Source organism: Paraburkholderia sp. BL6669N2 (assembly GCF_003387275.1).
In the GTDB taxonomy this organism is placed as follows: domain Bacteria; phylum Pseudomonadota; class Gammaproteobacteria; order Burkholderiales; family Burkholderiaceae; genus Paraburkholderia.
The window spans coordinates 513,828-975,200 of the sequence record NZ_QUNA01000001.1 but is presented as its reverse complement, the minus strand read 5'-3'; the positions used below and the strand labels follow the sequence as shown (position 1 = coordinate 975,200).

Here is a 461,373-nt window from a genome sequence, read left to right as displayed (position 1 = left end):
TGTTCGCCGCGACATTCTCGTTCTGGCAGTTGCTGCGTCCCGCGCCGGGGCGCTTCGTCAAGCCGGCGCCGGCAGATCTGCACGACGCGGCGCGCATCGTGCGCGCGCAGGAACGCAGCGACGCCGGTCTCGCGCTGATGGGCGACAAGAGCTTCCTGTTCTCCGAGTCGCGCGAGGCTTTCCTGATGTACGCGAAATACGGCCGCACGTGGGCCGCTTTGCACGATCCGGTGGGTCCGCGCGAAGAGTGGGCCGGCCTGATCAGCAAGTTCGTCGCGCTCGCTCACGCGCACGGCGGGCGCGCGGCGTTCTATCAGGTGCGCGCCAATGCCTTGCCGCTTTACCTCGACGCCGGTCTCACGCTGATGAAGCTCGGCGAGGAAGCGCACGTCGTGCTCGACGATTTCGACCTGAAGGGCTCGCATCGCGCGCACCTTCGCTATGCGTTGAAGCGTGGCGAGCGCGATGGCTTCACCGTCGAAGTGATCGATCAGGCGAACGTGCCCGCATCGCTCGAGACGCTGCGCGAGATTTCCGACGGCTGGCTCGACAGTCGCGACGCGCGCGAAAAGAGCTTTTCAGTGGCGGCCTTTACGGACGAATATCTCGCCGCGCAATCGGTGATGCTGGTGCGCCAGAATGGCGAGCCGGCCGCGTTCGTCACCTTCATGACGACCGACCTGAACACTGAAGCGACTGTCGGCGTGATGCGTCATGTGGAAAGCGCGTCGCCGTATGCCATGGAATATCTGTTCACGCAATTGGCGCTGCATCTGAAACAGGCGGGTTTTCGCTCGCTCAGTCTCGGCATCGCGCCGCTCTCCGGTATGCAACCCACGCCGCTCGCGTCGCGCTGGCATCGGTTCGCCGGCATCGTATGGCGCTTCGGCGGCCGTTTCTATAACTTCCGCGGACTGCGTGCTTTCAAGAGCAAGTTCCAGCCGCATTGGGAGCCGCGCTATCTCGCGGCGTCGGGTTCGGTCGGCGTGTTCTTCACGCTCGCGGACCTGTCATTGCTGGCAGGAGGCCGGCGTTCATGACATTGCATTCGTTGTTCAAGCTGGCTCTCGCAACGAGCCTCGTGACCGGTGGCGCACTCGCGCACGCGGCAACCATCACGACCACCACGACCACCACGGTGCCCGGCGGCCGTTATGGCGACGTGACGGTCACTCAGCCAACTGGTCCGTTGCGCGGCTTCGTGGTGCTGTACTCGCAGGCGAGCGGCTGGAGCGCGGCGGACCAGCAGAGCGCCGACGCGCTCGCCAAGGCCGGTGCGTTGACTGTCGGTGTCGACACGGCTCGCTACGCCGCCAATCTGGTCGCGAAGAAAGAGGCCTGCCATCAACTGGTGGGCGATGCGGAAGCGTTGAGCCATCAGCTCGAACGTCAATCGCGATCGAGCCATTATTTCGCGCCAATCGTCGCGGGCACGGGCCAGGGCGCGACGCTCGCCATGCACGTGCTCGAACAGGCGCCATCGAACACGATTGCCGGCGCGGTCGCGGTGGACGCCGAACACACGCTCGATGCACGCTTTCAGCCATGCCCGCCGGACCCGACGATTATCCGCGACAAGGTGCCGGGTTTCGTCGAAAAGGCGGCCACGGGTAACCCCGATCGCGCGCGCCTCGTCGCGTTGCTCACGCCGCATTTGCAGGCCGTGTCGACGAGCGACGACGACGTCTCCGATCTGCCGCTCATCGAACTGCCCGCGGCGCATCCTAACGGCCTGATGGCCATCGTGATTTCCGGCGACGGCGGCTGGCGCGATCTCGACAAGACGATCGCGCAGGCGTTGCAGAAAGACGGCGTCTCCGTGATCGGTTGGGACAGCCTTCGCTATTTCTGGAGCGAGAAGCCACCGGCGCAAACCAGCCGCGACCTCGCGCGCGTGATGCAAACCTACGGCGCGCGCTGGAACGCGCAGCATATCGCGCTCGTCGGCTATTCGTTCGGCGCGGATGTAATGCCGTTCGCCTATAACCGTCTGCCGGAAGCGTTGCGCGCGAAGGTAGCGCTGATCGCGCTGCTCGGCTTCGCGCCCGATGCGGATTTTCAGATTCGCGTGGGCGGCTGGCTCGGCATGCCGGCCAGCGACAAGGCGTTGAAGGTCCAGCCGGAATTGACGCGCGTGCCGCCCGCCATCGTGCAGTGCTTTTACGGCGAGAACGAGAAGGACACCTTGTGTCCGACGCTGACCAAAAGCGGCATCGAAGTGATCCGCACTTCGGGCGATCACCACTTTGGCGGCGATTACAACTCGCTTGAAAAGCGCATTCTCGGCGCCTTCAGGAAGCAAAGCGGCGTGCATTGATCGTCGCATCGCGCATGGCAATCAGCAGGATTGACAAAGCGCCTCAAGTCAACGAAGATGCAACGCATGAACTGCCTCGACATCCGTATTGCGCTGATTATTAGCATCATTCATCGAATGGTGGGTTAGCGCGCGTCTGATAGCAGTGACACATAACCCGCCCCACGAGGCGGGTTTTTTTATGTCCGCTTGCAGCCTGCCTCCTGGTGAACTCTCCGATGATTCGTCCTTGCCGCACAGGAGCTTGCCTTGTCGTTACACCAATTCAAACAGGTGGCCGTTACCGCCGATAGCGTCGCGCTTCGTCACGACTACCTGAAAAAAACCCTGACCGCGCGTGTCTACGACGTGGCCCGCGAGACCGAACTTGAACGCGCGCCGAATCTGTCGGCGCGTCTGCGCAATCCGGTCTATCTGAAGCGCGAGGACAACCAGCCGGTGTTCTCGTTCAAGGTGCGCGGCGCGTACAACAAGATGGCGCATATTCCTTCTGAAGCGCTGGAGCGCGGGGTGATTACGGCGTCGGCGGGCAATCATGCACAGGGCGTGGCGTTGTCGGCGGCGCGCATGGGCGTGAAGGCGATCATCGTGGTGCCGGTCACCACGCCGCAAGTGAAGGTCGATGCAGTGCGCGCGCACGGCGGCCCGACCGTCGAAGTGGTGCAGTTCGGCGAGTCGTATAGCGACGCGTATGAGCACGCAGTCAAGCTGCAGGAAGAACGCGGCCTGACCTTCGTGCATCCGTTCGACGATCCATATGTGATCGCCGGGCAAGGCACCGTCGCGATGGAGATTCTCAGCCAGCACCAGGGGCCGATTCACGCGATCTTCGTGCCGATCGGCGGCGGCGGACTCGCGGCGGGCGTCGCCGCGTACGTCAAATCGGTGCGCCCCGAGATCAAGGTGATCGGTGTGCAGACCGATGATTCGTGCGCGATGGCCGCGTCTCTGAAGGCCGGTGAGCGTGTCACGCTGAACGAAGTCGGTCTGTTCTCGGACGGCACGGCGGTGAAACTGGTCGGCGAAGAAACCTTCCGCCTGTGCAGCGAATATCTCGACGACGTGCTGCTCGTGAATACCGACGCGCTATGCGCCGCGATCAAGGACGTCTTCCAGGACACCCGCAGCGTGCTGGAACCCGCCGGCTCGTTGGCCGTGGCCGGCGCGAAGCAGTATGCGGAGCGCGAAGGCATCGAGAACCAGACGCTGATCGCGATCACGTCGGGGGCGAACATGAACTTCGACCGCATGCGCTTCGTGGCCGAACGCGCCGAAGTCGGCGAGGCGCGCGAAGCAGTGTTCGCCGTGACAATTCCCGAAGAGCGCGGCAGTTTCCGCCGCTTCTGCGAACTGGTCGGCACACGCAGCGTCACCGAATTCAACTACCGGATTGCGGATGCGAACTCCGCCCATATCTTTGTGGGCGTGCAGATCAGGAATCGCAGCGAGTCGGCGCAGATCGCGGGCGCGTTTGAGGCGCACGGCTTCGCCACCGTCGATCTGACGTTCGATGAACTGTCCAAGCAGCACATCCGCTACATGGTCGGCGGCCGATCGCCTCTCGCACATGACGAACGTCTGTTCCGTTTCGAGTTCCCCGAGCGGCCGGGCGCGCTGATGAAATTCCTTTCGTCGATGGCGCCGAACTGGAATATCAGCCTGTTTCACTACCGCAACCAGGGCGCGGACTACAGTTCGATTCTGGTCGGCATCCAGGTGCCCGAAAGCGAGAACGCGGTGTTCAACCAGTTCCTCGCCACGCTCGGCTATCCGAACTGGGAAGAGACGCGCAATCCGGTCTACCGACTGTTTCTGGCGTCGTAATTTAGCTCGGGGTTTACCTTGATCTGGCGAAACGCTGCGCGAAAGGTGAGCCGTCGAGCGAATGGGCCACAAGCCTCGTCTGGACGGCGTTAAGGCTCAATTCCGCCTACCGGCGGCATGCGGCTGATCAAAGCTTCTATCTCTAAATTAAATACAGTCTATCCGCCATATCGCGTTGCGCGATACCGTGCGTGATCGTCAAACTGGATGCAAATCTAATGTCGCATTCAGGAGACGACTCATGCGTACCCAAGTTGGCATCATCGGTGCCGGGCCTGCGGGCCTGCTGCTTTCCCATCTTCTCCATCTGCGCGGCATCGACTCCGTCGTGCTCGAGTCGCGCAGTCGCGATCAGATCGAATCCACCATCCGCGCCGGCGTGCTCGAACAAGGCACGATGGATCTGCTGACCGAAGCCGGCGTCGGCGCACGGATGAAAGCGGAAGGCGCACTGCATCACGGCTTCGAACTCGCTTTCGAAGGCAAGCGGCGCCGCATCGATCTGACCGGACTCACGGGGCATTCGATTACGGTCTACGCACAGCACGAAGTGATCAAGGATCTCGTCGCGGCGCGTGTGTCCGACGACGGCAAGCTGCGCTTCGGCGTCTCGGAGACGTCGATTCACGGCATCGATACCGATAAGCCGTCGATTCATTATCATCAGGATGGCGAAGCTTACGAATTGCAGTGCGACTTCGTGATCGGCTGCGACGGTTCGCAAGGCGTGTCGCGCGCAGCGATTCCGCAGGCGTTGCGCAAGGATTTCGAACGTGTGTATCCGTTCGGTTGGTTCGGTATCCTGTGCGAAGGGCCGCCGTCGTCGCACGAATTGATCTACGCGCGTCACGAGCGCGGTTTCGCGCTGATCAGCACGCGCTCGCCGAACGTGCAGCGCATGTATTTCCAGTGCGATCCGAAGGATTCCGTCGAGAACTGGTCCGACGACCGCATCTGGGCGGAACTCCATGCACGAGTCGACTCGCACGACGGCCAGAAGATTGTCGACGGCAAGATCTTTCAGAAGAACATTGTCGGCATGCGCAGTTTCGTATCGAACACGATGCAACATGGCCGGCTGTTTCTCGCGGGCGACGCGGCGCATATCGTGCCGCCCACCGGCGCGAAGGGAATGAATCTGGCGGTGGCCGACGTGCGCGTGCTGACCGAGGCGCTGAATGCGTTTTACGTGGAGAATCGCACGGATCTGCTCGACGGTTACAGCGCGACTGCGCTCAAACGCATCTGGCGCGCCGAGCATTTCTCGTACTGGATGACCAGCATGATGCACCGTATCGAAGGGGCGTCGCCTTTCGAACAGCAGCTTCAGGTGGCCGAGCTCGAATACGTGACGACGTCGCGCGCGGCGGCCACGGCAATGGCTGAAAACTACGTCGGCATCGCGGGCGCGCAGGCGTGAGCGGGCAGGGCGCGCATTGAGTCATGTGCGGGGTGGCGTGCCCGTCATTTGCGCGGGCTGAACGTCGCAGCGGCCTCTCGCTGAAAGACCAGCCGGCCGACGGACACGCTAATCTGGCGATACGTCACGCTTGGGGGAATTGACCTGGCCGGACTGGACGCAGGTGAAGATCTTCGAAAACTATTCATAGGGACGCACCTCGCGCTGTCATTTTGCCAGGGTAAGCTGTGCCTTCGGTGCGTTCTCATAATAGGGGCAGAGGTCGATGCGGCGTGTGATATTCAACCAGAAGGGCGGTGTGGGCAAATCGACCATCGTATGCAACCTAGCGGCTATCAACGCCAGCGAGAACTTGCGCACGCTGGTCATCGATCTGGACCCGCAAGGCAACTCGAGCCAGTATCTTCTTGGCAAGCAGGCCACCGATCTCAAACCCAACGTCGCGGACTTCTTCGAAACGGCCTTGAGTTTCAGTTTCAGGCCGACGCCTGTCTCGACGTTCATTCACCCCACGCCCTTTGAGAACCTCGATGTGATGCCCTCGCATCCTGATCTCGATACGCTGCACGGCAAGCTCGAGTCGCGCTACAAGATCTACAAGCTGCGTGACGCGCTGAACGAACTGGACGAGTACGACGCGATCTACATCGACACGCCGCCGGCGCTGAATTTCTATACGCGCTCCGCACTGATCGCGGTGGAACGCTGCCTGATTCCGTTCGATTGCGACGACTTCTCCCGTCGCGCGCTGTACACGCTGCTCGACAACGTCAAGGAGATTCAGCAGGATCACAACGCCGGGCTGGAAGTCGAGGGAATCGTGATCAACCAGTTTCAGCCGCGCGCGACTCTGCCGCTTCAACTGGTCGAGGAACTGATCAGCGAAGGCTTGCCTGTGCTGGAGTCGCGGCTATCGACGTCCGTGAAGATTCGCGAGTCGCACCAGTACGCGAAGCCGATGATTCACTTCGATCCCCGTCACAAGCTCGCTCAGGAATTCGTGGCGTTGCATCGGGAATTGATTGGCTAGACGAAACGCCGCCGGACTCGTGAAGGTGATAATCCGCCATGTTCTCTAGCTAACGAGGTATGGCAATGCAGGTCTACGGCAGACGCAATTCGATCAACGTGCAGAAAGTGCTGTGGTGTCTCGCCGAACTGGGTTTCGAAGAAGGCCGGGAGTTTTCGCGGATCGACGCGGGACTGGAATACGGTGTGATCGACACGCCGCAATATCGTGCGCTCAATCCGAATGGCCTGGTGCCGACGCTCGTCGACGGAGAGAGCGTGTTGTGGGAGTCGAATACGATTGTCCGCTATCTGGCCGCGAAATATGACGCGCAGACGCTCTTGCCGTCCGAACCGGCTGCCCGTGCCGACGTCGAGCGCTGGATGGACTGGCAGCTCGGCACGCTGTGGGCGACGTTGCGCGTCACGTTCCTGGGACTGACGCGCGTGCCGGAGGCGCAACGCGACTACGACGCCATCAAGCGTTCGTATCGTGAAGCAACGCGGCTTCTGGGCATCGTCGACGCGATCCTCGAAAAACACGACTATCTCGCGCAGGATCGCTTTACCGTGGCCGATATCGGCGTCGGCCTCGCGGCGCATCGCTGGGTGCAACTGACTGAACGGTTTCCGGATACGCTGGGGGCGCAGCAGCCGTTGCCTTCGCTGGATCGATGGCTTCGGGCGATCAAGGCGAGGCCGGCGTTTTCCGCAGCGGTCGCTTCTTAAGCGGCTATCTGGGCGGCTAATGGTGACGCGTGGTTCGCCGCCGGTCACCGGCATCAACTCCCTTCAAGACGGGCGCAGGTGCAGGCTTATGTGGCCGCATGCAATCCATCTCCGCCTTGATCGCCAAATAATCTGATCATTGCCGCCGGAATCCGAACCCGGCCGCCTCCCTGATTCATCTCCTTCCATTCCCCGCTCACTCCGGGTCAACCCGCATTGCCAGGCCATGCTCTTGCGCCTATCTTTCTACATCATACGTATGACTTAGAGAGTATATTGTGGCAACCTTGCACAGGCAGGTCCTGAACCAGATGGGCGAGCAGATCTGTTCAGGCAAGTTCATGCCCGGCGACATTCTTCCCGCCGAGCCCGTGCTTGCCGAGCAGATGCAGGTGAGCCGCATCACCATCCGCGAGACGATGAAGTCGCTGTCCGCCAAGGGCATGCTTCAGGTGCGCCGCCGCTACGGGACGGTCGTGTTGCCGCGTTCGCAATGGCAGTTGTTCGACCCGGACGTGATCACGTGGCGGGCTCGGGCGGGCGCCGTCGAGCCGGGCCTCGTCGAAGATCTGATGGAGTTGCGCCTGATCATCGAGCCGAACGCGGCGCGGCTCGCCGCGAAACGCGCGACCGCGGAAGACCGCGTCGCGGTCCGGCGCGCGTTCAAGTTGATGGAGCGCGCGGTCGCCGGGCATGGCGAATACGTTCCCGCCGACCTGGCGTTTCACGGCGCCATTCTCACGGCCTGCCACAACCAGTTTGTCCAGCAGATGCAGAACGCGCTGTCGGCGATCCTGCGCACCAGCTTCGAACTCAGCTCGGAGATCGAGGGTGGGCCCGCCCGTTCGCTGCCCATGCACGAGGCGCTGTGCGTCGCGATCGAGCAGGGCGACCCCGTGGCGGCGGAGCAAGCCGTGCTGACGCTGATCCAGCGCGCCGAGCAGGACTTCGAGGACCGCGCCGCGCTCGATCGCAGCGCCAACGAGAAGCCCGTTTGACGAGTCGCCTTAGCCACGCAACACGGCCACGCGAGGCGGCCTCGTAGGCGGACCGTTGAGCAGCGGCGCCGCTGCATTCCCAACCCATTTATCGCGACTGTCATGACCGGCACGCGAGGGGCGCACTCGCGCCTTGTTATCGAACATCGAGAGGACACGTGCATGACACAGCTATTCGATTTGAGCGGGCGCACGGCGCTCATCACCGGCTCGGCGCGCGGCATCGGCTTCGCGTTGGCAGAAGGCCTCGCGGACGCCGGCGCCGGCGTGGTCCTGAACGGCACGCGCGCCGATACCGTGGCTGAAGCCGTCGAGCGGCTCCGCGCGAAAGGCTTGAACGCTCAAGGCCGCGCGTTCGACGTGACCGACGAAGCCGCCGTCGCCGAAGCCTTCGCGCAATGGGACAAGGACGGCGTACAGGTCGACATCTTGATCAACAACGCCGGCATCCAGTTTCGCAAACCGCTCGTCGATCTGGAACTGCGCGACTGGCAGCGTGTGATCGACACCAACCTCACGAGCGCATTCATTGTCGCGAAGCAGGCCGCGCGCCGCATGATCGCGCGCGGCACGGGCGGCAAAATCATCAACATGGGTTCGCTGACGAGCGAGGCCGGGCGCGCGACGGTCGGCGCCTATACGGCGGCGAAAGGCGGCATCAAGATGCTGACCCGCGCCATGAGCGCCGAGTGGGGGGGCGCGAACATTCAGGCCAATGCGATCGGTCCGGGCTACATCCTGACCGACATGAACAAGCCGCTGATCGAAAATGCCGCGTTCGATGCGTGGGTCAAGAACAGCAATCCTTCGCAACGCTGGGGCAAGCCCGAAGAACTGGTCGGCACGGCGGTGTACCTGGCGTCGCCGGCGTCAAGCTATGTGAACGGCCAGATCATATACGTGGACGGCGGCTGGCTGGCCGTGCTGTAAAGATAGATTCGCGCGGGCAGAGCACAACAAAAACACCGCCCGCGCCAGATAGTCAGTATGCCGTACCGATCCGGAGACATCATGGAAAGCGTCAAAGCCGTAGCACCCCAAAGATGGTGGTATCTGATGCCCATCATCTTCATCACCTATAGCCTTGCCTATCTCGATCGCGCGAACTACGGCTTCGCCGCCGCGGCGGGCATCGATCGCGATCTCGGTATCACGCACGGCACGTCGTCGCTGATCGGTTCGCTGTTCTTTCTCGGTTACTGCCTGTTTCAGGTGCCCGGCGCGATCTACGCGCAGCGCAATAGCGTGAAGAAGCTGATCTTTTTCAGCCTGATTCTCTGGGGGCTGTGCGCGGCGGCCACCGGCATGGTCAGCAACATTCCGATGCTGATGGTGCTGCGCTTCGTGCTCGGCGTGGTGGAGGCGGCCGTCATGCCGTCGATGCTGATGTACATCAGCCGCTGGTTCACCAGGAGTGAACGCTCGCGTGCGAATACGTTCCTGATTCTCGGCAATCCGGTGACTGTCTTGTGGATGTCGGTGGTGTCGGGCTATCTGGTGCGCAGCTTCGGCTGGCGTGAAATGTTTGTTATCGAAGGTGCGCCGGCGCTCATCTGGGCGGTCGTGTGGTGGTTCACGGTGAAGGATCGCCCGGCCGACGCGCCGTGGATGAGCGCCGCCGAAAAGACCGAACTCGACGCGCGCCTGAGAGCCGAGCAGGCGCATATCGCACCAGTGCGCGACTACAAGGCGGCCTTCCGCTCGTCGATCGTATTGAAGTTTTGCGCGATTCACGCGTTGTGGAGCATCGGCGTGTACGGCTTCATCATGTGGCTGCCGTCGATCCTCAAGGCGGCCTCGACGATCGACATCGTCTCGGTCGGCTGGCTCGCCGCGGTCCCGTATCTCGCGGCGATCATCCTGATGCTGCTCGCGTCGTGGCTCTCGGACAAGACGCGCAACCGCAAGCTGTTCGTCTGGCCGCTGCTGCTGGTGGGCACGATCGCGTTCGTGGCGTCTTACCTGATCGGCGGCTCGCATTTCTGGATCTCGTTCGCGCTGCTGGTCGTGGCGGGCGCCACGATGTATGCACCCTACGGGCCGTTCTTCGCGCTGGTGCCGGAGTTGATCCCGGGCAACGTGCTGGGCGGCGCGATCGGTCTGATCAACGCGTGCGGCGCGCTCGGTGCGTTCGCCGGTTCGTGGGTGGTGGGGTATCTGAACGGCGCGACCGGCAGCCCGGCGGCTTCTTATATTTTCATGGCGGGCGGCCTGCTGTCGTCTGTGATCCTGATGATGACCGTGCCGGCGAATTCCCAAGAACATGCGAAGCGCGAAGCATCGCTGCCGCTGCAGCGCACGCAACACTAGTCGATCGAACTGATTGGCTGAAACCTGGCAGATAGAGCATGGCAACCCTGATTACCGATGTAAAAGTCATCCTGACCGCGCCGGAAGGCATCAACCTCATCATCGTCAAGGTGGAGACGAACCAGCCCGGTCTGTATGGCCTCGGATGCGCGACTTTCGCTTACCGGCATGTGGCGGTGCAGTGTCTGATCGAGGAATATCTGCGGCCGCTGCTGATCGGGCGCGATGCGGACGCGATCGAGGAACTCTGGCAACTGATGCATCAGAACGCGTACTGGCGCAACGGACCGATCGAGAACAATGCGATCTCCGGTGTCGACATGGCGCTGTGGGACATCAAGGGCAAACTGGCGAACATGCCGCTCTACCAGCTGTTCGGCGGCAAGTGCCGCGAAGGGGTGCCGATCTATCGCCACGCGGACGGCCGCGATCTGAACGAATTGTGCGAGAACATTCAGAAGTATCGCGAGCAGGGCATCACGCACATTCGCTGCCAGAGCGGCGGCTATGGCGGAGGCGGTTTCGGCAAGGCGCCGGCGAGCGCGCCGCAAGGCGCGGCGGACGGCGTCTATCTCGACAGCCGTAAATACATGCGCGACACGCTCAAATTGTTTGACGGCATTCGCGGCAAGATCGGTTTCGACGTCGCGCTGTGTCACGACGTGCATGAACGTTTGAAGCCGGTCGAAGCGATCCGCTTTGCGTGCGAACTGGAGCGGTACGAACTGTTCTTTCTCGAAGACGCGATCGCGCTGGAGGAGGGGGAATGGATGCGTCAGTTGCGCGCCAAAACGACCACGCCGCTGGCGCAGGGCGAGCTATTCAACAACCCGTACGAATGGCGCTTCCTGATTACCGAGCGTCTGATCGACTTTATCCGCGTGCATCTCAGCCAGATCGGCGGGATTACCGCGGGACGCAAGCTGCAGATATTTGCCGAGCAATTCGGCGTTCGAACGGCATGGCACGGCCCCGGTGACATGTCGCCGTTGGCGCATGCGGCGAATATTCATATCGATCTGGCCGCGCGCAATTTCGGCGTCCAGGAATGGTCGGGCATCGAGCCGCCGAATTTCGTGATCCAGGATCTGAAGGGTCCGCGAGCAGCGCTGCTCGATGTGTTCCCCGGCCTGCCCGAGTTCAGGCAGGGTCACGTCTACGCCAACGACAAGCCGGGTCTCGGTGTCGATATCGACGAAGCGGAGGCCGCGAAATATCCCTGCGAAAATAGCGTAACGACGTGGACCCAAGCGCGCCTGAAAGACGGCACGCTGCAAACGCCGTGAAATCCCCACTCTGACGTAATGGTGTGCGTGGACACTGGTTTGGCAACAGGATCCGTGCATGGACGCTCCAACGTCGCGCCGCAAAACGCAACTATGCGGGCGATGCAGAACAGTCTCTCCGCTGCTGCACGACAAACGGCGAATTCCGAGCAAATGAATTTGAAAACCACTCGCTGAACAGCCGTTTTTCATTGTAGTGGCAGCAGCAACAGTGAATTCAGGATTGGCGGATTTATCCCGCCGCGCTGGCCGCCTACACTCGATCTACCGCTGCAACGACAGCCCTTGCCGCAGCGCGTAGAAAGACAATCTCTGGAGGTGGTTTCATGAAGTCGCTCATTCAAGCCGTTGCGATCGCCGTTGTTCTTGCCGCGCCGGTAGCTTCGTTCGCTCAGTCGTCCAATGAACCTGTATCGCAAGGCGCGCAGACGCAAGCCTCGGGTCATCAAGACCCGGCTCAGGCCGGCAACAGCGGATATGGTTCAGCCAGCGCAGGCACGTGGCAGGCAGGTCAAGGCAGCGATACGACGGTTAGCTCCTACTCGCCGCCGATTCACAACGCGCGTTAAGCATTTCACGAAGCGCGCGGCGAGCCCATCACCGCGCGCGAAACTGAATCTCTTCTTTTATGGCGCGCGCAACAGAGTCATCTCGTTGTGCAGCAGCGCCAGCAAATCATCATCGCTAGGCCGCGTGCCCCAATGCCGCGCGCCCGCCACTGACGCAATTGCGATCCACGAGTGAGGTGGAAACCATTCGCGCAAGAGTGTGCCGTTCTGACGCAAACACAATTGGCCGGTCTGTTCGCTGTATTCGGCGCAGATCAGCGTGTCGTCGATGCGCGCGGTGACTCGTCGTGGATCGCTGCGTAGCAAGTCGTCGCTCCTGCAGAACGTGTGGCGCGAATGCGTGCGCGGCACGGCCGCGTCATCGACGCGGCCGCGGCTTTTGCATCAATGATCGCCGTGGCCATGGCCGTGATCGTCGCCGCGGCCGTGATCGTGGTCGTCGCCATGACCATGCCAGCCGTTGTCGTGACCGCGCCAGTCGCCGTGCGGACCGCGCGCTTCATACCAATCGCGTCCGCCGTGATGACGCTCTTCCCATTCGCGCCGTTCCCAGTAGCGGTGACCGTCGTAATACCGTTCGCCGTACCAGCCCGGACTCACCACGACCACCGGCGGAGCCGGAGCGTAGACCGGCGGTGGCGGGGCATACACGGGTTCGGGCGCATAAACGACGCCGGGAACGCCGATATTCACGCCCACATCGACGTGGGCCAGCGCGACCGATGAAGCGCCGATTCCGAGACCCGCGACGATCGCCATGGACAGCCAGCGGTTTTGTGATTGCTTCATATTTTAGTTCCGGCCTCTACGATGATGAGTGGAAAGTCTTGCGCGTGTCGTGCTCAATAACGATCGTGATAGTGGTTGTGGTAGCCGCCTTCCGGAACCACGATGCAACCGCCCAATGCACTGCCGAGTGTGACGGCCAGAATGACCAGCGCGAAAATTCTTTTCATGACATTGCTCCCGTTTCCTTGTGACCCGAACTCTACTGAGCCGCGGCATTACCGGTGTGTTTGTGTGTAACAGGACGTGTCGATTGCGATATATGCGGGCAACCCGTGCGTCGCGTGAATAGCGTGCGTCGAGACGCAGTGAGCAGAGGGGGCTCGGCGCGCAGTTTGACGTGCAAGCCATTGAACGCATTGTGGAAAGGTCGGCGTGGCCGGGCGTCTCGCGTTTGCGGCGTGTCGAACCGCGCGTGTATCGACGGCCATTGGGTATGCCGCGGCGCATGTCGTAGCGGCTATGCCGTGCGGATACATTCGGTTGCAGACTCACTCTGCAGACCCGTGTTCCCGGCGGATTTATCGGACCGGCAGTGCGCGCCTGTGCGTTGGCGCGATACGCGAGCCTCGATAGCAAACATGAGCGACAGCATCGTGACGATACCGGCGCCATCGCGTCTACGCGCGATCCTCATTCCGTCGAGTGTGATAAGGACATGAAAAACAAGTGTTTTACGTGCGTCGCCGGGACTGGTTAGATCGCCGGATCGGCTGACCGTTAGCCACTTCAGTTCGATCGCATTCTTGCGGTCAGCGCTGAGCTTTCTCGTCCTCAATCGTCCTCAATCCGTCCTCACACCAGGAGTGGCATAGCATGTCGAATCTGAGTCTCGCGACGTCCAACGCGCTGGACATTCATCCCGTCACTGGCCGAATCGGCGCGGAAATTCGCGGCGTGCGGCTGTCGAGCCAACTCGAGGCGGCCACCGTCGAAGCGATTCGCGCGGCGCTGGTACGTCACAAGGTGATATTTTTCCGCGGCCAGACGCATTTGCAGGACGCCGATCAGGAAGCCTTCGCCAGGCTGCTCGGCGAGCCGGTTTCGCATCCCACGGTGCCGGTGGTGGACGGCACGGACTATCTGCTCGAACTCGACTCGCATCGCGGCGGCCGCGCCAATTCATGGCACACGGACGTGACGTTCGTCGATGCTTATCCGCAGGCGTCGATCCTGCGCGGCGTGACGATTCCGGAGGTGGGTGGCGACACGGTGTGGGCCAACACGGCCACGGCTTACGACGATCTGCCGCCGCCGCTCAAAGCGCTCGCCGATCAGCTCTGGGCCGTGCACAGCAACGATTACGACTACGCGAATCACACCAGCGTCGGCGAGCGTGGCCGCGACGCCGAGGCGATCAGGCGTCACCGCGAGGCGTTCGTCTCGACGCGTTACGAGACCGAGCATCCGGTCGTGCGCGTGCATCCGGAATCCGGCGAAAAGACGCTGATTCTAGGGCACTTCGTGAAGAGTTTCGTGGGTCTCGCGCCGAGCGCGTCGGCGCATCTGCTGGAACTGCTGCAAGGTTACGTGACGCGTCTCGAGAACATCGTGCGCTGGCGCTGGCAGGCCGGCGACGTCGCGATCTGGGACAACCGCGCGACCCAGCACTACGCGGTCAACGACTACGGCGACGCGCACCGCGTGGTGCGCCGAGTGACGCTGAAGGGCGACGTGCCGGTGAGTGTGGACGGCCGCCGCAGTTTCACGCGCAGCGTGCAGCCCAACCCGCCGGCGAAGGCGGCCTGACGGCCCGTCGATCTAACGTTCAGCCCGGCTCGGCGGCGATCTGTTGCGGCGCCGTCGCTTGCCGATAGCCGAGCCGCGCCGAGATCGCGAGGCCCGCCTTCCTGAGCAGCGCGACATAGTGCGACTTCGTGTCGGCGCCGCAGCGCATGGTCGGAAACGAAATCGACAGGCCGGCGATCACGCGGCCGAAGCGGTCGAACACCGGCACCGCGAGGCACCGCAGACCTTCTTCCTGTTCCTCGTTGTCCTCGCCGTAACCTTGCTCGCGCACGTGCGGCAGAATGTTCAGCACGGCCTCGGCGGAGGAGAGCGTCTTCTGCGTCGACTTGCGGAATTCGACGTGCGAGAGCACTTCGCGCGCGTCGGCCGGGTCCATCCATGCGAGCAGCACCTTGCCGATCGCCGTGCTGTGCAACGGATTGCGCCGGCCGATGCGCGACTGCATGCGCAGCCCGTAGTCGGCGTCGATCTTGTGAATGTAGATGATGGCGTCTTCGTCGAACGCGCCGAGGTGCACCGCCTCGCGCGTCGCTTCACCGATGCGGCGCATTTCCACGTCCGCCTCGCGCACCAGATCGACACTTTCCAACGCCTTCGCCCCGAGTTCGAACAGGCGGATGGTCAGCCGGTAGCGCTCCGTTTCCACTTCCTGCGTGACGTAGCCGAGCGCTTTTAGCGTCTGGATCACGCGATGCACGGTGGTCTTCGACATGCCGAGCCGCTGCGACAGTTCGCTGATGCCGATCTGTCCGCTGTCGCCGATCGCGCCGAGAATCGCGAAGACGCGGCCGATGGACGAGGCCGATTCGCCCTTGTCGCCGCAGTCGGCGTTCTCCGCGTCCTGCGCTTGTGGGGCGCCGTCGTCCTTGCGCTGTTTGCCTGCTGATGCCATTTCCGTCTTCCCTGTCTATCCGTTCCAGTGCCGTTCCCGCGAGTCGCTGGTATTTCCCGGCGCGTGCGGCCGCGAGGCTTCGGGAGCATACCGCGTCCTGCGCCCGCGGCCGGGTCAGCGAGCGAGCCAGCCGCCGTCCACTGCCAGTGTATGCCCATGCACGTAGTTCGAAGCCGCCGACGCGAGGAATACCACCGGCCCCGCGAGATCGTCGGGCGTGCCCCAGCGGGCGGCCGGGATGCGGCTCAGAATCTCGTCGTTGCGCTGTGAGTCGTCGCGCAGCGCGGCCGTGTTCGCGGTCGCCATGTAGCCCGGCGCGATCGCATTGACGTTGATGCCTTGCGCCGCCCATTCGTTCGCGAGCAGCCGCGTGAGACCGAGCACGCCGCTTTTCGACGCCGTGTATGACGCAACGCGGATGCCGCCCTGAAACGACAGCATCGACGCGACGTTGATGATCTTGCCGCCGCTTTGCTGCTTCACGAATTGCCGCGCGGCAGCTTGCGAGAGAAAGAACAGGCTCTTCAGATTGACGTCCACCACGGCGTCCCAGTCGGCTTCGGTGAAATCGAGCGCGTCCTCGCGGCGGATGATGCCCGCGTTGTTCACCAGCACGTCGATGCGGCCGAACGCTTCCACAGCGGCGCGCACGATGTCCTCGACCGGCGCGATCGAGCCGAGATCGGCGCGCACGTCCGCAAAGCGTCGTCCGCAGGCTTGCACACGCGCGGCGGTGTCGCCGGCGTCGGCGCGGCTCACGCCGACGATGTCGCAACCGGCCGCTGCAAGCGCGACCGCCATGCCGGCGCCGAGCCCCGTATGGCTGCCGGTGACGATGGCGACGCGGCCGGTGAGATCAAAGGGATTCACGATGTTCGAGCCCATGTCGCGCGGTCGTGGTTGCTGTTGTGAAAAGGGCGGTCCATCAACGCAAATCCCGCACCGCGATGTGATCCATATCGCTGAACACCTGGTTTTCGCCGACCATGCCCCAGATGAACGTGTACGCCCGCGTGCCGACGCCGGAGTGAATCGACCAGCTCGGCGAGATCACCGCCTGTTCGTTGTGCACGAGAATATGCCGCGTCTCGTTCGGCTCGCCCATCATGTGAAAAACGGCGGCGTCGTCGGCGACGTTGAAGTAGAAATACACCTCCATGCGGCGTTCGTGTGTATGGCACGGCATGGTGTTCCACAGGCTGCCCGGTTCGAGTTTCGTCATGCCCATGGAAAGCTGGCAGGTGGGCAGCACTTCGGGAACGATGAACTTGTAGATGGTGCGGTGGTTGCTCGTGGCGGGGTCGCCGAGCGTTTGCGGCGAGGCTTGCGCAAGCGAGATGGTCCGGATCGGATACGACGTGTGAGCGGGCGCGCAGTTCAGATAAAACTTCGCGGGGCGCGCGGCGTCGTCGCTACCGAAGGCGATGGACTGCGTGCCTTGGCCGATGTAGATCGCCTCTTCATTGCACACCGCGTGGCGCGTGCCGTCCACGTCGACCCAGCCGTCGCCGCCGATATTGATCGCGCCGAGTTCGCGTCGCTCCAGCAGATAGCTCACGCCGATCGCCTGGCCGACGGAGCCGGGCACCTCGACCGCGCGCGCCACCGGCATCGCGCCGCCCACGATGATCCGGTCGATATGGCTATAGGTCAGCTTCAGCGCATCGCGCTCGAACACCTGATCGACCAGAAACGCCTTGCGCAGCCCGTCGGTGTCCAGCGTCTTCGCGTATTCGCTGTTGATGGCCTGTCTCACTTCCATTGTTCCGTCTCCGCTGGGGTTGTGGGCTCGACTGTAGCGCAGAAATGCAGTTTCGGAACATCGGTCCGAAAATATTGCGATGCCGCATCATGACTGACAAGGCTTCGGGAGAACGCACGGGTAAACGATGAGCGAGATTTATCACAGAAACGGAACAGCGTTCCTTTTACGGTGCTATATTGCGCCAAAAGGGAGCATCCCGGCGCGAGAGCGGGACATTACCCAGGGTGAATTACCCGATAACTGGACGCGAAGTCCATGGAGGAGGCATGAAGCTCAAGAAGGCCATCGACCGCATTCCTGGCGGCCTGATGTTGGTGCCGTTGCTGCTCGGCGCCTGCGTCCACACATTTGCGCCGGGCGCGGGCAAGTACTTCGGCTCGTTCACCAATGGCTTGATCTCCGGCACCGTGCCGATTCTGGCGGTGTGGTTCTTCTGCATGGGCGCGACCATCGATCTGCGGGCGACCGGCACCGTGCTGCGCAAGTCGGGCACGCTGCTGGTGACGAAAATGCTCGTGGCGTGGATCGCGACCATCATCGCCTCGCACTTCATTCCAATCGACGGCGTCAAGGCCGGACTCTTCGCCGGCTTCTCGGTGCTGGCGATCACGACGTCGATGGACATGACTAACGGCGGTCTCTACGCGGCCGTGATGCAGCAATACGGCACCAAGGAAGAGGCGGGCGCGTTCGTGCTGATGTCGATCGAATCCGGCCCGCTCGTCAGCATGATCATTCTCGGCGCGACCGGTGTGGCGTTCTTCGAGCCGCGCCTGTTCGTCGGCGCGGTATTGCCGTTTCTGGTCGGCTTCACGCTGGGTAACCTGGATGGCGAACTGCGCGAGTTCTTCGGCCGGTGCGTGCATCCGCTGATTCCGTTCTTCGGCTTTGCGCTCGGTAACGGCATCGACCTCAGCGTGATCGTGAAGAGCGGCTTGCCGGGCATCGTGCTGGGTCTCGGCGTGATCGTCGTGACGGGCATACCGCTGATTCTCGCGGACCGCTGGATCGCGGGCGGCAATGGCGCGGCGGGACTGGCGGCTTCGTCGACGGCAGGGGCCGCGGTGGCGAATCCGGCGATCATCGGCGAGATGATACCGAGCTTCAAGCCGCTGGTGCCGGCCGCGACGGCGATGGTCGCGACGGCCTGTCTGGTGACTGCGATTCTGGTGCCGATCCTCACGGCGATGTGGGTACGCCGGCATCATGCGCGCGACGCGTTACACGAGGAGTTCGCAAGGGCAGCGGCTGGCAACGCGCCGCCCCTGAATGAACGGGACGTCCATGTGTAGCGCAGCAAAAGCGGCTCGCTTTCGCTCTAATCGAAAAGCGTAAGCGGGCCGCGCGCCGGTGGTTTTGTTATCGCGCCAGCTTTGCTTCGAGCATCGCCTTCACTTCATCCCATTCCTCGTCGATGATGCTAAAGCGCACCGAGTTGCGCTTACGCCCGTCCGGCATGATGCGTTCGTGCCGGACCACGCCTTCCTGTTTGGCGCCGATGCGCAGGATCGCCGCGCGCGATTTTTCGTTGAGTTCGTCGGTGGTGAATTGCACGCGCACGCATTGCATCGTTTCAAACGCGTGAGTGAGCAGCAGATACTTCGCCTCGGTGTTGACCGCCGAGCGCTGCGCCGATGCACTCAACCACGTGTGGCCGATTTCGAGCTTGCGGTTCACCCGGTCGATCTTCCAGAACCGCGTGCTGCCGACCAGCGCGCCAGTGTCGCGGCGCACGATCACGAACGGCATCACGGTGCCGGCAGCGCGGCCTTCGAGCGCGGCGGCCAGATAGCTGTCGATGGTGCCGGGACCGGGCACGACGGTCAGCTTCATATTCCACAGTTGGCCGTCCGCGGCGGCGTCGAGCAAACCTTGCGCGTGTTCCCGCTGAAGCGGCCGCAGTTCCACGGTCTTGCCGGTCAACGTGGGTTGCATGAGTCCTGAAGTCGTATCGTTCATGACAATAAAAAAAGTCCGCGAGAAATGACTCGCGGACCCGGTACGGTGGTCTAAAAACAGGCGGCGATAACGCCGCCCGGTTCCGCCTTAAACCGACATCACCGATACCGCCTTGGTGACCAGATAGCCTTCCATTGCTTCCGGACCGCCTTCCGAACCGTAGCCCGAATCCTTCACGCCGCCGAACGGCATTTCCGGCGACGGCGTGGCCGGCTGGTTGATCCACAGCATGCCGACTTCCAGTTGCTGCGACAGCAGATGCACGTTGGTGAACGACTTCGTGAACGCGTAGCCGGCCAGACCGTACGGCAGACGGTTGGCTTCGGCGATTGCTTCCTCGAGCTTGTCGAAGCCGCGGATCGCGGCGATCGGGCCGAACGGCTCGTTATTGAACACGTCCGATTCGAGCGACACGTTGGTCAGCACGGTCGGCGCAAAGAAGTTGCCTTCCGAGCCCACGCGCTCGCCGCCCGTCTCGACCTTGGCGCCGGTCTTGCGCGCATCGTCGAGCACCTTGCTCATCGCCGTCAGACGACGTGCGTTGGCGAGCGGGCCGAGTGTGGTGCCTTCGGCGAGGCCGTCGCCCAGCTTGAGGCCTTCAGCATGCTTCACCAGCGCCGCGGCGAACTCTTCGCGAATGCTGTTGTGCACCAGGAAGCGCGTCGGCGAGATGCAGACCTGGCCGGCATTGCGGAACTTCGCGCCGCCCGCGGCCTTCACGGCGAGCGCCACGTCGGCGTCTTCGGCCACGATCACCGGCGCGTGACCGCCCAGTTCCATCGTCGCGCGCTTCATGTGCGCGCCGGCCAGCGCCGCCAGTTGCTTGCCGACCGGCGTCGAGCCAGTGAACGTCACCTTGCGGATCACCGGATGCGGGATCAGGTAGCCCGAAATTTCAGCGGGATCGCCGAACACCAGACCGACCGTGCCCGCCGGCACGCCGGCTTCGACGAAAGCCTGCAGCAGTGCCGCCGGCGACGCCGGGGTTTCTTCCGGCGCCTTGACGAGGAACGAGCAGCCGCATGCGAGCGCCGCGCTCAGCTTGCGCACGACCTGGTTGACCGGGAAGTTCCACGGCGTGAAGGCGGCGACCGGGCCGATCGGTTCCTTCAGCACCAGTTGCTGCGCCGCGAGGTTGCGCGACGGCACGATGCGGCCGTAGACACGGCGGCCTTCATCGGCGAACCACTCGATGATGTCCGCGGCCGCCAGCACTTCGACGCGTGCTTCGGCAAACGGCTTGCCTTGCTCCAGCGTCATCAGGCGGCCGATGTCCGAGGCGCGCTCGCGGACCAGCGCGGCGGCTTTGCGCATGGTCGTGGCGCGCTCGTTGGCCGGCACCTTGCGCCAGGCTTCGAAGCCGCGTTGCGCGGCGGCCAGCGCGCGGTCCAGGTCGGCGATGCCGGCATGCGCCACTTTGCCGATGGCCTTGCCGGTAGCAGGATTGATGACGTCGAGGGTTTTGCCGCTGGCGGCATCGCACCACTCGCCGTTGATCAGAAGTCGGGTATCGGTGTAGTTCGAGGTTGCCATGCTGAAGTTCCTATGTAGGGGAAAACGACAAGGCCGCGCGGTCGTGAATATCGAGCTGGACCTGCGCGGGCCCTGGATGGACTGCCGATAACCAAACAGTTTATCTGATTGCATCGAATCGCACCGGCGGGCCGCCGGCTATGGTGCGCGGCACGCGTCTTGCGACGGCGTTGTCGCGGCGTCGAGAAAACGGGCAAAGCAACGCCGCGCAAAGAAGCGTAGAGTCGAGCGGCGGAGGCAGAATCCGGCGCACCCGCGGCGGCGGGCGAAGCTCGGCGAAAGCAGCCCAATCAACCCAGATGCACAGAGGAATCGACATGCCAACCGGTACAGTGAAATGGTTTAACGACGCGAAAGGTTTTGGCTTCATCACCCCCGACGACGGCGGCGAAGATCTGTTCGCGCACTTCTCGGAGATTCGTTCCGAAGGTTTCAAGTCCTTGCAGGAAAACCAGAAGGTCAGCTTTGAAATCAAGCAGGGGCCGAAAGGCAAGCAGGCGGCGGATATCAAGCCGGTCTGAGGTCATGGCCGGCGCGCACGCGCAATGCGTGCGCACCGGCCATCATTGCGCGTCACCCACACAAAAAAACGCGTCTCGTTCACACGCATGACATGAAGCGCGGCGAGCGGAGTCGCCCGCACGATCCTCTCTAGTACATCTAATCCGACGCCTGTTTCGAAGCACATGAAACAGCGCGGCCGGCATCGTCAGCGCCCATATTTTCCTTAAGGTTTCCTTCAGCTTTGCTCCGTAGTATTTGCGCGACTCCCGCTTCCCGGCGGGACAATAGTTCCGATAGTCTGTCGACAGAGAACTGAAAGCGCCAACTCAAGGCTTGCTGGAGCATCCATGAAAACCCTGTTCTTGCAGGCGCCGTCGTATGACGGCTTCGATGGTGGCGCGGGTTCGCGCTATCAAGCCAAGCGTGAAGTCCGCTCGTTCTGGTATCCGACGTGGCTCGCGCAGCCCGCGGCACTCGTGCCCGATAGCCGCGTGCTCGACGCGCCCGCCGACGGCGTCTCGGTCGAGGCCACGCTCGACATCGCCCAGCATTACGATCTGGTGGTGATCCACACCAGCACGCCGTCCTTTCCCACCGACGCGCTATTCGCCGAAGACCTGAAAAAGCGCAAGCCGTCGCTGCTGGTCGGCATGGTCGGCGCCAAGGTGGCGGTCGATCCGCACAATTCGCTGACCGCGAGCGAAGCGATCGATTTCGTATGCCGCGAGGAATTCGACTTCACCTGCCAGGAAGTCGCCGAGGGCAAACCGTTAGCGCAGATCAAAGGCCTGAGCTACCGCAACCGTGACGGCTCGATCGAGCACAACGAAGCGCGCCCGATTCTCGAAGACATGGACGAGCTGCCGTTCGTGGCGCCCGTGTACAAGCGCGATCTGAAGATCGAAAACTATTTCATCGGCTATCTGAAGCATCCGTACGTATCAATCTACACGGGCCGCGGCTGCCGCTCGAAATGCACCTTCTGTCTGTGGCCGCAAACCGTGGGCGGGCATCGCTACCGCACGCGTTCGGTCGAGAACGTGCTGGAAGAAGTGAAGTGGATTCGCGACAACATGCCTGAAGTCAAGGAGATCATGTTCGACGACGACACCTTCACCGACTTCAAGCCGCGCGTCGAGGAAATCGCTCGCGGCCTCGGCAAGCTCGGCGTGACGTGGTCGTGCAATGCCAAGGCGAACGTGCCGTACGCGACGCTCAAGATCATGAAGGAAAATGGCCTGCGCCTGCTGCTGGTCGGCTACGAATCCGGCGACGACCAGATCCTGCTGAACATCAAGAAGGGCTTGCGCACCGACATCGCGCGCCGCTTCAGCGACGATTGCCGCAAGCTCGGCATCAAGATTCACGGCACCTTCATTCTCGGGTTGCCGGGCGAAACGCAGGACACCATCCAGAAGACGATCAAGTACGCCAAGGAAATCAATCCGCACACGATCCAGGTGTCGCTCGCCGCGCCGTATCCGGGCACGACGCTCTACAACCAGGCGGTCGAAAACGGCTGGCTCGAAGAGAACAAGGTGATCAATCTCGTGAGCAAGGAGGGCGTGCAACTCGCGGCGATCGGCTATCCGCATCTGTCGCGCGAGGAGATCTACCATCAGCTCGAAAACTTCTATAAGCGTTTCTATTTCCGCCCGTCGAAGATCTGGGAAATCCTGCGTGAGATGCTGACGAGCTGGGACATGATGAAACGGCGCTTGCGCGAGGGCGTCGAATTCTTCCGTTTCCTGCGCGCCCACGAGGCGTGAGCGCCGCGCACCTGCTCGCCGTCACGCTGGCCTATGCGTGCGCGGCGTGCGCGGTTTTCGGCGTCGGCTACACCGTGCTCGCCGGCGCGTTGATCGGACGGTTCTTCGCGCGAGCGGTATCCGAGCCGACTGCCTTTCCGCCGGTCACGATCGTCAAGCCGCTGCACGGCAACGAGTGGGCGTTGCTCGCCAATCTGTCGAGCTTCTGCCGCCAGGATTATCCCGGACCCGTGCAATTCCTGTTCGGCGTTCACGACTCGGCCGACCCCGCGCTGCACACCGTCGACGACCTGCGTCGCCTCTATCCCGACGCGGACATCACCGTCGTGGCCGACGCGCGCCTGTACGGCCCGAATCGCAAGATCAGCAATATCCTCAACATGCTGCCGCAAGCGCGGCATGACGTACTCCTGTTCGCTGACAGCGACGTCAGCGTCGGTCCGGACTATCTGCGCAATGTGATCGGCGAGCTGGAGATGCCGGGCGTAGGTCTCGTCACCTGCGCGTATCGCGGACAGCCCGATCCGGGCTTCTGGCCGCGCCTGTCGGCCAAGGCAACCAATTATCAGTTCCTGCCGGGTGTCGTGACCGGTCTCGCGCTCGGGCTTGCGCGCCCGTGCTTCGGGCAGACCATCGTGATGCGCCGCGATACGCTCGAAAAAATCGGCGGCTTTACGCCGTTCGTGCGGCATCTGGCCGAGGATCATGCGATCGGCGAGGCGGTGCGCCTGCTCGGCGAGAAGGTGGTGATTCCGCCGTTCACGATCTCGCATGCGTGCGTCGAATCGAGCGCGGCGCAACTGATCGCGCATGAACTGCGCTGGAGCCGCACCATTCGCCGCATCGATCCGCTCGGCCATCTAGGCTCCGCTCTGGTTCATCCGTTCGCGTTCGCGTTGCTCGCGGTGCTGTGCTCGGCCGGCGCGTGGTGGGCGTGGTCGCTCGCGCTCGCCGCCATGGGCGCGCGGCTGGCCTTGAAACTGCTGTCGGATCGCGCGTTGAAGCAGGCGTATCGCGACCTGTGGCTGCTGCCGTTCTGGGATATCGTATCGTTTGCGATTTTCGTCGCGAGCTTCTGGTCTTCGCGCGTGATCTGGCGAGGCATCAGCTTCAAGGTGGACGGCGACGGCCTGTTGTCGGCGGCCCAGGACGAATGAACGGCGGTACGGATCGGCAATGATGCAGAAGGTTTTTAAAGCAGTGGCTAAAAGCAGGGCAACGCGCCTGAAGCGCGCGCACGAGGTGCGCGCGTGATGAAACATCTCGGCCGTATCGCCGCGTTAGCCGGCTTGCTGGCGTCACTCTGGCTCGTCTGGCACGACAACCCCGGCGCCGTGCTTGGCGCGCTGCGCGCGGCCGGCGCGGGACTGCTGCTGGCCGCGCTCGCGCACGTGCTGCCCATGCTGGCCAATGCCTGCGACTGGCGTTCGCTGATTCGCGGCGCGAATCGTCCCGGTCTCATCAATATGCTGCACCTCGTGTGGGTGCGCGAATCGGTGAATAGCATGCTGCCGGTGGCGCGCATCGGCGGCGAGGTCGTGTCGTTTCGCATGCTCAGACGTTGGGGCGTGCGGCCGTCCACGGCGGTGGGCAGCATCGTCGTCGATATGCAGCTGACGGTGATCAGCCAGCTGCTGTTCACGATGGTCGGCATCGGCTTTCTGTTCGCCCATGCGCATTCCGACACGCTGCGGCTCGCCGGACAGCTGGCGTGGGGCGTGGTGGTGCTTACGCCGCTACTGGTGCTGTTCGCGCTGGTGCAGCACGCGAGCCCGTTCGAGCGCATCACGCGCGCGCTCAATCATCTGACGAGCGGCAAGCTCGCCGCGCTGGTCGGGCAGTCGGCGCAGATCGATCAGGCCATCAGGCTGATCTGGCACCGGCGTGGCGCGGTGCTGCGCTATCTGTTCTTCTGGCAACCGCTGCAGTGCTTCCTCACGTCGCTGGAAATCTGGCTGGCGCTGCACTTTCTCGGCGTGCAGGTCACGCTCGTGGAAGCCGTGGTGATCGAATCGCTGATCCAGGCGATCAGCAGCGCGGCGTTCTTCGTGCCGGGCGGGCTCGGCGTGCAGGAGGGCGGCTTCATCCTGATCGGCGGCGCGCTGGGCCTCGATCCTTCCACCTGTCTTGCGCTGGCCGGCGCGCGCCGGATTCGCGATCTGGTGATGTTCGTACCCGGCCTGATTGCGTGGCAGTTCGCGGAGTCGTCGAACCGGGCGCCGGAGCGCGCGTTCGAGCGCGCGCCTTAAAGGCGCACGTCGCGTGGCGTAGCAGCACCGGCACGAGGGCGCCACGGTTCGCGGCGCGCGGGGCGCATGGCCACAAGCCAGCGCGCCCTCACAAGCCGGGCGCGTCGATGCGAGACCGCGTCTGCATTCTCCTCAACTCGCCTGCGCATAAGCCGGAAACGACACCTCGACGGCGAGCCCGCGCTCGCCGATGCCTTTGCCCAGACGCAGGCTCGCGCCAAAATGCTCCGCGATGCGCGCGACGATCGAAAGACCCAGTCCGCTGCCAGTGGCCTGATTGCCCGTCGCGCGAAAAAAGCGATTCGTCAGACGGTCGAGGTCGCCCGCCTCGACTCCGGGGCCGTCGTCGCGCACGGTCACCTGCACGCGGTCTTGCGCGTGCTGCACCGCCACTTCGATGCTGCCGCCGGCGTGCCCGTACTTGATCGCGTTATCGAGCAGATTGTCGAGCAGGATGCCGATCAGCACAGGCTCGGCGTCGATCTCGGCGCGCAGGTCGCCGAGCAGCGTCACGTGAATGTCTTTCTGTTGCGCGTTGCGCTCGTTGGCGAGCAGCGCGTCTTTCGCCACCGTTGCCGGTTTCAGCGGCGCGGTCGAAATTTTTTCATGCACGTCCAGACGCGCGAGCAGCAGCAACTGCTCGGCGAGCCGCGCGCTGCGATCGACGCCTTGCACCACGCGTTCCATGGCCAGCCGCTGCCGCGCCGTGTCCGTTTCCGCCAGCGCGACTTGCGCCTGCACCTTGATCGCGGCCAGCGGCGTTTTCAGTTCGTGCGCGGCGTCGGCGGTAAACGCGCGTTCGCGCTCCAGCGAATGCAGCAGACGCGACAACAGCAGATTGATTGCATCGACGAGCGGGCGCACCTCGGTCGGCGCGCGGCCGATGTCGACCGGCTCCAGCCGGTTGACGTCGCGCGAACGGATGGCGCGCGAGAGCAGCCTGAGCGGCGCCAGACTCCAGCCGATGCTGAGCCACACCATAACCGCCAGCACCGGCAGCGCGACCAGCGTAGGGCGGGCAATGCGGCTCGCCACGCCGCTCACCAGATCGCTGCGCGTATTGGCCGGTTCGAACACTCGCACCGTATGGCCGAGCGCGGTGTCGCGCAAGGTGAACGAGTGATACATCTGGCCGCCGAGCGTGATGTCCCGCGTGCCGCTCACCGCCGGCACCGGCAGATCCCAGGCATTGAGTTCGCGCAATTGCGGGCTGCCCGCCAGCACCTCGCCGTTCGCGCCGCGCACCTGGAAGAGCGCGTCGCGCGGCAGCGCGTCGTCGTCGTCGCGGTCGTTGGCGCCTGGCTCGCCGCCTTTTTCTTCCTCACGCACGTCGATGCGCGCATTGGCGAGCGTGGTGAGATTGCGCTGATCGAGCAGGGCGAGAATCTGCGCGAGTTCCGCGAGACGCGCCTCTTCCCATTCGGCGACCTCGCGGGTGGCCTGACGATAACTCGACACCAGCGCCACGCCCCAGACCAGCGCGATGCTGGTGAGAACCAGCAGCACGAGACGCCGGCGGATCGACGCGCCCATCATTCTTTCTCCACGACGTAGCCGATATTGCGCACCGTCTTGATCAGCTTGGCGCCGAGTTTTTTGCGCAGATTGGACACGTGCACCTCGATCGCGTTGCTCTCGATTTCTTCCTGCCAGCCGTACAGGCTTTCTTCGAGACGCGAGCGCGACTGGGGAATCCCCTGGTTGGTCAGCAACTGCATCAGGATCGCCCATTCGCGCGAGGTGAGCGGCACGCGCGTCGTGCCCACTTCGACAGTTTGCGCGGCCGGGTTGACGGTCAAATGCTGATAGCGGATCTGCTCGACGCTGCGACCCTGCGCGCGGCGCAACAAGGCCCGGCAGCGGGCGACCAGTTCGGTCAGATCGAAGGGCTTGCCCAGATAGTCGTCGGCGCCCGCTTCGAGGCCGCCGACACGGTCGACCACCGTGCCCCGCGCGGTCAGCACCAGCACCGGCACGTCCTTGCCCGAATCGCGCAGCCGTTTCAGCAGTTCCATACCCGACACGCGGGGCAGGCCGAGATCGAGCAGCACGAGGGCGTAGGCGGTGGTGTCGAGCGCGAGACCGGCCTTGTGGCCGTCGCGCGCCCAGTCGACCGTGAAGCCGGCCTGACGTAGTCCCGCTTCGATGCCGCAGCCGATCAGATCGTCGTCTTCTACGAGGAGTACGCGCATGAGTCCGTTTTTTCCATTCGATGTTTCATTGCAAGGCAACCGCAATATTTAAGCAAGCCTGCAATGTAATCCGAAGTTTAACCATGTTGTCATCACTCGCTTTATACGCTTACTTGCTTAAGGTTTCCTTCAGCTTGGATCGCTACTATCGCCCCTCAACAGGTCACGAGACCCAGCCATGAAGCCAGCCACCGTCGACATGCTGCGCGCCCACCTGATGGTGGCCTCGCTCACCGCCATGGGCGCCGAAGTGCTCGCCTGCGTCGCGCTGCTGGTACTGCCGGTTTCGCAGAGCGCCTTCAGCTCCATGTCGTTCCGTCTGCTCGCCATTGCCGTGATTTTCAGCGGCGTGATCGTGACACGCCAGTTCGCGCATGCCGCCTTCGAACTCGCGTTGCAGGGCCGTTTCGCCACGGGCGTGAGCCGACCTTCGCGGCCGGTCGCGATCGCCGCGAATTGTCCGCGGCGCTGGCTCGTGATTCTTCATCTGCGCCTGACCGGCAGGGCGTTCGTGCTGGCCGAGCACTGACGGAAGCGGACGATGGCGCCGCACGCAGTGACGGCATGTCAATGGGTTCTGCTGGCCGTCTGCTTGAGCGCGTCCCTGTACGCGCTGCTGGCGGCGGTCGCGATGCCGTTCTTCAGTTCGCGCCGCGGTGCGGCGGGTCGCACCGCTCATTCTTCCTCGCACGTTTCGCAACCGCAGCGGCGCTTCGCGCAGGTCGGCGTCAGCGTGCTCAAGCCACTGTGCGGCGCGGAGCCGCGTCTGTACGACAATCTGCGGACCTTTTGCGAGCAGCGTCATGCGCATTTTCAGCTCGTGCTCGGCGTGTCCTCGCCGGACGATTCCGCGATTGCCGTGGTGTGCCGTTTGCAGGCCGCCTATCCGTCGCACGATATCGAACTCGCCATCGACGCGCGCGTGCACGGCAGCAACCTCAAGGTCAGCAATCTGATCAACATGGCCGCGCGGGCACGCCATGAGGTCATCGTGATCGCCGACAGCGACATCGCCGTCGAAGCCGATTATCTCGACAGCGTGGCCGCGCCGCTCGCGGATCCGCGCGTGGGCGTGGTCACGTGCCTCTACGTGGCGCGCGGCATCGGCGGCTTCTGGCCGCGCGTGGGCGCGCTCTTCATCAACGAATGGTTCGCGCCGTCGGTGCGGGTCGCGCACGCGGCCGGCTCGCGCCGCTTCGGCTTCGGTGCGACGCTTGCGTTGCGGCGCGCGACGCTCGAACGCATCGGCGGTTTCGAGGCGCTGAAAAACTGTCTCGCGGACGACTACTGGCTGGCTGAACACGTGCGCGCGCTTGGCCTGCAAACCGTGCTCTCGCGCGCGATGGTGGCGACCGACGTGATCGAGCCGACGTTTTCCGCCTTGTGGCAGCGCGAAACGCGCTGGCTGCGCACGATTCGCTCGGTGAATGCGCCGGGTTTCGCGTTCCTCTTCATCACCTTTCCCACGCCCTGGCTATTGGCCGGCGCGTGGCTGAGTGCCGGCCTTGCGGCCGCTTCGCCGGATGCGGTGCACGCGTGGGCCGCGTTCACGAGCGGGGCCGGGGCCGCTGCGGGTCTCGCCGCGCGTCTGTTGATGCATCTGCGCTCGGCGCGTCGTGAGCGCACCTTCTGGCGCGATTTGCCGCTCGTGCCGCTGCGTGATACGTTGCTGGCGTTGCAGTGGTGCGCCGCCGTGTTCGGCTCGCATGTGATGTGGCGCGGTGCGCGCGTGCCCATCGAGGCTGCGGCGTCGAAGGCCGCGCGCAACGGCGCGTTGAATGTGATGGACGTGATGGAGGCGTCGGATGGCGGCTAAGCCACGCGCATTGATCGTGACCGCCGACGATTTCGGTCTGCACGCGCGAGTGAATCTGGCAGTGGAGCGAGCGCATCGCGAGGGCGTGCTGAGCGCCGCCAGCCTGATGATCGGCGCACCGGCCGCGAGCGACGCGGTGGCGCGCGCCCGCGCGTTGCCGCGCTTGCGTGTCGGCCTGCATCTGGTGCTGGCCGACGGCGACCCGCTCGCGCCGCGCGCGGCGATTGCGGCCTTGCTCGACGAGCATGGCCGCTTCGGCGACAACATGGTGCGCGACGGCCTGCGATTCTTCTTTTTGCCGCACGTGCGCAAGCAGCTTGCGCGGGAAATTCGCGCGCAGTTCGATGCCTTCGCGCAGACCGGCCTGACGCTCGATCATGTCAACACGCACAAGCATTTTCATTTGCATCCGACGGTGCTCGGACTGATTTTGAAGATCGGCCGGGAGTATGGGATGAAGGCGATGCGCTTGCCGTTCGAAGCGAACGCGCCGCTATGGTTGCGGCCGTGGATCGTGCGGGTCAAGACGCGTCTGGATCGCGCCGGCATTGCGCATAACGATTACGTGGTGGGGATCGCGGATAGCGGCCGGATGGATGAGGCAGCGTGGCTGGCGGCGCTCGCCGATCTGCCGCATGGGGTGGGGGAAATTTACTGCCATCCCGCGGTGGCGGGGGAGCGGGCATTGAGCGACGGAATGAAGATGTACCGGCACGAGGATGAACTGCGCGCGTTGTTGTCGCCGAAAGTGGCGATGGCGATCCGGGCGGCGGGGGTGCGGGTTGGCGGGTTCGGGGATGTGCTGAAGGTGTAGGTTCGGTTCACTTCGTCGACTGATCTGACTGTGCGCCCGCCGCGAGCCGCGGGCGCACAGAAGCGAAGCGCGGCGTAGGCCGCCGATCGCCGGCTTAAATCGCCTCCTTCTTCATCAACAACTTCAACAGCACCGGCAGCAACAGCAACACCAGCGGCAACTGCACAATCAACCCGGAAATAATCGCGATCGCCAGCGGCTGCTGCATCGCCGAACCTTGCCCAAGTGCAAAAGCCAGCGGCAGCAGCGCCAGAATCGCGGCGATCGTCGTCATCGCGATGGGACGCAGACGATTGCGCCCGGCGCTCAGCAACGCGTCCTCGAATGGCATCTCGTCGTCCCGCACGAGTCCCTGCAACTCCGACACATAAAAAATCGCCACCTCGGTCACGATGCCGATGATCATCGTCATCCCCATCATCGCGGAGATGTTCAATTCGATGCCGGTGACCCATAAGCCGATAAACACCGCGCCCGCCGCCAGCAACGGCATCGCCATGACCGCCAGCGCGACGCGAAAGCGCTCGTAGAGAAACAGCAGCAAGCCGAACACGAGCGCGATCGCCGCGCCGAATACGCTCAACAGTCCTTTGAACGCAATCTGCTGCTGCTGATACAGGCCGCCCAACTCGTAATACACGCCGGTGGGCAACAGGCTCTTGTCGCTGAGCGTCTTCTGCACGTCGGCGATCGTCGAGCCCAGATCGCGGCCGTCGATGCGCGCGGTCACCGCCACCATCCGTTTCAGATTGTCGCGGCTGATCTCGGGCTGGCCGGTCACCGTCACCTGATCGGCGACGCGATCGAGCGCGAACAGATGGCCGTCGGGCGCGCGGATCTGCAACTGTCCCAGTTGCGTATCCGTGAGCTTCATCGCGCCGGCCACACGTACACGCACGCCGACCGTTTTCGGGCCGCTCTGGAATTGCGTGGCCACATTGCCTTCCACCATATCGGACACGGCCTGCGCGATCGATTGCGGGTCCATGCCCTCGGCCGCCGCCGCTTCAGGACGGATGTGCAGTTCGAGCGCGTCGCCGGCCGGATTGATGCCGTCGTTCACGTCCACCACGCCCTGAATCTTGCCGATCTGCGCCGCCACCTTGCGCGCGGTCGTCTCGAGCGTGTTCGGGTCGTCGGAATAGATCTTGATCTGGACCGGTTGCGGCACCGCCGTCAGGTCGCCGATCAGATCCTCCATCAACTGCGCGAGTTCGACACTCACGCCGGGCACCTGAGTCTCGACCTTCGAGCGGATTTCTTCCATGACGGTGGCGATCGGCTCGCGATTGCCGGACTTCAGCCGCACGAAGAAGTCACCCTTGTTCGGCTCGTTCAGATCGCCGCCGAGACCGGCGCCGGTACGGCGCGAATAGGTCGCGACATTCGGGTTCGCGCGAATAATGCCTTCGATCTGTTTCATCAACCGATCAGTCTCGCTCACCGACGTGCCCGGTTCGGTGTGGTAATCGAGCACGAAACCGCCTTCGTCCATGCTCGGCATGAAACCGCTGCCCACGCGCGTGAACGCGAACACGGCCACCACGATCAGCGGCAGCAGGCCGAGCAGCACGAGCACTGGCCGCGCGGTGACGCGCTCCACCAGAAACGCGTAGCGCCGGTTCATCCACGAGGCGAAGCGGGTTTCTTGGTGTTCCTCGGCGTCTTTTGGTTTCAGCCAGCGGTCGCACAGAATCGGCACCGCGAGCCACGTGACGAGAAAGGAAATGAACAGCGCGCTCGCCATGGTGACGGAGAGCGCCTTGAAGAACGCACCCGTCACGCCGGATAAAAACGCCAACGGCACGAAAATGATCAGCGTCGCCGCCGAAGAGCCCGCCAGCGGCCGCGTGAATTCGAGCGCCGCCGCCATCACGCGGCCATGAAAAGCGCGTGCGCCACCTTCACGCATGCGCCGCACGATGTGCTCGATCATCACGATCGCGTCGTCGATGACGAGACCGACGGCGGCGGCCATGCCGCCGAGCGTCATGATGTTGAAGCCCATGCCGAACACGTCGAGCAACAGGATGGTCGCGGCCATCACCACCGGCACCAGCGCGACGGCGATCGCGGTGATCTTCCAGTTGCGCAGGAACGCGAACAACGTCAGCGCCGCCAGCACCACGCCGATCATGATCGCGTCGCGCACGCTGGTGGCCGAGGCAATCACCAGTTCGCTCTGGTCGTACCAGTTCGACAGATGCACGCCGGCCGGCATCTGATGCTGGAAGTCGGCGAGCTTCGCGCGGATCGCCCTGGCCATCGCCACGCTGTTCGCGCCCGGCTGCTGGTACACGTTGATGAGCACCGCGTCCTGGCCGTCGGCGGTGACGCGCATCCATTGCGGCACCACGCCCTGGCGTACGATCGCGACGTCGCCGAGGCGGATCTGCGTCGCGCCGCTGGCCGACACCACGACGTTGCGCAGCTCGTCGAGCTGCGTAATGGTGGTGTTGGCGATCACCAGGTAGAGCTTGTAGTGATCCTCGATGCGGCCGTTCGCCATCAGCACGTTGCTCGCGCCGATCGCCTTCGACACATCGGAGAGCGAGAGCTTGTACGCGGCGAGCCGCGCGGGATCGATCGCAACTTCGAACTCGTCCTGCGCGCCGCCTGTCACGTCGACCCGCGCCACGCCTTCCACCGAAGACAGCAACGGCCGCATCTGGAACTGCGCGAGATCGTGCAGTGCGGAGAGCGACTGCTGCTGCGAAGTGAGGCTATACGCCAGCACCGGAAACACGGTCGGGTCCATGCGCCGCACCTGCATCGAGGTGCCTTGCGGCAGTGTCGCGAGAATCTCGCTGATGGCCGACTGTGCCTGCAAGGTGGCTTGCGCCATGTCGGTGCCCCAGTCGAAATTGATCGAGATTTCGGCTGCGCCGCGGCTTGTTTTCGATTCCACGTCGCGCACGTTCGGCACGCGCCGCAGCGCTTCTTCGACCGGCATCGTGACGAGCGTGGCCATCTGTTCGGCGGGGCGGTCGCCCGCGTCGAGCGAAACGACCGCGCGCGGAAACGCGACGTTCGGGAACAGCGAGATCGGCAGGCGGAACGCGGTCAGTGCGCCCGCTATCGCCAGCAACGCGATCACGAACAGCAGCGAGCGGCGGTGCTTCTGCATCCATTGACCGAAATTCATCGCGGCGCGCCTCCGCTGATTCGCACCGCCATGCCGTCCTTCAACTCATAGTTGCCGCTGACCACGAGGCCTTGCGCGGCGTCGAGCGGGCCATCCACGCCGTAACGGTCGCCGTTCTCGACCTGGGTGGTCACCGCCACGCGGCGCGCCTTGTTCTGCGGCGTGATCTGGAACACGTACGCGCCTTGGCCGTCTTTCAGCACAGCGGCACGCGGCACGATCCAGTGCGTGCCGCTGCGGGTCTCGATGTCCGCGCTCACGCGCGTGCCGGGAATGAAGGCCGTCTGACCGAGCGGCACGTTCGCGCCGACATCGACGAGCTGGCTCTGCTGATCGATCGAGGCGCCGACCAGTGCCACGTGGCCGTTCGCCGAAGTCTTCGCGAGCGACGTGGACAGACCGTGCAACGCGACGAGGTCGCCGGTGTGGATCGCGGCGGCATCGGCGGGCTCGACGCCGAGCATCACGTTGGCGCGCGCGTCCTTGCCGCTGCCGCCCGCGAGTTGCAGGATCGCCGTGCCGGCTTGCACCTGATCGCCTTGAGCGGCCGAAACCTGCAGCACGACGCCGTCGTTCGGCGCGGTGATGATTTTGTTGCCGCTTGCCACGCCGGTCTGGTTCTGTGCGGCGAGCGCCTGCTGCGCGTCGTCGGCGGCCTTGCGGGCGCTGGCGAGTTGCGACTGCGTGGCGAGTCCTTTGTCGTACAGCGATTGCGTGCGCGCCAGCTCGCCTTGCGCGAGCGTCACGGCGCTTTTCGCCTGGGTTGAGGCAAGCACGGCGGCCGGGTCGGCCTGCACGAGGAAGAGCGGCGCGCCGCGCGTCACCGTTTGCCCGGACTGCACGCGCATCTGCACGATGCGCGCGGTGTACGGCAGATTGACGGTGGTGAGGTTCGACGCGGACGCCGCGACGACGCCATACGCGTGCACCGGCTGCGCGATCTCGGCGCGCTGCACGCGCACGGTTTGCACGGCGACCACGGGTTGCTCGGCGGTGTCGCCGGCGCTTGCCGCGCGGGCCGTATGAACGCCCGCGCACAGCAGCGTGGCGCAAGCGATCGAAATCGCACCGGCGGCAATGCGCGGCCGCAGCGCTGAAGTCAGGCTATTTCGCATGAGTGTCGGTCAAGGTGAGAGCGGTGGAGTAGGCGTCGGGAATCGCGCTGCCGAGCAGCGCCTGCAAGCCGACGCGTTGTTCGGCGAGCGACTCGCGCAAGGTCGCGACGTCGATCTGTTTGGTGAGCGCGGCGCTTTGCGCGTCGGTGTAGGCGCCGAGCGCGAGGTTGTGATCCGCGTAGGCCGCGGCCGCGTGCCGGGCGGCGAGGTCGACCTCGGGCAGCGCGGCTTCGGTTTGCTGCAATTGCCGCGTGAGGACCGCGTTGTCCGCACGCAGATGCGCGACGTCGCCGTAAGCGCTGTTCAGCCGTGTTTGATATTCGTCGCGCAAACGCTGGCGGCTGGCCTGCTCGATTGCGACGTTGCCTTGATTGCGGTTGAAGATCGGCAGGCTGAGGTTGATCTGGAAGCCGCTCGTGTAGATGTTCGACGTATCGCGCGCCCGCACGAAGCCCACCGACAGACTCGGGAACTGGCTGAGGATCGCGGCGCGATATTTCTGTTCCTGCGCCTCGTAGCCTGCTTGCAGCGCGATCAGATCCGGGCGGCGCCGAGGCAGCCCGGCGAGCGCCGCATCGAGCGTCGTGTCGGCGAGCGGCTCGATGTTTTCGCCGCCTGTGAGTTGCAGTTGCACCTCGGGCGAGATGCCGAGCAGCGCGTTCAGATCATGGTGCGTTTGCTCGGCTGCGCGTTCGGCATCGGTGTATTGCTTGCGAGCGTCGCTATAGGCGAGGAGCGCTGCTGTCAACGTGTCGTCGGTGAGGTTGCCGTCGCGGCGCGCTTCGGCCATGCGTTCATAGCGCGTGCGCGTGAGCTCACGCTGGCGCTGCAAGAGGGGCAGCGTGTCCTGCTGAAAACGCGTCTTGATGAACAACTGCCGCGCTTGCGCGACGATCTGCCATTCCTGCCATAGCAGACCGAGGTCGGTTTTCGCCACCGTGGCGTCGGCGGATTGTTTGTTGGCGCTGCGCAGCACGATCGCCATCACGTCCATGCTCAAGCCGTAGTTGAACGCGCGCACGGTGCCGATCTGGCCGGGATAATCGCTCGCTATGCTCAGTTGCGGGTCCGGCAGCAGGCCCGCTGAATAGGCCTGAGCGCGGGCAATGCCGAGGTCGTCGCGGGCCAGCCTCAGGTCTGGGTTGTTGGCGACCGCGAGCATCGCGACCTCGTCGATATCGAGTCCGTCGGACGGATCGAAACGATGCGCGGCCAGCTCCGGCAACGGCATGCTCGCCGGATCGATGCGGATGCGTTCGAGCGAATGGGCGGAGGTGGACGTATCCTGCGGCGCGAGCGGCTCGCGGTGATACCACGTGCAGCCGCCCATCAGCAGCGCGCAGAGCGGCACCAGCGCGCGCAACCGTTCGTAGGGTCGCGGTGTGTGGCCGGCCGCGGGCTCGGCCGCGGCGAACACAGACACGGCCGCCGATATCGCCGCGGACGCGGCATTGAGAACGGGCAAAATGCGGCTCCTGAACAAAAAAATGGGGCATCCGCGCGGGAAAGCCACGGAAAAGAAGCGATTTTGCTGATGGACTGCTTAAGACATGCTTAACGCCGATTTAAGCGGCCCTTCAGCCTCCCTTCAGTGTCCCTTCAGCAAAACCTAAGCAAGCCATAAGGAAGCGTTAAGCTACCGGGCGGGACAATGCCGGAGCCAATAAGGGAGAGGAGAGGCCATGCGTCTGCTACTGGTCGAAGACGACGACATGATCGCGGAAACGGTTCTGGGCGCGATGCGCCGCTCCGGCTACGCGATCGACTGGGCCGAAGACGGCCGCGCGGCGGAACTGTCGCTCGGCAACGGCGTGTATGACCTCGTGCTGCTCGATCTCGGCCTGCCGAAGAAGGACGGCATCGACGTCCTCAACGCCTATCGCAAGAACGGCGGCGCCGCGCCGGTCATCATCCTGACGGCACGCGACGCCGTCGACGAACGGATTCGTGGCCTCGACGCCGGCGCCGACGACTATCTGATCAAGCCATTCGATCTCGACGAATTGGCCGCGCGCGTGCGCGCACTGCTCAGGCGCCGCACCGGCCAGAAGCAGCCGGTCTACGCGCACGGCGAGATAACCCTCGACCCCGCGGCGCACGAGGTCAGCAAGTCCGGCGAGCCAGTGCCGCTCGTACCGCGCGAATTCGCATTGCTGCAAGCGCTGATCGAAGAGCCGACGCGCGTGTTCACCAAGACCGAGCTCGAAGAAAAACTGTACGGCTGGGGCGAGGAAGTGGGCAGCAATACCATCGAAGTGCACGTGCACAGCTTGCGGCGCAAGATCGGCGCGGACCAGGTGGTGACCGTGCGCGGCGTGGGCTACCGTCTGAAGAGGTGCTGATGACGTCGATTCGCCGCTGGCTGCTGGGCTGGCTGATCTTCGGTCTGGCGGCCGCCTCGGGCATGGCCGGCTACGGCATCTTTCATACGGCGCGCGAGGAAGCGAGCGAACTCTTCGACTACGAGTTGCGCACGATCGCGCTGTCGCTGCCGTTGAATCTCGCCGGCGCGGGCGACCGCGAACATCGCGACCCCGACCTCGGTGGTCTGGCCGACGACCGGGTCGTCATCGAAATCTGGGACGGCGCGGGCAAGCTGATCTATCACTCGCTGCAGGCGCCGGTGTTCGCGCGCCAGCCCCCGGGCTACGACACGGTGGAGCGCGGCGAGTATCACTGGCGCACCTTCGCCGTGCAGCAGGGGGAACGCTATATTCAGGTGGCGCAGCCCATCTCCGTGCGCGAGGACCTCGCGATGCGCCTTGCGCTGCATACGCTCTGGCCGCTCGGCGTGCTGGTGCCGGTGACGATCGTGCTGGTCCTGTTGGTGGTGGCGCGCGGGCTGGCGCCGATTGGCGGGTTGTCGCGCGCATTGTCCACCCGTACGATCGATTCGCTGGAACCGCTGCGCCTGGACGGCAGCGTGCCGGTCGAGATCAGGCCGCTGGTCGAAGCGCTCAACGATCTGCTGCAGCGGCTGCACACGGCGTCGCAAGCGCAACGCACGTTCATCGCCGATGCCGCGCACGAGTTGCGCTCACCGCTCGCTGCATTGAAGCTGCAATTGCAGGCCGCTTCGCGCGATGGTTCGTTAAAGGGCGAAGGCCAAACCCTCGAACGGGTCGAGGGGCGCGTCAACCGCATCATTCACCTGGTGCAGCAACTGCTGGCGCTCGCGCGTGAAGACGCGCATCCGGTCACGGCGATGGTGCCGGTCAGCCTGCGGCGCATCGGCGAGCAGGCAGTGGGCGATTTTTCGCTGCTGGCGGAAACCAGGGAGATCGACATCGGCCTGGAGTGCGAAGGCGCGCGCACGGAGGGGGATGCTTATACCGTGCTGGCCGAGCCGCACGGCATGAGCGTGCTGCTGGGCAATCTGATCAACAACGCGATCCGGCATACGCCGCGCGGCGGACGCGTCGACGTGATCCTCAAGCGTGAAGGCACGCGCGTTGGCTTCGAAGTTGCCGATACCGGCTCGGGGATTCCGGAGGCCGAACGCGAACGGGTCTTCGACCGTTTCTATCGCGGCGAAGGGGCGCAAGGCGAAGGCAGCGGCCTTGGGCTTGCGATCGTGTCGCGCATTGCCGCGCGGCATCAGTTGGATCTGTCTCTGCGCAACAACGAAGGCCGGCCCGGCTTGCGGGTGTCCGTGTCCGGTCTGAAGGCGCATGAGATCGGCGCGCCAGTGGCGCTTAAAATCTGACGGTGTTCGATTCACGCCGCCACGTTCAAGCGCTGCGTTCGTTGCTGGAGGAAAGCGCCGGAGGTGAATCATTCGACGCATCGCCGGACTCGGTGCTCAGCGTCGCGTCCAGTTCCGACGCGCTCGACACCTGGCGCAACTCGTCAGCGATGATCGACACCAGCGCATCCGCCGCGGCGCTCAACGGGCGTCGCGGATGGCTCACGCACACGATATGCCGCACGATGCGCGGCGCGAGAATCGGATAGGCGCGCAGGCTGCCCTGGCGCACCGCTCTCTGCACGGCGATCCGCGGCAGAATGGTCGCGAAGTGGGTGCTCTCCACCAGCTTCACGATCGTGCTCAATACGTCGATTTCGAAGCGCGGCGCGAGCAGCACGTCTTCATGCTGTGCCGCCGTATCGAGCACGCCACGCAAGCCGTGACGCTTGGTCGGCAGCACCAGTTCCAGTTCCGGCAGTTGCGCGAGTTCAATGGCGTGCGGCAACTCGGGGCCGTGCTCGGCGCTCGTCACCAGCACCATTTCCTCGTCGAGCAAGGGCTGCGCGTCGAGTGAAAAGCGCGCGCGCGGTTTGTTGATCAAGGCCGCGTCGAGCTGGCCGCCCGTTACCCAGTCTATGAAGGTCGCGCTGTAGCCGTCGGCCACGGTGACTTCGACATGCGGATAACGCGCGTGAAAACGCGACAATGCATCGGCCAGCACGCTTTCCGTGACCGACGCGATCAGCCCGATCGACACGTGGCCGGTCACCACCTCGTCGCGCTGCACGAGTTGCTGACGCGCGTGCGCGAGATCGCGCATGATCGGCAGAAACAGCCGGTACATGAGCCGGCCGGCGGCAGTCGGCGCCATGCCGTGCGCGTTGCGCTCGAAGAGTTGCTGATGCAGTTCGTCCTCGAGTTTGGCGATCTGCATGCTGAGCGCGGGCTGCACGATGTTCAGGCGTTTCGCCGCCCGCGTGACCGAACCGTCCTCGAAGAGCGCGATGAAATACTGGATTTGCCTGAGGTCCATGTTGGTATGAATAAAACATCAGCAAACGTAATGAGAAAGACGCGCGGTATCAGATAAAGACAGGAACCGCGTTCCACGGATGCTCCTAAACCCTGGCTCCAGCTCCGCAGAATGCGCCGTGAGCCGCGCGGTGTCTATTGATATCCTGCCTACAATTGGCTGTCATTGGTGCTAACGCGCATATCATCGGGAATGATTCAACGCATCAATAATCAATATTAGAAGTTATACGCCGATCTCGTTACGCTTCCATCATCAACTGGCAGTCCGGTTCGGACATGAAGCCGGGGCACGGATGGAGACGTAGATGAATACTCGCGATACCGCATCGCACGGTACTTTCCAACTGACGTGGGGCCGCCCGTCCGGCGTGCTTACGCTGCGCGACTGGCTGGCGCATCTGGCGCGTACGGGCCGGCTGGCCACGATCGACAGGCCGGTGGCGCTCGAACACGAACTTGCCGCGATTGCCAAGCGCCTCGACGCCACGCAAGCCGCGTTCTTCACGAAACCGGGCGGCCACGACGTGCCGGTGGTCAGCGGGTTCATGTCGCGCCGCGCCTGGATCGCCGAAGCGATGGGTGTGGCCGAGTCCGATCTGCTGACGCGCTTTCGCGACGCGGCCGATCAGCCGATTCCCTCGAAGGAAATTCCACGCGCCGAAGCGGCTTGCCAGCAGGTCGTGCATACCGGCGCCATCGACCTTCACAAGCTGCTGCCGATTCCCACGCACAGCGAACACGACAACGGGCCGTATATCACCGCGGGTCTCGTGATCGCGCGCAATCCGCGCACCGGCGTGCAGAACGTGTCGATCAACCGCATTCAGGTGCATGGGCCCGATCGCATGGCGATCCTGCTGCTGCCGCGCCACTTGTACGCATTCCAGAAAGCCGCGGAAGAGGCCGGCGATGCGCTCGACGTCGCTATCGCAATCGGCGTCGATCCGCTGACGATGCTCGCCTCGCAAGCCATTTCCCCAATCGATTCCGACGAACTGGAAATCGCCGGCGCGCTGCATGGCGCGCCGCTGCCGGTCGTCAAATGCGTGAGCAACGGCGTCAATGTACCGGCCTTCGCCGAGATCGTGATCGAAGGGCGCATTCTGCCCAACGTGCGCGAACTGGAAGGTCCTTTCGGCGAATTCCCGAAGTACTACAGCGCACAGGAAGCGCGTGAAGTGATCGAAGTCACCGCGCTCACGCATCGCGAGAAGCCGATCTTTCATACGATCGTGCCGGCGGAAATGGAGCATCTGCTGCTCGGCGCGATTCCGCGCGAAGCGACGCTGCTCGCCCATCTGCAACGTAGTCATCCTAACGTGAAGGACGTGCATCTCTCCGTGGGCGGCGTGTGCCGCTATCACCTGTGGGTGCAGTTCGAGAAGAAGCGCGAAGGCGAAGCGAAGAACGTGATTCTGTGCGCGTTCGGCGCGCACTACGACATCAAGCAGGTGGTCGTGGTCGACACCGATGTGGACGTGCACGATCCGGCGGAAATCGAATGGGCCGTCGCCACGCGCTTCCAGGCCGATCGCGATCTGGTCGTGATCGAAGGCGCGCAGGGTTCGCCGCTCGATCCGTCCACCACCGTCGGTCAGCCGGAAGACGCGCCGCCGCATCTGCAAGGCGTGAGCGCGAAGATGGGACTCGACGCCACGCGGCCGGTGGTGTATGCGTCGCACGTGTTCACGCGGGTGCGCATTCCGGGCCAGGACACGGTAAATCTGGACGAACTCGTCGCCGCCGACAACGCCGCGTTCGACAGCTATCTGGGTGGCGCGCATGGCTGAGCTCGCACATAAGCCGCAGCGCATCGTCGTCGGCATTTCGGGCGCAAGCGGCGCGTCGATCGGCGTGCGCCTGCTTGCGGCCTTGCGCCGCCTCGGCACGCACGAAACGCATCTGATCGTATCGGCCTCCGGCGCGGTCACGGCGGCGCAGGAACTCGGCATGACGCGCGGCGATCTGGACAGTCTCGCCGACGTGGTCTACAACGTGCGCGACATCGGCGCGGCGGTGGCGAGCGGTTCGTTCATCACGGCAGGCATGGTGATTGCGCCGTGCTCGATGAAGACGCTCGCGGGCGTGGCCAACGGTTTCGCCGACAACCTGCTCACGCGCGCCGCCGATGTGATGCTCAAGGAGCGTCGCCGGCTCGTGCTGGTCGCGCGCGAAACGCCGCTCAATCTGGCGCATCTGCGCAACATGACTTCCGTGACGGAGATGGGCGGGATCGTGATGCCGCCGGTGCCCGCCTTCTACGCGCATCCCAAGACTATCGAGGACGTGGTCGATCACACGGTGGGGCGCATTCTCGATCTGTTCGGTATCGAGCATCGCGAGATTGCGCAGCGCTGGAGCGGGCTCGCCGACGAATTCACGGAGCGCCGCTCGGGAGTGGACGAATGAATCAGCGCGACTTGCTTCACCCGGGCGACACCGCGACGCGTGAACGCGAACCGGAACTGGATAAACGCCCGCAACGTCATCTCGGCCGCTCGATGGAGCGTCTGGAAGATCCCGCGATTCTCACCGGTCGCGGCCGTTACGGCGACGACATCGGCATTCGTCCGGGCACGCTGCACGCCGCGATCCTGCGCTCGCCGCACGCGCATGCGGAACTGGTGTCGATCGACACCGATGCCGCGTCGAAGCTGCCTGGTGTGCACGCGATCCTGACACGCGACGACCTGCGCGCCTGGTCGCGGCCTTTCGTGGTCGGCGTGAAATCGCCGATGGAACAGTGGGCGCTGGCGATGGACCGCGTGCGCTATGTCGGCGAACCGGTGGCGGTGGTGCTCGCGCAATCGCGCGCCATCGCCGAAGACGGGCTCGATCTGCTCAAGGTCGAATACGCCACGCTCGACCCGGTCACCTCGATCGAGCAGGCGGCGAGCGATGCATCGCCGGTGTTGCACGAGAAAGTGGGCAGCAACGTGATTAGCGACCGGCATTTCCGCTACGGCGAGCCGGAAGCCGCGTTCGACAAGGCGCCGCATCGCGTGAAACTGGTGGCGCATTATCCGCGCAATACCTGCGCGCCGATCGAATGCGGTGTCGTGATCGCCGAATACCTGGCCGGCGACGAAGGCTACGACGTCACGTCCAATTTCATGGGGCCGTTCTCGCTGCACGCGGTGATGGCGATGGCGCTGAACGTGCCCGCCAACCGTTTGCGTCACAAGGCGCCGCGCGATTCGGGCGGCAGCTTCGGCGTGAAGCAGGCGGTGTTTCCGTACGTGGTGCTGATGTGCCTCGCTTCGCGCAAGGCGGGCGCGCCGGTGAAATGGGTCGAGGACCGGCTCGAACATCTGAGCGCGGCGACCTCCGCGACCGCGCGTGTCTCGACGCTCGAAGCCGCCGTGGAAAGCGACGGCCGCATCACGGCGCTCTCCTACGATCAACTCGAAGATTGCGGCGGCTATCTGCGCGCGCCGGAACCGGCCACGTTCTATCGCATGCACGGCTGCCTGACCGGCGCGTACGCCATCGACAATCTGCTGGTGCGCAACCGCGTCGTGCTGACCAACAAGACGCCGACGGGTCTGGTGCGTGGCTTTGGCGGTCCGCAGGTGTACTTCGCGCTCGAACGGCTGATGCAGCGCATCGCGCTCGAACTGAACCTCGATGTGCTCGACGTATACCGCCGCAATTTCGTCGCCGCCGATGCGTTCCCGTATCGCGCCGCGGCGGGTGCGCTGCTCGACTCGGGCAACTATCAGGAAGCGCTGCGCCGCGCGCTGAGCGAAGGCGGGTATGACGAGCTGCTTGCACGTCGCACGGCGGCACGCAAGGAAGGGCGGCTGTACGGGATCGGCTTCGCGGCGATCGTCGAGCCGTCGGTGTCGAACATGGGCTACATCACGACCGTGATGCCCGCCGAGGCGCGCAAGAAAGCCGGGCCGAAGAGCGGCGCGATCGCGAGCGCGACCGTGAGCGTCGATCTGCTCGGCGGCGTCGTGGTGACGATTGCGTCGACGCCCGCGGGCCAGGGGCATATGACGGTGTGCGCGCAAGTGGTCGCGGACGTGCTCGGCGTGTCGCCGGATGACGTCATTGTCAATGTCGAATTCGATACGCACAAGGACGCGTGGTCGGTGGCGGCGGGTAATTATTCCAGCCGCTTCGCCGGCGCGGTGGCGGGCACGGTGCATCTCGCGGCCGTGCGCGTGCGCGACAAGATCGCGCGCATCGTGTCGAAGCAGATGGGCTGCGCGCCCGACGATATCCGTTTCGAAGAAGGCAGGATTTTTGCAAAGGGCGCCGAGGATCGCGCGCAGCCGTTCGGCCGCGTCGCCGCCAATGCGCCGCATTGGGCGCCCGCGCTGTTGCCCGAAGGCGAAGAGCCCGGCTTGCGCGAGACGGTGTTCTGGAATCCGCCGAACACGGCCGCGCCGGATGAGAACGATCGCGTCAACACATCGGCCGCTTACGGTTTTGCTTTTGACATGTGCGGTGTCGAAGTGGATCACGCCACCGGCCGCGTGCGGATCGACCGCTACGTCACCGCGCACGACGCCGGCACGCTGCTGAACCCGGCGCTCGCCGACGGCCAGATTCGCGGCGCGTTCGCGCAAGGACTCGGCGCGGCGTTGATGGAGGAATTCCGCTACGGCGCGGACGGCAGCTTCCAGTCCGGCACGCTCGCCGACTATCTGATGCCGACCACCTGCGAAGTGCCCGATCCGGTGATCGTGCATCTGGAAACACCGTCGCCGTTCACGCCGCTCGGCGCGAAAGGACTCGGCGAGGGCAACAACATGAGTACGCCGCCGTGCATCGCGAATGCGGTGGCGGACGCGCTCGGCGTCGACGATATCCGTTTGCCGCTGACGCCTTCGAAGGTCATGGCGCTGATCGGCATCGACGATCCGGAGCCGTCGCGACCCGAGTTGCGTGAAGCGCCCGCCGCCAAGCCGGCGACGCCGGGTGGCGGCAAGGCGCTCACTGCGCAGGGCGGCGTCGATTTGCCGGCGTCGCCAGAAGCGATTTTTGCCGTGCTGCTCGATCCGAACGCGCTCGCCAAAGTGATACCCGGCTGCCATGCGCTCGAAGCCGAAGGCACGAACCAGTATCGCGCCGACGTGACGGTCGGCGTCGGCATGATCAAGGCGCGCTTCGAAGCGAAGATCGGCCTGTCCGAAATCGACGCGCCGCGTCGGCTGCGTCTGGCGGGCGCGGGCATGTCGTCGCTCGGCAGCGCACGCGGCAGCGGCCTCGTCGAACTGACGCCGATCGAAACCGGCACGCGTCTTTCCTACGACTACGAAGCGCAAGTATCGGGCAAGGTCGCGGCAGTGGGCGGACGCATGCTCGAAGGCGCGGCCAAAGTCGTGTTGCGCCAACTGTTCGAATCGCTCGGCCGTCAGGCGGCGGGCAAACCAGTTCACACCGGCGGCTCATGGCTTTCGCGCCTGCTGGGCCGTTTCAGGAGACAGCCATGAAGCCCGCGCCGTTCGATTATCTGCGCGCCATGACGACGCAGCATGCGCTCGACGCCCTCGCGCAACACGGCGAGGACGCCCGAGTGCTGGCCGGCGGCCAGTCGCTGATGGCGGTTCTGAACATGCGGCTCGCGCAGCCGCGCATGTTGATCGATATCTCGCGCACCGACGAGCTGAACTCGGTGCGTGTCGATCAGAAGGCCGGCTTGCTGGCGGTGGGCGCGGCGGCGACGCAAGGCAGCGTCGAGTGGCGCGAATCGCTGCGCGACGAAGTGCCGTTGCTGGCGATGGCGTTCCCGCATATCTCGCACTTTCAGATCCGCAATCGCGGCACGGTGTGCGGCTCGATAGCGCATGCCGACCCGAGCGCGGAACTGCCGCTGGTGCTCGCCGCGCTCGGCGGCGACGTGATGCTGCGCTCGAAAAAGAAACACCGCGTGGTGCCTGCCGGCGAGTTTTTCCAGGGCATGTTGATGACCGCGCGCGAGCCGGACGAACTGGTCGAAGCCGTGCGCTTTCCGCTGAAGCGGCCGGGCGAGCGCTATGGCTTCACGGAGTTCTCCGCGCGCCACGGCGACTTCGCGATGGCCGCGTGCGCGGCCGTGGTGACGAGCGATTCGATTCGCCTTGCGGTGGGTGGCGTCGCGGACCGGCCGGTGGTCGAGCAATGGCCGCGTCTGCGTGACGAGGATCTGCGCAGCGCACTGAACGATTTGAGCTGGAAGCTGGGCGCACAGGACGACGCGCATATCAGCGCGGCGTATCGCCGGCATCTGGTCCGGCAACTGGGATGGCGCGTGATCGAGGAGGCGAAGTGAGCAACACATCGAACGGCAACGTCGTGCACGTGGTGCGGCAGGGCGAACGGCAATGCGTCACGCTGACGCTCAACGGCCGTGAACGCAGCGGCTATTGCGAGCCGCGCGAGCTGCTGTCGGATTTCATCCGTCACGAACTGGGCGCGACCGGCACGCACGTCGGCTGCGAGCACGGCGTGTGCGGCGCGTGCACGGTGCACGTGGACGGCGTGGCGGGACGCTCGTGCCTGATGCTGGCGGTGCAGGCCGATGGCCGCCGCATCGACACGGTGGAGGGACTCGCGCCCGACCTGAAGCTCGGCGATCTGCAGCAGGCGTTCCAGCGTCATCACGCATTGCAGTGCGGGTTCTGTACGGCCGGGATATTGATGTCGTGCGCGGACTATCTGCAGCGCGTGCCCGATCCGAGTGAAGCCCAGGTGCGCGACATGCTCTCGGGCCATCTGTGCCGCTGTACGGGCTATACGCCGATCGTCGCCGCGGTGCTCGACGTGGCGGCGCGGCGCCGGCAAGGCAAGGCGGCTAGTGAAACCGTGGAGGCCGCTCATGCTTGACCTCGGCCGAACTTTTTTGCAGAGCGTGGAACGCAGTCCCAACGCGCTCGCTCTCGTCGACGGTGAACTGGCGCTGACGTACGCGCAGTGGCATCGCCTCATCGTGAAGGTGGCCGAAGGTCTGCGCGGTCTGGGTCTCGCGCATGGCGACCGCCTGCTGGTGGTACTGCAAAACCGCTGGGAGATGGCGACCCTGCATTGGGCCTGCCAATTCGCGGGCGTGGTGATCGTGCCGCTGAACTGGCGCGCGAAACCCGATGAACTCGAGTACTGCGTAACCGATGCCGGTGTGAAGGCCATCGTGTACGAACCGGTCTGCGCCGATGCCGTGGCGCAAAGTCCCGCCGCGCAGCGCTTGCCGCGCATTGGTCTGGACGACGTGCAAGGCTGCACCGCGAGCTTCGACACACTGCTGGCGCAGGCCGCGCCGGACGCGTCGAACGACGCGCAAACGCGCGCGGATGCCAACGACTACTCGCTGATCCTCTACACCTCGGGCACCACCGGCAAGGCCAAAGGCGTGCCGCGCCGTCATCGCCATGAACGCGCCGCGGCGCTCGCGCATGTCGCGCAGAATCAGTACGGCCACGGCGAACGCACGCTCGGCGTGATGCCGCTTTATCACACCATGGGCGTGCGCTCGCTGCTCTCGATGGCGCTGGTGGATGGCCTGTTCGTCTGCGTGCGCCGCTGGAATGCGCGCTTCGCACTCGCTGCGATCGAGCAACACAAGCTCACCTGCCTCTATCTGGTGCCGACGCTGTACCACGATCTGCTGGCCGATCCGGCTTTCGCGTCGACGGATACATCGACGGTGAGCAAGCTCGGTTTCGCCGGCGCGCCGATGAACGACGGTCTGCTCAAGCGCCTCTCAGCGGCGTTCGAACCGGACCTGTTCGTCAATCACTACGGCTCGTCCGAGGTCTACACCTTCAGCATCGATCAGGACGCCACACGCAAGCCGGGCAGTGCGGGGCGCGCGGGCATCAACACGCGCTTGCGCGTCGTCAGGCTCGACGCTCTCACGCCCGAAGACCTGGCGCAAGCGGGCGAGGAAGGCCAGATCATCGCCGACCTGCTCGGCGACGAAGCCTTCGAAGGCTACTGGAATCGTCCCGATGCGAACGCCAAATCGTTGCGTGAGGGCTGGTACTTCACGGGCGACACGGGTTTCTTCGACGCCGACGGCGACCTGTACGTCTCCGGCCGCGTCGACGACATGATCATCAGCGGCGGCGAGAACATCTCGCCGGTCGATATCGAGTCGGTGCTGTCGCTGCATCCCGCGGTCGACGAGGTCGCGGTGGCCGGCGTGAAGGACGAGCGCTGGGGACAGCGTGTGGTCGCCTTCGTGAAACGCCGCGAGTACGTCGACGCCGACGCGCTCGACGCGCACTGCCGCACCTCCGACCTCGTCAACTTCAAGCGTCCGCGCGAATACGTATTCGTGGACGACATACCGAAGTCGCCGGTCGGCAAGATTCTGCGCCGCAAGCTGTCCGCGGGCGAGTACGAGCCCGACACCCGCGGCGAAGCTATTGCATCTCACACGCAAACTACCAAGGAGTGAACCCATGACCGAATTGACTCACCGCGGCCAGAGCCTGTTGCAGGATCTCGACGGCTTTTCCATCGAGATCGACGCAGAGCGCGAGCGTGCCGACATCGTCCTGCACCGGCCGCCGTTCAACGTGATTTCGATGCATGCGCGCGATCAGTTGCGCGCCGCCTTCGAGGCACTCGACGACGACCCGCGTGTGCGCGTGATCGTGGTGCGCGCCAAAGGAGAACACTTTTCGAGTGGCGGCGACATCAAGGGCTTTCTGGAAGCATCGCCGGAAACCGTGTCGAAGCTCGCCTGGAATATCGCGGCGCCTGCGCGTTGTTCGAAGCCGGTGATCGCGGCCAATCGCGGCTTCTGTTTCGGCGTGGGTTTCGAACTATCGCTCGCGTGCGATTTCCGCATTGCTACCGACACCAGTTTCTACGCGCTGCCGGAACAGAAACTCGGGCAGATTCCGGGCTCGGGCGGCTCGGCGCGGTTGCAGCAGATGGTGGGCATCGGCCGGACCAAGGACATTGTGATGCGCTCGCGCCGCATTCCGGGCAAGCAGGCTTACGAGTGGGGCATCGCAGTCGAATGCGTGGCCGACTCGGAACTCGAGGCGACGACCGACGCGCTGGTGGATGAACTGCGCGCGTTCTCACCGCTCGCGCAACGCACCGCGAAGAAGCTGCTCAACGATACCGAGGACGCACCGCTGTCGATCGCGATCGAACTCGAAGGTCACTGCTATAGCCGGTTGCGCGCCTCGGACGATTTCCGCGAAGGCGTGGAGGCGTTTCACGGTAAGCGCAAGCCGGTGTTTCGCGGCAGTTGAGGCGAACGCTGGGCAGCGGTGAAGGGGAAGACGGCTTGCATGGGATTGGAGTTAGCGCTAAAGCGCTAACCCCGGTCGACAGCTTTGCATGGGACCGGAGTAAGCGCTAAAGCGCTAACTCCGGTCGACACAGGAGACAGGTGGATGGAACGCTTCGATTACGTGATCGTCGGCGGCGGATCGGCAGGGTGCGTGCTCGCGCATCGTCTGTCGGCAGTCGCGTCGCTGCGCGTCGCGCTGATCGAAGCAGGCGCGGATACGCCGCCCGGCAAGGTGCCCGCGGCGATTCTCGACAGCTATCCGATGCCGGTTTTCTGCGGCGACAAATACATCTGGCCGGAACTGAAGGCAAGCGCCACACGCACCGCCGCACCTCGCGTCTACGAGCAGGGTCGGGTGATGGGCGGCGGGTCGAGCATCAACGTGCAGTCAGCCAATCGCGGCCTGCCGCGCGACTACGACGACTGGGCCGCCAACGGTGCGAGCGGCTGGGCATGGCAGGACGTGCTGCCGTATTTCCGCAAGCTCGAGCGCGATGTAGATTTTCCAGCCGGTGAGTTGCATGGCGGCGACGGTCCGGTGCCGATCCGCCGCATTCTGCCGGCGTACTGGCCGGCGTTCTGCGATGCCTTCGCCGACGGCATGCGGAAAAATGGTTTCGCGGCCTTGCAGGATCAGAACGCCGAGTTCGGCGACGGTTATTTTCCCGGCGCGTTTTCGAATCTCGACGACCGGCGCGTATCGACCGCAACGGCCTATCTGGACGAAGCGACGCGTCAACGCCGCAATCTGCGCATCTATGCGGACTTGCGCGTCGAGTCGATCCTCATGGAAGGGCGTGTCGCGCGCGGCGTGGTCGCGGTAGAGCGCAGCGGCGCGCGCATCCGTTTCGACGCCAACGAAGTCATAGTGAGCGCGGGCGCGTTGCAATCTCCCGCGTTGCTGCTGCGCGCCGGCATCGGCGCGAAGGCGGAACTGGACGCGCTCGGGATCGAGTGCAGAGTCGATCTGCCGGGCGTGGGACGCAATCTCCAGGATCATCCGTCGCTCACGTTCTGTCATTTTCTCGAGCGGCGTTTTCGCATGCCGCTCTCGCGCCGTCGCGCGAGCATGACGGCCGCGCGTTTTACCTCGGGCATAGCGGGCTGCGACGAGTCCGATCTGTATCTGTCGAGTGCGACGCGCGCCGCCTGGCATGCGCTCGGCAACCGGCTCGGCTTGTTTTTCCTCTGGTGCAACCGGCCTTATTCGCGCGGCCGTGTGCAGCTCGTGTCCGCCGATCCAGCGGCGGCGCCGCGCGTCGATCTGAATCTGCTCGACGATCCGCGCGATCTCGCGCGCCTCGTCCACGGCGTGCGGATACTCACGAAGATTGTCGAGGCGTCGGGTCTCGGCGACAACCCGCGCGACTTTTTTCCGGCCGCGTTTTCACCGCGTGTGAAAGCGCTGAGCCGCGTCGGCAAGGGCAATGCCGCGCTGACTTCGCTGCTCGGCATGGTGCTCGATACGCCCGCGCCCTTGCGGCGTCTGCTGATCGAGCGTTTCTTCACGCGAGGCCAGCGCATGTCCGCGCTGCTGGCCGAGCCGGGCGCGCTCGAAGACTTTATCCGCGCGAATGTGTTCGGCGTCTGGCACGCGAGCGGTACTTGCCGGATGGGCGACGCGCACGACGCCACGGCGGTAACCGACACTTCGGGCCGCGTGCACGGCGCGCACGGCCTGCGGGTCGTCGACGCCTCGCTGATGCCGCGCCTGCCCTCGGCGAATACGAATATCCCGACCATCATGATGGCCGAAAAGATTGCCGACGCGATGCTCGCGCGGCGCGAGGCCAATGCTGGATCGAAGACGGCGCCGCTCACCGCGGCCTCGCCATAAGGTTTCTTAACACCACCAAGAGCACGCGCAAGAGAACGTGCCTACAAACGGGGACGATCGAGAGACGGCCCGCTGATAGTCAAGGAGATGACGATGTCTGTAGCAGCGCAAAATGGCGCCGCCTTGCCCGCGGTTGACCAGCGGCAAGTGATGGGTGCGGTAATGGCCTCGTGCCTCGGCTGGGCACTGGATCTGTTCGATCTGTTCGTATTGCTGTTCGTCGCACCGGTGGTCGGGCGGCTGTTCTTTCCGTCCGAGCACGCGATGCTCTCGCTCGCGGCCGTGTATGCGTCGTTTGCCGTGACATTGCTGATGCGCCCGCTCGGCTCGGCATGGTTCGGCTCCTACGCGGACCGCCACGGACGCAAGGGCGCGATGATCATCGCCGTGGTCGGCGTGGGGCTTTCCACGGCCGCGTTCGGCATGCTGCCGACCGTCGCGCAGGTGGGTCTCGTCGCGCCGATCCTGTTCCTCGTGCTGCGGCTCGTGCAGGGCGTGTTCGTGGGCGGCGTGGTGGCGTCGACGCATACCATCGGCACCGAATCGGTCGCGCCGAAATACCGCGGCGCGGTGTCGGGGCTGATCGGCGGCGGCGGAGCGGGGCTCGGCGCGTTGCTCGCCTCGCTCACGTATCTGGCGATGTCGGCGCTTTTCCCCGGCGCGGCGTTCGAGGTGTGGGGCTGGCGCTGCATGTTTTTCACCGGCATCATCAGTTCGGTGCTCGGACTGTTCGTTTTCAGCAGTCTCGAAGAGTCGCCGCTGTGGAAAAAGCTCGCCGCCGAAAAGGCCGCCAAGGCCGCGGCACAGAAGCACGACGCGCCGGTCGAAATCGTGCGCTCGCCCGTGCGCACGCTATTTTCCCGCGACTATCGGTCGATTCTGTTCGTGAACCTGTTGCTGACTATCGGCGGCGGCAGCGGCTATTACCTGACCTCGGGCTATCTGCCCACCTTCCTTAAGGTAGTCAGCCACGCGCCGAACGGCGCCGCGGCGGCGATCCTGCTGATCTGCAGCGTGGCGGTGGTGATCGCGTCGGTGGCGGCGGGGCATCTGAGCACCTTCATCGGCCGCAAGTCCACTTTCATCTGGCTCGGCCTGATCCGGCTCTTCGCGTTGCCCGCACTATTCCTGCTGCTGCCCACGGCGCAAAGCGTCACCATGATCGGCGTGTATGCGGTGATTCTCAGCGCGCTCGGCAGCGCGGGCTATGCGCCGATCCTGATCTTCCTGAACGAACGGTTCCCGACCGCGATTCGCGCGACCGGCACCGGGCTTTCATGGAACATCGGCTTTGCCATTGGCGGGATGATGCCGACCGCCGTCTCGCTGGTGGCGAAAGACGCGAGCGAGTTGCCGATGACGCTGGCGATCTTCGTCGGGGCGATCAGCGTGATTTTCCTGATCGGCGCGTTCGTCGTGCCGGAAACGCGCGGGCGGCTCGAACAGGCCGCGGCGCGCGAGCCGGTTTAGCTCGCGGAGGGGTCGACGGGCGCGCCCGTCGTCACGCGCCGGATCTCTTCGCCGATGATCTCGATCAGCGCGTGCGCCGCGGGCCCGATCGGCCGTTTCGGATGGCTCACGCGGATGATGTGCCGCACGATTGGCGGTGACGTGATGGTGCGCGCGCACAGCACCCCCTCGTCGACTTTGCGCTGAACCACTACGCGCGGCAGGATTGTCGCGACGCTGCTCTGTTCGACGAACTGCACGATGGTGTTCAGCAGGTCGATCTCGAACTTCGGCTTGATGACCACGTCTTCGGCCAGCAGCGCCGCGTCCAGTACGCCGCGCAGGCCGTTGCGGCGGGTCGGCAGCACCAGCTCGATGCCGGCCAGCTGCGCGAGATCGACGGCCGGCGGCAGGTCGGGGCCGAGCGCGGCGCTCGTCACCAGCACCATTTCCTCGTCGACCAGCGGCACCACGTCGAGCGTGAGGCGCCCGCGCGGCTTGTTGATGATGGCTGCATCCAGCCGGCCCGCTTCGACCGCGTCGATCAACTGCGCGCTGAACCCGTCGGCGACCGACACTTCGACTTGCGGGAACATCGCGTTGAACCTGGCGAGCGACTCCGGCAGCACGCTTTCCGCCTCGGACGACACCATGCCGAGCGACACCCGCCCAGTCACGATCGCGTCCTGGCGGCTCAACTGGTCGCGCGCCCGCTCGATATCGCGCATGATCGGCGTGTACAGGCGGTACATCTGGCGCGCCGCGTCGGTCGGCGTCATGCCGTGCGGGCCGCGTTCGAACAGTTTCTGGCGCAATTCGGTTTCGAGCTTCGAAATCTGCATGCTGAGCGCGGGCTGGACGATATTGAGCCGCTTCGCCGCGCGCGTGACGGAGCCGTCTTCGAACAACGTGATGAAATACTGGATTTGCTTGAGGTCCATGAAACGCGGGAGCGGGTCGGAAATCGATGTAAAAAACGCGGGGAAACAGGGCGGGAAGGACCGGAAGCTCCGAGTTTAACCGTGCCGCGCCGCGCCTGCTTGCAAGCCCGCGGGGAAGCCCGCGCGGCGCGGCGTGCGCGTCGTCACGAACCTGTTTCCTTACACTGCTACAATCTCGTCTTTCTCGATCGACTGTGCGCTATGGGTTTCGAACAACTCGCTGAACTGAAGAAGCAATTGGCCGCGGCTCGCCGCGAGGCTGCGCCTGCCGCGAAGTCCGGCGCCAGGCCTGCTTCGAAGGACGCATCCAAGCCGGCCAAGGACGCTTCTAAGCCCGCTTCCAAGCCCGCTGCAAAGGACGCCGCCAAGCCGGGCGCGAGGCCTGCCCGCAAGCCCGCGCCGCCGCGCCGTGCCGCGCCCGCAGCCGCATCCGACGCCAAACCGGCGGTGGAGGCGAAGCCGGTGGACCCGGTGGTGAAATCGATCGGGCGGCTGCAGAAACGCTTCCCCATTGCTTTCCCCAAGAATCCGGCGCCCAAGCTGCCGCTCAAGGTCGGTATTTTCGAAGACCTCGTGGTGCACGCCAAGGAACTGTCGCTGAGCCAAGCCGAATTGCGCGACGCCATCAAGACCTGGTGCCGTGGCAGCCGCTATTGGAAATGTCTCGTGGAAGGCGCGGCGCGCGTCGATCTGACGGGCGCCGAGGCGGGCAAGGTCACGGCGCAGGAAGCCGCCGGTGCGCAGCGTCTGCAGGCGCATCGCGCGGGCAGGAGCGCGGCGAAGGCGGCAGCCGGCTCGGCGAATGCAAATGCGGCCGGCGAGGCAGGCACGGAAGCGGGCGCTCAAGCCGCTGCCGAAACGCCGAATGCGCCAGCCGACACAGCCATTGCGCCGGCCGAAGCCGCTGCGGACTCGCAAGCCGCCGAAGCAGGCAAGCCGCAGGCCGATTCGACGGCTACGCCGGTCGCCCACGAAGCGGCCGCCGAGCCGTCCGACTCGCCGGCCGCCCGCGAAGCGTAAAACCCGCCACCCCGCCTAGGGGTGGCTGCCTTGCCGCGACGCAGCCGCCAGCCGGCTGCGCACGAAGCCGACGTGTTCGCGCAGTACATAGAACGCGTCGGCGTAAGCAAGCGGCATGCGCAGCCGATTCAACGAATCCTCGATCTGATCCAGTTCCGCGAAGAGCCGCTTGCGCTCCTCGTCGGTCGAACCGATGAGCGCGCCGCGTTCGATCGCAATCAGCGAACCATAGTAGCGATAGATGCGCGAGCGCACCCGCCAGCGATACAGCGCCGGAATCAGGCGCATGGCCGGGAACAGCAGCACGGCCATCGGCAGCAGCAGAACCAGCGTACGGTCGCCAACGCTCGCCAGCCAGAACGGCAGCGTGCGGTATAGAAAGCTCTTGCCGGTCTTGTAGTAGCGCTGCGCGCCCTCGCTGATCTGATATTCACGCGCGACCGGACTCGGAAATTCTCCCGCCCGCTGCAACAGTCCCGGCATGCCGTGCACTTCCTGCGCCGCTTCGATCAGCAGATCGGAAATGGCCGGATGCAGCGTGGTGCGAGCCACCAATTCGCCGGTCGGGCTGATTAGATGCACCGTTTCCGGCGGAATCCGGCGCTTCAGATCCAGCACGCCGGCCGGCAGGTCGATCTGGTCCAGATAGGGAAAAAGACGAGTATAGGCGCCCGCTTCGTCGAAGTTCATCACCGACACGCCGGGCACCTTGAGCAGGCGCAGCATCAGGCCGCGCGTGGCCGAATCGCCGTTCAGGATCGCCGCGTCCACATTGCCGGCCACCAGTTGGGTGGCGGCCTGCAGGCCGTCGCTCGGCACCAGCGTGGTGTCGCCGCCCGGCTCGATGCCGTTCGCTTCCAGCAGTTTCAGCGCGAGCAGGCGCGTGCCGCTGCCTTCGCGACCCACCGCGATGCGCTTGCCTTCCAGTTCAGAAAGCTGGCTCAAGCCCGTGCCGCGATAGAACACCACCACCGGAATATAAAAAACGCTGCCGAGCGACATCAGCGACGAGGTGTCGAGCCCGTCGGCCACGCCGCCTTGCACGAGCGCGACGTCGACGTGCTGCTTCGGGTCCAGCAGCCGTTGCAGATTCTGCACGGAGCCGTCGGACTCCAGCACGTTCAGCTTGATGCCGTTGCGGGCGAGAATTTTCCGGTACTGCTCGGCGGCGATGAAAAACGAGCTGTCGCGCGGGCCGGCGCTCAAGGTGATCGTCTTGGGCGGCGCCGGATCGATCAGCCAGACAACCAGCGTCACTGTCAAAATGATGGCCGCCGCCACGACGGCATAGAGCAGGGTATGGTCGCGCCACTCGGCATGCGGTTCTTCGCCGGAAAAGTGCGGGGGACGCGGGCGCTGCGCTTTCATGGACACTCCATGCCGGGAGCCGGGATGATCGCATTGTCCACTGTCCGTGGCGGCTTTGCCGTCGGCAGTTTGCTCTATTGACCGTGGCATAATCCGCGACAGCTTCCCCATTGTGTCGCCGGGCGCATCGTGAGTCGTTTCTATCGGAAGATCGGCAGTTGGCTGGGATTGTTCGCGATCCTGATGGCCACGCTCGCGCCGACGATCTCGCACACGCTCGCCGCTCGCGCCGATGAAGGCGCCATGTCGGACGAGCATTGCGATATGCCGTCGATGGCGTCCATGGGGTCGATGGACTCCATGCGAAAGGACATGCCGGACGCGTCGTCGGTCGTTTCGAGAACGTCCGATCAGGCCACCGGCAAACACACCGGCCACACCGCCATGTCCGACGGCGACGCCTGCGGTTATTGCAGCCTGCTCGCCCACATGCCGGCCGTGCCGAGCGTCGAGGCACTGTTCGTCGTTGCCGTCCGCGCTCTGCAGCACACCGTCGCGACCCGCTTCGAAAGCGTGCGCCGCGTCGAGCCGCTCACGTTCGCTCAACCCCGCGCCCCTCCGTTCGCATCCTGATTCGAGTCACCACGGCGCGATGCATCGACTGCATCGCGGCTGCCGCCGCACGTCCCTGTCGACTGTGCGCGCTGGCATTGTCACGACCCATGAAACAGGATGAATCATGCTTATCCCCTCGACGCCCCGCGCGCAGCCGCTGCGCTCGGCGGCGCTGCTCGCCACCATTGCCGCCATTGCGGGCGCCTTGCTGTGTGCGCCAACGCTCGCCGGCGCCCACGCCATTGCGGGCAACCGGGTTTTCCCAGCGACGCTGGCCGTGGACGACCCCGGCGTCGGCGACGAAGCCAACCTCCAGTTCGGCCATCAACGCGTGCCTGGCGAGAACGGCGACCAGAGCATCAACACCTTCGACTTCGAGTACGACAAGCTGATTACGTCGCGGCTCGCGGTGTCCGTCGACGGCACGTATGCGATGCAGAACAACCCGCGGGCGAGCGGCTTCGACAACTTCGGCGTCGGCTTGAAGTACCTGCTGTACGTCAACGACGCGCGCGAGTTCATGACCTCGATCGGCGTGAATGCCGAACTCGGCGGCACGGGCAGCCGCGCGATCGCGGATAACTTCTCGACCATCTCGCCCACCGTCTACGTCGGCAAGGGCATGGGCGATCTGCCCGATTCGCTCGCGTATCTGCGGCCGATCGCGATCACGGGCGAAGCGGGGCCGGCGCTGACCACCGGCGCGGGACAGCCGAACGCGTTCAACTACGGGTTCACCGTGCAGTACAGCTTGCCGTATTTGCAGCAGCACGTGCGCGATGTCGGCCTGCCGCAACCGTTCGCCAATCTGATTCCGCTGGTGGAAATTCCGTTGTCGCGCAGCCAGGGGCAGACGACCGGCACGGTCAATCCGGGCTTCATCTGGATCAACCGTTATGGGCAGTTCGGTGTGGAGGCGCAAATCCCGATCAATCGCGCAAGCGGCTCGCATGTGGGCATTCTGGTGCAGGCGCATATCTTCTTCGACGATGTCGCGCCGACCACGATCGGCAAACCGCTGTTTCAGTAACGCAGGAGAGTGATGATGAATGACACGATGAAACATCCACGTTTGCGTGGCACACGTACCGTGGCGAAACTGGCGTCGTTGTTCGCCGGACTTGCATTGGCAAGCGCGGCTTTCGCGCATGTCTTCCCGCAGAAGCAGGAGCCGGGCGCGGGCGCAACGGTGGCCTCACCCGCGCAGGTGCGCGTGATGTTCGACGGCCCGCTCGAAGCCGCATTCAGTTCGCTAACCGTGACCGACGCGAGCGGCAAGCAGGTCAACACGGAGAAGGCCACGGTCGATGAGCATCAGCGGGCCTTGATCACCGTGCCGTTGCCGACGCTCGCGGCTGGTCACTACACGGTGCACTGGGTGGCCGTGGCGTCGGACGGGCATCGCACCCATGGCGACTATGCGTTCAATGTGAAGTAGCTGAAGCGGTGATGCGCTGCGTCATCCATCGGGCGATGGCGCAGCGTCTGAAAAGGTCTATTATCGAAAAGACGCTTTGAGCGCCAGGCTGTGCAAAGCAGCCGTCTTCGCCTTCGCTCTGAGGAGAAGAACACATGACGGAGTCCGTGAAGGCGTTTCCGACAGCGGCGCCGGGCCACCAGCGCCGGCGGATCGCCTGGCTCTACGCGTCGCTATTGACCTTCAATCTCGCCGCATGGCTTGCGGCCCTCGCGGCGTTTCGCGGCTATCCGATGCTGATGGGTTCCTGCCTGCTGGCTTATTCGCTCGGCTTGCGGCACGCCGTGGACGCGGACCACATCGCCGCCATCGACAACGTCACGCGCAAGCTCATGCAGTCCGGCCAGCGTCCGCTGAGCGCAGGGCTGATGTTCTCGCTCGGCCATTCCACCATCGTCGTACTGGCGACGCTCGGCATTGCCGTCACCGCGATGGCCCTGCAAACCCGGCTGGGCGGATTCAGGGAAACGGGCGCGATGATCGGCACGCTCGTGTCGACGTTTTTCCTGTTTGCCATCGCGCTGCTGAACCTCATCGTGCTGCGTTCCGTGCTGCGCGCGTTTCGGCGCGTGCGCCGCGGCGAGCCGTATGTCGACGAAGATCTCGACATGCTGCTCGCCAATCGCGGCTTTCTCGCGCGCTTCTTCCGTCCGCTGTTTCGTCTGATCACACGAAGCTGGCATATGTACCCGCTCGGCTTTCTGTTCGGCCTTGGTTTCGATACCGCGACCGAAGTCGGCTTGCTCGGCATTTCCGCGGCGGGCGCCGCGCAAGGCATGTCGATCTGGTCGATCCTCGTGTTCCCGATGCTGTTTACGGCGGGCATGACGTTGATCGACACCACCGACAGCATCCTCATGCTGGGCGCCTACGGCTGGGCCTTCGTGAAGCCGGTCCGCAAGCTCTACTACAACCTCACCATCACGACGATTTCGGTGCTGGTGGCACTGCTGGTCGGCAGCATCGAAGGACTTGGGCTCGCGGCCGACAAGCTGCATTTAAATGGCGGATTCTGGCAGATGGTGGCGCTTCTTAACGATCACGTCGGCATGCTCGGCTATGCGATCGTTTGCGTCTTCGCGGCCGCCTGGTTATTGTCCGCCGCGGTGTATAAGTGGCAGCGAATCGGCGAAATGGAAATCCGTTCCTGATGACCGCGCATGAAAAATAAGCGTGGCCCGAACCCTTAAGGGCTATCGTCAGAGAATTGCACAGGCGCACGGATGGGGTTATCGCGGCACGCGAAGTTTCACGAAAAGCTATGAAAATTGGGGTATTTCGTATCGCTGAACTATACTCGAACAAGTTTTTCGGGCTCATTGCGATGAGCACCATTCAAACGAAAACATGCAGCAAATCCGATCTTTTTGACCGCTCCCCACGCGGAAATGACCCCTGATCGATTGCTGGACACGTGACTGCCGTGCGGCGCTCGCCACGTATCTTTGCTTGTCCAAAAAGAACGTGAACGTAGTGGAGACACATCATGGCGGAAGCAGACAACGTCCCCTATGGGCGCAAGACTCAGCACGCGCCGGCCCTCAAGGAAGTGCACATCATCTGGATTACCGCGGGCCTCGGCTGCGACGGCGATTCGGTATCCATCACCGCGGCCACCCAACCGAGTATCGAGGACGTGATTCTCGGCGCGATTCCCGGCTTGCCGAAGGTCCATCTCCACAATCCCGTACTGGCGTACGAAAACGGCGACGAGTTTCTCAAGCCGTTTCATCAGGCGGCGCGTGGCGAACTGGATAACTTCGTGCTGGTGATGGAAGGCTCGATTCCCAATGAGCGTATCAATCGCGAGGGCTATTGGGCCGCCCTGGGCACCGACCCTGACACGGGCGACCCGATCACGATTCCGCAATGGCTCGACCGGCTCGCGCCGCGCGCGCTGGCGGTGGTCGGCGCGGGAACCTGCGCGACGTATGGCGGCATTCACGCGATGCAAGGCAACCCCACCGGCTGTATGGGCCTCGCCGATTATCTCGGCTGGGACTGGAAGTCGAAAGCAGGCCTGCCGATCGTCAACGTGCCGGGCTGTCCGGTGCAACCGGATAACTTCATGGAGACGCTGCTGTATCTGCTGTATCAGCTCGCGGGCCTCGCACCCATGATTCCACTCGACGACGCATTGCGGCCGAAGTGGTTGTTCACGCGCACCGTGCACGACGGGTGCGACCGGGCCGGTTCGTACGAGCAGGCGATCTTCGCGACCGAATACGGCAGCCCGAATTGCATCGTCAAGCTCGGTTGCTGGGGACCGGTCGTGCAATGCAACGTGCCCAAACGCGGCTGGATGGCGGGCATAGGCGGCTGTCCGAACGTGGGCGGCATCTGCATCGGCTGCACGATGCCGGGCTTTCCTGACAAGTTCATGCCGTTCATGGACGAGCCGCCCGGCGCGGTGCTGTCGTCGAATCTGATCAGGAGCTATGGCCCGCTGATCCGCAGCTTGCGCAAACTGACCAGAAACACGCTCAACGATGAGCCGAAATGGCGTCACAACCGTTCGGAACTCACCACCGGTTACCGTCGCTGAGCAGGCGGATTTCGCGCAGTCAGTGTCGTCAGCATAGTCAGCAGGAGAAGGTCATGGCCGTCAGCACCGCACCTGAAGCGACCAGCACCACCCAGGCAGCGCCGGGCAAGCTGGTCGAAATGAACTGGGATCCGATTACGCGGATCGTCGGCAGTCTGGGGATTTACACCAAGATCGATTTTGCGAACCGTCGGGTGGCGGAATGCTACAGCACGTCGTCGATCTTTCGCGGCTATAGCATTTTCATGAAGGGCAAGGACCCGCGCGACGCGCATTTCATTACGAGCCGGATCTGCGGCATTTGCGGCGACAATCACGCGACCTGCTCGGTCTACGCGCAGAACATGGCCTACGGCGTGAAGCCGCCGATGATCGCCGAGTGGATCGTCAACCTCGGCGAAGCGGCCGAATACATGTTCGACCACAACATCTTCCAGGACAACCTGGTGGGCGTGGACTTCTGCGAGACGATGGTCAAGGAAACGAATCCGGGCGTGTGGGCCAAGGCGCAAAAAACACCCGCTCCGCATGCGGACAAGCACGGCTATAAAACCATCGCGGAGATCATGACCGCGCTCAATCCGTTTACCGGCGAGTTCTACCGCGAGACGCTGATGGTGAGCCGCTACACGCGCGAAATGTTCTGCCTGATGGAAGGGCGCCACGTGCATCCGTCGACGCTATATCCCGGCGGTGTGGGCACCGTGCCGACCATTCAGCTCTTCACCGACTACATCACGCGCCTGATGAAATACGTGGAGTTCATGAAGAAGGTCGTGCCGCTGCACGACGATCTGTTCGACTTCTTCTACGAGGCATTACCCGGTTATGAAGAAGTGGGCCGGCGCCGTGTTCTGCTCGGCTGCTGGGGCTCGTTCCAGGACCCGAACGTGTGCGACTACAACTACAACACCATGACGCAATGGGGTCGCGGCATGTTCGTCACGCCGGGCGTGGTGGTGGACGGAGAACTGGTCACGACCGATCTCGTCGACATCAACCTGAACATTCGCATTCTGCTCGGCAGTTCCTACTACGACGATTGGGATCACGAAGAAACCTTCGTGAAGAACGACCCGCTCGGCAATCCGGTGGACCGCAAGCATCCGTGGAATCAGACCACGCTGCCGCATCCGCAGAAGCGCAAATTCGACGGCAACTATACGTGGGTAATGTCGCCGCGCTGGCTCGACAAGCGCACCGGCGACCACCTCGCGCTCGATACCGGCGGCGGTCCGATTGCGCGACTGTGGTCCACGGCGTTGGCGGGACTGGTGGATATCGGCTATATCAAGGCGACCGGTCACAGCGTGAAGATCTATTTGCCGAAGACCGCGCTCAAGCCGGAGGTCGAATTCGAATGGAAGATTCCGAAGTGGAGCAATGCGCTCGAACGCGATCGCGCCCGGACGTATTTTCAGGCTTATTCGGCAGCCGCGGCGCTGTATTTCGCCGAGCAGGCGCTCGCCGAATTGCACGCGGGCCGCACCCGCACGTTCAGCGACTTCACGGTGCCGGAAGAAGGGCTCGGCTGCGGCTTCCATGAGGCGGTGCGCGGCGTGCTCTCGCATCACCTGGTGATCCGCGAGGGCAAGATCGCCAACTACCATCCGTATCCGCCCACGCCATGGAACGCCAATCCGCGCGATATCTACGGCACGCCCGGACCTTATGAAGACGCCGTGCAGAACACGCCGATCTTCGAAGAGAACGGCCCCGAGAAGTTCAAGGGCATCGACATCATGCGCGCGGTGCGCAGCTTCGATCCATGCCTGCCTTGCGGCGTGCATATGTACGTGGGCAACGGCAAGACCATCGACACCTCGCACTCGCCGACCTTCGGTGTGATGCAGGGAGCGCATACGTGAGCACCCAGACGAGCGACCAAAGCCCGGTCGCCGCCCAGCAACGCCGCATCGAGGAACTGATTGCGGCGCTGGAGACGCTCGACGATCCGGCGGCGCGCGAGAGCGCTCAGGAACTGCTGCAGGTGGTGCTCGATCTGCATGCGAACGGGCTCGCGCGTCTGCTGGAAATCGTTTCGTCCGTCGGGGCGATGGACGACGCCATGCTCGAAGCATTCGAACGCGACGCCGGCGTATCGGCGCTGCTGCTGTTGCACGGTTTGCATCCGCAAGACCTGCCGACGCGCGTGTCGCGAGCGGTGGAGAAGATGCGGCCGTTGCTCGGCGTGCAGGGCATCCAGATCGAATTGCTCGACGCCGCCGAAGAAGCGGTACGCGTGAAAGTGGCCGGGCGTCTGCAAGGCAAGCACAATTCGATCGGCGAATTGCGGCAGGAAATCGAGCTTGCGATTTTCGAAGCCGCGCCGGAGGCGACGCGTGTCGACATTGCGGGTTTGCAGGACGTCAACGTGCATGAACTGCGTTTCATGCCTAATACGCGCACTGAGACGCAAACCAGGGTAGCCGGCCGGACCGAGGCCGGCGCGCAATGACGTCCGCCGTCGCCACGACGCGCGGCTGGGTCGCGGCCGTGCGCCATTTCGTGCGCAAAGCCGACGACACGCACTGCGAGTTGTGCGGCGCGCTGCTGCTGGCCGACCATCCTCATCTGTTCGAGATCGCCAAACGGCAACTGCATTGCTGCTGCCGTGCCTGCGCATTGTTGTTCGGCAATCAGCAGAACGCGCGCTATCGTCCGGTGCCGCGCGACGCGCGTTATCTCGACGGCTTTCGCATGAGCGACGCGCAGTGGGACGCGCTGGCGATTCCCATCGACATGGCTTTCTTCTTTTACGACAGTTCGGCGCAACATATCGTCGCGCTGTATCCCGGACCAGCGGGCGGCACGCAGTCGCTGCTGGATCTGCAGGCGTGGACCGAGCTCGTTGCCGACAACCCGTGGCTCGCGCAACTGGAGCCCGACGTCGAAGCGCTGCTCGTGAACCGCAGCGAAGGCGCGCGCGAGTATTACCGTGTGCCGATCGACCAATGTTATGCGCTGACCGGCGTGATTCGCGCGCGATGGCGCGGCGTCTCGGGCGGCCGGCAGGCCTGGGATGCGATCCATCGTTTCTTCGCCGCGTTGAAGACTCATGGCCGCGTACCGGAGGGCTTGCTTCATGCCTGATCTCGCATTCACCGTCGAGTCGGCGGAAGTGGTGCCGTTTGCGGTGGCGCCGCTGCTGATGTTCAAGCTGCATATCGTCGATACGGCGGCTGACCCGTCGGCGCAGCTCGAGATCGCCAGCATCATGCTGCAATGCCAGATCCAGATCGAGGCCGCGAAACGTCGCTACGCACCCTCCGAGCAGTACGGGCTCGAAGACCTGTTCGGTATTCCGCCGCGTTGGGGCGATACGTTGCGCACGATGCTGTGGACGCATGCGTCGGCGGTCGCGCCACCGTTCACCGGCGAATGCACGCTCGATCTGACCGTACCGTGCAGCTACGACTTCAATGTCGCCGCCACCAAATACTTTCACGGTCTGGAAGAGGGCGAGATTCCGCTGATGCTGCAGTTCAGCGGCACCGTGTTCTATCGCGAGCCCGACGGCGCATTGCAGGCCGCGCCGATTCCATGGCACAAGGAGGCGGCGTACCGTCTTCCGGTGGCGTTATGGCGCGACATGATGGCTCGCTATTACCCGAACGGCGCGTGGCTATGCCTGCATCGTGACGTGTTCGATCGCCTCTCCCGTTTTAAAACCCGTGGCGGTCTGACGAGTTGGGAGCAGGCGGTGACGAGTCTGCTCGACAAGCTCGAGGAGGACATATCGTGAACGCGGTCGAGAGCGTGGTGCAGGCGGTGCTGTACGAAGGCTACATACTGTATCCGTACCGGCCGACTTCGGTGAAGAACCGGCAACGCTGGACCTTCGGCGGCGTTTATCCGCGCGCCTATGCGGAGGCATCCGGCAGCGATCCGTGGGTGACGCAAAGCGAGTGTCTGCTGTGCGGCGGCGAGCACACGCGCGTGGCCGTGCAGCCCGGCTTTTTGCAGGTGATCGAGCGGACGGTGCTGGGCGTCTCGGAGAACGCCGCGGTGCGGCCGGAGTCGGGCGAGCCGGCATGGCGCACGGTGTCCCGGCTCGATATCGACGAACGGCGCTACGCGCCGTGGCAGGAAGCGGCTGAACGGCATCTCGCGCTGCCCGTGCTGGTGCTCGGCGAGTTGCTGAACGCCCCATGTGAGATTCCCTTTTCATTCGATGCCGGCCATGAACTCGAACCGCTGGCGGACTGGCATGGCACGCTGCGTGGCGCGTTGCGCCGCACGCGTGCGGCGCTGCAAGGGCGCGTCGAAATCAGTGCGGCGAGCGTGGCGGCGGGCGTCTATCGGCTGAAGGTGCGCATCGTCAATGAAACGCCGCTCGAGCAGGCGCGCAACCTCACGCGCGATGGCGCGTCGCTGTATGCACTGGTCTCGTGCCATACCGTGCTGAGCATCGAGCGCGGCACATGGATCTCGTCGATCGATCCGCCCGACGACCTCGCGGCGGCCTCGGCCGCGTGCCGCAATATCGGTGTGTGGCCGGTGCTGGTCGGCGATGAACAGCGGCCCGACACCATGCTCGCCTCGCCGATCATCCTCTACGATTTCCCGCAGATCGCGCCCGAAAGCGCAGGCGATCTGTTCGACGCTACGGAGATCGACGAGATTCTCACGCTGCGCATTCTCACCATGACCGACGATGAAAAGCGCGAAATGGTCGCCACCGACGAGCGCGCTCGCGCCTTGCTCGCGCGCACCGAAGGTCTGGGCGCCGAGCAGATGCAGAAGCTGCACGGCACCTTGCGGCAGGTGCGCGCGCTCGATGCGGCGAGCGTGGACGCGCCGGTTTCTCCGGCACGGAGCGCCGTGCCGGCTTCGCCGTGGGCCGAACTCGATGCGCGACCGCATCTTGCCTGCGTGCGGGTCGCGGGCGTGGAGATTCGCATCGGCGATCAGGTGCGTCTGCGCCCGCGCGGCCGCGCGGACATCTTCGATATCGCGCTGAGCGGCATGGTCGCGACGATCGAATCGATCGAGCGCGATTTCGACGACCACGTGCACGTTGCCGTGACCATCGACGACGATCCGGGCAAGGACTTCGGCGTGCAGCGCATGCCGGGCCACCGGTTCTTCTTCGGGCCCGACGAAATCGAGCCGCTCGGCCAGGCCGCCGGCGCACGGCGGGGGCTCGTATGAGCGCGATTCTGGTGGCCGGCATCGGCAACGTGTTTCTCGGCGACGACGGCTTCGGCGTCGAAGTGGTGCGCCGTTTGCAGCAGCAGTTGGCCGCGGGCGACTTGCCGGGATTCGCGGCGGACGTGGACGTCGCGGACTTCGGCATTCGCGGCGTCGATCTGTGTTACGCGCTGCTCGACGGCGTGGACAGCGCGATCCTGATCGACGCCACGCAGCGCGGCGGCGCGCCGGGCACGCTGTACGTGATCGAGCCGTCCATCGACGAGTCGGACCGTGCAGCGAGCGAAGATCCGTACGCGCTGCCGATCCTGATGTCGCCGCATGAGATGGACCCCGCCAAGGTATTGCATACCGTGCGCATGCTCGGCGGCTGCTGCGAGGACATTGTCGTGCTCGGCTGCGAGCCGCAGGATTTCGGTTGCGAACAAGGCGAAGAAGGGCGAATGAGTTTGAGCCGCCCCGTGGCGGCTGCGGTGGAACTGGCCGCTGACGTAGTGGTGCGGCTCGTGACGGCGAGGCTCGCGCAGCGCGCCGCGCGCGTGGCCTGATATGCGGGGTGTGCGGACACGTCATGCATACGGCGTGGAATAACTGAAGCGGGAGACATCATGAAAGGTTTTTTCAAGTACCTCTTATTGCCGGCATTGGTGGTGAGCGTGTTGGCAAATATGAAGGACATCAAGCGCTATATCCGAATTCGCAACATGTAGGCGGCGTCGGTCAGGGAGATGGCGATGAGCACGCATGCGCAGCCCGCCGGGCCGGGTTCGACGCAGCATCCGGCGGTCGCGGGACCAGTGGGTGAAGAGATCCGCGTGCGCGGGCTGGTGCAGGGCGTCGGCTTCCGGCCGACCGTGTGGCGGCTGGCGCATGCCTGCGGCGTGGTGGGCGACGTGTGCAACGACAGCGACGGCGTGCTGATTCACGCATGGGGCGACGCGTGGATGCTGCAGCGTTTCATCGACAGCCTGAGCGCCGAGTGTCCGCCGCTCGCGCGGATCGACGCGATCGAGCGGCATGAGTTGAACGAGGCGGCCGGAGCAAGCGACTTTCGTATCGTGCCGAGCGTGCGCGGCCCGGTGCAAACCGGCGTCACGCCCGACGCGGTCATCTGCGCCGACTGCGCGGCGGATACCGCCGACCCGGCGAACCGCCGCTATCGCTACCCCTTTACGAACTGCACGCACTGCGGCCCCCGGCTGTCGATCGTGCAGGCCATTCCGTACGATCGCGCCAATACGACCATGGCGGCGTTCGTCATGTGCGACGCGTGCCGTGCGGAATACGACGATCCCGCCAACCGGCGCTTTCACGCGCAACCGGTCGCGTGCCCCGCATGCGGCCCGCGTGTCTGGCTGGAGAGCCGCGATGGCGCGCGCGTGCGCGGCGACGATCCGTGCCGCGCGGCAAGCCAGTTGCTGCGGCATGGCGCGATCGTCGCGATCAAGGGCTTAGGCGGTTTTCAACTGGCCTGCCGCGCGAACGATGAAACCGCGGTCGCGCGTCTGCGGCGGCTGAAACGGCGCGAGCGTAAACCCTTTGCGCTGATGGCGCGCGATCTGCAAGCCGTGCACCGGTATTGCACACCGAATCAAGCCGAATGCGCGCTGCTCGCGAGCGCCGGCGGACCTATCGTGATTCTGTCAGCCGATGGCGCCGAATGCGTCGCGCCGAGTGTTGCACCGGGCGTCGGCACATTGGGCTTCATGCTGCCGACCACGCCGCTGCATCGGCTGCTGATGGAGTCGATCGATTCCGCGCTGGTCGTGACGAGCGGCAACACCAGCGACGAGCCGCCGTGCATCGATAATGCGGACGCCCGCGCGCGTCTCGGCCGTATCGCCGATGTCTTCCTGATGCACGACCGCGACATTTCGCGCCGGGTCGACGATTCGGTCGCGCGCGTGGTGTGGGGAACGGCGCGGATCGTGCGGCGCGCGCGCGGCTATGCGCCGGCGCCGCTGCTGTTGCCTAAAGGTTTCGCCGATACGCCGGCCGTGCTGGCGACGGGCGGCGAACTCAAGAACACCTTCTGCCTTGCGCGAGATGCGCAGGCGATCGTCTCGCATCACATCGGCGATCTGGAAGACGCGCTGACGTATGCGGACTATCGCCGCGCGGTGGCGCAGTATCTGCGTCTGTTCGAGCATGAGCCGCGGGCAATCGCGCTCGACCTGCATCCTGAGTATCTGTCGCGCAAGATTGGCTACGAGCTCGCGCAAGCCTCGCAGATTCCAGTGGTCGAAGTGCAGCATCATCACGCCCATCTCGCCGCGTGCATGGCCGAAAACGGCGTGCCCTTCGATGCGTCGCCGATGCTGGGCGTCGCGCTCGACGGTCTCGGTTACGGCGACGACGGCACGCTGTGGGGCGGCGAATTCATGCTGGCCGACTATCGCGGCTATACGCGGCTCGGCCGCTTCAAACCGGTGGCGATGCCGGGCGGCACGCGCGCCATCGACGAGCCGTGGCGCAATGCCTACGCGCATCTGCGGGCGGCTTTCGACTGGTACGGATTCACGCGGCACTACAGCGGTCTGGAGATGCAGCAATTCCTGAGCAGCCGCCCGCGCGCGGCGCTCGATTCGATGATTGCGCAGCGCGTGAACAGCCCGCTCGCGAGTTCGGCGGGCCGTTTGTTCGACGCGGTGGCCGCCACGCTCGGCGTGTGCCGTGAGCGCGTGCTTTACGAAGGTCAGGCCGCGATCGAACTGGAGGCGCTGGTCGATCAGCACACACTGCGCAACGACAGCGACGCGCATGCGTATCCGTTCGAACTGACCAACACCATGCCAGGAGGGTTGCGCTGCATCGAACCCCGGCCAATGTGGGAAGCCTTGCTCGACGATCTGCTGCGCTGCACGCCCGTGCCGGTGATCGCGGCGCGTTTTCACAAGGGCATGGCGATCGCGATCGTGCGCATGGTGGAGTGTCTTGCCGATCTGCTGACGGGCCCGGCCGACACGCGCAGCGTCGCGCTATCGGGCGGCGTGTTCCAGAACCGCATCCTGTTCGAACAGGTCGCCACGCGCCTCAACGAAGGGGGTTTTCGCGTGCTGACGCATCGCCAGGTGCCGGCTAACGACGGCGGATTGTCGCTCGGGCAGGCGGTGATCGCGGCGGCACGGCCGCGCGACGAGGGTTGATAGTTTGCACGGGGTAGAGGGGAGAGCGACATGTGTCTGGGCATTCCAGGGCAGATCGTCGAAGTGACGGATGCGGCGAACGATCTCGCGCTCGTCAATGTCGGCGGTGTGCGGCGCGTGATCAACATCGCCTTCGTGATCGACGAAGACCGGCCGGCTAGCGCGTGCGTCGGCGAATGGGTGCTGGTGCATGTCGGCTTTGCGATGAGCCGCGTCGACGAGCGGGAGGCGGCGCGCACGCTTGCGCTGCTGCATGAACTGGGCGTCGCGCAAGGCGAGATGGATGAGTTGCGCGGCGCGCCGTGAGCGCGCCGGCACCCGCACACGGAGACCGGTCATGCCCGAACACGAATCGCTGCAAGCGCTGTATCCGTTCCTGCATGGCGCGCATCAGGACGCGGAGCGGCTCGACGCCGCCCTGCTGGAATCGGTGCGTCGCAAGGCGCAGGACAGCGTGGACGCGAAAACGCGTTTCTTCGAGGAAAGCGCGCCCGAGGTCGTGCGCGTGGCTCACGCGATTGCCGATGTGTATCGCCGTGGCGGACGGCTCTTGGCAATGGGCAATGGCGGTTCGAGTTGCGACGCGGCGCATATCGCGGTCGAGTTTCTTCATCCGGTCACGACAGGACGCCCCGCGCTCACCGCCGTCAATCTCGTCGCCGACATGGCCATGTTGACGGCGGTCGGCAACGACGTCGGCTTCAATCATATTTTCGTCCGGCAACTGGTGGCGCAGGCACGGCGCGGCGATGCGCTGATCGGCGTGTCGACGAGCGGCAATTCGGAGAACCTGCTGGCGGCATTCGCGAAGGCGAAAGAGATGGAACTGCTGACCATCGGACTCTCCGGTCACGACGGCGGACGCATGGCCACGAGCGCCGCGCTCGATCATTGCCTCGTGGTGAGAAGCGACAGCATTCATCGCGTGCAGGAGACGCATGTCGCGATTTATCACATTCTGTGGGATCTCGTGCATACGCTGCTCGCCGACGATCGCGGCGGTCTCGGCGCTTCGGCCACGGTTGCTGCGGGAGGCACGCCATGAAATACGTCGATGAGTTTCGCGACCCGGACAAGGCGAAAACGCTCGCGAAAGAAATCCGCGCGCTGGTGTCGCGCATCGAGCGCGCGAAGCAAAGGCCGCTGCAAATCATGGAAGTGTGCGGCGGCCACACTCACACGATTTTCCGCTACGGCATCCAGCAACTGCTGCCCGACACCGTAGAGTTCGTTCACGGTCCCGGCTGTCCCGTGTGCGTGCTGCCGATGGGTCGTGTCGACGATTGCGTCGCGCTGGCGGAGCGTCCGGAAGTGATTTTCACGACATTCGGCGACGCGATGCGCGTGCCCGGTTCGAAGAAAAGCCTGCTCAAGGCGAAAGCCGACGGCGCCGACGTGCGCATGGTCTATTCGCCGCTCGACGCATTGAAGATCGCGCAACTCAATCCGCACCGCGAGGTGATCTTCTTCGGCCTTGGCTTCGAGACGACCATGCCGAGCACCGCGATGACCGTCTTGCGGGCGCATGCGCAAAAGGTCGCGAATTTCTCGCTGTTCTGCAATCACATCACCATCATTCCGACCATCAAGGCGATTCTCGATTCGCCGGACTTGCACCTCGACGGCTTTCTCGGCCCCGGACATGTCAGCATGGTGATCGGCACGCGCCCGTATGACTTCATCGCGCGGCACTATCGCAAGCCGATCACGGTGGCCGGCTTTGAGCCGCTCGACGTGCTGCAGTCGATGTGGATGGTGCTCAGGCAGATCGCGGACGGCCGCTGCGAGGTCGAGAACCAGTATGGACGCATCGTGCCGGAGGATGGCAACGCGCAGGCGCTGTCGGCCGTGGCGCGGGTGTTTGAGACGCGTGAGTTTTTCGAATGGCGTGGACTCGGCTCGATCGATCATTCCGGCGTGCGGATGCGCGAGACATTCGCGGCATTCGACGCCGAGCGCAAGTTCGCGGTGCCGAATCTGAAGATCGCCGATCCGAAAGCCTGTCAATGTGGCGAGGTGCTCAAGGGCGTGATCAAGCCGCATCAATGCAAGGTGTTCGGCACAGCGTGTACGCCCGAGTCGCCGCTCGGCGCGCTGATGGTCTCGAGCGAAGGGGCGTGCGCGGCGTATTACAACTATGGGCGCATCGATACGTCGCGGATCGATGAACGGCGCGCGGCGCGGCAAGCGGCGGCTGAGTTGGCGACTCAGGTAGCGCCGTGTCTCGGCGCGGGCGGCGTGGCCGATGCGGCTGCGGCGATGCTCGCCACCTCCACCGTGCGAGGCGGCCCATGAATGACCGCGCTGCCACCTCGATCAAATCCAGCGCGCCACGCCGCGTGCGGGACGCATCCGTCAATCTCGCGCACGGCGGCGGTGGCCGCGCAATGCGCGATCTGATCGAAGACGTGTTCGTGTCGGCGTTCGACAATCCCACGCTCGCGGCGCTGGAAGATCAGGCCGTCTTCGCGCTCGCCGGTCTCGCCGCGCACGGCGACCGGCTTGCCTTTACGACCGATAGCTATGTGGTCGATCCGCTGTTCTTTCCGGGCGGCGACATCGGCACGCTGGCGGTGTCCGGTACGGTGAACGACCTGGCGGTGTGCGGCGCGACGCCTTTATATTTGTCGTGCGCGGTGGTGATCGAAGAGGGATTCTCCGTCGATCTTCTGCGCCGCGTGGCGGCGAGCATGCAGCGTGTCGCGCTCGAAGCCGGCGTCGCGATCGTCACGGGCGACACGAAAGTGGTGGAGCGCGGTTGCGCCGACAAACTGTTCATCAACACCGCGGGAATTGGCGTGGTGCGCCGCGATGTCGCGATCTCGGCGCGCCACGCGCGTCCCGGCGACGTGGTGATCGTCAACGGGTATCTCGGCGATCACGGCGCGGCGATTCTGGTGGCGCGTCAGCAGCTTGCCCTCGAAGCCGACATGGGAAGCGACTGCTGTCCGCTCAACGGCCTGATCGCGGCGATGCTCGACGCGTGCCCGCAGATCCACTGTCTGCGCGATGCGACGCGCGGCGGCGTCGCGACCGTGCTCAATGAATTCGCGCAAAGTTCGAACGTGACGATACGGCTCGATGAAGCCGCGCTGCCCTTGCGTGAACAGGTGAAGGGCGCGTGCGAGATTCTCGGCCTGGACCCGCTGTATCTCGCCAATGAAGGCAAGCTGGTGGCCGTCGTGCCGGCCGATGCCGCCGAACGCGTGCTGGCGGCCATGCGCGCGCATCCGGAGGGACGCGAGGCGGCGGTGATCGGCACGGTCGAACGCAGCGAGGCGGAGGCGAGCGGACTTGTCGTCATGCAGACGGTGTTCGGCGGACAACGCATCGTCGATATGCTGGTGGGCGAGCAACTGCCGCGCATCTGCTGAGCGGTCAAGGGGAGCGCGGCGTGCACGAGTTGAGCATTGCGAACAGTGTCGTCGAGATTTGCGCGGAACAGGCGCACGGCGCGCGCGTGCGGCGCGTGACGCTGGAGATCGGGCAACTGTCGGCGGTGATGCCGGAGGCGATCCGGTTCTGCTTCGACGTGTGCGCGAAGGATACGTCTGTGGAAGGCGCGGCGCTCGAGATCGTCGTGATGCCGGGCGAGGCGCGCTGTCTCACGTGCGGTGCGACGGTCGCGCTCGACGTGCCGTACGGGCAGTGCGCCTGCGGGAGCGAGAGTCTCGAACTGATTTCCGGTCAGCAGTTGAAGATCCGGCAGATGGAGGTGGTGTGATGTGTACGACATGCGGATGTTCGAATACGCAGAGCGCGGCAGTGACCGATCTGGATGAGACGGTGGAGGGTGGTGCACAGGCGCGGCCGGAAAGCAGCAGCGCGGGTTCAACTGCAAACGCTTATCGGCGAGTCGGCGAGCATCCGCATGCGGGTGTCGGTGGCCATTCGCATTCACACTCACACTCACACTCACACAGCCAACGCGATGATCACGAGCATGAGCATGGAGATGTCCCACACCATCATCACGAACATGAACATGAACACGAACACAGCACCTCGATCGACCTCGAACGCGACATCCTGGCAAAAAACCAGCTACTGGCCGAACGCAATCGCGGCTGGCTCGCCGGCCGTTCGATACTCGCGCTGAACCTGATGAGTTCGCCGGGCGCCGGCAAGACGACCTTACTCGAACGGACGATCCGCGATCTGGGTAACGCGTTCCCGCTGACGGTCATCGAAGGCGATCAGGCTACGCTCAATGACGCCGAGCGGATTCGCGCAACCGGCGCGCGAGTGGTGCAGATCAACACCGGCACTGGGTGCCATCTCGACGCGGAGATGGCGTCGAGGGCGCTGACACAACTCGACCCGCCGTTGCATTCGGTGGTGATGATCGAAAACGTCGGCAATCTGGTGTGCCCGGCGTTATTCGATCTCGGTGAAGCGGCCAAGGTTTTGATTCTTTCGGTGACTGAAGGCGAGGATAAGCCGATCAAGTATCCGCATATGTTCCGGGCGTGTTCGCTGCTGTTGCTGAACAAGATCGACTTGCTGCCGCATTTGCGCTTCGATGTAGAGCGCTGTGTCGCGTATGCGAAGCGTGTCAATCCGCAAATGGAGATTCTTCAGGTGTCGGCGCAGAGCGGGGAGGGGATGGATGGGTGGTATGGGTGGTTGCGGACGAGAGCAACCTCGATTCATGCGTAGAGTGAGGAGCGAGGCCACCGCATATACACGGTGAGCCACCGCTTCTGTGAGCCAGAGTCAGAATTTATGGCGCATCCCAATCCGCACCACCGCCTGCTTATCATCCGCCGAAGCAGATGGCCCGTTGATCGCGGCAACCGCCTGTTTCCCCGTCGAATCAGTCCCCGACGCCTTCTGATAAACCCAGTTGCGCGCTCTAGTGGCGATTGCCCAGCACGGCAGCATCCGCGCCGCGGCCAAAACGGTGTGCCTGTCCCAGCCCGCATTGACCAAGGCGATCCGTGAGTTCGAACAGGAACTGGGCGTGCCGCTGGTAACGCGCAGCGCGCGTGGCGCACAGCTCACGCAGTACGGCCACGCCGTCTACGCGCGGGCGAAACTGATCCCCGCCGAGATGCAGCACGCGAAAGACGATGTGGTGCTGCTCTCGGTTCAGGAAGGTTTTCTGACCGCGGCGCTCGCGCGGTTGGGCGACGGCTCGTTGGATTTCGTCATTGCGATCGTCGATGAAAAGAAGCTCGCGCCGGAGTTCATGTTCCGCTCGTTGCTCGAGGGCGAACTGATTATCTCGGCGCGCAAGGGGCATCCGTTGGCGAATGCGCAGTCGATCGCGGATCTGGAAGGCGCGGACTGGATGCTGAACACGACACCCGAAAGCATCGGCCAGTCGTTGCAGGATTTTTTCGTGCAGCATGGCGCGACTGCACCGCGCGTGGTCGTGGAGTGCAGCTCGTTCAGCGCGAGCTTTTCGTTGTCGGTAAACAGCAATCTTCTCTCCTGCTGCCCGAAGAGTTTTCTGGAGACCGACTGGATTCGCGAGCGTATCGTCTCGGTGCCGGTGCGCGAAGCGTTGCCGCGCGTGTCGGTGGGGATCATCTCGCGGCGCGACGCGTTGAATACGTCGGCCTGCGATTATCTGATCGACTGTTTCGTCGAAGCCGTCGCGTCGGCGCCGGTTTTCCAGTTCGATACCGTTCGCGCCGATGTGCTCTGACTGCCACGCACACCACCACTGTGCGTGATCAATGCGATGCCACGCGTTTGATGCGATGGAAGTTGCGATCGAAGTAGATCAACCCGTCGCCATCGCTGCGCACGCTGATGCGTGTGGTCTTCACGAACGTCACCGAGTGCGAGCCGACTTCCTTCAGGTCGACGATCTCGCCTTGCAGACTCGCCAGTGCGTCGCGCAGGACCGGCACGCCGTGCGAGCCTTCATCCCAGATCGGCCAGCCGAAGCGTTCGTCCATCGGCACCTGGGTCATGCCAGCGAAGTGGCGCGCGAGCAGTTCGTGCTCGCCGGGCAGCACGTTGATGCAAACCTGCCGGTTGCTCTGGAAGGTCGCATGCATCGCGCTCGACCGGTTCAGGCAGACCAGCAGTGTGGGCGGCGTATCGGTGACGGAGCACACGGCGCTGGCGGTCACGCCGCAACGTCCGTGCGGGCCGGCTGTCGTGATGACGTTCACGGCGGCACTGAGGTGCGCCATGGCTTGACGGAACTGCTGTTTGACGTCGATAAGAGCGTCGGTGTCGGGCACCGCGTGTTGGGTCGGCGTCATCGTTTGGATTCCTCGGGCAGGTGTCGAGTGATTGGATTCAAGCGTACTCAATCGCCATGCAGAAAAAAATCCGCGCGAGCGGCAGGCGGCCAGGCGTGTTTCCCAGTGCATCTAAAGCTTTCCCCAATGTGTGGTTGAACACTGGACACATGCACCACGACTAATGAGTCTTTCAGGGTAACTATCGCTTTGCAGCGCTTTTCCCGCTGGTTATGATGAACCGAGTGTTACGCTTCGAATCGCATCTACAACGACCACCATGTCCCAACCCTCGCCATCCGCCACACCCCGCGCACCGATCGTCTACATCGTCGATGACGACAGCGGCATGCGCACGTCGCTCGCGTGGCTGCTCGAATCGGTTGGCGTGAAGTCGGCGGGCTTCGCCAATGCGAGCGAGTTTCTCGGCGCATTCAATGCGGACGTGCCCGCCTGTCTCGTACTCGACGTGCGCATGCCGGAGCGAAGCGGCTTCGACGTGCAAGCGGAATTGAATCGCCAGGGCGTCACGTTGCCGATTATTTTCGTGAGCGGCCACGGCGATATTCCGATGTCGGTGCGCGCGCTGCAAAACGGCGCGATCGATTTTGTCGAGAAACCGTATAACTCGCAGCAGATGCTCGACCGCGTGCAACGCGCATTGAAGCTCGCGGCGCATCGTCATGCGGCCGGCCAGAAGCAGCGCGAGTTGCGCAAGCGGATCGAGTCGCTGACCGCGCGTGAAAAGGAAGTCTTGCGTGGCGTGATCGACGGCAAAGGTAGCAAGCGCATCGCCAGCGATCTGTCGATCAGCGTAAAGACCGTCGACGTGCATCGCGCGAGCATCAAGGACAAGCTCGGCGCGGCGTCGATTGCGATGCTGGTGCGCGAAGTGATGGCGGTGTGGGATCAGGACGCGAACGTGGGTGCCATTCCGCGTTGATGCATGCCGGGGTGGCGTTCACGCGCAACCGCAACTGCATCAGCATCAGCATCAACATCAGCATCAGCGCATGAAGAGTCCGCCGTTCACATCCCAGCACGCGCCGTTCGCGAAGTAGGCATGTTCCGCGACGAGCATCACGGCGACGTCGGCGACATAGTCCGCGGAGCCCAGACGTCCCGCTGGAATGTTCGCGATCACCGCCTTCAGTTTGTCGGGCGCCACGCTTTCATGCACGATCGGCAGATCCATCGGTCCGGGCGAAATGGCGTTGACGGTCACGCCCGCAGCGCCGAGATCGCGCGCGAAGACCTTGGTGAGCGTGATCACACCGCCTTTCGCGGCCGCATAATGCGCGCCGGTTGCGGAGCCGCCGTTCTGTCCCGCTAGCGACGCGATATTGACGATACGGCCCGCGCCCACGTCGGCGAAGTGTTGGCCGAAAACCTGGCAGCCGAATAGCACGCTGCGCAAGTTGACGTTGATGACCTGATCGAATTGCTCGGCCGTTATATCCATCACGGAGACGACTTTGGAGGCACCCGCGTTATTCACCAACGCGTCGATACGCCCCCAGCGCTGCAGGATCGCGTCGCGCGCCGTAGTGAAGGCGGCTTTCGCGGTGACGTCGAGATTCAGCGCGAACGCAGTGGAACCGTCGGCGCTCAGATCGCGCGCGAGCGCTTGTGCGGCATCGAACGCGATATCGCCGATGGCGACCGCGTAACCCGCCGCATGAAAGCGCGTGGCGATCGCGGCGCCCAGACCGCGCGCGGCGCCGGTGACAAGAACGACTCTCTTCTGCATTGCATCCACTCCACTTCGAAATAACGGCCGCTGTTCGAGCGGCCCGAGGCATTGTCTAGGCGAATCAAGTGGCGAGGGCGGCTTCGAAACGCGCCGCGATCGCGCACACCTGCTCGTCCTGGCCCTTGCGTCCGACGATCTGCAAACCTGCCTTGAGCGACGAGCCGCGGATCGGCAACGGCAAACTCAGCGCGGGATGGCCGCTCAGATTGAACGGCCGGATCAGCGACGACATGGCGATCACCGACGTGCCGCTGCGCGCCTGTTCAAGTGTGATCGGCAGCGCAGGAAGCGTGGGCAGAATCAGCACGTCGACATTGTCGAGCGCGTGGTCGACCGCCGCGGTGAAGTCTCGGCGCACCTGTTCCGCCGCGTCGAGTTGCGCTGAGGTGGTGTTGGCCGCGGCGCGCAGGCGCGCGTCGAGGTCCGCGCCGAGTTTGCCGCTTGCCACCAGATGGCCGAACGCGCGCGACGTCTCGACGTTGATCACGGCGACGCCCGCGTCGAAGGCGGCGGCGAGACCGGCGAGCGGCAGCGTATGCGCGACACAGCCCGCCTTGTCGGCCGCGCGCGTCACGGCGTCGAGGATTTCGGCCGTGGCCTCGGTCTGCACGATGCCGACCTTGCACGCACCTTGCCACGCGTGCGCGGCATTCGTATCGAAGTTAGCGGTGATGGCCTGCATCGCGGCAACGAGCGTGCGCATGTCGCGTGCAAACGGCCCGACACAATCTAAGGTGGACTCTCGCGGCGCCACGCCGAGCCGCGACACGCGCCCGAAGGTGGGCTTCAATCCGATCACGCCGCAGCATGCGGCGGGTCCGCGAATCGAGCCGCCGGTGTCGGTGCCGAGCGCGGCGTCGGCGAGTTTCAGACCGGCTGCCGCCGCCGATCCGCTCGACGATCCGCCCGGGATACGCGCAGCGTCCTGCGGATTCTGCGGCGTGCCGGTGTAGTCGTTGATACCGGTCATGCCGAACGCCAACTCATGCATGTTCGCCTTGCCGACAATGTGCCAGCCGGCCGAAAGCAAACGTTCGACAACTTCCGCATGCTGTTGCGCGGGCGGCGTATCGGCGAGCGCACGGCTCGCGGCGGTGGTGGCGTAACCGGCGATATCGATCGTGTCCTTGATCGCGATGCTCGGCCCGGTGCCGCCTAACGACAGCGTCTGGATAAACTCGTTCATGGGTGCGGTTTCCTTGCATTGACTTGCCACGGCGCGTCGAACAGGCGCTCCGTGCGAAAGTGCGTGATGATCCAGTCGCGGCCGCTATCGGCAGGCGCGAAATCCACTTCGAGGCGCGCCGAGATCAGATCGGCTGGCGCATCGACATAGCCCGAGGCCTGCAGCATGATCCAGCGGCCTTTCGCGTTCGCCTCCTGAACGTCGATGCTTTCCGACGTGAGGAAGTGCACGTTCACCGAGAAATGCCGCGAGGGCGGCAGGTAGCGTGTGAGCATCGCGAGAATTTCAGCGTGGCCTGTCAGGCGGCCGAACTTGTTCGCGTACTGTGGGCCGATGCCCTCCCAGATCGCGTCGGCGCGGAAGAGAGCGGCGAGCGTTTCGCCTTCGAGCACGCCGGACGGCACGTCGCATAACGCCATATAGCGCGCCATGGTGCGGCGCACGGCCGATTCGGCTTCGAGCGCGGCAAGCCGTTCGGTCAACGTGGCAAGCGTATCCTGGTTAGCGTTCATTGCATTGCGCTCCGTTACGCTCAAGCGGCATTGGCGTGTTGCGGCGGCACTTGCAGCGCGCGCCCGACACGCGCTTCGATCTTGCCGTAGCGCCACAGATTGTATTCGCCCACCGGCGTGGTGCGATACAGATTGCACACGGCGACAGTCGTGTCGAAATCACGCACGTCGGCCATGATGTAGAAGGTCCACGGCGAGTTGTCGGCATGGCCCACGGTGAGGCGGTCGTCGTCCATGATGCCGAGCACCTTGACGCCTTCCATCGACTCGATCGCGGCCAGCATCTTGCCGTAAGCCTGCCAGACTTCGCCAATCTGTTCGCGCGGCAGGTCGAAGAAATTTTGCGTGACGCCGCAGCAGAACAGAACACGCAGTGGCAGCGTTGAGGTATCGGACATGAGAGGTTGCTCCTTGCAATCCTGGTTGTGCGGATAGTGATTAGATAGTGATTAATCAGAAAGTGGCTTACAGGTAGCCCGGAATCGGCGGCACGCCGACGAACACCGCGCCCGCGCCGTCATAGTTGCCTTCGCCGAGAAACGCGTGCTGCGTGACGACCATCGAGTCGCGCATCAGACGCTGCAACGGATGCGCGCGATAAATCGCCATCGTGCCGCCGAGCCGGTAAGCGCGCTGCACGACGTCGGCGCCTTCGCGGGCGATCTGCGTCGCCGAAAGACGCAGCAGGCTCACCTGATCCGCGGTGACGGGATTGCCGGCGAGGATCGATTGCCAGACCTGGTGAGTGGTGTCGTAGAAAAATGCGCGCGCCGAGCGCAATTGCGCCTCGGCTTTCGCGAGTTCGATGCGGTAGTACGCGCGGTCGGCGAGTTGCGGCGCGCCGGTGGTCGTCTTGCGGCCGCCGGCCATGTGGTTGGCGACGTCGAGTGCGGCGCGGGCGAGGCCGAGGTTGACCACGGCGAGCACTTGCGCGGCGTAGGCGATGGTTGGGTAGCGATACAACGGCTCGTCCACGCACGGTTCGCCGCCACGCACGAAGGTCCAGTCGTCCGCGACGAACTGGTCGGTGACGCGCAGGTCATGACTGCCGGTGCCCTGCATGCCGACCACCTCCCAGTTCTCGACGATTTCCACCTGATGCGCACGGAACACGGCCGTGCGCGGTTTGCCGCCCGCACCAGGAGCACCGACACCAATGCCCACGCCGAGCCAGTCCGCGCCTTTGCAGCCGCTCGCGAATTTCCACGTGCCGTTCACACGCCAGCCGCCTTCAGCGGGCTGTGCGGGCTGCACCGGGAAGAGGCCGCCCGCGAACACCTGATCGGGGCCGCCCGCGTAGATTTCTGCTTGCGTATGCAACGGCAGCGCGGCCAGATAGACGTTGGCCGAGCCGAAGCTCGCGACCCAGGCCGCCGAACCGTCCGCGATCGCGATGCGCTCGATCATGTCGAGAAACAGGGCAGGCGCCAGCGCGTCGCCGCCGAACCGCCTCGGCGTGGCCGCGCGATACACACCCGCACGCTTGAGCTTCGCGATCACGTCACGCGGCACATGCGAAAGGCGGTCGAATTCATCGCGGCGCGCGGCGATCTCGGCGATCACTTCGTCGAGCGGCAGGCGGGCGGTATTCGACGTGTTCGATGTATTCGATGTATTCGACTGTTCGGCAGCAACGGCGGCGGTGGCGGACATGGTGGGGCTTCTCCTTGATTCGTTATTGACTGAAACGCATGACGCTGGGCCCGAAACGACGAGCCGCGCAGATTCAGACCAGTCTAGAAATGCAAAAAGAACGCTTCAATTGGGACGCGGCGCGCAGTTTTAGGTAATGCTCCGGGGTCGTCTAAAGAAATCTTCAGAGGCGCAACACGCGCACTGGTGTTATGTTTCCGTCCATACGTAATCGAACCTGTGTGCCGTATTCCCCGATGAATTTCCCCGCCGAAGAAGACTTCCACCGCCTGCTCGACGCGCTCACGCTGTGCGTGCTGCTGCACGACGCCGAAACCAAGGCGATCGTGTGGGCCAATCGCGCGGCCTGTGAGGCGCTTGGCTTCACGCTCGCCGAATTGCTGCCGCTCAAGGCGAAGGACATGACGCGGCCGGTGCCGAAATACCGCCGCGAGATCGGCGTCGGCGCGATGGACCGTTCGATCACCGAAGGCCCGCAGGTGTACGAGTGGTGTTACCGCTCGCGCACCGGCGCCGACATGTTGTCCGAGGCAATCGCCACTTACGTGCCGCTGCGCGAGCGCGCGGTGGTGATGGTGCAGTTCCGCGACATCAGCGTCGAAGACACGCTCAAGCAAACGCTGCGCCGTTACGAATCGCGGCTGCGCGAATTCATGCAGGATCTCGGCGAAGGCGTAGCGGTGCTGACGCCCACGGGCGAAGTGGAATTCGTCAGCGAATCCGGCCGGCGCGTGCTCGGCCTGGAGGAGGGCGCGCCGATGGGCGACCTGCTCGACTATTGCAGCGAGCCGGACCGCGAGCGTCTGCTGGAACAGCTCGCGAACGCGCCGCGGATTCAGCCGTCGGCGCCGCAGCGTTATCGCATCACGCGGCGCGACGGCACGCCGCACTGGCTGCGTATTACGTGCCGCCGTATCGAGATCGAAAACGACCTGAACGGAAGGCTGCTGCACTTTCGCGACGTGACGGACGAAGTCGCCGTGGAAGACGCGCGACGCAACGAAGCGCGTTTGCTCGAATATGCGGGACGTTACAACGCGATGGGGGAAATGGCGACCGCCATTGCTCATGAACTGAGCCAGCCGCTCGCCGCCGTGCGCAACTTCATCGAAGGCTCGATCCGGCGGCTCGCGCAACCCGCTGCGATCGACGACGCCGTATGGGGCTTGCGCAGCGCCGATCGTCAGGCTGAGCATGCTGCATTGATCATCAAGAGTGTGCGCGATTACATCGTCAAGCGCGAGCCGAGCGAGACGCATGCGGATCTGCGCGAGGTGCTCGCGGACGTTGCGTACTTTATCGAGTTGCGCGCGCGCGAGGCGGGCGTGACGCTCACGATCGAGCAGGCGACGCAGCCGCTGCCCGTATACGTTGAGCGTGTATTGATCGGCCAGGTGGTATTGAATCTGGCCTTCAACGCGATCGAAGCGCTGGGAGAAGGGACAGACAAAAGCGCAACCCCGGAGAGCCGTGCGCTTCGCCTCGTCACGCACCTGCGCGGCAAATACGCGATTGCCCAGGTCATCGACAACGGCCCAGGCGTTCCCGCCGATGCTCACGGCCGGCTGTTCGACGGCTTCTCTTCGTCGAAAGCGGGCGGCAACGGCATTGGGCTTTCGCTGTGCAAGAACATCGTCACGCGACACGGTGGCGAGATCTGGGCAAAACCCGCTAGGCACGGCGGGCTCGAATGCAGCTTCTCGCTGCCGCTCGCCGCCGCGCCGGCCGGTTGAGTGCAACAGATCAATCATGCGTGGTGCTGGTGTTGCGCGGAATCGTCACGAGCGTGAGCGCGGTAATCACGCCGAAGCCGATCAGCATCAGCGCGACCGGCCACGGCGCGCGCACTTGCGCATACAGCGCGGTCGCGACGAGCGGAGCGAGTCCGCCGGAAAACACCGAAGCGATTTCGTGGCCGAGCGCCATGCCCGAGTAACGCACTTCAGTGGGGAACAGTTCGCCCATCAACGCGGGTTGTGTGCCGATCATCGCCGCATGGCAGAAGGGCAGGCCGAGCACGAGCGAGAGGAACACCAGCATCGGCTGATGCGTGTCGATCAGCCAGAAGGCGGGAAATGCGATCACCACCAGCCCGAGCGCGCCGATCATATACACGGGCCGCCGTCCGATTACATCCGATAGACGTCCCCACAATACGATCGTCACGAGTTCGAGCAGCATGGCGGCCATCACGCCGCCGAGCATCACTGAAACGGGCACGCCGATCGTCTTGCCGTACACCAGCACGAACGAAAGAAAGATATACGTTCCGCCGTTTTCGGCGACGCGCAGCCCCATCGCTTGCAAGACCTGCTTCGGATGATTGCGCAGCACCGTCAGCACAGGCATGTGCTTCGGTTTGGCGGCGGTGAAGTCGCGGCTCTCCGGCAAGCGCCGGCGAATGTACACGCCGACGCCGAAGATCAGCACGCTGGCCAGAAACGGCACACGCCAGCCCCACGACATGAAGCTTTCCACCGGCAAGCGCTGCACCAGATAAAACGCGGCCGCCGACAACACGAAGCCACCCGCCACACCCAACTGGCTGAACGCCGCATAGTAGCCGCGACGATTGGCCGGCGCGCTCTCGCTGATCAGCAGCACGCCGCCGCCCCATTCGCCGCCTGACGCAATGCCCTGCACGACTCGCAAACACACGAGCGCGGCGGGCGCAAGAAAGCCGACTTGCGAGAATGTGGGCAACAGGCCGATACCGAAGGTGGCCACGCCCATCATCATCAGCGTGATGACGAGCGCGCGCTTGCGGCCATGCCGGTCGCCGATATGGCCGAACACGATACCGCCCAGCGGCCGCGCGAGGAAACCGATCGCGAAGCCCGCGAAAGCGGCCAGCGTGCCGAGTAGCGGATCGCCGTGCAGCGGGAAGAACAATGGTCCGAAGATCAGCGCGGCGGCCGTGCCGTACAGAAAAAAGTCGTACCACTCGAGCGCATTGCCGAGCACGGAGGCGACAATGATCCGCCGCAAGGTTTGCGAGGTGGCCGGTGCCGTGGTTGCAGGTGGTGATCCGGCCGTGGGAGAAAGCGTGTCGTTTTGCATCTGCGTGCCCGTTGGTTCGCGTCGACTAAAAGGAAGAGCGCTAGCGCCCCAGTGATTTCGCGGTTTGCCCGCCGATGCCGAAATCGGTATTCGGAATGTCCTTGATCATCACGCGGGCGGCGTCGAGCGGCATGTCGAGCACGTCCGCGCCGGTCCGGCTGAGCGCGGAGATCAGGGCTTCCTTCTGCGCGGGCGTGCGGCCCGCGATCAGGATGGCCACGATGGTCAGCAGCGGCGCCCGACCATTCGCGTTGCTCACGCCGCCAGAACCGAAATCGTGCGACGGCAGTTCACTCAGCAGAATCCGCACCGATTCGGCGGGCGCGCCGATGGCCTTCACGGTCGCCTGAGTGAGGCCCGCGATCAATTGCGCCTTGCGTGCGGGCCAGTGACCATCCGGCAAATAAACTTCTAGTGTAGGCATGGCTGCACTCGCGGTTTTTGAAGACCAGAAGATCAGAGCAGGAAGCCGATCGCGCTCAACGCTTCGGTCGAATCGATCAGACGGATCACCTTCTCCACGATGCGCGGCTCGCCGCTCGCAAAACTGATGCGATGCGTGAGGTCCGCCGCGAACAGCGTCGACTTGCCGCGTTTATAAGCGACGATCACTTGCGCCGAATTCACCGTCACTTCATCGCTGGCGTCGCTCGTAAGCGTGAAGCGCGACACGGTGCGAACGGTGCGGGCAGCGTCGGTGGCCGATGCCGAATAGCCGGACGTCATGCGTTGCACGCGCTTTTCGCGCATGTCCTGATCGTCGTACGCGTAGTTCAGCGTGGCGGCGAAATCGGTGGTGTCGTGATCGATCGGCACCACGTAGAAGCCGGCCGGGTCCCACAGCGTGAGCCACTCGCGATAGTCCTTGCGGTCCAGCAGTTCGGCTTCGCGCCAGATGAGTTCGATTGCGCCGGCAAAAGTCTTCTGCGAAAACAGCGTGTTCCTGTCGTCCATCATGCCTGCTCCATCATCGTGCGCCATTGCGCGTACGCTTCGCGCATGCCGGTTTCGTCGGTGGCGTGCGCGGTCTTTTCGCCGTTCGGCGCGGTGCTCTCGCGATTCAGGCCTCGGTTGACGAGAATCGGCAGATCGGGGCCGGCATGCGAGCCGCGTTGCACGCGCTCCCATGCTTCAGCGTCGTCCGGGCTGCCGAAACCGAACGGGCCCTGGAAGTGTTCGTGAATGCGCAGGCGCACGCGGTTCGCCTCTTCGGGGCCGCCGTCCATGGCGAGCGCGACGTGACGGATCTCGGTCTCGTTCGCGGAAATGGGCCGCAGTACGCGGAAAAAACGCCATCGACAGCGCGAGGTTCGGAAACAGATTCAGGTTGAAGCCGACGCCCATCAGCGAGCGCACGATGCGGCGCACTTCCTCCGGCGTGTGGTCCTTCGCGAGCGAGGCGGCGAGTTCTTCGAAGCGCTCGGGAATCGGCGCGCCGTCGTCCTTGTCGAGATCGACGATTTCCGGCACCAGCACGGCGAGGCTGTGACCGTTGCCGAGCGAGCGGCAAAAGGCCTGGTCGCTTGTCATGAAGCTGGTGATCGCGGCGGCGGTTTCGTCGTCGATCGATTTCATCCACGATTTGTGGACCACGGGGAAGTGATACAGGTCGGTGGTGTTCTCGAGCTGGATCTTCCAGTTGCCGTTAAAGCGGAAGCGGTGTTCGCCGTTGGCCTTGATCGGATAGCCCGCGCCTTGCTTCATGAACAGATCGATCCACGGCTTGGCGCCGCCGAGGAAATCTTCCAGCGGCTCGATCTCCTGATTGAAGCTCGCGAAGATCAGGCCTTGATAGATGCCCACGCGCAGACTGGCGAGCGGCAGTTCGGTCTTGTCGATCACGCCTTCGTAACCGTCGCCGTACGGCAGCGCGCGCAAGGCGCCGTCCAGGCCGTAGGTCCAGCTGTGATACGGGCACGTGAAGCCTTTCGCGTTGCCTTTGTGCTGTTCGCAGACGGTCGCGCCGCGATGACGGCAGCGGTTCTGCAAGACGTTGACCGCGCCGCTCTTATCGCGCACCACGATCACCGGCTGGCGACCGATCGTGGTGGTGCGGAAGTCGCCCGGATTCGGCAGCTCGCTTTCGTGCGCGACCCAGATCCACGTCTTGTAGAAAATGCGCTCGAGTTCCGCTTCGAAGACAGCCGGGTCGTAGTACAGCGAAGGGGCCACGCGGTCGGACTGCGCGCGCTGATACAACGCGCTCGTATCGACGGTCTGATATGAGGATTCGCTCATGGCTCGTGTAGGTGGGGTGGTCGATGAAGGCAAGTTTCGTTGACTACTTGATATGCGTCAAATTGATCTAAAATGAAATATAAAATCAATCGCATGGATATCTCGATGAACTCGCTGGATCACGTCGACCTCAATTTGCTGCGCGTTTTTCAGGCGATCGTCGAAGAGCGCAGCCTGACTCGCGCGGGCGAGCGGCTGGCGCTGTCGCAGCCGGCCATCAGCTATTCGCTGGGGCGTTTGCGCACGCTGTTCGACGATCCGCTCTTCATCCGCACGCGCGCCGGCATGCAGCCCACACCCATCGCGCTGGAACTGTCGACCATCGTGTCCCGCGCGCTCGACACCGTGCGCGAAGCACTGCGTTACGCGGAGCATTTCGACCCGGCGGTGAGCACGCGGACCTTCCGGCTGTCGCTATCAGATGCGGGCGAACTGGCCTATCTGCCGCCGATCTGCGAGGCGTTGCACCGGCAGGCGCCGCGTGTGAGGCTGCGTATCGAGCCGCTGCCGGTCGAGGAAATGGAAGATGCACTGCGCGCGAGCCGGCTCGATTTCGCCATCGGCAATCTGCCCACGCTGACCGCGCGCACGCGGCATCAGGCGCTGTTCGAAGAAACGTACGTGTGTATGACGAGGAAGCGGCGCGGCTTGCCGCGCACGAAGGAACTAAGTTTGAAGGCGTTTCTGGATGCGTCGCACGTGCAGATCACGTCGGTTGAGCACAGCCACCACTCGCTCGACGACGAATTCCGCACGCAAGGCGTCGGCCGTCATATCGCGCTGGAACTACCGCATTTCGTGGCGCTGCCTAGTGTCTTGGCCGTGACCGATCTGTTCGCTACGCTCCCGCGCCGCCTCGCGCATATTTTCAATCGCGACGGCGGTTTTCAGATCTATGAATTGCCCGTGACCTTGCCGATCGCGGCGGTCACGATGCATTGGCACGAGCATTTCGATCAGGACGAGGGCAACGTGTGGCTGCGCAATCTGATGGCGGATATCGTGAGGCGCTTCGACGAGAAGTGACAAGGCTGGGCTCTCAGTACTTCAGACCTTTTTGAACAGGTCTCGCGCGATCGAACACAGCAACGTGGTGGTCGGCGATTCGTCCTGCAAGCGGCGGCTCATGATGATCGGCGAAGCGACGTTGGCCGCCGGAATGGGACGGTACACCACACCGTGCGCGCGCAAACCTTCCACGCTTTCCGGCACGAGACACACGCCCACTTGCGCCGCCACCAGGCCCAACGCGGTCTGCAATTCGCGCACTTCATGAATCGCCTTCGGCTCCAACGCATGATCGTGCATGGCCGATAGCTGCTGATCGGCGTAGCTCGGCCGCGGCGTGCTCGGGTAGACGATCAAGGTTTCCTGGGCGAGCGCCGCCAGCGTCAGCGGCTTCTTTTGTCGGGCGAGCGGATGGTCTTGCGGTAATGCGGCAATCATTCTTTCTTCTAAAAGAACCTCGCGCGCGAGTTGCGCGTCGTCGAAACGCAGGCGGCCGAAGCCCACGTCGATGCGCCCGCCCTTGAGCGCCCCGAGTTGTTCGATGGTGAACATTTCGATCAGCGACAGCTCGATATGCGGCGCGGCCTCGCGAAACGCGCGGATCACGGCCGGTAGCGCGCCATACAGCGTCGAGGGCACGAAGCCGATCACCACGCGCTCGGCCAGCTGCGCGAGACGGCGCGTGAGCGGCGCGAGTTCGTCCGCTTCGTCGACGAGACGCCTGGCTTGCGTATAGAAAATCCGCCCGGCTTCGGTCAGCCGCAACGGCCGCGAGCCGCGCTCGAACAGCGCCAGGCCTACGCTTTCCTCGATCTGCTGGATCTGGCGGCTGAGCGGCGGCTGCGTCATGTGCAGACGTTGAGCCGCCCGCGTGATGTTCATTTCTTCGGCGACCGCGATGAAATAGCGGAGTTGGCGAAGTTCCATGCATACCCCTACGGTATGGAAGTAGTCGGAATCGGTGTTGGACTGCTTCGCGGGTTGTTTCTACTATTGGGGCTCCCGGTTCAGCAGTTCAGGAGGGCAACGAATGATAGCAACACCCGTGAAGATCGAGAGCGTGGAGACGATTCTCGTCGACGTACCGACGATCCGTCCGCACCGTCTCTCGGTCGCAACGATGAACTGCCAGACGCTGGTGCTGGTGCGCATCCGTTGCGCCGACGGGTTGGTCGGCGTGGGCGAGGGCACCACGATCGGCGGCCTCGCGTACGGCGAGGAAAGCCCGGAAAGTATCAAGGTCAATATCGACACCTATTTCGCGCCATTGCTCAAAGGCATGGACGCGACGCGTCCAGGCGCCGCGATGGCGAAACTGCGCGAGCTGTTTCAGGGCAACCGCTTTGCGAAGTCCGCGCTGGAAACGGCGTTGTTCGATGCGCAGGCACAGCGCCTCGGCGTGCCGCTGTCGGAACTGTTCGGCGGCCGTGTGCGCGATTCCGTGGACGTGGCGTGGACGCTCGCGAGCGGCGACACGCAACGCGATATCGACGAAGCCGAGCAGGTGTACGAGACGAAGCGCCATCGCGTGTTCAAGCTGAAGATCGGCACGCGCGCCGTGGCCGAGGACGTGGCGCATGTCGTCGCGATCCAGAAAGCGGTGGAAGGACGCGGCGAAGTGCGCGTCGACGTGAACCAGGCGTGGAGCGAATCCGACGCGATCTGGGCCGCGCGGCGCTTTGCCGATGCGGGCGTGACGCTGATCGAGCAACCCATCGCGGCGGAGAATCGCTCGGGCCTCAAGCGTCTGACCGATCTCGCTCTCGTGCCGGTCATGGCCGACGAAGCGCTGCACGGTCCGGCCGATGCATTTGCGGTGGCCAGCGCGCGCGCCGCCGATGTGTTCGCCGTGAAGATCGCACAATCAGGCGGCCTGGTGGGCGCCGCGCACGTGGCGGCCATAGCGTCGGCCGCGAACATCGATCTGTACGGCGGCACGATGCTCGAAGGCGCGGTCGGCACGATCGCTTCCGCGCAACTCTTCAGCACCTTTGGCGAGTTGAAGTGGGGCACGGAACTGTTCGGCCCCTTGCTGCTGACCGAGGAGATTCTCACCGAACCGCTGCGTTACGAGAATTTCGCGCTGCATTTGCCGCAAGGTCCGGGTCTCGGCATCACGCTCGACTGGGACAAGATCGACCGCCTGCGACGCGATACGCGCAAAGGCGCCAGCGTCAGCACGAACTGAAGCATTGAAGCACTGAAGGCTCATCCGTTAGCCATCCAGAACATCAATCGAAGGAGATACCCCATGAACAAGCAAGCTATCGACGCGCTGCTCAATAAGATCAACGACAGCGCCACCAGCGAAGGCAATCCGCGCACCAGGCAGATCGTCAACCGGATCGTGCAGGATCTGTTCTATACGATCGAAGACCTCGACGTGCAGCCGGCCGAATTCTGGACCGCGTTGAATTATCTCGGCGACGCCGGCAAGAGCGGCGAACTCGGTTTGCTGGCCGCAGGTCTGGGTTTCGAGCATTTTCTCGATCTGCGTCTGGATGAAGCGGAGGCGAAGGCCGGCATTGAAGGCGGCACGCCGCGCACGATCGAAGGCCCGTTGTACGTGGCCGGTGCGCCGGTCTCCGACGGACACGCGCGACTGGACGACGGCACCGATCCGGGTCAAACGCTGATCATGCGCGGCCGCGTGCTCGGCGAAGACGGCAAGCCGCTCGCTCATGCGCTCGTCGAAGTGTGGCACGCGAACCATCTGGGCAACTACTCGTACTTCGACAAATCGCAACCGGCCTTCAATCTGCGCCGTTCGATCCGTACCGATGCCGAAGGCAAATACAGCTTCCGCAGCGTCGTGCCGGTCGGCTATAGCGTGCCGCCGCAAGGGCAGACCCAACTGTTGCTCGATCAGCTCGGCCGGCATGGGCATCGTCCGGCGCATATTCACTTCTTCGTGTCCGCGCCGGGGTTCCGCAAGCTGACCACGCAGATCAACATCGACGGCGATCCGTATCTGTGGGACGACTTCGCCTTCGCCACGCGCGACGGCCTCGTGCCGGCGGTCAAGCAGGCTGAGGGCGCCGAAGGCAAACCGTATGGCGTGGACGGCAATTTCGCGCTGATCGATTTCGACTTTACTCTGTTCAAGGAGCGCGACAACCTGCCGGACGCTGAAGTGGAGCGTCTGCGCGCTGAAGCCTGATGCCGCTTTCGCAGGGCTGAAGATGGGCGTTTGAGAGAAAAGGCCCGCACGTATCGCACGAATCTGTCGGCCCTGGTTGCGCGGTGCGATGGCCGGGCTGCCAGGGCTTTTAAGTTACCGATCAGAGAGGAGAGCAAGCATGCTGTTTCACGTTGAGATGACCGTCCACCTTCCGGCCGATATGGATGCCGAACGCGCCGCGCGCCTGAAGGCCGATGAGAAAGCGATGTCGCAAAGGCTGCAACAGGAGGGCGTGTGGCGGCACCTGTGGCGCATTGCCGGCCGCTACGCGAATATCAGCGTGTTCGACGTGCAGAGCCCCGCGCATCTGCACGACGTGCTGAGCCAGTTGCCGCTGTTTCCGTATATGGATGTCGAAGTGCGCGCGCTGTGCCGGCATGCGTCGTCGATTCGCGACGACGACCGGTAATAGAAGGCGTTTGAGAAAGGTGCTGTCAATGCAGCACCTTGTTGATGCTTTAAAGATCCAGCACCAGCACCGGCGACGTAGCGCGTGAAATGCAGCAGCAAATCACCTTGCCGCTCGCGCGTTCCGCTTTGCTCAGGCAATGGTCGCGATGCTCGGGCGTGCCGCTGACCACATCGACCATGCACGTGCCGCACACTCCTTCGCCGCACGACGTATCCACCTCGATGCCGATCGACGCCAGCGCCGCGACAATGGTGGTGTCCTTGTCCACGCGCACGGTCGCGCCGCTGCTCGCGATCTGCACGTCGAAGGTATCGAGCGCGGCCGATTCGGCGCTCGTAGTCGACGCCGGCTCAGCAGCGAAGCGTTCGAGATGGATCGCTTCAGAGGCAAGGCGCGATTCACCGATCGCCACCACGCGTTCCATGAAAGGTGCCGGCCCGCAGGTATAAACGTGCGTGCCTTCGCGCGCATTCGCGAGACAATCGCCGAGCACCGCATCGAGTTGCTCGCGAGCGACGCCGAAGTGCAGCTTCACATAATCACTGAACGGAGCGCGTGAGAGCAGCGGCAAAAACGCGGCGTGTTCCGCGCTGCGCGCGAAATAGTGCAGCACGAAGCGCTCTTGCTGTTTGAGCAGGCGATACGCCATGCTCAGCAGCGGTGTCACACCGATCCCCGCGGCGATCAGCACGTGTTCCTCGGCGCCAGGCGCGAGTTGGAAGAGATTGCGCGGCGCGCCGATGGTCAATTCGCTGCCGACTGTGACATCGTCATGCAGCGAACGCGAGCCGCCGCGTGACGTGTCTTCGCGCTTCACGGCGAACAGATGCGCGTCCCGCTGGTCCGGGTCGCCGCACAATGAATATTGCCGCGTGACGCCCGATGGTCCGGTCACGTCGATGTGCGCGCCGGGTTCGTAGTCATCGAACGGTTGCCCGTCCAGTCGCGACACGCTGAACGAGCGCACGCCATGCGCTTCGTCGCGGACGCTATCGACACGCACGTTGAAGGTGGTTCTTTCCATGATCTTGCCGGCAAAAAAGTGGCGGACGGCGCATGCATCGAACTGCATGCGGTTGTGCGTCAAGGATAAGAAACCGCGCAAAATCAGGCAAATCGATTAAAAATGGTTTGTTGGATAAGCCGGACTGATAATAGTGCGGCGCGCGCATTCCAAACGGAACAATCGGAACAAACGGAACACTCAGATTCCAGCCAGATGCCGCACCAGCGCCTTTTCCGGCCGCGCCATTGCGTTCAGATCGCGCATGCAGATCAGCAACTGGCGCGCGGCCCAGCTATCGGTCAGCTCGATCGTACGGATGCCGGGCGTGCTGCGATAGCGCTTCGCCGCGGTAGCCGGCACGATACCGAGGCCGGCGCCTTGTTCGACCATGCAGCAGATGGCGTCGAAGGTCCGCACGTGGGTGCGGAAACTGAGCGGCTGACCGGCCAGCAGCGCGCGCTCGCCGAGGTAGGCCTGCAATGCGCTATCCGCGCTCAGTCCGATGAATTCCCGCTCCGCCACTTCCGCCAGCGTCGTGCGGCGCAGTGCGGCAAGCGGATCGTCGCGGCTCGCGATCAGCACGAGTTTGTCGATGGCGAAGGGGAAGGTCTGCAGCGCGCCGTGATCGACCGCATCGGAAATGATGCCGATTTCAGCTGCACCGGTCAGCACCGCCTTGACCGTCTCGCTGCTTTGACGCTCCTTCAGGTCGATCTGCACGTTGGGATGATCGCGCAGAAACAGACCGATCGCGGAGGGCAGGAACTCGGTGATGGCCGCCGTGTTGGTCCACAGCCTGATGCACGCTTTGCGGCCTTCCTGACGCTCGCCCAGTTCACCCTGCATGCGTTCGATCTGCCCGAGCACGAGCCGAGCGTGATGCGCGAGCGTGTCGCCGGTCGGCGTGGATTCGACACCGCGGCGGCCCCGTTCGAGCAGCGGCATGCCGAGCGCGTCTTCCATGCCGCGTAGCCGCGCGCTTGCCGATGGCAGCGACATGTTCGCGCGCGCGGCGCCGTGGGTGATGCTGCCGGTTTCGAGGATGAGCAGAAACAGGCGGAGGTCGATGAGGTCGAAGCGCATGGAAGACGGATCGTTATGTGGATGCGGTGGGATTCAGTCAGGGTCACAGCCTTAGCCCCAGCCTAAGTCACGCTAAGTATCTTACGCATTGTGGCCGGCCTTGCGGCGATTGAAAATTGCCGGCATCACTTCAATAACAACCTTCCAATGATCTCTTCGTTTGCGATGCGTGCGGGCGTGGTCGCCGCGACTTTCGTGGTCGCCGGCTTCGTCAAGGGAGTGACCGGCATGGGACTGCCGACCGTCGCCATGGGCGTGCTCGGCACGCTGATGCTGCCGGCCCAGGCCGCCGCGATGCTGCTGTTGCCGTCGTTCGTGACGAATGTCTGGCAACTGTTCGCGGGGCCGAGCGTGCGGGCGCTGCTCCAACGCTTGTGGCCGATGCTGCTCGGCATCGTCGCCGGCACGGTCGCGGCCGCGTCGTTCATCGCGGGCGGGGGCGGCGAATGGGCCGTGGTCGGACTCGGCGCCGCGTTGACGCTGTACGCCGCGGCCGGTTTGCTGGCGTGGCGCGTGTCAGTGCCGGCGAGGCATGAGCGCTGGTTGTCGCCAGCGATCGGCGCGGTGACGGGCCTCGTCACCGGCGGCACTGGTGTGTTCGTCGTGCCGGCAGTACCGTATCTGCAAGGGCTGGCGTTGAAGAAAGAGGATCTGGTGCAGGCGCTCGGCTTGTCGTTCACGGTATCGACCATCGCGCTGGCGATCGGCCTCACCAGAGAGCACGCGTTTGCCGCCGGCGATCTGGGCGAGTCGCCATTCGCCGTGGTGCCGGCGCTGTTCGGCATGTGGATCGGACAGCGCGTGCGCGGACGCATCGGCGCGGACACGTTCAGACGCTGGTTCTTTGTCTGTCTGCTCGGGCTGGGTATTCAATTGATGGCACGAGCATTCGTTTAATCAGGCAATGGTGAAACGAGTGTGGAAGGAGCGATATCGTGTGGCACGTTATTCTGGATACGCTCGGCGCGCTGGCGGTGCTGGCCAGCGTGGCCGCGCAAATCATGCTGCTGCTTAAGTGCTGAATTCATGGCGTAGTTGTCCGCGTCATCGGCATTGATGAAAGGCGGCGTTCCCCGTCGAAGCTGAGCCAGTGCGCGGTCATCGAACTCGCGCTCGAAGAGCGTGCGGTTGATTCGGGCGGCCTTCGGGCTATTCGCGTCACCTGTCTTCCGATTGTTCGGCTCAACCGACGTATCTATTCGCCTTCAGCCGCTTTATCCGCGCGGCTGACGTGCCTACATTGTCACCAGTGTCAGCGCCAGTGCATTTCCACCGCAACCCGCGAATCTTCGCGATAGCGTCGGCGCCAATCCCATCTACAGGAATCGATCATGAGCAAACTCACAGGTAAGGTTGCAGTCGTAACCGGTGCATCGAAAGGTATCGGCGCGGCAATTGCCAAGGCTTTGGCCGCGCAAGGCGCTTCAGTGGTGGTGAACTATGCGTCGAGCAAGGCCGGCGCGGACAGCGTGGTCGAGGCGATCACCGCTGCCGGCGGCAAGGCCGTGGCCGTCGCGGGCGATGTGTCGAAAGCGGCGGACGCGCAAGGCATTATCGATACGGCCGTGGAAACGTATGGCCGTCTCGACATTCTCGTCAACAACTCCGGCGTGTACGAATTCGCGGCGATCGAAGAGATCACCGAAGAGCATTTTCATAAGCACTTCAACGTGAACGTGCTGGGTCTGCTCCTGACCACGCAGGCCGCGGTCAAGCACCTCGGCGAGGGCGCGAGCATCGTCAATATCAGTTCAGTGGTGAGCCGCATCACGCCGCCGGGCAGCGCGGTCTATACCGCCACCAAGGGCGCAGTCGACGGTATCACCGGCGTGCTTGCACGTGAGCTTGGCCCGCGCAAGATTCGCGTCAATTCGGTGAATCCGGGCATGGTCGCAACCGAAGGCACGCACGCCGGCGGCATCGTCGGCTCCGACCTGGAAACGTGGGCGTTAAGCACGACGCCGCTCGGCCGTATCGGCCAGCCTGACGATATCGCCGATGTGGTCGCGTTCCTCGCTTCCGACGACGCACGCTGGCTGACCGGTGAAAGCCTGATTGCCAGCGGTGGCTCGCGTTAAGCAGTTCGATGTAAGCGGATAAAGCGTGGCCGCATAGCGCCACGCCATATTGCAGCACGAGGAAGAAAAGCCGCCCGCAGGCAGCGCCTGCCGGGCGTTTTTCGTTTCATTCGCCGGAGCCGCGCGAGCGGGCTTATCGTGTCACGCCGCCGGCGCAGTCGCGGCCGCAGCCGGTTTCACCAAGTCCACCGCGAACAGCGCGTCCAGCAGATTCGACCCCGGCCGCTCGGCGAGCCGCGTCAGCGATTCGGTCATCTGCACCCGGCAGTCCTGCAGCGGAATCATCCTGATCCGCCGCGATTCGTTGAATTCGGCGCGCGCGATGACTCCAACCCCCATGCCTTGCGCGACTGCTTCTTCGAGCGCCTCGCGGCCGTCCACGTACATCACCGGTTCCACTTGCAGCGATTCGCGCACCAGTTCGATCTCCAGCAACTGCTGCGTGACGGATTGCGACTCGCGGAAAATCATCGGCTGCTGCACCAGTTCGGCGTAGCTCAGCTTGCGTTTCTTCGCCACCGGATAGCTCACGGGCACCATCGCGACCAGCGGATCGCGCCGCAACACGCGCGCCTCCAGCCGGCTGTGCACTTGCGGCGCGGCGGTAATGGCCGCGTCGACGGCACTGGAGAGCACGCGCTGCATGCAGTCGGCGGCGTTCGCAATGGACAGCGTCACGACGATGCCTGGATGCAGCTTGCGAAACGCGCTGATCAGCGCGACCGCCAGGTCGGGCGCGTCCGCGGCCAGCGATAGCGAGCCCGATTCCAGCCCGCCCGCCGATTCGAGCAATTGCCGCGCGTCACGCTCGCAACTGAGCATCTGCCGCGTCACGCTGAAGAGGCGCAGGCCGAGTTCGGTGGTCTCGACGCCGCGCGGCCCGCGTTCGAACAGTTTGACGCCGTAATCCTGCTCCAGCCGCCGCACGTGATCCGACACGGCCGGCTGCGTGAGCGAGAGCGCCTGCGCCGCTTTGGAGAACCCGCCATGTTCCGCGACCGCATGAAATGCCCGCAATTGCGCGTATTGCACGTGTGCCTCGCTAAGCTATAAGTTATTACGATACCTGCATCGATTATATCGATTTTACCGATGCCGAGCGTTTCTGTACTGTGTGCGTACCGAACCAGCGATATCGGAGATTCCGACATGAACAGCGTGATCGACCGTTCCCCAGCCGTGAACGCCGCAGGACCTTCCGCCGTAACGTGCGCGGCGCCGGCCAAAGGCGAGCCGTATCTGTTGACGCCCGGCCCGCTCACCACGGCGTTCTCGACCAAGGAAGCGATGCTGCGCGACTGGGGTTCGTGGGACGGCGATTTCCGCGCCATGACGGCGCTGCTGCGCAGCAGCCTGCTGGAGATTGCCGGCGATACGGCGGGAGAATACGACTGCGTCCCGCTGCAAGGCAGCGGCAGCTATTGCGTCGAAGCGATGCTCGGCAGTCTGATTCCGCGCGACGGCCACGCGCTCGTGTTGGCCAACGGCGCGTACGGCAAGCGCATCGCGACCACGCTCGGTTATCTCGGGCGCGCCTTTACGCTGCTCGATAAGGGCGACTACCTGCCGCCGCGCGGCGCGGAAGTAGAGCGCACGCTGGACGCCGAGCCACGCATCACGCACGTGGTCGCCGTGCATTGCGAAACCAGTTCGGGGATTCTGAACCCGCTCGAGGAAATCGCCGCCGCCACCGCGAAGAAGGGCCGCAAGCTGCTGATCGATTCGATGAGCGCGTTCGGCGCGGTGCCGCTCGACGTGCGCGAGATTGCCTGCGAGGCCTTCGTGTCGTCGGCGAATAAATGTATCGAGGGCGTGCCGGGCTTCGGGTTCGTGATCGCTCGCAAGGGTGCGTTGCAGGAAGCGAAGGGACGCAGTCACTCGCTCGCGCTCGACGTCCATGATCAATGGGACGTGATGAACCGCACCGGCCAGTGGCGTTTCACGCCGCCTACGCACACCGTGGCCGCGTTTATCGAGGCGCTGCGGCTGCACAAGATGGAAGGCGGCCAGCCCGGCCGTCTCGCGCGCTACGCGAACAATCGCGACGTGCTGGTGGCCGGCATGCGCGACCTTGGCTTCGAGCCGCTGCTGAATGCGCGCTGGCGCTCGCCGATCATCGTGACGTTTTTCTCGCCGGCGCATGCGTCATTCAAATTCGAGCGTTTCTATGAATTGATGAAGCAGCAGGGTTTCATCATCTATCCGGGCAAATTGACGGTGGCGGACAGCTTCCGTATCGGCTGCATCGGTCAGGTGGACGAGCAGGTGATGCGCCGCGTCGTGGCGGCGTGCGGCAACGCGCTCGAATCGATGGGTGTCGAACAGGCCGCCCCGCCGGCGGCTGCTCTCGAAGAGCGCAAGAGATTGGCCGATGCGGCCTGAAGCACACAGCTTGGGCACACCGCGCGAGCTTGGGGAATTCCATGGGATCGAAGTAAATGAAACACGTAAAAGCAGTGATTTTCGATTGGGCCGGCACAGTGGTCGATTACGGTTCACTGGCGCCGATGGGCGCCTTCGTCGAGACCTTCGAACAGTTCGGCGTGCCGATCACGATCGATGAAGCGCGCGGTCCGATGGGCATGGCCAAGCGTCCGCATATCGCGGCGCTGATGGCGTTGCCGCGCGTCGCGCAGGCTTGGGCCGACAAGTACGGCCACGCGCCGGGCGAAGCGGATATCGACGCCGTGTACGACGTGTTCGTGCCGAAGAATATCGCCGTGGCGGCGAGCTACAGCTCGGTGATTCCGGGCGTGGCCGACGTGGCGAGCGCGCTGCGCAGCGACGACATCCGGATCGGCACGACCACCGGCTATACGCGCGAGATCATGGCCGAGATCGTGCCGGGCGCGGCCGCGCAGGGGTTCTCGCCGGACAGCATCGTGTGCACCGGCGATACGCCGGAAGGCCGGCCGTCGCCGTACATGATCTACAAGACGTTGCCGGAACTGGGCGTGTGGCGCGCGAAGGATGCGATCAAGGTGGACGACACCGAAGTCGGCATCGAAGAGGGCATCAACGGCGGCACGTGGGCGGTCGGCGTCGCGGTGAGCGGCAACGCGTTCGGCATGGCCGAAGACGACGTCAAGGCGCTGGCGCCCGATGAGTTCGCATGGCGTCGCAAGGCGGCAATCGAGAAGCTGCAGGCGGCGGGCGCGCACTATGTGATCGACAGCGTCGCGGATCTGATGCCGGTGGTGTATGACATCGAAGCGCGTTTGGCGCGAGGCGAGCGGCCTTGACGAGGTGAGGGCGCGAAAAGCCTCTCTATTCCGGCGGAATCACTCGAAGAACCCCACCGCCAGATCGATAAACTCGCGAATCTTGCGCGGTACGAACTCCCGGCTCGGATACACGAGCGACACCGCCACGTCGCCGTTGAGCACGGCGTGATCTTCGAGTATCCGCACCAGCGTGCCCGCGCGCAATTCGTCATCGACCATTTCGAGCGGCAGTAGCGCGATGCCCATCGCGCCGAGCGCCGCCTGTTTCTGCATGATCATGCTGTTGACGGTGAACGACGCATCGAGCGCGATGCTGTCTTCGCCGCCTTCGCCGTTGTCGAACACCCAGGTCTGCGGGCTGGTGTCGAGCGGTGCGGTGATTACGCGGTGCCGCGTAAGATCGGCGGGCGTTCTCGGATGACCGGCCTGCGCGAGGTAAGCCGCCGACGCCACCGGCACCGCGTGCGAGTTGATCAGCCGGCGCACCACCAGCGACTCCGAGCGGATCATATGCTCGGTCACGATCCCCACGTCGAAGCCGCCTTCGAGCAGATCGACGCGTTTCTCCGTCAACGTGACGCGCAGATTCACACGCGGAAACTTCGCCTGATACTCGGCGAACAGCGGCGTGAGGCGAAATAACGAAAAGCTGCCCAGCGCGACGATGCGCAGATCGCCGGCGACTTCCTTCGACACGGTGGTTGCGCGCGATTCCACTTCTTCGAGTTCGGTCATCAGGAGGCGGCAGCCGTCCGCGTACTCGGCGCCGGTTTCGGTCAGCACAACCTTGCGCGTGGTGCGCTGGAACAGGCGAATGCCGAGGTGCTTTTCAAGGCTCGACACGTGGCGCGTGACCACCGAGGTCGAGACGCCGAGTTGCTCGGCGGCCTGCGCGAAGCTGCCCGCGTCGGCGACCTTGACGAACGCCTGCATGGCCTGAAAGAGATTGATCATGTGAATGCGAAATACGCGCGGCGAGAGCGGGTGCAAACGTCTGTTGAAAAGGAGGCACTGCCCGTTTCTTGAGCAGACGCAAGCGGTGTGAGACCGGCGGGTGAATTGTACGTCCTGGCGCCATGCGTCGATCCGCGCCGCCATGCCTGGCTTTGCGCGCCGACAAGCTTCGCGGCTGCTCAAGTTTCGCGTGATTGTGCCGTTGACACGAGCTAATCACATTCTGGAACCCAGCCGTGCAACTCGCCTTCAGTAACGACCGTCTGTCCAGCCGCATGCAGTTCGATTCGTCCTGCGCCGGTGAACCCGAGGTGGAGTCGTCGGTCATTGAATGGCTGTTGCACGACGATCAGGTGATGCGCGAATGCTTCACCCACGCGGCGGAAATTCTCAAGAGCGTGACCGGCGCGGCGATCACCGCGATCACGCTGCTCGACGAGGAATACCAGCATTACCGCGCCGAGGTCGGCATGGCGATGCCGCTCGTCACGCGAGCCCGCTCGCTCGCCGACTATGCGGTGCGCGACGAAGAGTTGTTCGTCATCGAGGATGCGCACGACGACACGCGTTTCGGCGAATGCATGCTGGTGCAGCGGCATCCGTTCGTGCGTTTCTACGCGGCGATCGCGCTGCGCGCGCCCAATGGCGAGATCGTCGGCGCCTTGTGCGCGATGGACCCTGCGCCCGGCCGCCTCGACGCGGGGCAGCGCGGCGTGTTCTACCACCTGCGCGCGATGATCGAGAACGATCTGAAGATGCGCACGGCCACCGCGATCGATCCGCTGACGCAGTTGTACAACCGTCGTTTCCTGCTGGAGAGCATCACGCGCCGCTGGAAGGAGGCGCGGGACGGCGACGTGATGGGTTCGGTCGTGGTCGACGTGGACTGGTTCAAGCAATACAACGACACCTACGGCCACCAGGCGGGCGATCAATGCCTGCGCAAAGTGGCCTCGGTGATGCAGGCCGCAGCCGACGGCGAACGCATCATCGTCGGGCGCATGGGCGGCGAGGAGTTCGGCCTGCTGGTGCTGCACGCGGAGCGCGCGGCGCTCGAAGACACACTCGCCACGCTGCGCCAGGGCGTGGAGGATCTGGCGATCGAGCATCGCGCGTCGCCGCTCGGCAGGGTGACGGTGAGCGTGGGCGCGTCGTTGACGCGCATCAGCGAGGCTTCACGGCCGGCGCATCGCGACGGTTTCGCGAGCGCGGATCGCGCGCTGTATCGATCGAAACATGACGGTCGAAACCGGGTGACAATGGCGTAACACGCCTGCGCGTTCAGGCGGTCTCAAGCTCCGCGTAGAGCTGGCTCACCCAGTCGGCGAACACGCGGAGTTTGGCGCTGTAACGGCGGCTCGGCGGATAGACGAGATAAACCTGCAGCGGCTCCGGCCGCCAGTCCGTCAGAATCGGCACGAGCTCGCCGCGCTGCACGGCCGGCCCCACCATGAAATCCAGCGTATGAACGATGCCGAGTCCCGCCAGCGCCGTGGCCAGATGAGCATTGCTTTCGCTCACCATCACCGTATTGCGAACCTTGTCGAGCACGATGCGCTCGCCGTCCTTGAGGAAATGCAAGGGCTGCGCGAGTCCGCTGCTCGCTGAAAAATAGCCGGCCACCGCGTGCCGATCATCAACGATCTGGCGAGGATGCACAGGCGTGCCATGTTCGGCCAGGTACGCCGGGCTCGCACACGTGGTCCAGCGCAACGTGCCGATGGCGTGCGTGACCAGATTGGGATCGTCCCCCGTGCTGCGAATCGCGCAGTCGATGTTCTCCGCGATCAGATCCGCGGTCCGGTCCGTCACGCTCAGGCGCACCTGAATGTCCGGGTAGCGCGCGCAAAATTCGGGCAGCGCGGGAATCAGAATGCCGCTCGCGGTCGAGCCACCGCTGTCGACCCGCAACACGCCGCGCGGATTCGCGCGGTCGCGGCCCAAGGTCGCCTCGATATCGTCGAGTTCACTGAGCAAATGCCGCGTACGCTCGTAATACGCCGCGCCGTCCGTTGTGACGCTGACGCTGCGCGTGCTGCGTTCAAGCAGTTTCACGCCCAAATGATCTTCCAGCGACTTCACCCACTTGCTGACCGTTGCGTTCGGCATCTGCAGCGACTGCGCCGCCCGGCCGAAGCCGCCGGTTTCCACCACCCGCGCAAAGATGCGGATGGCCTGCAAATGATCCATAACTACTCCATTTCCCGATGATTATCCACGCACGTGGATAAAGAAGTCACAGAATACCTATTTATCTCTATTCGCGCATGGAATAAGCTCGTCGTCATGGTCAACCGACCTCACAAACCCAGGAGCAAATCATGAACACGTCCACACTCAATAACGTCAATCTCCGCAAACACGCCGGCAAGATCGTGCTGGTGACCGGCGGCAGCAGCGGCATCGGCTTCGCCGCGGCCACGCGTTTCGCTCAGGAAGGCGCGACTGTTTATATCACCGGCCGGCGTCAGGCCGAACTCGACGACGCCGTGGCGCGCATCGGCCACGGCGCCGTTGCGATTCGCGCGGACGTTTCTTCAGCCGACGACCTCGACCGGATGTTCAGCACGGTGCAAGCCGCCCATGACCGGCTCGACATTCTGTTCGCGAATGCGGGCGGCGGCGAGTTCTCGCCGCTCGGCGCGATCAGCGAGGCGCAGTTCGACAAGTACTTCGGCATCAACGTCAAAGGCACGCTGTTCACGGTGCAGAAAGCCTTGCCGTTGATGCGTGCCGGCAGCGCGATCGTCATTACCGGTTCGATCGCCGGGAACAAGGGCATGCCGGCCTTCGGCGTCTATGCGGCGACCAAGGCCGCGCTGCGCTCGTTCGCGCGTACCTGGGCGACCGATCTCAAAGGCCGAGGGATTCGCGTCAACGTGGTAGCGCCCGGCGTGGTGGTGACGCCGGCCTACAAGTCCGAACTGGGCATGAGCGACGAGCAGATCGCCGCTTTCACCCAGCAGGCCAGCGAAACAACGCCGCTTGGCCGCGTGGGCGAACCGGACGAGATCGCCAAGGCCGTCTCCTTCCTGGCTTCCGACGACGCGAGCTACATCACGGGGATCGAGATGGCTGTCGACGGCGGCATGGCGCAGGTGTAGCACTACCAGGCAATCGTTGGGTCCTCATGTGAAAAGGCCGGTTTTTGAACTGACCCCGCAAAGTTGGACAGTTTGCGGCTAGGTTGCGGAGGCCTGAGTCCTGTACATCACAGGACTCAGGCCGTTTAACTTCAGCCTGATGCGTTTGTGGTTGTAGTAATGAATGTACTGTTTGATGCCGGCCTTCAGTGCGTCGACGCTCTCAAATCTGTTCAGCCGGAAGAACTCCGACTTGAGAGTGCCAAAGAAGCTTTCCATTGCCGCATTGTCATAACAGTTTGCCCGCCGTGACATGCTCTGGGTCAGGCCGCGTTGATGCAACAACCTTCGATAGGCAGACATCTGATACTGCCAGCCCTGATCTGAATGGAGTAGCGGTGCGTCCTGCCTGCCCAGCTTTGCCAGCGCCTTTTTGAGCATGCTGCTCACCAGTTCAAAGACTGGACGCTCGCTCATCTGGTAAGCGACGATCTCGCCGTTATACAGATCCATGACCGGCGACAGATACAACTTCTGTCCCAGCACGTTGAACTCCGTCACATCCGTGACCCACTTCTGGTTCGGCTGTTGCGCGCTGAACTCGCGGTTCAGCAGGTTCGGTGCAATACGCCCGACTTCGCCGCGCCAGGAGCGGTATTTCTTCGCCCGCACCAGCGATTTCAGTTTCAGCTGTCCCATCAGACGTTGCACGGTCTTGTGGTTCACGCGCTGACCGGTTTGCCGGATCGATGCCGTGATGCGTCGGTAGCCATAGCGACCCTTATGACTTTCATACACGGCCTTGATCCGGGTCTTGAGATCTGCGTGCCGGTCGCCAGCAGTCAGCACGTTCAATTGGTAGTAGAACGTGCTGCGCGCCAGACCCGCGGCCTTGAGCAGGGCGGCCACCGGGTGGTGCTGCCGAAGTGCCTGCACTATTTGCGTTTTTTCTTTTGCGCGGCCTGCTTCTTCGCCTGAAGCAGGGCATCGAGCTTTTTTAGGTACGCCACCTCCGCGCGCAGGTATTCGTTTTCCTTGAGCAACTGCTCGCGCGTGCGCTCATCCGGCGCACCATCTTCGGTCGGCTTGTCGTGATCGGGTTGGGTCATTACCTTGGGGCGTCGCCCTCGGGGGCGGGGTGCCAATGCGTCAATACCGCCAATATGATACTGGCGTTCCCACCTCGCTATGCAAGCCGGACTGCGAATGTCGAACACCGCTGCCACCTGCTCATGTGACAAATCCTTCTTCCACATGTGAGCAAGAACCGACATCCTGAACCGCGCATCGTAATGACTGAACTTCTTGCGCAATCCCTCACGTCCGTGTTGCTCATAGGCCGCTATCCAGCGACGCAACACAGAACGACCCACTCCATATCGTTGTGCCAGCACCCCGGTCCCAGCAACCCCGGCCAGGTACTGCTTCACCATTTTTACTTTTAGCTGCTCACTGTGCTTCGTCATGAAAAACACCCCAAAGGTTGGATCGATGTCCAACTTTTGGGGTGCAGTTCATTTTCCGGCCTTTTTTGCATATGAAGCCCCAAAGGCAATGACGCATGCAGCAAAACATTCCGATTGCCATCGAGCGAATGGATTGCGTTTCTCAGGCGTGCGTCCGCGTGAGCTTTTATCCACTACGCATAAGGTTCTCTTAAGCTTGAACTGTTCAGATAGAAGGAGATGGTTGCGTCAGAGCGGAGCATGAGAGCGCTTCGCCTCGCCGGCGGAAGGAGCCGCTGGTTGCACGCGCAACAAAAAAACAACCGAGAACGACAACGATGCGTAACGGACGAAAATCCGCTCGAGAGGCAGACAAGGCGCTGTGCAGATCCACCTACATGATGGAGTTGGCGCGCGGCAGTTCGTATATTGCCAGCACGTTGACACCGATCACGCAACGAACCGCCATTGCTGAAGTGCTGAACGGATTTCGCGAGCAGCACGGCGCCGACACCGCGCTCATCTTCCGTGATCTGCTGGCCGAGAGCCTCAAGAATCGCAAGGACGCGCTCGCGGCGGAAGCGGTGCTAAATTTCGAGCTGCACTAGTCGCGCGAGCCTCCGCTCCCGATCAGCTTCAGTCCCGCCGGCAGCGACTCGCCGAACACGCGGCCTTCATCGGCGTTATCGAGTTCGACGCTCTCGCTCACCATGGTGATCCACGCGCGCGGCGCGTTGGCCGCTTCGAGGCGGCGCACTACCGCTAGACGGAGGTCTTCGGGCAGGTCGCGCGAGCGGTCGCCGGTCAGGCGGGCGATCTGCGCGGCGGCGAACGCCGCGGGATCGACCTTCTTCCAGTCGAGCGCGAGGATCGCGTTGAGCCATGCGCCGGCAGTCTCCGGCGGCACGACGCTGTGCGCACTGCCGTAGAACGGCCGCCGCGCACCGATACGGCCGACCGCCCACCAGCTTTGATGATTCTCAGCAGGCTTCTTCAGACGCGTCAGCACCGATTCGCCAAGCTCGATCTTGCGCTCCACAGGAATCCGTTCGAGCGACGCGCTCAGCCGGACCATGTCGGCAAAGCCGGTTTTCGCCACGTCGAACGGCAGCTTGTGGCGCGATTGCGCGGCGCCTTGCAGATAGGCCATGGCGTCGAGCACGCGCAGTTGCGCGCTTTCGTCGAGGCCGCCGGCGGCGCGCCGCCAGAGCGTCCACCATTCCGACCAGACCTGGCTTTCGTTGACGTACTGGATGCCGTCGTCGAACAGCGACCAGAGTTGTTCGACGCGCCATTCGTCGAGTGGATAGCCGAAGCCGGGCCGCACGCAATAGCCGGCCAGATTCAGCCAGAGGCGTTCGTGATCCGCCGAACGGCGCCGGCGGCGCGCGCGTTCCCACAGTGCGCCGAACAGTTCGCGCAGCAACGCGCTGTTCCAGCTTTCGCGCGGGCCCAGCAGTTGTTCGAGTTGCGAGCGCAGGCGTTTGACTTCCTTGGGATCGACTTTCTGCGCGCGCGAGCCGAAGCAGCGGTCGATGTGGTCGATCGCCTGGTCGAGCGCCGGATGGCGAGCCGGCGCGGCGTCGTCAGCCAGGTTTGCTTGCGCGTCTTCACGGCGCAACTGGAATTCGAGCAGCCAGCGCTGCGCGGGATTGTCGAGTTCAATGCAATGGACGTCGAGCGTGCCCACTTCGGTGAGCGACGTCGCGATCCGCACCGCGGTCTCGCGCGCGCTCTTTGCGCCGCGCGGCTGCACGATGGTCGCGAGCGGCGGCAGGCGGACAAAATCGCCATCGGCCAGATCGATCAGTTCGCCGGGCCGATACACCGTATCCGCGCTCGACGAGACAAGGTGAAACCGCACCGGATGCCCGAGACGCAGCGCGAAGGTGCGATCCGCGATCAGAATCTCGTGGCCTTCTTCCGTGCCGCGCGGCAGCAGGCAGATGCCGCGTTGCACAGGCTCGGCATCGGTTTTGCCGTCGCCGGTTTCGTCGAGCACGAGGAAGTAGCTGCGCGGCGAGCCGCCGCCGATTTTCGGCGCGTTGCCCGAGCGCGCGAGCGAATAGGCGACCGCGCCGCGCGCCACGGCCACGTCGGGATTGTCGTTGTGCAGCACGTTGAGCGCTGCGCCGCGCCACGTGCCCAAGGTGCTGGCCAGACGCTGCGTGAGCGCTTCGGCGCGGAACACGCCGCCGTTGAGCAGCAATGTGTCGGGCACTGGCAGCGTTGCTTCGTCCGGTGAACCGGCGGACTCGACGATGCCCAGCGCCTTGCGCGACTGTGCCGCGAAGCGGCTCAGAAACGCCGCGATATGACGCGTGACGGCGGCATCGGTCGCATAGGGCAGGCCGAATTCGACGATCGCGCCACGCGGCCGCCCAGGCCGTTCATGCGACGCCACCGCCGGAAAGAACCCGTCGACGATGATCCGTTCGACCTCGTCGCGCGTGACTTGCGCGGTGCGCGCGCCGCCGATCAGCTTCGAGCCCGCGCCCAGCAATGTGATCGACGTGGAGTCGGGCGCCTGCGCGCCGAGCAGCTGTTCCTTGGCGTTGCGGCAACGCTCGACCAGTTGCGACAGGCTCGCCGCCGACAAACGCGCTCGCTCGCCCGGCTGGTTCGAGCCGCCCGGCAGCCGCGCTTCCACCAGATGCGCGAGCGCCAGGTCCATGTTGTCGCCGCCGAGCATCAGATGATTGCCCACGCCGATGCGCGTGAGTTGCGGCTCGCCGTCGCGCAGGCCGACTTCGATCAGCGTGAGGTCGGTGGTGCCGCCGCCCACGTCGCAGATCAGCACGAGACGGGTGTCCGCGAGTTCGCTTGCCAGTTGCTCGCGATGATGAAACAGCCAGTCGTAGAAGGCTGCTTGCGGCTCCTCCAGCAGCCTCAAAGCAGGCAAGCCGGCCATGCGGGCGGCTTCCACGGTCAACGCTCGCGCGCCTTCGTCGAACGATGCCGGCACTGTCAGCACCACGTCCTGGTGTTCGAGCGGCGCGTCTGGAAAACGCTGGTTCCAGGCCGCGCGCACGTGCGCCAGATAGCTCGCGCTGGCTTCGACCGGCGAGACTTTGCGGACGTCGTCGGCGGCGCCCCACGGCAGGATCGGCGCGGTGCGATCCACCGACGCATGCGAGAGCCAACTCTTCGCGCTCGACACCAGCCGGCCCGGCACCTGAGCGCCCAGCACGCGCGCGAGCCGGCCGATCACGACCGGTTGCGCGTCCTGCTGTGGATCTTTGCGCGCGCCGCTCTGATCCGCACCGGACCACGGCAATTGCAGATCGCCGGGGTTCAGTTCGCCTTGCGCCGCCTGATAGCGCACCGAGGGCAGAAGCGGCCGCGCCGCCACTTCGCCGGGGCTCACCAGCTGCTCGATCTCGAAGACGCGGATAAGCGGCGACCCATCCGGCGATCCCGCCTCCGCATAGGCGAGCACCGTGTTGCTGGTGCCGAGATCGATACCGACGCTATACCGCTTCATCTCATTCACGCATTCGCGTTGCCGCGCACGTCGAACTCGACTTTCCAGCGCTCGTCGGTGCCGCGCGGCACGGCTTCGAGTTCGAGCGCGCCCGCTTCGGTGACGCGCGCGTGCAGCTTCACCGGCACGACTTCACCGGCGTTGCGGCCTGACGCGGGCAGTGTCGCCTGTATCTCTTCGAGTTCCTGCAATTCCTCCGGGCCCCAGAAGTCGAGCAGTGTGCCGACCTGATCCTGGCGACGCACCGACGACCCGAAGAAGCGGAAGTGCACCGGCTCGCCGACCACGAGGCCGAATTCCTGCGCGGGCAGTTCGGCCTCGGTGCCTTCCTCCATGCCGAAGGGCGCCACGCACAGCGCCTGGATCGGCGGTTCGAGGCCGGGCACGGCGGGCATCGCCGATTCGATCGCGATGTAGTACGCGCGCGCCGTGCCGCCGCGAATCCGCACGCCGCGGCCGCGTCGCACATAGCCGTAATAGGCCGCGCCGCGCGCCACGGCGAGATCGAGATCGGCGCCTTCGAGCAGCCGTGCCGGCGCCGCGCCTTCGGCGGCGAGCCAGTTGTTCAGCGTGCCCATGATGCGTTCGACCAGCAGCGGCGACTTGAACACGCCGCCGTTGAACAGCACCGCCGTGGGATGCAGGAAGCTCGCGTTCTCCGCAGCCGCAATGCCGCTCGTTCCCGCCAGTTCAGCGAGGGCGCCCACCTGCCGGCCGAGGAACGCCGCCAGATGACGCGTGATGCCGGCGTCCTGCGCATACGGCAGACCGAGTTGCGTCAGACCGGCGCGCGCGCGGCTCACCGGACGCGCGGCGCTGTCCACCTGCGGGAAGAAGCCTTCGAGAATCGTCTGGGTCAATTCGGCGCGCGTGAGTTCGGTGCGGATCGAACCGCCGATCAGCTTCGAGCCGCGGCTCGGCACGACGAGCGGCACGGTGTCGGTGGCCGGATCGCTGAGCAGCGTTTCCTTGGCCGAGCGGCACGCGTAGGTGAGGGCGCGCAACTGCCAGGCGTCGGCCTGGGTGCCGGCTGCCGCCAGCTTGCGCGCGACCACGTGCGCAAGCGCGAGGTCCATGTTGTCGCCGCCGAGCAGAATGTGTTCGCCGACCGCCACGCGATGCAGTTCGAGATTGCCTTCGCGCTCGATCACGGCGATCAGCGAGAGGTCGGTCGTACCGCCGCCTACATCGACCACGAGGATGATGTCGCCGATCTTGACCTGCTTGCGCCAGTCGCCGCCGCTCTTCTGGATCCAGCTATACAGCGCGGCCTGCGGTTCTTCGAGCAGCGTCATGCGGCCGAAGCCCGCGGCCTCGGCGGCTTCGGCGGTCAGTTCGCGCGCGGCCGGGTCGAACGATGCCGGGATCGTCACCGTGATGTCCTGCTCGCCGAACGGTGCGTCGGGATGCGCGTGGTCCCAGGCTTCGCGCAAGTGCGTCAGATAACGCACCGAGCTTTCGAGCGGCGAGACGCGTGCGACTTCGGGCGGCGCGTCGTTGGGCAGAATCGCCGCGCGCCGGTCGACGCCCGGATGGCACAACCAGCTCTTCGCGCTCGACACGAGCCGGATCGGCGTAGCTGCGCCGCGACTGCGGGCGAATTCGCCGACCGCGAATTCGCGCTGGCCGGTCCACGGCAGATACAGATCGCCCGAGGCGAGTTCGTCAGGGTGCGGCAGATACAGGAACGAGGGCAGCAGATCGAGATTGTCGATCGCGCCGGGGCCCGTGAGCTGCGCGATCGGCAGCACGCCTTGCGAGGTCTTTTCGCCGTCGCTGGCGCTGGTGTCCACATAGGACAGCGCGCAGTGCGTGGTGCCCAGATCGATGCCGATGGCGTAGCGTGATTGGCGTGCGTCGCTCATAGCTCCACCTCGGCCGGTGCGATCACTTTCGCGTTGTGGCTGTCCGTGAGCTTCGGCAGACGTACTTCGTCGACGCGCCAGCCGCGATGGCTGATGCTGCCGTTGAACGGCGCCTTGCCGACGACATTGCCGGTCAGGCGAATCGAAGCCGCGTCGAAACCTTCGGCCAGCGTGACGCGGCTGCCTTCGGCTTCGTCGCGCACCGGGCGGATCGTGAAGTGCTCGCGCAGCGTCGCGCGGCAACCGTCGTGCACGAGGCGCGCGGCCGCGCCGATATCGGCGTCGCTATAGTTCTTGATGTCTTCCTCGACGAAATCGATGAATCGCGCGTCGCGTTGCAGCAGGCCGAGCAGTTGCAAGGCGGCGTCGGGGCTGGCTTCCTTCAGCACGGGCGCGGGTTGCTGCGCGGGTGCAGGCGCCGGCGTGGGAGCCGGGGCGGGCGCGGCGCTGGCGGCAACGCCACCGTCACGCAGACGCAGCACTCCGGCGGCGAATTCGCCATCGCCGAGGATGCGGAAGAACGTGCCTACGGCCAGGGAAATCCTGCCGAGGAAGGATGGGTTCGAATCGGTCATAAATGCTCCTGAGGTGCTCTGTTAGAGGACGAGCTGTCCTGACTGCGCCGCACGCGGCCGGCCGCTGGAGTCCCGTTGGGCTTGAGCGGGCGATCGTCATGCGAGTTTGCGAAGGCCGTCGGCAGGCGTGCCGCCGGCGTCTGATTTATCGGGCTGCGCGGCGCGGTCGGCGCGCGCAAAACCCGTATTTTGCCTTGCGGCGAGCCCGACGCGGGCAAAGGCGGCCATTCTAGCGGGCAATGCGGCGAGATTGGCGGCTTGTCGCGGGTGTGTGATGAGCCTTTCCGTGCGGCTCGTTCGCGCGAAGTTCACGTAGGGTTCACGCAGGGTTCACGCGGGGTTCACGCCTTGTGCGGGCCGAATTCGGCCACCACCTGGTCGATGAACGCGCGCAGTTTCGGCGTGACGCGGCTGGCGGGGAATACCAGATGCATCGGCCGCGCGGTCGCTTCGTAGCCGGTCAGCAGGCGCACGAGGCGGCCCGCCGCGAGTTCGTCTTTCACGGCCACTTCTGGAGCGAGCATCACGCCGCCGCCGTTGAGCGCGGCGGCCAGCAGCGCCTTCACGTCGTTGACTTCGAAGCGGCCGGCAATCGGCACCGCCTGTTCGCCCTGGGCATCGGCGAAATGCCATTCGGTGGCGGCCGGCATGCTCGTGTAGACGAAGCTCAGACACTCGTGTGCGGTCAGGTCCCGCGGCGTGCGTGGTTCGCCGCGTTCCGCCAGATAACCGGGCGATGCGCACGCGACCAGCCGGTACGGCATCAACGGCCGCGCGATCAGCGACGAATCCGACAGCGCGCCGAGGCGGACCGCCGCCTCGTAACCCTCGTCGATCAGATCGACAAAGCGGTCCGTCAATGTCAACTCGACCCGCACCTCGGGATGCGCTTTCAGATAGCGCGTGATCAGCGGCGCGAGACAGCAGGCGCCGAACGTGACGGGCGCGGTAATGCGCAGGCGTCCGCGTGGCGAGGCCGACAGTTCCTGAGCGACCGACTCCGCCGCTGCCGCGTCGGCGAGCAGCGCCTTGCAGCGCTCATAGAAAATCTGGCCGATTTCGGTGAGGCTCTGGCGGCGCGTGGTGCGGTTCAGCAGCCGGGCGCCGACGCGCTCTTCGAGCGTGCTCACGTGCTTGCCGGCCATCTGCGACGAGATGCCGAACGCGAGCGCCGCCGCGGCGAACGAGCCGCTGTCGGCGGTTTTGACGAAGATTGCCATGCTGGTCAGTCGATCCATGGTTTCCCCATTCCTGCTTTCGACAGTCGTCGAATTTCGCGTGTTTATCCCATCCAAGTTTTGAATCATAGTGGTTCTCACCGGCGAGCGTGGCTCGTCGGAGCGATCCTCGGACATGCATGGAGTGTGAAACATGAAGATAGGCATTCTCGGCGCCGGCTTTATCGGCCGCGCGATGGCGACGTTGGCGAAGCAAAATGGTCACGAAGTCATGATCAGCAATTCGCGCGATCCGCGGACCTTGATCAGTACCGCTGCGGCGCTCGGCTGCGCGGTGGGCACCTCGCAGGAGGCGGCGAGGTTCGGCGAAGTGGTCGTGGTCGCCGTGCCGTTCAGCAGCATCGACGCGTTGCCGGCGGCGGCGCTCGACGGCAAGATCGCGATCGACACGTGCAATCACTATCCCGAGCGCGACGGCGAGATTGAGGCGCTCGCCAGCCACGCCACGACCACCAGCCAGTTGCTCGCGGCGGCGTTGCCCGGCGCTCGCGTGGTGAAAGCCTTCAACGCGATTCTGGCGAGGGACCTCGAAACCGACGGCTCGGCGCCGCATACAGCGAAGCGTCGCGCGCTGCCGTTCGCCGGTGACGATGAATCAGCCAAACGCGTCGTAAGCGAACTGCTGGATCAGTTCGGTTTCGATCCCGTCGATGCCGGCGCGCTGGCGGACAGTTGGCGCTTTGAGCGCGCCAAGCCGGTGTATTGCATTGCGCTCGATCGAGCCGGCATGCTGGAAGGATTAGCCGCGGCACAGCGGGATGTGGAGATGGCGCATGGGTCGTGGCGGCATTGAGTGACGGGCGAATAGCGCCACATTCGAGCCGACGGCACATGGGTCGGCCGCCATCGTCAGCTGTGTAAGTGCAGCGCGCTTCGAAAACGGTCCCGCGAGACGATGAGATGCGCCGGGCCGTGCCGCTCTTTGCGCGAACGAGCGAGGAAGAATTCGCGGCGCACCAGGCCGCGAGTTTTGTCCGGCCATGAGGCCGGACAAAACAAGCTGTTCACCTTCGACGGACTGGGGCCTCGATCCGCCGGGCACCGTCTCCCGAAAGTCGATTCAAACCTTGACGACGGAGGCCTGATAGATTTCGTCGACGGCCTTCTTGAGCGCCGCGTCGAACTCGCTGTCGCTCATCGATTCCTTGAGCTCGTTGATCAATGCCCTCGAAAAGCTGGCGATCATGCCGTGATTCGAAGCGAGCCGTTTGCACGCGTCGGCGCGCGTGTAGCCGCCGGACAGCGCCACCACTCGTGCGACTCGCGGGTGCTCGATCAGCGGACGATAGAAGTCGGCCGCATCAGGTATGGTCAGCTTGAGCATCACGCGGCGGCTATCCGGCAACGCGTCGAGACCTTTGGTCAGTTCCGCGCGGAGGGTGGCTTCCGCGCCGGGCTTGTCCGGACTCTTGATCGAAATCTCGGGTTCGAGGATCGGCAGGAGGCCGTGCGCATCGATCTGCGCCGCCAGTTCGAACTGTTGCTTGACGATCGCGGCGATCCCGTTTTGCGAATTCAGATTGATGACCGATCGCATCTTGGTGCCGCAGATGCCGAGCTTCACGGCCCGGGCGAGCAGATCGTCCAGGCCAGGAATCGGCTTCATCAACTGGACACCGTCCGCTTCGGCTTGCAGGCCCTTGTCGACCTTCAGGAAGGGCACGACGCCGCGGTCTTCCCACAGAAAGCGCGGAACGGGCTTGCCCTGAGCCTGTCCGTCCATGGTCGCCTCGAACAGAATGGCGCCGATGATTTTGTCCCCCGTAAAGGCGGGCGCCGTGATGATACGCACGCGCATCTCGTGTATCAGTTTGAACATTTCGGCGTCACCGTTGTAGGCGCTCTCCGGAATGCCGTACAGCCGCAGTGCGCCAGGGGTCGATCCGCCGCTCTGGTCCAGGGCGGCAAAAAATCCCTGCTTTTCACAAACTTGCGCCAGCATCTTCTCATCAGCCACGATCGTCTCCCTCTCTTTCACAGTGGAATATCGAACCAGCACGTCCGGTCGCGACGCGTCGAGTTGCATACGTTCAGTGTCACGATGTTAATGCAAATGTCGGATTTGGCGAAAAAACGGTGGCCGGCGCAGCTAGTCGCCTGGTGCGGGCATTCTTTGGGTATGGCGTTCGGGCGCCGCGCGAGGGTATCAGTGGATCGGCGTGAACGGGACTACGTGCTCATTGCGATCGCGACAGGTGCAGTCAGCGAGCACTGTCCTGCCTGGCATACGTCGATTCCCATCCACCACCCAGCACCTTGCACAGCGTAATGAGGTTCGCGTCGGCTTCAGCCCTGCTTTGCTCAAGATTGCTCTGCGCTTCAAGCAGTTGTCTCTGCACATTCAGCACGTCGAGGAAATCGACCGCACCCGCCTTGTACCGTTGCTGCGCGATCGACAGCGCACGCTGGTTCAGACCGACAACCGTTTTCAACCGGTCGCGCCGGCGCTGTTCGGCGTCATAGACGACCAGCGCGTCGTCCACCTCGCGCCATGCCTGAAGCACGGTATGCTGGTAGACGATCGCCGCCTCCTGCTGTTGTGCCTCGCGCAGATGAAGCGTGCCCTTGAGACGTCCGCCTTCGAAGATCGGCAGCGTGATCGACGGTCCCACGACAAACTGGCCGGACGCCCAGTCGGCGAGATTCGACAGTTGCAGACTCTGGAATCCGGCGCTGCCGTTCAGCGAGATGCGCGGATAGAAGTCGGCCTTCGCCATGCCGATCGTCGCGGTGGCCGCATGCAGCTGGGCCTCGGCTTTGCGGATGTCGGGCCGGCGCTGCACCAGTTCCGACGGCACGCCGATCGGCACCTGGTCGGGCAGTGCCGGCACATCGCGCGGCTCGGCGAGCACCGGTTGCAACGCGCCCGGCTCCTTCGCCAGCAGCACGCCTATCGCATTGATCGTGGTCGTGCTGCGCGATTCGAGCGTCGGGATCAGGCTTTCGATCGACTCCGCCTGGGCCATCGCGTTGGCCACGTCCAGGTCCGTCGTGACGCCTTCATGCACGCGGTTCTGCGTGAGCTTCGTGGCATCGTGGGCGATGTCGAGGTTCTGTTTCGCGATCTGCAGCAGCGCCTGTGTGTCGCGCAACTGGATGTAGTCGCGCGCGAGTTCGGCGCGGGCGGACAGCAGGATCGCGTTACGGTCCTCGTACGAGGCATCGGAGAGCGCCGAGGCGGCCTCGACACCGCGTCGCACGCGGCCCCAGAAGTCGAGCTCCCATGACGCGTCGAAGCCGAACTGGTACAGATCGTAAGCGGGCGAGCCCTTGGCGCCCGGCAACGGCGCGACACCGAGCGGCGCGCTGCCCGAGGCCGACTGCGTCTGACTTACCGTCGGCGTGACGCCAAGCAGCGACAGGATGCCGTTCGGACTGCCGCGCTCGCGGTTGTAGGAGGCGGCGCCGGTCAGCGTCGGATATTGGTCGGCACCGGCAATGCGCTGTTGCGCCCGGCTTTGCCGCAGACGCGCCGAGGCCGCCGCGACATCCAGGTTTGCGTCGGTCAGCTGCTGTTCGAGCGAGTCTAGTATCGGATCGTCGAACAGCGTCCACCATTGCGGCGTGAATCCGGATTCGACAGCCTTGCTCGCGGCCTGCGCGCTCCGGGTGCGGTTGAACACATCGGGCGTGGCCGTCTGCGGAGCTTCGAAGTTCGGGCCCACCAGGCAGCCCGTGAGCAGGGAGCACAGCAGCAACGCGAGCGCCGGCGTGCGCAGGGAGAAGTCGCTCGCGCTCATTTCGTGTCCGCTCCCGCGACCCGCGTATCGGCGCGCTTGCCGACGGCGACCTCCGTTTCCACCGACAACCCGACGCTCAATGCAGACGCGGCCTGCTGTCCGTGATCGATGGTGATCCTGACCGGCACGCGCTGCACGATCTTGGTGAAGTTGCCCGTTGCGTTGTCGGGTGCGATAGGCGCGAAGCTCACACCCGTAGCGGGTGCAAGACTATCGACGTGTCCGCGGATCGTCACATCAGGCATGCTGTCGACCTTGATACGGACCGTGTCGCCGGGGCGCATCCGGGCGAGCTGGTTCTCCTGGTAGTTGGCGACGATATAGGCGTCCGACAGCGGGACGATCGCAAGCAGCGGCGCGCCGGTTGTCACGAATGCGCCGACGCGTGCCGAACGCCGCCCGACCTTGCCGTCGATGGGCGCATGAATCTCCGTGTACGACAGGTTGAGTTTCGCCTGTTCGAGCATGGCTTCGGCGTGGGCCAACGCACCCGCCGCCTTGTCGCGCTGTGTCTTCAGAACGTCGAGGTTCTGCCCGGTCGCCACGAGTGCGGCGCGGTTGCGCGCCTGCTGCGCGAGTTCCTCGGCCAGCGCGCTCGCGGCATGCTGCTGCTCCTGGGTCGTTCCCGCACCGGTCTCCGAGAGATTGCGGTAGCGCGCGGCGTTGGCGCGCGCGAATTCGAGCGTCGCATCGTCTGCGCGCAGCGTGGCACGCGCCTGATCGACGAGCGCGGGCTGCCGCGCAATCTCGGCCTCGTAGTTCGCCACCGATGCTTTAGCCGCCACCACGTCCGCCTCGGCGCTCATCAACGCGGCGCGAAAGTCGCGATCGTCGATGCGAACCAGCAATTGACCGGCCTTGACCTGCTGGTTATCTTCGACGAGCACCTCCGAAACCTGACCTGCGACACGCGGTGCGACCAGCGTGAAATCGGCTGTCACATACGCATCGTTCGTGGTCTCGCTGGATGAACTGGAAAACAGCGCTATACAGGCCAGCACGGCAGCGCCGAGTATGACCGCGAACGCGGCAAGACGAATCGTTCCGGGAGAAAGTCGGGTAGCGGATGACATGGATAGCGTCGCTTAACGGGAGGAGGGCTGCGTCGTGCTCCAGGGCGGATAGACCCGCACGGGCAACACCGGGATAACGAAAAGAAAGGCGACGGCGATGCCCGCCATCACGCGATAGAGATCCGCCGACGTGAGCACGACGGCCTGCTCGTGGATCCGGTGTGCGAGTTCCCCGAGACCGTGAGCGGCATCGAGGCTCTGGCTCATGATCAGCGCGTTGTTGCCCAGGTGGTCGACCAGCATGCCCGAATGAAAATGCTCGCGCGCCGTGCCGAGACCTTCAATGAGACCGCTTGCGGCGGCGCCGGAAAATGTCTTGACTGTGTTGAACATGGCCGAGGCAAACGGGCCCTCCGTTGGCGGCAGGCCGGTCGTGACGCCCATCAGGATTCCCATGATGACCATCGGTTGCGCGAGGATCTGTAACGACTGAAGCCAGTAGAAATTATTGCGAATCCAGTCGGAGGTGACGAAGCTTCCCAGAAAGCACGAGATGGCCATCAGGCAAAGTCCGGCGGCCATGACCCAGCGGTGGTCGACCTGCTGGAGATTGAGCAGCGCGGCGGTCGCGGGCAGCGCAATCAGAAGGGGAATGGCCACCAGCAAAAACAGCGGCGTGGTTTGCAGCGGCCTGTAACCGTGAATCTGCGCGAGATACTGACTGGGTATGGCGGCAACGCTCACCAGCAGGATTACCGCCCCCACCAGGGTCAGCAGCCCATGCGCGAAGTTCCTGCGCGCAAGCAACTGAAGCTTGAAAAACGGCACAGGATGAAACCATTCGTTGACGAGAAACGCCGCGAGCAACAGCGTCCCGCCGCAAAACATCGTGGAGATGAAGGTGGAGTTCAGCCAGTCGAGGCGATCACCCTGCAGCAGGCCGATCACGAGCATGGCGATGGCGGGATACCCGAGCAGGAAGCCGGTCCAGTTGAACGAACGCAGCCGTTCGAGTCTGGCGGGATCCGCCGGCAGTCCCTGATAGATTGCCACGCAGCTGATGAGTCCCAGCGGCACGATCTGCCAGAAGGCCATTTGCCAGCCGACGTATTCTGTCCACAACGCGGCGAGCGGCGTGCCGAGCGCCGGTCCGAAGGTCGCGGTCAGCGCATAGCCCGCGAGCCCGTATAACTTGACCTTCGGCGGCAGATAACGCAGCGCGACGATGATCAGCATCGGCGGCAGACAGCCGCCGGCGACGCCCTGCAGCGTGCGCAATACATACAGCGTCAGCAGGTTCGGTGCAAACGGGCAGAGCAATCCAAGGACCATGACGGCGAGCACGGCGCCGATCGTAAAGCGCCTGAGCGTAAACGTCACGCCGAACCACGGCGCGAATACCATGGTGGCGACGTTGGTCGCTTCGAACAGGGTGGTCAGCCAGGTTCCGTCGTCCCGTCCGATCGAGAACGCGCCGCGAATATCCGCGAGCGCCACTGCGGTGACCTGTTCGTTCAGTATCGCCAGCAGAGAGGCCAGCAACATGCCGAGCAGGCCGATGGCGAGGCGTAGGGGCAGTTGCGCTTCTGTGGACGTTTGCTGTGCCGGCGTCCATGTGGCGGGTACGGAGACAGGCGCCGACGATGACGAAAGCTTCGGCTCTCCCGTTCCAGGCAGCGGTGAGTTGGCGCTATTCATAAGAGTCCAGCCACCCGTATTTGATGGGGTATTACGTCGGATATTTCCCTGCCACGCCCGACGTCTGAAAAGACCCCGGACGCTCCGCAAAGAGGTCCGATTCGCTGACCTTATCGTTTTTCCTGCGCTAGTTCCAGCCGGTTCGCTCACGTCTTACTGCCACGCTACGAGTTCATTTCATTCCAGAAGACAGGTCTGCTCTCCTGAGGTCAAAAAAGGCCGCACATCGGTCCATTCCACTCTCAAATCCAGCCAATGTCACCACAGTGACAAGGACAACATACTCGCCTGGAAATGATCTTTTTCCATTCGGCTACAGAACAGAACTCAGTAAAGGTGCAGCGACTTATGATGGGTGGCGCCCAGCGCTTCATGGGTTTTCGGCGCGTGCATCGGCATCCTGATGATTTTCCCGGAGCGACGGTATTCACGCGAATACCTTTTCTCGCGTACACGATTGCCAGCGACTTCGTGACGGCGTTCGAACCACCCTTCGTCAGAGCTTTTCCGCAATCCCAACATTCGCAAGGTGGAGTGGCCTCACGGCACGCGCGTGCCTTGTAGACCTTGATCACGCAACAGTTGACCAGCAGTGAACAGTACCTACGTGTAGTTGCATGGCGGGTAATGACGCAGGATGCAAGCCGTACTCTGCTGGAATCCAACGCTGTCGCCCAGTGATTCCTTTGCTACACTTGATCACGACGCGGCCCTGTATGACATTTGGTTGACGCCGACTACTGCGACTAAGTTGCGGATTCTCGCGACTCGATTCGATCGCTTCACCTTCAGCACATTCAACAGCATTACGGCCTGAAAGAGAGAAGGGCGTTAGCGCCACCGTTATGCTCCCTTGTGTTGTCGAGCGACGCCGACTTCTCTGCCAAAGTTACAACGTCGCGACCTGTCGCTGAAGCGGCACTTCACATACGGCTGAGTCAAGATACCCCTTGTAAGCAGTTCACGAATTCGCCGGCCAGGAATCGCTATCAAGCGGTGATCCGACACCGGTACGTTGACGTTGTTGCGTTCATGGAGCTGGCGCCGCGATCGCGAGCCCTGACGTCGGTCCTTATCACAGAGCATGCAATAGTGCAGAGGTGTCGCCATGAGTGAGTCTTCCGATTTCCGGAGCAGAACGCTAGCGCTTAATCACGGAGGCGGCCGCATGCCCGCGCTCGGATTCGGCACCCTGATTCCCGATGCAGCTACGACGATCAGTGCTACCGCAGCCGCGCTGGAAGCCGGCTATCGACACTTCGATTGTGCCGAGCGATATCGAAACGAGCGCGAAGTGGGCGACGCTCTGCGGACAGGGCTTGCTGCGGGAGGGATCGCGCGCGAAGACATCTTTGTGACGACAAAACTGTGGAACTCGAATCATCGGCCCGAGCGCGTCGAACCGGCGTTCGATGCAAGCCTTGAAAGACTCGGACTCGACTATCTCGATCTCTATCTGATCCATACGCCGTTCGCATTTCGGGCGGGCGACGAGCAGGATCCGCGCGACGAAAACGGCGACGTCATCTACGATAAGGGCGTGACTTTGCAAGACACGTGGAAGGCGATGGAGGATCTCGTCGACGGTGGAAGATGCCGGGCTATCGGATTGTCCGACATTGGCCTGGACGAGTTACGGCCTCTCTATGAATCGGCGCGAATCAAGCCGGCGGTGGTGCAGGTCGAAGCACATCCGTATCTTCCGGAAACGGAGCTTCTGGAGTTCTGCAAGGAGAAAGGAATCGTGTTTCTGGCCTTTGCGCCATTGGGTCATGGAATCAGGCCGGGGCCGCTCGAAGATCCGGTCATCGTGCGGATTGCCGAACGAACTGGAAGGACATCGGCACAGGTACTGCTTGCCTGGGCGATACAGCGTGGCGGAGCGTTGCTTACCACACCCAGGACGGCGGTCCGCGCGCGCGAGAATTTCGACGTCTCCGCGCTTCCGGCAGAGGCATTCGACGAAATCAACCGGATCGAGACGAGGCAGAGGTACAACGAAGTCGTCAAGACAGGCAGCCCCGGGTTTATTCCGCGGCGTCCGCAATAAATAGACCTGAACGGTATTGGAGGCACGCCATGCAGGAAGACAGAATACGTGAAGCACTGAACGCGCACTGGCAAGCGTCGGCGGTCGGCGATCTCGACGCGGAACACGCCATTTACCATGATGATGCCATCTGCGACTATCCCCAATCCGGGGAACGGATCATTGGGCGAAGCAATTTGCAGGCGCTGCGGAGTCATCATCCGGAGAAGCCATCCGGTTTCAATGTCAGGCGAATCCAGGGTGAAGGCAATCTCTGGGTCACGGAGTACACCATCAATTACCAGGGGCGAGCGGCTTACACGGTAAGCATCATGGAGTTCTGTGACGACAAAGTCATTCACGAGACCCAGTATTTTTCGGATCCGTTCGAGGCGCCGGCCTGGCGGAGTCGCTGGGTTCAGCAGATCGCGTGACGCCGCCTGGTGGGCTCACGGCGCAGCAGCAAAAAGAAGGCAGCAACATGCGTAATCATCAGTGCCGGCACGTAGATGATCGGAATCGCGTACGTAGCGCCCAACTCCCCCGCGCGCGCGGGAAGATCGGACTGGATAGCGTGATAGTAGTCGACGATGAGGTCGGTCGCCCCCACAAGATTGAAGGCTACGACGAACAACCAGAACAGTGGGCGTACCCGCGCTGCGAGTAGTGCCAGCATCGCCAGAACGCCCGTTGCGAAGTCACCGTATGCGGCGAACGCTGCGAAGCCGGCAGGCAGATCGGGACTAACGACACCCGGCAGAATAAAGACCAGCCCGAAGAAACGGAAGCTGTGCAACGTGGCGATGGCGCGTTGCGCTTCAAATGGGTCCATCGACCTTAGCCTCGGCCAGACGTATGCACGGAAGACAAGCAGCCACGCGACATATCCCAGCACGAGCTGCAATTGAAAGACAATTTCCGGTGACATGCTGCCTCCTGACAGATGTTGTCTGGCGCATTAAAGGCCATGATGACGATTAGCCGGCGCGTCGCCGGATCAGCTGGCGCAGCGACAGCGCGTGCAGCAGGATCGACCCTGGCACCACGAACGCAGGAGTCAGCGCATCGGGATAAGCGCCGGCGCCGATGCTCGGCACGCTCGGAACGATCAACTGGAACGGGCCGGGCGAGGTGATCATCCCCAACGTAATCGCGACGGCGAAGTCCGCGAGGCCAAAGATGTTCCAGGCGATCGCCGCCTTCCGCCCTTGAGCCGAACCGCTCGCCACCGCGATTGCGACCGGCACGGCGAACAGGCCGGTCAACACATCGCCAATTCCCGCCGGCAACGCGAACACGGCCGGCAGCTGCCCATGCAGCCAGGCGGCGAGCGCCCAACTGCCGAATACCCGGTAAAGCTGAAGAGCGACAAGCCAGCTCGCCGGCATCGCGTCGAGCACCCGGCCCATCCGTTTCGACAACAGCAGCACCGGCGCGCCGATCATCACCGGCATGAAGATCGCCAACGGCAACAACGGCAAGGGTGAGGCACCTGTGCGGAAGGCGCCATTGATCGCCGCGCTCCAGGCAACAGCGAACCAAAGCGTGTCTGGGATCATGACTGCCAGCCAGGTCGTACGGCGTTCGCCCGGCGTGAGATCCGTGCTTTCGAGGCCGAGCCACAAACCAACCGCGATCAGTCCATGGGCCGTCAACTGATGAGCTGTGGTCGGAACGCCGCTGGTCGGGATAATCGGCTGCCAATAGATCAACAGGATCCACAGCGTCACCAACGGGATGAGCCAAAGCAGGCTGCGCCACGCGGGACCCCGCGGGACGATTTCAACCGCGACGGGGGCGGCGGTCATCAGCGGTTCTCCAGGTGATTCCCCGCCTTCGGGGACGCGTTCTCGAACACCGCTGTCAATATGCCGAGTCGGCCTTCCAGTAGATTTCGGCCCAGGTTGGTCGTGAGCTGGGCGAAGTCCGGCCCCATCACCACGCCGAGATTGGGCGAGGGCGGCGGTCCTGACACACGCATCTGCGCAAACCAGGCCTTTGCGGTCTCGGTGTCGTCTCGCGATACCAGTGTGCGGAAACCTGCCTGTTCGATCGCCGCGTGCGTCGCATCGGCCGTGAGCAGAAAGCTCGTTGTCGGCGTCCGCGCCCAGGGAACGGGATAGTGCGGTTCGCCGCCGTTTGCGACGACGTCGAACGTCGCAAACCTGCCGCCCGGCTTCAGCACGCGTTGGATCTCCCGGTAAAGCCGAGTGCGCTCGGCGATGTTCATTGCCACGTGCTGCAGAAACACGGCGTCGAAATGGTCGTCGGCGAACGGAATTTCCAGCGCGCTGGCGGCACGGAACGACACCTGTTCGCTCTGCCCCGTGCGCTGGGTGAGATAGCGCGCGGCATCCACGAACGGCTCGCTGAGGTCGATACCCGTCACCCGGCAGCCATAGGTTGCAGCCAGAAAACGGGCCGGGCCGCCGACACCGGAACCGACGTCCAGCACCGACATGTCAGCGGTGATTCCGGCCAATCCGGCAAGCTCGGCCGTGGCAGCAAGCCCACGGGTGTGAAACTGGTCGAGGGTGCCCAGTTGCTGGGGTGTGAGCGGCTCGTTCTCCGGTCCAAAAACCATGAGCGCGCTCTTCAGCCGCTCGGTCAGTCCGGTCGCACGATAGTGATCGCGCACGTCGTCAAGCGCATCGTTCATTGCAAGGTTCCTCCACGGTCCTGGCGGATGGTCCAGGGCTGGCGCGCCGACATCGGCGCGACTCCTCGTCCACAGGCATAGGTGTACCATCGTCTCTCGCGAGCGACTATTCATCACAATGTTGACGGGTTATGAAGCAGACCTTCACAGTCAGACAGGGCGCGCTCGATGGCGTTGAGGCGTTCCTGTGCGTTGCCCGGCATCGCAGTTTTCGCAGGGCAGCCGCGGAACTCGGCGTGACGCCGTCGGCGATCAGCCAGGCGGTGCGTGTGCTGGAAGAGCGCATTGGCGCAACGCTCTTCATACGCACCACGCGTAGCGTGGGTCTGACCGAAGCCGGCGAACAGTTTCTTTCGCGCGCAAAGCCTGCCTTCGAGGAGCTCGTCGCCGCCAGCGACGTTGCGCGCGGTCTCGGCCAGCGGCCCAGCGGGCTGTTGCGTCTTTCAGTGCCGCGCGCGGTAGTGCCACTCCTGCTGGATCCCCTGATTGCATCGTTCCACCAGGCTTATCCCGAGGTCGAAGTGGAGATCGCTGCAAGCAACCAGCTGATCGACCTTGCGACTGAAGGGTTCGACGCCGGCATCCGGCTGGGTCAATTCGTCGACGCCGACATGGTCGCGGTGCCGTTGACGCCACCGCTTCGTTTCGTCGTCGTCGGCACTCCGGCCTACTTCTCAGGGCGCAGCCGGCCCGAGTGCACAGACGATCTGCGGCAACACGCGTGCTTGCGATGGCGCAAATCCAGCGGCGCGCTCGCGCTATGGTCATTCAACAACGGCGGCAAGACGATCGAGATCGCCGTAAGCGGCCCTTTCATCGCCCATGATTTTCCCACCATGCTGGGGGCGGCAATGGAAGGTATGGGCCTTGCCCAGTTACCTGAGCCGATGGTCGCCGAAGGACTGCGGACCGGAAAACTCGTAGAAGTCCTGAAACCGTTAGCGCCGGTGATACCGGGCGTGTTTCTGTACTACCCAAGCCGCCGGCAAGTCATGCCGAAGCTGCGCGCCTTCATCGATCATGTGAAAACCCGCCAGGCAAGCCAGGCCAAAGTGCCGCGTACAGGATGACGTTGCCCTCGTGCTATACACCCCACCTTAGCGCCGGCGTGTGCACCGCGCTGTCCCAATGCTTCGTCATCTCTTCGTCGAGCATGCACAGTGTGATCGAAGCGCCTGCCATCTCGAGTGAAGTGGTCAGCGCGCCCACCTGCACGCGCGCAATTTTCAGATCGCGCTTTTCAAGCCAGACGCGCGTCGAGTTGAAGAGCAGATAAAGCTCGCCAAGCGGCGTACCGCCAAGGCCGTTCACGAGCACCAGCAAGCCGGCCCCCGCAGGTGGCTTGAGGTCGTCGACGATAGCCGTTAGCAGCTCCCCCGCAATCGTATCGGCCGACGCAAATTTCGCGCGCCGCCTGCCCGGTTCGCCATGAATGCCGACGCCGACTTCGATCTCGTCGTCGCCGATCTTGAAGGTCCGCGTGCCGGCTGCCGGCACCGTGCAACTGGAGAAAGCAACACCCATCGAAGCCGTGTGCTTGTTGACCCGGTCACCAAACATCTTGCATTCATCGAGGTTCGCCCCGCTTTCGGCCATGCTGCCCACCAGCTTCTCGACGATCACCGCGCCCGCAACGCCGCGCCGTCCGGTCGTATAGCTGGAGTTTTCCACCGCGACGTCATCATTGATGAGGACCATCGCATTGGGCGCCTCGGACATCTCCGACGCCATTTCGAAGTTCATCAGATCGCCCGAGTAATTCTTCACGATGAAGAGCACGCCCGCACCGGTATCGACGGCCTTCGCGGCGGCCATCATCTGGTCCGGCGTCGGCGACGTGAAGATCTGGCCGGGGCAAGCGGCGTCGAGCATGCCATAGCCGACAAACCCTGAATGGAGCGGTTCGTGCCCCGAGCCGCCGCCCGATATCAGCGCAACCTTGCCAGGCTTCAGGTGCTTGCGCCGCACGAACACCGGTTCCCGATTGAGCACGATCAGATCGGCATGGGCTGCGGCGAATCCCGCCAGACTCTCGGCGAGAAAGTCGTCCACGTGATTGATGAATTTCTTCATGATCTCCCGCTCCTTTATCCGTTGTCTTGCGCAAGCCGCGCGCATACCGAAGCAATCATGACCTGGCTGGAGCGCGCGCCGGGATCGATATGTCCGCGCGAACGCTCGCCGAGAAACGACGCCCGTCCCTTGGTCGCCAGCATGTCGCGGGTCGCCAGCATGTTTTCCTCGGCGATTTGCGGCAACGTGTCGAGCACCACGCGCGCCGCGGCGCTTTCCGCGGCCAGTTCCTCGAAGCGCTTCGCGACCGGAATCAACACGTCCATCATGGTCTTGCTGCCGAGGCCGGTCTTGCCGCGTTGCCCGACGGCCTCGACACCCGCCGCGAAGATACGAGCGAAGCCGGCCACATCCATTGCATTGGCCACGGACGCTTTCGCCATGCCGTTCAGCAACGAGAAGAATAAAGGCCCGGACGATCCGCCCACCGTCGACAGCACCTTGGATGCAGCGATGTCCAGCGCGGGGCCGAAAGCTTCGGCCTCGATCTCCGCGCGCACCGCGAGCAGGGCGTCCATGCCGCGCAGCAGATTGAAGATGTGATCGCCATCGCCGATCTGCTGGTCGAGCGACGCGATCTCGTCGGTATGCTCCTTCAACGCCGCATAGGCAGAGTCGATGCACGCCATGACCGTTTTGCCGTTCATGTCGGGATCCTCCTGCCGTCGGCACGGAAATATAAAAGGCTGCGCGCCGGCAGCGACACGCCGACCGATTGCCCCGGCGAGAAATTGCGCTCCGCAATGGTCGTTGCCACGACGGCGGTTCCCGCTCGATCGAGAATCAGCAGATGGCGCAGCGGCGAATATTCGAGCACCGTCAGATTCAGTGCGTCCTGTGCGCCGCGCGCATCGCCCACGTCAGGATCATGCAGCACGATATCCTCGGGACGGATGGCGACAGTCGCCGTTCCCGCCGGCATGTGAGCCGAATCGAACAGCGTGGGCGGGAGCAGGTTGATCGGCGGAGAGCCGAGCCGCTGCGCGGCGCTCAGCGACACCGGATTTCCATACACCTCGCGCGGCGTGCCGATCTGCACGAGACGCCCATGGTCGAGAATGCCGATTCGATCCGCGAGCGTGGTCGCTTCGACCTGATCGTGCGTGACGTAAATGATCGTCGCGCCGATCGTACGATGCAGGCGCTTGAGTTCGATGCGTAATTCTTCACGCAGCTTCGCATCAAGCGACGACAGCGGCTCGTCCATCAGAAACACCTTGGGTTGCCGCACGAGCGCGCGCCCAATCGCCACGCGCTGCATTTCGCCGCCGGACAGATGCGTCGCCATGTTGTCGAGCTTTGATTCCATGTGCAGCATCTCCGCGACCGCGTGAACGCGCGCACGCACGTCCGCCTCGCTACTACGCCTTCTTGGCGAGCGCAACGGAAACGCCAGGTTGCCGAACACGGTCAGATGCGGGTACAGCGAATATTGCTGGAAGATAAACGCCACGTCGCGCTCGGACGGATGCACGCCGGTCGCGATCGCTCCGTCGATCAGCACGTCGCCCGCATCCGGCTGCTCCAGCCCGGCGATCAGACGCAGCGTCGTGGTCTTGCCTGCCCCGCTCGGCCCGAGCAGCACCACGAACTCGCAGTCCATCACATCGATCGACAGATCGTCGACCGCGACGATATCGCCAAATCGTTTCGACACATTGCGCAACTGGATTTCAGCCATGAGCTTCTCCGTGTGCAGGAATCGTGTGAGCGGCTCCTGGCAACAGCCGGCCGCTCTGCGCGTCGTAAAGCAGCGTGCGCTCCTTGCGAAACGACAAACCGACCGGTGATCCGGCAGGCAGGCCGTCGTCTTTTCCCACCCGTACCCTCACCACGCCCAATGCGGTCTCGACCACCAGCACCTGATGCGAACCGAGGTATTCATCGGCAATTACCTTGCCGCGCAGCGGGCCGTGTTGATCGATCGCCACATGCTCGGGACGAATGCCTAGCAGCACGCGTTCAGCGGCGGCTTCGCAGTGGGACACCGGGACCCGCGCGCCGTGCAGGCGGACTTCTTCGTGGCCCACGTCCACGCCGCCATCGACTGGCAGGAAATTCATCGGCGGACTGCCGATGAAGTTGCCGACGAACACCGTGGCCGGAAAGTGATAGATCTCGTGCGGCGGGCCGGCCTGCAGCAACTCACCCTTGTTCATCACGACGATGTCGTCAGCCATCGCCATCGCTTCGCTCTGATCGTGCGTAACGTAGACCGTCGTGGCGGCCAGCGCGTTGTGCAGCTTGCGCAACTCGAGACACATCAGTTCGCGGAAATCCGCATCGAGCGTGCCGAGCGGTTCGTCCATGAGAAACGCCTTCGGCTGACGCACGATCGCGCGCCCCAGCGCCACGCGCTGCCGATCGCCGCCGGACAGGCCGCCAGTCTTGCGATCGAGAATGTTCTCGATACGCAGCATGTGCGCGGCCGCATCCACTCGTGCCGCAATCTCCTTGCGCGACGCATGCTCGTTCTTCAGCGGGAAAGCGATGTTATTGCGCACCGTCATATGGGGATATAGCGCGAACATCTGGAAGACGAACGCGATATCGCGCTGACGCGCGCGCAATGCCGTCACGTCCTCGCCGTCTATTAAAATCTGGCCGGAGGTCGGCAACTCGAGACCGGCAATCATCCGCAGCGTGGTGGTCTTGCCGCAACCCGATGGACCGAGCAACACGACAAAGCGCCCGGCGCCGATCGTCAGACTGGTGTCGCGTACCGCGACGAAGTCGTCGAAGCGCTTGTGAAGGTTGGCAAGAACGATCGTGGACATGGTGTCAGTCCGGGAAATGGCTGGTCACGACAAACGCGAGCGCACCTACCAGGATGACCGGAAACGACCATGTGAACGCCGTCAGTGAAAACGGCTGCACTAGCATCACCATGCCGAAACCAATCAGCGCAGTCGACGCTGCTTCGCCGTAGCCGCGACGCAGCGAGTGTCTTTGCGGAAAAACGGAGTCACGTTTCATTTACGCACCGCGCCGAAGGTGATGCCGCGCAATAAATGCTTGCGTAGTACCACAGTGAAGATAAGGATAGGCAGCACGAAAAGCGTCGTCGCCGCCGCGACGGCCGGCCAGTCCTGGCCGCCTTCGCCGATGATGAACGGAATGAACGGCGGCATGGTTTGCGCGTCGCCGCTTGTAAGCAGTGACGCGAATGCGTACTCGTTCCACGCGAAGATCAGGCAGAAAATCGCGGTCGCGGCGATACCGGTGATCGCCTGCGGCAGCACCACTTTGACGAAAGCCTGCAGCCGCGTGTACCCATCGACGAGCGCCGCCTCCTCGTATTCGCGCGGAATCTCGTCCATGAATCCCTTCAGCAACCATACCGCCAGCGACACATTCACCGCCGTATACAGCACGATCATGCCGACATAGCTGTCGCTCAAGCCCAGCGCCCGGTACATCAGGTAGATCGGAATGGCGACCGCTATCGGCGGCATCATGCGGGTCGACAGGATGAAGAAGAGCAGGTCGTCGGCGAGCGGCACCTTGAAGCGCGAGAACGCATACGCCGCCAGCGTACCGAGAAACACGGCGAGAAAAGTCGAACCGAACCCGATCACGAGCGAATTCACGAAGCGCGGCAGGACCTTCGACGGTCCCGCGATGACCATGCCGCGCTTGCGCACATCACGCTCGTACCAGGTGCGCGCGGGCGGCAGACTGGCGATGAACTCAGGTGTCTGCCGCGAACGGATCGTGAACAGGTTCACATAGCCTTCCATCGACGGCTGAAACAGCACGACAGGTGGATAGGCAATCGCGTCTTCCTGCGTCTTGAAGCTCGTCAGGAAGATCCATACCATCGGCAAGGTTGCAAGCAGCGCGTAAGTGATGACAACTGCCGCCGCGAAGCGCTTGCCGCGCGGCGACGACGCCACCACCGAGTGTTGGGTAGCTGTCGGTCTCATCGCTGTTTCACCCGGTTCAACGCCTTGACGTAGATGTTCGCCGCACCGAACACCGTCACGAACAGAATGATCGCCAAGGCCGAGGAATAGCCCGTCTGCCATTTCTCGAACGCGGCACGCTTTAAAGTGATCGACACGGTTTCGGTGACCGAACCCGGGCCGCCCGAAGTCAGCAGATTCACCATGTCGAACATCTTGAAGTTCTCGATGCCGCGAAACAGCACGGCGAGCATCAGGAACGGCAAGGTCATCGGCAAGGTGATCGACCAGAACTGCCGCCACGGTGTGGCGCGATCCACTTCGGCCGCTTCGTAGATGTAGTCGGGAATCGACCGCAGGCCGGCGAGGCAGATGAGCATCACGTAAGGTGTCCACATCCATGTATCGACCATCACGATGGTCCACGGCGCGAGTGACACATCGCCGATCATCTGGAACGAGCCGGGCGCAATGCCGGTGAAGTAGCCGACGATATCGTTGAAGAGGCCCGTTTGCGGTTGCAGCAGAAAGGTCCAGAAGTTGCCCACGACCGCCGGCGACAGCATCATCGGCAGCAGGATCAGCGTGGTCCAGAAACTATGGCCGCGAAACTGCCGGTTGATCAGCAACGCGAGGCCGAAACCCAGTAGAACCTCGAGCCCGACCGACCAGAATACGAAACGCGCCGTCACCTGCATCGCGTACCAGATGTCTTCGTCGGTGAGAATGTCGACGTAGTTGTCGATACCGACAAAGCGCGCCGGCACGCTCGGCATATTCGACTTGAAGTTCGTGAACGACAGACGTAACGCCCAGATCAACGGAAAGATGTTGATCGCGAGCAGCAGCAGGATTGTCGGGAGAATGAACAGCCACGCAATGGTCCTGTCCGATAACCCGGCCAGACGTGTGCGCGCACGCGCCGACGCCCGCGACTCCAGTCCCGCTGACGAAAAAGGCTTGTTGGCCAACATGCCTCGCTCCTTTATGTGAACCGGCGGCAGCCGTGCAGGGGGCGCCGGTCCAGTCCTGGAAACACGCTAATTCTTGCCTTCGGCCTTGAAGACCTTGTTCCAGTCTTTGACCAGCAGATCGAGCGCTTCTTTGGCCGTGCCCTTGTCGGCTACCACATAGTCATGCACGCGCTTCTGCATGTCGAGCAGCAGTTCCGCATAGGCGGGTTCAGCCCAGAAGTCTTTTACGATCGACATCGACTTGAGGAATGCCGGCGCAAAAGGTGCACTCTTCGGAAAGTCGGGCGCATCCACCACCGACTTCGCCGCCGAATAGCCGCCTAACTGCCACCATTTCTTCTGTACATCGGGTTGCGCGAACCACTTGATGTATTCAAGTGCGTCTTCCTTGTGGTCCGAGTACGACACGACCGAGATGCCCTGTCCGCCGAGCTGCGTGAACTGCTTGGTCTCACGCGGATTCACGAAGAAGCCGATCTTGTCGCCGCCCACGTTCGGGTCTTTGTAGAGTCCTGGGAAGAATGCAAACCAGTTCATCTGCATCGCCACCTGACCAGACTTGAAGGCGTCCAGTCCTTCCTGCATGTATGCGTTGGTCATGCCGGGCGCCGTGCAGCACTTGTAGAGCGCCTTGTAATACTCCAGCCCCTTGACCGCGCCCGGCGAGTTGACGAAGCCATCCAGGTGATAGGGTTTCTTGGGGTCTTCATATTCGAAGCCGAAGTTGTAAAGCGCGTTGGTCACGCCCATCGTGATGCCTTCGGAACCGCGCTCCGTAAAGATGTAGGCACCATATACAGTCTTGCCATCGATCTTGCGGCCCTGGAAAAACTCCGCGGTTTGCTTGAGTTCGTCCAGCGTGGTTGGCGGTTCGAGTTCGCGTTTATATTTCTGCTTGAACTCGGCGCGCAACTCAGGGCGCGCAAACCAGTCCTTGCGATAGGTCCAGCCGACCGCATCGGCCATGGCCGGCAACGCCCAGTAGTTCGGCGTATTCTTTGGCCACTCCGCATAACCGACAACTGTCGCCGGTACGAAGTCGTTCATCGAGATCTTGTTCTTCGCGAAAAAATCGTTGAGCTTGACGTAGTGCCCGTTGACCGCCGCGCCGCCAATCCACTGGCTGTCCCCAATGATCAGATCACATAGTTTGCCATGCGAATTAAGTTCGTTGATAAAGCGATCGGCGTAACTTGTCCATGGCACGAACTCGAACTTCATCTTGATGCCGGTTTTGCTGGTGAAATCCTTGGACAGTTCGACGAGTGCGTTGGCCGGGTCCCATGCCGCCCAACATAAGGTCAACTGCTTGTCCTGTGCTTGCGCGCCCGTTGCCATGCCGAGTCCCAACGATACTGTGGCCGCCGCCATTACCCTTGCTGACGTAAGACGTAACATTTGTCTTCTCCTTGTCTTTCTCGGGTCTCCAACCTGCTGTGGAACAGCGCCCATGCGCCGGGTGCTGTGTTTCGGCTCCAGCGGACTCAGACGCGAATCCGTGTGTCGCGAGCTTCAGGCATGCGCATTCTCACGAAGATAAATCCGGGTTTCCGGCGTTGGGATGGCGAGCGCGCCACGCACGTCGTTAAAAAAATTGATGGCGGCGAGGCCTGCCCAATGAACGATGCCGCGCACATCCTGATCGAGGATCACGTCGATCGCACGCTCGGAGAGTTGCGCGCGAGTCTCCGCGGTGCATTCATGCCCGATCAATACTAGGCGTGCCTTGTCGCCGGATTCCTGCAACGCCGTTGCGATGCCTGAGATGCCGCCGCCCGTCACATAAACCCCGACCAGATCCGGGTAACGCGCAAGGAGCCCCTGCACGGCAAGACCTGCGCCGTCGTCATCTTCGGCGAAGTCCGGTTCGGCAATCCAGCGCAGATTGCGAAAGTCCTCTTCCAGCACCTGCGATAAGCCGGTGCGTCGTTCCAGTTGATCGTGCAGGCGCGACGAGGCCGATAGAATCGCCACCGTGCCGAGCCGCGCGCCGAGAAAGCGGCCCATCAGAAGTCCCGCGGTGCGTCCGGCAATCCGGTTATCGACGCCGACATACGCAACGCGGCGACTGGCGGGCAGATCGGAGAACACCGTGACAACGGGGACGCCCGCATCGCTCATATCCTCCACGAGGCGTTCGACCGCTGGATAGTCGAGCGGCACAAGCACGAGTGCGTCGTAGTCGATCACCTGCTCAGCGAAAGCAATGGTGTCGCGATGCGTCGTGAAATCGCAGCGGTAGAACGACGGAATGATGCGGTGCTCGCGAAAGAAGCTGGCGGACAGCGCGATATTGCGCTCGACGTGGTCGAGGAAACGCGAGTTGACCTGAGGGAGTACGAAGGCCACGCGATAGGTATTGATCTTCGCAGGGCGGCCTCGGCTTGCGCGTTCGTCGCGCAGGGCTGCCAGCGCGAGATGGACGCGCTCCGCCGTTTCCGGACGCACGGCCTGGTCGTCGCGCAACACACGATCGACCGTGGCGACGCTAACGCCCGCACGACGCGCAATCATCATACGTGTTGCCGGCATGTGGCTCTCCGGTGCCAGCCCAGAAGCTTTTCGTTAAGGTAGTTTTTCCGGAGAGAAATGCAAGTTTTTTTGCGGCAATAAACGCATCATTCTTGATGGTATTGGTGAGCCGCGTTTCGGCTCACATGAGTGAACGCATGGATTGCCTAAATCAGTGGACGGTGCGTTGCACAAGAATCTTCTGGTCAATTGCCTCCCATAGGAGCAACGGCACGACTCCGGCGACCGGCGCGAGATTACCGCTAATTCAATCCTCGATAAGCTCCACAGACTTCGTTCGCGAATCAGCGGAACGGAGCACTAGAAGCGCGTGCGCATCCCCACCGTACCGACCACCTGGTTTGCCGTCGACGACGCACCACCGGCCGTATTGATGAAGGCCACAACGTTCTGACCGATCGCATGCTGATACATGCCTTCGGCGTAGACATCTGTGCGTTTGGAAAGCGCGTAGACAGCCTGCAGATTGACCTGGTTCCACTTCGGATCTGAACCGTACTTCGTTCCCGTGGCATTGAACGCGCCCGACAGATGAGCATCGGTATACGTGTCGGTGATGCCTAGCGTAACCGCTGGTGTAAGCGTGTACTTGGCGTTCAACTCATAGTTGTCGAAGTGCTGCGAACCGTTGTTGAGGTTAAAGGACTGCGTGCCCTGATAATGGCTGTTTGTATACACGAATCCGACGACTGCCGGTCCGAAGGTGTAGCTCAGACCCGCGCCGAACGTGCGCTGGACGTCTGCCCCGAACCTGAAGCCACCCGTCGTCGACGCCGCTTCGCCGAGGTCAACTGCACCGCTGGCGTTCGCTTGGGGGACGGCGCCATTGCCGTTGATTTGCAGGTAGCCGGCAGCCATTTTGAACGGGCCGTAATCGAAGCTCGCCCCCGCACTGTATGCACGGTTCAGCGTGAAGTCGGTACTGTTCGAGAAGGCATAGAGGCCGCCGAACTTCAGGCCTGCATAGTTGCTGCTCGTGTACTTGACCGCGTTGCTCATCCGTAGCGTGTGGTTCAGGTTGTCGTTGTCGAACGGGTGCGCGAAGCCTGTGTCGCCGAACGTGCCGGCCGTGCCCGACAGCGGTGCAACGAAGTCCACCAGCGAGTCATATTGACGGCCCAGCGTCACCGTACCGAACTCGCTGCTCAGGCCCACAAACGCCTGTCGGCCAAACATCCGGCCATTCTGGCCAAGCTTGCCGTTTTGAACGTTGAAGCCGTTTTCCAGCACGAAAATGGCCTTCAGGCCGCCGCCGAGGTCCTCGGCGCCCCGCATGCCGAAGCGACTGCCATTAATATTGCCGCTGGTTGCCTGAACAAGGCTGCCGTGCGCAGTGGCGGAGGTCTTGACGTTGTTCGTATACATCAGACCAGCGTCGATGAGGCCGTACAGGGTGACCGAACTCTGTGCATGGGCAGCCGAAGCAGCGAATGCAGCAGATACGGCGAGGGCGACAGGGATTCGTTTCATGACTTCACTCCAATGGGCGGGGGGCGAGACAGAAAGCAGGGCACGAGGATGAAAGGCAGCAAACTGCATGATGTCATTTCAAAGCTCGATTGACCGCTGCGTTTCGTCGAGCCAATTCGTCATAAATCCGAAATAATTTTGACGAACCCTTACTGCAAAAGGTGCGTTGCTATTGTTCCCACCCAATCCGCCACGCATCGCCGTTGTATTGAAGCGACGGCGTGGGCTCGCGGGTGTGCCACCGGGTCGAAAGCACGACGTTGGCCAGTCACCGCGTCAATACGTGTAAGAGGCAATCACGCTTTTAATCTTTTCCAGCGACTCGCGGAGTATGGGCAAATCAACGGAGCCCAGTGCCACGCGAATCGCGTGGGGTACATGCTCCGAAGTCGAGAAAGGCTCCGCCGTCGAGACAGAGATTCCGTCGCGCACGAGCGCCATCGCCACTACGTCGGCGCGAACCTCTTCCGCGAGAGGAAGCCAGACGAAGTAGGACGCGGGATGGCAAACACGCCGCACTCCGGCGAGAACCTCGGCGGCCATCGTTTGGCGGACCGCCGCATCGCGACGCTTCTCTGACTCCAGACGTGTGACCGTGCCGTCGTCCAGCCAGCCGCAGGCAATGGCGGTCATCACGGCGGCCGTGTTCCAGGTGGTGGCCCGAATAGCACGCTCGATAGGTGCGACCCAGCGATCGGGCGCGGCGACAAATCCGACACGCAGGCCGGTCGCGATGCTTTTCGACAGACCCGAGACGTACACCGTCGTTTCAGGGGCGAGCGCCGCCAACGGGGGCGGTGGGTTGTCCGCGAGGAAGGCATACGCGGCGTCCTCGATAATGAGTAGCCCGTGCTTGCGGGCAATCGACACCAACTCGTGCCGACGCTGCGCATTCATGACCCAGCCTAGCGGGTTATGGAGTGTCGGCATCGTGTAGATGGCGCGCACTTTTCTGCTTCGACACAAGCGTTCGAGCGCGTTCAGGTCGGTGCCCGACTCCGAAACCGGAATCGGCGCCAGTTCGAGCCGGATCGTTTCGGCGAGGACCTTGAACCCCGGGTAGGTCAATGCGTCGACCGCGACCACGTCGCCGGGCTTCAGGAGCGCCAGAGCGGCTGCGGTCAAACCATGCTGCGCGCCGTTCACGATCACGACCTGAGCGCCTTCGACGGCGAGTCCTCGGCACGACAGATGACGCGCGACAATCTCGCGTTCATGCGTCCGGCCTCCATGTGGCTGATAACGCAGTAGCGCATCCAGGTCGCCAGAGGAGGCGAGCTGGCGCAACGCGCTTCTGAGCAGTTCGGCCTGGCCGGGAAGCGACGGATTGTTGAAATTGAGGTCCGCCAGGCCCGCGTCGCCGGCATGCTGGTCGATGCCCAGGCGCGCAGGCAAGGCTATTTCGCGTACGAAAGTGCCACGGCCGGTTTCGCCGCTGACCAATCCCATCGCGTCCAGCTCAGCGTAGACCCGCGACGCGGTGACGAGCGCGAGTCCCTCTCGCGAGGCGAGCTGGCGGTGAGTCGGCAGGCGTGTGCCGGGCGCGAGGCGTCCGCTGCGAATGTCGCTCGCCATTCTGTCGACCAGCAATTTGTAGCGGGGCGTCGGCATGCGCGAATGTATCCATGACAATTATTTGATTGTATTGATTCTCGGCCATAGGATGGCACATCGCAACTCTGTTTGCGCAGTCGTGGGACTGGCCGGCTTTCACTGGCGTGGTCTCATGAAACGGCGGCGAACAGTACGCGCCCCTCGGCTTACGGACGACATCATGCACATCGCCATTCTTACCTTCGAAGGCTTCAACGAACTCGACTCGCTCATCGCACTCAACGTGCTCAATCGCGTCAAGAAACCGGGCTGGCGGGTGTCGATCGCCAGTCCTACCGCGCGAGTCAGGTCGATGAATGGCCTGGTCATCGAAGCGCAGGCTACGCTGCAAGAGGCTTGTGATGCCGATGCGGTGATCGTGGGCAGCGGCGTGCGCACGCGCGAAGTCGTCGCCGATACTGCGCTAATGGCGCAGTTGCAACTCGATCCATCCAGACAGCTGCTGGGCGCGCAATGTTCCGGTACGCTGGTTCTTGCGAAGCTGGGGCTGCTCGACGGCGTGTCCGCGTGCACCGATCTCACGACCAAGCCGTGGGTTCAGGAAGCCGGAATCGCCGTGTTGAATCAGCCCCTTTTCGTCAGCGGAAACATCGCGACGGCCGGCGGGTGCCTGGCCGCGGTTTATCTCGCTGCCTGGGTCATTGCCCGGCTGGAGGGTATCGATGCAGTGGCGAGCGCATTGCATTACGTCGCGCCCGTCGGAGAGAAAGAGGACTACGTGTCCCGCGCGATGGGGCATATCATGCCGTTCCTCGAAGCGAACCTGAAGACGGCATGAGCGAGCGAGGTAAACCGCCGGCGCGGTCCCCTTGAACATTCCTGTTATGAAACCCGCCATTTAAATCACGTTGCAGACCGCGGCGTTCCGCCCGCGGACTGCACAAAAAACCAACACTCGTTCCGCGACAACGTTTGCGCCGATTCAAACCGTCCCCATCGGTATGTTTGGCTATTTACAAAAACGGCAGCTACCGAAATACTCCAGCCACAACTTGAAAGTTACGTGTCAACGAGAAGTCATGCCAGTCCGTTTACCACGGACGTCACCAGTAGCGGGTCGGCGCAACTTCTAATTCGCTTCCTCCCATAAACACAGCGTTTCCCCCAGGTTCGCAGCAGTCCGGGGTAAATATTACCAACGATTACAAACCGGCTCGTCGTTCGCAGGAAGGGTCCGGAAGGCCAGCAGCACATGAAAGCATTAAGTGTTCTCCACAGCGAGTCGTCGCGGGGGTGGGGAGGGCAGGAAGTTCGCACGCTCAAGGAGATGATCGCGTTGCGGGCGTTGGGTCATCACGTCGAGTTGGTGTGTCCAGAAGACGCGCGTCTTGGCATGCGCGCGCGTGCCGATGGCTTTGCCGTGCATTACGCGCGTATGCGGGCCGGCGCCGATTTGCGTTCCATGCTCACGATCCGCGCGCTGCTCGCGCGTCGCCGCTTTGATGTGCTGAATACGCACAGCGGCCATGACAGCCTCGTCGCCGGCATGGCCGGGCGGCTCGCGGGGACGCCGTTCATCGTGCGCACGCGGCATCTGGCGTTGCCAATCACGTCGCTTGCCACGTACAACTGGATTCCCCATCGCGTAGTGGCGGTCAGTCATCACGTGCGTAACTATCTGATCTCCGCGGGCGTGCAGGAAGACCGCGTGGAGACGATCTACGACGGCATCCTGAAGCCGGAAACGGCAAGCCGCTCCACCTTGCGGGACGAACTCGGACTGGACGCCGACGCGGTGGTCGCCGGCATGGTGGCGATCGTGCGCGAGAAGAAGGGCCACGAAGATCTGATCGCAGCCGTCGCGCCGATGCTGGCCGAGCGCCCCAATCTGCATGTCGTGATGGCGGGGGACGGCGTGTGGTTCGAGAAAATCAAGGCGATTGTCGACGGCATGGGCCTCGCGCATCGCATTCACTTGCTCGGCTTTCGCACCGACGTGACCAACGTGCTGCGCGGCTGCGATCTGTTCGTTTTGCCGACGCATCAGGAAGCGCTCGGCCAATCGTTTATCGAAGCGATGGCGGTGGGTTTGCCGGTGATCGGCACGCGCGTGGACGGCGTGCCCGAGTTGATCGACGACGGCGTGAACGGCCTGCTCGTGCCGGCGCATGACGTCGATTCGCTGCGCGGCGCGCTCGCGCGTCTGATCGACGATGCGCCGCTGCGCGCGCGCCTGGGACTCGCCGCGCGTCTGAAGACCGACAGCCGCTTCACGGTGGACGCCATGGCGAACGAGACCGTCGACTGCTACATGCGCGGCATCTATGCCGGGCGCGCTTACTACGGTGAAGGGCGGGCGGCGGCATGACGAAGTTCGCGCGCGCGGTGCCCGTGCTGATGTATCACCACATCAGCACGTCGCCAGGCATGATCACCGTCTCGCCGGAACACTTTGCCGCGCAAATGGCGTATCTGGCCGGCGCGGGCTATACGACGATCGGCAGCGCGCAACTGTCGGCTTATCTGGCCGGCGAGCCCTTGCCGAAGAAGGCCGTTGTGCTGACCTTCGACGACGGCTATCTCGACAACTGGGTGCACGCGCATCCGATTCTCGAGGCTCACGGATTGACCGCGTTGTGCTTTCTGGTGACGAGCTGGATCGGCGAAGGGCCGGTGCGTGCGCACGCGCGCTCGGGCGGCGCGCTGCCGGCTTTGCTCAATCATCGCGAGGGCGAGGTGGCGATCGAAAACGGTGAACCCGATCGCGCGATTCTGCGCTGGTCGGAGATCGATGCGATGCGTGAAGCCGGCACGTTCGAATTTCACAGTCATACGCATAGCCACGTGCGGTGGGATCGGGTGTCCGCCAATGCAGAGGAAAAGTGCGCCGGGCTGACGCGCGATCTCGCCAGCGCGCGCGCCACGCTCGAGCACAAACTGGGCGCCGTGTCGGATCATCTGTGCTGGCCGCAGGGCTACCACGACGAGGACTATCGGCGCATCGCGGCAGCGGCCGGCTTCCGGCACTTCTACACGTGCGAGACGGGTTCGAACTATTCGGGACGCGACGATGGCGCGGCGCGCTCCATCACGCGCCTCGAAGTGCGTGACAGGCCGGCTTCGTGGCTGGCCTCGCGGTTGTGGGTGCATACGCGGCCCGCGATCAGCCGCGCGTATCTGAAGATCAAACGGTAACGCGCTGGAGTCTTGCTCTGCGCCGCAGGATTCTTTCCCTGGGCCCGCTGTTGCTATGACGCCCCATGCCGGGCCGCTTCATCACAGTTGCGACTCGATCGGCAACAAACCCAGAAACCAGATGCCGACGCGCTTCATGCGCGACACACCGGGCTCGTCGAGTTCGCTGATCTTGCCATCCGGCGCGGTGTCGATCCAGACGATCCGGCTCGTGCCGTTCGCATCCGTGCGGGTTTCGAGCCGCCATGCAAGCTGATCCAGCTTCGGCTCGACGCCGTCCGCGACTTGCGCGGCGAGTGGCGCGCTTTCGCAGTACACGCCGATTTCCGTATTGAGCGTGATCGACCGAGGGTCGAGATTCATCGAGCCGATGAAGATGCTGGTCCTGTCGAACACATAGGTCTTCGCATGCAGCGAGGCTTTGGACGAACCCAGAATCGATTTCTTCTTCTCGCCGGCGTCCTTGTCCGGCGCAGGCTTCAATTCATACAGATGCACGCCGGCGTCGAGCAGGTCCTTGCGATAGCGCTGATATCCGGCGTGAACCGCGGCGACGTCGGTGGCGGCGAGCGAATTCGTCAGCACCGTGACGCGCACGCCGCGCCGCGTTTGCGCGCGCATCCATGCCACGCCCTTTTTGCCGGGGACGAAGTACGGCGAGATGATCAGCACTTCCTTCGCCGGCTCGATACTCAATGCATTGAATTGCGATAGCAGATGTCCCTGCGGGTCGTCCGGCGAACGCGTGATCTTGGCGGGATGGTCGTAGAGAAGCGTCGCCTTGCCCCAGGAGAAGTCGGTGTCGCGCGCCTGCAGCGTGTCGCGCAGGCGTGCTCTAACCTGCGTGACGTAGGCCGAATCGTGCTCGGCGGCGACGAACGCCGTGAGCTTCGCGCGATAGGCCGGCAGCGCGTCCGGCTCGGCGGCGTGTCCGGTCAGGCTGGCGATCGGGTATGCGGCATCCGAGTTCCAGAATTCGTCGAAGGCATTCGAGACCTTATGGACCACGGGCCCGAAGGTCAGCACGTCGAGGTCGCCGAAGTCGACCTCGCTGGACGCGCCGAAGTATTCATCGCCGATATTGCGGCCGCCGAGAATCGCGGCCTGGTTGTCCGCGATCAGCGCTTTGTTGTGCATGCGCCGATTGACCCGGCTGAATTCGAGCACGGTACCCAGCTTCTTGAAGCTGCGGCTGGCGATCGGATTGAAGAGCCGTACTTCGATGTTCGGGTGAGAACTGATGGCGAGCAGCACTTTGTCGTCGGCGCCCGTGCCCAGATCGTCCAGCAGAACCCGAACCCTGACGCCGCGATCGGCGGCCTTGAGCACCGCGTTGGCGAGGTGGCGGCCGGTCAGGTCGTCGTGCCAGATGTAGTACTGCAGGTCGAGCGTGCGCTCGGCTGTCTCAGCCAGCACGACGCGAGCGAGCAGGGCGTCGACGCCATTGGGCAGCAGATGGAACGCGCTGTCGTCGGGATGCTCGCGCTCCTGCGGGATGAAGGCGGTGGCGAGACGCGTGCCGTCCGTGTCGGTCAGTGCGTGCGTCGTGGTACGGCCTGTTTGCGGCGGCAAGCTCGCGCAGGCGGACACCAGCGTGATCAGCAAGACTGCAACGAGACCGCGGAACGTCGCCATGGTTGTGCCCTTCGATCGTGCGTATCCGTAAGATAGCCGCAAGCGTGGGGCACGTCGAGCGCGGCGCACGGACCGTGCGGCCGCCTCGACACAAGCACGGTCTCAGTCCAGCGCGACCGCTGCGGCGGCACTGACCGGTGAGCCTTCGACCGCCACCGATTGCGCGCCGTCCGGGCCAACCGGCACGTCGCCGACGAGCGTCGTGCGATACAGTTGCCGGTCGAACTCGAGGTCGAAAATATCCGTGGGCGCGAGATGTGCCGTCGCCCGGTTGTCCCAGAACGCGACGCTGCCGGCTTCCCATTTGAAGCGCACGGTGAACTCCGGCCGCGTCACATGTTCCCACAGCAGTTCGAGCAACACCTGGTTTTCGCGCGGGCTCACGCCGACGATCGACTTCAGAAAACTCGGGCTCACATAGAGCGCCCGCTCGCCCGTTTCCGGGTGAACCCTGACCAGCGGATGTTCGGTGACGAGCGTGCGCTGCTCGACTGCCTGGTTGAACGCCTCCGTGCCACTCGCGCCGGCCGGCGGCGTGAAACGGTGCAGCCCACGCAGACCGTCGACGAAGGCTCGCAGCGGTGCGGAAAGCTTTTGATAGGCAGCCACCAGGTTGGTCCACTGCGTGTCGCCGCCGTAAGGTGGAATCGTCACGCCGCGCAGGATCGACGCCCATGGCGGATTGAGCGCGGCCGTCACGTCCGTGTGCCAGCCGGTCCACGGGCGTTGGAGCGTTTGCCCCTCGAAACGCGTCGCTTTGCGGTACTTCGAAATCGAATAGACCTCCGGATGACCGTCCACGTGACCGAACACCGGATGCCCCAAGGTCGGCTCGCCGAACTGCGCCGAGAACGCGACGTGCTGCTCGTGCGTGAGGAACTGCTCACGAAAGAAAACGACGCGCCACTTCAGTAGCGCCGCGCGAATCTCCGCGACCTGGCGCGCGTCCAGTTTCTGCGTGAGATCGACACCATGAATTTCCGCGCCGATATGCGCGGAAAGCGGCGTGACCTGAATGGACTCGATGTCCTGCACTGCGGCTGCATTCATGAAAGGCTCCTGATGTTCTGATGTCTTTGTGAAGGAAAGATATGCCGTCGCTCGATCAGCTCGCTATGGCGGCTACTTGCTGCGTTGCTGACACATAACGATTCACAGGGCGCGGCAGGCCCAGGTTTTCGCGCAGCGTGCTGCCCTCGTATTCCGTGCGGAACAGTCCGCGCCGTTGCAACTCCGGCACGACCAGTTCGGCGAATTCCGTCAAGCCGCCCGGCAACCATGGCGACATGATGTTGAAACCATCGGCGCCTTCTTCTTCGAACCATTGCTGCAACTGATCCGCAATGCTCTTTGGCGTGCCGACCACTTGCTGATGCCCACGCGCGCCGGCGATGCGCAGATACAGATCGCGAATCGTCAGGTTCTCGCGCCGCGCGAGGTCGAATAGCAGCCGCTGACGACTCTTGCCGCCGTTGGTTTCCGGCAATTCGGGCAGCGGCCCGTCGACGGGATACTGCGAGAGATCGACACCGCCCGACATATTCGACAGCAGCGAGAGACCGACGGTCGGATGAATCAGGTCCTGCAGCGCGGCGAATTTCTCCTCGGCCTCCTCCTGCGTGCGGCCGACAATCGGGAAAATGCCCGGCATGATCTTCAGATGAGCCGGCGCGCGTCCATACTTCGCGAGACGTCCTTTGACGTCGCGATAAAACGACTGCGCTTCTTCGAGCGTTTGATGCGCGACGAAGATCACCTCGGCGGTTTGCGCGGCGAGCTCGCGCCCCGCCTCGGACGCGCCGGCCTGCACGACGACCGGCCAGCCCTGCGGCGAACGCGCGACGTTCAGCGGCCCGCGCACCCTGAAGTGCTTGCCCGCATGGCCGAGCACGTGCAGTTTGTCCGGGTCGAAGTAGACGCCGCTCTCCTTGTCGCGGAGAAACGCATCGTCTTCCCAGCTGTCCCACAGGCCGGCCACCACGTCGTAAAACTCGCGCGCGCGTTCGTAACGAACCGCGTGATCGGGATGGCGCTCGAAACTGAAATTGAGCGCCTCGGATTCCGTGCTCGACGTGACGAGATTCCAGCCCGAACGGCCGCCGCTCAGATGATCGAGCGAGGCGAATTTGCGCGCGAGGTTATAGGGTTCGTTGAACGTGGTGGAGACCGTCGCGATCAGGCCGACGTGCTTCGTCACGACCGAGAGCGCCGACAGCAAGGTCAACGGCTCGAAATGATCGGCGCGCGCGGTGCGGGACAACGAAGGCAGATTGGTGTCGCGCACGCTCACGCTGTCGGCGAAAAAAATCGCGTCGAATTTGGCGCGCTCGGCGATCTGCGCGAGTTCCGCGTAGTGCGCAAAGTCGAGCCCGCCGCTCGCATGCGCATCGGGATGCCGCCATGCGGCGATGTGATGGCCCGTCTCCATCAGGAAGGCCCCCAGTCTGATCTGCCGCTTCGGCTGTGTTTCACCGCTCATCGTCTGCTCCATGATGACTCGTTGTGTGTGGGGGAGAACGCGTGCCTCACCATGCGAGCCGCCATTCCGTGATCGGCGGACTCGCTACCGGAATGCGCGTGCCGTCGTGCGGCTCATCGTCATCGTGGTCACCGCGCTCATTGCGTGCTTCGCGTCGCGCGCCGTTGTGCTCGGCGAAATCGGCCAGCACTTCGTCGCGCAAACGGATGAAGCGGGGATCGTTGCGCTCGCGCGGGCGCGGCAATGCCACATCGACGATCCGCTTGATACGGCCCGGTCGCGGCGCCATCGTGACGACGCGGTCGCCGAGGTAAAGCGCTTCGTCCACATCGTGCGTGACGAGGATCATCGTGATGCGTTCGTGTTCCCAGATGCGCTGCAACTCGTTCTGCAAACGGCCGCGCGTGAGCGCGTCGAGCGCGCCGAACGGTTCGTCCAGCAGCAGCACGCGCGGACGATTCACGAGACCGCGCGCAATCGCCACGCGCTGCGCCATGCCGCCCGACAGTTGATGCGGGTACGAATTTTCAAAGCCCTTGAGGCCGACAAGGTCGATATGCTCGGCCACGGCTTCGCGTTTCTCGCGTGCGGAAAGCGGCGCGTTACGCAGCGCGGCGAGAATGTTTTGCGACGCCGTGAGCCACGGAAACAGCCGGTGATCCTGGAACACGATGCCGCGTTCGAGCGACGTATCGCGCACCTTGTCGCCAGCAACGACGATGTCGCCGCTATAGTCGGTGTCGAGCCCCGCGATCAATCGCAGCAGCGTGGATTTACCGCAACCGCTCGAACCGAGCACGCTGACGAACTCGCCGGCGCGCACGCGCAGGCTGATGTCGTCGAGCACCGCGAGCGGCATGCCGCCTTGCTGCGCGTAGTGCTTGCTGACGTGAAGAATGTCGATGCTGTCGGAGAGCGTGGAAGAAGTCATGAGCGGTCCGGAGAGTGAATGTTCATCTACAGGTTCAGCGCGTGGCCGAGTTGAACCGGCGCGCAAAGATCGCCCGCTCCACGGCGCGCGCCAGCGCGTTCAACGCCCAGCCCGTCGCGCCGATCACGATCACGCCGAACAGCACCAGATCCATGCGGAACTGCTCGCTGCCGTCGATCAGCGTATTGCCGATGCCGCTGCCGGCCACCAGCAGATATTCAGCGCCGAGCGTGGCGAGCCACGAATAGATCAAGGCGAGATAGATGCCGGTGAAAATCGACGGCAGTGCGGCCGGCAGAATCACGGCGCGGATGAGCTGCCATCGCGAGTAACGAAAGGCGCGAGCGACTTCGATATAGGCGCGCGGCACCGCGTGAATGCCGTCGCAAGTGTGCGCGGTGACGGGCAGCAGCGCGGCGAGCGAGAGGAACACGACTTTCGCGACGTCGCCCAGACCGAACCACACGGAAATCAACGGAATCCACGCGAATAGCGAGATCTGTTTGAAAGTGTCGAAGCTCGGTCCGATCATGCGTGTGGCGAGCCGTGAAAAGCCGAGCACGCTGCCGAGCAGCAGGCCGCCCAGCGTGCCGATCACAAAGCCGCTCGCCTCGCGCGCGAGCGACGCCGAGAGCGCTTTCAAAAGCGCGCCGCTTTCGATCTGCTGCCACGCGGTGGCGAGAACCTGCGCCGGGCTGACGAGCAAGCCGCTTTTGCTCACGTGCGCTGCTGAGACGGCCCACCAGATCGCGATCGCGATGACCGGCAAGACGGCGCCGCGCCAGTCGACGCGTGTCAGCAGCGGGCGGCGCGGTTGGGCCGCGCGTCGGAACGAAGCGGGCGCGCTGCAATCGCAGGATGCGCCGGCGGACTGTTCCGACTGATTGGAACGCTTGAAGAGCTTCATCGTAGTTGCCTCGCGTGTGGCGCCATGTGGGTGTCGTTCATGCGATCACTCGCGAAATGCCGATGGCTGTCCGCGCCGCAGCCGTGCTTCGAGCGCATCGAGCGCACGATTCACCGCATAACCGATTGCGCCGACCACGACCACCGACGCCATCACCAGATCGAGTTGAAAGAGTTGCCGCCCATAGACGATCAGATAGCCGAGTCCTTCGGACGACGCCACCAGTTCGACGACCACCAGCGCGAGCCAGGCCTTGGTGAACGCGAGCCGCACCCCCGTGGCGAGCGTCGGCACCGCGGCAGGCAGCACGAGATAGACGATCCGTTGCCAGCCGCTGTACTCGAACACGCGCGCCACTTCATTCAACGCGGCGGGTGTCTGGCGGAATCCCTGCAGCGTGCTCAACGTGACCGGCACGAGCGCCGCGTGCGCGATCAGAATGTATTTGAGCGGCTCGCCCACGCCCACGAGCAACAGCAAAAACGGCAGCCACCCAAGCACCGGAATCTGCACCAGCGCATTGAAGCTCGGCAGCACATAAGCTTCGAGCGTGCGCGACAACCCCAGCGCCGCCCCGAGCGCAAAGCCGAGCAGCGTGCCCGCGCCGAAACCGAGCAGCACGCGTTGCAGGCTGACCAGCGTATTGCGCGCGAGGTCGCCGCTCCTCGCCAGTTCGACCAGCGTCTCGAACACGCGCTCGGGCGGCGGCAGAATCTGCGGCGCGATCCAGCCGCGCTCGCAACCCACGGCCCATAGTGCGAACAGCAGCGCGGGCAACGCCCACGGAGCGAGGCGCCACGCGAGTGCGCGCAGGCGCGGCTCACGAAACAGCGGAACGCGCGACGTTTGCGGCGTACTGGGCGGCGCGAGCCGTTCGCGTTCGACGTGGATTGCGGTTTCGCTCATCGTGATCGCTCCGGTGGGTTAGCTGAGCGGTTTGCCGGCGGCGTCGTAACGCGTCCAGTAGTGGTCGAGCTTCTGCGTGCGCAGCGCGTTGTCGAGATATTTCGTTTCGAACCAGCCATCGACCTCGACCGGCTGGCGGATCAGTTTGAGGTTCAGCGCATCCGTCGCAACCGCTTTGTAGCGCCCCACGATGAACGGATCGATCAACGGCGAGTTGCGGTCCTTCAGCTTCTGATTGGCGAACTCGGCCTGCCACGACGAATAGGGCACGCCGCTTTGGGCCCACAGCTTGAAGAGCGCATCGCGGTTGGCTTCGTCGGAGGACCATTGCGCGCCTTGCACGAACACGTTGACGACGCGCTGCACGATATCCGGATGCGCATGATCGAAGTCGTCGACCACCAGCAGATGCGCCTGCCGCGTGAACTGTGGACCGTCGTTCTGCGATTCGTAGACCACTTTCGCGAAGCCTTGATCACGCAGCTTGTACACGTGGTAATCGTTGACCGACGCGTCGATGCCCCTGGAGGCCAGCGCCGCGAGCGAACTCGCTGTATCGAGATTGATCACGCGCAGATCGCGTTCGTTCAACTGATTGGCGGCGAGCGCGTTGTCCGCGACGAGTTGCAGATTGGTGCCGCGAAAGATCGACACGCGCCGGCCTTTCAGGTCCTTGATCGAATGCACATCCGAATCGGTCGGTACAGCCACCTTGATGCCGGTGCGCACGCCAGAGGCGAGTAGCAAGTGTGTTTTCAGGCCGTTGGCGCGGGCGAGCACCGCGGGCAGATCGCCCTGAAAGGCGAAGTCGAGCGATTTGTCGGCGATTGCCTCGTTGACCGCCGGGCCGGCGCCTTTGAAAAACAGCCACTCGACCTTGATGCCGTCGGCGGCGAATTCCTTTTCGAGCGACTGCTGCAATTGCACGGTCGCCGCCGGCGAGCCGCCGAAAGTGGGCGGATCTCCCGTGCCTTGCTGCGCGACGCCGATGCGGATCACGGCGGGTTTGTCGGCATAGGCGTGAACCGCGGCAAGCGAGAGGGTCGCCACGGCGACGAAAGACTTCAGCAGACGGAAATAGCGCATGCGCAAATACCAATCGATGAGTGGGAACGGGTGTGAAAGCCCGGGTTGGCGGATAACCGGCGCGCCGGCCGCCGGGTCGCCGACCGTCGGAACTACACGTTAGATTCGCGTGCGCTCGAATCCAACCAATCATTGCAGATAAGAAAATCTGCAGAAGTGCGAACCGTGCTGCCAATTGCGCCACTGCATGGCAAACCACCAGGCAAGCGCGGAAATCCCGATTTGCATAGTTGAATTCGTCGTTTTGCCGGCGTGTAGCGAATGGCTACCATGCATCGCTTCAGCCATTCATGCGAAGTCCGGATCATGTCCACTGTTGCCTTTCCGTCGACCACCATCGACACCCAAACGCCCGCTGAGAGCGCGGCGCGGCCCGCAATCATCCGCAGCGCGCAAGACGTTTCACGCATCGTCAATGCCGGCGCAGCGAAGGGCAGCAATGCGCGCATCGTGATTGCGATCGCGCTCGGCGGCGTCTTTCTGGATGCTTACGATCTCACCTCGCTTGCGTACGGCATCAAGGACATCGCGCGCCAGTTTGCGCTGTCGCCGGTACAGGTGGGCTTCGTTTCATCGGCCATTACGTTTGGGGCGATTCTTGGCGCGCTGTTCGGCGGCTACCTGACCGATCGCATCGGCCGTTGTCGTGTCTTTATGGCAGACATGCTGTTCTTCGTGGTCGCGGCAATTGCGGCCGGTCTCGCGCCGAATGCGTGGGTGCTCGGCGGCGCGCGCTTTCTGATGGGTTTCGGCGTCGGTCTCGATCTGCCGGTGGCGATGGCGTTTCTCGCCGAGTTCTCTCGCGTAGCGGGCAAGGGCAACAAGGCGGCCAGCGTCGCTGCGTGGTGCCCCGCCTGGTACGCCGCCACGAGTACCTGCTATCTGCTGATTCTCGGGCTCTATGCGATTCTGCCGGAGCATCAGCTTGGCTGGCTGTGGCGTCTGACGCTCGCGTTCGGTGCCGTGCCCGCCATCGCGATCATTCTGGTGCGCAGCCGCTATATCAGCGAATCGCCGGTATGGGCCGCGAATCAGGGCAATCTCGACGAAGCCGCTCGCATCCTGAAACGCACGTATGGCGTGGATGTCGTGGTCGAGAAAAACGACGCGCCGGTCAAAGCGCCGCGCGCCGCTTCATGGCGCAACTACGGCGTGCTCTTCAACGCAACGTATCGCCGCCGCACGATTCTCGCGGCGGTGATCGGCAGCGCTTCTTCGTTCGGCTACAACGCGATCATCTTCGGCTTGCCGGTGATCATCACCAGCTTCTTTCATCAAGGACCGCTCACCACGATCATCGCCGCGCTGGCGCTGAACCTGGCATTTGCGTTCGTCGGCGGGCTGATCGGTGTGCGCACCGCGCCGACGGTCGGCGCATGGAAGATGACGGTGCTCGGACACGCGCTGCAGTTCGCCTCGCTGATCGGCCTCGCGCTGATCGGCAAACCCGGCAGCGGCGCGCTTGTCGTAGTGGCGATCCTGCTGCTCGGCGGCTATCTGTTCGGGCAAGGTTTCGGACCCGGCTCCCATTCGATGACGTATGCGTCGCTGAGCTATCCCACGTCGTTGCGCGGCATCGGGGTGGGTTTCAATCAGACGCTGGTGCGGTCCGCATCGACGATCTCGCTGTTTCTCTTTCCGGTGCTCGCCGCCGCGCTCGGCACCAAGGTGTTCTGGCTCATCGCAATCGCGCCGCTGAGTTCGCTGCTCACGTTGCTGGTGATCCGGTGGGAGCCGTCGGGCTATGACATCGACAGCGAGGATTACGACGTCGAGCCGGCATTGGCGGGAACGCGTTAATGGCCTCGCGTATCGCCCAACCGGATTCGCCGCCGCCGTCGCGCGCTCGCCGTCGTGTGCTGGGCCGTCTTGCGCTCGGCAGCCTCGTCGCTTCCCACGCCGCGGCAGCGAGCGAATTGCTCAAGCCGCTGGAGGTCGCGCCATCGAGCCGCGTGCCCGGCGCGCCCATCCTGGAGCATCCGTACGGCGTGCCGTCGACGCACGAAGCGGATGTCGTACGCCGCAGCGCACGCGCGTGGCCGCTGCCCGGCGCGGCTTCGTCGATGACGCCGCTCGCCGAATTGCACGGCACGCTCACGCCCAATGGTCTCGTCTACGAACGTCATCACGGCGGCGTGCCCGACATCGACCCCGATCAGCACCGGCTGGTGATTCACGGATTGGTACGGATGCCGAAACTCTTTACGATGGACGATCTGCTGCGTCTGCCATCCGAATCGCGCATTCATTTTCTCGAATGTTCCGGCAATACCGGCAATGAATGGAACGGGCCGAGCGGCATGCCGGTGCAACTTACGCATGGACTGCTGTCGTGCTGCGAATGGACCGGCGTGCGTCTTTCCACCTTACTCGAAGAAGTGGGCGGCGTAGCGGTCTCCGAAAGCGGAACACCGGGCGGCTGGTTGCTGGCGGAGGGCGCCGACGCCGCTGCCATGACGCGCAGTTTGCCGCTCGAACGGATACTCGAGCGCGCGCTCGTGGTCTACGCGCAAAACGGCGAACGCTTGCGCCCGGAGAACGGCTATCCGTTGCGGCTGATCGTTCCCGGCTTCGAGGGCAATACCAACGTCAAGTGGCTGCGCCGGCTGAAGGTGGTCGACGCGCCGTTGCAGACGCGCGAGGAAACTTCGAAGTACACCAGCCTGCTCGCGAACGGCACCGCGCGACAGTTCGCGTTCGAGATGGACGCGAAGTCGGTGATCACGCGGCCGTCGCCGGGGCACCGACTGACCACGCACGGCTATTACCCGATCACCGGCCTCGCGTGGTCAGGACGCGGCACGATCCGCAAGGTCGAAGTCTCGACCGATGGCGGCACGACGTGGCGCGCCGCGCGCCTGGTCGGCGCGCTTCATGATCGCGCGTTGACGCGTTTCGAAGCAGACTGGCGTTGGGACGGCGGCGTGGCCGCAATTCTTTCGCGCGCCACGGATTCGACCGGCTACGAGCAGCCGACACGCGCCGAGCTCCTCGCCGCGCGCGGTCTCAACTCGCAATATCACTACAACGCGATTCAGCAATGGCGCGTCGAGGCAAGCGGCGAGGTGCGTAATGCGTGAGGCACGTTTAAGACGCAAGCCCGCTCGCGTGGCGCTGGCCGCGTTGCTGTCGCTGACGGCACTGACGTCGTGTTCATCGGTGGCGCCGTCAGCGCGCAACGCCCCGGCGAACCACGACATCGGCACGCCGCTCACGGCGCAAGACCTCGCGGCATGGAACATCGACATCGCGCCGAACGGCCGCGGTCTGCCGGCGGGCAGCGGCGACGTCGCCACGGGCGCACGCATCTTCGCCGCGAAATGCGCGGGGTGCCACGGCGCGCAGGGTCAGGGCGGCCTCGGCGATCAGCTGATAGGCGGGCAGGGCACGTTGACGAGCGCGAAGCCTAAACGCACGGTGGGTAGTTACTGGCCGTATGCGACCACGCTGTTCGACTACATCCGCCGCGCCATGCCCTACACCGCGCCCCAATCGCTTTCCGCCGACGAGGTGTATGCGCTCAACGCATACCTGCTCAACCAGAACGGCATCGTGCCGGCGAATACGCGGCTCGACGCGGCGTCGCTGCCGCGCGTGGTCATGCCCAATCGCGACGGTTTCGTCGCCGATCCGCGTCCTGGGCGGCTTTGACGGGGCCTCGCGGGAACACATCAGGAGTCGGCCGGCTGCCCGCAGCGCGTTAAAGCATCGGGTTTATCACTGCAGCAGATATCGGTATCGGATTTGCTTCGTTGTCGGGGCGCGTGCGTGCCGGTAAATTCGTCTGACTGCGCCCTTGCCGGCGTTTCCGAACAGATTCGACCAAGAGTTTCCTGTGACGACTGCCTTTGCACCCACCACCGCCAGCGAGACTGGCCACGCTCATCAGACCCAGCCCATCGAAATTCGCGCGTTCGGCGGCCCCGTCGGCGCTGAAGTGCTTGGTCTCAATCTCAGCCAGCCACTGAGCGACGACGATTTCCGCCGCATTCACCGCGCGCATCTGGATCATCACGTGCTGGTGTTTCGCGATCAACGCATCACGCCGGATCAGCAGATCGCCTTCAGCCGCCGCTTCGGTCCGTTGCAGATTCATGTGCTGCATCAGTTCCAGTTGAAGGGCTATCCGGAAGTGCTGATCGTCTCCAACATCGTCGAGAACGGTCAGCCGATCGGTCTCGGCGATGCCGGTCACTACTGGCATTCCGACCTGTCGTACAAGGAGAAGCCAAGCCTCGGCTCGCTGCTGCACGCGCAGGAATTGCCGTCGGAAGGCGGCGACACGCTGTTCGCCAACATGCATCTGGCGTACGACACGCTGCCCGCGCATTTGCGTGCCGCCGTGGAAGGACGTTCGGCGGAACACACGTATCTCGCGAAGTACGCCGAGCTGCAAAAACGCAGCCCGTGGCGCCCGAATCTCTCCGCCGAGCAGATCGCGCAGGTTAAGCCGGTGGTGCATCCGATCGTGCGCACGCATCCGGAGACCGGGCGCAAGGCGCTTTTTGTCAGCGAGCATTTCACGACCCGCGTGATCGGTTTGCCCGAAGACGAGAGCAAGCAATTACTCGATGAACTCTTCGCGCATAGCGTGCGGCCAGAACATTTGTACCGGCATCAATGGGCCAAACACGACATGGTGTTCTGGGACAACCGCTCGTTGATGCATCTCGCGGCCGGCACGCCGGATCATCTGCGCCGCAAACTGTATCGCACGACGATTGAAGGCGACGTGCCGTTTTAACGGCAACGTCACCCGCTTATTACCATCACACGCTGACCGGAGTTCCGATGCTCGCCATGTTTCGCCCGACCGCTGCGCGGTCGTCTTTCGCTCACCGTTTAACCGCGACGTTGCTGACTTTGTCGACGGCGGTGGCCGGCCTCGGCGCAGCCGTGCCCGCGCATGCCGAAGGGCAGATCCGCGTGGCCGAACAGTTCGGCATCGTCTATCTGCTGCTGAACGTGGCGCGCGATCAGCAGTTCGTCGAGAAGGAAGGGCGCAAGCAGGGGCTGGATATCAAGGTCGACTGGGTGAAGCTTTCGGGCGGCGCCGCCGTGAACGACGCGCTGCTTTCCGGCGCGGTGGATATCGCCGGCGCGGGGGTCGGCCCCTTGCTGACCATCTGGGATCGCACGCATGGCAAGCAGAACGTGAAAGGCGTGGCGTCGCTCGGCAATTTGCCGTACTACCTGATCAGCAACAATCCCGACGTCAAGACGATTGCCGACTTCACCGAGAAAGACCGCATTGCGGTGCCGGCCGTCAACGTCTCGGTGCAATCGCGCGTGCTGCAATACGCGGCGGCGAAACGTTGGGGCGACAAGGATTACAACCGTCTCGACAAGTTCACCCAGGCTTTGCCGCATCCGGATGCGGCCGCGGCGATCATAGCGGGCGGTACGGAAATCACCGGTCACTTCGGCAATCCGCCGTTCCAGGAGCAGGAACTGGCGGCCAATCCGAAGGCGCACATCGTGCTGAATTCCTACGACGTGCTGGGCGGCCCGAGTTCCGCGACCGTCCTGTACGCGACGGAAAAATTCCGCGACAGCAATCCGAAAACGTATCGCGCATTCGTCGATGCACTGGCCGACGCAGCGCGCTTTATCACGGCGAATCCCGATGCCGCGGCCGATATCTACATCCGCACGAATCAGTCGAAAATCGACCGTAATCTGCTGCTGAAAGTCATCAAGGATCCGCAGGTTCAATTCAAGGTCGCGCCGCAGAACACGTTCGGGCTCGCGCAGTTCATGCATCGCGTCGGCGTGATCAGGAACGAACCGAAGTCCTGGAAGGATTATTTCTTCGACGACCCGGCGACCGCCGCCGGAAGCTGATCATGAAGGCATACGCGAGCATCGCCGGATATTTAACGGCCCGAGTGGTCGGCTTACAGGGAGCGATCTGATGGTGGCCAATCCTACCGTGCTGTTTCCGAAGCAGGCTGAAGCAGCCGCGCCGGCGACCAGCGAAAAACTGCTCGCGGTCGAAAACGTCAACCTCGAATACCGCACGCGTGAGCGGATTGTGCGCGCGACCCACGACGTGAGTTTCGACGTCTACGGCGGCGACCGTTTCGTGCTGCTGGGACCGTCCGGGTGCGGCAAGTCGACTTTGCTCAAGGCGGTGGCCGGCTTTATCGAACCGACGTCCGGCAGCATCTCGCTCGACGGCCAGATTGTGCGCGGTCCCGGCGCCGATCGCATTGTCGTGTTCCAGGAGTTCGACCAGTTGCCGCCGTGGAAGACCGTGCTGCAGAACGTGGCCTTTCCGCTGCGTGTCGCGAAGAAGCTCTCGCGCGCCGAGGCCAACGAGCGGGCGCTGCACTATCTGAAGAAGGTCGGGCTGGCGTCGTTTGCCAACGCTTATCCGCATACGTTGTCGGGCGGCATGAAGCAGCGCGTCGCGATTGCCCGCGCGCTGGCGATGCAACCGCGCGTGCTGCTGATGGACGAACCCTTCGCCGCGCTCGACGCGTTGACTCGCCGCAAGATGCAGGAAGAACTGCTGCGTCTGTGGGACGAAGTGAACTTCACCTTGCTGTTCGTCACGCATTCGATCGAGGAAGCGCTGGTGGTCGGCAATCGCATCCTGTTGCTGTCGCCGCATCCGGGGCGTGTGCGTGCGGAGCTCAACAGTCATCAATATTCGCAGGACAGTTTCGGACGCAGCGATTTTCAGCGCAGCGTCGCGCGTATTCATCACCTGTTGTTCGAAGAGACGGAGGCTGGGCAATGAGTTCTCCCGCCACTTTGCTGCCGCCGGTTCGCGACGAGTACGAGCGTCCGCTCGAACCGCTCGGCGAACTCGTGCTCGAAGCGCCGCTGCCGCTCGGCAAGCGCATTTTCGCGCAGAGCTGGTTGCGCAAGACGCTGATTGCGCTGGTGTTGATCGGCATCTGGGAAATCGCCGCGCGCGCGATCGACAACGATCTGCTGCTGCCCACGTTCGGCGCGACGTTCAGTGCGTTCGTACAAGGCGTGTGGTCCGGCGAATTGCTGCAAAAAACCGCCGTGTCGATGTCCGTGCTGCTGCGCGGCTATCTGCTCGGCGCGGCGCTCGCCTTCTTGCTGACATCGCTCGCGGTGTCGACGCGCCTAGGCCGCGATGTTCTGTCGATGCTGACGGCGATGTTCAACCCGTTGCCGTCCATCGCGCTGTTGCCGCTCGCGTTGCTGTGGTTCGGCCTCGGCACCGGCAGCCTGCTGTTCGTGCTGGTTCATTCGGTACTCTGGCCGCTCGCACTGAACACCTATTCCGGTTTTCAGTCGGTGCCGGCGACGCTGCGCATGACGGGTCGCAACTACGGGCTCACCGGCCTGCGCCATGTGCTGCTGATTCTGGTGCCGGCGGCGTTGCCGGCGATTCTGGCGGGCTTGCGGGTGGGTTGGGCGTTTGCCTGGCGCACCTTGATTGCCGCCGAACTCCTGTTCGGCGCGAGTTCAGGCAGCGGCGGCCTCGGCTGGTACATCTTCCAGAATCGCAACGAGCTGTACACGGACCGCGTTTTCGCGGGCCTCGCCGCGGTGATCGTGATCGGCTTGCTGATCGAACACCTGGTGTTCGATACGCTCGAACGCGTAACCGTGCGGCGCTGGGGCGTGCAGCACTGAGGGCGCTTCAGCGCACATACGGACACGCCGTATACGCGACGGTCGGCGGCGCATCGCGTTGACGAGTAGGATAGTGCGGCAGGGCGCTTGCGTCGCTCGCACGCTGCGCCGCACAAAGCAAGTTGACGAAAATTCCCGGTTGCTCCCGCTGCCGCCGTCGACTACAAATCTGAAGCTGCGCACGGTCCGCCGCCAACGGGCCGTGCATCTCATCGAGCATGATGTTTCGTAACGAGGCGTGCGGCCCGTCGGTGACGTGAATACACGAACGCCCTGGCCCCGAACCGGTTAGACAAGGAGAGCTCGCCATGGGTATGCGCCCAGATCCCACCTTTCATGCGTCACCGAAACTCGCAATGGATGCGCCCGCGGAAGAGTACGCGTACACGGTGCTTCTTAGCCCCGACTTCTCGCAGCCCGACGCGCTCGCCGTGATCGACGTGAAGCCCGGCTCGCCCACCTACAGCCAGGTGGTTCACACCGTGCCGGTGCCGTACAAGGGGGACGAGTTCCATCATTTCGGCTGGAATGCCTGCTCGTCGTCGCTTTCGCCGCTGACCGGCCACGCGTTCCTCGAACGGCGCTATCTGATCATTCCGGGCATGCGTTCATCACGCATCTACATCGTCGATACCCATCCGCATCCGACCCAGGCGAAGATTCACAAGATCATCGAGCCCGAAGAGATTTTCCGCAAAACCGGCTACTCGCGTCCGCATACCGTTCACTGCGGGCCCGAAGGGATTTACGTCAGCACGCTGGGCGGCGCAGGGGAAGATGGCACCGACGGGCCGCCGGGCATCTTCATCATGGATTGCGAAACGTTCGAGGTGCTGGGCCGCTGGGAGATCGATCGCGGGTCGCAGGAGAAGCACTACGATTTCTGGTGGAACCTGCCGCGCGACTATATGGTGTCGAGCGAATGGGCATTGCCGCCGCAGTTCGAGAACGGCATCGTCCCCGAAGATCTGCTGTCGAACCAATACGGGCACCGGATCCACTTCTGGGATCTGCGGGGCCGGCGCAACGTGCAGACGCTCGATCTCGGCGCGAACCATCAGATGGCGCTCGAAGTGCGGCCTGCGCACGATCCGAGCCGCGAGTACGGTTTTATCGGCGTGGTGGTCGATACGACGAATCTGGAAGGCTCGATCTGGACCTGGTGGCGCGAAGGTGGCGAGTTTCACATCGAGAAGACCGCCACCATTCCGCCCGAGCCCGCTGCCACCGAACAGTTGCCGCCGTTGCTGCAGGGTTTCGGCGCGGTGCCGCCGCTCGTTACGGACATCGACCTCTCCATCGACGACAAATTCCTCTACGTCGCCTGCTGGGGCACCGGCGAGATGCGCCAGTACGACGTGACGGAACCCCGCAAGCCGAAGCTCACCGGATCGGTTCATATCGGCGGGATCGCACGGCGCACGCCTCATACGAACGGCAAGAGCTTCGCGGGCGGTCCGCAAATGGTGGAGATCAGCCGCGACGGCAAGCGTGTCTACTGGACCAACTCGCTCTATTCGACGTGGGACAACCAGTTCTACCCGGACGGCGTGCCGGCGGCGCAGGTCATGGCGCGAGCCGAACCCGGCGGCGGCCTCGCGTTGGCCGATGACTATTGGGTAACGTTTCCGGAGGGCTACCGCGCTCATCAAATCCGGCTCGAAGGTGGAGACTGTTCGACCGATTCGTTCTGTTACCCGTCGGTGGGCGTTTGATTGGGGGAGGCTGGTCGCAGACCGGCCTGTGGCTGGCCATTCTGGCGAGCGGTCTCTATCACGGGATCAACCCGGCAATGGGATGGCCACTCGCCGTGTCGAGCGGTCTGATGGAGCGGCGCGCGCGGGCGTTGTTCGGCGCGCTCGTCTATCTCGCGGTCGGGCATGTGCTGGCCGTGTTACTGGTGATGCTGCCGTTCGCCATGTTGACCGTCCTGCTCGCCTGGCAACGCGCGATACAGGTCGGCGCCAGTCTGCTCGTGATCGGCTTCGGTGTGTTTCTGCTGATCCGGCGACGCCATCCGCGTGTCCTCGTGCGAATTCCGCCGTCACGGCTCACGCTGTGGTCGTTCGCCGTTGCCATTGCGCACGGCGCCGGACTGATGCTCGTACCGATCTACCTCGGGCTGTGTAGCGCTTATCAAATGGATCGAGGGCACCGAGCCGCGCAAACGCTGATCGAAGCGAATCTCGGCATGGCGCTGCTCGTCTCGGGAGTGCATGCCTGCGCGATGATGGTTGCCGGTGGTTTTCTGGCCTGGCTGGTTTATCGTTACCTCGGGTTGAAGTTCGTATCGCGGAGCTGGTTCAATCTCGATGCGGTGTGGGCGTTGAGTCTTGTTCTGGTTGGCGCGCTCTCGCTGGCGCTCAATGCAGCGGTGGTCGGCGAGGTGTGAGCGGCCCGTGTGTGGGTTTCTGCTGGCAGACCCTTTGTCTAACTTCCAACACAACGGGCCGGCGTGTACCGGCCCGTTGTATCGTCAGGTGCATATGGCGACGTTGAGCGATACCAGAAGCACCGCGTCGTCGATCACGCCGGTTTGATGAGCCCGAGTTGCCGCAGGGCGGTGACGCCGTCGTCGAGTCCGATTTCTTCGACGATCATGCCGTCCTTGAGCCGTAACACGGTCGTGCCGGTAAAGCGCATGGTCTGGCCAGTCGCTGCAGGCAACGATCCGATGAGGAAGTCGCGGAACGCCGGACCCGTATGTGTGCCGCCACCTTCCCAACGGCCGACGACATAGTCCCCCTCGGCGATGAGATCGGCGGCGCCCCAGAAGTTGAGGTCCGGGAATGCTTCGCGAAAGCCGCTCATGAAAGCCTTGATGTCCTCGCGGCCACGGCGCGGTTCGTGCAGTGAGTATTGAAGAAGCATGTCGGGCGCGGCGAGTTCGTCGACGATGTCGAGGTTGCAGGTCTTGCCCCAGAAGTCGGTAAACCAGCGGCCCACTACGGCCTTGTTGTCATCTTCCCTGGACATGGTGAATTCCTCATTGAATGTGGTTGAACGAGGGAAACGCCATCGCTGCCCTCTGTGATGAACAATATGGGCGCGGGCAGTCGGCCGCCTTCCGTTTCTTGCTGCAATACTCGCGTCGAACTCGGTTGCCGAGCGCGCGTTTCGCCGATGGCCGCGCGAACAGATTTCAAAGCGGCGTGGAATAGATCGCCATGGTGAAGCGTTGTATCGGCAGCCCGGATGAACCGGTCGCCTGCACAACGACAGGTTCGTCAACGCGCGTTTCGAGCTCAGCCGAAACCTGCGCCGCCTGAACCGCCGGCGGTTCCCGTCGACGTCACGCCGAGTGTTTGAAGAGAGGCGAGCCAGTCACAGGCTTTCACCGTTTCGAGTCAGAAGGAGCATCGCCATGATTCGTTTGTCACGCAGAACCCGCCATTCGATCAGCGTTATATGGCTGTCGGCCGTGGTCGCCACGTCGGCCGGCGCCGCGCCGATCGACCCACCCGATGGGCGCGCGCTCCTGAGCACGACCGCATCCGGCGTGCAGATTTACTCGTGCGAATACGATGCGAATCACGCGCTCGGCTGGGTGTTCCGCAGTCCGCGCGCAACCTTGTTCGACACGGCCGGGAACGCGGTGATCGAGCATTTGGCGGGACCCTCGTGGGAAGCCCGCGACGGCAGCCGGATCGTGGGTCGTGTTCTCGCGCAGATGCCGAGCGAAGCGCCGAACGGCGTGCCCCAGCTGTTGCTGGAAGCACGTTCCACGGGCGCGAAAGGCATGTTGAGCGACGTGCGTTACGTACAACGCACGAGATGACCGCAGGCGGCGTTGCGCCGACCGCGCCATGCACCGTCGAACATGCGACGGGCAGTTCGCCTTACATCGCCACTTATACTTTTTTCAAGTAGCAAGCGGCGACGGATATCGTGTGCGCGAGGCGGATCATTGGCGCGTTGTTTTCGAGCGGGCTGAGTTCGCAGGAGGAATCAGCCGCCAGGTCAGCAACACCACCAGACCGAAAGCGACGTATAGAAGCGTGAACACCCAGCCCGGCAAATCGTAGTAGAGCAGGCGACTCACCCAACGCTGGATGAAGCCTTGCGCGATTCCTTGCCCATCCAGCGAACCCGTACGCAGCCAGTCCTCGAGCGTCGTCAACGGGCAAGCGATACCCAGCAGCGACAGCGTGGCGACGATAACGATCGCTGACAGATGAACGAGCCGGAAAAGCCGCTGGCGTACCCACTTCCACCCAAGGGCCGAGCCCAGCCAGATCGCGACGAACCCGCACACGATGAACAACGCCAGCAGCGCGTGCACGACAAGCACCGCATCGGCCAGCCCCATCATGAGCGGCTAGCGCGTCTTCAGCGCCGGTGGCGCATCACTTCCCAGCAGTCGCGATGGTCCATCCGCCTGAGCTGCCGCCGCCTGCTCATCTCGCGCCAATAATGTCCGGCCACCAGCAGCATGGCGACGCCCAACCCGCATAGACCCACGACGATTCCCGCCGCTGATTCGGCCATGCAACACTCCTTGACAGTGAAACTGATCAAGCGATACGTGTCATTCGTCGTTCGGGATACGAGCGGCGGCTTTCAGAAATATCTGTCCGTCAGCGGTAATGAGCGGGCGTTGCTGCCCGGAAGCGAGGTCTTCCAGCGTGACGAGTTGGCGCTCCAGAAGCGCTTCCAGATCGGCACCGTCCAGACTCAGCAGATCCGGTGCATCCTTGAGCAACATAAGGGTCGCGAATTCGTGTGGACTGAGCATCGTTGTCTCCTGGCTGAGCTTGCTGCCTGGCTGGGAACCTGATCCGTTGACCTCGTGTTGCGAGCAGGATCAATTCGGGGTGTCGGCTGCGCGATGTCATCTTGCATCTGCACGGCATGTCGCGCGCCGAGGTGCCCATCTTAATGCTCAGGCCAGCGAAAGATCAACATGTGGGAAAGGCTTTTTTCGATCCGCTTTGCGTCATGGGTTCGTCAGCGCATACTTAATGCGTGCGACATCTGTCCTGACGAATAGCCTGGCAGCGCTTCCATACACCAGCCTCTCTACTCGAAGCGAGGCCCGTATGCCGGGCGCCGCGATCGAAACCTGAAGGAGACATCAGTTGACCACCTTCGTCCTACGTAACGGCGCGCTTCTCGATCCCACCCGTCCTGATCTGCTGGAAGGCTTCGAAGTTCTCATCGAGGATGGCTTCGTGCGCGAAGTGTCCGACAAGCCGATCAAAAGCAGCAACGCGCATGTGATCGACGTCAAAGGCAAAACGATCATGCCGGGTCTGATCGATCTGCACGTGCATGTCGTTGCGATCGAATTCAACTTGCCGCGCGTGGCGACGCTGCCCAATGTGCTCGTCACGCTGCGCGCCGTGCCGATCATGCGCGCGATGCTGCGGCGCGGTTTCACCACCGTGCGCGACGCGGGCGGAGCGGGCTATCCATTCAAGCAGGCGGTCGAGTCGGGGCTCATCGAAGGTCCGCGCCTTTTCGTCTCCGGCCGCGCGTTGAGCCAGACGGGCGGTCACGCCGATCCGCGCGCCCGCTCCGACTACATGCCGCCCGATGCCCCCTGCGGATGCTGCGTGCGGGTGGGCGCGCTCGGCCGCGTGGCGGACGGCGTGGATGAAGTGCGCCGCGCCGTGCGCGAGGAACTGCAGATGGGCGCGGACCAGATCAAGATCATGGCGTCGGGCGGGGTGGCTTCCCCTACAGATCCCGTCGGCGCATTTGGTTACTCGGAAGACGAGATCCGCGCCATCGTCGCCGAAGCACAGGGGCGCGGCACGTATGTGCTGGCGCACGCCTATACGCCCGCAGCGATCGCGCGCGCCGTGCGGTGCGGCGTGCGCACGATCGAACACGGCAATCTGATCGACGAGGAGACCGCACGCCTCGTCGCGGAGCACGGCGCGTATGTCGTGCCCACTCTCGTCACTTACGACGCGCTCGCCAGCGAAGGCGAGAAGTACGGACTGCCTCCGGCCAGCATCGCGAAGGTCGCGGACGTGCATGGCGCGGGTCTGCACTCGATCGAAATCATGAAGCGCGCCGGCGTGAAACTGGGCTTCGGCACGGACCTGCTCGGCGAGGCGCAGCGGCTGCAAAGCGATGAGTTCCGAATTCTGGCCGACGTCATGTCGCCGGCCGAGGTGATCGCGAGCGCGACGCTCGTCGGCGCGGAAGTGCTCGGCATGCAGGACAAGCTCGGCAGAATCATGCCGGGCGCGCATGCCGATCTGCTGGTGGTCGACGGCAATCCTTTGAAGTCCGTCGATTGCCTGTTAGGTCAGGGCGAGCATATTCCGCTCGTCATGAAGGACGGCCGGATCTTCGTCAACGAACTCGAAAGCGCCTGACCGTACCCGCGCGCGTGCGCACCGCCCCCGTGTCCTGATCGGAGCTTGCCCCATGTCGATGATTGCCGCCCGTATCGAGCGATTGCCGTTTTCAGGTTTTCACCGCCGTTTATTGCTGATGGGCGGCCTCGGCTACACCTTCGACGCGATGGATGCCGCCGTGCTCGCCTTCCTGCTGCCGGTGCTGCGCACGCAATGGGGCTTGACTAGCGTGCAGACCGGCGTGCTGGGAAGCGGTACGTTCATGGGCTATTTCTTCGGCGCGATGCTCGCGGGCATGCTCGGCGACATCATCGGCCGACGCAAGGTCATGATGTATGCGCTCGTGATCTACTGTGTCGCCTCGCTTGCCAGCGCGCTCGCGAACGACTGGGGCTTTTTTCTGGCGACGCGTATTGTCGCCGGGCTGGGGACGGGAGCGGAAAGCGCCATTGTCGCGCCGTTCCTCTCGGAGTTCGTGGCGCGGCGGTATCGCGGCAGCTTCACCGGCAGCCTCGCGGGATTTTTCTCGTTTGGCTTCGTGGCGGCTGCACTGCTCGGCTATCTGGTGATCCCGCTTGCACCCAACGCATGGCGCGCGGTCATGGTCATCACCGCACTGCCCATCGTGATGCTGCTCTGGTGGCGCCGCGCGTTACCCGAGTCGCCGCGCTGGCTCGAGGCACGCGACCGGCACGCGGAAGCCGATGCGATCGTGTCGCGCATGGAAGCGGAGGTGACGAAGGCCGGCGTGCGGTTGGAGCCACTGCCTGCCGTGCGCGAGGAAGCCGTTCCGCTCGCGGCCGGACGAGCCTCGATCATCGCCAACGTCAAGGCGTTATGGGCAGCGAAGCTCGCGCGCATCACGGCCATGACCTGGCTGATGTGGCTATCCATCACGTTCAGCTACTACGCGTTTTTCACGTGGATTCCCGGTTTGCTCGTTCAGAACGGAATGACCATCACGCGAAGCTTCTCGTATTCGCTCGTGATTTACATTGCGCAGATCCCGGGATATTTTTCGGGCGCGTGGCTCAACGAGAAGATCGGCCGGCAGGCGACGATTGCGTCGTACATGATCTTGGGCGGCATCTCGGCGCTCGGGCTTGCGTTGACCGGTACGGATACAGGCATCATGGTGTCGGGCATCCTGCTTTCGTTTTTCATGAACGGCACCTATGCCGGCGTTTATGCCTATACCCCGGAAGTGTTTCCCACCGACGTGCGCGCGACGGGCACCGGGCTCGCTTCGTCGATTGGCCGGCTGGGTGCGATCGCCGCGCCTATCCTCGTCGGATACGTCTATCCGCGTCTGGGTTTCGCCGGTGTGTTCGGGGCGACGACGCTGGTGCTGCTGATCGGCGCGCTGGCGGTGTTGCTCATGGGCGTGCCGACGCGCGGAAGATCGCTCGAAGACATTGCAGCAGGGCAGATCAATCCGTGAGAGAAAGCAGGCGGCTATCGCGACGACCAGTCCACCTGCGCGAAGCAGCTCGCGCGAATGCTCGAATCACAAAGGGCTGAACGCGCGGCACCGCGTCCAGCCCCGTGATGCACCCTCAAGCGCGGGTCGGCGCGACCGCCGTGCGCGGCCGCAGCGTCGCCATGATCAGATAGGTGCCGCCGCCGATCAGCACGCCGAAGAACCAGCCGTAGGTATTCCACCAGACCGGCAGCAGCGTGGTGAAGTTCGGCAGAAAGGTCGAAAACACGCTGCCGATCGCCGCCGCGATCAACGCGTTGACGTTCCAGCCGCCTTCGTAACGGTACTCGCCGTGCTCCTGATACAGCGCCGCCACGTTGATGTTGCCCTTGGCCACCAGATAGTAGTCGACCAGAATGATCCCCAGCAAAGGGCCCATCGTTGCGCCGATCGCGTTGACGAAGTGCGCGGCGTTGCCTTCCCACGGCGCGAACGGGTAGAGCACCAGCGCGATGGCCGCGGCAATGTAGCCGCCTCTCTTGAAACTGATCTGCCTGGGGAAAACGTTGGAGATGTCGAACGCGGCCGAGACGAAATTGGCGACCACGTTGATGCCCAGCGTGGCGACCGCGAAGGTCAGCGCGGCGATGAACGCCAGTACCCAGCTATCGAATTTGGCGGAGATCTGCTCGGGGTGCAGCAGCACCTCGCCATACACCTTGAAGGCGGCGATGGTGGTGATGCCGGCGACCAGCGAGAACGCGATCAGATTGACCGGCAGGCCCCACAGATTGCCTTTCTTCACGGCGTCGCGATTCTTCGCGTAGCGCGAGAAGTCGCAGAAGTTCAGGTACAGCGCCGCGAAGTAGGTGATCCAGGTCGCGCCCACCGCCATCAGCGCCCAGAACGAGCCGGGATCGCCGCTGACACCGGCGTCTCTGGTTTTATCGAGCAGCACGTCCATCGGAATGCCGTGCGAGAACGAGAAGCCGCCGGCCTTCACGCACAGCCCGATCGCCAGAATCAGCATCGCGACCCACACCGCCGGGCCGGCCCAGTCCTGGAACTTGCGCACTGTCTCCATGCCCTTCTGGATGATGAGCAGCTGCAGCGCCCAGATGACCACGTAGCAGATCACCTCCAGCGCCGAATGGCCGAGGAAGTGCGTGCCCTTGTAGAACGCCATCAGGCTGTCGTTGCGGATGAGCAGCGCGACCAGCGCGCCCGCCGCCGCGGCCGTCTGCGCGCCGTACCAGAAGCAGGCCACCACGGCGCGCACCAGCGCCGCGAGATTGGCGCCCCACACGCCGAATGAAGCACGCGCCAGTACCGGATAAGGTACGCCGGTCTTCTCGCCGGCGTAGCCGATCAGGTTCATCAACGCGTAGATCACCAGCGAGCCGATCCCGATCGCCAGCACGAAGTTCGTGAACGTGCCGCACAGCAGGAACAGGCTGGCGGCGAGGTAGTAGCCCCAGAGGCTGTGCACGTCCGAGGTCCAGACGTTGAAAATGCTGAAGGCACCCCAGTTGCGCACCCTTGAAGGGGCGAGATCTTCGTTGTAGAGGCCGGGCGAAGGGTCGCGGATTTCCATTTGTCATCTCCTTTGAGTTCGTGGAACTGAGGAAACGCCGCCGGAAGTCCCCGGGCGGCACTACCCCCGCGTCTGAAGCAGGCTCATATGCCAGAACTGTATGCAGTTTGCTGCGCGGGGCTGAATGGGTTAACCCTAAAACGAGGGGCATGCGGACGCAAACTCGCTGCCAGCGCCTGTCCCGCGACGATATGCGCGGAAGCGCACAGAGCGGGCCCGGACCCGGCGCTAGTCTGATCGATGGCGCAGAGAAGTCTGCGCCGACATCAGGGAGTCGCGCTGTCGCGCGCAATGCACGTTTACGCCATCAGGTGCCATCGATGCGTCTCCAGGCCGCCCACTACGCGTTGTTCCTTATCAGCGGATGCCTGTCTGTCCCGGACGCCCTGGCCGACGATGCCGCCGGCGTCGTCAAGACGGTCAAGGGCACGGTGCAGATCGAGCGGTCCGGCGCAAGTTCGGGCGCGGCGATCGGCAGCGAGGTGTATGGCAAGGATCGGATCGTGACCGGTCCGCAATCCTCCGTCGGCATCACGCTGCGCGACACCACCCAGCTCTCGGCCGGCGCCGATACCATTCTCGACCTCAATCAATTCGCCTTCAATACCACGACCCATGGCGGCGTGCTCGACGCTTCCGTTAAACGCGGTTCTCTCGCCGTGATATCCGGCAAGCTGGCGAAGGCGAATCCGGATGCCGTCCGGTTCAGCACGCCGACTACCACGCTCGGCGTGCGCGGCACCGAGTTCATCATCGAGGTCGGCGGTAAAGGGGAGGGCGCGCGTTGAAGGCCGCAATTCGACGTTACGGGCTGGCGTGGGCAGCGGCATGCGTCATGCTCGCTTCGCTGGCCGCGTGTAGTACTCCGGACAAAATTATTCTATTGCCGGATCCCGACGGCAAGGTCGGCGCGGTGGTGGTCCACAGCGCCACTGGAGAGCAGACCATCGACAAGGCTTACGCGGGCGTCGACGTCACGAAGGGCGGCAGCATCGAGACAACGGTGGATAGCCAGTCCACCGTGCAGGCACGCTACGGCGAACTGCTCGCGGCCCGGCCGCCGCGGCCCATGACATTCACGATCTATTTTCTGTTCGACTCCGCCACCGAATTGGCCCCGGAGTCGGCCGCCACCGTGCAGAAACTGAAAACCGTCCTCGCGACCTGGCCCGCGCCTCAGCTCGTGGTGGTCGGTCACACCGACCTGGCCGGGTCGCAGGAATTCAATGACAGACTGTCCATGCAGCGGGCGCAGACGGTTGCCGCGTTCCTGATCAAGCAAGGCATTCCCGCCCAACGGATCGAGACCGCGGCCAGTGGCAAGCGCGAGCCGCTGGTCCCCACGGCGGATGGGATGCCCCATCGCATGAACCGGCGCGCGGTCATCACCATCCAATGACCCGCGCCGGACCGCGTGTTCAATGGTCGTGCCGTCGATGAAACGCTACTTCGCCCCATGGGTTGCGCGGACCAGGCATCTGCTGAGGTCGGCCCAGGGGCGCCCGGTGGCACTGGCACTGTTGTTCGGCCTGAGCCTGCTCAATCTCACCAGCGAATGGCCGAGCGACATACCGCGCCCGGCTTTCGTCGACACGATCGACGAGACGCTGCCCGACTCTTTCAAAACCGCCCGGCAAATTCTGTTCGACCAGTATCAGCGTCACTACCCGCGGGTTCCGGCTGCGCAGCCCGTGACCATTGTGGAGATCGACGAGGAGACCCTGGCGAGCGTCGGTCAATGGCCGTGGCCGCGAGACCGACTCGCGACGCTGGTCGATACGATCGACGCACTGAAACCGCTGGCAATCGGCCTCGACATTTACATGCCCGAGCCGGATCAGACCTCGCCCGACAAGGTGGCCGCCGATCTGCCGAAATCGGCCGCGGCGCTGGCCGCCGGCTTGCGGGCGCTGCCGAGCCACGAAGCCATTCTCGCGCGCTCGTTGCGCGCGGCGCCGACCATACTGGGCGCCGCGCCGCTCGATCATGCCGGGTTTGCGGCCCGCACCGACATGCGCAGCGCGCCGATCCTCGTGCATGGCGCCGACCCGCTCGACTCGGTGCAACGCTACGACTATGTACTCGCCAGCTTGCCGGAATTGCAGGCGGCGGCTCACGGACAGGCGATGTTGAGCGTGGCGCTCGAGCAGGGCGTGGTGCGGCATATTCCGCTCGTCATGGGCTTGCGGGACAAGCTCGTCCCCAGCCTGCCGATGGAAATGCTGCGTCTTGCCACCGGATCATCCGCGATCGACGTCTTTGCCGACTCGTCGGGCGTGCAGGCGGTGGGCGTCGCGGACGTGCGGGTTCCCACGCAGCCCGGCGGCGACATCTGGCTGCATTTCGCGTCCATTCGCTCGACGCTCGGCCGCTATGTGTCGGCACGCGACGTCCTGCAAGGGAAGGTCGACCCCGACCGGATCCGCAACAAGCTGGTGCTCGTCGGCCTGACAGGTGCCGGCTTGACCGACATGCGCACGACGGCGCTGAGGGAACTGGTGCCGGGTATCGAGATTCAGGCGCAAGTGATCGAGACGATTGTCGAGGGACGGTTCCTGCGCCGGCCCACCTGGCTGAAATGGGCGGAAAGCGCCTTCATCATGACGTTCGGGCTGCTGATCATCTGGTATGTGCCGCGGCGTCAGTCGCGCTTCGCGGTGTTCATGCGGACCGTCCCGAAGGGATCCACCGTGCTGGGCTTGCTGCTGCACCTGCTGAATGTGTTGTGCTGCTTTCTGATTTTTATCCGCTTCGGGCTGCTGGTCGACGCGGCCTCGATTTTCATTATTCTGTCCGCCGTCATGGGCAGCTTTCTTACGCCCGCATTGCTTCATGCCGACGAACCAGTCAGATCGGAAACCGCGCCCGCGCAGGGGCGTGAAGAAGGCGGCGATCGCACCGGCAAAGCGCCGGAAGCTTGAGAGAGACTCTGATTGCAGTCGAAGCGCGCCCCCCTGAATGAGGTCGGGTTGCAGCACATCCGGCTGCAATTCTACGAGTCATCCAGGCGAGCACGAAACGTCATTATTCCATCGAATCGTGGCGACTGGGTGACGACACGCACTAAGCCGAGGCCGGCGAAATTCACGTTGCGCACGCGTGGCGAATCCGGGTCGCTACGCTGCAGCGCAACGAATCGAAGATCGTGGTTGCTGCGCTGGTGAGCGCGTAATCGATCCATGTTCCGCGCGTGGAACTCTTGCCGCTAATAACCGTATATACTGTTTATACCGTTAATTTTTTATAGGGATATTTTTATGAGCGCACCGAGCCTGAAGAAAGCAACGAAAAAGACTTTTCACTTCCCGAAGGGTGCCGACACGGCCCCCGAAACCACGCCCGAAACCGAGGGCAAGGTTGCCGAACCCATTGCGACCGTCGCGGTGAAAAAGAAGAGCGCGAGCGCGAAGAAAGTGTCGAAGGAGAAGAAGGTTGCCGCCGACGCAGCGGCGCCTGTCAAAGCAGCCGTGGCGGTCAAAGAAAAGCGCGCGAAAAAAGAGAAAGTCGTGCGCGACAGCTTCACCATGCCGAAATCGGATTACGACAAGATTGCTGCACTGAAACAGAAATGCCTGGAAGCCGGCGTGTCCGTGAAGAAGGGCGAAATCCTGCGTGCCGGATTGGTTCTGCTCGAATCCGCGGCACTGAAGCGTCTTCTCGCGGCCGTGTCCGCGGTGGAGCAGGTGAAGACCGGGCGCCCTGCGAAGTCGTAGGCTTCGGCGAGCGCCGGCTCGTTGCAAGCGCCGGCCCTGCGGGTCGCTATATGCTGCGCGCGGGCGGCCCGATCAGCGAGAGAAGTGGACTGCGAGATCGGCTGCGTGGCTATAGCCGGCGGGCAGTCTCGATGCACCGGTGGACGCCATGGCCAGTACTTCGACGATCCCCTTCGTCGAAGTACTGACCGGCAGCGTGCCCACCTCCGCGACCTTGGCCCAGGTACAACGCGTAATTTCGTTGCTGGGCACGGGCTGGTCGCCGTCGGCAAGCGTCGCTACAAATACGTGGTGGCACGTGTGAATGCCGGTGAAGCCGAATAGATAGCGCATGTCCCTCGCATGAAGGCGCGTTTCCTCCATCAATTCGCGCATTGCGGTTTCACGCAGATCTTCCCCTGTCTCGGGCTTGCCGCCGGGCAGCGACCAACGCGTGCCTTCCCGGCTGACCAGGAGGATTCGCCTGCCAAGCTGGCAGACAACAGTCGCTCGTTGCTTCACAGTGTCTCTCATGTTTTTGTGCCGCGTTGCGTCGAGCATTTCGCATGCCTGGCTCGGGCGATGCGGGCCACACAGCGGGCACTATCGTCGGGACGGCGGCAGAATCTGCGCGCAATGCCGCCCGTCCGGCCATGGACGGTGCGATCATCGATCGTCGTTTTAAAGTGTGACAATATTGTGGCGCCTTCGATCGAAGGCCGATGAACTCACGCGATGTCGGTTGTGATCCGGTCGCGCGCGCTGCTATCCGCGAGGCTTTCCAACGCCTGGCTCCCGTCCGTGCGAGCGGCGTCCTCGACCGCGAAGGTTGTTTCGCTGAAGGCGATCAGTTTGAATCCGCTTCCCTTCGCGCGCGGAACCGTAATGCCCCAATGCCAGCCTCCGGCTTGCTCGAAGACATGCAATACGGGGACGGTTGGAGTGTGTGAAGACTGAGAAGTCGTCATGGCGCATTCTCCCGTCATATTGCGACCATGGGTGCACGATTGCAGTTGCCCCACCCTCAGTCTACAGGTATTTGCTGCACTGCAATATGCCGACCGTGGTAAAAACGTCGAATCGTGAAGCGTCATAATTTTGAAAAGATTCGCCGCTCGCCGAGATATGCGAACATGAATTGACGAATTATTGATCCGACATGATCTACGGGGGCTCCATGAGTAGCGATTCGCTCATTTGGGCAGCGGTGCCGCACAATAGTGACGGCGTTGTCTTTCAGATTCGCATCGTCCACGGACTTCAACGTTTCCATGTATCGCGCCGCGCGCTCGAAGATGTGTTCGACCTCGAACCCCACGCTTCGGACGCGAAACAACTGCAGCATTTCTATTCGCATCTGACGCGCATCCTGGCCCGAGCCAGCGAGAAGCGTTCGGTCTGCGGTTCCAATACGGTTGCACTTCAGGCAGCCGACTTCAGGCCGACGAGCAGAGAGCCGTTCGCACCGAGTCGACATGCAATGGCATGAAGCGCGGCGTTAGCCGCGCCACTGCCGAAACTGCGTCTACAGCCAGCGCCAGATGCCCGCGGCCCAGCCGGTGAGCGGGATATGAGCCCAGGTCGCCGCGAGCCAGACGACCAGGCCGCCCAGCAGCGCATGCATGCCGAACCCGCCCAGCCGCGCGCGGCCGGCGGCGATCGCCGCGAACGGCAGGTAGCTGGTCTGCGATTCCCATGCGCGCCAGAGTTCCGGTTGGAGCCGCTCCTTCTTCCGGTCCTGCAGCGCAGCGCCGACCAGCGCGAGAACCACCATGGCCACTGCAAGGATGACGTTCTTGGCCACCGGAAACACGGCGATATGGCACAGCCCCCACAGTGCGATCGACCACATCATCGGGTGGCGCGTTACCGCGAACACGCCGCGCGCGGCGTCGGGAAACGAACCGGGCCGGCCGCCGGTGGGCAGCGCCGGATTGCGTATCAGGGAACCCATCAGCAGGATCGACGCGATCAGCATGCCCACGGTCGCAATCGCCCAGAGCGCGTCTCCTACCGGCCATAGCGGCGCGGAGAGAGGCGCCTTGATGTAAGCCACGATCAGCCAGCCGAGCGTCACGAACGCGACCAGCGAATAGACACCCAGGAACGGCGTTTCGCCGATCGCGCCGACCAACGGCCTGCGCAATGGATGAGACAGGAGAAAGTGACTGCCCAGAAAGGCGATTGCCGCTGCCGCGACTGCGCTGATGCTTCCCATTGACACGGCTCCTCAAGTCGTCGTTGACCGCGGCGCCGTCATGGTCGACGGCGCGGTGCATGGGCTCCCGACCTTGAAACAGGGCTTCGCCCGTCCGTCACTCTCGCACACTCCAGCATTGCGCCGCGCAAAAACAAACGGTGCGGCTCCGATACATACATCGGAACTCGCACCGTAACCTGGCAGTTTATCTTCACCCGATGGGGCCGCGTTCCGTCAGGGTAGCAACCTTGACGGAAGCGCGCCGCCCGTTCAGGCGAGGTCGAAGCGATCGAGGTTCATCACCTTGACCCATGCGGCGACAAAGTCGCGGACGAATTTCTCCTTGCCGTCCTCGCTGGCATAGACCTCGGACAGCGCCCGCAACTGGGCATGCGAACCGAACACCAGATCGACGCGGCTACCGGTCCACTTCACCGCGCCGGTTTTGGCGTCACGTCCCTCGAAGACGGTGCGCGCCGGCGAGACCGGTTTCCATTCCGTGCCCATGTCGAGCAGGTTGCGGAAGAAGTCGTTGGTCAGCGTTTCCGGCTTGTCGGTGAAGGTGCCTTGCGGATTCTGGCCGGTCCCGACGTTCAGCGCGCGCAAGCCGCCGATCAGCACCGTCATTTCGGGCGCGGTCAGCGTCAACAATTGCGCTTTATCGATCAGCAATGCCTCGGCCGGGACCTTGATATTCTCCTTCACATAATTGCGGAAACCATCGGCGACGGGTTCGAGCGCGCCGACGGATTCCACGTCGGTCTGGTCTTGCGAGGCGTCCATGCGCCCCGGCGCAAACGGCACCGTCACCGGATGGCCGGCGTTCTTTGCCGCCTGCTCGATGCCGGCATTGCCGGCCAGCACGATCAGATCGGCGAGCGACACCTTCTTGCCGCCGGACTGCGCGCCGTTGAACTCGCTCTGGATGCCTTCCAGCGTCTTAAGTACCTTGGCCAACTGCTCGGGCTGGTTGACGGCCCAGTCTTTCTGCGGGGCGAGGCGAATACGCGCACCATTCGCGCCACCGCGCTTGTCCGAGCCGCGGAACGTGGACGCCGACGCCCACGCCGTCGACACCAGTTGCGACACCGGGAGCCCCGACGCGAGAATCTTCTGCTTGAGCGAGGCGATGTCCTGTTCGTCGACCAGCGGATGGTCCACTGCCGGGATCGGATCCTGCCAGATCAGTTCTTCCGCGGGCACTTCCGGTCCGAGATAACGGGCGCGCGGTCCCATGTCGCGGTGCGTCAGTTTGAACCATGCGCGGGCGAAGGCATCGGCGAGCTGGTCAGGATTTTCCAGGAAGCGCCGCGAAATCTTCTCGTAGGCCGGGTCGAGGCGCAGCGCGAGGTCGGTGGTGAGCATCGTCGGCCGCTGCTTCTTCGAGGGATCGTGAGCATGCGGGATTGTCTCGTCGGCACCCTTGGCAACCCACTGGTTGGCGCCGGCCGGGCTCTTGGTCAGCTCCCACTCGTACTTGAACAGGTTCTCGAAGAAGTTGTTGCTCCACTTCGTCGGCGTGGTGGTCCAGGTGACTTCCAGCCCGCTGGTGATCGTGTCGGCGCCCTTGCCGGAACCGTAACTGTTCTTCCAGCCAAGCCCCTGGTTCTCGAGATCCGCGCTCTCCGGTTCGGGACCGACGTTGTCGGCCGGACCGGCGCCGTGCGTCTTGCCGAAGGTGTGGCCGCCGGCGATCAGCGCGACGGTTTCCTCGTCGTTCATGGCCATGCGGCCAAAGGTTTCGCGGATGTCGTGCGCGGCGGCAAGCGGATCCGGATTGCCGTCCGGGCCTTCCGGGTTCACGTAGATCAGGCCCATTTGCACGGCGCCCAGCGGATTTTCCAGGTTGCGGCCGTTGTCGTCGCGGCTGACTTCTTCGCCGTGCTTTTCGACGTCGGCGACGATCACGCCACCGTCGTCTTCATTGCCCGCGGCACCCTTGCCATAGCGGACGTCGCCGCCCAGCCAGGTCTTTTCGTTGCCCCAGTAGACGTCCTGATCCGGCTCCCACGTGTCCGGGCGACCGCCGCCGAAGCCGAAGGTCTTGAAGCCCATGGTTTCAAGCGCGACGTTGCCGGTCAGGATCAGCAGATCGGCCCAGGAAATCTTCTGACCGTACTTTTGCTTGATCGGCCAGAGCAGGCGGCGCGCCTTGTCGAGGCTGACGTTGTCCGGCCAGCTGTTGAGCGGCGCGAAACGCTGCTGGCCGCGACCGGCGCCACCGCGGCCGTCGCCGATGCGGTACGTGCCGGCACTGTGCCAGGCCATGCGGATGAAGAGCGGACCGTAGTGGCCGAAGTCGGCCGGCCACCAGTCCTGCGAATCGGTCATTAGCGCGGCGAGGTCCTTCTTTACCGCGGCCAGATCGAGGCTTTTGAAAGCCTCGGCGTAATTGAAGCTTTCGTCCAGCGGGTCCGACTTGCTGGAGTGCTGGCTCAGCAGGTCCAGCCGCAGTTGTTTGGGCCACCAGTCACGGTTCGTCGTGCCGCCGCCGGCGGCATGGTTGAACGGGCACTTTGCTTCGCTTGACATGCGCTATCTCCTTGTGAGGACGTACCCACTGTTTGTTCTGTCGCGGCGTCTGTCTCCTGTGGCGCATTGCACGATCCCGCGCCGACAAGCAGCCGGAACATTACCCGGTGGGCTCTCGTGAGTGTACTGGGTGTACCGCTGCGATTACATGACGCATAGGGTCTCCATCCGTTGCGCATGTCATCGCATGCTTTGGACGAGGATAGTTCGCGTCGCCGTGCCTGCTGCTGCTGCTGCTGCTGCTGCTGCTGCAAATCAAAATATAGGTGAGACTCACCACCAATAGAATGAGATTAAGGCAATGCCGGCGATAGTACACGCCTATGAAATACGGCGTGCTTTCGGTGCCATAGCGCGTGCTGTCCGGCCCCATCGGTTGGGGCGGACAAAGCGGGCGGCATCACGATGGAGGGGAAGGGGTTAGGGGGCGGACAGAGCAGGTCCGCCACCAGGCATCGAAGGCGGCGCTTAGCCGTTCAGTGCGGCGACGAGACGGGTCAGGCGGGCAACGCGATAGCTGAACAGCGGCGCGTGCGGACAGTTTTTCAGATGTTCGACGCGATCGCGCCAGTAGGTGGGCGGGAACGGTTCTCGTGACGCGCTGGCAATGACGCGTTCCAGATGAACCAGCTCGCGCTCGAAAATGTGGTGGTGCATTGTTTGAATCCCCGTGAATGGCTAGTGTGGTCCGCTCACGCCGTCGCTAACAATCTGACGGCGCGTAGGGTTGCAAAAAGCAGATTCTGGTTGGGCGAATGCGCCGTGCGTGACGCGGCCCGATAAGAAGAGCAAGCCGCCGCTGCTTGTTCCCGCAAAGGAAGGCAACGACGGCCGCACCCCGTGGCGTCTCGCCTGGTGCATAGCCAGACGGAGTCCGCCATTTCGCGGTGACGCATCGCAACGATCCTCTCTATGGAAGCATTCGGTCGCGATGCGTCGACACACGACATTCACAGCTACAACAACAGCACAGCCCTCTCTCGGTCTGTTGCCAACGACACGGCGTCGTTGGACTCGATCGGCGCGGCAACCAGTTCGGATCACTAACCGACCGGCCTCGGTAAAAACAGAAGGGCCAAGGTTCGGCTACGTCGGCGATTCAGCGGCAATCCGCATGTCACCGGACGTCGGTGAGTCGAACGCTTTGCAGCGCGTGATCTGGTTGGTCTCTCAGGGTCCCCCGACTTGTCTGACGGATTTGCTGCATGTTCCGCAAGCCGCCCGTCCAGGTTGCAGTTTCAGGCGGCTCGTCGTCCCACCACTTAAGCAATGACCGTGCCAAGCGCCTATCCGGCGCCAGGCGGCAGCGCAGGTAAGTTTCAGACGCGCAATTGGTCAGTCTCGTCCATGAACGACATCAAGATTGGACGATATCGTCCATTTGGCCGTATTGCGCATGACGCGCGGGCGCTTTCGTCCAGGCGGGGCCGAAAGCGATGGGAGCGAGGGGGCAGGGAGGGGAATGCGGGAGAATCCGGAGCGGCAAGCATTCCGCTCCGGATGGTTACGACGATAAAAGCGCGCGGCTTACGACTGCAGACTGACCTTGCTGTAAGTCAACCGGCTGGGACGTACCTTCATGCGCACCAGCGACACGAGGAAGCTGAAGCCGGCCTGATTCGGATCGATCACCGGCACATACGCGCCGAGCGCCTCGGTAAGCAGCGTGGACACGCGGCTCGCGACGTCCACGAAACCCGTGCAGCCGAGCAGAATGGCTTGCGCGCCGTCGTCCTTGATCGCCTTCAGTGCCGCCTCGAAGGTGCGAACGACCACCACGTCGATGTTGTCGAGCTGCGAGACCGGGCAATCAATCGCGTGGATCGACGCGAAGTTGTCCTGGATGCCGTAGGTCTGCGGATGACCGCGCTGCATCGCCAGCGTGCTTTGCAGGATCGTGATGATCGAGAAGCGCTGGCTGAGCGCGAGCGCGGTGAAGGCCGCGGCGGGAAAGCCGCCGATGATCGGAATATCGATCACTTCGCGCGCGGCCTCGACGCCGCACATGTCGAAGTCGGTCAGCCAGATGCCGTCGAAGCCGTCGTTGGCGATCGCCTGCGCGAGTTCGACCACCGGCATGCCGTTCTGCAGCCAGTTCGTACGGTTCTCGATATCGGGATGTCCGGTGGCGATATTACGGATCTCGACCTGCACGTCCGACGGCAAGACCGGCGCGATGGCCTTCATGATGCGGCCGTTGTACGCCGACGTGGCGACGGGCACGAGCACGCAGATGCGGATAGGTGAGTTCGACGGCACGCTCAAGATGCGTCCCCCTTGCGTGCGGTGTGGAGCGTTTCGAGCGGCACATACGGCCCGAGATAGCCGAGCGTGTTCAGCAACTGCATGAAGCTGTCGAGAATCAGGCCGGGTTTGCGCAACTCGGCTTCGGCACGCCAGGCGATCAGCGTCATCGGGCGCTTGCCGATCGCCGGGTTCAACGAACCGTCTTGCTGAAGCAGATCGCCGTTGCTGAAGATCGCCTGACCTTCGCCGCCGACGAAATACGCCACGCTGTCCGGCGACAACACGATCGGCTGCGGATTGGCGCTGTCCCACGCGAGCAGCGACTCGTTCTGATACAGCACCGTATAGCTCCGCTGGCCGGCCTGAATATGCACCTTGCCGACGTCGAAGCCGCCGCTCGTATCGACCTCGGCCGAAACGAGTTCGCCGGGCTCCGAGATGGCGCGCGCGGCGAGTCCGCAATGCTCGGCGAGATAGCCGATCATCTGCTGGGCGCTGCCGACGCGGCCGGCCTGCAACGCGCGTCCGAGTTCCAGCGCGCGCGTCAAGGTGCCATGAATCGGCGTGGCGCGGCGGATGTCGGCCGGCTTCATCACCCACATCGCGAGGCCGCCGAACTGGCCGAACTCGGGATCGGCGACGACCGGGCGCATCATCTGCTCGACGATCGCCGAGACGTCGCGCTGATGCGTCGGGCCGCCCTGGTTGCTGTTGCGCGGCGTCACGTCGAGTTCGACGCACAGGCCGCCCTGGCTCACGAGAAACGCCGGTCGCGGATCGATCTCGGCGGCCGCGAAGGTGAGCATCGGCAGCGAGGGCACGGCGCGGCCGGCGCCGTCGGCGTCGATCACCGCGAGGCCGAGTTTGGCCGCCACCAGCGCCGCCACGGTGAAGCCCAGCGCGCCGCTTTCCGGCGGCATCACGTAGGCGAGCTTCGTCGATTGCGAGGCGAGCCGGGCCTGGACGTTTTGCACGGCCGTCACGGGGCCGAGCGGATACGTCGCGGAGTTGATCGCTTCAGGCGCGCCGAGGTAGGCGACCATGACCGCCGCGCCTTCGGTGGCCTCGTCGACCGACACGACCTTGACCGTGTCGGTGGGGTAATAGTCGCCGGTCACGAAATGCTCGGCGAGATGCCGCGCTGATTCGATCGTGCCACCGCCGCCGCTGCCGAAGAACGCTGCTCCCAATAGCAGCGGTTCCAGATCTTCCCGGCGTAGTTCATATGCCATTTGCGATTCCTTTACTGTCGAGGTTGAGAGAAGCGTCCAGTTGAAGTTCGGCAAGCAGAGTCGCGGCGTTGGTGACGCGACTGGTCGGATCCGTGGTCAGCGAGCGCAAGCCGCGCTCGAGTGTGTCGATGGCTTCGGCGCTGCGGCCGGTGGAGCGCAGCAGATCGGCGAGATAGCGCGCGGCGTCCACGCGCGCGGGCACCGAACCGAACGCGAGCGCGGTGGACAGCGCAGTGCGCAGACCGAGTTCGGCGGCGTTCACGTCACCGAGCGCCCACTGCGCGCGCGCCCGGGTCACCAGCAGTTCGCCCAGATAGACGCGCTCCTGGCGGGCGAGAGTCTCGTCGATCGCGGTGGCGAGAATCGCCTCGCAGGTCTTCGCACGGCCGGCGCGCAGCAGCAGTTCACCGTGCTGCCACGTCTTGAAGGAATAGAACAGCGCACCGCCGTTGCACACGACGTGGTTGTCGTAGCCGTCGAGCATCACGGTCTCCGCTTCGTCGGAATGGCCGAGCGCACTGAGGTGGCAGGCGCGCAGCACCTGGCCGACGCCGCGATAAAACGCGAAGCCGTTCGCGATCGATACCGATTCGAGTTCGCTCGCGAGATGGCCGAGCCGGTCCACGTCGTCGAACAGGCAGGCGAGCCACGCGGCGCCCTGCAGGTTGACGGCATGCGCGAGCGCGTGCGCGCCCGGTTCGGACGCGCGCAGGATCAACATCTCCATGGCGCGCCGCGCCTGGCCGAATGCGCCGATCTGATACGCGGCCAGTCCTTCGAAAGTCAACGCGAGGCTGGCGAGATCGATCCCTTGCGAGCCGGTACGGGTGTCGTTGCGCCCCACGCCGAGCAGGTTGCCGCGCGCGAGACAGGCCAGCGCTTCCTCGCTGTCGCCGAGCCAGAAGAGGGTGTTGGTCATCGCGACGTGGGCTTCGTCGAGCGAAACCCGGTCGCCGCCGTTCTGCGCGCGCTCCAGCATGTTCTGCGCGGTGCCGCGCGCCTGCTTCAGCTGAAGCGTCGTCAGCTGGGTGGTCCAGATGCCGAACTGGATCGCGGCGATCTCGGCGGGCTCGCAGACGCCTTCACCGACCGTCAACGCGGCGGCGTAGCAGGCGGTGGCCTCCGCATAGAGCCAGCCGTGCACGCTGCGCAAGCTCATGCCGAGCAAGCGGTAGGCGTCGAACTGCAAACGGCGCACGGCCTCCTGTTCGTGAGGCGTCTGCAGCAGGTCGAGGCAACGGCGCAGCAGTGGGATCGCTTCCGCGAACTTCGACTCCTCGATCAGCGCGCTCGCGTGTTCGAGACACTTGCGCGCTTCCCGGTGATGTTCCTCGCGCGACTTCAAACGCCGCTCGATGGTCTTGCGCCCGACGCCGAGCAGGGTGGCGGCCGCGCTTTTGTTGCCGCTGGTCCGCTCGAGCGCGCGGTCGATCAGAAGGTCTTCGGCGGCGGCGAGCTTGTCGCGGCCGTCGAGTTGCAACAGCATGTCGGCGAGACTCGCGCGCGACACCGGCCCGCTGGTTTCATTGGCGAGAAACGGCTCGAGCGAGTCGACATCGATCAGCGTGTTTTCGGCGAGCACGCTCAACTGGCTGATCAGGTTGCGCAATTGCCGGATATGGCCCGGCCACGAATGCTGGCAAAGCCGCCGGACGGCAGCCGGCGAGAACTCGAGACGGCGCGTGTGCTGCGCTGCGAAGTGAGTGACCAGCGCGGGGATGTCCTCGATGCGCTGCTCGAGTCCGGGGACCGCGAGCACGAACACCGCGAGCCGGTAGAACAGGTCCTCGCGAAACAGCCCTTCGCGCGCGAGTTCGCGCAGGTCGCGATGGGTCGCGGCGACGACGCGCCCCGCGAAATGCAAACTGGTGGATGAGCCGATCGGACGGAAGGTCCGCGTTTCAAGCACGCGTAACAGTTTCGGTTGCAGCGCGAGTGGCAGTTCGCCGATCTCATCGAGCAGCAGCGTGCCCTTGCCGACCTGCTGAAAAAGTCCCGGCCGGTTTTCGGCCGCGCCGGTGAACGCGCCTTTCACATGCCCGAACAGTTCGGCTTCGACGAGGTTCTCGGGAATCGCGCCACAGTTGACGTCGACAAACGGTTGATCCTGGCGCTGGCTGTGCGCATGCACCCGGCGCGCGACCAGTTCCTTGCCCGAACCCGTCGGGCCGAAAATGAGCAAAGGGTGATCGGTCGGGGCAACCCGATCGATCATCCGGACCAGTTGGCGAAACGCCGGGGCGCCGCCCACGAAGGCGCCCGAATCAGCCTTGTCGTGGGCGAACGGAACGACAGGGGTGTAACTCATTGCAAAGGACGCTCCACTTGAACCGCGTGTGGCGCTACGCGGAAATTGCCGTCGAGACGACGGAGCGGACGGTCATGCTTCGAGCGCGTTGCCGGTGAAGTCTTCCGGATGCGTTGTCGGGACCGTCCGCTGCAAGAAGAGACAGAGTATGACGGCTTGTCGCCGATCTTGCCCTTTGCCAAATTAATCGTCGCGACGGCGCATTGGCGGAGTTGATCGCAATGTGTTGCGCGCCGTGCAGCGCTGTCCGGGTGGAGGGAAATGAAAGCTTGCGGCGCTGCCGCGCGTTCGGCGGCAGGGGGAGTAGATGGCGTATAAGGGCAAGGCACGAATGGGTATCTTGGGGACGGCAAAAACGCGCCTGGCGGTTGCCGATGCGTTACCCGGATAACGGCTTCCCCGTCATGCTTCTTGAATCAAAGTGTTCGTGCCGCTCACGCTGCCGCGCCGCGCAGATCCTGATGGAAGGCTATGCTATATGCGCCTCGGGTACGCCAACAACCGCCTCGTGCTCGAAACAGGGCTTGCCGGAATGTCAGAATTTCTCGTGCAGCATCGAAACTGATTCACTGCGATCGGGGCGTGAGCGCATTCACTCCTCACACTTCACGTCCTGTCTTCGCACGGAGATGATCACCGGATACGTACCGTGTTCGAGTTCCACCCGCGCGACGACGGACATCGTCTCATTGTCGATATCGTCGTACACGCTGACCTTTTCATGCCGCAGGCTCGTGAGGCCGGTACAGCCGGACGCACGACCCTCGTCGGAAACCTTGCATTGAATCGGGTTGTCCGCGAGGAACCGATAGCGGTCTCTGTCCGGTGTCGCGAGATAGTCGCGAAAGCTCTGCGCCGACCCGCCAATGCCGGTGACATACCCGATCGCACACTGCAGTCTGGGTGTGTCGCTGCTCCCGGATGTCTGCGCGGTTGCAGCCGTGCTTGCGGCCGCGACGAGCGCCGCGAGGGTCGATGCGAGGAGATATTTCATGGCGCGAATCAAGCTTGTCGGGTCGAAGTGCTGGATTGTAATGGCATCTCCGCAAGCATGCTCCGCTAGACGTTGAACAGCTCGCTGCGTGCCGCGTCCAGAATCATCGCGACTGCCGGATGGCTAATCCGGCGCTCGATCGAGATCGCAAAGAATTCCTCGACGATGGAATTGATCTGCCCGACCGTCGTGAGTTTGTGCTCGGCCTGTAGCTGACTTTCGAGCACGGTGGGCGCGAACAGCAAGCCGCGGCCCTCGCGGGCAAACGCGATGGTCATCGCCCCGTCGTCGAACTCGCCGACGATGCGCGGCGAAATGGCATGAGACGCCAGCCAGTGATCGAGCTTGCGGCGCACCGCCGATTCCGTGCCGGGCAGCAGCACCGGCAACTGACCAAGCGACAGCGGGAAGCGTTTCTTGCCGCTCGCAATCAGCGCCTCCGTGCCGAAGCAACTGAGCGTGGAACGGCCGAGGCGGTGATTGAACGCCTTGATATTGACGTCAGCGGGGATCGGGGCATCCGCGATAATCAGGTCGAGGCGGTGCAGGGCCAGTTGCGCGAGCAGCGCATGCTGCTTGCCCTCGTGGCAAATCATGCGCAGCGATACGGACGCGCTCAGCGCGGGTTCCAGCAGCCGGTACGCGATCGCCTTCGGCACCGAATCCGCAATGCCGACGCGAAACCGCGTTTGCGGACCCGCTTCGTTCTCGCGCCGCACGGCGCTTTCGAGCTCCGAGCCCAGCGAGAATATTTCGTCGGCGTAATCGAGCGCCAGGCGGCCCGCGTCGGTCAGTTCGAGCGTGCGGCCGCTTTTCCTGAACAGCTTCTTATCCAGCGCTTCTTCGAGCAGTTTGATCTGGCCGCTCAGCGTTTGCGGCGAGATGTGCAACTGCTCGCCCGCTCGAACGATGCCGCCCGCATGCGCCGCAACCCAGAAGTAATGCAGATGCTTGAAGTTCACAGTCGCTCCACAGATTACAGGACACTACGATTTTCTCGAAGTATCGGTATAAAAAATACGCATTTTACGTTATCTCGCGTTCAGGTAGATTGAGGTCTCGCCCAAGGGTTCATGCGGGGCGGCTCACGATAGCTGACGGAGGTGGCAGATGGCATCGGTTGCACAGTTTCTGCGTTCAAAAACGTCCCAGACAGTCTGGTCGACCCAGGCGTCCGCTTCGGTCTACGACGCGGTCGCGATCATGGCTCACCGCCGGGTGGGCGCGCTCATCGTCGTCAACGACGGGCGCGTGGCGGGCATCGTCACCGAGCGCGATTACGCACGCAAGATCGCGCTGATGCACCGTTCGTCAAGGAATACGCCGGTGCGCGACATCATGTCGACGACCGTGCGCTATGTCGGCCCGGAGCAGACCACCGAGGAATGCATGGCCCTCATGACGGAATACCGGATCCGCTACTTGCCTGTCATTACGCAAGGGCAGGTGATCGGCATGGTGTCGATCGGCGACCTGATCAAGAACCTGATTGCAGAGCAGGAGGACACGATCCGGCAGCTGGAGCACTACATCCACGGCACCAGCGTTCAGGTCGGCCATCGTGGCTTACAAACGCACTCGCCGGCCGGTTTTGCCACCTGAAAAAATATTACTGTTCGTAATGCATTCGGCGCGACGGAAAAGAGCGCGCGAAGCGCGCAGTCCCCTGACTTATCAAAGAGGCTTTATATGTACACGCAGATCATCAATCAACTTCGACGTGCGGCCGGCGCAGTGACGCGCGGGACGGCGGCGCTCGGTCTCGCAGGGCTCCTTGCTCTCGGCGCCATGGCTTCGAACGATGCCGAAGCGAAGCGCGTGGGCGGCAGCCAAAGCATCGGCCGTCAATCGCAATCGGCGTCGCCGTCCGGGCCGGCACAACGCAGCCAGCAAGCTCAACCGGCACAGCAGAGCGCCCAGGCCCCGGCGGCCGCGGCGGGTAATCGCTGGATGGGCCCGCTCGCCGGGCTCGCGGCCGGACTCGGCATCGCGGCGTTGCTGTCATCGTTTGGCCTTGGCGAGGGACTCGCGCAATTGATGTCCAATGCATTGCTTATCGGCGCGGTGATCCTCGCGGGCGTCATGCTGTTCCGCTTTATCGCCAATCGGCGTCGTCCGGATCTCGCTTATGGACACGGCGCCGCGAACCGGCAGCAAACTGGCGGCTCGCCAATTCTGAATCAGATGGGTCAAGCGCGGCCTGAAACGAATTTCCGGGGCTGGCCGCGTGCCGCGATGGGTGCGGCCGGAGCAGCGGATACCGTGAAGGCGCCCGAGCTTTCGCCCGGTCCGGATCAGACGGCGTTTCTCGTCTCGGCAAAGGCGATGTTCATGCGGCTCCAGGGTGCATGGGACCGGAACGAGCAGGGCGATCTGTTCGAGTTGACGACGCCGGAGATGTTCGCGCGTCTCAAGCAGGATCTGGAAGCGCGCGGCCGCGAGCCGAGCCATACGGAAGTGCCGCAACTCGAAGCCGAGGTGCTCAGCACTGAAAGCAATCCGGATGGAACGCTGGTCAGCGTGCGCTTTTACGGTCAGATCCGGGAAGACGATGCACAGACCGCGCAGCAGTTCCAGGAAATCTGGAACCTGGTCAAGCAGCCGCAAGGCGATCAGGCGTGGCGGCTGGCCGGTATCCAGCAGATCGGCTGATAGCGGCAAGGTTGAGGCCGGCGCGAAGAAGCGCCGGCTTTTTGCCGCTCATGCATTCCACGTCTCGTGCCGGAGAACGGCGACGAGCGAGCCTGCGACGGGCATCATCCGGACACTCAGGTGCGGTTGCTATCGATTGCCGCGACGCAATCGATCTCGATGTCGAAGCGCCCGGGCCACGCCGGCACGTTGACGAAAATCCTCGCGGGCGGGTTCGCGCCGAAGAAACGCGCATAGATCGCATTGACGGCCGGAAACGCTTCAACCGACGTGCAATACACGTTGCATTTGAGCACCTGATCGAGCGATGAGCCCGCCGTCTCCACGCATAGCTTCAGTTGTTCCAATACGCGTTCGGTCTGCAGTTCGATCGGCGCGTCCATCACTTCGCCGGTATGAGGATCGAACGGTGGAAAGCCGGAAACGTAGAGGGTATCGCCGTGCCGGGTGACGGCGGAAGTCGGCGCATTCCAGCGTTCGAGCCAGCTCGAAAGCGGTTCGACACGAATGATTTCACGGCTCATGGTTCACTCCATGCGAAAAGGGTGATTCGATGAAGAAGACGCTAAGCGACGTCCTGAAACATACTGTTCAACCACGCGCCTGACGGCTCCTTCGGCAAGCGATCGAAGCGCCCGTCCGCCAGCGACTGAACGCTGGTCACCAGCCCGCCCCATGCCGCGCGCGCCAATGCGCCGCCCACGCTCACGCGGCGCACGCCGAGCCTCGCCAGTTCGTCGAGCGTCAACGCCGAAGGTCCGCCGATCAACAGGTTGACGGGTTTCGGGCTGACCGCGGCGAGCACCGCTTCGATCTGCTCGCGCGTCTGGATGCCCGGCGCGTACAGACAGTCGGCGCCGGCTTGCGCATAGGCTCGCAAGCGCGCCACCACGTCTTCGAGATCGGGCAGGCCGACAAAGAAATTCTCAGCACGTCCGACGAGCAGCGTATCACCGCCTGTTTCGTCGATCGCGCGTCTTGCCGCAGCGAGGCGTTCCACGGCGACTTCGAGCGGAAACAGCGGCGACTTCGGATCGCCCGTCGAGTCTTCGATCGACAGTCCGGCGATGCCGGTATCGACCGCCATCCGCACGCTATGCGCCACCTCGGCGGGATTGTCGCCGAAGCCGTTTTCGAAGTCGGCGTTGACCGGCAGATCTGTCGCCCCGACCATCTCGCGAAGGTGCGCGAGAATCGCGGCGCGCGATACGCCGTTGTCCGGCCGGCCAGCCGACCATGCGAAGCCCGAACTGGTCGTGGCAATCGCCTTGAACCCTGCCGACGCCAGATAACGCGCGCTGCCGACGTCCCACGGATTTGGCAACACGAAGCATCCGTCCTGGTGCAACGCGCGAAACGCCGCGCGTTTTTCTGCGGTAGTTGCATGGACTCGTGACATGATCGATCTCCTTGTCTGAGGACGTGGCAGCGCGCTGCCGTTACGCGACTTCGGTTTCGACGACCGGAAAATCGACCTCGGTATCGAAGGCGTTGTTGACGAAGTTCGTCAGCATGAATTGCGCGGCGAGCGCGATGATTTCGACAACGTTCGCGTCGCTGAAGCCGGCTTCGCGCACGGCGTGCAGATCGTCTTCGCTGACCTTGCCGCGTGTTTCCATCAGCGTCTTCGCGAACGCGACAGCCGCGGCGGTTTTCGGCGTATTCGATTTGCCGAGCCGATTCAGACGAATCTCGTCGTCGCCGATATGAGCCATGTTGCTCGCAACGTAGCTATGCGCCGACAGACAGTACTGGCAGCCGTTGACCTGGGATACGGCGAGGGCAATGCCGTCGCGCAGTTTTGCATCGAGCGTCTTCGCAAGCGCGCCTTGCAGGTTAGCCCAACCGTTCAGCGCATTGGGACTCAGCGCCATGATGCGAAAAAGGTTGGGCGTCATCTTCAGTTGCTTCGTCACTGCTTCGATGACCGGTTGCGAAGCGGCCGGAAGAGCGTCGGTGGCGGGGAGGGCAATACGGGTCATGGTCGTGCTCCTGTTTCTGCTAATCGGGACAAAGGTGCGTCTGCATCGGAATATCGGTGTGCGTTCTCGGCTGCATTGATGAAAATTCTAGGCGTGCAGCTCGAACGAAAAATCCTGAGAACAGACGCAAAAGTCCGCGAATGCAGGTGTCGGCGTGGCTAGCTTTGATGACGAAACCGGCGCCTTGTATCGGCGTCGACGTGCCGGTGCAAGGCGCCGGTCACGGCGCAGGAGCGTGCGAGTCTGGTGTGCAAGGTCCGCAGACGCAGCGGCAAGTCCTGACGATCAGCCGTTGGCGGCTCCGTCACGGTATTCCGCGGGGCCGGTATCGAACACCTCGCGAAACGCGCGCGCGAACGCGCCGCGGCTCGCATAACCCGCATGGCGCGCCACCTGATCCAGCGACAGGTCGCCGGCCCGCAACTGCGCCGCCGCCTGGCGCATGCGGATGTCGCGCAGCACCTGCATCGGCGATTGGCCTAGCGCCGCGGAAAAGCGCGCCATGAACGCCGAGCGGCTGAGAATCGCCGCTTCCGCGAGACTGGCGACGGTGTGCGGCGCGCCCGGGCGGGCCACCATGTCGGCGAAGGCCCGGGCGATTTGCGGATCGCCGAGCAGCGCGAATCGCTCTATCCAGAGCGCGCTGGATTTCAACGACCGACGCACGAGCGCGACGATCACCTGCTTGAGCAGCGCGCCCGACATCGCGCCGGCGCCGATCTCCTGCGCGACGAGTTCGTCGAACGCCGTGCGCAGATAGACGTCGAGCCGGTCGGAAGCTTCGAACTGCTCCACGATCGGCGTCGAGAGGGTCGCGAACAGATTGATCGACGCGCCGAAAGACGCCTTGAAATAGCCGCAGATCATGACGGTCATCGGTTCGACATTGCCCGCGCGGAAACGGCTGATCGAATCGACGACCTGTTTGTGCTCGCGCCCCGGCACGACAATCGGTGCGATACCCGCCTGTTTTGTCGGTACCTCGAGCTTCAGTGAGTGACCCGGCGGCACGATCAGCAGCGTATGAGGTATGAGCGGCACGGTTCCGGCGCCGGCGATGTGCAGCCGCCCTTCGCCCGACAGGATGTAGTGGATGCCGGGCGCGTCGTGGCCATCCAGTTCCAGCATGAAGCCCTGACTAACGACGCACTCCGAGAGCCCGAGTACCTGAATGTCGAGCAGGGTGATCAACTCGTTCAGATTGTCGGGTGATAGACGTGGCGGCGAAATTGCTTGCGAAACAGGCATAAGGCATCCGCGGGAAGTAGGGCAATCAACAGATGTTTTAGCGTGGACGACGATTGTCGCAGGTTTCCCTTAAACGCAATTGTGTGCCGCAGGCGGCGCGGCTGCGCCTGGAGTAGCGAGAGGGTTCGTGCAGTTGACGGACTAACTTCGGACGGGACTATGCGCACACCCGCGGCCTGGCGTGAGACGCTTATCTGGTAGCCCTGATACACCGGCAAGTTACGTATCGCTCGTTGGACGATTTTCCCGCTGCATCGACAAGCCGGAAAGGAGTGGAAATTGGAAAACAATCTTCATACAACCGCGCGCCCGCTCCCCGGCGATGACGTTCACGTTCGTTTGCCGCGTGCTCGACGATTCACGCTGCAGACACTTCTGTTAGTGGTTTTGTCGTGCTTCCTGAGCACGGCGCTTCCGGCGCAACCGGCGGCATCCACCGATACCCGACCGGCGAGCTCGTCGACAGCCCCACGCCATCTCGATCGCTCCGGCAAGTCGCGCAAGGGCGAAGCTTCGTACTACGGCCGGGAGTTTTACAAAAAAGAAATGGCCGACGGTACGCCGATGAATCCGCAATCCAATGCCGCCGCGAGCAAGACGCTACCGCTCGGCACCAAGGCGCGGGTCACGAATTTGAAAAACGGCAACAGCGAGGTGGTCGAGATTCGGGATCGCGGCCCCTATGTCAGGGATCGGATCGTCGACCTGTCACCCAAGACCGCGGATAAGCTCGGGCTGAAAAAAGACGGCGTCGTCCCCGTCGAGGTCAAGCCGGTGGAAGTTCCGCAGGCCGACGGTACGGTGAAGCCGGGCGCAGGTATGCAGGACGCTCAGCGCGGCGGAGCGCCGGTCGACGCGCAGGCCGGTCATTCCTTGCGCTGAATGAACGGCTCATAGCCGAGGCGAGAACGGACGACTCTGCCGCGCCACGCGCCTATCGAGTCAAACAGACAGTGGCACGCGATTCCATTGCATAGAATCAGGTTACGCGCAGAACGCCTTTGGGCAACACGATCGCAGCCGCGTTCGCGGTCGAGCTTGCGCGTAGACAACGCAATTCGAGGTATTGAGCTATTGGTAAGGAGAATCGTCATGGCGACCTATGTGGTTCTTGCACAATTCACCGATCAGGGCATACGCAACATCAAAAACAGTCCGCAGCGTGCCGGTCAGGCGGCGGAGTTGGCCAGGACCTTCGGCTGTGAAATGAAGGAGATCTACTGGACGGTGGGCAAATACGACATCGTCACGGTCATCGACGCACCGGACGAGCAAAGCTTCGCGGCATTCGGCTACGCGCTGGGATCGGCAGGCAATGTCCGCACACAAACACTGCGCGCTTTCACGAAGGACGAATGCAGCGCGATTATCGGCAAACTTCGATAAGACAGTCAGTCATACGGCCCGTGAGCCGTTCTCTTTCCGCGACTCTTTCTCAGGAGATCACAATGAGCACAAAAGCAAACGACAGCGAAGACGTGCGCGCATTCGTTCAAACGGCCGAGCAGGGCGGTGAGTTTGTCTGGGTGATTACACTCGTCGACTTCGCAGCGCAAAAGGTCAAACGGTCGATGGTGTCCGACGACACGTTCGCCATGCGCGCTGCCGCCCAGGATGCCGGCGAAGCCCATCTGAAAGGGCTGACGGAAGACCGCTAACGAGGCGGGCGGGGAGTCACATGGATTCCGATGTTCGGACTGAGCATTGAACCTTCATGACGTGACGGCCAGATTCATTTTGGGCGATACGCAGTGCCTGCGAGCGAGGTGACTATACTTAAGAAGGCGCCTCTGATTCAGGTTCGCCGGGTTCAGGTGGCAGAGGCGCCTGGCAGGATTTCGACGCGAGCTGAACCGGGTCGCGGGGGGAGAAACATATGTTCAAGCATCTGCTGGTGCCGACCGACGGCTCGCCGCTTTCCGAGGCCGCCATTCAGATGACGGTAACGCTCGCCGCGGAAAGCGGAGCCACGGTCACGGGCCTCCACGTCATTCCGGAGTTTCATGTCCTCGCGTACGGCACGGAGATGATTGCCGACAACGAGGATCGCATCATTCAGACCGCGCGACAGCGCGCGGAGGATTACCTCAGCGTCGTGAAAAAAGCGGCCGCGCAAGTCGGGGTGGTGTGCAATACGGTTTCTGAAGGTCGCGCCCATCCCTACGAAGCGATTATCAGCGTTGCAACGCAACAGAACTGCGATCTTATTGTCATGGCGTCGCACGGTCGAAGCGGAATGAGGGCGTTTTTGCTCGGCAGCGAAACCCAGAAGGTCCTGACGCACAGTTCGATTCCGGTTCTCGTCGTGCGGCAGCCGGCGCCGGGGGGTGCGCATCCGCCACGATAGCCAGATTGGCGGATGCGTGTGAGCGTCGGCTCGGAAGGTGGGAGTGAATGGCAACTGCTTCAATCCAGGGATTGGGCAGATGCCGAAGTACAGCGACTATCGGGAAGCGGCGGTTTAGCTGACCGCCATCACTGCGAGGCGGCCGCGACCTCGAGCCCGGATCCGACCGGAGCCAGAAGGCGCTGCACTATACCGAACGCTCGATTGCCCGCCCGAGCAGGTCCAGGCCGAGGTCGATCTCATCCTCGTGAACGGTCAACGGAGGGGCGATCCGGAACACGCCGCCCATGCCGGGCAACTGCACGATGTTCATGCTAAGCCCCAGGTTCATGCACTCACGCGTGATCTTCGCGCCCAGCCCATCGGCCGGCTCCTTCGTGCGGCGGTCCTTGACGATTTCCATTCCCAGCAGCAGTCCCCGGCCGCGAATATCGCCGATGCAGTCGAAGCGTTCCATCAGATCCAGCAGGCCGCGTTTGAGTCGCGTGCCCATCAGATTCGCACGCGCAACCAGCCCCTCGCGCTCGACCACATCCAGCACGCGCAAACCGACGGCGGCAGGAAGAGGATCGGATACGTGCGTCGTATAGAACAGGTAACCCAATTCATGGGCGCGCTCCTCGATCTGCGCGGATGTCACGACGGCCGCGAGCGGCAGACCGGCGCCGAGTGTCTTCGATAGCGTGAGAATGTCGGGCGTGACGGCATCGCGTTGACAGGCGAACATCGTGCCCGTGCGGCCGACGCCGGTTTGCGCTTCATCGAGGATCAGCAGCATGCCGCGCTCTTCACATTTGCGCTTGAGCGCAGCCATGTAGCCTTCCGGCAGTTCGATGATCCCGCCGGAACTGAGGATCGGCTCGGCGATGAAGGCGGCCAGATTGCCACTGGACTGACGATCGATCAGATCGAACGCATAGTCCAGTTCCGCCAGGTAATCGTATTCGCCGTGGCGCTCGAAACGCGGCCGGTACAGGAACGGTGCGGGGATCGCGAAGGAGCCGACAGCGGCCGGACCGACGCCCTTGCGACCGGCGCTATACGTGGCGGATGCCGCTGCTCCTGTCATGCCGTGCCATGACTGCGCGAACCCGACGATTTCATATTTGCCCGTGACCAGCTTCGCCATGCGAATGGCGGCCTCGTTCGACTCCGCGCCCGTACTGAGCAACAGCGCGCGGTCGAGTCCGTCAGGGGTGATGTCGGCGAGGCGAGTCGCGAGGTCCACCACCGGCCGCGACAGCATGCCGCTGAAGAGATGGTCGAGCTTGCCTGCGTATTCGTTGATGACCGAGACGATTTCCGGATGGCTGTGCCCCAACACCGCGCTCATCTGGCCGGAGGTGAAATCCAGAATCGCGCGGCCGTCCGCGTCATAGACGAAACTGCCCTGGGCGCGCTCGATGATCATCGGCTCGAAGGTGCCGCCATAGCGGATCAGGTGCTGTGTGGCGTTGCGCCAGAAAACTGCATCATTGTTTCGCGACACTTGCTTCTCCTTGACGGCTAGCGGGAATAACTTGCAGTCTAGATGGCGCTCTGGTCTCATAGAATCGAATAGTTCTTATCGAAGATAGAAGCGGGCCTAATACCTTGAGCCTTTCACTCGAAATCGATCTGCTGCGTTCTTTTACCGTCGTCGCCGAAGTTCGGGCGCTCAGTCGCGCGGCGAACCGGATCGGCCGGACCCAGTCGGCGCTGAGTCAGCAGATGAAGCGCCTCGAAGAAATCGTCGATCAGCCGTTGTTCCAGCGCACGGGTCGTGGGGTCGTGCTGACGAATCCCGGCGAACGCCTGCTGATCCACGCCCAACGCATTCTGCGGCTGCACGACGAGGCGATGGCCGATCTGTCCGGCAAGGGGCTGTCGGGCACGATCCGCTTCGGTTGCCCGGACGACTACGCCGCCGTTTTCCTGCCGCATTTGCTGCGTCAGTTTTCGAGCCGGCATCCGCATGCACTGGTCGAGGTGATTTGCGCACCGACGCCGCGCTTGCTCGAACAACTGGAGATGCGTGCGCTGGACCTTGCCATGATCTCGTTGCCGGAAGGCGCCCCGAGCGACGACATCATTCGTCGTATGCCGCTCGTCTGGGTCGGCTATCCGGGACTGGATTGCGCGAGCTTCGATCCGTTGCCGCTGGCGCTTTCCGATCCGGACACGCTCGACCACGTGGCGGCCTGCGAAGCGCTGCGACGCGCGGGCCGGGCGTACCGCATCGCGTATGCGAGCAGCAGTCTTGCCGGCCTCACGGCGCTGGTGCGCTCTGGGCAGGCCGTGGCCGTCATCACGCAGACTGCCGTCGCTCCGGATCTGTCCATACTCAATGGCGACCCCGCGCTGCCGCCTTTGCCCACCATAGGCATTACGCTGAAGTTCGAACGCAAGCGTCCGGCCCATCTGGTCACGGCATTCGCGGAGCACATCCGGCTGACGCTGCCCTTGCTGTGATCGATCTGACCTTCAGGCATCAGGCGCTGAAGTCAGTCGATGCCGCCAGCGCCTTCCAGGTCGCAGTTTCCTGCTCGACATAAGCATTCTTCTCGGCGATGGCCTTCAGCGTATCGGTGCCGAGCGGCAGACGCAGTGGCGGCGTTTGCGCATCGACCAGTTCGAGCATCGCCGCGGCGAGCTTCGCGGGATTGCCCGGCTGGTTGTGATTCATGTCGGCTGCGAGGCGGCGCACATGGCCCGATGTCGCGTCGTAGTCCGCAATGACCTCGCGCGCGACAACGAGCGATGACGCATCGAGAAAGTCAGTCCGGAAGTAACCCGGTTCGACGACCGTCGCGTGAATGCCGAGCGGTTTCAATTCGGCGTACAGCGCTTCGGTCAGGCCTTCGACCGCGAACTTCGTCGAACAGTACGCACCGAATCCCGCGGCGGACCGGTAGCCACCGACCGACGACATATTGATGACGTGGCCGGCGCGCTGCGAGCGCATCACCGGCAGCACGGCACGCGTGACGCTCAGCAACCCGAACACGTTGGTGTCGTACATGCGGCGCACGTCCGCGTCGGTGGACTCCTCGATCGCGCCGAGCAGGCCGAATCCCGCGTTGTTGATCAGAACGTCGATGCGGCCGAATGTGTCGAGCGCGGTTTGAACCGCGGCTTGCGCCTGCGCCTGGTCCGTGACGTCCAGCGCCACGGGCAGCAGCGCTGGCGAGTCGCCGAGGCGCTCGACGATCGCCGCGACATTGCGGCCGGCGGCAACCACCGCATTGCCGTCAGCCAGTGCCGCTTCGGCGATCAGCGCGCCGAAGCCGCGCGACGCGCCCGTGATGAACCAGACACGCTTAAGGCTGTTCTTCGTAAGCTCGACCATGATGTTTCTCCTGCGTTCGGGGTGGGTGTGAACGGATCATAGGAGCATCGATTCGCACGAACTAGGCGTAGATTGCTAGACTGATAATCAACTTTTAATTGCGAATAGGGGTCTCCAGTGAACGAAGTTCGCGCGATCACCATATTCACCCGGGCGGCGGCGCTCGGCAGCCTGCGCAAGGCGGCCGTGGACCAGGGCATTTCCCCGCAGGCCGCGAGTCACGCTGTGATGCAACTGGAGAAGGAGCTCGGCGTGCGGCTCTTTCATCGCACCACGCGCAAGCTGAGCCTCACCGAGGAGGGGCAAGGCCTGTTCGACACGGTGACGCCCGCGCTGGCGGTCCTGTCGTCCGCACTCGACGACGCGCGCCGCTCGAAAGCCGAAATTGCGGGGCCGCTACGCGTGAGCGCGCCAAGGGCAATGGGGCACGTAGTGCTGTGGCCTTACTTTCTGGAATTCGCCGAACTGCATCCGAACGTCCAGCTCGATGTGCAATTCGACGACCGCTTCACCGACCTTATCGGTGAACGTGCCGATGTGGGCTTTCGTGGCGGCTCTCCGCCGTCGGGCGGCAGCATCGCGCGCCGGCTTCTGCCGATCCAGTTGATCGTCTGCGCGTCACCCGCTTATATCGAGCGCCATGGCGCGCCGCGCACGATCGACGAACTCGACGGTCACCGCTGCACGGGATACCGGCGCGCAAATACAGGCAAGCAGGCCCCGTGGGAATTCCTCATCGGGGATGAAATCGTTTATCGCGACATGGCGACGACTTTGTGCGTCAACGACACCGAAGCCGAAACGGCTGCCGTGATCGCCGGATCCGCCATTGGCCAGCTCGGCAGCTTTTCGGCCACGGCGCCGATCAGAAACGGCCAACTGGTTCCGTTGCTGGTTCAACACGTCACGCAGCGCGAGGCGGTCTATATCTACTATCGCCATCGGACCGAACAGCCGTTGCGAGTGAGGACATTTATCGACTTCATGGTCGCGCGCCTTGCGGGGAACACGAATTTCTATTTCGAGCCGTCCGAACTGCAGGCGCTCCGCTGACCGTGCGCTTCAGTGTCGACGTGAGCGATCAGGGGCACCCAAATCGGTTTGCGCAACGAGGACACCGGTCCGAAGGATAAAATCGACAAGGCGATCGCCGACACGCGCGCGGACGGCACGGACGACGGGATCGCGAAGAAGTATTTTGACTTCGACGTTTATGGCTAGTGAACGCGGCGACCACGCGCGGCGGTGGCGGGTGTTTCAATCGAGCAGCAGCCTGGCGACGTCGACATTGACACGTGGGTTCTACTCAGTATGAAAGGAGAGCGAAATGGACGACCCTTTCAAGCTTCAGCGCTTTATCGACGCACAGGATCCGCTCTATGCACAGGTCTGTGACGAACTGCGCGACGGGCGCAAGCGAAGCCATTGGATGTGGTTTGTATTTCCGCCGATCCAGGGACTCGGAACGAGTGCGACGGCGCAAAGGTTCGCGATTTCGTCGTTGGCCGAGGCCGATGCTTACTTGCGCCATCCGGTACTGGGTGAACGCCTCAGGCAAGCGACGCAGTACGTCAACCTTGTCGAAGGCCGTTCGATAGAGGACATTTTCGGGTATCCGGGGTTGTAAGCCGGAACCGCAGAAATTTTGGAAGTCTTTACGTTTCAATTGGTTATAAGAGATCGAGACCGGCGAGCATAGCCGTGATGTCGATCGGGTTCTCGTTGCGAAACGCGTAGTGGCGGAGGAAATAGATATGCTGCCAAGCGACGGGTGAGATTTTCTTCAGCGTGTCGAGCGCCTTCTGGTTGCCATCGCGCTGGTAGCGTTCCAGCAGTTGTGAGAGCAGCATCGAGTTGAAGGCGGTCACGACGTTGGCCAGCAGCCGGCCGCACTCGTTGCTGATCGCGACGTCGAGGTCTGTTTTACCTATCAGGTGTTTCCTGCCGCTGACCTGGGCGATGAACGAGCGTAACTGATTGTACGCCTCGATCCGGTTCTGCGATCGATGGAATTGCGCTGCAGCTGGGGGGCGCGCATGTAACGCATGCGTGTAGATACTGCGCACCAGTTTGTCGACCTCGAAGACCGCCTTGCGCGTGCGGTGATGCGGCGATAGCGCGCAAAGCTTGCCCACGAGCGCCTGCTGGCTTATTTCCTTGACGCTGAGCGACGCGATGGTCTGCTCGATGATGGATGGGTCGTCGCAGATCATCGACCGATCGATCTCTCCGGCGGGCTTGATGAGGAAGTTGTCGTACTGCGCGATATCGTCGCCGCAGTACAGGTGCTTCAATTGCGCCTGCAGGCTCGTGAAGCGCGGCGCAAAGCCCATCTCGAACCAGCGCGCAATGGCGAAATTCGCCTTGTTGACACTGTGCATGTCGCCGGTGATCATGGCCGGCGCGATGTCGGTGGTATTGTGATAGCAGATATCGAAGACGTAGTGACTCTCGTGCTCGTGTGCGCCAATCAGTTCGGTGCGCAGCGCGATGTGATTGGCCAACAGCGTGTAGGCGACCACGCCCCTGCCGCCTGAGAAGTACTTGCGTGAGTGTCGGGCCTTGACTGTTGGCGTGGCGGCCTCGAACTTCTGGCCGTCGACGGCGCCGAAAAGTACTTCAAGGTCGAACGAGTAATGCTCGAAGATCGGCAGTTGCGCGATGAAGTTGGCGATCCGGTCGTTGGCGGCCCGCAGGGTCGGCAGGCGACAGTATTGCCGACACGTCTCGTCCAGCACGTGATACGGAATATCGCAGGTCTGTGCCATGGCGAGATTGCCGAGGTTGGTCGCCTGCGCAATAACCACTGCCGTCAGGCTGTCCGCGTCGGCGATCTTCTCCGTGTAACGGGGTTGCAGGGCGTCATCGCCGACAGGAAGCCGCAGCGCTCATTCACAAACCGGATGATGGGGGCAATGTCACGCAGCGGCAGCTTCGCGTAGAAGCTGTCCTGTTTTGCGGACTCCTTGTCGGCTTTGGGCTGGCGCCACGTCAGGGTGCGGCGCTGTGCATCGTAGTCGAGGTGTTTGAGCTTGCCTTGCCGAAGTTCGCGATCGGCAGCAACCAGGTGATCGCTGAACCGTCGATGCTGGATGCTATCGTTCAGATGCAGTTCGCCGCTGTCAATGCGCTTGCGCAGTTGCCGATAGACCCAGAATTCACTGGAAATCGTCGAACTCTGGCCGGCCATAGAGCGCCTGCCGCTCAGCTTCGGGCAGCAGGGTAAGGTGTTCGTTGTGAGCACGCATCCGGAGTGCGAATGAAATTGAAAAAGCGCTATTCTAGTGTCGCGACACGCGTGAACTGTCGTCGAATCAGGGTGCGCAAGCCATTGTAAGCTGGAGCGGCTTAGCCGAAAATCGGGGGATGGAAAAATACATCGTTACCCTGACAGCTGAAGAAAGAGATCAACTCGAAGCGATTGTGAGTAAAGGTTCGCACCAATCCCGCAGGATAATCAACGGGCTCATTCTGTTGAATTGCGATGCGTCTTCGGGGCGCGCGCCGCTCGTCACAAGAGGTTGCTGCGGTGTTGCACGTGAGCGAGCGCAAGATCGACCGGGTGAAGAAACGTTTCGTTGAGGAAGGCTACGACGCCGCGCTGGTACGGCCACCGAGCCAAAGAATCTTCGAAAGCAAAATCGATGGCGAGCTTGAGGCCCGGTTGATTGCGCTCAGTTGCGGCGCGCCGCCCGAAGGCCATGCAGTCTGGTCGTTGAGGTTGCTGGCCCAGCGCGCGGTAGAACTGGAGTACGCGGAAAGCCTCTCATACGAGACGGTTCGGCGCACGCTTAAAAAACGAACTAAAGCGCTGGCGAAAAACAGGCTGGATCATCCCGCCGCAAGCGAACGCGGAGTTCGTAACCGCCATGGAAAACGTGCTCGATATCTACCACCGCCCCTACGACGCAGCGCGCCCCGTGGTGTGTATGGACGAAACGCCCCGGCAGTTGATTAGCCAGACTTGCGAACCGATCAAGGCGGCACCGGGGCATCTTGCGCGTGAGGACTACGAGTACGGGCGCTGCGGCGTGTGCAATGTCTTCATGGCATCGGAACCGCTAGCCGGGCGGCGTATTACCAAAGTCACCGAATCACGAACTAAAGTGCAATGGGCTCGCTTCGTACAGGACATTGCCCACGCCTATCCGGATGCACAACGAATCACCCTCGTGATGGACAACTTGAATACCCACACGGCGCAGCCCCTTACGAAACCTTCCCGCCGTCTCAGGCCAAAGCGTTGTGGGATCGCGTCGAGTTCGTCTACACGCCTAAACATGGCAGTTGGCTGAACATGGCCGAGATTGAACTCAATGTGATGATCAAACAGTGTCTGGACGGCGCATCGACAATATCGACACGGTGCGCCGCGAGGTCAGCGCGTGGCAAGTTCAGCGCGATCAGCTTAAGGCCCGGATTAACTGGCAGTTCACCACCGGCGATGCCCGCATCAAACTGTCCTGGCTGTATCGGACGTTTGAGGCATGACGAGACACTAGAACGCTCCGGACCGATAATTGCGCTTAGCGACAGGGCCGCGTTCGAATACCAGTCATTTACGTTTCGTGGCTCCCGCGAAGCCTGACGGAGTTTCCCCGTGCTCTGAAAGGCGCCGCCTGACGAATTGATTGCCTCTCCTTTCTGTTCACGCATGAGCTTTGACCTATCTCAAAGTCGTGCAAAGACGTCCCGCGTTTCCGGGTCTTTATGCAGAATGGAGGTTTTCCTCTTATAAGGGATCGATTAACCTAGTCTGGTTTTTAGCAATTTCTTAATACTCCGGTGGCGGCGCTGGCCATCCGTGTCTTAGGGTAAATCTGCACGAGACGACGAAGTCCACCAGTGCGGGATGCTTCGCGGGCATGGCGCGCGATGGCCAGCCAGAAGTAAATCGAGGTCGCCCAGTTTAATGAGAAAAAATCAGGATAACGAAGTGAAGGCTGACGAAGATCCGGGGTTGTTTGCACTTGTCACGATCGCTCGGTTCCACAATATCGCCGCCGACGCCGCGCAGCTCAAACACACTGCTGGGACTGGCACCGGCCACTTCAGTAGCAAGGACCTCGTGCTCTCGGCCCGCAGCCTTGGACTCAAGGCGCGTGTCGTGCCCCTACGCGAGGAGAAGCTGGGGAGCACGCCGTTGCCTGCGCTGGTGCTCGACGGTAACGGCCGGCATTTTATCCTGGCGAAGTCCGACGGCCAGACCGCACTGATCCTCGAACCGGGCGGCGCAGCGCCTACCATCAAGCCACTCGACGAAGTCCTCGCGCGCAGCACCGGCGAGATGCTGCTCTTCGCCTCACGCGCCTCCCTCGCGGGCGAACTCGCGCGCTTCGACTTCTCATGGTTCATCCCCGCGATCGTGCGTTACCGCAGGCTGCTGCTCGAAGTGCTCGGCGTATCGCTGGTGCTGCAGCTGTTCGGCCTGGTCTCGCCGCTGATGTTCCAGGTCGTGATGGACAAGGTGCTGGTCAACCGCACGTACTCCACACTGAACGTCGTCTGCATCACGCTGCTCGTGGCTTCGGTGTTCGAAGTCCTGCTCACGGGCCTGCGCAACTACGTGTTCGCGCACACGACGAACCGCATCGACGTCGAACTCGGCGCGCGCCTGTTCCGGCATCTCGTGGCCCTGCCGCTGGGCTATTTCGGCGCGCGTCGAATCGGCGATACCGTCGCGCGCGTGCGCGAACTCGAGAACATCCGTAACTTCCTCACGGGCCAGGCGCTCACGGCGATCATCGATATCGCTTTTTCGTTCGTGTTCATCGGCGTGATGTGCCTCTATAGCGGCTGGCTCACGCTGCTCGTCGTGGCCTCGCTGCCTGTATACGGCATCGTCTCGGCGCTCCTCGTGCCCGCGTTCCGCACGCGCCTGAACGAGAAGTTCGCGCGCGGCGCCGACAACCAGTCATTTCTCGTCGAATCCGTGTCCGGGGTGGAGACCGTCAAGGCGATGGCCGTCGAGCCGCAGTTCATCCGCCGCTGGGAATCGCAGCTTGCGGCCTACGTGAGTGCAGGCTTTCGCGTGAACCAGCTCGGCAATGTGGGCCAGCAGCTGATCCAGCTCGTCGGCAAGCTTGTCACGCTGGGCACGCTCTTTATCGGCGCGCGGCTCGTGATCGACGGCCGGCTTTCGGTCGGCGAACTCGTCGCCTTCAACATGATGTCGCAGCGCGTGAGCGCGCCCGTGCTGCGTCTCGCGCAACTGTGGCAGGACTTCCAGCAGGTGGGCATCTCGATGATGCGCCTGGGCGACATCCTCAACACGCGCACCGAGATTCCGCCCACGCGCCAGGCACTGCCGCCGATCCGCGGTGACGTGCAGTTCGAGAACATCCATTTCCGCTATCGTCCGGACGGTCCGCTCGTCATCGACGGCGTATCGATCAACATCCGCGCGGGCCAGGTGATCGGCGTCGTCGGGCGTTCGGGCTCGGGCAAGAGCACGCTCACGAAGCTGCTGCAACGGCTCTACATCCCCGAGGGTGGCACGGTGCGCATCGACGGCCAGGATCTCGCGCTCGCCGACCCCGCGTGGCTGCGCCGCCAGGTGGGCGTGGTGCTGCAGGAGAACCTGCTCTTTAATCGCAGCGTGCGCGAGAACATTGCATTGAGCGACCCCGGCGTGCCGCTCGAAGCGGTGATCCACGCGGCGAAGCTCGCGGGCGCGCACGGCTTCATCTGCGAACTGCCCGAGGGCTACGACACGTTCGTGGGCGAGCAGGGCGGCAATCTCTCGGGCGGCCAGCGCCAGCGGCTTGCCATCGCCCGCGCGCTGCTCACGAACCCGCGCATCCTCATCTTCGACGAGGCGACGAGCGCGCTGGACTTCGAGACCGAGCGCATCATCCGCGACAACATGAAGGCAATTTGCGCGGGGCGCACGGTCATCATCATCGCGCACCGCCTCACGGCCGTGCGTCACGCGAACCGCATCCTCGCGATGGATCACGGCAAGATCGTCGAGGAAGGCGATCACAAAACCCTGCTGCAACGCGGCGGCTATTACGCACATCTTGTTTCGCTGCAGGACGCCTGAGCCATGTCATCGATGAAACTTCAGGCGTTCACGGACCTGCTTAGACGCTACGCTGCGATATGGCGCGAGGTCTGGCGCATCCGTGCGCAGCTCGAACGTCCCACGCGCGACGCCGACCAGCTCGCGTTCCTGCCCGCCGAACTGGAACTGGTCGAGACGCCCGTGCATCCCGCGCCGCGCTGGACGATGCGCATCCTGGTGCTGCTCACGGTGCTTGCCCTGCTGATCGGGTTATTGGGACGGCTGGATATTGTGGTGACGGCGAGCGGCCAGTTCATTCCCAACGCGCGCGTGAAGACGATCCAGCCGGCGATCACGGGCGTGGTGCGCGAGATCGGTGTCAGGGACGGCCAGCGCGTGAAATCCGGCGACCTGCTCATGAAGCTCGACACGACGCAGGCCGCCGCCGATGCCGACAAGGCGCACATGTCGCGGCTCGATGCCGAACTTGCTGCTGCGCGCGCCAATGCGCTGCTGGCCTCGCAGCAGGCGAACCACCCGCCGGTGGTGGGGAAGGTCGACGACGCGCCCGCTGCACGCATGCAGGACGCGCAGCGCCAGGCCGAAGGCGCGTGGTCCGAATACCGCGACCAGTACGAAGGCGAAAAGGCGGAACTGGCGAAGCGCCAGGCGGAACTGGACAGCACGCGCGCCGAGATCGCCAAGCTCGTGCAGACGGCGCCGCTCGCGCGCCAGCAGGCCGATGCCTACCGCGCGCTCGTGAACGACAAATACGTGGCGCGCAACGATTATCTCGACAAGGAACAGTCCGCGCTCGACAAGGAGCACGAACTCGCGGCACAGCGCGCCCACGCGAACGAACTTGCGGCGGGCATCACCGAACAGCGTGCGCAGGTCGACGCCACTGCCTCGAAGTTCCGCCGTGACCAGCTCGACGAACGGGAGAAGGCCACGCAGCAGACCACGCAGAATCGCGACGACGAAACCAAGGCGCAGACGCGCCAGGCGCTCATGAGTCTCACGGCGCCTGTGGCGGGCACCGTGCAGCAGCTTTCGGTGCACACGCTGGGCGGCGTGGTGACGACGGCGCAGGCGCTCATGGAGATCGTGCCTGACGACGCGCTGGAGGTCGAAGCGCGGCTGCAGAACCGGGACATCGGTTTCGTGCAGGTGGGCCAGCGCGCGGCGGTGAAGATCGAGGCGTTTCCGTATACGCGCTACGGGTATCTGGACGGGACCATCACCGAAGTCTCCAACGATGCGGTGCAGGACAAAAAGCTGGGGCTGACGTTTCCGGTGCGTATCCGCCTGACGACCAACCGCATCCATGTGGACAACCGCTGGATCACGCTCACGCCGGGCATGGCCGTGACAGCCGACATCCGCACGGGCAAAAGAAGCGTGATCGGCTACTTCCTCGATCCGCTGATGCGTACGGCCACGGAGGGTATGCGTGAGCGCTAACCGCAAACTCATGGTGCTCGCGGGCCTGGCTGCGTTCAACCTTAATGCGCACGCGTTCGACCCGCTGGGCGCGGAGCAGAACATCTCGGCGACGGCAGGCGGCGCCATCGTGCCGGTCTGCGAATTCAGTGGACCGCCCGCGCGGCCCCTGGGCCTGGCGGAAGCGGTCGAACGCACGCTGTGCAACAACCCGAAGACACGCGCGGCTTGGGCGATGGTCAAGGCGCAGGCAGCAGGCGTGGGTACAGCGCGCGCGGCGTACCTGCCAACGATATCGGCAAACTGGCAGGGCGTGCGCGAAAGCTCGGTCGTCGATATCGAGAACCATCCGGCGCTCAGCGAGGACATCAACGCCTTCACGCGCACGGCGGGCGTGAGTCTGAACTGGCTGCTGTACGACTTCGGCGGTCGCGAGGCGGCGCTGCGGAACGCGAACGCGCTGCTCGACGCGGCGCGTGCGACCCAGGACGCGACGCTGCAGGATTTTTTTGCGCAGGCTGCGAAGGACTACTACGCGACGCAGACGGCGATCGGCGAGCTGGAAGCCGCGCAGGACGTGGAAGCGCTGACACGCCAGAGCATGACCGCGGCGAAGGCGCGCGTGGATAAAGGCGTCGCACCGATCACCGATGCCTTGCAGGCGCAGACGCAGCACGAACAGGCGGTGTTCAGCCTGACGAAGGCCGAAAGCGATGCGCAGACGGCGCTGGGTACGCTCGCGGCGGACATGAATCTCACGCCGGATGTGCCGATGGAGGTGCCGGGGGTGACGGAAGGCGCGCAAACAGACCATACGTTCAGCGACCCGGTGGCGGAGATGATCCGCGACGTGCAGGCGACGCATCCCTCGGTGCGCGCGGCGCAGGCGCAGTACGAGGCGGCACTCGCGAAGGTTTCGCAGACGCGCGCGCAGGGGCTGCCCGGTATCAGTCTCGTGGCGAAGTACAGCCGCAACAATCAGCCGCAGAGCATGGGACTGGGCCTGGCGACGTATTCATCGACGGGACATGACGCGTATATCGGTGTGCAGGTGAGCATTCCGTTGTTCGAGGGCTTCGGGCGGAACTACCAGATCGACCAGGCGAAAGCGCAGGCGGAACGGCAGGAGGATGCCATTGCGGATGCGCAGAGGCAGGTGGCGCTGGATGTGTGGAGCAGTTACCAGACGCTGACCGGGGCGACGAAGAACGCGCAGAACAGCGCGAACCTGCTGACGATCGCGCAGCGTTCATGGGTAGCGGCCAAACAGCGTTACGACGCGGGAGTGGGGAACATCCTCGAACTGATGAACACCCAGGGGGCGCTGGCGAACGCGAAGCAAAGGCGGGTGCAGGCGTTGGCAGATTGGGATAACGCACGGGTGGATCTCGCGTCGAAGCTTGGGATATTGGGGCGAGACGATGTTCGTTGAAATGGGTAAATCCAGACTGCATGGAAGCGCCTCAGTCGGCAAATCTCCTTTCATTCTGACGATGCTTCAGCGATAGCACAATGCCGGACAGCCTGGACGATCACGAAACGCAGGAGGGAACCCGCGGCTTGTGTGACGTTGCGAACCGAAAGCAGGAACAGTACTGAACGATTTCATTTCTCCCGAAACGACCGCCAAAGCCAGATGAAACTCAAGAGACCAATAATTTTACTTCTTTCATGTCTTTCTCTTTCTATCGCTCATGCGGAGAACTCAGACGACCTGACATATATCGACCTCACGAAATCTGGAGACACTGCGAACCTTAAGGTTCACGTCTCCAGACTGAGGTACGCGTTGACTCGTCACACGTCTACAGAAGTGGCTTTGTTGCTCCTTCCTCCTAAAGATCTCCACGATCATGAGGCTTCTGAAAGATACATGCAGCTCTACGAGAGCCTGACGGGAAAAGACTACATATATTCTGGCGATAACAAGCCAGTAAAGCCTCATCGCGGAATCACGGTGAAAGTTATTTGGCGAGACGATAACGAAAATATTTTCCGTGAAGAAATCGTCTACAGAGATTACGGCGAAGGAAAGGTCATGGCGCGTCCAGCCAAGTCCTTTACCTTGGATGCCTACCCACTACCGCCTGGCGACTATACGGTATCGGTTCAGACAATTGACGGTGATCCGCGGTTCGATGGATTCAAAACAGCCATATGTAGCGGATACATTGTCAAATAAAAAAACGACGTGTTGTACGTCATACCTAACTAGCTGCTTGCGTGAGGCTCGCTAGAGCTTCGCTGTTGTGAGGATGTAGTCGCTGTAGGCCTTCTTGTAAACCGCCGTTAAATTAGTTATGCAAACTAACTGGAGATAAATCATGTCTGGAACATTGACCATTAACATAGCAGCCCCCGGAACCAATGAAATTGACCCGGAAACTGGTCAATCCACTCAATCATTGCCTGGGCATGTCTGGTATACAGTGACCGATAGTAGCGGAAATTCGTATACTTTTGGATTTGACCCAATAACGCAAGGGTCGCCATTCGGAGCGGGACAGGTAGTTAGCAACGATTCTACCGTCTATCAGGGGCGCTACTTCACGCAGAGCGCTCCGCTTACCGACGCACAGGTGCAAGCCCTCATTGCGTACGGGCAAAACACACAGAACGAGGCGCTCGCAAATGCCGGGCTTCCGGGAGGTCCCGTCAACTCCTCGTTGCCGACAATAAACACCGAATACAACGTATTAGGTGGATTTTTTGGTGTTCAAGGAGTATTTGGTAATAATTGCATTTCATATATCAATGGAGCTTTGACGTATGCGGGGATCAACTCCGGTGCTCTCATGCAAGCTCTATCGTTGCCGGAGTGGGACGCAGGTGCCGCTGCCGCGATTCTGAATCAGATCGAGGCGCAGAACGGCGGCGCCACTATTACCACGACAGAGGCCTGTGGCAATAGTGTCCAGGACACTTGCACAATCACCGGGCAGTACTCCACTCCCGGCACAAATGGCCAGAGAACGCTCCTGAGCGACTCGTGGACGTCTACGGACGGTAGTCACGGCACGGACACGTACACTTCCGCAAATAACTTCACTAGCACTATTGTCAATCTCGACAAAAGTAGTGCGTTCATTCAGGACACGCAGGGTCAAATCACCGAGAGCTTTAGCGACTCGAATGGGAAGCTGGAAGGCAGGTCGTTCTACAACTCACAGGGAGAACAGACCGAGTATCAGACGTGGAACACATCTGGCCAGATGACCCAAGACCAGCTGATAAATGCATCCACTGGAAACGAGTCTGAAGCGATAGACTACTCAAATGGTATCGAGACCGACCAAATCAACTACAGCACACTGTATGGCGTTGAGGTCTCTGACTACCAGTTCAATAGCTCGGGAAAGGAAACCGACGAGCAAGTCTTTGTTGGCACAACGACCAACAATTACGAAACTAACCAGTACAATTTCAGCACGACCAATGGCGCGGAGACGTCAAACGTCATCTTCAATTCGGCTAACCAGGTGAGTGAAGAACAGGTGTTTGCGGGTACGGCGACCGGCAACTACGAGACCGACCAGATCAACTTCAGCACGCTTTATGGCGTGGAGACGTCGGATTACCAGTTCAATTCGGCCGGCAAAGAGACCGATGGCATCTATTTCACCGGGAGGGCGAGCAATAACTACGAAACCAACCAGGTCAACTACAGCACGGCAAACGGCGCCGAGACTTCGAACTACCAGTTCAACTCATCGGGCAAGGAAACCGACGACCAGGTATTCGCCGGAGCGGCTACCGGCAATTACATGACCAACCAGTACAACTTTAGCCTTTCCAACGGTGCGGTCACTTCGAACTACCAGTACAACTCGTCGGGCAAGGAGACAGACGAGCAGGACTACGCTGGCACGACAAGCAACAACTACGAGACCAACCAGTACAACTTCAGCCTCTCCAACGGTGCCGTGGTCTCGAACTACCAGTTCAATGCCTCTGGTCAGGAAACGGGTCTCCAGGAATATGCCGGCACCACGTCCAACAACTATCAGACCGACCAGATCAGCTTCAGCACGTTGAACGGCCTCGAGACGACCGACTTCCAGTACAACGCGGCAGGCAAGGAAACGGACGGGATCTACTTTAGTGGGACCACTGGCAACAACTACGAGACCAACCAGGTCAACTACAGCACCGCAAATAGTGCTGAAACGTCGAACGTCGTGTTCAATTCATCGGGTCAGGAGACCCAGTTCCAGCAGTATGCGGGCACGACAAGCAATAACTACATGACGGAGATGGCGACGTTCACCCCGAGTGCGACGTATGCCAACGCGATTTACCAGTACAACTCGGCTGGCAAGGAGACGCAGCAGGACACGTTCAATTCCACGAGCGGGCAGGAGTCGAGTGCGATGTACTTCAACACGTCCACCGGGCTGGAGTCGCAGTACGACCAGTTCGGCTCGTCGGGTTCGTACGCCAGCCAGGTGTCCCTGTTCAACACGGCCGGCAAGGAAACGGAGACTGAGGCGTTCAACTCCGTCACGGGCGCGGTCAACATGCTCTCCCTCTTCGACGGCGTGGACCCTTACGCTACTGAGGAGCTGATATCTACGGGCGGCAGCTACTTCTCGCAGATCGACTACTTCAATGCTTCGACGGGCGTGCAGACGTCTGGTGCGATATTTAACACGACGACCGGCGCCGAGACCGAGTACTTCAGTTCGGGGTCGTGGTACATGGGTGGGTCGGGCAGCAACGACTCGTACGACACCGGGTACGACGACGACTACGATATGGACGACGACGATTCGTGGTTCGATGACGACCCGATCGTGCTCAACCTGAATGGCGGTGCGGTGCAGACCACCGCGCTTGCGAGCTCGCCCGCGACCTTCGACTTGCTCAGCAATGGGCAGCCGGTGCAGACGGGCTGGGGTACAGCCGGCGAGGGCTACCTCGTCTATGACCCGAATGACCCGGATAACACGACGGCCGTCACGCAGGGCAGCCAGCTCGTGGCCGGTATGGATGCACTCAATACGCTGGCCCAGCAGGTCGATGGCGAGGGCGGCAGCGCACTGACCGCGTCCGATGCATTGTGGAGCGATCTGAAGGTCTGGGTCGATACGACCGGGAGAGGGCGGTTCCAGAGTGGCCAGCTTTATAGCCTGGGCCAGTTGGGGATCACGTCGCTGGAGCTGCAGGGCACGGTGGTGAACCGGAACGACAATGGTAACCAGATCGTTGTACAAGGCTCGTTTGGCTTTGCAAACGGTATGACCGGCCAGATGGCAGGAGTAAATCTGGCGTACAACGGCGCCGGCATGTCCGGGCTGACTGCGGATCAATCTGCCGCCGCGAGCGACGACGTCTGTGTGAGCCCGCTCGTGGCGGCGATGGCGGCGTATGCGGTTCCCGCTTCTGCTTCAGCGAATCTGGCCGGCGTGCTTCAGCCCAACGTCAGCGCCATGTTCGCAACGTCCGCGCACTGACGTAGCGAACGCTAGCCAGCTGTCCAGCCTGAGCTAGTGTTCCGTTCCGCTGAATCGCGAACAAAGTCTGTGTAGCTTTTCGAGGATGGCCTGACACTGGCTCTTCTCGTCCACGCACAAGACCAAGGCATTCTCGGGCGGGCTCAGGTACAGGCCGACCACATCGCGCAGTTTCTCGATGAAGAATTGATCGGTCGAGAGCTTGAAGCTTTCGCTGCGATGCGGTTGCACGCCGAGCAGCTTGAAGTAACGATGCACACTCGTCGGCGAGATAGCCGTTTCGGCGGCGATCGTGCGTACGCTCCAGTGCGTGGAGCCATCCGCCGGCTTTGTGTGCAGGGTCTTGTGAATCAGTTGAGCCAGCCGCTCACCGTCAATCGTGCGCGGCTTGCCGGGACGTACTTCGTCATACAGGCCGTTGATGCGATGCTCCAGGAACCGGATACGCCACTTGCCCACCGTGGCGCGCGTGAGCTGAAGACGCTGGTGGGTTCACCAGCAGCAGCCGCCAGCACGATGCGCGCACGCGTGACCAGCGCCGCCGAAATCGAGCGCGAACGCGCTATCGAAGTCAGTTGCGAGCGCTCATCTTCACTCAACACCAGTTCGGCCTTCGGTCGTCCCATGGGCATGCTGGTATCTCCCGTTCCGTCGATACCAACATGCTACGGGAACATAGATTAGTTAACAACAGAACAGAACACTAGCAGGCGGTTGCCACGCGGCGGGTCTAGCGGCGACCGGCATACCGTTTGCTCGATTAAAAAACGTTCAGCCGCACGTCCGAACCAAGCGCGCGCATCGGGCGCGAACATTCCAAAGAAGAGAAGAGAGCGACAAGTAAAGGATGGCGCACGGCACTCGGACTCCGAAGGAGGGCGTAGTGATGACGCAGAGTGAATCAGTCGAACAAACCGGCGGATGTGCATGCGGCGCGGTGCGGTTTCGCGTCACCGCGCGCCCTCGGCGAGTGTCGATATGTCACTGCATGACATGTCGGCGAATACATGGCAACGTGTTTGGCGGATACGCCATGTTCGAACGAGGCGCTGTGGAGTTGTCCGGTTCTACACAGGCGTGGCAGAGTTCGCCCGGGGCGCGAAGGCATTTTTGCCCGACATGCGGGTCGGTCGCTTTCATGGAAAGCAACGACAGCGACGAACTGGATCTTCCGCTTGGAGCCTTTGACCGTGTGGGCCTGTATGAGCCGAGCTATGAGCTTTGGTGTTGCCACAAAGAGCCTTGGCTGCCCGTCGGGGTGCGTGCCGAATATAGCGAAGGCAGAGCATGACGCTCGCACGAAAGCGATAAGGGCAGAGTGATAGTTTTGCGGCGTGGACGCTACGGTCGTCGGCGTCGGCGGGTGTCTAACTCAATGTGCTCGCTTTGATTAGCCGTCAGGTAATCCCTCCGTTATGGGCATTTGAGAGTTGCTGTCGCCGGGTAAGAACTACAAGGTCGGTTGCCAAAGCGCGATCCGCACGGCTGCAGATGAAACCAGGCGATTAATGCCGACGGGCATCTCTATCGCCGCAAAACGATTCAACCAAAAGCGGCATGAAGTTTGCGGAGGGAAGACACGCCAACCTTCTGGAGCCGCTCATGACTACACAACCTGGCGCGCCTTCGCCCACGGACGAACTCGACACCGTTCCCGACACCTCGAGCCCCGCCTATGCCGGCCGTCATCCCTTAACGCGCGTGTTCGACCGCTTTGCAAGCCTCGTCACGCGATGGGCCGGCTCACCCGCGGCGTTCTGCCTTGCCGTGCTGACAGTCGTCGCCTGGGTCGTGACCGGCCCCATCTTCCACTACTCGGACGGATGGCAACTGGTCATCAACACCGGCACCACCATCATCACCTTTCTGATGGTATTTCTGATTCAGCAGAGTCAGAACAAGGACAGCGTCGCGTTGCATCTGAAGCTGAATGAACTGCTGTCCTCGCATCGGGCAGCGAACAACAATCTGATCGGGATCGAGGACGCGTCCGAGGAAGAAATCCGAAGACTTGCGGCAGCTTACCTACGTTTGTCGACTCAGTCCGCTGGCGATGCTCAGAACAAGGGCCGCTGAGTGCGACCCACGCACTGACTGTCTACCCATCGCCGGATACAAGCACGCTTGCCATTACCAAGTTCGAAACCGTGCGCGCCGTTTTTTTCGAAGGCAAACGCCACGCCGAGATACTTCGGCAATGCATCCTTCGCGCTTTGTCGCACGCGCGCCGCACGCGTATCAAACAACCTTCGAACTAGAACAGCGGGTGCTCATGCGGATACAGCGCCGTCCTGAGAGCAAAGCCGCCCAGGACTACGAAGATGATGGCCGCCAGAATGTGGACCGCTTTGGTCGGCAGGCGATCAGCGAACTTATGGCCCAGGTAGATGACGGGCACGTTGGCCAGCATCATGCCGAGCGTGGTGCCGGCGACCACCCCGAAGAATTCGTGAAATCGAGCGGCCAGAGCGATCGTGACAACCTGCGTCTTATCACCCATTTCAGCGAGAAAGAACGTTAGCGCCGTGGTGCTGAACACGCCCATCGGATGCGTGGTCGACACCGCCTCGGCACCGTCGAGTTTGTCTGGAATCAGAATCCAGACGGCCATGACGGCAAACGATGCGACGACTGCCCAGTTCAGGATCGAGGGACTCAGAACACTGGCAAGCCATGCGCCCAATGCGCCGGACGCGGCATGATTGATGAGGGTTGCGACAAAGACGCCAAGAATGATCGGAATGGGCTTGCGATATCTGGCGGCCAGCACCAGAGACAACAGTTGTGTCTTGTCGCCGATTTCGGCTAGACCGACCACGCTGGTCGAAACGAGGAACGATTGCATAGGTTGTGGGCCGGGCCGCGCAGTCAGTACGCGATGACACGCATTCCGGCGACCCGGTCAGGTCGGAATGCGAGTCACCGGTCTTGCCAGGCATAGTGCTGTGCGCGCCATGGCGGTCTGTCGACCACCAAGTATGTTGACGGGCACCCTCGAGCATTGCGGTCGAGGCGGCTACTCCCCAATGAGAGGGGCGATTCTACAGTGTCTCGGTCGAGTAAGGCAAATCGTCGGCTTTCCGAATTCCTGCATGAATATCACACCGGAGATGCGCTCGCGCGCTTCATCGAGATCGGCGGACTCGCTAAACGGAGACTTGAGCATGACTAACCGGCCAGGCGGCATCTCACATCATGCCGCCCATGCTTCCAAGGCCGCCGACTCCGGCTCCGCCCGTGCCGCTATTCGGCGCTGCCATTAACGGATGTGCCGCCCCCGCCGACGTCATCAATGCGACGGCGGCGGTGTCCGGTTCGCCATTCGCGTCGATGACGCCGCGCGCGAGGAGTGCTTCGAGGTCGCTGTCCTCGCCCGGTTGACCGGCAGTGAAGGCGGTGGTCAGGAAACTGGGCGTGGATAGCGCCACACCGTACGTCTGCCGCAGATTCTGAACGACCGCGGCCTGCGCAGTCAGGACGTCGGTCTGATTCGCCAGCACCTGTTGGAACTGTGAGTTCACCGGGAAACCGGCTGTCAGCCCGCTTTCATTCGTGCCGAGTTGCGCCGCCAGATACGACACCAGCAGATCCGTCTCCGGCGTGACGTTGTACGTGCCGCCGGCGAACGCAACGGAATGCAGCATCGTCACGCCTGAAGTCGCGGCGATCATGCATGGCATGACGGCGCCGAGCGTCGCGTGAAAGTTGCCGTTCGCATCCGCCGCGACCGACATCGAGCCTCGCGCGCAGTCGATCTTGATCGTCGCGTTCGCCAGCGCTTTACCCGTTGCCGCCGTGCCGCCGATCGAAACCATCGAGGTGCCGCTTCCACCACCTCCGCCTCCGCAGCCCGCGAGCCACGCGACGGATGCCGTCAGTAGCGCTGCGCCGACAGGCCGAACGATTTGCTGCTGTCGAATGTTCATTGATGTCTGCCGGTGATTCGGACATGCTGTCTAAACGATCCGGCGCCACCGCCTATTCCATCTTTCGCGCAACCCTTTACGTCACACGATTGGAATAGCGCGGCGGCGCGAGCCGTTTATTCAGGTTATCGACGCCGCGTCATTCGAGTCCGGCATCAGGGCAGGGCCACCCATTGCGACCGACGCATGCAACATGCTCGGGCAACCCTTCAAACGCCGGTCAATCAGCACGGATCGAACCATGACGTTTTGCGGATCTGGCATTTCCGATAACCCGGTACGCGGGCGCATTCGGCCTGCTGCGGGATGGCCCGCAATCGCGCGGCTGTTGCTGTACGTGCTCGCATTGACCTGCCTGGCTGTCTCGATGGGCGCGTTTGCGCAACCGGCCAGCGCGACGGCGCCGGCTTTGGCCGCCACATCGGCGGGATGCGTGGATGCCGGCGCGTCGCGTACCGTGGATGCGGACATCGACGAGTTCCGCTGTCTTCCGGCTCGCGAACAGGCGGCGTCGTTGCGCACGCGGATCGAAAACCACTCGATACTGACTTTGACCGACGATCAGATCCTTGCCTTGATGGACGCGATGAAGCCAGACGCCTTCGTCGAGTACGCGAAGACCATGATTCCCGACGACGCCTACGAATACAGCATGTTCCGGCAGGAGCGCGTCTCAGGAAGATGGCCGGAGCGGCCCGATCACATGGTGATCCGATATCAGGACAGCCCGCGAAGAGTCTACGCAAAATGGCTGCCCGGCGGCGCCCATGCGGGACAGGAGATCGTCTACGACGAAACCACGGACCCCGACAGCATCGTCGGCCATCTTGGCGGCCGGCTGCATGTCGTGTCGGGCAAAGTCGCCGTCGACGGTCCATTCGCGCACGCGCAGTCCCGCCATAGCGTCCGGGATCTGGGCTTGCAGTTCATCGCCCGCACCGTCGAGCACGATGCGCGCAGTTTTCGTGAAGAGGGGCTCAGCGAAAAGCCGAGCCGCATCGAACTCATGAACGCGCACGGCACGCGGTTGCTGGCGTGGACATGGACGGCCCCGTCGGGACCGCCCGCGCATTACGCACCACGGGTGCGACTCCTGTTCGATCTTCAGCACACATGGCCCAGCGGCGAAGCCGCGTGGGACGAGCAGGGCGGGCTGCTGGAGCTGATCCGCTTCGAAGACGTCGTGCCGCGCCACTGGAGCGAAGCGGATTTCGACCGACGTAACCCCGAATACGGTTTCCGCTAACGCTAAGCGCGGCCGGGAAGCGTTTACACGACGGCCGCGTCCCCGTCTCGCCCCATCTTCCAGTAATATCTTTTCCGACCTAATTGCGCCAGAAAAATATATTGGACGTCTTACCCGTCCTCTCGCACTATTCGTACCTTCCCAGCCACGCGCGCGCGTCAACGCCGGCGGCCGCCTGCGCGCAAACGCGGTGGCGTCGCTGCCCGCGAACGGCGCAGCGGCCGGTCTGGGCACAATTCCAATTTTTGACGCCCCCCATACCCTGAAGGACACAGATGCCTGACTATCGATCGAAAACTTCGACCCATGGCCGCAACATGGCCGGCGCGCGCGCCTTGTGGCGTGCCACCGGAATGAAGGACGGTGATTTCGGCAAGCCGATTATCGCGGTGGTGAACTCGTTCACGCAGTTCGTGCCGGGCCATGTGCATCTGCGCGACCTAGGCGCATTGGTCGCGAAGGAAATCGAAGCGGCCGGCGGCGTCGCCAAGGAATTCAACACCATCGCCGTCGACGACGGCATCGCCATGGGTCACGGCGGCATGCTGTACTCGCTGCCTTCGCGCGAACTGATCGCCGACTCGGTGGAGTACATGGTCAACGCGCACTGCGCCGACGCCATGGTCTGCATTTCCAATTGCGACAAGATCACCCCGGGCATGCTGATGGCCGCCATGCGCCTGAACATCCCCGTCGTGTTCGTCTCCGGCGGTCCGATGGAAGCGGGCAAGGTCAAATCGCCGACGGACGGCCAGGTGATCGCGAAGATCGACCTGATCGACGCGATGATCAAGGCCGGCGACTCCCGCGTGAGCGACGCCGAAGTGGCGGAAATCGAGCGCAGCGCCTGCCCGACGTGCGGTTCGTGCTCGGGCATGTTCACCGCGAACTCGATGAACTGCCTGACCGAAGCGATCGGTCTGGCGCTGCCCGGCAACGGCACGATCGTCGCCACGCACGCGTGGCGCAAGGGTCTGTTCGAGCAGGCCGGCCGTCTCGTGGTGGACCTGTGCCGCCGCTATTATCAGGAAGACGACGCCTCGGTCCTGCCGCGCAGCATTGCCAGCAAGCAGGCCTTCGAGAACGCCATGGCGCTCGACGTCGCCATGGGCGGTTCGACCAATACCGTGCTGCATCTGCTGGCCGCCGCGCAGGAAGGTGGCGTCGATTTCACGATGTCCGACATCGATCGCATCTCGCGTAAGGTGCCGTGCCTGTGCAAAGTGGCGCCCGCCACCGACAAGTTCCATATCGAAGACGTGCATCGTGCCGGCGGCATTCCCGGCATTCTCGGCGAACTGGCCCGCGCGGAACTGCTCGATCTGTCGTGCGGCAACGTGCACAGCGGCACGCTGGGCAACGCCATCGCCAAATGGGACGTCGCCGGTGGCGCGGGCGAGGAAACGCAGAAGTTCTTCCGCGCGGCGCCGGGCGGTATTCCCACGACGGTCGCATTCAGCCAGGAAGCCACGTATGCCGCGCTGGATACCGACCGCAACACGGGCTGCATCCGCAGCAAGCAGAGCGCGTACTCGAAAGACGGCGGCCTCGCCGTGCTGTACGGCAACCTCGCGGAGAAGGGCTGTATCGTCAAGACCGCCGGCGTCGACGAATCGCAGTGGATTTTCTCCGGGCGCGCGCGCGTTTTCGAGAGTCAGGACGACGCCGTCGAAGCCATTCTGGGCGACAAGGTGGTGGCGGGCGACGTGGTCGTGATCCGCTACGAAGGTCCCAAGGGCGGCCCCGGCATGCAGGAGATGCTTTACCCCACGTCGTATCTGAAGTCCAAGGGATTGGGCAAGAGCTGCGCGCTGTTTACCGACGGCCGCTTCTCGGGCGGTTCGTCGGGGCTGGTGATCGGGCATGCGTCGCCGGAAGCGGCCGAAGGCGGCACGATCGGCCTGGTGGAAGAGGGCGATGTGATCGAGATCGACATTCCCAACCGCAAGATGCACCTGGTGGTGTCGGATGCGGAACTGGCGCGCCGTCGCGAAGCCATGGAGGCTCGCGGCGACAAGGCGTGGCAACCGGCGAATCGGGAACGCGTGGTGTCGCAAGCGTTGCAGGCTTACGCGGCGCTGGCGACCTCGGCCGACCGCGGCGCAGTGCGGGATCTCTCGCAACTTAAGCGCAAGTGATGAGGACCGGCTCTGGCGCTCGATGTCGGGCGGCCGGAGCCGGAACGGATCGACAGGCGCGGGCGTGTCTGTCGATCCGCGCGCTTCTCGTGTTGATCGGCGTCACTTCCCCTCAGGCTTGGATTCGTCCCAGTTCATGCGGTGGCGAGCCACCGTCTCACGATGGCGCGTGTCGTCTTCGGTATGGAGGTAGAGGCTGGTCGTGTTGAGCGACACGTGGCCCAGGTTGTCACGGATCGTGCGCAGATCCACGCCGCCATCCGCCTGATGCGAACCGGCGGTATGTCGCAGCCAGTGCGCCGAGGCTCGCTCCAGTTCATCCGCCCGATCGGAAAAGTCGGCGCCTTTCGAGCGCAGCCAGCTGGCCGCGTTGCCAAAAATGCTCTTGATCGCGTCGTGAATGGCGGAACGGGACAAGCATCGGTTGCGGCCTCTGAATGGAATCACCAAGGGCGTTTCTTCGCTGCGAGTGGGCAGCGGCGCCAAGCCATTTTCAGTTCGGTAAAGCCGCATTTCCTGAATCAGTTCGGGCGAAGCGGGGACAATGCGTTCCTTGTTCCCTTTGCCGAGCGTTTCGAGCCACCACTGATCCTTGCCGTCGGCGCCTAGTCGACGGGAAAAATCCCCCATTTTCCCGCCGGCGACTTCAGATATGCGCATGCCCTGCAGATAGAAAAGTGTCGTCAGCCAGCGGCTGCGGGCGTAATAGGCCCGCTCGTCCGCCGTCTCGCGCGGCAGTTGCTCGACAAACACCTTCACTTCATCCCACAGCGACGTCGATAGATAGCGCGTTACGCGCGGCGCGGAGCGTTTGGCGCGCTGTCGAAGCAGCGCCATGGGATTGCCACGCAGATAACCTGCGTTGACCAGCCACGTGAACATCGCATTCAGGATGATCAACGCCTGACGCTGGCTTGCCGGCGACAACGGCCCATTGAACGGACGCCAGCGCTCGTCGCCGCGGGGAAACTTGCCGCCCGTGCTCGACACCCAGCGAGCCGCCGGCTGCGGATCGACGAGAAACCCCTTGAACAGCAGCAGATCCTCGTGCGTCAGCGACGACAGCGGTTTGCCGAGTTGCACGACGGCCCAAAGCAGCAGCCGCTCAGCTTCCTTGCGGTAGTTATCGAAGGTTGTTTTGGTGTCGGCGTAGTTCGACAGCCAGGCGCGGACGGCGTCGAGATCGTTGGTGGCGGACAGCTGCGAGCCACCGGCCGCGCCACGGTTCGTGCCGTCGCGACCGTCGAGAATTTCGGGAACGACGAGCGATTCGACCGGCTGAACGGTGACGAGTTGGGCATCAGGCACGGTTTTAGAGGCTCCAGAGACAAAGTCCGACGCAAAAAACGTCTGCTACATGCTACACGACATTATAGTACTAATGTCGTGTAGTGGATGGTGATAAATTGGTTATTCAACGTTATACGTTGTATTATCAACACATCAAGACATATCAGCCGCCAAAGGATTCCCATGCCTCTTGAAGCCGACATTGAAGCCCTCCGTGAACGCATCTCGGACACACAGGAGCTCTATCGCGAGGTTTGCGCGCTGATGTTCTTCCGTTACGGTGAAACGCCGACAGCGAACAAGCTCTATCAACTCGTTCGCAAAGGCAGCATGAGCGCGCCGGCGAAAGCGTTGCGGGATTTCTGGGCGGAAGTCAGGGACAAGACGCGGGTCGACGTCGGGCAACCGGATTTGCCAGCGGAAGTCGCAAGCGCCGCCGGCGAACTGGCGGCGACCCTCTGGCGGCTAGCCGGCGACGCGGCCAACGCTGCGCTGGAAGTTTTCAAGCAGGACGCTCAGCGCGAAATTGCCGCGGCAGTGGACCATGCACAACAAACGGCTGCGGAACGCGACACCGCGATCGCCGCCAGCGAGCAGGCGTCTCGCGACGCGGCTGACGTCCGCAGGGAGAATACGAAACTGCTCGCGCGTCTGGTCGAACTGGAAACCGCCAAAACCATGCTGGCAGATCAGCTTGCACAGTCCAGAAATGAAAGCGCCGCGGCATCCACGGCGCTGTCGGACGCCCGACGTGAATTCGCCGAGGAATTGGGCAAGCTGCGCGTCATGCACAATCAGAGCGAACAGCGCCTCGCCGCGACTGAAAAGCGGGCGCTGCTGGAAATCGACAGCGAGCGGACGGCGGCACGCCAGACGCGCCAGGAGTTGCAGGCGGCGATCAATCGGATGGCCCACGCTCAGGCCGCCCATCAGGCCGAGCGCGATCAGTTGCGCGATGCACTTGCCGAGGCGAAAACACAGTTGACGACGTCGATGACGCGTTGTGCAAGCGTCGAACGAGAGCTGGCGTCGCGCGAAATCGCGCTCGACCAACAGATAGCCGCGGGCGAGCTCCTTCGCAAGAAACTTGAAACGCTGTCCCGTCAGTTGGTGGAAAGCGGGCGCCCTGCTGCCACGCTCTCGCCCTCTCCTCGCCGCGCTTCATCGGCCAGGAGGCGCGACGTGCGTCGCGATGTGAAGTTCACGGAAGCCGCAGCGGTTCGCAGATCAAGCGTGGAAGACCGGTGAAGCCCGTCCTCGTCAGTGGCGCCGTGAACGCGACGCACAGCGCTTGTGAACCGCAACGCCAAGCCATCGTCACGATGTTGCGTGACCTCGGACACGGCGTATGTGCTGCGCAATCGGGTCGAACGGCGCCCTCGCCGTCCGCTTGCCGGTTATCGCGGATAACGCTCGGCGGATTCAGCCCGCCAAGCCGGCCGCCCATGCCTCGGCGAGGCGCGGTTGGCAGCAAACAACGTATCACTGGCACGCATTGCCGGTCGATTCCCACTCCCCTCGATACGACTCCGACAGATACTTGGACATCCCCGGACGGTGCTCACAGCGACCATTCAAACCGCTGCATGGACATTGTCCGAACGACGCGAAGTCCATGGCCTCACGAGGCACTATCTTTGTCCAGGAGAAATTCGATGAGTACGACCATTGCCGGCATTCACATTCCAGACAGCCGTCTCGCAAGAGCCGCAACCGATCTGGTCCGTGACACCGAGAACGATCTGCTGTTCAATCACTCGCGCCGCGTGTTCCTGTGGGGCGCGCTGACGGGTGCGCGCCGTAAGCTCGCGTATGACCCCGAGTTGCTGTATATCGGCGCGATGTTTCATGACATGGGGCTCACGCCGGGCTACGCCAGCAAGACTGATCGCTTCGAAGTCGACGGCGCCAATGCGGCGCGCGACTTTCTCAAGAGTCATGGCGTCGACGAGTACGACATCGAGCAGGTCTGGCTGTCGATCGCGCTTCACACCACGCCGGGTGTTCCGGAGCATCTGAAGCCGGTGGTTTCGCTGGTGACCGCGGGCGTCGAAATGGATGTGCTCGGCATGCGCTACCACGAGTTCGACGACGCGCAACGCGTCAGCGTGGTGGCCGCGCATCCGCGCGAGCGGGACTTCAAGAACCTGATCATCGACGCGTTCGCGCAAGGCACGATCAGCAAGCCCGAAACCACCTTGGGCAACGTCAAAGCCGATGTGCTGGAGATGAAAGATCCCAGCTACAAGCGGCTGAACTTCTGCAAGATCATTCTCGGTTCGGCATGGGATGACAGCCAGGCGGGTCATGTCCATCACGCGGGATGCCATCACGGGGCCGCGGCGGAATAACGATCTGCGCAAAACGGGCGGCGAATCGCCGACCGGCCGATGCAAAACTCAAGGCGCGCCAACCGGAAAAAACCGGTGGCGCGCCGCATTCGTTGCCTTGGCAATATTTCTGTTTGCTGGCGGCAGCGTGACTTCAGGAGCTATCCGTCGGTCGCGGCGTCAGCATCAGCGCCAGCACCGCGACGCCGAGCACAAGCAAGATTCCGCCGTATAACATGGCATTGCGCGTGTCGAACAGCACGCCGTGAATGACCATCGCCATGCCGCCGAGCGCGACGAACACCGCAATGGCCGCGAATACAATCCGACGTTCGGCGCGAATCATGGCGCTCTCCCGCAAGACGTTAGTGCCGTAAGACGCACAGGAGCAACGTAAGACCTCGAAGCGCGCGCTATTTTTTATACCAACAGATTGCGCGCTACCCCGAAACCTGAATCTATCGTAGGCGGCGAACGGGCCTTAGTAAATACGGGAAACCATGCCGCCCGCCGCCGGTGCCGCCTTCAATGACCGCCCGCTCCCGCCGCCGCGGCGGAACTGGAGCGATCCGGTTTCGTCACCCAGATCAACGGGATGATCAATACGAAGATCACCGCCGACAGCCAGAAAATATCGTTCAGTCCCAGCATGGCCGCCTGGGTATTCATCGAGCGTTCGAAGAACGCCATCGCCTGGGCCTGACCGCCGCCCAAAGTACTTTGCAGTGCATCCAGCGCAGCCGTGTAAGTCGGATTATTCACGCTCGTCTGCTCGGCCAGTTGCGCATGATGCAGGATCGTCCGGTCGTTCCATCCCGTCGAGGCCAGCGACGTGCCGACCGCGCCGGCGAACACCCGCGCGAAGTTCGACAGACCGGCCGCGGCCGGAATCCGGTCGGGCGCGAGACCTGACAGAATGATCGCGGTCAGCGGCACGAAGAAGAGCGCCGTCGGGATACCTTGCAACAGCGTCGGCAGGACCAGCGTCCACGTATCCACGCCGGTGGTGTAGTTCGAGCGCATGAAGAACACGCCGGCGAAGCCGACGAAAGCCAGCGTAGCCAGCACTCGCGCATCGGACTTCGGCATGATCTTCGCCATGACCGGCGCGAGAATGACGGCGAAGATGCCAAGCGGCGCGGTCGCTAGACCGGCGTCGACGGAACGGTAGTTCAGATACCCCTGCATCCACTGCGGCAACAGCACGAGGTTGGAGAAAAACACCGCGTACGCCACCGAAATCGCGATCGTGCCGCCGAGAAAATTGCGTTTGCCGAACAAGCGCAAATCGACGATCGGATTCTTTTCAGTCAGCTCCCAGATCACGAAGAACGCGAAGCTGATCGCAGCAAACACGGTCAGGGTGACGATCACCGGCGAGTTGAACCAGTCGAGGTCCTTGCCCTTGTCGAGCATGATCTGCAACGAGCCGACCCATGCGATCAGCGCGAGCAGGCCGACCTTGTCGATCGGCAAGCGCTTCGTCGGGGTTTCGCGGGTGCGGTAGATCGCCCACGTCACGCCGGCCGCGAACAGGCCCACCGGAATGTTGATGTAGAAGATCCATGACCACGAGTAGCTGTCGGTAATCCAGCCGCCGAGCGCCGGGCCCGCAATCGGGCCGACGGTCGCGGTCATCGCCCACAAGGCGAGCGCGGTCGCGGATTTCTCTTTCGGATACGAGCCGAGCAGAATGGCTTGCGACAGCGGGATCAACGGACCCGCCACCGCGCCCTGCAGAATCCGCGCCGCGAGCAGCACCGGCAGATTCGGCGCGATTCCGCACAGCCACGACGACAGCACGAACAACAGAATCGCCCAGACGAACAGCTTGATCTGCCCGACACGCTGCACGAGCCAGCCGGTCAACGGAATTGCGATGGCGTTGGCGGCGGCGAACAGCGTGATCACCCAGGTGCCCTCGTCCACCGACACGCCGAGATTGCCGGCAATCGTCGGAATCGCCACGTTCGCGATCGATGAGTCCAGCACGTTCATAAACGTGGCGAGCGCCACGGCAAGCGTCGCCAGCACCAGCTTGCCGCCGGTTAGCGGCGGCAGCGCGGCGGGCTGCGTCGATCCATTCATTTCATCACCTGTCGAGGAAGGCAAAACTATCTGACTTATCAGTTAAATGCGCAAAAAAAACGGCGCTCGGTGGTCGTGGCTTCAACCGGCCTTGCGCGCGGTGTTTTTCTGCGTGGGGCTCGCGGCCACCGCGTGCTTCGCCGGCATGTTCTGCTCGATGATCCGGGTGATCTCCGCGTCGGCTTCGTCGCCGTACCGTGCGAATACGTCGGTGTGGTACGAGGTGTTGACCGCCGCGCCGAGTTGAGCGCCGGTTTCCTCGTGCGTGTCGACCTCGACCTGCATCGACAGCCCAATTCGCAGCGGGTGCGCGTTCAGTTCATTCTGGTCGAGCAGGATCCGCGCCGGCAGACGCTGCACGACCTTGATCCAGTTGCCGGTGGCGTTCTGCGCGGGCAGTACGGCGAACGCCGAGCCCGTGCCCGCCGAGAAGCCTTCAACCCGGCCGTGATACTTGACGCCGGAGCCGTACACGTCAGCGGTGAGCGTGACGGGCTGGCCGATGCGCATGCGCCTCAACTGGCTTTCCTTGAAATTCGCGTCGACCCATACGCCGTCGAGCGGCACGATCGCCATCAACGGCGTGCCCGGCGCAACGCGCTGGCCGACCTGCACCGAACGGCGCGCGACATAGCCGGTCACGGGCGCGGGCAAGGTGTTGCGCGCGTAGCTCAGATAGGCGTCGCGCACTTTCGAGGCCGCGGCCTGCACGTTCGGGTGCTGTTCGATCGACGTGCGGTCGGTCAGCGCATGATTGGCCTCGGCCTGCTGGCGCGCGGCGTCGAGCGCGGCCTGCGCGGAACTGACGGCGTCGCGGGCATGCGCGATGTCCTCGCCGGACACCGCGCCTGTTTCGGCCACCGCCTGACGGCGCTTCAGGTCGTCGATGGCGCGGGCCAGATCCGATTGACGTCGTGCGACGGTTGCCGCGTAGAAATCGTTGTTCACGTACAGGCCGCTGACCTGCCGCACGGTCTGGCCGAGCGTCGCTTCCGCGTTCGACAGCGCGACCTTTGCGTCGGCGTTATCCAGCGTGACAATCGGCGCGCCCTGCTTGACGATCTGCGTGTCGTCGGCGTTGACCGCGACCACCGTGCCGCTCACTTGCGGCGTCAGTTGCACGAGGTTGCCGCTCACGTAGGCGTCGTCGGTGGATTGATAGTAGCGCCCGCTCGTGTAGTAGTACGCGCCGTAGCCCGCGCCGGCCAGCACGACGGTGGCGGCCAGCAGGGACAGCAGCAGCTTGCGCCTCGTGGGGGGCTGCGTTTGCAGGGGTTGGTCCGCGTCCGCCGTCTTGCGGCTGGTGTTGATCGTGTCGCTCATGATGTGGGTCCTGACAGTTTGGCAAGGTGTCGCGATGGCGCTTTAACGCGCGGCGGCGACGACGGGATTGGCCGAGGCGGCGGGAACGGCGGCGCCGCTGCTGGCGACCGAAGCGGCGTTATCGACATAACCGCCGCCGAGCGCCGCGGCCAGCGCGATCTGCTGATCGCGCCGGTTCATCTTCAGATTCGCGACCTGCTGGTCGGCGGCGAGCGCCGTGGTGTCGGCGTTCAGCACCGTCAGCTGATTCGTGAGGCCGGCCTTGTATTGCACGAGCGCCAATTGATCGGCGTCGCGGGCGGCTTGCTGGGCGGCTTGCGCGTCGGCGAGCTGCTCGTCCGTCGAACGGATTTGCGCGAGTTGCGTCGCGACTTCGGACAAGGCCGTGACCAGCGTCTGGTTATATGTGGCAACGGCGTAGTCGAAATCGGCGTAACGCCCTTTCAATTGCGCGCGCAACTGACCGCCGTCGAAAATCGGCAAATGGATCGCGGGGCCGACCGACGCCGTGCGGCTCGCCGCCGTCAGGAAACGGCCGAAACCGAACGCGTCGAGACCGATCGCGGCGCTCAGGTTGATGTCGGGATAGAACTCGGCCTTGGCTTCCTTGACGTCGTGCGTGAGCGCGTCGACGCGCCATTTCGCCGCGACCAGGTCGGGGCGGCGGCTCACCAGATCGGCCGGCAAGTTGTCGGGCAGGCGCACTTCGTCCCCCACGCCGAGTGTCGGCCGCGCGATGGCGAGACCGCGGTCCGGTCCGGCGCCGAGCAAGGCGGCCAGCTGATAGCGCGTGGTAACGATGCTGCCGTCGATGGACGCGAGCGTCGCGCGGCTGGTGGCGAGATTCGCCTGCGCCGTCTTGCGTTCCACTTGCGTGTCGAGGCCCGTTGCGATGCGCCCGGCGGTAATGCGGTCGATCTGTTCGCGCTGGGTGATTTCTTCCTGCGCGATGTCACGCAACGCATAGAGCCGCGCAAGCTGGTTGTAGTCGCGCGCCACGGCCGACGTGAGGGACAGCTTGACGACTTCCTCGTCCGCCTGGGTCGCCTGCAGTTGCGACAGCGACGCTTTCAGCGCTTCGCGATTCTTGCCCCACAGATCGAGATCGTAGGACGCGGACAGCAAGCCCTTATTCTCCGTTTGCCACGACCCGCCGTACGGCGGCGGCACGAGCGCCGTGCCCGAATACTGCTGACGCGTCAGCGAATAGTCCGCGCCGACTTTCGGCAGGGTACTCGCCTTCGCCGTGTCGCTGTACGCGGCTGCCGCCGCGACGCGGGCGCGGGCCTGCTCGACCGACGGATTGCCCTTCAGCGCTTCAACGAGCAAGGCCTTCAGTTGCGCGTCGCCGAACTGGTCGGCCCAATCGGCGGCCGGCCAATGACCGTTGTCTCGCGGAATGCTTTGTTGAGTCGCGTAGGTCTGCGCTTGCGCCATCTGCTTGTCGCTCGAGATACCGGCGTAATTCGCGCAGGCGGACAGTACGGCCGCGAAGATCACCGTCACACCGGCCTTCGCGATCCGCGAGCCGGCGATCCGTGGAATTAACTGTGGCTTCATTGTCTGACTTGTCAGATAAAAGGTTGAAAAAATTGCCGCGAGCGTTCGCAGCATGTTTGGCTGGCCTCGCCTACTCAGCGAGAAACTTGTTCAGCAGACGGCGCAATTCCTCGAATTCGGCTTTCGTAAACTTCTTTAGACGGCGGTTCAGCACCACCGGCGCGATCTCCGGAAGCCGCGCGGCGACCGCTTCGCCCTCTTCCGTCAGTTTCAGGTTGACGACGCGGCGGTCTTCGATGCTGCGCGAGCGTTCCAGCAAACCCTTGATTTCCAGCTTGTCGAGCATGCGCGTCATCAAACCAGTGTCGATGCCAAGCAAGCGCGACAATTCGAACGGCGTGGTGGCGAACCCCCGGCGCATGGACAGCAGAATGCCCATCTGCTGACTGGTAATGTCCAGATCCTTCAGCGCGGCGTCCATTTCGTTGATCAACAGGTTGCGTGCTTTGTTAATCAAGAAACCCACGCTCAGCGTCAGGCTGAAATTGTCCGGCGTGTAGTGCTTCATGCGTGCCCCCTCGTTCAGTGCGTTTAACTTTATCTGCAAAGTCAGATATCCACAAGGATCGCTTCCGGCACATGACTGTTTCATTTATATGCCCTAGTCCGCTGCGTGCTGGCTACCGCAGGTGCGCAAAGTGGTCACCTTGAATTACCGAAAATCGGTCATTTCGCAAAGCCATTCGAGCATTTAATCTGCTCTCACGCTAAACCATCCAGTCACTCACGGAAGGACGGAAATCATGAAGATCATGCACGTCGACGCCAGCGCCAAGCGCGAGCGATCCAACTCCCGCTCATTGAGCCGCTATTTTCTGGAACGCCTGCGCGAAGAAGGCGCGCAGGTCGAAGTCGATTATCTGGATGTCACGATCGACACCCCGCCGCATGTCAACGAGGCTTTCGCCATCGCCACGTACACGGCCGCGCAGGATCGCACGCCTGCCATGAAGGCGACGCTGGCCGGTTCGGATGCGCTGTGCCAACGGCTGCTCGACGCCGATGCGTTCGTCTTCGCCATGCCCATGTACAACTGGTCGATGCCCTCCGCGTTCAAGGCGTTTATCGACAGCATCACGCGGACGGGCCTGACCTATGTGAATGCGGACGACGGCCGCGTGGTCGGCCAGCTTTCACGTCAGAAAGTGCTCTTCATCACGAGCCGCGGCGCGGATTTGCGCGCGGGTTCGCCTTATGAAGGCATGGATGCGCTCACGCCTTCGCTGAGAGCCGCGTTCGGCTTTCTCGGCGTCGCCGATCCGACCTTTGTCGATGCCCAGCCGCTGCAGTTTGCCCTTCCCGAGGCGCGCACGGAGGCGCTTCAGCGCGCACGCGCCGAACTGGACGCGGTGGCGTCGAACTGGGCGTCGTCGGCAGCGGATTCGAGCAATGAAATCGCTCACGCTTTGTCAGGAGTCACAGCATGAAGAATCGCACACTGAGCGCGGCGGCCGTGCTCGTCGGCCTCTCCATTTTCGGGGTTGCCCAACCCGCATTCGCCGCTGACGCGAGCGCGCCGCACGAGACGATCACGCCCGCGTTCACCGAGGCGATCGCCAACGTGCCGGGCAAGACGATGACGGCGCTCGTCGTCGACTATGCGCCCGGCGGCAAGTCGACGCCGCATCGGCACGGCCAGGCTTTCGTGGTCGGCTACGTGCTGTCGGGAGCGATCCGCAGCCGCGTGAACGACGGCGAAGAACGCGTCTACCACGCGGGTGAGCACTGGACCGAGAAGCCCGGCGTGCATCACACCGTGAGCGAAAACGCGAGCGATACCGAACCCGCCAGGCTGCTGGCGATTTTCGTGGCCGATACGAAAGACAAGAAGCTGGTTACGTTTGACAAGAAGTGAAACTGCATTGACGTGAACGCCTGACCGGCAAGCGGACGAGCGCTGGAGTTCTTACACCCGAGTTGCTTGCTTGCCGACTTCGCAGCCCCCCGCCGCGCCTAAAACTTCGGATGACATTCGAAACTCATCGACGACCCATGCTCCGTCAACCCTTGCACGCCGCTGACGGTTTCCGTCACCACGCTGGCCTGCATGCCGCGACGCTCGCAGTAATCGCGCGCCTCGCTCATCGCATGCTCATGCGCGCGGGCCCACGCGAGGCGTCCGCCTGTCGCGCTGGCCGCGACCGTATAAGTATTGGCTTTGCCGGTGGCGACCACGTCGCTGGAACTGGCGCAGCCCACGAGACTCGCGCACGCCGCCACGGCCGCAATGAAGGCACGGGCGCGCCCTGACAATGCGTTTCGCGCCGCGAGCGCCCCGGATGCCTCGCCCCGTTCCGGGATGCGGCCTGAGACAGTGTTGAACATGTATCACCTGCAGAATTTTTGCGGATTGACCAATCATGAAATTATCCGCAATCACGCGTAAGAGATCAGCCTCACCACCCGAAAACACTGTTGCGCGCGCCCGAACAATCCCCGCCCGGCCCGCGCAAACGGCGCGGCACAGACGTTGCTGACGGGTTTCGTATGAGCGCATCGCGGCTCGCTTCACGGAGTGTGCAGACATGTCCGATCAACGACCCGTTCCACCGAGACCCGCCCTGCCGACCGACGCGCGCGGCGTGATCGGCAATATGAAGACCACGGCGCTCGTCTCGCTGCGCGGCTCGATCGACTTCATGTGCTTTCCGCGCATCGACTCGCCGGCGATTTTTGCCGGCCTGCTCGAGCCGTCGCGCGGCGGCGCTTTCTCGATCGAACCCGCGTTCGAAGGCGCCAACGTCAAGCAGATGTATCTGCCCGACACCAATGTCCTGCTGACCCGTTTCATGACGCCCGAGGGCGTCTGCGAACTGATGGACTTCATGCCGGTGCCCGAGGACGGCGGCGGCGCCGCTGCTGACGCGCCGCTACCCAACTGCGTGATCCGCGTCGTGCGGGTCGTGCACGGGCGCATGGCGTTCAGGATGCGTTGCGAGCCGCGCTTCGACTATGCACGCGGCGCGCACACGGCTCACATCGATAAGAACGGCGGCGTCGAATTCCACGCCGCCACCGACGCCGGGATTGAAAGCGGCATGCAACTGCGCCTGAACTGCACCGTGCCGCTCGCGCTCGACCACGGCGCCGCGCACGCGGAGTTCGAGCTGAGTCATGGCGAAACGGCCGGCTTCGCTTTCGGCGACGCCGAAGGCTTGCGCGAAAAGTCGTTCGATTGCGAAACGGCGCTGACCGATACGGTCCGCTACTGGCGAAGCTGGTCGGCGCAATCCACCTATCGCGGCCGCTATCGTGAGGTCGTGATGCGCTCGGCGCTGACCTTGAAGCTGCTCAGTTCCAGCGAGCATGGTGCGATCGTCGCCGCACCGACCTTCGGGCTTCCCGAAGCGCTCGACGGTTCGCGCCGCTGGGACTACCGCTTCACATGGATTCGCGACGCCGCGTTCTCCGTGTACGCGCTGCTGCGTCTCGGCTATACCGGCGAAGCGCGCAATTTCATGACATGGATCGCCGGACGCAGCCGGCAATGCGACTCGGACGGCTCGCTGAACGTCATGTACACCGTCGACGGCAAGGAGCCGCCGGAAGAAACCGAAATCGCGGCGCTGTCGAACGGCGATGGCTCAGCGGGCGTGCCGCTCGTCGGCAACGCCGCGCGCGATCAGATCCAGCTCGACGTATACGGCGCGCTGCTCGACGCGATCTATCTGTACAACAAGTACGGCGCCGCGATCTCGCACGACGGCTGGCGCGACGTCACGCGCACGGTCGACTATGTGGTCGAACACTGGCGCGAACCGGACCACGGCATCTGGGAGTTTCGCAACGGCCTGCGGCCCCTGCTCCATTCGCGGCTGATGTGCTGGGTCACGGTGGACCGCGCGCTGCGGCTGGCGGAAAAGCGTTCCCTGCCTGCGCCGCTCAAACGCTGGTTCGACACCCGCGACGCGATCCACGCCGACATTCACGAGCACTTCTGGAACGACGAACTGAACGCGTTCGTGCAGACGCCGGATTCGCAACGGCTCGATGCGTCCGCGTTGATGATGCCGCTCGTGCGCTTCATCGGGCCGACTGATCCGCGCTGGCTCGGCACGCTCGACGCGATCGGCAGCGAACTGAAAGTGGACCCGCTGATCTTCCGCTATACACGCGGCACGACGCTCGACGGTCTGCCCGGCATCGAAGGCGGCTTCAGCGCCTGTTCGTTCTGGTATGCGGAAGCGCTGGCGCGCGCCGGACGCGTGGACGAAGGCCGCCTCGTGTTCGAAAAGATGCTCGCGTACGCGAATCACGTCGGCCTGTTTTCCGAGGAAGTGGCCACCAGCGGCGAGGCGCTCGGCAATTTTCCGCAGGCGCTCACGCATCTCGCGCTGATCAGCGCGGCGTACCAGCTCGACCGCAATCTCGACAAGGTTCACGTTCCGTGGACCTGAGCACGCCGCATTGCGCACTGTGCAAAAACCTTCCGGAATCGGTTTTCAGCGTCTAGTCTGTAACGACATCATTTAAACCAGCCGGATGCTAAACCGGAGGAGACATCGATGGATCTCGAAGCACGCACCATGAAACGCGTAACGGTTCGGCTCGTGCCGTTCCTGATCCTGTGTTATTTCATTGCCTATCTCGACCGCGTCAACGTCGGCTTTGCGGCACTGCAGATGAACAAGGCGCTCGGCCTGTCCGCGAGTGCTTTCGGTTTCGGCGCCGGGATTTTCTTCATCGCGTATTTTTTCTTCGAAGTCCCATCTAATCTGCTGCTGGAGAAATTCGGCGCGCGCCGCTGGATTGCGCGGATCATGTTCACGTGGGGCGTTCTCGCGGGTGCAATGGCGTATATCCCAGATATTGCGCGCTTTACAGGACTCTCCCCCGCGCACGTGTTTTACGGCCTGCGGATTCTGCTCGGCGTGGCGGAGGCGGGTTTCTTCCCGGGCATCATCTTCCTGCTCACGCTGTGGTTTCCCGCCGCGTATCGCGGTCGCGTAGTCGGCTATTTCATGGCGGCGATCCCGCTGTCCACGGTGATCGGCGGCCCGATTTCCGGCGCATTGCTGTCGATGGACGGCTTCGCCGGTCTGGCCGGCTGGCAGTGGGTCTATCTGATCGAGGCGGCGCCCGCGCTGGTGCTCGCGTTCGTCGTACTCTCCTACCTCACCGACAAGCCCGCCGACGCCACTTGGCTCGCCACCGACGAACGCGGCTGGCTGGTCGCGCGTCAGACGCAGGAGCGCGCGCATCGCGAAGCGGTGCATAAGTTCAGCGTCAAAGAGGCGCTCTTCAACCCGCGCGTCCTCGCGGTCGCCCTGATCTATTTCGGTGCGAATGCAACCAACTACGGGCTGAGCTTCTTCCTGCCGCAGATCGTCAAATCGTTCGGGCTCACCAATCTGCAGACGGGCTTCGTGACGTCGCTGCCGTATATCGTCGGCGTGATCAGCATGGTGTTCTGGGGACGGCACTCGGACCGCAAGCTCGAACGCAAACGGCACGTGGCGATTGCGCTGCTGGTGGCGGCGGGCGGCATCGCGGCGGCCGCCGGGCTCGACAATCCGGTGCAGAAGATGATCGCGCTGTCGATTGCCGGGTTCGGCATCTTCGGTTGCCTGCCGGTGATCTGGACCTTGCCGGCCTCGTTCCTGTCAGGGGCGGCAGCAGCGGGCGGCATCGCCGCGGTCAATTCGCTCGGCAATCTGGCGGGTTTCTTTGGACCGTATGCGATGGGCTGGATCAAGGACAGCACCGGCGGCTTCGGCGCCGGTTTGCTGTGCCTGTCGGGCGCGGGGCTGGTCGGCGTCGCGGCCGTGCTGTTGCTGCATCACGATGCTTCGCTCGAAGCGGCGGCGGGGTTTTCGGATCCGCAGGCGACGCGAGCGGCCGAGGCGGCCAGGTCGTAGCCGCGCTGGCCGCCGCGGCCGAAGCGAGTCGCGTCAGGTCGCCGCGCCGCTGAAAAGTAATGCGTGGCTCAGACGCATTTGTGGAAAGCGCCGCGCGAGCTGAGCCGTGCTTTGGAACGAACCACATGAGCGCGGCAGCTCCTGCGGAAAACGCCGCGAATTCAGCCGCACCGGCGAAAAGCGCCGACCCGGCTCAGCCACGCAGCGCGGACTACACCGCATCGCTCACGGCGACCCGCGCCCGCCCGCCGACGTCTCCGGCAACGCGTTTGCCGGGCTGCCGGCGTCCGGCGGCACCACGTCGTCGGGCGTGGGCGTCGGCGCGAGTGCCGGTTCACCGCCACCGCGCGCTTCACCGTCGACCGCCCCGCTCGCCGCCACCGGCGCTGAAGCTGGTGACGGCAGCAGCGGCGGCTGCGGCAATCCCCGCGGCTCGGCCAAAGCCGCCGACGCCGACGGCGCAACTGCCGGTTGTTCCGGCACGGCAGTCGGCGGCCGGCGCGTCGTCCCGCGCTGCACCACCCGCGTCTCCGGCTTGCCCGGCGACCCCGCGAACAGAGTCTGGAACCACTCCCGCAACCTGCCCGAGCGTTCGGCGAACCAACCCGGCTGCTGGTCGGTGGCGAATTTGACGCGGCTATCGACCAGCCTCGAACGCTGCGCGCGCTGGAAGAAATCGCCGACGATCGGCAGCGCGCTGTGCGCGCCCTGACCCCAGTAGTCGCTGCGCAGGGTCACGCGGCTGTCGTTGAAACCGACCCACGCCCCCGCCACGAGCTGCGGATGAATCAGGATGAACCAGCCGTCCGCATTGCCCTGCGTGGTGCCCGTCTTGCCCGCGACGTCGCCGCGCACGCCGAAGCGGTTGCGAATGCTCGAACCCGTGCCACGGTTCACCACGTCGCGCATGACGTCGATCAGCACACGGTCGGTGTCGGCGGGCAGTTCCTGTTTCGGCGACACCGGCGCGAACTCGGCCAGCACCTCGCCTTTGCGGTTCTCGATGCGTGTGACCATAACCGGCTCCACGTAGGCACCGAGGTTGGCGATCGTGCCGTAGGCCGACACCATTTCCTTCAGCGTGACAGGGCTCGTGCCGAGCGCGAGCGACGGCACCGGATCCAGTTCGCTGTCGCGCACGCCCATCGCGCGGGCTAATCCGGCAACCTTGTCCGGCCCGACCGTCTCCATCAGTTGCGCGGTAATGCGGTTGCGCGAGTATGCAAGGCCGTCGCGCAGGCTGATCTTGCGCTCGCTCGGCTCGTCCTCGTCGCTCGGACGCCAGATTTCGCCGCCTGCCAGCGGAATTTCCACGGGCTTATCGATGAAAGTGTCGGCGGGTTTCGCGCCCGACTCGAAAGCCGCCGCGTAGACGAACGGCTTGAAGGTCGAGCCCGGCTGGCGGCGCGCCTGTTGAACATGGTCGAACGGGTCCTGGCTGAAGTCGCGGCTGCCCACCCACGCGCGGATCTGGCCGTTGCGCGGGTCCATGGCGAGAAAATCCGCCTGCACCCGCGTTTTGGACTCGCACACCGACTTCATGAGATTGCGGTCGGACGAGACGCGCTTGAGCGCGTCGTCATCGGTCAGGCCGGCGTCTTTGGCGGCGCGGTAGTCGGGCGTTTCGCGCAGGAAGGTCTGCAGCAGATCGCGGCCGTTCGAACAGCCCGCGCGGCTGCCCCACGCCGCATTGGCGATGCCCTGCAACTGGTTGCCCTGCAAGGTCACGGCCTGAGTCGCCATGGTCTGCAGACGCGAATCGATGGTGGTGCGCACCACCAGCCCGTCGGCATACATGTTGTAGTCGTTCCGGTCCGCCCACGACGCGAGCCACTTGCGCAGTTGCTGCGCGAAATGCGGCGCGGGGCCGGGCGGCTCGGTCTGGCGCTCGAAATCGATGCGCAGCGACCGGCGGCTCAACGTCGCGTAGGCGGCCGGTGTCAGTTTTCCGTACTTGACCATCTGGCCGAGCACCGTATCGCGCCGCTGCAGCGCGCGCTCGGGGTTCAGCACCGGGTTGTAGTAGCTGTTGCCCTTGAGCATGCCGGTGAGCGTCGCGCTTTCCAGCACGTTCAGGTCGGAAGCTGATTTGTCGAAATAGGTGCGCGCCGCCATCTCGATGCCATAGGCGTTGTAGAGGAACGGCACCGTGTTCAGGTAGGTCTCGAGAATCTCGTTCTTGCTGTAGAGCGCCTCGATCTTGAAGGCCGTGATCGCTTCCTTCAGCTTGCGCGTGAGCGTCGGCGCGCGGCCGATTTCGTCGGGATAGAGATTGCGGGCGAGTTGTTGCGTGATGGTCGAGCCGCCCTGCCGGTCGCCGGAAAACGTATGCAGCGCGGCCGAGGCCGTGCGCCGCCAGTCGAGACCCCAATGCTCGTAGAAGCGGTGATCTTCGGTGGCGATCAGCGCATTCACCACGTTCGGCGAGATGTCCTTGAGCTTGACCCACTCGCGGTTGGACGGCTTGAATTCGGCCAGCAGCTTGCCGTCCGCCGAGAGAATCTGCGCCGGCTGCTCGATCTTGGCCTTGCGGATGTCGCCGATCCCCGGTGTGAACGGAATCAGGATCAGCACGTACAGCACCAGCAACAGTGGAAGCGCCGCGCAAGCCTTCAGCACGCCACGGCGCGTCGGGTGGCGCAGGTGCCACAGAGCCTGGGCGACGAGCGGGTTGGCGAGGGTCAGCCCTTTATCGAGGGCCGCCAGAAATGAGGGGATGAGGCGCTTCACACTAGCCAATCGTCGGACGGGAAAGGCGCAATCCTACCAAGTCGCGCGGCGGCGGCCGATTTTTTGCCCACGGCGCGCGGCCGGAGCGCAGCCAGAAGCCAAAGCGCCGCGGCGCGCCCGCAACCATCGCGGCCCACTATAATGTCGCCAATTCCGACAAGAGGTGCTTCATGATCATCAAACCGCGCGTGCGTGGCTTCATCTGTGTTTCCACCCATCCGACCGGCTGCGAAGCCAACGTCCGCGAACAGATCGACTACGTCAAGGCACGCGGCCCCATCGCCAACGGCCCGAAGAAAGTGCTGGTGATCGGCGCATCCACGGGCTACGGCCTCGCCGCCCGCATCAGCGCGGCGTTCGGCTCGGACGCCGCCACGCTCGGCGTGTTCTTCGAGCGCGCCGGCAGCGAAACCAAGGCTGGCACGGCCGGCTGGTACAACACCGCCGCCTTCGAGAAATTCGCCACGGAAACGGGCCTGTACGCGACCAGCATCAACGGCGACGCCTTCTCCGACGAAGTCAAAGCGCGCACCATTGAAGTCATCAAGCGCGATCTGGGTCAGGTCGATCTGGTCGTCTACAGCCTTGCCGCGCCCAAGCGCACGCATCCGAAGAGCGGCGAAGTGTTCAGTTCGACGCTCAAGCCGGTCGGCAAGGCGGTGAATCTGCGCGGCATCGACACGGACAAGGAAGTCATCAAGGAAACCGTGCTCGAACCCGCCACCCAGAAGGAAATCGACGACACCGTCGCGGTGATGGGCGGCGAAGACTGGCAGATGTGGATCGACGCCCTGCTCGAAGCCGGCGTGCTCGCGGACGGCGCGAAGACCACCGCGTTCACCTACCTCGGCGAGAAGATCACACACGACATTTACTGGAACGGCTCGATCGGCGCGGCCAAGAAGGACCTCGACCAGAAAGTGCTGGGCATTCGCGAAAAGCTGGCGCCCAAGGGCGGCGATGCGCGCGTCTCGGTGCTGAAGGCGGTCGTCACGCAAGCGAGTTCCGCGATCCCGATGATGCCCCTGTATCTGTCGCTGCTCTTCAAGGTCATGAAGGAGAAAGGCACGCACGAAGGCTGCATCGAGCAGGTCTACGGCCTGTACAAGGACAGCCTGTACGGCGCGGCGCCGCACATCGACGAAGAAGGCCGTCTGCGCGCGGACTACAAGGAGCTCGACCCCGAGGTGCAGAACCGCGTGCAGGAACTGTGGACCCAGGTGACCAACGACAATATCTACGAACTCACCGACTTCAGCGGCTACAAGACGGATTTCCTGCGTCTGTTCGGCTTCGAGATCGCGGGCGTGGATTACGAAGCGGACGTCAATCCGGACGTGCAGATTCCGAAGCTCGTGCAGGTTTGACGAAACGCGGGGCCTTGAGTGGCCCCGCTTCGGGCTTGCACCGGTTATCCCGCGTTGCTGCCACTCACCGGCAAGCGGTGCTCCTCAGAATGTGCCTCAGCAGGGAAACGCCGCCTGAAGCGAACGGAGAATCGCGAGGCCGACCGGAAAATCGTCCGACAGGCCGGGGTGGTTGGCGAAGAACGTGTCGAGCAACGGATAGACGTTCTGGTTACCGATGGCGAGATTTTGCGGCGGACAGAAGAGCGGCGGCTTCTTCTTCGATACCAGTTCGCCGTTGGCCCAGCCGAACGCGTTGATCGTGCCGGTAATGTACGCGGCGTAGATCGAGTTGTTATCCGCATGCGCCCATTGTTTGTACTGCGCGGCCGTCATCTCGGCGCTCGCATTCAGAGTGAAACACGCGGCCAGCAACGCCAGCGCAACTTTCGATACCCGCATCATGGAACCTTCAATCGGTGTCGCAAAAGTGGCCATTGTAGGCGAGTCGGGGCGCGCCGCGCAGCAGCGCATGCATGCTCGGGAATCCGTAAGCATTGCGCACGGATTGTTGTAAGGCGCGGGAGTTTGCGCAGGCGTTACGGCGTACCGTTGCGACAATACATCCGGTAGCCTTCACGCGTGGCGAGACGCGTCATATAGGCGTCAACCGCCGGCAAATCGCTGTGCTGCAGCGGTGTTTCCAGCCAACGGTTGATGGACAGCGCGAGCGGAATGTCCGCGAGCGAAAACGCGTCCCCGGCGATGAACGCGCCGGTTTTCCGCAACTGTCCTTCGATCATGGCCATGTGCCTCGCCCAATTCGCGCAAGACAGCTCGATCTGCCGCGGATCCTGGTGAGCCGGAGAATGCCGGACCAGCGCCAGAAAGGCGTAGCTCCAGGAACGGTTCAATTCGCTCGCCTGCCAGTCGATCCATTGATCGCAGCGGGCGCGCTCGCATGGATCGAGCGGATATAACCACTCGCCTCGATAGCGGCCGGTCAGATAGCGGATGATGGAGTTCGACTCCCACAGCACGAACTCGCCGTCTTTGATGACGGGCACCATCGCATTGGGGTTCAGCGCGAGAAATTCCGGTACATTGGTCGCGCGAAATCCGGAGCCCCAGTCTTGCTGTTCGAATGGAAGCGCGAGTTCGGCGCAGGTCCACAAGACTTTGCGGACGTTGATGGATGAGGTCTTGCCGAGTATCTGTAGCATGGGTTCAAAGCGTATCGACGGCTCGATGGAACGGACAGACACAGTTTGCGCCACGCGCGCCGGGCCAGCTCCGCTCAGTGCGAGGCGACGAATACGGTACCCGGCGCGGGAGGCGGCACGGCGAAGGATTTGCGCATCCGTTCAGCCTCTTCGACCGGACTGCGGCCGAACAGGCGCTTGAATTCGCGGCTGAATTGCGAGGCGCTTTCATAGCCCACCTGCACGCACGCGTGCGCCGCCGTCACCTCGTTTCTCACCATCAGCAGGCGCGCCTGATGAAGCCGTGTCGACTTGAGATATTGCATCGGCGACGTGCGCGTCACCGCCTTGAAGTGCGAGTGGAAGCTGGGCACGCTCATGTTCGCTTCCAGCGCGAGCTGCCCGATGTCGAGCGGTTCGCGATAGCACGCGTGAATCTTGCGGATCACTCTGGCGATCCGCGCGAACTGGCCTTGCGCGGTCAGCGCGGCGCGCATCGATCCGCCCTGCTCGCCGGTCAGCACGTGAAAGTAGATTTCGCGCACCAGCGCTGGTCCGAGTAGTTCCGCCTCCAGCGGCACGCTCATCGCCTCGAGAAAGCGCAATACCGAAGCGCTCAGTTTCGCGTCGAGCGGCGTCGACATCATGCCGCGCGGTTCGGCCGGCACGCCCGCGTCCCGCTCGTCCAGCTGCAGCATCAGGTCCGCGGCGACTTTGAAGTCGAGGCGGAAATAGATGGCGAGCAAGGGCTTGGCCTCGCTCGCTTCGGTTTCCATCGAGAACGGCACCGGCACAGAGACGGCCAGATAGTGCTGCGCGTCGTACACGTAGACCGTCTCGCCGAGAAAGCCCCGCTTGCGCCCCTGGCAGACGATCACGACGCCCGGGTCGTACAGCACCGGGGTGCGGCTCAGCGGCCGGTTCGACCGCAGAAAGCGCACGTCGGGCAGCACGGTGAGGTTGTAGCCTTCCAGCGGCGCGAGATTTTCGAGCAAGGCCACCATGCGCTGGCTCGCGCCCGGATCCTGATGTTTGTGCTTCATTGCGGGCTCTGTCGATATCGCTAAGTAGTTTGCACTCTGCCACCGCGGCGTCGAAAAATCCATCCGTTCATAGGATTAGGCAATCAACGCAGACGACCCGGCATTCGCGCCGGGCCCTGCCGCTCCTACCATTCAGTTCTGGGCCGTTTCCGTCGATGCCCCGCGTTTTCGCCCGAAAGCGCCATGTGATGACGGACAAAATCAAGGAGTGGATCACCATGAGCAAAACGTTTCTGATCACCGGCGTCAGTTCCGGCTTCGGGCGCGCCTTCGCGCAGGCGGCGCTCGACGCGGGCCATACCGTCGTCGGCACGGTGCGCAACGAGGCCGCGCGCGATGCGTTCACGGCGTTGGCGGCCGCACGGGCGCACGCGGTCGTGCTCGACGTCACGGATTTCGAGGCGATCACGCCCGCTATCGCCGCGATCACCCACAGCGTCGGCCCGATCGACGTCCTCGTCAACAACGCCGGCTACGGACACGAGGGCACGCTGGAAGAATCGCCGCTCGACGATCTGCGCCGTCAATTCGACGTCAACGTGTTCGGCGCGGTGGCGATGATCAAGGCCGTGCTGCCCGCCATGCGCGAGCGGCGCTCGGGGCACATCGTCAACATCACGTCGATGGGCGGCTTCATCACGATGCCCGGCATTGCGTACTACTGCGGCAGCAAGTTCGCGCTCGAAGGCATCACCGACACGCTCGCCAAAGAAGTGGCGGGCTTCGGCATCAAGGTCACGGCGGTCGCGCCCGGCTCGTTCCGCACCGATTGGGCCGGCCGCTCGATGGTCCGCGCGGGCCGGAGCATCGCCGACTATGACGCCCTGTTCGACCCGATCCGCGAAGCGCGCGAAGCAAAGAGCGGCAAGCAGGCGGGCGATCCGCGCAAGGCGGCGCAGGCGCTGCTGGAAATCGTCGCGGCAAAGAATCCGCCCGTGCATCTGCTGCTCGGCAACGATGCGCTCGATCTGGTGAAGACAAAGCTGGCGGCGCTGAAGGAGGAAATCGAAACGTGGGAGGCGTTGTCGCGCTCGACTGACTTCGCCTGAAGCAATAACTCAATTGAGCTTTGCGAATTGTGAGGCGAACGCGTGCCCCGAAACGGAACAACGTTCGTCCGCAAAAAAGCGCGCTGGGCGGGGCACTCGGCCGTCGGTCGTCAACGCCCAATGGCAGGACGGCCGGCATGCGGCGGCCGATCGAGCTCGAATCTGAATCATGCGGCGACGTGCTTGCGCGAGCAGCGCCGGTGAGCGCGCGACGGGGAATCCAAAGCAAACTCGCGGGGCTGGCGGCGATGCGATTGCGGGCGTTTTATCACGAGGTAATCAGCCGGTGGCGTGTGTGCGCGAGCGAACACTAGAACCTTAATCCGCCAACCTTTTATCCGACAAAGCATTCTGGCAATCGGCAATGACTTGCCGAACGAGCCGGGCCTGAGGATCGAGTTCATCCGTATCGAGAATCTCCTCGACCGCGTCTCTCGCCCAGTCCGCCTCGACAAACCGCGCGTGGCGCCGCGCGATCTCCACCGCGGTAGCGGTCAGCTTGGCGATCGTCAGCCAGTCGGCCTCCCGCGCCCGGCGGTCGAGCCACTTGTGCGCGGCTTGCACGTGGAACGCCGCGTCGGGCCAGTCCTCATTCAGGTAATAAGCGCCAAGACTGCCGCATGTGAGCCAGCACAACAGCTCCAGACGGTCCCGTGGACTCAGATGATGGCGTACATCACTCATGGCGACGCTCGCTGCGGTGGATTGCGTTCCGATGAGGACGGCGTGTCGCCGGCCTCCGCTTCGATAGAACAATATCACGCAGAATTCAAGCGCGGCAATTCCTGAGTACCCTGGCGCGGCGGCGCCACATCGGCACGGCAGCCGGCCCGCGGGCCGCACCACGCCTCGCTCGCGAGCCCGCGCCGCTAGCGCGTAGCGACGATGAACAGGCGCGGAAACGGCAGCAGCACCGTGCCGTCGGCGAGCGCCGGATAAGCCGCGGCAATCGCCTCGCGGTAACGCCCGAGGAAAGCGCCTTGCTCCGCGTCGTCGAGTTCGGCGAGAAACGGCCGCAGCGCGCTGCCCTTGAACCATTCGACCACGGCGTCCGCGCCACCCGCGAGCGGGTGGTGATAGACGGTGCGCCACACGTCGACGCGCGCGCACAGCGGTTCGAGCAAGGCGTAATACCATTCTGCGCCGTAGCGCATGGTGCGCTCGACACCTTTGAGCTTGTGCGCCCACGGACCATCGGCGGCAATCTCGCGCAGCAGGCGGTGCGCCGGTTCGTCGAGATTGTCCGGCATCTGCACGGCGAGGCTGCCGCCCGGCGCGAGCTTGCCGACTAGCGACGGAAACAGCCGCTCATGGTCGGGCACCCACTGCAACACCGCATTGGCGAGGATCAGGTCGTAGGGTCCGGGCGCGTCCCACGTGGCAATGTCGCTCACGTCGAAGCGGAATTGCGGCAGTCGCTGGCGGGCCGCCGCGATCATGTCGGGCGAACTGTCCATGCCGCTGACCGCCGCTCCCGGCACGCGCGCCGCGAGTGTCTCGGTCGAGTTGCCGGGCCCGCAGCCGATGTCCACCGCGGTCTTCACATTCGCCGTCGGCACAGCCGCCAGCAGATCCCTGACCGGACGCGTGCGCTCGTTTTCGAACATCACGTACTGCTTCGCGTGCCAATCCTTCTTCGACGTCATCTGGGACTCCTTGTGTTCAGGGTGGCCGGATCGGTGATCGACGATCTGAACCGCACGGCATTCCAACCGATCCAATCCGCCCATTCTCGGCGGCGTGAGGTGCGGAGTAAAATGAATTTATCACTCCGATTCCTCAATTTTACTGATGAAAATCGACACGCTCGGCGTTCAGGCGTTCGTCGCCATCGCGGATCGCGGCAGCTTCCAGAGTGCCGCCGATTCGCTGCACGTCACGCAAACGGCCATCACGCAGCGTCTGCGCAAGCTCGAAACCTATCTCGGCGTCACGCTGATCGAGCGGACCACGCGCTCCATGGCGCTCACCGAAATCGGGCGCGGTTTTCTGCCGCAAGCGCGCCGCTTGCTCGGCGAACTCGCCGATGCGCTAGTCGAAATCCGCGAGACGGGCGTGGCGCGCCGCGGCGATGTGTCGATAGCTTGTGTGCCGACGGTCGGCGTGCAGTATCTGCCGCGTATTCTGCAGGCGTATTCGGCGCGTTATCCGCATAACCGCATCAGGATTCTCGATCATGCGTCGTCCGCGGTAGAAGCGGCCGTGCTGCGCCGCGAAGTCGAATTCGGCATCAACATCGCCGGCGAGCATCATCCCGATCTGGCGAGCGTGCCGCTCACGAAGGACCGCTACGTTTTGATTTGCCACGAGGATCATCCATTGGCAAAGCGGCGCCGCATCGCCTGGCAGCAGTTGCAATCGTATCCGCTGATCTTTGCCGGCGAGGTGAGCGGCAACCGTGCGTTACTGGACGTCGCGCTGGCGCCGAGCCACCTGGCGCTGCGCTCGTTCTACGAAGTGCAGCGCAGTTCGACGGCTGTCGGGCTGGTCGCGCAGGGTGTGGGCGCGGCCGTGGTGCCGGCGCTTGCGTTGCAGAAGGGCGCGTATCCGACGGTGCGCGTTGTCGAACTCACGCAGCCGGCCGTGTCGCGCACACTCGTGCTCGTGGCGCGCAAGACCGCGCAGTTGTCACCTGCCGCGCAAGCGCTCTACGACATGATTCTCGAGCAGGCGACGTTCAAAGCGTGATGTCAAAAGTTATGCCGCAAGCCCAACACCACCGAAACCTGCCGATCCGTATCCGAATTCACCACGTTCGGAATCTGCGCCAGGTTCTCGCTCGCCCCGGTCACCGGATCAACCCCTAATCCGGCACCGGAAGATTTCTGCCCAATGGCCACGGCATAAACAGCAGTCCGTTTCGACAAGCTATACACCGCGCCGAGGTTGATCTGATGCACGCGGGTCGAGCCGCTGCCGCTAGGTTTGACGTCGTTGAAGATATAGGCGAGCCCAAGCTGCAAATCCGGCGCAAGCGCATAGGTAGTGTTCAATTCGGCGATATCGAACGAAACATCGGCGCCGGCCGGCCGCGCCGCGCTCGCAAAGTACTGGCTCTGCGACAGCCGCGTATGCGTATAAGTCACCGCCACGTTCGCCTTGCCGAACGAATACGAACCCCCTGCCCCGAAAATCCGCACCTTGCTCGCATCCTGCAACAGACAATACGACGCGTCCGCGTTCGCACAACTGAAGTCGCCGATATAGCCACTCGTGCCACCCAGCGCCGCCTGCAACGGCTGATTCAACTCCAGATACCCCGCGCTCAGCGACAGCGGCCCCTGCACGTAATTCGCCGCCAGCGCCCAGCCCTTGTTCTGCGAAAAATTCCCCGCTACGCCGCCGAGGCTGAACAATCCCCCCAGCGTGAATCCGCCGAAGCTCGGACTGATGTACTTGATCGAATTGTTGAAGTTGAACGCCTCGTTCAGGTTATCGACGTCGCCGAAATGCGAGCCGTACAGCGTCGCCCAGTTATTACTCGATGCATACGCACCCATATAATCCGAGAACGGATCGTATTGACGGCCGAAGGTCAGCGCGCCATACGTCGCGTTGTTCACACCGACCCACGCATTGCGATTGAACAGCGTATTCGATTGCAGCATCGCGCCGCTGCCGATCAGAAAACTGTTCTCCAACGCAAAGTTGACCGTCGTGCCTGCGCCGATATCTTCCGTGCCCATCAAGCCCCAACGCGACGGCACCAGATTGCCGCCGCCGAGTTGATAGTTCGCGTGTCCGTTGGTGCTGCCGTTGGCGAGCGTCGTCTGCTGGTTGCTCGTGTAGATGAGGCCGGCGTCGACCGTGCCGTAAAGCGTCACCGAAGATTGCGCGTACGCGCCCATCGAAAAGCCGAACGCGGCCAGCGCAAGCGCCGAGCGCTTGACGAAAGTGTCTGCCATGATTGTCTTGTCGAGAAGTGAGGTAGGTGGTTGTCGCGCCGGGTTGGCGCGCTTCGCGCGGTGCGCGCGGTTCGCTTTTACTGGCCGAAGCGTGCGTAGATATCCGGGCGCTTCTTGCGCAGAATGAGACCGATCAGCACGCCGACCAGCGCCACCGTGAACACGATCCACGGAAACGATTTGACGATCGGACTATCTGAGCCGCTGAGCGCGTCGAGATTGCGCACCAGAATCACACCGATATACAACAGGCCGAAGCCGCCCACCAGCGGCGCAACGAACGAGTGCCATATGCGCGTGTCCTTGCGCGTCTTGCGGAAGAACGCGATCACCGAAAAACTCGTCACCGCCTGCAACATCACAATGCCGATCGTGCCGAGCGCCGAACTCCAGCTGAACACGATATTGAACACATCGCTGCCTGCCGCGATAAAGAGTCCGAGCAGCACGCACACGGAGAGTGTCTGCAGATAGCTCGCCACATACGGCGAACGATATTTTTCATGCACACGGTTGAGGACTTGCGGCAGGATGCCTTCGAGACTCAGCGCGTGGATATAACGCACCAGCGTGTTATGAAACGACAACAGGCTCGCGAAAATACTGCTGAGCAGCAGGAAGCTCATCACCGTCGTCACTGCATTGCCCAGATATTTGCCGGACTGGATGAACCAGAAATCGCCAGGCTGTTTGGTCGCCACCGTGACCACGTCGGCGAGGCCGTACGCGCAAACAATCGTCCACGTGACGAACGCGAAGAACACGAGAATCAGCATCACAGACACATACGTGGCTCGCGGCACGGTCACCTTCGGATCGCGACATTCCTTGCCGTATATCGCGGTCGCTTCGAAGCCGATGAACGACGCGAAGGCGAACATCACCGCAATGCCGAGGTGGCCGCTGAACACATGCTGCGGCGTGAACGGTGCGAGCGTGAGCCCGTTCGGTCCGCCGCCATGCACGACGATCGCGATGGCGAGCACCAGCAGAATGCCCAGTTCGAGGCACATCAGCACGCCGAGCAGGCGGCTATTCAGATCGATACCGCGAATGCCGGTGAACTGCACCACGGCCACGCAGATCAGCGAATACCCGTACCAGGGCAACGCGGCAGGCAAGAGCGGCGAGAGGATCACCGTGCAGAAGAAACCAAACAGTCCGTACAGCGCGATCTGGATGAACGTGTACGACATCAGCGCGACGAGCGCGCCGGCCATACCCAACGGCCGCCCGAGTCCGGCGGTGATGTACGCGTAAAACGCGCCGGCGCGCACCACGTGCCGGCTCATCGACGCAAAGCCCACGCTGAAAATCAGCAGCACCGCGCCGGCAATCACGAACGCGCCCGGAATGCCCGCGCCGTTGCCCAGACTGATCGCGGGCGGCACCGCGCCGAGCATGCCGGTCAGCGGCGCGGCCGCCGAAATCACCAGGAACACGATCTGCCATAAGCCCAGCGTATTGCCTTTCAATTCCACGGGGTTCTCCGCGTCGACCGCTCGGGTCGGAGAATAGGGTTCACTCATCGCTGCCTCTGTTGTGTTGGCTAGTCTGGGACTCGCCTGAACCCTGCACTGCTGATCCAGACGCTCGCTTGACCGATCTCCGATGCTTCGGTGTGAGCGCATGGTAGGTAGCTAAAAAATAAAACGACTTCGCCAACCGCGCCAAATTTTCGATAATTTGCGCCAATGCGGGGAAGCCCGAATACGGCCGCTCTCAGTGGATATTTCGGCGGATATTTAGGAACCTGAACTATTCTCGCGCATTACTTTCAGGTTGAAAGAAAATGCGGCCACGTCACGCGTTATTTTTCTTCCAGCTACGCGTGGCGCGCCACAAGACCGTGGCATCCGCATAACCGACGGCGCGTGCGATCGCGGCATTGGTGAGTTCTTCCCGTTCGAGCAGGCCTTCGACGCTGCGTTGCCGTTCCTCTCGCACGATCTGTCGCACGGAAGTGCCCTCTTGCGCGAGGTGCCGCTGCAACGAGCGATGCGAGAGACCGAGATCCTTCGCAATATCGGCGACGATCAGCTTTTCGTGCGCGAGCCGCCGCGTCACCAGATCGCGAACCTGCTCGGCAATGCTGTGCGGCATCGCATCCCGTGCGATCAGATCGGTAGCGTGGCGCTCCATCATGCGCGCCATTTGCGTGTCGGCACTTTTGAGCGAAGCGTCGAGATCCTGCGGCCGCAGAATCAAACCATTGAAAGGCTGCTGAAAGCGCACCGGCACATGGAAAATGCGCGCATACGGTTTGAGATCGGCGGGCGCGGCATGTTCGAAATGCACTTCAACCGGATTCCACGCCGCGCCGCGCACGAGGCGCACCATATGGCACATGGTCGAGAGGCTGTATTCCGCGTCCTGGCGGCGCGGCCAGATTTGCGGACTGGCGATCTGGTAGGTCCAGATCGGCCATTCGTCGTCGCGCAGCAATTCGCAGGTTGTGGTGTTTTGCCACGACGCGAGCGCGAGCACGAACTTGCGCATGGCGGCATTCAAAGTGGGCGATGAGAGAAACACCAGACCTGCTGGCCCGAGTTCCGTCAATTGCAATTCACTGCCTAAACGCAGACCGAGCGCGGACTCGCCAAGGACCTCCGCGGCACGTTCGAACGCCGCGACATAGCGCGTGAGCGGCAGGATTTCGTACGGATTCGACAGAAGCTTGCGGCTCATGCCGAACTCCTCCAGCAGCGTGTCGCATTGCGCGCCCGAGGCATCGAGTGCGCGCACAACCGGTCCCATGACCGCGGCGCGGACCATCGGGAAACTGCCGTTGAGCGTGACTTTCTTCATGCTGAGCGTCTCCTCTCCAGTCTTCGCTGACGATTGCTCGCGTCAGTCTCCTGGCGCACTTTATCGTTCATTTGGCGCAATGCGCAAGCGCGAAAATATTATTGGGTTCCTACGATTTGCCATCGACTCAGCGTTCGCCGCGCCTTGTTCGCCTCGCGAGCACGCTGTCCGGTCCAGCAACTCCTTACGGGAATCTTATGAACACGAATGCCACGAAAGCCGCTCACGTCCCCGTTCATCCGCTCGATCCGCTGAGCGGCGCAGAAATGCAGCTCGCGTGCGATCTCGTGAAAGCCGCCGAGAAACTCGACTCGCACGCACGTTTTCCGATGGTCGAACTGCGCGAGCCGCCGAAAGCCGAAGTGGTGGCATTCAAGACCGGTGAATATTTTTCGCGCACGGCCTTCGTGCTCGCGATCGATCGGTCGAATGGCGCGACAATCGAATTCGAGGTGGACCTGAGAGAAAAGAAAATCGCCGCGCGCCGTGTAATGCCGTTCGGCGAGGCGCCATATGGCCAGCCGCCCATCATGATCGACGACTTCATGAACGCGGAACAGATCGTCAAAAGCGACGAAGCATGGCGCGTGGCCGTGATGAAGCGCGGCCTCAGCGAAAAGGATCTGGAACGCGTGCAGGTTGATCCGTTCTCGGCAGGATGCTTCGATCGCGAGAACGAAAACGGCCGGCGTCTTGTGCGTTGCGTGAGCTATTACCGCGAGACACTGACCGATAACGGCTACGCGCATCCAATTGAAGGCGTGATGGCCGTGGTCGATCTGCTGGAAAAGAAAGTGATCGAACTGGTGGACGACGGCCGCATCATTCCGATTCCGCGCGCCAAACACAACTACGACACGCCGAGTCTCGGCGAACCGCGCAGCACGCTCAAACCGCTCTCGATCAACCAGCCCGACGGCCCGAGCTTCACGATCGACGGCTGGCACGTGAACTGGCAGAACTGGAACTTCCGCGTCGGTTTCACGCCGCGCGAAGGGCTGGTGCTGCACCAACTGTCGTGGGACGACGGCAAGAACACGCGGCCGATCATCTACCGTGCGAGCGTCACGGAAATGTGCGTGCCCTACTCCGACCCGACCACCAACCACTACTGGAAAAGCGCGTTCGACGCGGGCGAATACGGTCTGGGCAAACTGGCGAACCAGCTCGAACTCGGTTGCGATTGCCTCGGCACGATCCGCTATTTCGACATTCCGTCCGCGGACGATTTCGGCAACGCGTTCGTGATGAAGAACGCCGTCTGCATGCACGAAGAGGACTACGGCACGCTGTGGAAGCACTATGAATTCCGCACCGGCGTATTCGAAATGCGCCGCTCGCGACGCCTCGTGATTTCCTTCTTCGCCACGGTCGGCAACTACGACTACGGCTTCTACTGGTATCTGTACCAGGACGGCACGATTCAGCTCGAATGCAAATTGACCGGCATTGTGCAAACGTCCGCCGTGGCCGATGGCGACACCTACCCGTGGGGCGGCATGATCACGGAGAACCTCGGTGGTCCCACGCATCAGCACTTCTTCAACGCCCGCATGCACATGATGGTGGACGGCGAGCGCAACACCGTGACCGAACACGAATTCGTGCCGCGTCCAATGGGCGAGAACAATCCGTACGGCAATGTATTCGATACAACCAGGCGCGTGTTGAAGACCGAAAGCGAGGCCGCCCGCAACGCGAACGGCAGCACCGGTCGCTACTGGAAGGTCAGCAACCCGAATGTGAAGAATGCCGTTGGCGCGAATCCGGGCTACAAACTGGTCGTGAACGACTCGCCGCTGATGCTGGCCGACGAACGTTCGAAGGTGCGTCAGCGCGGCGGTTTTGCCACGCGCCACGTGTGGGTCACGCCGTTCGATCCGGCTGAGCGCTATGCAAGCGGCGATTATCCGAATCAGCATTCGGGCGGCGACGGCCTGCCGCGTTATATCGAGGCGAACCGCAACATTGAGAATGAAGATGTCGTGCTGTGGCACAGCTTCGGCCACACGCATGTGTGCAAGCCCGAGGACTTCCCGGTGATGCCGGTGGAATACGCCGGCTTCATGCTCAAGCCGAACAACTTCTTCTCGGCCAATCCGACGATGGACTTGCCGGCCGAGCGTGATCTGAACAGCGTCGAAGACGGCAAGTCCACGGATCATGGCTGCTGCAAGCACTGATCCGGGCATGCTTCGCGCACGTCACGCCGCTCGCGCGAGCACGTTGTGCGCAAGTACGGCCTGCGTGTGCCTCGCGGGCGGCGGCGCTGCGCTGTTGATGCAGGCCGGCCTCGGCCGGCATGCCACCGAGCTATGGATGAGCGCGCTGATGCCGACAGCCATGATGAGCGTCCCACTGCTGATGTCGCGCTCATCGGGCCGAACCACGCTGCTGGCGAGCGCCGCGACGCTTATCGTGACGATCAGCGCAATGAATAGCGTGCCCGCATATTTGAATGATTCGGCGCACGGCATAGCGATTGCCGTGCTGATGATCGCGACGGGCGTCGTCATGTTGCTCAATCGGCTGCGCGCCAACACCGAAACGCGTCATGACGTGGAGCGCGGCACTCAACAAAATTCCGATTCGCTCAGGGGGGCGACTCCTTCAAGCGCGACGGCTCTTCTCGCCTTGCTCGCGGGGCTATCGAGTGGCAGCCTCGCCCGCTTCCAGCTTTTTGCCGTCTGCGGTGTCAGCGGCGCACAACCATTCTGGCGAATCTCGCTTTCGCTTGCGGCCGTCTGCGTGCTGGCGTTGATCGCCGACCGCTTGCGCGGCAATCGCCTGTTGGTGGCGTTGTACATCGCTCGCGCGATGCTAATCGGCACGCTAGCGGTGAACGACAATCCCGCGCTTGCGCAACTTGCGGCCGCAGCCTTTCTAATTCTCGACTGTGTGACGATTCCGGCGCTCGCCAACTTGCGCGGCATCACGACCAGCGCGACCGGCGCGACCAGCCTATTTAGCGCGAGTTGCCCCGGCGTCGCGCATCACATCGGCATGCTGCTGGGCGCTGCGTTGTCGACCACACCCTACTTTTTCGGCGAAGGATTCGTCGTGTTGTACGCATTGAGCGCGACGGCAAACGTAATCTGCGCCGCGTCGTTAGCAACGCGTTGGCGCGCCAAGTGGCACGTCCGCCCGCGCCTCAACCCATTCCGCCGCCAGACAAACCCTTCCGGCTAGCGCCACGGCCACTCACCCCCAACGGAGACGAACCACCATGACCGAACACAAGCTGGCGGCCACCTTGCCGCACACCATGTTCATCAACGGCGAACAAACCGGCAGCGCCGCGGGCCAAACCTTTCCGGTATTCAACCCGGCCACCGCGGAAGAAATCGCGCAGATTCCCGACGCGTCGGAAGCCGATATCGATCACGCCGTCAGAACCTCGAAGGCGGCTTTCGAATCCGACGCGTGGCGTAGAATGCCGCCGGCCGTCCGCGAGGGTCTGCTGCTGAAACTCGCCGACATCGTCGAGCGGCATAGCGACGAACTCGCGGCGCTGGAAACGCTGAATCAGGGCAAGCTGATCGGTTTCTCGAAGATGCTGGAAGTGGCGGGCAGCGTCCAATGGCTGCGTTATATGGCCGGCTGGGCGACCAAGATCGAAGGCAGCACGTTCGATCTGTCGATTCCGTTCCCGCCGGGCACACGCTACAACGCCTCCACCAGACGCGTGCCGGCGGGCGTGGTGGCCGCGATCGTCCCGTGGAATTTTCCGCTGCTGATGGCGGTATGGAAAATTGCCCCGGCGCTGGCCTGCGGCTGCACCGTCGTGCTGAAACCCGCTGAAGAAACTCCGCTGACAGCCATCCGTCTCGCGGAACTCGCGCACGAAGCGGGCTTCCCTGCGGGCGTGTTCAACGTGGTGACCGGCCGCGGCGAAACTGCCGGCGCGGCGCTCGTGCGGCATCCGCTGGTGAACAAGGTCACATTCACCGGATCGACCGAGGTCGGGCGCATCATCGGCCGTCAATGCGCGGACGATCTGAAGCGCGCATCGCTCGAACTGGGCGGCAAGAGCCCGGTGATCGTGCTCGACGACTGCGATCCGCGCAAGGCGATCGAAGGCGCGGCCGGCGCGATCTTCTTCAATCACGGCCAGGTTTGCACGGCGGGCTCGCGCCTGTATGTCGCGCGCTCCATTTACGATGAAGTCGTGCAAGGCATTGCCGCCGTCGCCGACGGCATCACGCTCGGCTCCGGTTTCGACGCGGCGACGCAAATGGGCCCGATGGTCTCCGCGCGGCATCGCGACAAAGTGGCCGGCATGATCGCGCAGGGCAAGGACGAAGGCGGCGAGATCCTGTCGCGTGATGCACGCGTGGAGCGCGAGGGCTACTTCGTGCGTCCGACCGTGATCGCCAATCGCGCCTGCAAGCTGCTTTCCGTCGTCAAGGAAGAGGTGTTCGGCCCGGTGCTGGTCGCCATGCCCTATGACAACCTAGACGAAGTGCTGGCTCAGGCGAACGCCTCCGAATACGGTCTCGGCGCGAGCGTCTGGACCAATCAGCTCGACAAAGCCCTGCGGCTCGTGGACGGCATCGAGGCCGGAACGGTGTGGGTCAACACGCACAACATGGTCGATCCGGCCATGCCGTTCGGCGGATTCAAGGCGTCGGGCATCGGCCGCGAACACGGCAAGTCGATCATCGATTCCTATACGGAAAGCAAGTCGGTCTGTATTGCTTATTGACGCTGCGACGCCTGCACGGCGCATCATGGGCGCCGCGCCGCGCAGGCAAACCAGTAAAATACCGGGAGATCGCGCCGCCGCGCCTTACCTCCCGGTCGAACATCTTGAAACGCAAAATGCCCGCGCTGAACGCGCTAAAAGCCTTCGAAGTCGCCGGCCGCACGGGCAGCTTCACCCGCGCCGCGGAACTGCTCAACGTCACGCAGAGCGCGGTCAGCCGCCAGGTCCGGCAACTCGAGGCGCAATTGGGCGAGACTCTGCTGCAGCGTCACCATCACCATCTGGAACTGTCGGCTGCAGGCCGCGTTCTTCTGCAAGCGCTGCAGCAGTCGTTCGATCGTATCGAACTCACGGTACGCGGCCTGCAGGAAAAGACCCATCGCAATCGCCTGCGCATCAATGCGCCGCCCACCTTCACCAGCCGCTGGCTCATGCCGCGCCTCGGCCGCCTGCGTGACGCGCATCCGCAACTCGAACTGAGTCTGTCGACGCGCGTCGACGACGACCTCGCGGAATCCGGCGTGCTCGATTGCGCGATCCGTTTCGGCAATGGCGAATGGGAAGGGGTCGAAAACCGTCTGTTGATGAGCGAGCGGCATATCGCCGTTTGCTCGCCCGCCTTGCTCGCGCGCGAGGCAGGCAGCGCGGCAATCGATCTGAATCAGTTCACGCTGTTGCATGTGCTGGCGAGCGCCGATCAGCGCTACCTCACCTGGCAGCATTGGCTGAAGGCGGCGGGCATTGAAAACGTGGATACGCGCGGCGGTTATGAATTCGATCTGCTCGATCACGCGATTCGCGCGGCAATCGACGGGCTCGGCGTGACCATCGCCGATCGTCACATGATCGCGCGCGAACTGGCCGAAGGCCAGCTCGTGCAGGTGTTGAACGTGCACGTGGATGGGCATCAGTCGTACTGGTTCGTCACGCGCACGGAACAGGAAGAACTGCCGCACGTCGCGCTGTTTCGCGACTGGCTGCAGCAGGAAATCTGGTTGAGCGGACGGGCGCTCGATGCGTCCGAATCGGCGCCTTTGAGCGACGCCGGTTAAGACCTGTGCTACCGCATCAAGCCGTCGCGGCCATCTCCGCCGCCACAGGCCGATACGCAACTTCGCTCGCGGCGTCCTCGAGAATCATGTCGGCGCCCTTCTCCGCCACCATCATGGTCGGCGCATTGATATTGCCCGACGTGATGTTTGGAAAGATCGACGCATCGACCACGCGCAAACCGGCGATACCGTGCACCCGCAACCGCGCATCCACCACCGAGCTTCGCGGGTCGTCGCCCATCGCGCACGAACCGCACAGGTGATAGATCGAACCTGATTGCTCACGGAAGTATTGCAAAAAATCTTCCCGCGTCTTCACCTGCGGCCCCGGCGAGATTTCCTCGACCGTGATCGCCTTCAGCGCCGGCGACGCCATCACCTTGCGCACCAGTTCGCAACCCTGGATCACTTCGTCGATGTCCTTCTCCGTGGTCAGCGCGTTGATGCGGATCTTCGCGGCATCTTCGGCGCGATTCGACGCGATCTCGATCGAACCGCGGCTGGTCGGCCGGCACGGATTGAACGCCAGCAGAAAGCCCGAGTACGGTTCAGGTTCGAGATTCGCCTTGTTGCTCTTCGGAATCCGGTACGACAGCGGATTAAAGTACAACTGCAGATTCGGCTGTGTTTGCTGATCGTTGCCTTTGAAGAAACCGCCCGATTGGTTCACGCTCATCGCGAGCGGTCCCTTGCGCGTCAGCAGATATTGCAGACCGAGCTTGAGCTTGCCGAGCAACGGCCGCATCTCGTCGTTCAGCGTCTTCATGTTCGCGCGATAGTAGAAGCTCACGCACAAATGGTCCTGCAGATTCTGGCCCACCGCGGGCAGTTCTTTCACCATGGCGATGCGATGCTTCGCCAGCAATGCGCTGTCGCCCACGCCGGACAGTTGCAACAGCTTCGGCGAATCGACCGCGCCCGCCGACAGAATCACTTCGCGCGTCGCCATGAATTGCCGTGTGGTGCCATTCTGCGTGACGCTCACGCCGATCGCGCGTTGGTTGCCGTCGAATAGAACGCGGCTTGCCAGCACGTCTCGTTCGACGGTGAGGTTCTTGCGCGACAGCACCGGGTGCAGATACTCGAAGCTGCTCGACGAGCGCTGCCCATTGCGCGTATTCACGTCGTAAATGCCGGCGCCTTCGAATTGCGCGCCATTGAAGTCGTCGCTGCGCTGATAGCCGGCCTGATCGCAGCCTTTGAGGAACACGTGGCAGATCGGATGCACTGCGTCTTTCATCGGCGAGATCCGGATCGGGCCGTCCGCGCCGTGATAGTCCGTGTTGCCGAGCGGATGCGATTCGAGCTTGCGGAAGTACGGCAGCACGTCGCGAAACGCCCAGCCCGGGTTGCCGGCGGCGGCCCAGTCGTCGAAATCGTGCGGCTGGCCGCGCACGTAGATCATGGCGTTGATCGAGCCGGAACCACCCTGCACCTTGCCGCGCGGACAATAGATCGGCCGGTTGTCGAGTTCTTTTTCCGGCTCGCTGTAGTACATCCAGTTGTAGGTTTCGTTGTAGTACGTCTTGGTGAAACCCACCGGAATCTTGAACCAGAACGAGCTATCCTTGCCACCCGCTTCGAGCAGCAGCACCGAATATTGACCCGACGCCGACAGACGATTGGCGAGAATGCAGCCCGCCGAACCCGCGCCGACGATAATGTAATCGTAGTTCATGCTCTATATCGCCAGACGGCGCTCAATCCATTGAAACGTAGTGGTGAAACCCGTCAAATGCAAGGCGCACTCAACCCTTGGCCGGCGCGAGATCCTTCACATCGGCCGGTTGCGCCGCCATTTGCAGATGCAAACGCTCGCCGGTGTACGGCGTGTGCTGCCTGACGACTTCCATGTTCAGCTCGACGCCGAGGCCCGGTTCCTGCGACGGAATGATGTAGCCGTCTTCCCATTGAATCGGCTTCTTCAGCACGGCCGCATGAAAACCGTCCCACGTACCGATACTTTCCTGAATCAGGAAGTTCGGCGTGCACGTCGCGAGCTGAATGCTGGCCGCCGCGCCGATCGGCCCGTTGTACAGATGCGGCGCGATCTGCGCGTAGTACACCTCGGCCAGCGTGGCGACTTTCTTCGCTTCGAGCAGGCCGCCCACGCGCGCCACGTTCAGTTGCAGAATCGACGCCGCGCCCGCTTCCAGCAGCTTGAAGAATTCGTACTTGGTGGTGAGGCGTTCACCCGCGGCAATCGGAATGCTGGTGTGCTGCGCAACCTGCGCCATCGCGCCTTCCTGGCCCGGCGGCACCGGTTCTTCGAACCATAGCGGGTCGTACTTTTCGAGGCGTTTCGCAAGCCGGATCGCCGACGACGGCACCATCTGCCCGTGCGTTCCGAACAGCAGATCCGCCTTGCTGCCGACTGCTTCGCGCACGCGCCGGCAGAAGGTTTCGCAACGGTCCAGCACTTCCATCGACAGTTGATGGCCCGAGTACGCCGTGTACGGTCCGGCCGGATCGAACTTCACCGCCGTGAAGCCACGCTTGACGTTTTCAAGCGCGCATTCGGCCGCCAGATCGGGATCGTCGTAGTCGTATTCGCCGCGGCTGTTCTTCGGATAAAGATACGTGTACGACCGCAGGCGCTGATTCACCATGCCGCCCAGCAACTCATACACCGGCTTGTTAGCCGCCTTGCCGATAATGTCCCAGCACGCCATTTCGAGGCCGCTCACCACGCCCATCATGGTCAGATCGGGGCGTTGCGTAAAACCGCTCGAATACGCTTCGCGCCAGAGCCGCTCGATATGATGCGGGTCCTTGTCGAGCAGATAGCGGCCGAATACATCGTCGATGATGTGGGTCATCGCTTTCGGGTGGAACGTCGCCGAATAGATTTCGCCGACGCCTTCAATCCCGCAATCGGTCTTGAGCTTGACGAAGATCCAGTACATGCCGCCCACATGCGGCGGCGGTACGGCAACGATATGCGTTTCGAGCGAGACGACTTTCATTTACGCAACCTCTTTTCTATTGAGCATGCTTCTCAGCGCGAGCCCGGCAAAGCCGCCGAGCGCCGCCATGGCGGCCACATAGCCGAAGTAGAGCTGGTAGCCGAAGACGCCAGGGAACGTCTGCGTCAGATAGCCGTTGATGAGCGGCAGGAACACGTCCGGCGAATAGCCGAGCACCGAGATCAGGCCGATCGCGAGACCCATCGTGGCAACCGGAATGTTGCAGCGATCCAGCAGCGACCAGTACAGGCCGCGAATCGCGTAAGTCAGAATGCCGATGAACAGCACGAGGAACACCAGCAACACGTGGCTCGAAATACGCGGCGCCGCCATCAGGCCCAACAGCGACAGCGCGGCGAGAAAGAGCGCGATCACGAGCACCGACACCTTCGAATAGCGATCGCCGAGAAAGCCGCCGCCGATGCCGCCGATCGGCCGCATCCACAGCTTGAGCGTGGTGATCGTGCCGGCCATCACGACCGTGAGGCCGATTTCGCCTTCGTGCAGATACGCGGAGAAACTGTAGGTCGCCCAGAACACCTGGTAACCGCAGAACACGATCGCCGCGACCAGCCACAGTTCGGGAATCTTCGCGAGCGTCTTCAGATCGACCAGAACGTTGTTGCGTTGACGCGCGGCGCGACTGGCGGCGGCATCTGCTTTGCCCTGCGAATCCTTGACGAGTGCGAGTACGACGCCAAGCGCAATGCAAAGAAACGCGTACATGTAGACCACCAGCTTGAATCCGGCAGCGACCGGTTCGCCCCTGGTCTGCGTGATCCATGCGAACAGCGTGATCGCAATGGTCGCGAGCATCGCCTCGATCAGGCCGCGTCCGCCGTCAAGCAAGCCGAAGAAACGGCCTTGCTCATGCGTGCCGGCAATCATCGTCACGCGTTTGATGACCGCGGCCCAGAACGTCAAACCGGTCGATAAGCCCCAGCCGCCGAAGATCATCATCAGCATCGGGAACGACGGCGCGGTCGAATACCACAGCCCGAGCACGCCGGTGGCGATCAGCGAAAAACAGATCAGCAAACGCGGCGCAATGCGGTCCGCGAGCCAGCCGCTCGGCAGATAACTCAACAGAAAGATCGTGCCCAGCGACGAGTACAGATAGCCGAGCTGGCTATCGGTGATGTGGAACACTTCGAGCATCGTCGGCTGATACACCTGCCGCAAATACAGAATCGGATAGATCGCGCCGGCTGCGATCACCAGCAGGATGAGCTGGACATAACGCTGCGTCTTGCTGTTTTGCAGCGCGGCTTCTTCGTCGCTTAAAGCGAGCGAAGCATCGGTTCGAACGGGTTGGGATGACACGTGAGCGCTCCTCAGAGACACAGCGCCGGCCCATCGGGCCGCCCGGTCTCCAATATGTTTTGTTATGGACTGGCAGCAGAATCGCTGCGCTTTTCAGGTTGCAAGGCAGACACGCACCGAAGCTTCAACATGCGGCGCGTGCCGGTTCAGCTTCAGTACTTCATGACCACGAGCCGGGTCTGGGTGAATTCGAGCATGCCGTGCTTGCCGTCGTCGCCGCCGAGGCCCGAACGTTTCCAGCCGGCGTGGAAGCCCTGATACGGATCGGCGGGCGTACGGTTCACGTACAGTTCACCGGCTTCGATGCCGTTGGCGATCCTCATCGCGCTGCGATAGTTCTCCGTATACAAGACCGACGAGAGACCGAATTGATGATCGTTGGCCATCTCCAGCGCTTCGTCGAGCGTGCGGTATTTGACGACCGGCATGATCGGACCGAAGGTCTCTTCCTGGATGATTTCCATGTCCTGACGGCAGTTCGTTAGCAACGTAGCCGGATAGAAGAAGCCTTTGCCTTGACCTGGTATGGGCAGCTTGCCGCCGGTTTCGAGCGTGGCGCCCGCTGCGACCGCACGTTCCACCATCGCGTGAATCGACTGGCGCGACGCCTCGTTGACGAGCGGACCCATCAACGACGGCTGCTCGCTGCGATCGCCGCTTTCAACCGCGCTCATGTGCTTTTTAAGCAACGCGACGAAGCGGTCATGCACGCTTTCCTGCACGTAGACGCGTTCGATCGCCGTGCACAACTGCCCGCAATGCGTGGTCTTGGACGCGACCAGATCGCGCGCGGCTTTCTCGAGATCGGCATCGGCCTCGATGATCGCGGGCGTCTTGCCGCCCAGTTCGAGCGACGGCTTGGCGATGTTCGCCTTGCAATAGTCGAGCACCTTGCGGCCCGCGCCGACGCTGCCCGTCAGCGTGATCATGCCGACCTTGGGATGCGTGCAAAGCGCCTCGGCGGTGGCGTGGTTCATCGCGAGAATGTTGACGACGCCCGCCGGCAAGCCGGCCTTCTCCACCGCCCTGGCGATTTCGAATGCGGATGTCGGCGTGTTGTTGCTCGGACGCACGACGACCGTGTTGCCGGCGATCAGCGCCGGCGCCACTTTGCGCATGAACGTATAGACCGGATAGTTGAACGGGATCAGACACGCGACCACACCGATCGGCTCGCGATGCAGCACGAGGTTTTCGTCGGGCGTATCGCTTGGAATCACTTCGCCTTCGATGCGGCGCGCCCACTCTGCGTGGTAGCGGGTGATCTGGCCGGCGTAGATCGCTTCGTTGGTGGCGTCGGCCACGCTCTTGCCGGACTCCAGCGCGAGCGCCGCGCCAATGGCGGGCGCGCATTCGGTCAGCGCGTCGGCGAGTTTGTGCAGATAGACCGCGCGCTCGGCCGCCGGCAGCTTGCGCCAGCCCTTTTGCGCAACCGCGGCGGCATCGACCGCGGCGATGACTTCGGCCTGGGTGGCGCCGGTGACATGGGCGATCACGGCCTCGGTGGCCGGATTGCAAACGGCGATGAGCTCGCGGCTAGCGGTGTCGGTCGCGGGTTCGATGAACCGGCCGTTAGCAAAATTCCGATCGAGTCGCATGGTCGTCTCCTGAAAAGCATGGTGAAAAAACGCATTGCCCTCGGCTATGGCCTTCATGCCAAAGGTGCATGAACGGAATTTTTCTCTGGGTCACCGCCCCGCCACAAGCGAATAATTCGCGGGACAAACATTCGAAAAAATCACGTTTATCCAGGGATGTGCCTCATTCGCGATTCCCATCCCGAATAGCAGAATCCGGGCTTTGCCAAAAAGCAGCGGTCGTCGAACGCCTTCGGGTTCGTCCGGGGAATTCGGTCCGCTCACTACCAAGGTATGGAGCTCATGATGAAAGAGAACCGCATTGCGACCGCCGCGTTCGCCGCACTCGCCTCGCTGGCGGCGTCGCCGGCCTTCGCTCAAAGCAGCGTCACGCTGTACGGCGTGCTCGACGAAGGCATCGACTACACCAACAACGCGGGGCACGGCGCGGTGTGGGAAATGGCGAGCGGCTATGCGCAAGGCAGCCGCTGGGGCATGAAGGGTTCAGAGGATCTGGGCGGCGGCCTGAAGGCCGTGTTTCAACTCGAAAACGGCTTCGACGTGAGTTCCGGACGGCTCGCGCAGGGCGGCCGCATGTTCGGGCGTCAGGCGTATGTGGGTCTGAGCGATGGTCGCTTCGGCACGGTCACGCTTGGGCGCCAGTACGATTCCGTGGTCGATTACCTCGCGCAGACCACGGCCAACGGCAACTGGGCCGGCTACCTGTTTGCGCATCCGTATGACAACGACAACACCGACAACTCGTTCCGCCTCGGCAACAGCGTGAAATACGCGAGCCCGGAGATGGCGGGCTTCCAGTTCGGCGGCGCGTACGCCTTCAGTAACGACACCCACTTCGCGAACAACCGCGCGTATAGCTTCGGCGGTCAGTATGCGAGCGGCGGCCTGCTGGTCGCGGCGGCCTATATGCAGGCGGACAATCCCGGCGTGGGCTCGACCGGCGCGATTACCGCAAACGACGCCAGCTTTATCGCTGGACGCATGCGGGTGTTCGGCGGCGGCATCAACTACACGTTCGGCTCGGCGACGGCCGGTTTTGCCTACACCAACTCGAACTACAAGAACCCGACGGGCAACGGCTATATCGGCATTCCGCTGGCCGCGCCGGGCGTCACGTTGAATACGCTGAAGTATCAGAACTTCGAAGTGAACGGCAAATACCAGTTCACGCCGGCGTTCTTCGTCGGGGCGCAGTACGTGTACACGATGGAAAACTACGATGCGTCGTCAGGCAGCGTGAAGCCGAAGATTCACTCGGTCGGCCTGATGGCGGCTTACAACCTGTCGAAGCGCACCGACGTGTATGTGCAGGGCGAGTATCAGAAGGTCGCGGGCGACTCGACTCACTCGATTCTCGACAACGCGTTCATTCCCGGTGTGCAGGCACCGTCGTCGACGGGCACGCAGGTCGCCGTTCGGCTGGCGCTGCGGCATAAGTTTTAAGCGACGGTTTTTCAGTCCTCCACCGCCGCCTTCAACTTGGACAACGCGTGATCCCACTGCCGCGAGATCGCGTCGAGCGCGCGGCGCGCTGCGTCGAGTTGGGTGGGCTCGAATTCCCACAAGCGTTCACGGCCCACCTTCACATCGCGCACGAGCCCCGCGTTGGCGAGCACCTGCAAATGCTGCGTGACGGACTGCCGCGTGATGTCCGTTCCCGCAGTGAGTTGCGCGATCGACATCGCGCTGCCCGCGCACAATACCGCGACCAGACGCAGACGTGTCTCGTCGCCGAGCGCCGCGAAAATGGCCGCGGAACTACGCAGCGCCGCCTCCTTCAGAGCCGTTCCGCCAGACGCCTTCTTAACCCTTGGCGACATGCTGTTCGATGTTGGTCATCTGTTCTTCCCAACCGCCGCTATTCATACGGAACGCTTCTTCGCGGCGGCCCGGGGGAAGTTGATCGAAGCCCGACTCGACCACGCGCAACAAGGTGCCCGACTCGACCTCGGTCAGCTCGAAGACCACCAGCGTAGTAGGCTCCGGCGAATAGTCCACCTTGATATCGACCGCGGCCGGATGCCAGCGCCACGACAGGTGATGCTCCGGTTCGACGCGTTCAACAAGCACGTCCATGACCAGATACTCGTAGCCCGGATAGGTAATGTTGCCCTGCACGGATTGGCCGGCCACGAACTCTTTGCCGGTGAGATCCACGCCGAACCAGTTACCGAATTCCTCGGCATTGGACAATGCACGCCAGACTCGCGAGCGCGGCGCCTTCAGCAGAATCTGTTTTTCGATGCGATCGGTGGATGTGTTCATATGCAGCCTCCTGTCGACCAGAGTTCGCGCTTTAGCGCGTTACTCTGGTCCCATGCAAAGCTCGTTACTCTGGTCTCATGCAACATAGTCGCGAGTTGCATATTAGAAGCCGCGTGGCCAACATGCAAGTATTTGACTGCATTTTTGCATGCTGATTTTTCGTAAGCTCATACGCCCACCGCGTCTTTATTTTTCTTCCTGTTCCCCGCTCTTGAACAGCCGCGCGCTCGACAGAATGGCCAGCGCGATCGCCACGCTGAGAATCGCCGTGGCCTCGCGCCCGAGCCCCGCCGCCACGCCGACGCCCGCGCTGAGCCACAAGCTTGCCGCCGTCGTCAGACCGCGCACCTCGCGCTCGGCGCTGAGCTTGATAATGGCGCCCGCGCCCAGAAAACCGACCCCGGACACGAGTCCCTGCAAGACCCGGCTCATGTTGTCCTGCGAAAAACCGGCCTGCAGCGGCACGACCACGAACAAGGCCGCGCCGACCGACACCATCATGTGCGTGCGCATGCCGGCGTCACGCCGTGACATCTCACGCTCGAAACCCAGTATGCCGCCGAGTATCAAGGCCAGCCCGAGGCGCATCAGGACCTGAGTGACGTCCGCCGCGCTGCCGAGATCGGAGAACTCTGCCCGGGCGGCTGCCCACACCGCGTGCCACCAGCTGTACATTACATTTGCCCGACGTTTTGGAAAACGCCAAGCATACGACAATAACGCGGCACCGCGTGGCTCATCCCGCCTGCGTTTTCTTCACGAACCCACTCACCACTGATTTTTGATCGGCCGCGTCGCACGATCCGCATCGCCACGTCAGCGTGGCAGCCGGATCGCACGCGTTACTGCATTACTGCATCACTCCGTTGCGTGCGCGTGCATCACACTGGTGTGCATCGACCACGCCATCCACGGACGGCGCAGCGCGACGATTGCGACGAACGCGCAGGCCGCCAGCGCGCCGAAAGTCGCGAAGCCCATCTGATAGCTGCCCGTGCTTTCCTTCGCGATACCCATTACGACAGGCAGATAGAATCCGCCGATGCCGCCCGCGGCGCCGACAATGCCCGACATCAGACCGGTGCGTCCGGCCCAACGATGCGGCACCAGCTGGAAGGTCGCGCCGTTGCCCAGCCCGAAGGCCACATACAGGCACAGCAGCAACGCGATGCCGCCGGCCATGGTCGGCATCACCGCGGCGAACACGAAGTCGCACAACGAGATGATCGCGAGCAGCACGGTCAGCGCGCGCACGCCGGACACCTTGTCGGCGATCAGACCGCCGAGCGGACGCACCATCGCGCCAGTCGCGGCGAGCAGCGCCATGAAGAGGCCGGCGTCGATCTTCGAGAGCTGATAAAGGTTGGTCAGCAGCAGCGTGACATACGAGGACATGCCGACGAATCCGCCGAACGTAATGCTGTACACCAGCATGATGGCCCACGTGTCACGCTCGGCCAGCACTGCGCGATAACGCTTGGGCAGCACCGCAATCGCCAGCAGAGCGCCGATCACCGGCAACAGCAGCACACCTGTTTTGCCCGAGCCGAACATGCCGGCTTCGACCAGCAGCACCAGCACGATCAAGCCGATCAGCGTCACCGCGAAGCTGCCGAATGCGCGTAGCGCGCTGCCCGTTTTCACGCCGGAGTCGTTAGCCCAGAAATACAGCGTGATCGCGGCGATCGCGAGCAACGGCAGAGCGCCGCCGGCGGCCATCTGCCAGCCGTAGTGCGTCGCCAGTTGCGGGAACAGAAAGCCGTCGAGCACCGCGCCGATATTGCCCGCCGCGGCGAGGCCCAACACGAGACCCTGCACCTTCGGCGGATAGTTGCTGCCCGCCATCGGCAGCGCCACCGCGAAACTCGCACCGCCCACGCCGAGGAACACGCCGAGCACCAGCAGCATCGTGTACGACGGCACGGACGGCATCAACGGCAACACGATGGTGGGCACCGCCGACAACAGCACGCCCATCAGCGCGATGCGCTTGCCATGCGCGGATTGATACAGGTTACCGAGCGTCACGCGCAGGATCGCTGCCGACAGCACCGGCACCGCGACCAGCAAACCCTGTTGCGCGGGCGTCATCGCGATACTCTTGCTGATGAACGGTGCGAGCGGTCCATACAGGACCCACACGGTAAAGCCCGTGTCGAAATAGAGGAAACACGCCACCAGCGCGCGCCAGTCCCCACTCTTTAGGGAGCTCATCACGTTTTTCATCAGATATCCTCACAAAACTGATTTTCGACTATCCAGCAGATCGCGCTATGCGCCAGGCACCGGAATGATCACCATGTTGATAACCGGCATAAACATGCAACCTCCATGCCATGCGGTTCCTTCTTTTGAAGCTGTACCGCGTACTCTTTGAAACCTTGAAACGCGAGCGCGCTCGTTGCGCTGAAAACCGCATGACTATCAATAAACGTCGCGTGCGTAGCGCTTTTCCTGCGCGAGGCGGTTCACGTATTCGAGAGCTTTTTCATCGCTCATGCCGCCGTGACGGGCCACCACTTCCTTGAGCGCCGCGTCGACATCTTTAGCCATCCGGTTGGCGTCGCCGCATACGTAGAAATGCGCACCGTCTTCAAGCCACGACCACAATTGCGCACCCTGTTCGCGCATGCGGTCCTGCACATAGACCTTGTCCGCCTGGTCGCGCGAGAACGCGACGTCTAGCCGGGTCAGCACACCGGTATCGCGCATCGATTCGAGTTCGTCGCGATAGTAGAAATCGGAGGCCGCGTGCTGCTCGCCGAAGAAGAGCCAGTTGCGTCCCGTATCGCCGCGCGCACGCCGCTCGTGCAGAAAGCCGCGAAACGGTGCAACGCCGGTGCCGGGGCCGACCATGATCATCGGCGTATCGGAACCATGAGGAGGACGAAAGTGAGCGGACTTCTGCACGAACACAGGCACGTTGACATCGCCCGCGCGGTCGGCGAGAAACGTCGACGACACGCCTTTGCGATGACGCCGGCCATTGCTGTAGCGCACCGCGGCAACGGTCAGATGAACTTCGCCCACATGGGCTTTCGGGCTCGACGCAATCGAATAGAGACGCGGCTGCAGACGCTTGAGCATGCCGGTCAATTCGGCGGCCGTGAGGCTCAGCGGAAATTCGTGCAGCACGTCGGCGATCTGCTGGCCCCACAACCACTGCTTGAGGTCGGTCTTGCGCTCGGGCGACAGTAGCTCGCGCAGCGTGCCGTTGTTGCTGCGCGCGGCGATGAACGCGAGCAGATCGGGACTCGGCCGCGCGATCTCGTAGTGCTTGCCGAGCGCATCGGCAAGACGCATTTCGCCCACGCCGGCCACGTTCACCGCGGCGTCCGCGCTCACGCCGCTCAGTGCGATCAATTCGTCGACGAGTTCCGGGCAGTTGCTCGGCCAGACGCCGAGCGCATCGCCTGCTTCGTATTCGAGTCCCGAGTCGCCGGTGCGCAGCGAAAAGTAGCGCGTGTCTTTCGCCGCGCCCTGCTTGTTCAGGCGCAGATTGCTGACGAGCCGCGATGCGGCCGGCCGCGTTTTGGTCGCCACCGTGCCCGGCACGACCGCGTTGATCATGCCGCCCGGCGGCACGGCATACAGTGCGGCATCCTCTTCCTTGATACGCACGATGATGCGTTCGAGCCACGCGTCCGCGCTTTCCTGATACTCGCTATCGCAATCGACGCGCTCCATCAGGCGCAGCGCGCCTTGTGCAGCGAGCCGCTCATCGAGACGCCGGCCGTGGCCACAGAACTGGTCGTAGTTGCGATCGCCGAGCGCGAGCACCGCGAAGCGGACGCCGTCGAGGCGCGGCGCGCCCTCGCCGCTCAATTGCGTCCACAAGCTTTGTGCGTTGTCGGGTGGATCGCCGTCGCCGAAGGTGCTCGTCATCAGCAGCACGTATTGAGCTTTGGCGAGCGTCGAGGCCTGATAGTCCGCCATGCACGACGTGCGGATTTCGAAGCCCGATTCCATTAACCGCGTTGCGTAGGCTTCGGTCAGCGACTCGGTGTTGCCGGTTTGCGAGGCCCACAGCAGCGTGACCTTGGGCCGTGCGCGCACGATGCGCACGCCTGACGACGCGTGCAATGTTTCTGTATTCGCCGCGACGTGCGGCGTTGCCAACGCATCAGCCAGAACGGTCGCACTGCGGCTATAAAGACCGGCCAGCAGACCGTCGACGTAAAGACGGCTCGCCGTATCGAACGGCGCGCTACCCGGCAGAACCGGCACGCGGTCGATACCTTGCGCTTCCGCCGAGCGCAGTCCATTCACGAAGCCGGCGAGATACGTGCGCTGCTGATCGGTGAATGAAGGCGCGGGAACCGGCGGCAACTGCAACAGGCTGGTGAGTGCTTCGATACGGGGCATATCCAGGTCCTCAGCGCTAGCCGATACGGTGTCGGCCAGCGCAGCGCTCGCAGCGACTGCAACGGATGCATCCGCCAACGATACGTCGTCGTCATTCAGGAACGGCTCGACGCGCTCGACCGCCACCGGGCTCAGCGCCACGGCGCAGAACTTGAGTTCGGGCTGCTGCGAGACCGGGTCGATGGCGTCGTTCGTCACGGCGTTGATGCACAGGTCGTCGCCGAACACGTCGTTCCAGTGCATCGGCGCAAAGCACTGTCCCGCGCTCACGCGCTCGGTCACGACAGCCGGCAACACCGCGCGACCACGGCGCGATCGAATCTCCACCGGATCTTTGGCCTTGATGCCGAGCGTGGCGGCATCTTCGGGATGAATCTCGACGAACGGGCCCGGGTTCAGCCTGTTGAGCATCGCGACCTTGCCGGTCTTGGTCATGGTGTGCCATTGATGCTGCAAGCGGCCTGTGTTCAACACGATCGGATACTCACGATCCGGCAGTTCAGCGGGCGCCGCGTAGGCGCGTGCGAAGAACATTGCCTTGCCGCTCGCTGTCGGAAACACGAGCCGCGGACGGCTGCCGTCGGGCCGTTCCTCAAGCGGTTGACTCACGCCGTCGTTGAGGTAGCGAACCGGGTTGCGGTCGGCAGAATCATCCGATGCAAGCGGCCATTGCAACGGCGTCTCCTTCAGGCGGCGATAGCTCGCACCACGCAAGTCGTACCCGGTTTTCGGATTCGACGCGCGGGTGATCTCCGCGAAGACTTCCTCCGCGCTCGCGTACGTGAAGGCATCGGCGAAACCCATTTCACACGCAACGCGCGCGATGATCCGCCAGTCCGGCAGTGCCGCGCCCGGCGGCTCGATGCCCTTTTGCATCAGCGTGAGATTGCGCTCGGAGTTGATCATCACACCTTCGGCTTCGGCCCACAGCGCGCCGGGCAACAGCACGTCGGCATAACGGTTGGTCTCGGTATCGAGGAACGCGTCCTGCGCGATCACGAGTTGCGCCGCGCTCAATCCGTCGATCACGTTCTGACGATTCGCCACGCTCGCCACCGGATTCGTGCAGATGATCCAGCAAGCCTTGATCTCGCCCGCCGCCATGCGCGCGAACATATCGATCGTGCCGTTGCCCACTTGCGGCTTCAGCGAGCCCTTCCGAATGCGCCACAGGTCTTCGATAAACGCGCGGTCTTCTTCGACCAGCACCGAGCGCTGACCCGGCAGGCCCGGCCCCATGTAACCCATTTCGCGGCCGCCCATCGCATTGGGCTGGCCCGTCAGCGAAAACGGGCCGCTGCCGCGCCGGCAAATCTTGCCCGTCGCCAGATGCAGGTTGCAGATCGCGTTGGTGTGCGAGGTGCCGTGCGTGCTCTGATTCAGGCCCATGGTCCAGCAACTGATCCACTCTTTGGCCGTGCCGATCATCCGCGCGGCCTCGCGGATATCCTCGACGGCGAGGCCGGTGATTTGCGCGACATTCTCCGGCGTGTAATCGGCGAGAAACGCGGGCATTGCATCCCAGCCTTCGGTGGCCTCGGCGATAAATGCGGCATCCGTCTGGCCGTTTTCGTGCAACAGATGCAGCAGGCCGTTGAGCAACGCGAGATCGGTGCCCGGCTTGATCTGCATGAACAGATCGGCTTTCTCCGCCGTGGTGTTGCGGCGCGGATCGACGACAATCAGTTTGGCGCCCGCCTTCACGCGATCCATCATGCGCAGGAACAGAATCGGGTGGCAGTCGGCCATATTCGCGCCGATCACGAAGAACAGGTCAGCGTGATCGATGTCTTCGTACGATCCGGGCGGGCCGTCCGCGCCGAGCGACAGTTTGTAGCCGCTGCCCGCGCTCGCCATGCACAGGCGCGAATTCGATTCGATGTTGTTGGTGCCGACAAAGCCCTTGGCGAGCTTGTTGACGAGGTACTGCGCCTCGATCGACATCTGCCCGGAGACGTAGAACGACAGCGCGTCCGGCCCATGTTCATCGAGCAGGCCGCGCAAACGCGCTGCGGTGGTGCTGATCGCCTGTGCCATCGGCAGCGGCGCCGGGTCCTGGCCACGCGCGTGACGCACGAACGCGCCTTCAAGACGCCCCGACTTGCGCAACGCGACATGCGCCGATTGCCCCTTCGTGCACAGCCGTCCGAAGTTGGCCGGATGCTCCTTGTCGCCGGAGATTTTTACGACCTGGCCGTCCTCGACGTGAAGCACCATCCCGCAGCCAACGCCACAGTAGGGGCACACGGTTTTTACGTTTGTAGAGGACATGGGCGGGCGACGTCGTTAAAAAAGAATTCAGCGATTCAAACCGCGACCCACACCTGGCCGTTTTCCACGCGCGCGGCAAACGCGCCGACGGAATGCGCCGGTGTTTCGAGGCACTCGCCGGTGCGCAGATCGAAGTGATGCTTGTAGATCGGCGAGGCCACGACGATGCGTTCGCCGAGGCTGCCGATCAATCCGCGCGAGAGCACCGCCGCCTGCGAGCCCGGATCGAAGTTTTCGATCGCGTACACAATCGGGTCCGCGTCACCGTTGTTCACGTGAAAAACTGCGACCTGTTCGCCGTTGATGAGCGCGCAAACACCCGTGTTGGGCACGATGTCGTCGAGCAGGCAAACCGGCGTCCAGGAGCGTGACAGGCGATCGTTGTTCATGACGGAAGTCCTCGGTGAATAGTGCGGTTCAATCAAACGGTTTCGACGACAACGGGAATCGCGGCGAGCTTCGAACGCCGCTCGGCCGGAGTGGCCGGCCGGATCTGGCCGCGCTCCTCGACGAACGCTACATGGCTGTCCGACTCGGCGCTGTTGACGAAATGACGGAAGCGCTTGCGCGTTTCGGGATCGGTGACGGCCTTCTTCCATTCGCACTCGTAGGTGTCGACCACGTGCTGCATTTCCGACTCGAGTTCTGCGGCCACGCCGAGACGATCGTTGACGACCACGTCGATCAGGTAATCGAGGCCGCCTTCGAGGCTCTCGCGCCACACGCTGGTGCGTTGCAGACGGTCGGCGGTGCGCACGTAGAACATCAGGAAACGGTCGATGTAGCGCACCAGCGTTTCCTTATCGAGGTCCGACGCGAGCAGTTCGGCGTGGCGCGGCTTCATGCCGCCGTTGCCGCACACATAGAGATTCCAGCCCTTTTCGGTCGCGATGATGCCAACGTCCTTGCCCTGCGCTTCCGCGCATTCACGGGTGCAGCCCGACACGCCGAACTTGATCTTGTGCGGCGTGCGCAGGCCCTTGTAGCGGTTCTCGATCTCCACCGCGAGACCCACCGAATCGCCGACGCCGTAGCGGCACCACGTCGAACCGACACACGACTTCACGGTACGCAGCGACTTGCCGTACGCATGGCCGGATTCGAAACCGGCGGCGATCAGTTCTTCCCAGATGAACGGCAGTTGCTCGACGCGCGCGCCGAACAGATCGACACGCTGACCGCCGGTGATCTTCGTATAGAGGCCGTACTTCTTCGCAACCTGGCCGACCGCGATCAAACCATCGGGGGTGACTTCGCCGCCCGCCATGCGCGGCACGACCGAATAGGTGCCATCACGCTGAATGTTGGCGAGGTAGTAGTCGTTGGTGTCCTGCAGCGAAGCGTGCTCCTTCTTCAGCACGAACTCGTTCCAGCACGACGCGAGCACGCTCGCCACCACCGGTTTGCAGATATCGCAGCCCAGGCCGTGGCCGTGCTTCGCGAGCAATTCGCCGAAGCTGCGCACGCCTTCCACACGCACGATGTGATACAACTCCTGGCGCGAATACGCGAAGTGTTCGCAGACATGGTTATTGACCGCGAGGCCCTGCTTCTTCATCTCGGCCTTCATCACCTGAGTGACGAGCGGCACGCAGCCGCCGCACGAGGTGCCGGCGGTCGTCGCGCATTTCAAAGCGCCGATATCGGTCGCGCCGGCACAAACGGCGGCGCACAACTCGCCCTTCGAGACGTTGTTGCACGAGCAGATCTGCGCGGAAGCCGGCAACGAATCAACGCCGAGCGCGGGTTTCGCATTGCCGTCGGCCGCCGGCAGAATCAGGAATTCAGGCGACGCGGGCAATTCGATGCGGTTCAACATCATTTGCAGCAGCGTGCCGTATTCGCCGGCGTCGCCCACCATCACGCCGCCCAGCAGATATTTGCCACACTCGGACACCACCAGCTTCTTGTAGACCTGCTTGCGCTCGTCGCTGAACTGGTAGGCGCGGCTGCCCGGCGTGTTGCCGTGCGCGTCGCCGATGCTGGCCACGTCCACGCCCATCAGCTTGAGCTTGGTGCTCATGTCCGCGCCGGCGAATTCCGCCGTGTCGCCGAGCAGTTGTTTCGCCACCGCGCGGGCCATGTCGTAACCCGGCGCCACGAGGCCGAACAACTGGCCGTTCCACAGCGCGCATTCACCGATCGCATAGATGTGCGGATCGCTCGTGCGGCATGCGTTGTCGATCACGATGCCGCCGCGCGGGCCGAGCGTCAGTCCGCTGGCGCGCGCCAGGTCGTCACGCGGACGAATGCCCGCGGAGAACACGATCATGTCGGTGTCGAGGTGGCTGCCGTCGGCGAATTGCATGCGGTGCGTGCCCTGCTCGCCATCGACGATCGCCGTGGTGTTCTTCTGCGTATGCACCGTCACGCCCAGTTCTTCGATCTTGCTGCGCAGCACGCGGCCGCCGCCGTCGTCCACCTGCACGGCCATCAGACGCGGCGCGAATTCGACCACGTGCGTTTGCAGGCCCATGTCGCGCAGCGCCTTCGCGCATTCGAGCCCGAGCAGTCCGCCGCCGACCACCGTGCCCGTCTTCGAACGCGCGCCGCACTCACGCATCGCTTCGAGATCGTCGATGGTTCGGTACACGAAGCAATCCGCGCGCTCGCGGCCCTGCACGGGCGGCACGAAAGGATAGGAGCCGGTGGCGAAAACCAGCTTGTCATAAGGCAGCGTTTCGCCCGTCGACACCGTCACGGTGCGCGCATCGCGATCGATCGCCACGGCCTTTGCGTTCAGTTTCAGCAGCACGTTCTGGCGTTCGAAGAAACCCGGTTCGACCAGCGACAGATCGTCCGCCGTCTTGCCCGCGAAAAACTCGGACAGGTGCACGCGATCGTAGGCCGGGCGCGATTCCTCGCACAGCACGGTGATATCGAGGCCGTGCGCGGCGTCGTGGGCGAGGCACTCGACCAGTTTGTGACCGACCATCCCGTGACCGATAACGATGATTTTCATGAGCGCGGTTTCCTCAATGTGCTGGTTGCGAGCGACGCCGTATGGCAGGTGGCGAAAACGATTCTGGAAATAAAAACGGCGTCCCGCGAACCCAGTCGATGACTGAATTCGGGGGACGCCGTTGTCCTGATCTGTCCTGCAGCGAGTACTTTGTGTTGCACTCGCGCCGGATCCACGTTGATCCGATGGCAAGCTTAATGCAAAGCCTATGCCAGTTGCACCAAATGCCCGTAAGGAGGCCGTGGCGCGGGGGTTTGCGGCGAATCGCATGCGTGTGCCGCAAAGCGGGCGCACGACGCGTTTTGATGCAGCGGGGCACATGGATGGTGCGACGCAGCACCCTGCGCGTGCGAGGTGCACGCTTGCGAACGGTGCGTGGCGTGTGCGTCGGCAGCGTTATTTGCGAGGCGTGGCAAGGCGTACAGCGTGCGTGGCCGATGCGTGGCGTAGTCCTTGCATAAGCAGTGGCGAGTTCATGGCGGCAATGCGGCAGCCACGACATGCAGCACATACCCATGCGGGCGAAACACAACGCTGTGTTTCACCGTGCTGGAAGCGAAACGGCAGAGCAGCACACCACGCAGTAAACGGACAACGGCGTCCCCTCGTGATCATCACGAGCGGACGCCGTTTTTTATTGGGCGCCGGCGCGACAGCGATCGCCGGCCGACACAGAAGCGAAGGACACCGTGATAGATATCGCGATGAACACGAACACCGGCAAGGTCACCTTATTGAGCGCCGGCCCCGGCGACCTCGATCTGCTTACGCTCAAGGCCGCAAAAGCGTTAGCCGCCGCCGACGTCGTACTGCTCGACGACCTCGCGAATCCCGAGATCGTGACGCTGGCGCCGCAAGCGCGCGTGATTCGCGTCGGCAAACGCGGTGGCTGCCGCTCGACGCCGCAAGCGTTCATCGAACGGTTGATGCGGCGCTATGCGCTCAAGGGCTTGCACGTGGTGCGGGTGAAAGGCGGCGAAGCGCTGCTGTTCGGACGCGCCGGCGAAGAACTCGCGGTCTTGCGCGGTGCCGGTATTCCAGTGGAGATCGTCAATGGCATTTCATCGGGGTTCGCGGCCGCCGCGGGGCTCGGCATTTCGCTCACGCATCGCCGCCATTGCCACGGCGTCAGTTTCGTGACCGCACATACCGAAGATCACGGCGAGCCGGATTGGGCCGCGTTGGCCGCGACACGCACCACGCTGGCGATCTATATGGGGATGCGGCGCATCGACAGTATCGCGGTCGCGTTGCTCACGAGTTTGCCGGCCGATACACCCGCTGCCGTGGTGCAATGGGCCGGTGGCAGCAACGAACGGCGTCTAATGAGCCGCCTCGATCGGCTCGCTGCGGATGCGACGAACGCGGGCTTCGGCAGCCCGGCGGTGATTCTGGTGGGCAGCGCGATCGGCGAGAGCGTCGAGCGCGAGTGGGCGGGAGATAGCGCACGGCCCAGCGAAGCGGATGCGATGCAAACCGACATGCCGGGCGCGCGCGAGGCAATCGCGCAGGCCGCGTGAGCGGTTCACGCGCTTCTCGACCGCTCAAGTCCGCGCATTACTCTCAGGCGCGGGTTCGACACCTCGGCTGGGATTCGGGTCGATCGCGCAGAGATTACCGAAATAGCTGCCGTCGGGAAAAATGATCGGTACGGAGATATAACTGCCCAGCTTGTAGATTTGCACCGTGACGCGGGCCGCGGCGGCAAAGCCGATGCTCTGTTCTTGCGGATCATGGGCGGGGTGGAAGGCATCGCGTGGAGATGCTGGACGGCCTCGATATTGCGCGCGATGCAGGCGTTTGCAGCGTTGCCGGGCGGTAATTTATTCGTGAGAAGCGGTGCTGCCTATCCTTGCCGATCCGGCCTGAAAGTCACTTGATGGAGCGTCGATTCTGTCGGGACTTCAAATTGCTCACCTAACAGGATCACAACCTGAGGGAAATCAGATGGCCCATCACCCAGCCGCACGCCTTCTGATCGCCGACGACGACGCGAATCTGCTGGCCGCTTACGTACACTACTTCAGCGCGCATGGCTTCGAGATCCGAACGGCGCGCAACGGCCTCGACGCGCTGGCTCAATACTGCGCATGGCATCCGCAGGCCGCGCTGCTGGACGTCGAAATGCCGCGTCTGGACGGACGCGCGGTGGCGCGGCGAATCCGCTACGTGGGCGATATTCCGGCGCCGACGCTGGTCGCGGTCACCGGGCTCGAACGTGCCGAGGAAGTGAGCGAATCGCTGCGCTCCGGCTTCGACCATCATTTCGTCAAGCCAGTGCCGATGCCGGTGATTCTCGCGGCGTTGACCGTGCGTGTCCGGCATTAGCCCTCAACTCAATCGCCGAAGCCCAATTCCGCTTCCACTGCCTGCCCGACTCGCAGCCACGTCCCGGCGCCACTCGCGACAAGCGCATTGTTGCCGAACGTGATCGCCCCGTTTCGCTGCGGATTCGCGCGATAGACACTCATCGTGTCGGTCGGCTCGTTCGGCCAGTCCGGATCGGGCGCGCCTTTCGCCTGGTCGATGGTCGGCATCGGACAGCGCGTGCACGGTTTGACCAGCTGCAGTTGCGCGCCCCCGCCCGCTTCTCCAGCCACGCTCAGCGTCTCCACATAGTCTTCCTCATACGCGTCGAGTCCGCTCAGCACCACGTTGGGACGGAACCGGTCGATCGGAATCGACGGCACGCCCTTGCCGTTCAGTCGCGTGTTCAGATCGTCCAGCGACGCCTGGCCAATGACCAGCAGCGGAAAACCATCGGCGAAATGGGTGGTGGCGCCGCCCACGCTCTCCGTGTAGTCCGGATCGACAATGCGTTCGCGTTCGGGATTAAAGCGCAAGAGCCGCGCGGGCACGCCGAGAAATGTCGAGAACCACGCGGCGCATGCGTCGCCGGTGTCGAGTCCATAGGCCGCGTCGCGCCAGACCCTGGTCTGCACCGCGGGCGGCGCCTCGAGCCGCGCGCTTTCTAGCGGCGTGCGCAACTCGCTCATGCCGGGCGCGCGGATCACGAGATCCTCGGCGCCGAGTTCGACCTGGATCAGCGCCATGCGCGGATACGCGCGCTGCGTGAGCATGGCGCCGGCCGGGTCGGTGACCATCCAGCAGCGGTCGTATTCGAGGCCGGTGGCGAGCAGCCGCGCCTCATTGAGGGCAATGCCCGCACAGGATTTGATCGGATAGACGAATAGTTCGCTGATGGTCGGCATGGCGTGGGGGCGCACGTGGGGAGCGTGCGAATTCTTGTGTTCGATGCCTGATTGTAAAGCCCGCCGCTCGCTTCGTTCCAGCCGGAATATCGGCCAAACGAACCGCCGAATACCGAAGCGCACGATGCCGCCGTTTCTTCCGGCGGCGCTTGGACGTAAAATCCCCAAGCAAAGCGCTTGGGCAAGGACCAGGCCGGCGCTGCGGCATTCGCGCACAATGCGGATACTGGAAGGCTGCGTGCAACCCGCGCCGTCACCGAATATCAACGCGGCGGCCGCGCGCGCGCACGGTGCAATTCCCGCGCGCGGCGGCCAGCCATCGAGGCCGAAGCCCTCGTGCAAAGCGCGAGTGGCGGCGTGGCCGAGCCGATCCTTACCCTACACGAACCAGGAAATTCACTATGCTGAGCAAACCCATGTTGACCGTTGCCGAAACGACCCGCATTCTCGAAGCCGCCCGCGCCGAAGCCGAGAAACACCAGTGGGCCGTCGCCATCGTGGTGGTCGACGACGGCGGCCATCAACTCGGCATGCTGCGTCTGGACGGCAGCGCGCCGGCCAGTTCGTACATCGCGACCGAAAAGGCCCGCACTTCGGCGATCGGCCGCCGCGAAACCAAGGTATACGAAGACATGATCAACAACGGCCGCACCGCGTTCCTCAGCGCGCCGTTGCAAGGCACGCTGGAAGGCGGCGTGCCGGTGATCGTCGACGGCCACGTGGTCGGCGCGGTCGGCGTGTCGGGCGTCAAGTCGGATCAGGACGCGCAGATCGCCAAGGCGGGTATTGCCGCTATCGCGGCCTGAGTTTTCAGAGCGGTTCCGTTCGCAAGCCGACCAGAACGGCCGCCATGAATCGAAGAAACTAACCGTTGCACAACGCGGGCCGATGCCCCCTCATCGGCCCCATTCAGATAGATGGAGCAGTCGATGACTCAGATGAACACGCGCGGCGGACTGCAAGTCGCCGCCAACCTCGACCAGTTCGTCGAAACCGAAGCCCTGCCCGGCACCGGAATCGACAGCGCCGCATTCTGGTCAGGTTTCGACGCCCTCGTGCACGAGCTGGCGCCCAAAAACCGCGCGTTGCTCGCCGAGCGCGACCGCCTGCAAACCGAGCTGGACAACTGGCATCGCGCCAATCCGGGTCCGGTGCGCGATCTGCGGGCGTACCGTGCGTTTCTCGAAGGCATCGGCTATATCGTGCCGGTGCCTGCCGGCGTCAAGGCCACGACGGACAACGTCGACACCGAAATCGCCGAACAGGCCGGCCCGCAACTCGTGGTGCCGCTGTCGAATCAGCGCTATGCGCTGAACGCGGCGAACGCGCGCTGGGGCAGCCTGTACGACGCGCTCTACGGCACCGACGCGATTCCCGAGACCGGCGGCGCCGAAAAGCAGAAAGCCTTCAATCCGGTGCGCGGCGCCGCGGTGATCGCCTATGCCCGCAAGTTCCTCGACCAGGCCGCGCCGCTCGCGAATGGTTCGCATGCGGACGCCACGCGCTATAGCGTCGAAGCCGGCAAGCTGGTGGTCACGCTGAAGAACGGCACGAGCGAGCTGAAGACGCCAGCGCAATTCATCGGCTATCAGGGCGAGCAAAGCGCGCCGTCCGCCGTGCTGCTCAAGCACAACGGCCTGCACTTCGAAATCCAGATCGACGCGAGCGACTCGATCGGCAGGACCGATTCCGCGCACGTGAAGGACCTGGTGGTCGAAGCGGCGGTGAGCACGATCATCGACTGTGAAGACTCGGTCGCCGCCGTGGATGCAGAAGACAAGGTCCTGCTCTATCGCAACTGGCTCGGCCTGATGACCGGCGACCTGACCGAAGAGGTCACGAAGAACGGCAAGACCTTCACGCGCCGGCTGAACGCCGACCGCGTGTACACCGCCGCGAACGGCACGGCGCCGGTGGTGCTGCATGGCCGCTCGCTGCTGTTCATCCGTAACGTCGGTCACTTGATGACCAATCCCGCCGTGCTGACCAAAGACGGCCACGAGATTCCGGAAGGTATTCTCGACGCCGTCATCACCACGCTGTGCGCGTTGCACGACCGCAAGCACCAGTTGAATTCGCGCACCGGTTCGATCTACATCGTCAAGCCGAAGATGCACGGCCCGGCCGAAGTCGCCTTCGCGAGCGAGCTGTTCGCGCGCGTCGAAGACCTGCTGAAGCTGCCGCGCAACACGATCAAGATGGGCATCATGGACGAGGAGCGCCGCACCAGCGTGAATCTGCTCGCCTGTATCGCCGAAGCGTCGGAGCGCGTTGCGTTCATCAACACGGGTTTCCTCGACCGCACCGGCGACGAAATGCACTCGGCCATGGAAGCCGGTCCGATGATGCGCAAGGGCGACATGAAGTCGAGCGCCTGGATTGCCGCTTACGAGCGTAGCAACGTGCTGGTCGGTTTGAGCGCGGGCCTGCGTGGCCGCTCGCAGATCGGCAAGGGCATGTGGGCGATGCCCGATCTGATGCACGCCATGCTCGAACAGAAGATCGCGCACCCGAAGGCCGGGGCGAACACCGCGTGGGTGCCCTCGCCGACCGCCGCCACCCTGCATGCGTTGCACTACCACCAGATCGACGTGCAAGCGGTTCAGCGGGAACTGGAGCGCACGGATTACGCGCAGGTGCGCGACGAACTGCTCGACGGCCTGCTGACCATTCCGGTCGTCGCCGAAGCGAAGTGGAGCGACGACGAGATTCGCAGCGAGATCGACAACAACGCCCAGGGCATTCTCGGCTACGTGGTGCGCTGGATCGATCAGGGCGTGGGTTGCTCAAAGGTGCCGGACATTCATGACGTCGGCCTGATGGAAGATCGTGCCACGCTGCGTATTTCGAGCCAGCACATTGCCAACTGGCTGTATCACGGCGTGGTGAAGCGCGACCTTGTCGAGGAGACGTTCAAGCGCATGGCGAAGGTGGTGGATGAGCAGAATGCGGGCGACCCGCTCTACAAGCCGATGGCGCCGGGCTTCGATACGATCGCTTTCAAGGCCGCGCAGGCACTGGTGTTCGAAGGACGCCAGCAGCCGAGCGGCTACACAGAACCGTTGCTGCACAAGTTCCGACTGGAAGTGAAGAAGGAAGTTTGACAGCGGGTTGGCCGGGCTGCGTGTGATGCGTGGGCCGGCTGAAAGAAAGACGGGCGCCGTGGTTTACGACGCCCGTTTTTTGTTGTCGTTCGCGGTAACTGCCCCGGTGCAATACCGGGGCTACGATCGGGTTCCGACGGTCATTGTTTGCGGCTTAGTGGCGCAGCATCAGATAAACGACGAATGTGCCAACGAGCACGGCACCTGAGCTGTAGAACACGATGCGATTTCGCAGGGCATCTAGTTTGGACGGAGAGGATTTTTTCTCCCCATCCAGGTCCCAATAGTCGACGCCGGGGTCCCCGGTGAGATTGATAACGATAAGCCCCGCCGAGCCGACGAAGAGCACGAGCAGAATCACGAATAGCGGCGCTGGCATGTCGGTCAATCGTTCATCCAATGCATGAAGGCAGGCAGTTCTTCCTGATACATGTCGTTGGTCATCTGGCCGGCCAGGCCGCCCAGATTGCTACCAATGCATACGAGTGCGACGGCGCATGCAGGTTCAGCCGGTCCGCACACGAAAGAAACCGCAAACCCTGCCAGACCGCCTCCAATCATACCGCCCGCGATGATACTTCCCTGCCTGGCGACCTCTTTGACTCTATCCGTCGCTGCAACCACTTCGCCCGTGGCAATAACAGCAGTAAAGATGATGGCAACCCTGGCGCTGACCTGCAACCGACGCACCTTGGTGGTGACATCGGCGTTGGCGCCGCCCGCCTTTTTGAGCACCGTATAGTAGACAGCGTGGCGCTCTTCGAAAGTCAAGCTATCAAAGTTCTTGCTGAACTGAACTTGCGCGTACCTGTTAAGGTAGTAGTCGAAACCGCGAGCCTCGAGCTTGAGTTTTTCCGCACGGGCAACGCCAACAGCCGACGTATATTTCCGGTATTCAACGAAGAGCCTGTCGCGCAACTGGCTGCAGTACTCAGCCCCGTCCTTGACCGTCATGTTGCCGTAGGCAACTTCCTGCCTGACATCGTCCGAAATTTCCTTGATGTGCTTCACATATTGCTTGCGCACCATGTCATCGGTAATGGCGTTGGCGGCGAAAGTGGTTCCGATGGCCTCGTAGTCCGCGATGGCTGCTTCGAGAATTGCCGTTTGAACCTCATGAGTTTTCCGGGTGTTGAAAGACCCGCTGGCAATGGTGTTCCGGGTTGCGGTAGTATCGGACATGCTTATCCCACCATCGCCATCAGAAGGTCGCCCATGACTGAACGAGCGCTTTCCTGTGCATTGCCCGGCACGACTTCAACCCTATGGCATGGCGAGGCGTTAGGGCGGTCGAAATGCGCAGTGTTACCTGAATCGAAGACGCCGTCTGCAACTGAACCGTCGGCAAAGTAGGCACGGCAGCGCAAGCCCTCGCAACTGCCGGCATCCTTGACGGCAAACCGAATCCAATGGGCGCCCGGCGCTACTTCGGCTAGAGCATCGTTCCCCAGTCCATAACCCATGCTCGCCAGCGCGTGACTGTCAAAGCTCTGTGACATTGTGTCCTGAGAAGCGATCATCACAGGGTGTGGATCGCATCTGCACATGCAGATGTCGCCTTCCAAGGCCGGATCTTTGCCCATTATGCGTCCAGGCCACCGTGGGCCTTTCTGACCTATATGGCCGGTAATCCGGCACGCTGGGCAGATAACCTGGGCACCCACAAAGGTCAACGCCGTGCCGTGGTGAGTCGCGGACGGAACGCCTTCGATCACCGTTCCGCCCGCCGACGATTTGTCACCCACTTTTAGATAGAGACGTCTCATGTCTGTGATGTCCTGTACTCAACAGACGCATTGGTAGCACGAGCATCAAGAACTCAACAAGGAAAACCGTGTCAAGATTCGTCAAGGTCCGCCGACAGCAGCAGAACGGCAACCCAGAACGACTATTGCCTCGCTTTCGACTTAGCGAAGAAGGAGGCTTGCGGACGCAGTCGCCAGACTACGCGCAAAGCGTGGCCGGCTAAAAAAGACGGGCGCCGCGTGATACGCGACGCCCGTTTAATGTGCGCGATACAACCGCGCGTTGCTTCTGCGTGGTAAGTTCGCGGCGTGCGCGGCCTTGAAGCGAGCGCGGCCCGCATCCACCCGACAACGCTAACCGCAGCGGCTTTCAATGCAGATCAAGCCGCCTCTGCCGCAAACTGCGCCGGCACGCCTTCCTGCATATTGCCCTGCATATACGCCTGCAAATAAGCCTCGAATTCCGCCTTCACTTCCGGATGGCGCAGCGCGAATTCCACCGTTGCCTTCAGATAGCCGAGCTTGCTGCCGCAATCGAAACGCGTGCCGAAATAGCGATACGCGAGCACCTGTTCTTCGGTCAGCAGCGACTGCACCGCGTCGGTCAATTGCAGCTCGCCACCCGCGCCCGGCTTCAACGCGCGGATATGCTTGAAGATGGTGGGCATCAGCACATAGCGGCCCACCACGCCGAGATTCGACGGCGCCTTGTCCGGCGCCGGCTTCTCGACGATGCCCGACAGCTTGATCACGTTGTCTTCCCACTCGCGGCCGTCCACCACGCCATACGACCGGCTGTCTTCGCGCGCGATGGTTTCGACGCCGATCACCGAGCTGTGATAGTGGTTGAACGTATCCACGAGCTGGCTCATGACCGGCTTCGAGCTGTGCAGCAGGTCGTCGGCCAGAATCACGGCGAACGGGCTGTCGCCCACCAGCTTCTCGGCGCACAGCACCGCGTGGCCGAGACCGAGCGCTTCGGCCTGGCGCACATAGAAACAGTCGACGTTGGCCGGCTTGATGCTGCGCACCAGATCGAGCAGCTTCTGTTTGTTACGCGCCTCGAGTTCGGCTTCAATCTCGTAGGACTTGTCGAAGTGATCTTCAATGGCGCGCTTGCTGCGCCCCGTCACGAAGATCATCTCGGTGATGCCGGCGGCAATCGCTTCTTCCACCGCGTATTGAATCAGCGGTTTGTCCACGATCGGCAGCATTTCCTTAGGACTTGCCTTGGTAGCCGGCAGGAATCGTGTCCCGAGGCCCGCTACGGGAAACACGGCTTTGGTGACTTTCAGCATGGTAGGCATTCCCACATCGGTTAGAAATTAGTGTGTCGCGGGCCTGGCGGCCAATCGATGTCGCCGGAAAGACTAGCAAAAAATTACGCCAGTACGTATGTGAAATTTCCGCAATCGGAATAAATAAATCCATTCTTTTTCGATATGCCGCATCGTGACAAACAGCGGGCAACAATTACGCAACGAAATCGATTTATTTTTCGCTAATTCCGAAAATTTTACATATCCTGACAACTGGCCTTCAGCTGCGCGAGGCGCGCCGGCGGATTCGACCGCGGGCGCGCCTCGCGTCTCTTCCAGCCCGCGTTATTCGTTCTCGTCCAGCTGCGGCAGCTTGCCGGGGGTCATGCGAAAACGGCGAATGGGCTCATTGCGCAGGGCCTCCCGATAGGCGGAGGCGGCGACAAGGATCAGCAGCACGGCAATGCCGGCGAGTAAATGCAGGTTCATGACTTCACCTCGGGTCAAGAGAATCCGTGGCTTAAATTAGCACAACAAAAGCGGCAAATAATTCGCGGCTGCATCTGCTTATGCTCAATTACAATTAGTCACACAATCGCCGTTTAATTCAATTCATTACGCAATTTTTTATCGATTTTTTACCTGCGTCGTGCACTAGCATGTCATGCACCGCGGGCGCGTACGGCGCCCGCGCGAATCTGCATTCCCCCTCCGTCAGAATAAGGACCGCGTATGAGCGACTCAGCACTGGATGCCGCCGGCTCATCCCTGCCCCTCTCACCGCCTCGCAAGACTGCCGCGCCCCGCGCCCAGAGCGAGGCGCGCGCCGACAGCGCCGGCAAGGAGCATGTCATCGACGCCATGCGGGGCTTCGCCGCGCTGCTGGTGGCGTATTTTCATTGCCGCCAGGTGGAATGGGTCGGCATGCAGGCGTTTCATCAGAGCGTGGGCCATGCATTCAGCCTGAATGCGATCGCCGCGTATCTGACGTTCCCGATTGCATGGGGCTCCGCCGGCGTGCCGATTTTCTTCGTGATCAGCGGTTATTGCATTCACCGGGGCGGCGCGCTGCGGTTGGCCGGCAATCCGGAATACCGGCTCGATACGGGCAATTTCTGGGTGCGCCGCTTTGCGCGCATTTATCCCGTGCTGCTCGCGGCGCTGGTGCTGACCTTCGCGCTCGACTGGTTCAGCCTGCAACTGCCGCCCGTCAGCCACAAGATCCGCGAGATCGGCCTGCAGGCCTTCCTTGTCAATCTGTTTTCGCTGCAAGGCGTGGCCGGCAAGACGTTCGGATCCAACGGCGCGCTCTGGACGCTCTCGCTCGAAGTACAGTTCTACGCGATCTATCCGCTGCTGTTCGCGCTGCGCCGGCGTATCGGCATGACCTCCGTGCTGGCGATCGTCGCGCTCGTCAACGTGGTGTCCGCCTATGTGCTCGAACGCCACGACATCCAGTTCTTCACGTCGTACTGGTTTTCGTGGACGCTCGGCGCGTGGATCGCCGACGCCCGTGCGCATCGCGCGCCGCAGGCCCGCTCGTCGGTGTGGCTCTACGCGCTCGCCGCGGGCTTCGTCGCGCTCGGCTGCGCTGCGTTTCATTTCGGCCAGTACGGCGCGTTCCAGCTCTGGGCGGTCGGCTTCGCGTTCTACCTGTACAAGGCGCTGGAGCGCGGCAACCCGGAGCGCGGCCCCGCCTTCGGCACGCGTCTGCTGTCGCGCTTCGGCGATTTCAGCTTCTCGCTCTATCTGATCCATCTGCCGATCTTCGTGCTGCTGTCGTCGCTGCTGTTCCGCTCGTCGCTGCAAATGTCGATCTGGCCGTCGTTCGGCTATATGCTGGTGGCCGTGCCGGTGGCTTATGTGTTCTACCGGCTGGTCGAGTTGCCCGCCATGAAGTGGTCGGCCAGCTTCAAGCCGAAAGCGGCTTTGAAAAAGGCCTGAACCCACGCAGCAAAAGCGCGCGAAAAAAAACGGAGCGAATGTCGCGAGACTTTCGCTCCGCTGCGCCAACGGCAGGAACCGGCCGAGTCCCTGCCTACCCCCGCGTAGAAACCTTCCTAATACTACAGCCGTAGATTTTTTTACTATACTCAAATAATTAAGGATTACTATACGTTAAGGCTATGCATTCGACTGCAAAAGCGTGGGAGCGTGAACTGGAGGTACTGCACCAGCGGCTCGGGGAACTGTTCAGGCGTCCGGAGCCCCGACAGCGGTCGCTCGCATACCTGAAGGGCCTGCTGGGTACAGTCGAGCGCAAGAACGGCTGGCAACTCGCCGAATGGATCGGCGAAGCGACACCCGATGGCGTACAGCACCTGCTGGAGCGGGCGCAATGGGACGCGGATGCCGCTCGCGATGTGCTGCGTAGCTATGTAGTGGAAGAACTGGGCGAGCGTGACGCGGTGCTGATTGTGGACGAGACCGGCTTCCTCAAGAAGGGACAGCACTCGGCCGGTGTTCAACGCCAGTACAGTGGCACGGCAGGTCGTATCGAGAACAGCCAGATCGGCGTGTTCCTCTGCTATGCCGGTCGTGGCGGCAGTGCGTTCATCGACCGCGAACTGTATGTACCCAAGGTGTGGACCGATGACCGGGTGCGCTGCGAGGCAGCGGGCATTCCCGGGTCGGTGGAATTCGCAACGAAGCCACAGCTTGCGCGTCGTATGCTTGAGCGGGCGCTGGACGCAGGGGTGCCGTGCGGCTGGGTCACGGGGGATGAAGTCTACGGCGGTGACCGTCACCTGCGGCTGTGGCTCGAGTCGCGCGGCCAGTCTTTCGTGCTGGCCGTTGCGAAGAACGAACCCCTATGGTGGAAAGGTCCAGAGTACGTACGGGCAGACCGGATCGCCGAGGCCCTGCCGGCAAGGGCATGGCGCCGCCTGTCAGCGGGTGCCGGCGCCAAGGGCGAGCGCCTGTATGACTGGGCGCTGACTCCGCTGTGGCGCTTGCAGATCACCGAAGAGGAGCGCCGCTTCGGGCATTACCTGCTGGTGCGACGCAGCCTGGACGAGCAACGCGAACATGCGTATTACGTCGTATACGCACCGCGCAGCAAGGCCACACGGCAAACCCTGGTGAACGTCGCGGGCCGCAGGTGGGAAATCGAGACCGGCTTCGAGGCGACCAAAGGCGAATGCGGACTCGATCAGTATGAGGTGCGCCGATGGCAAGGCTGGTATCGCCACATCACGCTGGCTCTGCTGGCCCATGCAGTACTCGTCACCCTGCGGGTGCACGGCAAAAAAAACACCTGAAGGTTTGGTGCCGCTCAGCGTGCAGGAGATCCGCCGGCTGCTCTGTCGCATCCTGTGGCGCGGCGCCCACTCTATCGCGTACGTGTTGTCCTGTTCGGCATGGCGGCGCCGACACCAGTACCGCGCCCAGCAGTGCCACTACCGAAGACGAGGATGTGTGCCTCCAGTTTACCCAGATCTACGGCTGTAGTACTAAGCCGTTTCCGGCCCCGTCACACGCTTCAGAATCCGCTCGACACCCTCGACATAGGTGGCGGTGCCGAACCGGCTCAGCGCCGTCTGATATCCGTTTCTGACCAGCCGGTTGCGCAATTGATCGTTCGAGCGCAATTCGGCGAGCGCGTCGGCGAGGCCGTGCGCGTCTGCCGGCGTGCACAGCACGCCGTTCTCGTAGTCGTCGATGATCTCCAGGACGCCGCCCGCGCGCGCCGCCACCACCGGCCGCTGCGCCAGCATGCCTTCGACGATCACGCGGCCGAACGGCTCCGGCGTGATCGACGTATGGACGACCGCATCGACCGCGCACATGCAGGCCGCGATATCGTGCTGGAAGCCGAGAAAATGCACCCGCCCGCCCAGGTTGTGCGCGGCGACGAACGCATGTAGTTCGATCTCGTACTGGTCCTCGCCGAAAAGCGGCGCGCCCACCAGCACCGCATGCATCTGCGGATTGAGCACCATCGCTTCGAGCAGCACGTGCTGCCCTTTCCAGCGCGCGAGACGGCTGAACGAGCCGACCAGAAACGCGTCTTCCGGCAAGCCGAGGCGTTTGCGCAGCGCTGCTTGCGGCACCGTGCGCAAGGCGTCGAACGGCGCGGCTGAAATGCCGTTGAACACCACGTCAATGCGCTTTTCGTCGAACTGCGTGAGCTCGGCGAACGCGCGCGCCGACGCGGCCGAATTGGCGATCACATGTGTGAGGCCAAGACGCGCGCACCATTTGATGATGGCCAGTTGCTTGCCGCCGAAATGCTCGGGGCTCACGATATCGCGCAGATGCCAGACCACGGGACGCCGCGCCAGCTTGCCGGCGAGCGCGCCGATCACCATGGCGCGCTGGGTGTTCGCATAGATCACGTCCGCGTTGCGCGCGCGTTTGGCCGTGGCGCGCACGAGCGATACCAGACCCTTGAGCGCCTGGCCCTTCGGCATCGAGCCGCCTTGCTTACGAACATGACGCAGCGCGCCTGCATCCAGCACGTCGACGGCCACGCCGGCTTCGGCGAGCGCGGTGCGGAACGGACCATCGTCGAACAGCACGACTTCAATGCGCGAGCGCAACGCCTTGACGATTTCCAGCAGCGACAGTTCGGCGCCGCCGAGCACGCCGCTTTGATCGACGGCCAGAATGCGCGGACCGCCGGCGACGGTTGGCGCCTTATACGGCGCGTACGGCGGCAACGTCGCCGTGCGCAGCGCCGGCACTGCCGCCCGCACATGCGCGAAGAAGCGCTCGCGGAAATGCGCGGCGGAGAACTGCTCGGCGTTCGCGCGGCAGTCCAGCGGCGAAAAACGTTTCACGTGGCCGTCGAAACGCTCGACCGCGGCGATGATCGACTCGACGTTCTGTTCGTCGAAGAACATGCCGGTGGGCCGCGGCTCGGACAGATCGCGCACGGTTTCGAGCGCGCCGCCCTTGCCGTAGGCGATCACCGGCGTGCCGCAGGCCTGCGCTTCCACCACCGAAATACCGAAGTCCTCTTCCGCGGCGAACACGAAGGCCTTGGCGCGGCTCATTTTTTCCTTGAGCACCTTGAACGGCTGATAGCCCATGATCTCGACGTTCGGCCCCGCCTTCGCGCGGATCTTCTGCATGTCGGGACCGTCGCCGATCACAACCAACTTGCGCTCCGGCATGCGCGCGAATGCTTCGACGATCAGATCGATCTTCTTGTACGGCACCATGCGCGAGGCGGTCAGATAGAAGTCGTCCTTGTCGGTGCACAGCGCGAAGGCTTCGACATCGACCGGCGGGAAGATCACCTGCGCGTCGCGCTGATAGACCTTCTTGATGCGCCGCGCGATGAACTCGGAATTGGCGACGAAGCCATCCACCGCATTCGAAGTGCGGATATCCCAGTTGCGCATGTAATGCAGAATCAGCCGCGCCATGGCCGACTTCGGGCCGTTGGTCAGCTTCGACTGCTTGAGATACTGATGCTGCAAATCCCACGCATAGCGGATCGGTGAATGCACGTAGCTGATATGCACCTGGTCGGGGCCGGTCAGAATGCCCTTGGCGACCGCGTGGCTGCTTGAAATCACCACGTCGTACGCGGATACGTCGAGCTGCTCGATCGCGAGCGGCATGAGCGGCAGATACGAGCGGTACTTGGTGCGCGCGAGCGGCAGCTTCTGGATGAACGAGGTCGTGACGGACTTGCCGCGCAGGAAGCTGCGGTCGTCGAGAAAATCGACGAGGCTGAACAGATCCGCGTCCGGAAAGCACGCGACGATCTGTTCGAGCACTTTCTCCGCCCCCGCATAGGTGACGAGCCAGTCGTGCACGATCGCAACGCGCACCGTTTTATCGGCGCGCATCGCGGCGCGGCGCGGCGGCGTCTGAACGCCGGGAACGGTAGTGAGTTCGGCCAGTGCGCTGCGCGTCGCGGGTTGCAGCACGGCTTCTTCAAGGACTTCGTGGTTCATGCGCTTTTCCTCGGATTCAGTCGCAACAGCAGTGAACGCGCAAGATCGCGCAAGGCGGGTGTCATCGTGATCGACCAGGCGACATTCGCGCCTACCATCAATACCCCGGCGACAATCGCCATGGCGAGACCCGGCAGGATGCTGGCGAGCCACAGGCTGGCCAGCAGGAAAGCAAGGTGAGCGAGCATGTCGAGCGCGATCTGCTTCGCGCGGATCGCCGATAGCCGCAGCAGCACCGCGTAGTCGAACAGCGCACGGCCGGCCACGGCCACCGCCGCGCCGGTCAGGCCGAAATGCGTGATGCCGAACCACAATGCCCCTGCAAACAGCGGCAATTCGAACAAACCGACGCGCGCGGCCGTGGCCGGATTGACCTGTGACTGGATCAGAATCCGCGTGACGTTCGCCTGGCCGACGAGCCACACGGCGACGATCATGATGCGGCCCACGGGTGCTGCCACGGTGGCGATCTCATTGCCCACCCACAGATGCAGGAACGGTTCGAGCACCAGCATCGCGACCAGCGCGACCGGCGTGAACACACCATTGAGAAATTCGAGCGACTGCTGGGTGATGGTGTCGGCGTCGGCGCGGCCCACTGCGGAAAGCCGCGGAAACAGCGTGCGCACCAGCGCTGTCGGCACAATGTTCAGGCGCGTCACGAGGTTCTGCGGCACGGTGTAATACGTGACGAAACGCGCGCCGAGACTCGTGCCGAGCATCACGCGGTCGAGCGAGTCGGCGATCATGGTGGTGACGCTCGCAATCAGCATCCAGCCGCCGAAATTGAACAGCCCCTTTGCCACGCCCAATTGCGGCGGCAGAACGCGGCGGATTTCCAGCACTTTCAGCGCCGAGCGGCCCAGCAGAAGCGCGGCGACGATCCGCGCGAACACCGCGGCGGCCAGCACGTTCTGCAAGGTCGCGCCCATCCACAGCGCGGCGCCGAGCGGCAGCAACTGGAACAGGAACGTGCCGATGGTCTGATTGGTGTTGTAGACGCCAAAGCGTTCCGCGCCGTTGATCGCGCCCGCGAACACCCACGACACGTTGGCAATCGGGATCGCCACCGCGAGCCACGGCAGCGCCATGTACACCTCGTGCTGCAACTCGGGCGACACCTTGGTGAAATAGGCGGTGTAGAGAAACGCCCCGAAATAAATGATCAATCCGCCGATCACGCCGGTCGCGAGATTGAGCCACGTCGCGCTCCAGAACACGCGCGCGCTCTCGTCCTTGTCGCCGGACGCGCGCGCCTTCGAGATGTGGTTCTGCGCGGCCATGCTCATGCCGAGATCGAGAATGCCGAAGTAGCCGATCAGCGTCCACACGAGGCTGATCACCCCGTAGCGCTCGACGCCGAGCAGCTTGATATACGACGGCACGGTCACGAGCGAGACGAAAGTGGGCAGCACTAGCCCGAAGAAATTGATCGCTACGTTCTTGAGAATGCCTTTGTCCATCGGATGCCTTGGGTTTGACTACGTTTGCCTGCGGGTTGCCTTGTTGTGCACTGAAGCGCTCATGCCTCGTTCATCAAGGCTTCCAGCGGTACATCATCACTTTGCCGCGCGCGTCTTCCTCGACGAACACGAGGTACTCGCCGTTCGCGCGTTTGGCGGCGCTGATACCGTTCGGCACATCGACCCAGCCCGACGCGCGGCCTACCTCCGGGCCCGGCCGGATCACGCCGAGTTCCTTGCCGCTGTCCTTGTCCCACACGTGCACCGCGCCGACCGGCTCGACGCCGAAAATGTATTGCCCCTCGACCGTCAGGCCGATGATGGTGGCGATGGGTTTGCTCTGCGTCTGCCACGGCAGCGTGATCGCATAGCGCTGCACGGGATTGCCGCTCGACCATTTGTCGTAGCGCACCAGCACGCGGCCCACTTCTTTCCAGAAGCCGCGATCGACCGGCGTGTCGGACGTGTAGCCGGTCACGTACATCGTGTCGCTGTCCGGGTCATAGATCGCGCGATGCAGTTCCGTGAACGGTTGCGGCACCGGGTACTGCGTCATGTTCGAATACGCGTAGACCGGATTACCCTTCGCATCCAGCCCGCCGAAACGGAAGCGATAGATGCCTTTGGTGTCACGTGTGCGCCAGATGTCGCCGGCGGTATCGACCCACCAGCCCCAACCGCCCGCGAGCTTCGTGCCGCTGGTGTTGAGCGTGAATTCGTCGGTGTTGAACTTGCCGTCGCCGTTCGCATCGCGCCAGATCCAGTCGCCGCCCGGCGGCGCATTCGGCACCTTGGCCACCGCACGCTCACGTCCCGCGATGAAGCCGGAAGGAATCGCCGTTTCGCCATCGTGTTGCGGGTCGAAGCGATAAATCTTCAGATGGTCCGCGTACATGTCCGTGAGATACAGGAACGTGTGGCCCTTCAGTTTGCGGGCGATCGGCAGGCCCGGATACTGATCGGTGTGAAACACCGGATCGTCCGGGTACTTGAAGCGGTTCGACAGGAAACCTACATATTTCCAGTCCTGTCCGGCAGGCTTCGACAGATCGAGTTCGAAACGCTTATTGCCCGTATAGACGCTGTCCGGGCGCGACGGATCGATCCACGCGCCGTCGACGAACAGGAGCCCCTGCACCTGCCAGTTCTGCTTGCCATCCGGCGCGTAGCTTTCGAGCGTCGCGCCGAGGCCTGCGCCGATCGGCTCGTAACGCGGACCGATGCCGTTGGTCGACACGTACACGTTGCCGCGCGCATCCACGCCCACGCCGGTGAGGCCGTTGAAACGCTGCGGGCCCGGCTTGCCGGCGACCCCGCTAAAAATGCCGCCGCGCTCGCCGAGTGAACCGGACTCGCTATAACGACCGTTGTTCCTGCTGAAATACAGCACCTGCTGACGCGGACCGTTATCCGCGATCAGGACGCGGCCTTGCGCATCGACCGCGATATCCACCGCGATCGTCCCGCCAGGCAGCGTAAAGTTTTCGTCGATGCGTTTGCCCGCCGCCGTGTAGTGCTCGACATGCGGTTCACGATCGTTGCGCGTGCCGCTCAACACCCACAGCGTACCGTCGGGCGCCAGTGCGATCCGGCCTGGCTCATGCACGCTCCAGGTGGTTTTCTGCTGCATCGATTCGGCGTCGTACACCTCGATGCGATCGCGCGCCGTGTTGGCCGCATACAGCGTGGTGTCGTTCGCCGCGAGGCCGCCGATCTCGGCGCTCGTGCCGGTCGGCACTTCGTTCATCATCAGGAAGCCGGCCGCCAGTTGCGCATGCGGGTCGGCGCTTTTCGCGGCGGGCTGGAACGGTGCGGCCCGCTTCGGATCGGCGATCTGCCGGCGCGAAATGCCGTACCACTGCTTGCCCTTCTCCGGCCACACGCCCTGCTCGACCAGCCGTCCTTTCTCGTTGCCGACCGCGATCGCGACGAATGCGTACTTGCGATTCACCGCGACCGCATTGCCGCCGCCGTTGCCCCAACCATGCGTGCCGCCCGCGAAGCCGAGCATCTTGCCGTTCTGATAGACGCTCGCTTCAGCGCCGCTTTCGTCCCATGGCGCGTTCGTATAGACCTTGCCGTCGGGCGCCACCGCGATCGCGGTGATGTTGATCTGCGCCCAGGTGCCGTCGCCGAAACCGAAGGTATTGCCGATCCACGATGTTTTCGCGTTCAACGCGGTTTCCGCATGCGCCGTGAAACTGGCCGCTCCCGCAGCCAGTCCGGCGGTGCATGCAAAAACAGCGAGCCGGCTTTTGAACGTGAAACGGGGCAAAGGTATTTCCTCCAATCGGCGCCGCGCGCGGGCAAATAAGGCTCGCGCGGAAACACAACTCAGTGAATGACGCTACGAAGCGCGGTCGATCATCGTGACGCGGACCGCTAGAAGCCGTGTAAGGACGTATGACAGATTCGCGCGGGAACTGGACCTGGGCACAGCATCGACGGGACGAACGCCGCAAGTCCGGGCGCCTCGACAGCAATCAGAGCGTGAGGCCCACGCGCCGTCCCTGGCCACCCAATCCGCACGGCTCACATTACGCGGAAAAAACGCCGCAACGAAAATCGAAAATAATTCAAAAATATTCGATGCTTTAAGCGTTGCGAAAGAAACCAATTAAAAATTGATCAAAACGAAATCCGCTATGGCAGGGCATCCCGCGCGCCCGCCTGCATCCATCCTTACCGATGCGCGGCAAAGCAATCCGCACTTATTACATATAGCGTCACGCATTCGACACAAGCATAAAAATTCATTGCGAATGGGTAACGAAACACCCTGTTGCAATCTGATTCATTTATCCAATTCATTCCCGTTTTTTCACGATTTTATTTTCCCTAGAATCGATTGCACTTCCGTTGCGATGCGAAGCGAGCGCGCCTGCTCCACGAAACCCTTGCGCGATCCTTCGCCCGGCCCATCCGCTTCACACCATGGACGGTTCATGACTGCCAGCGCACTGCCCTTAGCGCCTTCCCACTCCCGCCGCATCGTGCAGCTCGACGGCTTGCGCGCCATCGCCGTGCTCGCGGTGTTCGCGCAGCACGCGTTGAAAGCGCCGCTGTGGATGGGCGTCGATCTGTTTTTTGTTTTGAGCGGTTTTCTGATTACCGGCATCCTGCTCGAACGCAAAGCGCGCCAGCAGTCGTATTTCGGCTATTTCTACGCACGCCGCGCGCGCCGCATCCTGCCGCCCTATGTGCTGCTGATGGTGGTGTCGTCGATTCTGTTCGGCCTCGGCTGGGCGGAACACTGGCAGTGGTACGCGTTCTTCGCGACCAATATCGGCGACGCGCTCAATCAGAGCGGTCACGACAGCCTGAACGTGCTGTGGTCGCTCGCCGTCGAAGAGCAGTTCTACATTGTCTGGCCGTTCGTGATCCTGCTGGTGCCTGAGCGCGTGCTCGGCTACGTCGCGGCCGCGTTGATCCTGCTCGTGCCCGTGCTGCGCGCGATGGCCACGCCCTGGTTCGATTCGTTCTGGCCGATCTATTACTTGACGCCGTTCCGCATGGACCTGCTTGCAGCCGGTGCGCTGCTGGCTGTCGCCGTGCGGCGTGACCGCAATGCGCTCGAGCCTTACAAAGGCGTTGCGGTGCTGGGCTTGTTCGCGGCGCTGGCGATACTCGCGTGGCTGCATCTGCACTTTCCGCGCTTTCGCGCGGCCAATACACCGCTTTCGAACGCCGGGCTCTACAGCGTTTCGTTGGTGCTTTGCACTTCAGTCGTGGTCATCGCCCTGCAGAGCAAGGGCATCGTCAAACGGCTGTTGTGCAATCCCGTGCTGGTCTACATCGGCACCATCAGCTACACGATTTATCTGATTCACCTGAGCGTGCTGTATGCGCTGTGGCCGCTGCATCTGAACCGCTTCGTGACCGCCGCGCTCGCGCTCGCGATCACGCTCGTCTATGCCAGCGTCACGTGGTTCGCGTTCGAGAAGCGCCTGATTTTCGGCTCAGCGGGCAACGCAGCAGCGCATGCGCCGGCCCAGGCCGCCAACGGCGGTGGCGTCAGCACGGCGCCGCAAGCACCGCAAAGCCGCGCATGAAGCGCATGAAGCGCCGGGCATGGCTCGCTGCAAGCGTATGCGCCGCTGCATCGCTCTTCGCCTGCGCCGCGTTCAGCGCGGCGCCGGGCCCACGATCGCAAGTGTTGATCGAGGCCTACGGCGATTCGACGACGCTCGGCATTACCTGCAGCGAAGGCCATTGCGGCCCGCAAGCGCAAAACGCGGTGGCGTATCTGCAGGACGAATTACAGGCGCGCCACGGCGAACGGGTGCGCGTGACGAACTACGGCGTGGGCAACACGATGGCGACGCAACTGCGCGACGGCACCGGCAATCGCCGCGCCGGACCGACGGCGGGTCTGCCGTGGCAGGAACGGCTTGCCGCTTCGTCCGCGCAGATCGTGCTGATCAACTACGGCATCAACGAAGTCATGCAGAACCAGACGCCCGAGCAGTTCTACACGGCCGAAACGACGCTCGTGAAAACCGCTCGCGCGCTAGGCAAGCAGCCGGTTCTGCAGACCGCCAACCCGATGCCCGACAACCGCCTCAACGCGCGGCTCGCGACGATGGTCGCGATGACGCGCCGCGTGGCCGCCGAACAGCAGGTGCCGCTCGTCGACCAGTTCGCGTACATCAGCAATCTGCCGGACTGGAAGGCACTGATGTCCGACGGTGCGCATCCCAAGCCGGATTTGTATCGGCTAAAAGCCGAACAGGATTTTCAGGTCGTCGAACCCCTGGTGCGGCGGCTGTTGGAAGGCACGCCCTGAAGCGCTTTTTCTTTTTCTTTTAACAATCACGAAGGCAAGCTATGAGCCAACCACGCAAAGCGATCATCACCGGCGTATCCGGACAGGACGGCGCCTATCTGACCAAACTGCTGCTCGACAAGGGCTATATCGTGACCGGCACTTACCGGCGCACGAGCTCCGTGAATTTCTGGCGCATGCGTGAGCTCGGCGTGCTCGATCATCCGAATCTGCGTCTGGTCGAACACGATCTGACCGACCTCGGTTCGACGCTGCGCCTGCTCGAAGGCGCGCAGGCCGACGAGTTGTACAACCTCGCTGCGCAAAGCTTCGTGGGCGTTTCGTTCGACCAGCCGGTGACGACCGCCGAAGTGACCGGCATCGGCGCGCTGAATCTGCTCGAAGGCATCCGCATCCTGAATCCGAAGACCCGTTTCTACCAGGCGTCGACGTCGGAAATGTTCGGCCTCGTGCAAGCGGTGCCGCAACGCGAGGACACGCCCTTCTATCCGCGCAGCCCGTATGGTGTCGCCAAGCTGTTCGCGCATTGGTCGACCATCAACTATCGCGAGTCGTACGGCCTCTTTGCAAGCAGCGGGATTCTGTTCAATCACGAATCGCCGCTGCGTGGGCGCGAATTCGTCACCCGCAAGATCACCGACACCGTCGCCAAGATCAAGCTCGGCAAGCAGGACGTGCTCGAACTCGGCAACCTGAGCGCCAAGCGCGATTGGGGCTTCGCGCTCGAATACGTGGAAGGCATGTGGCGCATGCTGCAGGCCGATGAGCCGGACACCTTCGTGCTCGCCACGGGCCGCACTGAAACGGTTCGCGATTTCGTGCGCATGGCGTTCGCGGCAGCGGGCTATCAACTCGAATGGTCGGGCAAGGAAGAGCGCGAGTCAGGTATCGATGTCGCCACCGGCAAGACCTTGGTACGCGTGAATCCGAAGTTCTATCGCCCGGCCGAAGTGGACCTGCTGATCGGCTGTGCCGACAAGGCTCACGAAAAACTCGGCTGGAAGCCGGCAACCACGCTGGAGCAGTTGTGCCACATGATGGTTCATGCGGATCTGGGGCGGAACGAGCATCACGAGACGTTTTGAGTCGGGCGTGGAGAGTAGCCGAGCCCCGGAAGCGCGGCGGCTCGGCTCACTCCCGCGCGACAGTCGAAGGGCGGCAGTTCGCTGAGATATCCCCGCCGATTTAGTTCGAAAACGACAGACTCAACCTTCTGTTAGCTTGTTTGCGACGAAAACGACTGCTTCGAGCCGAGTATTAGCTTGAAAGCGACAACCCACCGTCGCGTCATGCTCGAGCGCAGGCCGGAAGTGGACCCGGGCCACCTCAAGCTCGAAGCCAACTACGCGGGTACGACTCAGTTCGTCCAACCCTCGCACGTCCGCGGTACGCTTGCCGAAGGGTCTCGCCTCGCGCTGACGATCCCCGAAGGGATGGGACGGGCCATTTATTATCTTTTTCTCGTCGCCGAAGTACATCCGTTTGCCGATGGCAATGGGCGACTGTCACGACTGGTCATGAATGCCGAACTATCGCGGTGCGGTCGCTCTCGCATCATTATTCCGACGCTATTTCATCCCCAGTTTGTAGACTGTCTCAGGGCGCTCACTCAGAGCGGGCGACCCGAGCCGCTTATTAAAGCGCTGTCGCGCATGGGTAGCTGGTGTGCAGGGTTCGATTACGCTGACATTGCCGCGCTCGTACAGGCCATGAGGAACTCCAACTCATTTGAAGAATCCGTTGCCGACTTCCGTCTGCTTAACGCTGACGGCAGCCGGGCTACGTAAGCCCGTCCGCCGCCCGCCTAAGTTCAGTGCACCCCACCCGCCGCAATCGCCTCCCCATACACCGACGCCACCCGCTTCGCGATCACCGGATTATCGAAGTTCTCACGCGCATAACGGCGGCATGCATCGGCATCCGGCAATTTCAGCGTGCCGTTGAGCGCACCGGCGAGCCCATCCGCGATGGCCTTCGCGCCCGTCTCCGGCAGCACCAGATTCGGCGACAAGCCGGCCACCGCTTCCGGCAAGCCGCCCACCGGCGTCACCAGAACCGGCGTACCCGACGCCAGCGATTCGACCGTGATCAGGCCGAAGCCTTCCAGCGCCACCGTCGGCACGATGCTGATATTCGCCGCGCGATACAACGCCGCCAGATGCTGATCGGGCACGAAACCCAGCAGCTTCACGTTGTCCTCCAAACCCGCCTCGGTGATACGCGCCTGCAACTCGCCTTCGAGCCGCCCCTTGCCCGCGATCAGAAGCAACACATCGGGCGCCGTGCGCTTGAGCAGCTTCACCGCGTCGATCAGATCTTCGAGGCCCATGCGGCGCACCAGACGGCGGACCGCCAACACGATCGGCCGGTCCTGCGGCAATTGCAGCTTCAGACGCGCCTCGGCGGGCGAGATCGGCAGATTGAACTGCTCGACATCGACGCAACCGGGCACCACGCGCACGCGGTCCGGCGAGATGCGATAGCGCGAAGTCAGAATCTTGCCGAACGCCTCGGACAACACGATCAGCCGCGACGAGCGCGCATAGACCGATTGCTCCAGATAGCGCTTGGCGCGCTGGCCGAGTGAATCGGCGCCTTCCACGTGACTTTCATCGGCCCACGGCCCCTGAAAATGCGAAACCTGCGGAATGCCGCGCGTCACGTCGAGACCCGGAAAGGTGTAGAGCGCGAAGTGCGACGAAATCACATCGGGACGCGACGTGCTGATTTCGTGGCGCAACGCGCGGCGTGCCGCCATCAGCCGCAATGGCAGCGATTGCGCGGCTGAGCCGAAGCCGTTGATCGCGCCGCCGGTGTCGGCGGCTACTTTCGGCGAGCCGGCCACCACGCCGCGCACCGCCACGCCCGCGCCCGGCAGCGCACCGATTAGCGAGTAGTACATGCGGTCGAGGCCGCCCGCGCGCTCGGGGAACCAGTGCATCCCGATCTGCAGCGATTTGATAGAGCTCGTCGTCATGGTTGTGACCCCTGTGCGTTTTGAGAGTTGTGATGGTGAAGCGTTGAAGACATCGAGCGGTTCTGAAGCACCGCGCGAGGTCATTCCGCGCTCTTGCGGCCGGCCAGCGTGTTCAGCGTCAGCGCGTCGCTGCTGGCGACCGCGGCCGCTTCCGCCTCGCTTTGCCGGCGATTTTTCTGCTGCCCCGCCAACTGGCGATACAGCGCGATGTATTGCGCGGCCATGCGCGCCCAGCCGAAGCCGGTCGCGAGTTCGTTGGCGGCGACGCCCATGGCGCGGCGCTCAACGTGGTTATCGGCGAGGCGTGCAACCGCGCGGGCCAGCGCCTTGGGATCGTCCGGGTCGTCGAGCACGATGCCGCATTCCGGCGTGATGATCTCGGCGCCGCCCGCGGTGCGCGCCGTGACCACCGGCAAACCCGCCGCCATCGCTTCGAGCAGCGACAGGCTCATCGCTTCATAACGCGACGGGAACACGAAGGCGTCGACCGAATGCATCAGCACCGGCATCTCTTTCACGAGACCGAGAAAATGCACGCGATGCGCGATGCCCAGCGCCTTCGCCTCGTCCGGATACGGACTGCCCGGCAGGAAACCCGCCACCGCGATCTGCACATGCTCGGGCAGATGCTTGAGCGCGGCGAGCACGGTGCCGAGGTTCTTGCGCGGCGTGCGCAGGTCGCCGACGAACAGCAGCAGGAACGCGTCCTTCGGTAAACCGAATTTCTCGCGATCGCCCGTGGCCGCGGCGAAGCCTTGCGTATCCACGCCGTTGTAGATCACGTCGACGCGGTTATCCGGCGTGAGGCCGATCGCGCGGATTTCGTCGGCGACCTTTTGCGACACCGCCGTGATCACCTTCGAGCGGCGGTAGGCCCAGCGTTCGAGCAGCGCATTGCAGCGCGTATAGACCGACTGATAGGCGGACCACACGCCCTTGGTGAGACCGAACGGATAGTACTTGCTGCCGAACCAGCCGCTGTGCACGAAGTGCGAGGTGTTGACGTCGGCGGGCATCCACGTGATAAAGCCGTTCACGTGCAGCACGTCATATTCGCGGCGATGCGCGCGCAGCCACATTGCACTCTTGAACGCGAACACCTGCTGGCGCAGCAGATTGGTCGGCCACCAGCGGCCGATCTTGATCGGCGCCCAGCGGACGTTCGGATGCGCGAGCAGATCCGGCGCGACGTGCGAGGCGACCAGCGTGACGCCGATGTTCTCGTCGAGCGCCGCGCGCGCGATCTCGTGGTTGACGCGCCCCTGGCCGTCGTTATGGCGCACGACGTGCGTGACAATGGCGACTCTCAATCCGTGCCTCCGTGGAAAAATAGCGTGTGGTTTGACATACGTGCGCGGTTGATCTTTTCGTAATGCACCGCGGAGAGAATCGAAAAAACACTCATGAAAAGCAGCAAGCCGCCCGTGCCGACCAGCGAATTGGTGAACACCAGCATCGCGAAGGTCGCGAGGCTCAGGCTCATGCAGGCGGACACGAACTTGTCGTTGCGCATCTTGAACGACGCGAGCACCGCGCGCGTCACCAGCCAGATAATTCCGGACATGTAGAGCAGCGTGCCGGGCCAGCCGAGCACGAACGGAATGTTCATCACGCCGCTGTCGAAGTTGCCGTACTGGCCGAGCTGACCGCCATCGTTCGAGAGCTTGGTGGAGGTGCCGGTGGCGCCCATGCCCTCGCCCGACACATCGGTGAAGGCTGTTTTGGCAAAGGTCGCATAGAACTCGTTACGCGCGGCGTAGCTCTGGTCGTCGTTCAGGTTGACGATGGTCGTGAGGCGCGCCTGCATCCGCTCGGCCACCGGACCGACCGCCAGCAGCGGCACGCACAGCCCGGCCAGCAGCACCGCGCTGGCGACAATGCGCACTCGCACCTTGTTGTTCGATTTGACAAGCTGGATCAGAAGCGCGATGACCCAGCCGCCCCACGTCGAGCGCACGAGGCTCAGCGCGAACGCGAAGAAGCCGAGCGCCGCGGCGATCCAGCGCACCCGGTGCGTGGCCGCCATGACGAATACCATCGCGCCCATCATCGCGAACGCGAACGGTCCCGACGAGTTCATCGTGCTGAACACGCGCACGCCCATCGGCACGGGGTCGCCTTGCGAATTCATCTGCGAGCCGAGCATCCACAGCGCGTCCCACTGCGGCATGATGAAGAACTGCACGAGGCCGTAGCCGCCCATCACCAGCATGCCCCAGATGAACGTATTGACGATGGTGTCGCGGTACTTCGGATACTGGCGCGTGTGCGCCATGATGTGAAAGCCGATCAGAATCGGATACAGCCAGTTCGCGAGGTCGTAGGTGGCCGCGAGCGGCCCGCTCGACATCACGCCGACCAGGAATGCATAGATAAGGCCGAGCAGGACCAGCAGCACCGGCAGACCGCGCCGCTGCCCCAGCAGCTTGTAGTAGCGCAGCAGCGACAGGCCGCTGATCATCGTCACCGCAAGCGGCGCGACCTGGATCAGGCTGGTCGGTGTAAACGACCCCTTGGACCAGTCGGCCAGACGCCGCACTTCCGGGCTCAGGAACCACAGCCACCACATGAAGCCGATATAGCGCGCCGGACTCTTGAAGTAGAGCCACAGGCCCGTCAGGATCGCGAGCACCGGAAACGCGAGCGTGAGCACCGTGCCCTGATGCGCGCCGATCAGCAGCGTCGTGACGAACCACAGCAAAGCCTCCGGCAGCCATTCCTTGCGGCCGCTGGACGATGCCCGTCCATTGCCGTTCGCGCTAGCGGCGCTTCGCGTCAGCGTCGACATCGTTCAGAGACCTCCGCGCGACTGGCGCGCCGGCCGCCGCTCGGACTCGGACACGCCCGCCGCCGTCGCCATGCCGGCCGCCGTGCGCGTGCGCGCCGCGGCCCGCGCGCGCAGCATCTCCTGCGTGATCCGCACGTGCTGCATGGCGTAGTGCTGCGTGGTCAGATCGCGCGACAGCAGGCCGGCCGCGGCCGCTTGTGCCTGACGCAAAGCGTCCAGCGGCGCGGCGGCGAGCTGATCGACCGCTTCGCGCAACGCCTGCGGGTTGAACGGCGGGATATAGAACGCCTCGCCGGCCGGAAAATAATCCTGCAAGGCGCCGACATTCGTGACCACCATCGGCTTGCCGACCGCCGCCGCTTCGAGCATCACCGTAATGCCCGACGCGTGCGAATTCGGCCGCAAGGGCACCACGATCACATCGGCCCAGTCGTACAGTTCATGTTGCTTCCTGATCCCCGAGAACAGCGCGATCTCGACATTCGGCGCGCGCAGCGATGCGGGAATCCGCCGACGTGTCGCGAGCTTCACCGTGTAGCGCGCGTCGTTGCCGAACGCCTTGATGAGCGTCTCCCAATCACGGTCGCGGTCGTTGCCGATCGCGGCGATGCGGATCGGCGTGTGCGGGGTCCATTCGGCCGGCGGCCTGACCGGGAAGTCCTGCGTGTTCAGGCCATAAAGGAGCGGCTTGGCGTCGCGAGCGAAATAGCGCTGGCACAGTTCGGCGTTTTCGCTGGCGAGTGTGGTGAGCTGATCGGCGCGCGCCATCAGCTTGCGATACAGCCATCTGCGCAGAATGCCGTAGGAAGGCCATTTATCGAGCAGCCACACGCTTTGCGCGAGCAGCAAGGGCGAGGCATCGGCGCCGGCCTTGCTGCCGCTCAGAAGCAGCATGAGGGCCGCGGACAGCCATTCCTGTTCCGTATGCGTCCAGATCACGTCCGAGCGTAGCATCTCGGCGCGGTTGCGCCACGTATGGATGAAGTCGAACCCGAGCGCCGCCTTCAGCGCACGGCGCAGCAGACGCACCGGCTTGCCTTCGCGGGCATCCTGCGAATAGGTGAGCTTGAACGCGTCGGATTCCGCGTGGTGATAGCCGTACAGACAACCGATGTTGTCGCCCGGTCGATAAAAGCGCGGGTCGGCGCCGTAAAACAGATGAACGTGAACTTTCGTACTCATGCAGGCACTCCGCTCTGCCGGTGGAAAGGGGCATCGGCGGCCCAGACACGGGCCGTGCGCCGATGCGCGAACGTGCGGGACGTAGAGCGAGCCAGAGCGCTCACGCGGCGCGTGAGAGCGCGCGACGCGCCTCGTGCGCGCCGCTGCGCACGGCGCGCCAGCGCGTCAGCTTCAGACCGGCCTGCTTCGAGAGCAGCGCGAGCGCCGCGTGCGTGAGGCCCGGATAAACCCGCGTACCGACCAGCGTCCACCACCACCATGCGGTTTCGCGGCGCAGCGGCGGCAACTGGTCACGCAGGATCAGATGGAAATTGAACGCGGCGTTGCGCAAGGCGGCCATGGTTTGCGCGTCGCGCCGGTCGTCGTCGAAACGCTCGGCGGGGAAATGATCGACCGCCACGCGCGGGTCGTACATCAGCTTCCAGCCGGCGTTCTTCACGGCGAGGCTGAAGGCCATGTCGTTGTGGACCTGCGCGCCCGCGCCGCGCAGGCGCGCGTCGAAGCGGATGGTGCGCACCGCGTCGCGGCGGTAGCTCATGTTGGCGCCCTTCAGAATATCGACTTCGCGCGCCCCGCCCACACCCAGATGATGATTGCCGATGATCTTGCCGTGCGCCGTGACCTTGCCGACCAGCGGCCGCTCGCCGTCCAGCACGCGGCCTTTTTCATGCACCCAGTCGCGTCCGCCGAGCGCGCCGAGACGCGCGTCGCCCTCGAACGCGGCGGCGATGCGCTCGACCCAGTCGGCGTGCGGCGCGGCGTCGTCGTCGGTGATCGCGATCACGTCGCCGCGGGCCGCGTCGAGGCCGCGATTCAGGGCCGCCACCTGGCCGGGCACTTCGACAATCGCCAGCGCGAGCGGCAACGCGCCCGCTACAGACGGATCGCGCAGGCACGCATGGGTCGCTTCGTCGTCGGCGCGCGCCACCACCACCACTTCGTCGGGCCGCCGCGACTGCCGTTGCAGCGCAGCGAGGCAGCGCGCCAGATCGGCCGGGCGGCGGTAAGTCGGAACCAGTACCGTCACTTTCATCGTGATGTCCTTTGTTGTCGTCGTTGCGCGAGGTTCGCCATGCATCGCGAACCCGCCGCCTCAGGTGCTCAGGTATTCCTGCACCGCCGCGTAGCCACGGTCGTAGCCGCCGCGCGAGCGCGCCGGCATACCGTTGAAAATGCCGCCCTGCACGTGCACGCCGGCCGCGCGCAGACGCTTCAACGCATCGCTGATCTCGCCTTCGCTGTGCACGCCCGAGCGCATCACGAAGAAAGTCGAGCCGGCATACGCGCCGATGATCGACGCATCGGTCACGGCCAGCACCGGCGGCGTGTCGATCATGATCACGTCGTAGCGCTTGGCGAGACCTTCGAGGTACTGCGGCAGACGCGGCGACATCAGCAGTTCCGACGGATTCGGCGGACGGCGGCCGCACGAGATGAAGCTCAGGCCGTCGACCTGCGAGCTGCGGATCGCTTCTTCCAGTGAGATCTGGCCGCTCAGCAATTCGGACAGGCCGTTATCCGGCACACCGCCCAGATAGCGTTCGAGCACGCCGCGGCGCATGTCGCCGTCGATCATCAGCACGCGCTTGCCCGAGTTTGCGAGCAGCACCGCCAGGTTGACCGTCAGGAAGCTCTTGCCGACACCGGCCATCGGACCCGTCAGCATGACGATGCGGTTCTTCGCATCCATCATCGTGAACTGCATGGAGGTGCGCAGACTGCGCAGGCTTTCGACCGTGACGTCCTTCGGCCGCGCATTCGCCAGCACTGAACGCAGACGTTCACCGCCGCGCTGGAAGCTGGCTTCGAGCACGCCCTGTTCGGCGGAGAGCGGCACGAGGCCGAACACCGGCAGATGAAATGCGCGTTCGATGTGATCGGGGTCGTCGATGCCCTTGAACATATTTCGGCGCAGGAACACGAAGCCGGTGCCCGCGATCAGCCCGAGAATCACCGCCGCCGACAGGATCAGCGCCTTCTTCGGCTTGACCGGCACGCCCGGGCGCAATGCGGCGTCGACGATATGCACGTTGCCGCCGGTGCCGGCCTTCTGCACGGACAGTTCCTGCACACGGTTGAGCAGCAGCACGTAGATGTCTTCCGCCACTTTCGCGTCGCGCTGCAACTGCACGGCCTTCACTTCAGTGGCCGGCAGATCGCGGAAGCGGTCGGCGTATTTGGTGCGCTGCGCCTGCAATTCGGCCATCTGCGCACGCGCGGCCACCAGCATCGGATGGTCGTCGCCGTAACGCTCGGTGAGCTGCGCCATCTGCAGACGCAAACCGGCGATCTGCTGCTCGTACTGCACGCTGCCTTCGAGGTACACCTTGGCTTCGTCGCTCGCGTTAATCGAGCCGGACTGGCGCTGATACGCCGTCAGGGCGGCCTCGGCGCGCTCCAGATCGGCCTTCAGGCGTGGCTCTTCGCTCTTGAGGAAGTCGAGCATCTTGCTCGCGTCGGCCTGCTTGTTCAGCACGTGCTGGCGCACATACGACTCCGCGAGCGCGTTAGCAACAAGTGCCGCGTGTTCGGGGTTCTTGTCTTCCAGCGAGATCTGGATCACGCCGGTCTGCTTGCCCTGCTCCTGAACCGTGATGGCCGACTGGAACGCGGAGATCGCGTCGAGGTCGTTGGCGCGCATCACCGTGAACTCCTCGCCCGGCCGCGCCACCAGTTTGTTGACCATGATGGACACGCCGCCACCCTGCGCCTGCTGGCCGACCTGGCCGCGCAGCAGCAGCGAGCCGTTGGCCGCATACAGTTCGTAGTGCTGGTCGTCAACCGCCTTCATGGTCAGCTTCTGACCTTCCAGCGCGGGGATCACGTCGATCGAATCGACGTCGACTTCTTCACCGCCCCATGCGTACGACGACAGCCCCAACCACGGACGCGCCGGCTGACCCGGCGTCGCCATGCGCGCGGCGATGCTGCCGAGCAGTGGGAACGTCTTCGGCGTGACGCTGAAGTTCAGCTTCAGTTGTTGCACGACGGGACCGACCACGCCGCGGCTCTTGATGATTTCGATCTCGGCGTCGGTCGGCAGCGAGGTCGAGCCGGTGGTGATCGCCGCGCCGGTCTGCGTTTGCGTGAGCGCCTGCGACGTGTTGTCGGATTGCTCGACCCGCACGTGCGCGTCGGCGGAATAGATCGGCTTGGCGAGGAAGCAGTAAGCGCCGGCAATCCCGACGATCACGGCCGCAATGGCGATGAGCCACCAGATGTCGTCGAGGATCACCTGCACCAGTTGTCCGAGGACGACGTCCTCTTCTTCGGTCTTGATCGGACCGGCCATGTGTGGAGAGATTTGGTTGCTCACAATTCGCTTCCCGTATCGGTTGCAGCTACGTTTGCTTCGGTCCCGCGCCGCGTCCTTCACGGACGGCGCGGCGCGGGCCTGAGACGACGGCTTGAACTTTTTTATCGCGTCAGCTGTTTCAGGTAGAACAACGTCTGCACGCTCGGCAACACCTGCTGCAACACGCGGTTGAAGGTGGTCGATGCGGCGGTGCCCACGTACACGACATCCAGCGGCTGCAGCTGGAATTGCGAGGACAGCATGATGGCGTCCGGCTGCGTCATGTCGAGGCGGTACACGTCCGGCGTGGTCGGGTGATCCTTCATGCCGCGCATCACGAAGATCTGGCGCGGATTGGCGTCGGTATCGAGAATGCCGCCGCCTTGCGTGAGCGCGTCGGCGATCGTCATGCGGCCTTTGATGATCGGCAGCTGGATCGGCGTCTTCACTTCACCCATCACGAACACGCGGCTGTCGGTGCGGTCCGGAATGTTGATCACGTCGCCGTTCTGCAGCATGACGTTCTGTGTGGTGTCGCCGCGATCGAGCATGCGGTCGGCGTCGAGTACGTAGAGCTTGTTGTTGCGCGTGAGGCGCACGCGCTGAATGTCGGCGTCCGCGTTCGTGCCGCCCGAGCGCGTGATCGCGTCGACCAGCGTGAGCGGCACGTCGCTCATCGCGAGCGGGCCCGGCGTCTTCACTTCGCCGGTCACCTGCACTTTCTGGCCGCGATACGACAGCACGCGCACGTCGACCTGCGGATTGCGGATATAGCGCACGAGGCCGGTGCTCAACTGGTCGCGCACCTCGCCGACGGTCTTGCCGGCGGCCCGGATACGGCCAACGAACGGGAAAAAGATCGTGCCGTCGGCCGCGATGGTCTGGCCGTATGGATCGGCCTGGCCCGGCAGCGCGGCCGTGTACGGCTGCTGCAAGGCGCCGCCGATCGACTGCGTGGTGTTGCCCCCGGCGGACAAGGTGCTGCCCTGCGGCGTGGTCAATTCAGGGTGGTCCCACACGGTGATGCCGAGGATGTCCTGCGGCGCGAGACGGTACACGTACTGCGACGGGTCGGTCAGGTTCGAGGGCGGCAGCACCTGCGTCTTCGCGGCGGCGGCTTGCGCCTGGGCGGTCACGACGGCGGCATCGATCACATGAACCGGATAGGTCTCGGCGGCCTGGCTGTCGTGCTGGCCGTCGTCTTTCAGACGGGACGTATCGAGGTAATTGCCAGGTGCGGTGGCGCAGGCTGACAGAAAGGACGTCAGCAAAAGCGTGGCGGCAAGATTCGACTTGAACTTCGTCGACTTGAACTTCGTGGACTTGCCGTTCGCGAACGAGGGTGCAGCGGGTTTTTTCATCAGCATATTTTCTTCAGCCATCCCATGACCAGATGTTCGATGAGCACGAGACTCTCCCTATAAGCGGTTTCCGCACCGCCGTGCGGATCGGCGACGTCGGAATCCGCTTCCCACTTGCCGAGCGGATAGACCTTGCCGCGTGAGGCCGGATCGAGCGCTTCGACGTCGCTCACCTGCGCGCGCTCGGTGACGAGCACCAGATCGGCGTTGCGCACAAGTTGCCGGTCCAGACGCCGCGAGTAGTGGATGCCGGAGGCCACGCCCTGCTCGGCGAGCAGGCGTTGCATGACCGGGTCCATGGCGTGGCCGTTCATCGCCCGCAAGCCCGCCGAATGAAACGCGATCGGCGCCGCCTGCGAACGCGGCGCCGCGCGTTGCCGGGCCTTGAACAGCATTTCGGCGGCTGGCGAACGGCACACGTTTGCATGGCAGACGATCAATACGTTGGCGAACATGGCGGGCTCCGTGATGAACGCTTGTCGGTGCGTGGGCGACGGATCAGCGGCCGGCTTCGGCCGTGTCCGCCGTTTGCGCTTGCGGCAAGCCGCTCGTGCCGACCTTCGCCGGCGCGATGCGCAGCGCGTGCTGCCGGCCGATCGCGTGATACTCGATACCGAGTTCGAGCAGCGCCTCCGGTTCATACAGGTTGCGGCCGTCGAAAATCAGCGGCGTCTTGAGGATGCGCTTGAGCGAATCGAAGTCCGGGCTCTTGAACACCTTCCACTCGGTGAGGATCACCAGCGCGTCAGCGCCGGCGGCCGCGTCCATCTCTTCCTTCACGAATTCGAGGCGCGCGTGCTGTTGCGGCACGTCCTTCAGATCCAGCGCGAACACGCGCTTCGATTCGTCGACCGCGACCGGGTCGTACGCTTTGACGCGTGCCCCGCGGCGCAGCAGTTCGGCGATCAGCGGACGGCTCGGCGCTTCGCGCATGTCGTCGGTGTTCGGCTTGAATGCAAGCCCCCACACGCCGAACGTGCGATCCGACAGGTCTTCGCCCAGACGCGAGACGATCTTGTGCGCGAGCACTTTCTTCTGCGTGTCGTTGACGGCTTCGACCGCTTCGAGAATGCGCAGATTCGCCTTGAAATCCGCGGCCGTGCGGATCAACGCCTGCACATCCTTCGGGAAGCACGAACCGCCATAGCCACAACCGGCATACAGGAAGTCGTAACCGATGCGCGGATCGGAGCCGATGCCGCGGCGCACGGCCTCGATATCCGCACCGACGCGGTCGGCCAGATTCGCGAGTTCGTTCATGTACGAGATACGCGTGGCGAGCATGGCATTGGCTGCGTATTTGGTGAATTCGGCCGAGCGCACGTCCATGTACAGCGTGCGTTCGCGATTGCGGTTGAACGGCGCGTAGAGGCGTTTCATCAGGTCGCGCGCTTTTTCGCCGGGTACGTCTTCGTCGCAACCGAGCACGATGCGATCGGGCCGCGTGAAGTCTTCCACCGCCGCGCCTTCTTTCAGGAACTCGGGATTCGACACCACGGAGAACATGTGCGCCGCGTTGCGTTCCGCGAGTTCGGCGGCGATCACTTCGCGCACGCGCGAGGCGGTGCCGACCGGCACCGTCGATTTGTCGACGATCACCTTGAAGCCCGTCATATGGCGGCCGATGTTGCGCGCGGCGGCGAGCACGTATTGCAGGTCGGCGGAGCCGTCTTCGTCGGACGGCGTGCCGACCGCGATGAACTGAATATCGCCATGCGCGACGGCGGCTTCGACGTCGGTCGAGAACTTCAGGCGGCCGGCCTTGCGATTGCGCGCGATGATTTCCTGCAGACCCGGTTCATGGATCGGCACGCCGCCGTTGTTGAGCACGTCGATCTTGCGCTGATCGACGTCGAGACAGAACACATCGTGGCCAATGTCGGCCAGACATGCGCCCGTCACGAGGCCTACGTAGCCACTACCGATGATCGTCAGGTTCATGTGTTACACCTCGCAAAATGGAGTTGATTGAGGAACGGGCTTAGTAAGCGTTGCTGCCCACGAAACCCTTCCACAGCGTCAGCACGACGATCTTGATGTCGAGCCAGAAGGTCCAGTGCTGCATGTAGTACAGATCGAGCTTGACGCGGCCCATCATCTTTTCGATGCGGTCGGTTTCGCCGCGATAGCCGTTGATCTGCGCCCATCCGGTAATGCCCGGCTTGATCCGGTAGCGGTGCATGTAGCCCTTCACCAGATCCTTGTAGATGTCGTCATGCTCGAGCGCATGCGGACGCGGACCGACCACCGACATCTCGCCGCGCAGCACATTGATGAACTGCGGCAGTTCGTCGAGACTGGTACGCCGCAGGAACGCGCCGACCGCCGTGATGCGCGGATCGCGCCGCGTGGCCTGGGTGATCCTGCCGTGCTCTTCCTTATGCACCTTCATCGAGCGGAACTTGTAGATCTCGAACTGATTGCCGTCGATGCCCTTGCGCTTCTGCCGGAAGAACACGGGGCCCGGCGAGCTGATCTTCACCGCGGCGGCGATCACTAGCATCACCGGCGCGAGCGCGGTCAGCGCGGCCAGCGCGAACAGACGATCGAAAACGCGCTTGGGCAGCACGCGCAGATCGGTGATCGGCGAGGCGGCCAGGTTGATCGCCGGCACGCCGAGCAGATCGACCATCGGCTGATTGAAGAGCGTCAGGCTGCGCACGTCCGGAATGAAGCGGATGTTCACGAAGTCGTTGCGCAGATCCATCACGAAGCGATGGATCGCTTTCTCTTTCGAAATCGGCAGCGCCAGCCACAGTTCGCGAATCGCGCGCTGGCGCACGAGCTGCAGCATGCGCTGATAGTCGCGCTCGACCGGCACGCCTTCGATCGCCTCGCCCGCATCCGGGTCTTCATAGTGATTGATCGTGCTGTCTTCATCGAACACCACGACCGGCGAGAAACCCGCGTCCGGACGGCTGCGCATCTGCTGGATCAGAAAGCGCCCGTAAGGCGCGCCGCCGACGATCGCCACCGCGCGCTGATTGAAGCCTTCGCGGCGCAGCCCGCGCAGAATCGAATAGACGATCACCTTGGTGACGATCAGCAGCACGATCGTGGCCACGGCCCAATAGACGAGCCACAGCCGCGACAGGCTGTCCGAACGGTGCAGGCTGAAACTGATCAGCACGCCGGTGACTTCCACCAGCAGCCAGCCACCCCCTACGCGGCACAGCAGGTCGTAGAGCGGCTTGCCGCGCCACGATTGATAGATCCCGAGCGCCGGGAAAAACACCACCACCAGCAGGCAGTCGAACGCGAGCGAGACGCTTTGCATATCGTCCAGCCACACGACTTTCCCGCTGTGCACGGCCGCCGCGATGGCGGCGCCGAGCGCGACCATGGCGATGTCGATGATTCTCGATAGAACGCTCAGCATGCGCTGCCCCTCAGTTCGTCAGTCAAGTGCCATCCGCTGGTTGGTTGAAATGCAATCCGGCAAAGGGACGCACAACGCCGGTAACCGCGTCATGCAAATCCATGCGCGACGCGTAACTGTTTGAACCGGTGCTAATTGCCCTTCTGTTTCCCACCCGAAAAAACTGCCTGAGCAGCCGAATGGGAAACCTGTGTCGGAATGAGTGAATACCCTTGTTCAGGTATAGATAAAGCGATATTAAAATTCCCACTGCAAGAGCGCAAAATATCTCAAATTGTATCGGTCAATGTTTCGGCATTTTTTCTGAATTTTGTTCGGCAATTGTTACCGAATTCGCCCTTCCACAGGCGTCCTGCGAGCCTTTGCCTAAGCCAATCTCGTACTTTGAGCGCGCTTTCCTGCGAAGCTTGCGCATCTCGCTCCGCCATCATTCTGACGCATGGACCGCGGTAAAAAAATGGTCCGCCATTTTTTTCGGGTAATTTTTCTTTTTTAAAAATTATCCGGACATTTTTTCTTCACGAAATGGAGAAACGAATTAGGCGTTTTATATAGTTTCTATTTAACGCGCTTTTATTGATTCCAAAGTTCGTGATAAAACTTGACGCATTCACCCAGCCTCGAGGAGTCCATCATGACAGCTCCGGTTACGGCAACGCCCGCCGACACCCGGTCCACGCAAGTCAAGTCCCTGAACGTCAAGCTCAAGGTTCATCCCGTGATTCTGGCGGGCGGCTCCGGCACGCGGTTGTGGCCGATGTCGCGCGAACAGCACCCGAAACAGTTGATCGGGCTGCTCGGCGACGATTCGCTGCTGCAGTCCACCACGCGCCGTCTCGAAGGACTCGAGGCAGACTATCCGCTCACCGAGCAACTCGTCGTGGTAGCCAACGAAGAACAGCGCTTCACCACCGCCGAGCAGTTGCGCACGAGCGGCAAGCCAACCCGGCTGATTCTCGAACCCGTCGGCCGCGATACCGCGCCGGCGCTCACGGTGGCCGCCCTCTCGGTCGCCGCGCAGGACGAAGACGGCATCATGGTCGTGATGCCCGCCGATCACGCGGTCACCGACATCGACGGATTTCATGCGGCCGTGGCCGCCGGCGTGCAGCATGCGGCGGCCGGCCATATCGTCACGATGGGTATCGTGCCGACGCGCGCGGAAACGGGCTATGGCTACATTCGCATCGGCGCGGCGCTTGGCACGACTAATCACACGCAAGAGGCCGACGCGGAAGTGACCGGCAAGGTCGGCGCGCACAAGCTCGATCGCTTTGTCGAGAAGCCGCATCTGGAACTGGCGCAGCGCTATATCGAATCGAAGGAGTACTGGTGGAATAGCGGCATCTTCATCATGCGCGCGTCCACGTGGCTGAAGGCGATCCGCCATTTCCAGCCGGCCATTTACGAAGCCTGCAGTGCAGCCTTCGCAGGCGGCAAGGCGGACGGCGACTTCTTCCGTCTGCAGCGCGACGCGTTCAGCGCTTCGCCGTCAAATTCGATCGACTACGCGGTGATGGAGCAGCTCGGCAACGATCAAGGCGCGGCTTCGGGCGTGGTCGTGCCGTTGCAGGCAGGCTGGTCCGACGTGGGTTCGTGGGACGCGATCTGGGATATCTCGGACAAGGACGCCGATCAGAACGTGGGGCGCGGACGCGTGATGTTCGAAGGCGCGGCTTCGACCTTCGCGCATTCGGAAGGACGCCTGATTGCCTGTGTCGGCACGCAGGATCTCGTGGTGGTGGAAACGGCCGACGCCATTCTGGTCGCCGACAAGTCGCGCGTGCAGGACGTCAAGAAGATCGTGGGCCGGATTCGCAACGACGGCGGGCTGGAAGCGGCCAACCATCGCAAGGTGCATCGCCCGTGGGGCAACTACGATTCCGTCGACACGGGCGAGCGCTTCCAGGTCAAACGGATCGTGGTGAAACCGGGTGCGCGGCTCTCGCTGCAAATGCATCATCACCGCGCCGAACATTGGATCGTCGTGCGCGGTACGGCGCTCGTCACACGCGGTGAAGAGCGCTTTATCGTCTCCGAAAACGAATCGGCTTATATTCCGCTGGGTGTCACCCACCGCCTCGAGAACCCGGGCAAGATGCCGCTCGAAATGATCGAGGTCCAGTCCGGCTCGTATCTCGGCGAAGACGATATCGTGCGCTTCGACGATACCTACGGACGCCAGTAACGCGCGTGAATGAGGGGCGTCGGCGAACGGCGTCCTTCTGACAACACCAGTGAATCACAGCGAATGTCACAACGAATGAAGCGGGAACCTGCGGCGGTTGCTCCTACCGGCCGCGGGGAACTGCTGTGCTAGCCGCCGCGCTCACCCCGCGTGGGAGATGAGTTCTGTGTACGACGGGTAACGATCGGACGCACTGCTCTCGGTCGCTGCGGTGGCAGCGGCCGGTTCGCCCGGATAGCGGCGCAACGGACCGCGGAACGCGTTGAGCGGTCCATGCAACGGCGCGCCGTGATTGGCCGCGACCGGCTCGGGCACATGGCGCAAGGCAGGCAACGGACGCGCCGCGACGGGCGCCGGATTCGCCGGAACATGAGCCGCTGCCTGAACCTCGGCGGCGGATTGCTGCGCAGCCGCCAACGTGAGGCATTCGCGGTCGATCCATTGCCGCGCCCAGTCGAGCGCGTATTGCTCCGCCGCTTCACTTTGCGCAAAGCGCGGGCCGACGAGGCCGGAACGCTCGACGCGTTTGCCGTCCTTCATGATTTCCGCCCACGCCCGATACATGGCGTTCGGCACCGGCTCGGCCGCGATGTAAATCACGTATCCGCTCCGATCGGCGATTTCCGTGCCGCGTGGCGCGAGGCTCATCGACAGCGGGTTGCGCCGATCGTCAGGCGCGGATGTGCCGCGCGCCGACACGATGGCCGAATTCAAACCATGCATGGCCGCACCGACCGCGCGCGCCTCGTCCGGACGCGGCAAGCCCGTCCGCACAACGTGCCGTGCGGGTGCTGCGGCGGGTGCGGCTGGCGTACGAGACACCGGCGGCGCATGCGTGACGCCGGACAGCTGCCGCGTCATGTCGGCAATCGGATCGGCCGAACGCCAGTTGCCCAGGCTGCTCGACACGCCGCCAGGCGCTTGCCATGACTCGGGGCTTCTCCAGGACACGCCACGCAGATGCTCGTCGCGCGCGCTGGGCGTTTCCGCTACCGGTGCCGCAGGTTTGGCCGCGACGGGCGGCGCCGGTTGGGGGACGTACGCAAAGGTGCGCCCCGTTTGCGATAACAGCCGAACCATCTCGAGAAGCGTGCCGTTCAATTGCCACTCTTCAAAACGGCGCCGGCAAGTCGGACCCGACGGATAGCGCCCGGGCAGTTTCGACCAGGGTTCACCGGTTGTCAGAATCCACAGGACGGCATTCGCCACGATGCGCGGTTCGGCGCGGGGCCGGCCGCGTCGGTTTAGACGGACGGCCGGCTCATCTGAAACAAGCGCTGCCAGCAGCGCCCATTCGTCATTGCTTAGCTCATCGAAAAACATTGGATTTTCTCCACGCAGCCTGGCCAGGCCGCGGCTTTGGACTGCCACGGATTCAACTTTCACGACCCGTGTGCAGGCCTCGGTTGCACAAATATGTTTTGTACGTTTTGTTGGCTGGTCATAACCGCCCCGACTTAGTGCGGCTTGTCCCTATTGCGAAGCACAAAACGTGGTCTCACTCGTGCATGGGAGAATTTGTGCACGAAGCATACCATCACCAGGGTTTGCGTGAATATCAATGAGACAAGTGTTACGGATAGAAACAATCTTGTCCTTTTTGCTGCGTCTTTCCTCGCAATGCCGTCACAAAAGTCGAGTCGCTTCCAGAAGAAAAATGATGCTATTGCAGCGCACAACACGCAGGCATCACGACGAATAACGTTTATGAATCCGCGGTTCGTCCGCGGCGAGATTTCAATGCATTTTGGCTCGGCTTTGGTCGATCGACTGATGAGCCGCAACCAGCATTGATCAATCTATGTGCAGTGCATCAACGGCAAGGAAATCGCGCGGTGTGAGGGACACAGGAGCGCCAGGCAAGCGACGTGTTTCGCCGCTCGCCCCTTCGCCGTTACAACCGGACGGCCTGCGTTCAGCGCACGGGTTTCGCCGCGCCCTCGCCCACCACCGTCGTCCATTCACGCACGCGCCAGCGTGTCACGAGGCCGGCGAGTACATACGGATCGGCCTTGGCAAAGGCTTCGGCGGCAGTGGCAGAGTCCCCTTGAAAGAGCAGGACGGCGGTATCCGTGGGCTCGGCCAGCGCGCCGGCCAGCAACAACTCGCCGCGCTCGACGGCCGCCCACGCGAGCTTCAGATGCGCATCGCGGTACGCTGGCCGCCGTTCGAGGTAGTCGGACACCAGGTCGTACATCAACAGATAGTGCATCATGAGCCTCCTTGGCCGGTGTGAGAGCGAACCAGTTGCGCAATCGACGGCATGCCTTCTGGTCGATATTACCCATATGTTGGGTAGTGGATTTTCCTGCCGAATTACAATTCAATTGCATGTGCAGCAATACGCAAAGCATGCTCGAATTTTTCATCGATCTCACGGAATTGTTTAGTGCTAATTCGCTTGAATTCAATTCACGAATTTAATCTGGAATGCATAACATAATTCCATGTGGCGCCATTCGCGTTTTATCCGCCAATCCGCCGCCAGTCCCCGTCACGTAAGGGAAAACGAGTGTCGGGCACTGTCAACCGGATTGCGTTTCCAGCCGTTCTCGCAGACAGCATTTGCCATAATGAACGTGCCGAGGGTCCTGGATACCGTTGACGCCCGCGCGCATGAACGACCAAAAACGTTTTCACCACCGATGGAGTGTCACATGAAAATCCAATCCGCTATCGCAACGCTGGTGCTGGGTGCCGTCCTCGTTTCTTCGCCGGTGTTCGCAGATAACAGCCAGCAGACCAAAATGGCCGACTGTAACAAGCAGGCCGGCGACAAGAAGGGCGACGACCGCAAGGCGTTCATGAAAACCTGCCTGTCCGCGAAACCGGCCGCCGCTGCCCCAATGAGCCAGCAGGACAAAATGAAGGCGTGCAACACGCAAGCCACCGGCAAAAAGGGCGACGACCGCAAGGCGTTCATGAAGACCTGCCTGTCGTCGGCACCGGCTAATTAAACACGGCGAATCGGCGTCGCGCGCCAAGCGCGGCGCCTGAGCGTACTCCGCTCGAACACAGCGATGCCGTTGTCCGGCGCTCGCTGTCCGCGTCCCGCCCCTTCCCGCGCAGTCCACCCGCCCGAACCCGCCATTTTTCTTCTATGATGGCTGCGGAGACGGCCCACCCCCATACAACATTAGACGGGCCGCCATCTTGTCGTTGGTGCTGCAGAGCATCCATCGGAGGCAAGGATGGTATCGAAGCATAAAAACCGCTGGTTGAGGCGGTGGCTGGTCGTCATCATATTCTGGGCGGTGCCCGTGGCGATCGTGGCGGTGAGCGAGATCCGGGAGGAAATGGCGTACAACGCCGTCGACCTCGACCGTGCGCTGACCAGCTGGAATTTCACCGCCGCGCAGCGTGCCGCCGGCGCCCCCGCGCGCTGTCATGGCAAGCCCGACGAAGCGCAAGCGGCGGGCTGTCCGGCCGATGTGCTGGCCGCCAACGCGCAGCGTCAGCAGGACGCCCGCAATGAATACAGCGTGCGCCGCTCCACGCTGATGGCCTATCTCTGGCACGCTTTCGTCGGCTACTGGATCGTGCCGGCCGTGGCGCTGTTTCTGCTCGGCGTGCTGGTCGGCATGGTGCGCCGCGCGCTGCGGCGTCCGCCAGCGGTCAAAAGTCCGGCGAACCACGGTTGAGCGCGCCGGGATCGGAAGGCCGAATGCAGAGCCGATCTGCGGCGTCGCGACAACACTTTCAATTTCGTTTCAAAGCCCGTTCGCACGGCGCAAAATCGGTAAAAACGAATGGTCGAAGCGGTGGCCGTCCTGCTCCGATTGGCTTTGGCGGAACCCGGCGCGATTCACGCGAACCCGTTCAACGCGCGCTATACGCAGCTTCAACGCGCCCTGCGCCGCCGGTCAAAATTACGGCATGGTGTCTTACGATTAGCCCGAAAGCCCCGCTGCACAAGGCTTTTCGCCTGACGAGGAAGTGCGCCTTTTGGGCTTGCGTGTGATATAACTCAAAAGCAACCTGGCTAAACAGATGAGGTTGCGCCCCGGAACCATGACGGAGAAAAACGATGCAAAGACGAAACTTCATGCTGAAGACTACCGCTGCGCTCGCTTTCGGAGGCCTTGCACTCGCTGGTTGTACGACCAATAAAGGCAACCCCGATACCCCCGCCACCGACTCAGCCAAACGACAGTCGATCGACGCTAGCGTCGACGGCACCATGTCGCGGCTCTACACGACCGTGAAGGGTTCGCACGAACTGGTCTCGAAGGCGCGTGGCGTTCTGGTGTTCCCTTCAGTGCTGCAGGTGGGCTTCGTGGTCGGCGGACAGTATGGCGAAGGTGCGCTGCGCGTAGGCGGCGGCACGGTCGGTTACTACAGCACGATTTCCGGTTCGTTCGGCCTGCAGGCAGGTGCGCAGTCGAAGGCGATCATCTTCCTGTTCATGACGCAGGATGCACTGGACAAATTCCGCAATGCCGACGGCTGGTCGGCGGGCGGCGACGCGTCCGTCGCGCTGATCAAGATGGGCGCCAACGGCGCGATCGACACCACCACGGCCACCGCTCCGGTCGAAGTGTTCGTGCTGACCAACGCCGGTCTGATGGCCGATGTATCGCTGCAAGGCACCAAGGTTTCGCGTCTGAAGATCTAACCGACGCGCGAGCCTTTGGCCGGTCTGCGGGGTGTGCGTCTGATCCGCCGGGTTCCGTGAGCAGCGGTGGCCGCATCAGACGCAATCCTGCGCAGTCTGCCTTTGCAACCTCAGCAACGTGGCATGCGCCGCGCCGGTGAGCTTTTGTGGACTGCACGCGGGCCGCGTCCATGATGACCGCCCGGCGCCTGTTGCAACGCCCCGATCGTCTTAAGTCGTGCGCCAACGAAAAACGGCGATGCGCATCACGCATCGCCGCTCTTTTTTCACCCTGCCGGGCGAGCCGGATCGCTTCCGCTCAGGTTCCGGACGTATCGATCACCTTAAAGCGCGAACGCTTCTGCGCACGAATCACCATCTGATAGGCATCCACGTATTCTTGCGCCATGCGGCGCGAAGTGAAGCGCTCTTCGAAGCGCTGGCGCACGCCCGCGCGCGGCATCTTGTGCAGGCGATTGACCGCCGCCACCGCGCCGATCTCGTCTTCGACGATATAACCCGTCACGCCGTCTTCCAGCACTTCCGGCACCGAGCCGCGATTGAACGCGATCACCGGCGTGCCGCATGCCATTGCTTCGATCATCACCAGGCCGAACGGCTCCGGCCAGTCGATCGGAAACAGCAGCGCGTGCGCGCCGGACAGGAATTCGGCCTTCTGGTGATCCGCGATCTCGCCGATAAACTCGACGTGGGGCAAGTCCAGCAACGGCCGGATGTCGCGCTCGAAGTATTCGCGATCGGCGGCATCCACTTTCGCGGCGATGCGAATCGGCAAGCCGCAACGGCCCGCAATCCGGATCGCGGTATCGACACGTTTTTCCGGCGAGATCCGGCCGAGAAACGCGAGGTACTTCTGCTCGACCGGCTGCGGCGTGTAGAGCTGCTCAGGCAAGCCGTGATAGACGGTGGTTAGCCACTTGGCCTGCGGTAGCGGATGCCGCTGCGAATTCGAAATCGAGATCACCGGCGCGGTGTTGAACGTGTCAAACACCGGCTGCTGCTCGGGCAAATCGAGGCGGCCGTGCATGGTGGTGACAAACGGCGTGTCCTGACGCTTGAAGACCGAGAACGAGTAGTAGTCGAGGTGAAAATGCAGAACGTCGAAATTCTCGGCCTGGCGGCGCACCAGTTCCATCAGCAGCATGTGGGGCGCCACGCGGTCGCGAATGCCGGGATCGAGACGCAGCGCGCGCGGCCAGACGGCTTCGAGCTTCGCACTCGTAACGGAGTCGCCGCTCGCGAACAGCGTCACGTCATGTCCGAGATCGACCAGCGCTTCGGTGATGTACGACACGACGCGCTCCGTGCCGCCATAAAGCTTCGGCGGCACCGATTCGGTCAAAGGGGCGATCTGCGCAATCTTCATATATTGTCTCCGTAAGCTGACGGCTTGCGCCTCGAGGCGGTGCGCGCCAGCGGCGCTGAGTATGACAGCGCCGATACCTCCGATCAATGCAACGGCCCGAGCCGGCCGCGTGCACCACCGGCATCGAAGCATTATTCACTACGGGACAACAAAAAGCCTCTTGTCTTGCATTTCCTCGGTGCTGTTACATTCAGCTTACATCCGGCTCGGCGCGCGGACGGCTTCTCCTGCTTAGCGCGCAGGCCAATTCCACGCCGGCAGATCGCGATCGTCTGCATCGGTAATGCGAGTTGCGCCGAACTGCTTCTCCAGCACGATGGACTGACTCGCCTCTTCGCGTTCGAGCGCTGCGATCAGACGCGCGGCGTGCGACACCACCAGCACCTGCGAATGCGCGGCAGCTCGCGCGATCAGGCGCGCGAGCGCCGGCAGCAGGTCCGGATGCAGGCTCGTCTCCGGTTCGTTCAGCACCAGCAATTCGGGCGGACGCGGCGTCAGCAAGGCCGCGACCAGCAGCAGATAACGCAACGTGCCGTCAGACAACTCCGCGCCTTTCAGCGGCCGCAGCAGGCCGTGCTGCTGCATCGTCACTTCGAAGCGGCCGTCCTGGGTCGCAACCTCGAGGCGCGAACCGGGGAAGGCGTCGTCGATGGCGGCGTCCAGCGCGACCGGCTCGCCGATCTCGCGGATGGTCTGCAAGGCGGCGGCGAGATCCGCGCCGTCGTTCGCGAGCACGGGCGTGTGCGTGCCGATCTGCGGCAGACGCGCGGGCGCATCGGCGTCGGTGCGGAAGTGGTCGTAGAAGCGCCACGAGCGGATCTGTTCGCGCACCGTGATCATCTCCGGCGCGGTGCGCGGGTCGGAGAACTCCGTCATCATGCTGTCGAAGCTGGCGACCGGTTGTGGAATGGTCTGCCAGTCGCCCTGCTCGTCGCGTGTGCGCAGCGCCGGGCCGTGACGATCGACCAGCAAGGCCGACGGCCGCAGCACGGGCCCGCTCCAGATGCATTCGCGTTTGATGGTGGGATCGAGCGGGAAGCGCGTGGCGCGATTGACAAGCGGCAGACCGAGATCGATCGCATAGCCGAATTGAGAGCCGGAAAACCCGAGCCGCAGGCTGACCGGCTCCTTGCGGCGCAGCGGTTCAACCGCGAACTCGCCCGCCAGCACGGCCCGCGAAAAGCGCTCAGGACCGGCCCATAGCGTCGACGGCAAGCCGCCCTCGCGCGCGAGCGAAGTAATCAACCCGCCGCGCGCCGCTTCGGACAGCAGCCGCAGCGAGCGATACACGCTCGACTTGCCGCTGCCGTTTGCACCTGTGATCACGTTCAGCCTGCCGAGCGGCACGATCAACTCGCGCAACGAGCGATAGCCCGCAATTGCCAGAGTGGTCAGCATGCGCCGGCCCGACATTCAGTCGCGCAGGCGCGCGTGTCCCTCAACCCTGCCGCACCTGAACACGCGCTCACGCCGCCGTTCCCGAAGCCGGACAAACACTGGTCGACACGCCCCATTACTTATGGCCGCCGCCGTTGCCCGGCTTCCGCGCCGGCACGCTGCGCAGATCGCGCAGGAAGGTGTCGCGCCACACGCCGAGATCGTTCTTGCGCAGCGCCTCCATGTTGATCTCGTGACGCCGCTGACGCGCGTCGAGCGGCATCTGCAACGCGCGCTGCAACGCTTCGCACATGCCGATCGCATCATGCGGATTGACCAGCAGCGCGCCGGTCAGCTCCGCCGCCGCGCCCGCGAAAATCGACAGCACCAGCACGCCGGGGTCGTCGGGATTCTGCGCGGCGACGTATTCTTTCGCGACCAGGTTCATGCCGTCGTGCAGCGGCGTGACGAAACCGATCTGCGATTCGCGGAACAGCGACATCAGCTTCCAGCGGTCGTACTGCTGGTTCAGATAGCGGATCGGCGTGTAGTCGAGCCCCGAGTAGCGGCCGTTGATGCGCCCTGCTTCGTACTCCAGATCCTGGCGAATCTTCTGATAGGTGGCGACGTCCGAGCGGGTCGGCGGCGCGATCTGCACCAGCGTGACGTTGCCGCGCCATTCCGGCGAGCGCTCCAGCAGATGCTCGAACGCGCGGAAGCGCTCGACGAGACCCTTCGAGTAATCGAGCCGGTCGACGCTCATGATCAGCTTGCGCCCTTCCAGGCTCTGCTTCAGGTCGAGCACGTGCTGACGGCTTTCGTAGCGCTTCGCCTGCTCGGCGATTTCGTCGGGGAACACGCCGATCCGGTACACGCCCGTGCGCAGCTTGCGACCGAATGCTTCGACCACGCCGTCCGCGCCCACGGTGCCGCGCGCGTGGCGCGTGACGTAATCCCTGAAGGCGAGTTCGTCGGTGGCGGTCTGAAAGCCCAGCAGGTCGTAGCACGACAGCGACTTCACCAGCTCTTCATGCGGCGGAATATTGAGCAGGATCTGCGGCGCGGGAAACGGAATGTGCAGGAAGAAGCCGATGCGATTCGTGATGCCCTCATTACGCAGCGCCTCGGCGAACGGGATCAGATGGTAGTCGTGAATCCAGATCACGTCGTCGGGTTCGAGCAGCTTGATCAGCTTGTGCGCGAGCCACGCGTTGACGCGCCGGTAGCCCGCGTACTCCTCGCGCTCGTAGCGCGCGAGGTCGTTGCGGTAGTGGAATACCGGCCACAGCGTCGCGTTCGAGAAGCCTCGATAGTACTGGTCGTAGTCCTTGCGCGTCAGACCGACGGTCGCGAAAGTCACCGCGCCGTCCTGCTCCAGCGTGGGACCCGCGTTGGCGACGGTCTCGCTGACCACGTCGCCGCTCCAGCCGAACCACACGCCTCCGGCGTCCTTCAGCGCGCCGAATACGCCGACGGCGAGGCCGCCGGCCGAGCCCCTGGTTTCCGTCGGCGTTGCGACGCGATTCGACACGACGATGAGTCGGCCCATATTGCATGTCCTCCTTGGTTCGCGCGGCGCGCTCCGTGCCTTCGCAGGTGCTCGATGTGTCTCGCGCCCGGTTGCGCGTCGAGAACCCCAACCACATGAAGCACGCGCCGCCGCGCCGGATTCGTGAGTGAGTGGACGGTTCGACTGTTTTGGTGCCCGATCAGTTGCATCTATCGGCACCGCGACCTCAACATTTGCCGCTTTGCGCCGTCAAACTTTTTCTTTCACCGGCCCCGGCACGCCGACCGCCGACGGCCGTCCCGCGCGGCTTGCCACCGGATCGGCCTCGGTATGCGCGGCGGTGCTGCCGGCCGGCGTCTGCGTGCCGCGCGGCACCCAATCGAGTGGTGCGCCGTTGCCGGTTTCGAGTTCCGCCGACACTTCCGCGCGCGCCCGCGGCAGGTACTGCGGATAGTGCTGTTGAATGAAGTCGAGCAGACCTTCGCGCACCCGGCAACGCAAATCCCAGTTCAGGCCGGAGTCGAGCGAACTGACGAGCGCGCGCAATTGCATGGAGCGCTCGGTGCCGTCCGTGACCTGCAACACCTGCACGCGGCGGTCCCATTCGGGCGCGTCCTCGACGATGCGCGCGAGTTCCTCGCGCAACGGCGCGAGCGGCATGCGGTAATCGACGTACAGAAACACCGTGCCGATGATCTGCGAACTGCTGCGGGTCCAGTTGGAAAACGGGTTTTCGATAAACCATTGCAGCGGCACGATCAGCCGCCGCTGGTCCCACAGACGCACCGACACATACGTGCCGGTGATTTCCTCGATACGCCCCCACTCGCCCTGAATCACGACGACGTCGTCGAGACGGATAGGCTGGGATAGCGCGATCTGCAAGCCGGCGATCAGATTGCCGAGCACCGGCCGCGCCGCAATACCGGCGACCAAGCCGGCCACGCCCGCGGACGCCAGCAGGCTCGCGCCGATCTGCCGGACGCTCGGAAACGTCATCAACGCGCCGCCCACGCCGATGATCACGATGACGAACATCACCGAACGGGCCAGCACGCGCGCCTGCGTGTGAATGCGGCGCGCCTGCAGGTTGTCGGCGGTGTCGAGCGGATGGGCCTGAATGATCGCCTCGCCGATCGCCGCCGCCGAGCGCACGGACAGCCACGTCATTCCGCCGATCAGCGTAATCGCGACGGCGTCGCGCAGCGGCGTGATGAAGGTCAGCGTGTCAGGCGCTTCCCACCATACGGCCTCCAGCGCGAGGATCACGAGCACGAACAGCGAGGGCTTGTCGATATAGCGCAACACGACGCTCGTCAGTGGATAAGGCCGCGCGAGCCGCGTCACGATGCGCGCGCCGATCCGATGGATGCCCACGGCCAGCACCATCGCGATGACGGAGACGAGCAAGGCGCCGACCCACGTATGCAGCGGCGCTTCGGCCATGCGGCTGAGGTCGTCGAAAGTTGGCATGAAGGGGATTTTCCTCCTGGCTTGGGTGGGGAACAGAACCCGCGCGGAACGGGCGCATGACCCGCGAGCCTCGAACACGGCTTCGGTGTTGCGTGACGAGCAAGAAGGCCGACGGCGCCGTCGGCGAAGCGTCCGGCGTTGAAGCAGGCGCGAGACGGACGACTGCGCGCCGTCACAGACTGCCTGTAGACATCTTAGGTCGTTCGTCTGCGCGATCGCGGAAAGGTGCCGGAAACCCGCCGTTTCTGCAAACCGACGGCCACGGTTCAGACCAGTTTTCAGGCGGCCTTCGAAGAAGCCCCAAGCGGGATTCCGGCCGCTGAAACCGGAAACACACCCGCAGGCTGAGCGCCCGACGCGCCCGCCACGGAGCGCACAAGGCATGTCAGCCGTGATTCAGTTCACAATCAACTACCGCTCTTGCAGGGAAACGCTTTGCCGAGTCCCAGCGAGATCGCCGTGCTGGCGTTGTAGCCCGCGACGTTCGGATTCTCGGCAATATACTTGCGCACCGCATCGGTCAACTGCGCCGAGCGCGCGTCCTGCGGCAAGCAGAAGTACTGGCCGACGCGCGGACCCGTCGTGCCGCCGATCGCGTCGATGGTATTGAAGATGCCGTCAGCGGCGCCTTCGATATAAGCGGCGCACGCGCTACGCGATGCCACATCAGTCTTGGTGCACAGCTTGTTGAGGTCGCCTCCCGTAAACGCGGCTGCCGATACCGGTACGGCGAGCGCGCTGGCGAAAATCAAAGCCCGCAGCATGGTGTTCCTTTCCAGGGTCGTTTATCAGGCGGTCTTTCGCCGCGTCCGAACGGCACGCCCAGGCGGCGCGCCAAAGTCGTCATTCTGCACTGTTTTGCGAAGCGCAAGCGTGTGCGCCCGCGCTATCTTCAGGCACTTTTTACTGCAATGCGTGGCGGCGGCCGTTGCGCCGGTATTTTTGCGCTTTGGCGGTTGTAGGGGTGGTGCTCTGCCAGCGGGGCCAGAGCAGCCAGCGGACCCGACTGGCCGGTGCCAAGCGCTGAGCGGCCGGCACACCCTCTCTGCCCGTCAACCGCCGACCCGCACCGCCGCGCTCATCACTTCTGTTGCATCTGCTGCAGGCGCGCGGTCAGCCCTTCGACCACGTCCGGCTCCTTGTACGTCTTGGCAAAATCGAGCGCCGTCAGACCGATCTGGTTCTTCACCGTCAGATCCGCGCCGTTGTCGAGCAGCAGCTTCACCGTCGACACGTGGCCGCCGCGAGCGGCCATCATCAGCGGCGTGGTGCCGTTCGGCGAGCCGGCGTCGACGTAGGCCGAATGGTCGAGCAGCACCTTGACGATATCGTCGTGCCCGTTCGCCGCCGCGTAGTGCAGCGGCGCCCAGCCCTTCTTGTTCACCTCGGCGTCTTTTGCGATCAGCAGGTTGACGAAGTCGAGGTCGCCGTTCAGCGCGGCCATCATCATCGCGTTCTCGCCGGCTTTGTCCTGAATCTCGATGTTCGTTTTCGGATTGGCGACCAGCGCGGCGCCGACCTTGTCCGATTTCTCGCGCGCGGCCAGCACCAGCAGCGGCATGCCCTGGTTATCCACGCTGTTCGGGTCCATGCCCTTGGCGAGCAGTTTGTTGACGCCGTCGACGTCGTCGAACTTGACCGACTTGATCAGCGAATCGATCGGCGCAGCCTGAGCCGGCGACACCACCAACGAAGTCAGCGCGGCACAGGCCAGCGCGGCCGCGAATGCGACGCGCGAGGCGCCACGCCGCGCCGATGCCAGCACGCCATGCGCCGCTGAATGGACCTGATTCTCTGCAATCGACATCGAAATTTCTCTCATATTTAACTTTAGGAAACGTCCCTATCCTTTTGATAATGATCGACTTTACGTCTCACGCGCCAGCCGGCGCGGGGATCTTGAAAAGGCGAAAGAAGTTCTGCGTGGTCGCGGCGGCCAGCGCCGTTTCCGGCATCTCGCGTTGCTGCGCGATGAACCGTCCGACATAACTCACGTACGCAGGTTCATTTGGCTTGCCGCGATACGGCACCGGCGCGAGGTACGGCGAGTCGGTTTCGATCAGCAAACGCTCGAGCGGTACGCGCCGCGCGACGTCCTGCACGTCGGTCGCGCTCTTGAACGTGACAATGCCCGACAGCGAGATGTAAAAATTCTGCGCCAGCGCCTGTTCGGCGACGGCCCACGGTTCCGTAAAGCAATGCATTACGCCGCCCGGCTCGCCCGCGCGCTCCTCGGCCATGATGCGCAGCGTGTCTTCCGACGACGAGCGCGTATGGATGATCAGCGGCTTGCCCGTAGCATGCGCCGCGCGGATATGCGTGCGAAAGCGCTCGCGTTGCCATTCCATGTCGGCGATCGAGCGACCCTCCAGCCGGTAGTAGTCGAGCCCCGTCTCGCCGATCGCGACCACCTTCGGGTGCGCGGCCAGTTCGACCAGTTCGGCGACGCTCGGCTCGCGCATGTCCTCGTGATCCGGATGCACGCCGACCGACGCGTAGACGTTCTCGTACCGGTCGGCGATATCCAGCACCGACGGCAGCGTTTCCAGATCGACGGAAACGCACAGCGCATGCGTGACCGAATGGCTGCGCATATTTTCGAGCACCTGCGGCAGGCGGTCGGCGAGTCCTTCGAAGTTGATATGGCAGTGCGAGTCGACAAACATGGTGATGTCCTGCTTAAGAAGTGCTCGAAGTGAATCAGGCGGCGGCTGCGGCGGAGTCCAGGCGTTTGCCGAGAATCACCAGATCGCGCTCCACGCCATCCAGCACGGCCACGCGTGGCAACGAGCCCCACGTGTCGAAACCGAAGCTGCGGAACAGGCGCAGGCTCGCCTCATTGTGGCCGAAGATAAAGCCGAGCACGGAGTCGATGCCGAGCGCCGGCGCCGCCGCCAGCGATGCCGCCAGCAATTGCTTGCCGAGGCCGCGGCCGCGCGCGCTTTCGTCGAGATAGATGCTGACTTCGGCGGTGCGTTGATACGCGGGACGGCCGTAGAAATCCGAAAAACTCAGCCACGCGATCACGCGGCCGGGCTGCTCCGCGTCTTCCACCACCCACAGCGGCCGCTTTTGCGGACCGTGCGCGTGAAACCAGCCCAACCGGCTTTCGACGCTGACGGGTTCGAGATCCGCCGTGACCTGCCGCGACGGCACGGTCGAATTGTAGACGGCGACGATCGCGGGCAGATCGTCGAGCGTGGCATCGCGGTAGGAAAGGCTCATGGTGCGTTGAACTTGGAGGGAAGGCCAATACGGGAAGAAAGTTGGACCGGCGCCGTCCGCCTGGTGCGGTAAAGCGCTGCAAAGCGCGCCCGCCGCGACCGCGCACCTCGCGGACAGGTCTTAGGCGAACAACTCGCGATAACCGATAAACAGTTCCTCGAACACCAGCCGCGCATTCAGCGGATGGTTCTCGACGGCACGCTGGCGCGTCACGATGCGCATGAAGCGCGCGAACGCGCTGGCATCGGCCTGCGACGCGCAACGCGTCAGCGCCGCCGACGCCTGGGGAAAATAACGTGGCGCACCCGCCGTGCGCTGCGCCAGCAGATCGTACATCCAGCGTTGCAGCCAGCCTAGCACCAGCGGCACGGGCAGCTTCTGCAACGCCTCGCCGCACGCGAAAGCATCGCAATCGGGGCCTGCGGCGAGTTGCTTGAGCGTCCAGTCGCGCAGCGCGCGGTTCTCGTCGCTGGCGAGCGCGAGCGCGGTGAGCGGCGCGCCGCCGGCTTCGGCGAGCAGCGCGGGCGCTTCGGCCACGCCTTGCGCGGCGAGCCATTTCGTCGCCACGTCGGGCGCGGGCACGGTCATCGGCCACTGGCGGCAGCGGCTGATGATGGTGGGCAGCAGGCGGTCGATGCGCGCCGACACCATCAGGAACACGACGCCCGCCGGCGGTTCTTCGAGCGTCTTCAGGAGCGCGTTGGCCGCGGCGATGTTCAGCCCTTCCGCCGGATACAGCACGACCACACGCGCGCCGCCGCGATGCGAACCCACGCCGACGAAGTCGAGCAGGCCGCGAACCTGCTCGATCTTGATTTCCTTGCTGGGGGCGCGGGTCTTCTTGCCTTCGTCAGCGTCGGCCTTGTCGGCTTTTTCGTCCGCAGCGTTGTTCAGACCGGCTTCGGCGGCGAGCGCCTCGGGCACGACGATCCGGTAGTCCGGATGATTGCCCTGCGCGAACCAGTTGCAGGCCACGCAAGCGCCGCACGGCTCGCCGTTCGGCTGTTGCGCCTCGCACAGCAGACCTTGCGCGAGGTGCTGCGCAAAGCGCAGCTTGCCGATGCCGGCCTGTCCATGCAGCAACAGGGCGTGCGGCCAGTGGCCGCGCAGCTGCTGCAGGCGGTTCCAGTCATCGGCTTGCCACGGATAAATCATCGTTTCTCTTTAAATCAAACTATTGCAGAGGTTTTTTGAGGTGCAACGCGAACTCTGCGTCGTGTTATAAGGCAAGTCTATATTCTTTTAAAATCAAAGCACTGCAATCAACTCATCAAGCTTTCTCTGAATCTGCACAATGCTCTGCGCGGAGTCAATGATAACGAACCGATACGGCGCTTCTTCGGCGCGGCGCAGATATTCGGCGCGCGTGCGGTTGAAAAACGCCACCGACTCGCTCTCGAAGCGATCCGGATCGCGCACGGCGCTGCGCCGTTCGTTGGCAACCTCAGGCGCAAGGTCGAACAGCACCGTCAGGTCCGGTTGAAAACCGCCCTGCACCCACCGCTCCAGCGTTTCCAGCTTGTCGCGCGGCAGACCACGGCCGCCGCCCTGATAGGCGAAAGTCGCGTCGGTGAAACGGTCCGACAGCACCCAGTCGCCGCGCGCGAGCGCAGGCTCGATCACCTCGGCCAGATGCTGGCGGCGCAGCGCGAACATCAGCAGCGCCTCGGTTTCGAGGTCCATCTTCTGATGCAGCACGATCTCGCGGATCTGCTCGCCGAGCGGCGTGCCGCCGGGTTCGCGCGTCATCACGACCGAGCGGCCGGCGCTCGCGACTTTCTGTTCGAGGCGCTCCCGAAACCAGCCGAGATGGGTGGTCTTGCCCGCCCCGTCGATGCCCTCAAACGTAATGAATTTGCCCCGCGCCATCATTGCCCTCGAATGTATTTGTCCACGGCCTTGTTGTGATCGCCGAGGGTGTCGGAAAAGATACTGCTGCCGTCGCCGCGCGACACGAAATAGAGCGCGGTGGTTTGCGCCGGATTCAACGCCGCTTGCAGCGACGCCACGCCGGGCAGCGAGATGGGCGTTGGCGGCAGGCCCATCCGGGTGTAGGTATTGTAGGGAGTGTCGGTCTGCAGGTCTTTTTTCCTGATATGACCGGCGTAGCTGTCGCCCATGCCGTAGATCACGGTCGGGTCGGTTTGCAGCGGCATGCCCACCCGCAGACGGTTCGCGAACACCGCGGCGACCATCGGCCGGTCGGACTTCTTGCCGGTTTCCTTTTCGATGATCGACGCCATGGTCAGCGCGTCGTACGGTGTCTTGTACGGCAGGTTCGGCGCGCGCGCGGTCCATGCTTCATCCAGACGCAGACGCATCAGGCGATAGGCGCGGCGGTATACGTCGAGATCGCTGGTGTTCTTGTCGAACAGATACGTATCCGGGAAAAACAGCCCTTCGCCATTGCCGATCGACGCCTCCGGCGCGTTGATCGCGTTCATCAGATCCGTGTCGCTCATGCCGATCGTGTCGTGCTTGAGCGCCGGATTGGCGTCCAGCTCGGCGCGCATGCGCTTGAAGGTCCAGCCTTCGATAATGGTCGCCACGTATTCGTTGACGTCGCCATGAGCGATTTTCTGCAGCACCTCGTACGGCGTCACGCCCGTCTTGAATTCATAGTTGCCCGATTTCAGCTCGCTTTGCAGCCCTAGCAGCCGCGTCATGATGACGAACAGTTCCGGCTCGACCGGCACGCCGCCGCGATTGAGCTGCAGCGTGACGCTGCGCAAGCTGCTGTGCGGCTTGACGGTGACATCGAGTTGCGCGGGGTTCAGATCGAGCGGGCTGTTGGCCCAATGATACCCACCGGCAATGGCGGCTGCGGCCAGCACAACGACGATTGCGCCGGCGACGAAACATTTCTTCAGAAGGGACATGCGAAACGTGGCAAGGTTGGACTGCATATAATACTTGTTTGCCTTAGCTAAAGTCAGAATTGACTGTTCTCGGAATCCATGAACACACCGCTCGCTACCGCTTCAGGCACTCCCTCTGGCAACGCCGTTACGGCCGCTGCCGCCACGCCCGCCGTTCTGCCCACGCTGCCGCGCCCTTCTGCCGATGAATTCGACGCCGTCATCCACCACGGCGCGTACATGCCGCTCACGCAGTTCGGCGTGGTCGACGCCACCGGCGACGACGCGGCGAGCTTCCTGCATGGCCAGTTGACCAACGACACCCAGCATCTCGATGCCGCCAACGCGCGCCTGGCCGGCTACTGCTCGGCCAAGGGGCGTCTGCTCGCATCGTTCCTGACGTGGCGCAGCGGCGATACGATCCGCCTGCTGGCGTCGAAAGACGTGCAGGCTGCCGTGCAGAAGCGGCTCTCCATGTTCGTCCTGCGCGCTAAGGCCAAGCTTGTGGATGCGAGCGGCGAGTTGGCCGTGATCGGTCTTGCCGGCGACGTGCGCAAGGCGCTCTCGGGCGTGTTCGACGCGCTGCCGGACGGCGTGCATGTGAAAGTGGACGGCGCGGCGGGCTCGCTGATTCGCGTGCCGGACGCGCTCGAGCACCTGCGTTTTCTGTGGATCGGCCCGAAAGCACAGGTCGAGTCGCTGCTGCCCTTGCTCGACGAAAAACTCAAACGCGTCTCGCCCGCCGTGTGGGATTGGCTCGACATTCGCGCGGGCGAGCCGCGCATCACGCAGCCGGTGGTCGAGCAATTCGTGCCGCAGATGGTCAATTTCGACGTGCTCGGCGCGGTAAATTTCCGCAAAGGCTGCTATCCCGGTCAGGAAGTCGTGGCGCGCAGCCAGTATCGCGGCACGATCAAGCGGCGCACCTCGCTCGCTAACGTGCCAGGCGAGCTCGACACGGTGCGCGCCGGCGCGGAACTGTTTCATTCGGACGATCCGGGCCAGCCCTGCGGCATGGTCGTGAACGCGGCGTGGGCGCCGGACGGTGGGGTCGATGTGCTGGTCGAGATCAAGCTCGCCGCGCTGGAAAACGGCTCGGTGCATCTGGGCGCGGCGGACGGCCCGGCGCTGCGGTTTCTGCCGTTGCCCTACGGGTTGCCGACCGAAGTTTAAAGCTCTCTCGCGGTACGAAGCGGCGCAATCAGGCGCCGCTTTTCACTGGCCTCTTCACCTGCAATGCCCCCACCGGGAGATGCCCCCGATGTGCCTGATCGTCTTCGACTGGCGACCCGACGCGGTCGACGGCCCGCTCTTCACGCTCGCCGCGAATCGCGACGAATTCTTTCGCCGCACCGCCGAGCCGATCAGCTGGTGGCAGGACGCGCCGGGCGTGCTGGCCGGCCGCGATCTTCAGGGCGGCGGCACGTGGCTCGGCATGTCGCGCGACGGCCGCTTCGCCGCGCTGACCAATTACCGCGCGCCGCATGAAATGCGCGCCGACGCGCCGACCCGCGGCACGCTCGTCAGCGACTGGCTGAAAGCCGCCACGCGCGATGCGACCGGGAACCCGCACGCCACGCCGCTGGCGTACCTGCAGCACGTCGCCCAAACCGGCGACATCTACAACGGGTTCAATCTGCTGGTGGGCGATTGGACGCGCCGCGAACTCGCCTGGTATTGCAACCGGGGTGGCCTCGCGCCCACGCTGCTCGCGCCGGGCACGCATGGCATCTCAAACGCGGTGCTCGATACCGCGTGGCCGAAGCTGCTGAAAAAGCGCACCGAACTGGCCACGCTGCTCGCGCGCGACGCAATGCCGCCGCTCGAAAGGCTGATCGATCTGATGCGCGATCCGCGCCTCGCACGCGACGACGAGTTGCCGTCCACCGGCATTCCGCTCGAACGGGAACGGGCGTTGTCGGCGGCGTTTATCGAAACGCCGGAGTACGGCACGCGCGGCACGACGGCGTTGCGCGTGGCCGTGCATGGCCAGGTGATCAGCGTGGCCGTCGCCGAGCGCAGCGACGACAACGGCTCGCACCGCATCGTGCGGCCCGGCGACTTCGAGCGCAGCTTCGCTTTTAATATCGAACGCGAGATGGGGTGATGCTTGTTGGGCGGCATGGCGGCGGTTCGCCGCTTGTCGCCTACAGTTCGCCCTTCGTCGCTCGACATTTGGCGCTGACCACCAACGGTGCGCCGCCAAGCGCTAGGCAAACCGCGTTCACTCGATGCCGAAAGCCGCGCGCAATGCCGCCGCGGCATCCGCGTGCGCCTCAGCGACCTCGGGTACGTAGCCCCCCATCTTGAAGAACTCGTGGATCATGCCCGGATAGCGCTTGAGCGTGGCCGCATTGCCCGCGGCGCGCAATTTCTCCGCGTAGGCATCGCCTTCATCGCTCAAGGGATCGTATTCGGCGGTAGCGATCCACGCCGGCGCAACGGCGCTGAAATCGGGCGCGCTACGCTGGCCGTCGAGCGGCGCGAAACGCCAGTCGTCGCGGTCGCTCGTATCGCGTACGTATTGCTCGAAGAACCATTGGATCGTGTCGCCCGACAGTAGAAAACCGTCGGCGAGACGCGAGTGTGAATCGGTTTGCTGGTAGCCGGTCGTGCCTGGATAGATCAGCAGTTGCAGGGCGAGTTCGATGTCGGCGTCGCGCGCGAGGACCGCGCAAACCGTGGCCAATGTGCCACCCGCGCTATCGCCGCCCACCGCGAGCCGGGCTCTGTCCACGCCGTATTCCGCCGCATGCTCATGCAGCCAGCGCAACGCGTCGAACGCATCATCGACGGCCGTGGGGAACTTGTGCTCCGGCGCGAGCCGGTAATCCACCGACAACACCGTGCACTGACCGTCGCGCGCGAACATCCGGCACAGCGCATCGTGCGTATCGACGCTGCCCACCGTGAAGCCGCCGCCGTGGTAGTACACCAACGCCGGCGCGGGTTCGGGCCAGCTTGGCTCGACCGCTTGATACAGACGCACGCGAATCGTCGCGCCGTCGCGTGTCGGGATCCGTAGATCTTCGAGCGCGAACATCGGCGCGCTCGCGATTTCCAGAATCGGTGCGCTTTTTTCGTACGAGGCCCGCGCGTCTTGCGCGGTCATTTCGTGAAGCTTCGGGCGTTTGGCCCGCGCGATCATATCGAGTACCTGCTCGATCTTCGGATTCAGCGGCATGGTGCGTCTGTTGGCGCGTGAGCACCTAAGGTTTAAAAGAAACCGGCGCGTTGGCGCGCCGCCGATGCGATCACAGTCGCGCCTAACCGGCGTTCTTCACTTCCGGCTTGAGCGACATGGGATCGATGGGATTGCGCAACTGCTCGATATCCTCGTGACGCAGCTTCACCGTCGCCATGATGGCCGGATGCGTGACGATATAGAAACGCCGCGCGGCGATCGCTTCGAAGGTGAGGTCGGCGACATCGCCGGCACTCAGCTTGCCCGATTGCACGGCACGCTGCAGTTGCTTGCCCGCGGCGATCTGCGAGCGCGTCGGTCCGCTGTCGTTGCGCAGGTCCGCGGGGCGCGCGCGTTCCGCATCGGCGATGCCGGTCGGCACGAAGGCCGGACACAGCAGCGAACAGCCGACCAGGCCGCCCGCCTCCGCCTCCGCCTCTGCCTGGTTGGCTTGCGCCAACTGCAGGTCGTGATACAGCGTTTCGGTGAGCGACACCACGGCGTGCTTCGACGCGTTGTAGATGCCCATCGCGGGCGGCGACAGCAGTCCCGCGACGGACGCGGTGTTGACGATATGCGCGGGCTCGTTCTGCGCCAGCATGATCGGCGTGAAAACCCGCACGCCGTGCGCGACGCCCATCACGTTCACGCCGAATACCCACGACCAATCGTTCGCCGAGCTTTCCCACAGGAGGCCGCCCGAGCCCACGCCCGCGTTGTTGAACAGCAGATGCACGCGGCCGTAGGCGTCGAGCGCCGCCTGCGCGAGCGCTTCGACCTGCGCCGCGCTGGCGACATCCGTCGGCACGCCGATCGCCTCGGCGCCGTCGGCACGCACAGCTTCGACGGTTTGCGCCAACGCGTCGGGGTTGACGTCCGCGAGCACGAGCTTCATGCCGAGCGACGCGCCCTTCTGCGCGAACGCGCGGCCGAAACCGCTCGCCGCACCGGTGATCACCGCCACCTTGCCTGCGAATTCGAACATCGTTTGACTCTCCTGGTTTGATCGGCGTGTTGTGTGATTCGCTTCACGCTGGTGAGCGCCTGCGCGATCAGATCAGCTTGACGAGTTGCTTGCCGAAGTTCTTGCCTTTGAGCAGACCGATAAACGCCTCGGGCGCCGCTTCGAGTCCTTGCGCGATGGTTTCGCGATACTGCAGCTTCTTTTGCGCGACCAGCGTGCCGAGTTGCTTGAGCGCTTCCGGCCACACGTCCATATGCTCGCTGACAATGAAGCCTTGCACGAGCAGACGCTGCGTAAGCATCAGCGACGGATGCTTGAGCGGCAACGGTTCGCCGTCGTAGCCCGCGATAAACCCGCACAGCGCGATCCGGCCGAACGCATTCATGCGCGCGAGCGTCGCGTCGAGCACGGCACCGCCGACGTTCTCGAAGTAGCCATCCACGCCGTTCGGCGTGACGGCCTTGAGGTCCTGATAGAGATTGCCGGCCTTGTAATCGACGCAGGCGTCGAAGCCGAGCGTCTCGGTCACATAGCGGCACTTGTCCGCGCCGCCGGCGATGCCGACCGCGCGCGCGCCGGCCAGCTTCGCCAGTTGACCGACCACGCTGCCCACCGCGCCGCTCGCCGCGCTGACCACCACTGTCTCGCCCGCCTTCGGCGCGATGATGCGGTTCAGCCCGTACCACGCGGTGACACCCGGCATGCCGACCGGACCGAGATAGGCCGACAAGGGCACATGCGTGTCGTCGACTTTCTGCACGCCGGTCCCGTTCGAGGTGCCGTATTCCTGCCAGCCGAACATCGCGACGACCTTGTCGCCGACCGCGAACTTCGGATTCTTCGATTCCACCACTTCTCCCACCGTGCCGCCGATCATCACTTCGTTCAGCGGTTGCGGCGGCGCGTAGGACTTGCTGTCGTTCATACGGCCGCGCATGTACGGGTCGAGCGACAGGTAGTGATTGCGCACGCGCAATTCGCCGTCGGCCAGCGGAGCAAGCGGTGTTTCGACGAGGCGGAAATTATCGGGCGTCACAGCGCCTTGCGGGCGCGACGCCAGCACGAGTTGACGGTTGATCTGGGGCATGACGATCGTCTCCATGGGTTGCCGATGAATCGGCGAATGATTTGAACAGAGTTTGCGAAGGGAGAAACGGCGCGCGCGTCTCGTTCAGATGCGCACGCGGTTCGCAAGCATGCGCTCAGCCGTCGCTAGGACCCGGTTTCGCCGACGGGTCGCTGCGCAAGCGTTGTTGCGTGATGTCGCGCCCGACGGCGAGGCGCCGCATGTATTTGAAGGTGCCGAGCGCCTTGGCGACGAAGTGGCCTTCGCTGTCGCGGATCTCGCCTTCGCAGTAGGCCATGGTAGTGGAACGGTGCAGCACGCGAGCGCTCGCGCGCAATTCGCCGCGGCCCGGCTGCATGAAGTTGACCTTCATCTCGACCGTGACGACGCCGACGCCGTCGCCGGCCAGACTGCGCGCGGCCATTGCAAGCGCGATGTCGGCCAGCGTCATCGTGACGCCGCCGTGGGCGACGTCCCACGTGTTCATATGATCGTGCCGCAACGGCAGCACGACTTCGCTGGCGCCGTCCGCGGCCGACAGAAGCTGCGCGCCGAGCCGGTCGACGAACGGGCTCTCGGGCATGGACGCGGCACTCGCGTTAGATGAGGGCGAATCGGTCATGGCTGTTTGCAGATTGAGTGGTCGATACGTTCATGAAATTGCCGCGGGGCGCGTGGGGAAGCTCCAGCGTTTAGTTCGAGCTTCCCCATTGGCCAAGGCAAACAGCAAGCCTATCAAACTTACGCGTTTGGTGGAGTTTTATCGGGAGGTTCGGGCGGGCAGAAACGGGCCCTTGGCGATGCGGATCAAGGCTCACTCGCGAGCATTGCGCTCTGCGCCAGATCACGCCCGTGTTGTCGAAACGACCGGCTGGACTGCTGCCCGAATCGGGGCCGGCCACTGACTCCGATCGGGTACAGGTTGCGTAGGCGGCGAATTAGAAGAAGCCTACGAGACGTTCACGAACAGACCTTCAGGATCGGCGCGCGAGCGCGACGCCGAACCGTTCGGTGTTGTTTTCTAGTGGCTAAAGTCAGCGCCCAGCCAATCTGCCGCCGTGGTCTTCGCATAGCTGACGGCGTCTTGTGGATCGGGGAAAATGCCAAGCTGGTCCCAGTGCTCTTCGGCGGCAAACGGACCCTTGATGCCGAGCGCTTTCTGAATACTCAACTGCGCCGCGTATCTTCCGTCCTCGAGAGGCCGGGCGGTGGCGACCACCTTGTGCGGGAGCCCTTGCCGCACGGGTTGAATCAGTTCCAGCGGACCGCCGGCAGCGCCAACGTCGATCAGCTCGTTTCGCGTGTTGCAGTCGGGGCAATAGAAGTAGAACGAATTGTGGTCCCGATTCGGTTTGACCTGTTTGCGGGCAAGTACAGCTCGGCACTCGACATTTTCACAAATGAATGGCATATCGTCTCCGTGGTGATCTTCGAGTGGTAACGCGGGGCAGATCGGCATTGCCTTCAAGAAACGATCTGCCAGAAGCAGCCGGTCAGCAATCAGCACATGACCGGATTGCTAATGATACGAAGATGCCAGTCAGAGTGCCTTGCCAGTCTTCCGCGACGCGTTGCCACAAGCCGCTGCGCCAGACGACCCATCCAATGATGATCAAAGTAACGTGCTTCTTCAAGCACTTGCAATCGGCGCTGCACCGCATCAATCCGGGTGAGCCGCCATTCGCGCGGCCAGCCGCCCTAACCTGCGCACGGCTTCGTCGGCCAGATCGATGTCCGTGCTCGGCGAACTGAGCCGGATGAAATGATCGAAGCGCCCGCCATTCGAAAACACGGTCCCCGGCATGACGCGAACGCCGTCGTTCAGTGCGGCCTCGAAGAACACCGTCGACGACATGGCATGCGGCAATTCGATCCAGAAAAACATCCCGCCGCGCGGCGGCGTGAAACGCGTGCCGTCGGGAAACGAGGAGGCGATCGCCGCGGCCATCCGTTCGCGCTGAAGCCGCAAGCGGTCGCGCAAACGCCGCAAATGCCGCTCATAGGCGTTCGTTTCCAGAAATTCGGCGAGGACGACTTGCGACAGTTGTTCGTTGTGCCGCGACTGCGCGAACTTCAGCATGCCGATGCGTGGATGCCAGCGGCCGCCGTTGACCCAGCCGACCCGCATGCCGGGCGCCAGCACCTTGTTGAACGACGTGCAGTGAATCACGGTGCCGTCGGTGTCCCACGCCTTCAGCGATCTGGGCGGCTGCGCGGCGTCGGCCAGTTCGCGGTACGGATCGTCTTCGATCAACGGAATGCCGGCTTGCGCGCACAGCTCGACGAGCCGCGCCTTGTGCGTGTCGGGCATCACGCTGCCGAGCGGGTTTTGCAGGTTCGGCACCACGACCACGGCCTTGATGTCGGGATGCGTGTGCAGCGCGAACGCCAGCGCTTCGATGGCGAGGCCGGTGGTCGGACTGGCCGGAATTTCGAGCGCGCGCAAGCCGAGGCTTTCGAGCGCCTGCAGCAGCCCGAAAAAGCACGGTGACTCGACCACAACGGTGTCGCCCGGTTGCGTCACCGCCCGCAATGCGAGGTTCACGGCTTCGATGCCGCCGTGAGTCATGATGATGTCGTCGGCGCCGATCTGGATGCCGGCGTCGAGCGCGCGGCGCGCAATGATCGCGCGCAAGGCCGGATCGCCCTGGTCGTGTCCGGCGGCGGTCAGCAAGGTAGGCCGCTTACGCAGCGCGCGCAGCGCGGCTTTCTGCAACGCGTCCGTGGGATACAGGTCGGGTGATGCCGTCGCGCCGCCGAGATTCAGCGCGTTCGGATAGCGCTGGAATGTCGCCACGATCGAGGAAATCACCGAGTGAATACCGACGAACTGCGCGGCGCCGGGCGGCGTCGCCAGGTCGGGTTCGGACGCGACCTGCAACGCCGCGGTAGGTGGCACACGCACGAAGTAACCGGCGCGCGGCCGGGCATCGATCAGCGCGTCGCGTTCCAGCACGCGGTAGCTCTCTGTTGCCGTCGCGAGACTGACGCCGTGGCGCTGCATGAAGGCACGTATCGACGGCATGCGGTCACCTGGACGCAGCACGCCGCCGCCAATCGCGCGGCGGTATTGATCAGCCAATTGCCGGTAGAGAGGCTGGCTGTCCGGCAGCCGGTCCGCAGGCGCTGCCTGCCGCGTCAGGATGGATTGAGTCATGTGCGGATGGTGCGGACATTTCGCGCGGCGCGACAGATACACATTCGTTCGATTCCGACCGACACAGCGCATTGAAACGCGTTGCTGTACCGGTTCAGATTGCTGGTGGCTGCGGCTGTTGTCACGTGAACGGACTCAATAAGCTGTATGGCATGGAATCGCTTTAAAGGAAACCGCCATGTCAGTCTTTCAATCGCGTTTTGGTCCGGCACGCGGCGCGCCTGCTCGCCTCTTCACCGGTCAGTTGGCCGTGCACGATTTGCCCGCGCGGACCTCGATCGTGGCGGTGGAAGGCGATCTGCAACTCGACTATCGCGATCGCTCGCTCGCATGGCTGGGCGACGCCGTGCCGGTCACGTCGATCGCGTTGCACGAAGGAGAGTGCTTCGTGACGCCGCAACGCGGCGTCGTGTCGATCAGCGCCGCGCATGCAAACGCTGCGGCGTTCGTCGTGCAGCCGTGGCGCGCGCGGAAGAACGGTCGAGGTCCGATTCGTGAAGCTCTGCAGCAACTAGCCAGTCTCGTCAAAACACGGCTGCGGCGCGCGGTCTGAAATGCCGTTTGGCGCACGGCATGGCCCGGTACAATGCATGACCGAAGCCGCTTCTTTCGAGGTGCAGGTCATGTCCTTCTTTCGTGCGCTGCTGTCTGGCCGTTCCGTTCGTCTGGCTACGTTCCTCGCCCTCGTCGCACTGACGCTCAACGGTTGCGCCGGCCTGTTCGGCGGCGACCCGGTGCGCGTGAACGTGGCCGGCATCGAACCGATCGAGAGCCAGGGCTTCGAGATGCGTTTCAACGTCAAACTGCGCGTGCAGAATCCCAACGATTCCGCGGTCAGCTTCAACGGCGTGTCGCTCGATCTCGAACTGAACGGCAAACCGTTCGCGAGCGGTGTGAGCGATCAGGTCGGCACCGTACCACGCTACGGCGAAACGATCGTCAATGTGCCGTTGACCGTGCCCGCTTTCGCTGCGGTTCGCCAGGCCTTCGCCTTCGTGGGCGCCACCGAGTCAGGACAGATTCCGTACATTCTGCGCGGCAAGCTTGCGGGCGGCCTGACGGGCACGACGCGATTCATCGATCAGGGCAGCTTGAGCCTGCCGTCGGCCGGCATGGCTTTGCCTTGAAGCGGATCGTCGGGCCAGCCTGCGCCACGCGCGAATAGAAAACGGGTGCCGCATGGCGCATGGTTTACGCGCTGTCGCGCCGAACCACACGGCACCCGCCATCCACTACCGTTCGAGCCGCGTCACACCACTTCGAACAAACCCGCTGCGCCCTGCCCGCCGCCGATGCACATGGTCACGACAACCAGCTTCGCGCCGCGCCGCTTGCCTTCGATCAGCGCATGGCCGGTCAGCCGTGCGCCCGACACGCCATACGGATGGCCGACCGCAATCGCGCCGCCGTTCACGTTCAGACGGTCTTGCGGAATGCCGAGCTTGTCGGCGCAATACAGCACCTGCACCGCGAACGCTTCGTTCAGTTCCCACAGGTCGATGTCCTCGACCTTCAGACCCGCCTGCTTGAGCAGTTTAGGCACCGCGAACACCGGGCCAATACCCATCTCGTCCGGCTCGCATCCGGCCACCGCGAAGCCGCGGAAAATACCGAGCGGCTGCAGGCCTTCGCGCTCCGCCACCTTGGCGTTCATCACCACGCAAGCCGACGCGCCATCCGAGAACTGGCTCGCATTGCCCGCGGTGATGACACCGCCCGGCAGCGCGGTACGAATCTTCGATACGCCTTCGAGCGTGGTGTCGGCGCGAATGCCTTCGTCGCCGCTAACGGTCACTTCCTTCGTGAAGAGACGCCCGCTCGCTTTGTCGGCGACGCCGGCGAGCACCGTCAACGGCACGATCTCGTCCTTGAACTTACCGGCTTCGAGCGCGGCCGCTGCCCGCTGCTGCGAACGCGCGCCGTATTCGTCCTGGCGCTCCTTCGAGATCGAATAACGTTTCGCGACGTTCTCCGCGGTCTGCAGCATCGACCAGTAGATTTCCGGCTTGTTCTGGCTGAGCCAGCCTTCGGTCAGCATGTGCTGGTTCATCTCGTTCTGCACGCACGAGATGGATTCCACGCCGCCGGCCACGAACACGTCACCTTCACCGGCGATCACGCGCTGCGCAGCCAGCGCGATAGTTTGCAATCCCGACGAACAGAAACGGTTCACCGTCATGCCCGGCACGCTGACCGGCAAACCGGCACGCAACGCGATCTGCCGCGCGACGTTCATGCCGGTCGCGCCTTCCGGATTGGCGCAGCCCATGATCACGTCTTCGACCCGTGCCGGATCGAGCCTCGCGCGCTCGACGGCGGCCTGCGTGACGTGGCCGCCGAGCGTCGCGCCGTGCGTCATGTTGAAACCACCGCGCCATGATTTGGCGAGACCCGTACGGGCGGTCGATACGATTACGGCGTCAGTCATGCATGTCTCCTACTTCCAGATATCGATGATGGCGCGCGAGCGATTCGCCGCACAGCGCCACCTCAGTCAATTCAGTCGCGCTGTAGCTCAGCCGTTGAACCCGCGGCCCTTGGCCGCCAGTTCCGCGATGCTCGGCGCCAGTTGCCACGCATCGCCGTTCGGCCGCGCCGCATAGCGGCGAATGGCGCGCTCGACGTTGTAGAGGCCGACCGTGTCCGCGTACAGCATGGGGCCGCCGCGATAGAGCGGGAAGCCGTAGCCGGTCAGATAGACCATGTCGATGTCCGACGCCTTCGACGCAATGCCTTCTTCGAGAATCTTCGCGCCTTCGTTCACGAGCGCGAATACAAGTCGCTCGACGATTTCCTCGTCGCTGATCTTGCGACGCTCCACGTTGGCTTCCTTCGAAAACGCGACGATCATGTCGTCGACCACTGTCGACGGATACGCGCTGCGGTCGCCCGCCTTGTAGTCGTACCAGCCGCCGCCGGTCTTCTGGCCGAAGCGCCCCGTCTCGCAGAGACGATCGGCGATCTTCGAGTAATGCAGGTCAGGTTGTTCCTGGTAGCGGCGCTTACGGATCGCCCAGCCGATGTCATTGCCGGCCAGATCGCTCATGCGGAACGGACCCATCGCAAAGCCGAACTTCTCGATCGCTTTGTCGACCTGCGCGGGCAGCGCGCCTTCTTCGAGCATGAAAAGCGCCTGGCGGATGTACTGCTCGATCATCCGGTTGCCGATGAAACCGTCGCACACGCCCGAGACCACGGCGGTCTTTTTGATCTTCTTGGCGAGCTTCATGACGGTGGCGAGCACGTCTTTGGCCGTCTCCTTGCCGCGCACCACTTCCAGCAGCTTCATGACATTGGCCGGGCTGAAGAAGTGCATGCCGACCACGTCCTGCGGACGCTTCGTGAAAGCGGCAATCTTGTCGACGTCGAGCGTCGACGTATTCGAGGCGAGAATCGCGCCTTGCTTTGTCACTTCGTCGAGACGCTTGAACACCTGTTCTTTCACGCCGAGTTCTTCGAACACCGCCTCGACGATCAGATCGGCGTTCTTGAGGTCGTCGTAGGAAAGCGTGGGCGTGATCAGCGCCATGCGCTGTTCGAGCGCTTCAGGCTTGAGCTTGCCCTTCTTGACGGTCGCTTCGTAGTTCTTGCGAATCGTGGCGAGGCCGCGGTCGAGTGCTTCCTGTTTCGTTTCCAGCAGCGTGACCGGAATGCCCGCGTTGATGAAGTTCATCGCGATGCCGCCGCCCATCGTGCCCGCGCCGATTACGGCCACCTGGCCGATGTCGCGCACCGGTGTGTCCGACGGCACGTCAGGAATCTTGCTCGCCGCGCGTTCGCCGAAGAACGCGTGACGCAGCGCGTGGCTTTCCGGCGTCTGCACGAGCGCCATGAAGCATTCGCGTTCGAACGCGAGGCCCTTGTCGAAACCCTTCTGCACGCCCGCCTCCACGGCATCGATGCATTTCAGCGGCGCGGGGAAATTCTTCGCCATCGTGGCGACGGTATTGCGCGCGAACTGGATGAAACCGGCAGCGTTCGGATGCTCGATCTTGCGGTCACGTACCTTGGGATGCGGGCCTTCTTTCGCGCCGACCTTGCGGGCGAACGCGAGCGCAGCTTCGGCAAGATCGCCCTGCGCGAGTTCATCGAACAAACCGGAATCGGCGAGCTTCTCCGACATGACGGGCGCACCGGAGACGATCATATTGAGCGCCGCTTCGAGACCAATGGCGCGCGGCAGACGCTGCGTGCCGCCCGCGCCCGGCAGAATGCCGAGTTTCACTTCCGGCAGCGCGATCTGCGCGCCAGGCGCGGCGATGCGGTAATGCGCGCCGAGCGCCAACTCCAGACCGCCGCCCATCGCGACGCTGTGAATTGCCGCCACCACCGGCTTCGCGCTGCCTTCCACGGTCTTGATGACCGTGGCGAGCGTCGGCTCCTGGGTCGCTTTCGGTGTATTGAATTCGGTGATGTCGGCGCCGCCCGAGAAGGCCTTGCCGGCGCCGGTCAGCACGATGGCCTTGATGGCCGGATCGTTCTGCGCGCGCTCGATGCCCTCGACGATACCCGCTCGCGTCGACAGGCGGAGGCCATTCACGGGAGGATTGTTCAGCGTGATGACGGCCACGCCGTCATGAGTTGTGTAGTCCACTGCCATCTGCCTGCCTCCATGCGATCCATGCGTGAGGGCGGCAACAGATGCCGCCCATCCGGTTCATCGAGTCGGATCAACGATCCGACCGATTGTCTGTTTTTTCCGGGGTCAGCAGGCAGAATACACAAAAAAGCACGCTCGTTCAATTCGCGTCTTTTTATTTTTAGGCGGGGTTTCCCCTGGCAAGCGGCGTCAATGGACAGTCCTTTTCGTCTTCGAGCGCCGAAGGCAGCACGTGATTGCGGAAAATGTCGCGCAGCTTGAGCTTCTGCAGCTTGCCGGTCGCCGTGTGCGGCAATTCGTCGACAAACGCGACGTCGTCGGGAATCCACCATTTGGCGACCTTGCCGTCGTAGAAGGCCAGCAACTCTTCACGTGTCACCTCGAAGCCGGGCCGCTTGACGACTACCAGCAGCGGCCGCTCAGTCCATTTCGGATGCGCGCACGCAATGCACGCCGCTTCGGCCACGGCCGGATGCGCGATCGCCACGTTCTCGATGTCGATCGAACTGATCCATTCGCCGCCTGACTTGATCACGTCTTTCGAGCGGTCGGTGATATGCAGAAAACTGTCGCGGTCGATGGTGGCGACGTCGCCGGTGGGAAACCAGCCGTCCACGAGCGGCGAGTCGTCCTTGCGGAAATAGCGGTCGATCACCCACGGTCCGCGCACATGCAGATCGCCGAACGCGACGCCGTCCCAAGGTAGTTCGCGGCCATCGTCGCCGACGATTTTCATATCGACGCCATACAGCACGTGCCCCTGCTTTTCGAGCAACGCGCGCTGTTCTTCGAGCGGACGCTGGCTTTGTTCCCACGTCAGTTTGGACAGCGTGCCGAGCGGCGACATTTCGGTCATGCCCCACGCATGGATCACCTGCACGCCGTAGTCGTCCTCGAAGGTGCGCAGCATGGCCGGCGGACAGGCCGAACCGCCGATCACCGTGCGATTGAGCGACGAAAACCGCACTTTCGCCTCGCGCAGATAGTTGAGCAGTCCAAGCCACACGGTCGGCACGCCGGCCGAATACGTGACGCGTTCGCTCTCCATCAATTCGTACAGCGACTTGCCGTCCAGGTCTTTGCCGGGGAACACGAGCTTCGCACCGGTCAGCGGCGCGGCATGCGGAATGCCCCATGCGTTCACATGAAACATCGGCACGACGGGCAGCACGCAGTCGCGCGCGGAGAGGCTCATGGCGTCCGGCAATGACGCGCCGAACGCATGCAGCACCGTCGAACGATGCGAATACAGCGCGCCCTTCGGATTACCCGTCGTGCCGGATGTGTAGCACAGGTACGAGGCTTGCCGCTCGTCGAGCGGTGGCCACTCGTGATTGCCGTCCTGCGCGGTGACAAGCGTTTCGTAGCTGAGCGCGGGTGTCTGCATGGCGGGCAGATGCGCTTCGTCGGCGAGCGCGATCCAGCCGCGCACTTTTGGACATTGCGGCGCGAGCACGTCGACGAGCGGCGCGAAGGTGGTGTCGAACAGCACGTAGGCGTCGTCGGCGTGATTGACGATGTAAGCGATCTGGTCGGGAAAGAGGCGCGGATTGATCGTATGGCACACGGCACCGAAGCCGGTCGTGCCGTAATACGCTTCCAGATGGCGGTAGCCGTTCCACGCAAGCGTCGCGACCCGTTCGCCGGGTTCGACGCCGAGCGCGATCAACGCTTGCGCAAGCTGCTTCGCGCGCTTCTCGCAATCACGATAGGTATAGCGATGCAGGTCGCCTTCGATACGCCGCGACACGATTTCCGTGCTGCCGAAATGCCGCGCGGCGTGTGTGAGCAACGAAGGCACGGTGAGCGGCACGTCCATCATCTGGCCAAGCAGCGGCGTCGTCATAAAGAGTGGTCTCCTCGGCTCGATCGTTTCAATTGGTTTGCAGCTCGGGGGGCGCGCCTCGTCGCGCCTTCGGCGAAAAGCGCAAGGCCGGCAAGATCTGGACAGGATCTGGACAGGGTCGGTACGGGACAGCTGTACGGCCGGCCAGCAGCTCCGCGGGCGCGGACTTACAATATCGGTTAATTCAGAGGCGCTCAATATGTCGTTTTCCCCAAGCATTGCAGGGTTATCCGGGCCTTTGACGGCTCTTTCCGATGCGCTCACCACGTTGCACGAGAGCGCGTTCGCGCGGCTCGGCAGTGTGTTTTTGACGCGCTTACCGGCCGCGCCGCTCAACGCGCCGTACCTCGTCGGGTTCTCCACCGAAACCGCCGCGCTGCTCGGTTTGGAGCCGGGCGTCGAGAATGATCCGGGCTTTGCCGAACTGTTCTCCGGCAACCTGACGCGTGAGTGGCCGGCCGAAGCGCTGCCCTACGCCTCGGTCTATTCCGGGCACCAGTTCGGCGTGTGGGCCGGCCAGCTTGGCGACGGCCGCGCGTTGGGTCTCGGCGAAGTCGAACATAACGGCCGGCGCTTCGAATTGCAGCTCAAAGGCGCGGGGCGCACGCCCTACTCGCGCATGGGCGATGGCCGCGCGGTATTGCGCTCGTCGATCCGCGAGTATCTGTGCTCGGAGGCGATGCATCACCTCGGCATTCCGACCACGCGCGCGCTGTGCGTGATCGGCTCCGATCAGCCGGTGCGGCGCGAGACCGTCGAAACGGCCGCCGTGGTCACGCGCGTGGCGCCGAGCTTCGTGCGCTTCGGCCACTTCGAGCACTTCTATTCGAACGATCGCACCGACGCGCTGCGCGCGCTCGCCGATCATGTGATCGAGCGTTTCTATCCGCATTGCCGCGAAGCGGACGATCCGTATCTCGCGCTGCTCGATGAAGCGGTCATCTCGACCGCTGATCTGATGGTCGACTGGCAAGCGGTCGGCTTCTGCCACGGCGTGATGAACACCGACAACATGTCGATCCTCGGTCTCACGATCGACTACGGTCCATTCGGTTTCATGGACGGCTTCGACGCCGGCTACATCTGCAATCATTCCGATTCGCAAGGCCGGTACGCGTACAAGATGCAGCCGCAGATCGCCTATTGGAACCTCTTCTGCCTCGCGCAAGGGCTGCTGCCGCTGCTGGGCGAACAGCACGAGGAAAGCGTGCGCGCGGACAAGGCGATTGAAGACGCGCAACGCGTGCTCGGCGGCTTCAAGGATCGCTTTGCCCCAGCGCTGGAGCGGCGCATGCGCGCCAAGCTCGGCCTCGAAACCGAACGCCCCGGCGACGATACGCTGGTGAATCGCCTGTTCGAAGTGATGCACGCCAATCGTGCGGATTTCACGCTGACCTTCCGCAATCTGGCGCGCGTGTCGAAGCACGACGCGAGCGGCGACGCGCCGGCGCGCGATCTTTTTCTCGACCGCGCCGCATTCGACGCCTGGGCGAACGACTATCGCGCCCGGCTGTCCGAAGAAACACGCGACGACGCCGCGCGCGCCATTGCAATGAACCGTGTGAACCCCAAATTCGTACTTCGCAACCATCTGGCGGAAACGGCGATCCGCCGCGCGAAAGAGAAGGATTTTTCCGAAGTGGAACGACTGGCGGCCGTGCTGCGCCGTCCGTTCGACGAACAGCCCGAGCATGAAGCGTATGCGGGGCTGCCGCCGGACTGGGCGAGCTCGCTGGAAGTGAGCTGCTCGTCGTGACGCGTTAAACGACTTCTGTTTGTGCGTAGTGATGTATTGAGCCGAATCTGCTCACCATCTAGCTGCCCCTCAAAACAAGCCCGAGACAGGAACCGACCATGAACAAACCCGACGAACCCAAGACCGACGCCCCCGCCGTGCAGAAAGACGACGCCGAGTGGCGCAAGCAGCTTTCCGACATCGAATATCAGGTGACGCGCCACGCCGCCACCGAGCGTCCGTTCACCGGCCGCTACCACGACCACTGGGACCGCGGCATCTATGACTGCGTCTGTTGCGGCACGCCGCTGTTCGAATCGGACACCAAGTTCGATGCCGGTTGCGGCTGGCCGAGCTACTTCAAGCCAATCGACGGCGAAGTGATCAAGGAGAAAACCGACCGCTCGCACGGCATGCTGCGCATCGAGGTGGAATGCAAGAACTGCGGCGCGCATCTGGGCCACGTCTTCGAAGACGGACCCGCGCCGACCGGCCTGCGGTACTGCATCAATTCAGCTGCGTTACAATTCGAGCCCAAGTAACGCAGCGCGGAGTCCGGCGCGTTGCCGGCCGGCGTCCGCGCCATCAGGTGCGCGCCGGCCGCGACACCCTTCGTCCAGCTTGCGAAGCGGTCGCCCCGACGCTTCGCACTGCGCCCTTATAGTCTCCCGCTCACTCTCCGCTCAATTTCCGACCTCCCGACCAGATAATGAAATTCCTGTTCGATCTGTTCCCGATCATCCTGTTCTTCGTCGCCTTCAAGATCTGGGGCATTTTCACGGCGACGGCAGTGGCGATCGTCGCCACGCTGGTGCAGATCGCGTGGGTGGCCTTCCGCCACCGCAAGGTCGATCCGATGCTGTGGGTGAGCCTCGGCGTCGTTACCGTGTTCGGCGGCGCGACACTCGTGCTGCACAACGACACCTTCATCAAATGGAAGCCGACCGTGCTGTACTGGGCGTTTTCAGTGGCGCTGATCGTCTCGCAACTGGCCTTCAACAAGAACCTGATCGAAGCGATGATGGGCAAGCAGATCACACTGCCGCACGCGATCTGGGGCAAGCTGAATGTCGTCTGGGCGATCTTTTTCGTGCTGCTCGGACTGGTGAACCTGTTCGTCGCGTACAACTACACGACCGACCAGTGGGTCAATTTCAAGCTGTTCGGCGCCACCGGATGCCTGGTGGTGTTCATCGTCGGGCAGAGTTTGTGGTTGTCGAAGTATATGAAGGAAGAATGACATGACGAGCGACGCCGATGTATTCATGCACGCCACCACCGCCGAGCGCGCCGCACTGATCGAGGCGCGCCTCGCCGCCGCACTGGCGCCGGTCGCTTCGATCCAGATCACCGACGACAGCGCGCAGCACGCCGGTCACGCCGGCGCCTCCGCCGGCGGTCATTTCAGTGTCACGATCGTGGCTGCCGCATTCGCCGGTAAGGCCCGCGTGGCGCGGCATCGCATGGTGTATGATGCGCTGGCCGATGCCATGCAGCGCGGCATCCATGCCCTTGCCATCACGGCGTATACGCCCGAAGAATTCGCTTTGTTGCCCCGCTAGGAAAATTTTCGATGACCTTGAAGAAAACCCGCCTTTGGGTATTGCTGGCTGCATGTGCAGCCGCACCTGCATTCGCACAGAACATCGCCGTTGTGAACGGCACGCCGATTCCGAAAGCGCGCGCCGATGCGCTGATCGACCAGTTGGTTCATCAAGGCCAGCAAAATACGCCGCAACTGCAAACGGCCGTGCGCGAAGAACTGGTGAACCGCGAGATCCTCATGCAGGAAGCGCTGCGCCGCGGTCTGCCGAATCGTCCGGACATCAAGGCGCAAATCGCCGTGGCACAGCAAACCGTGGTGCTGCGCGCGCTGATCGAAGACTTCGTGAAGAACAACACGCCGAGCGACGCCGAAGTCACCGCGCGTTACAACGCGTTGATCAAGGACGCGGGCGGCAAGGAATATCACCTGCACCACATCCTCGTGGACAACGAACAGCAGGCCAAGGACCTGATCGCGAAGATCAAGGCCGGCGCAAGCTTCGAGGATCTGGCCAAGCAATTCTCGAAGGACCCGGGATCGGGCAAGAACGGCGGCGATCTGGACTGGTCGGACCCGAAGGCCTACGTGCCTGAATTCGCAGACGCGGCCACGCATCTGCAGAAAGGCCAGATGACCGACACGCCGGTGCATACGCAATTCGGCTGGCACATCATCCGTGTCGACGACGTGCGCAACATCACGCCGCCGCCGCTCGAGCAAGTGCGCCCGCAGATCGTGCAGCAGATCCAGCAGGAAAAGCTGCAGGCATTCGAGGAAGGTTTGCGTAAGAACGCGAAGATTCAGTAAGCCGAGTTCGATTCAGCTCGAGGCGCTGTTCAGTCATTGACTGAACAGCGCCTTTTTCATTGGGATTAACTGTGGCCGGTCGGACGAAAGCGCCCGCGATCACTTGCGCAAAGCGCGGCTCATTTCCGCAAGCGGCATCGCGACAATCGAGTCCAGCAGCCGGACTTCGCCGGCATTGGGCTGCGCGATTTCGTCGACGCTGCGCCGGGTCTGCGCCACCCGGGCGTCGAGCGTGGCCAGCATCTCATCCAGCAATCTTTCCGAACCCTTCGGCGAAAGACGAAGCGCTTCGCCGAAGGCGAGCATGTTCTTTCGGTTGATCTGCGCGAACTGCGTGGCGTCTCCGACAGGCATGGTCAGGTCGCAGTGAGGCCAACGGTCCCGCTGCTGCGGCTGGTAGGTCGGCGTGTGGTAGACGACCGTGCTCACCAGGTCGTAGAACGGAGCCAGCCTGTAACCGCGAGCGGTGACGAAGAACGAGAGGTTTTTCAGGTGCGAGTCGGCATTGCCGATAAGCACATTGAAGATCGCCCAGCGGAATACATCGAGACGCGCCACTGCCCGCGTGCTCGTTTTCTCGATGGCATCCCTGAGCACCTGCGCGGTCGCGTTCTGATACTTGAAGCTGCGGTCGTAGTTCAACAACTGCATGGCGTCGACGGTATGCAGCCGCCGAGCCGGCTCACTGCTCGTGTCACGGTCGAAACGATCGATCAGGTAACAGGCCGAAGGCACACGTAAAAAGTGCGTAGGCGGAACACGCACGCCCATTGCGCGCGCCAGCTGCATGCAGAAAAACTCGTTGATCGCCGAATGCGGATAGCCCGTGCTGCGCATGTCGGGCTTGAGCAGATGCATGGACGGCTCGCTGCCCACGGGCTCCAGCAGTTCGTAGTGCGGCGCGTTGCCTCGCAAGGTCAGCAGCAGTTTCTGTTGGGCGCCCGCCGCGGACATGCGTTTGGGCGCCGTGGCGGTGAGCGCGTGCTGTGGCATCGCCTGAATGCGTGCCTCCAGATTCGCTTGCGACAACGGCTGCAGTCCGCCAGGCGCCTCCTGTTCGCCCTCTGCGAGCAGCGTCAAGGCGCCGGCCGATTCCCGGCCGTAATAGGCGAGCAGGCCCCACGCGTCGCTTGCATCGACCTTGGCCTCACGAGCGAGCGCACTGCGCATTTCCTCTTCGGGCAGCAGGTTGTCGAAGAACCATTGCACCGGCCGCAGGCTCGATCCGTCGACGAAAGGATCGGCTACCAGTGGGAAAGCGGGTGAAAGCGCAAACGCGTCCTCACGGCCCAGCCAGCCCTGGTCGTAGGCAAATGACCACACACCGCTGTCATCGCTCACGACGCCCACGCGCCGGCCATTCGCATACGCGACTAGCGTTCTAGCGGCCATGGGAACTCCGGCGGCGATGGGACGCCTTGTTGGAGACGTCTGCGGGAATGTCCACGGAAACCTCGGCGCGCAGAGTGATGCCCAGTTCGCTGAGAAGATGCAGCACCTTGCCGATCTGCGCGGTGGGCTTACCTGCCTCGATGTGCGTGATGAACTTGGGAGACAGGCCGCTCGCGGCGGCGACGTCGTCGCGCGTCAACCCCTGCGCGAGCCTGGACGCCCGCACGAGATCGCCTAACTCCGTCATATTGCCGATGAAAACCGTGGACTCCATCACGCGCCCTCGTGTACGTTCGTACCCGCTCGGGAACATTATGCCACGAGACTGCCGTACGGAGCCGATTTCGTACCCGAGCGGATACGAGTCGGCACGCCGAGGCAGCAATAGGGACGCCCCGTACCCGATCGGGTACGAAAGATGGACAAATCCGGGAATATGAGCGTGGCCGTACCCGAGCGGATACGAACTAAATATTGTCAGTCTGGGAGCCGCCGCGCAGGCGGATGGACGCGCTTCGCCATCCGCCGTCCTTCCACCTCGCACAAGCGCGCGGCCGCGGCGCGAGCAAGCTGCCGCGTAGCACTAGGCGGCAGCCGTCTCACGTCATCATCCCAACCAGCGGCGCGCGTTCTGGAACACGCGCAGCCACGGGCTGGCGTCCGTGGCGCCTTCGCCCCAGCCTTCCGGGTGCCAGCTCATCTGCACCGCGCGATGCACGCGCTCGGTGTGCGGCATCAGCACCGTGAAGCGGCCGTCCGGCGTCGTCACCGAGGTGATGCCGTTCGGCGATCCGTTCGGGTTGAACGGATACTGCTCGGTCGCCTGACCACGGTGATCGACATAGCGCATCGCCACCGCGACCTTCGACGCATCGCCCTGCTGCGAGAAGTCCGCGTAGCCCTCGCCGTGGGCGATCGCGACCGGAATGCGCGAGCCTTCCATGCCGTTGAAGAAGAGCGACGGCGAAGCCTGCACCTCGACCAGCGAGAAGCGCGCTTCGAATTTCTCCGACTTGTTGCGGGTGAACTTCGGCCAGGCTTCGGCGCCCGGAATCATCGAAGCGAGGCTGCTCATCATCTGGCAGCCGTTGCAGATGCCGAGCGCGAACGTGTCTTCGCGGCCGAAGAAGGCGGCGAACATGTCGGCCAGTTGCGCGTTGAAGCGGATCGCCTTCGCCCAGCCCTCACCGGCGCCCAGCGTGTCGCCGTACGAGAAGCCGCCGCACGCCACCGCGCCGGCGAAGTCCGCCAGATTGGCGCGGCCGGCCAGCAGATCGCTCATGTGCACGTCGTGCGCGTCGAAGCCGGCGCGGTCGAAAGCGTAGGCCGTTTCGAGGTGCGAGTTGACGCCCTGCTCGCGCAGGATCGCCACGCGCGGACGCGCGCTCCTGCCGATGAACGGCGCGGCGACGTCTTCTGCCGGATCGAACGTCAGGATCGGTGAAATGCCCGGATCGGCCGCGTCGGAGAGCGAGTCGTATTCGGCGTCGGCGCACGCGGGGTTGTCGCGCAAACGTGCGATACGCCAGCTCACTTCGCTCCATGTGCGATGCAATTCGGTGCGCGGCGCTTCGTAAATCTTCCTGGCGTCGCGATAAATTTCGATCGTGTCGCGCTCGTTGATCTTGCCGATCACATGCGAGCACGCCGACAGCCCGTGTTCGCGCAACGCTGCGAGCACCGCGTCGCGCTCGGATGCGCGCACCTGGACGACGGCGCCAAGCTCTTCGTTGAAGAGCGCGCGGATCGTACGGTCTTCACGACGGCCGCTGGTCTGCTTCGCCCAGTCTTTGGCGTCGCCGTAATCCGATTCGTGGTTCGGATCGAGCACCAGCATGTCGACATTCAGCGACACGCCCACGTGGCCCGCGAATGCCATTTCGCACACCGTCGCCCACAGGCCACCGTCGGAACGGTCGTGATAGGCGAGCAGCTTGCCGTCCTGGTTCAGCGCCTGGATCGCGGCGAAGAAACGCTTGAGGTCTTCCGGATCGTCCACGTCCGGCACCGTGTTGCCGACCTGCTGCGTAACCTGCGCCAAAATACTGCCGCCGAGACGATGCTTGCCGCGGCCAAGGTCGATTGCGATCAGCACGGACTCGCCCACATCGCGGCGCAGCTGCGGCGTGAGGTGGCGGCGCACGTCCTGAACCGGCGCGAACGCCGAGATGATCAGCGAGACCGGCGCGACCACTTCCTTCGCCACGCCGCGGTCTTCCCACTTGGTGCGCATGGACAGCGAATCCTTGCCGACCGGAATGCTGATGCCGAGCGCCGGGCACAACTCCATGCCGATCGCCTTGACCGTGTCGTAGAGCGCGGCGTCTTCGCCGGGCGCGCCGCACGCGGCCATCCAGTTCGCCGACAGCTTGAGCTTGTCGAGCGACGCGATCGGCGCCGCCGCGATGTTGGTCACGGCCTCGCCGACCGCCATGCGGCCCGAAGCCGGCGCGTCGATGACAGCCAAAGGCGTGCGCTCGGCCATCGTCATGGCTTCGCCGGTGAAACCCGCGTAGTCCATCGTGGTGATCGCGACGTCGGCCACCGGCACTTGCCACGGGCCGACCATCTGGTCGCGCGCGGTCGTACCGCCCACCGAACGGTCGCCGATCGTGATCAGGAACGACTTGCTCGCCACCGTGGGATGACGCAGCACGCTAGTCGCAACATCCGACAGCGCGATGCCGGTCACATCCACCGGTTCGAGCTTGCGCTCGACGCGTTTGACGTCGCGATGCATGCGCGGCGCCTTGCCGAGCAGCACTTCCATCGGCATGTCGACCGGCTGGTGCGCGTTGTCGTCGTTCAGTTCGGAGTCGATCAGCTTGAGCTGGCGCTCGGCGGTGGCCGTGCCAATCACGGCGAACGGGCAACGCTCGCGCTCGCACATGGCGGCGAAGGCCGGCAGATCCGCCGGCGCAATGGCCAGCACGTACCGTTCTTGCGCTTCGTTCGACCAGATTTCACGCGGCGACAAGCCGCTTTCTTCCAGCTGGATCTTGCGCAGATCGAAAAGCGCGCCCTTGCCGGCGCCGTCGACGACTTCCGGGAAAGCGTTCGAAAGACCGCCCGCGCCCACGTCGTGAATGCTCAGAATCGGGTTCTTTTCGCCAAGCTGCCAGCACGCGTTGATGACTTCCTGCGCACGGCGCTCGATTTCCGGGTTGCCGCGCTGGACCGAGTCGAAGTCGAGTTCAGCGGTGTTGGTGCCCGTCGCCATCGAGCTTGCGGCGCCGCCGCCCATGCCGATGCGCATGCCCGGGCCGCCGATCTGGATCAGCAGCGAGCCTTCCGGCAGATCGTGCTTATGCGTGTGCTGCTCCGAGATATTGCCGATGCCGCCGGCGATCATGATCGGCTTGTGATAGCCGCGCACCAGCCCCGCGACGTTCTGCTCGTAAGCGCGGAAATAGCCGCCCAGATTCGGCCGGCCGAATTCGTTATTGAATGCGGCGCCGCCGAGCGGGCCGTCGATCATGATCTGCAGCGGCGAGGCGATGCGGTCGGGGCGGCCGTACGCTTCGTGTTTGTCGTCCGGATTGCGGTGTGCGAGCGGCTGCGCGGCGTCGCGCGCGTTTTCCCACGTCTCGACGCCGTCCGGCAATTCCAGATTCGACACCGTGAAGCCCGCCAGACCGGCTTTGGGACGCGCGCCACGGCCGGTCGCGCCTTCGTCGCGGATTTCACCGCCGGCGCCGGTCGCGGCGCCCGGGAACGGCGAGATGGCGGTCGGGTGATTGTGCGTTTCCACCTTCATCAAGGTGTGCGTGAGTTCGTTGCTGCGGCGGTAGTGCTCCGGCAGCTCACTCGCGCCCAGCTCGGCCGGCGTGCGCGGGAACCAGCGCTCGGCCATGCCGCCCGCCATGATCGCCGAGTTATCCGAATACGCGACGATCGTGCCCTGCGGATTCAGCTTCTCGGTATTGCGGATCATGTTGAACAGCGAGATATCCTGCTTTTCGCCGTCGATGGTCCAGTCCGCGTTGAAAATCTTGTGGCGGCAGTGTTCGCTGTTGGCCTGCGCGAACATCATCAGTTCGACGTCGGTCGGGTTGCGGCCGAGCTTCGTGAAGGCGTCGACGAGGTAGTCGATTTCGTCGTCGGCGAGCGCGAGGCCCAGTTCCGTGTTCGCCGTTTCCAGCGCGCCGCGGCCGTTGCTCAATACGTCGACGGTTTGCAGCGGCTTGGCCGGCAGTTCGTCGAACAGATGCAGCGCGTGGTCGCGCGACGGCGCCACGCTTTCGGTCATGCGGTCGTGCAAGGCTGCCGCGACGGCTGCGCGGGCTTCGTCGGAAAGCGCTTTCTTGCCGCCCAGCAGGCCGCTTTTCAGCGTGACCGTGTACTCGACGCCGCGCTCGATGCGGCGCACCTGCGTGAGGCCGCACAGATGCGCGATATCCGTTGCCTTGCTGGCCCACGGCGACACCGTGCCGAAACGCGGCACCACGAGGAAAGTCTCGGCCGTGCCGCGCTCGCTGGTTTCTTCGAGCGGATCGCCGTAGTGCATCAGCGCTTCGATCTTCGCGTTGTCTTCAGCGGAGAGCGGCGTCTGCGCGTTGACAAAGTGCAGATATTGCCCGCGCACGCCGGTGATGTTCGGATCGATGCGCGTGAGCGTGTCGAGCAGGCGGGTTTGACGGAAATCGGAAAGGGCCGAAGCGCCGGGGAAACACGAGAAGTGGGCCATGGACTTGACGTTGCGTCGCTAATGATGCCGATGAGTGATGCCGATGAGTCGCGCGTGAAGGCGACGTGAGGCGCAAAGGAAGTCCGGGATTATACCCCGGGAAGAGGCTTCCAGCGGGCCTGGCGGTGCGGCTTCGGGCAGGTTTCGAGATAGTTTCGCGGGGGCTTGGCGCAAGCTCCGCGTGGGTTCCGGGCGGCTTCCGGGCGGCTTCCGGCCGGCCTCCGGAGCGCCCACCGCGCCAATTGCGCGGGCGCTCCGGCGTTGCGCCCGCGTGGCCGCGCCAGCGGTTTGACTGCTATCATTCGCCCTTTCACCAGATCGGCGCGAGCAGCCACGCAGGCGGCACGGCGCGCCGCATGTCACGCTCAACGGGCAAGCGCTGCTTCGGCGTCCCGTCGGCAAATCGAATCAGAACATGGATGTCATCGTCATCGGCGGCGGAATTGCGGGCGTCGCCACCGCTTATCAACTGCGCGCGGCCGGCCATCGGGTATGCGTCGTCGAGCGCCACGCCACGGTTGCGCAGGGCGCAACCTATGGACACGGCGGCACCGTCCTGCCGACCCCGCTCGACGTCTGGTTCGGCCCGACTTTCATGGCCAGCCGCCAGAACGCCAAAAACGGCGTCGTCAACAAGGCCGGCTTCACCGGCTCGGCGCGCCAGTTCGTCAAGCAGCTCGTCGAGCTGCAGGAACCCAATGCATTCGGCCATCAATACGGATTGCTGCGACCGCTGATCGAGCTGTCGCGCGACACCATGGCGGACATGGAGGCGCGCTTCGGCCTCGAGTTCGAACAGACCAGCGGCCTGCTCTATCTGGTGCGCTCCGAACAGGAATGGGACCAGCTGCGGCCCGCGCGCGGCCTGCTCCAGCTTTTCGAAGTGCCGCACCACGAACTCACACCCGAACAATGCGCCGCGTTCGAGCACTCCGTGCGCACCGAGCCGGAATTCGCGGGCGGCGTGCTGTTCGACCAGGAGCGCACGGCCAATGCGCCGCTCTTCACCAAGCTCATCAAGCAGACGCTGGATACGCAGGGCGGCGTGCAATTCATGCTGGGCTGCGAAGTCTCGTCGATCCGTCTGGACGGCCAGCGCGCCTCTGTGGAACTGGCGCCGCAGCCGGGCGCGACCTCCCGTTCGCGCGAAGTCGATGTGATCCACGCCGACGCGGTGGTCGTGGCGGCCGGCCACGGCAGTCTGCCGCTGCTCGAGCGACTCGGCCTGCGCTTGCCGCTGCATCCGCTGCGTCTGCACACGCTGGTCGCACCGATCGCGCATGAGGAATGCGCACCGCACGTCGCCATCGTGGATGCGGTGAAGCGGATCGCGATCAGCCGCATGAACCATCGCCTGCGGATTGCGGGCGGCGCGGTCTTGCAAAGCACCGGCCAGATCGACAAGCCGTTGGGCGAAGCGGTGACCAAGGAAGCCCTCGCCCTGCTCGGCCAGGCCACGCACGACTGGATTCCGGGCGCCGCGCGAATCTCGGTGGCCTTGCCGTGGGAAGGCGTCAAACTGCTGTCGCCGGACGGCTTGCCGGTGATCGGCAACGCGCTGCATCCGCGTCTTTTCGTCAATGTGGGCCACGGCCCCGCCGGTTGGGGGCTCGCCTGCGGGTCGGGTAAGCTGGTGGCCGACCTGATTTCGGGCGGCACGCCGGACGTCCCCACGGACACGCTGGCCGCGCTGCGCGCGGATCGGTTCAGGTAAATCGCCGGCCCGCGCACGAGCGGGCCGCAAGAGGTGCCCGCCGGGCACTCATCGGCACTACCATAGCGATTCCCCCAGCTTTTTCGCCTGCCGCCGGGCGAACCGCCGAGCCTCGCCATGACAGAAGCCGACCACACGCCGCCGACACTCATCAGCCCGCACAACCGGGCGCTGCCCTTGCTCACGCTCACCGACCTGCGGATCGCCGAATCCCAGGCGGCGGCCGCCTTGCCGCAACACACGCTGATGTCGCGCGCCGGGAAATCCGCCGCGAGCTTCCTGCGCGAGCAGATCACCCCGCGATACGTCGATCGAGAAATCCAGGCAGAAGGTGTGGCTCATCGCCGGGCCAGGCAACAACGGCGGCGACGCGCTGGTTCTCGCGACGGAACTGCACCAGGCCGGCATCGCCGTCGAGCTGTGCATGCCGGTCGAGGTGAAACCGGACGACGCGCGCTGGGCGCTCGACACGGCCCGCGCGGCCGGCGTCGCGATCACCAGCGCGCCGCCCGCCTCGCTGGACGGCTACCGCTGGCTGGTGGACGGCATGTTCGGCATCGGCCTGACGCGTCCGCTCGAAGGCGTGTTCGCGGCCGTCGCCCGGCAGCTTTCGCAACGCGCCAAAGCACGGCCGCGCAAAGGCGGCGTGCTGGCGCTCGACGTGCCGAGCGGCCTCGACAGCGACACCGGCACAGTTGTGGGCAATGGCGCCGGCGCCGCCGTCCATGCCACCCACACGATCACCTTCATCGGTGCCAAACCGGGGCTCTTCACCGCGCAAGGGCGCGATCTTGCCGGCGCCGTCACGGTCGCGCCGATCGGCGTCGACACGAGCGGCCGCACGGCCGTGCAACTGAATGCCCCCGAACTCTTCGCCGCCTTCCTGCCGCCGCGCGATTTCGCGACCAACAAGGGCAGCTTCGGCAGCCTCGCCGTGGTCGGCGGCGACACCGGCATGTGCGGCGCGCCGATCCTCGCCTCGCGCGCGGCGCTGTACACCGGCGCGGGCAAGGTGCACGTCGCGCTGCTAGGCGAAGGCGCCCCGCCCTACGATCCGCCGCACCCCGAACTGATGCTGCATGCCGTCGACGATCTGCCGCTCGACCAGATGGACGCGCTCGCCGTCGGCTGCGGCATGGGTCATCGCGAATGCGCCACGCGCGTGATGCACGACGTACTGCAACTCGACGTCCCCAAGCTGTTCGACGCGGACGCGCTGAACCTGATCTCGAAGGACCCCGCGCTTGCCGCCGATGTCACCGCGCGCGGCGTGCAGGGCGATCCGTGCATCCTCACGCCGCATCCGCTCGAAGCCGCGCGCCTGCTCGGCACCGACGCGCCGGGCGTGCAGCGCGACCGCCTCGCCGCGGCGCGCTCGCTCGCCGCGCGCTACGCGGCCGTGGTCGTGCTCAAAGGCACGGGCACCGTCATCGCGGCCGCGGACGGGCGCCTCGCGATCAATCCGACCGGCAACGCCGCGCTCGCGACGGGCGGCACCGGCGACGTGCTCGGCGGCATCATCGGCGCGCTGCTCGCACAGCATCTGCCGCGCTACGAAGCCGCGCTCGCGGGCGTCTATCTGCACGGCCTCGCCGCCGACACGCTGAGCGCGCAAGGCCACGGTCCCGCCGGGCTGACCGCGGGCGAACTCGCGCCGATGGTGCGGACCTTGCTGAACCGCCTGTTCTATCCGGCAGCGGAGTGCTGAAGCTGTCCGCCCCAACCTATGGATGGACCGCCCAAACCACTGCCGTCCGTCACGCAACGCCGTTATACTGACTGACTGCGCCGCGCGTCGGAGCCACTACGGGTGACGGCGAATTTTGATCGGCACCCACGGCGGACCCCGCCGCGCGGCATCGCTCTAACAGCATCGTTGCATCATCCTCGGCAGCGCTTCACGCGCGCGCCTTTCTTCGTGCCACTTGGTTAGACGGACGCTATGACCCAGAACTCGCTCCCCTCCTGGTCCTCGCTGCAAACGCATTACGACAAGATTCGCGATGCGCACATGCGCGACTGGTTCGCCCCCGAGAACGATCCCGCCCCTACCCGTGCTGAGCGCTTTGCGTTCGCGGGCGGCGGTCTCGCGGCCGATTTCTCGAAGAACCGCATCACCGACGAAACGCTGAAACTGCTCGTGCAAGTCGCGCGCGAAGCCGGCGTCGAGAAGCGCCGCGACGCCATGTTCGCGGGTGACATCGTCAACCCGACGGAAGGCCGCGCCGTGCTGCACACGGCATTGCGCGCCACCGACCCGAAAGCGCCGTTCTACGCGCAAGTGCAGGCCGAGCGCGCCAAAATGGCCGCGTTCGCCGACCAGGTGCGCAGCGGCGAGTGGAAAGGCTATACCGGCAAGCGGATCCGCTATGTCGTGAACATCGGCATCGGCGGCTCGGATCTCGGGCCGAAGATGGTCGTGCATGCGCTGCATCATCTGGCCACGCCGGAGATCACCACGCACTTCGTGTCCAATGTGGACGGCGCCGATCTGTACAACGTCATGCAGCAGATCGATCCCGAAGAGACGCTCGCGATCATCGTCTCCAAGACTTTCACCACGCTCGAAACCATGACCAATGCGCGCTCGCTGCGCGACTGGTTCATCGAGAAAGGTTGCCCGGAAAGCGCACTGGCGAAGCACTTCGTCGGCGTGTCCGCGAATCCCGCGGAAGTGGTCAAGTTCGGCATCGCGAAAGAGAACGTCTTCGAGATGTGGGACTGGGTCGGCGGACGCTATTCGCTGTGGTCGGCCGTCGGTCTGTCGATCATGATCGCGATTGGACCGCAGCAGTTCGACGAACTGCTCGCCGGCGCCAACGAGATGGACCAGCATTTCCGCGACGCGCCGCTCGAGAAGAATCTGCCGGTGCTGCTCGGCATGATCGGCATCTGGTATCGCAACTTCTTCGGCTCGCAAAGCTACCTGGTCGCGCCGTATTCGCAGGCGCTGCATTTCCTGCCTTCGTATCTGCAACAGCTCGAAATGGAGAGCAACGGCAAGTCGGCGCGTCTGGACGGCGCAACGGTCGACTATCCGACCGCCGCGGTCACGTGGGGCGAACCGGGCACGAACGGTCAGCACGCGTTCTTCCAGATGCTGCACCAGGGCCCGACGATCGTGCCGATCGACTTTATCGCGGTGTTGACGCCTGAGCATCCGCTCGTCAGCCATCATCCGAAGCTGCTCGCCAATTGCTTTGCGCAGAGCGAAGCGCTGATGGTCGGCCGCACGCTCGAAGAAGCGAAGAAAGTGGCCGGCGCGGACAAGCCGGAACTGGCGCCGCACCTGGTGTTTCCGGGCAACCGTCCGACCACCACGCTGCTCGTCGAGGCGCTCACCGCACGTTCGCTCGGCGCATTGATCGCGTTGTACGAGCACAAGGTGCTGGTGCAAGGAACGGTATGGAACATCAACTCCTTCGATCAATGGGGCGTGGAGTTGGGCAAGATTCTCGGCAAGGTGGTCGAAGCCGATCTGACGGCGCCGGGTGCCGATGTGAAGAAGCATGATTCTTCGACGTCGGCATTGATCGCGCGGGCGCGGGCGGCGTTGAAGAAGTGATGGTGGGCGGCGCGGTGGTTCGCGCCGCTTGATTTGAATGGCGTGGTCGCCCGATACCGGAAGCCACCATGAAAAAGCGGGCCCTTGCGGCCCGCTTTGCTTTTGCAGCGACGCTCGACGCTCGCTCAGGCCAGACGTCCCGCCTCGATCGTCACTGTCGTATCGCAACGGCGCGCCAGTTCGATGTCATGCGTGACGAGAATCAACGTAGCGCCGTTCGCGCGGTTCATCTCGAACATCAGATCGATCACCGCGTGACCCGTGGCGGCGTCGAGACTGCCGGTCGGTTCGTCCGCGAACAGGATCGCCGGGTGGGTGACGAACGCGCGTGCGAGCGCGACGCGCTGCTGCTCGCCGCCCGATAGCAGCTTCGGATAGTGACCGGTGCGCTTGCCAAGACCCACCTGCTCAAGCAAACCGCGCGCACGCGTTGCGGCCTCGCGCGTGCCGATGCCGCCTAGCAACTCCAGTGGCAACGTAACGTTCTCGAGCGCGGTCAAATGCGGCATCAGTTGAAACGACTGGAACACGAAGCCGACGGAGCCGCTGCGCAATGCGGCGCGCTCGTCTTCGTTCAGTTCGCCGAGTTCGCGGCCGAGCAACCGAACCGAGCCCGAACTCGCGCTGTCCAATCCTGCGAGCAAGCCGAGCAGCGTAGACTTGCCCGACCCGGATGCTCCGACGATCGCCACACTGCTGCCGGCATCGATAGCAAGATCGATGTCGTCGAGAATCGTCAGTTCGCCTGTTGCATCGTTAACCTTCTTGCACAAACCCCGCACTTCAATGACTGGATCAGTTTTGTTTAGCATGGTGAAGCGTAGGTTGAAAGTGCGTGCCATGACGTCTCGCGCCACGGGGTTGACAACGGCATGCGGCTACGCCGCTGTGGCCGCCACCCTGTTTCTTTCCGTAAGCTTCACGGCGCTGGCCGCCAACGCGCCCGAACCGGCCAAGCCAGTGATCGTCGTGCTCGGCGACAGCATCTCCGCCGAATACGGCCTGCCCCGCGACACGGGCTGGGTTGCGTTGATGCGCCAGCGCCTCGCCGACGAGCGAATCGATTATAGCGTCGCCAATGCGAGCATTAGCGGCGACACCACGAGCGGCGGACGAGCCCGCTTGCCGGCACTCATGCAACGCCTGAAGCCGAGCATTGTGATCGTCGAACTCGGCGCCAACGACGCGTTGCGCGGCGTGCCGCTCTCCACCACCGAAGACAACCTGCGCACAATCATCGAGCAGGCTCAGCAAGGTCACGCGAAGGTCGTGCTGGTGGGCATGTACGTGCCGCCTAATTACGGCCCGGACTACACGCAAAAGTTCCACGGCTTGTACGGCGAACTGTCCAAACAGTTGCGTGTGCCGCTCGTGCCGTTTCTGCTCGCCGGCATCGCGGACAAACCCGATATGTTCCAGGCCGATCAGATCCATCCCACCCAGCAGGCACAGCCAGTGCTACTTAACAACGTGTGGCCAGCAGTCAAGCCACTCCTTCGCACAAGTTCGCCGCACTGAAAAATCTGCTAACAACTTGTTTCCAGAACTGTGGGAACGCGGATCGGTAAGTTCTCTCTGACACTTTCGTAATCCCGCGTAACCGGCTCGATTTTGAGCGACTTTTGAGGAGATAACGTGAAATATTTACCGTTAATCGCTTTGACCGTGGCAATTTCTGCCTGCGCCGCTCAACCGCCCGCTGGCGTTCAGTCCGTAGGCGAAAGCCAGCAACCGCCGAAGGCCGTCGCTACCTGCATCGCGCAGAAGTGGGCCGACAGCTCGCAGCAACAGGTCGTCTCGCAAGACACATTGGCTAACGATCAAGCCATGGATGTGTATGTTCCGGGTCAGCAGCCGCCCAATGGCGCCGCCGCTGTCGTACGTCCGTCGTACTCCGGCAAGGGTACGTGGGTCGGCTTCCGCGCCGGTGGCGCTGGCGGTAGCGACGCCACGAGCGCGATCAGCGGCTGCCTGTAACGCTAGCAGCGTGTCGCGGTAAGCCGTTTGACGAGCTTGCACTCGTCAAATGAAAAAGCCCCGCATTTGCGGGGCTTTTTTGCGTTTGGGCGGTCTTACTCGCCACTCGCCTGGGCATTGCTGCTGTCCAGCGAACCGTAGAACTTCACCTTCGAACGCGCGCGCACTGCTTCGACATAGGCCTCTGCTTCCGACTGCGCATCGACCTGGGCGATCTGTTGCTGCGCTGCAGCCAGACGTTGCGGATCGACCGTGTGACCCGCTACCACCGCGTTCACGCGATAGATCGCATAGCCGTCGTCGCCGAGATCCACACCGACGTAAGCCGGCAATTTTTGCGCGTCCGCCTTGTAGATTGCACTCAATGCGGCGGGCGGCACGCCTTGCGCGTCGTTGCGCGACACCTTCAACGGCGACGAGAAGCCCGTCGTTGCCTTCGACTTTTCGAACTCGGCCAGCTTGGCCACGCCGTCCTTGTGAGCCGCTTCATCCGACTGAACCGCGATCACTTTCTGACGCACCGCGTCCTTGACGGCGTCGAGCGCCGGCACTGCCGCCGCCTTATAGTCGGTCACGCGCGCCGCGATCAACGTGTTGCCGCCGACGTCGATGGCCTGCGTATTGTTGCGCGCCGTCGTGGCGTCATTGGCGAATACCGCGGCGAGGAACTTCGCATTGTTCAGCGGGCTGTCAGGCGCGAGCTTCGGATCCGGCTGCGGCGTGACCGTGGCGGTCTGCACTTGCAGCTTGTACTTGTCGGCGGCCGGCTGCAGGCTCTTCGCCTTTTCATAGACGATCGACGTGAAGCCTTCCGAATCGTCGGTGAATGCCTTGCTGGCCAACTGCGTCTTCAGGTCTTTCGAGATCTGATCTTTCACTTCGTCGAACGGCTTCGTGACCACCGGTTTCACGTCCGTCACCTTGACGATGTGATAGCCGAAGTCGGTCTGCACGATGCCGCTGACTTCGTCTTTCTTCAGCGCGAACACGGCATCATCAAACGCCTGGCCGCCCGCGATCATGCCGCGGCCGAAGTAACCCAGATCGCCACCCTTCGACGCCGAACCCGGGTCCTGCGAATTCTGCTGCGCGATCTGCGCGAACTGGTCCGGATGCGCCTTGATCTGCGCGAGCAACTCTTCAGCCTTCTGTTTGGCCTTGGCCTTGTCGGCCGCGCTCGCGTCTTTCGGCGCTGCGATCAGAATGTGGCTCGCCCGCACCTGGCCGTCAGTGCGGTAGTGCGCGATGTTGTCGTCGTAGTACTTCTTCAGATCGGCGTCGGTAGGCTGCGCGGAAGCGGCGAGCGTTGCCGGCGACAGGACGAGATACTGGATCGTGGCCGTGGCCGGCGTGGCGAATTCATTGCGATGCGCGTCGTAATACGCTTGCAGTTGCGCGTCGGTAGGCTGCACCTTCGCGGCGTAGTCGCGCGGATGGAACGCAATGCCCTGCACTTCGCGCTGTTGCTCAGCGAGTTCCGTCAGATGCTGTGCGAGCGTTTTCGACGTGAACGCGCTGCCTTGAATGCTAGCTGGCAACTGCTGCGTGGCGATGCTGTAGCGCACGCGCTCGTCGTACTGGTCGGGTGTCATGCCCTGCATGGCGAGCAACTGCTTGTAGCGATCGACGTCGATCGTGCCGTCAGGATTCTTCAGCGACGAGATCACCGGATCGTTCATCAACACGCGGCGCACGGCATCGTCGGACGCGGTGAGATGCAGGCGCTGTGTTTCATCGGCCAGCACGCGTTGCTCGATCAGACCATCGAGCATCTGCGCGCGGCGTTCCGGCGTGTCGAACGACTTCATATCGAACTGCGCGCCGAGCATCTGACGGGCGCGGTCGAGTTGCTGACGCATCGCGTTGTCGTATTCAGCGCGCGTGATCTTGTGACCGTTGACGCTCGCGACGTTTGCACTTTCGTCAAAGAAGCCGCGAAAGCCCTGAATACCCACAAAACCCAACCCCGGCACAATGACGAGGATGAGCATGAACATCATCAGGCGTTTGTGATTGCGGAAAAAATCGAGCATGCGTGAGGAGTGCCAAAAACAGAACGCCCGATCTTACAACAGCGGGCAATAAAAAAGGCGAACCGGAGTTCGCCTTTCGAGGATACTGGCGGAGTGGACGGGACTCGAACCCGCGACCCCCGGCGTGACAGGCCGGTATTCTAACCGACTGAACTACCACTCCTTATGTTGCGCTGGAACACTTAACCGAATCTGAAACTGGTGGGTGCTGAGAGGCTCGAACTCCCGACCTACGCCTTGTAAGGGCGCCGCTCTACCAACTGAGCTAAGCACCCGTTTCATGATTCAGTGCTGCTTTCCTGCTTCTACCTGCTGCCCGATCTTCGTCTATCGACGTCCCTCAAGCAGCAAGCCCATTAGTTTAGCGCATCCTTCAGAGCTTTGCCAGGCCTAAATTTGGGGACCTTCGCCGCCTTGATTTTGATGGCGGCGCCGGTGCGCGGATTGCGCCCGGTGCGCGCGGAGCGCTTGCCGACCGCGAACGTGCCAAAACCGACCAACGTCACCGAACCGCCCTTCTTCAACATACCTTTGACACCATCGATCACAGCGTCGAGTGCACGGCCTGCCGCTGCCTTCGAAATGTCGGCTTGCTGCGCAACGTGATCGATCAATTCCGTCTTGTTCATCCCAACCCCCGAGAATGTTTATGGCAATCGTGACGGCGCTTTATTAACGCCTGGCATCACGCGGCCGGCGGGCAACGCCGGGCGCAATCATTAGAATGGGCCGAAACCCTTGTGTCAAGCGGGGTTGAGCCTGATTTGCGAAGATTTCGAGGCGGCTTCCTATAACAAAATGTTGCCGCGAATGGATGCACGCACAACCAGTCGGCGGGCGCATGCCGCTTTACTCAATAGGTGGGAAAACGCCCCTCGCGAGACGCCTGACGGAAGTCGCGCGGACAATAAAAAACCGCGGCCGAGACCGCGGTTTTCTTCGAGCAAAAGCTTCGTTGACGACTGCCTTAGTGCTTCACGACTTCCGTTGCCGCAGCGTCCTTGCCGGGCTCCGCTGCAACCGGCGCAGCAGGCTTGGGCTCCTCTTCGGGCAACGCCGCCGGCACACGTTCGAGCGCCAGTTCGAGCACCTTGTCGATCCAGCGGACCGGCACGATCTCGATCGCGTTCTTCACGTTGTCCGGAATCTCCGTCAAGTCCTTGACGTTTTCTTCCGGAATCAGCACCAGCTTGATACCGCCGCGATGCGCCGCCAGCAGTTTTTCCTTCAAGCCGCCGATCGGCAGGACTTCGCCACGCAACGTGATTTCGCCCGTCATTGCGACATCGGCGCGCACCGGAATTCCGGTCAACACCGACACCAACGCGGTCGTCATCGCGATACCGGCAGACGGACCGTCTTTCGGTGTCGCGCCTTCCGGCACGTGAATGTGAATGTCCTGTTTCTCGAACGCTTCGTCCTTGATGCCGAGACGGCGCGAACGCGAACGAACCACCGAGCGTGCTGCCTCGACCGATTCCTTCATCACGTCGCCGAGCGAACCCGTACGAATCACGTTGCCCTTGCCCGGCATTACCGCGGCTTCGATGGTCAGCAGATCGCCGCCCACTTCCGTCCACGCAAGACCCGTGACCTGGCCAACCTGATTTTCCTTCGCGGCCAGACCGAAGTCGTACTTACGCACGCCGAGGAACGTATCGAGATTGCTGCCGTCGACCTTCACCGCGCCTTCCGCCTTCTTCAGCAGAAGCATCTTCACGACCTTACGGCAGATCTTCGAAATTTCACGCTCGAGCGAACGCACGCCCGCTTCACGCGTGTAGTAACGAATGATGTCGCGGATCGCGGTTTCCGTCACATCGACCTCGCCATCCTTGAGGCCGTTGTTCTTCTTTTGCTTGGGCAAAAGATAACGTTGCGCGATGCTGACCTTCTCGTCTTCCGTGTAACCCGACAGACGGATCACTTCCATCCGGTCGAGCAGCGGCGGCGGAATGTTCAGCGAGTTCGACGTTGCCACGAACATCACGTCCGACAGATCGAAGTCGACTTCGACGTAGTGATCGGCGAACGTATGGTTCTGTTCCGGATCGAGCACTTCGAGCAGAGCCGACGACGGATCGCCGCGGAAATCCTGGCCCATCTTGTCGACTTCGTCGAGCAGGAAGAGCGGATTGCGCACGCCGACCTTGGTCAGGCTTTGCAGAATCTTGCCGGGCATCGAGCCGATATACGTACGACGGTGACCGCGAATCTCGGCTTCGTCGCGCACGCCGCCGAGCGCCATACGCACGAACTTGCGGTTCGTGGCGCGAGCGATCGACTGACCCAGCGACGTCTTACCGACACCCGGAGGCCCAACGAGGCACAGGATCGGCGCTTTGACCTTGTCGACACGTTGCTGGACCGCGAGATACTCGAGAATACGTTCCTTCACTTTCTCGAGACCGAAGTGGTCTTCGTCGAGCACGCGTTCCGCATTGGAGAGGTCGTTGTTGACCTTGCTCTTCTTGCGCCACGGCAAGCCGATCAGCGTGTCGATGTAGTTGCGCACGACGGTCGCTTCGGCCGACATCGGCGACATCAGCTTGAGCTTCTTCAGCTCGGCGTCGGCTTTCTTCTTGGCTTCCTTCGGCATGCGGGCAGCGGTGATGCGCTTCTCGAGTTCTTCGAGGTCCGCACCTTCTTCGCCTTCGCCGAGTTCCTTCTGGATCGCCTTGACCTGCTCGTTCAGGTAGTACTCGCGCTGGCTCTTTTCCATCTGGCGTTTCACACGCCCACGGATGCGCTTTTCGACCTGCAGGATATCGATCTCGGCTTCGAGTTGCGCGAGCAGATGCTCGAGTCGCTCGATCACCGGGAACATTTCGAGGATGTGCTGCTTCTGGTCGAGCTTGAGCGGCAGATGCGCCGCGATCGTGTCGGCCAGACGACCCGCTTCGTCGATACCCGACAGCGACGTCAGAATCTCCGGCGGAATCTTCTTGTTCAGCTTCACATACTGGTCGAACTGCGACACGATCGCGCGGCGCAGCGCTTCAGTTTCAGCGCTGTCGGCGTGGTCGGGTTCGAGCGGCATGACTTCGCACGAGAACTGCGTTTCCTGTTCTTCGATGGAAAGCGTTTTCGCGCGCTGCAAGCCTTCGACGAGCACCTTCACGGTGCCATCGGGCAGCTTCAGCATTTGCAGGATGTTGGCGACACACCCTACTTCGTACATGTCCTTTTCGGTCGGCTCATCTTTGGCAGCCGTTTTCTGGGCGACGAGCATGATGTGCTTGCCGCCTTCCATCGCTGCTTCGAGAGCCTTGATCGACTTCGGGCGGCCTACGAAGAGCGGAATCACCATGTGCGGGAAGACGACTACGTCACGCAGCGGGAGCAGCGGGAGCGTAATGCGTTCCGGCGGAAGGAGTTGGGTTCCTGACATTTCATTTCCCCATGAGTGGAATCAGTTCGTTCGATAGGTGAGGCCAGCAGAAAAGATTGCAAGCCTCCGCGTGTGGGAAAAGTTCAGTGACTCCGAAGGTTCAGTGACTCCATAGTGAAAACAACCAGCCTGACCACACGATAAACGAAAAAAGCCGTTCACGTTGCCATGAACGGCTTTTTTTGCAGAACCCGAAAGCCGATCAGTTCGAACCCGCCACTTTGGGCGCGTCTTCGTAGATCAGTAGCGGTTTGCCGTCGCCGTCAATCACGTTGTCGTCGATGATGACCTTGCTAACGCCTTTCATTTGCGGCAGGTCGTACATCACATCAAGCAACGCCTGTTCCAGGATGGAGCGCAAACCACGCGCGCCCGTCTTGCGACGAATTGCCTTACGCGCGACAGCTTGCAGCGCGGCCGGACGAATTTCGAGCTCGACGCGTTCCATGTTGAACAGCTTGTGGTACTGCTTCACCAGCGCATTCTTCGGTTCGACGAGAATCTTCATCAACGCGACTTCGTCGAGCTTGCCGAGCGTGGCCACCACCGGCAGACGGCCGATCAGTTCGGGAATGAGACCGAATTTGATCAGATCTTCCGGTTCCACTTCGCGCAGCACTTCGCCGGCGTCGCGGTCCTGCTTGCTCTTCACGCTCGCGCCAAAGCCAATGCCGGTCTTCTCGGTACGATCGACAATGACCTTTTCGAGGCCGTCGAACGCGCCGCCGCAGATGAACAGAATGTTGGTTGTGTCGACCTGGATGAAGTCCTGATTCGGGTGCTTACGGCCGCCCTGCGGGGGCACCGACGCCATCGTGCCCTCGACCAGCTTCAACAAAGCCTGCTGCACGCCTTCGCCCGAAACATCGCGGGTGATCGACGGGTTGTCGGACTTGCGGCTGATCTTGTCGATTTCGTCGATGTAGACAATGCCGCGCTGGGCCTTGTCCACTTCGTAATTGCAGTTTTGCAGCAGCTTCTGAATGATGTTTTCGACGTCTTCACCGACATAGCCGGCTTCTGTCAGCGTGGTTGCATCGGCAATCACGAACGGGACGTTCAGAAGGCGTGCGAGCGTCTGCGCAAGCAGCGTCTTGCCGGAACCGGTCGGGCCGATCAGCAGGATGTTGCTCTTGGACAGCTCGATCTCGTCTTTCTTGTCGAGATGCTTGAGGCGCTTGTAATGGTTGTACACCGCGACCGCGAGAATTTTCTTCGCGCGTTCCTGACCGATCACGTACTGGTCGAGGATTTCACGGATTTCCTGCGGACTCGGCAGATCGGACTTCGACAAGCCCGCCTCGATGCCCGCGCCTGCAGCCTCATCACGGATGATTTCGTTGCACAGGTCGATACATTCATCGCAAATGAACACCGACGGGCCGGCAATCAGTTTTTTGACTTCATGCTGACTCTTGCCGCAAAACGAGCAATACAACAGCTTTTCGCTGTTAGAACCTTTCTTGTCCGCCATAGATGTGTGAGCCTCCGGACACTCGATTACATGATACGCCGTTTGCCCTGGCCTCGCAGTTTGCGCGGGGCCGGGCTTGAGCCAAGGTGACGGCGTTTGCCGCAGGCACTCGGACGAAGTTGATTATTTCACAACCGATCCGGCTGCGTTTTTGCCCCACTTCGGGGCAAAAACGCACCATTTCAAGGACGCTTGTGCGCTACCTGGTCGACGAGGCCGTAAGCTTGCGCATCGTCGCCGGACATGAAGTTGTCGCGGTCGGTGTCGCGTGCAATACGCTCGACCGGCTGGCCGGTGTGATGCGCGAGCAGATGGTTCAGCCGTTCCTTCAAATACAGGATTTCGCGCGCCTGAATTTCGATGTCCGACGCCTGGCCGCGCGCGCCGCCCAGCGGCTGGTGAATCATCACACGCGAATTCGGCAGAGCAAAACGCTTCCCTTTCGCGCCGGCTGCCAGCAGGAACGCGCCCATGCTGGCCGCAAGACCCATGCACAGCGTAGACACATCCGGCTTGATGAACTGCATCGTGTCATAAATCGCCATGCCCGCCGAAACCGACCCGCCCGGGCTGTTGATGTAGAAACTGATGTCCTTGTCGGGGTTCTCGCTTTCGAGGAACAGCATCTGCGCGACGACGAGATTGGCCGTCTGGTCGTTCACTTCACCGACCAGGAACACGATCCGTTCCTTCAGCAGACGAGAATAGATGTCGTATGAACGCTCGCCCCGGCCGCTCGTTTCCACGACAATCGGCACCAGTCCGAGCGCCTGCGCTTCGAGATCCCGCGACGACTGGGAGGTCAACGTGTCCAGCATTTGAGCGCGAAAGGTCATGCAGTAGATCCTTGTCTGAAATATTCTAAATATTAGATGCTGGACAGGTGCGGCCGACAACCCCGTATTCAAGTGCGATCAGTGCATGCGCGCCGTGCAACACGAAACAAAAACGCAATACACAACTACGGCACAAAAAAAACGGCGTGCGGGCCGTCGCTCCGACAGCCGGCACGCCGTTGCAGCGACGCTTACGCTTGCGCCGTTGCGCTTGCCAGTTCTTCGAAGCTCACTTCCTTGTCCGTCACCTTGGCCTTGCTGAGAACGAAATCGACGACGTTGGCTTCAACGACGTACGCTTCCATTTCGGCAAGACGTTGCTGGTTGGAATAATACCAGCGGACGACTTCCTTCGGGTCTTCGTAGCTTTTCGCGAACTCGTCCACTTCGGCGCGAATCTGCTCCGGCTTGGCTTGCAGTTCGTTGGCCTTGACCAGCTCGGCCAGCACGAGGCCCAGCTTGACGCGGCGCTCGGCCTGTTCCTTGAACATCGCAGCCGGGATCGGCGCATCTTTGGCGTTCGGCACGCCGCGTTGCTCCAGATCCTGACGCGCCATTGCGACCAGGCGTTCCTGATCCTGTTCGATCAGTGCGTTCGGCACGTCCAGTTCGGAAATCTTCAGCAACGCGTCCATCACCTGGTTCTTGACGATGGCCTGCGTGCGGCGCTTTGCTTCGCGTTCGAGATTGTCTTTGATCTCAGCGCGCATCTTGGTCAGATCGCCGTCTTCGATGCCGAGCGACTTCGCGAATTCAGCGTCGATTTCCGGCAGATGCGGCCACTCGATCTTCTTCATCGTGATCGTGAACTGCGCGGTCTTGCCGGCGACTTCCTTGCCGTGATAGTCCTCAGGGAACGCCAGATCGAACTCCTTCGATTCGCCGACCTTCAGGCCAGTGGCGGCCTTTTCGAATTCCGGCAGCATGCGGCCTTCGCCCAGCACGAACGCGAAGTCGTCGGCGCTGCCGCCCTGGAACACTTCGCCCTCGATCTTGCCGATGAAGTCGACCGTTACGCGGTCGCCTTCTTTCGCTGCCGTGTCGCCGCCGCCGTCACCGTGCTCGCCGGCTTCGCCGCGAGCGTGGAAGTGCACGCGCTGCTTGCGCAGGATGTCCAGCGTGCGGTCGATTTCCGCCTCGCTGATGGTGGTCGTGGTGCGCTCGATTTCGGCCGTGGCGACGTCGCCCAGCTTCACTTCCGGATACACCTCGAACGTCGCGTCGAACGCGTAATCGCCTTCGGTGGCGTCGGACTTCGGCGCGAAGCTCGGCTGACCGGCGACGCGCAGGTTTTCGGTGCGGCTGATGTCGAAGAATTCCTTGCCGACCTTGTCGCTCAGCACTTCGGCTTCCACCTGGCCCGAATACTGTTGCGTCACCATCTTGAGCGGCACCTTGCCCGGGCGGAAACCCGGCATGCGCACGTTCTTCGCGAGTTGACGGATACGCGAGTCCACTTCCTTCTGCACGGCGTCCTTCGGCAGGGAAATCGTGACGCGGCGTTCGAGCTTGCCGAGGTTTTCAACAACGTTAGCCATGGCTTCAATCGTCCTAAAATTATTCGAGCGAATCAGTTATCTTCTCCGTGCCGCTTGTCGATCTCGTGCGACGTCGCGTTTTTTGGTCGCGTTTGGGTCGCTTCGCTTCGATTGCGCGCCTGCGCCGCGGGCTTGCAGGCCGCCGGCAGCACGGTTGAGTCCAAAGAGCCGAATATTTTAGCAAACTATTTGCGCGCCTAGCCGGGGATTCGATGAATGCGCGCGTTTTTGTCGAGGTTTTGGCCGGATTCCGGCCGCTTTCCGTGCTGTTTCGTACCTGTTTGCGCACTGTTCCAGTGCGGCCGGGGTGCCGCGCCGCTGTTGCGCTGCGCCTGTCTGGACGAAGTTTTCCTAGCGACTTCGCTTTAGCTTGTCTGCACGAACTCCCGCCGACCTCGCTTCAATCACCAGCTGCCGGCAAAAGCAGCAGCCCCCGCCACGCAGGCGCCCAGCCGCCGTCAATGCCGGCTATGCCATTCGACATATTCAGTCGGCGCGCCCATGCTGATAAGCTAATGGACGCGCTTGGGGCTGCGCCCTCATCTCGCCGTTTCACCCGCCCTCGCAACGATTCCAACCAATCAGAGACACCATGCCGAATTCGCCGTCCTCGCCCGTCGTCGTCATTGCTCCCGATTCCTTCAAAGGCTCGCTCAGCGCGGAACAGGTCGCGCAAGCCATTGCAGCGGGCATCAAGCGCGCCCGTCCCGCCGCGGAGGTGCGCATCTGCCCGATGGCCGACGGCGGCGAAGGCACACTCGACGCCATGCTCACGAGTGGCGGCGAACGCCGCACGCTCACCGTGCGCGGCGCGGCCGGTCCGGTGCGCGAAGCGCTCACTGGCCTGCTCGCCGACGGCAGCGCGATCATCGAAACGGCGGAGGTCGTCGGCATTACGGACACGGTGGGAATGGGCGTGCCGGTGGAGGCGCGCAGCACACGCGGCATGGGCGAGGCGATCGGCGCGCTGATGGACGCCGGTGTGCGGCGCTTTTTCGTCGCGCTCGGCGGCAGCAGCACGAACGACGGCGGCGCGGGCCTGCTGACCGGCCTCGGCCTCAAGCTGTTCGACGCACAGGACAACGAGCTCGACGCCACGCCCGAACAACTCAAGCGCCTCGCACGAGTGGACGTGTCGCAGCTCGACGCGCGTCTGGCGAACACGCAGTTCGTCGGCATGTCGGACGTGGACAATCCGCTGACCGGCGAACACGGCGCAACGGCGGTATTCGGTCCGCAAAAGGGTGTGAAGCCGGAGCAGGTTGCCACGATCGACGCCGCGCTCACCCGCTTCGCCGATCTGCTCGAACCTGCGCTCGGCCGCACGGCGCGCGAACTGCCCGGCGCCGGCGCGGCCGGCGGCCTCGGCTTCGCGTTGCATATGCTCGGCGCGCAGTTCGAACCGGGCGCGGAAACCGTCGCACGGCAAATCGGTCTGGACGCCGCGCTCGAAGGCGCCGATTGGTTGATCACCGGTGAAGGCCGTTCGGACGTGCAAACGCTGCATGGCAAGGCGCCCTTCATCGCCTGCCGTCATGCCCAGGCAGCAGGCGTGCCGGCCACGCTCCTGTCCGGCGGGGTCGACTCAGCCGCCTTGCCGCGCCTCGCCGAATATTTCAGCGGCTGCTTCTCTCCGGCGCCCGGCCCGATCACGCTCGAAGTCGCGATTCGCGACGCGGCGCGGCTGTTGGCGGACGAAGCCGAACAGTTGACGCGCCTGAAATACGGCACGCGTTGACCGGCAAGGCGGTTGCGGCAACAATCACAGCGCCGCGACCGCTCACACACTACGGGAAGACCATGAAGGACGCCAAAGCCGGCCTCGAACAGTTCCTGACGTACCGTCTGCATGTCCTCAACAAACTCGCCGAACGCGGCATCAGCGAACGCTATCAGACCAAGCTCGGCGTGACCTTGCCTGAAGCGCGCGTGATTGCGTCGGTGGGATCATTCGGGCCGTTCTCGATCATGGAACTGGCAAGGCATGCCAATCTCGACAAGAGCCAGGCAAGCCGCGCCGCCGAAGCGTTGATCAGGCAAGGACTCGTGAAACGCGAGGCGAGCGCCGAGGACGGCCGCGTCGTGCTGGTGTCGCTGACGCCCGAAGGCCGCGCGCTGTATCGAAAGGTCATGCCGATCGCGCGCAAATGGAACGGCGACATGTTCGACTGTCTCGACGAGCAGGAAAAGCTCGACTTCGGTCACGCGCTCGACAAGATCATCGGCACGATGACGGCGCGCGAGGAATGACCTGCGCGCCGTAGGCGGCGCTGAATTCAGCGCTTGCCTTCGCCCTGCCCGTCGGCGTCGCCCGCGGTGGGCGCCGGGTTGGACGCACTAGCTGCCGCGCCCGCGGTGGATGCGGGGTTGGACACACTACCCGCCGCGCCCGCGCGGCCGGATTCCACCGCCGCACCCGCAGCGCCCGTCGCCGGCACACCCGCAACGTCAGCTCCCGCAGACGCGCCGGGCCCAGCACCCGGCGCACCGCCCGCCGGCACACGAGCACCGCGTGCGAGCCGCCACGCGATCGCTGCAAGCGCACCCACGGCCAGCAGCAATGCCGCCCATAGTAAATAGCGGCGCATCGCATCCGGATCCCTCGCGGACTGCGCCCTCGCGGCCTGCTCGGGTGAGAGCGCCTCACCCAGGCGCGCCGTCGCGGGGACGGTTGAGGCGCCCATCAACAGATCGTCCCGGCTCGCCGCCGACGACACCGTCGTCGCGCTACCCACCGCGAGGGTGAACGGCGCGGTCCCACGCGCGACGAACGTCAGGATCGCCGGGCGCCAGCCCGCGGCGACGGTCAGTGTGCCGCTGCCGAGTCCGCCGTTGCGCGGGTCGACCACTACACGCCACTGACGATCCGTGTCGGGCGTCAATTCGAGCGAAGGATTGCTTTGCTCCACCTCGCCGTTGTGCAAGCGGAACAATGTCGCGCCCGCCACTTCGCGCCACGGCGTATCGAGGCCCGTGCGCGAATAGACGAGCGCAGGCGCAACGGTATTCGGCTGAGGCAGATTCAGGCGCAACCGGTCGACGGGATACGGGCCGCCGGTACTGAAAAAATACTCGCCGGGTTTCGGTCCCGCGTGAGCGACGATGCCTTCGCGCCATGCCCGCTCCGCGCGCTGCGCGGCGTCGGCGGCAAGCGGCTGAATCTCCATGTCCAGCGACTCGACATACGGCGTGCCGTCGAGCCAGCGCAAACGCAGGTAGCGCGCGCGATTGCCGTCCAGTTCGATCCGGTCCTGACTCAGCGTGCTGCCGTTGTAGCTGACCTTCAGCAGTTGCGCATCGCCAGCGGGTTGCCAGTGACGCAAATCGTCGCTCGATTCGACCGTGACGCGCCCCTGGTAATTGTCGTCGCGCAGATGCACGAGCAACGCGGTCACCCGGCTTGCATGCGACGCGCGTCCGAGGTCGATCAGGTCCGTGTCGTGTTGCGCGCGGGACGGTGGCGCCGAGGTCGCGCGCAGCGAACCGTCGGCGGCGATCGTCACGCCGAGCGGTGCGGCGGAACTGCTGGCGGCCGCGGGCGGCAACGGAAACCAGCGGACCGGACGCAGCGTGGGCGGCGTGCGCGGCGGCTCGCGCGGCGCATCGAGCGAATACGGTACGGGTTCGCCCGTGCCGTTGAAGACACGCACGTCGCCGAGATCGTGACGCTGGCTCGCCGCGTAGACGGCGGCCGGCAGCGTCACGCTGTAGTACGCGGCGCCTTCTTCGAGTTGCAGCGCGAAATGCTGCGCGAAGTCGTCGGCGGCGATGGCGGGCGCGGACGCCCACATCGCCGCGATCGCGAAACACCAGCCGGTGAATGTAAAGGCACGCTTCATTGCTTGGATTCCACGACCAGAGCCTTGGGCGGTAACGGTGAGAAGTAGCCGATCAGCAACAACATCAAACCGATGCCGATAAACGAAACGATCCGCTCGATCCCGGTCACGTGAGACAGATCGAACAGGAACAGCTTGACCACGGTCGCCGCCAGCAGCGCGCCGCCGATGAACCAGAACATCCGGCTCGCACGGCGTGTCGCCCAGATCATCATGGCAAGCGCGCACACCGTCCAGAATACCGATATTGAAGCCTGTACGAGCATCGAATGTGACATGGTCTCGAACTCGTACGGCACGCCGGTCCAATGATGCAACGTACGCAGCAGCATCGCGTTCAGCCAGACGAATCCGGTCGCGCCGGCCGCTACTTGCAACGGCACCCGATATTCGCCGATCGGCACGCCGAGCCGATGAATCCGCATGAGCCAGAACGCCGCCAGCGCGAACACCACCGCCTGCACCAGGTCGAGCGGATTGAGCAACGGCAGACGCGCCCATGCGCCGCCGTCTTGCGTCAGGTTCGCGAAGAACGTCCATATCCACATCACCAGCACGAGCGGCGTCGACGCGATCGCGCACAACCGCACGATACTGTCGCGCCGCGCGAGCCACAACCCCGCAAAAGCAAACGCGCTCCAGCCGACCAGAAACACCTGCTGCAGACTGAACGAGGCGAGCACCGCATCGACGTCGTACGCCGTGTGAAACCGATGATGCAGCGTGCGCAACAGCAGCGCATTGAACCACAGGAACAGCGTGGCGAGTGCCAGATAGTCGAACGCTCGCGGATGCCATTGCACACCCAGCGCACGCAGTCTGCGCAGCCACACAGCGCCGGCGACGAACGCGAGAATCTGGGCGACATCGAGCGGATTGAGGATCGGCAGCCACACGAGCGGCGCGGCGCTGCCGTCGCTCGTCACACTTGCGATACTCCACGCCCACAGCAGCACGGCGAGCGGCGCGGCGGCCCACACCTGATACGCCCGCATGAAGCGCGCGACCGGCCAGCGCAGACGGTGCCCGGCGCCCGCCAGCAACAGCAGCGGCACACCGAAGCCATATGCCCACGCGCTCCAGCTCCATGCGCCTTCGGGCACGTAAGCCCGCAAAGCCCAATAGCCTTCGAGCACGGCAAGCGCGCCGGCCGTCCAGAACATCAGCGTATGCAGCGGCGCGAGCACGATATCGCTGACGTCGCGCTGCTGGCGCCACAGCAATCCGTACGCCGAGAGTGCGGCGAGCGCGCCAACCAGCCAGCCGTAGCCGCTCACCGGCGCCATACCTAACGTGAAAAGCTCGACGGTGAGGAGCGCGAGAACCGGCACGAACGCCAGCGCCGGCAATTCGGCGAGCGGCCAGCGCAGCGCGCGGCGCGCGCCGTGAGCCAACCACGCTGTCAGCACGGCGAAGAGCGCGACGGCGGCCGTCTCGAAACGACCGTGTTCTACGGCAGGACGAGCGCTCACGTACGCATGGATTTCGGACAGGCCGCCGAAGGTCCACCACGACAAACCCCACACGCTGGCGACGAGGCCGATCCGCGGCATCCACACGTGCCACTCGCCTGCTTCGCTGCGGCCGTGCAAACGCCATCCCGTGAAAATGCCCGCGAGCGCGATCAGCACGGACGCGATGTAGGCACCGTTCAGGACCGGCAAGACGCTCGCGTCGTGAGTCTGCGCGATCGTGCCGACCGCGTAGGCGCCCGCCGCGGCCAGTTGCAGCAGCAGGCCGAAGCCGAACGCGCTCAGGCGCCGCTGACGCACGGCGAGCCAGCTGATCGCGGCGCCTTCGATGGCCCAGGTCGCGCTCGTCGTCGGTCCGGTGAATGCGAGCGGCACGGCGAGCGTGGCAAAGATCACCGCCAGCGCGAGCACGGCCTCGAACATCATGCCGAGGCGTTCCCGGCGCCGCGAGAGCCAGCCCGCGATCGCGAGGTAGAAGGCGGCCAGCGCCACCGCGCTCCATGCCAGCCCGAACCCTGTGTTCTTCATCAACGCGGCTTGCAGGCCGATCGCCACCAGCGGCGTGCCGAACACCAGCGTGCCGTCGATGTAATGCTTGAGGGCGATTTCGCGCCGTACCGCGTAGAGCAGCGCGATGCCGACGTACATCAGGAAAAACAGGATCAGGAACGGCTCGGTGCTGGCGAGCAACTCGGGGCGGTAAGCTATCGCGCCCCACGCGGCGCCGATCGAAAACGTGAACACGAAGCCGAGCAGATTGAGCGGGCGCCACGCCTTGAACCAGGCGATCGCGAAGATGCCGGCATTGAGCAGCGCGTAGTAGCTGAACAGCATGACGTGACTGCCGCCGCCCGTCGACAGCAATATCGGCGCGAGAAAACCGCCCGCGCTGCCCATGAAGGCCAGCGACGAAGCGTTCTGCCGGACCGCCAGGAATGCACTGAGCGCGCAGATCGCGACCATCAGCGGAAAGGCCGCGCCCGCCGGCAGCAAGTGATACAGCCGCGTGGCCGCGAAGACGGTCAGATACAGCGCGCCGACGCCGCCGCCTTGCAGCACCAGCCCATACGCGCTGCGTCGCTCGCCGATGCGCCAGCCGAGCACGATCAAGGCGGTCGCGGCGAGCGCCACACCGGCGAGACGGAATTCGATCGGCAGCAGGCTGTTATCGGCGGCGTATTTGAGCAGGAAGGCGATGCCGAAAAACAGCACGATGATGCCGACCCGCACGACCGTGTTGCCACCTAGAAGCCAGTCGCGGCCCGCTTTGAAGATGCGCTCGGTGAGACCAGGGCCGCGAGGAGTCGCGGGTGGTGAAGATGGAACGGGGGGCTGCGACGCGGACGCTGTCGCGGAAACAGGTTGTGCGGCCGGGGCGACTGCAGCGGCGCCGGGTACGCCGAGGGCAATTGGTACGTCTGCTGCGCCACGAGCGCCTGTCGCGCCGTCCGCGCTCGCTGCATGCCGAGCGGCCGGCGCCATCGCTTCGGCGCCTGTCGATGAGCGCGCGGCGGCGAGTGGCGTCGCCCGCACCTCGGGCGGCGGACTTACCGTCCGCTCATCGGCAGGCGGGATCGCATAAGGACTTGACGCGGCATCCGACGGCGACCGCCTGAACGCCGCCGTGTCGCCGACCTGCGCATCAGCATCCGTCGCGCCCTCGACGCCGCCCGCTCGCAACTGACGAATCTCGCCGCGCAACGCGACGATCTCCCGCTCGAGCCGCTCGACGCGCGCCGCCAGTTCGCCGGGAGTATTCCAGCTGTCAGTGGCGGCCGGTTTGGCCGCGGACGGCGTCGCGGCATCCGCGGACTTCTTTTGCCGCAGACGCGCAAACGCAAAACCAGCCACCGCACCCAGCAATGCGCCGAGGCTGATCGAGAAATCGTTCGACAAGGCAGCCAGCATGCCGACCACCGCGCCGAGCCCAGTCAATATCACGCTCATCGCAGTCCTCTTTTTTATTGTGTTCTGTAGCGAGATTTATTTAATGATGCACCGATTAATCCCCGGGTATTGCGCAAACGATACGGGCGAAAATCGGCGCGCAGAATACCATGTAAATCGCGCTTTCGAGCCAACAATAAAGTGAATGGCGCCTATGCAAAAATGCTTGATGATTTTTCCGATGACATAGAGCCGCGTATCGGCGTCCGCTCACGGCAAGCGGCCAACCATGTCAAAATTCGCCACCGGCCGTCGGGCCATCCTCTCCCACATTTCATCCAAGGAAGTTGCAGTGGACATCAACAAACAGGTCGCGGCCCTCACCGCTTCGGAACTTCAGACGGCCGGCGCGAGCCAGGCCACGGCGATTGCGGTCAGCGTGCTGCTGCGCCATCTGCGTTCGCCTGAGCTGGCGAAGCTGTTGTCGTCGGCGTTCGAAAATCATCAGGCGGTCATGCTGCAAACGCCGTGGCCCGAGCCGATGCTGCAGGCGTTCGAGTCGACCCGCCGGTTTCTCGAAGGCGCCGCGCAAGCGGACCTGCCCGGCACGCAAACGCCGGACGCCTGAGCGCGGCCGGGCTGTTTCAGGTAGACGCGAGCAGCGCGCGGAGCCAGGCGCGCAGCGCCGATATCTCTTCCGCGCATACCGAATGCGGCATCGGATACGCGCTCCAGTCGACCTTGCAGCCTCGCGTGATCGCAAAGTCGCGCGCGGCCTCCCCTAACGGGATCGGCAACACGTCGTCATACATGCCATGCGCGGCAAATATAGGCGTATCACGGTTCGCGGCGCTGAAACGGCTGTCGATAAAGCCCGTCGACGGCACATAACCCGACAGCACGATCAACCCGGCAAGCGTCTCAGGATGCGTCAGCCCCGCCGAATAGGTCATCGCACCGCCTTGCGAAAAACCCGCGAGAAAGATGTTCGAAGTGGGAATGCCGCGCCGGTTCTGCGCGTCGATCAATTGCCGCACGGTTGCGCAAGACGATTCGATACCCGCTTCGTCAATCTGCTCATTGATGTTCTGAAACGAGCGGATGTCATACCACGCGCGCATTACGTAGCCGTTATTCGCGGTAACGGCAATCTCCGGCGCGTTGGGAAACACGAAGCGCACGGCAGGCGCATTGCCGAGACGCAGTTCGGGCACGAGCGGCACGAAGTCGTTGGCATCGGCGCCGAGACCGTGCATCAGGATCACGGCAAACGTGGGATTCGGCGCGCTTTCAATTTCAATGGTGCGTGGTTGCTCGGTCATGTATCGCGATTACCCGGTTTCAGAAAACGTTCAGAGGATCGGAAAGAGTACCAGCAGGATGTACCGGCAGGCGAGACAAGGCGCCCCTGGCATCTTCAAAGCCTGTCCCCTCCCGCCTCGGCCCGCGACCCCGCGCGCCCGCGTCCGGCCCGACTCCGCGCCGGCGCCACGACCTCGGCGAGCAGTTCCTCATGCAGTTCCCGCAAGACCTCGACAAACGCCGACGCCAGCCGCTCCCGCGGCCTGTGCGGAGGAAACAGCAGATAGGTCTGAAAGCGCGTGGCCGGCAGGAACGGGCGAATCACGATTTCCGGCCCGGCGAAGTCGCGCGCGACGATCGGATGCGCGAGCGTCACGCCCATACCGTGGCGGACCATCTCGCAGCACATCGCCGCGTATTGCGCCTCGATCGACATGACGCGCTGCACGCCCGCGCGCTGGAACACTTCGTCCATCAAGGTGCGCGTGCCGTCGCCGTGACACAGCGAAATGAACGGCTCGCCTTCCAGATCCTCCGGCTTGATACTGCGCTTCGCCGCCAGCCGATGCGCCGCCGGCATCACGCAAACGGCAGCCACGTCCGATAGCTGTTCGACCTCGCAATCGGATGCCTCGCTGACATACACCGCCACACCCAGATCGCAGAACTGCAAGGCCGTCCAATGATTGACCGTGCCCGACGTATTCACGTGCAGCGACACGGTGACATCCGGAAACCGCGCGACAAAACGCTTGATGGCGTGCGGCACCAGCGTCATGCCCGCGGACGGCATCGCCGCGATGCGCAGACGGCCGCTGCCGAGATTGCGAATCTGCGCCGCGGCATTCGCGAGGCCCTGCAAGCCGACAAACGCGCGCTCCACTTCGCGAAAGAACGCTTCGCCCTCGCTCGTGGGAATCAGCCGCACGCCGCTGCGCTGAAAGAGTTGCAGCCCCGTATCGCGCTCGAGTTGCGCGATCAGACGGCTCACGTTCGGCTGCGACGTGAAGAGCGCCTTGGCCGCGGCGGTCATCGACCCCGACACCATCACCGCGCGAAACGCCTCGATGTGCTTGAGATTCATCCGTATTCTCCTTTAGATAACACCCTTCAATCCATATCATCCATGCATGGATAGGTATTTTATTCGTATTGGACGGCATGACTAGCCGGCGCGACACTGCATTCCAACGACGGGCAGCGAAGCCCGCGTCCCCACACCGGAACTGGAGATCGTCGTCATGAAAAGAGCGTTGCATCGCCGCCTGTCCGCCTCGTCCCACCCCGCCTTCGCGGCGCTTCTCGCCGCTTCCGCCCTCGCCGCTCCGCTCCTCGCGCAGGCCGACACCACGCTCTATGTCGCCAACGTCGGCGGCTCGAACGAGCAGCTCTACCGGCAGAAAATCATCCCGCCGTTCGAGAAGGCGCATAACGTCAAGATCGTCTACGTCGCCGGCAATTCGAGCGATACGCTTGCCAAGCTGCAGGCGCAGAAAGGCCATCAGCAGATCAACGTCGCGGTGATGGACGACGGCCCCATGTACCAGGCGATGCAGCTCAACCTGTGCGCGAAGCTCGACGACGCGCCCGTGATGAAGGACGTCTACCCGCTCGCGAAGATCGGGCCGAGCGCGATCGGCGTCGGCATGGTGGCGACCGGCATCGGCTACAACGAGGAGGCCTTCAAGAAGGCCGGCCTGCCGCCGCCCGACTCGTGGAAGGCGCTCACCGACAGCCGCATCAAGGGCAAACTCGGCGTGCCGCCCATCACCAATACGTACGGCCTGCATACGCTCGTGATGCTCGCGCGCCTTTCCGGCGGTGGTGAAAAGAACATCGACCCCGGCTTCGCCGCGATGACCAAACAGGTCGCGCCGAACGTGCTGTCCTGGGCGCCGACGCCCGGCGAGATGGACGGCCAGATGCAGTCCGGCGACGTGATCCTCGCGCCATACGGCAGCGGCCGCGCGGTCGCCTTGCAGAACACCGGCTTCCCGCTCAAGTTCATATACCCGAAGGAAGGCGCGGTCGCGTTGCAGGTGGCGGCGTGCGCGATTGCGGAGAACGCGCAGCCGCAGTTGTCGCAACAGTTCGTGCAATACCTGTTGAGCCCGGAAGTGCAGGTCTTGCAGGCCCAAGGCATCGGACTGGGTCCGGTCAACAAGACCGTGAAGCTCACGCCCGAGATCGCCGCGCGCGTGCCCTATGGTCCCGAGCAGATCTCGAAGCTGACCGCGATGGACTGGACCACGATCAACCAGCACCGGACCGAATGGACCGAGCGCTGGAACCGTTCGGTCGAACGCTGAAGTGCGGCACCCAGTGAGGCACCAAACGCGGACCCAAGCGCGGCATCAAGCGCGGCACCAGCGGGTTCCTCGCGCGACGCGCGATCTGATGAAGGAGCGAGGCGCATGGCCTTCCTGACTCTGCAAGGCATCTCGAAACGCTACGGCGATTTTACGGCGGTCGATCAACTCGATCTCGCGGTCGAACGCGGCGAATTGCTGTCGCTGCTCGGACCCTCCGGCTGCGGCAAGACCACCACGCTGCAAATGGTCGCGGGCTTCGTCACGCCGAGCACCGGCCGCATTCTGCTCGATGGCCGCGACATCACCAGCGAACGTCCCGAGAAGCGCGGCATCGGCGTGGTGTTCCAGAGCTATGCGCTGTTTCCGCACATGACGGTGGCGGGCAACGTCGGCTTCGGGCTCGAGATGCGCAAGGTCAAACGCAAGGAGCGCGACGAGCGCGTCGCCGAAGCGCTTTCCCTCGTGCGCCTGAAAGGCCTCGGCCACCGCTATCCGAAGGAACTGTCGGGCGGTCAGCGGCAGCGTGTGGCGATTGCGCGCGCCATCGCCATGCAGCCGGAACTGCTGCTGCTCGACGAACCGATGTCCAACCTCGACGCCAAGCTGCGCGAAGAGATGCACATCGAACTGCGCGCGATCCAGAAGCGCCTCGGCATCACGACGATACTCGTCACGCACGATCAGGTCGAAGCGATGACCATGAGCGACCGCATCGCGGTGATGCATCGCGGCGCGATTGCGCAACTCAGCACGCCGTATGACGCGTACGAGCGCCCCGCCACACCGTTTGCTTCGACGTTTCTCGGCCGCACCAACGCGCTTTCGGGCGAAGTGCTGCGCCGCAATCCGCGCTGCGCGGAAGTCGCCGTCGCCGGCACGACGCTGCATGTGCCGCACGAAGGCCGTCATGTCGACGGCACGGTGAACGTTTATATCCGCCCGGAAAAGGTTCATCTGGCCAATGGCGAGGCCCGCCTGCGCGGCCGCATCGCGACGCGCGTGTTCGTCGGCAATCAGTGGCTGCTCGAAGTGGACACCGAACTCGGCAAGCTGCGCGTCGCGCAGCCGAACCACGGCGCGCCGCCGCCCGAGGAAGGCCAGGAAGTCGGCCTCGCATGGACCGACGACGACCTGCGCGTGCTCACGCAAGACACTCCGGAGAGCGCTCATGGCCACGCTTGACGACGCCCGTCCCGGCGCCGCGCCGTGGCTGCTGTCGGGGCCCGCGCTGCTGCTGTTCGTCGGCCTGTTGTTAGTGCCGCTCCTGCTCACGCTGATGCTGTCGTTCCGCGTGTTCAGCGATACGGCCGGCGTCACCGCCGCCTATACGCTCGCGAACTATTGGGAAGTGGTTAGCGATCCGTACTACGGCACGATCTTTCTGCGCACCGCCGGGCTCGCCTTCGCCGTCACGCTGCTGTCCATCGTGCTCGGAGTGCCGGAGACCATCGTGCTCGCGCGTATGAAGCGGCCATGGCAGTCGCTGTGTCTGCTGGTCGTGCTCGGTCCGCTGCTCATCTCCGTGGTGGTGCGCACGCTCGGCTGGCAGATCCTGCTCGGCAACAACGGCGTGCTGAACAACCTGCTCCAGGCGCTGCATGTGACCGACGAACCCATCCGTCTCGTCTTCACGATGACCGGCATGATCATCGCGCTCACGCATGTGCTGGTGCCCTTCATGGTGATGTCGGTGTGGGCGACCATGCAGAAACTCGACCCGCAAGTAGAATGGGCCGGCCGCTCGCTCGGCGGCTCGCCGTTCGCGGTGTTTCGCCGCGTAGTGCTGCCGCAGATCATGCCGGGCGTGCTGTCGGGCTCGATCATCGTGTTCGCCTTGTCGGCATCGGCGTTCGCCACGCCGGCGCTGATCGGCGGCCGGCGCCTCAAGGTGGTCGCCACCGCCGCTTACGACGAGTTCCTCGGCACGCTCAACTGGCCGCTCGGCGCTAGCATCGCCGTGCTGCTGCTGATCGCCAACGTGGCGATCGTGATGGGCTGCAGCCGCCTCGCCGAGCGCCGCTTCCAGCACATCTTCGATTGAGCGGGGAGAGCGATCATGAAACAGAACGGCATTCTCGGGCTCGTCTACAACGCATTCTTTCTGACCTTCATCCTCGCGCCGCTCGTGGTGGTGATGATGGTGGCCTTCACTAACAAAGGCTTTATCTCGATGCCTTTCGATGGCGCGTCGCTGCGCTGGTTCCGCGCGATCATCGAAAACGGCGACATCGTCGCGGCGTTCTGGCTGTCGGTGCGGCTCGCGTTCGCGGCGGCGAGCATCGGCGTGCTGCTCGCGGTGCCCGCCGCGCTGGCGATCGCGCGCTATCGCTTCCCGGGCCGCGCCGCGCTCACCAGCTTCTTCCTCTCGCCGATGATGATTCCCGCGGTCGTGCTCGGCATCGCGTTCCTGCGCTTTCTGTCGCTGCTGCATCTGTCGGGCTCGTTCTGGTCGCTGGTCTGCGCGCACGTGATCATCGTGCTGCCGTATGCGTTGCGGCTCGCGCTGTCGTCGGCCGTCGGGCTCGATCGCGATGCCGAGCGCGCCGCGCTCTCCTGCGGCGCGAGCCGCTTCACCGCGTTTCGCCGCGTGGTCCTGCCGATGATCCGCACCGGCGTGGCGGGCGGCTGGGTGCTCTCGTTCATCCAGAGTTTCGACGAACTGACCATGACCATCTTCGTCGCAACGCCGGGCACGACCACGCTGCCCGTGGCCATGTACAACCAGATCGCGCAGACGATCGATCCGCTGGTCGCTTCGGTGTCGGCGGTGCTGATCGTCGGCACGGTCCTTCTGATGATCCTGCTCGACCGCATGGTCGGACTGGATCGCATTCTGATCGGAGAAACCCGATGACATTGACTAGCACCGCCAGCCCCGACGTGCTGGTGCTCGGCGGCGGCCTCGTCGGTTCGGCCGTGGCCTACGGGCTCGCCCGCGAAGGCGCGCGCGTCACCGTGCTCGACGAGGACGACGGCGGCCTGCGCGCGGCGCGCGGCAATTTCGGCCTCGTCTGGATTCAGGGCAAGGGCTACGGCCTGTCGCCTTATGCACGCTGGTCGCGCAGTTCGGCCGCGCGCTGGCCGGGACTCGCGCAGGCGCTGCTGGACGAAACCGGCGTGGACGTGGCGTTGCGCCAGCCGGGTGGCTTTCACTTCTGCTTCAACGACAGCGAACTCGCTGAACGCGACAAGCGCCTCTCGACGCTGCAAGCCGAACTGGGCGATTACCCCTACCAGATGCTCGATGCCGCCGAAGTCCGCGCGCGCATTCCGCACATCGGCCCGGCGGTGATCGGCGCGAGCTATTCGCCAATGGACGGTCACGTCAATCCGCTCAAGTTGCTGCGCGGTCTGCATACCGCCATGCAGGCGCGAGGCGTGCGGCTCGTGTCGGGCGAACGCGCCGAGCGCATCGAGCCGCAAGCACAGGGCTTCGTCGTGCACGGCAGACGCGAGACGTATCGCGCGTCGCGCGTGGTGCTCGCCGCGGGACTCGGCAATCGCGCGCTCGCGCCGTTCGTCGGACTCGACGCACCGGTCGCGCCCAATCGCGGGCAAGTGCTGGTGAGCGAACGCGTCGCGCGCTTTCTCGACTATCCGACGCTCAACGTGCGCCAGACCGATGAGGGCAGTGTGCAGTTCGGCGATTCCATGGAAGAAGTCGGCTTCAACGATTTCACCACCACGCACGTGCTGGCCGACATCGCCCGGCGCGGCGTGCGCGCCTTCCCGATGTTGCAGCACGTACGGCTCGTGCGCATGTGGGCCGCGTTGCGCGTCTATAGCCCCGACGGCTTTCCGATCTACGACCACTCCGCGGCGCACCCCGGCGCGTTCGTCGTGACCTGCCATAGCGGCGTGACACTGGCGGCCGCGCATGCGCTGCGCGTCGCGCCGTGGATCATGGGCGCGCCGATGCCCGACGAACTGCCCCATTTTTCCGCGCGCCGCTTCGAGCACGCCGGTGAACTGACTCCCGCTCATTGAATCCGACATGACTACCCAATCGACTCACACGCTATTCAAGCCGCTGCCGGGCGCGCAAGGCGCGGCCGCCACGCACGTCGCCATCTGGTTCAACGACCGGCCGTTGTCCGTGCCGGGCGGTTGCTCGGTCGCGGCGGCCTTGCTTGCCGCGGGCGTATCGCGCTTTCGCGCGACGCCCGTCTCCGGCGCAGCGCGCGCTCCCTTCTGCATGATGGGCGCGTGCTTCGACTGCCTCGTCGAGATCGACGGCATGCCGAGCCGTCAGGCCTGCATGGTCGAAGTCAAAGCCGGCATGCGCATCCGCTCGCAGGAAGGCGCGCGCGATCTGCCGCCGTTGGGCGCGACTGCCCCGACCGACGCACCGCTGGAGAATGCCCATGAGCGCTGATTTCGCTTCCGAAGCCGTCGACGTCGTCGTGATCGGCGCCGGTCCCGCCGGCATGAGCGCGGCGACGCGCGCGGCGCGCGCCGGCCTCTCAACGGTGCTGATCGACGAACAGGACGCCGTGGGCGGCCAGATCTATCGCGCCATCGGCCGCGCCGACGCTCGCCGCAAGGAGATTCTCGGGCCGGACTACGCGGCCGGCGCCGCCATCGCCGAAGCGTTCGCCGCTTCCGGCGCGCGGCACTTGACCCAAGCGACGGTATGGCAAGTCACGCGCGAGCGCGGCGTCAATTATCTGCGGGACGGCAAGATCGGCAGCTTCGACGCGCAACGCGTGATTCTCGCCAGCGGCGCGCTGGAGCGGCCCTTTCCGATTCCCGGCTGGACGCTGCCCGGCGTGCTGACAGCGGGCGCGGCGCAAATCCTGTTGAAGAGCGCGGGCGAAGTACCCGCGGCGGCGCCGGTGCTCGCCGGCTGCGGGCCGCTGTTGTATCTGCTCGGCTGGCAATACGTGCGCGCCGGCGTGCCGATCCGCGCGCTGGTCGATACCACGCGCCATGAAGACCGCTGGCGCGCGAAGCGTCATGCGTTGGCGGCGCTGCGCGCGTGGCCGTTCCTGAGCAAAGGCTTGCAACTGATTCGCACGCTGCGCGAAGCGAACGTGCCGATCTTCGAGGCCGCCGACAATCTGCGTGTGGAAGCGCGCATCGGTACGGATCATGTCGAGCGTGCGGCCGCGCTGCACTTCACGACGCAAGGCACCGCGCATCGTATTGAAGCCGATGTGATCCTGCTGCATCAGGGCGTCGTGCCGAACACGCAATTCACGCAGGCGCTGCGCGCCACGCACCGCTGGGACGACGCACAACTGTGCTTCACTCCGAAAGTGGACGCGTGGGGTGAACTGGACGTGCCCGGCATCTTCGTCGCGGGCGATGGCGCGGGCATCGGCGGCGCGCAGGCGGCGGCCTTGCAGGGCGCGCTCGCGGGTCTCGCGGCGGCCGCGCAGCTCGGCGCGCTGACGGCCGAGGTACGCGATGCCGAAGCCGTCGCACATCGCCGCATGCTCGCGGGCGTCATGCGCATCCGGCCGTTTCTCGACAGCCTGTATCGTCCGCGCGACATCAACCGCATTCCGCGCGACGAGACTATCGTCTGCCGTTGCGAGGAAGTGACCGCGGGCGAGTTGCGCAAGTTCGTCGAACTCGGCTGCGTCGGACCGAATCAGGCGAAGTCGTTCGGACGCTGCGGCATGGGTCCGTGTCAGGGACGCATGTGCGGTCTCACGGTGACCGAAGTCATCGCCGATGCGCGCCGCGTCTCGCCCGCCGAAGTCGGCTACTACCGCATCCGTCCACCGATCAAGCCGCTCACGCTTGGAGAACTCGCCGGTGAGTGACACGACCGACATCCAGGAAGCCGATGTGCTCGTGGTCGGTGGCGGCCTGCACGGCACGAGCAGCGCATTCCATCTGGCGCGGCGCGGTGCGAAGGTAATCGTGCTCGAAGCCGACTACGTGGCGCGTCATGCGTCGGGCGTGAACGCGGGCGGCGTGCGCACGCTGGGCCGCCCGTTGCCCGAGATTCCGCTCGCGCTGATGTCGCGGGAAATCTGGCACGGCATGAGCGATCTGCTCGGCGAGAACGGCGGCTTCGTGGCATCCGGCCAGTTGAAGATCGCCGAAACCGATGACGAACTGGACGCTTGCCGCCAGCGCGTCGCGCAGCTCGAATCGCATGGATTCACGCACGAGAAAGTGATAGATCGCGACACCGTGCTCGAACTCGAACCGGCGCTCGCGCGGCATGTCACCGGCGGCATCTGGGTCGAGCGCGACGGTTACGCGCTGCCATATCGAACCACGACGGCATTCCGGCTCGCCGCACAGCGGCTCGGCGCACGTTTTCTGGAAGGCACGCCGGTGCGGCGCATCGAGCAGCGCGGCACGAAATGGTTCGCCGTCACGCCGCACGACACGTTCAGCGCGAACCAGTTGCTCGTCACTGCGGGCGCATGGTCCGGCGAGTTGGCGAAGCAGGTCGGCGAGAGCGTGCCGGTGCATCCCGAAGGTTTGATGCTGATGGTCACGCATCGTGTGGCGCCCTTCTGCCGCGCGACGCTCGGCGCAACAGGCCGGCCGTTGTCCTTCAAGCAGTTCGACAACGGCACGGTGGTGATCGGCGGCAAACTGATCGGCATTGCCGATCTGGCGAATCGTCACGGCGAAGTCGATTTCGCCCGCCTCGTGCGCAGCGCGCGAACGGTGACGGATCTGTTTCCCCATCTGCGCGATCTCGGCGTGAATCGCGCGTGGGCCGGTGTCGAAGCTTTTACGGAAGATGAACTGCCAGTCATTTCCGCGAGCCGTCAGGCGTCGAATCTGTATTACTCGTTCGGCTACTGCGGCAGCGGCTTCCAACTCGGGCCGGGTTGCGGCCAACTCGTGTCCGAACTGATGCTGGACGGCAAGCCCTCGCTTTCGCTCGATGCGTTTGCCATCGATCGTTTTGGCCGCACAGCGGCGGCTTCCCGCCCTGGCGCTTCGCATCTCGTTACGCACTAACCGATTTTTCCGTCGCGCCCTTCAGTCGATCCGCGCGGCGGCTTCGTTCGCCTTTTCAAATGGAGAGATTGTCATGACCGATATCGTTCGTATCGACACCAACCAACGTATGAGCCGCGTCGTCAAAGCCGGCGGCCTCGTGTTCGTCGGCGGCCAGACTTCCGCCGATCACACCCCGGACGTGAAACTCCAGACCGCGAAGGTGCTGGAAAAAATCGACGGCTATCTGGAGAAGGCCGGCATCGACAAGACGCGCCTCGTTTCCGCACAAGTCTGGCTCGCGGACATTGGCCGCGATTTCGCCGGCATGAACGAGGTGTGGGACGCGTGGGTACCGCAAGGTCACGCACCGGCGCGCGCGACGGTGCAAGCGAAGCTTGCCGCGCCCGAGCTGCTCGTCGAGATCGCGGTCGTGGCGCTGGGTTGAGTAGCGCAGTTAGCGCAACCGCGCAGTGCTGATCGCGGCGTGTCGATGCGTTGCCATCTAATCCATCAGGTTGGCAAGCGGTCCGTCACCACGGCACGGCGCGTCCGAGATAGTCGAGGTAATGCAGGCCGGCGCGCCCTTCATAAGCCTCGATCGTATTGACGAGGTTCGGAATGCTTTCCTCGATGGTCAAGCGCGCCGTAGGGCCACCCATATCTGTCTGCACCCATCCGGGCGCCATGAGCAGAAGGCTACGCGGATAACTCGCGCTACGCGCCGCGAAGGTACGCATGAACATATTCAGCGCGGCCTTGCTCCCTCGGTAGACTTCATAGTTCGCGTTGGTGGCATTGGTGATACTGCCCTGCCCCGACGACATGACACCGATCGTGCCAGTCGGCGGGACCAGGTCCTGAAACCCATCGATGACCCTCATCGGACTCAGTGAGTTCGTGACCATCACGCGCACAAATTCCTCGGTCGAGACGTCCGCCAGCGTTTCACGATCGTCGTTCTTCACGCCCGCGTTCACGAAAAGCACGTCGACACGCCGACCTTCAAGGCGGGCGCGCAACGCTGCGATCTGCCCGGGAATCGTGATATCCACAGTCTCCACTTCGAGCGAGCCAGCGCAGGCGTTGGCAAGATGCTGAAGCCTTTCTGTAGAGGCAGTTCGCCCGGTTGCGATGACTCGGTAGCCGCGCTTCAAAAACTCCTCGGCCATCGCCAGGCCAAGGCCGCGCGAGGCGCCGACAAGGAGAACGGTTTTCTGCGAAGGTGTGTCTTGCATTGGCATCCTCGATAAACAAAGCTGCTCTCGAACCTGAGTAACGAGAGCGATCCTTTCGGGTCATCACGCAAACCAATGTAGCGGTTCATCGGGTATGGCGGAAGCCGCACTGAATGCAACTAATATATGCATCGGACGCCCTACCTCACCTTGCTTACTACGATCAAGCGATGCCAGAACCGGACCTCAATCTACTCTTCGCGCTCGATGCGTTGCTGACCGAGAAAAACGTCACACGTGCCGCTCGATCTTTGCATCTCAGCGCGTCCGCGATGAGCCGCACGCTGACCCGCCTTCGCGCCGCGACCGGCGATCCATTGCTGGTTCGGGCGGGGCGCGATATGGTGCTGACTCCGCATGCCGAAGCGATTCGAGAACAAACACAAAACATCGTTCTCGAGGCGCGTTCGTTGCTTTGTCCGTCGTCGACGGCAGCAGATTTTTCAACGCTGCGCAGAACCCTCAGGATTCGTGCCAATGAAGCTTTCGTGGAAGCCTTCGGCGCAGCATTGATTGCTGAAGTGAGCGCGGTTGCACCGCTCGTGCGTCTGCACTTTTCCTCCAAATCGGAAAAGAGCGCGGAGTTTCTGCGAAATGGTTCGGCCGATCTCGAGATCGGCGTGCTGGAGGAGATGGGACCTGAAATACGCGTGCGGGCGCTGTTTCGAGACCGCTACGTGGGTGTGGTCAGAAAGGGGCATCCCCTTGAGTTGAAACAGGACGTGACTACCGAACAATACGCAGCATTTGGCCACGTGGTCGCGCCGCACGGTCGCCAGATAATTGATTCGCTTGACGCCGCGATTGCCTTGCTGGGATTGGAGCGAACGACTATGGCGGTCGTGCCGAGTTTTCCGGCCGCGTTGGCGGTAGCGCGAGCATCCGATCTGGTCGCGCTCCTGCCTGCATCTTTCGTGAACGCCCAGCAGAGCGAATCCATCCACTCTTTTGAGCTTCCCGTAACGACGGATCGCTTTACGATTTCCCAGATGTGGCATCCCCGTTTAGAGAATGATCCGGTTCATCGCTGGTTTCGGCAATTGGTTCTCGACGTGTGCCGTCGGCAGGTGCCGTTCTGAACGCAAGCGGAAGCTCGCAAGAGCTCACGAAGACTCCGTGTCTCCGGCATTGCGCGCGGTACACAGTCGCCACGCGGACTTCGGCGCAGCGACGGTCTCGCCGACGTGGCGCCACCAGCGTTCGCCGCGATGCGGCGCGCCCAGATCCAGCCGTTCGCCCATGCGTGGCGTCGACAAGGAGACACCGCGCGCAAGGGCCAGTGCCATCACCCTTTCGAACGGCTCCTGCCAGCGGTGCATGGCGAGGTCGAAGGTGCCGTTGTGAATCGGCACGAGCCAACGGCCGCGCAGGTCGATGTGCGTCTGCACGGTTTCTTCGGGCTGCATGTGAACATACGGCCACTGCGCATCGTAAGCGCCCGTTTCGACCAGCGTGACGTCGAACGGCCCGAGCCGCTCGCCGATCGTCCTGAAACCATCGAAGTAGCCGGTATCGCCGCTGAAGAACACGCGCAGATCATCGTCGACGATCACCCACGACGCCCACAACGTACTGTTGCCGTCGAACAGGCTGCGGCCGGAAAAGTGCTGCGCGGGCGCAGCGGTGAACTGCACACCGTCGACCTGGGTGCCCTGCCACCAATCGAACTGCCGCACCTTCGACGCGTCGATGCCCCACTCAATCAGCCGGTCGCCGACGCCGAGCGGCGTCAGAAACACGCCGGTGGTCTCCGCGAGCGCGAGCACGGTTTCGCGATCCAGGTGATCGTAGTGATCGTGCGACAGGATCACGCCGCGCAACGGCGGCAAATCGGCGAGCGCGATCGGCGGCGCATGGAAGCGCTTCGGGCCGAGATGCCGGAACGGCGAGGCACGTTCGGCGAACACCGGATCGGTCAGCCAGAACTGGCCGCGCAGCTTCAGCAGCATCGTCGAATGGCCGAGCCGGTAAAGGCTGCGGTCGGGCGCCGCATCGAGCTGCGCGCGCGTCAGCGCGTCGACGGGCAATGCCTCGGCCGGCACGGTGCCGCTCGGCTTGTTGAGCAACACGTTCCACACAATGCCGAGCGTCTTGCGCAGGCCTTCAGTGGGACGCGGCTTGACGTTGCGAAAGCGTTCGCCGTCGTGTTGCGGCGAGGTGCTGGACAACGCGCGGCCGCGACGCGCGGCGGTAAAGCCGAGCACGCGGCTCACAAGAGCGGGAAGCGACGTCATGAGGTAGGCCGTCCAAAGAAAAATGTACACTCGGCAGTGTAGTTTGTTTTCGAGAAAAGTAAACTACCCGGTGTAAAATCTCTCGATGGACCCAAGTACCACTCACCAACGCCTGACTGACCGCAAGCGTGTCGCCATCGTCGGCGCCGCGATCGAGGAATTCCTCGCGGCCGGCTACGACGCGACCAGCATGGACCGTATCGCCGCCCGCGCGAACGTCTCGAAACGTACGGTCTACAACCATTTCCCGAGTAAGGAAGCGCTTTTTGCGGCGATTCTCCATCGGCTATGGGACGCGAGCCAGAGCGGCGATGCGCCCGCCTACCGCGCCGACCAGCCGCTGCGCGCGCAGTTGCTCGATCTGTTGGGCCGCAAGCTGCGGCTGCTGACCGACGAGTCCTTCCTGTCGCTGGCACGTGTGGCGATCGCGGCCGGCATCCATTCGCCGGAACGAGCGCGAGACATGGTCGCCCGACTCGGCGAACGCGAGGAAGACCTGACCGTGTGGATCCGCGCTGCCGCCGCCGACGGCCGTCTCAAGACCGACGATCCGCTCTTCGCGGCGCTGCAGATGCAGGCGCTGGTGAAGGCGTTCGCCTTCTGGCCGCAGGTGACAATGGGCCAGGCGCCGCTCGGCGAACTGGAGCGACAGCGGGTCGCGGAATCGGCCGCTGACATGTTCCTCGCACGCTATGCATGAGCGGACAGCCAGGCCGCTTGCATGGGCATAAAGCCCGGCCAAACGCCATGTGCGAGCGTCTACAATCGAGCTTTTCGCCCCGTTCAAACTGTGCCGATGTCCCAAAAGATCGACTACCTCAACCCCGCCCTTCCGGCCGGCCTCCGGCGCGTATCGATGCCCGTGGTCGACGCCACGCCGGCAACGCTCGATGGATTTGGCCGGCTCGTAGCGGACCCGAGCGAGTGTCCAATCGAGATCGTGCAGTGGCCGTCGATGGGCTCGCGGCCTATCGACCCTGGAACCGGCGATGAGGCCGGCACCACCGAAGGCACGTTCGTGAGCGAATGGCGCGGCGACATTCTCTACGGCCGCAACGAGGCTGTGGGCGGCCACTACGTTCTTGCCTACGCAACCGAGCCTGAAGCCGCGCGCGACGACAGCGCCCATACACCGGAGCGCATGTTGCTGTGGCACGCGAACTACCATCCGGATGGCGGCCAACTGTTCTTTCCGCTGGACCATCGCCCGTTCTACGTTCCCCTGGCATTACCCGGCGACGACATCGCGCCGGAGAAATTCGTGTGCTTCCGCTTCGACGGCAAGCAAGGGCTCTACATTCATCCGAGCATCTGGCATGAAGGGGTGTTCACGCTTGAAGGGACGCAGCGGTTCTTCGATAAGCAGGGCGCGGTCCACGCACGGGTCTCTGTCGACTTTGCCCGCGAGTTCGGTTGCCTGCTCGAGGCGCCGATCGTGCGTGACGTCCCACTGTCCGGGCGAAGCGGCGACCACCTGTAGCGGTGGGAAGCAAGCCGCCGCGACGGGCAGAAAAATCGCACGATGCCGCGCGCGTCGACGTCGCCAGGACGCACGCGAGCAGCGCCCGCTGACCAGTATGCAATGACGCCGCCTGCCGCACCGAGCGGACCCGCCAACGTCAAGGTGCTCTATGTGCACGGACCGGCGGGACGCAAGGGGCGCAAGCTCGACGATGCAACGGAGAGCTTCGTCGATCGGACCCGCATGGGCGCGGGTTGACGAGTGCTGAACGGAGCGATGGCGCAGCGCTTGCGGCAAGCGGTGTTCTCGTCACGGCGCATGTGGGCGCGCCGCGGATGTAGAAAAGGCCACGTCCTTCACAGAACGTGGCCTTATTTCCTGGTGCGTGAGGCCGGACTCGAACCGGCACACCATTTCTGGCGTCAGGACCTAAACCTGGTGCGTCTACCAATTTCGCCACTCACGCGAATTTTTACTGCAGGCAGGACCACTGCGACAGCCCTTTTATTCTACGCGGGTTCCAACGACTTCAACCCCGCCACCGCCTGCGCAGACGGGCATGACACGCTGCGCCTGCCTGTTGCTCCGCGTGCTGTCAGCCGCGTCGAAAACACGCGCCCGAAAGCGTAAGCGCGAGATTCTAACCGATTGATTCGCGCTTGTCTGCATTTGCCCGGCATCTGTCCGGACGGCGCCGATGCTACAATTTTTGGCTTGATGCACGCACAGCGTGCGCCCTCTTCGCCCGCCCTTCCCCAAAACCAATCCCGTGAATTTCGACGAATATTGCCAGCAGAAAGCGGCGCCGCCCGGATCGAGTACTTACTATGCACTTCGGCAGGCGCCCGCAGCCAGCCAGCCGCTGTTGACCGCGCTGTTCGCACTGCGCCGCGAGTTCGAGGAAACGGTCAAGGAGACCAGCGATCCGGCCATCGGCCGCACGAAGCTCGCGTGGTGGCAGAACGAGCTCGCCGCGCTGGCGTCGGGCTCGCCGTCGCATCCGGTGTCCAAGGCGCTGGCCGCCTACCTGCCCGATGTGAGGGCCGACTACCCGATGCTGCAAGCCTTGCTCGCCGGCTTCGAGATGGATCTCGACCAGGCGCGCTACCTCGACTATCCGAATCTGCGGCGCTATGTGCAAGGCGTTGGCGGCACGTTCGCGTCGCTGGTCGCGCGCGCCACGGCGAAAGATGCCGCGCAGGCGTCGAGCTGGTCCGCGGCGCTCGGCGAGGCGCTGCTGCTCGCGCAGTTCGTGGTCGAAACGGGCAATGACGCGCGCCACGGCCGCATCTACATTCCGATCGACGAAATGCAGCGCTTCAATGTGACCGCCGCGGATCTGATCAATCGAAAATATAGCGACGCGTTCACCGAGTTGATGCGCTTCGAGACGAAGCGCGCTCGCGACGCGTTGCAGACCGCGCTCGGCGCCGTGCCCGCCGGCGAGCGCCGCTCGCAGCGCACGCTCGTCGCGCAGGCGGCATTGGCGTTGGCCTTGCTGGATGAAATCGAACGCGATGGCTATCACGTTCTGCATCAGCGCATCGCGTTGACGCCGATTCGCAAGCTTTGGATCGCGTGGCGCGCGAAGTGAACTCAGCTACTGGCGCGTCGGCTTTACGCGAGGCGCGTTCAGCACGTCGTCATGCGCGTAACAACGGCAGCGGTTCGAACCGCTGCTGCAGGATCGTCGACGCGTCGAGTCCCCACCAGGGCCCGAGCACGGTGGCGTAAAGCTGCCGGAAATCGACGCCGACCGGCAAGTTGCCATTGCCGTCGAGCCGCGCGAGCACCGGCGGCACGCCGTATAGGCCGCCGCGCACGCGTCCGCCCACGACGAAATGCGGCGCCACGGTGCCGTGATCGGTGCCATTGCTCTGATTCTCACGCGGACGCCGGCCGAACTCGGCATAGGTCATCACCAGCGTATCGTCCCAACGGCCAAGCTCGACAAGCGCCGACTTCATCGACATCAATCCTTCCGCGAGCTGCTTGAGCAGCGCCGCCTGTTGACCCGGCTGGTTCTGGTGCGTGTCGAAACCATTCAGCGTGAGACGGATCACCGCCACGCCTTGGCCTCGCTGCGGCGATTCCTGCTGCGCGTTGCGCGACGCAACGTCTTTTGAAACTTCGCCGGCTGCCAGCACTTGCATCGCCGTTCTGATCGAACTGCCGAACGCGCCGCCGGGAAACACGGTCTTCAACGGCGCCTGCCCTTGCGCGGGGCGCAGCCGGTCGGCGGCTTTCACGATATCGTTTTCGACGTCGAGAATATGCGCCAGTTCGGGATTGCGCTCGTGCAGCGATACGGGCGTGGCAAGCCGCGAGGCCTTCACGAATTGCGCCGGATTGACCAGCGCAATAGCGCGCGCGCCGTTCGCGAGCGGCCCCATCTCGGCGCTGCCGATCACCACGCCGTCTGCGGCAAAACCGGCGGGCACCGGCGTCTGCGCAAATGCGCGCGTCAGCCATCCCTCGCGCAGATACTGGTCGGAACGCGACGCGGTGTCCCAGATTTCGATCGAGCGGAAGTGTGACAGGTTCGGTTGCGCATAGCTCACGCCCTGCACGATCGCCAGTTGCTGGTCACGCCATAGCGGCATCAACGCTTGCAAGGACGGATGCAGCGCGGTGCGTTCGTCGAGTTGAATGACCTGTTCGCGTTTGATGCCGATGTTCTTGCGCAACTGATAATACGTGGGATCGGCAAAGGGAATCACCGTATTCAAACCGTCGTTGCCGCCCTTCAGTTCGACGAGAATCAACAGGTTGTCGTAGCCGCGTGCCGAAGACGCGCCCGGCGCCGCCATTTGCGCGCCGAATGCGCGGGGCAGCCAGAGCGTCGCGCTCGCGGCCGCGCTCATCGAGAGAAAGCTGCGTCGTTTCATCCTGCACCTCGTTCGATTGCCGCGGCGCGAGTCGTATCGCCGTCGACAGACACATTCTTTTTAGCTGCCTTGCGCGTGCTTATTTCAGCGGCTCACTTCAATTGATACGCCGGGTCCATCAGCAATGCCTCCAGATACGCACTCGCGGTCGAACCGGTTTCGATCGCATCGACCGGCGTGAGCGGCAGGACCGCATGCTGCAACTGCAACTCGGTCGACAACCCCGGCCTGGCCGTCGGCGCGGTGTTGCAGTGCGCGAGCCATGTCTCGATGTCGAAGCGTACGCCACCTTTGCCGCCTTGAGCGGCGCGCGCCATCGCGCGCTGCAGCGTGGGAGCCGGCTGCATCTCGGGTATGGTGCCGCTCGCAGCGATCCTTGTGGCCGTGGGTTTGGTCATACGCCGCGGACCGGTGGCCTCGGTCGCGCGGAACAGTTGCTCGACGAATTGCTTGCGGGCAAGCAGCGTGGAACTGTTGATCCATGTCGTGCCGCCCGGCCATCCTTTGACGTTCGGCGGATAGAACAGGTTCTCGCCGAGCGTGCGGATTTGCGAGGCGAACGGCGCCGTGTTGTCGTAGCCGATGTCGAACGCGCGCAGCGTGCCGACCACGAACTCCGCCGGCGACTTCACGAGGACACCGCGATCGCCGTCGTCCCAGAACGCCTCGCTCAGAAAGACTCCGCGCAGCGCGACCTTGATATCGTAGTGGCTCGCGCGGAACCGCGCCGCGATCGGTTCGACGCGCGACGGGTCCGGCGTGTCGGAGACAAATTCGCGCCACAGTTTGGCGGTCACGAAGGTGGCCGTTTCCGGCCGCGCGAGCAGGATATCGAGCACCTGATCGCCGTTGAATGGCCCTGTCTCGCCAAGCACGGTCTTCTCGCCGTCGTCGTGCTGGTTGGCGCGCCACACGTAGGCCTGCGTGTCCGGGTCGAGACTCCAGCCCGTATAGGCGCGCGCGGCCTCCGACACGTCACGCTGCGTGTAGTGTCCTTCGCCTAGCGTGAACAGCTCCATCACTTCACGGGCGAAATTTTCGTTGGGCTTGCCCTTGCGATTGCTTGCGCCGTCGAGGTATTGCAGCATGGCCGGATCCTTCGCGATGTCGTGCAATAGCTCGCCGAAGTTGCCGAGCGCGTCGCGCCGCAACAGCATGTTCTGCTGCGCCATCTGCTGCGGATACGGCACCTTGTCCTGACCCGAGGTGAAGTGGTTATGCCAGAACAGCGTCATGCGCTCGGTGAGCGGCGACGGCGTGGTCAACATCTCGCGCACCCACCATGAGCGTAATAATTCGTAACGCTGCGCGCGCAGTCGCTGCTCCTCGCGACGTTGATCGTCGGTCCACGCTTTCTTCGTCTCGCGAGTCGGAACCGGTTCGAGCACCCAGTCGGGTAGCGGCGTGACCGCCTCGGTCCGCACGCTCGCGAGTACTTTATCGACGGCCTGCGCTCGCGTGAGTCCAACGTATTGCGCGAGTTCGGCGCTATCCGGCGCGAAGCCGACACGCGTCAGGAAGAAGCGCGCATCGTCGGCATCGAGGATGCTTTGTTCATGCGCCGAAGTGGCCTGCTCATCGGCGTTCGGCGGAGCGTGCCTGACGTGTGGAACACGAGTCGCGCCAGGCTGCCCCGCGGCCGCCGGGCCGCTTAGTGCCATCACCGCCAAGGCAAACGCCGACGCTACAAACTTGCGGCCACAACTACCACGCGCGTGCAATATCATCATCGGTCACCGAGGTTGCCGCGACGTCACGGAGAGGCGTTGCGTGCACACTGCATGCATCGCGCACTTCGTTCTGACGACTCTTCGGCAGATTGAACGGGAAAGTTGGACGGAGAAAGTGCAACGAATTCTTTCACGCAGGGAAGAAACGTGAACCGCGTGCCGAGGGCTGGCACGATAATAGCTACCGTTTGTAGAGTTCGCGGACAGCATCTTCGATGTGCTGCCGTAACAGGCGCCGTTCGTCGGGTGTCATATGACCGTCGCGACGACGTTGATCGAGATCGGGGGGAACTGCGGTGCGCAACATGACGTCTGATGCGGGATGGTCGGTGCTCGGGTCGTGGCGGTTGGCCTTGCCCTGCCTGGGCGCGCGCTGGCTCATGGCTCTGTCGGCGGAAGGCTGGGCATGGGCGAGCGTTGGTCCTAGTGAGCCTGCCAGCGTACCGGCTACCGCCAGTGCAATCACGCTTAGGCGCACATTCGGCCAAACCCCTCCCTTCATGTTGTTCCCTTCGTGGCGCGGCAACCGGCTACCTCAAATGCGTATACAAACCCCGGTAACGAGCCGGGTGCGAGAGTTTTAGTCGTGTGAAGTATCCACCGAACAGCCGCATTCAGTAAAGGAGTCTACCTGCCCCCGCTTTACGTCGTGCCACAGTGCGGGTAAATTTTGTAACTGACTGTAACCCGTTAAATGATGCAAACGCGCACCCCTTTCTAATCGCGCTAAGATGCCGACCATGGAAACCAAAAACCCTTCGAAAATCCTCGTCGTCGACGACGATCCACGCCTGCGCGATCTGCTGCGCCGCTACCTCGGTGAACAGGGCTTCAACGTCTATGTCGCCGAGAACGCGCCGTCCATGAACAAGCTCTGGGTGCGTGAGCGCTTCGATCTGCTGGTGCTCGATCTGATGCTGCCGGGCGAAGACGGTCTGTCGATCTGCCGCCGCCTGCGCGGCAGCAACGACCGTACGCCGATCATCATGCTGACGGCCAAGGGTGAAGACGTCGACCGGATCGTCGGCCTGGAAATGGGCGCCGACGACTATCTGCCCAAGCCGTTCAACCCGCGCGAGCTGGTTGCGCGCATCCACGCGGTGCTGCGCCGCCAGTCGCCTTCGGAGTTGCCGGGCGCGCCGTCCGAAACCACCGAGGTGTTCGAGTTCGGCGAGTTCGCGCTGAATCTCGCCACCCGCACGCTCACCAAGGCCGGCCAGGAAATTCCGCTGACCACGGGCGAGTTCTCGGTGCTCAAGGTGTTCGCGCGTCATCCGCGCCAGCCGCTGTCGCGTGAAAAGCTCATGGAGCTCGCACGCGGCCGTGAGTACGAAGTGTTCGACCGCAGTCTCGACGTGCAGATCTCGCGTCTGCGCAAGCTGATCGAACCCGATCCGGGCAGCCCGCGTTTCATCCAGACCGTCTGGGGTCTGGGCTACGTGTTCATCCCCGACGGTGCAGCCTGAGTTTGTTCTCACCTCCAGTTTTTGATTTCAGATAAGAAGGGCCCATGCGGATCGACCGGCGCCTCCTGACGCTCGCGTTCGGCGGCCTTTTCTGGCGGACCTTTCTGTTGATCGCGCTGTTGATCGCAGTCAGTCTCGCCGCGTGGTTCCAGAGCTTCCGGGTGATTGAACGCGAGCCGCGCGCGCAGCGCGTGGCGCTGCAGCTCGTCGCCATCGTCAAGCTCACGCGCACCGCACTCCTCTATTCCGATCCCGACCTGCGGCGCGCCCTGCTGCAGGATCTGGAAAGCAATGAAGGGGTGCGCGTGTATCCGCGCGAAACCACCGACAAGTACAAGCTCCAGCCCGACGAGTCGCTGAACCGGCTGATCGAACACGACATTCGCGGCCGCCTCGGCGACGACACCGTGATTGCCCAGAGCGTGAACGACATCCCCGGCGTTTGGATCAGCTTCAAGATCGACGACGACGACTACTGGGTCGCGCTCGACCGCGATCAGCTCGACAACGCCACCGGTTTGCAATGGGCCGGCTGGGGTGTGTTCGCGCTGGCGCTGTCGCTGTTCGGCGCGGCCTTCATCACGAGTCTCGTGAACCGGCCGTTCGCGCGCCTCGCCATGGCCGCGCGCAAGGTCGGCTCCGGGCAGTCGCCCGAGCCGCTGCCCGAGCGCGGCATGGGCGTGGCCGCGGAAACCAATCGCAGTTTCAACCAGATGGTGCAGGACCTCGAACAGCTCGAGGCCGACCGCGCGCTGATGCTTGCCGGCATCTCGCACGACTTGCGCACTCCTCTCGCGCGTCTGCGGCTCGAAACCGAGATGAGCCCGTCGGACCAGGCCACCAAAGACGCGATGGTCGACGACATCGAGCAGATGGACATGATCATCGGCCGGTTCCTCGATTACGCGCGCCCGGTGCAGCGTGTGCCGGAGCCTGTCGACCTGTCCGTGATCGCGGGCGAGTTGGCCGCGCGCATGCAGAGCGAAGACAGCATGCGCCTGATCACGCGGCTCGCGCCGTCGGCGGTGATCGAGGCCGACGAGACCGACATGCGCCGGGTTGTCGGCAATCTGCTGGAAAACGCGCGCAAATATGGCTTGAGCGACGGCGACGGCATTCCGCACGTGATTCTGGAAACGCGGGTGTCGCACTCGCGGGTCGAACTCTCGGTGGTCGACGAAGGGCCCGGCATTCCGGAAGACCAGTTATCGCTCGTCACACGGCCGTTCTACCGTGTGAATTCGGCGCGCACCCAGGCGAACGGCACGGGCCTTGGCATGGCCATCGTTCAACGCCTCGTGGGCCGTTACCGCGGCGCGCTGCGCTTGCGCAATCGCACGCCTGGACCGGGTCTCGAAGTCACCATCGAATTTCCGCTGGCCAAGGGCGCCTAACGGAACGGGCATCGCCCGATAGCGGCCAAAGCAGATAACGTGTAACGCGTTCGTTGCGACGAGTTAGTCGCTTCAGACATGCTGTTTTCCGACGCACGAAGGAGCACTCGCATGAAAACGGTCGGCGATAAAGTTGAAGCATTCACCGTCACGGCGGCGAAGCCGGGCTTCAACCATCATGAAGAGAACGGCATTTCGGCATTCGAAGAGATCACGGAGCAGTCGTTTCCGGGCAAATGGAAGATCATCTACTTCTACCCGAAGGATTTCTCGTTTGTGTGTCCGACGGAGATCGTCGAGTTCGGCAAGCTGGTCAGGGATTTCGAGGAACGTGACGCAGTGTTGATGGGCGGCAGCGTCGACAACGAATTCGTGAAGCTGGCATGGCGCCGCGAGAACAAGGACCTGAACAGGCTAAACCACTATGCCTTCGGCGACGTGAAGGGCGAGTTGATCGATCAGCTCGGCGTGCGTGATCAGGAAGCGGGGGTCGCGCTGCGCGCCACCTTCATCATCGATCCGGACAACACGATCCAGCATGTGTCGGTGAACAATCTGAATGTGGGCCGCAATCCGGAAGAAGTGCTGCGGATTCTGGACGGCCTGCAAACGGACGAGCTGTGCGCTTGCAACCGTCCAATCGGCGGCGCCACGCTCTGAGTCGCGCCGGTCAAAAGGCCGCCGCGCTTTTGAATGCGCGCGGCGCGACTGGACTGCCGTTGCTGCGCGCGCCCTGTAAAACCAGGCTCAGTTCTTGATCAACAGAACCGCGGCCTGAGCTTCAATGCCCTCGCCTCGGCCGAGATAGCCGAGCTTTTCGTTGGTCTTGGCTTTGACGTTGACGCGCTCGACCGGCAGACCGAGATCGGCGGCGATATTGGCGCGCATGCCTTCGATATGCGGCGCCAGCTTCGGCGCCTGCGCGACCACGCTGCTATCCACGTTGGCGATGGAAAATCCCGCCGCTTTCACACGCGCAAAGCATTCACGCAGCAACACGCGGCTGTCCGCGCCGGCAAACTTCGCGTCGGTGTCGGAAAAATGCCGGCCGATATCGCCCATCGCGGCGGCGCCGAAAATGGCGTCGGTAATGGCGTGCAGCAGCACGTCGGCATCCGAATGGCCGAGCAGACCGCGCTCATAAGGAATCGTCACGCCGCCGATAATCAACGGGCGTCCCGGCACCAGCGCATGCACGTCATACCCTTGCCCAATTCTGAAATCCATATGCGTCAAGTCCTCAAGCCCGCTAGTTAAAATTGAAATCGTCCAGTCAGGACGCAGCCGCCGGCCGGCTCAGAATCGCCTCGGCCAGATCGAAGTCTTCCGGATACGTCACCTTGAAGTTGCGCAAGCTGCCCTGCACCAGCTTCGGCGCGTGGCCCAGCCATTCGATCGCGCTCGCTTCGTCGGTCAGGTCGTGACCGTCGGCCTGCGCCCGCAGGATCGCCTCGCGCAGCATGCCGATGCGGAACATCTGCGGCGTCTGCGCCTGCCACAAGCCGTCGCGCGCCTCGGTGCGGGCGATCCGGCCGTCGGACGAGTTCGCGTCGATCCGCTTCAGCGTGTCCGCCACGGGCAAGGCCATGATGCCGCCCACGGGGTCGTCCTTCAGCGCGCCGACCAACGTGCGGATCAGCGCGGGCGTGATGCCGGGGCGCGCCGCGTCGTGCACCAGCACCCAGTCGTCGTCACGCGCGCCGAACTCGACGAGCGCGTGCAGACCGTTGAGCACCGACGCCTGGCGCGAGGCCCCGCCGCTGCGGCGCACCGCGAAACGCAAGCCGCCGAAGCGGCGGCCGTCGAAATGAGCGTCGTCCGGAGCGATCACGACGAGGGTTTGCGCAAACTCGCTGCAGGCGTCGAAGGCCGCCAGCGAGTAATGCAACATGTCGCGGCCGGCAACAGTGCGATATTGTTTGGGCATCGCGGCGCCGGAACGGCTGCCGGTGCCAGCGCACGGAATCAGGGCAAATAGACGGGAAGTCACGAGTGCGGATGCCGCGAAGTCAAAGTAAAGGATGGATTTTATAATAGGTCCTTCGCATCCACGCCCCGACGCGCGTAAACTTGCCGGTCACGTGTGAGCCTGAGGCCGTTTTTTCTCTTCTATGCCAGACATCGCCGCATCATCGCAGTACTCCCCGCCCGTCGCGCTCGTCAAGGCCGGCCAGCGTTTCGCCTTCGACGGCACGCACGGCTCGTCCGACGCGCTGCTGATCGCCCGCTACCATCTCGCCTATCGCGAGAAGGTGCCGCTGCTCGCGGTGGTGTGCGAAAGCGCCGTCGATGCGCAGCGTCTTGCGCAGGAAATCGGCTTTTTCGCGCCCGAGGCGCGCGTGCGTCTGCTGCCGGACTGGGAAACGCTCCCTTACGACACCTTTTCGCCGCATCAGGATCTGGTCTCGGAGCGTCTCGCCACGCTGCACGATCTCGGCGAAGGCCGCTGCGACATCCTGCTGGTGCCCGCCACGACGGCGCTGTACCGGATGCCGCCCGCCTCGTTCCTGGCCGCCTACACGTTCTCCTTCTCGCAAGGTCAGCGGCTCGACGAAGCCAAACTCAAGGCGCAATTGACGCTGGCCGGCTACGAACACGTGAGCCAGGTGGTGCGTCCGGGCGAATACTGCGTGCGCGGCTCGCTGCTCGATCTCTATCCGATGGGCTCGCCCTTGCCCTACCGGATCGACCTGTTCGACGATCAGGTCGACTCGATCCGCGCGTTCGACCCGGACACGCAGCGCAGCCTCTACCCGGTGAAAGACGTGCGCCTGCTGCCCGGCCGCGAATTTCCGTTCGACGAAGCCGCCCGCACCGCCTTCCGCAGCCGCTGGCGCGAGACCTTCGAGGGCGACCCGAGCCGCGCGTCGATCTATAAGGACATCGGCAACGGCGTGCCGTCGGCGGGGATCGAATACTACCTGCCGCTGTTCTTCGAAGACACGGCCACGCTGTTCCATTACCTGCCCGAAGGCGCGCAACTGGCGTTCGTCGGCGATCTCGAAGCGGCGATCCGGCGCTTTACCAACGACACGAAGCAGCGCTACAACTTCCTCTCGCACGACCGCGACCGGCCAATTCTGGAGCCGCAGCGTCTGTTCCTGTCGGACGAGGATTTCTTCACGCTCGCCAAGCCGTTCGCGCGGCTCTCATTGCCTGCGAACGCCGGCGGCGGCTGGTCCACGCCATTGCCGAATCTCGCGATCGACCGTCATGCGGAAGATCCGGTTTCGGCCTTGCGCGCCTATCTCGACACCACGCCGAATCGCGTGCTGTTCGCCACCGAATCGGCGGGCCGGCGCGAAACGCTGCTGCAATTGCTCGCCGACAATCATCTGCGGCCGGTATCGAGCGACAGCTTCCAGGACTGGCTGACGAGCGACGAGCGCTTTTCATTGGGCGTTGCGCCGCTCGCCAACGGCTTTGCGGTGCCGGTCGACGGCATCGCGATCATCACCGAGACCGAGCTGTATGGTCCGCTCGCGCGTCGCGCGGGGCGCCGCCGTCAGGAACAGGCGAGCAACGTCGATTCGATGGTGCGCGATCTGTCCGAGCTCAAGGTGGGCGATCCGGTCGTGCATTCGCAGCACGGCATCGGCCGCTATATGGGACTCGTCACGATGGATCTCGGCGAGGGCGAGACCGAGTTCCTGCACCTGGAATACGCGGGCGATAGCAAGTTGTACGTTCCTGTCGCCCAGCTGCACGTGATCTCGCGCTACAGCGGTGCCGATCCGGAAAGCGCGCCGCTGCATTCGCTCGGCTCCGGCCAATGGGAAAAGGCCAAACGCAAGGCCGCGCAACAGATCCGCGATACCGCGGCCGAACTGCTGAATCTCTACGCACGCCGCGCGGCACGTGAAGGCCACGCGTTCGCGCTCGAACCGAAAGATTATGTGAAGTTCGCGGAGAGCTTCGGCTTCGAGGAAACGCCGGACCAGGCTGCGGCGATCGCTGCCGTGATCGGCGACATGACGAGCGGCAAGCCAATGGATCGCCTCGTGTGCGGCGATGTCGGCTTCGGCAAGACCGAAGTGGCATTGCGCGCGGCGTTCATCGCGGTGATGGGCGGCAAACAGGTCGCGCTGCTCTCGCCCACTACGCTGCTCGCCGAGCAGCACACGCAGACTTTCAGCGACCGCTTCTCCGACTGGCCAGTGCGGATCGCCGAACTGTCGCGCTTCAAATCGACCAAGGAAGTCAGCGCGGCAATCCAGCAGATCAACGAAGGCACGGTCGATATCGTGATCGGCACGCACAAGCTGCTCTCGTCCGACGTGCAATTCAAGCGGCTGGGACTGGTGGTCATCGACGAGGAACACCGTTTCGGCGTGCGTCAGAAAGAGGCGCTGAAGGCCTTGCGTGCCGAAGTGGACGTGCTCACGCTCACCGCCACGCCGATTCCGCGTACGCTCGGCATGGCGCTCGAAGGTCTGCGCGATTTCTCCGTGATCGCCACCGCGCCGCAGAAGCGCCTCGCGATCAAAACCTTCGTACGTCGCGAGGAAGACAGCGTGATTCGCGAAGCCATGCTGCGCGAGTTGAAGCGCGGCGGCCAGGTCTACTTCCTGCACAACGAAGTCGAGACGATCGAGAATCGCCGGCAGATGCTCGAAGCGCTGGTGCCTGAAGCGCGCATCGCGGTCGCGCACGGCCAGATGCACGAACGCGAACTCGAACGTGTGATGCGCGACTTCGTTGCGCAGCGCGCCAACGTCTTGCTGTGCACGACGATTATCGAAACCGGCATCGACGTGCCGAGCGCCAATACCATCCTGATTCATCGCGCCGACAAATTCGGTCTCGCGCAATTGCATCAGTTGCGTGGCCGGGTGGGCCGTTCGCATCACCAGGCGTATTCGTATCTGCTCGTTCACGATCCGCAAGGGCTGACCAAACAGGCGCAACGTCGGCTGGAGGCGATCCAGCAGATGGAGGAACTCGGTTCGGGCTTCTATCTGGCCATGCATGACCTCGAGATTCGCGGCACGGGTGAAGTGCTCGGCGATAAACAATCCGGCGAGATTCACGAGATCGGTTTCCAGCTCTACACCGACATGCTGAACGACGCGGTGAAGGCATTGAAGGAAGGCAAGGAGCCGGACCTCACCGCGCCGCTCGCCGCGACCACCGAGATTAACCTGCATGCGCCGGCGATTCTCCCCGCCGACTATTGCGGCGATGTGCAGGAGCGTCTGTCGCTCTACAAGCGGCTGGCTAATTGCGAGCACAACGATTCGATCGACAGCATTCAGGAAGAACTGATCGACCGCTTCGGCAAGCTGCCGCCGCAAGCGCATGCGCTGGTGGAGACGCATCGTCTGCGGCTGGCGGCCAAACCGCTCGGCATTTCGAAGATCGATGCGGGCGAAGCGGTGATCGGCTTGCAGTTCATCCCCAACCCGCCGATCGACGCGATGCGGATCATCGAGATGGTGCAGAAACACAAGCACATCAAGCTCGCGGGCCAGGACAAGCTGCGTATCGAAACGCGCAGCCCCGATCTGGCGGTGCGTGTCGCCACGGTCAAGGAAACCTTGCGCGCGCTCGGCACGCCGAGCCGCGGCACCGCGGCGAGCGCCGCCGCGCGATAGGTTCGTGCGATACGTGGCAGTGGCAGCGCTAGCGCAGCGTCGAAAACCGGGGTACGTCTAGCGTTTTTCGCATTCATGCTGCGGTGCGCAAACACGCACCGCAGCATACGGGCGTCTTTTTTTTGGGTATGATCGAAAGACTCAAATGCCGGAGTCTTGTCATGTCTCATGTCGCTGAAACAGCGCAGTCCACGCCGCAGTCCACCTCGTCTTCGCCCGTTTCGCTCCCGTGGGTCACCCGCCTCGTGTCGATGGACACGGTCAGCCGCAATCCGAATCTCGGTCTGATCGAAACGGTGCGCGACGAATTGCGTGCGGTCGGCGTCGAGGCCACGCTCACGCACGACTCAAGCGGCAAATGGGCCAACCTGTTCGCGACGATTCCCGCGCACGACGGCGAAACGAACGGCGGCGTGGTGCTGTCGGGCCATACCGACGTGGTGCCGGTTGACGGCCAGCAATGGGACAGCGATCCGTTCAAGCCGGAAATTCGCGGCGACAATCTGTACGGCCGCGGCACCTGCGACATGAAAGGCTTCATTGGCGCGGCGCTGACGCTTGTGCCGGAAATGCAGCGCACCAAACTCGCCAAGCCGATTCACCTTGCGCTCTCCTTCGACGAGGAAGTGGGCTGCGCCGGCGCGCCGCTCCTGATCGCCGACCTGATGAAGCGCGGCGTGAAGCCGGACGGCTGCATCGTCGGCGAGCCGACCAGCATGCGGCCGATCGTGGCGCACAAAGGCATCAATGCCTACCAGTGCTGCGTGCGCGGCCAGGCCGCGCATTCGTCGCTGACGCCGAAGGGTTTGAACGCGATCGAATACGCCGCGCGGCTGATCTGCTATATCCGCGACATGGCCGATCAATTCCGCGAGCAAGGCCCGTTCGACGAACTGTACGACGTGCCCTTCACCACCGCGCAAACCAGCACGATTGTCGGCGGCAATGCGATCAATACCGTGCCGGCCGAATGCAAGTTCCAGTTCGAATTCCGCAACCTGCCCACGCTCGATCCCGAACCGATCTTCGCGCGCATCGATCAATACGCACGCGAAACGCTGCTGCCGAAAATGTTGCGCGAGCATCCATCGGCAGCAATCGAGATCACGAAGATCGCCGCGGCGCCGGGGCTCGATTCGTCTGAACAAGCCGCCATCACGCAACTGGTGCGCGCGTTGACCGCCGATCAGGACAAACGCAAGGTTGCCTACGGCACGGAAGCCGGCCTGTTCTCGCTGGCGGGCATTCCGAGCATCGTCTGCGGACCCGGCAGCATCGAGCAGGCGCACAAACCCAACGAATTCGTCGCGCTGGATCAGTTGGTGGCGTGCGAGCGTTTCCTGCACAAATTCATTCACAGCATGTCGGTCGACGCGCACGCGCACTGAAACCGACGCACGTAGAAAGAGTCTTACCCATACCGAGCCACGCACGCCCACGCCATGTCCACCGCCACGCCGCAACACACCGACCATACGATCGACGGCGAGCCGATCCCCACGCTCGACGACATCGCCGCACAGCACTTTGCGTTGACGCCGTGGGTGGCGCGAACGCCGGTGTTCGACAGGGCGGACTTTCCGTCGCTCGAAGGCACGGTGGTGAATTTCAAGTTCGAGTTGTTGCAGGCGGGCGGTAGCTTCAAGGCGCGCGGTGCGTTCACCAACCTGCTCGCACTCGACGAAGCACAGCGCAGCGCAGGCGTCACGTGCGTGTCGGGCGGCAATCATGCGGTGGCGGTCGCGTATGCGGCCATGCGCCTCGGCATCAGCGCCAAGGTCGTGCTGTTTCACGCGGCCAATCCGGCGCGCGTGGCGCTGTGCCGGCAATACCGCGCCGAAATCGTGTTCGCGCAGGACATTGCCGAGGCATTCGAACTGGTGCGCCGGATCGAGGCCGAGGAAGGCCGCTATTTCGTGCATCCGTTCAACGGCTATCGGACAGTGCTGGGTTCGGCCACGCTCGGCTACGAGTGGGCCACGCAAACACCGGATCTCGAAGCGGTGATCGTGCCGATCGGCGGCGGCGGCCTCGCGGCGGGTGTGGCAACCGCCATGCGCCTGGCGAATCCGAACGTGCATGTGTATGGCGTGGAACCCGAAGGCGCGGATGTCATGGGCAAGAGTTTCGCCGCCAATCACACAGTCAAGATGCGCCAGATGCACGGTATTGCCGACTCGCTCATGTCGCCGCACACCGAGGAATACAGCTACGAATTGTGCCGGCGGCATATCGATCAGCTTGTCACGGTATCGGATGACCAATTGCGTGCGGCCATGCTGACCTTGTTCGGACAACTGAAGCTCGCCGTCGAGCCGGCCTGCGCCGCGGCGACAGCCGGCTTGCTCGGCCCGCTGCGCGAACAGCTGCAAGGCAAACGCGTGGGCGTACTGTTGTGCGGCACCAATACAGACCCAATCGCGTTTGCCGCGCATATAGAACGCGCACGGCATAGCGAGCCACTGTTTCCACAATAAAAAACAATCCTCGCCGTTCTGGCCAAAAGACTAGCCTATCCTTCTCAGGTTGGTATCATTCGAATATCGACTTCTGGGAGGAACCTCTATGAGCATGGTCAAGGAATTCAAGGAATTTGCCCTCAAGGGCAACGTGATGGATCTGGCAGTCGGTGTGATCATCGGCGGCGCGTTCTCCACCATCGTCAATTCAATTGTTAAAGACCTGATCATGCCGGTTGTCGGGCTCGCCACCGGCGGCCTCGACTTCTCCAATAAGTTCGTTCGCCTCGGTCCCATTCCGCCCACCTTCAAGGGCAGCCCCGAGTCGTATAAAGACTTGCAAACGGCGGGCGTTGCCGTATTCGGTTACGGCTCGTTCATCACCGTGCTGATCAACTTCGTGATTCTCGCGTTCATCATTTTCCTGATGGTCAAGTTCATCAACAATTTGCGCAAGCCGGCAGAAGCCGCGCCGGCGGAACCGCCGCCGACGCCGGAAGACGTGCTGCTGCTGCGTGAAATCCGCGATTCGTTGAAGAACTCGCCGCGCTAACTATTCCGGCGCGTCAGCCGGAGTCAGTCATAAGCAAAAGGCCTGTTGCGATCCCGATCGCAACAGGCCTTTTGTCTTATTTGGGTCAATGCCGGCGGTCTCCACGCTCACGCGTCCCGCTGCTCCTTCTGAGTCACCGCGACTTCGATCATCGTTTCGAGCTGACTGAAATTGACCGGCTTGGTCAGATGCGAGGTGAAACCGGCGCTCAGGCAGCGACGCACGTCTTCGTCGGTGCCGAAGCCGGTCAATGCGACCGCGGGCGCGTCCGAGTGCTCGCGGAATGCTTTGATGAAGTCGAGACCGGTACCATCGGGCAATCCTACGTCGCTGACGATCAGATCGAAGGTCTGCGATTGCGTGGCGGCTAATGCATCGTCGACCCGGCCCACGGTCGTGACTTCATGGCCGAGGCTGCGAATCAGTTGCTCCATGACCTCCGCGGTGTCCACATGATCTTCGATCAGCAGGATGTTCAGCAGACCGCCCGAATGCACTTCGTCGGGCACCACGACCGGCGAAGTCACCTGCGGCGCCGCGGCCGTCGGCAAGGTAATCGTGAAGGTCGCGCCGCAGTGCGCGCCCGGGCTTTGCGCGGTCACCGTGCCGCCGTGCACGTCGGTCAACGCCTTCGTGATCGCGAGACCGAGGCCGAGGCCGCCGAACTGCCGTGTCATGTTCTGGTTGCCTTGCTCGAACGCGTTGAAGAGTTTGCCGATCTGGTCCGGCTCGATGCCGATCCCCGTATCTTCGACCGAGATCTGCACGTGCATGCGTTCGTCGTGCGTGCGCACGTAAATATGGCCGCCGTCCGGCGTGAATTTGGCGGCGTTGCGAATGAGATTCCACAGCATCTGCTGCAGCCGCGCGCGATCGGCCAGCACGTAATGATGCTGCGCGTCTTTATGGACGTGCACGTCCTGCTGCTTGACCTGAATCTCGCTGCGAAACAGTTCGAGCACGCTGTCGATCACGTCGTGCACGTCGACGGTTTCCAGCGACAGCCGCAGCTTACCGTTCGCCACGCGCGTGAGATCGAGCAGGTCGTCGATCAGCCGCGCTTCGAGTTCGACGTTGCGACGGATCATGCGCACGCTCGCTCGCGCCTGATCGGGCAGACCCGGAATCATTTCCAACACGCTGGCGCCGGCTAGCACCGGCGTGAGCGGCGTGCGCAATTCGTGCGACAGCATGGCCAGAAAGCGGTCTTTGGCGCGATTGGCTTCTTCGGCGGTCTGGCGGGCGGCCTGCTCCGACGCCAGCAGCCGTTCGCGCTCCTCGGCCGCCTCGCGTTGAGAATGAATGTCCGTGCAACTGCCGAACCATTTGCTGACGTTGCCCTCGGCGTCGCGCATCGCCACCACGCGTAAGTCGAACCAGCGATATTCGCCGTCGTAACGGCGAATCCGCAACTCGTGCCGGTAGTCGCCGGCGTTGCCCGACACCGTTTTGAGCCAGCTTCGGCGAATCTCCTCGCGGTCGTCCGGATGCACGGCGTCGAGCCAGGCGAGACCGTACGAACAGCTTTCAGCGACGCCCGTGTAGTCGTACCACTGCTTGGACAGAAAATCGCAGTCGCCCGTTGCGTTGCAGGTCATGACAAGGTGCGGCAACGCCTCCGACAAGGTGCGGTAATGCTGCTCGCGATCGCGCAGCAACAAGGCTTCGTCCGACGCGCGCTGCAGGCGCACTTGCGAGAGCACCCGTTCGACGGCTTCGGGCAGGTAATCGAGGTAATCGCCGGATTTCGGCACGACGTCGGACACGCCGGCGCGCAGCGCTTCGATGACACGCGATTCGTCGGTAAAGCCGGTCACGAGAATGGCGGGAATCCGCACGCCTTCCGCGCGCAGACGGCGAAAGAAGTCCAGCCCGGTTTCCGGCCCGCTCAGTTGGTAGTCGAGCACCAGCAAGTCGGGGCCGCCTGCCGCAAGCCGTTCACGGGCCGCGTCGACGCCGGCGCAGATCGCGACCCGGCAGCCGGCGCGCTCGAGCGACTTGCGCGCGAGCCGCAGGATGCCTTCGTCGTCATCGACGACCAGCACGTAGGCGGCGGGCGGCACGGACACTTCTTCGGTCATGCGGAGTCTTCTCTGGCTAGGGTCAACAAGTGGTCTATCTTGTCACGAGCGTCTTTCGGCCGGCTTCATGCGGACCTTCTTCATGCGAACCTTCCATCACGGCGCCGCGAGACGATGCCCTGAAGGCAGCTTGACCACCTGCAGGAAAAAACCGAGGCGGCGCACGGCTTCGATAAACGCATCGTATTCGACCGGCTTGGTGATGTAGACATTGCAGCCGAGTTCGTAGCAACGCGCGATTTCGCGCGGGTCGTCGGTCGTGGTCAGGACGATCACCGGCACGGCGGCCGTCTGCGGCGATTCTTTCAGACGCCGCAAGACTTCGAAGCCGTCCACCCGCGGCATTTTCAGATCCAGCAGCACGACGAAATTCATCAAATCTTCACGCGCGGGGACAGCGCTGTTAGCGGGATCGGCCGGGGAACTCGCGGCGTCGGCCGTTGACGGCGCCGCGCCGAAGAAATAATCGAGCGCCTGCTGGCCGTCGCGAAAGCGCACGAAGCCGTTCGAAATGCCGGCACGGCGCAGATTGCGTTCGACCAGCGTGGCGTGGCCGTCGTCATCTTCGATCAGTACGATGCTGACCGTTTCCCCGTGATTCATATGCTCTCCGTGCTCAACGATTGGTCGATGCCCGCCGCTTGTGATTATCGCGCCGCCGCCCTCTTTGCCTGCTCAAGTTCAAAGACGCGCGGGCTGTTCCGGCAACACCACGAAAAACGTCGATCCCGCGCCCTCCGCCGACTCGACCCACACGCGGCCTCCATGCCGTTCCACCGTGCGACGCACCACCGCGAGACCGATGCCGTCGCCGTTCGCGACGTCGCCATGCAGGCGCTGAAACGCCCGGAACACTTTCGACATATACGCGGCCGGAATGCCGAGGCCGTTGTCGCGCACATAATACGTGCGCATGCGGATCGCGCGCGGCTCGCCCGCCTCGGCCGGCTCGACCGGTTCGGGTTCCAGCGCGCCGACTTCGATACGCCCGTTGCGCGCCGGGTCGAGATAATTCAGCGCGTTGCCGATCAGATTGCTGAAAATCTGCTCGATCGCGCCGGGGTCGCCCCATGCGGGCGGCAGATCGCGCACGGTCACCACGGCGGCATGCTGCCCGATCGCACCCTGGAGCGCGTCGACCACCCGGCCCACCACGCGCCCGACGCTCACACGCTGCCACTGGTACTCGAGCCGGCCCGCGCGTGAAATACGCAGCAGTGCGTCGATGATCGACGCGGCCCGCGTCACTGCCGTGCGCAAATATTGCAAGGACTCGCGCATCTCGCCATCGAGAATATGCGCCATGCGTCGATGCTCGGCTGGCGGCAATTTTGCCGCCTCGACGACGCTGTCCAGCTCGTCGCACGAGACCTGCAGTTCCTTCGAGAAGCCTTGCAGATTCACCAACGGCGAGCGCAGATCGTGCGACACGCTGTAGATGAACATTTCATTATCTTGCGTCTCCTGACGCAGTTCCTCGTTGACGCCCGCCAGTTCCCGCGCGCGCGCTTCGAGCCGCGTCTTCAGCATGGCCTGCTGGGCTTCTGCCGCACGCAGGCGCGCGCCCGTCTGATGCAGCACCGCGTCAAGCGCGGCAATTTCGTCCTTACCCGACAGCGCCGGCGCCAGCGTGCGCCCACTGCCTAAACGCTCGGCGTTCCCGGTCAGCACTTCCAGCCGCCGGCCGATGCTGCGCGCAAAGGCCACCGCGGTGGCGGCCCAGATCAGCATCGAGCCCAGCACGGCGCCGATCAGCGCGTATTGCTGACGGTCGCGGCGCCGCGCGAGGGCGGCCGAACGTTCAGCGTCGAGCCGCGACGCCTCGTCGCCGAACGCCGCGAGTTCATCGCGAAACACGGCGATCTGCTGTGGCAACGCGCCAGTCTCCAGCGCCGCAAACGACGTCGGACGACGCCCTTCGCGCAGCGCCTGCGAGATCGCGACAGTCTGTGTGCGATACGCGTCGATGGCCCGCTGCATCTTGTGCACGCGTTCGACCTGTTGCGGCGTGCCGGCGACCAGCACCTCGAGATTCGACAGCCGGTCGCCCAGATCGACCCACACGGTATGGCGGTCGATCAGCGACGCGTCGCCGATCACCATGCCCGTGCGAACCCGCGCAGTCTGACGCAGCAGCGGATCGACGATGGCCGACGACTGATAGAGAATCTGCTTGCTGTTGGTGACCCACTGCGCGGCCTGCGCTGTCTGCTCCTGGGTATCGAAGACGACCCCAAGAAGCGCCAGCTCGACCGCGCTCGGCACTGCAATCAGCAGCAGACCCTTGGTGAATAGTTTCATGTTCGCCCGAAGGGTCGCAAAGGGTCGCTCAAGCGGTCGATCAAGCCGCGGCGGTGCGCGTGACCGGCCACGCAGCGCCGCGCCGGCGGGACAGTGCGGTGTGATATCGGCGAGCTCGATGTAGGGCAGCCGGACGGGCCATTATCGACGTGAATTCGAGATATTTCAACGTGCCGGCAAGATGCGCCGCCCCACACAAAAATGACTTTTTTATTGGTATGAGATGATTTTTCGACGCCTCGTGCGTCTATGATGGAAACAGGTGGGCTAGGAAGCGAAAGCGCGCGGCGAGGCGGTTCGGCATGATTCGTGCGGGAGGCGGTGGGGCGGCGTTGTTGTCGAATCACCGTGAATCCGACCTTGTCGTATGCTATAAAAGATCGACGTGCGGCGCGCGAAGCCGGGAGTGGTCGCATGAGGACGCTGCGTTTCTTGCAATTCTTTTTCAGGCGAATTTTTATGTCCTTCCCGAAAAAGCGTAGACGCGCGAAGGTGGACGGCGATGAGTCGTTCCTCGCGGTACTACGGCATTTCAAGCCGTTCGGTCAGCTCGACACCAAGATTGCGCGTGCTCGCGCGCAAGACGAGCCGGTCCTTTATGCGCACGTGCTGCCGGGACTCGATGTACTCCTGTGCAGTGTGCGTGGCGCACAACCGCCCTATCCGGCACCCGCCGAGTTACGGCGCCGTTGCATCGAATCCATTACCAATGCGCTGGAGCAGCCGCTCGACGGTCTCGAGAACGGCGGCTACTGGTATGAGGCCGACGGCTTCGGCTTTCTGGTGTTTGCCAGCCGCGCTCGTGCCAGGATCCTGACGGAATTCGGCGCGACTCGCGTCGGCGGTGCACGTCGCGGGGTGCGTCGTCAGGATGCTGCTGGAGACGCCGCGCCGCGCTCGCTCAGGTAGACCGTTAGGTTTACGGCTGCGCTTCACGCTCGCAACACCGTCTGTTCACACAGTTCGTCACACGGTGTTGCGCCATCACCTTTCCTTGATTTGACTTGTCTCTCAGGTGATCTGTCTGCGCGCGTGTGCAACGTTCGCCGTGTCTCGTTTGCTCGTGACATCGTCGAAATCGTCGCGCCCGGGCGGCACACTGATCAGCCACAAAAAGATCAACGACAGGCCGCCGCCAAAACTCCAGCTCAGCCAATCCGCAGGCAGGATGAAAGGCATCAGCTTCCCTTGTATGTAGCCGCGCTGGCTGGCGACACCGCAGCCGGCTTCTTCTTATCCGTCGTAGCCGGCGACGAAGCGCCGTCCGATGATTTGTTGACCGGCGCGCCATCCAGAGAAATGGCCGACTTGGGCTGCTGCTTTACGCCCGGCGGCGGCGCCGTCGGGGCCTGGCGAATCTGCGCGAGCATTTGCGTGCAGGGTAACGGCTTGTTGTTGCTCGGCGCGAGCAACGGAATCAGCGCCGCGAACGGATTGATCAGGCCGAGGCCGACCGCCGCGCCGCCGCGCAAGGCCAGCGCGGCCGCGTTCACGCCGACGTGCGGGTCCTTGAAGGTGCCTTTCACGTAGAGCGGCGAGCGCAGCGAAAAAACCCGGAAACCCTTGGTATGCGGATGCACGCCGAGGTCCATCGACTCGTCCCGCAGATTCACGTTGCCGTCGATGTCGATCACGGCGTCGTCCGTATCGAGCGCGAACACACGCGATTCCAGCACGCCGTTGGTCGCGACAAAATCGGCGGCCGCGCAGTTGATTTTCACATCGCGATTGCCGAATAGCTTTTCATACACGACGTTCGCCACGTTCAGCCCGGCCGCTTCCATCAGCAGACGGCTCACCGTGCCGTCCGTCACCAGCGCCTTGACCTCGCCGTTCGACGTTGCCGCGAGCGCCGCCGGCGAATTGCCCGTAGCGGTCAACGCGGCGTCGCCGTTAATTTCACCCAGCGCGTTCTGCATCGTCTTGAAGTTCGGGAACAACTGCTTGAGCTTCAGATGCCGCGCCGAGGTCGCGAAGCGGCCCTTGAGCGGCGTCGCGCTGCCGTCCAGATGAATGTCCGAAGCGAGCGTGCCGCCGGCCACGCCAAACTTCAACGGTTCCAGCGAGAGTACGCCGTCGGTCATCACCACGTGCGTGTACAGATCCGTGATCGGCAGATTCACGTCCTTGACGATCCGCCGGCCGGTGAACTTCACGTCGGCGTCGATCGCCTTCCAGCGGTCGGTGCGGAATTCTTCGACCGGCAGCGCCTTGTTGGACGGCTGCGCCGTCGCGTCGCCGCGCTTGGCCTTGCTGGCGTTCGAATCCGCGCCGATCACCGGCGCCAGATCGGAAAATTGCAGCAGATGCGACACGAGTTCGCCCTGCAGCAACGGACGCGGCTCACGCGCCGTATAGGTCATTGAACCGTTGATATCGCTGCCGCCGACCCGTCCTGTAAAATTTTCATACTTGAAGACGTTCCCCGTGGACTTGAACTGGCCGACGAGCCGCCCTTCGGTTGCATAGGGCGGTGTGTCGGGCAGCGTCACGCCAGTCAGCGAATAGAGGCGCGCCATGCTGTTGCCTTGCAGCCAGAGGCGCAGATCGACCGCGGCAAGATGCGCCGGATCGGTGATCGTGCCGATCAGACCGACATGCAGATCGCCTGCCTTGACATCGGCTTGCACCGGGAACGGCCGGTTCGCGTCCTGCAGCGCGAGCACACCGCCGACCTTGCCGCTGCCCGACACCGGCGTCTTGTTGTAGGTCCCTTTGACGGTCCAGCCGATGGCGTACGGCGGGATTTCCTGCTTCGCACCGGCTTGCGTCTGCGCCTCGCTCGCGCCCAAAGCCGAGGCCGGTGCGGACGCCACGACCACGCCGCTCGCGCCTGCAACGACGGCCTCGCTCGCACCTTTCGAACCGCCCGCGACCAGGCCGCCCGAGGCGCCCGTGGCCGCCGTGGTACCCGACGCGCTGATATCCGTCGACGACGCGCCGGAGGCGGCCGCAGCGGACGCCGCCGCGGCTTCCGACGCCGCTTGCGCATTCGCCTGCTGAGTCAGCTTGTTCGCACCGGACTTGCCGATGGTTTGCGCCGACGAACTGCGCGACGCCGCTTCCTGCTGCTTCATGGCTTCGCCGATCGGAATCGGCTGGCCGAGCGTATCGATCGCCATCTGCAGATCGACCTTTTTCTGCTGATCGGACAGCGCGATATTGCCTTTGGCAAAGGCGATATCGTGCAGTTCGAGCTTCCATTCCGAAGGCGCGCTCGACGCCGCCAGCTTGAAGGTCCAGTTGTTGCGGCCGTCGAGCACGCGCTCGAGGTCGACCGAAGGATTCACAAGGTTGATGGTGGGAATGACGATATCGTGCGCGAGCAGCGGCAGCACCTTGACCTGGAAGTCAATCTCGTCCAGCGTGGCGAACTGCGGCTGCCTCGTCCAATCCGGATTGCCCACGGTGATATTGGCCGCCGAGAAACGCGGCCACGGCACCCAGCCGCGCCAGCCGGTTTCGCCGACCGGATGCCGCCAGCCGACCTTCAGATCGCCGTTGATGGCGAACGGCCTGCCGATCGCTTGCGTGACCTTGTCGTTGATATAAGGCCGTGCCCGGTTCCAGTCGAACGTCAGAATGAAAATAGTCAGCGCGACAATCAGAATGACGATAATCGCCAACAGCCACGCGATGATTTTTCCGATTCGCCGTCCTGTCGTGCTCGACACTGCCATTGAGAGGCTCCGCTAATTCTTTTACGTTGAGCAACGTGCAGCACGTTGCGTGCCCGATCATTGACCACCAGCGCCATGCCGCTGGCGCTTTATTAGCGCTTTATCAACGCTTTATCATGTTGAGCGCAGGTTGCACCCACACACGTTGCAGCGAGCCTCGACCTTACGCATCCCCCATTACAAATTCAAACATGACCGATGTTCCCTTAGTCCTCGCCGAAGGCATTGTCCGGCGCGATGCCGTGCGCGGCCAGACGTTGCTGCAGCCGACCACCTTCGCTTTACAGGGAGGCGACCGTGTCGCGATCACCGGACCGTCCGGCTCGGGCAAGAGCGTGTTCCTGCGCGCACTCGCGCTGCTCGATCCGCTCGATGCGGGACGCATGATGTGGCATGGCGCGGCGGTGGAACGCGCCGCCATTCCGCGCTACCGGCGCAACGTCGCGTATATCCGGCAGCGGCCCGCGCTGCTCGATGGCAGCGTCGAAGACAATCTGCGCTACCCGTTCGAGTTGCGCACGTATCGCGACGTGCGCTTCGATCGCGCGCGCGCGGCGAGCCTCGCCGCTCAGGCCGGCCGCGGCGACGACTTTCTCGACAAACGCGCAAGCGAGTTGTCCGGAGGCGAGGCGCAGATCGCCGCGCTGATTCGCGTGCTGCAACTCGCGCCCGAAGTCCTATTGCTCGACGAGCCGACCGCCTCGCTCGACCCCGAGTCGTCGCATGCGATCGAAGGACTGGTGCACGCATGGTTCGACGCCGATCCCGCTCGTCATGCGTCGATCTGGGTGTCCCACGATCCGGCGCAAGCCACGCGCATGAGCGCGCGGTATCTGACCATGCGCGCCGGCGTGCTCGGCGAAACCGCACGGACCGACGCACGGCCCGAGATACCGCCCGCGCATCAGTATCACCAGGAGTCCGGCCAATGACACTGCAAAACCTGAGTCTGTGGGATGTCGCAATCGCCGCGCTGCTGATCGTCGTGAACGGTGCCGTCTCGGTGGCGCTCAAGCTCGATCTCGAACGCAAGCTCGCGTGGGCCGCCGTGCGCACCGTCGTCCAGTTGCTGGCGATCGGCTACGTGCTCGGCTGGGTGTTCCAGTACGACCGCTGGTACGTGGTGTTGCCGCTGATGATCGTGATGACGCTGATCGCCGGCTTCGCGGGCGCGCAGCGCGGCAACCGTACGTATCGTGGACAACGCGCGGACAGCGTGCTGTCGATCTGGATCAGTTCGTGGCTGGTGGCTGCGGTCGGGCTGTTCGTCGTGATTCGCATTCACCCGTGGTACGAGCCGCAATATGCGATTCCGATTCTCGGCATGATCCTCGGCAATACGCTGACCGGCGTGTCGCTCGGTATCGAACGCATGACCGAGGAATTGACCGCGCGACGCGATCGCGTCGACATGGCGCTCGCGCTCGGCGCGACGCGTTGGGAAGCGGCACAGGCGCCCGCGCGCCAGGCGGTGCGGGCGGGCATGATGCCGACACTCAATCAGATGGCCGTGGTCGGCGTGGTGAGCCTGCCCGGCATGATGACCGGCCAGGTACTGGCCGGGCAATCGCCATTGCAGGCGGTGCGCTATCAGATCGTGATCATGTTCCTGATCGCCGCGTCGTCAACGCTGGGGACCGTGGGCGCGGTACTGCTCACCTACCGGCGGCTCTTTTCCGCCGAGCACCGGTTTCTGTCGGCGCGGCTCGTGGAGCGGACCGTGGCACGGCGCTAAGCCGAGTTCAGGACCGCCGCCGTGCTCCCATCACGCGCTGGACTCAACGCTTCGCGCTGATCGCGACTTCCGTGCCGTCGCTGAGTGTGAGCGTTTTCGTGCTGCCGTTCACCGGCATCGTGAAGCGCACGATCTGGCTGACGCTCACGTCGTTCGGACACTTGAGCGTTTTGCCGCCGCTCGTGACGGTTTTCACGCCCTTCGGCGTCTGCGCCTGGAAGCTCAGTTGCACCGTCGCCGTGCCGTCGCCGGCGACCACCGGCGCGAAACGGATCTGCGTCTGCCGGATCATCGCGCCGTTGGTGTCGGTCGGCAGCGACGCATAGTTCGGACACGCATCCGTCGCGGGAACCGGTCCGCCAGGCGGCACCGTCTTCCACGTGAAGTCGTCCGATTCGCCGGAGCGGATCGTGCGGGTTTCCTGCGAATTGCCGAACTGTTTCGACGTGACGCGCACCGTGTAGCGGATGGGACCGTCGAGGGCGGACTGGGACGTGACCGTGATCGGCGTGGCCGCGCGAGCCACCGGCACAAACATGCCGGGCGCGAGCGCGCATGCGAGAGAAGCGACAACTGAAACGGCGGAGAGTCTGAAGCTCATACTGTCACCTCGTTGTTGTGCCGCTGCGCGCCCGCTTCAGCGCTACTGCTCGCGCACCGCCTGGCTCATGATGCCGGGCCGCGAGACACGCAACTGTTTTAGCATGCTGCCCTGCCAGTCTAACGCCAAGCGGCGCTGCGCGCGCTGCCTGCGAATCGGGTGTTAACCCGCTTGCGGCGACGCGTTTTCTGCGCGTGTCGCGGCTTTGGCGCACGAAAGCGCAGGTCGCGCCGCACTGCTGCAGATCGACGCACCGGATAGCACAGTTTGATGTGCATCAAATGAACACGGCCGGCGCGCATTGCTGCGACGCCGGCCGTTTTTTCGCTTCAGCCCGCTACGGCGAAACGCTATTTACGCGTCGAAACCCGTCAACACCAGTTTGCCGATCGCGCGCCCTTCTTCAAGCAGTTGATGCGCGCGGCGCAGATTCGCGGCGTTGATCGTGCCGAGGCTCTGGCCGACTGTCGTGCGCAGCGTGCCCGCATCGACGAGACGCGCGACTTCCGTCAACAGCTTGTGCTGCTCGATCATGTCCGGCGTGCCGAACATGGAGCGCGTGAACATGAACTCCCAATGAAAGGCGGCGCTCTTGGCCTTCAGCAGTTCGACCGGCACGGGCTGGCTGTTTTCCACGATCGTGCAGATGCTGCCTTGCGGCTTGACGACCTCCGCCGCGGCCGGGAAATTCTTGTCGGTGTCGTTGAACATCAGCACGTAATCGACCTGGTCGATGCCAAGCTTTTTCAATTGCGCGGGCACGTCGCCGAAGTGATCGACGATGTGATCCGCGCCCAGCTCCGTGGCCCATTTCGCCGATTCGGGCCGCGACGCGGTTGCGATCACCTTCAGCTTCGCGAGTTGCTTCGCCAGTTGGATGCCGACCGAGCCGACCCCGCCCGCGCCGCCGAAAATCAGCACGGTGCGGCCTTCGTCCGCGCCTTGTGGCGACACGCCGAGGCGGTCGAACAACGCTTCCCAGGCGGTGATCGCGGTCAACGGCAGCGCGGCCGCGTGAGTGAAATCGAGCGACGCCGGCTTGCGCCCGACGATCCGTTCATCGACCAGATGGAACTCGCTGTTGGCGCCCGGCCGCGTAATGCTGCCCGCATAGAACACCGGATCGCCGACCTTGAACAGCGTGACGTCCGGGCCGACCGCGGCCACGGTGCCGGCAGCATCCCAACCGAGGATGCGCGGCGTCTTTTCGAGCGTGTCTTTCGGCGCGCGCACCTTGGCGTCCACCGGATTGACGGAGATCGCCTCGACCTTGACCAGCAGATCGCGGCCAGTGGCTTCCGGTTTCGGAATCTCGACATCGACCAGGGCTTCCGCTTGATCGATCGGCAAATAGCGATAGAGACCGACGGCTTTCATACATGCTCCTGTTGGTTCAAATCAGAGTGAAAGGATCGCCGTCTTTGCGACGGCCCGGTGGTGCCGGTGCGCGTCGGCGATTCCATTGGCGTCATCGTACGGCGGCTCTTATTCTTTTAAAACCGTCATAATGACTGAAACATTTTTTGGTATTTCAGAAGAATGAACTCGCCTCCTGTTCAGGTTTTGTCCGAGCGCACGCCGCCGGGCGACCGGGAGCGGCTCGATCTGCTCGACGTCGCCCTGTTCGTGCGCGCCGCATTGCTGGCCAACGTGTCGGCGGCCGGACGCGAATTCGGTTTATCCGCGGCGGTGGCCAGTTCCCGCATCGCGCAGCTGGAAAAGCTGCTCGGCGCGCGTTTGCTGCACCGAACCACTCGCCGCATCAGCCTCACGCAGGACGGTGAAGTCTTCATGACGCGCGCCGAAGCCCTGCTCGACGCAGCCGCCGCCGCGCGCGCCTCGGTGGGCCGGGCGCAGGCCGAGCCGCAGGGCCGCTTGCGCGTCTCGATGCCGTCTTCGTTCGGACGGCAGCACGTGTCGCCGGTAATCGGCGAATTTCTGCGCCGCTATCCCGGCGTGAGCGTCGATTTGCGGCTCACCGATCAACTGGTCGATCTCGTCGATGCGGGTATCGACGTGGCGATCCGCGTCGGCGCGCTGAAGGATTCGTCGCTGGTGGCGCGGCGCCTCGCGGTGAACCGGCGGGTGCTGTGCGCCGCGCCCGCTTACCTTGCCGCGCGCGGTACGCCGCATCATCCTTCGGACCTCGCGGAGCACGAGTGCATGATTCTGTCGGACCAGCGCGACTGGTCCTTCGTGACGCCGGCCGGACCGCTCACGGTGCGCGTGAGCGGGCGCCTCGTCACGGACAACGGCGAAGTGATCCGCGACGCCCTGCTCGCTGGATTCGGCATCGCGCTCAAATCGACGTGGGACGTCGCGCCGTATTTGCGCAGCGGCGAACTGGTCAGCGTACTGGACAGCTATCCGCTCGCCGACAGCGTGGCGATCTGGGGCGTGTACCCGAGCCGTTCGTTCGTGCCGCCGAAGACGCTCGCCTTCATCGAATTTGTGGCGGCCCATTTTGGCGATCCGCCTTACTGGGACAGAGAGCCGGTTTGAGACCGAAGCGCCGGCGACCGCGCTCAAACCGACGCATGGTTAGTGCTTGTTGCCGCGTGCGCCGCCGGTTCCTTTGTCATCGGAGTTGACGTCGGTGTGAGCATCGTTCTGCGTCTTCTGCTGATACTCGCCGCCGCCGCGGCGGTCGGTATCTTTCAGACCGCGTTCGAGGTCGCGATGCGCCTGCTTGCCGACTTGGCGCGGGCCGTCCTCATGCTGCGACTCCGGATTCTGATCGGCTTCATGAGGCAGAGGCGCGGCGGCTTCCTGCATCGATTGGGGCTGCTTTTTTGCGTGCCGGTCCGCCTGCTTGTCGCCGTCGGACGATTGCGGTGAAGTCTTCATGGTATTGCTCCTTATCGTTCTGAATCGGGTCCGGCCGAGTTTATTGCGCATCGACCAGACGTTTTTTCATGGCTGCGGTGATGCGCTGACGCGTCTTCGCATAGTCCGCCCACGGGTCGCTTTTGAGGTCGACGAGGCGTTCGTGCAGATTCTCGATGGTCCATTGATCGCCGCCCGTGGTGCCGGCGACCTCGTCCCACGCGAGCGGCACTGAGACACCGAGGCCCGGACGCGCCCGCGCCGAGAATGCGGCGACCGTGCTGGAGCCGCGGTTGTTGCGCAGATAGTCGACGAAGATTTTCTGCTTGCGATTCTGCGCGCCCATCTTCGCGCTGAAATACTTCGGCAGCGTTGCCGCCATGTGCTGGGCGACGGCTTGCGAGAAGTCTTTCACCTCGTCCCAGCCGGCCTGTTTCGCGAGCGGCACGACCACATGCAAGCCCTTGCCGCCGCTCGTCTTGCAGAAGGATTTGAGGCCGAGTTCCTCGAGCAGTGAACGCGTGAGTTGCGCGGCTTCGATCATGCGTTCCCAACCTAGCGATGCATCGGGGTCGAGGTCGAACACCACGCGGTCGGGCTTTTCGATATTCGACACGACGGCATTCCACGTGTGAAATTCGACGGTGCCCATTTGCGCGGCGCCGACCAGCGCTTTGATGGTATCGACGGTAATCAGCGGCGGATGCCCGGGATCGAGGTCCGGATGCTGCGTGACACTCGGAATCGACAGCTTCTGGCTGTGCTTCTGAAAAAACAGCTCGCCGCCGATGTCCTCGGGCGCACGCACCAGCGACACCGGACGGTCTTTCAGATGCGGCAGCATCCATTCGGCGACCGACTCGTAGTACTGCACGAGATCGATCTTGCGCGCGCCGCTGCTTTTGTCGATGATCCGGTCGGGATGTGAGATGCGGACCCCGGCGACTTCGGCGGGCGGCGCAGCGGTGTTTGTTTTTGCGGGTGCGGGTTTGGTGGCTTTGGTTTTCGTGGTCGCGGTTTTGGTTCCAGGGGATTTCGTCGCAGCGGATTTCGTTGCGACGGTTTTTGCGGCACCGGCCTTCGCGCCGGCTTTCTCTGCGCCGCGGCTTTTTACGCTGGCCTCTTTCGCGTCCGCCGTTTTCGCGTTGGCCTTCGATTTCGCCGCGCCAGTCTTCTCTTCACCGGAGGCGGCCACCGTGCTGGCGGAAGTTTTCCGCGCCGCACGTTTCTTCGGCGCGTCGTCGGAGATGGAATCGGTTTGCTGTTGCACGTCGGCTCCCTGGCGAGGTGTTTCCTTGACGATCTGGCGCGCCGGCTTGTCGTTGCGCAGACTCACGAACGACGCCTGACGCACGATGCCGTCACTCGTCCATTCCGCGAAATTGCACTCGGCTACGAGCACCGGTTCGACCCAATGCACGGGCGTGCGGCTGCGCTCGCGCGGCGCGGCCGCAAACGGCATGCGCTGGGTCGCGTGCGCGTCGAGTTCTTTCTTGACCGAGCGCAGCAGCGCCGCGTCGAACCCCGTGCCCACACGCCCTGCGTAATTCAATCTGCCTTTGCTATCGTAGACGCCGAGCAGCAGCGCGCCGAACGCCGCGCGGCTGCCGGACGGTTCCGAATAGCCGCCAATCACGAACTCCTGGCGCCGGCGGCACTTCAGCTTGATCCACGTCGACGAACGTCCCGACAGATAGCCGCTGTCGCGCCGCTTGCCGATGATGCCCTCCAGCGCCATGTCGCACGCGCTTCTGAGCAGGTCTTCCGCGCTGAAGTCGAAATTGTTCGAGAAGCGCAGCACGCTATCGTCGACGTCTTCCAGCAAGGCGCGCAGAATCGCGCGACGCTGTTCGAGCGGCACGCCGCGCAAGTCGTAGCCGTTCAGAAACGGTATATCGAACAGGTAGACGATGATGTCTTGTGGACGGTTCGCATCGAACGCGTTCTGCAGCGCCTGAAAATTCGGTACGCCGTTCTGGTCCAGCACCACGGCTTCGCCGTCGAGCCACGCGCTTTCGATGCCGAGTTGTTCGAACGCCTTGACCTGTTTGCTGAACTTCGCGGTCCAGTCGTTGCCGGCGCGCGTGAACACCTTGACGGCGCCCGCCTTCGCGTCGCGATCGATTCGGGTCAGCACACGGTAGCCGTCGAACTTGATTTCATACGACCATTCGTCGCCGGGCGGCGCGGCATCGACGAGCGTCGCCAGTTGCGGCTTGAAGGTCGCGGGCAAGCGGGCTTTCACGGCGCCCTCGATCGAGGGCGCGGCGGCGAGTTCGCGCAGCGACTGTGCGTTGCGCGTCGCCACGATGTCCGGTCGCCGGGGATCGGCGTTGGATGAAGCAGCTTTCGCGCTGTTCTTGCCTCCTCGTTTTGCGGACGACGTCGTATCAGAAACGGCCGCAGTGGCTGCCGCAGTTTTGCGTGTGCCCCTGGTTGCCGCTGTCTTCGTCGTTTGCTTTCCGCCTTTGCCCGACGAAGCGCTGCCGCTGAGCACGCTGCCTGGACGCTTCTTCAGAATGTCGTAGTCGCTCTCGTCGCGCGCTTCGTCGTCGCGTTCCTTGATCAGCAGCCATTGCTCCTTGTCGCCACTACCACGCATATGGCTGCGCACCAATGTCCAGCCGCCTCGCAGTTTTTCTCCATGCAAATGGAATTTGAGTTTGCCGGCTGCGTAGGAACGCGCCGCTTCCGCCGCGCCGCCGACCGGCTCCCACGTGCCGCGATCCCACACGATCACGCTGCCCGCGCCGTAATTGCCCGGCGGGATTTCGCCTTCGAAAGAACCGTATTCGACCGGATGGTCCTCGACATGTACCGCCAGCCGTTTCACCGACGGATCGAGGCTCGGCCCCTTCGGCACCGCCCACGACAGGAGCGTGCCGTTCAGTTCCAGCCGAAAGTCGTAGTGCAAGCGCCGTGCGTCGTGTTCCTGAATCACGTATGAGAGCGCCGCGCCGGCTGCCTGGCCGGTCGTTTTCCGGCCGCCTGGTTTGCGCTTCGCGCGCGTGCCCGCCGGCTCCGGCGTGTCGTCAAAGCGGCGCTTGCGGTTGTAGAGATCGAGTCTGTCGTTCATGGCGATGACGTCGTCGTGAGTGGCTCAGGCGCAATGCCGACGATCAGGCCGCCGCGCGACGTTTGCGGGCCGCCGGCGTCGACGAGGTTTTGGTGCTCGCGCGGCCGCTGGTGCCGCCGGCGCGCGTTGTTGTCTTGCTCGATGTGCGAGTCGTGCGTGGTTTCTTGCGGGCCGGCGTCTCGGTCTCGGCCTCGGTATCCGCATCGGCCTCATCGCCGTCGTCGTCCGCGGCGCGCTTGCGGCCGCCCGCCGCCGGCTTGCTCTTGCCGCGCCCCAAGCTGCGCTTGAGCAGATCCGATAGATCGAGGATGTCGGCGGATTGACGCGACTCGTGCGGCGCTTCGACTTCGGTGATTTCCTCGGTCTTGCCAGCGCGAATCTTGCGATCGACCAGTGCCATGATGTCGTCGCGGAAGGTGTCGTGATACTGCGACGGATCCCACTTGTCGCTCATGTCGTCGATCAGCTTCTTCGCCATGTCGAGTTCGCGCGCGGACACGCCCGCCGCCTTCACACCATCGGCCGGCAGCTTGAATTCGTCGAAATCGCGCACCTCCGCGGCCCAGCGCAGCGTGTTCAGAGCCAGCACCGGACCCACTGGAATCAGCGCCGCCAGATGCTGCTTGTTGTGCAGCACCACGCTCGCCACGCCGATCTTGCCGGACGCCTTCATGGCTTCGCGCAGCAGCGCGTAGACCTTTTCGCCCTTGCGGTCGGGCGTGAGGAAATAAGGTGTGTCGAGATAGAGAAACGAGATATCGGGGGCGTCGACAAACGCCAGAATATCGACCGTTTGCGTCGACTCGGGGTTCGCCGAGCGGATCTCGTCGTCGGAGAGCACGACGTACTTGTCCTTCTCGTACTCGAAGCCGCGCACGATGTTATCGCGCGTCACATCCTTGCCGGTGCGCTTGTTGATCTGCTTGTAGCCGATCGGATCGATCGTGCGCTTATCCAGCAGATTGAAGCCGACTTTCTCGGACTGCGTCGCCGGATATAACTGCACCGGCACGTGAACGAGGCCGAAGCTGATTGCGCCTTTCCAGATCATGTGTGCCATCGTGCGTTCCCCTGGGCCTAAGACCTCACACGAAGCAGCAAGCGTGCCACGGCTTTGCGGGCAGAGCCGGCGCGCGGCGCGGTACGACGGGCGCCGGCACAGGCTGTAAGTCTTGCGTCAGCGCGGCAAAAGCTACGCCGTGCGGCTGGCGGCCGGTTCGAGTTCTAGCGGCACTTCGGCGAAGCCGCGAAAGCGGACGCGACCGCCGCGCGTCGGCTCGCCATCGAGGCGATAGTCGGGAAAACGCTGCACGAAGCGGCCGATCGCGATGCGCGCCTCGAGCCGCGCGAGCGACAAGCCGGCGCACTGATGGATGCCGAAGCCGAACGCCAGATGCCGGTTCGGATCGCGGCGAATGTCGAAGCGGTCCGGATCCGCGAACTGCTCCGGGTCGCGATTGGCCGCGCCGATGCACAGCGTGACCGGCGTGCCGCGCGCGACCGCGACGCCGCCGATCTCCGTGTCGACGGTCGCCATGCGGTTGCCGAGCTGATTCGAACTCTCGAAGCGCAGACACTCCTCCACCGCGGATTCGATCAGCGACGGCTCGTGCAGCAGCGCCGCGCGCTGCTCGGGCCACTGCGTCAACGTGACGAGGCCGTTGCCGATCAGATTGGTGGTTGTCTCATGGCCGGCGTTCAGAATGAAAATACAGTTCTGCAGCAACTCCGCTTCCGATAACTGCTCGCCGCCCTCCTCGCCCTGAATCAGACGCGTCAGCACGTCATGCTGCGGGTCGCCGGGCGCGCGCCGGCGCCGCGCGACCAGATCGCGCAGATAGCCGACGAATTCGTCCACCGCGCGATTGCCGCGTTCGAACTGCGCTTCGGTCAGCGACGGCTCGAGCGCGCCGAGAATCGCGAGCGACCAGTCACGCAAGGGCTCGCGCTCCGCGTGCGGCACATCCAGCAGATTGCCGATGATCTCGACCGGAATCGCCGACGCGAACTCGCCGATCAGATCGATCCGGCCGCGTGCGGCGGCGGCATCGAGCAAGCCGTCGACGAGGCGTACCAGCCCGGGCTCCATCGCCGCGATGGCGCGCGCCGTCAGCGCCCCGGCAATCAGCTTGCGCACGCGCGTGTGGCGCGGCGGGTCGTTGAAGACCAGGCTCGTGGTGTGATGCGCGTAGAGCGGCGAGTCGCCGTACTTCGGCTTGAATTCGACGGTCTTGTCGGAACTGAAGGTTTTCGCGTCGCGATAGACGGCCTGCACGTCACGAAACCGTGTCAGAAATAGCGAACCGTCCGGCATGCGCTTGACCGGTTCGTGAGTGCGCAATGCGTGATAGACCGGATAGGGATCGGCGTGGAAAGCGGGATCGAGGTGGCGCAAATCGAAGTCGCGCGCAAGAGTGGATGCGTCGCTGGCGGTCGCCGGGGGCATGCGTGTCTCCGTAGTGGTGCGCCTCGTCATGGATGCCGGTGCGTTCACGTGGCGGACGTTGCACGCCGCGAAGAGGCGGATGCGACGGTCGGTGCGCGCAGCGGCTGCGGGGCGTCGTTCGATGCGCCAGTATGAACTGGGCGCCGCAGGATTGCACGATGCGCTGCGAGGTGGGGCGTGGCGTGGCCTGGCGTTTCCTGCGGATTGCCAAAAGTGCGGTGCACTGCGAGGCCCGGCGCCCCGCTACCGATTGCCGAAGGCGCGGTGCGATGTGAGATGCGGCGCGGCATTCCCCGCGGATTGCCAAAGGCCCGCAGCCGTCCCGCTCTCCCAGCGGATCGCCAGCGGCAAGGCCAACCGGCGAACCGTTACAATAGCGGGATTTTCCGCGCGCGCCGCGCGCCGTCCTTTTCCGCGTTACTGCGTCGTCGTCCATGAACCTCGTCATTCAAAGCCCCGCGCCCCTTTCCGCCGACCATCACAAAGCACTCGTCGCGCTGGCGCGCGGTTCGCACGCCAGCGTCGTCGACGCGAACGCGATTCGCATTGCGGACGCCGACATCGCCCAGCGCGCCGACCTCGACGTCTATTGCGGCACGCATCAACTGGACTACGCGTTTGTCGAAGCTGGCCGCCAGTTGCGCGACTTCGGGCTAGTTGCGATGGACATGGATTCGACGCTGATCACGATCGAATGTATCGATGAGATTGCTGACTTCTGCGGACTGAAAGCGGAAGTCGCCGCGATAACCGAAGCCTCGATGCGCGGCGAAATCAAGGACTTCAACGAAAGCCTGACGCGCCGCGTGGCGCTGCTCGAAGGACTCGACGCAAGCGCGCTGGAACGTGTGTACGAAGAGCGGCTGCAACTCTCGCCGGGCGCCGAGCGCATGCTGGCTGGCGCGAAGGCGGCCGGGTTGAAAACGCTGCTGGTGTCGGGCGGATTCAACTTCTTCACCGAGAAACTGAAGGCACGTCTGGGCCTTGATTTCACTCGCGCCAACACGCTTGAAATCGTGGATGGCAAACTGACCGGCAAGGTGGTCGGCGAGATTGTCAATGCCGATGTCAAAGCACGCACGCTGCGCGAAACATGCGCGCAACTGGGCATTGAAACGAGCGGCGCCATTGCCATGGGCGATGGCTCCAACGATCTGAAAATGATGGCCGAAGCCGGGCTCTCCGTAGCGTTCCGTGCAAAGCCGGTGGTGCGCGAAGCGGCTAGCGTGGCGTTCAACTATGTCGGCCTGGATGGGTTGCTGCGGCTGTTCTGATGCCGGTTGGATGCGCTGGCCGACGCAATGGCGGCCAGCGCCGGCAGTGATGTCATTTTTTCAGAACGTCCACTGCGATTAACGCCAGCATGCTGGCGAAATCGACGACACCGATGATCCCACACCACTTCAGAAAGCGCGCGTAGTTTTCCTCTACTGTCAGCCACATTGTCATTTTTTTCACGAGTGCCTCCTTTGAGAGGACAAGTATAAATGCTGCACTATCTAAAAAATCTATCTCAGGTGCACATGTAGGAATGCCAATATAAAGGCAGCGCCGCAAGCGAAGAGGATTGACATAGCTATCTCCATGCGCGAGAAAGCTCCGCCAGCAAATGGTTTGTTTCGCGGCGACGCCTTCGCCTTGGTCCGTTCGTAATGCGTGTTGACCAGACCCGACATCACGAGACTGGAACAGGTAAACGCCGCCACGCACAATCCGGCTACGTAGTACGCCAGAACCGGCGCCTCGGCACTTCCGCGCTCCAGCGCCGTCACCACTTCATAAACCGCCGACGCGCACAAGCCGATCGCACACCAGAACAGTTGGCCGTCTTTCACCGAGCCGGCAATCAACGCCTTTGCGACGTGCCAGCCGTGCGCGGGCGCGACGAGCACTAGCGTAAAGATCGGGCCGATGATCGGCACGCCGAGATTCAGCAGCACCCAGAAGAAAAGATTCATCGAAGCTCACCATAGTGCGGCAACCGTAAGTTGGGATGCGCACCATCGTAGCGTCGAGACCGCACGCCGAACATTCGGCCGAATGGTTAGGCTTACTGGCTATCTTGACAAGAAAAAAACCCACCGGGAACATGTCCCGATGGGTTCACTTTTCCAACCGGAAAAACGTCGATCGAACGTTATCCCAGCGCCGCCAGAGACTGCTCGATATCCGCACGCAGGTCCGCCTCGGCTTCGAGGCCGATATAGAACCGCACCAGCGTCCCGCCGTGCGGCCATTGGCCCGCCGTGCGCATCGACGCGACGTCGTACGGCATCACGAGACTGTGCGCACCGCCCCAGCTCCAGCCGAGCGAGAACAGTTCGAGCGACTCGCAGAACGTGTCGATTTGCGCCGCGCTGTAGCGGCCGTCGAACACGACGGAAAACAGCCCGCCCGCGCCCGTGAAGTCACGCTTATAAAACTCATGGCCAGGACAGTCGGAGAGTGCCGGGTGCAACACCGCGGCAATTTCCGGCCGCGTCTTCAGCCATTTGGCCAGGCCGAGCGCCGCGCGGTCATGCTGCTCGAAGCGTAGTTGCATGCTCGGCAGGCTGCGCAGAATCAGCGAGCAGTCGTCCGACGAAACGCCAATGCCCATGCGCATGCGCGCCGCCTTCAGCTTCAGATGCAGTTCGCGATCGACGGTAATGGTCGCGCCCATCAGCACATCGCCGCCGCCTGATTGATATTTGGTGAGTGCCTGCACCGAGATGTCGACGCCGTGATCGAACGGCCGGAAACCGAGCCCCGCCGACCACGTGTTGTCGATCGCGGTGACGACGTTGCGCGCGCGCGCCGCCGCGGTGATGGCGGGCACGTCGGCTACTTCCATGGTCACCGAGCCGGGCGCTTCGAGCCAGATCAGGCGCGTGTTCGGCTGGATCAGCGCGGCGATTCCCGCGCCGATCATCGGATCGTAGTAGCGCACGGTGATGCCGAAATCGCGCGCCAGCCAGTCGCCGTGATCGCGATTCGGCGAATAGACGTTATCGGGAATCAGCACGTCGTCGCCGGCCTTGACGAGGCCGAAGTACACGTTCGAGATCGACGACAGCCCCGACGGCTGCAGCAACGCATGATTGCCGCCCTCGATGGTGGCGAGGCGCTGCGCGAGCGCGAGCGAAGTCGGCGTGGCATGCAGGCCGTAGCGCCATTGCGCATCGTTTTTCCAGTCAAGCGCGCGCATGGTCGCGAGATCGGGGAACACGACCGTCGACGCCCGCGTGACCGGCATTGAGAACGATTCGAAGCCCGGCGTGAGCTGGTCCTCGGCACGTACGATGCGGGTTTGCAGTTCGCGTTGGAGTTTGGATTGAGTCATGGTGAATTCTGGTGAGAAGCAGACGGAAACGGAGGGCGCGCGGTGTCAGGGCGCGCGCCGCCCACGCAAGAGTAGACGAGCCTGCCGGATTTCGCTCGCGACACAGCGCGCGAGCGGTTGGGCGCTGCGCGGCTGTGGCTTCACTCGCCGGTTCGCAGGTTGCTGACGCCGCCCACGGCGTGGCCGCCGGCAGAGGCGGCGCTCGAAGCGGGCACCGTGGCGGCGCCAGCGGAAGGCTGCGCCGTAGGCTTGTTCGTCGCGGCCGCGGCCGCGGCCGCCGGTGCGCCCGGAGGCGGCACCGCCTGCCCTGCCGCCAGCGGCTTCAGGTCGAACGGCTGCGGGTCGGAATCGTCGACGTTCATGCGCTCGCCCGCCACCGAGCCGTCCGCCGCGAACTTGCCGACCCAGTTGCCGGTGATATGCGTGCCGTCGTTCGATTCCTCGACTTCGAGCGTATCGCCATCCCGGTCGCCCGCGATCAGGATCACCGCGCCGGTGTCCGTGAACTGATACTCGCCGTGCACGCCGGACGGGTCGTCGCTTTTCGGGCCGAGCTTCAGCACGATCTGGCGTGAACCCAGCATGCCGGCGTAGCGCGGGAACTTCGCGAATTCGGGGCTCGGCTTGAGTGGCAACTGGATCGGCGGCGGTGCCGCCAACGCCTTCACCGCGTCGCTCTCCGCCCATGCCTGCGCGGGCAGCATCGTCGCCGCACCGGCACACATCAATACGGCAGCGCTCGTCATCCACCAACCGCGCCGGCGCACCGCACCCTTCATCGCTTTCAATTCCCGCATCCTTCCTTTCCTTTGCTCGATACTACTTACGGCCGACATGCCGCGCTTCAGATCCGTTCGAAGATCGCCGCGATGCCTTGCCCGCCGCCAATGCACATCGTAACGAGCGCATAACGCCCGCCAATCCGCTGCAGCTCGTACAGCGCCTTGACAGTGATGAGCGCACCGGTCGCGCCGATCGGGTGGCCGAGCGAAATGCCCGAGCCGTTCGGATTGACCTTGGCCGGATCGAAGCCCAGTTCCTTGCTGACCGCGCAGGCCTGAGCGGCGAACGCTTCGTTGGCCTCGATCACGTCGAGGTCGGCGACCGTCAGCCCGGCGCGTTCGAGCGCGCGGCGCGTGGCCGGCACCGGGCCGATGCCCATGTACGCCGGATCGACGCCGGCATGCGCGTATGACACCAGCCGCGCCAACGGCTTGATGCCGCGCTGTTCGGCTAGGCTGCGCTCCATCAGCACGACCGCCGCGGCGGCGTCGTTGATGCCGGACGCATTGCCCGCCGTCACCGTGCCGTTTTCTTTCGCGAACACCGGCTTCAGCTTGGAAAAATCTTCCGCCGACGCGTTCATGCGCGCGTGTTCGTCCGTGTCGAACACGACGTCGCCTTTCTTCGATGGAATCGTGATCGGCAGAATCTGTTGTTTGAAGTAGCCGCTCGTGATCGCGTTGGCCGCGCGGCGATGCGATTCGAGGGCGAGCGCGTCCTGTGCTTCGCGCGAGATGTCGTATTTACGCGCGACGTTCTCGGCGGTCACGCCCATATGGATCGACTGGAACGGGTCGTTCAGCGCGCCGACCATCATGTCGACGAGGCGTGCGTCGCCCATGCGCTGACCGAAGCGCGCGGCCGGCATGGAGTAAGGCGCGCGGCTCATGTTTTCCGCGCCGCCGCCGATCGCGATGTCGGCGTCGCCGAGCAGCACGCTTTGGGCGGCCGACACGATAGCCTGCAAGCCGGAGCCGCACAGACGGTTCACCGTCAACGCCGGCGCATGTTGCGCAACGCCGCCGTTGATTGCGGCCACACGCGCCAGGTACATGTCTTTCGGTTCGGTGTGCACGACGTTGCCGAACACCACCTGGCCGACTTCGTCGCCCGACACGTTGGCGCGCGCCAGCACTTCACGCACCACGCGTGCGCCGAGATCGGTCGGCGAAAAATCCTTCAGGCTGCCGCCGAAACCGCCGATTGCCGTACGCACACCGCTTACCACCACTACGTCCCGTTGCATCGCTCGCTCCTCTTTAGTCTCTCAAGATGATCTTGCCTCGGCGGGGGGCGCTCTGTAGCGCGCGTATTCAGCCCGCCAGAAGTTGTTCGACCGTCGCGCGCGAAGGAATCGGCGCGACCGCGCCGTAGCCTTGCGTGGACAGCGCAGCGGCGACGTTCGCGTAACGCGCCGCGGCAAACGGATCGTCGCCCGCGACGATGCGCGCGATGAATGCGCCGCCGAAGCAGTCGCCCGCGCCGGTTGCATCGACGGCATTGACGACGTGGCCCGGCACGACGCGCCGCTCGTTCGGCGTCGCGATATACGAGCCCTCTTTGCCGAGCTTCAGTGCAACCACGCTCGGGCCGTGCGACAGCAGGAAATCGACGATCTCGTCACGGCCGGTCAGGCCCGTGAGGTCGGTGACGTCGTCCCAACTCGGCAGGCAGATGTCGGTCTGACGGATCGCTTCGAGCATCACGGCGCGCGCCCGCGCGAGCGGCCACAGCTTCAGACGCAGATTGGTGTCGAAGCTCACGCGCACGCCGTTGGCGCGCGCATGCGCGATCGCTTCCAACGCTGCGTCGCACGCGCTGAGACTGATCGCGAGACTGATGCCCGACAGATGAATCACCTTGGCTGCGGCGATCGCGTCGAGCGGCAGATCGTGCGGCGCGTAGCGGCTTGCGGCCGAGCCGGCGCGCAGATAGTCGAACGCGTGGCCGTTCGGGCCGTGCGACACGAAATACACCCCCGTGGACGCCTGCGGATCGACGCGCACCAGCGACGTGTCTACTTGTTCACGCTCCCACAGATCGACCAGCAAACGCCCGAAATGATCCGCGCCGACCGCCGACACGAAACCGGTCCGCGCGCCTTGCCGTGCAGCCGCGATACAGAAGTTCGACGTATCGCCGCCGAAGCCTTGCAGATAGTTTGGCTGGTCTTTGGCCGACTGGTTGAATTCGATCATCGCCTCGCCGAGCGCGAGGATTTCGGGACGTTTGGACTGCGGCATTGCGGTCGTGCTGGCCGTCATCGATTAAACCTCGCCCCACAGGTCGTGACCGTCGGCGCCGGTGATCTTCACCGACACGAAATCGCCGACCTTGTAGCGCTTCGACGCCTTGGCAGCCGGCGCGATATACACGACGCCGTCAATCTCCGGCGCGTCAGCCGCGGTGCGGCCGATGCCGCCGTCGGCGTTGATTTCGTCGACCAGCACCTTCAGCGTCTTGCCGACCTTCTTCGCGATACGCTTGGCCGACACTTCCTCGGCGACTTCCATGAAACGCGCACGACGCTCTTCGCGTACTTCGTCAGGCAACGCGCCGTCGAGTTCGTTGGCCGTCGCGCCTTCCACCGGCGAATAGGCAAAGCAGCCGACGCGATCCAGTTCCGCCTCGCGGATAAAGTCGAGCAACGTCTGGAACTGCTCTTCGGTCTCACCGGGAAAGCCGGCGATGAACGTGCTGCGAATGGTCAGATCCGGGCACATTTCGCGCCATTTCTTCACGCGCTCCATCACCTTCTCAGCGTTGGCCGGGCGCTTCATGCGTTTCAACACTTCCGGATGCGCGTGCTGGAACGGCACGTCGAGATACGGCAGCACGTGGCCCTTGTACGGACCTTCGGCCATCATCGGAATCACTTCGTCGACGCTCGGGTACGGATACACGTAGTGCAAACGCACCCACGCGCCGTATTGCGCGGCGAGTTCGCCGAGCGCGCCGACCAGGTCGGTCATGCGCGTCTTGATCGGCTTGCCGTTCCAGAAACCCGTGCGATATTTGACGTCGACGCCGTACGCGCTCGTGTCCTGCGAAATCACCAGCAGTTCCTTCACGCCCGACTTGAACAGATTTTCCGCTTCGAGCATCACGTCGGCGACGGGACGCGAGACGAGGTCGCCGCGCATGGACGGGATGATGCAGAACGTGCAGCGGTGATTGCAGCCTTCGGAAATCTTCAGGTACGCGTAATGGCGCGGCGTGAGTTTCACGCCGGCGGCCGGCACCAGGTCGACGAACGGATCGTGCGGCTTCGGCAGATGGGTGTGCACGTGCTGCATCACTTCGCCCAGCGCGTGCGGGCCGGTCACGGCCAGCACCTTGGGATGCACTTCTTCGATCAGCCCCGAGCCGCTCGCGCTTTTCTTCGCGCCCAGACAGCCGGTCACGATCACCTTGCCGTTTTCGTTGAGCGCCTCGCCGATCGCGTCGAGACTTTCCTGCACCGCTTCGTCGATGAAGCCGCAGGTATTGACGACCACGAGGTCCGCGCCGTCGTATGTGCCGGAAATTTCGTAACCTTCAGCGCGCAGTTGAGTGATGATCTGCTCGGAATCGACCAGGGCTTTCGGGCAGCCGAGGCTAACGAATCCGACCTTGGGCGTGGCAGTCGGGACAATCGTGGGTGTGGCAGACATGGGGGACCGCTTGAAGACGTTAAACCCTGAATTGTAGCGGTTCGCCCGGGCTGCCGCTCGTAAGTCTTTGAATTTTCGCCCTCAAACGACCGCGAGGTCGGCTGGATCGCGCTGTGAAAGGTGCCCGGGTTGATGTGTCGCCGTTAATTGACCGACGCCCAAAGCACGCTCGATCACTTCCAGAATTTCGTGCGAATCCTGCACCCGGCGGATCGCCGCATGCAACTCGGCGGCCTGCGGCCAGGTCCGCTGCAGATAGCTGAGCCACTTTTTGACGCGCCCATGCTCGTGCCGGGAAGCCACACGGGCCTGCAATTTCCGCAGATAACCGGCGATGTGACTCAGCACGTCCTGCCAGTCCCCGTCTGATGGCGAGCGCTCCATCAGTCCGCGGATTCTCAGCGCCAGGAAAGGGTCCGAGACGGCGCCGCGTCCGATCATCACATCCGCGCAACCGCTGACCGCGCGGCAGCGCTCCCAGTCGGCCACCGTCCAGACTTCTCCGTTCGCGATCACCGGCACGTCCACGGCGGCGTCGATGCGCGCGATCCACTCCCAGTGGGCGGGCGGCCGGTAGCCGTGATCCCGCGTTCTGGCATGCACGACGAGCGAGGCCGCGCCGCCTTCCGCGAGCGCCGTGGCGCACTCGATTGCAAGCGACGTATCGGACACGCCGAGGCGCATTTTTGCCGTCACCGCGATGCTGGCCGGCACCGCGGCGCGTACCGCCGACACGATCCGGTTCAACTGTTCAGGGTCGGCCAGCAGCATGGCTCCGCCGCCGTGCTGGTTCACGACCTTGGCGGGACATCCGAAGTTCAGATCGATACCATGCGGCGACAAGGTGGCCGCGTGGGCCGCGTTCAGGGCCATCCATTCGGGATCGCTGCCGAGCAGCTGGATGACCATCGGCGTGCCGCTAGGCGTGTGGGCTCCGTCGAGCACCTCGGGCGCTTCCCGCTCGTAGACGCGGGTGGGAAGCACCGAGCCCGTCACGCGAATGAACTCGGAGACGCATCCGTCGAATCCGCCGATGCCGGTCAGCACGTCACGCAAGACGTAGTCCGCGAGACCTTCCATGGGGGCGAGATAGAGGCGGCTCATGCGGAAATGGGCGCCGGGAAATGGCGCGTTTCCTGAGGATAAACGGGGCGTCCGTAAAACATGGAGATCGACGGTCGGAATGGGGATGAAGTTGGCGGCCAGAGCGCCCTCTCCGAGGAAATGCCCCACACACGCAGCCGGCGATTGTACCGCGCCAGCAGCGGATCGGCTGCGGCCGGCCGCTCAGTCCTGGCGAAGCCGCGCTTGCGAAGTGGCAAACCTCCGGGGCTCTTCCCGACGACCCCAACGCCGCGACACCCCGCTCGTCTGATCGCCCCTACTTCTTCTCCGCCTCCGGATCAACTTCCGGGCTACCCTGCGGATTGGCCGGAGCACTTCCGGGATTGCCGGCACTGACCGCGCCACCCGGCGTAAACGGGAAGGTTGCGAACATCGATTTCGCCTGGTTCTGCATCTGCTCCTGCATCTGCACGAACATGTTTTTCGACTGCTCGATATAGCTGGTCATCATGCCCTGCATCATCGGCGCCTGCATGTTCATGAATTGCGACCAGACTTCGGGGTTCATCGCCTTGCCTTCGTACAGATTCTTCGACTGGTCGGCGAGCTTCGCCTGAATGTCGATGAAGGCCTGGATATTTTTTTCCAGATACGTGCCCATCATGCCCTGCATCGCATGACCGTAGAAGCGAATGATCTGCGACAGCATCGACGAGGAGAACATCGGCAAGCCGCCGCTCTCTTCTTCGAGAATGATCTGCAACAGGATGGCGCGTGTCAGGTCCTCGTTGCTCTTGGCATCGATGACCTTGAAATCCTCCTGATCCAGCACGAGCTGTTTGACGTCCGTCAGCGTGATGTACGTGCTTGTCTCGGTATCGTAGAGCCGACGATTCGGATATTTCTTGATCAGTCGTTCGGCTGTTTTCTTTGTAGTAGTGGTCATGTAACGCCCTTGAGCGCAAGTTGAGCGTGGAAACGGCGTCAGCGACTGCGCAATCGGGCCTTTGCGCAGTCGAGACGCCGCCGAACCATCTGAGCCGTAGCGCGCTGCCTTGTGAGCGGCGCGCCGGTGACTCAGCCCATATGCAAACCGCCGTTCAGCGAAAAATCAGCGCCCGTGGAGAAACCCGATTCTTCCGATGCCAGCCATGCCACGATCGAGCCGATTTCGTCCGGCTGGCCGAGACGGCGCACCGGGATCGTCGCGACGATCTTTTCCAGCACGTCGGGGCGGATCGACTTGACCATATCGGTGCCGATGTAGCCCGGCGACACGGTGTTGACCGTCACGCCCTTGGTGGCCACTTCCTGCGCCAGCGACATCGTGAAGCCGTGAATGCCGGCCTTCGCGGTCGAGTAGTTGGTCTGGCCGAACTGGCCCTTCTGGCCGTTCACCGACGAAATGTTGATGATGCGCCCAAAGCCACGCTCGACCATGCCGTCGATCACCTGCTTGGTGACGTTGAAGAGGCTGGTCAGGTTGGTGTCGATCACCGCCGTCCAATCTTCGTGCGTCATCTTGCGGAACACGACGTCGCGCGTAATACCGGCGTTGTTCACCAGAATATCGATCTCGCCGACTTCGGCCTTGACCTTGTCGAACGCGGACTTGGTCGACTCCCAGTCGCCGACATTGCCTTCGGACGCGACGAAATCGAAGCCCAGGGCCTTTTGCTCTTCGAGCCACTTCACGCGGCGCGGCGAGTTCGGGCCGCAGCCCGCGACGACCTTATAGCCCTCTTTGTGCAGCCGCTGGCAAATGCTCGTGCCGATGCCACCCATCCCGCCCGTTACGTACGCAATTCGCTGTGTCATAAACTACACTCCGTTATCGTTTTCGAGGCGCCGACTGGCTGCCTCTTCCCTCGCCTGTACTTCATCTCCACTGCCGCCGGGCGACCGGCTGACGAGGCCTCCGCTGACCGCGCGTCACGGCGCGCGGCAACGTTTCATCCGGCGCATGACCGGCGCCCGCGGCGCCCGCCTCGCGCCCCTGCTCAGGCGCGCTCGAGCGCCAGCGCCACACCCATGCCGCCGCCGATACACAGCGACGCGAGACCCTTCTTCGCATCGCGCTTCTGCATTTCGTGCAGCAGCGTGACGAGAACCCGGCAACCAGACGCGCCGATCGGATGGCCGATCGCGATCGCGCCGCCGTTCACGTTGATCTTCGACGTGTCCCAGCCCATTTGCTGATTCACGGCGCACGCCTGCGCGGCAAACGCTTCGTTGATTTCCATCAGGTCCAGATCGGCCGGCGTCCAGCCCGCCCGTTCCAGACAGCGGCGCGAGGCCGGCACCGGACCCATGCCCATCACCTTCGGATCAAGACCCGAGGTGGCGTATGCCTTGATGCGCGCGAGCGGCTTGAGGCCGAGCGCTTCAGCCTTCTTCGCCGACATCACCAGCACCGCCGCCGCGCCGTCGTTCAGACCCGACGCGTTCGCCGCCGTGACCGAGCCTTCCTTCGAGAACGCCGGCTTCAGGCCAGCCAGCGACTCAGCCGTCACGCCATGGCGCACGAACTCGTCGGTGGCGAAACGCAGCGGCTCGCCCTTGCGTTGCGGAATTTCGACCGGCACGATTTCGTCGTCGAAACGGCCCGCCTTCTGCGCGGCTTCCGCCTTGTTCTGCGACAGTGCCGCGAACGCGTCCTGCTGCTCGCGCGTGATGCCGTATTCCTTGGCGACGTTTTCCGCCGTCATGCCCATGTGGTACTGGTTGTAGACGTCCCACAGGCCGTCGACGATCATCGAGTCGACCAGCTTCGCGTCGCCCATGCGGAAGCCGTCGCGCGAACCCGGCAGCACATGCGGCGCCGCGCTCATGTTTTCCTGACCGCCGGCCACCACGATATCCGCGTCACCCGCGATGATGGCGTTCGCCGCGAGCATCACCGCCTTCAGGCCCGAGCCGCACACCACGTTGATCGTCATGCCGGGCACAGCCGTAGGCAAGCCGGCCTTGATCACAGCCTGACGCGCCGGATTCTGGCCCGAGCCGGCCGTGAGCACCTGACCCATGATCACTTCGCTAACCTGCTCCGGTTTCAGACCGGCCCGCTCGAGGACGGCGCGAATTACCGTGGCGCCGAGTTCGGGTGCGGCGATTTTCGCCAGCGACCCGCCGAATTTGCCCACTGCCGTACGAGCGGCCGATACGATCACAACATCAGTCATTTCCATTTCCTCCGGGCGGTCGGCCTCATGCGCCGCTGCCCGTCAAGTTAAAAATCTCGTTGCTCTTAATCACGCGCCAACTCAATCAGACGCTCACTCACATCGCAAACAACCGCGCCATGAAGCGCGTTCTAACCTACTCCCGTTGCCGCACGTAACGCCCGGGCGCCGCTTCGATCACCGGAAACTCAGCCGAGCCGGCCGTGGCGCGCGGCTTCACCTTCTTGCCGCCATACTGATCGAGCCACGTGGTCCATTCAGGCCACCAGCTGCCGGGGACTTCGGTAGCCTGATCGAGCCATTCTTCCGGGTTCTCCGGCAGCGTCTTGACGTCGCCTTCCAGCATCCAGAAGTTGCGTTTTTTCTTCGCGGGCGGATTGATCACACCCGCGATGTGACCCGACGCGCCGAGCACAAACTTCAACGGCCCGCTAAGGAGCGGCACCGACGCGTACGCCGATTGCCACGGCACGATATGGTCTTCGCGTGAACCGTAGATGAAGGTGGGCACGTCGATCTTCGACAGATCGACCGGCTGGCCGCAAGTGGTCAACGCACCCGGCTCGCGCAGACGATTCTCAAGATATGTATTGCGCAGATACCAGACATACATCGGGCCCGGCAGGCTGGTCGAGTCGCTGTTCCAGTACAGCAGATCGAACGGCACCGGCGTGCGGCCCTTGAGGTAATTGTCGACGACGTAGTTCCACACCAGATCGTTCGGGCGCAGGAACGAGAAGGTGTTGGCGAATTCGAGGCCGCGCATCAGCCCCGGCGGCGTACCGTTCTTGCCGCCAATGGTCTGCTCGCGCATCTGCACATGCGCCTCGTCGACGAACACGTCGAGCACGCCCGTGTCCGAGAAATCGAGCATGGCGGTGAGCAGCGTCATGGACGCCGCCGGATGTTCGCCACGCGCGGCGGCCACTGCCAGCGCCGTGGCGAGCATCGTGCCGCCGACGCAGAACCCGAGCGTGTTGATCTGCTCGCGGCCACTGATCTTACTGACCGTATCGATGGCGGTAAGCACGCCCTCGCTGATGTAGTCGTCCCACGTTTTATGCGCGATAGATTGATCGGCGTTGCGCCACGAAATCAGGAACACCTGGTGTCCCGAATCGAGCCCGTGAGCGACCAGCGAGTTCTCCGGTTGCAGATCGAGAATATAGAACTTGTTGATGCAAGGCGGCACGATGAGCAGCGGCCGCTCACGCACGGTCGCCGTGCGCGGCTTGTACTGGATCAGCTGCATCAGCTCGTTTTGGAACACGACCGAGCCTTCGGTGTTCGCGAGATTTTCGCCGACCACGAAACCCGATTCGTCGGTCTGCGAGATCTTGCCGCGCTGCAGGTCGCCGAGCAGGTTCATCACGCCCTGGCGCAGGCTCTCGCCCTTGCTGTCCAGCAAGGTCTTTTGCGCTTCCGGATTCAAGGCGAAGAAGTTGCTCGGCGAGGCTGCCGCGGTCCATTGCTGGACGGCGAAACGGATGCGCTCGCGCACCTTGGGCTCGGTGTCGAGCGCGTCGACCATTTCCTGCAGATAGCGCGCGTTCAACAGATACCACGCCGCGGTGAACGCATAGGCCGGCGCCGAACTCCATGCGTCGGAACTGAAGCGGCGGTCCTTGAGCTGGGGCGCCTGAGTGGCTGACGTAGTGGCTTGCTGGATCAGCTCCATTGCCTCGCGCGAATAATCAGCCTGCAACTTCTGCAGACGCTCGGAGGGAATGGCTGCGGTCGGGATGTTCAGGCCGGCGAAGGACGGCATGCCGGGCATCGATCCTGCCGCCAGCTTGCTGAAGTCCGGCATGCCGGGAAACGATGGCATCTGAGGGAAACCCTGCGGCAAGCCCATTTGAGGCATTGGCAGCGGCATCTGCGGCATGGCGAAAGGCATGTTGCTGCCGCCGGGCGAACGCCATGCGTTCATCCAGGCGTCGATAAACTGCTGCATGCCTGCGGCCGGTGTTGCACCGCTCGTACCGGCCTGCTGCGTGTGCTCCGTGGAGGAGTCCGTGCTGGGGGAAGCTGAGGAATGTGAAGCTGCCATACCTGCTTTTGACCGGTAAGTCCTTGCGGACGGGTTGAGAGGCAGGTTCGTGCGCACGTGAGCAAGAGCTCGCGACCTCGTCACGCCCTGTCCCTTGTACGAGGAGCCGTGAGGAACATTCTTGCTCCCCATCGCAAGGCATGTCAATGCTTGTTCCCGATTTTGCCGCAGTGCGATAGTTTTTTAATTATCGTTTTCCCTGTGTAGAAGATCGCGCTTTTGGAACATGCGTAATTCGACGCACACGAGAACGGAAAAAGCTCCCAAATTGCATAGGCTTATGTGCATTTATCCGTTCGCGCGCGGACAGTTTTGGCGGCAGATTTACGCCAGCGCGCGGAATTCCGGCAGTGCAGCAAAAACGCTCGGGCTTCTCCGAATAAACCCTCATACGGGTGCTCGCGGGCAAGGGTCGTGCGGAACGTGGCAATGCTCAGACAAGCATGCCCGCATGCATGACATCGCGCCATGTCGATGTCATGCATGCGGGCATGGTGTGTTGGCGATCGCGGGGAAAACCGCGCGCGACGCCTGTCGTGGGTTTAGTCCGCGATCGACTGCGCCTGAGCGTCCAGCCAGATCAGCGCGGCCATGCGGCCGGTCTCGCGATCGCGGCGATAGGAATAGAAACGCTCACGCTGAGTGACCGTGCAAAGATCGCCGCCGACAATGCGCTTCACGCCGAGCCGCTGCAGACGCAAACGCGCCAGCGCCGGAAGATCGGCCAGATATTTCCCGGGATTGCGCGGGTGCTCGACGAAGGCGTTTGCCGTCGCCTCGCGTTGTGCGGCGTCCACGCCGTTCATGAAGGCGTCACGTACATCTGCGCCGACTTCGAAGGCGTCAGGACCGATGGACGGGCCGAGATAAGCGTGCAATTCGCCCGCCTCGACTCCAGCAAGTTCGGCGACGCGCGCTGCCGTCTGTTCGACGATGCCCGCCGCCAGTCCGCGCCACCCGGCGTGCGCCGCACCGACCGCGCGGCCCGCTTCGTCGCAGAACAGCACCGGCATGCAATCGGCCACCATCACGACGCACACCGTGCCGGGACGATCGGTGACGCTGGCGTCGGCGCGCGTCGGCGTGCCGTTCGCATGCGCTTGTGCGAGCACGTCTTCCGCTCGCACGATGCCCGCGCCGTGAATCTGTTCGAGCCACGCGGCCTCGCTCACGCCCGCCAGCTTCAACAGACGTTCGCGATTCGCCGCGACCGCTGCCGGATCATCGCCGGATTTCATGCCCAGATTCAGGCCGCCGGGCAAGTCCACGCCATTTTGCCAGCGGCCGAACGGCGCTTCGCTCACGCCGCCGTCGCGGGTCGTGACGAGCGCGCGCACGCGCGGCGAGACATTCCATGCGGGTTGCACGACATCGGCAAAGCTCAGCTCGGGCGCAGTCATGCGTGATCGTCCTCGTCGTGTTCGTCGTGTTCGTCGACGTCGCCGTGATCCAGGGCACCGTCCTCATCGGCGTCCTCGTCGAGCGACGCGTCGTAGTCGTCTTCCTCGTAGTACGTCTCGTCGAACTCGCCCGCGTCGTCGCGGCCGAGGCCGAGCGCGGCCGACAGTGCTTCCATGTCGGCCGGCGCATCCGCACGCCATTGCATCGTGCGGCCGGTCTGCGGATGAATCAAACCGAGGCGCCATGCATGCAGCGCCTGACGCGCGAAACCGTCGGGCAGCGGCGTGACCGAGCGCTTGCCGCGGGCCCGCCCGTACACCGGATCGCCGAGCAGCGGATGACCGATATGCGCGCAATGCACACGAATCTGATGGGTGCGCCCGGTTTCCAGATCGCAATGAATCGCGGTGACCGGCTGACGCTGCCAGATCGCCGAATCGACGCGCCGGAAATGCGTGCGCGCGGGCTTGCCCGAGGCGCTCGTGACCACGGCCATGCGCGTGCGTTCGCGCGGATCGCGGCCGATCGGCGCGTCGATCGTGCCTTCTTCGGGCATGTTGCCCCACACCAGCGCGAGATAGCGGCGCTTCACCGTGCGCGCCTGCAACTGGCGAACAAGGTCGGTCTGCGCCTCGAGCGTGCGCGCCACCACCATCAGCCCCGAGGTTTCCTTGTCGAGCCGGTGCACGATGCCCGCGCGCGGCAGGCCCGCCGCGGCGTCGCCGTAGCGGTACAGCAGGCCGTTGAGCACCGTGCCGCTCCAGTTGCCGGCCGCCGGATGCACGACCATGCCGGCCGGCTTGTTGATGACCACGAGCGTGTCGTCTTCATAGACGATTTCGAGCGGCACCGGCTCCGGCGTGAACGCCAGTTGCTCGGGCAGCAGATCCGGCACGAGTTCGATGGTCGCGCCGAGCGGAACGGGCTGGCGGATTTTCGCGGGCTTGCCGTCGATCCGCACGCGCTCGGCCTCGATCCAGCTTTGCAGGCGATTGCGCGAGAACTCGGGAAAAACCCGCGCGAGCACCTTGTCGAGGCGCTCGCCGGCCAACTCGTCGGGCACGGCGACGCTACGCGGCGTTTCGTCCGCCACGCGGCTCGCCACGGTCGGCACATGGCTGGGCAGAGCGGCGGCGCTGAGCGCGTCGCTGCCGAGATCGTCGTCGAGGGAATCGACGCCCAACGCGTCGGAGGGGTCAGCGCTTACGCTATAATCTTTGTTGCTATTCCCGGCGCCGGTTGCGGCACCTGGAGTATTTGAGCGGGTCATTGAGTCTGGGTCACCTGGACGTAAAGCTAGACTGGAAAATGCGAGCCTTGAACACCATTACTAAAGCGGCGATCAATTTGGCGGCCATCAAGAAGGCGGCCCGGAAAGTGGCCGGATACATTGCGTGCGCCGCAGCCGTCGCCGTTGTTGCGGCTTGCCACGGCCTGCCGGAGAAGACCGACGAGACGGCAACGTGGAACAACAACAAATTATATACGGAGGCGAACGACGCCTTGACCGGTGGTGATTACGGCAAGTGCGCCAAGTACTTCGAAATGCTCGAGGGGCGCGATCCGTTCGGCCACTTCGCGCAACAGGCGCAGATCAACGTTGCGTACTGCAACTGGAAAGACAACGAAAACGCCGCCGCCGACCAGGCTATCGACCGCTTCATCCAGCTGCACCCGGATCACCCGGACATCGCCTACGCGTACTACCTGAAGGGCATGATCCACTTCAACGACGACCTCGGTCTGTTCGGCCGCTTCTCCGGCCAGGACATGAGCGAACGCGATCCGAAGTCGCTGCGTGAGTCGTACGACGCGTTCAAGGTCGTGGTGGACAAGTACCCGAACAGCAAGTATGCGCCAGACGCCGCGCAACGCATGCGCTATATCGTGAACGCGCTGGCGTCGCACGAAGTTCACGCAGCGGATTATTACTACCGCCGTGGCGCTTATGTCGCCGCGATCAACCGCGCGCAACTGGCGCTCACGCAATACAAGAACGCACCGGCTATCGAAGACGCGCTGCACATCATGATGCTGTCGTATCAGAAGCTGAACCAGCCGCAACTGGCCGACGACACGAAGCGCGTGCTGGCCGGCACCTTCCCCGACAGCCCGTACATCACGGGTCATGCACGGCCGGGTACGGAAAAGTCGTGGTGGCAGTTCTGAGCTTCACCGCGTATTGAGAATCAGCAGGAAAAAAAACGCCACGACTTCGGTCGTGGCGTTTTTGTTTGTGCGTTGCGTTGCGTTGCGTTGCCTTACGTCGCCGAGGCGCCACGCGGCCGCGCCAGCGCCGCTCAATCCCGCTCGAACAACGCAATCGACTCAACATGCGACGTGTGCGGGAACATATTGACCACGCCCGCGCCCACCAGCCGATAGCCCGCCTCATGCACGAGCAGACCCGCATCGCGCGCGAGAGTCGCCGGGGCGCACGAGACGTAGACAATGCGCTTAGGCAGCGGCCCAGCGCCGCTCTGCGCGATCTCCACCAGCGCCTTGGCGACGGCCAGCGCGCCTTCGCGCGGCGGATCGATCAGGAATTTGTCGAAGTGGCCGAGCGCGCGCATGTCGTCGGCGGTGACTTCGAACAGATTGCGGCAGGCGAACGACGTATGCCCCGCCACGCCGTTCAACCCGGCATTGGCCAGCGCGCGCGAGGTCAACGCCTCGCTGCCTTCGATCCCCACGACCTCCCTCGAAATCCGCGCGAGCGGCAGCGTGAAGTTACCGATCCCGCAGAACAGATCGAGCACCCGGTCCGTGCGCGCCGGCGCCAGCAAGCGCAGCGCGCGGCTCACCAGCACGCGGTTGATGGCGTGATTCACCTGGGTGAAATCGGTCGGCTTGAACGGCATGCGGATGTCGTATTCCGGCAGCGTGTAGTCGAGCTGTACGTGGAGCGGATAAAACGGCGTGACCGTCTCCGGGCCGCCCGGCTGCAACCAGAACTGCACCTTGTGCTGGTCGGCGAAATCACGCAGCACCTGCTCGTCCGCAGCCGTGATGGGCTCGAGGTTGCGCACCACCAGCGCCGTGACGGACGAACCGACCGCCAGTTCGAGCTGCGGCATGCGGTCGTAGATCGACAGCTTGCGCACCATGAAACGCAATGGCATGAGCATGGCCGACACGTGCGGCGGCAGCACTTCGCACGTCTTCATGTCGGCGATGTAGCTGCTCTTCTTCTCATGGAAGCCGATCCGCATGCCGCCCTTTTCCGGCAGGAAACGCACGGCCAGACGCGCACGGTAGCGATAACCCCAGGACGGCCCATGAATCGGCCGGAACACCGTTTCCGGGCGCAGCTTCGCCAGATGCTGCAGATTGTCTTCGAGCACGCGCTGCTTGACGGCCACCTGCGCGCGAATGTCGAGATGCTGCATCGAACAGCCGCCGCAGATATCGAAGTAAGTGCACTTCGGCTTGGTGCGCATCACGCTTTCGCGGAACACCTGCACTACTTCGGCCTGCTCGAATTTGGGCTTGCTACGATGCGTCGAATAACTGACGCGCTCGCCGGGCAACGCACCTTCGACAAAGATGACCTTGCCGGACGTGCCGTCTTCGGTTTCGGTGCGGCCGACGCCGCGCGCTTCCATATCGAGCGAAACGATTTCGATGACCGGCTCGTTGCCGGTGACAACGTGTGCCGGCGCGGGCGGAGGCGTCTTGGAGCGCTTCGGCGCGCGGCGATGGGGGGCAGTTCGGGACACCTGCGACTTCCTGACAAACTTGGGGAAAGGCGAGATTGTAGACGAAGCGCCGCGCCTGCCCTTCATTCGGCGCGGCGGGAACGGCCCCACGCGGGTCGAGGCCGAGCGCAACACGAGTCCGCAGACGACGAGCGCCTTGCATTCTGAACGAAAGGACCGCCGCGGCCCTGCAATCCGCCGCAGGGCGGACACGTCACGCCCCGACCGCAAGCGGCTTACTGTTCAAACGCCGCCAGATACTCGGCCCATTGCGGCGCCGTTTCCAGCGCCAGCGCGTTCTTGACCAGGTTGATCTCGTCAGCATACTCCGCGGGCGAAAACGCGCCGCGAATCAGTTGGAAGCGGCAATAGAGCAAGTATGTATTGACGACGTCCGTCTCGCAGTAATTGCGAATTTCCTCGATGCGCCCTTGCTGATACGCGTGCCACACCTGACTGCCGTCCATGCCCATTTTGCCTGGGAAGCCGCACATCTTGGCGAGCGCGTCGAGCGGCGCGTTGGCGCGCGCCTGGTACATGGCGAGCACATCCATCAGATCCGTGTGACGCGCGTGGTAGCGGCTGATGTAGTTGTTCCACTTGAACTCGCGGTCGTCCTCGCCGAGATCCCAGAACTTGCAGGCGGGAATGCCGTTGACGAGCGCGCGGTAGTTCAGCACCGGCAGGTCGAAGCCGCCGCCGTTCCACGACACGAGTTGCGGCGTGTACTTCTCGATCACGCGATAAAACGACTGCACCAGCGCTGCCTCGCCGTCTTCCAGCGTGCCCAGCGAGCGCACCCGGAAACCATTGTTGTCGCGGAACACGCAGGAAATCGCCGCGATCCGCTGCAGATGATGCGGCAGGAAATCGCTACCGGTTTTTTCGCGGCGCGCGGCGAATGCATGCTCGGCGACTTCGGCGTCGCTCAGGTCGGCGGGCAAATCTTCGAGGCGGCGAATGCCGGCGACATCGGGAATCGTCTCGATGTCGAAAACAAGAATCGGTGTCATCAGGTTATAGAACGGCGTCCTTGCGAACACCGTTGGAGGCGAAGAAGCGCTTCAACCGCACGAGCGCTTCCTGTTGGATCTGGCGCACACGCTCGCGCGTGAGGCCCATTTCGTCGGCCAGCTCTTCGAGCGTGGCGGGTTCGATGTGATTCAGGCCGAAGCGCCGCTCGATCACATGACGATGCTTGTCCGACAGGCGAGCCAGCCACGCGCGTGTAAGCGTTTCCAGTTCGCGGTGCTGCACTTCGGCATCCGGCGACTGGCTCTGGTCGTCGGACAGCAAATCGAGCAGGCTGCTCGCCGGATCGAGATCGAGCGGCGCGTCGAGCGACGCGGTGTGCTCGTTCAGCGCGAGGATGTCGGTGACTTCGTCGGTGGTCTTGCCGGTCAGATAGGCGATGTCGTCGATACTGGCGTCGCGGCGCTCGGCGGCCTCGCCCGAATTCATCGAATTTTTTTCCAGATGGCGCTTGGCGCGCAACACCTGGTTGAGCTCGCGAATCACGTGTACCGGCAAACGGACCGTGCGCGCCTGATTCATGATGGCGCGCTCGATACTCTGGCGAATCCACCACGTGGCATAAGTGGAAAACCGGAAGCCGCGCGTCGGATCGAATTTTTCGATCGCGTGCATCAGGCCGAGATTGCCTTCCTCGATCAGATCGAGCAGCGGCACGCCGCGATTCAGATAGCCCTTCGCGATGCTGACGACGAGCCGCAGATTGCGCTCGATCATAACTTGCCGCGCTTCGAATTCGCCTGCCTTGGCAAGACGCGAATACTTCTGCTCTTCCTCGACGGTGAGAAGCGGCTTGACGCTGATACGGTTCAGGTAGTGCTGAATCGTGTCGGCCGTCAGCTCGGCTTGCAGCAGCGCGCGGAAATCGTCTGCGTCCGGCGCGGCTTCGCTCGCGCCTTCACGGGTCTCGCCGGCTTCGTCCGCGCCGCCCTGGCGTTCGTCGAGATCGCGTTCCTCCGCGACTTCTTCTTCCACTTCCGAAGCGCCGCTTTCCTCCACCGAAGCGGACATAGCGTGGCTGATCGTCTCAGACTCGGCTTGCGGCGGGCGGCGCTTCGATTTCGGCATGGTCGTATCGCTTATTGCGGCGGCAAATACTTCAGTGGGTCGACAGGTTTACCCTGCCGGCGAACTTCGAAATGCAACATCACACGGTCGGAATCGCTGTTGCCCATCTCGGCGATCTTCTGCCCCTTCGTCACCGCGTCCCCCTCTTTTACCATCAAAGAGCGGTTATGTGCATACGCCGTGAGATAAGTTGCATCATGCTTGATGATAATGAGATTGCCGTAACCACGCAGCCCATTTCCGGCATAAACCACGCGGCCGTCCGCCGACGCCTTCACCGGATCGCCGGCAGCGCCGCCGATATTGACGCCCTTGTTGGTCGAGTCGTTGAACGTGCCGAGCAGCGGTCCGCGCACCGGCCACGCGAACGCCACGTTGCCGGACGCGCCGGCGTTGGAATCGCTGGCCGCGCCAGGCGTGGCGGGCGGCGTCAGCGACGCGTTGTTCGTCGTAGAACCGTAGATGGGCGGCGCCGCGACACCGGCTGCGCCAGCAGTCCCGCCCGCCGACCCGGACGTGCTGCCGAGCGGTGCGCTTTGCACCGCACCACCGCTGCCGATCGGCGCGGTCGACACGCCCGGCGTCAGCGCCGCGGTGTTCGCACCCGGCGGCACGACGCGCAGCAACTGATCGACTTCGATCTGATTCGGGTTGGTCAGATTGTTCCACGCCGAAATGTCGCGGTAGTTCTGGCCGTTCTCCAACGCGATCCGGTACAGCGTGTCGCCCGGCTTCACGCGATAGTAGCCAGGCGGCGGCGGTCCGAGCGGCACGGCCGGCTGCGTGGCTTGCGTGCCGAGCACGCCGCCGCCGGAGCGGTCGACGACCGGCGCCTGATCGAGCCGGGATGCGCAAGCCGTCATCAACAGGGACAAGGCGAGCACGCACACGCTACGCTGGGTTACGGTCATGGGGACATTCAGTGTGGTTCTTTGCATCGCGCGCAACATACTCATCGGTGTCAAATCACTCCGGATTTTAAGGGTACAAAGAAAACGCGATCAAGCCGCGACTCGCGCCACTGCGCGGGTCCGAGGCGCTCGACCAGAGTCAGCACCTGGTTCTGGCCGTCCTGCGAGCCGACCGGCGCGACCAGACGGCCGCCGATCGCGAGTTGTTCAAGTAATGCTTGCGGTACGTCCAGCCCCGCCGCGGCGATCACAATCGCGTCGAACGGCGCCGCCGCCGGCAGTCCCAACCGTCCGTCGCCGTAATGCAGGCGAATGTTCGGGATGCGCAGCGGACGCAAGTTCGTCTTCGCGCGTTCGGACAGCGGCTTGATGCGCTCGATCGAATAAACCTCGCGCGCGACCTGGCTCAGCACGGCCGCCTGGTAACCGCAGCCGGTGCCGATTTCGAGCACGTTGTTCAGCACGCGGCCGGCGGCGGCCAGCTCGATCATCCGCGCCACCACCGACGGCTTGGAGATCGTCTGGTGATGGCCGATCGGCAACGCCGCATCTTCGTAGGCCTGAACCGCGAGACCCGGGTCGACGAACATGTGGCGCGGCACCACCGACATCGCGTTCAACACGCGCTGATCGGTCACGCCGTTCGCACGCAGGCGTTCGACCATCCGTTCGCGAACCCGTTCCGACGTCAGTGCCATCGCGCCGTTCAAAGCGACGTTCGGCGCGGCACTGCGCTCGTTGGATCGGGCCGCCGGTTTGGCCGATGTCGCCGACTGCGGCGCGGTGCGTGTCGTCGAACTTTGAACGACCGGCTTGGCCGGCGTTTTAACGGACGGCGCGGCCACCGGCTTCGGCGGCGTCGCCGCCGAAGGCTTGGCTTGCGGTTTCAGCTGCACCGCGGGCTGCGCCCTTGCCTGCCTGGATTGGGATTTACCCGCGGAGCCGGGCGGCGCATTCTTCGCGGGCTGCTGGCGCGCGTTCAGTGCCGCGCTCGCGGCGAGCGCCGCCGCGCGGATTTCGCCTGGGCGTCCTTCGGGCCGGCGCGGTTCGCGCACCAGATCCTCGAGGCCGAGCGGAAAGCGCTTGGCGCGCTCGCTGGTCATGAAGCGCCGCCGCCGGCGCGCGCCCAGTCGCGCGCTGCGGGCAGCATTTGCGTGTGGGTCAGGTCGAGCTGCAATGGCGTGATCGACACGTGGCCGTTGGCGACAGCGTGAAAGTCGGTGCCTTCGCTCGCGTCGCGCGCGCTGCCCGCCGGACCGATCCAGTAGATCGGCTCGCCACGCGGGTTGGTCTGGCGAATCACCGGCTGCGACGGATGCCGTTTGCCGAGACGCGTGATCTGCCAGTCGCCGAGTTGTTCGTAGGGCAGATTCGGAATGTTGACGTTCAGGAGCGGATGCCCTGGCAACGGCTGCTGCAGATAGTGCGCGACGATTTCAGCGGCGACACGCACGGCGTCGTCGAGATGCACCCAGTCCTTGTCGACGAGCGAGAACGCAATGGCCGGCACGCCGAACATGATGCCCTCGGTGGCGGCCGCGACGGTGCCCGAATAGAGCGTGTCTTCGCCCATGTTCTGACCGTTGTTGATGCCCGAGATCACGAGGTCCGGCGTGTGGTCGAGCATGCCGGTCAACGCGATGTGCACCGAGTCGGTAGGCGTGCCGTTCACGTAATAGAAACCGTTGGCCGAGCGCAATACCGAGAGCGGCCGCGACAGCGTCAGGGAATTCGACGCGCCGCTGCAATTCTGCTCGGGTGCCATCACGGTGACGTCCGCGATCGGCTTGAGCGCTTCGTAAAGCGCAGCAAGGCCGGGCGCCAGATAACCGTCGTCGTTGCTGAGTAGGATTCGCATGCGGCGATTGTAACCGAGGAAAGAAGACGCGCGAACGACACGACAGGCCGTGCGCGCGACGTATGCAATGCGCACGCGTCGGGATCGTGAAAGGCTGGCGCGAGTCGGCGGCCGAACATGCATCGAGCACTCGCCGATCGCGTGCGAGTCAATAAAAACGCACGGTCGTGCTGATTGTTTTACACTCAGAATACTTGCGAACCCCTGATCGAAACGGAGACACGATGCGCGCGATTCGCTGCAAACAATATGGGCCGCCGGAGAGCCTGGTCGTCGAAAACCTGCCGGACCTCGAAGCGCCGCCAGGCCATGTCGTGATCGACGTGAAAGCCGCGGCCGTCAACTTTCCCGACGTGCTGATCATCGAGAACAAATACCAGTTCAAACCGCCCCTGCCCTTCACGCCCGGTTCGGAAGTCGCGGGCGTGGTGCGCGCGGTCGGCGCCGACGTCACGCAGTTCAAGCCCGGCTCGCGCGTGGTCGCCTTCACGGGTCAAGGCGGTTTCGCGGAGCAGGCGCTCGCGCCGGCCGCGGCGTGCGTACCGTTGGCGGACCATGTGGACTTCGAGTTGGCGGCGGCGTTCACGCTGGCGTACGGCACGTCGCATCACGCCGTGGTCGATCGCGGCGCGTTGCAGGCGGGCGAGACGATGCTGGTGCTCGGCGCGGCCGGCGGCGTCGGGCTGGCAGCCGTCGAAATCGGCAAGGCGCTCGGCGCGCGCGTGATCGCGGCGGCGTCGAGCGACGAGAAACTCGCGACCTGCGTCAAGCACGGCGCGGATGCCACCATCAACTACAGCACCGAAGATCTGCGCGAGCGCGTCAAGGCGCTTACCGACGGCAAAGGCCCGGACGTGATCTACGATCCGGTGGGCGGCGTGTATGCGGAGCCGGCATTTCGCAGCATCGGCTGGCGCGGGCGTTATCTGGTGGTCGGCTTCGCCAACGGCGAGATTCCGAAGCTGCCGCTCAACCTGACGCTGCTCAAAGGCGCGAGTCTGGTCGGCGTGTTCTGGGGCGACTTTGCGAAGCGCGAACCGCAGCACAATCACGCGGCGTTTCAGCAGATGACGCGGTGGATCGGTGAAGGCAAGCTCAAGCCGTATGTGTCGGCGCGCTATTCGCTCGAAGATACGGGGCGCGCGTTACGGGATATGGCCGAGCGTCGCGTGATCGGGAAGGTGGTGGTGACGCCTTAGTCCTCGTGTGACCGATTCGGTCTGGTAGCAACTAAAAGAAACGACGCGCGGTTTTCCAACTCGCGCGTCGTTTCTTTTTTGCTAAGCCTGGTGCGTTGCGTATTGAGCATTGGGCTTCGCGCGTATCGAACGCGCGCCGCTCTGCCCTACAGCTTTTCCGTGTCGCCGGTCTTAGGCTGCCACTTCATCAAGCGCCGCTCGCCGATGCCCACGATCGCATCCAGAATCAGCGCGAACGCGGTCAACACCAGAATCCCGGCAAACACGGTATTGATATCGAAGGTGCCTTCGGCCTGCAGAATCAGGTAGCCGACGCCGCGCGCCGAGCCAAGATACTCCCCCACCACCGAGCCGACGAACGCCAGTCCCACCGACGTATGCAAGCTCGAAAACACCCAGCTCATCGCACTAGGCAAGTAGACGAAGCGCAGCAGATGCTTGCCGTTCGCGCCGAGCATGCGCGCGTTGGCGAGCACGACCGGACTGACTTCCTTCACGCCCTGATAGACGTTGAAGAACACGATAAAGAACACCAGCGTGACGCCGAGCGCCACCTTCGACCAGATGCCCAGCCCGAACCACACGCCGAAGATCGGCGCGAGAATCACGCGCGGCATCGAGTTGGCGGCTTTGATGTACGGATCGAACAGCGCGCTCGCCAGCGGCGAGAGCGCGAGCCACAAGCCCACGCCGAGCCCGAGCGCCGTGCCGAGCGCGAACGCGAGCACGGTTTCGACCAGCGTGATCCACAGGTGCAGATAGATCTCGCCGCCCACGAACCACTCCCAGATCCGTTGCAGCACTTTCTGCGGCTCGCCGAAAAAGAACGCGGCCTTGTTCGGATCGTCGAAATAGAAAGGCGGCAGCAGCGTCGGGCTGGTCAGCACGTACCAGAACACGAAGCACAGCACGAGCAGCAGCCATTGCCAGATCACCAGATTCGCCCGGTTCGGGCGCAACGTCTTCCACATGACTCGGTTTGCCTTGGACGATTGATTAACGCCAATACGTGACGCGCTTACGTTTTATACGGCGGTGAGTTGCTGCTGATAGCCTTTGAGCACTTCGTCGCGCAGCACGCTCCAGATCTGCGCATGCAACTCGACGAAACGCGGATGCGAACGGATTTCGGCGACGTCGCGCGGACGAGGCAGGTCGATCGTGAATTCGCCGATCGGGTGCGTGCCCGGACCGGCCGAAAGCACCACCACGCGGTCGGACATCGCGATCGCTTCGTCGAGATCGTGCGTGATGAACAGCACCGCTTTGCGCTTGGCGGCCCATAGGTCGAGCAACTCGTTTTCCATCAACTGGCGCGTCTGGATATCGAGTGCGGAAAACGGCTCGTCCATCAGAATGATGTCCGGATCGAGAATCAGCGTCTGCGCCATCGCGACTCGCTTGCGCATGCCGCCCGATAGCTGATGCGGATAGCGATCGCCAAAGCCGCCGAGGCCTACGCGCTTTAACCACTCGTCGGCTTTGACGCGCGCTTCTGCCGGCGGTACACCGTGGAACGCGAGGCCGGCCATGACGTTGTCGATGGCCGAGCGCCACGGCATCAGCGCGTCGGCCTGGAACATATAGCCGGCGCGCCGGTTAATGCCCTTGAGCGGCTCGCCGAACACGCTGACCGTGCCCGACGAAGGTCCTAGCAAACCCGCGCCGACATTCAGCAGTGTGGACTTGCCGCAACCGGTCGGCCCGACCACCGAGACGAACTCGCCCGGCGCGATGCGCAGCGTGCTGTCCTTCACCGCCGTGTAACGCTGCGCGCGATTGTCGCGCGCAGCGAACGTGCAGGTGATGTTCTCGAGCGCCAGTGCGGCAACGGTCATCGTTCAGCTCGCTTCGAAAGATCGGATTGGTATGTGATCAGGTCACGTCATCGCACGCGGCGCCGGGATCGGGCGGTGGCGACGCGCGCTGCGTCGCCTCACAGTCCGGATGCCCGCGCTCGACTCAAACCTTGACGGTAGTCAGCGCTTTCTTGACGAAGTCGTTGGTCCACGTCTTCGACAGGTCGATCGGCTTGCCCTGCACGTTCGGATCGAATGCCTGCAAGGTCTTCAGCGACGTCGCGGGACCGTCCGCCGGCATCAGGCCGTCGGGCGACATCGCTTCCTTCACGTGCTGCCACGCGTCCAGATACACCGCGCGGTCGCCGAGCAGGTAGCCTTCCGGCACCGTGTTGATCAGTTCGCTGCCGGTCGCCGTTTGCAGCCACTTGAGCGCGCGCACCATCGCGTTGGTCAGCGCCTGCGTGGTGTTGGGATTCTTCGTGATGAAGCTTTGCGAGGCGTAGAGACACCCCGCCGGCATGTCGCCACCGAAGACGCTGCGCGTATCGGCGAGCGTACGCGTGTCCGACACCACGCGAATCTCGCCGGTGCGCTCGAGCTTGGTCATGACCGGGTCGAGATTGGCGATCGCGTCGATCTGCCCCGACTGCAACGCGGCGATCGCGCCGGCGCCCGCGCCGACGCCGATAAACGCGACGTCTTTCGCGCTCAGCCCCGCTTTCGCCAGCACGAAGCTCGCCATGATCGAGGTCGACGAGCCCGGCGCGGTCACGCCGATTTTCTTGCCCTTCAGATCGGCAATCGACTTGTAGTTCGGCATGGTCTTCTTCGAAACCGCGAGCACGATTTGCGGCGCGCGCCCTTGCAGCACGAATTCGCGGAACATCTGCTTTTGCGCCTGCAGCAGCAACGTATGCTCGAACGCGCCGGACACCACGTCCGCGCTGCCCCCGACCGCCGCCTTCAACGCCTGCGAGCCGCCGGCGAAGTCGGAGATTTCGACGTCGAGCCCCTCGTCCTTGAAGTAATTGCGGCGCTCGGCGATGGTGAGCGGCAAGTAGTAGAACAGGTTCTTGCCGCCGACGGCGATCGCCACCTTGCTGGTTTCAGGTTTGCCCTGCGCGAAGGCGAGCGGCGTGGCGGCGAGCGTGGCGCCCGCGAGTGCGGCGGTGCCGGCGAGAAAACTTCTCCGTTGCATGGGCTCGAGTCTCCAAACTTTCGTGGTCCGGTTTATCTTTTTAGCGCGGCGCTCGTGGGCGCCGCGTGTGCTGCTCAAACGATCTGTTGCGCGTGCAACCTTGCAATGTGGTCTGCATCATAACCTAGCGATTGCAGGACTTCATCGGTATGTTCACCCAGTTCCGAGCCGAGCCAGCGTGTCTCGCCCGGCGTGGCCGAGAGCTTCGGCGTAACCGACGGCAGCGTGATCTCCTTACCGTCCTGCCACTTGAAACGCTGGATCATCTGGCGCGCCATGAACTGCGGATCGGTAAACATGTCCGCCACACTGTAGATGCGGCCCACCGGCACGTCGGCGGCATTGAGCACCGCGAGCGCTTCGTCGATGGTGCGCGTGGCAAGCCAGGCGGCGATCGCGCCGTCGATTTCCTGGGTGCGCGGCACGCGCCCGTCGTTATGCGCGAGCGCCGGATCGCTGGCGAGATCCTCGCGTTCGATCGCGATCATCAGGCGCTTGAAGATCGGATCGCTATTGCCGCCGATCACGATACTGCCGTCGCGGCACGGATACGTATTGGACGGCACGATACCCGGCAGCGACGCGCCGGTGCGCTCGCGCACCATGCCGTACACGCCGTATTCGGGCACCACGCTTTCCATCATGTTGAAGACGGCCTCGTATAGCGCGACGTCGACGACCTGCCCTTTGCCGCCGTTCACCTGTTTGTGATGCAGCGCCATCAGCGCGCCGATCACGCCGTGCAGCGCGGCGATCGAATCGCCGATCGAGATACCGATGCGCGGCGGCGGCAAGTCCGGGTAGCCGGTGATATGACGCAAGCCGCCCATTGATTCGGCGATCGCGCCGAAGCCGGGCCGGTCGCGATACGGACCGGTTTGCCCGTAACCGGAGAGCCGCACCATGACAAGACCGGGATTTTCCGCCGACAGCACGTCATAGCCGAGCCCGAGTTTCTCCAGCAAACCGGGCCGGAAATTTTCGACGACGATATCCGCTTCTTTCGCGAGGCGCCGCACGATCTCCTTGCCCTCTTCCGCCTTCAGATTGATCGTGACGGATTTCTTGTTACGTGCCTGCACGGCCCACCATAGCGACGTGCCGCCGACTTCCGGATAGAGTTTGCGCCATTTGCGCAGCGGGTCGCCGCCCTTGGGATCTTCGATCTTGATGACGTCGGCGCCGAACTCGCCAAGAAAGCGCGCGGCGAACGGGCCGGCGATCAGCGTGCCGAGTTCCAGCACCTTGACGCCGGCGAGCGGGCCGGTTTTATCTTGCGGCGCGGCGCTCGCGCCTGATTCAGAGGTAGCGCTCATGTGTCTCCTTTGTCGACCCGAGTTAGCGCTTCAGCGCTTACTCGGGTCCCATGCAAAGCTGTCGGCCGGAGTTGGCGCTTTAGCGCTTACTCCCGCCCCATGCAAAGCTGTCGACCAGAGTTAGCGCTTTAGCGCTTACTCGGGTCCCATGCAAAGCTGTCGGCGGGAGTAGGCGCTTTAGCGCCTACTCCGCCCCATGCAAAGCTGTTCCGCGCTAACGCGCGTCGCCATACGGCGAGCGCCTTGTGCTACATCGAACGCCGGTCGAGCATGGCGCGGGCGATCGTGCCGGCGTCCACGTATTCGAGTTCGCCGCCCACCGGCACACCGCGCGCGAGGCGCGTCACGGCCAAACCGCGCGCCTTGAGCGTCTGCCCGAGGTAATGCGCGGTCGCCTCGCCTTCGTTGGTGAAATTGGTGGCGAGCACGACTTCCTTGACCACGCCATCCGATGCGCGTTTGACCAGCCGGTCGAAATGAATCTCCTTCGGCCCAATGCCGTCGAGCGGACTCAGACGTCCCATCAGCACGAAATAGAGGCCGCGATAGGTCATGGTCTGCTCGAGCATGATCTGATCGGCAGGCGTTTCGACGACGCACAGCAAAGTGGCATCGCGCTCCTCATCGAGGCAGACCTCGCAGATCTGCGCCTCGGTGAAGGTGTTGCACTTCTCGCAGTGCTTCAGATGCTCTGTGGCGAACAGCAACGAACGGCCGAGTTTTTCGGCGCCGTCGCGATCGTGCTGCATCAGGTGATAAGCCATGCGTTGCGCGGACTTCGGCCCGACGCCGGGCAGCGCGCGCAGCGCCTCGACGAGCGCCGACAAGGCGGAAGGTTGTTTCATGCGGATCGGCGTCGAAGTGGGTAGTGCCCGGCAATCCGGGTGGCGATGCGGTTGATACGATCGGTTTCCATCATTGCGGCGAGGGCCAGCCCGAGGGCGCACGTTGCACGCCTCAGCCGAACGAACGCCGGTCGAGTCAAGCCGGAACAAGCGCGCAGCGAGTGCAGCACCGGCGGCATATGCATGGGCGCAATTCACACGTTCCGTTCACGCCGCGGCGACAACTGCCGCGGCGCCTGAGCCGCCGCCTTACGGCGTCGTCACGTTCAGAACGGCAGTTTGAAGCCCGGCGGCAGTGGCAGACCCGAAGTCATGCCGCCCATCTTTTCCTGCGCGGTGGCTTCGGCTTTACGCACGGCGTCGTTGAACGCGGCGGCGACCAGGTCTTCCAGCATGTCCTTGTCGTCGGCGAGCAGGCTCGGGTCGATCGATACACGGCGCACGTCGTTCTTGCAGGTCATCGTCACCTTCACGAGACCGGCGCCCGACTGCCCCTCGACTTCGATCAGCGCGAGTTGCTCCTGCATCTTCTTCATGTTTTCCTGCATCTGCTGAGCTTGCTTCATCAGCCCGGCGAGTTGGCCTTTCATCATGGACATGCTCCTTCTTGATAGCGTGAAATTCGGAAATCGGGCGCGCTAAAACGTGTTGCGCTGCGAATCAGTGGACCGACGGCGCGCCGTTCGCGCCGGCGTCCGGAGTAATCGGGCGGATCGAGCCCGGCACGATGCTCGCGCCGAACTCGCGGATCAGCGACTGCACGAACGGATCGGCGCCGATCTCGCGCTCCGCTTCCTGCTGGCGCTGCGCGCGCAAGGCGGCGTCATGCGCGGCGGCCGTGCGGCGCGCCGGACCGACTTCGACGAGCACGTCGACAGCCTGGCCAAGCCTGTCGGCGAGCGCGGCTTTCAGTTTAGCGACCTGCGAGGCTTCCGCGTACTGCGGCACCGGCACGCTCAGTTTGAGCGTGTTGCCCTCGAGCGCCATCAGTTCGCTGTTGAACGCCAGCTGATAGGAAATGCCCTTGAGCGGCAAGTCGACGGCGAGCGCCGGCCAGTCGCCCTTGAAACCGAGCGGATCGAGCGGCACCGCGGGCGGCAGCGGACGTTGATCGACCACCGGCGCCGGCGTGGACGCTGCGGAGGTATTCACGCGAACATCATCCGGGCCGCTGTCGAAAACGGGCATGTAGCCGTCGTCGGGCAGGCCGTAATAACCTTCGTCCGCGGCGGTGAGCGGCATGTATTCGTCGGGCGGCATGTCGTCCCACGGCGGCACCGACGCGCCGTTCTGCTCGGCGCCGTTGCGTTGCGCGGGCGCTGAAGAGGCGGACGCGCGAGCCGCCGGTGCTGCCTCTTGCGGTGCGCGGCGCGGTGCGCCCGGCGTCGGCACGGGAACGACGACGCGCGGCGCGGCGGGTTTCGGCGTAGCGGGAACGGCAGGTTTTGCGGCCGCTGCTGCGCTCGCGCGGCCACGGTCCGAGGACACTTTCAAACCGGCGCTGCGCAGGACGTCGAGCGCCGCGCTCGCGCCGCCTGCGCGACGCGGTGCGCTATCGGCTGTGGGCGACGGCTCTTCCAGCGGTGCCGCGGCGGCGGCCTGCTCGGTGCGAGCGAGCGCCGCAGCTGCGGGTGCGCTTAGCGAAGTCGCGGGCGCTGAGTCGGCGAGGGGTCCGGGGACGTTGTTCGTCGCCGAACCATCGGGCTCAGTGGTTACGGAAACTTCGTTCGCCGCCGAGTCGGTAGGCGCGTCATCCCACGGTGCCAAGGCGGCGGCCGCCGTGGCCGCAGACGAGACTGGCGACGCGGATGCCGCGGCGGCATCGTCCACAGGCTGCGACTGCGCCGAATTCACGTTGTGAACAACCGGCACCGACTCGCCGGCGACCGCCGGTTCCGCGCAAGGTGATTGCTCTGCTGCCTCGCCTCGGCCAGAATCCGGCGGCGTAGCTTGAACGCTGTTATCAGCAGGCGGCACTTCAATTGGGCTATTGGCTTGCTGCGCCGGCTGAACCGCGGCGCCCTTCGCCAATGCTGCGGCATTGTCCGGCTGCGTTTCGCGAACAAGCGCAGCGGCGTTCACGCTCGCACCACGCGAATTCGTCAACGCAGCGCTTGCAATCGCGCTCGCCGGCGCTCCCGACACACCCTGCTGCGCGGCCACAGCTGGCGCACCGGCACGTTTTGCCCCACTCGCTCCCGCCTGGCCAGACGCGCGCGCCGAACCCACGGCGCCACCGCCGCCGCCCGTGGGCGCCGGTTCGAACGCGAGCATGCGCAGCAGCGTCATGGTGAAGCCGGCGTATTCGTCCGGCGCGAGACCCAGTTCGCTCCGGCCGATCGTCGCGATCTGATAAAACAGTTGCACCTGCTCGGCGCTCAAGGCTTCAGCGAAGCGGCGCAAGTCGCCCGCCTCGGGCCACTCGTCCAGTACCGACGACGGCGCGAACTGCGCCCACGCGATCCGATGCAGCAAACTCGCCAGATCCTGCAGCGCCGTGGAAAACGACAGGCTGCGCAACGCCATCTCGTCGGCGACCGACAGCACTGCGGCCCCGTCGCCGTCCGCGAGCGCGTCGAGCAGACGAATGAGATAGCTCTGGTCGAGCGCGCCGAGCATGCCGCGCACGGCTTCTTCGTTGACCTGATTGGCCGAATAGGCGATCGCCTGATCGGTCAGCGAAAGCGCGTCGCGCATCGAGCCGTCGGCCGCGCGCGCGAGCAGGCGCAGCGCCTGGGCGTCGTACGGCACCTTCTCTTCGCCGAGAATATGTTCGAGATGCGAGACGATGTGGCCGGCGGGCATCTGCTTCAGATTGAACTGCAGACAGCGCGACAGCACCGTGACCGGAATCTTTTGCGGATCCGTCGTGGCGAGAATGAACTTGACGTGCGAAGGCGGTTCTTCCAGCGTCTTCAACATGGCGTTGAAGGCGTGATTGGTCAGCATGTGCACTTCGTCGATCATATAGACCTTGAAGCGCGCATCCACCGGCGCGTAGACGGCGCGCTCCAGCAGTGCCGCCATTTCGTCGACGCCGCGATTACTCGCCGCGTCCATTTCCACATAATCGACGAAGCGCCCTTCGTCGATCTCGCGGCACGCGCGGCACACGCCGCACGGCGTGGAGGTCACGCCGGTTTCGCAGTTCAGCGCCTTGGCGAAGATGCGCGACAGCGTGGTTTTGCCGACGCCGCGCGTGCCGGTAAACAGATAGGCATGGTGCAGACGGCCGCCGTCGAGCGCGTGCGTGAGCGCGCGCACCACGTGCTCCTGTCCGACGAGCGAAGCGAAATCCTTCGGCCGCCATTTGCGTGCGAGAACTTGATAGGTCATCGGGAAATTGTATCAGTAACGATGGCGTGCAAAACCGATTCGCGACCGCTCGCGAACGCATGCTGTCACTTCATTGGAAGCGGCTAACGGACCGATAGAAAAAAATAGATGAAGCGCGCGAGAAACATCGGGAGGCGTGGCTGCATGCCGCTGCGCTCAGGGTAAACAGAAGATGGAATGCGTTTGCGGAAGAACCCGCGGAGAAAAACAAGAACAACAGAAAAGGAAGGTGACGAGCCCGACCCTCGGCACTGGTGGAAAACGGCTGTGGCTGCTTCGTTCCCGACCTGACCAGGTTGACCATCCCTCCATGCGAGGAGGCCCGTCACGAAACATTCTATCATCGCTTGGTCCGTCGTGCGACTGTTAATACGAGCAAATCGTCAACAGCACGCCGAATCGCTACTTCCACGCCATATAGCCGATCTCGCAGCGAGGCCGGCAAAAGCCACTTGAGTTTGGCCGGCAAGCCACCAGATAGGTTGCGTCATGGTTTGATGAATCACGGTGGCACTCCGTCGGCAGCCATTGGCCCCACTGCCCTGATGAGTACTATCGGCCCCGGCAACGCATAGCGAATTAAGCTAAACTGCCGTACGGATGACCCGCAAACGCGAGCCTTCCGCATACTCCGAAACAGGTTCACACCTTTTCCGGTGTGTGTCGGCAAAGTTCCGGTTGCGGCAAAGCGAACGGAAGTTTCCTTAGGTTTTGACGTATCGTGGCGAGCAATTCAGGCGGGCCTCGAACCGATAGAGGTATTCATACAATGAGCGAACAAATCAAGCATATTAGCGACGCATCGTTCGAACAGGACGTCGTGAAATCCGATAAACCCGTGCTGCTCGATTTCTGGGCTGAATGGTGCGGTCCGTGCAAAATGATCGCGCCGATCCTCGACGAAGTCGCGAAGGATTACGCCGATCGCCTGCAAATCGCCAAGATCAACGTCGACGAACATCAATCGACGCCGGTCAAGTTCGGCGTGCGCGGTATCCCCACGCTGATCCTGTTCAAGAACGGCGCTGTCGCCGCGCAGAAGGTCGGCGCACTGTCGAAGTCGCAACTCACCGCGTTCCTCGACGGCAACCTGTAAAGCGGTCAGAGCAACGCGCTGCGAGGCCTCTCTGAAAGCCGCGGGCGCGTTGTGTTAAGCGTGTTGTCGGGCGACAACACGCTTGACAAGAAAGATGCCATACCGTCGCACCGGCGGAAACTGGCGTGTGCTATGCTAGAATCCGCAAAACGTCGAAAAGACGTGTAAGTCCTTGAGCGGTTCCGCTCACTCTCCTCCCAGATTTCATTTCGTCGCACCTTCTCCTGCGGGTTCTCCGTATGCATTTATCCGAGCTTAAGACTCTGCACGTGTCCGAATTGATCGAGATGGCCAATGGCCTTGAGATCGAAAGTGCGAACCGCCTGCGCAAGCAGGAATTGATGTTCGCCATTCTAAAAAAACGAGCCAAAACGGGCGACACGATCTTCGGCGACGGCACGCTCGAAGTGCTGCCGGACGGCTTCGGCTTCCTGCGTTCGCCGGAAACTTCGTACCTGGCCAGCACGGACGATATTTACATCAGCCCGTCGCAAATCCGCCGCTTCAACCTGCATACGGGCGACACGATCGAAGGCGAAGTGCGTACGCCGAAAGACGGCGAACGCTATTTCGCGCTGGTGAAGGTGGACAAGGTCAACGGCCAGCCGCCTGAGGCCTCGAAGCACAAGATCATGTTCGAAAACCTGACGCCGCTGCACCCGAACAAGGTGCTGCTGCTCGAACGTGAAATGCGTGGCGAGGAAAACGTCACGGGCCGCATCATCGACATGATCGCGCCGATCGGCAAAGGCCAGCGCGGCCTGCTGGTCGCATCGCCGAAGTCGGGTAAGACCGTGATGCTTCAGCACATCGCCCACGCGATCAAGCAGAACCATCCGGATGTCGTGCTGTTCGTGCTGCTGATCGACGAACGCCCGGAAGAAGTGACCGAAATGCAGCGCTCGGTGGCGGGCGAAGTGATCGCCTCCACGTTCGACGAACCGGCCGCGCGTCACGTTCAAGTCGCCGAAATGGTGATCGAAAAAGCCAAGCGTCTCGTCGAAATGAAGAACGACGTGGTGATTCTGCTCGACTCGATCACGCGTCTCGCGCGTGCGTACAACACGGTCGTGCCGGCCTCGGGCAAGGTGCTGACGGGTGGTGTCGACGCCAACGCGCTGCAACGTCCGAAGCGCTTCTTCGGCGCGGCGCGCAATATCGAGGAAGGCGGTTCGCTGACCATCATCGGCACGGCGCTGATCGAAACCGGCAGCCGCATGGACGACGTGATCTACGAAGAATTCAAGGGCACCGGCAACATGGAAGTGCACCTGGAGCGCCGTCTTGCTGAAAAGCGCGTCTATCCGTCGATCAACCTGAACAAGTCCGGCACGCGCCGCGAAGAACTGCTGATCAAGCCTGAAGTGCTGCAAAAGATCTGGGTGCTGCGCAAGTTCATTCACGACATGGACGAAGTCGAGTCGATGGAATTCCTGCTCGACAAGATCCGTCAGACGAAGAGCAATTCGGAGTTCTTCGACATGATGCGTCGCGGTGGCGGCAGCTAAGGAATTGGGCTGATCTAGCCGTACCAATCGAAGTTTACGCATCGCACGAAAAAGCCGCTCGTCGCAAACGAGCGGTTTTTTTTCGCCCTTTGATTTCCCCCCCGCGCACGGCGCACAGGCCACGGCCGGTTTCCAACGCACGCGTCGATTAGCGCGGCAACCTATACGTGAACGTACACGTTGAAGTACAATACAGCCGGTCCGTCATGTCTGCCACACGCCTATGTCCAAGGACTCACCCACTCTGCTTACGGTGCGCGACGCCGCCGAACGTCTCGGCGTCACCCCGCGCACGCTGAAGTACTACGAGGAACGAGGCCTCGTGTCGCCCACGCGCAGCGAAGGCCGTTACCGGCTTTACGACGAGGACGATCTGAAGCGCTTCGGCCGCATTTTGCGTTTGCGCTCGCTCGGCTTCTCGCTGCACAGCGTCACCGAAATGCTCAAGCGTCCGCTCGAAACCGTCGACGGCGGCCACCGCTACTCCACCGAATCGCTGCAGCAGATTCACGACGCCATCGAGCAGCAGGTCGCAGCACTCGACGCGCGCATCGAAAGCGTGCGCCGCGAACTGAAGGAAGCGCAGAAGCTGCGCGCGGAACTGAGCCCCGACCTCGACTACCTGAAGCGGCGCCTTGCCGGCGAGAACGCGGAGGCGTTGCTTGAACAGCGCCGCAACGCGCGCGCCAAGGCAGGCAACGCGACACCTTCGAAACGGGCCAAAGAACCGGACAACGCCACGCCGGGCGAATCCACGCCGGGCGAATCCTCATGAGCACCGCATCGCCCCGCGTGTCGTTGTTCAGCATCGAAAAACTGCGCGGCGATTTCTTCCCCTGGGTGCTGGCCGTCGTCACCGGCCTCGATTATTTCGACAATTCGATCTTCTCGTTTTTCACCAGCTATATCGCGGGCGGCATCAATGCGTCGCCCGATGAACTGGTGTGGGCGTCGAGCGCCTATGCGGTCGCGGCGGTGCTGGGCATCCTGCAACAGCAATGGTGGGTCGAACGCTTCGGCTACCGGCGCTACGTGGCCGGCTGCATGCTGCTCTATGCCGCCGGCGCGCTGGCCGCGGCGCTGTGTGAATCGTCGATCGAACTGGCGTTCGCGCGCGGCTTTCAAGGCTACTTCATCGGCCCGATGATGGGCACCTGCCGCATCCTGATCCAGATGAGTTTCAAGCCGCAGCAGCGACCGGCGGCGACCCGCGCGTTTCTCATACTGATCGTCCTGAGCAGTGCGCTGGCGCCGCTGATCGGCGGCCAGCTGGTTGGGCATTTCGACTGGCGCGCGCTGTTTGCGTGCACGGCGCCCGTGGGCGTGCTGTTCGCCGTGCTGGCCTTGCTCGCGCTGCCCGACTCCGGCAACCGCCTGCCGGAGGAACGCGGCTCGGCGCATTTCTGGCCGTACGTAATCTTCGCGCTAGCCCAAGGCGCGCTGCAGATCGTGATGCAGCAGGTGCGCTTCCAGTTGTTTAGCGCGTCGCCCGGATTGATTCTGCTGAGCGTCGCCGGGATCGTCGCGCTGGGCTGGTTCGCCTATCACCAGTGGCATCATCCCGCGCCGCTCGTACGCCTGCATGCGCTGCGCGAGAAGGTCTTCCAGGTCGGCCTCGTGCTCTACATGTTTTATTACTACATCTCGACGGTATTCAGCTATCTGATCTCGCGCTTTCTCGAGAGCGGGCTCGGCTATCCGGTCGAAAACACCGGGCAACTGGTCGGCACGACGTCGCTGATTTCGGCGAGCGCGCTGTTCGTCTATTTGCGTTACGCGAGGCTGCTGCCGCGCAAGAAATGGATCATCGTGTCCGGCTTCGCGGTCGCCGCGTTCGCCGCGGCATTGATGACGCGCATGTCGCCGGGCGCCGGCGAAGCGGCGTTGATGCTGCCGCTGCTGTCGCGCGGTTTGCTGCTGCTGTTCATCGTGCTGCCGGTCGCCAATCTGACATTCAAAATTTTCGCCATTGAAGAATTTAGCCACGGCTACCGGCTGAAAAACATCGTGCGGCAACTGACCATGTCGTTCGCAACGGCCTCCGTGATCATCGTCGAGCAACATCGCCAGGCGCTGCACGAAACTCGCCTCGCGGAGTTCGTGAATCCGTACAATCCTGTGTTCCAGAACTCGCTCGCCGCGCTGACGAACGGCTTTGCCGCCGCCGGCCGCTCGCCCTCCGAGGCGCACTCGCTGGCGCTCGTGGAACTCAGCCGCAGCGTCGCGCAACAAGCCAGCTTTCTGACCTCGCTGGACGGCTTCTATTTCCTGATCGGCGTGGCGATATGCGGCGGCCTGTTTGCCGCGTGGCAAAAACAGATCGACTAGGGTTGCTTCAGGCCATGCTCTCGAAACTGACTCAATGGTTCGGCACACGCCGGCGCGAGCGCGCGCTGCGCGACTACGCGGTCGGCGATCCGCTCTGGCAAGCCACGCTCGACGGCCTGCCGTTCCTCGCGCACCTCGCCGCGCCGGACCTCGTGCGTTTGCGCGAAATGACGAGCCTGTTCCTCGCGCAAAAGGAATTTTCGACCGCGCACGAACTGGAACTGACCGACGCGATGACCGTGGCGATCGCCGCCCAGGCATGTCTGCCAGTGTTGAACCTGAGCCTCGATCTGTACCGCGGCTGGGTCGGCGTGATCGTCTATCCGGGCGAATTCGTGATCCGCAAGACGGTCGAGGACCAGGACGGCGTGGTGCACGAAGTCGAACAGGACGCGAGCGGCGAAGCATGGGAAGGCGGCCCCGTGGTGCTGTCGTGGGAAGACGCGCAAATGACGGACGGCACCGACGCCTACAACGTCGTGATTCACGAATTCGCGCACAAGATCGACATGCTGAACGGCGAAGCGGACGGCCACCCGCCGCTCATGCGCCGCTGGCACGCGCCGCTCGATTCGCAGGCTTGGGCCGACGTGTTCGACCACGCTTACGACCACTTCTGCGCGAAAGTCGACGCGGTGCCGGAGCGCCGCTGGGCGCGCTTCGAGCGCGACTCGCTGATCGATCCGTACGCGGCGGATCATCCGTCGGAATTTTTTGCCGTTTGCAGCGAGGCGCTGTTCGTTCAGCCGCAGGCGTTCGAAGCGGAATATCCGGAGTTGTATCGGCTGCTTGCGCGCTATTACCGGCAGGATCCCGCGCGAGTGGGCTTGACGTTCACGCCCGCCTGATGCGCAACGCCCGCCAGGCAAGGGTTGCCGCCCGGCCTGCAAGCCGGTCGCCAAGCGAGCCGGACAGCCGTGAAAACGGCGCGTGCCGCTAGCAAAAAGCCGCGGCAAAAGTCGTCAAGCGACTGATTTTCTGGCATAATCGCCGTTTTTCGACCATAGGCAAGTGGCTCGCGCCTAGATGCGGTTCGTTCAAATACGGCCGCACGCGGGTTGGCTACCGCCAGATTAAAGGAAAGACCATGAAAGAAGGCATTCACCCGGATTACCGCGAAGTTCTGTTCATCGACGTGTCGAACGACTTCAAGTTTGTGACGCGCTCGACCATCCAGACGCGTGAAACCGCCGAATTCGAAGGCAAGACCTACCCGCTCGCCAAGATCGAAGTGTCGTCGGAATCGCATCCGTTCTACACCGGCCAGCAAAAGATCATGGACACGGCAGGCCGCGTCGAGAAGTTCCGCAACAAGTTCGGCTCGCGCGCTACCGGCAAGGTCGCAGCGAAGTAATACCTGGCTCGTCGCCGGCTCTGGCCGGCAGCGAAGCAGGAGCAAAAGGGCAGCGCGAGCTGCCCTTTTTTGTCGCCCGGCTGATCATCCATCGCCAATGCGGCGGCGAAAAGCTACGAGCACGGCGCGCCACCCAAACCGTGTTACAGCTTTCCCAACCACGTTGCGAGCCGTTACCGGCCGTGACGCGCATCGCACGGCACGACTACAATGCCGGATGCTCCAAACTGGCCATTCGAGCCGGACATGCTGTCCGGTCCCGGCTGCACCGCTTATCCGATATCCACACACCGCATGAGACCTGCCGTTCGCCTCACTGCCTCAGCGACCAGTGCCTTGCCGCGCTGGCTGCTGCTGACCATCTGTATCGTCTACGCATCGTTCGGACTATTCGGCCGCGACCCGTGGAAGAACGAGGATGCAGCCGGCTTCGGCGTCATGTGGACCATGGCCAACGGCGGCGCGCACGACTGGCTGCTGCCGAATCTGGTCGGCAAATACCTCACTGAAGACGGCCCGCTCGGCTACTGGTTCGGCGCCAGCGCGATCCGCCTGCTCGCGCCGTGGGTCGACGCGAGCAATGCCTCGCGCGTCTTCACGGGCCTGATGTTCTGCGCGGGCTGCGCGTTCGTCTGGTACGCCGCTTACCTGCTCGGCCGGCGCGCCGAAGTCCAGCCGTTCAAATACGCGTTCGGCGGCGAGCCGGAACCGCGCGATTACGGCCGCACGCTCGCCGACGGTGCGCTGCTGATCCTGCTTGCCTGCTTCGGCCTTGCCGAGCGCGGCCACGAAACCACGCCGCAACTCGCGCAGTTCTTCGGCATCGCGATGCTCGTGTACGGGCTCGTGCGCATGATCGACAAGCCGATTCAGGGCGCGCTGATCTGGGGGCTCGCGATCGCGCTCGTCACGCTGGCCAGCAGTCCGGTGCTGGTCGGCGCGCTGCTGCTCGGCACGCTGGCAATGACCCTGATCGTGCGCGAAACGCGCTCGCGCTGGCTGCTGCTGGCGGGTCTGCCGGTAGCGCTCGTGCTGTCCGTGGCGTGGCCCATCGCCGCGCTCGCCGCCTTCCCCGACGACGCCGTCTGGTATCTCAATCAATGGGTGCACGTCAGCTTGAGCTCGTTCGCCGGGCCGCCCGGCTCGGTGGCCGGCTACGCGCTGAAAAACCTGCCGCTTTTCACGTGGCCCGCGTGGCCGTTGGCACTGTGGGCGTGGTTCAGCTGGTCGGGATTGCGGCGCGCGCCGCACGTGGCCATTCCGCTTTCGGTGATCGGACCTCTGTTCGTGCTGGTCGTGCTGCAGAGCCATCAATCGAACCGGCTTTACATGCTGCTGCTGCCGCCGCTCGCGGTGCTGGCGGCGTTCGCGTTGCCCACGCTCAAGCGCGGTGCGATCAACGCGATCGACTGGTTCGCGCTCCTGAGCTTCACGATTCTCGGCAGCTTCGTCTGGCTGGTTTATATCGCGGGGCTGACCGGCTTTCCGCATCCGCTCGCGCGCAATCTCGCGCGTCTCGCGCCGGGTTTCGCGCCGCAGTTCAAGATTCTGTCGTTCGCGTGCGCGGTCGCCGTGACGGTCTGCTGGTTCGTGCTGGTGCAGTGGCGGCTCGCGCGCCATCCGAAAGTCTTGTGGCGCAGCGTGGTGCTCTCGAGCGCCGGCACCACCCTGATGTGGGTGTTGCTCATGACGCTGTGGCTGCCGGTGGTCAACTACAGCCGGACCTATAAGGACGTCGCCCAACAGATCGCCGCCCATCTGCCGGACGACTACACCTGCATCTCGCCGGTGCGCCTCGGCAATGCGCAAATCGCGACCTTCGCGTATTTCGGCGACATGCACTTCTCCTTCGACCAGGACTGCGACGTGATCCTGCGTCAGGATACGCAGGACTACGGCGAGCCGAGCGCGATGTCCGACTTCGTCTGGAAGCTGGTGTGGGAAGGCCGCCGCGTGGCCGACCGCGACGAACGCTTCCGCCTGTACGTGCGTATCGACCGTCCGAAGCCGCCGGTCGTCAAGCGCCGCAACTGGCGCAAGAAGTCCGACTGAGCATGTTCGCCGACGTACGGAAAATCGCCGGACTCGCGTGGCCGGTGCTGATCGGGCAACTGGCGATCATCGCGTTCGGCGTAATCGACACGGCGATGGTCGGCCGCTACTCGGCTGTCGATCTGGCGGCGCTCGGCCTGGGCTCGTCGGTCTATATCTCCGTGTATATCGGCCTCACCGGTATTCTGACCGCGCTGCAACCGATTACCGCGCAACTCTACGGCGCGCGCCGCTACATCGAGATCGGCGAGGAGGTTCGCCAGGCCTTGTGGCTCGCGCTCGCGCTGACGGTGATCGGCTTTCTGATTCTGTTTTTCCCGGGCCCGGTGTTGCAGGTCGCGCGCGTGCCCGATGCGCTGCACGAGCGCACCGTCGCGTACCTGCGGATTCTGGCCTTCGGCTTGCCGGCCGGGCTCGCTTTTCGCGTCTACAGTTCGATCACCAATGCGGTGGGCAAACCGCGGCTCGTGATGATCCTGCAGATCGGCGCGCTGCTGCTCAAAGTGCCGCTCAACACGTGGTTCATCTTCGGCGGTTTCGGCGTGCCGGCGCTCGGCGGCCCGGGTTGCGCGCTTGCCAGCACGACGATCAACTGGGGGCTGGCAGTGCTCGGCATGTTGCTGCTGACGCGCGTCGACGTGTTCAAACCGTTCGCGATCTTCGCGCAATTCTGCTGGCCAGTCTGGCGGCGCCAGGCGGCGCAACTGCGGCTGGGCATTCCGATGGGCCTGTCGTATCTGATCGAAGTCACCTCCTACACGTTCATGGCGCTCTTCATCGCGCGCTTCGGTACGACCACGCTCGCCGGCCATCAGATCGCCGGCAATATCGGTGCGGTGCTGTACATGACGCCATTGTCGATCGGCATCGCTTCGTCGACGCTGGTCGCGCAGGCGCTCGGCGCGCATCGTCCGGCAGCGGCGCGCACGCTGTCGCGTCACGGCATCGTGATGGCGATGGCGATCGCCTGCTGTTACGGCGCGGTCGTGCTGGTGCTGCGGCCGTACATCATCGAAGGCTATACGCCGAATGCGCAGGTCGTGGCGGCGGCGTCGCCGCTGGTGTTGATCGTCGTGTGCTATCACCTGTTCGATGCGTTGCAGATCACTACCGCGTTCGTGCTGCGCGCCTATAAGGTGGCGGTCGTGCCGACCGTGATCTACGCGGTGGCGCTGTGGGGTATGGGGCTCGGTGGCGGCTATGTGCTCGGCTTCAATGTGACCGGCGCGCGCGGGTTCTGGGTGGCGAATACCGCGAGTCTCGCGATTGCGGGCATCGGCTTGCTGATGTACTGGCGGGTGGTGAGCAAGCAGTATTTGCGTGCCGAGGCGGCGCTTCGGGTCGATTCGGCGGCTTGACGGGGCTACTGTACAGCGGTGAAATGCGCGGGTTTCCCGCTGGTGAACTGCAGTTTGGTCTCAGTCCACAGCCCCGTTGTCGTGGGGACTGCCAATAACGGACCGTTAGTTGCGTTAGCATCGCAATAAAAAGCGGCCGCGCAATGCAGCCGCCGGCCCTACCTTGCTGTCGCCGTTGCCCGAGGATATCAACCCTCGTGTGCTTGCTCCTCCACCACCTGCGCCGCGCTCGCCGCTTGTGCATCCTTCACCGCCTGATCATGGCGCTCGAAAATCTCGCGCGCGGCAAACAACGCATTCAGCGCCGCCGGAAAGCCCGCGTACAGCGCCATCTGCATGAACACCTCGACGATCTCCTCGCGCGTGCAGCCGACATTCAACGCCGCCTCGATATGCACCTTCAATTGCGGCTGCGCGCAGCCGAGCGTGGCCAGCGAGGCGATCGTGGCAATCTCACGCGCGCGCAGATCGAGTTGCGGCCGGCTGTAAATATCGCCGAAGCCGAATTCGATCAGCAGACGGCCGAAATCCGGCGCGATCGGCGCCAGCGCGGCGATCACCTGTTCGCCGGCCGAGCCGTCAATCTGCTTCAGTTTGTCCCAGCCTCGGGTGTAGCGGTCGTTGTGTGCGTGGTCCATGGTGAGTCCTCTTCCGAATGTGAGTGCGCCTGGGTTTTGTCGGTCTGTCGTGTCGAATGCTCCGCGACGGGTGCGAGCCCGGCCGCTTCGTAATACGCGATCTTGTCGACGATCGCGCCGAGGTTGCTCTGCAACTCGGCGATCCGCGCCAAAACCGCATCCCGATGCGCCACCAGCAGATCGCGGCGCGCGCCCACCGTCGGCTGCCCTTGTGCGCGCAAGGCGGCGAACGCCTGCATGCCGGCGATCGGCATGCCGGTCGCCTTCAGGCGCATCAGGAACCGCAGCCAGTCGAGATCCGCCGGCGAATACAGCCGATGCCCCGCCTGCGTGCGGCCGACGGCGCGAATCAGCCCGGCCTGCTCGTAGTAGCGCAGCGTATGCGTCGAAACGCCGATCGTTTCAGCGACCTGCCCGATGGTGAGTGCTTTCGAGATATTCGACATGACGGAACTCAGGTTAAGACTTCGAGTGCACTCTAAGTCAAGAGCTGTCATTTGTCTGCGCTGTCATTTGTCCGCGCTGTCATTTTTTACGGCGTGAGGTTTTGATCGATAAGCTCACAACAGCCTAATAACGAGGCAGAAGGTTTAAATCTTGTTCACACTGATTTACTTGTCGTGAATCGATCGGTATAAATCGTCCGCGTTCGCAAATAAGGGCGCGCAATTTGTTCTATGCTTAAGCGCAGCGAAAGCTGACAGGCTGCTGTCGTCCGAGCTTTGTACGGGTCGTCCCTTCGCGGCTAACTTTTTTGCCCACAATGGAGTGCTTGCCATGCTGAAGAAGCTTTTAATGCTTTGCGTTGCTTTGGCTTTGTCGCTGTCGGCCGGATTTGCGGCGGCCGTCGAAGTAAATTCCGCCGATCAGGCGGCGCTCGAATCGGTCAAGGGTATCGGCCCGGTGCATGCGAAAGCGATCATTGACGAACGCACCAAGAATGGCCCATTCAAGGACGCCGACGATCTCGCCACGCGCGTCAAGGGCATCGGCACGAAATCGGTGACCAATCTCGAAGCGGCCGGCCTGACGATCAACGGTTCGTCCACACCGCCGAGCGGCGCCAAGCCCGCCGCGAAACCGGGCAGCACGGCCACGACGAAGGCAGCGCCGGCAGCCGCGCCTGCGGCCACGACCGCGGCGCCAGCCACGGCTGCGACCACGACGCCGGCCGCGCCCGCGGAGGCTTCCGGCGCGAAGGCATCGAAGTCGAAGAAGAAGAGCAAGACTGCCGCGTCCGACGCGGCGGCGGCATCCGCGCCGGCCGCCACGACCGCGGCGGCGCCGGCCAGTGCCTCCGACAGCAAGGCTTCGAAGAAGAAAGCTAAGAAGAGCAAGGCCGCATCGGCTGCGGCGGCCTCGGGCGGTGCCTGACAGCACGGAAAGAGGACCGGACAGAATCACACGGAGTACGAAACAGGATCAGGCAGCGGCAGCGCAACGTCCCAAGGGTTATGCGCGTGGCGGCCAAAGCAATGCACCGTCGGCGCCGTCTCGCCGCCGCCCGCCTTCCTCCCACAGCGCCGCGCAACCGCGCGGCGTTTTCACCCGCTGACCCGTCGAGCACGTGTCGGCATTCAAGAGAGACTGTCATGAGCCTACTCGACACACTCGGTTCCCTGGTTGGCAAATCCCCCGAAGGCGGTGGTGGCCAGCAAGCCCTGATCGCGGCTGCGCTCGAATTCGTCAACAGCCAGCCGGGCGGCCTGAACGGCCTGATCGACCGCTTCAAGGAAAAAGGCCTCGGCGACGTCGTGACGTCGTGGGTCAGCAATGGCGAAAACCAGCCGATCGCGCCCGACGCGCTGCACAGCGTGCTCGGCTCGGAAACCGTCACCAACCTCGCGGCAAAGGCCGGCGTGCAACCGGATCAGGTCACCGGACTGCTGTCGCAGATTCTGCCGCATGTCGTCAATGCGGCCACGCCGGAAGGCGAAGTGCCGGCTGAGGGCAAGCTGAACGCCACGACCGTGCTCGGCGCACTGGGCGGCCTGTCGGCGTTGTTCGGCAAAGGCAACGCGTAACGACACGGGCGGCCTCGGCTGCCCACATGCCCGCTTG

At 63.4% G+C, this 461,373-nt stretch carries 402 protein-coding genes, 3 tRNA genes, 1 other RNA gene, 9 pseudogenes and 1 riboswitch (1 of these 416 cut by a window edge); of the genes and pseudogenes, 193 read left to right on the top strand and 222 right to left on the bottom strand.

Annotated elements, in window-relative coordinates:
- From mprF to B0G80_RS04345, 11 genes are all read left to right on the top strand, one after another.
- Window positions 1-1,040 carry the 3' end of a bifunctional lysylphosphatidylglycerol flippase/synthetase MprF gene (mprF, locus tag B0G80_RS04395; RefSeq protein ID WP_258878945.1) on the top strand. The gene continues 1,513 nt to the left of window position 1, outside the view, so the window shows 1,040 of its 2,553 coding nt (coding positions 1,514-2,553); its start codon lies off the left edge, out of view; it ends in the stop codon at window positions 1,038-1,040.
- On the top strand, window positions 1,037-2,317 hold the full coding sequence (locus B0G80_RS04390) for a virulence factor family protein (RefSeq protein ID WP_116117131.1): 1,281 nt from the start codon (window positions 1,037-1,039) through the stop codon (window positions 2,315-2,317). The genes mprF and B0G80_RS04390 overlap by 4 nt, the downstream gene beginning before the upstream one ends.
- A gap of 249 nt (window positions 2,318-2,566) precedes the next feature.
- Window positions 2,567-4,141, top strand: coding sequence for a threonine ammonia-lyase, biosynthetic (gene ilvA / locus B0G80_RS04385; RefSeq protein WP_181919903.1), 1,575 nt, complete (start codon window positions 2,567-2,569; stop codon window positions 4,139-4,141).
- Window positions 4,142-4,382: 241 nt separating this feature from the next.
- Entirely contained in the window at window positions 4,383-5,561 is a 1,179-nt protein-coding gene (locus B0G80_RS04380; protein WP_116117130.1) for a 4-hydroxybenzoate 3-monooxygenase, read from the top strand.
- Window positions 5,562-5,826: 265 nt separating this feature from the next.
- Window positions 5,827-6,591 carry a ParA family protein gene (locus tag B0G80_RS04375; protein WP_106284316.1) on the top strand — a complete coding sequence of 255 codons (765 nt, stop codon included), beginning with the start codon at window positions 5,827-5,829 and terminating at the stop codon, window positions 6,589-6,591.
- Window positions 6,592-6,656: 65 nt separating this feature from the next.
- The gene (locus tag B0G80_RS04370; protein WP_116117129.1) at window positions 6,657-7,298 is read left to right on the top strand and encodes a glutathione S-transferase family protein; all 642 of its coding nucleotides are present in this window, start codon (window positions 6,657-6,659) and stop codon (window positions 7,296-7,298) included.
- A gap of 278 nt (window positions 7,299-7,576) precedes the next feature.
- Window positions 7,577-8,296, top strand: coding sequence for a FadR/GntR family transcriptional regulator (locus B0G80_RS04365; RefSeq protein ID WP_106284318.1), 720 nt, complete (start codon window positions 7,577-7,579; stop codon window positions 8,294-8,296).
- Window positions 8,297-8,458: 162 nt separating this feature from the next.
- The gene (locus B0G80_RS04360; protein ID WP_116117128.1) at window positions 8,459-9,226 is read left to right on the top strand and encodes an SDR family oxidoreductase; all 768 of its coding nucleotides are present in this window, start codon (window positions 8,459-8,461) and stop codon (window positions 9,224-9,226) included.
- A gap of 81 nt (window positions 9,227-9,307) precedes the next feature.
- Window positions 9,308-10,606, top strand: coding sequence for an MFS transporter (locus B0G80_RS04355; protein WP_116117127.1), 1,299 nt, complete (start codon window positions 9,308-9,310; stop codon window positions 10,604-10,606).
- 38 nt (window positions 10,607-10,644) lie between these two features.
- Complete coding sequence (locus B0G80_RS04350; RefSeq protein ID WP_116117126.1) at window positions 10,645-11,892, top strand: enolase C-terminal domain-like protein; 1,248 nt, start codon at window positions 10,645-10,647, stop codon at window positions 11,890-11,892.
- A 326-nt stretch (window positions 11,893-12,218) separates the two neighbouring features.
- Window positions 12,219-12,461, top strand: coding sequence for a hypothetical protein (locus B0G80_RS04345; protein ID WP_116117125.1), 243 nt, complete (start codon window positions 12,219-12,221; stop codon window positions 12,459-12,461).
- A 57-nt stretch (window positions 12,462-12,518) separates the two neighbouring features.
- Here the strand turns inward: B0G80_RS04345 and B0G80_RS04340 are convergent, their stop codons facing one another.
- Window positions 12,519-12,767, bottom strand: coding sequence for a hypothetical protein (locus B0G80_RS04340; RefSeq protein ID WP_106284393.1), 249 nt, complete (start codon window positions 12,765-12,767; stop codon window positions 12,519-12,521).
- Window positions 12,768-12,845: 78 nt separating this feature from the next.
- Window positions 12,846-13,250, bottom strand: coding sequence for a hypothetical protein (locus B0G80_RS04335; RefSeq protein WP_116117124.1), 405 nt, complete (start codon window positions 13,248-13,250; stop codon window positions 12,846-12,848).
- 813 nt (window positions 13,251-14,063) lie between these two features.
- Between B0G80_RS04335 and B0G80_RS04325 the strand changes: the two genes are divergently transcribed.
- The gene (locus B0G80_RS04325) at window positions 14,064-14,996 is read left to right on the top strand and encodes a TauD/TfdA family dioxygenase (RefSeq protein WP_116117122.1); all 933 of its coding nucleotides are present in this window, start codon (window positions 14,064-14,066) and stop codon (window positions 14,994-14,996) included.
- 19 nt (window positions 14,997-15,015) lie between these two features.
- Here B0G80_RS04325 and kdgR read toward each other — a convergent pair whose 3' ends face one another.
- The 3 genes from kdgR to kduI form a co-directional block, all read right to left on the bottom strand.
- Window positions 15,016-15,888: a DNA-binding transcriptional regulator KdgR gene (gene kdgR, locus B0G80_RS04320; protein WP_106284325.1), complete on the bottom strand. Its 873-nt coding sequence runs from the start codon at window positions 15,886-15,888 to the stop codon at window positions 15,016-15,018.
- Between the two features lie 114 nt (window positions 15,889-16,002).
- On the bottom strand, window positions 16,003-16,773 hold the full coding sequence (gene kduD, locus B0G80_RS04315; RefSeq protein WP_116117121.1) for a 2-dehydro-3-deoxy-D-gluconate 5-dehydrogenase KduD: 771 nt from the start codon (window positions 16,771-16,773) through the stop codon (window positions 16,003-16,005).
- 40 nt (window positions 16,774-16,813) lie between these two features.
- Complete coding sequence (kduI, locus tag B0G80_RS04310; protein ID WP_116117120.1) at window positions 16,814-17,650, bottom strand: 5-dehydro-4-deoxy-D-glucuronate isomerase; 837 nt, start codon at window positions 17,648-17,650, stop codon at window positions 16,814-16,816.
- A 269-nt stretch (window positions 17,651-17,919) separates the two neighbouring features.
- On the opposite strand from kduI, the gene kdgT reads away from it, so the two are divergent.
- Complete coding sequence (kdgT, locus tag B0G80_RS04305; protein ID WP_116117119.1) at window positions 17,920-18,945, top strand: 2-keto-3-deoxygluconate transporter; 1,026 nt, start codon at window positions 17,920-17,922, stop codon at window positions 18,943-18,945.
- A 67-nt stretch (window positions 18,946-19,012) separates the two neighbouring features.
- Here the strand turns inward: kdgT and B0G80_RS04300 are convergent, their stop codons facing one another.
- Window positions 19,013-19,612: a GNAT family N-acetyltransferase gene (locus tag B0G80_RS04300; protein WP_116117118.1), complete on the bottom strand. Its 600-nt coding sequence runs from the start codon at window positions 19,610-19,612 to the stop codon at window positions 19,013-19,015.
- A gap of 87 nt (window positions 19,613-19,699) precedes the next feature.
- Complete coding sequence (locus B0G80_RS04295; RefSeq protein WP_116117117.1) at window positions 19,700-21,145, bottom strand: NAD-dependent succinate-semialdehyde dehydrogenase; 1,446 nt, start codon at window positions 21,143-21,145, stop codon at window positions 19,700-19,702.
- Window positions 21,146-21,462: 317 nt separating this feature from the next.
- Here B0G80_RS04295 and B0G80_RS04290 point away from each other — a divergent pair, with 317 nt between their 5' ends.
- The 4 genes from B0G80_RS04290 to B0G80_RS04275 all read left to right on the top strand — a co-directional run bounded on the left by B0G80_RS04290 (window position 21,463) and on the right by B0G80_RS04275 (window position 25,667).
- Complete coding sequence (locus B0G80_RS04290; protein ID WP_007181784.1) at window positions 21,463-21,666, top strand: cold-shock protein; 204 nt, start codon at window positions 21,463-21,465, stop codon at window positions 21,664-21,666.
- A 330-nt stretch (window positions 21,667-21,996) separates the two neighbouring features.
- Window positions 21,997-23,418 carry a hopanoid biosynthesis associated radical SAM protein HpnJ gene (gene hpnJ / locus B0G80_RS04285; protein ID WP_116117116.1) on the top strand — a complete coding sequence of 474 codons (1,422 nt, stop codon included), beginning with the start codon at window positions 21,997-21,999 and terminating at the stop codon, window positions 23,416-23,418.
- Window positions 23,415-24,575 (top strand): bacteriohopanetetrol glucosamine biosynthesis glycosyltransferase HpnI, encoded by a 1,161-nt coding sequence (hpnI, locus tag B0G80_RS04280; RefSeq protein ID WP_116117115.1) that lies wholly within the window; start codon window positions 23,415-23,417, stop codon window positions 24,573-24,575. Before hpnJ ends, hpnI (B0G80_RS04280) begins: the two co-directional genes overlap by 4 nt.
- Window positions 24,576-24,671: 96 nt before the next feature.
- Window positions 24,672-25,667, top strand: coding sequence for a flippase-like domain-containing protein (locus B0G80_RS04275; protein ID WP_116117114.1), 996 nt, complete (start codon window positions 24,672-24,674; stop codon window positions 25,665-25,667).
- 132 nt (window positions 25,668-25,799) lie between these two features.
- Here the strand turns inward: B0G80_RS04275 and B0G80_RS04270 are convergent, their stop codons facing one another.
- Window positions 25,800-27,203 (bottom strand): ATP-binding protein, encoded by a 1,404-nt coding sequence (locus tag B0G80_RS04270; protein ID WP_116117113.1) that lies wholly within the window; start codon window positions 27,201-27,203, stop codon window positions 25,800-25,802.
- Entirely contained in the window at window positions 27,200-27,859 is a 660-nt protein-coding gene (locus tag B0G80_RS04265; RefSeq protein WP_106284334.1) for a response regulator transcription factor, read from the bottom strand. Before B0G80_RS04265 ends, B0G80_RS04270 begins: the two co-directional genes overlap by 4 nt.
- Before the next feature lie 178 nt (window positions 27,860-28,037).
- Between B0G80_RS04265 and B0G80_RS04260 the strand changes: the two genes are divergently transcribed.
- Genes B0G80_RS04260 through hpnK form a run of 3 tightly spaced genes read left to right on the top strand, consistent with a single transcriptional unit; the run spans window position 28,038 to window position 30,489 of the window.
- Window positions 28,038-28,388, top strand: a complete 351-nt coding sequence (locus B0G80_RS04260) for a hypothetical protein (RefSeq protein ID WP_116117112.1) — start codon at window positions 28,038-28,040, stop codon at window positions 28,386-28,388.
- Window positions 28,389-28,400: 12 nt separating this feature from the next.
- Entirely contained in the window at window positions 28,401-29,675 is a 1,275-nt protein-coding gene (hpnI, locus tag B0G80_RS04255; RefSeq protein WP_116117111.1) for a bacteriohopanetetrol glucosamine biosynthesis glycosyltransferase HpnI, read from the top strand.
- The gene (gene hpnK, locus B0G80_RS04250) at window positions 29,665-30,489 is read left to right on the top strand and encodes a hopanoid biosynthesis-associated protein HpnK (RefSeq protein ID WP_116117110.1); all 825 of its coding nucleotides are present in this window, start codon (window positions 29,665-29,667) and stop codon (window positions 30,487-30,489) included. Before hpnI (B0G80_RS04255) ends, hpnK begins: the two co-directional genes overlap by 11 nt.
- Before the next feature lie 94 nt (window positions 30,490-30,583).
- Here hpnK and B0G80_RS04245 read toward each other — a convergent pair whose 3' ends face one another.
- The 3 genes from B0G80_RS04245 to B0G80_RS04235 are packed head-to-tail and all read right to left on the bottom strand — an operon-like array spanning window position 30,584 to window position 36,214.
- On the bottom strand, window positions 30,584-33,634 hold the full coding sequence (locus B0G80_RS04245; protein ID WP_116117109.1) for an efflux RND transporter permease subunit: 3,051 nt from the start codon (window positions 33,632-33,634) through the stop codon (window positions 30,584-30,586).
- Entirely contained in the window at window positions 33,631-34,749 is a 1,119-nt protein-coding gene (locus B0G80_RS04240) for an efflux RND transporter periplasmic adaptor subunit (protein WP_116117108.1), read from the bottom strand. The genes B0G80_RS04245 and B0G80_RS04240 overlap by 4 nt, the downstream gene beginning before the upstream one ends.
- Complete coding sequence (locus B0G80_RS04235) at window positions 34,739-36,214, bottom strand: TolC family protein (protein ID WP_258878803.1); 1,476 nt, start codon at window positions 36,212-36,214, stop codon at window positions 34,739-34,741. Before B0G80_RS04235 ends, B0G80_RS04240 begins: the two co-directional genes overlap by 11 nt.
- A gap of 217 nt (window positions 36,215-36,431) precedes the next feature.
- Here B0G80_RS04235 and B0G80_RS04230 point away from each other — a divergent pair, with 217 nt between their 5' ends.
- Window positions 36,432-37,091, top strand: a complete 660-nt coding sequence (locus tag B0G80_RS04230) for a response regulator (RefSeq protein ID WP_106284342.1) — start codon at window positions 36,432-36,434, stop codon at window positions 37,089-37,091.
- Window positions 37,091-38,455 (top strand): ATP-binding protein, encoded by a 1,365-nt coding sequence (locus B0G80_RS04225; protein WP_116117107.1) that lies wholly within the window; start codon window positions 37,091-37,093, stop codon window positions 38,453-38,455. Before B0G80_RS04230 ends, B0G80_RS04225 begins: the two co-directional genes overlap by 1 nt.
- A 25-nt stretch (window positions 38,456-38,480) precedes the next feature.
- Here B0G80_RS04225 and B0G80_RS04220 read toward each other — a convergent pair whose 3' ends face one another.
- Entirely contained in the window at window positions 38,481-39,470 is a 990-nt protein-coding gene (locus tag B0G80_RS04220) for a LysR family transcriptional regulator (RefSeq protein WP_116117106.1), read from the bottom strand.
- Between the two features lie 307 nt (window positions 39,471-39,777).
- Here B0G80_RS04220 and B0G80_RS04215 point away from each other — a divergent pair, with 307 nt between their 5' ends.
- From B0G80_RS04215 to B0G80_RS04175, 9 genes are all read left to right on the top strand, one after another.
- The gene (locus B0G80_RS04215) at window positions 39,778-41,262 is read left to right on the top strand and encodes a UbiD family decarboxylase (RefSeq protein ID WP_116117105.1); all 1,485 of its coding nucleotides are present in this window, start codon (window positions 39,778-39,780) and stop codon (window positions 41,260-41,262) included.
- Window positions 41,255-41,881 (top strand): UbiX family flavin prenyltransferase, encoded by a 627-nt coding sequence (locus B0G80_RS04210; protein WP_116117104.1) that lies wholly within the window; start codon window positions 41,255-41,257, stop codon window positions 41,879-41,881. Before B0G80_RS04215 ends, B0G80_RS04210 begins: the two co-directional genes overlap by 8 nt.
- Complete coding sequence (locus tag B0G80_RS04205; RefSeq protein WP_116117103.1) at window positions 41,878-44,916, top strand: molybdopterin cofactor-binding domain-containing protein; 3,039 nt, start codon at window positions 41,878-41,880, stop codon at window positions 44,914-44,916. Before B0G80_RS04210 ends, B0G80_RS04205 begins: the two co-directional genes overlap by 4 nt.
- A complete protein-coding gene (locus B0G80_RS04200) occupies window positions 44,913-45,734 on the top strand; it encodes a xanthine dehydrogenase family protein subunit M (RefSeq protein WP_116117102.1) in 822 nt (273 codons plus the stop codon). Before B0G80_RS04205 ends, B0G80_RS04200 begins: the two co-directional genes overlap by 4 nt.
- Window positions 45,707-46,288, top strand: coding sequence for a (2Fe-2S)-binding protein (locus B0G80_RS04195; RefSeq protein ID WP_116117101.1), 582 nt, complete (start codon window positions 45,707-45,709; stop codon window positions 46,286-46,288). Before B0G80_RS04200 ends, B0G80_RS04195 begins: the two co-directional genes overlap by 28 nt.
- Complete coding sequence (locus tag B0G80_RS04190; RefSeq protein ID WP_116117100.1) at window positions 46,281-47,858, top strand: AMP-binding protein; 1,578 nt, start codon at window positions 46,281-46,283, stop codon at window positions 47,856-47,858. Before B0G80_RS04195 ends, B0G80_RS04190 begins: the two co-directional genes overlap by 8 nt.
- A gap of 4 nt (window positions 47,859-47,862) precedes the next feature.
- The gene (locus B0G80_RS04185; RefSeq protein ID WP_106284350.1) at window positions 47,863-48,669 is read left to right on the top strand and encodes an enoyl-CoA hydratase/isomerase family protein; all 807 of its coding nucleotides are present in this window, start codon (window positions 47,863-47,865) and stop codon (window positions 48,667-48,669) included.
- 144 nt (window positions 48,670-48,813) lie between these two features.
- On the top strand, window positions 48,814-50,547 hold the full coding sequence (locus B0G80_RS04180) for a GMC family oxidoreductase (RefSeq protein ID WP_116117099.1): 1,734 nt from the start codon (window positions 48,814-48,816) through the stop codon (window positions 50,545-50,547).
- A 93-nt stretch (window positions 50,548-50,640) separates the two neighbouring features.
- A complete protein-coding gene (locus tag B0G80_RS04175) occupies window positions 50,641-52,017 on the top strand; it encodes an MFS transporter (protein ID WP_116117098.1) in 1,377 nt (458 codons plus the stop codon).
- On the opposite strand, the gene B0G80_RS04170 is transcribed toward B0G80_RS04175, so the two are convergent.
- Window positions 52,014-52,937 (bottom strand): LysR family transcriptional regulator, encoded by a 924-nt coding sequence (locus tag B0G80_RS04170; RefSeq protein ID WP_116117097.1) that lies wholly within the window; start codon window positions 52,935-52,937, stop codon window positions 52,014-52,016. The two genes, B0G80_RS04175 and B0G80_RS04170, sit on opposite strands and share 4 nt — an antisense overlap.
- Window positions 52,938-53,138: 201 nt before the next feature.
- Here B0G80_RS04170 and B0G80_RS04165 point away from each other — a divergent pair, with 201 nt between their 5' ends.
- Window positions 53,139-53,957, top strand: a complete 819-nt coding sequence (locus B0G80_RS04165) for a ProQ/FinO family protein (protein WP_116117096.1) — start codon at window positions 53,139-53,141, stop codon at window positions 53,955-53,957.
- Window positions 53,958-53,972: 15 nt separating this feature from the next.
- Here B0G80_RS04165 and B0G80_RS04160 read toward each other — a convergent pair whose 3' ends face one another.
- Entirely contained in the window at window positions 53,973-55,325 is a 1,353-nt protein-coding gene (locus B0G80_RS04160; RefSeq protein WP_116117095.1) for a TAXI family TRAP transporter solute-binding subunit, read from the bottom strand.
- Between the two features lie 129 nt (window positions 55,326-55,454).
- Here B0G80_RS04160 and B0G80_RS04155 point away from each other — a divergent pair, with 129 nt between their 5' ends.
- The 20 genes from B0G80_RS04155 to B0G80_RS04060 all read left to right on the top strand — a co-directional run bounded on the left by B0G80_RS04155 (window position 55,455) and on the right by B0G80_RS04060 (window position 73,855).
- On the top strand, window positions 55,455-55,898 hold the full coding sequence (locus tag B0G80_RS04155; protein WP_116117094.1) for a DUF2946 domain-containing protein: 444 nt from the start codon (window positions 55,455-55,457) through the stop codon (window positions 55,896-55,898).
- 106 nt (window positions 55,899-56,004) lie between these two features.
- A complete protein-coding gene (locus tag B0G80_RS04150; protein ID WP_181919902.1) occupies window positions 56,005-56,910 on the top strand; it encodes a hypothetical protein in 906 nt (301 codons plus the stop codon).
- Window positions 56,911-56,925: 15 nt separating this feature from the next.
- Entirely contained in the window at window positions 56,926-57,318 is a 393-nt protein-coding gene (locus B0G80_RS04145) for a copper resistance protein CopC (protein ID WP_116117093.1), read from the top strand.
- Window positions 57,319-57,452: 134 nt separating this feature from the next.
- The gene (locus B0G80_RS04140) at window positions 57,453-58,508 is read left to right on the top strand and encodes a HoxN/HupN/NixA family nickel/cobalt transporter (RefSeq protein WP_116117092.1); all 1,056 of its coding nucleotides are present in this window, start codon (window positions 57,453-57,455) and stop codon (window positions 58,506-58,508) included.
- A gap of 335 nt (window positions 58,509-58,843) precedes the next feature.
- On the top strand, window positions 58,844-59,902 hold the full coding sequence (locus B0G80_RS04135; protein WP_116117091.1) for a hydrogenase expression protein HypE: 1,059 nt from the start codon (window positions 58,844-58,846) through the stop codon (window positions 59,900-59,902).
- Between the two features lie 53 nt (window positions 59,903-59,955).
- On the top strand, window positions 59,956-61,770 hold the full coding sequence (locus tag B0G80_RS04130) for a nickel-dependent hydrogenase large subunit (protein WP_116117090.1): 1,815 nt from the start codon (window positions 59,956-59,958) through the stop codon (window positions 61,768-61,770).
- Window positions 61,767-62,360, top strand: a complete 594-nt coding sequence (locus B0G80_RS04125) for a NifU family protein (protein WP_166679107.1) — start codon at window positions 61,767-61,769, stop codon at window positions 62,358-62,360. The genes B0G80_RS04130 and B0G80_RS04125 overlap by 4 nt, the downstream gene beginning before the upstream one ends.
- Complete coding sequence (locus B0G80_RS04120; RefSeq protein WP_116117088.1) at window positions 62,357-62,995, top strand: DUF5947 family protein; 639 nt, start codon at window positions 62,357-62,359, stop codon at window positions 62,993-62,995. Before B0G80_RS04125 ends, B0G80_RS04120 begins: the two co-directional genes overlap by 4 nt.
- Entirely contained in the window at window positions 62,988-63,647 is a 660-nt protein-coding gene (locus tag B0G80_RS04115) for a DUF6084 family protein (protein ID WP_116117087.1), read from the top strand. Before B0G80_RS04120 ends, B0G80_RS04115 begins: the two co-directional genes overlap by 8 nt.
- Window positions 63,644-65,056, top strand: coding sequence for a hypothetical protein (locus B0G80_RS04110; RefSeq protein WP_116117086.1), 1,413 nt, complete (start codon window positions 63,644-63,646; stop codon window positions 65,054-65,056). The genes B0G80_RS04115 and B0G80_RS04110 overlap by 4 nt, the downstream gene beginning before the upstream one ends.
- Window positions 65,053-65,604, top strand: a complete 552-nt coding sequence (locus tag B0G80_RS04105) for a hydrogenase maturation protease (RefSeq protein WP_116117085.1) — start codon at window positions 65,053-65,055, stop codon at window positions 65,602-65,604. The genes B0G80_RS04110 and B0G80_RS04105 overlap by 4 nt, the downstream gene beginning before the upstream one ends.
- Window positions 65,605-65,664: 60 nt before the next feature.
- Complete coding sequence (locus B0G80_RS47950; protein ID WP_404935329.1) at window positions 65,665-65,766, top strand: DUF6893 family small protein; 102 nt, start codon at window positions 65,665-65,667, stop codon at window positions 65,764-65,766.
- A gap of 24 nt (window positions 65,767-65,790) precedes the next feature.
- The gene (gene hypF / locus B0G80_RS04100; protein ID WP_116117084.1) at window positions 65,791-68,202 is read left to right on the top strand and encodes a carbamoyltransferase HypF; all 2,412 of its coding nucleotides are present in this window, start codon (window positions 65,791-65,793) and stop codon (window positions 68,200-68,202) included.
- 30 nt (window positions 68,203-68,232) lie between these two features.
- On the top strand, window positions 68,233-68,508 hold the full coding sequence (locus tag B0G80_RS04095) for a HypC/HybG/HupF family hydrogenase formation chaperone (protein ID WP_116117083.1): 276 nt from the start codon (window positions 68,233-68,235) through the stop codon (window positions 68,506-68,508).
- A 31-nt stretch (window positions 68,509-68,539) separates the two neighbouring features.
- Complete coding sequence (locus B0G80_RS04090; RefSeq protein WP_116117082.1) at window positions 68,540-69,247, top strand: SIS domain-containing protein; 708 nt, start codon at window positions 68,540-68,542, stop codon at window positions 69,245-69,247.
- Window positions 69,244-70,497: a hydrogenase formation protein HypD gene (hypD, locus tag B0G80_RS04085; protein WP_116117081.1), complete on the top strand. Its 1,254-nt coding sequence runs from the start codon at window positions 69,244-69,246 to the stop codon at window positions 70,495-70,497. Before B0G80_RS04090 ends, hypD begins: the two co-directional genes overlap by 4 nt.
- Entirely contained in the window at window positions 70,494-71,576 is a 1,083-nt protein-coding gene (gene hypE, locus B0G80_RS04080) for a hydrogenase expression/formation protein HypE (RefSeq protein ID WP_116117080.1), read from the top strand. The genes hypD and hypE overlap by 4 nt, the downstream gene beginning before the upstream one ends.
- 20 nt (window positions 71,577-71,596) lie before the next feature.
- Window positions 71,597-71,926, top strand: coding sequence for a hydrogenase maturation nickel metallochaperone HypA (gene hypA, locus B0G80_RS04075; protein ID WP_116117079.1), 330 nt, complete (start codon window positions 71,597-71,599; stop codon window positions 71,924-71,926).
- Window positions 71,926-72,861: a hydrogenase nickel incorporation protein HypB gene (gene hypB / locus B0G80_RS04070; protein WP_116117078.1), complete on the top strand. Its 936-nt coding sequence runs from the start codon at window positions 71,926-71,928 to the stop codon at window positions 72,859-72,861. The genes hypA and hypB overlap by 1 nt, the downstream gene beginning before the upstream one ends.
- Window positions 72,862-73,048: 187 nt before the next feature.
- Entirely contained in the window at window positions 73,049-73,855 is an 807-nt protein-coding gene (locus B0G80_RS04060; protein ID WP_116117077.1) for a LysR substrate-binding domain-containing protein, read from the top strand.
- Window positions 73,856-73,883: 28 nt separating this feature from the next.
- On the opposite strand, the gene hpaC is transcribed toward B0G80_RS04060, so the two are convergent.
- Complete coding sequence (gene hpaC, locus B0G80_RS04055) at window positions 73,884-74,423, bottom strand: 4-hydroxyphenylacetate 3-monooxygenase, reductase component (RefSeq protein ID WP_116117076.1); 540 nt, start codon at window positions 74,421-74,423, stop codon at window positions 73,884-73,886.
- 259 nt (window positions 74,424-74,682) lie between these two features.
- On the opposite strand from hpaC, the gene B0G80_RS04050 reads away from it, so the two are divergent.
- Window positions 74,683-75,345, top strand: coding sequence for a response regulator transcription factor (locus tag B0G80_RS04050; protein ID WP_116117075.1), 663 nt, complete (start codon window positions 74,683-74,685; stop codon window positions 75,343-75,345).
- A 63-nt stretch (window positions 75,346-75,408) separates the two neighbouring features.
- Here B0G80_RS04050 and B0G80_RS04045 read toward each other — a convergent pair whose 3' ends face one another.
- From B0G80_RS04045 to B0G80_RS04025, 5 genes are all read right to left on the bottom strand, one after another.
- The gene (locus B0G80_RS04045) at window positions 75,409-76,152 is read right to left on the bottom strand and encodes an SDR family NAD(P)-dependent oxidoreductase (RefSeq protein ID WP_116117074.1); all 744 of its coding nucleotides are present in this window, start codon (window positions 76,150-76,152) and stop codon (window positions 75,409-75,411) included.
- 64 nt (window positions 76,153-76,216) lie between these two features.
- Window positions 76,217-77,341, bottom strand: a complete 1,125-nt coding sequence (locus B0G80_RS04040) for an amidase (RefSeq protein WP_116117073.1) — start codon at window positions 77,339-77,341, stop codon at window positions 76,217-76,219.
- Window positions 77,338-77,853: a nuclear transport factor 2 family protein gene (locus B0G80_RS04035; RefSeq protein WP_116117072.1), complete on the bottom strand. Its 516-nt coding sequence runs from the start codon at window positions 77,851-77,853 to the stop codon at window positions 77,338-77,340. Before B0G80_RS04035 ends, B0G80_RS04040 begins: the two co-directional genes overlap by 4 nt.
- 20 nt (window positions 77,854-77,873) lie before the next feature.
- On the bottom strand, window positions 77,874-78,251 hold the full coding sequence (locus B0G80_RS04030) for a hypothetical protein (RefSeq protein WP_106284362.1): 378 nt from the start codon (window positions 78,249-78,251) through the stop codon (window positions 77,874-77,876).
- Window positions 78,252-78,318: 67 nt separating this feature from the next.
- Window positions 78,319-79,506 (bottom strand): acyl-CoA dehydrogenase family protein, encoded by a 1,188-nt coding sequence (locus B0G80_RS04025; protein WP_116117071.1) that lies wholly within the window; start codon window positions 79,504-79,506, stop codon window positions 78,319-78,321.
- Window positions 79,507-79,742: 236 nt separating this feature from the next.
- Between B0G80_RS04025 and B0G80_RS04020 the strand changes: the two genes are divergently transcribed.
- Window positions 79,743-81,239, top strand: coding sequence for an ATP-binding protein (locus tag B0G80_RS04020; RefSeq protein ID WP_116117070.1), 1,497 nt, complete (start codon window positions 79,743-79,745; stop codon window positions 81,237-81,239).
- Between the two features lie 10 nt (window positions 81,240-81,249).
- On the opposite strand, the gene B0G80_RS04015 is transcribed toward B0G80_RS04020, so the two are convergent.
- The 4 genes and pseudogenes from B0G80_RS04015 to B0G80_RS04000 form a co-directional block, all read right to left on the bottom strand.
- Window positions 81,250-82,566 carry an MFS transporter gene (locus B0G80_RS04015; protein WP_116117069.1) on the bottom strand — a complete coding sequence of 439 codons (1,317 nt, stop codon included), beginning with the start codon at window positions 82,564-82,566 and terminating at the stop codon, window positions 81,250-81,252.
- A gap of 40 nt (window positions 82,567-82,606) precedes the next feature.
- Window positions 82,607-82,990 carry a tautomerase family protein gene (locus tag B0G80_RS04010; protein WP_116117068.1) on the bottom strand — a complete coding sequence of 128 codons (384 nt, stop codon included), beginning with the start codon at window positions 82,988-82,990 and terminating at the stop codon, window positions 82,607-82,609.
- Window positions 82,991-83,022: 32 nt separating this feature from the next.
- On the bottom strand, window positions 83,023-83,523 hold the full coding sequence (locus tag B0G80_RS04005) for an aromatic-ring-hydroxylating dioxygenase subunit beta (protein WP_116117067.1): 501 nt from the start codon (window positions 83,521-83,523) through the stop codon (window positions 83,023-83,025).
- Window positions 83,520-84,804, bottom strand: a pseudogene (locus B0G80_RS04000) (aromatic ring-hydroxylating oxygenase subunit alpha). Before B0G80_RS04000 ends, B0G80_RS04005 begins: the two are co-directional and overlap by 4 nt.
- A 105-nt stretch (window positions 84,805-84,909) precedes the next feature.
- Between B0G80_RS04000 and B0G80_RS03995 the strand changes: the two are divergent.
- Window positions 84,910-85,830, top strand: a complete 921-nt coding sequence (locus B0G80_RS03995; protein ID WP_116119509.1) for a LysR family transcriptional regulator — start codon at window positions 84,910-84,912, stop codon at window positions 85,828-85,830.
- 21 nt (window positions 85,831-85,851) lie between these two features.
- Here the strand turns inward: B0G80_RS03995 and B0G80_RS03990 are convergent, their stop codons facing one another.
- Window positions 85,852-86,739, bottom strand: a complete 888-nt coding sequence (locus tag B0G80_RS03990) for a LysR family transcriptional regulator (protein WP_116117066.1) — start codon at window positions 86,737-86,739, stop codon at window positions 85,852-85,854.
- Window positions 86,740-86,842: 103 nt separating this feature from the next.
- Here B0G80_RS03990 and B0G80_RS03985 point away from each other — a divergent pair, with 103 nt between their 5' ends.
- The 3 genes from B0G80_RS03985 (at window position 86,843) to catC (ending at window position 89,402) form a co-directional block, all read left to right on the top strand.
- The gene (locus B0G80_RS03985) at window positions 86,843-88,000 is read left to right on the top strand and encodes a muconate/chloromuconate family cycloisomerase (RefSeq protein ID WP_116117065.1); all 1,158 of its coding nucleotides are present in this window, start codon (window positions 86,843-86,845) and stop codon (window positions 87,998-88,000) included.
- 63 nt (window positions 88,001-88,063) lie between these two features.
- Window positions 88,064-88,972, top strand: a complete 909-nt coding sequence (gene catA / locus B0G80_RS03980; protein WP_106284371.1) for a catechol 1,2-dioxygenase — start codon at window positions 88,064-88,066, stop codon at window positions 88,970-88,972.
- 139 nt (window positions 88,973-89,111) lie between these two features.
- Window positions 89,112-89,402 carry a muconolactone Delta-isomerase gene (gene catC / locus B0G80_RS03975; RefSeq protein WP_106284372.1) on the top strand — a complete coding sequence of 97 codons (291 nt, stop codon included), beginning with the start codon at window positions 89,112-89,114 and terminating at the stop codon, window positions 89,400-89,402.
- Between the two features lie 49 nt (window positions 89,403-89,451).
- Here catC and B0G80_RS03970 read toward each other — a convergent pair whose 3' ends face one another.
- Window positions 89,452-90,429, bottom strand: coding sequence for a PDR/VanB family oxidoreductase (locus B0G80_RS03970; protein WP_116119508.1), 978 nt, complete (start codon window positions 90,427-90,429; stop codon window positions 89,452-89,454).
- A 180-nt stretch (window positions 90,430-90,609) separates the two neighbouring features.
- Window positions 90,610-91,494, bottom strand: coding sequence for a LysR family transcriptional regulator (locus B0G80_RS03965; protein ID WP_116117064.1), 885 nt, complete (start codon window positions 91,492-91,494; stop codon window positions 90,610-90,612).
- 147 nt (window positions 91,495-91,641) lie between these two features.
- Here B0G80_RS03965 and B0G80_RS03960 point away from each other — a divergent pair, with 147 nt between their 5' ends.
- Both B0G80_RS03960 and B0G80_RS03955 read left to right on the top strand, forming a co-directional pair.
- Window positions 91,642-92,391 carry a sulfite exporter TauE/SafE family protein gene (locus tag B0G80_RS03960; RefSeq protein ID WP_258878802.1) on the top strand — a complete coding sequence of 250 codons (750 nt, stop codon included), beginning with the start codon at window positions 91,642-91,644 and terminating at the stop codon, window positions 92,389-92,391.
- Between the two features lie 434 nt (window positions 92,392-92,825).
- Window positions 92,826-93,572 carry a glucose 1-dehydrogenase gene (locus B0G80_RS03955; protein ID WP_116117063.1) on the top strand — a complete coding sequence of 249 codons (747 nt, stop codon included), beginning with the start codon at window positions 92,826-92,828 and terminating at the stop codon, window positions 93,570-93,572.
- A 141-nt stretch (window positions 93,573-93,713) separates the two neighbouring features.
- Here the strand turns inward: B0G80_RS03955 and B0G80_RS03950 are convergent, their stop codons facing one another.
- Complete coding sequence (locus tag B0G80_RS03950; RefSeq protein WP_116117062.1) at window positions 93,714-94,604, bottom strand: LysR substrate-binding domain-containing protein; 891 nt, start codon at window positions 94,602-94,604, stop codon at window positions 93,714-93,716.
- Between the two features lie 117 nt (window positions 94,605-94,721).
- Between B0G80_RS03950 and B0G80_RS03945 the strand changes: the two genes are divergently transcribed.
- Window positions 94,722-95,954 (top strand): 2-aminoethylphosphonate--pyruvate transaminase, encoded by a 1,233-nt coding sequence (locus B0G80_RS03945; protein ID WP_116117061.1) that lies wholly within the window; start codon window positions 94,722-94,724, stop codon window positions 95,952-95,954.
- Window positions 95,955-96,010: 56 nt separating this feature from the next.
- Window positions 96,011-96,814 carry a phosphonoacetaldehyde hydrolase gene (phnX, locus tag B0G80_RS03940; protein WP_106284378.1) on the top strand — a complete coding sequence of 268 codons (804 nt, stop codon included), beginning with the start codon at window positions 96,011-96,013 and terminating at the stop codon, window positions 96,812-96,814.
- Between the two features lie 39 nt (window positions 96,815-96,853).
- Here the strand turns inward: phnX and B0G80_RS03935 are convergent, their stop codons facing one another.
- Window positions 96,854-97,750 carry a LysR family transcriptional regulator gene (locus tag B0G80_RS03935; protein WP_116117060.1) on the bottom strand — a complete coding sequence of 299 codons (897 nt, stop codon included), beginning with the start codon at window positions 97,748-97,750 and terminating at the stop codon, window positions 96,854-96,856.
- 236 nt (window positions 97,751-97,986) lie between these two features.
- Between B0G80_RS03935 and B0G80_RS03930 the strand changes: the two genes are divergently transcribed.
- Entirely contained in the window at window positions 97,987-99,018 is a 1,032-nt protein-coding gene (locus B0G80_RS03930; protein ID WP_258878801.1) for a sensor domain-containing diguanylate cyclase, read from the top strand.
- A gap of 13 nt (window positions 99,019-99,031) precedes the next feature.
- Here the strand turns inward: B0G80_RS03930 and B0G80_RS03925 are convergent, their stop codons facing one another.
- A complete protein-coding gene (locus B0G80_RS03925) occupies window positions 99,032-99,940 on the bottom strand; it encodes a LysR family transcriptional regulator (RefSeq protein ID WP_116117059.1) in 909 nt (302 codons plus the stop codon).
- 131 nt (window positions 99,941-100,071) lie between these two features.
- On the opposite strand from B0G80_RS03925, the gene B0G80_RS03920 reads away from it, so the two are divergent.
- Window positions 100,072-100,854, top strand: coding sequence for a glucose 1-dehydrogenase (locus B0G80_RS03920; RefSeq protein WP_116117058.1), 783 nt, complete (start codon window positions 100,072-100,074; stop codon window positions 100,852-100,854).
- Between the two features lie 78 nt (window positions 100,855-100,932).
- Here B0G80_RS03920 and B0G80_RS03915 read toward each other — a convergent pair.
- A protein-coding gene (locus B0G80_RS03915) for an IS3 family transposase (protein WP_116119473.1) occupies window positions 100,933-102,299 on the bottom strand; the annotation gives its coding sequence in 2 pieces (ribosomal slippage) (window positions 100,933-101,834 and window positions 101,834-102,299; 1,368 coding nt in all).
- A gap of 317 nt (window positions 102,300-102,616) precedes the next feature.
- Between B0G80_RS03915 and B0G80_RS03910 the strand changes: the two genes are divergently transcribed.
- Window positions 102,617-102,886 (top strand): hypothetical protein, encoded by a 270-nt coding sequence (locus B0G80_RS03910; protein ID WP_258193545.1) that lies wholly within the window; start codon window positions 102,617-102,619, stop codon window positions 102,884-102,886.
- Here the strand turns inward: B0G80_RS03910 and B0G80_RS03905 are convergent.
- From B0G80_RS03905 to B0G80_RS03890, 4 genes are all read right to left on the bottom strand, one after another.
- The gene (locus B0G80_RS03905; RefSeq protein WP_181919901.1) at window positions 102,883-105,771 is read right to left on the bottom strand and encodes an Hsp70 family protein; all 2,889 of its coding nucleotides are present in this window, start codon (window positions 105,769-105,771) and stop codon (window positions 102,883-102,885) included. The two genes, B0G80_RS03910 and B0G80_RS03905, sit on opposite strands and share 4 nt — an antisense overlap.
- Window positions 105,768-107,627, bottom strand: a complete 1,860-nt coding sequence (locus tag B0G80_RS03900) for an Hsp70 family protein (RefSeq protein ID WP_116117056.1) — start codon at window positions 107,625-107,627, stop codon at window positions 105,768-105,770. Before B0G80_RS03900 ends, B0G80_RS03905 begins: the two co-directional genes overlap by 4 nt.
- Window positions 107,624-108,202, bottom strand: a complete 579-nt coding sequence (locus tag B0G80_RS03895) for a DUF2760 domain-containing protein (RefSeq protein ID WP_116117055.1) — start codon at window positions 108,200-108,202, stop codon at window positions 107,624-107,626. The genes B0G80_RS03900 and B0G80_RS03895 overlap by 4 nt, the downstream gene beginning before the upstream one ends.
- Window positions 108,203-108,543: 341 nt before the next feature.
- Complete coding sequence (locus B0G80_RS03890) at window positions 108,544-109,440, bottom strand: LysR family transcriptional regulator (RefSeq protein ID WP_116117054.1); 897 nt, start codon at window positions 109,438-109,440, stop codon at window positions 108,544-108,546.
- A gap of 133 nt (window positions 109,441-109,573) precedes the next feature.
- Here B0G80_RS03890 and B0G80_RS03885 point away from each other — a divergent pair, with 133 nt between their 5' ends.
- Complete coding sequence (locus B0G80_RS03885; RefSeq protein WP_116117053.1) at window positions 109,574-110,233, top strand: NADPH-dependent F420 reductase; 660 nt, start codon at window positions 109,574-109,576, stop codon at window positions 110,231-110,233.
- A 267-nt stretch (window positions 110,234-110,500) separates the two neighbouring features.
- Here the strand turns inward: B0G80_RS03885 and B0G80_RS03880 are convergent, their stop codons facing one another.
- The 5 genes and pseudogenes from B0G80_RS03880 to B0G80_RS46610 all read right to left on the bottom strand — a co-directional run.
- Window positions 110,501-111,397, bottom strand: a complete 897-nt coding sequence (locus B0G80_RS03880; RefSeq protein WP_116119505.1) for a fructose bisphosphate aldolase — start codon at window positions 111,395-111,397, stop codon at window positions 110,501-110,503.
- Between the two features lie 244 nt (window positions 111,398-111,641).
- On the bottom strand, window positions 111,642-113,180 hold the full coding sequence (locus B0G80_RS03875) for an efflux transporter outer membrane subunit (protein ID WP_116117052.1): 1,539 nt from the start codon (window positions 113,178-113,180) through the stop codon (window positions 111,642-111,644).
- Window positions 113,177-114,253 (bottom strand): HlyD family secretion protein, encoded by a 1,077-nt coding sequence (locus tag B0G80_RS03870; protein ID WP_116117051.1) that lies wholly within the window; start codon window positions 114,251-114,253, stop codon window positions 113,177-113,179. Before B0G80_RS03870 ends, B0G80_RS03875 begins: the two co-directional genes overlap by 4 nt.
- A 12-nt stretch (window positions 114,254-114,265) precedes the next feature.
- On the bottom strand, window positions 114,266-115,891 hold the full coding sequence (locus B0G80_RS03865) for an MFS transporter (protein ID WP_220377439.1): 1,626 nt from the start codon (window positions 115,889-115,891) through the stop codon (window positions 114,266-114,268).
- 357 nt (window positions 115,892-116,248) lie between these two features.
- A pseudogene (locus tag B0G80_RS46610) lies at window positions 116,249-116,394 on the bottom strand (SDR family oxidoreductase); the annotation flags it as partial.
- Between the two features lie 605 nt (window positions 116,395-116,999).
- Between B0G80_RS46610 and B0G80_RS03855 the strand changes: the two are divergent.
- Window positions 117,000-117,941: an aldo/keto reductase gene (locus tag B0G80_RS03855; protein WP_116117050.1), complete on the top strand. Its 942-nt coding sequence runs from the start codon at window positions 117,000-117,002 to the stop codon at window positions 117,939-117,941.
- Window positions 117,942-117,970: 29 nt separating this feature from the next.
- A complete protein-coding gene (locus B0G80_RS03850; RefSeq protein ID WP_106281391.1) occupies window positions 117,971-118,354 on the top strand; it encodes a nuclear transport factor 2 family protein in 384 nt (127 codons plus the stop codon).
- Here the strand turns inward: B0G80_RS03850 and B0G80_RS03845 are convergent.
- The 3 genes from B0G80_RS03845 to B0G80_RS03835 are packed head-to-tail and all read right to left on the bottom strand — an operon-like array spanning window position 118,339 to window position 120,579.
- On the bottom strand, window positions 118,339-118,848 hold the full coding sequence (locus tag B0G80_RS03845; RefSeq protein WP_116117049.1) for a hypothetical protein: 510 nt from the start codon (window positions 118,846-118,848) through the stop codon (window positions 118,339-118,341). The two genes, B0G80_RS03850 and B0G80_RS03845, sit on opposite strands and share 16 nt — an antisense overlap.
- A gap of 49 nt (window positions 118,849-118,897) precedes the next feature.
- Window positions 118,898-119,728, bottom strand: a complete 831-nt coding sequence (locus tag B0G80_RS03840) for an MFS transporter (RefSeq protein ID WP_116117048.1) — start codon at window positions 119,726-119,728, stop codon at window positions 118,898-118,900.
- Window positions 119,728-120,579: a class I SAM-dependent methyltransferase gene (locus tag B0G80_RS03835; RefSeq protein ID WP_116117047.1), complete on the bottom strand. Its 852-nt coding sequence runs from the start codon at window positions 120,577-120,579 to the stop codon at window positions 119,728-119,730. The genes B0G80_RS03840 and B0G80_RS03835 overlap by 1 nt, the downstream gene beginning before the upstream one ends.
- 131 nt (window positions 120,580-120,710) lie before the next feature.
- On the opposite strand from B0G80_RS03835, the gene B0G80_RS03830 reads away from it, so the two are divergent.
- A complete protein-coding gene (locus B0G80_RS03830) occupies window positions 120,711-121,649 on the top strand; it encodes a LysR family transcriptional regulator (RefSeq protein ID WP_116117046.1) in 939 nt (312 codons plus the stop codon).
- A gap of 13 nt (window positions 121,650-121,662) precedes the next feature.
- Here B0G80_RS03830 and dhaK read toward each other — a convergent pair whose 3' ends face one another.
- The 11 genes from dhaK to B0G80_RS03775 form a co-directional block, all read right to left on the bottom strand.
- Window positions 121,663-122,652, bottom strand: coding sequence for a dihydroxyacetone kinase subunit DhaK (gene dhaK / locus B0G80_RS03825; RefSeq protein WP_116117045.1), 990 nt, complete (start codon window positions 122,650-122,652; stop codon window positions 121,663-121,665).
- A gap of 14 nt (window positions 122,653-122,666) precedes the next feature.
- Entirely contained in the window at window positions 122,667-123,299 is a 633-nt protein-coding gene (gene dhaL, locus B0G80_RS03820; protein WP_116117044.1) for a dihydroxyacetone kinase subunit DhaL, read from the bottom strand.
- Window positions 123,296-124,333, bottom strand: a complete 1,038-nt coding sequence (locus tag B0G80_RS03815; RefSeq protein WP_116117043.1) for an ABC transporter ATP-binding protein — start codon at window positions 124,331-124,333, stop codon at window positions 123,296-123,298. Before B0G80_RS03815 ends, dhaL begins: the two co-directional genes overlap by 4 nt.
- The gene (locus B0G80_RS03810; protein WP_116117042.1) at window positions 124,326-125,429 is read right to left on the bottom strand and encodes an ABC transporter ATP-binding protein; all 1,104 of its coding nucleotides are present in this window, start codon (window positions 125,427-125,429) and stop codon (window positions 124,326-124,328) included. The genes B0G80_RS03815 and B0G80_RS03810 overlap by 8 nt, the downstream gene beginning before the upstream one ends.
- A 4-nt stretch (window positions 125,430-125,433) precedes the next feature.
- Window positions 125,434-125,628 carry a hypothetical protein gene (locus tag B0G80_RS03805; protein WP_106281375.1) on the bottom strand — a complete coding sequence of 65 codons (195 nt, stop codon included), beginning with the start codon at window positions 125,626-125,628 and terminating at the stop codon, window positions 125,434-125,436.
- Complete coding sequence (locus B0G80_RS03800; RefSeq protein ID WP_106281373.1) at window positions 125,625-126,578, bottom strand: carbohydrate ABC transporter permease; 954 nt, start codon at window positions 126,576-126,578, stop codon at window positions 125,625-125,627. Before B0G80_RS03800 ends, B0G80_RS03805 begins: the two co-directional genes overlap by 4 nt.
- The gene (locus B0G80_RS03795) at window positions 126,575-127,531 is read right to left on the bottom strand and encodes a carbohydrate ABC transporter permease (RefSeq protein WP_106281371.1); all 957 of its coding nucleotides are present in this window, start codon (window positions 127,529-127,531) and stop codon (window positions 126,575-126,577) included. The genes B0G80_RS03800 and B0G80_RS03795 overlap by 4 nt, the downstream gene beginning before the upstream one ends.
- 66 nt (window positions 127,532-127,597) lie before the next feature.
- The gene (locus B0G80_RS03790; RefSeq protein WP_106281369.1) at window positions 127,598-128,929 is read right to left on the bottom strand and encodes an ABC transporter substrate-binding protein; all 1,332 of its coding nucleotides are present in this window, start codon (window positions 128,927-128,929) and stop codon (window positions 127,598-127,600) included.
- 114 nt (window positions 128,930-129,043) lie between these two features.
- Window positions 129,044-130,063 carry a LacI family DNA-binding transcriptional regulator gene (locus B0G80_RS03785; protein ID WP_181196542.1) on the bottom strand — a complete coding sequence of 340 codons (1,020 nt, stop codon included), beginning with the start codon at window positions 130,061-130,063 and terminating at the stop codon, window positions 129,044-129,046.
- Between the two features lie 300 nt (window positions 130,064-130,363).
- A complete protein-coding gene (locus tag B0G80_RS03780; RefSeq protein WP_116117041.1) occupies window positions 130,364-131,533 on the bottom strand; it encodes a porin in 1,170 nt (389 codons plus the stop codon).
- Between the two features lie 276 nt (window positions 131,534-131,809).
- The gene (locus tag B0G80_RS03775; RefSeq protein ID WP_116117040.1) at window positions 131,810-133,144 is read right to left on the bottom strand and encodes a PLP-dependent aminotransferase family protein; all 1,335 of its coding nucleotides are present in this window, start codon (window positions 133,142-133,144) and stop codon (window positions 131,810-131,812) included.
- 163 nt (window positions 133,145-133,307) lie between these two features.
- Here B0G80_RS03775 and B0G80_RS03770 point away from each other — a divergent pair, with 163 nt between their 5' ends.
- The 3 genes from B0G80_RS03770 to B0G80_RS03760 all read left to right on the top strand — a co-directional run bounded on the left by B0G80_RS03770 (window position 133,308) and on the right by B0G80_RS03760 (window position 136,282).
- Window positions 133,308-133,925: a DJ-1/PfpI family protein gene (locus B0G80_RS03770; RefSeq protein WP_116117039.1), complete on the top strand. Its 618-nt coding sequence runs from the start codon at window positions 133,308-133,310 to the stop codon at window positions 133,923-133,925.
- 414 nt (window positions 133,926-134,339) lie between these two features.
- On the top strand, window positions 134,340-135,455 hold the full coding sequence (locus B0G80_RS03765; RefSeq protein WP_116117038.1) for a glycosyltransferase family 4 protein: 1,116 nt from the start codon (window positions 134,340-134,342) through the stop codon (window positions 135,453-135,455).
- Entirely contained in the window at window positions 135,452-136,282 is an 831-nt protein-coding gene (locus B0G80_RS03760; RefSeq protein WP_116117037.1) for a polysaccharide deacetylase family protein, read from the top strand. The genes B0G80_RS03765 and B0G80_RS03760 overlap by 4 nt, the downstream gene beginning before the upstream one ends.
- Before the next feature lie 81 nt (window positions 136,283-136,363).
- Here B0G80_RS03760 and B0G80_RS03755 read toward each other — a convergent pair whose 3' ends face one another.
- From B0G80_RS03755 to B0G80_RS03725, 7 genes are all read right to left on the bottom strand, one after another.
- A complete protein-coding gene (locus B0G80_RS03755; RefSeq protein ID WP_116117036.1) occupies window positions 136,364-137,917 on the bottom strand; it encodes a phospholipase D family protein in 1,554 nt (517 codons plus the stop codon).
- 102 nt (window positions 137,918-138,019) lie between these two features.
- The gene (locus B0G80_RS03750) at window positions 138,020-138,967 is read right to left on the bottom strand and encodes a TauD/TfdA family dioxygenase (protein ID WP_116117035.1); all 948 of its coding nucleotides are present in this window, start codon (window positions 138,965-138,967) and stop codon (window positions 138,020-138,022) included.
- Between the two features lie 55 nt (window positions 138,968-139,022).
- Window positions 139,023-140,396 (bottom strand): LLM class flavin-dependent oxidoreductase, encoded by a 1,374-nt coding sequence (locus B0G80_RS03745; protein ID WP_116119503.1) that lies wholly within the window; start codon window positions 140,394-140,396, stop codon window positions 139,023-139,025.
- Between the two features lie 46 nt (window positions 140,397-140,442).
- Window positions 140,443-141,327: an ABC transporter ATP-binding protein gene (locus B0G80_RS03740; RefSeq protein WP_116117034.1), complete on the bottom strand. Its 885-nt coding sequence runs from the start codon at window positions 141,325-141,327 to the stop codon at window positions 140,443-140,445.
- Window positions 141,328-141,361: 34 nt separating this feature from the next.
- Entirely contained in the window at window positions 141,362-142,234 is an 873-nt protein-coding gene (locus B0G80_RS03735) for an ABC transporter permease (protein ID WP_116117033.1), read from the bottom strand.
- A 45-nt stretch (window positions 142,235-142,279) separates the two neighbouring features.
- A complete protein-coding gene (locus B0G80_RS03730) occupies window positions 142,280-143,140 on the bottom strand; it encodes an ABC transporter permease (RefSeq protein ID WP_116117032.1) in 861 nt (286 codons plus the stop codon).
- An 18-nt stretch (window positions 143,141-143,158) separates the two neighbouring features.
- Window positions 143,159-144,226: an ABC transporter substrate-binding protein gene (locus B0G80_RS03725; protein WP_116117031.1), complete on the bottom strand. Its 1,068-nt coding sequence runs from the start codon at window positions 144,224-144,226 to the stop codon at window positions 143,159-143,161.
- Window positions 144,227-144,532: 306 nt separating this feature from the next.
- Between B0G80_RS03725 and B0G80_RS03720 the strand changes: the two genes are divergently transcribed.
- The 9 genes from B0G80_RS03720 (at window position 144,533) to B0G80_RS03675 (ending at window position 154,238) form a co-directional block, all read left to right on the top strand.
- A complete protein-coding gene (locus B0G80_RS03720; protein WP_116119502.1) occupies window positions 144,533-146,026 on the top strand; it encodes an MFS transporter in 1,494 nt (497 codons plus the stop codon).
- Window positions 146,026-147,306, top strand: coding sequence for a sulfite dehydrogenase (soxC, locus tag B0G80_RS03715; protein ID WP_116117030.1), 1,281 nt, complete (start codon window positions 146,026-146,028; stop codon window positions 147,304-147,306). The genes B0G80_RS03720 and soxC overlap by 1 nt, the downstream gene beginning before the upstream one ends.
- Window positions 147,299-147,877, top strand: a complete 579-nt coding sequence (locus B0G80_RS03710; protein WP_116117029.1) for a c-type cytochrome — start codon at window positions 147,299-147,301, stop codon at window positions 147,875-147,877. Before soxC ends, B0G80_RS03710 begins: the two co-directional genes overlap by 8 nt.
- A gap of 184 nt (window positions 147,878-148,061) precedes the next feature.
- Window positions 148,062-148,970 (top strand): TauD/TfdA family dioxygenase, encoded by a 909-nt coding sequence (locus B0G80_RS03705; RefSeq protein ID WP_116119501.1) that lies wholly within the window; start codon window positions 148,062-148,064, stop codon window positions 148,968-148,970.
- 47 nt (window positions 148,971-149,017) lie between these two features.
- Window positions 149,018-150,070 carry an ABC transporter substrate-binding protein gene (locus tag B0G80_RS03700; RefSeq protein WP_116117028.1) on the top strand — a complete coding sequence of 351 codons (1,053 nt, stop codon included), beginning with the start codon at window positions 149,018-149,020 and terminating at the stop codon, window positions 150,068-150,070.
- Window positions 150,071-150,140: 70 nt separating this feature from the next.
- Window positions 150,141-150,971, top strand: coding sequence for an ABC transporter ATP-binding protein (locus tag B0G80_RS03695; protein ID WP_116117027.1), 831 nt, complete (start codon window positions 150,141-150,143; stop codon window positions 150,969-150,971).
- On the top strand, window positions 150,968-151,846 hold the full coding sequence (locus B0G80_RS03690) for an ABC transporter permease (RefSeq protein WP_116117026.1): 879 nt from the start codon (window positions 150,968-150,970) through the stop codon (window positions 151,844-151,846). The genes B0G80_RS03695 and B0G80_RS03690 overlap by 4 nt, the downstream gene beginning before the upstream one ends.
- Before the next feature lie 308 nt (window positions 151,847-152,154).
- On the top strand, window positions 152,155-153,561 hold the full coding sequence (locus tag B0G80_RS03680) for a selenium-binding protein SBP56-related protein (RefSeq protein WP_106281335.1): 1,407 nt from the start codon (window positions 152,155-152,157) through the stop codon (window positions 153,559-153,561).
- Complete coding sequence (locus B0G80_RS03675; protein ID WP_106281333.1) at window positions 153,558-154,238, top strand: hypothetical protein; 681 nt, start codon at window positions 153,558-153,560, stop codon at window positions 154,236-154,238. Before B0G80_RS03680 ends, B0G80_RS03675 begins: the two co-directional genes overlap by 4 nt.
- Before the next feature lie 134 nt (window positions 154,239-154,372).
- On the opposite strand, the gene B0G80_RS03670 is transcribed toward B0G80_RS03675, so the two are convergent.
- Entirely contained in the window at window positions 154,373-154,822 is a 450-nt protein-coding gene (locus B0G80_RS03670) for an ester cyclase (protein ID WP_116117024.1), read from the bottom strand.
- Window positions 154,823-155,210: 388 nt separating this feature from the next.
- Between B0G80_RS03670 and B0G80_RS03665 the strand changes: the two are divergent.
- Window positions 155,211-155,716 (top strand): annotated as a pseudogene (locus B0G80_RS03665) (DUF3455 domain-containing protein).
- Between the two features lie 34 nt (window positions 155,717-155,750).
- Here B0G80_RS03665 and B0G80_RS03660 read toward each other — a convergent pair.
- From B0G80_RS03660 to B0G80_RS03655, 3 genes are read right to left on the bottom strand one after another with little or no spacing between them, the layout of a single operon-like run.
- Window positions 155,751-156,158, bottom strand: a complete 408-nt coding sequence (locus B0G80_RS03660; protein WP_116117023.1) for a DUF2784 domain-containing protein — start codon at window positions 156,156-156,158, stop codon at window positions 155,751-155,753.
- A 17-nt stretch (window positions 156,159-156,175) separates the two neighbouring features.
- Window positions 156,176-156,334 carry a hypothetical protein gene (locus B0G80_RS45670; protein WP_158608150.1) on the bottom strand — a complete coding sequence of 53 codons (159 nt, stop codon included), beginning with the start codon at window positions 156,332-156,334 and terminating at the stop codon, window positions 156,176-156,178.
- Between the two features lie 40 nt (window positions 156,335-156,374).
- Window positions 156,375-156,581, bottom strand: a complete 207-nt coding sequence (locus B0G80_RS03655; protein ID WP_106281325.1) for a hypothetical protein — start codon at window positions 156,579-156,581, stop codon at window positions 156,375-156,377.
- Window positions 156,582-156,924: 343 nt separating this feature from the next.
- On the opposite strand from B0G80_RS03655, the gene B0G80_RS03650 reads away from it, so the two are divergent.
- Both B0G80_RS03650 and B0G80_RS03645 read left to right on the top strand, forming a co-directional pair.
- Window positions 156,925-158,175, top strand: a complete 1,251-nt coding sequence (locus B0G80_RS03650) for an amidohydrolase family protein (protein ID WP_116117022.1) — start codon at window positions 156,925-156,927, stop codon at window positions 158,173-158,175.
- Between the two features lie 52 nt (window positions 158,176-158,227).
- A complete protein-coding gene (locus tag B0G80_RS03645; RefSeq protein WP_116117021.1) occupies window positions 158,228-159,598 on the top strand; it encodes an MFS transporter in 1,371 nt (456 codons plus the stop codon).
- 115 nt (window positions 159,599-159,713) lie between these two features.
- Here the strand turns inward: B0G80_RS03645 and B0G80_RS03640 are convergent, their stop codons facing one another.
- Window positions 159,714-161,171 carry an NCS1 family nucleobase:cation symporter-1 gene (locus B0G80_RS03640; RefSeq protein WP_116117020.1) on the bottom strand — a complete coding sequence of 486 codons (1,458 nt, stop codon included), beginning with the start codon at window positions 161,169-161,171 and terminating at the stop codon, window positions 159,714-159,716.
- Between the two features lie 320 nt (window positions 161,172-161,491).
- Between B0G80_RS03640 and B0G80_RS03635 the strand changes: the two genes are divergently transcribed.
- From B0G80_RS03635 to B0G80_RS03620, 4 genes are all read left to right on the top strand, one after another.
- Window positions 161,492-161,959, top strand: a complete 468-nt coding sequence (locus B0G80_RS03635) for a FecR domain-containing protein (protein ID WP_116117019.1) — start codon at window positions 161,492-161,494, stop codon at window positions 161,957-161,959.
- A gap of 47 nt (window positions 161,960-162,006) precedes the next feature.
- On the top strand, window positions 162,007-162,570 hold the full coding sequence (locus B0G80_RS03630; protein ID WP_116117018.1) for an OmpA family protein: 564 nt from the start codon (window positions 162,007-162,009) through the stop codon (window positions 162,568-162,570).
- A 106-nt stretch (window positions 162,571-162,676) separates the two neighbouring features.
- Window positions 162,677-164,092 carry a CHASE2 domain-containing protein gene (locus B0G80_RS03625; protein ID WP_258878800.1) on the top strand — a complete coding sequence of 472 codons (1,416 nt, stop codon included), beginning with the start codon at window positions 162,677-162,679 and terminating at the stop codon, window positions 164,090-164,092.
- 336 nt (window positions 164,093-164,428) lie between these two features.
- A complete protein-coding gene (locus tag B0G80_RS03620; protein WP_116117016.1) occupies window positions 164,429-164,884 on the top strand; it encodes a hypothetical protein in 456 nt (151 codons plus the stop codon).
- Window positions 164,885-164,956: 72 nt separating this feature from the next.
- Here B0G80_RS03620 and B0G80_RS03615 read toward each other — a convergent pair whose 3' ends face one another.
- Together B0G80_RS03615 and B0G80_RS03610 are read right to left on the bottom strand one after the other, a co-directional pair.
- Window positions 164,957-165,424, bottom strand: coding sequence for an NUDIX hydrolase (locus tag B0G80_RS03615; RefSeq protein WP_258878799.1), 468 nt, complete (start codon window positions 165,422-165,424; stop codon window positions 164,957-164,959).
- A 167-nt stretch (window positions 165,425-165,591) separates the two neighbouring features.
- The gene (locus B0G80_RS03610) at window positions 165,592-165,831 is read right to left on the bottom strand and encodes a hypothetical protein (protein WP_116117015.1); all 240 of its coding nucleotides are present in this window, start codon (window positions 165,829-165,831) and stop codon (window positions 165,592-165,594) included.
- Between the two features lie 209 nt (window positions 165,832-166,040).
- Here B0G80_RS03610 and B0G80_RS03605 point away from each other — a divergent pair, with 209 nt between their 5' ends.
- Window positions 166,041-166,352, top strand: a complete 312-nt coding sequence (locus tag B0G80_RS03605) for a hypothetical protein (RefSeq protein ID WP_116119499.1) — start codon at window positions 166,041-166,043, stop codon at window positions 166,350-166,352.
- Between the two features lie 36 nt (window positions 166,353-166,388).
- On the opposite strand, the gene B0G80_RS03600 is transcribed toward B0G80_RS03605, so the two are convergent.
- From B0G80_RS03600 to nhaR, 8 genes are all read right to left on the bottom strand, one after another.
- Window positions 166,389-167,081, bottom strand: a complete 693-nt coding sequence (locus B0G80_RS03600; RefSeq protein WP_116117014.1) for an NnrU family protein — start codon at window positions 167,079-167,081, stop codon at window positions 166,389-166,391.
- Window positions 167,082-167,333: 252 nt separating this feature from the next.
- Window positions 167,334-169,595: a catalase/peroxidase HPI gene (katG, locus tag B0G80_RS03595; RefSeq protein ID WP_116117013.1), complete on the bottom strand. Its 2,262-nt coding sequence runs from the start codon at window positions 169,593-169,595 to the stop codon at window positions 167,334-167,336.
- Between the two features lie 468 nt (window positions 169,596-170,063).
- Complete coding sequence (locus tag B0G80_RS03590; RefSeq protein WP_106281306.1) at window positions 170,064-170,252, bottom strand: hypothetical protein; 189 nt, start codon at window positions 170,250-170,252, stop codon at window positions 170,064-170,066.
- Window positions 170,253-171,122: 870 nt separating this feature from the next.
- A complete protein-coding gene (locus tag B0G80_RS03585) occupies window positions 171,123-171,860 on the bottom strand; it encodes an aspartate/glutamate racemase family protein (protein WP_116117012.1) in 738 nt (245 codons plus the stop codon).
- On the bottom strand, window positions 171,857-173,074 hold the full coding sequence (locus tag B0G80_RS03580; protein ID WP_116117011.1) for a DUF917 domain-containing protein: 1,218 nt from the start codon (window positions 173,072-173,074) through the stop codon (window positions 171,857-171,859). Before B0G80_RS03580 ends, B0G80_RS03585 begins: the two co-directional genes overlap by 4 nt.
- The gene (locus B0G80_RS03575; protein ID WP_116117010.1) at window positions 173,064-175,382 is read right to left on the bottom strand and encodes a sigma-54-dependent Fis family transcriptional regulator; all 2,319 of its coding nucleotides are present in this window, start codon (window positions 175,380-175,382) and stop codon (window positions 173,064-173,066) included. Before B0G80_RS03575 ends, B0G80_RS03580 begins: the two co-directional genes overlap by 11 nt.
- Before the next feature lie 592 nt (window positions 175,383-175,974).
- A complete protein-coding gene (locus B0G80_RS03570; RefSeq protein WP_116117009.1) occupies window positions 175,975-176,376 on the bottom strand; it encodes a hypothetical protein in 402 nt (133 codons plus the stop codon).
- A gap of 65 nt (window positions 176,377-176,441) precedes the next feature.
- Window positions 176,442-177,338 carry a transcriptional activator NhaR gene (gene nhaR / locus B0G80_RS03565; protein WP_106281298.1) on the bottom strand — a complete coding sequence of 299 codons (897 nt, stop codon included), beginning with the start codon at window positions 177,336-177,338 and terminating at the stop codon, window positions 176,442-176,444.
- A gap of 148 nt (window positions 177,339-177,486) precedes the next feature.
- Between nhaR and B0G80_RS03560 the strand changes: the two genes are divergently transcribed.
- Both B0G80_RS03560 and B0G80_RS03555 read left to right on the top strand, forming a co-directional pair.
- Window positions 177,487-177,978 carry a CBS domain-containing protein gene (locus tag B0G80_RS03560; RefSeq protein WP_116117008.1) on the top strand — a complete coding sequence of 164 codons (492 nt, stop codon included), beginning with the start codon at window positions 177,487-177,489 and terminating at the stop codon, window positions 177,976-177,978.
- A gap of 87 nt (window positions 177,979-178,065) precedes the next feature.
- A complete protein-coding gene (locus B0G80_RS03555) occupies window positions 178,066-179,028 on the top strand; it encodes a Tim44 domain-containing protein (protein WP_116117007.1) in 963 nt (320 codons plus the stop codon).
- A gap of 116 nt (window positions 179,029-179,144) precedes the next feature.
- Here B0G80_RS03555 and B0G80_RS03550 read toward each other — a convergent pair whose 3' ends face one another.
- The 4 genes from B0G80_RS03550 to B0G80_RS03535 form a co-directional block, all read right to left on the bottom strand.
- Window positions 179,145-179,552, bottom strand: coding sequence for a RidA family protein (locus B0G80_RS03550; RefSeq protein ID WP_116117006.1), 408 nt, complete (start codon window positions 179,550-179,552; stop codon window positions 179,145-179,147).
- Window positions 179,553-179,593: 41 nt separating this feature from the next.
- The gene (locus B0G80_RS03545) at window positions 179,594-180,427 is read right to left on the bottom strand and encodes an oxaloacetate decarboxylase (RefSeq protein WP_116117005.1); all 834 of its coding nucleotides are present in this window, start codon (window positions 180,425-180,427) and stop codon (window positions 179,594-179,596) included.
- A 40-nt stretch (window positions 180,428-180,467) separates the two neighbouring features.
- Window positions 180,468-181,010, bottom strand: a complete 543-nt coding sequence (locus B0G80_RS03540; RefSeq protein ID WP_116117004.1) for a carboxymuconolactone decarboxylase family protein — start codon at window positions 181,008-181,010, stop codon at window positions 180,468-180,470.
- Between the two features lie 285 nt (window positions 181,011-181,295).
- Window positions 181,296-182,258 carry an AraC family transcriptional regulator gene (locus B0G80_RS03535; protein WP_116117003.1) on the bottom strand — a complete coding sequence of 321 codons (963 nt, stop codon included), beginning with the start codon at window positions 182,256-182,258 and terminating at the stop codon, window positions 181,296-181,298.
- Between the two features lie 279 nt (window positions 182,259-182,537).
- On the opposite strand from B0G80_RS03535, the gene B0G80_RS03530 reads away from it, so the two are divergent.
- The 4 genes from B0G80_RS03530 to B0G80_RS03515 all read left to right on the top strand — a co-directional run bounded on the left by B0G80_RS03530 (window position 182,538) and on the right by B0G80_RS03515 (window position 184,605).
- Complete coding sequence (locus B0G80_RS03530; RefSeq protein WP_258878798.1) at window positions 182,538-183,140, top strand: septal ring lytic transglycosylase RlpA family protein; 603 nt, start codon at window positions 182,538-182,540, stop codon at window positions 183,138-183,140.
- 210 nt (window positions 183,141-183,350) lie between these two features.
- On the top strand, window positions 183,351-183,644 hold the full coding sequence (locus B0G80_RS03525) for a GYD domain-containing protein (RefSeq protein WP_116117002.1): 294 nt from the start codon (window positions 183,351-183,353) through the stop codon (window positions 183,642-183,644).
- A gap of 62 nt (window positions 183,645-183,706) precedes the next feature.
- Entirely contained in the window at window positions 183,707-183,916 is a 210-nt protein-coding gene (locus B0G80_RS03520) for a hypothetical protein (protein WP_116117001.1), read from the top strand.
- 218 nt (window positions 183,917-184,134) lie between these two features.
- Window positions 184,135-184,605, top strand: coding sequence for a universal stress protein (locus B0G80_RS03515; protein ID WP_116117000.1), 471 nt, complete (start codon window positions 184,135-184,137; stop codon window positions 184,603-184,605).
- A 187-nt stretch (window positions 184,606-184,792) separates the two neighbouring features.
- Here the strand turns inward: B0G80_RS03515 and B0G80_RS03510 are convergent, their stop codons facing one another.
- A complete protein-coding gene (locus B0G80_RS03510) occupies window positions 184,793-186,094 on the bottom strand; it encodes an aspartate aminotransferase family protein (protein ID WP_116116999.1) in 1,302 nt (433 codons plus the stop codon).
- 104 nt (window positions 186,095-186,198) lie between these two features.
- Between B0G80_RS03510 and B0G80_RS03505 the strand changes: the two genes are divergently transcribed.
- Window positions 186,199-187,056, top strand: coding sequence for a LysR family transcriptional regulator (locus B0G80_RS03505; protein ID WP_116116998.1), 858 nt, complete (start codon window positions 186,199-186,201; stop codon window positions 187,054-187,056).
- A gap of 19 nt (window positions 187,057-187,075) precedes the next feature.
- Here B0G80_RS03505 and B0G80_RS03500 read toward each other — a convergent pair whose 3' ends face one another.
- A complete protein-coding gene (locus tag B0G80_RS03500) occupies window positions 187,076-187,933 on the bottom strand; it encodes an oxidoreductase (RefSeq protein WP_116116997.1) in 858 nt (285 codons plus the stop codon).
- A 117-nt stretch (window positions 187,934-188,050) separates the two neighbouring features.
- On the opposite strand from B0G80_RS03500, the gene B0G80_RS03495 reads away from it, so the two are divergent.
- From B0G80_RS03495 to B0G80_RS03485, 3 genes and pseudogenes are all read left to right on the top strand, one after another.
- Window positions 188,051-188,986 carry a LysR family transcriptional regulator gene (locus B0G80_RS03495; RefSeq protein ID WP_116116996.1) on the top strand — a complete coding sequence of 312 codons (936 nt, stop codon included), beginning with the start codon at window positions 188,051-188,053 and terminating at the stop codon, window positions 188,984-188,986.
- A 33-nt stretch (window positions 188,987-189,019) separates the two neighbouring features.
- A pseudogene (locus B0G80_RS03490) lies at window positions 189,020-189,154 on the top strand (ABC transporter substrate-binding protein); the annotation flags it as partial.
- Between the two features lie 106 nt (window positions 189,155-189,260).
- Window positions 189,261-189,551: pseudogene (locus tag B0G80_RS03485) on the top strand (DUF1810 domain-containing protein); the annotation flags it as partial.
- Between the two features lie 52 nt (window positions 189,552-189,603).
- Here the strand turns inward: B0G80_RS03485 and B0G80_RS03480 are convergent.
- Both B0G80_RS03480 and B0G80_RS03475 read right to left on the bottom strand, forming a co-directional pair.
- Window positions 189,604-190,740: a transposase gene (locus B0G80_RS03480; protein WP_258878797.1), complete on the bottom strand. Its 1,137-nt coding sequence runs from the start codon at window positions 190,738-190,740 to the stop codon at window positions 189,604-189,606.
- A 5-nt stretch (window positions 190,741-190,745) separates the two neighbouring features.
- Window positions 190,746-191,123 carry a hypothetical protein gene (locus tag B0G80_RS03475; RefSeq protein WP_116116994.1) on the bottom strand — a complete coding sequence of 126 codons (378 nt, stop codon included), beginning with the start codon at window positions 191,121-191,123 and terminating at the stop codon, window positions 190,746-190,748.
- A 176-nt stretch (window positions 191,124-191,299) separates the two neighbouring features.
- On the opposite strand from B0G80_RS03475, the pseudogene B0G80_RS03470 reads away from it, so the two are divergent.
- The 6 genes and pseudogenes from B0G80_RS03470 to B0G80_RS03445 all read left to right on the top strand — a co-directional run bounded on the left by B0G80_RS03470 (window position 191,300) and on the right by B0G80_RS03445 (window position 201,835).
- Window positions 191,300-192,424, top strand: a pseudogene (locus tag B0G80_RS03470) (IS630 family transposase).
- Between the two features lie 421 nt (window positions 192,425-192,845).
- Window positions 192,846-194,978 (top strand): type I secretion system permease/ATPase, encoded by a 2,133-nt coding sequence (locus B0G80_RS03465; protein ID WP_116116993.1) that lies wholly within the window; start codon window positions 192,846-192,848, stop codon window positions 194,976-194,978.
- A 3-nt stretch (window positions 194,979-194,981) separates the two neighbouring features.
- Entirely contained in the window at window positions 194,982-196,403 is a 1,422-nt protein-coding gene (locus B0G80_RS03460; protein WP_116116992.1) for an HlyD family type I secretion periplasmic adaptor subunit, read from the top strand.
- Window positions 196,393-197,814: a TolC family protein gene (locus tag B0G80_RS03455; RefSeq protein ID WP_258878796.1), complete on the top strand. Its 1,422-nt coding sequence runs from the start codon at window positions 196,393-196,395 to the stop codon at window positions 197,812-197,814. The genes B0G80_RS03460 and B0G80_RS03455 overlap by 11 nt, the downstream gene beginning before the upstream one ends.
- A gap of 204 nt (window positions 197,815-198,018) precedes the next feature.
- A complete protein-coding gene (locus B0G80_RS46340; protein WP_116116990.1) occupies window positions 198,019-198,564 on the top strand; it encodes a hypothetical protein in 546 nt (181 codons plus the stop codon).
- Window positions 198,565-199,177: 613 nt separating this feature from the next.
- Window positions 199,178-201,835 carry a hypothetical protein gene (locus tag B0G80_RS03445; protein ID WP_147309828.1) on the top strand — a complete coding sequence of 886 codons (2,658 nt, stop codon included), beginning with the start codon at window positions 199,178-199,180 and terminating at the stop codon, window positions 201,833-201,835.
- An 84-nt stretch (window positions 201,836-201,919) separates the two neighbouring features.
- On the opposite strand, the pseudogene B0G80_RS03440 reads toward B0G80_RS03445, so the two are convergent.
- Window positions 201,920-202,467: pseudogene (locus B0G80_RS03440) on the bottom strand (helix-turn-helix domain-containing protein); the annotation flags it as partial.
- A gap of 254 nt (window positions 202,468-202,721) precedes the next feature.
- On the opposite strand from B0G80_RS03440, the gene B0G80_RS03435 reads away from it, so the two are divergent.
- Complete coding sequence (locus B0G80_RS03435; RefSeq protein WP_116116988.1) at window positions 202,722-203,126, top strand: GFA family protein; 405 nt, start codon at window positions 202,722-202,724, stop codon at window positions 203,124-203,126.
- Between the two features lie 311 nt (window positions 203,127-203,437).
- A complete protein-coding gene (locus B0G80_RS03430) occupies window positions 203,438-203,911 on the top strand; it encodes a low affinity iron permease family protein (protein WP_106281266.1) in 474 nt (157 codons plus the stop codon).
- Window positions 203,912-204,089: 178 nt separating this feature from the next.
- On the opposite strand, the gene B0G80_RS03425 is transcribed toward B0G80_RS03430, so the two are convergent.
- The 3 genes from B0G80_RS03425 to B0G80_RS45660 all read right to left on the bottom strand — a co-directional run bounded on the left by B0G80_RS03425 (window position 204,090) and on the right by B0G80_RS45660 (window position 206,232).
- Window positions 204,090-204,680 (bottom strand): TMEM165/GDT1 family protein, encoded by a 591-nt coding sequence (locus tag B0G80_RS03425; protein WP_106281264.1) that lies wholly within the window; start codon window positions 204,678-204,680, stop codon window positions 204,090-204,092.
- Window positions 204,681-204,685: 5 nt separating this feature from the next.
- Window positions 204,686-204,872: riboswitch (yybP-ykoY riboswitch) on the bottom strand.
- Window positions 204,873-205,023: 151 nt separating this feature from the next.
- The gene (locus B0G80_RS03420; protein ID WP_116116987.1) at window positions 205,024-205,761 is read right to left on the bottom strand and encodes a hypothetical protein; all 738 of its coding nucleotides are present in this window, start codon (window positions 205,759-205,761) and stop codon (window positions 205,024-205,026) included.
- A gap of 120 nt (window positions 205,762-205,881) precedes the next feature.
- Window positions 205,882-206,232, bottom strand: coding sequence for a hypothetical protein (locus B0G80_RS45660; RefSeq protein WP_181919899.1), 351 nt, complete (start codon window positions 206,230-206,232; stop codon window positions 205,882-205,884).
- Window positions 206,233-206,311: 79 nt separating this feature from the next.
- On the opposite strand from B0G80_RS45660, the gene B0G80_RS03415 reads away from it, so the two are divergent.
- Both B0G80_RS03415 and ilvD read left to right on the top strand, forming a co-directional pair.
- Entirely contained in the window at window positions 206,312-207,007 is a 696-nt protein-coding gene (locus tag B0G80_RS03415; protein ID WP_181919898.1) for a DUF1571 domain-containing protein, read from the top strand.
- Between the two features lie 275 nt (window positions 207,008-207,282).
- Window positions 207,283-209,145 (top strand): dihydroxy-acid dehydratase, encoded by a 1,863-nt coding sequence (ilvD, locus tag B0G80_RS03410; RefSeq protein WP_116116985.1) that lies wholly within the window; start codon window positions 207,283-207,285, stop codon window positions 209,143-209,145.
- A gap of 102 nt (window positions 209,146-209,247) precedes the next feature.
- Here the strand turns inward: ilvD and B0G80_RS03405 are convergent, their stop codons facing one another.
- The gene (locus tag B0G80_RS03405) at window positions 209,248-210,453 is read right to left on the bottom strand and encodes a tyrosine-type recombinase/integrase (protein ID WP_116116984.1); all 1,206 of its coding nucleotides are present in this window, start codon (window positions 210,451-210,453) and stop codon (window positions 209,248-209,250) included.
- 165 nt (window positions 210,454-210,618) lie between these two features.
- Here B0G80_RS03405 and B0G80_RS03400 point away from each other — a divergent pair, with 165 nt between their 5' ends.
- Together B0G80_RS03400 and B0G80_RS03395 are read left to right on the top strand one after the other, a co-directional pair.
- Complete coding sequence (locus B0G80_RS03400) at window positions 210,619-211,683, top strand: DNA-binding protein (protein WP_116116983.1); 1,065 nt, start codon at window positions 210,619-210,621, stop codon at window positions 211,681-211,683.
- Between the two features lie 407 nt (window positions 211,684-212,090).
- Entirely contained in the window at window positions 212,091-212,786 is a 696-nt protein-coding gene (locus tag B0G80_RS03395) for an HD domain-containing protein (RefSeq protein ID WP_116116982.1), read from the top strand.
- Between the two features lie 133 nt (window positions 212,787-212,919).
- Here the strand turns inward: B0G80_RS03395 and B0G80_RS03390 are convergent, their stop codons facing one another.
- From B0G80_RS03390 to B0G80_RS03370, 5 genes are all read right to left on the bottom strand, one after another.
- Window positions 212,920-213,111 carry a DUF2964 family protein gene (locus B0G80_RS03390; protein WP_106281251.1) on the bottom strand — a complete coding sequence of 64 codons (192 nt, stop codon included), beginning with the start codon at window positions 213,109-213,111 and terminating at the stop codon, window positions 212,920-212,922.
- 179 nt (window positions 213,112-213,290) lie between these two features.
- Entirely contained in the window at window positions 213,291-214,853 is a 1,563-nt protein-coding gene (locus B0G80_RS03385; protein WP_116116981.1) for a DHA2 family efflux MFS transporter permease subunit, read from the bottom strand.
- Window positions 214,854-214,934: 81 nt separating this feature from the next.
- A complete protein-coding gene (locus B0G80_RS03380; protein WP_116116980.1) occupies window positions 214,935-216,176 on the bottom strand; it encodes an HlyD family efflux transporter periplasmic adaptor subunit in 1,242 nt (413 codons plus the stop codon).
- Between the two features lie 42 nt (window positions 216,177-216,218).
- Complete coding sequence (locus tag B0G80_RS03375; RefSeq protein WP_116119497.1) at window positions 216,219-217,736, bottom strand: efflux transporter outer membrane subunit; 1,518 nt, start codon at window positions 217,734-217,736, stop codon at window positions 216,219-216,221.
- Between the two features lie 70 nt (window positions 217,737-217,806).
- Window positions 217,807-218,244 (bottom strand): MarR family winged helix-turn-helix transcriptional regulator, encoded by a 438-nt coding sequence (locus tag B0G80_RS03370; RefSeq protein ID WP_106281245.1) that lies wholly within the window; start codon window positions 218,242-218,244, stop codon window positions 217,807-217,809.
- A gap of 235 nt (window positions 218,245-218,479) precedes the next feature.
- Between B0G80_RS03370 and B0G80_RS03365 the strand changes: the two genes are divergently transcribed.
- Complete coding sequence (locus B0G80_RS03365; RefSeq protein WP_116116979.1) at window positions 218,480-219,163, top strand: FMN-dependent NADH-azoreductase; 684 nt, start codon at window positions 218,480-218,482, stop codon at window positions 219,161-219,163.
- Complete coding sequence (locus B0G80_RS03360; protein WP_116116978.1) at window positions 219,160-219,591, top strand: cupin domain-containing protein; 432 nt, start codon at window positions 219,160-219,162, stop codon at window positions 219,589-219,591. The genes B0G80_RS03365 and B0G80_RS03360 overlap by 4 nt, the downstream gene beginning before the upstream one ends.
- 98 nt (window positions 219,592-219,689) lie before the next feature.
- Here B0G80_RS03360 and B0G80_RS03355 read toward each other — a convergent pair whose 3' ends face one another.
- Window positions 219,690-220,061, bottom strand: a complete 372-nt coding sequence (locus tag B0G80_RS03355) for a hypothetical protein (protein ID WP_106281240.1) — start codon at window positions 220,059-220,061, stop codon at window positions 219,690-219,692.
- Window positions 220,062-220,261: 200 nt separating this feature from the next.
- Here B0G80_RS03355 and B0G80_RS03350 point away from each other — a divergent pair, with 200 nt between their 5' ends.
- Window positions 220,262-222,133 carry a glycoside hydrolase family 15 protein gene (locus tag B0G80_RS03350; RefSeq protein ID WP_116116977.1) on the top strand — a complete coding sequence of 624 codons (1,872 nt, stop codon included), beginning with the start codon at window positions 220,262-220,264 and terminating at the stop codon, window positions 222,131-222,133.
- Between the two features lie 108 nt (window positions 222,134-222,241).
- A complete protein-coding gene (locus B0G80_RS03345) occupies window positions 222,242-223,594 on the top strand; it encodes an MFS transporter (RefSeq protein ID WP_116116976.1) in 1,353 nt (450 codons plus the stop codon).
- A gap of 225 nt (window positions 223,595-223,819) precedes the next feature.
- On the opposite strand, the gene B0G80_RS03340 is transcribed toward B0G80_RS03345, so the two are convergent.
- Complete coding sequence (locus tag B0G80_RS03340) at window positions 223,820-226,324, bottom strand: penicillin-binding protein 1A (RefSeq protein ID WP_116116975.1); 2,505 nt, start codon at window positions 226,322-226,324, stop codon at window positions 223,820-223,822.
- 170 nt (window positions 226,325-226,494) lie between these two features.
- Between B0G80_RS03340 and fabV the strand changes: the two genes are divergently transcribed.
- A complete protein-coding gene (gene fabV / locus B0G80_RS03335) occupies window positions 226,495-227,691 on the top strand; it encodes an enoyl-ACP reductase FabV (protein ID WP_116116974.1) in 1,197 nt (398 codons plus the stop codon).
- A gap of 96 nt (window positions 227,692-227,787) precedes the next feature.
- On the opposite strand, the gene B0G80_RS03330 is transcribed toward fabV, so the two are convergent.
- From B0G80_RS03330 to B0G80_RS03320, 3 genes are all read right to left on the bottom strand, one after another.
- A complete protein-coding gene (locus tag B0G80_RS03330; protein ID WP_258878795.1) occupies window positions 227,788-228,135 on the bottom strand; it encodes a hypothetical protein in 348 nt (115 codons plus the stop codon).
- Between the two features lie 134 nt (window positions 228,136-228,269).
- Complete coding sequence (locus B0G80_RS03325) at window positions 228,270-228,893, bottom strand: glutathione S-transferase family protein (protein ID WP_116116973.1); 624 nt, start codon at window positions 228,891-228,893, stop codon at window positions 228,270-228,272.
- 74 nt (window positions 228,894-228,967) lie between these two features.
- The gene (locus B0G80_RS03320) at window positions 228,968-229,915 is read right to left on the bottom strand and encodes an AraC family transcriptional regulator (protein WP_116116972.1); all 948 of its coding nucleotides are present in this window, start codon (window positions 229,913-229,915) and stop codon (window positions 228,968-228,970) included.
- 218 nt (window positions 229,916-230,133) lie between these two features.
- Between B0G80_RS03320 and B0G80_RS03315 the strand changes: the two genes are divergently transcribed.
- Window positions 230,134-230,964: an oxidoreductase gene (locus tag B0G80_RS03315; protein WP_116119495.1), complete on the top strand. Its 831-nt coding sequence runs from the start codon at window positions 230,134-230,136 to the stop codon at window positions 230,962-230,964.
- Window positions 230,965-231,282: 318 nt separating this feature from the next.
- Here the strand turns inward: B0G80_RS03315 and B0G80_RS03310 are convergent, their stop codons facing one another.
- Together B0G80_RS03310 and tam are read right to left on the bottom strand one after the other, a co-directional pair.
- Window positions 231,283-231,648: a hypothetical protein gene (locus B0G80_RS03310; RefSeq protein WP_116116971.1), complete on the bottom strand. Its 366-nt coding sequence runs from the start codon at window positions 231,646-231,648 to the stop codon at window positions 231,283-231,285.
- 185 nt (window positions 231,649-231,833) lie between these two features.
- Window positions 231,834-232,610 carry a trans-aconitate 2-methyltransferase gene (tam, locus tag B0G80_RS03305; RefSeq protein ID WP_116116970.1) on the bottom strand — a complete coding sequence of 259 codons (777 nt, stop codon included), beginning with the start codon at window positions 232,608-232,610 and terminating at the stop codon, window positions 231,834-231,836.
- Window positions 232,611-232,755: 145 nt separating this feature from the next.
- Here tam and B0G80_RS03300 point away from each other — a divergent pair, with 145 nt between their 5' ends.
- The gene (locus B0G80_RS03300; protein WP_116116969.1) at window positions 232,756-233,652 is read left to right on the top strand and encodes a LysR family transcriptional regulator; all 897 of its coding nucleotides are present in this window, start codon (window positions 232,756-232,758) and stop codon (window positions 233,650-233,652) included.
- Window positions 233,653-233,654: 2 nt separating this feature from the next.
- Here B0G80_RS03300 and B0G80_RS03295 read toward each other — a convergent pair whose 3' ends face one another.
- The 3 genes from B0G80_RS03295 to B0G80_RS03285 all read right to left on the bottom strand — a co-directional run bounded on the left by B0G80_RS03295 (window position 233,655) and on the right by B0G80_RS03285 (window position 237,677).
- Window positions 233,655-234,869: a porin gene (locus B0G80_RS03295; RefSeq protein ID WP_116116968.1), complete on the bottom strand. Its 1,215-nt coding sequence runs from the start codon at window positions 234,867-234,869 to the stop codon at window positions 233,655-233,657.
- 77 nt (window positions 234,870-234,946) lie between these two features.
- Window positions 234,947-236,398 carry an APC family permease gene (locus tag B0G80_RS03290; RefSeq protein ID WP_181919897.1) on the bottom strand — a complete coding sequence of 484 codons (1,452 nt, stop codon included), beginning with the start codon at window positions 236,396-236,398 and terminating at the stop codon, window positions 234,947-234,949.
- Between the two features lie 274 nt (window positions 236,399-236,672).
- Entirely contained in the window at window positions 236,673-237,677 is a 1,005-nt protein-coding gene (locus B0G80_RS03285; protein ID WP_116116966.1) for an AraC family transcriptional regulator, read from the bottom strand.
- Window positions 237,678-237,874: 197 nt separating this feature from the next.
- Here B0G80_RS03285 and B0G80_RS03280 point away from each other — a divergent pair, with 197 nt between their 5' ends.
- The 4 genes from B0G80_RS03280 to B0G80_RS03265 all read left to right on the top strand — a co-directional run bounded on the left by B0G80_RS03280 (window position 237,875) and on the right by B0G80_RS03265 (window position 243,434).
- On the top strand, window positions 237,875-239,860 hold the full coding sequence (locus tag B0G80_RS03280) for a primary-amine oxidase (RefSeq protein ID WP_116116965.1): 1,986 nt from the start codon (window positions 237,875-237,877) through the stop codon (window positions 239,858-239,860).
- 7 nt (window positions 239,861-239,867) lie between these two features.
- Complete coding sequence (locus B0G80_RS03275) at window positions 239,868-240,866, top strand: hypothetical protein (protein ID WP_116116964.1); 999 nt, start codon at window positions 239,868-239,870, stop codon at window positions 240,864-240,866.
- 37 nt (window positions 240,867-240,903) lie between these two features.
- Entirely contained in the window at window positions 240,904-242,382 is a 1,479-nt protein-coding gene (gene styD / locus B0G80_RS03270) for a phenylacetaldehyde dehydrogenase StyD (RefSeq protein ID WP_116116963.1), read from the top strand.
- 116 nt (window positions 242,383-242,498) lie between these two features.
- Window positions 242,499-243,434 carry a LysR substrate-binding domain-containing protein gene (locus B0G80_RS03265; RefSeq protein ID WP_106281433.1) on the top strand — a complete coding sequence of 312 codons (936 nt, stop codon included), beginning with the start codon at window positions 242,499-242,501 and terminating at the stop codon, window positions 243,432-243,434.
- 16 nt (window positions 243,435-243,450) lie between these two features.
- Here B0G80_RS03265 and B0G80_RS03260 read toward each other — a convergent pair whose 3' ends face one another.
- The 4 genes from B0G80_RS03260 to aldA all read right to left on the bottom strand — a co-directional run bounded on the left by B0G80_RS03260 (window position 243,451) and on the right by aldA (window position 249,321).
- Window positions 243,451-245,112, bottom strand: a complete 1,662-nt coding sequence (locus B0G80_RS03260) for a GMC family oxidoreductase (RefSeq protein ID WP_116116962.1) — start codon at window positions 245,110-245,112, stop codon at window positions 243,451-243,453.
- Between the two features lie 70 nt (window positions 245,113-245,182).
- Window positions 245,183-246,400, bottom strand: coding sequence for a mandelate racemase/muconate lactonizing enzyme family protein (locus B0G80_RS03255; protein WP_116116961.1), 1,218 nt, complete (start codon window positions 246,398-246,400; stop codon window positions 245,183-245,185).
- Window positions 246,401-247,723 carry a nitrate/nitrite transporter gene (locus B0G80_RS03250; RefSeq protein ID WP_116116960.1) on the bottom strand — a complete coding sequence of 441 codons (1,323 nt, stop codon included), beginning with the start codon at window positions 247,721-247,723 and terminating at the stop codon, window positions 246,401-246,403.
- A gap of 152 nt (window positions 247,724-247,875) precedes the next feature.
- Window positions 247,876-249,321: an aldehyde dehydrogenase gene (gene aldA, locus B0G80_RS03245; protein ID WP_116119494.1), complete on the bottom strand. Its 1,446-nt coding sequence runs from the start codon at window positions 249,319-249,321 to the stop codon at window positions 247,876-247,878.
- A 285-nt stretch (window positions 249,322-249,606) separates the two neighbouring features.
- On the opposite strand from aldA, the gene B0G80_RS03240 reads away from it, so the two are divergent.
- Window positions 249,607-250,764, top strand: a complete 1,158-nt coding sequence (locus B0G80_RS03240; RefSeq protein WP_116116959.1) for a porin — start codon at window positions 249,607-249,609, stop codon at window positions 250,762-250,764.
- 11 nt (window positions 250,765-250,775) lie between these two features.
- Here the strand turns inward: B0G80_RS03240 and B0G80_RS03235 are convergent, their stop codons facing one another.
- The 7 genes from B0G80_RS03235 to nirB all read right to left on the bottom strand — a co-directional run bounded on the left by B0G80_RS03235 (window position 250,776) and on the right by nirB (window position 261,184).
- On the bottom strand, window positions 250,776-251,141 hold the full coding sequence (locus tag B0G80_RS03235) for a helix-turn-helix transcriptional regulator (RefSeq protein WP_116116958.1): 366 nt from the start codon (window positions 251,139-251,141) through the stop codon (window positions 250,776-250,778).
- Window positions 251,125-251,586, bottom strand: coding sequence for an SRPBCC family protein (locus B0G80_RS03230; RefSeq protein WP_116116957.1), 462 nt, complete (start codon window positions 251,584-251,586; stop codon window positions 251,125-251,127). Before B0G80_RS03230 ends, B0G80_RS03235 begins: the two co-directional genes overlap by 17 nt.
- 186 nt (window positions 251,587-251,772) lie before the next feature.
- The gene (locus B0G80_RS03225; RefSeq protein WP_116116956.1) at window positions 251,773-252,261 is read right to left on the bottom strand and encodes an MgtC/SapB family protein; all 489 of its coding nucleotides are present in this window, start codon (window positions 252,259-252,261) and stop codon (window positions 251,773-251,775) included.
- 183 nt (window positions 252,262-252,444) lie between these two features.
- Window positions 252,445-253,812 (bottom strand): MFS transporter, encoded by a 1,368-nt coding sequence (locus B0G80_RS03220; RefSeq protein WP_116116955.1) that lies wholly within the window; start codon window positions 253,810-253,812, stop codon window positions 252,445-252,447.
- Window positions 253,813-254,010: 198 nt separating this feature from the next.
- Window positions 254,011-258,222 (bottom strand): bifunctional nitrate reductase/sulfite reductase flavoprotein subunit alpha, encoded by a 4,212-nt coding sequence (locus B0G80_RS03215; protein ID WP_116116954.1) that lies wholly within the window; start codon window positions 258,220-258,222, stop codon window positions 254,011-254,013.
- Window positions 258,223-258,257: 35 nt separating this feature from the next.
- A complete protein-coding gene (nirD, locus tag B0G80_RS03210) occupies window positions 258,258-258,611 on the bottom strand; it encodes a nitrite reductase small subunit NirD (protein ID WP_116116953.1) in 354 nt (117 codons plus the stop codon).
- A gap of 32 nt (window positions 258,612-258,643) precedes the next feature.
- Entirely contained in the window at window positions 258,644-261,184 is a 2,541-nt protein-coding gene (nirB, locus tag B0G80_RS03205; RefSeq protein WP_116116952.1) for a nitrite reductase large subunit NirB, read from the bottom strand.
- A gap of 704 nt (window positions 261,185-261,888) precedes the next feature.
- Between nirB and cobA the strand changes: the two genes are divergently transcribed.
- A complete protein-coding gene (cobA, locus tag B0G80_RS03200; protein WP_116116951.1) occupies window positions 261,889-262,704 on the top strand; it encodes a uroporphyrinogen-III C-methyltransferase in 816 nt (271 codons plus the stop codon).
- A 427-nt stretch (window positions 262,705-263,131) separates the two neighbouring features.
- The gene (locus B0G80_RS03190) at window positions 263,132-263,512 is read left to right on the top strand and encodes a response regulator (RefSeq protein ID WP_106281184.1); all 381 of its coding nucleotides are present in this window, start codon (window positions 263,132-263,134) and stop codon (window positions 263,510-263,512) included.
- Between the two features lie 8 nt (window positions 263,513-263,520).
- Here the strand turns inward: B0G80_RS03190 and B0G80_RS03185 are convergent, their stop codons facing one another.
- Entirely contained in the window at window positions 263,521-264,396 is an 876-nt protein-coding gene (locus B0G80_RS03185; protein WP_116119493.1) for an MOSC domain-containing protein, read from the bottom strand.
- Window positions 264,397-264,797: 401 nt separating this feature from the next.
- Between B0G80_RS03185 and B0G80_RS03175 the strand changes: the two genes are divergently transcribed.
- Together B0G80_RS03175 and B0G80_RS03170 are read left to right on the top strand one after the other, a co-directional pair.
- Window positions 264,798-265,202: a heme-binding protein gene (locus tag B0G80_RS03175; RefSeq protein ID WP_116116949.1), complete on the top strand. Its 405-nt coding sequence runs from the start codon at window positions 264,798-264,800 to the stop codon at window positions 265,200-265,202.
- 123 nt (window positions 265,203-265,325) lie between these two features.
- Entirely contained in the window at window positions 265,326-267,500 is a 2,175-nt protein-coding gene (locus B0G80_RS03170) for a malate synthase G (RefSeq protein WP_116116948.1), read from the top strand.
- A 154-nt stretch (window positions 267,501-267,654) separates the two neighbouring features.
- Here B0G80_RS03170 and B0G80_RS03165 read toward each other — a convergent pair whose 3' ends face one another.
- The 5 genes from B0G80_RS03165 to B0G80_RS45655 form a co-directional block, all read right to left on the bottom strand.
- The gene (locus B0G80_RS03165) at window positions 267,655-267,879 is read right to left on the bottom strand and encodes a hypothetical protein (protein WP_116116947.1); all 225 of its coding nucleotides are present in this window, start codon (window positions 267,877-267,879) and stop codon (window positions 267,655-267,657) included.
- A 5-nt stretch (window positions 267,880-267,884) separates the two neighbouring features.
- Window positions 267,885-268,682: a hypothetical protein gene (locus B0G80_RS03160; protein WP_116116946.1), complete on the bottom strand. Its 798-nt coding sequence runs from the start codon at window positions 268,680-268,682 to the stop codon at window positions 267,885-267,887.
- Window positions 268,683-268,684: 2 nt separating this feature from the next.
- Window positions 268,685-269,266, bottom strand: coding sequence for a PAAR domain-containing protein (locus B0G80_RS03155; protein ID WP_116116945.1), 582 nt, complete (start codon window positions 269,264-269,266; stop codon window positions 268,685-268,687).
- Between the two features lie 359 nt (window positions 269,267-269,625).
- Window positions 269,626-270,543: a UTP--glucose-1-phosphate uridylyltransferase GalU gene (gene galU / locus B0G80_RS03150; protein ID WP_106281427.1), complete on the bottom strand. Its 918-nt coding sequence runs from the start codon at window positions 270,541-270,543 to the stop codon at window positions 269,626-269,628.
- Between the two features lie 306 nt (window positions 270,544-270,849).
- The gene (locus B0G80_RS45655) at window positions 270,850-270,993 is read right to left on the bottom strand and encodes a hypothetical protein (protein WP_166679105.1); all 144 of its coding nucleotides are present in this window, start codon (window positions 270,991-270,993) and stop codon (window positions 270,850-270,852) included.
- A gap of 243 nt (window positions 270,994-271,236) precedes the next feature.
- On the opposite strand from B0G80_RS45655, the gene B0G80_RS03145 reads away from it, so the two are divergent.
- Window positions 271,237-272,448: an acyltransferase gene (locus B0G80_RS03145; RefSeq protein WP_106281177.1), complete on the top strand. Its 1,212-nt coding sequence runs from the start codon at window positions 271,237-271,239 to the stop codon at window positions 272,446-272,448.
- A 182-nt stretch (window positions 272,449-272,630) separates the two neighbouring features.
- Window positions 272,631-273,755, top strand: a pseudogene (locus tag B0G80_RS03140) (IS701 family transposase); the annotation flags it as partial.
- 201 nt (window positions 273,756-273,956) lie between these two features.
- Here B0G80_RS03140 and B0G80_RS03135 read toward each other — a convergent pair.
- The 3 genes from B0G80_RS03135 to B0G80_RS03125 form a co-directional block, all read right to left on the bottom strand.
- Window positions 273,957-276,413 (bottom strand): glycosyltransferase family 4 protein, encoded by a 2,457-nt coding sequence (locus tag B0G80_RS03135; RefSeq protein WP_116116944.1) that lies wholly within the window; start codon window positions 276,411-276,413, stop codon window positions 273,957-273,959.
- On the bottom strand, window positions 276,410-277,876 hold the full coding sequence (locus B0G80_RS03130) for a flippase (protein WP_116116943.1): 1,467 nt from the start codon (window positions 277,874-277,876) through the stop codon (window positions 276,410-276,412). Before B0G80_RS03130 ends, B0G80_RS03135 begins: the two co-directional genes overlap by 4 nt.
- A gap of 73 nt (window positions 277,877-277,949) precedes the next feature.
- Window positions 277,950-280,151 (bottom strand): hypothetical protein, encoded by a 2,202-nt coding sequence (locus B0G80_RS03125; RefSeq protein ID WP_116116942.1) that lies wholly within the window; start codon window positions 280,149-280,151, stop codon window positions 277,950-277,952.
- Between the two features lie 670 nt (window positions 280,152-280,821).
- Between B0G80_RS03125 and B0G80_RS03120 the strand changes: the two genes are divergently transcribed.
- The 4 genes from B0G80_RS03120 to B0G80_RS03105 all read left to right on the top strand — a co-directional run bounded on the left by B0G80_RS03120 (window position 280,822) and on the right by B0G80_RS03105 (window position 284,449).
- On the top strand, window positions 280,822-281,928 hold the full coding sequence (locus B0G80_RS03120; RefSeq protein ID WP_116116941.1) for an acyltransferase: 1,107 nt from the start codon (window positions 280,822-280,824) through the stop codon (window positions 281,926-281,928).
- A 5-nt stretch (window positions 281,929-281,933) separates the two neighbouring features.
- Entirely contained in the window at window positions 281,934-282,662 is a 729-nt protein-coding gene (locus B0G80_RS03115; RefSeq protein ID WP_116119492.1) for an SGNH/GDSL hydrolase family protein, read from the top strand.
- A gap of 41 nt (window positions 282,663-282,703) precedes the next feature.
- Window positions 282,704-283,747: a GDP-mannose 4,6-dehydratase gene (gene gmd / locus B0G80_RS03110; protein ID WP_106281165.1), complete on the top strand. Its 1,044-nt coding sequence runs from the start codon at window positions 282,704-282,706 to the stop codon at window positions 283,745-283,747.
- A gap of 177 nt (window positions 283,748-283,924) precedes the next feature.
- Window positions 283,925-284,449 (top strand): Fic family protein, encoded by a 525-nt coding sequence (locus tag B0G80_RS03105; protein ID WP_258878794.1) that lies wholly within the window; start codon window positions 283,925-283,927, stop codon window positions 284,447-284,449.
- Window positions 284,450-284,472: 23 nt separating this feature from the next.
- On the opposite strand, the gene B0G80_RS03100 is transcribed toward B0G80_RS03105, so the two are convergent.
- From B0G80_RS03100 to B0G80_RS03055, 10 genes are all read right to left on the bottom strand, one after another.
- Window positions 284,473-285,639, bottom strand: coding sequence for a glycosyltransferase family 4 protein (locus B0G80_RS03100; protein ID WP_106281163.1), 1,167 nt, complete (start codon window positions 285,637-285,639; stop codon window positions 284,473-284,475).
- An 80-nt stretch (window positions 285,640-285,719) separates the two neighbouring features.
- A complete protein-coding gene (locus B0G80_RS03095; RefSeq protein ID WP_116116940.1) occupies window positions 285,720-286,949 on the bottom strand; it encodes a glycosyltransferase family 4 protein in 1,230 nt (409 codons plus the stop codon).
- Window positions 286,946-288,427: a glucose-6-phosphate isomerase gene (locus tag B0G80_RS03090; RefSeq protein ID WP_116116939.1), complete on the bottom strand. Its 1,482-nt coding sequence runs from the start codon at window positions 288,425-288,427 to the stop codon at window positions 286,946-286,948. Before B0G80_RS03090 ends, B0G80_RS03095 begins: the two co-directional genes overlap by 4 nt.
- Window positions 288,428-288,430: 3 nt before the next feature.
- Window positions 288,431-289,609 (bottom strand): glycosyltransferase, encoded by a 1,179-nt coding sequence (locus B0G80_RS03085; RefSeq protein ID WP_116116938.1) that lies wholly within the window; start codon window positions 289,607-289,609, stop codon window positions 288,431-288,433.
- 100 nt (window positions 289,610-289,709) lie between these two features.
- A complete protein-coding gene (locus B0G80_RS03080; RefSeq protein ID WP_116119491.1) occupies window positions 289,710-290,642 on the bottom strand; it encodes a glycosyltransferase family 2 protein in 933 nt (310 codons plus the stop codon).
- Window positions 290,643-290,702: 60 nt separating this feature from the next.
- Entirely contained in the window at window positions 290,703-292,901 is a 2,199-nt protein-coding gene (locus B0G80_RS03075) for a polysaccharide biosynthesis tyrosine autokinase (RefSeq protein WP_116116937.1), read from the bottom strand.
- A gap of 125 nt (window positions 292,902-293,026) precedes the next feature.
- Complete coding sequence (locus tag B0G80_RS03070; RefSeq protein WP_408967960.1) at window positions 293,027-294,271, bottom strand: polysaccharide biosynthesis/export family protein; 1,245 nt, start codon at window positions 294,269-294,271, stop codon at window positions 293,027-293,029.
- Complete coding sequence (locus tag B0G80_RS03065; RefSeq protein ID WP_106281153.1) at window positions 294,265-294,720, bottom strand: exopolysaccharide biosynthesis protein; 456 nt, start codon at window positions 294,718-294,720, stop codon at window positions 294,265-294,267. The genes B0G80_RS03070 and B0G80_RS03065 overlap by 7 nt, the downstream gene beginning before the upstream one ends.
- A gap of 43 nt (window positions 294,721-294,763) precedes the next feature.
- Window positions 294,764-296,206 carry a UDP-glucose/GDP-mannose dehydrogenase family protein gene (locus tag B0G80_RS03060; protein ID WP_116116936.1) on the bottom strand — a complete coding sequence of 481 codons (1,443 nt, stop codon included), beginning with the start codon at window positions 296,204-296,206 and terminating at the stop codon, window positions 294,764-294,766.
- 40 nt (window positions 296,207-296,246) lie between these two features.
- On the bottom strand, window positions 296,247-297,644 hold the full coding sequence (locus B0G80_RS03055) for an undecaprenyl-phosphate glucose phosphotransferase (RefSeq protein WP_116116935.1): 1,398 nt from the start codon (window positions 297,642-297,644) through the stop codon (window positions 296,247-296,249).
- Between the two features lie 634 nt (window positions 297,645-298,278).
- Here B0G80_RS03055 and B0G80_RS03050 point away from each other — a divergent pair.
- Window positions 298,279-299,832, top strand: coding sequence for a mannose-1-phosphate guanylyltransferase/mannose-6-phosphate isomerase (locus B0G80_RS03050; RefSeq protein WP_116116934.1), 1,554 nt, complete (start codon window positions 298,279-298,281; stop codon window positions 299,830-299,832).
- 141 nt (window positions 299,833-299,973) lie between these two features.
- On the opposite strand, the gene B0G80_RS03045 is transcribed toward B0G80_RS03050, so the two are convergent.
- Window positions 299,974-301,155, bottom strand: a complete 1,182-nt coding sequence (locus B0G80_RS03045) for a transposase (protein WP_116116933.1) — start codon at window positions 301,153-301,155, stop codon at window positions 299,974-299,976.
- A 228-nt stretch (window positions 301,156-301,383) separates the two neighbouring features.
- Here B0G80_RS03045 and B0G80_RS45160 point away from each other — a divergent pair, with 228 nt between their 5' ends.
- Window positions 301,384-301,626 (top strand): hypothetical protein, encoded by a 243-nt coding sequence (locus B0G80_RS45160; protein WP_147309827.1) that lies wholly within the window; start codon window positions 301,384-301,386, stop codon window positions 301,624-301,626.
- Between the two features lie 121 nt (window positions 301,627-301,747).
- Here the strand turns inward: B0G80_RS45160 and B0G80_RS03040 are convergent, their stop codons facing one another.
- A complete protein-coding gene (locus tag B0G80_RS03040; protein ID WP_116119489.1) occupies window positions 301,748-302,044 on the bottom strand; it encodes a YciI-like protein in 297 nt (98 codons plus the stop codon).
- A gap of 445 nt (window positions 302,045-302,489) precedes the next feature.
- Between B0G80_RS03040 and B0G80_RS03035 the strand changes: the two genes are divergently transcribed.
- The 3 genes from B0G80_RS03035 to B0G80_RS03025 all read left to right on the top strand — a co-directional run bounded on the left by B0G80_RS03035 (window position 302,490) and on the right by B0G80_RS03025 (window position 304,447).
- Complete coding sequence (locus B0G80_RS03035) at window positions 302,490-302,789, top strand: PsiF family protein (protein ID WP_106281143.1); 300 nt, start codon at window positions 302,490-302,492, stop codon at window positions 302,787-302,789.
- Between the two features lie 234 nt (window positions 302,790-303,023).
- Window positions 303,024-303,473, top strand: coding sequence for a hypothetical protein (locus B0G80_RS03030; RefSeq protein WP_116116932.1), 450 nt, complete (start codon window positions 303,024-303,026; stop codon window positions 303,471-303,473).
- A gap of 386 nt (window positions 303,474-303,859) precedes the next feature.
- Window positions 303,860-304,447, top strand: a complete 588-nt coding sequence (locus tag B0G80_RS03025) for a YSC84-related protein (RefSeq protein WP_106281140.1) — start codon at window positions 303,860-303,862, stop codon at window positions 304,445-304,447.
- Window positions 304,448-304,745: 298 nt separating this feature from the next.
- On the opposite strand, the gene B0G80_RS03020 is transcribed toward B0G80_RS03025, so the two are convergent.
- The 11 genes from B0G80_RS03020 to mltG form a co-directional block, all read right to left on the bottom strand.
- Window positions 304,746-305,813, bottom strand: coding sequence for a glycosyltransferase family 4 protein (locus B0G80_RS03020; protein ID WP_116116931.1), 1,068 nt, complete (start codon window positions 305,811-305,813; stop codon window positions 304,746-304,748).
- A 231-nt stretch (window positions 305,814-306,044) separates the two neighbouring features.
- On the bottom strand, window positions 306,045-307,211 hold the full coding sequence (locus B0G80_RS03015) for an AAA family ATPase (RefSeq protein ID WP_116119488.1): 1,167 nt from the start codon (window positions 307,209-307,211) through the stop codon (window positions 306,045-306,047).
- 115 nt (window positions 307,212-307,326) lie between these two features.
- On the bottom strand, window positions 307,327-308,739 hold the full coding sequence (gene otsA / locus B0G80_RS03010) for an alpha,alpha-trehalose-phosphate synthase (UDP-forming) (protein WP_116116930.1): 1,413 nt from the start codon (window positions 308,737-308,739) through the stop codon (window positions 307,327-307,329).
- Between the two features lie 210 nt (window positions 308,740-308,949).
- Entirely contained in the window at window positions 308,950-310,173 is a 1,224-nt protein-coding gene (locus B0G80_RS03005) for a mechanosensitive ion channel family protein (RefSeq protein ID WP_116116929.1), read from the bottom strand.
- 407 nt (window positions 310,174-310,580) lie between these two features.
- Window positions 310,581-310,937: a Rap1a/Tai family immunity protein gene (locus tag B0G80_RS03000; RefSeq protein ID WP_116116928.1), complete on the bottom strand. Its 357-nt coding sequence runs from the start codon at window positions 310,935-310,937 to the stop codon at window positions 310,581-310,583.
- A gap of 317 nt (window positions 310,938-311,254) precedes the next feature.
- The gene (locus B0G80_RS02995) at window positions 311,255-311,980 is read right to left on the bottom strand and encodes an ankyrin repeat domain-containing protein (RefSeq protein WP_408967690.1); all 726 of its coding nucleotides are present in this window, start codon (window positions 311,978-311,980) and stop codon (window positions 311,255-311,257) included.
- Between the two features lie 67 nt (window positions 311,981-312,047).
- On the bottom strand, window positions 312,048-312,839 hold the full coding sequence (locus B0G80_RS02990) for a TatD family hydrolase (RefSeq protein ID WP_116116926.1): 792 nt from the start codon (window positions 312,837-312,839) through the stop codon (window positions 312,048-312,050).
- Window positions 312,840-312,873: 34 nt separating this feature from the next.
- On the bottom strand, window positions 312,874-313,398 hold the full coding sequence (locus B0G80_RS02985) for a GNAT family N-acetyltransferase (RefSeq protein ID WP_116116925.1): 525 nt from the start codon (window positions 313,396-313,398) through the stop codon (window positions 312,874-312,876).
- 120 nt (window positions 313,399-313,518) lie between these two features.
- Window positions 313,519-314,553 carry a DNA polymerase III subunit delta' gene (locus B0G80_RS02980; protein ID WP_116116924.1) on the bottom strand — a complete coding sequence of 345 codons (1,035 nt, stop codon included), beginning with the start codon at window positions 314,551-314,553 and terminating at the stop codon, window positions 313,519-313,521.
- A gap of 93 nt (window positions 314,554-314,646) precedes the next feature.
- Complete coding sequence (tmk, locus tag B0G80_RS02975) at window positions 314,647-315,267, bottom strand: dTMP kinase (RefSeq protein WP_116116923.1); 621 nt, start codon at window positions 315,265-315,267, stop codon at window positions 314,647-314,649.
- The gene (gene mltG / locus B0G80_RS02970) at window positions 315,267-316,277 is read right to left on the bottom strand and encodes an endolytic transglycosylase MltG (RefSeq protein WP_116119487.1); all 1,011 of its coding nucleotides are present in this window, start codon (window positions 316,275-316,277) and stop codon (window positions 315,267-315,269) included. Before mltG ends, tmk begins: the two co-directional genes overlap by 1 nt.
- A 78-nt stretch (window positions 316,278-316,355) precedes the next feature.
- Here mltG and B0G80_RS02965 point away from each other — a divergent pair, with 78 nt between their 5' ends.
- Together B0G80_RS02965 and B0G80_RS02960 are read left to right on the top strand one after the other, a co-directional pair.
- Window positions 316,356-317,429, top strand: coding sequence for a folate-binding protein YgfZ (locus tag B0G80_RS02965; protein WP_116116922.1), 1,074 nt, complete (start codon window positions 316,356-316,358; stop codon window positions 317,427-317,429).
- Window positions 317,430-317,517: 88 nt separating this feature from the next.
- Window positions 317,518-318,363: an NRDE family protein gene (locus tag B0G80_RS02960; RefSeq protein WP_116116921.1), complete on the top strand. Its 846-nt coding sequence runs from the start codon at window positions 317,518-317,520 to the stop codon at window positions 318,361-318,363.
- A gap of 117 nt (window positions 318,364-318,480) precedes the next feature.
- Here the strand turns inward: B0G80_RS02960 and B0G80_RS02955 are convergent, their stop codons facing one another.
- The 6 genes from B0G80_RS02955 to B0G80_RS02930 form a co-directional block, all read right to left on the bottom strand.
- Window positions 318,481-319,440 carry an alpha/beta hydrolase gene (locus tag B0G80_RS02955; protein ID WP_116116920.1) on the bottom strand — a complete coding sequence of 320 codons (960 nt, stop codon included), beginning with the start codon at window positions 319,438-319,440 and terminating at the stop codon, window positions 318,481-318,483.
- Window positions 319,441-319,522: 82 nt separating this feature from the next.
- Window positions 319,523-320,425, bottom strand: coding sequence for an SDR family oxidoreductase (locus B0G80_RS02950; protein ID WP_116116919.1), 903 nt, complete (start codon window positions 320,423-320,425; stop codon window positions 319,523-319,525).
- A gap of 67 nt (window positions 320,426-320,492) precedes the next feature.
- Complete coding sequence (locus B0G80_RS02945) at window positions 320,493-321,491, bottom strand: NADP-dependent oxidoreductase (protein WP_116116918.1); 999 nt, start codon at window positions 321,489-321,491, stop codon at window positions 320,493-320,495.
- Window positions 321,492-321,606: 115 nt separating this feature from the next.
- Window positions 321,607-322,092, bottom strand: a complete 486-nt coding sequence (locus B0G80_RS02940) for a PaaI family thioesterase (protein ID WP_106281118.1) — start codon at window positions 322,090-322,092, stop codon at window positions 321,607-321,609.
- Between the two features lie 399 nt (window positions 322,093-322,491).
- Entirely contained in the window at window positions 322,492-322,881 is a 390-nt protein-coding gene (locus B0G80_RS02935) for a hypothetical protein (protein WP_116116917.1), read from the bottom strand.
- A 249-nt stretch (window positions 322,882-323,130) separates the two neighbouring features.
- Window positions 323,131-324,627, bottom strand: a complete 1,497-nt coding sequence (locus tag B0G80_RS02930) for a PLP-dependent aminotransferase family protein (RefSeq protein WP_116119486.1) — start codon at window positions 324,625-324,627, stop codon at window positions 323,131-323,133.
- Window positions 324,628-324,805: 178 nt separating this feature from the next.
- On the opposite strand from B0G80_RS02930, the gene B0G80_RS02925 reads away from it, so the two are divergent.
- Window positions 324,806-325,180, top strand: coding sequence for a hypothetical protein (locus tag B0G80_RS02925; RefSeq protein WP_116116916.1), 375 nt, complete (start codon window positions 324,806-324,808; stop codon window positions 325,178-325,180).
- 70 nt (window positions 325,181-325,250) lie between these two features.
- Window positions 325,251-325,754 (top strand): LEA type 2 family protein, encoded by a 504-nt coding sequence (locus B0G80_RS02920; protein WP_116119485.1) that lies wholly within the window; start codon window positions 325,251-325,253, stop codon window positions 325,752-325,754.
- 122 nt (window positions 325,755-325,876) lie between these two features.
- On the opposite strand, the gene B0G80_RS02915 is transcribed toward B0G80_RS02920, so the two are convergent.
- The 3 genes from B0G80_RS02915 to B0G80_RS02905 form a co-directional block, all read right to left on the bottom strand.
- On the bottom strand, window positions 325,877-327,055 hold the full coding sequence (locus B0G80_RS02915) for an acetyl-CoA C-acyltransferase (RefSeq protein WP_116116915.1): 1,179 nt from the start codon (window positions 327,053-327,055) through the stop codon (window positions 325,877-325,879).
- Window positions 327,056-327,142: 87 nt separating this feature from the next.
- Window positions 327,143-329,227, bottom strand: coding sequence for a 3-hydroxyacyl-CoA dehydrogenase NAD-binding domain-containing protein (locus tag B0G80_RS02910; protein WP_116116914.1), 2,085 nt, complete (start codon window positions 329,225-329,227; stop codon window positions 327,143-327,145).
- 160 nt (window positions 329,228-329,387) lie between these two features.
- On the bottom strand, window positions 329,388-331,073 hold the full coding sequence (locus tag B0G80_RS02905) for a 3-(methylthio)propionyl-CoA ligase (RefSeq protein ID WP_116116913.1): 1,686 nt from the start codon (window positions 331,071-331,073) through the stop codon (window positions 329,388-329,390).
- Between the two features lie 199 nt (window positions 331,074-331,272).
- Here B0G80_RS02905 and B0G80_RS02900 point away from each other — a divergent pair, with 199 nt between their 5' ends.
- The 5 genes from B0G80_RS02900 (at window position 331,273) to B0G80_RS02880 (ending at window position 335,161) form a co-directional block, all read left to right on the top strand.
- Complete coding sequence (locus tag B0G80_RS02900) at window positions 331,273-332,829, top strand: YdiU family protein (RefSeq protein ID WP_116116912.1); 1,557 nt, start codon at window positions 331,273-331,275, stop codon at window positions 332,827-332,829.
- A gap of 98 nt (window positions 332,830-332,927) precedes the next feature.
- Window positions 332,928-333,350 carry a peptide-methionine (R)-S-oxide reductase MsrB gene (gene msrB / locus B0G80_RS02895; protein WP_116116911.1) on the top strand — a complete coding sequence of 141 codons (423 nt, stop codon included), beginning with the start codon at window positions 332,928-332,930 and terminating at the stop codon, window positions 333,348-333,350.
- Between the two features lie 167 nt (window positions 333,351-333,517).
- Window positions 333,518-334,048: a septation protein A gene (locus tag B0G80_RS02890; RefSeq protein ID WP_091794362.1), complete on the top strand. Its 531-nt coding sequence runs from the start codon at window positions 333,518-333,520 to the stop codon at window positions 334,046-334,048.
- A gap of 1 nt (window position 334,049) precedes the next feature.
- Entirely contained in the window at window positions 334,050-334,370 is a 321-nt protein-coding gene (locus B0G80_RS02885) for a BolA family transcriptional regulator (RefSeq protein ID WP_106307434.1), read from the top strand.
- 11 nt (window positions 334,371-334,381) lie between these two features.
- Window positions 334,382-335,161, top strand: a complete 780-nt coding sequence (locus B0G80_RS02880; RefSeq protein WP_106281103.1) for a peptidylprolyl isomerase — start codon at window positions 334,382-334,384, stop codon at window positions 335,159-335,161.
- A 99-nt stretch (window positions 335,162-335,260) separates the two neighbouring features.
- Here B0G80_RS02880 and B0G80_RS02875 read toward each other — a convergent pair whose 3' ends face one another.
- From B0G80_RS02875 to purL, 3 genes are all read right to left on the bottom strand, one after another.
- Complete coding sequence (locus B0G80_RS02875) at window positions 335,261-336,553, bottom strand: HipA domain-containing protein (protein ID WP_116116910.1); 1,293 nt, start codon at window positions 336,551-336,553, stop codon at window positions 335,261-335,263.
- Entirely contained in the window at window positions 336,543-336,827 is a 285-nt protein-coding gene (locus B0G80_RS02870) for a helix-turn-helix domain-containing protein (protein WP_116116909.1), read from the bottom strand. The genes B0G80_RS02875 and B0G80_RS02870 overlap by 11 nt, the downstream gene beginning before the upstream one ends.
- Window positions 336,828-337,160: 333 nt before the next feature.
- Window positions 337,161-341,240, bottom strand: coding sequence for a phosphoribosylformylglycinamidine synthase (gene purL, locus B0G80_RS02865; protein ID WP_116116908.1), 4,080 nt, complete (start codon window positions 341,238-341,240; stop codon window positions 337,161-337,163).
- A gap of 415 nt (window positions 341,241-341,655) precedes the next feature.
- Between purL and B0G80_RS02860 the strand changes: the two genes are divergently transcribed.
- From B0G80_RS02860 to pgi, 3 genes and pseudogenes are all read left to right on the top strand, one after another.
- Window positions 341,656-342,954, top strand: coding sequence for an FAD-dependent oxidoreductase (locus tag B0G80_RS02860; RefSeq protein WP_116116907.1), 1,299 nt, complete (start codon window positions 341,656-341,658; stop codon window positions 342,952-342,954).
- A gap of 117 nt (window positions 342,955-343,071) precedes the next feature.
- A pseudogene (locus tag B0G80_RS02855) lies at window positions 343,072-344,662 on the top strand (NAD(P)H-hydrate dehydratase).
- 234 nt (window positions 344,663-344,896) lie between these two features.
- Window positions 344,897-346,519 carry a glucose-6-phosphate isomerase gene (gene pgi / locus B0G80_RS02850; protein ID WP_116116906.1) on the top strand — a complete coding sequence of 541 codons (1,623 nt, stop codon included), beginning with the start codon at window positions 344,897-344,899 and terminating at the stop codon, window positions 346,517-346,519.
- 125 nt (window positions 346,520-346,644) lie between these two features.
- On the opposite strand, the gene B0G80_RS02845 is transcribed toward pgi, so the two are convergent.
- Window positions 346,645-347,331: an ABC transporter ATP-binding protein gene (locus B0G80_RS02845; RefSeq protein WP_116116905.1), complete on the bottom strand. Its 687-nt coding sequence runs from the start codon at window positions 347,329-347,331 to the stop codon at window positions 346,645-346,647.
- Window positions 347,332-347,359: 28 nt separating this feature from the next.
- Between B0G80_RS02845 and B0G80_RS02840 the strand changes: the two genes are divergently transcribed.
- Both B0G80_RS02840 and B0G80_RS02835 read left to right on the top strand, forming a co-directional pair.
- Complete coding sequence (locus tag B0G80_RS02840) at window positions 347,360-348,037, top strand: arylesterase (RefSeq protein WP_258878793.1); 678 nt, start codon at window positions 347,360-347,362, stop codon at window positions 348,035-348,037.
- A 117-nt stretch (window positions 348,038-348,154) separates the two neighbouring features.
- Window positions 348,155-348,496: a hypothetical protein gene (locus B0G80_RS02835; RefSeq protein ID WP_106281085.1), complete on the top strand. Its 342-nt coding sequence runs from the start codon at window positions 348,155-348,157 to the stop codon at window positions 348,494-348,496.
- A 95-nt stretch (window positions 348,497-348,591) separates the two neighbouring features.
- Here the strand turns inward: B0G80_RS02835 and B0G80_RS02830 are convergent, their stop codons facing one another.
- The 8 genes from B0G80_RS02830 to tig all read right to left on the bottom strand — a co-directional run bounded on the left by B0G80_RS02830 (window position 348,592) and on the right by tig (window position 357,768).
- Window positions 348,592-350,529, bottom strand: coding sequence for a SurA N-terminal domain-containing protein (locus tag B0G80_RS02830; RefSeq protein WP_116116903.1), 1,938 nt, complete (start codon window positions 350,527-350,529; stop codon window positions 348,592-348,594).
- Window positions 350,530-350,615: 86 nt separating this feature from the next.
- Window positions 350,616-350,692 (bottom strand) — tRNA-Asp (locus tag B0G80_RS02825).
- A 36-nt stretch (window positions 350,693-350,728) separates the two neighbouring features.
- Window positions 350,729-350,804: transfer RNA gene (locus B0G80_RS02820), tRNA-Val, on the bottom strand.
- 81 nt (window positions 350,805-350,885) lie between these two features.
- Window positions 350,886-351,158 carry an HU family DNA-binding protein gene (locus tag B0G80_RS02815; RefSeq protein ID WP_116116902.1) on the bottom strand — a complete coding sequence of 91 codons (273 nt, stop codon included), beginning with the start codon at window positions 351,156-351,158 and terminating at the stop codon, window positions 350,886-350,888.
- A 338-nt stretch (window positions 351,159-351,496) separates the two neighbouring features.
- Complete coding sequence (lon, locus tag B0G80_RS02810) at window positions 351,497-353,920, bottom strand: endopeptidase La (protein WP_106283480.1); 2,424 nt, start codon at window positions 353,918-353,920, stop codon at window positions 351,497-351,499.
- 202 nt (window positions 353,921-354,122) lie between these two features.
- Window positions 354,123-355,394: an ATP-dependent Clp protease ATP-binding subunit ClpX gene (gene clpX / locus B0G80_RS02805; RefSeq protein ID WP_007182009.1), complete on the bottom strand. Its 1,272-nt coding sequence runs from the start codon at window positions 355,392-355,394 to the stop codon at window positions 354,123-354,125.
- 182 nt (window positions 355,395-355,576) lie between these two features.
- Window positions 355,577-356,230: an ATP-dependent Clp endopeptidase proteolytic subunit ClpP gene (gene clpP / locus B0G80_RS02800; RefSeq protein WP_007182010.1), complete on the bottom strand. Its 654-nt coding sequence runs from the start codon at window positions 356,228-356,230 to the stop codon at window positions 355,577-355,579.
- A gap of 191 nt (window positions 356,231-356,421) precedes the next feature.
- Window positions 356,422-357,768, bottom strand: coding sequence for a trigger factor (gene tig / locus B0G80_RS02795; RefSeq protein WP_116116901.1), 1,347 nt, complete (start codon window positions 357,766-357,768; stop codon window positions 356,422-356,424).
- A gap of 592 nt (window positions 357,769-358,360) precedes the next feature.
- Here tig and B0G80_RS02790 point away from each other — a divergent pair.
- Together B0G80_RS02790 and B0G80_RS02785 are read left to right on the top strand one after the other, a co-directional pair.
- The gene (locus tag B0G80_RS02790) at window positions 358,361-359,506 is read left to right on the top strand and encodes a glycerate kinase (RefSeq protein WP_116116900.1); all 1,146 of its coding nucleotides are present in this window, start codon (window positions 358,361-358,363) and stop codon (window positions 359,504-359,506) included.
- 62 nt (window positions 359,507-359,568) lie between these two features.
- Window positions 359,569-360,018: a MarR family winged helix-turn-helix transcriptional regulator gene (locus B0G80_RS02785; RefSeq protein ID WP_116119484.1), complete on the top strand. Its 450-nt coding sequence runs from the start codon at window positions 359,569-359,571 to the stop codon at window positions 360,016-360,018.
- A 26-nt stretch (window positions 360,019-360,044) separates the two neighbouring features.
- On the opposite strand, the gene B0G80_RS02780 is transcribed toward B0G80_RS02785, so the two are convergent.
- Window positions 360,045-361,607, bottom strand: coding sequence for a DUF3999 domain-containing protein (locus tag B0G80_RS02780; protein ID WP_116116899.1), 1,563 nt, complete (start codon window positions 361,605-361,607; stop codon window positions 360,045-360,047).
- Complete coding sequence (locus B0G80_RS02775) at window positions 361,604-365,026, bottom strand: DUF2339 domain-containing protein (protein WP_116116898.1); 3,423 nt, start codon at window positions 365,024-365,026, stop codon at window positions 361,604-361,606. The genes B0G80_RS02780 and B0G80_RS02775 overlap by 4 nt, the downstream gene beginning before the upstream one ends.
- Before the next feature lie 292 nt (window positions 365,027-365,318).
- On the opposite strand from B0G80_RS02775, the gene B0G80_RS02770 reads away from it, so the two are divergent.
- Window positions 365,319-365,594, top strand: a complete 276-nt coding sequence (locus B0G80_RS02770) for a hypothetical protein (protein ID WP_116116897.1) — start codon at window positions 365,319-365,321, stop codon at window positions 365,592-365,594.
- A 16-nt stretch (window positions 365,595-365,610) separates the two neighbouring features.
- Here the strand turns inward: B0G80_RS02770 and B0G80_RS02765 are convergent, their stop codons facing one another.
- Window positions 365,611-366,288 carry an alpha/beta hydrolase gene (locus B0G80_RS02765; protein WP_116116896.1) on the bottom strand — a complete coding sequence of 226 codons (678 nt, stop codon included), beginning with the start codon at window positions 366,286-366,288 and terminating at the stop codon, window positions 365,611-365,613.
- A 95-nt stretch (window positions 366,289-366,383) separates the two neighbouring features.
- Complete coding sequence (locus B0G80_RS02760; protein ID WP_116116895.1) at window positions 366,384-367,352, bottom strand: LysR substrate-binding domain-containing protein; 969 nt, start codon at window positions 367,350-367,352, stop codon at window positions 366,384-366,386.
- Window positions 367,353-367,509: 157 nt separating this feature from the next.
- Between B0G80_RS02760 and B0G80_RS02755 the strand changes: the two genes are divergently transcribed.
- The 9 genes from B0G80_RS02755 to B0G80_RS02715 all read left to right on the top strand — a co-directional run bounded on the left by B0G80_RS02755 (window position 367,510) and on the right by B0G80_RS02715 (window position 375,943).
- Window positions 367,510-368,577, top strand: coding sequence for an ABC transporter substrate-binding protein (locus B0G80_RS02755; RefSeq protein ID WP_116116894.1), 1,068 nt, complete (start codon window positions 367,510-367,512; stop codon window positions 368,575-368,577).
- A 105-nt stretch (window positions 368,578-368,682) separates the two neighbouring features.
- Complete coding sequence (locus tag B0G80_RS02750; protein ID WP_116116893.1) at window positions 368,683-369,762, top strand: ABC transporter ATP-binding protein; 1,080 nt, start codon at window positions 368,683-368,685, stop codon at window positions 369,760-369,762.
- Entirely contained in the window at window positions 369,749-370,621 is an 873-nt protein-coding gene (locus B0G80_RS02745) for an ABC transporter permease (protein WP_012432905.1), read from the top strand. The genes B0G80_RS02750 and B0G80_RS02745 overlap by 14 nt, the downstream gene beginning before the upstream one ends.
- Before the next feature lie 15 nt (window positions 370,622-370,636).
- Window positions 370,637-371,434 (top strand): ABC transporter permease, encoded by a 798-nt coding sequence (locus tag B0G80_RS02740; protein ID WP_116116892.1) that lies wholly within the window; start codon window positions 370,637-370,639, stop codon window positions 371,432-371,434.
- Window positions 371,431-372,567 (top strand): FAD-binding oxidoreductase, encoded by a 1,137-nt coding sequence (locus B0G80_RS02735; protein ID WP_116116891.1) that lies wholly within the window; start codon window positions 371,431-371,433, stop codon window positions 372,565-372,567. The genes B0G80_RS02740 and B0G80_RS02735 overlap by 4 nt, the downstream gene beginning before the upstream one ends.
- A 7-nt stretch (window positions 372,568-372,574) precedes the next feature.
- Complete coding sequence (locus B0G80_RS02730) at window positions 372,575-372,955, top strand: (2Fe-2S)-binding protein (RefSeq protein WP_116116890.1); 381 nt, start codon at window positions 372,575-372,577, stop codon at window positions 372,953-372,955.
- On the top strand, window positions 372,945-374,351 hold the full coding sequence (locus tag B0G80_RS02725; RefSeq protein ID WP_116116889.1) for an NAD(P)/FAD-dependent oxidoreductase: 1,407 nt from the start codon (window positions 372,945-372,947) through the stop codon (window positions 374,349-374,351). Before B0G80_RS02730 ends, B0G80_RS02725 begins: the two co-directional genes overlap by 11 nt.
- Window positions 374,344-375,516, top strand: coding sequence for an FAD-binding oxidoreductase (locus B0G80_RS02720; protein WP_116116888.1), 1,173 nt, complete (start codon window positions 374,344-374,346; stop codon window positions 375,514-375,516). The genes B0G80_RS02725 and B0G80_RS02720 overlap by 8 nt, the downstream gene beginning before the upstream one ends.
- Window positions 375,517-375,589: 73 nt before the next feature.
- Entirely contained in the window at window positions 375,590-375,943 is a 354-nt protein-coding gene (locus B0G80_RS02715) for a RidA family protein (protein WP_116116887.1), read from the top strand.
- Between the two features lie 85 nt (window positions 375,944-376,028).
- Here the strand turns inward: B0G80_RS02715 and B0G80_RS02710 are convergent, their stop codons facing one another.
- Window positions 376,029-376,733: an SDR family NAD(P)-dependent oxidoreductase gene (locus tag B0G80_RS02710; RefSeq protein ID WP_116116886.1), complete on the bottom strand. Its 705-nt coding sequence runs from the start codon at window positions 376,731-376,733 to the stop codon at window positions 376,029-376,031.
- Between the two features lie 170 nt (window positions 376,734-376,903).
- Here B0G80_RS02710 and B0G80_RS02705 point away from each other — a divergent pair, with 170 nt between their 5' ends.
- Entirely contained in the window at window positions 376,904-377,812 is a 909-nt protein-coding gene (locus tag B0G80_RS02705; RefSeq protein ID WP_116116885.1) for a LysR family transcriptional regulator, read from the top strand.
- Between the two features lie 24 nt (window positions 377,813-377,836).
- On the opposite strand, the gene B0G80_RS02700 is transcribed toward B0G80_RS02705, so the two are convergent.
- Window positions 377,837-378,967: an MBL fold metallo-hydrolase gene (locus B0G80_RS02700; protein ID WP_116119483.1), complete on the bottom strand. Its 1,131-nt coding sequence runs from the start codon at window positions 378,965-378,967 to the stop codon at window positions 377,837-377,839.
- Between the two features lie 85 nt (window positions 378,968-379,052).
- Here B0G80_RS02700 and B0G80_RS02695 point away from each other — a divergent pair, with 85 nt between their 5' ends.
- From B0G80_RS02695 to B0G80_RS45650, 3 genes are all read left to right on the top strand, one after another.
- Window positions 379,053-379,667 carry a TetR/AcrR family transcriptional regulator gene (locus B0G80_RS02695; RefSeq protein WP_116116884.1) on the top strand — a complete coding sequence of 205 codons (615 nt, stop codon included), beginning with the start codon at window positions 379,053-379,055 and terminating at the stop codon, window positions 379,665-379,667.
- Window positions 379,668-379,763: 96 nt separating this feature from the next.
- Window positions 379,764-380,447 carry an ureidoglycolate lyase gene (locus B0G80_RS02690; protein ID WP_116116883.1) on the top strand — a complete coding sequence of 228 codons (684 nt, stop codon included), beginning with the start codon at window positions 379,764-379,766 and terminating at the stop codon, window positions 380,445-380,447.
- Window positions 380,448-380,549: 102 nt separating this feature from the next.
- Window positions 380,550-380,687, top strand: coding sequence for a hypothetical protein (locus B0G80_RS45650; protein WP_181920025.1), 138 nt, complete (start codon window positions 380,550-380,552; stop codon window positions 380,685-380,687).
- 121 nt (window positions 380,688-380,808) lie between these two features.
- On the opposite strand, the gene B0G80_RS02685 is transcribed toward B0G80_RS45650, so the two are convergent.
- A tRNA-Leu gene (locus B0G80_RS02685) sits at window positions 380,809-380,895 on the bottom strand.
- 303 nt (window positions 380,896-381,198) lie between these two features.
- Here B0G80_RS02685 and B0G80_RS02680 point away from each other — a divergent pair.
- Window positions 381,199-382,023, top strand: coding sequence for a squalene/phytoene synthase family protein (locus B0G80_RS02680; RefSeq protein ID WP_116116882.1), 825 nt, complete (start codon window positions 381,199-381,201; stop codon window positions 382,021-382,023).
- A gap of 49 nt (window positions 382,024-382,072) precedes the next feature.
- Here B0G80_RS02680 and B0G80_RS02675 read toward each other — a convergent pair whose 3' ends face one another.
- From B0G80_RS02675 to B0G80_RS02665, 3 genes are all read right to left on the bottom strand, one after another.
- Window positions 382,073-383,317: a DUF1501 domain-containing protein gene (locus B0G80_RS02675; RefSeq protein WP_116116881.1), complete on the bottom strand. Its 1,245-nt coding sequence runs from the start codon at window positions 383,315-383,317 to the stop codon at window positions 382,073-382,075.
- A 92-nt stretch (window positions 383,318-383,409) separates the two neighbouring features.
- Window positions 383,410-385,044 (bottom strand): DUF1800 family protein, encoded by a 1,635-nt coding sequence (locus B0G80_RS02670; RefSeq protein WP_408967957.1) that lies wholly within the window; start codon window positions 385,042-385,044, stop codon window positions 383,410-383,412.
- 184 nt (window positions 385,045-385,228) lie between these two features.
- Window positions 385,229-385,549 carry a hypothetical protein gene (locus B0G80_RS02665; protein ID WP_106283503.1) on the bottom strand — a complete coding sequence of 107 codons (321 nt, stop codon included), beginning with the start codon at window positions 385,547-385,549 and terminating at the stop codon, window positions 385,229-385,231.
- A 229-nt stretch (window positions 385,550-385,778) separates the two neighbouring features.
- On the opposite strand from B0G80_RS02665, the gene ompR reads away from it, so the two are divergent.
- From ompR to B0G80_RS02650, 3 genes are all read left to right on the top strand, one after another.
- Window positions 385,779-386,513, top strand: coding sequence for a two-component system response regulator OmpR (gene ompR, locus B0G80_RS02660; protein WP_006048917.1), 735 nt, complete (start codon window positions 385,779-385,781; stop codon window positions 386,511-386,513).
- A gap of 44 nt (window positions 386,514-386,557) precedes the next feature.
- The gene (locus tag B0G80_RS02655) at window positions 386,558-387,907 is read left to right on the top strand and encodes an ATP-binding protein (RefSeq protein WP_028196599.1); all 1,350 of its coding nucleotides are present in this window, start codon (window positions 386,558-386,560) and stop codon (window positions 387,905-387,907) included.
- A 111-nt stretch (window positions 387,908-388,018) separates the two neighbouring features.
- Window positions 388,019-388,567, top strand: coding sequence for a peroxiredoxin (locus tag B0G80_RS02650; protein WP_116116879.1), 549 nt, complete (start codon window positions 388,019-388,021; stop codon window positions 388,565-388,567).
- Window positions 388,568-388,654: 87 nt separating this feature from the next.
- Here B0G80_RS02650 and ispF read toward each other — a convergent pair whose 3' ends face one another.
- Both ispF and ispD read right to left on the bottom strand, forming a co-directional pair.
- Window positions 388,655-389,134 (bottom strand): 2-C-methyl-D-erythritol 2,4-cyclodiphosphate synthase, encoded by a 480-nt coding sequence (gene ispF / locus B0G80_RS02645; RefSeq protein ID WP_012432887.1) that lies wholly within the window; start codon window positions 389,132-389,134, stop codon window positions 388,655-388,657.
- A 46-nt stretch (window positions 389,135-389,180) separates the two neighbouring features.
- The gene (gene ispD / locus B0G80_RS02640; protein ID WP_116116878.1) at window positions 389,181-389,897 is read right to left on the bottom strand and encodes a 2-C-methyl-D-erythritol 4-phosphate cytidylyltransferase; all 717 of its coding nucleotides are present in this window, start codon (window positions 389,895-389,897) and stop codon (window positions 389,181-389,183) included.
- Window positions 389,898-390,018: 121 nt separating this feature from the next.
- Here ispD and mfd point away from each other — a divergent pair, with 121 nt between their 5' ends.
- From mfd to mscL, 4 genes are all read left to right on the top strand, one after another.
- Window positions 390,019-393,501: a transcription-repair coupling factor gene (mfd, locus tag B0G80_RS02635; RefSeq protein WP_116116877.1), complete on the top strand. Its 3,483-nt coding sequence runs from the start codon at window positions 390,019-390,021 to the stop codon at window positions 393,499-393,501.
- A 161-nt stretch (window positions 393,502-393,662) separates the two neighbouring features.
- Window positions 393,663-394,889, top strand: a complete 1,227-nt coding sequence (argE, locus tag B0G80_RS02630; protein ID WP_116116876.1) for an acetylornithine deacetylase — start codon at window positions 393,663-393,665, stop codon at window positions 394,887-394,889.
- Window positions 394,890-394,943: 54 nt separating this feature from the next.
- Window positions 394,944-395,978: a threonine/serine dehydratase gene (locus B0G80_RS02625; RefSeq protein ID WP_116116875.1), complete on the top strand. Its 1,035-nt coding sequence runs from the start codon at window positions 394,944-394,946 to the stop codon at window positions 395,976-395,978.
- Window positions 395,979-396,066: 88 nt separating this feature from the next.
- On the top strand, window positions 396,067-396,513 hold the full coding sequence (mscL, locus tag B0G80_RS02620) for a large conductance mechanosensitive channel protein MscL (protein WP_106283509.1): 447 nt from the start codon (window positions 396,067-396,069) through the stop codon (window positions 396,511-396,513).
- Between the two features lie 107 nt (window positions 396,514-396,620).
- Here the strand turns inward: mscL and B0G80_RS02615 are convergent, their stop codons facing one another.
- The 3 genes from B0G80_RS02615 to B0G80_RS02605 form a co-directional block, all read right to left on the bottom strand.
- Window positions 396,621-398,594 carry a response regulator gene (locus tag B0G80_RS02615; RefSeq protein ID WP_116116874.1) on the bottom strand — a complete coding sequence of 658 codons (1,974 nt, stop codon included), beginning with the start codon at window positions 398,592-398,594 and terminating at the stop codon, window positions 396,621-396,623.
- 96 nt (window positions 398,595-398,690) lie between these two features.
- Window positions 398,691-399,197 carry a response regulator gene (locus tag B0G80_RS02610; protein WP_116116873.1) on the bottom strand — a complete coding sequence of 169 codons (507 nt, stop codon included), beginning with the start codon at window positions 399,195-399,197 and terminating at the stop codon, window positions 398,691-398,693.
- Window positions 399,198-399,275: 78 nt separating this feature from the next.
- Window positions 399,276-400,895 carry an ATP-binding protein gene (locus B0G80_RS02605; RefSeq protein ID WP_116116872.1) on the bottom strand — a complete coding sequence of 540 codons (1,620 nt, stop codon included), beginning with the start codon at window positions 400,893-400,895 and terminating at the stop codon, window positions 399,276-399,278.
- Window positions 400,896-401,309: 414 nt separating this feature from the next.
- Between B0G80_RS02605 and B0G80_RS02600 the strand changes: the two genes are divergently transcribed.
- Window positions 401,310-401,804, top strand: a complete 495-nt coding sequence (locus B0G80_RS02600) for a hypothetical protein (RefSeq protein ID WP_106283513.1) — start codon at window positions 401,310-401,312, stop codon at window positions 401,802-401,804.
- Window positions 401,805-401,906: 102 nt separating this feature from the next.
- Here the strand turns inward: B0G80_RS02600 and B0G80_RS45645 are convergent, their stop codons facing one another.
- Together B0G80_RS45645 and B0G80_RS02595 are read right to left on the bottom strand one after the other, a co-directional pair.
- Window positions 401,907-402,074 (bottom strand): hypothetical protein, encoded by a 168-nt coding sequence (locus B0G80_RS45645; RefSeq protein ID WP_181919895.1) that lies wholly within the window; start codon window positions 402,072-402,074, stop codon window positions 401,907-401,909.
- The gene (locus B0G80_RS02595) at window positions 402,074-404,575 is read right to left on the bottom strand and encodes an AsmA family protein (RefSeq protein WP_116116871.1); all 2,502 of its coding nucleotides are present in this window, start codon (window positions 404,573-404,575) and stop codon (window positions 402,074-402,076) included. Before B0G80_RS02595 ends, B0G80_RS45645 begins: the two co-directional genes overlap by 1 nt.
- Before the next feature lie 191 nt (window positions 404,576-404,766).
- On the opposite strand from B0G80_RS02595, the gene B0G80_RS02590 reads away from it, so the two are divergent.
- Both B0G80_RS02590 and B0G80_RS02585 read left to right on the top strand, forming a co-directional pair.
- Window positions 404,767-405,507, top strand: a complete 741-nt coding sequence (locus tag B0G80_RS02590; RefSeq protein WP_116116870.1) for an ATP-binding cassette domain-containing protein — start codon at window positions 404,767-404,769, stop codon at window positions 405,505-405,507.
- Window positions 405,504-406,310 carry an ABC transporter permease gene (locus B0G80_RS02585; RefSeq protein ID WP_116116869.1) on the top strand — a complete coding sequence of 269 codons (807 nt, stop codon included), beginning with the start codon at window positions 405,504-405,506 and terminating at the stop codon, window positions 406,308-406,310. Before B0G80_RS02590 ends, B0G80_RS02585 begins: the two co-directional genes overlap by 4 nt.
- 43 nt (window positions 406,311-406,353) lie before the next feature.
- Here the strand turns inward: B0G80_RS02585 and B0G80_RS02580 are convergent, their stop codons facing one another.
- Window positions 406,354-406,911 carry a DUF6013 family protein gene (locus tag B0G80_RS02580; protein ID WP_116116868.1) on the bottom strand — a complete coding sequence of 186 codons (558 nt, stop codon included), beginning with the start codon at window positions 406,909-406,911 and terminating at the stop codon, window positions 406,354-406,356.
- A gap of 354 nt (window positions 406,912-407,265) precedes the next feature.
- Complete coding sequence (locus B0G80_RS02570) at window positions 407,266-408,288, bottom strand: zinc-binding alcohol dehydrogenase family protein (RefSeq protein ID WP_116116866.1); 1,023 nt, start codon at window positions 408,286-408,288, stop codon at window positions 407,266-407,268.
- 162 nt (window positions 408,289-408,450) lie between these two features.
- Between B0G80_RS02570 and B0G80_RS02565 the strand changes: the two genes are divergently transcribed.
- Window positions 408,451-409,413: a LysR family transcriptional regulator gene (locus B0G80_RS02565; protein WP_116116865.1), complete on the top strand. Its 963-nt coding sequence runs from the start codon at window positions 408,451-408,453 to the stop codon at window positions 409,411-409,413.
- Between the two features lie 39 nt (window positions 409,414-409,452).
- Here the strand turns inward: B0G80_RS02565 and B0G80_RS02560 are convergent, their stop codons facing one another.
- From B0G80_RS02560 to B0G80_RS02545, 4 genes are all read right to left on the bottom strand, one after another.
- Window positions 409,453-409,758 carry a hypothetical protein gene (locus tag B0G80_RS02560; RefSeq protein WP_116116864.1) on the bottom strand — a complete coding sequence of 102 codons (306 nt, stop codon included), beginning with the start codon at window positions 409,756-409,758 and terminating at the stop codon, window positions 409,453-409,455.
- A gap of 40 nt (window positions 409,759-409,798) precedes the next feature.
- Complete coding sequence (ligD, locus tag B0G80_RS02555) at window positions 409,799-412,813, bottom strand: DNA ligase D (protein WP_116116863.1); 3,015 nt, start codon at window positions 412,811-412,813, stop codon at window positions 409,799-409,801.
- Window positions 412,814-412,856: 43 nt separating this feature from the next.
- Entirely contained in the window at window positions 412,857-413,873 is a 1,017-nt protein-coding gene (locus tag B0G80_RS02550) for a Ku protein (protein ID WP_116116862.1), read from the bottom strand.
- A gap of 132 nt (window positions 413,874-414,005) precedes the next feature.
- Window positions 414,006-415,259 (bottom strand): cytochrome P450, encoded by a 1,254-nt coding sequence (locus B0G80_RS02545; RefSeq protein WP_116116861.1) that lies wholly within the window; start codon window positions 415,257-415,259, stop codon window positions 414,006-414,008.
- Between the two features lie 434 nt (window positions 415,260-415,693).
- On the opposite strand from B0G80_RS02545, the gene serB reads away from it, so the two are divergent.
- On the top strand, window positions 415,694-416,533 hold the full coding sequence (gene serB, locus B0G80_RS02540) for a phosphoserine phosphatase SerB (RefSeq protein ID WP_116116860.1): 840 nt from the start codon (window positions 415,694-415,696) through the stop codon (window positions 416,531-416,533).
- Between the two features lie 52 nt (window positions 416,534-416,585).
- Here the strand turns inward: serB and B0G80_RS46605 are convergent, their stop codons facing one another.
- The 14 genes from B0G80_RS46605 to B0G80_RS02475 all read right to left on the bottom strand — a co-directional run bounded on the left by B0G80_RS46605 (window position 416,586) and on the right by B0G80_RS02475 (window position 431,985).
- Entirely contained in the window at window positions 416,586-416,717 is a 132-nt protein-coding gene (locus B0G80_RS46605) for a hypothetical protein (protein ID WP_258193421.1), read from the bottom strand.
- A 50-nt stretch (window positions 416,718-416,767) separates the two neighbouring features.
- Window positions 416,768-417,217 (bottom strand): hypothetical protein, encoded by a 450-nt coding sequence (locus B0G80_RS02535; RefSeq protein ID WP_116116859.1) that lies wholly within the window; start codon window positions 417,215-417,217, stop codon window positions 416,768-416,770.
- A 179-nt stretch (window positions 417,218-417,396) separates the two neighbouring features.
- Window positions 417,397-418,581, bottom strand: coding sequence for a cystathionine beta-lyase (locus B0G80_RS02530; RefSeq protein ID WP_106283525.1), 1,185 nt, complete (start codon window positions 418,579-418,581; stop codon window positions 417,397-417,399).
- Window positions 418,582-418,721: 140 nt separating this feature from the next.
- On the bottom strand, window positions 418,722-419,378 hold the full coding sequence (locus B0G80_RS45640; protein WP_181919894.1) for a hypothetical protein: 657 nt from the start codon (window positions 419,376-419,378) through the stop codon (window positions 418,722-418,724).
- Window positions 419,379-419,425: 47 nt separating this feature from the next.
- Window positions 419,426-420,610 carry a beta-ketothiolase BktB gene (gene bktB, locus B0G80_RS02520; protein WP_116116857.1) on the bottom strand — a complete coding sequence of 395 codons (1,185 nt, stop codon included), beginning with the start codon at window positions 420,608-420,610 and terminating at the stop codon, window positions 419,426-419,428.
- A 67-nt stretch (window positions 420,611-420,677) separates the two neighbouring features.
- Entirely contained in the window at window positions 420,678-421,628 is a 951-nt protein-coding gene (locus tag B0G80_RS02515; RefSeq protein WP_116116856.1) for a sugar kinase, read from the bottom strand.
- Window positions 421,629-421,631: 3 nt separating this feature from the next.
- The gene (rimO, locus tag B0G80_RS02510; protein ID WP_116116855.1) at window positions 421,632-423,017 is read right to left on the bottom strand and encodes a 30S ribosomal protein S12 methylthiotransferase RimO; all 1,386 of its coding nucleotides are present in this window, start codon (window positions 423,015-423,017) and stop codon (window positions 421,632-421,634) included.
- 81 nt (window positions 423,018-423,098) lie between these two features.
- Window positions 423,099-424,121, bottom strand: a complete 1,023-nt coding sequence (locus tag B0G80_RS02505) for a tRNA-dihydrouridine synthase (protein WP_116116854.1) — start codon at window positions 424,119-424,121, stop codon at window positions 423,099-423,101.
- A 277-nt stretch (window positions 424,122-424,398) separates the two neighbouring features.
- Window positions 424,399-425,028 carry a polyhydroxyalkanoate synthesis repressor PhaR gene (gene phaR, locus B0G80_RS02500; protein WP_116116853.1) on the bottom strand — a complete coding sequence of 210 codons (630 nt, stop codon included), beginning with the start codon at window positions 425,026-425,028 and terminating at the stop codon, window positions 424,399-424,401.
- Window positions 425,029-425,159: 131 nt separating this feature from the next.
- On the bottom strand, window positions 425,160-425,900 hold the full coding sequence (locus B0G80_RS02495) for a 3-ketoacyl-ACP reductase (protein ID WP_106283532.1): 741 nt from the start codon (window positions 425,898-425,900) through the stop codon (window positions 425,160-425,162).
- Window positions 425,901-426,082: 182 nt separating this feature from the next.
- Window positions 426,083-427,264 (bottom strand): acetyl-CoA C-acetyltransferase, encoded by a 1,182-nt coding sequence (locus tag B0G80_RS02490; RefSeq protein WP_106283648.1) that lies wholly within the window; start codon window positions 427,262-427,264, stop codon window positions 426,083-426,085.
- 136 nt (window positions 427,265-427,400) lie between these two features.
- Entirely contained in the window at window positions 427,401-429,218 is a 1,818-nt protein-coding gene (gene phaC, locus B0G80_RS02485) for a class I poly(R)-hydroxyalkanoic acid synthase (RefSeq protein ID WP_116116852.1), read from the bottom strand.
- A 638-nt stretch (window positions 429,219-429,856) separates the two neighbouring features.
- The gene (gene pgeF, locus B0G80_RS02480; protein ID WP_116116851.1) at window positions 429,857-430,714 is read right to left on the bottom strand and encodes a peptidoglycan editing factor PgeF; all 858 of its coding nucleotides are present in this window, start codon (window positions 430,712-430,714) and stop codon (window positions 429,857-429,859) included.
- Window positions 430,711-431,985: an RluA family pseudouridine synthase gene (locus B0G80_RS02475; RefSeq protein ID WP_116116850.1), complete on the bottom strand. Its 1,275-nt coding sequence runs from the start codon at window positions 431,983-431,985 to the stop codon at window positions 430,711-430,713. Before B0G80_RS02475 ends, pgeF begins: the two co-directional genes overlap by 4 nt.
- A gap of 38 nt (window positions 431,986-432,023) precedes the next feature.
- On the opposite strand from B0G80_RS02475, the gene B0G80_RS02470 reads away from it, so the two are divergent.
- Window positions 432,024-432,884, top strand: coding sequence for an outer membrane protein assembly factor BamD (locus B0G80_RS02470; RefSeq protein ID WP_106283536.1), 861 nt, complete (start codon window positions 432,024-432,026; stop codon window positions 432,882-432,884).
- Between the two features lie 131 nt (window positions 432,885-433,015).
- On the opposite strand, the gene rlmD is transcribed toward B0G80_RS02470, so the two are convergent.
- The 6 genes from rlmD to surE form a co-directional block, all read right to left on the bottom strand.
- Window positions 433,016-434,434 (bottom strand): 23S rRNA (uracil(1939)-C(5))-methyltransferase RlmD, encoded by a 1,419-nt coding sequence (gene rlmD, locus B0G80_RS02465; RefSeq protein WP_116116849.1) that lies wholly within the window; start codon window positions 434,432-434,434, stop codon window positions 433,016-433,018.
- 215 nt (window positions 434,435-434,649) lie between these two features.
- Window positions 434,650-435,426, bottom strand: a complete 777-nt coding sequence (locus B0G80_RS02460; RefSeq protein WP_116116848.1) for a 3'-5' exonuclease — start codon at window positions 435,424-435,426, stop codon at window positions 434,650-434,652.
- 4 nt (window positions 435,427-435,430) lie between these two features.
- The gene (gene rpoS / locus B0G80_RS02455) at window positions 435,431-436,513 is read right to left on the bottom strand and encodes an RNA polymerase sigma factor RpoS (RefSeq protein WP_106283539.1); all 1,083 of its coding nucleotides are present in this window, start codon (window positions 436,511-436,513) and stop codon (window positions 435,431-435,433) included.
- 11 nt (window positions 436,514-436,524) lie between these two features.
- Window positions 436,525-437,469, bottom strand: coding sequence for a peptidoglycan DD-metalloendopeptidase family protein (locus B0G80_RS02450; RefSeq protein ID WP_116116847.1), 945 nt, complete (start codon window positions 437,467-437,469; stop codon window positions 436,525-436,527).
- Between the two features lie 5 nt (window positions 437,470-437,474).
- Window positions 437,475-438,527 carry a protein-L-isoaspartate(D-aspartate) O-methyltransferase gene (locus B0G80_RS02445; protein ID WP_116116846.1) on the bottom strand — a complete coding sequence of 351 codons (1,053 nt, stop codon included), beginning with the start codon at window positions 438,525-438,527 and terminating at the stop codon, window positions 437,475-437,477.
- Window positions 438,524-439,282, bottom strand: coding sequence for a 5'/3'-nucleotidase SurE (gene surE, locus B0G80_RS02440; protein ID WP_116119482.1), 759 nt, complete (start codon window positions 439,280-439,282; stop codon window positions 438,524-438,526). The genes B0G80_RS02445 and surE overlap by 4 nt, the downstream gene beginning before the upstream one ends.
- 224 nt (window positions 439,283-439,506) lie before the next feature.
- Here surE and B0G80_RS02435 point away from each other — a divergent pair, with 224 nt between their 5' ends.
- Window positions 439,507-440,481 carry an NADPH:quinone oxidoreductase family protein gene (locus tag B0G80_RS02435; RefSeq protein ID WP_116116845.1) on the top strand — a complete coding sequence of 325 codons (975 nt, stop codon included), beginning with the start codon at window positions 439,507-439,509 and terminating at the stop codon, window positions 440,479-440,481.
- A 146-nt stretch (window positions 440,482-440,627) separates the two neighbouring features.
- Here the strand turns inward: B0G80_RS02435 and B0G80_RS02430 are convergent, their stop codons facing one another.
- The 8 genes from B0G80_RS02430 to ffs all read right to left on the bottom strand — a co-directional run bounded on the left by B0G80_RS02430 (window position 440,628) and on the right by ffs (window position 449,305).
- The gene (locus B0G80_RS02430; protein WP_116116844.1) at window positions 440,628-441,452 is read right to left on the bottom strand and encodes an ABC transporter permease; all 825 of its coding nucleotides are present in this window, start codon (window positions 441,450-441,452) and stop codon (window positions 440,628-440,630) included.
- A 54-nt stretch (window positions 441,453-441,506) separates the two neighbouring features.
- A complete protein-coding gene (locus B0G80_RS02425; protein WP_116116843.1) occupies window positions 441,507-442,319 on the bottom strand; it encodes an ABC transporter ATP-binding protein in 813 nt (270 codons plus the stop codon).
- Window positions 442,320-442,443: 124 nt separating this feature from the next.
- On the bottom strand, window positions 442,444-443,481 hold the full coding sequence (locus tag B0G80_RS02420; RefSeq protein WP_116116842.1) for an ABC transporter substrate-binding protein: 1,038 nt from the start codon (window positions 443,479-443,481) through the stop codon (window positions 442,444-442,446).
- A 74-nt stretch (window positions 443,482-443,555) separates the two neighbouring features.
- Entirely contained in the window at window positions 443,556-444,797 is a 1,242-nt protein-coding gene (locus B0G80_RS02415; protein ID WP_116116841.1) for a CaiB/BaiF CoA-transferase family protein, read from the bottom strand.
- Window positions 444,798-445,045: 248 nt separating this feature from the next.
- Window positions 445,046-445,642: a recombination mediator RecR gene (gene recR, locus B0G80_RS02400; RefSeq protein WP_106283547.1), complete on the bottom strand. Its 597-nt coding sequence runs from the start codon at window positions 445,640-445,642 to the stop codon at window positions 445,046-445,048.
- A gap of 266 nt (window positions 445,643-445,908) precedes the next feature.
- A complete protein-coding gene (locus B0G80_RS02395; RefSeq protein WP_007182071.1) occupies window positions 445,909-446,235 on the bottom strand; it encodes a YbaB/EbfC family nucleoid-associated protein in 327 nt (108 codons plus the stop codon).
- Window positions 446,236-446,302: 67 nt separating this feature from the next.
- Complete coding sequence (locus B0G80_RS02390) at window positions 446,303-448,978, bottom strand: DNA polymerase III subunit gamma/tau (RefSeq protein WP_116116840.1); 2,676 nt, start codon at window positions 448,976-448,978, stop codon at window positions 446,303-446,305.
- A gap of 228 nt (window positions 448,979-449,206) precedes the next feature.
- Window positions 449,207-449,305: signal recognition particle sRNA small type (gene ffs, locus B0G80_RS02385), an RNA gene on the bottom strand.
- Between the two features lie 442 nt (window positions 449,306-449,747).
- Between ffs and trxA the strand changes: the two genes are divergently transcribed.
- The 8 genes from trxA (at window position 449,748) to B0G80_RS02345 (ending at window position 458,674) form a co-directional block, all read left to right on the top strand.
- Window positions 449,748-450,074 carry a thioredoxin TrxA gene (gene trxA, locus B0G80_RS02380; protein WP_006048864.1) on the top strand — a complete coding sequence of 109 codons (327 nt, stop codon included), beginning with the start codon at window positions 449,748-449,750 and terminating at the stop codon, window positions 450,072-450,074.
- A 239-nt stretch (window positions 450,075-450,313) separates the two neighbouring features.
- Window positions 450,314-451,582 (top strand): transcription termination factor Rho, encoded by a 1,269-nt coding sequence (gene rho / locus B0G80_RS02375; protein WP_006048863.1) that lies wholly within the window; start codon window positions 450,314-450,316, stop codon window positions 451,580-451,582.
- 223 nt (window positions 451,583-451,805) lie between these two features.
- The gene (locus tag B0G80_RS02370; RefSeq protein ID WP_116116839.1) at window positions 451,806-452,357 is read left to right on the top strand and encodes a MerR family transcriptional regulator; all 552 of its coding nucleotides are present in this window, start codon (window positions 451,806-451,808) and stop codon (window positions 452,355-452,357) included.
- Complete coding sequence (locus B0G80_RS02365; protein WP_116116838.1) at window positions 452,354-453,910, top strand: MFS transporter; 1,557 nt, start codon at window positions 452,354-452,356, stop codon at window positions 453,908-453,910. The genes B0G80_RS02370 and B0G80_RS02365 overlap by 4 nt, the downstream gene beginning before the upstream one ends.
- Window positions 453,911-453,924: 14 nt before the next feature.
- The gene (locus B0G80_RS02360; protein ID WP_116119481.1) at window positions 453,925-454,758 is read left to right on the top strand and encodes a zinc-dependent peptidase; all 834 of its coding nucleotides are present in this window, start codon (window positions 453,925-453,927) and stop codon (window positions 454,756-454,758) included.
- Window positions 454,759-454,997: 239 nt separating this feature from the next.
- Window positions 454,998-455,264 (top strand): type B 50S ribosomal protein L31, encoded by a 267-nt coding sequence (locus tag B0G80_RS02355; protein ID WP_007182076.1) that lies wholly within the window; start codon window positions 454,998-455,000, stop codon window positions 455,262-455,264.
- A 294-nt stretch (window positions 455,265-455,558) separates the two neighbouring features.
- Entirely contained in the window at window positions 455,559-457,316 is a 1,758-nt protein-coding gene (locus B0G80_RS02350) for a glycosyltransferase family 39 protein (protein WP_116119480.1), read from the top strand.
- Window positions 457,317-457,318: 2 nt separating this feature from the next.
- Entirely contained in the window at window positions 457,319-458,674 is a 1,356-nt protein-coding gene (locus B0G80_RS02345; protein ID WP_116116837.1) for an MATE family efflux transporter, read from the top strand.
- Window positions 458,675-458,862: 188 nt separating this feature from the next.
- Here B0G80_RS02345 and B0G80_RS02340 read toward each other — a convergent pair whose 3' ends face one another.
- Window positions 458,863-459,312 (bottom strand): carboxymuconolactone decarboxylase family protein, encoded by a 450-nt coding sequence (locus tag B0G80_RS02340; protein ID WP_116116836.1) that lies wholly within the window; start codon window positions 459,310-459,312, stop codon window positions 458,863-458,865.
- A complete protein-coding gene (locus B0G80_RS02335; RefSeq protein ID WP_116116835.1) occupies window positions 459,264-459,758 on the bottom strand; it encodes a MerR family transcriptional regulator in 495 nt (164 codons plus the stop codon). Before B0G80_RS02335 ends, B0G80_RS02340 begins: the two co-directional genes overlap by 49 nt.
- A gap of 331 nt (window positions 459,759-460,089) precedes the next feature.
- On the opposite strand from B0G80_RS02335, the gene B0G80_RS02330 reads away from it, so the two are divergent.
- Both B0G80_RS02330 and B0G80_RS02325 read left to right on the top strand, forming a co-directional pair.
- Window positions 460,090-460,686 carry a helix-hairpin-helix domain-containing protein gene (locus B0G80_RS02330; RefSeq protein ID WP_116116834.1) on the top strand — a complete coding sequence of 199 codons (597 nt, stop codon included), beginning with the start codon at window positions 460,090-460,092 and terminating at the stop codon, window positions 460,684-460,686.
- Between the two features lie 80 nt (window positions 460,687-460,766).
- Entirely contained in the window at window positions 460,767-461,336 is a 570-nt protein-coding gene (locus B0G80_RS02325) for a YidB family protein (protein ID WP_408967689.1), read from the top strand.
- Window positions 461,337-461,373: the final 37 nt, after the last annotated feature.

Bases quoted from the DNA above. Each gene is read 5' to 3' on its own strand.
- B0G80_RS04390 (WP_116117131.1), top strand. From the start codon at position 1,037: ATGACATTGCATTCGTTGTTCAAGCTGGCTCTCGCAACGAGCCTCGTG.
- B0G80_RS04380 (WP_116117130.1), top strand. From the start codon at position 4,383: ATGCGTACCCAAGTTGGCATCATCGGTGCCGGGCCTGCGGGCCTGCTG.
- B0G80_RS04375 (WP_106284316.1), top strand. From the start codon at position 5,827: ATGCGGCGTGTGATATTCAACCAGAAGGGCGGTGTGGGCAAATCGACC.
- B0G80_RS04370 (WP_116117129.1), top strand. From the start codon at position 6,657: ATGCAGGTCTACGGCAGACGCAATTCGATCAACGTGCAGAAAGTGCTG.
- B0G80_RS04360 (WP_116117128.1), top strand. From the start codon at position 8,459: ATGACACAGCTATTCGATTTGAGCGGGCGCACGGCGCTCATCACCGGC.
- B0G80_RS04355 (WP_116117127.1), top strand. From the start codon at position 9,308: ATGGAAAGCGTCAAAGCCGTAGCACCCCAAAGATGGTGGTATCTGATG.
- B0G80_RS04350 (WP_116117126.1), top strand. From the start codon at position 10,645: ATGGCAACCCTGATTACCGATGTAAAAGTCATCCTGACCGCGCCGGAA.
- B0G80_RS04345 (WP_116117125.1), top strand. From the start codon at position 12,219: ATGAAGTCGCTCATTCAAGCCGTTGCGATCGCCGTTGTTCTTGCCGCG.
- B0G80_RS04335 (WP_116117124.1), bottom strand. From the start codon at position 13,250: ATGAAGCAATCACAAAACCGCTGGCTGTCCATGGCGATCGTCGCGGGT.
- B0G80_RS04325 (WP_116117122.1), top strand. From the start codon at position 14,064: ATGTCGAATCTGAGTCTCGCGACGTCCAACGCGCTGGACATTCATCCC.
- kdgR (WP_106284325.1), bottom strand. From the start codon at position 15,888: ATGGCATCAGCAGGCAAACAGCGCAAGGACGACGGCGCCCCACAAGCG.
- kduD (WP_116117121.1), bottom strand. From the start codon at position 16,773: ATGGGCTCGAACATCGTGAATCCCTTTGATCTCACCGGCCGCGTCGCC.
- kduI (WP_116117120.1), bottom strand. From the start codon at position 17,650: ATGGAAGTGAGACAGGCCATCAACAGCGAATACGCGAAGACGCTGGAC.
- kdgT (WP_116117119.1), top strand. From the start codon at position 17,920: ATGAAGCTCAAGAAGGCCATCGACCGCATTCCTGGCGGCCTGATGTTG.
- B0G80_RS04300 (WP_116117118.1), bottom strand. From the start codon at position 19,612: ATGAACGATACGACTTCAGGACTCATGCAACCCACGTTGACCGGCAAG.
- B0G80_RS04295 (WP_116117117.1), bottom strand. From the start codon at position 21,145: ATGGCAACCTCGAACTACACCGATACCCGACTTCTGATCAACGGCGAG.
- B0G80_RS04290 (WP_007181784.1), top strand. From the start codon at position 21,463: ATGCCAACCGGTACAGTGAAATGGTTTAACGACGCGAAAGGTTTTGGC.
- hpnJ (WP_116117116.1), top strand. From the start codon at position 21,997: ATGAAAACCCTGTTCTTGCAGGCGCCGTCGTATGACGGCTTCGATGGT.
- B0G80_RS04275 (WP_116117114.1), top strand. From the start codon at position 24,672: ATGAAACATCTCGGCCGTATCGCCGCGTTAGCCGGCTTGCTGGCGTCA.
- B0G80_RS04270 (WP_116117113.1), bottom strand. From the start codon at position 27,203: ATGATGGGCGCGTCGATCCGCCGGCGTCTCGTGCTGCTGGTTCTCACC.
- B0G80_RS04265 (WP_106284334.1), bottom strand. From the start codon at position 27,859: ATGCGCGTACTCCTCGTAGAAGACGACGATCTGATCGGCTGCGGCATC.
- B0G80_RS04260 (WP_116117112.1), top strand. From the start codon at position 28,038: ATGAAGCCAGCCACCGTCGACATGCTGCGCGCCCACCTGATGGTGGCC.
- hpnI (WP_116117111.1), top strand. From the start codon at position 28,401: ATGGCGCCGCACGCAGTGACGGCATGTCAATGGGTTCTGCTGGCCGTC.
- hpnK (WP_116117110.1), top strand. From the start codon at position 29,665: ATGGCGGCTAAGCCACGCGCATTGATCGTGACCGCCGACGATTTCGGT.
- B0G80_RS04245 (WP_116117109.1), bottom strand. From the start codon at position 33,634: ATGAATTTCGGTCAATGGATGCAGAAGCACCGCCGCTCGCTGCTGTTC.
- B0G80_RS04240 (WP_116117108.1), bottom strand. From the start codon at position 34,749: ATGCGAAATAGCCTGACTTCAGCGCTGCGGCCGCGCATTGCCGCCGGT.
- B0G80_RS04230 (WP_106284342.1), top strand. From the start codon at position 36,432: ATGCGTCTGCTACTGGTCGAAGACGACGACATGATCGCGGAAACGGTT.
- B0G80_RS04225 (WP_116117107.1), top strand. From the start codon at position 37,091: ATGACGTCGATTCGCCGCTGGCTGCTGGGCTGGCTGATCTTCGGTCTG.
- B0G80_RS04220 (WP_116117106.1), bottom strand. From the start codon at position 39,470: ATGGACCTCAGGCAAATCCAGTATTTCATCGCGCTCTTCGAGGACGGT.
- B0G80_RS04215 (WP_116117105.1), top strand. From the start codon at position 39,778: ATGAATACTCGCGATACCGCATCGCACGGTACTTTCCAACTGACGTGG.
- B0G80_RS04210 (WP_116117104.1), top strand. From the start codon at position 41,255: ATGGCTGAGCTCGCACATAAGCCGCAGCGCATCGTCGTCGGCATTTCG.
- B0G80_RS04205 (WP_116117103.1), top strand. From the start codon at position 41,878: ATGAATCAGCGCGACTTGCTTCACCCGGGCGACACCGCGACGCGTGAA.
- B0G80_RS04200 (WP_116117102.1), top strand. From the start codon at position 44,913: ATGAAGCCCGCGCCGTTCGATTATCTGCGCGCCATGACGACGCAGCAT.
- B0G80_RS04195 (WP_116117101.1), top strand. From the start codon at position 45,707: ATGGCGCGTGATCGAGGAGGCGAAGTGAGCAACACATCGAACGGCAAC.
- B0G80_RS04190 (WP_116117100.1), top strand. From the start codon at position 46,281: ATGCTTGACCTCGGCCGAACTTTTTTGCAGAGCGTGGAACGCAGTCCC.
- B0G80_RS04185 (WP_106284350.1), top strand. From the start codon at position 47,863: ATGACCGAATTGACTCACCGCGGCCAGAGCCTGTTGCAGGATCTCGAC.
- B0G80_RS04180 (WP_116117099.1), top strand. From the start codon at position 48,814: ATGGAACGCTTCGATTACGTGATCGTCGGCGGCGGATCGGCAGGGTGC.
- B0G80_RS04175 (WP_116117098.1), top strand. From the start codon at position 50,641: ATGTCTGTAGCAGCGCAAAATGGCGCCGCCTTGCCCGCGGTTGACCAG.
- B0G80_RS04170 (WP_116117097.1), bottom strand. From the start codon at position 52,937: ATGGACCTCAAGCAAATCCAGTATTTCATCACGTTGTTCGAAGACGGC.
- B0G80_RS04165 (WP_116117096.1), top strand. From the start codon at position 53,139: ATGGGTTTCGAACAACTCGCTGAACTGAAGAAGCAATTGGCCGCGGCT.
- B0G80_RS04160 (WP_116117095.1), bottom strand. From the start codon at position 55,325: ATGAAAGCGCAGCGCCCGCGTCCCCCGCACTTTTCCGGCGAAGAACCG.
- B0G80_RS04150 (WP_181919902.1), top strand. From the start codon at position 56,005: ATGCTTATCCCCTCGACGCCCCGCGCGCAGCCGCTGCGCTCGGCGGCG.
- B0G80_RS04145 (WP_116117093.1), top strand. From the start codon at position 56,926: ATGAATGACACGATGAAACATCCACGTTTGCGTGGCACACGTACCGTG.
- B0G80_RS04140 (WP_116117092.1), top strand. From the start codon at position 57,453: ATGACGGAGTCCGTGAAGGCGTTTCCGACAGCGGCGCCGGGCCACCAG.
- B0G80_RS04135 (WP_116117091.1), top strand. From the start codon at position 58,844: ATGGCGGAAGCAGACAACGTCCCCTATGGGCGCAAGACTCAGCACGCG.
- B0G80_RS04130 (WP_116117090.1), top strand. From the start codon at position 59,956: ATGGCCGTCAGCACCGCACCTGAAGCGACCAGCACCACCCAGGCAGCG.
- B0G80_RS04120 (WP_116117088.1), top strand. From the start codon at position 62,357: ATGACGTCCGCCGTCGCCACGACGCGCGGCTGGGTCGCGGCCGTGCGC.
- B0G80_RS04115 (WP_116117087.1), top strand. From the start codon at position 62,988: ATGCCTGATCTCGCATTCACCGTCGAGTCGGCGGAAGTGGTGCCGTTT.
- B0G80_RS04105 (WP_116117085.1), top strand. From the start codon at position 65,053: ATGAGCGCGATTCTGGTGGCCGGCATCGGCAACGTGTTTCTCGGCGAC.
- B0G80_RS47950 (WP_404935329.1), top strand. From the start codon at position 65,665: ATGAAAGGTTTTTTCAAGTACCTCTTATTGCCGGCATTGGTGGTGAGC.
- hypF (WP_116117084.1), top strand. From the start codon at position 65,791: ATGAGCACGCATGCGCAGCCCGCCGGGCCGGGTTCGACGCAGCATCCG.
- B0G80_RS04095 (WP_116117083.1), top strand. From the start codon at position 68,233: ATGTGTCTGGGCATTCCAGGGCAGATCGTCGAAGTGACGGATGCGGCG.
- B0G80_RS04090 (WP_116117082.1), top strand. From the start codon at position 68,540: ATGCCCGAACACGAATCGCTGCAAGCGCTGTATCCGTTCCTGCATGGC.
- hypD (WP_116117081.1), top strand. From the start codon at position 69,244: ATGAAATACGTCGATGAGTTTCGCGACCCGGACAAGGCGAAAACGCTC.
- hypE (WP_116117080.1), top strand. From the start codon at position 70,494: ATGAATGACCGCGCTGCCACCTCGATCAAATCCAGCGCGCCACGCCGC.
- hypB (WP_116117078.1), top strand. From the start codon at position 71,926: ATGTGTACGACATGCGGATGTTCGAATACGCAGAGCGCGGCAGTGACC.
- hpaC (WP_116117076.1), bottom strand. From the start codon at position 74,423: ATGACGCCGACCCAACACGCGGTGCCCGACACCGACGCTCTTATCGAC.
- B0G80_RS04050 (WP_116117075.1), top strand. From the start codon at position 74,683: ATGTCCCAACCCTCGCCATCCGCCACACCCCGCGCACCGATCGTCTAC.
- B0G80_RS04045 (WP_116117074.1), bottom strand. From the start codon at position 76,152: ATGCAGAAGAGAGTCGTTCTTGTCACCGGCGCCGCGCGCGGTCTGGGC.
- B0G80_RS04040 (WP_116117073.1), bottom strand. From the start codon at position 77,341: ATGAACGAGTTTATCCAGACGCTGTCGTTAGGCGGCACCGGGCCGAGC.
- B0G80_RS04035 (WP_116117072.1), bottom strand. From the start codon at position 77,853: ATGAACGCTAACCAGGATACGCTTGCCACGTTGACCGAACGGCTTGCC.
- B0G80_RS04030 (WP_106284362.1), bottom strand. From the start codon at position 78,251: ATGTCCGATACCTCAACGCTGCCACTGCGTGTTCTGTTCTGCTGCGGC.
- B0G80_RS04025 (WP_116117071.1), bottom strand. From the start codon at position 79,506: ATGTCCGCCACCGCCGCCGTTGCTGCCGAACAGTCGAATACATCGAAT.
- B0G80_RS04020 (WP_116117070.1), top strand. From the start codon at position 79,743: ATGAATTTCCCCGCCGAAGAAGACTTCCACCGCCTGCTCGACGCGCTC.
- B0G80_RS04015 (WP_116117069.1), bottom strand. From the start codon at position 82,566: ATGCAAAACGACACGCTTTCTCCCACGGCCGGATCACCACCTGCAACC.
- B0G80_RS04010 (WP_116117068.1), bottom strand. From the start codon at position 82,990: ATGCCTACACTAGAAGTTTATTTGCCGGATGGTCACTGGCCCGCACGC.
- B0G80_RS04005 (WP_116117067.1), bottom strand. From the start codon at position 83,523: ATGATGGACGACAGGAACACGCTGTTTTCGCAGAAGACTTTTGCCGGC.
- B0G80_RS03995 (WP_116119509.1), top strand. From the start codon at position 84,910: ATGAACTCGCTGGATCACGTCGACCTCAATTTGCTGCGCGTTTTTCAG.
- B0G80_RS03990 (WP_116117066.1), bottom strand. From the start codon at position 86,739: ATGGAACTTCGCCAACTCCGCTATTTCATCGCGGTCGCCGAAGAAATG.
- B0G80_RS03985 (WP_116117065.1), top strand. From the start codon at position 86,843: ATGATAGCAACACCCGTGAAGATCGAGAGCGTGGAGACGATTCTCGTC.
- catA (WP_106284371.1), top strand. From the start codon at position 88,064: ATGAACAAGCAAGCTATCGACGCGCTGCTCAATAAGATCAACGACAGC.
- catC (WP_106284372.1), top strand. From the start codon at position 89,112: ATGCTGTTTCACGTTGAGATGACCGTCCACCTTCCGGCCGATATGGAT.
- B0G80_RS03970 (WP_116119508.1), bottom strand. From the start codon at position 90,429: ATGGAAAGAACCACCTTCAACGTGCGTGTCGATAGCGTCCGCGACGAA.
- B0G80_RS03965 (WP_116117064.1), bottom strand. From the start codon at position 91,494: ATGCGCTTCGACCTCATCGACCTCCGCCTGTTTCTGCTCATCCTCGAA.
- B0G80_RS03960 (WP_258878802.1), top strand. From the start codon at position 91,642: ATGATCTCTTCGTTTGCGATGCGTGCGGGCGTGGTCGCCGCGACTTTC.
- B0G80_RS03955 (WP_116117063.1), top strand. From the start codon at position 92,826: ATGAGCAAACTCACAGGTAAGGTTGCAGTCGTAACCGGTGCATCGAAA.
- B0G80_RS03945 (WP_116117061.1), top strand. From the start codon at position 94,722: ATGAACAGCGTGATCGACCGTTCCCCAGCCGTGAACGCCGCAGGACCT.
- phnX (WP_106284378.1), top strand. From the start codon at position 96,011: ATGAAACACGTAAAAGCAGTGATTTTCGATTGGGCCGGCACAGTGGTC.
- B0G80_RS03935 (WP_116117060.1), bottom strand. From the start codon at position 97,750: ATGATCAATCTCTTTCAGGCCATGCAGGCGTTCGTCAAGGTCGCCGAC.
- B0G80_RS03925 (WP_116117059.1), bottom strand. From the start codon at position 99,940: ATGGATCATTTGCAGGCCATCCGCATCTTTGCGCGGGTGGTGGAAACC.
- B0G80_RS03920 (WP_116117058.1), top strand. From the start codon at position 100,072: ATGAACACGTCCACACTCAATAACGTCAATCTCCGCAAACACGCCGGC.
- B0G80_RS03910 (WP_258193545.1), top strand. From the start codon at position 102,617: ATGCGTAACGGACGAAAATCCGCTCGAGAGGCAGACAAGGCGCTGTGC.
- B0G80_RS03900 (WP_116117056.1), bottom strand. From the start codon at position 107,627: ATGAGCGACGCACGCCAATCACGCTACGCCATCGGCATCGATCTGGGC.
- B0G80_RS03895 (WP_116117055.1), bottom strand. From the start codon at position 108,202: ATGACCGATTCGAACCCATCCTTCCTCGGCAGGATTTCCCTGGCCGTA.
- B0G80_RS03890 (WP_116117054.1), bottom strand. From the start codon at position 109,440: ATGGATCGACTGACCAGCATGGCAATCTTCGTCAAAACCGCCGACAGC.
- B0G80_RS03885 (WP_116117053.1), top strand. From the start codon at position 109,574: ATGAAGATAGGCATTCTCGGCGCCGGCTTTATCGGCCGCGCGATGGCG.
- B0G80_RS03875 (WP_116117052.1), bottom strand. From the start codon at position 113,180: ATGAGCGCGAGCGACTTCTCCCTGCGCACGCCGGCGCTCGCGTTGCTG.
- B0G80_RS03870 (WP_116117051.1), bottom strand. From the start codon at position 114,253: ATGTCATCCGCTACCCGACTTTCTCCCGGAACGATTCGTCTTGCCGCG.
- B0G80_RS03865 (WP_220377439.1), bottom strand. From the start codon at position 115,891: ATGAATAGCGCCAACTCACCGCTGCCTGGAACGGGAGAGCCGAAGCTT.
- B0G80_RS03855 (WP_116117050.1), top strand. From the start codon at position 117,000: ATGAGTGAGTCTTCCGATTTCCGGAGCAGAACGCTAGCGCTTAATCAC.
- B0G80_RS03850 (WP_106281391.1), top strand. From the start codon at position 117,971: ATGCAGGAAGACAGAATACGTGAAGCACTGAACGCGCACTGGCAAGCG.
- B0G80_RS03845 (WP_116117049.1), bottom strand. From the start codon at position 118,848: ATGTCACCGGAAATTGTCTTTCAATTGCAGCTCGTGCTGGGATATGTC.
- B0G80_RS03840 (WP_116117048.1), bottom strand. From the start codon at position 119,728: ATGACCGCCGCCCCCGTCGCGGTTGAAATCGTCCCGCGGGGTCCCGCG.
- B0G80_RS03835 (WP_116117047.1), bottom strand. From the start codon at position 120,579: ATGAACGATGCGCTTGACGACGTGCGCGATCACTATCGTGCGACCGGA.
- B0G80_RS03830 (WP_116117046.1), top strand. From the start codon at position 120,711: ATGAAGCAGACCTTCACAGTCAGACAGGGCGCGCTCGATGGCGTTGAG.
- dhaK (WP_116117045.1), bottom strand. From the start codon at position 122,652: ATGAAGAAATTCATCAATCACGTGGACGACTTTCTCGCCGAGAGTCTG.
- dhaL (WP_116117044.1), bottom strand. From the start codon at position 123,299: ATGAACGGCAAAACGGTCATGGCGTGCATCGACTCTGCCTATGCGGCG.
- B0G80_RS03815 (WP_116117043.1), bottom strand. From the start codon at position 124,333: ATGGCTGAAATCCAGTTGCGCAATGTGTCGAAACGATTTGGCGATATC.
- B0G80_RS03810 (WP_116117042.1), bottom strand. From the start codon at position 125,429: ATGTCCACGATCGTTCTTGCCAACCTTCACAAGCGCTTCGACGACTTC.
- B0G80_RS03805 (WP_106281375.1), bottom strand. From the start codon at position 125,628: ATGAAACGTGACTCCGTTTTTCCGCAAAGACACTCGCTGCGTCGCGGC.
- B0G80_RS03800 (WP_106281373.1), bottom strand. From the start codon at position 126,578: ATGAGACCGACAGCTACCCAACACTCGGTGGTGGCGTCGTCGCCGCGC.
- B0G80_RS03795 (WP_106281371.1), bottom strand. From the start codon at position 127,531: ATGTTGGCCAACAAGCCTTTTTCGTCAGCGGGACTGGAGTCGCGGGCG.
- B0G80_RS03790 (WP_106281369.1), bottom strand. From the start codon at position 128,929: ATGTTACGTCTTACGTCAGCAAGGGTAATGGCGGCGGCCACAGTATCG.
- B0G80_RS03785 (WP_181196542.1), bottom strand. From the start codon at position 130,063: ATGCCGGCAACACGTATGATGATTGCGCGTCGTGCGGGCGTTAGCGTC.
- B0G80_RS03780 (WP_116117041.1), bottom strand. From the start codon at position 131,533: ATGAAACGAATCCCTGTCGCCCTCGCCGTATCTGCTGCATTCGCTGCT.
- B0G80_RS03775 (WP_116117040.1), bottom strand. From the start codon at position 133,144: ATGCCGACGCCCCGCTACAAATTGCTGGTCGACAGAATGGCGAGCGAC.
- B0G80_RS03770 (WP_116117039.1), top strand. From the start codon at position 133,308: ATGCACATCGCCATTCTTACCTTCGAAGGCTTCAACGAACTCGACTCG.
- B0G80_RS03765 (WP_116117038.1), top strand. From the start codon at position 134,340: ATGAAAGCATTAAGTGTTCTCCACAGCGAGTCGTCGCGGGGGTGGGGA.
- B0G80_RS03760 (WP_116117037.1), top strand. From the start codon at position 135,452: ATGACGAAGTTCGCGCGCGCGGTGCCCGTGCTGATGTATCACCACATC.
- B0G80_RS03755 (WP_116117036.1), bottom strand. From the start codon at position 137,917: ATGGCGACGTTCCGCGGTCTCGTTGCAGTCTTGCTGATCACGCTGGTG.
- B0G80_RS03750 (WP_116117035.1), bottom strand. From the start codon at position 138,967: ATGAATGCAGCCGCAGTGCAGGACATCGAGTCCATTCAGGTCACGCCG.
- B0G80_RS03745 (WP_116119503.1), bottom strand. From the start codon at position 140,396: ATGAGCGGTGAAACACAGCCGAAGCGGCAGATCAGACTGGGGGCCTTC.
- B0G80_RS03740 (WP_116117034.1), bottom strand. From the start codon at position 141,327: ATGACTTCTTCCACGCTCTCCGACAGCATCGACATTCTTCACGTCAGC.
- B0G80_RS03735 (WP_116117033.1), bottom strand. From the start codon at position 142,234: ATGAAGCTCTTCAAGCGTTCCAATCAGTCGGAACAGTCCGCCGGCGCA.
- B0G80_RS03730 (WP_116117032.1), bottom strand. From the start codon at position 143,140: ATGAGCGAAACCGCAATCCACGTCGAACGCGAACGGCTCGCGCCGCCC.
- B0G80_RS03725 (WP_116117031.1), bottom strand. From the start codon at position 144,226: ATGCGCTATTTCCGTCTGCTGAAGTCTTTCGTCGCCGTGGCGACCCTC.
- B0G80_RS03720 (WP_116119502.1), top strand. From the start codon at position 144,533: ATGTCCACTGTTGCCTTTCCGTCGACCACCATCGACACCCAAACGCCC.
- soxC (WP_116117030.1), top strand. From the start codon at position 146,026: ATGGCCTCGCGTATCGCCCAACCGGATTCGCCGCCGCCGTCGCGCGCT.
- B0G80_RS03710 (WP_116117029.1), top strand. From the start codon at position 147,299: ATGCGTGAGGCACGTTTAAGACGCAAGCCCGCTCGCGTGGCGCTGGCC.
- B0G80_RS03700 (WP_116117028.1), top strand. From the start codon at position 149,018: ATGCTCGCCATGTTTCGCCCGACCGCTGCGCGGTCGTCTTTCGCTCAC.
- B0G80_RS03695 (WP_116117027.1), top strand. From the start codon at position 150,141: ATGGTGGCCAATCCTACCGTGCTGTTTCCGAAGCAGGCTGAAGCAGCC.
- B0G80_RS03690 (WP_116117026.1), top strand. From the start codon at position 150,968: ATGAGTTCTCCCGCCACTTTGCTGCCGCCGGTTCGCGACGAGTACGAG.
- B0G80_RS03680 (WP_106281335.1), top strand. From the start codon at position 152,155: ATGGGTATGCGCCCAGATCCCACCTTTCATGCGTCACCGAAACTCGCA.
- B0G80_RS03670 (WP_116117024.1), bottom strand. From the start codon at position 154,822: ATGTCCAGGGAAGATGACAACAAGGCCGTAGTGGGCCGCTGGTTTACC.
- B0G80_RS03660 (WP_116117023.1), bottom strand. From the start codon at position 156,158: ATGATGGGGCTGGCCGATGCGGTGCTTGTCGTGCACGCGCTGCTGGCG.
- B0G80_RS45670 (WP_158608150.1), bottom strand. From the start codon at position 156,334: ATGGCCGAATCAGCGGCGGGAATCGTCGTGGGTCTATGCGGGTTGGGC.
- B0G80_RS03655 (WP_106281325.1), bottom strand. From the start codon at position 156,581: ATGCTCAGTCCACACGAATTCGCGACCCTTATGTTGCTCAAGGATGCA.
- B0G80_RS03645 (WP_116117021.1), top strand. From the start codon at position 158,228: ATGTCGATGATTGCCGCCCGTATCGAGCGATTGCCGTTTTCAGGTTTT.
- B0G80_RS03640 (WP_116117020.1), bottom strand. From the start codon at position 161,171: ATGGAAATCCGCGACCCTTCGCCCGGCCTCTACAACGAAGATCTCGCC.
- B0G80_RS03635 (WP_116117019.1), top strand. From the start codon at position 161,492: ATGCGTCTCCAGGCCGCCCACTACGCGTTGTTCCTTATCAGCGGATGC.
- B0G80_RS03630 (WP_116117018.1), top strand. From the start codon at position 162,007: ATGCTCGCTTCGCTGGCCGCGTGTAGTACTCCGGACAAAATTATTCTA.
- B0G80_RS03620 (WP_116117016.1), top strand. From the start codon at position 164,429: ATGAGCGCACCGAGCCTGAAGAAAGCAACGAAAAAGACTTTTCACTTC.
- B0G80_RS03615 (WP_258878799.1), bottom strand. From the start codon at position 165,424: ATGCTCGACGCAACGCGGCACAAAAACATGAGAGACACTGTGAAGCAA.
- B0G80_RS03610 (WP_116117015.1), bottom strand. From the start codon at position 165,831: ATGACGACTTCTCAGTCTTCACACACTCCAACCGTCCCCGTATTGCAT.
- B0G80_RS03605 (WP_116119499.1), top strand. From the start codon at position 166,041: ATGAGTAGCGATTCGCTCATTTGGGCAGCGGTGCCGCACAATAGTGAC.
- B0G80_RS03600 (WP_116117014.1), bottom strand. From the start codon at position 167,081: ATGGGAAGCATCAGCGCAGTCGCGGCAGCGGCAATCGCCTTTCTGGGC.
- katG (WP_116117013.1), bottom strand. From the start codon at position 169,595: ATGTCAAGCGAAGCAAAGTGCCCGTTCAACCATGCCGCCGGCGGCGGC.
- B0G80_RS03590 (WP_106281306.1), bottom strand. From the start codon at position 170,252: ATGCACCACCACATTTTCGAGCGCGAGCTGGTTCATCTGGAACGCGTC.
- B0G80_RS03580 (WP_116117011.1), bottom strand. From the start codon at position 173,074: ATGGCATATGAACTACGCCGGGAAGATCTGGAACCGCTGCTATTGGGA.
- B0G80_RS03575 (WP_116117010.1), bottom strand. From the start codon at position 175,382: ATGAGTTACACCCCTGTCGTTCCGTTCGCCCACGACAAGGCTGATTCG.
- B0G80_RS03570 (WP_116117009.1), bottom strand. From the start codon at position 176,376: ATGAAATATCTCCTCGCATCGACCCTCGCGGCGCTCGTCGCGGCCGCA.
- B0G80_RS03560 (WP_116117008.1), top strand. From the start codon at position 177,487: ATGGCATCGGTTGCACAGTTTCTGCGTTCAAAAACGTCCCAGACAGTC.
- B0G80_RS03555 (WP_116117007.1), top strand. From the start codon at position 178,066: ATGTACACGCAGATCATCAATCAACTTCGACGTGCGGCCGGCGCAGTG.
- B0G80_RS03550 (WP_116117006.1), bottom strand. From the start codon at position 179,552: ATGAGCCGTGAAATCATTCGTGTCGAACCGCTTTCGAGCTGGCTCGAA.
- B0G80_RS03545 (WP_116117005.1), bottom strand. From the start codon at position 180,427: ATGTCACGAGTCCATGCAACTACCGCAGAAAAACGCGCGGCGTTTCGC.
- B0G80_RS03540 (WP_116117004.1), bottom strand. From the start codon at position 181,010: ATGACCCGTATTGCCCTCCCCGCCACCGACGCTCTTCCGGCCGCTTCG.
- B0G80_RS03535 (WP_116117003.1), bottom strand. From the start codon at position 182,258: ATGCCTGTTTCGCAAGCAATTTCGCCGCCACGTCTATCACCCGACAAT.
- B0G80_RS03525 (WP_116117002.1), top strand. From the start codon at position 183,351: ATGGCGACCTATGTGGTTCTTGCACAATTCACCGATCAGGGCATACGC.
- B0G80_RS03520 (WP_116117001.1), top strand. From the start codon at position 183,707: ATGAGCACAAAAGCAAACGACAGCGAAGACGTGCGCGCATTCGTTCAA.
- B0G80_RS03515 (WP_116117000.1), top strand. From the start codon at position 184,135: ATGTTCAAGCATCTGCTGGTGCCGACCGACGGCTCGCCGCTTTCCGAG.
- B0G80_RS03500 (WP_116116997.1), bottom strand. From the start codon at position 187,933: ATGGTCGAGCTTACGAAGAACAGCCTTAAGCGTGTCTGGTTCATCACG.
- B0G80_RS03475 (WP_116116994.1), bottom strand. From the start codon at position 191,123: ATGGCCGGCCAGAGTTCGACGATTTCCAGTGAATTCTGGGTCTATCGG.
- B0G80_RS03465 (WP_116116993.1), top strand. From the start codon at position 192,846: ATGAGAAAAAATCAGGATAACGAAGTGAAGGCTGACGAAGATCCGGGG.
- B0G80_RS03460 (WP_116116992.1), top strand. From the start codon at position 194,982: ATGTCATCGATGAAACTTCAGGCGTTCACGGACCTGCTTAGACGCTAC.
- B0G80_RS46340 (WP_116116990.1), top strand. From the start codon at position 198,019: ATGAAACTCAAGAGACCAATAATTTTACTTCTTTCATGTCTTTCTCTT.
- B0G80_RS03445 (WP_147309828.1), top strand. From the start codon at position 199,178: ATGCAAGCTCTATCGTTGCCGGAGTGGGACGCAGGTGCCGCTGCCGCG.
- B0G80_RS03435 (WP_116116988.1), top strand. From the start codon at position 202,722: ATGACGCAGAGTGAATCAGTCGAACAAACCGGCGGATGTGCATGCGGC.
- B0G80_RS03430 (WP_106281266.1), top strand. From the start codon at position 203,438: ATGACTACACAACCTGGCGCGCCTTCGCCCACGGACGAACTCGACACC.
- B0G80_RS03425 (WP_106281264.1), bottom strand. From the start codon at position 204,680: ATGCAATCGTTCCTCGTTTCGACCAGCGTGGTCGGTCTAGCCGAAATC.
- B0G80_RS03420 (WP_116116987.1), bottom strand. From the start codon at position 205,761: ATGAACATTCGACAGCAGCAAATCGTTCGGCCTGTCGGCGCAGCGCTA.
- B0G80_RS45660 (WP_181919899.1), bottom strand. From the start codon at position 206,232: ATGTCCGCATCCACGGTACGCGACGCGCCGGCATCCACGCATCCCGCC.
- ilvD (WP_116116985.1), top strand. From the start codon at position 207,283: ATGCCTGACTATCGATCGAAAACTTCGACCCATGGCCGCAACATGGCC.
- B0G80_RS03400 (WP_116116983.1), top strand. From the start codon at position 210,619: ATGCCTCTTGAAGCCGACATTGAAGCCCTCCGTGAACGCATCTCGGAC.
- B0G80_RS03395 (WP_116116982.1), top strand. From the start codon at position 212,091: ATGAGTACGACCATTGCCGGCATTCACATTCCAGACAGCCGTCTCGCA.
- B0G80_RS03390 (WP_106281251.1), bottom strand. From the start codon at position 213,111: ATGATTCGCGCCGAACGTCGGATTGTATTCGCGGCCATTGCGGTGTTC.
- B0G80_RS03385 (WP_116116981.1), bottom strand. From the start codon at position 214,853: ATGAATGGATCGACGCAGCCCGCCGCGCTGCCGCCGCTAACCGGCGGC.
- B0G80_RS03380 (WP_116116980.1), bottom strand. From the start codon at position 216,176: ATGAGCGACACGATCAACACCAGCCGCAAGACGGCGGACGCGGACCAA.
- B0G80_RS03375 (WP_116119497.1), bottom strand. From the start codon at position 217,736: ATGAAGCCACAGTTAATTCCACGGATCGCCGGCTCGCGGATCGCGAAG.
- B0G80_RS03370 (WP_106281245.1), bottom strand. From the start codon at position 218,244: ATGAAGCACTACACGCCGGACAATTTCAGCCTGACGCTGAGCGTGGGT.
- B0G80_RS03365 (WP_116116979.1), top strand. From the start codon at position 218,480: ATGAAGATCATGCACGTCGACGCCAGCGCCAAGCGCGAGCGATCCAAC.
- B0G80_RS03360 (WP_116116978.1), top strand. From the start codon at position 219,160: ATGAAGAATCGCACACTGAGCGCGGCGGCCGTGCTCGTCGGCCTCTCC.
- B0G80_RS03355 (WP_106281240.1), bottom strand. From the start codon at position 220,061: ATGTTCAACACTGTCTCAGGCCGCATCCCGGAACGGGGCGAGGCATCC.
- B0G80_RS03350 (WP_116116977.1), top strand. From the start codon at position 220,262: ATGTCCGATCAACGACCCGTTCCACCGAGACCCGCCCTGCCGACCGAC.
- B0G80_RS03345 (WP_116116976.1), top strand. From the start codon at position 222,242: ATGGATCTCGAAGCACGCACCATGAAACGCGTAACGGTTCGGCTCGTG.
- fabV (WP_116116974.1), top strand. From the start codon at position 226,495: ATGATCATCAAACCGCGCGTGCGTGGCTTCATCTGTGTTTCCACCCAT.
- B0G80_RS03330 (WP_258878795.1), bottom strand. From the start codon at position 228,135: ATGATGCGGGTATCGAAAGTTGCGCTGGCGTTGCTGGCCGCGTGTTTC.
- B0G80_RS03325 (WP_116116973.1), bottom strand. From the start codon at position 228,893: ATGCTACAGATACTCGGCAAGACCTCATCCATCAACGTCCGCAAAGTC.
- B0G80_RS03320 (WP_116116972.1), bottom strand. From the start codon at position 229,915: ATGAAGCACAAACATCAGGATCCGGGCGCGAGCCAGCGCATGGTGGCC.
- B0G80_RS03315 (WP_116119495.1), top strand. From the start codon at position 230,134: ATGAGCAAAACGTTTCTGATCACCGGCGTCAGTTCCGGCTTCGGGCGC.
- B0G80_RS03310 (WP_116116971.1), bottom strand. From the start codon at position 231,648: ATGAGTGATGTACGCCATCATCTGAGTCCACGGGACCGTCTGGAGCTG.
- tam (WP_116116970.1), bottom strand. From the start codon at position 232,610: ATGACGTCGAAGAAGGATTGGCACGCGAAGCAGTACGTGATGTTCGAA.
- B0G80_RS03300 (WP_116116969.1), top strand. From the start codon at position 232,756: ATGAAAATCGACACGCTCGGCGTTCAGGCGTTCGTCGCCATCGCGGAT.
- B0G80_RS03295 (WP_116116968.1), bottom strand. From the start codon at position 234,869: ATGGCAGACACTTTCGTCAAGCGCTCGGCGCTTGCGCTGGCCGCGTTC.
- B0G80_RS03290 (WP_181919897.1), bottom strand. From the start codon at position 236,398: ATGAGTGAACCCTATTCTCCGACCCGAGCGGTCGACGCGGAGAACCCC.
- B0G80_RS03285 (WP_116116966.1), bottom strand. From the start codon at position 237,677: ATGAAGAAAGTCACGCTCAACGGCAGTTTCCCGATGGTCCGCGCCGCG.
- B0G80_RS03280 (WP_116116965.1), top strand. From the start codon at position 237,875: ATGAACACGAATGCCACGAAAGCCGCTCACGTCCCCGTTCATCCGCTC.
- B0G80_RS03275 (WP_116116964.1), top strand. From the start codon at position 239,868: ATGCTTCGCGCACGTCACGCCGCTCGCGCGAGCACGTTGTGCGCAAGT.
- styD (WP_116116963.1), top strand. From the start codon at position 240,904: ATGACCGAACACAAGCTGGCGGCCACCTTGCCGCACACCATGTTCATC.
- B0G80_RS03265 (WP_106281433.1), top strand. From the start codon at position 242,499: ATGCCCGCGCTGAACGCGCTAAAAGCCTTCGAAGTCGCCGGCCGCACG.
- B0G80_RS03260 (WP_116116962.1), bottom strand. From the start codon at position 245,112: ATGAACTACGATTACATTATCGTCGGCGCGGGTTCGGCGGGCTGCATT.
- B0G80_RS03255 (WP_116116961.1), bottom strand. From the start codon at position 246,400: ATGAAAGTCGTCTCGCTCGAAACGCATATCGTTGCCGTACCGCCGCCG.
- aldA (WP_116119494.1), bottom strand. From the start codon at position 249,321: ATGCGACTCGATCGGAATTTTGCTAACGGCCGGTTCATCGAACCCGCG.
- B0G80_RS03240 (WP_116116959.1), top strand. From the start codon at position 249,607: ATGAAAGAGAACCGCATTGCGACCGCCGCGTTCGCCGCACTCGCCTCG.
- B0G80_RS03235 (WP_116116958.1), bottom strand. From the start codon at position 251,141: ATGTCGCCAAGGGTTAAGAAGGCGTCTGGCGGAACGGCTCTGAAGGAG.
- B0G80_RS03230 (WP_116116957.1), bottom strand. From the start codon at position 251,586: ATGAACACATCCACCGATCGCATCGAAAAACAGATTCTGCTGAAGGCG.
- B0G80_RS03225 (WP_116116956.1), bottom strand. From the start codon at position 252,261: ATGTACAGCTGGTGGCACGCGGTGTGGGCAGCCGCCCGGGCAGAGTTC.
- B0G80_RS03220 (WP_116116955.1), bottom strand. From the start codon at position 253,812: ATGAAAAACGTGATGAGCTCCCTAAAGAGTGGGGACTGGCGCGCGCTG.
- B0G80_RS03215 (WP_116116954.1), bottom strand. From the start codon at position 258,222: ATGTCCTCTACAAACGTAAAAACCGTGTGCCCCTACTGTGGCGTTGGC.
- nirD (WP_116116953.1), bottom strand. From the start codon at position 258,611: ATGAACAACGATCGCCTGTCACGCTCCTGGACGCCGGTTTGCCTGCTC.
- nirB (WP_116116952.1), bottom strand. From the start codon at position 261,184: ATGAAAATCATCGTTATCGGTCACGGGATGGTCGGTCACAAACTGGTC.
- cobA (WP_116116951.1), top strand. From the start codon at position 261,889: ATGAACACGAACACCGGCAAGGTCACCTTATTGAGCGCCGGCCCCGGC.
- B0G80_RS03190 (WP_106281184.1), top strand. From the start codon at position 263,132: ATGGCCCATCACCCAGCCGCACGCCTTCTGATCGCCGACGACGACGCG.
- B0G80_RS03185 (WP_116119493.1), bottom strand. From the start codon at position 264,396: ATGCCGACCATCAGCGAACTATTCGTCTATCCGATCAAATCCTGTGCG.
- B0G80_RS03175 (WP_116116949.1), top strand. From the start codon at position 264,798: ATGCTGAGCAAACCCATGTTGACCGTTGCCGAAACGACCCGCATTCTC.
- B0G80_RS03170 (WP_116116948.1), top strand. From the start codon at position 265,326: ATGACTCAGATGAACACGCGCGGCGGACTGCAAGTCGCCGCCAACCTC.
- B0G80_RS03165 (WP_116116947.1), bottom strand. From the start codon at position 267,879: ATGCCAGCGCCGCTATTCGTGATTCTGCTCGTGCTCTTCGTCGGCTCG.
- B0G80_RS03160 (WP_116116946.1), bottom strand. From the start codon at position 268,682: ATGTCCGATACTACCGCAACCCGGAACACCATTGCCAGCGGGTCTTTC.
- B0G80_RS03155 (WP_116116945.1), bottom strand. From the start codon at position 269,266: ATGAGACGTCTCTATCTAAAAGTGGGTGACAAATCGTCGGCGGGCGGA.
- galU (WP_106281427.1), bottom strand. From the start codon at position 270,543: ATGCTGAAAGTCACCAAAGCCGTGTTTCCCGTAGCGGGCCTCGGGACA.
- B0G80_RS45655 (WP_166679105.1), bottom strand. From the start codon at position 270,993: ATGAACCTGCATTTACTCGCCGGCATTGCCGTGCTGCTGATCCTTGTC.
- B0G80_RS03145 (WP_106281177.1), top strand. From the start codon at position 271,237: ATGAGCGACTCAGCACTGGATGCCGCCGGCTCATCCCTGCCCCTCTCA.
- B0G80_RS03135 (WP_116116944.1), bottom strand. From the start codon at position 276,413: ATGAACCACGAAGTCCTTGAAGAAGCCGTGCTGCAACCCGCGACGCGC.
- B0G80_RS03130 (WP_116116943.1), bottom strand. From the start codon at position 277,876: ATGGACAAAGGCATTCTCAAGAACGTAGCGATCAATTTCTTCGGGCTA.
- B0G80_RS03120 (WP_116116941.1), top strand. From the start codon at position 280,822: ATGACTGCCAGCGCACTGCCCTTAGCGCCTTCCCACTCCCGCCGCATC.
- B0G80_RS03115 (WP_116119492.1), top strand. From the start codon at position 281,934: ATGAAGCGCCGGGCATGGCTCGCTGCAAGCGTATGCGCCGCTGCATCG.
- gmd (WP_106281165.1), top strand. From the start codon at position 282,704: ATGAGCCAACCACGCAAAGCGATCATCACCGGCGTATCCGGACAGGAC.
- B0G80_RS03100 (WP_106281163.1), bottom strand. From the start codon at position 285,639: ATGACGACGAGCTCTATCAAATCGCTGCAGATCGGGATGCACTGGTTC.
- B0G80_RS03090 (WP_116116939.1), bottom strand. From the start codon at position 288,427: ATGTCGACGCTGACGCGAAGCGCCGCTAGCGCGAACGGCAATGGACGG.
- B0G80_RS03085 (WP_116116938.1), bottom strand. From the start codon at position 289,609: ATGAGTACGAAAGTTCACGTTCATCTGTTTTACGGCGCCGACCCGCGC.
- B0G80_RS03080 (WP_116119491.1), bottom strand. From the start codon at position 290,642: ATGAAAGTGACGGTACTGGTTCCGACTTACCGCCGCCCGGCCGATCTG.
- B0G80_RS03075 (WP_116116937.1), bottom strand. From the start codon at position 292,901: ATGGCCGGTCCGATCAAGACCGAAGAAGAGGACGTCGTCCTCGGACAA.
- B0G80_RS03070 (WP_408967960.1), bottom strand. From the start codon at position 294,271: ATGCTGATGAAAAAACCCGCTGCACCCTCGTTCGCGAACGGCAAGTCC.
- B0G80_RS03065 (WP_106281153.1), bottom strand. From the start codon at position 294,720: ATGTTCGCCAACGTATTGATCGTCTGCCATGCAAACGTGTGCCGTTCG.
- B0G80_RS03060 (WP_116116936.1), bottom strand. From the start codon at position 296,206: ATGAACCTGACGATCATCGGTAGTGGCTACGTAGGCCTCGTGACGGGC.
- B0G80_RS03055 (WP_116116935.1), bottom strand. From the start codon at position 297,644: ATGCTGAGCGTTCTATCGAGAATCATCGACATCGCCATGGTCGCGCTC.
- B0G80_RS03050 (WP_116116934.1), top strand. From the start codon at position 298,279: ATGACAGCTCCGGTTACGGCAACGCCCGCCGACACCCGGTCCACGCAA.
- B0G80_RS03045 (WP_116116933.1), bottom strand. From the start codon at position 301,155: ATGTTTTTCGATGAGCTAAGCAATGACGAATGGGCGCTGCTGGCAGCG.
- B0G80_RS03040 (WP_116119489.1), bottom strand. From the start codon at position 302,044: ATGCACTATCTGTTGATGTACGACCTGGTGTCCGACTACCTCGAACGG.
- B0G80_RS03035 (WP_106281143.1), top strand. From the start codon at position 302,490: ATGAAAATCCAATCCGCTATCGCAACGCTGGTGCTGGGTGCCGTCCTC.
- B0G80_RS03030 (WP_116116932.1), top strand. From the start codon at position 303,024: ATGGTATCGAAGCATAAAAACCGCTGGTTGAGGCGGTGGCTGGTCGTC.
- B0G80_RS03025 (WP_106281140.1), top strand. From the start codon at position 303,860: ATGCAAAGACGAAACTTCATGCTGAAGACTACCGCTGCGCTCGCTTTC.
- B0G80_RS03020 (WP_116116931.1), bottom strand. From the start codon at position 305,813: ATGAAGATTGCGCAGATCGCCCCTTTGACCGAATCGGTGCCGCCGAAG.
- B0G80_RS03015 (WP_116119488.1), bottom strand. From the start codon at position 307,211: ATGCTGACCACTCTGGCAATTGCGGGCTATCGCTCGTTGCGCGAGTTG.
- otsA (WP_116116930.1), bottom strand. From the start codon at position 308,739: ATGGGCCGACTCATCGTCGTGTCGAATCGCGTCGCAACGCCGACGGAA.
- B0G80_RS03005 (WP_116116929.1), bottom strand. From the start codon at position 310,173: ATGCCAACTTTCGACGACCTCAGCCGCATGGCCGAAGCGCCGCTGCAT.
- B0G80_RS03000 (WP_116116928.1), bottom strand. From the start codon at position 310,937: ATGCTGCGGGCTTTGATTTTCGCCAGCGCGCTCGCCGTACCGGTATCG.
- B0G80_RS02995 (WP_408967690.1), bottom strand. From the start codon at position 311,980: ATGTCGATTGCAGAGAATCAGGTCCATTCAGCGGCGCATGGCGTGCTG.
- B0G80_RS02990 (WP_116116926.1), bottom strand. From the start codon at position 312,839: ATGTTTGTCGACTCGCACTGCCATATCAACTTCGAAGGACTCGCCGAC.
- B0G80_RS02985 (WP_116116925.1), bottom strand. From the start codon at position 313,398: ATGAGCCTTTCCTACCGCGATGCCACGCTCGACGATCTGCCCGCGATC.
- B0G80_RS02980 (WP_116116924.1), bottom strand. From the start codon at position 314,553: ATGATTTATCCGTGGCAAGCCGATGACTGGAACCGCCTGCAGCAGCTG.
- tmk (WP_116116923.1), bottom strand. From the start codon at position 315,267: ATGGCGCGGGGCAAATTCATTACGTTTGAGGGCATCGACGGGGCGGGC.
- mltG (WP_116119487.1), bottom strand. From the start codon at position 316,277: ATGTCCCTTCTGAAGAAATGTTTCGTCGCCGGCGCAATCGTCGTTGTG.
- B0G80_RS02965 (WP_116116922.1), top strand. From the start codon at position 316,356: ATGAACACACCGCTCGCTACCGCTTCAGGCACTCCCTCTGGCAACGCC.
- B0G80_RS02960 (WP_116116921.1), top strand. From the start codon at position 317,518: ATGTGCCTGATCGTCTTCGACTGGCGACCCGACGCGGTCGACGGCCCG.
- B0G80_RS02955 (WP_116116920.1), bottom strand. From the start codon at position 319,440: ATGCCGCTGAATCCGAAGATCGAGCAGGTACTCGATATGATCGCGCGG.
- B0G80_RS02950 (WP_116116919.1), bottom strand. From the start codon at position 320,425: ATGTTCGAATTCGCAGGCAAGGTGGCGGTGATCACCGGTGCGGCGAGC.
- B0G80_RS02945 (WP_116116918.1), bottom strand. From the start codon at position 321,491: ATGCCCCAGATCAACCGTCAACTCGTGCTGGCGTCGCGCCCGCAAGGC.
- B0G80_RS02940 (WP_106281118.1), bottom strand. From the start codon at position 322,092: ATGACCGATTCGCCCTCATCTAACGCGAGTGCCGCGTCCATGCCCGAG.
- B0G80_RS02935 (WP_116116917.1), bottom strand. From the start codon at position 322,881: ATGCCATTCATTTGTGAAAATGTCGAGTGCCGAGCTGTACTTGCCCGC.
- B0G80_RS02930 (WP_116119486.1), bottom strand. From the start codon at position 324,627: ATGACTCAATCCATCCTGACGCGGCAGGCAGCGCCTGCGGACCGGCTG.
- B0G80_RS02925 (WP_116116916.1), top strand. From the start codon at position 324,806: ATGTCAGTCTTTCAATCGCGTTTTGGTCCGGCACGCGGCGCGCCTGCT.
- B0G80_RS02920 (WP_116119485.1), top strand. From the start codon at position 325,251: ATGTCCTTCTTTCGTGCGCTGCTGTCTGGCCGTTCCGTTCGTCTGGCT.
- B0G80_RS02915 (WP_116116915.1), bottom strand. From the start codon at position 327,055: ATGACTGACGCCGTAATCGTATCGACCGCCCGTACGGGTCTCGCCAAA.
- B0G80_RS02910 (WP_116116914.1), bottom strand. From the start codon at position 329,227: ATGGCAGTGGACTACACAACTCATGACGGCGTGGCCGTCATCACGCTG.
- B0G80_RS02905 (WP_116116913.1), bottom strand. From the start codon at position 331,073: ATGACGACGCCGCTGCTTGGCCAGATGATGGACGTGCCGCTCACCGTG.
- B0G80_RS02900 (WP_116116912.1), top strand. From the start codon at position 331,273: ATGTCGTTTTCCCCAAGCATTGCAGGGTTATCCGGGCCTTTGACGGCT.
- msrB (WP_116116911.1), top strand. From the start codon at position 332,928: ATGAACAAACCCGACGAACCCAAGACCGACGCCCCCGCCGTGCAGAAA.
- B0G80_RS02890 (WP_091794362.1), top strand. From the start codon at position 333,518: ATGAAATTCCTGTTCGATCTGTTCCCGATCATCCTGTTCTTCGTCGCC.
- B0G80_RS02885 (WP_106307434.1), top strand. From the start codon at position 334,050: ATGACGAGCGACGCCGATGTATTCATGCACGCCACCACCGCCGAGCGC.
- B0G80_RS02880 (WP_106281103.1), top strand. From the start codon at position 334,382: ATGACCTTGAAGAAAACCCGCCTTTGGGTATTGCTGGCTGCATGTGCA.
- B0G80_RS02875 (WP_116116910.1), bottom strand. From the start codon at position 336,553: ATGGCCGCTAGAACGCTAGTCGCGTATGCGAATGGCCGGCGCGTGGGC.
- B0G80_RS02870 (WP_116116909.1), bottom strand. From the start codon at position 336,827: ATGGAGTCCACGGTTTTCATCGGCAATATGACGGAGTTAGGCGATCTC.
- purL (WP_116116908.1), bottom strand. From the start codon at position 341,240: ATGGCCCACTTCTCGTGTTTCCCCGGCGCTTCGGCCCTTTCCGATTTC.
- B0G80_RS02860 (WP_116116907.1), top strand. From the start codon at position 341,656: ATGGATGTCATCGTCATCGGCGGCGGAATTGCGGGCGTCGCCACCGCT.
- pgi (WP_116116906.1), top strand. From the start codon at position 344,897: ATGACCCAGAACTCGCTCCCCTCCTGGTCCTCGCTGCAAACGCATTAC.
- B0G80_RS02845 (WP_116116905.1), bottom strand. From the start codon at position 347,331: ATGCTAAACAAAACTGATCCAGTCATTGAAGTGCGGGGTTTGTGCAAG.
- B0G80_RS02840 (WP_258878793.1), top strand. From the start codon at position 347,360: ATGACGTCTCGCGCCACGGGGTTGACAACGGCATGCGGCTACGCCGCT.
- B0G80_RS02830 (WP_116116903.1), bottom strand. From the start codon at position 350,529: ATGCTCGATTTTTTCCGCAATCACAAACGCCTGATGATGTTCATGCTC.
- B0G80_RS02815 (WP_116116902.1), bottom strand. From the start codon at position 351,158: ATGAACAAGACGGAATTGATCGATCACGTTGCGCAGCAAGCCGACATT.
- lon (WP_106283480.1), bottom strand. From the start codon at position 353,920: ATGTCAGGAACCCAACTCCTTCCGCCGGAACGCATTACGCTCCCGCTG.
- clpX (WP_007182009.1), bottom strand. From the start codon at position 355,394: ATGGCGGACAAGAAAGGTTCTAACAGCGAAAAGCTGTTGTATTGCTCG.
- clpP (WP_007182010.1), bottom strand. From the start codon at position 356,230: ATGACCTTTCGCGCTCAAATGCTGGACACGTTGACCTCCCAGTCGTCG.
- tig (WP_116116901.1), bottom strand. From the start codon at position 357,768: ATGGCTAACGTTGTTGAAAACCTCGGCAAGCTCGAACGCCGCGTCACG.
- B0G80_RS02790 (WP_116116900.1), top strand. From the start codon at position 358,361: ATGCCGAATTCGCCGTCCTCGCCCGTCGTCGTCATTGCTCCCGATTCC.
- B0G80_RS02785 (WP_116119484.1), top strand. From the start codon at position 359,569: ATGAAGGACGCCAAAGCCGGCCTCGAACAGTTCCTGACGTACCGTCTG.
- B0G80_RS02780 (WP_116116899.1), bottom strand. From the start codon at position 361,607: ATGAAGCGTGCCTTTACATTCACCGGCTGGTGTTTCGCGATCGCGGCG.
- B0G80_RS02775 (WP_116116898.1), bottom strand. From the start codon at position 365,026: ATGAGCGTGATATTGACTGGGCTCGGCGCGGTGGTCGGCATGCTGGCT.
- B0G80_RS02765 (WP_116116896.1), bottom strand. From the start codon at position 366,288: ATGACCGAGCAACCACGCACCATTGAAATTGAAAGCGCGCCGAATCCC.
- B0G80_RS02760 (WP_116116895.1), bottom strand. From the start codon at position 367,352: ATGAATCTCAAGCACATCGAGGCGTTTCGCGCGGTGATGGTGTCGGGG.
- B0G80_RS02755 (WP_116116894.1), top strand. From the start codon at position 367,510: ATGAAAAGAGCGTTGCATCGCCGCCTGTCCGCCTCGTCCCACCCCGCC.
- B0G80_RS02750 (WP_116116893.1), top strand. From the start codon at position 368,683: ATGGCCTTCCTGACTCTGCAAGGCATCTCGAAACGCTACGGCGATTTT.
- B0G80_RS02745 (WP_012432905.1), top strand. From the start codon at position 369,749: ATGGCCACGCTTGACGACGCCCGTCCCGGCGCCGCGCCGTGGCTGCTG.
- B0G80_RS02740 (WP_116116892.1), top strand. From the start codon at position 370,637: ATGAAACAGAACGGCATTCTCGGGCTCGTCTACAACGCATTCTTTCTG.
- B0G80_RS02735 (WP_116116891.1), top strand. From the start codon at position 371,431: ATGACATTGACTAGCACCGCCAGCCCCGACGTGCTGGTGCTCGGCGGC.
- B0G80_RS02730 (WP_116116890.1), top strand. From the start codon at position 372,575: ATGACTACCCAATCGACTCACACGCTATTCAAGCCGCTGCCGGGCGCG.
- B0G80_RS02725 (WP_116116889.1), top strand. From the start codon at position 372,945: ATGAGCGCTGATTTCGCTTCCGAAGCCGTCGACGTCGTCGTGATCGGC.
- B0G80_RS02715 (WP_116116887.1), top strand. From the start codon at position 375,590: ATGACCGATATCGTTCGTATCGACACCAACCAACGTATGAGCCGCGTC.
- B0G80_RS02710 (WP_116116886.1), bottom strand. From the start codon at position 376,733: ATGCAAGACACACCTTCGCAGAAAACCGTTCTCCTTGTCGGCGCCTCG.
- B0G80_RS02705 (WP_116116885.1), top strand. From the start codon at position 376,904: ATGCCAGAACCGGACCTCAATCTACTCTTCGCGCTCGATGCGTTGCTG.
- B0G80_RS02700 (WP_116119483.1), bottom strand. From the start codon at position 378,967: ATGACGTCGCTTCCCGCTCTTGTGAGCCGCGTGCTCGGCTTTACCGCC.
- B0G80_RS02695 (WP_116116884.1), top strand. From the start codon at position 379,053: ATGGACCCAAGTACCACTCACCAACGCCTGACTGACCGCAAGCGTGTC.
- B0G80_RS02690 (WP_116116883.1), top strand. From the start codon at position 379,764: ATGTCCCAAAAGATCGACTACCTCAACCCCGCCCTTCCGGCCGGCCTC.
- B0G80_RS45650 (WP_181920025.1), top strand. From the start codon at position 380,550: ATGACGCCGCCTGCCGCACCGAGCGGACCCGCCAACGTCAAGGTGCTC.
- B0G80_RS02675 (WP_116116881.1), bottom strand. From the start codon at position 383,317: ATGAAACGACGCAGCTTTCTCTCGATGAGCGCGGCCGCGAGCGCGACG.
- B0G80_RS02670 (WP_408967957.1), bottom strand. From the start codon at position 385,044: ATGATATTGCACGCGCGTGGTAGTTGTGGCCGCAAGTTTGTAGCGTCG.
- B0G80_RS02665 (WP_106283503.1), bottom strand. From the start codon at position 385,549: ATGAAGGGAGGGGTTTGGCCGAATGTGCGCCTAAGCGTGATTGCACTG.
- ompR (WP_006048917.1), top strand. From the start codon at position 385,779: ATGCCGACCATGGAAACCAAAAACCCTTCGAAAATCCTCGTCGTCGAC.
- B0G80_RS02655 (WP_028196599.1), top strand. From the start codon at position 386,558: ATGCGGATCGACCGGCGCCTCCTGACGCTCGCGTTCGGCGGCCTTTTC.
- B0G80_RS02650 (WP_116116879.1), top strand. From the start codon at position 388,019: ATGAAAACGGTCGGCGATAAAGTTGAAGCATTCACCGTCACGGCGGCG.
- ispF (WP_012432887.1), bottom strand. From the start codon at position 389,134: ATGGATTTCAGAATTGGGCAAGGGTATGACGTGCATGCGCTGGTGCCG.
- mfd (WP_116116877.1), top strand. From the start codon at position 390,019: ATGCCAGACATCGCCGCATCATCGCAGTACTCCCCGCCCGTCGCGCTC.
- argE (WP_116116876.1), top strand. From the start codon at position 393,663: ATGTCTCATGTCGCTGAAACAGCGCAGTCCACGCCGCAGTCCACCTCG.
- B0G80_RS02625 (WP_116116875.1), top strand. From the start codon at position 394,944: ATGTCCACCGCCACGCCGCAACACACCGACCATACGATCGACGGCGAG.
- mscL (WP_106283509.1), top strand. From the start codon at position 396,067: ATGAGCATGGTCAAGGAATTCAAGGAATTTGCCCTCAAGGGCAACGTG.
- B0G80_RS02615 (WP_116116874.1), bottom strand. From the start codon at position 398,594: ATGACCGAAGAAGTGTCCGTGCCGCCCGCCGCCTACGTGCTGGTCGTC.
- B0G80_RS02610 (WP_116116873.1), bottom strand. From the start codon at position 399,197: ATGAATCACGGGGAAACGGTCAGCATCGTACTGATCGAAGATGACGAC.
- B0G80_RS02605 (WP_116116872.1), bottom strand. From the start codon at position 400,895: ATGAAACTATTCACCAAGGGTCTGCTGCTGATTGCAGTGCCGAGCGCG.
- B0G80_RS02600 (WP_106283513.1), top strand. From the start codon at position 401,310: ATGAGGACGCTGCGTTTCTTGCAATTCTTTTTCAGGCGAATTTTTATG.
- B0G80_RS45645 (WP_181919895.1), bottom strand. From the start codon at position 402,074: ATGCCTTTCATCCTGCCTGCGGATTGGCTGAGCTGGAGTTTTGGCGGC.
- B0G80_RS02595 (WP_116116871.1), bottom strand. From the start codon at position 404,575: ATGGCAGTGTCGAGCACGACAGGACGGCGAATCGGAAAAATCATCGCG.
- B0G80_RS02590 (WP_116116870.1), top strand. From the start codon at position 404,767: ATGACCGATGTTCCCTTAGTCCTCGCCGAAGGCATTGTCCGGCGCGAT.
- B0G80_RS02585 (WP_116116869.1), top strand. From the start codon at position 405,504: ATGACACTGCAAAACCTGAGTCTGTGGGATGTCGCAATCGCCGCGCTG.
- B0G80_RS02580 (WP_116116868.1), bottom strand. From the start codon at position 406,911: ATGAGCTTCAGACTCTCCGCCGTTTCAGTTGTCGCTTCTCTCGCATGC.
- B0G80_RS02570 (WP_116116866.1), bottom strand. From the start codon at position 408,288: ATGAAAGCCGTCGGTCTCTATCGCTATTTGCCGATCGATCAAGCGGAA.
- B0G80_RS02565 (WP_116116865.1), top strand. From the start codon at position 408,451: ATGAACTCGCCTCCTGTTCAGGTTTTGTCCGAGCGCACGCCGCCGGGC.
- B0G80_RS02560 (WP_116116864.1), bottom strand. From the start codon at position 409,758: ATGAAGACTTCACCGCAATCGTCCGACGGCGACAAGCAGGCGGACCGG.
- ligD (WP_116116863.1), bottom strand. From the start codon at position 412,813: ATGAACGACAGACTCGATCTCTACAACCGCAAGCGCCGCTTTGACGAC.
- B0G80_RS02550 (WP_116116862.1), bottom strand. From the start codon at position 413,873: ATGGCACACATGATCTGGAAAGGCGCAATCAGCTTCGGCCTCGTTCAC.
- B0G80_RS02545 (WP_116116861.1), bottom strand. From the start codon at position 415,259: ATGCCCCCGGCGACCGCCAGCGACGCATCCACTCTTGCGCGCGACTTC.
- serB (WP_116116860.1), top strand. From the start codon at position 415,694: ATGAACCTCGTCATTCAAAGCCCCGCGCCCCTTTCCGCCGACCATCAC.
- B0G80_RS02535 (WP_116116859.1), bottom strand. From the start codon at position 417,217: ATGAATCTTTTCTTCTGGGTGCTGCTGAATCTCGGCGTGCCGATCATC.
- B0G80_RS02530 (WP_106283525.1), bottom strand. From the start codon at position 418,581: ATGACTCAATCCAAACTCCAACGCGAACTGCAAACCCGCATCGTACGT.
- B0G80_RS45640 (WP_181919894.1), bottom strand. From the start codon at position 419,378: ATGCGGGAATTGAAAGCGATGAAGGGTGCGGTGCGCCGGCGCGGTTGG.
- bktB (WP_116116857.1), bottom strand. From the start codon at position 420,610: ATGCAACGGGACGTAGTGGTGGTAAGCGGTGTGCGTACGGCAATCGGC.
- B0G80_RS02515 (WP_116116856.1), bottom strand. From the start codon at position 421,628: ATGACGGCCAGCACGACCGCAATGCCGCAGTCCAAACGTCCCGAAATC.
- rimO (WP_116116855.1), bottom strand. From the start codon at position 423,017: ATGTCTGCCACACCCACGATTGTCCCGACTGCCACGCCCAAGGTCGGA.
- B0G80_RS02505 (WP_116116854.1), bottom strand. From the start codon at position 424,121: ATGAGCCGCCTCTATCTCGCCCCCATGGAAGGTCTCGCGGACTACGTC.
- phaR (WP_116116853.1), bottom strand. From the start codon at position 425,028: ATGACCACTACTACAAAGAAAACAGCCGAACGACTGATCAAGAAATAT.
- B0G80_RS02495 (WP_106283532.1), bottom strand. From the start codon at position 425,900: ATGACACAGCGAATTGCGTACGTAACGGGCGGGATGGGTGGCATCGGC.
- B0G80_RS02490 (WP_106283648.1), bottom strand. From the start codon at position 427,264: ATGACTGATGTTGTGATCGTATCGGCCGCTCGTACGGCAGTGGGCAAA.
- phaC (WP_116116852.1), bottom strand. From the start codon at position 429,218: ATGCAGCAGTTTATCGACGCCTGGATGAACGCATGGCGTTCGCCCGGC.
- pgeF (WP_116116851.1), bottom strand. From the start codon at position 430,714: ATGACTGCGCCCGAGCTGAGCTTTGCCGATGTCGTGCAACCCGCATGG.
- B0G80_RS02475 (WP_116116850.1), bottom strand. From the start codon at position 431,985: ATGACCCGCTCAAATACTCCAGGTGCCGCAACCGGCGCCGGGAATAGC.
- B0G80_RS02470 (WP_106283536.1), top strand. From the start codon at position 432,024: ATGCGAGCCTTGAACACCATTACTAAAGCGGCGATCAATTTGGCGGCC.
- B0G80_RS02460 (WP_116116848.1), bottom strand. From the start codon at position 435,426: ATGACACCGATTCTTGTTTTCGACATCGAGACGATTCCCGATGTCGCC.
- rpoS (WP_106283539.1), bottom strand. From the start codon at position 436,513: ATGCCGAAATCGAAGCGCCGCCCGCCGCAAGCCGAGTCTGAGACGATC.
- B0G80_RS02450 (WP_116116847.1), bottom strand. From the start codon at position 437,469: ATGAGTATGTTGCGCGCGATGCAAAGAACCACACTGAATGTCCCCATG.
- B0G80_RS02445 (WP_116116846.1), bottom strand. From the start codon at position 438,527: ATGACCAGCGAGCGCGCCAAGCGCTTTCCGCTCGGCCTCGAGGATCTG.
- surE (WP_116119482.1), bottom strand. From the start codon at position 439,282: ATGCGAATCCTACTCAGCAACGACGACGGTTATCTGGCGCCCGGCCTT.
- B0G80_RS02435 (WP_116116845.1), top strand. From the start codon at position 439,507: ATGCGCGCGATTCGCTGCAAACAATATGGGCCGCCGGAGAGCCTGGTC.
- B0G80_RS02430 (WP_116116844.1), bottom strand. From the start codon at position 441,452: ATGTGGAAGACGTTGCGCCCGAACCGGGCGAATCTGGTGATCTGGCAA.
- B0G80_RS02425 (WP_116116843.1), bottom strand. From the start codon at position 442,319: ATGACCGTTGCCGCACTGGCGCTCGAGAACATCACCTGCACGTTCGCT.
- B0G80_RS02420 (WP_116116842.1), bottom strand. From the start codon at position 443,481: ATGCAACGGAGAAGTTTTCTCGCCGGCACCGCCGCACTCGCGGGCGCC.
- B0G80_RS02415 (WP_116116841.1), bottom strand. From the start codon at position 444,797: ATGAGCGCTACCTCTGAATCAGGCGCGAGCGCCGCGCCGCAAGATAAA.
- recR (WP_106283547.1), bottom strand. From the start codon at position 445,642: ATGAAACAACCTTCCGCCTTGTCGGCGCTCGTCGAGGCGCTGCGCGCG.
- B0G80_RS02395 (WP_007182071.1), bottom strand. From the start codon at position 446,235: ATGATGAAAGGCCAACTCGCCGGGCTGATGAAGCAAGCTCAGCAGATG.
- B0G80_RS02390 (WP_116116840.1), bottom strand. From the start codon at position 448,978: ATGACCTATCAAGTTCTCGCACGCAAATGGCGGCCGAAGGATTTCGCT.
- trxA (WP_006048864.1), top strand. From the start codon at position 449,748: ATGAGCGAACAAATCAAGCATATTAGCGACGCATCGTTCGAACAGGAC.
- rho (WP_006048863.1), top strand. From the start codon at position 450,314: ATGCATTTATCCGAGCTTAAGACTCTGCACGTGTCCGAATTGATCGAG.
- B0G80_RS02370 (WP_116116839.1), top strand. From the start codon at position 451,806: ATGTCCAAGGACTCACCCACTCTGCTTACGGTGCGCGACGCCGCCGAA.
- B0G80_RS02365 (WP_116116838.1), top strand. From the start codon at position 452,354: ATGAGCACCGCATCGCCCCGCGTGTCGTTGTTCAGCATCGAAAAACTG.
- B0G80_RS02360 (WP_116119481.1), top strand. From the start codon at position 453,925: ATGCTCTCGAAACTGACTCAATGGTTCGGCACACGCCGGCGCGAGCGC.
- B0G80_RS02355 (WP_007182076.1), top strand. From the start codon at position 454,998: ATGAAAGAAGGCATTCACCCGGATTACCGCGAAGTTCTGTTCATCGAC.
- B0G80_RS02350 (WP_116119480.1), top strand. From the start codon at position 455,559: ATGAGACCTGCCGTTCGCCTCACTGCCTCAGCGACCAGTGCCTTGCCG.
- B0G80_RS02345 (WP_116116837.1), top strand. From the start codon at position 457,319: ATGTTCGCCGACGTACGGAAAATCGCCGGACTCGCGTGGCCGGTGCTG.
- B0G80_RS02340 (WP_116116836.1), bottom strand. From the start codon at position 459,312: ATGGACCACGCACACAACGACCGCTACACCCGAGGCTGGGACAAACTG.
- B0G80_RS02335 (WP_116116835.1), bottom strand. From the start codon at position 459,758: ATGTCGAATATCTCGAAAGCACTCACCATCGGGCAGGTCGCTGAAACG.
- B0G80_RS02330 (WP_116116834.1), top strand. From the start codon at position 460,090: ATGCTGAAGAAGCTTTTAATGCTTTGCGTTGCTTTGGCTTTGTCGCTG.
- B0G80_RS02325 (WP_408967689.1), top strand. From the start codon at position 460,767: ATGCGCGTGGCGGCCAAAGCAATGCACCGTCGGCGCCGTCTCGCCGCC.